Annotated in this window: 372 protein-coding genes, 7 tRNA genes, 3 rRNA genes, 15 pseudogenes and 2 riboswitches (1 of these 399 cut by a window edge); of the genes and pseudogenes, 252 read left to right on the top strand and 145 right to left on the bottom strand. The window is 71.2% G+C overall.

Annotation, left to right across the window (positions count from 1 at the left end; translation table 11 throughout):
* Window positions 1-39 precede the first annotated feature (39 nt).
* From BLW82_RS13430 to BLW82_RS13415, 4 genes are all read right to left on the bottom strand, one after another.
* Window positions 40-753, bottom strand: a complete 714-nt coding sequence (locus BLW82_RS13430; protein ID WP_371131336.1) for an XRE family transcriptional regulator — start codon at window positions 751-753, stop codon at window positions 40-42.
* A gap of 100 nt (window positions 754-853) precedes the next feature.
* Window positions 854-1,684, bottom strand: a complete 831-nt coding sequence (locus BLW82_RS13425; protein WP_093508027.1) for a carbohydrate ABC transporter permease — start codon at window positions 1,682-1,684, stop codon at window positions 854-856.
* Window positions 1,685-1,692: 8 nt separating this feature from the next.
* A complete protein-coding gene (locus BLW82_RS13420; protein WP_371131335.1) occupies window positions 1,693-2,577 on the bottom strand; it encodes a carbohydrate ABC transporter permease in 885 nt (294 codons plus the stop codon).
* A complete protein-coding gene (locus BLW82_RS13415; protein WP_177232935.1) occupies window positions 2,574-3,941 on the bottom strand; it encodes an extracellular solute-binding protein in 1,368 nt (455 codons plus the stop codon). The genes BLW82_RS13420 and BLW82_RS13415 overlap by 4 nt, the downstream gene beginning before the upstream one ends.
* A gap of 398 nt (window positions 3,942-4,339) precedes the next feature.
* Here BLW82_RS13415 and BLW82_RS13410 point away from each other — a divergent pair, with 398 nt between their 5' ends.
* The gene (locus BLW82_RS13410) at window positions 4,340-4,900 is read left to right on the top strand and encodes a hypothetical protein (protein WP_093499010.1); all 561 of its coding nucleotides are present in this window, start codon (window positions 4,340-4,342) and stop codon (window positions 4,898-4,900) included.
* 175 nt (window positions 4,901-5,075) lie between these two features.
* Here BLW82_RS13410 and BLW82_RS13405 read toward each other — a convergent pair whose 3' ends face one another.
* Together BLW82_RS13405 and BLW82_RS13400 are read right to left on the bottom strand one after the other, a co-directional pair.
* Window positions 5,076-5,756, bottom strand: a complete 681-nt coding sequence (locus tag BLW82_RS13405; protein WP_093499009.1) for a response regulator — start codon at window positions 5,754-5,756, stop codon at window positions 5,076-5,078.
* The gene (locus BLW82_RS13400) at window positions 5,753-7,378 is read right to left on the bottom strand and encodes a sensor histidine kinase (protein WP_093499008.1); all 1,626 of its coding nucleotides are present in this window, start codon (window positions 7,376-7,378) and stop codon (window positions 5,753-5,755) included. Before BLW82_RS13400 ends, BLW82_RS13405 begins: the two co-directional genes overlap by 4 nt.
* Window positions 7,379-7,529: 151 nt before the next feature.
* On the opposite strand from BLW82_RS13400, the gene BLW82_RS13395 reads away from it, so the two are divergent.
* From BLW82_RS13395 to BLW82_RS13375, 5 genes are all read left to right on the top strand, one after another.
* Window positions 7,530-8,912 (top strand): cation:dicarboxylate symporter family transporter, encoded by a 1,383-nt coding sequence (locus tag BLW82_RS13395; RefSeq protein ID WP_093499007.1) that lies wholly within the window; start codon window positions 7,530-7,532, stop codon window positions 8,910-8,912.
* 246 nt (window positions 8,913-9,158) lie between these two features.
* Window positions 9,159-9,932, top strand: a complete 774-nt coding sequence (locus BLW82_RS13390) for a DUF2127 domain-containing protein (RefSeq protein ID WP_093499006.1) — start codon at window positions 9,159-9,161, stop codon at window positions 9,930-9,932.
* A gap of 29 nt (window positions 9,933-9,961) precedes the next feature.
* Window positions 9,962-10,390, top strand: coding sequence for a MerR family transcriptional regulator (locus tag BLW82_RS13385; protein ID WP_093499005.1), 429 nt, complete (start codon window positions 9,962-9,964; stop codon window positions 10,388-10,390).
* Window positions 10,391-10,404: 14 nt separating this feature from the next.
* The gene (locus tag BLW82_RS13380) at window positions 10,405-10,734 is read left to right on the top strand and encodes a thioredoxin family protein (RefSeq protein ID WP_177233285.1); all 330 of its coding nucleotides are present in this window, start codon (window positions 10,405-10,407) and stop codon (window positions 10,732-10,734) included.
* Between the two features lie 179 nt (window positions 10,735-10,913).
* A complete protein-coding gene (locus tag BLW82_RS13375; RefSeq protein WP_256215783.1) occupies window positions 10,914-13,154 on the top strand; it encodes a HelD family protein in 2,241 nt (746 codons plus the stop codon).
* Here BLW82_RS13375 and glgB read toward each other — a convergent pair.
* From glgB to BLW82_RS13350, 5 genes are all read right to left on the bottom strand, one after another.
* Window positions 13,129-15,309, bottom strand: a complete 2,181-nt coding sequence (gene glgB, locus BLW82_RS13370; RefSeq protein WP_093499002.1) for a 1,4-alpha-glucan branching enzyme — start codon at window positions 15,307-15,309, stop codon at window positions 13,129-13,131. The genes BLW82_RS13375 and glgB overlap by 26 nt on opposite strands.
* An 18-nt stretch (window positions 15,310-15,327) precedes the next feature.
* Window positions 15,328-16,716: a maltokinase N-terminal cap-like domain-containing protein gene (locus BLW82_RS13365; RefSeq protein WP_093499001.1), complete on the bottom strand. Its 1,389-nt coding sequence runs from the start codon at window positions 16,714-16,716 to the stop codon at window positions 15,328-15,330.
* Window positions 16,717-16,945: 229 nt separating this feature from the next.
* Window positions 16,946-18,646, bottom strand: a complete 1,701-nt coding sequence (gene treS, locus BLW82_RS13360) for a maltose alpha-D-glucosyltransferase (protein WP_093499000.1) — start codon at window positions 18,644-18,646, stop codon at window positions 16,946-16,948.
* Entirely contained in the window at window positions 18,643-20,697 is a 2,055-nt protein-coding gene (locus BLW82_RS13355; RefSeq protein WP_093498999.1) for an alpha-1,4-glucan--maltose-1-phosphate maltosyltransferase, read from the bottom strand. Before BLW82_RS13355 ends, treS begins: the two co-directional genes overlap by 4 nt.
* Before the next feature lie 253 nt (window positions 20,698-20,950).
* Window positions 20,951-22,165: a S8 family peptidase gene (locus BLW82_RS13350; RefSeq protein WP_093498998.1), complete on the bottom strand. Its 1,215-nt coding sequence runs from the start codon at window positions 22,163-22,165 to the stop codon at window positions 20,951-20,953.
* Between the two features lie 158 nt (window positions 22,166-22,323).
* Here BLW82_RS13350 and BLW82_RS13345 point away from each other — a divergent pair, with 158 nt between their 5' ends.
* The 3 genes and pseudogenes from BLW82_RS13345 to BLW82_RS13335 all read left to right on the top strand — a co-directional run bounded on the left by BLW82_RS13345 (window position 22,324) and on the right by BLW82_RS13335 (window position 30,112).
* On the top strand, window positions 22,324-22,689 hold the full coding sequence (locus tag BLW82_RS13345; protein WP_093498997.1) for a Pepco domain-containing protein: 366 nt from the start codon (window positions 22,324-22,326) through the stop codon (window positions 22,687-22,689).
* Window positions 22,679-27,391, top strand: a complete 4,713-nt coding sequence (locus BLW82_RS13340) for a wHTH domain-containing protein (protein ID WP_093498996.1) — start codon at window positions 22,679-22,681, stop codon at window positions 27,389-27,391. The genes BLW82_RS13345 and BLW82_RS13340 overlap by 11 nt, the downstream gene beginning before the upstream one ends.
* A gap of 97 nt (window positions 27,392-27,488) precedes the next feature.
* Window positions 27,489-30,112: pseudogene (locus BLW82_RS13335) on the top strand (glycosyltransferase family 1 protein).
* An 81-nt stretch (window positions 30,113-30,193) separates the two neighbouring features.
* Here the strand turns inward: BLW82_RS13335 and BLW82_RS13330 are convergent.
* From BLW82_RS13330 to BLW82_RS13300, 7 genes are all read right to left on the bottom strand, one after another.
* Window positions 30,194-30,709 carry a DUF1990 family protein gene (locus BLW82_RS13330; protein ID WP_093498995.1) on the bottom strand — a complete coding sequence of 172 codons (516 nt, stop codon included), beginning with the start codon at window positions 30,707-30,709 and terminating at the stop codon, window positions 30,194-30,196.
* Between the two features lie 70 nt (window positions 30,710-30,779).
* Complete coding sequence (locus tag BLW82_RS13325; RefSeq protein ID WP_093498994.1) at window positions 30,780-32,423, bottom strand: M4 family metallopeptidase; 1,644 nt, start codon at window positions 32,421-32,423, stop codon at window positions 30,780-30,782.
* A gap of 250 nt (window positions 32,424-32,673) precedes the next feature.
* Entirely contained in the window at window positions 32,674-34,719 is a 2,046-nt protein-coding gene (locus BLW82_RS13320; protein WP_093498993.1) for a M4 family metallopeptidase, read from the bottom strand.
* A gap of 326 nt (window positions 34,720-35,045) precedes the next feature.
* A complete protein-coding gene (locus BLW82_RS13315) occupies window positions 35,046-36,797 on the bottom strand; it encodes an ABC transporter ATP-binding protein (RefSeq protein ID WP_093498992.1) in 1,752 nt (583 codons plus the stop codon).
* Window positions 36,794-38,581, bottom strand: coding sequence for an ABC transporter transmembrane domain-containing protein (locus BLW82_RS13310; protein ID WP_093498991.1), 1,788 nt, complete (start codon window positions 38,579-38,581; stop codon window positions 36,794-36,796). Before BLW82_RS13310 ends, BLW82_RS13315 begins: the two co-directional genes overlap by 4 nt.
* 51 nt (window positions 38,582-38,632) lie before the next feature.
* The gene (locus BLW82_RS13305; protein ID WP_093498990.1) at window positions 38,633-40,501 is read right to left on the bottom strand and encodes an ABC transporter ATP-binding protein; all 1,869 of its coding nucleotides are present in this window, start codon (window positions 40,499-40,501) and stop codon (window positions 38,633-38,635) included.
* Entirely contained in the window at window positions 40,498-42,396 is a 1,899-nt protein-coding gene (locus BLW82_RS13300) for an ABC transporter ATP-binding protein (protein WP_093498989.1), read from the bottom strand. The genes BLW82_RS13305 and BLW82_RS13300 overlap by 4 nt, the downstream gene beginning before the upstream one ends.
* Before the next feature lie 228 nt (window positions 42,397-42,624).
* On the opposite strand from BLW82_RS13300, the gene BLW82_RS13295 reads away from it, so the two are divergent.
* Genes BLW82_RS13295 through BLW82_RS13275 form a run of 5 tightly spaced genes read left to right on the top strand, consistent with a single transcriptional unit; the run spans window position 42,625 to window position 47,140 of the window.
* Window positions 42,625-43,533, top strand: a complete 909-nt coding sequence (locus BLW82_RS13295; protein WP_093498988.1) for an ABC transporter ATP-binding protein — start codon at window positions 42,625-42,627, stop codon at window positions 43,531-43,533.
* The gene (locus BLW82_RS13290; protein ID WP_093498987.1) at window positions 43,530-44,264 is read left to right on the top strand and encodes an ABC transporter permease; all 735 of its coding nucleotides are present in this window, start codon (window positions 43,530-43,532) and stop codon (window positions 44,262-44,264) included. The genes BLW82_RS13295 and BLW82_RS13290 overlap by 4 nt, the downstream gene beginning before the upstream one ends.
* 28 nt (window positions 44,265-44,292) lie before the next feature.
* Window positions 44,293-45,549, top strand: a complete 1,257-nt coding sequence (locus tag BLW82_RS13285) for a sensor histidine kinase (protein WP_093498986.1) — start codon at window positions 44,293-44,295, stop codon at window positions 45,547-45,549.
* The gene (locus tag BLW82_RS13280; RefSeq protein ID WP_093498985.1) at window positions 45,539-46,183 is read left to right on the top strand and encodes a response regulator; all 645 of its coding nucleotides are present in this window, start codon (window positions 45,539-45,541) and stop codon (window positions 46,181-46,183) included. Before BLW82_RS13285 ends, BLW82_RS13280 begins: the two co-directional genes overlap by 11 nt.
* A 39-nt stretch (window positions 46,184-46,222) precedes the next feature.
* Window positions 46,223-47,140 (top strand): dihydropteroate synthase, encoded by a 918-nt coding sequence (locus BLW82_RS13275; RefSeq protein WP_093498984.1) that lies wholly within the window; start codon window positions 46,223-46,225, stop codon window positions 47,138-47,140.
* A 209-nt stretch (window positions 47,141-47,349) separates the two neighbouring features.
* Here BLW82_RS13275 and glgX read toward each other — a convergent pair whose 3' ends face one another.
* Window positions 47,350-49,614 carry a glycogen debranching protein GlgX gene (gene glgX / locus BLW82_RS13270; protein ID WP_371131334.1) on the bottom strand — a complete coding sequence of 755 codons (2,265 nt, stop codon included), beginning with the start codon at window positions 49,612-49,614 and terminating at the stop codon, window positions 47,350-47,352.
* 244 nt (window positions 49,615-49,858) lie between these two features.
* Here glgX and BLW82_RS13265 point away from each other — a divergent pair, with 244 nt between their 5' ends.
* The 6 genes from BLW82_RS13265 (at window position 49,859) to BLW82_RS13240 (ending at window position 56,210) form a co-directional block, all read left to right on the top strand.
* Window positions 49,859-51,094 (top strand): L,D-transpeptidase, encoded by a 1,236-nt coding sequence (locus tag BLW82_RS13265; RefSeq protein WP_093498983.1) that lies wholly within the window; start codon window positions 49,859-49,861, stop codon window positions 51,092-51,094.
* A gap of 153 nt (window positions 51,095-51,247) precedes the next feature.
* On the top strand, window positions 51,248-52,483 hold the full coding sequence (locus tag BLW82_RS13260) for a L,D-transpeptidase (RefSeq protein WP_371131333.1): 1,236 nt from the start codon (window positions 51,248-51,250) through the stop codon (window positions 52,481-52,483).
* An 87-nt stretch (window positions 52,484-52,570) separates the two neighbouring features.
* Window positions 52,571-53,338, top strand: coding sequence for an enoyl-CoA hydratase/isomerase family protein (locus BLW82_RS13255; protein WP_093498981.1), 768 nt, complete (start codon window positions 52,571-52,573; stop codon window positions 53,336-53,338).
* 289 nt (window positions 53,339-53,627) lie between these two features.
* Complete coding sequence (locus tag BLW82_RS13250; RefSeq protein WP_177232932.1) at window positions 53,628-54,131, top strand: ATP-binding protein; 504 nt, start codon at window positions 53,628-53,630, stop codon at window positions 54,129-54,131.
* Window positions 54,132-54,252: 121 nt separating this feature from the next.
* Complete coding sequence (locus BLW82_RS13245; RefSeq protein ID WP_093498979.1) at window positions 54,253-55,017, top strand: polysaccharide deacetylase family protein; 765 nt, start codon at window positions 54,253-54,255, stop codon at window positions 55,015-55,017.
* Window positions 55,017-56,210, top strand: coding sequence for a YncE family protein (locus tag BLW82_RS13240; protein ID WP_093498978.1), 1,194 nt, complete (start codon window positions 55,017-55,019; stop codon window positions 56,208-56,210). The genes BLW82_RS13245 and BLW82_RS13240 overlap by 1 nt, the downstream gene beginning before the upstream one ends.
* 67 nt (window positions 56,211-56,277) lie before the next feature.
* Here the strand turns inward: BLW82_RS13240 and BLW82_RS13235 are convergent, their stop codons facing one another.
* Window positions 56,278-56,913: a GNAT family N-acetyltransferase gene (locus BLW82_RS13235; RefSeq protein ID WP_093498977.1), complete on the bottom strand. Its 636-nt coding sequence runs from the start codon at window positions 56,911-56,913 to the stop codon at window positions 56,278-56,280.
* A 64-nt stretch (window positions 56,914-56,977) separates the two neighbouring features.
* Between BLW82_RS13235 and BLW82_RS13230 the strand changes: the two genes are divergently transcribed.
* Complete coding sequence (locus BLW82_RS13230; protein ID WP_093498976.1) at window positions 56,978-57,889, top strand: helix-turn-helix domain-containing protein; 912 nt, start codon at window positions 56,978-56,980, stop codon at window positions 57,887-57,889.
* A 60-nt stretch (window positions 57,890-57,949) separates the two neighbouring features.
* The gene (locus tag BLW82_RS13225; protein WP_093498975.1) at window positions 57,950-58,162 is read left to right on the top strand and encodes an EF-hand domain-containing protein; all 213 of its coding nucleotides are present in this window, start codon (window positions 57,950-57,952) and stop codon (window positions 58,160-58,162) included.
* Between the two features lie 66 nt (window positions 58,163-58,228).
* Here the strand turns inward: BLW82_RS13225 and BLW82_RS44400 are convergent, their stop codons facing one another.
* Both BLW82_RS44400 and BLW82_RS13220 read right to left on the bottom strand, forming a co-directional pair.
* On the bottom strand, window positions 58,229-58,390 hold the full coding sequence (locus BLW82_RS44400; RefSeq protein WP_177232931.1) for a hypothetical protein: 162 nt from the start codon (window positions 58,388-58,390) through the stop codon (window positions 58,229-58,231).
* 176 nt (window positions 58,391-58,566) lie between these two features.
* A complete protein-coding gene (locus tag BLW82_RS13220; protein ID WP_093508024.1) occupies window positions 58,567-59,574 on the bottom strand; it encodes an AraC family transcriptional regulator in 1,008 nt (335 codons plus the stop codon).
* Between the two features lie 90 nt (window positions 59,575-59,664).
* On the opposite strand from BLW82_RS13220, the gene BLW82_RS13215 reads away from it, so the two are divergent.
* Both BLW82_RS13215 and BLW82_RS13210 read left to right on the top strand, forming a co-directional pair.
* On the top strand, window positions 59,665-60,666 hold the full coding sequence (locus tag BLW82_RS13215) for a zinc-dependent alcohol dehydrogenase family protein (RefSeq protein ID WP_093498974.1): 1,002 nt from the start codon (window positions 59,665-59,667) through the stop codon (window positions 60,664-60,666).
* A 94-nt stretch (window positions 60,667-60,760) separates the two neighbouring features.
* A complete protein-coding gene (locus tag BLW82_RS13210; protein WP_093498973.1) occupies window positions 60,761-61,459 on the top strand; it encodes an NADPH-dependent F420 reductase in 699 nt (232 codons plus the stop codon).
* 105 nt (window positions 61,460-61,564) lie between these two features.
* Here BLW82_RS13210 and BLW82_RS13205 read toward each other — a convergent pair whose 3' ends face one another.
* Together BLW82_RS13205 and BLW82_RS13200 are read right to left on the bottom strand one after the other, a co-directional pair.
* The gene (locus BLW82_RS13205) at window positions 61,565-62,125 is read right to left on the bottom strand and encodes a glycoside hydrolase family 25 protein (protein WP_093498972.1); all 561 of its coding nucleotides are present in this window, start codon (window positions 62,123-62,125) and stop codon (window positions 61,565-61,567) included.
* 98 nt (window positions 62,126-62,223) lie between these two features.
* Window positions 62,224-63,279 (bottom strand): phosphatidylinositol-specific phospholipase C domain-containing protein, encoded by a 1,056-nt coding sequence (locus tag BLW82_RS13200; protein ID WP_177232930.1) that lies wholly within the window; start codon window positions 63,277-63,279, stop codon window positions 62,224-62,226.
* 172 nt (window positions 63,280-63,451) lie between these two features.
* On the opposite strand from BLW82_RS13200, the gene BLW82_RS13195 reads away from it, so the two are divergent.
* On the top strand, window positions 63,452-64,339 hold the full coding sequence (locus BLW82_RS13195; protein WP_093508022.1) for a PfkB family carbohydrate kinase: 888 nt from the start codon (window positions 63,452-63,454) through the stop codon (window positions 64,337-64,339).
* 262 nt (window positions 64,340-64,601) lie between these two features.
* On the opposite strand, the gene BLW82_RS13190 is transcribed toward BLW82_RS13195, so the two are convergent.
* Entirely contained in the window at window positions 64,602-65,792 is a 1,191-nt protein-coding gene (locus tag BLW82_RS13190) for a cytochrome P450 family protein (RefSeq protein ID WP_093498971.1), read from the bottom strand.
* Complete coding sequence (locus BLW82_RS13185) at window positions 65,789-65,974, bottom strand: hypothetical protein (protein WP_093498970.1); 186 nt, start codon at window positions 65,972-65,974, stop codon at window positions 65,789-65,791. The genes BLW82_RS13190 and BLW82_RS13185 overlap by 4 nt, the downstream gene beginning before the upstream one ends.
* Window positions 65,975-66,628: 654 nt before the next feature.
* Between BLW82_RS13185 and BLW82_RS13180 the strand changes: the two genes are divergently transcribed.
* A tRNA-Thr gene (locus BLW82_RS13180) sits at window positions 66,629-66,711 on the top strand.
* On the opposite strand, the gene BLW82_RS13175 is transcribed toward BLW82_RS13180, so the two are convergent.
* Window positions 66,712-67,515: an AfsR/SARP family transcriptional regulator gene (locus BLW82_RS13175; RefSeq protein ID WP_093498969.1), complete on the bottom strand. Its 804-nt coding sequence runs from the start codon at window positions 67,513-67,515 to the stop codon at window positions 66,712-66,714. It lies immediately after the preceding tRNA gene.
* A 244-nt stretch (window positions 67,516-67,759) separates the two neighbouring features.
* On the opposite strand from BLW82_RS13175, the gene BLW82_RS13170 reads away from it, so the two are divergent.
* From BLW82_RS13170 to BLW82_RS13160, 3 genes are read left to right on the top strand one after another with little or no spacing between them, the layout of a single operon-like run.
* Window positions 67,760-70,123, top strand: a complete 2,364-nt coding sequence (locus BLW82_RS13170) for a glycoside hydrolase domain-containing protein (protein ID WP_177232929.1) — start codon at window positions 67,760-67,762, stop codon at window positions 70,121-70,123.
* A gap of 17 nt (window positions 70,124-70,140) precedes the next feature.
* Window positions 70,141-71,172 carry a hypothetical protein gene (locus BLW82_RS13165; protein WP_093498967.1) on the top strand — a complete coding sequence of 344 codons (1,032 nt, stop codon included), beginning with the start codon at window positions 70,141-70,143 and terminating at the stop codon, window positions 71,170-71,172.
* Window positions 71,173-71,201: 29 nt separating this feature from the next.
* On the top strand, window positions 71,202-71,507 hold the full coding sequence (locus BLW82_RS13160; protein ID WP_093498966.1) for a hypothetical protein: 306 nt from the start codon (window positions 71,202-71,204) through the stop codon (window positions 71,505-71,507).
* A gap of 557 nt (window positions 71,508-72,064) precedes the next feature.
* Here the strand turns inward: BLW82_RS13160 and BLW82_RS13155 are convergent.
* From BLW82_RS13155 to gcvT, 7 genes are all read right to left on the bottom strand, one after another.
* Entirely contained in the window at window positions 72,065-72,484 is a 420-nt protein-coding gene (locus tag BLW82_RS13155) for a PIN domain nuclease (protein ID WP_093498965.1), read from the bottom strand.
* Window positions 72,484-72,726: a type II toxin-antitoxin system VapB family antitoxin gene (locus BLW82_RS13150; RefSeq protein WP_093498964.1), complete on the bottom strand. Its 243-nt coding sequence runs from the start codon at window positions 72,724-72,726 to the stop codon at window positions 72,484-72,486. Before BLW82_RS13150 ends, BLW82_RS13155 begins: the two co-directional genes overlap by 1 nt.
* Window positions 72,727-72,763: 37 nt before the next feature.
* Window positions 72,764-73,015, bottom strand: a complete 252-nt coding sequence (locus tag BLW82_RS46275) for a hypothetical protein (RefSeq protein ID WP_371131491.1) — start codon at window positions 73,013-73,015, stop codon at window positions 72,764-72,766.
* Between the two features lie 520 nt (window positions 73,016-73,535).
* Window positions 73,536-74,903, bottom strand: a complete 1,368-nt coding sequence (locus BLW82_RS13140) for an L-serine ammonia-lyase (protein ID WP_093498962.1) — start codon at window positions 74,901-74,903, stop codon at window positions 73,536-73,538.
* Window positions 74,904-74,959: 56 nt separating this feature from the next.
* The gene (glyA, locus tag BLW82_RS13135) at window positions 74,960-76,222 is read right to left on the bottom strand and encodes a serine hydroxymethyltransferase (RefSeq protein WP_093498961.1); all 1,263 of its coding nucleotides are present in this window, start codon (window positions 76,220-76,222) and stop codon (window positions 74,960-74,962) included.
* Between the two features lie 24 nt (window positions 76,223-76,246).
* Entirely contained in the window at window positions 76,247-76,624 is a 378-nt protein-coding gene (gene gcvH / locus BLW82_RS13130) for a glycine cleavage system protein GcvH (RefSeq protein WP_093498960.1), read from the bottom strand.
* A 118-nt stretch (window positions 76,625-76,742) separates the two neighbouring features.
* A complete protein-coding gene (gene gcvT / locus BLW82_RS13125; protein WP_093498959.1) occupies window positions 76,743-77,870 on the bottom strand; it encodes a glycine cleavage system aminomethyltransferase GcvT in 1,128 nt (375 codons plus the stop codon).
* A gap of 158 nt (window positions 77,871-78,028) precedes the next feature.
* Window positions 78,029-78,126, bottom strand: a riboswitch (glycine riboswitch).
* Window positions 78,127-78,309: 183 nt separating this feature from the next.
* Between gcvT and BLW82_RS13120 the strand changes: the two genes are divergently transcribed.
* The 8 genes from BLW82_RS13120 (at window position 78,310) to BLW82_RS13085 (ending at window position 87,800) form a co-directional block, all read left to right on the top strand.
* The gene (locus tag BLW82_RS13120) at window positions 78,310-79,035 is read left to right on the top strand and encodes an AAA family ATPase (protein WP_107408614.1); all 726 of its coding nucleotides are present in this window, start codon (window positions 78,310-78,312) and stop codon (window positions 79,033-79,035) included.
* A gap of 251 nt (window positions 79,036-79,286) precedes the next feature.
* On the top strand, window positions 79,287-80,078 hold the full coding sequence (locus tag BLW82_RS13115) for an enhanced serine sensitivity protein SseB (RefSeq protein WP_093498958.1): 792 nt from the start codon (window positions 79,287-79,289) through the stop codon (window positions 80,076-80,078).
* A 169-nt stretch (window positions 80,079-80,247) separates the two neighbouring features.
* A complete protein-coding gene (locus BLW82_RS13110) occupies window positions 80,248-81,039 on the top strand; it encodes an enhanced serine sensitivity protein SseB C-terminal domain-containing protein (RefSeq protein WP_093498957.1) in 792 nt (263 codons plus the stop codon).
* Between the two features lie 375 nt (window positions 81,040-81,414).
* Window positions 81,415-82,422 carry an ABC transporter permease gene (locus BLW82_RS13105; RefSeq protein ID WP_093498956.1) on the top strand — a complete coding sequence of 336 codons (1,008 nt, stop codon included), beginning with the start codon at window positions 81,415-81,417 and terminating at the stop codon, window positions 82,420-82,422.
* A 70-nt stretch (window positions 82,423-82,492) separates the two neighbouring features.
* Entirely contained in the window at window positions 82,493-84,289 is a 1,797-nt protein-coding gene (locus tag BLW82_RS13100; RefSeq protein WP_093498955.1) for an ABC transporter substrate-binding protein, read from the top strand.
* 111 nt (window positions 84,290-84,400) lie between these two features.
* On the top strand, window positions 84,401-85,399 hold the full coding sequence (locus BLW82_RS13095) for an ABC transporter permease (RefSeq protein WP_093498954.1): 999 nt from the start codon (window positions 84,401-84,403) through the stop codon (window positions 85,397-85,399).
* The gene (locus BLW82_RS13090; RefSeq protein ID WP_093498953.1) at window positions 85,396-86,493 is read left to right on the top strand and encodes an ABC transporter ATP-binding protein; all 1,098 of its coding nucleotides are present in this window, start codon (window positions 85,396-85,398) and stop codon (window positions 86,491-86,493) included. Before BLW82_RS13095 ends, BLW82_RS13090 begins: the two co-directional genes overlap by 4 nt.
* 23 nt (window positions 86,494-86,516) lie before the next feature.
* Window positions 86,517-87,800: an ABC transporter ATP-binding protein gene (locus BLW82_RS13085; RefSeq protein ID WP_256215781.1), complete on the top strand. Its 1,284-nt coding sequence runs from the start codon at window positions 86,517-86,519 to the stop codon at window positions 87,798-87,800.
* Between the two features lie 93 nt (window positions 87,801-87,893).
* Here the strand turns inward: BLW82_RS13085 and BLW82_RS13080 are convergent, their stop codons facing one another.
* Window positions 87,894-88,415, bottom strand: a complete 522-nt coding sequence (locus BLW82_RS13080; RefSeq protein ID WP_143063663.1) for a hypothetical protein — start codon at window positions 88,413-88,415, stop codon at window positions 87,894-87,896.
* Window positions 88,416-88,747: 332 nt separating this feature from the next.
* On the opposite strand from BLW82_RS13080, the gene BLW82_RS13075 reads away from it, so the two are divergent.
* The gene (locus BLW82_RS13075; protein WP_093498950.1) at window positions 88,748-90,139 is read left to right on the top strand and encodes a M1 family metallopeptidase; all 1,392 of its coding nucleotides are present in this window, start codon (window positions 88,748-88,750) and stop codon (window positions 90,137-90,139) included.
* 47 nt (window positions 90,140-90,186) lie between these two features.
* The gene (locus BLW82_RS13070) at window positions 90,187-90,846 is read left to right on the top strand and encodes a trimeric intracellular cation channel family protein (RefSeq protein ID WP_093498949.1); all 660 of its coding nucleotides are present in this window, start codon (window positions 90,187-90,189) and stop codon (window positions 90,844-90,846) included.
* Here BLW82_RS13070 and BLW82_RS13065 read toward each other — a convergent pair.
* The gene (locus BLW82_RS13065) at window positions 90,755-91,984 is read right to left on the bottom strand and encodes an alpha/beta hydrolase (RefSeq protein WP_093498948.1); all 1,230 of its coding nucleotides are present in this window, start codon (window positions 91,982-91,984) and stop codon (window positions 90,755-90,757) included. The two genes, BLW82_RS13070 and BLW82_RS13065, sit on opposite strands and share 92 nt — an antisense overlap.
* Before the next feature lie 243 nt (window positions 91,985-92,227).
* On the opposite strand from BLW82_RS13065, the gene BLW82_RS13060 reads away from it, so the two are divergent.
* Window positions 92,228-93,079: a thioesterase family protein gene (locus tag BLW82_RS13060; protein ID WP_093498947.1), complete on the top strand. Its 852-nt coding sequence runs from the start codon at window positions 92,228-92,230 to the stop codon at window positions 93,077-93,079.
* 521 nt (window positions 93,080-93,600) lie between these two features.
* Here the strand turns inward: BLW82_RS13060 and BLW82_RS13055 are convergent.
* Window positions 93,601-94,239 carry a TetR family transcriptional regulator gene (locus BLW82_RS13055; protein ID WP_093498946.1) on the bottom strand — a complete coding sequence of 213 codons (639 nt, stop codon included), beginning with the start codon at window positions 94,237-94,239 and terminating at the stop codon, window positions 93,601-93,603.
* 120 nt (window positions 94,240-94,359) lie between these two features.
* Between BLW82_RS13055 and BLW82_RS44395 the strand changes: the two genes are divergently transcribed.
* From BLW82_RS44395 to BLW82_RS13040, 3 genes are all read left to right on the top strand, one after another.
* A complete protein-coding gene (locus BLW82_RS44395) occupies window positions 94,360-94,527 on the top strand; it encodes a hypothetical protein (protein ID WP_089098627.1) in 168 nt (55 codons plus the stop codon).
* A 35-nt stretch (window positions 94,528-94,562) separates the two neighbouring features.
* Window positions 94,563-94,841: a DUF4190 domain-containing protein gene (locus BLW82_RS13045; RefSeq protein WP_093508021.1), complete on the top strand. Its 279-nt coding sequence runs from the start codon at window positions 94,563-94,565 to the stop codon at window positions 94,839-94,841.
* Between the two features lie 142 nt (window positions 94,842-94,983).
* The gene (locus BLW82_RS13040) at window positions 94,984-96,147 is read left to right on the top strand and encodes a cysteine desulfurase family protein (RefSeq protein ID WP_093498945.1); all 1,164 of its coding nucleotides are present in this window, start codon (window positions 94,984-94,986) and stop codon (window positions 96,145-96,147) included.
* A 170-nt stretch (window positions 96,148-96,317) separates the two neighbouring features.
* Here the strand turns inward: BLW82_RS13040 and BLW82_RS13035 are convergent, their stop codons facing one another.
* Entirely contained in the window at window positions 96,318-96,980 is a 663-nt protein-coding gene (locus BLW82_RS13035; protein WP_093498944.1) for an N-acetylmuramoyl-L-alanine amidase, read from the bottom strand.
* A 60-nt stretch (window positions 96,981-97,040) separates the two neighbouring features.
* Between BLW82_RS13035 and mnmA the strand changes: the two genes are divergently transcribed.
* A complete protein-coding gene (gene mnmA / locus BLW82_RS13030; protein ID WP_093498943.1) occupies window positions 97,041-98,177 on the top strand; it encodes a tRNA 2-thiouridine(34) synthase MnmA in 1,137 nt (378 codons plus the stop codon).
* On the opposite strand, the gene BLW82_RS13025 is transcribed toward mnmA, so the two are convergent.
* A complete protein-coding gene (locus BLW82_RS13025; RefSeq protein WP_093498942.1) occupies window positions 98,153-98,479 on the bottom strand; it encodes a DUF427 domain-containing protein in 327 nt (108 codons plus the stop codon). The genes mnmA and BLW82_RS13025 overlap by 25 nt on opposite strands.
* 158 nt (window positions 98,480-98,637) lie before the next feature.
* On the opposite strand from BLW82_RS13025, the gene BLW82_RS13020 reads away from it, so the two are divergent.
* The 11 genes from BLW82_RS13020 (at window position 98,638) to gatB (ending at window position 110,866) form a co-directional block, all read left to right on the top strand.
* Window positions 98,638-99,177, top strand: coding sequence for an LOG family protein (locus BLW82_RS13020; RefSeq protein ID WP_093498941.1), 540 nt, complete (start codon window positions 98,638-98,640; stop codon window positions 99,175-99,177).
* 16 nt (window positions 99,178-99,193) lie between these two features.
* Window positions 99,194-99,892 (top strand): SDR family oxidoreductase, encoded by a 699-nt coding sequence (locus tag BLW82_RS13015; protein ID WP_177232927.1) that lies wholly within the window; start codon window positions 99,194-99,196, stop codon window positions 99,890-99,892.
* A gap of 142 nt (window positions 99,893-100,034) precedes the next feature.
* Window positions 100,035-101,036, top strand: a complete 1,002-nt coding sequence (locus BLW82_RS13010) for a methionine synthase (RefSeq protein ID WP_371131332.1) — start codon at window positions 100,035-100,037, stop codon at window positions 101,034-101,036.
* A gap of 13 nt (window positions 101,037-101,049) precedes the next feature.
* Window positions 101,050-103,245, top strand: coding sequence for an NAD-dependent DNA ligase LigA (gene ligA / locus BLW82_RS13005; RefSeq protein WP_093498939.1), 2,196 nt, complete (start codon window positions 101,050-101,052; stop codon window positions 103,243-103,245).
* A 212-nt stretch (window positions 103,246-103,457) separates the two neighbouring features.
* On the top strand, window positions 103,458-105,707 hold the full coding sequence (locus tag BLW82_RS13000; protein WP_093498938.1) for a putative bifunctional diguanylate cyclase/phosphodiesterase: 2,250 nt from the start codon (window positions 103,458-103,460) through the stop codon (window positions 105,705-105,707).
* Window positions 105,708-106,322: 615 nt separating this feature from the next.
* Complete coding sequence (locus tag BLW82_RS12995; protein WP_093498937.1) at window positions 106,323-106,694, top strand: DUF4267 domain-containing protein; 372 nt, start codon at window positions 106,323-106,325, stop codon at window positions 106,692-106,694.
* A 37-nt stretch (window positions 106,695-106,731) separates the two neighbouring features.
* Entirely contained in the window at window positions 106,732-107,223 is a 492-nt protein-coding gene (locus BLW82_RS12990) for a cupin domain-containing protein (RefSeq protein ID WP_093498936.1), read from the top strand.
* Window positions 107,224-107,300: 77 nt separating this feature from the next.
* Window positions 107,301-107,597, top strand: a complete 297-nt coding sequence (gatC, locus tag BLW82_RS12985; RefSeq protein WP_007384860.1) for an Asp-tRNA(Asn)/Glu-tRNA(Gln) amidotransferase subunit GatC — start codon at window positions 107,301-107,303, stop codon at window positions 107,595-107,597.
* Window positions 107,598-107,603: 6 nt separating this feature from the next.
* Window positions 107,604-109,097 (top strand): Asp-tRNA(Asn)/Glu-tRNA(Gln) amidotransferase subunit GatA, encoded by a 1,494-nt coding sequence (gene gatA, locus BLW82_RS12980; RefSeq protein ID WP_093498935.1) that lies wholly within the window; start codon window positions 107,604-107,606, stop codon window positions 109,095-109,097.
* A complete protein-coding gene (locus tag BLW82_RS12975) occupies window positions 109,094-109,336 on the top strand; it encodes a hypothetical protein (protein WP_089098594.1) in 243 nt (80 codons plus the stop codon). The genes gatA and BLW82_RS12975 overlap by 4 nt, the downstream gene beginning before the upstream one ends.
* 15 nt (window positions 109,337-109,351) lie before the next feature.
* Entirely contained in the window at window positions 109,352-110,866 is a 1,515-nt protein-coding gene (gene gatB / locus BLW82_RS12970; RefSeq protein ID WP_093498934.1) for an Asp-tRNA(Asn)/Glu-tRNA(Gln) amidotransferase subunit GatB, read from the top strand.
* 57 nt (window positions 110,867-110,923) lie between these two features.
* Here the strand turns inward: gatB and BLW82_RS12965 are convergent.
* A pseudogene (locus BLW82_RS12965) lies at window positions 110,924-111,453 on the bottom strand (cyclopropane-fatty-acyl-phospholipid synthase family protein).
* A gap of 186 nt (window positions 111,454-111,639) precedes the next feature.
* Here BLW82_RS12965 and BLW82_RS12960 point away from each other — a divergent pair.
* The 6 genes from BLW82_RS12960 (at window position 111,640) to BLW82_RS12935 (ending at window position 117,195) form a co-directional block, all read left to right on the top strand.
* Window positions 111,640-111,966 (top strand): hypothetical protein, encoded by a 327-nt coding sequence (locus BLW82_RS12960; RefSeq protein WP_093498933.1) that lies wholly within the window; start codon window positions 111,640-111,642, stop codon window positions 111,964-111,966.
* Window positions 111,967-112,065: 99 nt separating this feature from the next.
* Complete coding sequence (locus tag BLW82_RS12955; RefSeq protein ID WP_093498932.1) at window positions 112,066-112,638, top strand: GNAT family N-acetyltransferase; 573 nt, start codon at window positions 112,066-112,068, stop codon at window positions 112,636-112,638.
* Between the two features lie 35 nt (window positions 112,639-112,673).
* On the top strand, window positions 112,674-113,303 hold the full coding sequence (locus BLW82_RS12950; RefSeq protein ID WP_093508019.1) for a hypothetical protein: 630 nt from the start codon (window positions 112,674-112,676) through the stop codon (window positions 113,301-113,303).
* 206 nt (window positions 113,304-113,509) lie between these two features.
* Window positions 113,510-113,731, top strand: a complete 222-nt coding sequence (locus BLW82_RS12945) for a hypothetical protein (protein ID WP_093498931.1) — start codon at window positions 113,510-113,512, stop codon at window positions 113,729-113,731.
* Window positions 113,732-113,892: 161 nt separating this feature from the next.
* Window positions 113,893-116,928, top strand: coding sequence for a helix-turn-helix transcriptional regulator (locus BLW82_RS12940; protein ID WP_093498930.1), 3,036 nt, complete (start codon window positions 113,893-113,895; stop codon window positions 116,926-116,928).
* 30 nt (window positions 116,929-116,958) lie between these two features.
* A complete protein-coding gene (locus tag BLW82_RS12935) occupies window positions 116,959-117,195 on the top strand; it encodes a DUF6191 domain-containing protein (protein WP_371131490.1) in 237 nt (78 codons plus the stop codon).
* 19 nt (window positions 117,196-117,214) lie between these two features.
* On the opposite strand, the gene BLW82_RS12930 is transcribed toward BLW82_RS12935, so the two are convergent.
* A complete protein-coding gene (locus tag BLW82_RS12930; protein ID WP_093498928.1) occupies window positions 117,215-118,354 on the bottom strand; it encodes a PQQ-dependent sugar dehydrogenase in 1,140 nt (379 codons plus the stop codon).
* Between the two features lie 286 nt (window positions 118,355-118,640).
* A complete protein-coding gene (locus tag BLW82_RS12925) occupies window positions 118,641-119,642 on the bottom strand; it encodes an aldo/keto reductase (protein WP_093498927.1) in 1,002 nt (333 codons plus the stop codon).
* Window positions 119,643-119,716: 74 nt separating this feature from the next.
* On the opposite strand from BLW82_RS12925, the gene BLW82_RS12920 reads away from it, so the two are divergent.
* The 6 genes from BLW82_RS12920 to serA all read left to right on the top strand — a co-directional run bounded on the left by BLW82_RS12920 (window position 119,717) and on the right by serA (window position 129,696).
* Entirely contained in the window at window positions 119,717-120,667 is a 951-nt protein-coding gene (locus BLW82_RS12920) for a 2-hydroxyacid dehydrogenase (RefSeq protein ID WP_093498926.1), read from the top strand.
* A 222-nt stretch (window positions 120,668-120,889) separates the two neighbouring features.
* The gene (locus BLW82_RS12915; RefSeq protein ID WP_093498925.1) at window positions 120,890-124,084 is read left to right on the top strand and encodes a putative bifunctional diguanylate cyclase/phosphodiesterase; all 3,195 of its coding nucleotides are present in this window, start codon (window positions 120,890-120,892) and stop codon (window positions 124,082-124,084) included.
* A 243-nt stretch (window positions 124,085-124,327) separates the two neighbouring features.
* Complete coding sequence (locus tag BLW82_RS12910; RefSeq protein WP_177232925.1) at window positions 124,328-126,178, top strand: acetolactate synthase large subunit; 1,851 nt, start codon at window positions 124,328-124,330, stop codon at window positions 126,176-126,178.
* Between the two features lie 45 nt (window positions 126,179-126,223).
* A complete protein-coding gene (ilvN, locus tag BLW82_RS12905; RefSeq protein ID WP_093498923.1) occupies window positions 126,224-126,748 on the top strand; it encodes an acetolactate synthase small subunit in 525 nt (174 codons plus the stop codon).
* A 130-nt stretch (window positions 126,749-126,878) separates the two neighbouring features.
* Window positions 126,879-127,877 carry a ketol-acid reductoisomerase gene (ilvC, locus tag BLW82_RS12900; RefSeq protein ID WP_093498922.1) on the top strand — a complete coding sequence of 333 codons (999 nt, stop codon included), beginning with the start codon at window positions 126,879-126,881 and terminating at the stop codon, window positions 127,875-127,877.
* 229 nt (window positions 127,878-128,106) lie between these two features.
* Window positions 128,107-129,696 (top strand): phosphoglycerate dehydrogenase, encoded by a 1,590-nt coding sequence (serA, locus tag BLW82_RS12895; protein WP_093498921.1) that lies wholly within the window; start codon window positions 128,107-128,109, stop codon window positions 129,694-129,696.
* A 115-nt stretch (window positions 129,697-129,811) separates the two neighbouring features.
* Here serA and BLW82_RS12890 read toward each other — a convergent pair whose 3' ends face one another.
* Window positions 129,812-131,323, bottom strand: coding sequence for an MFS transporter (locus BLW82_RS12890; RefSeq protein WP_093498920.1), 1,512 nt, complete (start codon window positions 131,321-131,323; stop codon window positions 129,812-129,814).
* A 96-nt stretch (window positions 131,324-131,419) separates the two neighbouring features.
* Here BLW82_RS12890 and BLW82_RS12885 point away from each other — a divergent pair, with 96 nt between their 5' ends.
* Complete coding sequence (locus tag BLW82_RS12885) at window positions 131,420-131,995, top strand: TetR/AcrR family transcriptional regulator (protein WP_093508018.1); 576 nt, start codon at window positions 131,420-131,422, stop codon at window positions 131,993-131,995.
* A 119-nt stretch (window positions 131,996-132,114) separates the two neighbouring features.
* On the opposite strand, the gene BLW82_RS12880 is transcribed toward BLW82_RS12885, so the two are convergent.
* Window positions 132,115-133,413, bottom strand: a complete 1,299-nt coding sequence (locus BLW82_RS12880) for a PucR family transcriptional regulator (protein WP_177232924.1) — start codon at window positions 133,411-133,413, stop codon at window positions 132,115-132,117.
* A gap of 141 nt (window positions 133,414-133,554) precedes the next feature.
* Here BLW82_RS12880 and BLW82_RS12875 point away from each other — a divergent pair, with 141 nt between their 5' ends.
* The 8 genes from BLW82_RS12875 (at window position 133,555) to BLW82_RS12840 (ending at window position 142,509) form a co-directional block, all read left to right on the top strand.
* A complete protein-coding gene (locus BLW82_RS12875; protein ID WP_093498918.1) occupies window positions 133,555-134,481 on the top strand; it encodes a proline dehydrogenase family protein in 927 nt (308 codons plus the stop codon).
* Between the two features lie 157 nt (window positions 134,482-134,638).
* Window positions 134,639-136,270 (top strand): L-glutamate gamma-semialdehyde dehydrogenase, encoded by a 1,632-nt coding sequence (gene pruA / locus BLW82_RS12870; protein WP_093498917.1) that lies wholly within the window; start codon window positions 134,639-134,641, stop codon window positions 136,268-136,270.
* 109 nt (window positions 136,271-136,379) lie between these two features.
* Window positions 136,380-136,916, top strand: coding sequence for a GNAT family N-acetyltransferase (locus BLW82_RS12865; protein ID WP_093498916.1), 537 nt, complete (start codon window positions 136,380-136,382; stop codon window positions 136,914-136,916).
* 274 nt (window positions 136,917-137,190) lie between these two features.
* Window positions 137,191-137,322 carry a hypothetical protein gene (locus tag BLW82_RS45400; protein ID WP_093498915.1) on the top strand — a complete coding sequence of 44 codons (132 nt, stop codon included), beginning with the start codon at window positions 137,191-137,193 and terminating at the stop codon, window positions 137,320-137,322.
* 345 nt (window positions 137,323-137,667) lie between these two features.
* Window positions 137,668-138,711, top strand: a complete 1,044-nt coding sequence (locus tag BLW82_RS12855) for a 3-isopropylmalate dehydrogenase (RefSeq protein WP_093498914.1) — start codon at window positions 137,668-137,670, stop codon at window positions 138,709-138,711.
* Between the two features lie 238 nt (window positions 138,712-138,949).
* The gene (locus BLW82_RS12850) at window positions 138,950-140,038 is read left to right on the top strand and encodes a branched-chain amino acid aminotransferase (RefSeq protein WP_093498913.1); all 1,089 of its coding nucleotides are present in this window, start codon (window positions 138,950-138,952) and stop codon (window positions 140,036-140,038) included.
* An 81-nt stretch (window positions 140,039-140,119) separates the two neighbouring features.
* Window positions 140,120-141,193, top strand: a complete 1,074-nt coding sequence (locus BLW82_RS12845) for a hypothetical protein (RefSeq protein WP_143063662.1) — start codon at window positions 140,120-140,122, stop codon at window positions 141,191-141,193.
* A 14-nt stretch (window positions 141,194-141,207) separates the two neighbouring features.
* The gene (locus BLW82_RS12840; protein ID WP_093498911.1) at window positions 141,208-142,509 is read left to right on the top strand and encodes a KamA family radical SAM protein; all 1,302 of its coding nucleotides are present in this window, start codon (window positions 141,208-141,210) and stop codon (window positions 142,507-142,509) included.
* 148 nt (window positions 142,510-142,657) lie between these two features.
* Here BLW82_RS12840 and BLW82_RS12835 read toward each other — a convergent pair whose 3' ends face one another.
* Window positions 142,658-144,124: a cytosine permease gene (locus BLW82_RS12835; RefSeq protein ID WP_256215779.1), complete on the bottom strand. Its 1,467-nt coding sequence runs from the start codon at window positions 144,122-144,124 to the stop codon at window positions 142,658-142,660.
* Window positions 144,125-144,277: 153 nt separating this feature from the next.
* Here BLW82_RS12835 and ureA point away from each other — a divergent pair, with 153 nt between their 5' ends.
* The 5 genes from ureA (at window position 144,278) to cimA (ending at window position 150,273) form a co-directional block, all read left to right on the top strand.
* Complete coding sequence (gene ureA, locus BLW82_RS12830; protein ID WP_093498910.1) at window positions 144,278-144,979, top strand: urease subunit gamma; 702 nt, start codon at window positions 144,278-144,280, stop codon at window positions 144,977-144,979.
* The gene (locus BLW82_RS12825; protein WP_093498909.1) at window positions 144,976-146,688 is read left to right on the top strand and encodes an urease subunit alpha; all 1,713 of its coding nucleotides are present in this window, start codon (window positions 144,976-144,978) and stop codon (window positions 146,686-146,688) included. Before ureA ends, BLW82_RS12825 begins: the two co-directional genes overlap by 4 nt.
* A 9-nt stretch (window positions 146,689-146,697) precedes the next feature.
* Window positions 146,698-147,735: an agmatine deiminase family protein gene (locus tag BLW82_RS12820; protein ID WP_093498908.1), complete on the top strand. Its 1,038-nt coding sequence runs from the start codon at window positions 146,698-146,700 to the stop codon at window positions 147,733-147,735.
* 18 nt (window positions 147,736-147,753) lie between these two features.
* Window positions 147,754-148,353 carry a TetR/AcrR family transcriptional regulator gene (locus tag BLW82_RS12815; RefSeq protein ID WP_093498907.1) on the top strand — a complete coding sequence of 200 codons (600 nt, stop codon included), beginning with the start codon at window positions 147,754-147,756 and terminating at the stop codon, window positions 148,351-148,353.
* A gap of 309 nt (window positions 148,354-148,662) precedes the next feature.
* Window positions 148,663-150,273 (top strand): citramalate synthase, encoded by a 1,611-nt coding sequence (gene cimA, locus BLW82_RS12810; protein ID WP_093498906.1) that lies wholly within the window; start codon window positions 148,663-148,665, stop codon window positions 150,271-150,273.
* A 223-nt stretch (window positions 150,274-150,496) separates the two neighbouring features.
* Here cimA and BLW82_RS12805 read toward each other — a convergent pair whose 3' ends face one another.
* Entirely contained in the window at window positions 150,497-152,362 is a 1,866-nt protein-coding gene (locus BLW82_RS12805; RefSeq protein WP_093498905.1) for a ricin-type beta-trefoil lectin domain protein, read from the bottom strand.
* Window positions 152,363-152,489: 127 nt separating this feature from the next.
* On the opposite strand from BLW82_RS12805, the gene BLW82_RS12800 reads away from it, so the two are divergent.
* Both BLW82_RS12800 and BLW82_RS12795 read left to right on the top strand, forming a co-directional pair.
* Complete coding sequence (locus BLW82_RS12800) at window positions 152,490-155,501, top strand: glycoside hydrolase family 3 protein (protein WP_093498904.1); 3,012 nt, start codon at window positions 152,490-152,492, stop codon at window positions 155,499-155,501.
* Window positions 155,502-155,543: 42 nt separating this feature from the next.
* Complete coding sequence (locus tag BLW82_RS12795; protein WP_093498903.1) at window positions 155,544-156,917, top strand: hypothetical protein; 1,374 nt, start codon at window positions 155,544-155,546, stop codon at window positions 156,915-156,917.
* A gap of 73 nt (window positions 156,918-156,990) precedes the next feature.
* Here BLW82_RS12795 and BLW82_RS12790 read toward each other — a convergent pair whose 3' ends face one another.
* Window positions 156,991-157,413 (bottom strand): MarR family winged helix-turn-helix transcriptional regulator, encoded by a 423-nt coding sequence (locus tag BLW82_RS12790; protein ID WP_093498902.1) that lies wholly within the window; start codon window positions 157,411-157,413, stop codon window positions 156,991-156,993.
* A 63-nt stretch (window positions 157,414-157,476) separates the two neighbouring features.
* Here BLW82_RS12790 and BLW82_RS12785 point away from each other — a divergent pair, with 63 nt between their 5' ends.
* On the top strand, window positions 157,477-158,532 hold the full coding sequence (locus BLW82_RS12785; RefSeq protein ID WP_107408530.1) for an FUSC family protein: 1,056 nt from the start codon (window positions 157,477-157,479) through the stop codon (window positions 158,530-158,532).
* Here the strand turns inward: BLW82_RS12785 and BLW82_RS12780 are convergent.
* The 4 genes from BLW82_RS12780 to BLW82_RS12765 form a co-directional block, all read right to left on the bottom strand.
* On the bottom strand, window positions 158,529-158,987 hold the full coding sequence (locus BLW82_RS12780; RefSeq protein ID WP_093498900.1) for a MarR family winged helix-turn-helix transcriptional regulator: 459 nt from the start codon (window positions 158,985-158,987) through the stop codon (window positions 158,529-158,531). The genes BLW82_RS12785 and BLW82_RS12780 overlap by 4 nt on opposite strands.
* A gap of 69 nt (window positions 158,988-159,056) precedes the next feature.
* Window positions 159,057-159,302, bottom strand: coding sequence for a hypothetical protein (locus BLW82_RS12775; protein WP_093498899.1), 246 nt, complete (start codon window positions 159,300-159,302; stop codon window positions 159,057-159,059).
* A gap of 103 nt (window positions 159,303-159,405) precedes the next feature.
* The gene (locus BLW82_RS12770; protein WP_093498898.1) at window positions 159,406-159,588 is read right to left on the bottom strand and encodes a DUF397 domain-containing protein; all 183 of its coding nucleotides are present in this window, start codon (window positions 159,586-159,588) and stop codon (window positions 159,406-159,408) included.
* A gap of 269 nt (window positions 159,589-159,857) precedes the next feature.
* Complete coding sequence (locus BLW82_RS12765; RefSeq protein ID WP_093498897.1) at window positions 159,858-160,454, bottom strand: YceI family protein; 597 nt, start codon at window positions 160,452-160,454, stop codon at window positions 159,858-159,860.
* A 411-nt stretch (window positions 160,455-160,865) separates the two neighbouring features.
* On the opposite strand from BLW82_RS12765, the gene BLW82_RS12760 reads away from it, so the two are divergent.
* Window positions 160,866-162,461, top strand: coding sequence for an acyl-CoA carboxylase subunit beta (locus tag BLW82_RS12760; protein ID WP_093498896.1), 1,596 nt, complete (start codon window positions 160,866-160,868; stop codon window positions 162,459-162,461).
* 35 nt (window positions 162,462-162,496) lie between these two features.
* The gene (locus tag BLW82_RS12755; RefSeq protein ID WP_093498895.1) at window positions 162,497-162,697 is read left to right on the top strand and encodes an acyl-CoA carboxylase subunit epsilon; all 201 of its coding nucleotides are present in this window, start codon (window positions 162,497-162,499) and stop codon (window positions 162,695-162,697) included.
* A gap of 358 nt (window positions 162,698-163,055) precedes the next feature.
* Here BLW82_RS12755 and BLW82_RS12750 read toward each other — a convergent pair whose 3' ends face one another.
* The 8 genes from BLW82_RS12750 to BLW82_RS12715 form a co-directional block, all read right to left on the bottom strand.
* Window positions 163,056-163,637: a GTP-binding protein gene (locus BLW82_RS12750; RefSeq protein WP_046729246.1), complete on the bottom strand. Its 582-nt coding sequence runs from the start codon at window positions 163,635-163,637 to the stop codon at window positions 163,056-163,058.
* Window positions 163,618-164,187 (bottom strand): DUF742 domain-containing protein, encoded by a 570-nt coding sequence (locus BLW82_RS12745; protein ID WP_093498894.1) that lies wholly within the window; start codon window positions 164,185-164,187, stop codon window positions 163,618-163,620. The genes BLW82_RS12750 and BLW82_RS12745 overlap by 20 nt, the downstream gene beginning before the upstream one ends.
* A gap of 96 nt (window positions 164,188-164,283) precedes the next feature.
* Complete coding sequence (locus tag BLW82_RS12740; RefSeq protein WP_004983065.1) at window positions 164,284-164,697, bottom strand: roadblock/LC7 domain-containing protein; 414 nt, start codon at window positions 164,695-164,697, stop codon at window positions 164,284-164,286.
* Between the two features lie 10 nt (window positions 164,698-164,707).
* The gene (locus BLW82_RS12735) at window positions 164,708-167,977 is read right to left on the bottom strand and encodes a nitrate- and nitrite sensing domain-containing protein (protein WP_093498893.1); all 3,270 of its coding nucleotides are present in this window, start codon (window positions 167,975-167,977) and stop codon (window positions 164,708-164,710) included.
* A gap of 392 nt (window positions 167,978-168,369) precedes the next feature.
* Window positions 168,370-168,945, bottom strand: a complete 576-nt coding sequence (locus tag BLW82_RS12730; protein ID WP_046729249.1) for a GTP-binding protein — start codon at window positions 168,943-168,945, stop codon at window positions 168,370-168,372.
* Entirely contained in the window at window positions 168,926-169,324 is a 399-nt protein-coding gene (locus tag BLW82_RS12725) for a DUF742 domain-containing protein (protein ID WP_019058642.1), read from the bottom strand. The genes BLW82_RS12730 and BLW82_RS12725 overlap by 20 nt, the downstream gene beginning before the upstream one ends.
* 110 nt (window positions 169,325-169,434) lie before the next feature.
* Complete coding sequence (locus BLW82_RS12720) at window positions 169,435-169,848, bottom strand: roadblock/LC7 domain-containing protein (RefSeq protein WP_003973453.1); 414 nt, start codon at window positions 169,846-169,848, stop codon at window positions 169,435-169,437.
* 9 nt (window positions 169,849-169,857) lie between these two features.
* Window positions 169,858-173,763 carry a sensor histidine kinase gene (locus tag BLW82_RS12715; RefSeq protein ID WP_093498892.1) on the bottom strand — a complete coding sequence of 1,302 codons (3,906 nt, stop codon included), beginning with the start codon at window positions 173,761-173,763 and terminating at the stop codon, window positions 169,858-169,860.
* Between the two features lie 569 nt (window positions 173,764-174,332).
* Here BLW82_RS12715 and BLW82_RS12710 point away from each other — a divergent pair.
* From BLW82_RS12710 to gltX, 3 genes are all read left to right on the top strand, one after another.
* Complete coding sequence (locus tag BLW82_RS12710; protein ID WP_093498891.1) at window positions 174,333-174,521, top strand: hypothetical protein; 189 nt, start codon at window positions 174,333-174,335, stop codon at window positions 174,519-174,521.
* 124 nt (window positions 174,522-174,645) lie between these two features.
* Entirely contained in the window at window positions 174,646-175,431 is a 786-nt protein-coding gene (locus BLW82_RS12705; protein WP_093498890.1) for a fumarylacetoacetate hydrolase family protein, read from the top strand.
* Window positions 175,424-176,908, top strand: a complete 1,485-nt coding sequence (gltX, locus tag BLW82_RS12700) for a glutamate--tRNA ligase (RefSeq protein ID WP_093498889.1) — start codon at window positions 175,424-175,426, stop codon at window positions 176,906-176,908. The genes BLW82_RS12705 and gltX overlap by 8 nt, the downstream gene beginning before the upstream one ends.
* Before the next feature lie 63 nt (window positions 176,909-176,971).
* Here gltX and BLW82_RS12695 read toward each other — a convergent pair whose 3' ends face one another.
* Entirely contained in the window at window positions 176,972-177,256 is a 285-nt protein-coding gene (locus tag BLW82_RS12695) for a type II toxin-antitoxin system RelE family toxin (RefSeq protein ID WP_093498888.1), read from the bottom strand.
* A 25-nt stretch (window positions 177,257-177,281) separates the two neighbouring features.
* Between BLW82_RS12695 and BLW82_RS12690 the strand changes: the two genes are divergently transcribed.
* From BLW82_RS12690 to BLW82_RS12665, 6 genes are all read left to right on the top strand, one after another.
* A complete protein-coding gene (locus tag BLW82_RS12690; RefSeq protein WP_256215775.1) occupies window positions 177,282-178,022 on the top strand; it encodes an HAD family hydrolase in 741 nt (246 codons plus the stop codon).
* 91 nt (window positions 178,023-178,113) lie between these two features.
* A tRNA-Gln gene (locus BLW82_RS12685) sits at window positions 178,114-178,185 on the top strand.
* Window positions 178,186-178,206: 21 nt separating this feature from the next.
* A tRNA-Glu gene (locus BLW82_RS12680) sits at window positions 178,207-178,279 on the top strand.
* A 28-nt stretch (window positions 178,280-178,307) separates the two neighbouring features.
* Window positions 178,308-178,380 (top strand) — tRNA-Glu (locus BLW82_RS12675).
* A 21-nt stretch (window positions 178,381-178,401) separates the two neighbouring features.
* A tRNA-Gln gene (locus tag BLW82_RS12670) sits at window positions 178,402-178,473 on the top strand.
* Between the two features lie 28 nt (window positions 178,474-178,501).
* Window positions 178,502-178,574: transfer RNA gene (locus tag BLW82_RS12665), tRNA-Glu, on the top strand.
* 57 nt (window positions 178,575-178,631) lie between these two features.
* On the opposite strand, the gene BLW82_RS12660 is transcribed toward BLW82_RS12665, so the two are convergent.
* A complete protein-coding gene (locus BLW82_RS12660) occupies window positions 178,632-179,276 on the bottom strand; it encodes a MerR family transcriptional regulator (protein ID WP_093498886.1) in 645 nt (214 codons plus the stop codon).
* A gap of 92 nt (window positions 179,277-179,368) precedes the next feature.
* Between BLW82_RS12660 and BLW82_RS12655 the strand changes: the two genes are divergently transcribed.
* Window positions 179,369-179,881, top strand: a complete 513-nt coding sequence (locus BLW82_RS12655) for a DUF4188 domain-containing protein (RefSeq protein WP_093508017.1) — start codon at window positions 179,369-179,371, stop codon at window positions 179,879-179,881.
* Between the two features lie 242 nt (window positions 179,882-180,123).
* Here the strand turns inward: BLW82_RS12655 and ndgR are convergent, their stop codons facing one another.
* Window positions 180,124-180,840, bottom strand: a complete 717-nt coding sequence (gene ndgR, locus BLW82_RS12650) for an IclR family transcriptional regulator NdgR (protein WP_089098541.1) — start codon at window positions 180,838-180,840, stop codon at window positions 180,124-180,126.
* 205 nt (window positions 180,841-181,045) lie between these two features.
* Here ndgR and leuC point away from each other — a divergent pair, with 205 nt between their 5' ends.
* The 4 genes from leuC to BLW82_RS12630 all read left to right on the top strand — a co-directional run bounded on the left by leuC (window position 181,046) and on the right by BLW82_RS12630 (window position 184,355).
* Entirely contained in the window at window positions 181,046-182,470 is a 1,425-nt protein-coding gene (leuC, locus tag BLW82_RS12645) for a 3-isopropylmalate dehydratase large subunit (RefSeq protein WP_093498885.1), read from the top strand.
* Between the two features lie 6 nt (window positions 182,471-182,476).
* Window positions 182,477-183,070, top strand: coding sequence for a 3-isopropylmalate dehydratase small subunit (leuD, locus tag BLW82_RS12640; RefSeq protein WP_093498884.1), 594 nt, complete (start codon window positions 182,477-182,479; stop codon window positions 183,068-183,070).
* A gap of 287 nt (window positions 183,071-183,357) precedes the next feature.
* Window positions 183,358-183,588, top strand: coding sequence for an SCO5555 family protein (locus BLW82_RS12635; RefSeq protein WP_093498883.1), 231 nt, complete (start codon window positions 183,358-183,360; stop codon window positions 183,586-183,588).
* A 140-nt stretch (window positions 183,589-183,728) separates the two neighbouring features.
* On the top strand, window positions 183,729-184,355 hold the full coding sequence (locus BLW82_RS12630) for an HU family DNA-binding protein (RefSeq protein ID WP_093498882.1): 627 nt from the start codon (window positions 183,729-183,731) through the stop codon (window positions 184,353-184,355).
* Window positions 184,356-184,525: 170 nt separating this feature from the next.
* Here the strand turns inward: BLW82_RS12630 and BLW82_RS12625 are convergent, their stop codons facing one another.
* Both BLW82_RS12625 and cofC read right to left on the bottom strand, forming a co-directional pair.
* A complete protein-coding gene (locus BLW82_RS12625) occupies window positions 184,526-184,729 on the bottom strand; it encodes a hypothetical protein (protein ID WP_093498881.1) in 204 nt (67 codons plus the stop codon).
* 9 nt (window positions 184,730-184,738) lie between these two features.
* Window positions 184,739-185,377, bottom strand: a complete 639-nt coding sequence (gene cofC / locus BLW82_RS12620; protein ID WP_093498880.1) for a 2-phospho-L-lactate guanylyltransferase — start codon at window positions 185,375-185,377, stop codon at window positions 184,739-184,741.
* A gap of 155 nt (window positions 185,378-185,532) precedes the next feature.
* On the opposite strand from cofC, the gene BLW82_RS12615 reads away from it, so the two are divergent.
* The 3 genes from BLW82_RS12615 to BLW82_RS12605 are packed head-to-tail and all read left to right on the top strand — an operon-like array spanning window position 185,533 to window position 188,521.
* Entirely contained in the window at window positions 185,533-186,297 is a 765-nt protein-coding gene (locus BLW82_RS12615; RefSeq protein WP_093498879.1) for a lysophospholipid acyltransferase family protein, read from the top strand.
* On the top strand, window positions 186,294-187,304 hold the full coding sequence (locus tag BLW82_RS12610) for an NAD(P)H-dependent glycerol-3-phosphate dehydrogenase (protein ID WP_093498878.1): 1,011 nt from the start codon (window positions 186,294-186,296) through the stop codon (window positions 187,302-187,304). The genes BLW82_RS12615 and BLW82_RS12610 overlap by 4 nt, the downstream gene beginning before the upstream one ends.
* 59 nt (window positions 187,305-187,363) lie before the next feature.
* Window positions 187,364-188,521, top strand: a complete 1,158-nt coding sequence (locus BLW82_RS12605; protein ID WP_093498877.1) for a D-alanine--D-alanine ligase family protein — start codon at window positions 187,364-187,366, stop codon at window positions 188,519-188,521.
* A 40-nt stretch (window positions 188,522-188,561) separates the two neighbouring features.
* On the opposite strand, the gene BLW82_RS12600 is transcribed toward BLW82_RS12605, so the two are convergent.
* Window positions 188,562-189,050 (bottom strand): DUF3515 domain-containing protein, encoded by a 489-nt coding sequence (locus tag BLW82_RS12600; RefSeq protein ID WP_093498876.1) that lies wholly within the window; start codon window positions 189,048-189,050, stop codon window positions 188,562-188,564.
* Window positions 189,051-189,070: 20 nt separating this feature from the next.
* Window positions 189,071-189,304: an Lrp/AsnC family transcriptional regulator gene (locus BLW82_RS12595; RefSeq protein WP_093498875.1), complete on the bottom strand. Its 234-nt coding sequence runs from the start codon at window positions 189,302-189,304 to the stop codon at window positions 189,071-189,073.
* A gap of 206 nt (window positions 189,305-189,510) precedes the next feature.
* Here BLW82_RS12595 and BLW82_RS12590 point away from each other — a divergent pair, with 206 nt between their 5' ends.
* Both BLW82_RS12590 and thiD read left to right on the top strand, forming a co-directional pair.
* On the top strand, window positions 189,511-190,476 hold the full coding sequence (locus tag BLW82_RS12590; RefSeq protein ID WP_093498874.1) for a thiamine-phosphate kinase: 966 nt from the start codon (window positions 189,511-189,513) through the stop codon (window positions 190,474-190,476).
* A complete protein-coding gene (gene thiD / locus BLW82_RS12585) occupies window positions 190,473-191,288 on the top strand; it encodes a bifunctional hydroxymethylpyrimidine kinase/phosphomethylpyrimidine kinase (RefSeq protein WP_093498873.1) in 816 nt (271 codons plus the stop codon). The genes BLW82_RS12590 and thiD overlap by 4 nt, the downstream gene beginning before the upstream one ends.
* A gap of 80 nt (window positions 191,289-191,368) precedes the next feature.
* Here thiD and BLW82_RS46270 read toward each other — a convergent pair.
* Together BLW82_RS46270 and rpmB are read right to left on the bottom strand one after the other, a co-directional pair.
* Window positions 191,369-191,668 (bottom strand): annotated as a pseudogene (locus BLW82_RS46270) (BTAD domain-containing putative transcriptional regulator); the annotation flags it as partial.
* 406 nt (window positions 191,669-192,074) lie between these two features.
* A complete protein-coding gene (gene rpmB / locus BLW82_RS12575; RefSeq protein ID WP_037741545.1) occupies window positions 192,075-192,260 on the bottom strand; it encodes a 50S ribosomal protein L28 in 186 nt (61 codons plus the stop codon).
* 259 nt (window positions 192,261-192,519) lie between these two features.
* Between rpmB and BLW82_RS12570 the strand changes: the two genes are divergently transcribed.
* Window positions 192,520-194,196: a DAK2 domain-containing protein gene (locus tag BLW82_RS12570; protein ID WP_093498872.1), complete on the top strand. Its 1,677-nt coding sequence runs from the start codon at window positions 192,520-192,522 to the stop codon at window positions 194,194-194,196.
* A gap of 19 nt (window positions 194,197-194,215) precedes the next feature.
* Here BLW82_RS12570 and BLW82_RS12565 read toward each other — a convergent pair whose 3' ends face one another.
* Both BLW82_RS12565 and BLW82_RS12560 read right to left on the bottom strand, forming a co-directional pair.
* Complete coding sequence (locus BLW82_RS12565) at window positions 194,216-197,125, bottom strand: hypothetical protein (protein WP_093508016.1); 2,910 nt, start codon at window positions 197,123-197,125, stop codon at window positions 194,216-194,218.
* Complete coding sequence (locus BLW82_RS12560) at window positions 197,122-198,948, bottom strand: HSP90 family protein (protein WP_093498871.1); 1,827 nt, start codon at window positions 198,946-198,948, stop codon at window positions 197,122-197,124. The genes BLW82_RS12565 and BLW82_RS12560 overlap by 4 nt, the downstream gene beginning before the upstream one ends.
* A gap of 169 nt (window positions 198,949-199,117) precedes the next feature.
* Here BLW82_RS12560 and recG point away from each other — a divergent pair, with 169 nt between their 5' ends.
* The 8 genes from recG (at window position 199,118) to mutM (ending at window position 206,493) form a co-directional block, all read left to right on the top strand.
* Complete coding sequence (gene recG, locus BLW82_RS12555) at window positions 199,118-201,322, top strand: ATP-dependent DNA helicase RecG (protein WP_093498870.1); 2,205 nt, start codon at window positions 199,118-199,120, stop codon at window positions 201,320-201,322.
* A 140-nt stretch (window positions 201,323-201,462) separates the two neighbouring features.
* Window positions 201,463-202,050, top strand: a complete 588-nt coding sequence (gene rsmD, locus BLW82_RS12550) for a 16S rRNA (guanine(966)-N(2))-methyltransferase RsmD (protein ID WP_093498869.1) — start codon at window positions 201,463-201,465, stop codon at window positions 202,048-202,050.
* 26 nt (window positions 202,051-202,076) lie between these two features.
* Window positions 202,077-202,556, top strand: a complete 480-nt coding sequence (gene coaD, locus BLW82_RS12545; RefSeq protein ID WP_218162369.1) for a pantetheine-phosphate adenylyltransferase — start codon at window positions 202,077-202,079, stop codon at window positions 202,554-202,556.
* 57 nt (window positions 202,557-202,613) lie between these two features.
* Window positions 202,614-203,696, top strand: a complete 1,083-nt coding sequence (locus BLW82_RS12540) for an ATP synthase F0 subunit B (RefSeq protein WP_093498867.1) — start codon at window positions 202,614-202,616, stop codon at window positions 203,694-203,696.
* 165 nt (window positions 203,697-203,861) lie between these two features.
* Window positions 203,862-204,512, top strand: a complete 651-nt coding sequence (locus BLW82_RS12535; RefSeq protein WP_093498866.1) for a YceD family protein — start codon at window positions 203,862-203,864, stop codon at window positions 204,510-204,512.
* Window positions 204,513-204,514: 2 nt separating this feature from the next.
* A complete protein-coding gene (gene rpmF, locus BLW82_RS12530; protein ID WP_003951102.1) occupies window positions 204,515-204,688 on the top strand; it encodes a 50S ribosomal protein L32 in 174 nt (57 codons plus the stop codon).
* An 8-nt stretch (window positions 204,689-204,696) separates the two neighbouring features.
* Window positions 204,697-205,551 (top strand): ribonuclease III, encoded by an 855-nt coding sequence (gene rnc, locus BLW82_RS12525; RefSeq protein ID WP_177232923.1) that lies wholly within the window; start codon window positions 204,697-204,699, stop codon window positions 205,549-205,551.
* 81 nt (window positions 205,552-205,632) lie between these two features.
* The gene (mutM, locus tag BLW82_RS12520) at window positions 205,633-206,493 is read left to right on the top strand and encodes a bifunctional DNA-formamidopyrimidine glycosylase/DNA-(apurinic or apyrimidinic site) lyase (RefSeq protein WP_093498864.1); all 861 of its coding nucleotides are present in this window, start codon (window positions 205,633-205,635) and stop codon (window positions 206,491-206,493) included.
* Here the strand turns inward: mutM and BLW82_RS12515 are convergent.
* The 3 genes from BLW82_RS12515 to BLW82_RS12505 form a co-directional block, all read right to left on the bottom strand.
* A complete protein-coding gene (locus BLW82_RS12515) occupies window positions 206,466-206,867 on the bottom strand; it encodes a winged helix-turn-helix transcriptional regulator (RefSeq protein ID WP_093498863.1) in 402 nt (133 codons plus the stop codon). The genes mutM and BLW82_RS12515 overlap by 28 nt on opposite strands.
* Window positions 206,868-206,998: 131 nt before the next feature.
* Window positions 206,999-207,187 carry a hypothetical protein gene (locus tag BLW82_RS12510; protein ID WP_093498862.1) on the bottom strand — a complete coding sequence of 63 codons (189 nt, stop codon included), beginning with the start codon at window positions 207,185-207,187 and terminating at the stop codon, window positions 206,999-207,001.
* 134 nt (window positions 207,188-207,321) lie between these two features.
* A complete protein-coding gene (locus tag BLW82_RS12505; protein ID WP_093498861.1) occupies window positions 207,322-208,479 on the bottom strand; it encodes a CAP domain-containing protein in 1,158 nt (385 codons plus the stop codon).
* A gap of 188 nt (window positions 208,480-208,667) precedes the next feature.
* On the opposite strand from BLW82_RS12505, the gene BLW82_RS12500 reads away from it, so the two are divergent.
* The 4 genes from BLW82_RS12500 to BLW82_RS12475 all read left to right on the top strand — a co-directional run bounded on the left by BLW82_RS12500 (window position 208,668) and on the right by BLW82_RS12475 (window position 215,233).
* A complete protein-coding gene (locus tag BLW82_RS12500) occupies window positions 208,668-208,949 on the top strand; it encodes an acylphosphatase (protein ID WP_093498860.1) in 282 nt (93 codons plus the stop codon).
* 382 nt (window positions 208,950-209,331) lie between these two features.
* Window positions 209,332-209,535, top strand: coding sequence for a hypothetical protein (locus BLW82_RS12490; protein WP_093498859.1), 204 nt, complete (start codon window positions 209,332-209,334; stop codon window positions 209,533-209,535).
* Window positions 209,536-209,776: 241 nt separating this feature from the next.
* Entirely contained in the window at window positions 209,777-213,490 is a 3,714-nt protein-coding gene (locus BLW82_RS12480; RefSeq protein ID WP_093498858.1) for an AAA family ATPase, read from the top strand.
* A 324-nt stretch (window positions 213,491-213,814) separates the two neighbouring features.
* Window positions 213,815-215,233, top strand: coding sequence for a sugar porter family MFS transporter (locus BLW82_RS12475; RefSeq protein ID WP_093498857.1), 1,419 nt, complete (start codon window positions 213,815-213,817; stop codon window positions 215,231-215,233).
* 514 nt (window positions 215,234-215,747) lie between these two features.
* On the opposite strand, the gene BLW82_RS12470 is transcribed toward BLW82_RS12475, so the two are convergent.
* On the bottom strand, window positions 215,748-216,719 hold the full coding sequence (locus BLW82_RS12470; protein ID WP_093498856.1) for an LLM class flavin-dependent oxidoreductase: 972 nt from the start codon (window positions 216,717-216,719) through the stop codon (window positions 215,748-215,750).
* Between the two features lie 60 nt (window positions 216,720-216,779).
* A complete protein-coding gene (locus BLW82_RS12465) occupies window positions 216,780-218,252 on the bottom strand; it encodes a cytosine permease (RefSeq protein WP_093498855.1) in 1,473 nt (490 codons plus the stop codon).
* 128 nt (window positions 218,253-218,380) lie between these two features.
* Here BLW82_RS12465 and ftsY point away from each other — a divergent pair, with 128 nt between their 5' ends.
* Window positions 218,381-219,583: a signal recognition particle-docking protein FtsY gene (gene ftsY / locus BLW82_RS12460; RefSeq protein ID WP_093498854.1), complete on the top strand. Its 1,203-nt coding sequence runs from the start codon at window positions 218,381-218,383 to the stop codon at window positions 219,581-219,583.
* Window positions 219,584-219,688: 105 nt separating this feature from the next.
* Here ftsY and BLW82_RS12455 read toward each other — a convergent pair whose 3' ends face one another.
* Window positions 219,689-220,345, bottom strand: a complete 657-nt coding sequence (locus BLW82_RS12455) for a bifunctional DNA primase/polymerase (protein ID WP_093498853.1) — start codon at window positions 220,343-220,345, stop codon at window positions 219,689-219,691.
* Window positions 220,346-220,802: 457 nt separating this feature from the next.
* Between BLW82_RS12455 and BLW82_RS12450 the strand changes: the two genes are divergently transcribed.
* From BLW82_RS12450 to ftsH, 6 genes are all read left to right on the top strand, one after another.
* A complete protein-coding gene (locus BLW82_RS12450) occupies window positions 220,803-222,287 on the top strand; it encodes a transcriptional repressor NsdA (RefSeq protein WP_093498852.1) in 1,485 nt (494 codons plus the stop codon).
* Window positions 222,288-222,617: 330 nt separating this feature from the next.
* Window positions 222,618-223,958 carry an ammonium transporter gene (locus BLW82_RS12445; protein WP_093498851.1) on the top strand — a complete coding sequence of 447 codons (1,341 nt, stop codon included), beginning with the start codon at window positions 222,618-222,620 and terminating at the stop codon, window positions 223,956-223,958.
* Complete coding sequence (locus tag BLW82_RS12440) at window positions 223,955-224,293, top strand: P-II family nitrogen regulator (protein ID WP_093498850.1); 339 nt, start codon at window positions 223,955-223,957, stop codon at window positions 224,291-224,293. The genes BLW82_RS12445 and BLW82_RS12440 overlap by 4 nt, the downstream gene beginning before the upstream one ends.
* A gap of 35 nt (window positions 224,294-224,328) precedes the next feature.
* A complete protein-coding gene (locus BLW82_RS12435; protein WP_093498849.1) occupies window positions 224,329-226,785 on the top strand; it encodes a [protein-PII] uridylyltransferase in 2,457 nt (818 codons plus the stop codon).
* Window positions 226,786-226,878: 93 nt separating this feature from the next.
* A complete protein-coding gene (ffh, locus tag BLW82_RS12430) occupies window positions 226,879-228,426 on the top strand; it encodes a signal recognition particle protein (RefSeq protein WP_093498848.1) in 1,548 nt (515 codons plus the stop codon).
* Window positions 228,427-228,475: 49 nt separating this feature from the next.
* On the top strand, window positions 228,476-230,419 hold the full coding sequence (gene ftsH / locus BLW82_RS12425) for an ATP-dependent zinc metalloprotease FtsH (RefSeq protein ID WP_093498847.1): 1,944 nt from the start codon (window positions 228,476-228,478) through the stop codon (window positions 230,417-230,419).
* A gap of 130 nt (window positions 230,420-230,549) precedes the next feature.
* On the opposite strand, the gene BLW82_RS12420 is transcribed toward ftsH, so the two are convergent.
* Window positions 230,550-231,410 (bottom strand): methyltransferase domain-containing protein, encoded by an 861-nt coding sequence (locus BLW82_RS12420; RefSeq protein ID WP_093498846.1) that lies wholly within the window; start codon window positions 231,408-231,410, stop codon window positions 230,550-230,552.
* A 583-nt stretch (window positions 231,411-231,993) separates the two neighbouring features.
* Between BLW82_RS12420 and BLW82_RS12415 the strand changes: the two genes are divergently transcribed.
* The 17 genes and pseudogenes from BLW82_RS12415 (at window position 231,994) to BLW82_RS12335 (ending at window position 245,244) form a co-directional block, all read left to right on the top strand.
* Complete coding sequence (locus BLW82_RS12415) at window positions 231,994-232,590, top strand: hypothetical protein (protein WP_093498845.1); 597 nt, start codon at window positions 231,994-231,996, stop codon at window positions 232,588-232,590.
* Between the two features lie 358 nt (window positions 232,591-232,948).
* Complete coding sequence (rpsP, locus tag BLW82_RS12410; protein WP_093498844.1) at window positions 232,949-233,368, top strand: 30S ribosomal protein S16; 420 nt, start codon at window positions 232,949-232,951, stop codon at window positions 233,366-233,368.
* A 5-nt stretch (window positions 233,369-233,373) separates the two neighbouring features.
* Window positions 233,374-233,613 carry an RNA-binding protein gene (locus BLW82_RS12405; RefSeq protein WP_003973401.1) on the top strand — a complete coding sequence of 80 codons (240 nt, stop codon included), beginning with the start codon at window positions 233,374-233,376 and terminating at the stop codon, window positions 233,611-233,613.
* A gap of 108 nt (window positions 233,614-233,721) precedes the next feature.
* Window positions 233,722-234,267, top strand: coding sequence for a ribosome maturation factor RimM (rimM, locus tag BLW82_RS12400; protein WP_093498843.1), 546 nt, complete (start codon window positions 233,722-233,724; stop codon window positions 234,265-234,267).
* The gene (gene trmD, locus BLW82_RS12395; protein ID WP_093498842.1) at window positions 234,264-235,097 is read left to right on the top strand and encodes a tRNA (guanosine(37)-N1)-methyltransferase TrmD; all 834 of its coding nucleotides are present in this window, start codon (window positions 234,264-234,266) and stop codon (window positions 235,095-235,097) included. Before rimM ends, trmD begins: the two co-directional genes overlap by 4 nt.
* Window positions 235,098-235,233: 136 nt before the next feature.
* Window positions 235,234-235,584: a 50S ribosomal protein L19 gene (gene rplS / locus BLW82_RS12390; protein WP_093498841.1), complete on the top strand. Its 351-nt coding sequence runs from the start codon at window positions 235,234-235,236 to the stop codon at window positions 235,582-235,584.
* A 46-nt stretch (window positions 235,585-235,630) separates the two neighbouring features.
* Entirely contained in the window at window positions 235,631-236,338 is a 708-nt protein-coding gene (lepB, locus tag BLW82_RS12385; protein ID WP_093498840.1) for a signal peptidase I, read from the top strand.
* A pseudogene (gene lepB / locus BLW82_RS12380) lies at window positions 236,331-237,416 on the top strand (signal peptidase I); the annotation flags it as partial. The gene lepB (BLW82_RS12385) and the pseudogene lepB (BLW82_RS12380), both read left to right, overlap by 8 nt.
* A complete protein-coding gene (gene lepB / locus BLW82_RS12375) occupies window positions 237,310-238,335 on the top strand; it encodes a signal peptidase I (protein ID WP_093498839.1) in 1,026 nt (341 codons plus the stop codon). The pseudogene lepB (BLW82_RS12380) and the gene lepB (BLW82_RS12375), both read left to right, overlap by 107 nt.
* 117 nt (window positions 238,336-238,452) lie before the next feature.
* Window positions 238,453-239,238 (top strand): signal peptidase I, encoded by a 786-nt coding sequence (lepB, locus tag BLW82_RS12370; protein WP_093498838.1) that lies wholly within the window; start codon window positions 238,453-238,455, stop codon window positions 239,236-239,238.
* Window positions 239,228-239,743: an NUDIX hydrolase gene (locus tag BLW82_RS12365; protein ID WP_093498837.1), complete on the top strand. Its 516-nt coding sequence runs from the start codon at window positions 239,228-239,230 to the stop codon at window positions 239,741-239,743. The genes lepB (BLW82_RS12370) and BLW82_RS12365 overlap by 11 nt, the downstream gene beginning before the upstream one ends.
* A gap of 56 nt (window positions 239,744-239,799) precedes the next feature.
* Window positions 239,800-240,108, top strand: coding sequence for a DUF2469 domain-containing protein (locus BLW82_RS12360; RefSeq protein WP_008745401.1), 309 nt, complete (start codon window positions 239,800-239,802; stop codon window positions 240,106-240,108).
* Between the two features lie 76 nt (window positions 240,109-240,184).
* Window positions 240,185-240,646 carry a YraN family protein gene (locus tag BLW82_RS12355; RefSeq protein ID WP_371131489.1) on the top strand — a complete coding sequence of 154 codons (462 nt, stop codon included), beginning with the start codon at window positions 240,185-240,187 and terminating at the stop codon, window positions 240,644-240,646.
* A 1-nt stretch (window position 240,647) separates the two neighbouring features.
* Window positions 240,648-242,258, top strand: coding sequence for a YifB family Mg chelatase-like AAA ATPase (locus BLW82_RS12350; protein ID WP_093498835.1), 1,611 nt, complete (start codon window positions 240,648-240,650; stop codon window positions 242,256-242,258).
* Window positions 242,255-243,400, top strand: a complete 1,146-nt coding sequence (gene dprA, locus BLW82_RS12345; RefSeq protein ID WP_093498834.1) for a DNA-processing protein DprA — start codon at window positions 242,255-242,257, stop codon at window positions 243,398-243,400. The genes BLW82_RS12350 and dprA overlap by 4 nt, the downstream gene beginning before the upstream one ends.
* Before the next feature lie 325 nt (window positions 243,401-243,725).
* On the top strand, window positions 243,726-244,568 hold the full coding sequence (whiG, locus tag BLW82_RS12340; RefSeq protein ID WP_089098491.1) for an RNA polymerase sigma factor WhiG: 843 nt from the start codon (window positions 243,726-243,728) through the stop codon (window positions 244,566-244,568).
* Window positions 244,569-244,686: 118 nt separating this feature from the next.
* Window positions 244,687-245,244, top strand: coding sequence for a TetR/AcrR family transcriptional regulator (locus tag BLW82_RS12335; protein WP_093498833.1), 558 nt, complete (start codon window positions 244,687-244,689; stop codon window positions 245,242-245,244).
* Window positions 245,245-245,369: 125 nt separating this feature from the next.
* Here BLW82_RS12335 and BLW82_RS12330 read toward each other — a convergent pair whose 3' ends face one another.
* Entirely contained in the window at window positions 245,370-245,954 is a 585-nt protein-coding gene (locus BLW82_RS12330) for a murein hydrolase activator EnvC family protein (protein WP_256215774.1), read from the bottom strand.
* Window positions 245,955-246,225: 271 nt separating this feature from the next.
* Here BLW82_RS12330 and rpsB point away from each other — a divergent pair, with 271 nt between their 5' ends.
* The 10 genes from rpsB (at window position 246,226) to BLW82_RS12275 (ending at window position 257,634) form a co-directional block, all read left to right on the top strand.
* Window positions 246,226-247,146 carry a 30S ribosomal protein S2 gene (gene rpsB / locus BLW82_RS12325; protein WP_093498832.1) on the top strand — a complete coding sequence of 307 codons (921 nt, stop codon included), beginning with the start codon at window positions 246,226-246,228 and terminating at the stop codon, window positions 247,144-247,146.
* A 133-nt stretch (window positions 247,147-247,279) separates the two neighbouring features.
* Complete coding sequence (tsf, locus tag BLW82_RS12320) at window positions 247,280-248,116, top strand: translation elongation factor Ts (RefSeq protein WP_093498831.1); 837 nt, start codon at window positions 247,280-247,282, stop codon at window positions 248,114-248,116.
* A 208-nt stretch (window positions 248,117-248,324) separates the two neighbouring features.
* A complete protein-coding gene (gene pyrH / locus BLW82_RS12315) occupies window positions 248,325-249,083 on the top strand; it encodes a UMP kinase (RefSeq protein ID WP_093498830.1) in 759 nt (252 codons plus the stop codon).
* A 146-nt stretch (window positions 249,084-249,229) separates the two neighbouring features.
* A complete protein-coding gene (gene frr / locus BLW82_RS12310) occupies window positions 249,230-249,787 on the top strand; it encodes a ribosome recycling factor (RefSeq protein WP_089098486.1) in 558 nt (185 codons plus the stop codon).
* Entirely contained in the window at window positions 249,787-251,148 is a 1,362-nt protein-coding gene (locus tag BLW82_RS12305) for a phosphatidate cytidylyltransferase (protein ID WP_256215773.1), read from the top strand. The genes frr and BLW82_RS12305 overlap by 1 nt, the downstream gene beginning before the upstream one ends.
* 584 nt (window positions 251,149-251,732) lie before the next feature.
* Complete coding sequence (locus BLW82_RS12295) at window positions 251,733-252,521, top strand: VOC family protein (protein WP_093498829.1); 789 nt, start codon at window positions 251,733-251,735, stop codon at window positions 252,519-252,521.
* A gap of 73 nt (window positions 252,522-252,594) precedes the next feature.
* Complete coding sequence (gene rlmN, locus BLW82_RS12290; RefSeq protein WP_093498828.1) at window positions 252,595-253,701, top strand: dual-specificity RNA methyltransferase RlmN; 1,107 nt, start codon at window positions 252,595-252,597, stop codon at window positions 253,699-253,701.
* A 23-nt stretch (window positions 253,702-253,724) separates the two neighbouring features.
* A riboswitch (TPP riboswitch) is annotated at window positions 253,725-253,832 on the top strand.
* A gap of 72 nt (window positions 253,833-253,904) precedes the next feature.
* Window positions 253,905-254,975, top strand: coding sequence for a thiamine ABC transporter substrate-binding protein (locus BLW82_RS12285; protein ID WP_093498827.1), 1,071 nt, complete (start codon window positions 253,905-253,907; stop codon window positions 254,973-254,975).
* A gap of 38 nt (window positions 254,976-255,013) precedes the next feature.
* Complete coding sequence (locus BLW82_RS12280) at window positions 255,014-256,612, top strand: ABC transporter permease (protein WP_093498826.1); 1,599 nt, start codon at window positions 255,014-255,016, stop codon at window positions 256,610-256,612.
* Window positions 256,612-257,634, top strand: a complete 1,023-nt coding sequence (locus tag BLW82_RS12275; RefSeq protein WP_093498825.1) for an ABC transporter ATP-binding protein — start codon at window positions 256,612-256,614, stop codon at window positions 257,632-257,634. The genes BLW82_RS12280 and BLW82_RS12275 overlap by 1 nt, the downstream gene beginning before the upstream one ends.
* 83 nt (window positions 257,635-257,717) lie before the next feature.
* Here BLW82_RS12275 and BLW82_RS12270 read toward each other — a convergent pair whose 3' ends face one another.
* From BLW82_RS12270 to BLW82_RS12240, 7 genes are all read right to left on the bottom strand, one after another.
* Window positions 257,718-258,428, bottom strand: coding sequence for an LAETG motif-containing sortase-dependent surface protein (locus tag BLW82_RS12270; RefSeq protein ID WP_093498824.1), 711 nt, complete (start codon window positions 258,426-258,428; stop codon window positions 257,718-257,720).
* A gap of 160 nt (window positions 258,429-258,588) precedes the next feature.
* Window positions 258,589-259,725, bottom strand: a complete 1,137-nt coding sequence (locus BLW82_RS12265) for an LOG family protein (protein WP_093498823.1) — start codon at window positions 259,723-259,725, stop codon at window positions 258,589-258,591.
* A gap of 16 nt (window positions 259,726-259,741) precedes the next feature.
* Window positions 259,742-260,149 (bottom strand): VOC family protein, encoded by a 408-nt coding sequence (locus BLW82_RS12260; protein ID WP_093498822.1) that lies wholly within the window; start codon window positions 260,147-260,149, stop codon window positions 259,742-259,744.
* 109 nt (window positions 260,150-260,258) lie between these two features.
* Window positions 260,259-261,770, bottom strand: a complete 1,512-nt coding sequence (locus BLW82_RS12255) for a hypothetical protein (RefSeq protein ID WP_093498821.1) — start codon at window positions 261,768-261,770, stop codon at window positions 260,259-260,261.
* Window positions 261,752-262,492 carry an ABC transporter ATP-binding protein gene (locus BLW82_RS12250; protein ID WP_093498820.1) on the bottom strand — a complete coding sequence of 247 codons (741 nt, stop codon included), beginning with the start codon at window positions 262,490-262,492 and terminating at the stop codon, window positions 261,752-261,754. Before BLW82_RS12250 ends, BLW82_RS12255 begins: the two co-directional genes overlap by 19 nt.
* A gap of 191 nt (window positions 262,493-262,683) precedes the next feature.
* Window positions 262,684-264,066 (bottom strand): aspartate aminotransferase family protein, encoded by a 1,383-nt coding sequence (locus BLW82_RS12245; protein WP_256215772.1) that lies wholly within the window; start codon window positions 264,064-264,066, stop codon window positions 262,684-262,686.
* Window positions 264,051-264,569, bottom strand: coding sequence for an Lrp/AsnC family transcriptional regulator (locus BLW82_RS12240; protein WP_093498818.1), 519 nt, complete (start codon window positions 264,567-264,569; stop codon window positions 264,051-264,053). The genes BLW82_RS12245 and BLW82_RS12240 overlap by 16 nt, the downstream gene beginning before the upstream one ends.
* A 165-nt stretch (window positions 264,570-264,734) precedes the next feature.
* Between BLW82_RS12240 and BLW82_RS12235 the strand changes: the two genes are divergently transcribed.
* The 3 genes from BLW82_RS12235 (at window position 264,735) to BLW82_RS12225 (ending at window position 268,682) form a co-directional block, all read left to right on the top strand.
* Window positions 264,735-266,174, top strand: coding sequence for a gamma-aminobutyraldehyde dehydrogenase (locus BLW82_RS12235; RefSeq protein WP_093498817.1), 1,440 nt, complete (start codon window positions 264,735-264,737; stop codon window positions 266,172-266,174).
* Between the two features lie 211 nt (window positions 266,175-266,385).
* Window positions 266,386-267,579 (top strand): ABC transporter substrate-binding protein, encoded by a 1,194-nt coding sequence (locus tag BLW82_RS12230; RefSeq protein ID WP_093498816.1) that lies wholly within the window; start codon window positions 266,386-266,388, stop codon window positions 267,577-267,579.
* A gap of 149 nt (window positions 267,580-267,728) precedes the next feature.
* Window positions 267,729-268,682 carry a helix-turn-helix transcriptional regulator gene (locus BLW82_RS12225; RefSeq protein ID WP_093498815.1) on the top strand — a complete coding sequence of 318 codons (954 nt, stop codon included), beginning with the start codon at window positions 267,729-267,731 and terminating at the stop codon, window positions 268,680-268,682.
* 40 nt (window positions 268,683-268,722) lie between these two features.
* On the opposite strand, the gene BLW82_RS12220 is transcribed toward BLW82_RS12225, so the two are convergent.
* The 4 genes from BLW82_RS12220 to BLW82_RS12200 all read right to left on the bottom strand — a co-directional run bounded on the left by BLW82_RS12220 (window position 268,723) and on the right by BLW82_RS12200 (window position 274,542).
* Window positions 268,723-269,625, bottom strand: a complete 903-nt coding sequence (locus tag BLW82_RS12220) for a dioxygenase family protein (RefSeq protein ID WP_093498814.1) — start codon at window positions 269,623-269,625, stop codon at window positions 268,723-268,725.
* Window positions 269,622-270,683 carry a maleylacetate reductase gene (locus BLW82_RS12215; RefSeq protein ID WP_093498813.1) on the bottom strand — a complete coding sequence of 354 codons (1,062 nt, stop codon included), beginning with the start codon at window positions 270,681-270,683 and terminating at the stop codon, window positions 269,622-269,624. Before BLW82_RS12215 ends, BLW82_RS12220 begins: the two co-directional genes overlap by 4 nt.
* A 4-nt stretch (window positions 270,684-270,687) precedes the next feature.
* On the bottom strand, window positions 270,688-272,481 hold the full coding sequence (locus tag BLW82_RS12210; protein ID WP_093498812.1) for an FAD-dependent oxidoreductase: 1,794 nt from the start codon (window positions 272,479-272,481) through the stop codon (window positions 270,688-270,690).
* Between the two features lie 1,173 nt (window positions 272,482-273,654).
* On the bottom strand, window positions 273,655-274,542 hold the full coding sequence (locus BLW82_RS12200; protein ID WP_093498810.1) for a sugar phosphate isomerase/epimerase family protein: 888 nt from the start codon (window positions 274,540-274,542) through the stop codon (window positions 273,655-273,657).
* 376 nt (window positions 274,543-274,918) lie between these two features.
* Between BLW82_RS12200 and BLW82_RS12195 the strand changes: the two genes are divergently transcribed.
* Both BLW82_RS12195 and BLW82_RS12190 read left to right on the top strand, forming a co-directional pair.
* Complete coding sequence (locus BLW82_RS12195) at window positions 274,919-275,611, top strand: helix-turn-helix transcriptional regulator (RefSeq protein ID WP_093498809.1); 693 nt, start codon at window positions 274,919-274,921, stop codon at window positions 275,609-275,611.
* Window positions 275,612-275,671: 60 nt separating this feature from the next.
* Window positions 275,672-276,190, top strand: a complete 519-nt coding sequence (locus tag BLW82_RS12190; protein WP_093498808.1) for a DUF3291 domain-containing protein — start codon at window positions 275,672-275,674, stop codon at window positions 276,188-276,190.
* Window positions 276,191-276,204: 14 nt separating this feature from the next.
* Here the strand turns inward: BLW82_RS12190 and BLW82_RS12185 are convergent, their stop codons facing one another.
* The 4 genes and pseudogenes from BLW82_RS12185 to BLW82_RS12175 form a co-directional block, all read right to left on the bottom strand.
* The gene (locus tag BLW82_RS12185) at window positions 276,205-277,908 is read right to left on the bottom strand and encodes an NAD-dependent malic enzyme (protein ID WP_093498807.1); all 1,704 of its coding nucleotides are present in this window, start codon (window positions 277,906-277,908) and stop codon (window positions 276,205-276,207) included.
* Between the two features lie 224 nt (window positions 277,909-278,132).
* Window positions 278,133-278,855: a LuxR C-terminal-related transcriptional regulator gene (locus BLW82_RS12180; protein ID WP_093498806.1), complete on the bottom strand. Its 723-nt coding sequence runs from the start codon at window positions 278,853-278,855 to the stop codon at window positions 278,133-278,135.
* 40 nt (window positions 278,856-278,895) lie between these two features.
* Window positions 278,896-279,048, bottom strand: coding sequence for a hypothetical protein (locus tag BLW82_RS44390; RefSeq protein WP_177232764.1), 153 nt, complete (start codon window positions 279,046-279,048; stop codon window positions 278,896-278,898).
* Window positions 279,049-279,187: 139 nt separating this feature from the next.
* Window positions 279,188-279,724: pseudogene (locus tag BLW82_RS12175) on the bottom strand (serine hydrolase); the annotation flags it as partial.
* Window positions 279,725-280,260: 536 nt separating this feature from the next.
* Between BLW82_RS12175 and BLW82_RS44385 the strand changes: the two are divergent.
* Window positions 280,261-280,419, top strand: coding sequence for a hypothetical protein (locus BLW82_RS44385; protein WP_177232922.1), 159 nt, complete (start codon window positions 280,261-280,263; stop codon window positions 280,417-280,419).
* Between the two features lie 109 nt (window positions 280,420-280,528).
* Here BLW82_RS44385 and BLW82_RS12165 read toward each other — a convergent pair whose 3' ends face one another.
* Together BLW82_RS12165 and BLW82_RS12160 are read right to left on the bottom strand one after the other, a co-directional pair.
* The gene (locus BLW82_RS12165) at window positions 280,529-281,206 is read right to left on the bottom strand and encodes a glycerophosphodiester phosphodiesterase (RefSeq protein ID WP_093498804.1); all 678 of its coding nucleotides are present in this window, start codon (window positions 281,204-281,206) and stop codon (window positions 280,529-280,531) included.
* Window positions 281,207-281,228: 22 nt separating this feature from the next.
* Window positions 281,229-282,441, bottom strand: a pseudogene (locus tag BLW82_RS12160) (adenosine deaminase).
* Between the two features lie 50 nt (window positions 282,442-282,491).
* Here BLW82_RS12160 and BLW82_RS45395 point away from each other — a divergent pair.
* Window positions 282,492-283,208 carry a DUF4190 domain-containing protein gene (locus BLW82_RS45395; RefSeq protein WP_256215771.1) on the top strand — a complete coding sequence of 239 codons (717 nt, stop codon included), beginning with the start codon at window positions 282,492-282,494 and terminating at the stop codon, window positions 283,206-283,208.
* 598 nt (window positions 283,209-283,806) lie between these two features.
* Here the strand turns inward: BLW82_RS45395 and BLW82_RS12150 are convergent.
* Window positions 283,807-284,358 (bottom strand): annotated as a pseudogene (locus tag BLW82_RS12150) (NADAR family protein); the annotation flags it as partial.
* Window positions 284,359-284,568: 210 nt separating this feature from the next.
* On the opposite strand from BLW82_RS12150, the gene BLW82_RS12145 reads away from it, so the two are divergent.
* The 8 genes from BLW82_RS12145 to BLW82_RS12110 all read left to right on the top strand — a co-directional run bounded on the left by BLW82_RS12145 (window position 284,569) and on the right by BLW82_RS12110 (window position 294,328).
* The gene (locus BLW82_RS12145; protein ID WP_093498802.1) at window positions 284,569-286,104 is read left to right on the top strand and encodes a gamma-aminobutyraldehyde dehydrogenase; all 1,536 of its coding nucleotides are present in this window, start codon (window positions 284,569-284,571) and stop codon (window positions 286,102-286,104) included.
* Between the two features lie 52 nt (window positions 286,105-286,156).
* Window positions 286,157-287,392: an ABC transporter substrate-binding protein gene (locus BLW82_RS12140; protein ID WP_093498801.1), complete on the top strand. Its 1,236-nt coding sequence runs from the start codon at window positions 286,157-286,159 to the stop codon at window positions 287,390-287,392.
* A gap of 7 nt (window positions 287,393-287,399) precedes the next feature.
* A complete protein-coding gene (locus BLW82_RS12135) occupies window positions 287,400-288,545 on the top strand; it encodes an ABC transporter ATP-binding protein (protein WP_093498800.1) in 1,146 nt (381 codons plus the stop codon).
* Window positions 288,545-289,477 carry an ABC transporter permease gene (locus BLW82_RS12130; RefSeq protein WP_093498799.1) on the top strand — a complete coding sequence of 311 codons (933 nt, stop codon included), beginning with the start codon at window positions 288,545-288,547 and terminating at the stop codon, window positions 289,475-289,477. Before BLW82_RS12135 ends, BLW82_RS12130 begins: the two co-directional genes overlap by 1 nt.
* On the top strand, window positions 289,478-290,278 hold the full coding sequence (locus BLW82_RS12125; RefSeq protein ID WP_093498798.1) for an ABC transporter permease: 801 nt from the start codon (window positions 289,478-289,480) through the stop codon (window positions 290,276-290,278).
* Between the two features lie 33 nt (window positions 290,279-290,311).
* Window positions 290,312-291,739, top strand: a complete 1,428-nt coding sequence (locus BLW82_RS12120) for an NAD(P)/FAD-dependent oxidoreductase (RefSeq protein ID WP_093498797.1) — start codon at window positions 290,312-290,314, stop codon at window positions 291,737-291,739.
* Between the two features lie 127 nt (window positions 291,740-291,866).
* Entirely contained in the window at window positions 291,867-292,310 is a 444-nt protein-coding gene (locus BLW82_RS12115; protein ID WP_093498796.1) for a hypothetical protein, read from the top strand.
* Between the two features lie 239 nt (window positions 292,311-292,549).
* Window positions 292,550-294,328 (top strand): chitinase, encoded by a 1,779-nt coding sequence (locus BLW82_RS12110; protein ID WP_093498795.1) that lies wholly within the window; start codon window positions 292,550-292,552, stop codon window positions 294,326-294,328.
* Here BLW82_RS12110 and BLW82_RS12105 read toward each other — a convergent pair.
* Window positions 294,267-294,896, bottom strand: a complete 630-nt coding sequence (locus BLW82_RS12105; protein ID WP_371131331.1) for a phosphatase PAP2 family protein — start codon at window positions 294,894-294,896, stop codon at window positions 294,267-294,269. The genes BLW82_RS12110 and BLW82_RS12105 overlap by 62 nt on opposite strands.
* Before the next feature lie 451 nt (window positions 294,897-295,347).
* Window positions 295,348-296,682: a 4-aminobutyrate--2-oxoglutarate transaminase gene (gabT, locus tag BLW82_RS12100; protein ID WP_093498794.1), complete on the bottom strand. Its 1,335-nt coding sequence runs from the start codon at window positions 296,680-296,682 to the stop codon at window positions 295,348-295,350.
* 306 nt (window positions 296,683-296,988) lie between these two features.
* On the opposite strand from gabT, the gene BLW82_RS12095 reads away from it, so the two are divergent.
* The 5 genes from BLW82_RS12095 (at window position 296,989) to BLW82_RS12080 (ending at window position 305,533) form a co-directional block, all read left to right on the top strand.
* Window positions 296,989-299,166, top strand: coding sequence for a type IV secretory system conjugative DNA transfer family protein (locus tag BLW82_RS12095; RefSeq protein ID WP_093498793.1), 2,178 nt, complete (start codon window positions 296,989-296,991; stop codon window positions 299,164-299,166).
* 167 nt (window positions 299,167-299,333) lie between these two features.
* On the top strand, window positions 299,334-300,905 hold the full coding sequence (locus BLW82_RS12090; RefSeq protein WP_093498792.1) for a PucR family transcriptional regulator: 1,572 nt from the start codon (window positions 299,334-299,336) through the stop codon (window positions 300,903-300,905).
* 607 nt (window positions 300,906-301,512) lie between these two features.
* Window positions 301,513-302,961 (top strand): aldehyde dehydrogenase family protein, encoded by a 1,449-nt coding sequence (locus BLW82_RS12085; protein WP_093498791.1) that lies wholly within the window; start codon window positions 301,513-301,515, stop codon window positions 302,959-302,961.
* 257 nt (window positions 302,962-303,218) lie between these two features.
* On the top strand, window positions 303,219-303,308 hold the full coding sequence (locus BLW82_RS43240) for a Beta-galactosidase C-terminal domain (protein ID WP_107408528.1): 90 nt from the start codon (window positions 303,219-303,221) through the stop codon (window positions 303,306-303,308).
* Window positions 303,305-305,533: a glycosyl hydrolase family 95 catalytic domain-containing protein gene (locus BLW82_RS12080; RefSeq protein WP_093498790.1), complete on the top strand. Its 2,229-nt coding sequence runs from the start codon at window positions 303,305-303,307 to the stop codon at window positions 305,531-305,533. The genes BLW82_RS43240 and BLW82_RS12080 overlap by 4 nt, the downstream gene beginning before the upstream one ends.
* A 247-nt stretch (window positions 305,534-305,780) precedes the next feature.
* On the opposite strand, the gene BLW82_RS12075 is transcribed toward BLW82_RS12080, so the two are convergent.
* From BLW82_RS12075 to BLW82_RS12065, 3 genes and pseudogenes are all read right to left on the bottom strand, one after another.
* Window positions 305,781-306,968 (bottom strand): sulfotransferase family protein, encoded by a 1,188-nt coding sequence (locus BLW82_RS12075; RefSeq protein WP_093498789.1) that lies wholly within the window; start codon window positions 306,966-306,968, stop codon window positions 305,781-305,783.
* Window positions 306,969-307,094: 126 nt separating this feature from the next.
* Window positions 307,095-307,324 (bottom strand): annotated as a pseudogene (locus tag BLW82_RS12070) (family 31 glucosidase); the annotation flags it as partial.
* A 123-nt stretch (window positions 307,325-307,447) separates the two neighbouring features.
* On the bottom strand, window positions 307,448-308,461 hold the full coding sequence (locus BLW82_RS12065; protein ID WP_093498788.1) for a LacI family DNA-binding transcriptional regulator: 1,014 nt from the start codon (window positions 308,459-308,461) through the stop codon (window positions 307,448-307,450).
* A gap of 267 nt (window positions 308,462-308,728) precedes the next feature.
* Here BLW82_RS12065 and BLW82_RS12060 point away from each other — a divergent pair, with 267 nt between their 5' ends.
* Together BLW82_RS12060 and BLW82_RS12055 are read left to right on the top strand one after the other, a co-directional pair.
* Window positions 308,729-308,920: a hypothetical protein gene (locus BLW82_RS12060; protein ID WP_093498787.1), complete on the top strand. Its 192-nt coding sequence runs from the start codon at window positions 308,729-308,731 to the stop codon at window positions 308,918-308,920.
* 143 nt (window positions 308,921-309,063) lie between these two features.
* Window positions 309,064-310,998, top strand: coding sequence for an acyl-CoA dehydrogenase family protein (locus tag BLW82_RS12055; RefSeq protein WP_093498786.1), 1,935 nt, complete (start codon window positions 309,064-309,066; stop codon window positions 310,996-310,998).
* 92 nt (window positions 310,999-311,090) lie between these two features.
* On the opposite strand, the gene BLW82_RS12050 is transcribed toward BLW82_RS12055, so the two are convergent.
* Window positions 311,091-311,549, bottom strand: a complete 459-nt coding sequence (locus tag BLW82_RS12050) for a lamin tail domain-containing protein (protein ID WP_093498785.1) — start codon at window positions 311,547-311,549, stop codon at window positions 311,091-311,093.
* Between the two features lie 190 nt (window positions 311,550-311,739).
* Here BLW82_RS12050 and dxr point away from each other — a divergent pair, with 190 nt between their 5' ends.
* From dxr to BLW82_RS12020, 6 genes are all read left to right on the top strand, one after another.
* Entirely contained in the window at window positions 311,740-313,011 is a 1,272-nt protein-coding gene (gene dxr / locus BLW82_RS12045) for a 1-deoxy-D-xylulose-5-phosphate reductoisomerase (protein ID WP_093498784.1), read from the top strand.
* 8 nt (window positions 313,012-313,019) lie between these two features.
* Window positions 313,020-314,312 carry a M50 family metallopeptidase gene (locus tag BLW82_RS12040; protein ID WP_177233283.1) on the top strand — a complete coding sequence of 431 codons (1,293 nt, stop codon included), beginning with the start codon at window positions 313,020-313,022 and terminating at the stop codon, window positions 314,310-314,312.
* A gap of 170 nt (window positions 314,313-314,482) precedes the next feature.
* Window positions 314,483-315,640, top strand: coding sequence for a flavodoxin-dependent (E)-4-hydroxy-3-methylbut-2-enyl-diphosphate synthase (gene ispG / locus BLW82_RS12035; protein WP_093498782.1), 1,158 nt, complete (start codon window positions 314,483-314,485; stop codon window positions 315,638-315,640).
* Between the two features lie 684 nt (window positions 315,641-316,324).
* Window positions 316,325-317,173 carry a GNAT family N-acetyltransferase gene (locus BLW82_RS12030; protein ID WP_093498781.1) on the top strand — a complete coding sequence of 283 codons (849 nt, stop codon included), beginning with the start codon at window positions 316,325-316,327 and terminating at the stop codon, window positions 317,171-317,173.
* Window positions 317,174-317,294: 121 nt separating this feature from the next.
* A complete protein-coding gene (locus tag BLW82_RS12025) occupies window positions 317,295-317,825 on the top strand; it encodes a GNAT family N-acetyltransferase (RefSeq protein ID WP_093498780.1) in 531 nt (176 codons plus the stop codon).
* A gap of 97 nt (window positions 317,826-317,922) precedes the next feature.
* On the top strand, window positions 317,923-319,629 hold the full coding sequence (locus BLW82_RS12020; RefSeq protein WP_093498779.1) for a proline--tRNA ligase: 1,707 nt from the start codon (window positions 317,923-317,925) through the stop codon (window positions 319,627-319,629).
* Window positions 319,630-320,047: 418 nt separating this feature from the next.
* Here the strand turns inward: BLW82_RS12020 and BLW82_RS12015 are convergent, their stop codons facing one another.
* Genes BLW82_RS12015 through BLW82_RS12005 form a run of 3 tightly spaced genes read right to left on the bottom strand, consistent with a single transcriptional unit; the run spans window position 320,048 to window position 322,024 of the window.
* Window positions 320,048-320,944 (bottom strand): aminoglycoside phosphotransferase family protein, encoded by an 897-nt coding sequence (locus BLW82_RS12015; protein WP_093498778.1) that lies wholly within the window; start codon window positions 320,942-320,944, stop codon window positions 320,048-320,050.
* Window positions 320,945-320,975: 31 nt separating this feature from the next.
* Complete coding sequence (locus BLW82_RS12010) at window positions 320,976-321,476, bottom strand: ferritin-like domain-containing protein (RefSeq protein WP_093498777.1); 501 nt, start codon at window positions 321,474-321,476, stop codon at window positions 320,976-320,978.
* Window positions 321,473-322,024, bottom strand: coding sequence for a hypothetical protein (locus BLW82_RS12005; RefSeq protein ID WP_093508010.1), 552 nt, complete (start codon window positions 322,022-322,024; stop codon window positions 321,473-321,475). The genes BLW82_RS12010 and BLW82_RS12005 overlap by 4 nt, the downstream gene beginning before the upstream one ends.
* A 260-nt stretch (window positions 322,025-322,284) precedes the next feature.
* On the opposite strand from BLW82_RS12005, the gene rimP reads away from it, so the two are divergent.
* The 9 genes from rimP to BLW82_RS11955 all read left to right on the top strand — a co-directional run bounded on the left by rimP (window position 322,285) and on the right by BLW82_RS11955 (window position 334,620).
* The gene (gene rimP / locus BLW82_RS11995; RefSeq protein ID WP_093498776.1) at window positions 322,285-322,794 is read left to right on the top strand and encodes a ribosome maturation factor RimP; all 510 of its coding nucleotides are present in this window, start codon (window positions 322,285-322,287) and stop codon (window positions 322,792-322,794) included.
* Between the two features lie 2 nt (window positions 322,795-322,796).
* The gene (nusA, locus tag BLW82_RS11990; RefSeq protein ID WP_093498775.1) at window positions 322,797-323,783 is read left to right on the top strand and encodes a transcription termination factor NusA; all 987 of its coding nucleotides are present in this window, start codon (window positions 322,797-322,799) and stop codon (window positions 323,781-323,783) included.
* Between the two features lie 150 nt (window positions 323,784-323,933).
* On the top strand, window positions 323,934-324,203 hold the full coding sequence (locus BLW82_RS11985) for a YlxR family protein (protein ID WP_093498774.1): 270 nt from the start codon (window positions 323,934-323,936) through the stop codon (window positions 324,201-324,203).
* 154 nt (window positions 324,204-324,357) lie between these two features.
* Window positions 324,358-327,471: a translation initiation factor IF-2 gene (gene infB / locus BLW82_RS11980; protein WP_093498773.1), complete on the top strand. Its 3,114-nt coding sequence runs from the start codon at window positions 324,358-324,360 to the stop codon at window positions 327,469-327,471.
* Between the two features lie 416 nt (window positions 327,472-327,887).
* A complete protein-coding gene (locus tag BLW82_RS11975; RefSeq protein ID WP_046732584.1) occupies window positions 327,888-328,181 on the top strand; it encodes a DUF503 domain-containing protein in 294 nt (97 codons plus the stop codon).
* A gap of 46 nt (window positions 328,182-328,227) precedes the next feature.
* Window positions 328,228-328,686: a 30S ribosome-binding factor RbfA gene (rbfA, locus tag BLW82_RS11970; protein ID WP_093498772.1), complete on the top strand. Its 459-nt coding sequence runs from the start codon at window positions 328,228-328,230 to the stop codon at window positions 328,684-328,686.
* Window positions 328,683-329,588, top strand: a complete 906-nt coding sequence (gene truB, locus BLW82_RS11965; RefSeq protein ID WP_093498771.1) for a tRNA pseudouridine(55) synthase TruB — start codon at window positions 328,683-328,685, stop codon at window positions 329,586-329,588. The genes rbfA and truB overlap by 4 nt, the downstream gene beginning before the upstream one ends.
* Window positions 329,589-329,849: 261 nt before the next feature.
* Window positions 329,850-333,551 carry a trypsin-like peptidase domain-containing protein gene (locus BLW82_RS11960; protein WP_093498770.1) on the top strand — a complete coding sequence of 1,234 codons (3,702 nt, stop codon included), beginning with the start codon at window positions 329,850-329,852 and terminating at the stop codon, window positions 333,549-333,551.
* 118 nt (window positions 333,552-333,669) lie between these two features.
* On the top strand, window positions 333,670-334,620 hold the full coding sequence (locus tag BLW82_RS11955) for a bifunctional riboflavin kinase/FAD synthetase (protein ID WP_093498769.1): 951 nt from the start codon (window positions 333,670-333,672) through the stop codon (window positions 334,618-334,620).
* 80 nt (window positions 334,621-334,700) lie between these two features.
* Here BLW82_RS11955 and BLW82_RS11950 read toward each other — a convergent pair whose 3' ends face one another.
* Together BLW82_RS11950 and BLW82_RS11945 are read right to left on the bottom strand one after the other, a co-directional pair.
* Window positions 334,701-338,018, bottom strand: coding sequence for an SCO5717 family growth-regulating ATPase (locus tag BLW82_RS11950; protein WP_143063659.1), 3,318 nt, complete (start codon window positions 338,016-338,018; stop codon window positions 334,701-334,703).
* Window positions 338,019-338,449: 431 nt separating this feature from the next.
* Window positions 338,450-338,743, bottom strand: a complete 294-nt coding sequence (locus BLW82_RS11945; RefSeq protein WP_093498768.1) for a DUF397 domain-containing protein — start codon at window positions 338,741-338,743, stop codon at window positions 338,450-338,452.
* Window positions 338,744-339,032: 289 nt separating this feature from the next.
* Between BLW82_RS11945 and rpsO the strand changes: the two genes are divergently transcribed.
* The 5 genes from rpsO (at window position 339,033) to BLW82_RS11920 (ending at window position 344,511) form a co-directional block, all read left to right on the top strand.
* Window positions 339,033-339,320, top strand: coding sequence for a 30S ribosomal protein S15 (gene rpsO, locus BLW82_RS11940; RefSeq protein ID WP_004924725.1), 288 nt, complete (start codon window positions 339,033-339,035; stop codon window positions 339,318-339,320).
* Window positions 339,321-339,663: 343 nt separating this feature from the next.
* Window positions 339,664-341,889, top strand: coding sequence for a polyribonucleotide nucleotidyltransferase (locus tag BLW82_RS11935; RefSeq protein ID WP_093498767.1), 2,226 nt, complete (start codon window positions 339,664-339,666; stop codon window positions 341,887-341,889).
* On the top strand, window positions 341,886-343,265 hold the full coding sequence (locus tag BLW82_RS11930; RefSeq protein ID WP_093498766.1) for a M16 family metallopeptidase: 1,380 nt from the start codon (window positions 341,886-341,888) through the stop codon (window positions 343,263-343,265). Before BLW82_RS11935 ends, BLW82_RS11930 begins: the two co-directional genes overlap by 4 nt.
* Before the next feature lie 29 nt (window positions 343,266-343,294).
* Complete coding sequence (gene dapB, locus BLW82_RS11925) at window positions 343,295-344,047, top strand: 4-hydroxy-tetrahydrodipicolinate reductase (RefSeq protein ID WP_093498765.1); 753 nt, start codon at window positions 343,295-343,297, stop codon at window positions 344,045-344,047.
* A 14-nt stretch (window positions 344,048-344,061) separates the two neighbouring features.
* On the top strand, window positions 344,062-344,511 hold the full coding sequence (locus BLW82_RS11920) for a tetratricopeptide repeat protein (protein ID WP_093498764.1): 450 nt from the start codon (window positions 344,062-344,064) through the stop codon (window positions 344,509-344,511).
* Between the two features lie 114 nt (window positions 344,512-344,625).
* Here BLW82_RS11920 and BLW82_RS11915 read toward each other — a convergent pair whose 3' ends face one another.
* Window positions 344,626-345,180, bottom strand: a complete 555-nt coding sequence (locus tag BLW82_RS11915) for a hypothetical protein (RefSeq protein WP_093498763.1) — start codon at window positions 345,178-345,180, stop codon at window positions 344,626-344,628.
* Window positions 345,181-345,270: 90 nt separating this feature from the next.
* Entirely contained in the window at window positions 345,271-345,507 is a 237-nt protein-coding gene (locus BLW82_RS11910; RefSeq protein WP_093498762.1) for a hypothetical protein, read from the bottom strand.
* Window positions 345,508-345,707: 200 nt separating this feature from the next.
* On the opposite strand from BLW82_RS11910, the pseudogene BLW82_RS45390 reads away from it, so the two are divergent.
* The 10 genes and pseudogenes from BLW82_RS45390 to BLW82_RS11865 form a co-directional block, all read left to right on the top strand.
* Window positions 345,708-345,998, top strand: a pseudogene (locus BLW82_RS45390) (FAD-dependent thymidylate synthase); the annotation flags it as partial.
* Window positions 345,978-346,904: pseudogene (locus tag BLW82_RS45385) on the top strand (HNH endonuclease); the annotation flags it as partial. The pseudogenes BLW82_RS45390 and BLW82_RS45385, both read left to right, overlap by 21 nt.
* Window positions 346,905-347,357, top strand: a pseudogene (gene thyX / locus BLW82_RS45380) (FAD-dependent thymidylate synthase); the annotation flags it as partial.
* A gap of 235 nt (window positions 347,358-347,592) precedes the next feature.
* The gene (gene dapA / locus BLW82_RS11900) at window positions 347,593-348,492 is read left to right on the top strand and encodes a 4-hydroxy-tetrahydrodipicolinate synthase (protein ID WP_093498760.1); all 900 of its coding nucleotides are present in this window, start codon (window positions 347,593-347,595) and stop codon (window positions 348,490-348,492) included.
* Window positions 348,493-348,654: 162 nt separating this feature from the next.
* Window positions 348,655-350,340, top strand: coding sequence for a ribonuclease J (locus BLW82_RS11895; protein WP_093498759.1), 1,686 nt, complete (start codon window positions 348,655-348,657; stop codon window positions 350,338-350,340).
* Window positions 350,341-350,855: 515 nt separating this feature from the next.
* Window positions 350,856-352,380 (top strand): 16S ribosomal RNA (locus BLW82_RS11885).
* Between the two features lie 301 nt (window positions 352,381-352,681).
* Window positions 352,682-355,789, top strand: a 23S ribosomal RNA gene (locus BLW82_RS11880).
* A gap of 69 nt (window positions 355,790-355,858) precedes the next feature.
* Window positions 355,859-355,975 (top strand): 5S ribosomal RNA (rrf, locus tag BLW82_RS11875).
* The 16S, 23S and 5S rRNA genes sit together here, the layout of an rRNA operon.
* A gap of 113 nt (window positions 355,976-356,088) precedes the next feature.
* Window positions 356,089-356,751 (top strand): DegT/DnrJ/EryC1/StrS family aminotransferase, encoded by a 663-nt coding sequence (locus BLW82_RS11870; RefSeq protein ID WP_093498758.1) that lies wholly within the window; start codon window positions 356,089-356,091, stop codon window positions 356,749-356,751.
* Window positions 356,752-356,826: 75 nt separating this feature from the next.
* Window positions 356,827-356,902, top strand: a tRNA-Thr gene (locus BLW82_RS11865).
* Window positions 356,903-356,959: 57 nt separating this feature from the next.
* Here BLW82_RS11865 and BLW82_RS11860 read toward each other — a convergent pair.
* Window positions 356,960-359,713 (bottom strand): SpoIIE family protein phosphatase, encoded by a 2,754-nt coding sequence (locus BLW82_RS11860; protein ID WP_093498757.1) that lies wholly within the window; start codon window positions 359,711-359,713, stop codon window positions 356,960-356,962.
* A 398-nt stretch (window positions 359,714-360,111) separates the two neighbouring features.
* Here BLW82_RS11860 and BLW82_RS11850 point away from each other — a divergent pair, with 398 nt between their 5' ends.
* The 9 genes from BLW82_RS11850 (at window position 360,112) to BLW82_RS45375 (ending at window position 374,199) form a co-directional block, all read left to right on the top strand.
* Entirely contained in the window at window positions 360,112-365,568 is a 5,457-nt protein-coding gene (locus tag BLW82_RS11850) for a HAMP domain-containing protein (protein WP_093498756.1), read from the top strand.
* A 274-nt stretch (window positions 365,569-365,842) separates the two neighbouring features.
* Window positions 365,843-366,523, top strand: coding sequence for a response regulator (locus BLW82_RS11845; RefSeq protein ID WP_093498755.1), 681 nt, complete (start codon window positions 365,843-365,845; stop codon window positions 366,521-366,523).
* A 124-nt stretch (window positions 366,524-366,647) separates the two neighbouring features.
* A complete protein-coding gene (locus BLW82_RS11840) occupies window positions 366,648-369,401 on the top strand; it encodes a DNA translocase FtsK (protein WP_177232919.1) in 2,754 nt (917 codons plus the stop codon).
* A 291-nt stretch (window positions 369,402-369,692) separates the two neighbouring features.
* Entirely contained in the window at window positions 369,693-370,532 is an 840-nt protein-coding gene (locus tag BLW82_RS11835; RefSeq protein ID WP_093498754.1) for a helix-turn-helix domain-containing protein, read from the top strand.
* A 92-nt stretch (window positions 370,533-370,624) separates the two neighbouring features.
* Window positions 370,625-372,097: a 30S ribosomal protein S12 methylthiotransferase RimO gene (rimO, locus tag BLW82_RS11830; RefSeq protein ID WP_093498753.1), complete on the top strand. Its 1,473-nt coding sequence runs from the start codon at window positions 370,625-370,627 to the stop codon at window positions 372,095-372,097.
* Complete coding sequence (gene pgsA / locus BLW82_RS11825; protein ID WP_093498752.1) at window positions 372,094-372,879, top strand: CDP-diacylglycerol--glycerol-3-phosphate 3-phosphatidyltransferase; 786 nt, start codon at window positions 372,094-372,096, stop codon at window positions 372,877-372,879. The genes rimO and pgsA overlap by 4 nt, the downstream gene beginning before the upstream one ends.
* Window positions 372,876-373,421 (top strand): CinA family protein, encoded by a 546-nt coding sequence (locus tag BLW82_RS11820; RefSeq protein WP_093498751.1) that lies wholly within the window; start codon window positions 372,876-372,878, stop codon window positions 373,419-373,421. Before pgsA ends, BLW82_RS11820 begins: the two co-directional genes overlap by 4 nt.
* 109 nt (window positions 373,422-373,530) lie before the next feature.
* Window positions 373,531-373,905 carry a helix-turn-helix domain-containing protein gene (locus tag BLW82_RS11815; protein ID WP_093498750.1) on the top strand — a complete coding sequence of 125 codons (375 nt, stop codon included), beginning with the start codon at window positions 373,531-373,533 and terminating at the stop codon, window positions 373,903-373,905.
* A 144-nt stretch (window positions 373,906-374,049) separates the two neighbouring features.
* Entirely contained in the window at window positions 374,050-374,199 is a 150-nt protein-coding gene (locus BLW82_RS45375; RefSeq protein WP_256215766.1) for a hypothetical protein, read from the top strand.
* A gap of 327 nt (window positions 374,200-374,526) precedes the next feature.
* On the opposite strand, the gene BLW82_RS11805 is transcribed toward BLW82_RS45375, so the two are convergent.
* From BLW82_RS11805 to BLW82_RS11795, 3 genes are read right to left on the bottom strand one after another with little or no spacing between them, the layout of a single operon-like run.
* Window positions 374,527-375,291, bottom strand: coding sequence for an SDR family NAD(P)-dependent oxidoreductase (locus BLW82_RS11805; RefSeq protein WP_093508007.1), 765 nt, complete (start codon window positions 375,289-375,291; stop codon window positions 374,527-374,529).
* Window positions 375,292-375,323: 32 nt separating this feature from the next.
* Window positions 375,324-376,166, bottom strand: a complete 843-nt coding sequence (locus BLW82_RS11800; protein ID WP_093498748.1) for an Fpg/Nei family DNA glycosylase — start codon at window positions 376,164-376,166, stop codon at window positions 375,324-375,326.
* Between the two features lie 48 nt (window positions 376,167-376,214).
* Window positions 376,215-381,182 carry an ATP-dependent helicase gene (locus BLW82_RS11795; protein WP_093498747.1) on the bottom strand — a complete coding sequence of 1,656 codons (4,968 nt, stop codon included), beginning with the start codon at window positions 381,180-381,182 and terminating at the stop codon, window positions 376,215-376,217.
* A gap of 443 nt (window positions 381,183-381,625) precedes the next feature.
* Between BLW82_RS11795 and BLW82_RS11790 the strand changes: the two are divergent.
* From BLW82_RS11790 to BLW82_RS11780, 3 genes and pseudogenes are all read left to right on the top strand, one after another.
* A pseudogene (locus tag BLW82_RS11790) lies at window positions 381,626-382,459 on the top strand (AraC family transcriptional regulator); the annotation flags it as partial.
* Window positions 382,460-382,487: 28 nt separating this feature from the next.
* Entirely contained in the window at window positions 382,488-383,240 is a 753-nt protein-coding gene (locus BLW82_RS11785) for an AzlC family ABC transporter permease (protein WP_093498745.1), read from the top strand.
* A complete protein-coding gene (locus tag BLW82_RS11780) occupies window positions 383,237-383,545 on the top strand; it encodes an AzlD domain-containing protein (protein ID WP_093498744.1) in 309 nt (102 codons plus the stop codon). The genes BLW82_RS11785 and BLW82_RS11780 overlap by 4 nt, the downstream gene beginning before the upstream one ends.
* A gap of 33 nt (window positions 383,546-383,578) precedes the next feature.
* Here BLW82_RS11780 and BLW82_RS11775 read toward each other — a convergent pair whose 3' ends face one another.
* Entirely contained in the window at window positions 383,579-384,559 is a 981-nt protein-coding gene (locus BLW82_RS11775; protein WP_093498743.1) for a hypothetical protein, read from the bottom strand.
* Window positions 384,560-384,639: 80 nt separating this feature from the next.
* Here BLW82_RS11775 and BLW82_RS11770 point away from each other — a divergent pair, with 80 nt between their 5' ends.
* Together BLW82_RS11770 and BLW82_RS11765 are read left to right on the top strand one after the other, a co-directional pair.
* On the top strand, window positions 384,640-384,834 hold the full coding sequence (locus tag BLW82_RS11770) for a DUF3046 domain-containing protein (RefSeq protein ID WP_093498742.1): 195 nt from the start codon (window positions 384,640-384,642) through the stop codon (window positions 384,832-384,834).
* Between the two features lie 60 nt (window positions 384,835-384,894).
* A complete protein-coding gene (locus BLW82_RS11765) occupies window positions 384,895-386,175 on the top strand; it encodes an AI-2E family transporter (protein WP_093498741.1) in 1,281 nt (426 codons plus the stop codon).
* 66 nt (window positions 386,176-386,241) lie between these two features.
* Here BLW82_RS11765 and BLW82_RS11760 read toward each other — a convergent pair whose 3' ends face one another.
* The 4 genes from BLW82_RS11760 to BLW82_RS11745 all read right to left on the bottom strand — a co-directional run bounded on the left by BLW82_RS11760 (window position 386,242) and on the right by BLW82_RS11745 (window position 389,705).
* Window positions 386,242-387,045, bottom strand: a complete 804-nt coding sequence (locus BLW82_RS11760) for a hypothetical protein (protein WP_256215765.1) — start codon at window positions 387,043-387,045, stop codon at window positions 386,242-386,244.
* A gap of 90 nt (window positions 387,046-387,135) precedes the next feature.
* Window positions 387,136-388,296, bottom strand: a complete 1,161-nt coding sequence (locus BLW82_RS11755) for an oxygenase MpaB family protein (protein ID WP_093498740.1) — start codon at window positions 388,294-388,296, stop codon at window positions 387,136-387,138.
* Window positions 388,297-388,384: 88 nt separating this feature from the next.
* Window positions 388,385-389,437 (bottom strand): polyprenyl synthetase family protein, encoded by a 1,053-nt coding sequence (locus BLW82_RS11750; protein WP_093498739.1) that lies wholly within the window; start codon window positions 389,435-389,437, stop codon window positions 388,385-388,387.
* Window positions 389,430-389,705, bottom strand: coding sequence for a polyprenyl synthetase (locus BLW82_RS11745; protein ID WP_093498738.1), 276 nt, complete (start codon window positions 389,703-389,705; stop codon window positions 389,430-389,432). Before BLW82_RS11745 ends, BLW82_RS11750 begins: the two co-directional genes overlap by 8 nt.
* A 513-nt stretch (window positions 389,706-390,218) precedes the next feature.
* On the opposite strand from BLW82_RS11745, the gene recA reads away from it, so the two are divergent.
* The 3 genes from recA to BLW82_RS11730 all read left to right on the top strand — a co-directional run bounded on the left by recA (window position 390,219) and on the right by BLW82_RS11730 (window position 394,793).
* Window positions 390,219-391,352: a recombinase RecA gene (gene recA / locus BLW82_RS11740; RefSeq protein ID WP_093498737.1), complete on the top strand. Its 1,134-nt coding sequence runs from the start codon at window positions 390,219-390,221 to the stop codon at window positions 391,350-391,352.
* A gap of 4 nt (window positions 391,353-391,356) precedes the next feature.
* Window positions 391,357-392,163: a recombination regulator RecX gene (recX, locus tag BLW82_RS11735; protein ID WP_093498736.1), complete on the top strand. Its 807-nt coding sequence runs from the start codon at window positions 391,357-391,359 to the stop codon at window positions 392,161-392,163.
* Window positions 392,164-392,273: 110 nt separating this feature from the next.
* The gene (locus BLW82_RS11730; protein WP_093508005.1) at window positions 392,274-394,793 is read left to right on the top strand and encodes an ABC transporter permease; all 2,520 of its coding nucleotides are present in this window, start codon (window positions 392,274-392,276) and stop codon (window positions 394,791-394,793) included.
* An 88-nt stretch (window positions 394,794-394,881) separates the two neighbouring features.
* On the opposite strand, the pseudogene BLW82_RS45365 reads toward BLW82_RS11730, so the two are convergent.
* From BLW82_RS45365 to BLW82_RS11695, 8 genes and pseudogenes are all read right to left on the bottom strand, one after another.
* Window positions 394,882-394,980, bottom strand: a pseudogene (locus BLW82_RS45365) (glyoxalase); the annotation flags it as partial.
* A 239-nt stretch (window positions 394,981-395,219) separates the two neighbouring features.
* Entirely contained in the window at window positions 395,220-395,645 is a 426-nt protein-coding gene (locus tag BLW82_RS11725; RefSeq protein ID WP_371131488.1) for a rhodanese-like domain-containing protein, read from the bottom strand.
* Window positions 395,636-396,184, bottom strand: coding sequence for a cupin domain-containing protein (locus BLW82_RS11720; protein ID WP_093498734.1), 549 nt, complete (start codon window positions 396,182-396,184; stop codon window positions 395,636-395,638). The genes BLW82_RS11725 and BLW82_RS11720 overlap by 10 nt, the downstream gene beginning before the upstream one ends.
* 237 nt (window positions 396,185-396,421) lie before the next feature.
* Window positions 396,422-398,080, bottom strand: a complete 1,659-nt coding sequence (locus tag BLW82_RS11715; RefSeq protein ID WP_093498733.1) for an FAD-dependent monooxygenase — start codon at window positions 398,078-398,080, stop codon at window positions 396,422-396,424.
* A gap of 235 nt (window positions 398,081-398,315) precedes the next feature.
* Window positions 398,316-399,227: an amino acid ABC transporter permease gene (locus BLW82_RS11710; RefSeq protein ID WP_093498732.1), complete on the bottom strand. Its 912-nt coding sequence runs from the start codon at window positions 399,225-399,227 to the stop codon at window positions 398,316-398,318.
* Window positions 399,224-399,889 carry an amino acid ABC transporter permease gene (locus BLW82_RS11705; protein ID WP_093498731.1) on the bottom strand — a complete coding sequence of 222 codons (666 nt, stop codon included), beginning with the start codon at window positions 399,887-399,889 and terminating at the stop codon, window positions 399,224-399,226. The genes BLW82_RS11710 and BLW82_RS11705 overlap by 4 nt, the downstream gene beginning before the upstream one ends.
* Before the next feature lie 108 nt (window positions 399,890-399,997).
* Entirely contained in the window at window positions 399,998-400,834 is an 837-nt protein-coding gene (locus BLW82_RS11700) for a glutamate ABC transporter substrate-binding protein (RefSeq protein ID WP_093498730.1), read from the bottom strand.
* Window positions 400,835-400,882: 48 nt separating this feature from the next.
* Window positions 400,883-401,659 carry an amino acid ABC transporter ATP-binding protein gene (locus BLW82_RS11695; RefSeq protein WP_093498729.1) on the bottom strand — a complete coding sequence of 259 codons (777 nt, stop codon included), beginning with the start codon at window positions 401,657-401,659 and terminating at the stop codon, window positions 400,883-400,885.
* Window positions 401,660-401,976: 317 nt separating this feature from the next.
* On the opposite strand from BLW82_RS11695, the gene BLW82_RS11690 reads away from it, so the two are divergent.
* Together BLW82_RS11690 and BLW82_RS11685 are read left to right on the top strand one after the other, a co-directional pair.
* Complete coding sequence (locus tag BLW82_RS11690) at window positions 401,977-402,663, top strand: response regulator transcription factor (protein WP_093498728.1); 687 nt, start codon at window positions 401,977-401,979, stop codon at window positions 402,661-402,663.
* Window positions 402,664-402,672: 9 nt separating this feature from the next.
* Window positions 402,673-404,070: a sensor histidine kinase gene (locus BLW82_RS11685; protein ID WP_093498727.1), complete on the top strand. Its 1,398-nt coding sequence runs from the start codon at window positions 402,673-402,675 to the stop codon at window positions 404,068-404,070.
* A 9-nt stretch (window positions 404,071-404,079) separates the two neighbouring features.
* Here BLW82_RS11685 and BLW82_RS11680 read toward each other — a convergent pair whose 3' ends face one another.
* On the bottom strand, window positions 404,080-405,078 hold the full coding sequence (locus BLW82_RS11680; protein ID WP_093498726.1) for a TAXI family TRAP transporter solute-binding subunit: 999 nt from the start codon (window positions 405,076-405,078) through the stop codon (window positions 404,080-404,082).
* A 163-nt stretch (window positions 405,079-405,241) separates the two neighbouring features.
* Here BLW82_RS11680 and BLW82_RS11675 point away from each other — a divergent pair, with 163 nt between their 5' ends.
* Window positions 405,242-405,676, top strand: coding sequence for a pyrophosphohydrolase domain-containing protein (locus BLW82_RS11675; RefSeq protein WP_093498725.1), 435 nt, complete (start codon window positions 405,242-405,244; stop codon window positions 405,674-405,676).
* A gap of 7 nt (window positions 405,677-405,683) precedes the next feature.
* On the opposite strand, the gene BLW82_RS11670 is transcribed toward BLW82_RS11675, so the two are convergent.
* Together BLW82_RS11670 and BLW82_RS11665 are read right to left on the bottom strand one after the other, a co-directional pair.
* Window positions 405,684-407,099 (bottom strand): hypothetical protein, encoded by a 1,416-nt coding sequence (locus BLW82_RS11670; RefSeq protein WP_093508004.1) that lies wholly within the window; start codon window positions 407,097-407,099, stop codon window positions 405,684-405,686.
* A 260-nt stretch (window positions 407,100-407,359) separates the two neighbouring features.
* Window positions 407,360-407,719 (bottom strand): DUF6204 family protein, encoded by a 360-nt coding sequence (locus tag BLW82_RS11665; protein ID WP_093498724.1) that lies wholly within the window; start codon window positions 407,717-407,719, stop codon window positions 407,360-407,362.
* A 478-nt stretch (window positions 407,720-408,197) separates the two neighbouring features.
* On the opposite strand from BLW82_RS11665, the gene BLW82_RS11660 reads away from it, so the two are divergent.
* Complete coding sequence (locus BLW82_RS11660) at window positions 408,198-409,370, top strand: IS4 family transposase (RefSeq protein ID WP_256215588.1); 1,173 nt, start codon at window positions 408,198-408,200, stop codon at window positions 409,368-409,370.
* A gap of 224 nt (window positions 409,371-409,594) precedes the next feature.
* Here the strand turns inward: BLW82_RS11660 and BLW82_RS11655 are convergent, their stop codons facing one another.
* Both BLW82_RS11655 and BLW82_RS11650 read right to left on the bottom strand, forming a co-directional pair.
* Window positions 409,595-410,146: a histidine phosphatase family protein gene (locus BLW82_RS11655; RefSeq protein ID WP_093498723.1), complete on the bottom strand. Its 552-nt coding sequence runs from the start codon at window positions 410,144-410,146 to the stop codon at window positions 409,595-409,597.
* A 140-nt stretch (window positions 410,147-410,286) separates the two neighbouring features.
* Window positions 410,287-411,831, bottom strand: coding sequence for a dihydrolipoyl dehydrogenase family protein (locus BLW82_RS11650; protein WP_093498722.1), 1,545 nt, complete (start codon window positions 411,829-411,831; stop codon window positions 410,287-410,289).
* A gap of 306 nt (window positions 411,832-412,137) precedes the next feature.
* On the opposite strand from BLW82_RS11650, the gene BLW82_RS11645 reads away from it, so the two are divergent.
* Window positions 412,138-412,890, top strand: a complete 753-nt coding sequence (locus BLW82_RS11645) for an SDR family NAD(P)-dependent oxidoreductase (RefSeq protein ID WP_093498721.1) — start codon at window positions 412,138-412,140, stop codon at window positions 412,888-412,890.
* 190 nt (window positions 412,891-413,080) lie between these two features.
* Here BLW82_RS11645 and BLW82_RS11640 read toward each other — a convergent pair whose 3' ends face one another.
* Window positions 413,081-413,980: a LysR family transcriptional regulator gene (locus BLW82_RS11640; protein ID WP_093498720.1), complete on the bottom strand. Its 900-nt coding sequence runs from the start codon at window positions 413,978-413,980 to the stop codon at window positions 413,081-413,083.
* 456 nt (window positions 413,981-414,436) lie between these two features.
* Between BLW82_RS11640 and BLW82_RS11635 the strand changes: the two genes are divergently transcribed.
* Complete coding sequence (locus BLW82_RS11635) at window positions 414,437-415,954, top strand: amidohydrolase (protein ID WP_093498719.1); 1,518 nt, start codon at window positions 414,437-414,439, stop codon at window positions 415,952-415,954.
* A gap of 303 nt (window positions 415,955-416,257) precedes the next feature.
* Here the strand turns inward: BLW82_RS11635 and BLW82_RS11630 are convergent, their stop codons facing one another.
* From BLW82_RS11630 to BLW82_RS11620, 3 genes are all read right to left on the bottom strand, one after another.
* Window positions 416,258-417,016, bottom strand: coding sequence for a histidine phosphatase family protein (locus BLW82_RS11630; RefSeq protein ID WP_093498718.1), 759 nt, complete (start codon window positions 417,014-417,016; stop codon window positions 416,258-416,260).
* Window positions 417,017-417,484: 468 nt separating this feature from the next.
* Window positions 417,485-418,597: a sensor histidine kinase gene (locus BLW82_RS11625; RefSeq protein ID WP_093498717.1), complete on the bottom strand. Its 1,113-nt coding sequence runs from the start codon at window positions 418,595-418,597 to the stop codon at window positions 417,485-417,487.
* A complete protein-coding gene (locus BLW82_RS11620; RefSeq protein ID WP_093498716.1) occupies window positions 418,594-419,262 on the bottom strand; it encodes a response regulator in 669 nt (222 codons plus the stop codon). Before BLW82_RS11620 ends, BLW82_RS11625 begins: the two co-directional genes overlap by 4 nt.
* A gap of 267 nt (window positions 419,263-419,529) precedes the next feature.
* Between BLW82_RS11620 and BLW82_RS11615 the strand changes: the two genes are divergently transcribed.
* The 4 genes from BLW82_RS11615 (at window position 419,530) to BLW82_RS11600 (ending at window position 423,171) form a co-directional block, all read left to right on the top strand.
* Window positions 419,530-420,525 (top strand): serine hydrolase domain-containing protein, encoded by a 996-nt coding sequence (locus BLW82_RS11615; protein ID WP_093498715.1) that lies wholly within the window; start codon window positions 419,530-419,532, stop codon window positions 420,523-420,525.
* A gap of 61 nt (window positions 420,526-420,586) precedes the next feature.
* Window positions 420,587-422,113: a tRNA (N6-isopentenyl adenosine(37)-C2)-methylthiotransferase MiaB gene (miaB, locus tag BLW82_RS11610; protein WP_093498714.1), complete on the top strand. Its 1,527-nt coding sequence runs from the start codon at window positions 420,587-420,589 to the stop codon at window positions 422,111-422,113.
* Window positions 422,114-422,156: 43 nt separating this feature from the next.
* Window positions 422,157-422,447: a hypothetical protein gene (locus BLW82_RS11605; protein WP_093498713.1), complete on the top strand. Its 291-nt coding sequence runs from the start codon at window positions 422,157-422,159 to the stop codon at window positions 422,445-422,447.
* Between the two features lie 10 nt (window positions 422,448-422,457).
* Window positions 422,458-423,171 (top strand): class III extradiol dioxygenase subunit B-like domain-containing protein, encoded by a 714-nt coding sequence (locus BLW82_RS11600; protein ID WP_093498712.1) that lies wholly within the window; start codon window positions 422,458-422,460, stop codon window positions 423,169-423,171.
* Between the two features lie 185 nt (window positions 423,172-423,356).
* On the opposite strand, the gene BLW82_RS11595 is transcribed toward BLW82_RS11600, so the two are convergent.
* Together BLW82_RS11595 and BLW82_RS11590 are read right to left on the bottom strand one after the other, a co-directional pair.
* Entirely contained in the window at window positions 423,357-423,644 is a 288-nt protein-coding gene (locus BLW82_RS11595) for an antitoxin (protein ID WP_093498711.1), read from the bottom strand.
* Window positions 423,645-423,678: 34 nt separating this feature from the next.
* Entirely contained in the window at window positions 423,679-423,987 is a 309-nt protein-coding gene (locus BLW82_RS11590; protein WP_093498710.1) for a hypothetical protein, read from the bottom strand.
* A gap of 182 nt (window positions 423,988-424,169) precedes the next feature.
* Between BLW82_RS11590 and miaA the strand changes: the two genes are divergently transcribed.
* The 6 genes from miaA to hflX all read left to right on the top strand — a co-directional run bounded on the left by miaA (window position 424,170) and on the right by hflX (window position 432,471).
* Window positions 424,170-425,108, top strand: coding sequence for a tRNA (adenosine(37)-N6)-dimethylallyltransferase MiaA (gene miaA / locus BLW82_RS11585; protein WP_093498709.1), 939 nt, complete (start codon window positions 424,170-424,172; stop codon window positions 425,106-425,108).
* A 107-nt stretch (window positions 425,109-425,215) separates the two neighbouring features.
* The gene (locus BLW82_RS11580) at window positions 425,216-425,731 is read left to right on the top strand and encodes a hypothetical protein (RefSeq protein ID WP_093498708.1); all 516 of its coding nucleotides are present in this window, start codon (window positions 425,216-425,218) and stop codon (window positions 425,729-425,731) included.
* Between the two features lie 134 nt (window positions 425,732-425,865).
* Window positions 425,866-426,729, top strand: coding sequence for a diaminopimelate epimerase (gene dapF, locus BLW82_RS11575; RefSeq protein WP_093498707.1), 864 nt, complete (start codon window positions 425,866-425,868; stop codon window positions 426,727-426,729).
* 295 nt (window positions 426,730-427,024) lie between these two features.
* Entirely contained in the window at window positions 427,025-429,172 is a 2,148-nt protein-coding gene (locus BLW82_RS11570) for a RelA/SpoT family protein (protein WP_093498706.1), read from the top strand.
* A 69-nt stretch (window positions 429,173-429,241) separates the two neighbouring features.
* Complete coding sequence (locus BLW82_RS11565) at window positions 429,242-430,747, top strand: M1 family metallopeptidase (protein WP_093498705.1); 1,506 nt, start codon at window positions 429,242-429,244, stop codon at window positions 430,745-430,747.
* Between the two features lie 230 nt (window positions 430,748-430,977).
* Complete coding sequence (gene hflX, locus BLW82_RS11560) at window positions 430,978-432,471, top strand: GTPase HflX (protein ID WP_093498704.1); 1,494 nt, start codon at window positions 430,978-430,980, stop codon at window positions 432,469-432,471.
* 146 nt (window positions 432,472-432,617) lie between these two features.
* Here hflX and BLW82_RS11555 read toward each other — a convergent pair whose 3' ends face one another.
* A complete protein-coding gene (locus BLW82_RS11555) occupies window positions 432,618-433,841 on the bottom strand; it encodes a trypsin-like serine peptidase (protein WP_177232918.1) in 1,224 nt (407 codons plus the stop codon).
* Between the two features lie 489 nt (window positions 433,842-434,330).
* On the opposite strand from BLW82_RS11555, the gene BLW82_RS11545 reads away from it, so the two are divergent.
* The 4 genes and pseudogenes from BLW82_RS11545 (at window position 434,331) to BLW82_RS11530 (ending at window position 441,615) form a co-directional block, all read left to right on the top strand.
* Window positions 434,331-435,890 carry a diaminobutyrate--2-oxoglutarate transaminase family protein gene (locus BLW82_RS11545; protein ID WP_093498703.1) on the top strand — a complete coding sequence of 520 codons (1,560 nt, stop codon included), beginning with the start codon at window positions 434,331-434,333 and terminating at the stop codon, window positions 435,888-435,890.
* A 629-nt stretch (window positions 435,891-436,519) separates the two neighbouring features.
* Window positions 436,520-438,507: pseudogene (locus tag BLW82_RS11540) on the top strand (IucA/IucC family siderophore biosynthesis protein).
* Between the two features lie 130 nt (window positions 438,508-438,637).
* Window positions 438,638-439,402, top strand: coding sequence for a GNAT family N-acetyltransferase (locus BLW82_RS11535; protein ID WP_093498702.1), 765 nt, complete (start codon window positions 438,638-438,640; stop codon window positions 439,400-439,402).
* A 236-nt stretch (window positions 439,403-439,638) separates the two neighbouring features.
* On the top strand, window positions 439,639-441,615 hold the full coding sequence (locus BLW82_RS11530) for an ATP-dependent DNA helicase (protein WP_093498701.1): 1,977 nt from the start codon (window positions 439,639-439,641) through the stop codon (window positions 441,613-441,615).
* A gap of 150 nt (window positions 441,616-441,765) precedes the next feature.
* Here the strand turns inward: BLW82_RS11530 and lexA are convergent, their stop codons facing one another.
* Window positions 441,766-442,545, bottom strand: coding sequence for a transcriptional repressor LexA (lexA, locus tag BLW82_RS11525; protein WP_093498700.1), 780 nt, complete (start codon window positions 442,543-442,545; stop codon window positions 441,766-441,768).
* 506 nt (window positions 442,546-443,051) lie between these two features.
* Here lexA and nrdR point away from each other — a divergent pair.
* Window positions 443,052-443,603 carry a transcriptional regulator NrdR gene (nrdR, locus tag BLW82_RS11520; RefSeq protein WP_093508002.1) on the top strand — a complete coding sequence of 184 codons (552 nt, stop codon included), beginning with the start codon at window positions 443,052-443,054 and terminating at the stop codon, window positions 443,601-443,603.
* Window positions 443,604-443,767: 164 nt separating this feature from the next.
* The gene (locus BLW82_RS11515) at window positions 443,768-446,662 is read left to right on the top strand and encodes a vitamin B12-dependent ribonucleotide reductase (protein WP_093498699.1); all 2,895 of its coding nucleotides are present in this window, start codon (window positions 443,768-443,770) and stop codon (window positions 446,660-446,662) included.
* Between the two features lie 87 nt (window positions 446,663-446,749).
* On the opposite strand, the gene BLW82_RS11510 is transcribed toward BLW82_RS11515, so the two are convergent.
* Window positions 446,750-447,286 (bottom strand): TerD family protein, encoded by a 537-nt coding sequence (locus BLW82_RS11510; RefSeq protein WP_371131330.1) that lies wholly within the window; start codon window positions 447,284-447,286, stop codon window positions 446,750-446,752.
* Window positions 447,287-447,433: 147 nt separating this feature from the next.
* Here BLW82_RS11510 and BLW82_RS11505 point away from each other — a divergent pair, with 147 nt between their 5' ends.
* The 3 genes from BLW82_RS11505 (at window position 447,434) to BLW82_RS11495 (ending at window position 449,725) form a co-directional block, all read left to right on the top strand.
* Window positions 447,434-448,039, top strand: coding sequence for a YdbC family protein (locus tag BLW82_RS11505; protein ID WP_093498698.1), 606 nt, complete (start codon window positions 447,434-447,436; stop codon window positions 448,037-448,039).
* Between the two features lie 86 nt (window positions 448,040-448,125).
* The gene (locus BLW82_RS11500) at window positions 448,126-448,785 is read left to right on the top strand and encodes a histidine phosphatase family protein (RefSeq protein WP_093498697.1); all 660 of its coding nucleotides are present in this window, start codon (window positions 448,126-448,128) and stop codon (window positions 448,783-448,785) included.
* Window positions 448,786-448,795: 10 nt separating this feature from the next.
* Window positions 448,796-449,725, top strand: a complete 930-nt coding sequence (locus BLW82_RS11495) for an ADP-ribosylglycohydrolase family protein (protein ID WP_093498696.1) — start codon at window positions 448,796-448,798, stop codon at window positions 449,723-449,725.
* 573 nt (window positions 449,726-450,298) lie between these two features.
* On the opposite strand, the pseudogene BLW82_RS11490 reads toward BLW82_RS11495, so the two are convergent.
* The 4 genes and pseudogenes from BLW82_RS11490 to BLW82_RS11470 all read right to left on the bottom strand — a co-directional run.
* Window positions 450,299-450,883: pseudogene (locus BLW82_RS11490) on the bottom strand (MFS transporter); the annotation flags it as partial.
* A 326-nt stretch (window positions 450,884-451,209) separates the two neighbouring features.
* Window positions 451,210-452,769: an MFS transporter gene (locus BLW82_RS11485; RefSeq protein WP_371131329.1), complete on the bottom strand. Its 1,560-nt coding sequence runs from the start codon at window positions 452,767-452,769 to the stop codon at window positions 451,210-451,212.
* Window positions 452,770-453,608: 839 nt separating this feature from the next.
* A complete protein-coding gene (locus BLW82_RS11475) occupies window positions 453,609-454,247 on the bottom strand; it encodes a CoA transferase subunit B (RefSeq protein WP_093498694.1) in 639 nt (212 codons plus the stop codon).
* Window positions 454,248-454,249: 2 nt separating this feature from the next.
* On the bottom strand, window positions 454,250-455,050 hold the full coding sequence (locus BLW82_RS11470) for a CoA transferase subunit A (protein ID WP_093498693.1): 801 nt from the start codon (window positions 455,048-455,050) through the stop codon (window positions 454,250-454,252).
* A gap of 296 nt (window positions 455,051-455,346) precedes the next feature.
* On the opposite strand from BLW82_RS11470, the gene BLW82_RS11465 reads away from it, so the two are divergent.
* From BLW82_RS11465 to BLW82_RS11440, 6 genes are read left to right on the top strand one after another with little or no spacing between them, the layout of a single operon-like run.
* Window positions 455,347-456,582 carry a substrate-binding domain-containing protein gene (locus BLW82_RS11465; RefSeq protein WP_093498692.1) on the top strand — a complete coding sequence of 412 codons (1,236 nt, stop codon included), beginning with the start codon at window positions 455,347-455,349 and terminating at the stop codon, window positions 456,580-456,582.
* Between the two features lie 4 nt (window positions 456,583-456,586).
* Window positions 456,587-457,399: an ABC transporter ATP-binding protein gene (locus tag BLW82_RS11460; RefSeq protein WP_093498691.1), complete on the top strand. Its 813-nt coding sequence runs from the start codon at window positions 456,587-456,589 to the stop codon at window positions 457,397-457,399.
* Window positions 457,396-458,184 (top strand): ABC transporter ATP-binding protein, encoded by a 789-nt coding sequence (locus tag BLW82_RS11455; RefSeq protein WP_256215758.1) that lies wholly within the window; start codon window positions 457,396-457,398, stop codon window positions 458,182-458,184. The genes BLW82_RS11460 and BLW82_RS11455 overlap by 4 nt, the downstream gene beginning before the upstream one ends.
* Window positions 458,184-459,071 carry a branched-chain amino acid ABC transporter permease gene (locus BLW82_RS11450; RefSeq protein ID WP_093498690.1) on the top strand — a complete coding sequence of 296 codons (888 nt, stop codon included), beginning with the start codon at window positions 458,184-458,186 and terminating at the stop codon, window positions 459,069-459,071. Before BLW82_RS11455 ends, BLW82_RS11450 begins: the two co-directional genes overlap by 1 nt.
* Window positions 459,068-460,198, top strand: coding sequence for a branched-chain amino acid ABC transporter permease (locus tag BLW82_RS11445; protein ID WP_256215757.1), 1,131 nt, complete (start codon window positions 459,068-459,070; stop codon window positions 460,196-460,198). The genes BLW82_RS11450 and BLW82_RS11445 overlap by 4 nt, the downstream gene beginning before the upstream one ends.
* Complete coding sequence (locus tag BLW82_RS11440) at window positions 460,198-461,166, top strand: alpha/beta fold hydrolase (RefSeq protein ID WP_093498689.1); 969 nt, start codon at window positions 460,198-460,200, stop codon at window positions 461,164-461,166. The genes BLW82_RS11445 and BLW82_RS11440 overlap by 1 nt, the downstream gene beginning before the upstream one ends.
* Window positions 461,167-461,253: 87 nt before the next feature.
* Here the strand turns inward: BLW82_RS11440 and BLW82_RS11435 are convergent, their stop codons facing one another.
* On the bottom strand, window positions 461,254-461,373 hold the end of the coding sequence (locus BLW82_RS11435; protein WP_093498688.1) for a helix-turn-helix domain-containing protein. It continues 1,836 nt past the right edge of the window; 120 of the gene's 1,956 nt are visible here — the last part of the coding sequence; the start codon falls outside the window, past its right edge — the gene reads right to left on this strand; the stop codon is at window positions 461,254-461,256.

Here is a 461,373-nt window from a genome sequence, read left to right as displayed (position 1 = left end):
CGCGGCGGAGCCGCATGACGACCACAGCCCCGCGCCCCTTCAGGAGCGCTTGTCCTCGACCCTGTTCCAGAAGTGGGCGACGATCCCGGTCAGGAAGTTCCTGCCCTTGTCCTCCGCCGAGTCGGTCGTCGGGATGTCGCCCCAGGCCAGGGTCGCCGTCATCTGGCCCTGGTACTCCTCGTGCAGCCCACGCAGCGCGTCCTCGATCAGGCGCTTGTCGAGCGGGACGACCTTGCCCACCTGGCGGACGTAGGCCTGCCAGCGTGTGGTCACCGCGTTGCGCAGCAGCTCCGCCAGTCTCTCCTCCTTGCCGGTGACGGTGACGTAGTCCGGCAGGGAGAGGCTGAGCATGTCGGCCAGGGCGGTGGACTGCCGTTCCGTGCCCTGCCAGTCCTCGTCCTCCTCCATCGCGAGATAGCCGAGGAGGTCGAGGCCGACCGTGAGGGCCACGTCCTCCGGGGCCAGCCCGCAGGCGATCCGGTGTTCGCGCAGGGTGCGCGGCCGGTCGATCAGTTCGCCCGGGGCACACCACAACACGCCTGCCAGCGCGGTGAGTTCGGGACTGCTGGGGATCACCGTCCCGCGCTCCCAGGCGAGGACGAGATCGGGCGTGGCGTACGGCAGCCCGTACGAGGCCCGCAGATCGTGGGCCACGTGCTGGGGCCCCATGCCGAGAGCGGCACGGAGTCTGCGGGCGGCGGGGGCGTTGAAGGGAGGACCTGGCTGGTTCGGCAGAGCTGGGGGTCGGCGCACAGCCGACAAGGTAGGGGTGTCCGGGGGCGCTGACTACGGTCCGTTCGGCCAGGAACACGGATTGTGGGAATGTACGGATTCACGGACGCTGCTCACCTGGTCATCCCTTGACGGCCCCGCCGAGCGCGAACCCGCCGCCCAGCCGGCGCGCGACCAGCACGTACAGCAGGATCACCGGCGTCGAGTAGATGACGGAGAAGGCGGCGAGCTGGCCGTACGCCACCATGCCACGGTTGCCGAAGAAGTCGTTGATGGAGACCGAGGCGGGCATCTGGTCAGGCGAGAGCAGCAGCATGAACGGGACGAAGAAGTTGCCCCACATCATCACGAAGGCGAAGACGGTGACGACGGCGAGCCCGGGACCCATCAGCGGCAGCACGATGCGCACCAGCGACTGCAGGGGGTTGGCGCCGTCCGTCCAGGCGGCCTCCTCCAGCTCCTTCGGGACGCCGTCCATGAAGTTCTTCATCAGCCAGATGGCGAAGGGGAGCTGGGAGGCGGCGAAGAACAGGATCGTGCCCTGCATGGTGTCGATCAGGTTGATCCGGACGAACAGCGCGTACACCGGCACCATGATCGCGGTGATGGGGAGACTCGTGGCGAACAGGACGGACAGCAGGAACGGGCGGTTGAACCGGGAGCGGTAGCGGGAGAGCGGGTAGGCGGCGAGGGCGGCGCAGACGACGGTGAGCGCGGTTGCGCCGCCGCACAGGATCAGGCTGTTGAGCAACGGGGTGTAGGTGATGTCAGGGGTGAGGATCGCGTCGAAGTTCCCGAAGGTGAACCCGTCCGGGATCCGCACCCGCAGGCCGGCGTGCGGGTCGACGGCGGAGAGGACCACCCAGGCGAGCGGCAGCACGAAGGCGGCGGCCACGATCAGCAGCCCGAGGTCGGCGGCGAGCCGGTGCGCACGGCGTTGACGGCGGGGCATGGCCGGGTTCACACCTCCGTGCGCAGCAGGCGCATGTAGACGACGGAGAAGAGCGAACCGACCAGGAGAAGGAGCAGGGCGACCGCGGTCCCGTACCCGATCATGCTGTTCTGGAAGGCCTGTTCGTACATGAAGAGGGGCAGCGTCTGGCTCTTGCCGCCGGGGCCGCCCCGGGTCATCACCCAGATCAGCCCGAAGACGGAGAGCGTCTGGAGGGTGTTGAGCATCAGGTTCGTCCCGATGGACCGCCGGATCATGGGGAGCGTGATGTGCCACATCCGCCGCCAGCCGCCGGCGCCGTCCACCTCCGCGGACTCCTCGATCTCGCTCGGTATCTCGTCGAGGGCGGCGGAGTAGACCAGCATCGAGAAGGCCGTGCCCCGCCACACGTTGGCGAACGACACGGCCAGGATGGGCAGCGTGAACAGCCAGTTCTGCGACGGCAGATGAAGGAGGCCGAGGACGGCGTTGAGGGTGCCCTCCTTGCGGAAGAAGGCGTACAGCAGGAATCCGGCGACGACCTCCGGCAGCACCCACGCCGTGACCACGATGCCCCCGGTGAGCGTCCGCACCGGCTTCGACGCCCGCCGCATCAGCGCGGCGAGCGCGAGGCCCAGCGTGTTCTGCCCGACGAGCGAGGACAGCACGGTGAAGACCAGGGTCAGCCAGACCGCGTTCAGGAACGCGTCGTCGCGGAACGCCCTGCGGAAGTTGGCGAAACCGACGAAGGAGGAGTGCGCCTGGCCGGTGAGCTGGAGGTCGGTGAAGGCGATCCAGGCGCAGTAGACGATCGGCCCGCCCAGGAACAGGAGGATCAGGACCAGGGCGGGGGCGAGCGGGAGGCCGCGGGCGATGCGCCGGGTGACCACGGGATGCCTCACCGGCTGAGTCACTGGGTGACCACTTGGCCGTCGGTGACGTCCTTGAGCGTCGCATCGTAGGTGCCCGCCGCCTTGTCGGCCGACGCGTCACCGGTGGTCACGCTCTCCATGGCCTCCTGGATGGCGGTGGAGACCTTCGGGTAGGCCGTGTAGGCGGGCCGGTAGTGCGTACTGGCGACGAGATCGGTGAAGAACTTGATGCCGGGCTGGGCGGACGTGTACGACGGGTCGCTCGCGACGTCCTTGCGCACCGCGATCCCCGAGTTGGCGATGTACCACTTCTGGGCGTTCGCCTTGGTCTGCATGGTCTTGATGAAGTCGAAGGCGAGATCGGGGTTGCCGGCCTTGGCGGGGATGGCCCAGGTCCAGCCGCCGGACATGCTCACCTTGCCGGGGGCCTGGCCGTGCTGGGTCGGCATGTAGGCGAGACCGAGCTGCCTGGACCAGTCGGGCCACTCGTGACCGCTGCCCTGGAGCCAGTTCTGGGGCAGCCAGGACCCGTCGAGGTTGATGCCCAGCTTGCCCTGGGGCATGAGCTCACCCCAGACGGTGTTCCGGTAGTTGGGGTCGAGCGCGTCGGAGACGTCCGGGCCCAGCTTGTCCTTGTACACGGTCCGGACGAAGGACAGCGCGTCCCTGAACCCCTGGCTCCCGGCGATCCACTTCTTGCTCGACTTGTCGTAGAGCGGGTCGCTGGTCCCGTCGTTGGTGCCGTACAGCAGCATCTCGAAGCCCTGCATGCTGGCCGTCTCGCCGGCGGCCTTGCCGGTGTAGACGTTGAGGGGCGTGACGCCGGGTACCTTCTGCTTGATCGTGCGGGCGGCGGCGAGCACGTCGTCCCAGTTCTTCGGCTGCCAGTCGGCCGGCAGCCCGGCCTTCTCGAACACCCGCTTGTCGAACCAGAGTCCGCGGGTGTCGGTGCCGTCCGGCACGCCGTACGTCTTCCCGTCCTCGCCCCTGGCCGCCGACTTGGCGGTGTCGATGAACTGACCCCAGTCCTTCCACTTGGCCAGGTAGGAGTCGAGGGGCTTGAGATACCCGCTGGTGATGTCCGAGTTGATGAGGAAGGTGTCCTCGTAGACGAGGTCGGGAGCGGTCCGCGGGGATCTCAGCATCTGCTGGAGCTTGGTGTAGTAGTCCGCGTCCGAGGCCTTGATGGGGACGAGCTCGACCTTCTTCCCCGGGTACTGCTTCTCGAACTGCTTCTTGATGCCGGCGAGATAGGTGTCCGTCACCTTGACGGAGTTGTCCATGGACTGCTTGAACGAGACCTTCACGGTGTCCGGACTGCTTCCGGACCCGCTGCCGCACGCGCTGAGCGAGGCGGCGGCGGTGACGACGGCGAGGGCAACGATGCTGACGGCGGTGGGGCGCACGGGCACGACCTCCTCGGCGGCCACTGCGCTGTGGCCTGGGGGTTCGTCTCTCTTGCCGTGTGAAGGTAAGTGGAGTGGTCTAGTCAGGTCAATGTGCGTGCAGTGGACGATGTTCCGGATGCGCTCCACGGCCGGCCGCCTCGTGACGGGTTTCGGCGCGTGGATGCCCGCCCGGCACGAGGACTTCTGCCGGGCGCCGGCCGATCGCGGAGTGAAGGGATCCTCCCCGGAGCCGTGGCGCTCCGGGACTGGTGGGTGCGCAGGACCCGCACCGACACGGACGCGGCCCGTTCGGCGTCCGACGACGCCTGCACGAAAACGAGCGAAGTGGAGAATGGCCAGGTCGGAGGCGCTATGGTCGTCCCGCGTGGGTCGGCCGATCGGGTGGGGAGAGCCGTATGCCGGAGCAGGGCGTCACCGTCGGGCAGCTGCTGCTCGCCGAGTACCAGACGGTCAAGGACGAGCAGAGGGCCCGGATCGGGTTCAGGGACAACCTGCTCTACGTGACACTTGCGGTCGTGGCCGCCGTCATCGCCGCGGCGGCGCAGGCGAAGCAGGCGTCGATGCTGCTGGCGTTGCCGCCGGTGTGTGTGGTGCTCGGATGGACCTACCTGGTCAACGACGAGAAGATCTCGGCGATCGGGCTCTACGTGCGGGACGAGTTGGGGCCGCGGCTCGCTCGACTGTCCGCCCGGGATACGGATTTCAGCACCTTCGGCTGGGAGGCGTACCACCGGACCGACGTCCGGCGGCGGACCCGCAAGACGATCCAGGCCGTGATCGACCTGACGGCGTTCTGCGCGGTGCCGCTGGCCGCGTTGGTGGTGTTCTGGGCGGGCGGGGACGGCGGCGGACTGCTGGTCGGACTGTCCGTGCTGGAGGCGCTCGCGGTGGCGGGGCTCGGCGTGCAGGTGCTGCTGTACATGAGGCCGGCGAGATCGGCCCGGACCGTGGCCTGACACCGCAGGCAAGTGTGCGCGACGACCTGGGCTCTGCCCTGCGCGAGGATGGTCGCCCGGATGAGGCCATCGTGCCTCCAAGCCGCCGACGCCGACACCTACGCCGACACCGGCGCCTACGCCCGAGCCGGCGCCCCCACCGAAGCCGCCCAGGCCCGCGGCCAGGCCGAAAGACTCACCGCTTCCCCCACCGGTACACCAACTCCGGCCTCCCCACCTGCCCGTACAGCGGACTCCGCCCAGCCCGCCCCGCCTCCACCAGGTGCTCCAGATAGCGCCGGGCCGTGATCCGGGAGATCCCCACGCTCTCCGCCAGCGCCGCCGCGGTCAGCCCCTCCGCCGACTCCCGCAGTGCCACAGTGACCCGCTCCAGGGTCGGGGCGCTCAGCCCCTTGGGGAGCGCCGCGGGGGTGGGTGCCCGCAGCGTCGCCAGGGCGCGGTCCACCTCGTCCTGGCCGCTGGCCTCGCCCGCCGCGGCGCGGAACTCCGCGTAGCGGGTGAGGCGGTCGCGGAGGGTCGCGAAGGTGAAGGGCTTCAGGACGTACTGGACCACGCCCAGCGAGACGCCCTCCCGGACCACCGTCAGGTCGCGCGCCGACGTCACCGCTATGACGTCCGCCTGGTGACCCGCCGCGCGCAGCGAGCGCGCGAACTGCAGGCCGTGCACGTCCGGCAGGTGCAGGTCGAGGAGGAGGAGGTCCACCGGCGTGCGGTCCAGGATGCGGCGCGCCTCCGCCCCGGTGTGTGCCTTGCCCACCGCCACGAACCCCGGCACCCGGCCCACGTACATGACGTGCGCGTCCGCGGCCACCGGGTCGTCCTCGACGACCAGGACCCTGATCGGTTGGCCGGTCATCGTGCCTCGCCCCCCGCCAGCGACTCCCGCAACGGCAGCCGTACCTCGAACACCGCTCCGCCCTCCGGCGCCTCCGTCACCGTCAGGGTGCCGTCCAGCCGTACGACCGCCTGCCGTACCAGGGCCAGGCCCAGCCCCCGTCCGCCCGGCCCCGCCGGCTTCGTCGAGAAGCCGCGCTGGAAGACCAGCTCGACGTGGGCGGGGTCGACCCCCGCGCCCGTGTCCGTCACCCGCATCACCAATTCCGCGTCCTCCGCGTACGCGGTCACCGTCACGCGTGCCCTGACCGTCCCCTGGGCCGCGTCCACCGCGTTGTCGATCAGGTTGCCGAGGACGGTGACCAGATCGCGCGCCGACAGGCTCTCCGGTAGCAAACCGTCATCCAGCCGGCTCTCGTCCGAGACCACCAGCTCCACGCCCCGCTCGTTCGCCTGGGCGGTCTTGCCCAGCAGGAGAGCGGCGAGGACCGGTTCGCTGACGGCGGCCACCACCTGGTCGGTCAGCGCCTGCGCCAGCTCCAGTTCCGCGGTCGCGAAGTCCACCGCCTCCTCCGCCCGGCCGAGTTCGATGAGCGAGACCACCGTGTGCAGGCGGTTCGCCGCCTCGTGCGCCTGTGAGCGCAGCGCCTGCGTGAAGCCTCGCTCCGAGTCCAGCTCGCCCATCAGCGACTGGAGTTCGGTGACGTCCCGGAGGGTGGCCACGGTGCCGCGCCGCTCGCCGCCCGAGACCGGGGACGTGTTCACCACCAGGACCCGGTCCGCCGTCAGGTGCACCTCGTCCACCCGGGGGCCAGAAGCCAGCAACGCGCCGGTCAGCGGGGCCGGCAGGCCCAGCTCGGCCACCGAGCGTCCGACCACGTCCTCCTCGGCGCCCACTCCCAGCAGCTCCCGGCCCCCGTCGTTGATCAGCGCCACCCGGTACTGGCCGTCCAGCATCAGCAGCCCCTCGCGCACCGCGTGCAGCGCCGCCTGGTGGTAGTCGTGCATATGGCTCAGTTCCGCGGCGTTCATGCCGTGGGTGTGGCGGCGCAGCCGGGCGTTGACGACGTACGTGCCCAGCGCTCCCAGCAGCAGCGCGCTCGCCGCCACCCCGAGCAGCGCCGTCACCTGTTCCTGGACCCGCTGGCTGATCGCCTCCACTTTGATGCCGGCGCTGACCAGGCCGATCACCCGGCCCTTCTCCTCCACTGGGGTCACCGTGCGCACCGAGGCCCCGAGGGTGCCCTTGTAGGTCTCGCTGTAGGTGTGGCCCTGCTGGGCCGCCTCGATGTGGCCGAGGTAGTGCTTGCCGATCTGGGTCTCGTCGGGGTGGGTCCAGCGGATGCCGTCCGGAGTCATGATCGTGACGAAGTCGACCTCGGTGCCCCGCATCACCTGGAGGGCGTACGGCTGGAGCTCGGTGGAGGGATGCGCGGTGTGGATCGCCGCGCGGACCGACGGCGAGTCGGCGACCGACCTGGCCACCGCCGTCGCCTGCCGGGTCGCCGCGTCCTGCGCCTGGTGGCGGTCGCTGACGTACGTGAACAGCGCGTAACCGGCGACCACGACCGCTATCAGCACGGCCTGCATGGCGAAGAGCTGGCCGGCCAGGCTGCGGGGGCGGGGGACGGACGGAAAACGCATGTCAGCAGTGTGCCTGCCGGGCCGGGCATGAACTCAATGAACGGAAGGGTGACCGCCCTCACAGACCGGGAGATAGTCACGGCATCCCCCACATCGCCCGGACGTGAGCCGCACGCCGGTGGTACCGACGAAGACGTCAAGGAGGGCAGCCGTGGCCGCCGCCAGCACCCCCGATACGGCACCTGCCGCACCCGCTGTGAAGCGGGACCGCACCCATTACCTGTACATCGCCGTGATCGCCGCGGTGGCGCTCGGCATCGTCGTGGGGCTTGTCTGGCCCGACGCCGGGGTCGAGCTGAAGCCGCTCGGGACCGGCTTCGTCAACCTGATCAAGATGATGATCTCGCCCATCATCTTCTGCACGATCGTGCTCGGGATCGGGTCCGTGAGGAAGGCCGCCAAGGTCGGTGCCGTGGGCGGCATCGCGCTCGGCTACTTCCTGGTGATGTCGCTGGTCGCGCTCACCATCGGCCTCGTCGTCGGCAACATCCTGCACCCCGGTGACGGACTGCACATCACCAACGCCCTCAAGGCCACCGGACACGCCCAGGTGGACTCCGAGGCGCTCGGCGGTGTCGACTTCGTGCTGTCGATCATCCCGACCACGTTCGTCTCCGCCTTCACCGAGGGCCAGGTGCTGCAGACGCTGCTGATCGCGCTGCTCGCCGGGTTCGCGCTGCAGGCCATGGGGTCGGCGGGGCAGCCGGTGCTGCGCGGTGTCGAGCACATCCAGCGGCTCGTCTTCCGCATCCTCGGCATGATCATGTGGGCCGCGCCGATCGGTGCGTTCGGTGCGATCGCCGCCGTCGTCGGGTCCGCCGGGCTCGACGCGCTCAAGAGCCTCGCCGTGCTGATGCTCGGCTTCTACGTCACCTGTGTGCTCTTCGTCTTCGTGGTGCTGGGCACGGTGCTGCGGGTCGTCTCCGGGCTCAACATCTTCACGCTGTTCAAGTACCTGGCCCGCGAGTTCCTGCTGATCCTGTCCACCTCCTCCTCCGAGTCCGCGCTGCCGCGGCTCATCGCGAAGATGGAGCACCTGGGGGTCAGCAAGCCGGTCGTCGGCATCACCGTCCCGACCGGGTACTCCTTCAACCTCGACGGCACCATGATCTACATGACCATGGCGTCGCTGTACATCGCGGACGCCCTCGGTACGCCGATGTCGGTCGGCGAGCAGATCCCGCTGCTGCTCTTCCTGCTGCTGGCCTCGAAGGGCGCGGCGGGCGTCAGCGGCGCCGGCCTGGCCACGCTGGCCGGCGGTCTGCAGTCGCACAAGCCCGCGCTGGTGGACGGCGTCGGTCTGATCGTCGGCATCGACCGGTTCATGAGCGAGGCCCGTGCGCTGACCAACTTCGCGGGCAACGCGGTCGCGACCGTCCTGATCGGCACGTGGACGAAGGAGATCGACAAGGGGCGGGTGCGGCAGGTGCTGGCGGGTGAGCTGCCGTTCGACGAGAAGACGCTGCTGGACGAGGGCGAGCCGGTGGTTTCGCCTGACCTTCCCGAGCAGCGGGAGGAGCTGGCGAAGGCGTAGGACGCCGTCGTCGGCCGCGGGCCGGTGGGGGCTGGTCGCGCAGTTCCTCCCCCAGCCTCCGGCCGGGGGTACCCCCAGCGCCCCCTCCGGGGCGCCACGCAAACCGCCGGACGTCCGGCTCGGCCTGAACCCGGGCCGGCCGTCCGGTGCACCCCCTGGGCAACGACTGTCAGCCGTATCCACTAACGTGCCGTTCCTGTCCAACGGGAACGGCACATCGGTATTCGGTATTTGGAGGCACGGGGGATGGCGATCGACTGGGACCGTCGGCACTGCGCGCGCAAGGGGCATGTGACCTATGCCCCGGACGACCCGCGGCTGCGGGTGCGGCTGCACGCGCAGACCGCGGTGGGGGAGGCCTGGCGGTGTCTGCGCTGCGGCGACTTCGCGCTCGGCGAGCCGCACGGCTCCGGGCCCGCCGCGGACGCCCCGCTGGTGCCGCGCGGGAAGGTGCTGCGGGACCTGTTCATCCTGCGGTTCCTCGCGCTCGAGCGGGCCGTGCGCGGGGTGTTCATCGTGCTGGTCGCGGTCGCGGTGTGGAAGTTCAGCAACAGCCAGGACGCGGTGCGCAGGCTCTTCAACGAGTATCTGGACACCTTCCGGCCGGTCTTCAAGCACTTCCACTACGACCTCGACCACTCACCGGTCGTCGGGTCCATCCAGAAGGCCTTCGGCTACAAGCACTCCACGCTGCTGCTGGTGGCCGGACTGCTGCTGGCGTACGCGCTGATCGAACTCGTCGAGGCGGTCGGGCTCTGGTACGCCAAGCGGTGGGCGGAGTACCTGACGGTGGTCGCCACCGCCGCCTTCCTGCCGCTGGAGATCTGGGAACTCACCGAGAAGGTCAGCTATCTGAAGATCGCGACCCTGGTGCTGAACATCCTCGCGGTGCTCTACATCGCCCTCGCCAAGCGGCTGTTCGGGCTGCGCGGCGGACGCCGGGCCTTCGACGAGGAACGGCAGAGCGCCTCGCTGCTGGAGGTCGAGGAGTCCGCGGGGGTCGAGCCGAGCTTGCCTTGACGTCGGCGTCAGGTCCTACGGTCGTAGGCATGCGAATCGGCGAGCTGGCCGCACGGGCCGGGACCACCACGCGGGCCCTGCGGTACTACGAGGCACGCGGGCTGCTGCCCGCGCGGCGGGCCGGGAACGGGCACCGGACGTACGACGAGAGCGACCTGAGGCTGCTCACGCAGATACGGACGCTGCAGGACTTCGGGTTCGAGCTGGAGGAGACCCGGCCGTTCGTGGAGTGCCTGCGGGCCGGGCACCCGGAGGGCGACACCTGCCCGGCGTCGCTCGCGGTCTACCGGCGCAAGCTGGCGGAGCTGGACTCACTGATCGGTGAGTTGCAGGCCGTGCGGGCGACGGTCGGGGCCCAGTTGGAGCGGGCCGAGCGGGCGCGGGAGGTGCTGGCCGCCGAGGCGCTGGTTCCGGGGGGTCCGGAGCCGACCTGTGAACTGGGAGGGACCGGGCGATGATCAAGGCGGCTGGTGTGGCCGAGGTGACGGACGCGGACTTCGCGGCGGAGGTGATCGGGGCGGAGCTGCCGGTGCTGGTGGAGTTCACCGCCGACTGGTGCCCGCCGTGCCGGCAGATGGGCCCGGTGCTCACGGCCCTCGCGGCGGAGGAGGGCGGGCGACTGAAGGTGGTCCAGCTGGACGTGGACACCAATCCGGAGACGACGAACGCGTACAAGGTGCTGTCGATGCCGACGTTCATGGTGTTCCGGGGCGGCGAGCCGGTGCGGTCGATGGTGGGCGCCCGGCCCAAGCGCCGGCTGCTCGAGGAGCTGGCCGACGTACTGCCCGACGTGCTGCGCTGAACCGACCGTTCATACGAAGAATCCCCCGGACAATTGCGTCCGGGGGATTTCTTTGCGTATATTCAAGAGTTCGCGATTTCGGGTCGAGGTGAAATCGATGAAGTCGCGGAGAAGTTCAGTGGGCACAGTATATCCGGGCTGGAGTGGAATTGTCAAACACCGAATTTCCGGACGATGAATTGCGCCATGAGCAGGAATTCATCGACGGACTGTACGCGCGGGTGGACGCCCTGCGCGGCGACACCGAGGACTCGGTCGCGGACGCCCTCGCCCTCGGCGACAAGCCGATGCAGGCCCGCCTGGAGCGGGACATCCTGGTCGCCGAGCGCTCCGGGCTGCTCGCCGCGCTGAACGCCGTCGACGGCTCGCTGTGCTTCGGCCGCATCGACCTGACCTCCGGTACGAAGCACCACATCGGGCGGATCGGGCTGCGCTTGGACGACGCCGAGCGCACCCCGGTCCTCGTCGACTGGCGTGCCGCGGTCGCCCGCCCCTTCTACCTGGCCACCGGCCACACCCCGATGGGCCTGCGCCGCCGCCGGCACATCGCCACCGACGGCCGCCGGGTCGCCGCCCTGCACGACGAGATCCTCGACCTCGGCGACCGCGAGCGCACCGGCCACGAGGACCCGTCCGGCGACGCGGTGCTGCTCGCCGCGCTCAACTCGGCCCGCACCGGCCGGATGAGCGACATCGTGCAGACCATCCAGGCCGAGCAGGACGAGATCATCCGGGCGCCCCACCGCGGGGTCCTGGTCGTCGAGGGCGGCCCGGGCACGGGAAAGACGGCGGTCGCGCTGCACCGCGCCGCCTTCCTCCTCTACGAGTACCGGGAGCTGCTCGCCAAGCGCGCGGTCCTGATCGTCGGCCCGAATCCCGCCTTCCTCGGCTACATCGGCGAGGTGCTGCCCTCGCTGGGCGAGACCGGTGTGCTGCTGGCGACGGTCGGGGAGCTGTTCCCCGGCGTGAAGGCGACGGCGTCCGACACACCCGGGGCGGCCGCCGTGAAGGGCCGCGCCGACATGGCCGACGTGCTGGCCGCGGCCGTACGCGACCGGCAGGCGCTGCCCGACCCCGTCCTCACGATCGAGCACGACCGCGAGGTGCTGATGCTCGACGACGGCCTGGTCAACATGGCCCGCGAGCGCACCCGCGCCGCCCGGCTCCCGCACAACGTGGCCCGCGAGCACTTCGAGGGCCACATCCTCAACACCCTCACCGACCTCTACGCCGAACGCGTCGGCACCGACCCCTTCGACGGCAGCAGCCTGCTCGACCCCGCCGACATCACACAGATCCGCGACGAACTCGCCGAGAACCCCGAGGTCTGGTCCGCCATCGACCAGCTGTGGCCGCGGCTGACCCCGCAGCGCCTGGTCGCCGACTTCCTCGCCGCCCCCGAGGGGTACCTGAGCGACGAGGACGCGGCCGCCGTCCGCCGCCCGGTGACCCGGACCTGGACGGTCTCGGACGTCCCCCTCCTCGACGAGGCCGCGGAGCTGCTCGGCGTGGACGAGCGGGTCGCCCGGGCCCGCGCCGAACGCGAGCGCGAGACCCAGATCGCCTACGCCCAGGGCGTCCTCGACGTCTCCTACGCGTCCCGGACCTACGAGTTCGACGACAAGGAGGACAGCGACCCCGAGGCCTCCGAGGTGCTGTCCGCGCACGACATCATCGACGCCGAGCGGTTCGCCGAGCGCCATGAGGAGGAGGACTTCCGCAGCGCGGCCGAGCGGGCCGCGGCCGACCGCACCTGGGCGTTCGGGCACATCATCGTGGACGAGGCGCAGGAGCTGTCCCCGATGGCGTGGCGGCTCCTCATGCGGCGCAGCCCGACCCGCTCCATGACCCTGGTCGGCGACCCCGCCCAGACCGCGGAGGCGGCCGGCGTCGGATCCTGGGCGGACATCCTCCAGCCGTACGTGCAGGACCGCTGGGAGCACACCCGCCTCGGCGTCAACTACCGCACCCCGTCCGAGATCATGGACCTCGCGGCGGCCGTGGTCCGCGCCGAGCACCCGGACTTCGAGCCGCCGAGCTCGGTCCGCTCGACGGGCGTACGGCCGTGGATCCGGCAGGCGTACGACGACCTCCCGGGCGCCGTCGGGAAGGCGGTCGCCGAACTCGCCCCCGCCGAAGGCCGGCTGGCCGTGATCGCCCCCCGCGACCTGCACCGCACCCTCGCCGCCCGGCTGGACGGCGTCACGGCCGGCGCCGAACCCGATCTGACGCGGACCGTCGTCCTGCTCGACCCGCGCCAGGCCAAGGGCCTCGAATTCGACTCCGTCCTCGTGGTGGAACCCGCCCGCTACGGCACCAGCGACCTGTACGTGGCCCTGACCCGGGCCACCCAGCGGCTGGGCGTGCTGTACACCGGCGGCCTGCCGGACGGGCTCAGGCAGGCCGCAGCCACACCGTAGCCAGCGGCGGCAGGGTCAGCCGGATGCTCGCGGGGCGGCCGTGGCTGCCCAGCGGCTCCGGTTTGACCGGGTCGGGGTTGGTGACGTCGCTGCCGCCGTAGCGGGCCAGGTCGGTGTTGAGGGTCTCGTGCCAGGCGGGGATCTCCTCCGGGACGCCCAGGCGGTAGTCGCGGACCACGGGGGAGAGGTTGGAGACGGCGAGCAGCGGGGTGCCCTCGGCGTCCAGGCGCAGGAACGCGAAGACGTTGTCCTCCGCCGCGTCGCCCACGATCCACTGGAAACCGTCGGGTGCCGTGTCCCGCTGCCAGAGCGCCGGGGTCGCCCGGTACACGATGTTCAGGTCGCGGACCAGGTCCCGCACGCCCCGGTGGTCGGCCGCCGCGCCGTACTCCGGGTCGAGCAGCCACCAGTCCGGGCCGTGCGCCTCCGACCACTCCGCGCCCTGCGCGAACTCCTGCCCCATGAAGAGGAGCTGCTTGCCGGGGTGGGCCCACATGAAGGCCAGGTAGGCACGGTCGTTGGCGCGCTGCTGCCACCAGTCGCCGGGCATCTTCGAGACCAGCGAGCGTTTGCCGTGCACGACCTCGTCGTGGGAGATGGGCAGCACGTAGTTCTCGCTGTACGCGTACACCATCGAAAAGGTCATCTCGTGGTGGTGGTACCTGCGGTGGACGGGCTCGTGGGACATGTACTCCAGCGAGTCGTGCATCCAGCCCATGTTCCACTTCAGGCCGAAGCCGAGACCGCCGCCGTCGGTGGCGCGGGTCACGCCCTCCCACGCCGTCGACTCCTCGGCGATCGTGACCACGCCCGGGGACCGGCGGTAGACCGTCGCGTTCATCTCCTGGAGGAACGCCACCGCGTCCAGGTTCTCCCGGCCGCCGTGCTCGTTCGGCGTCCACTGGCCCGGCTCGCGCGAGTAGTCGAGGTAGAGCATCGAGGCGACCGCGTCGACGCGCAGGCCGTCGATGTGGAACTCCTCGCACCAGTACACGGCGTTCGCCACCAGGAAGTTGCGCACCTCGCGGCGGCCGAAGTCGAACTCCAGGGTGCCCCAGTCCGGATGCGCGGCCCGCAGCGGGTCCGCGTGCTCGTACAGCGGGCGGCCGTCGAACTCCGCCAGCGCCCAGTCGTCCCGCGGGAAGTGCGCCGGCACCCAGTCCATCAGCACGCCGATGCCGGCCCGGTGCAGCGCGTCGACCAGGTACTTGAAGTCGTCGGGGGTGCCGAGCCGGGCCGTCGGCGCGTAGAAGCCGGTGACCTGGTAGCCCCAGGAGCCACCGAAGGGATGCTCGGCGACCGGCATCAGCTCCACGTGCGTGAAGCCCAGGTCGCTGACGTAGGCGGGCAGCTGCGCCGCCAGTTCGCGGTAGGTCAGGCCGGGGCGCCAGGACGGCAGGTGCACCTCGTAGACCGAGAACGGGGCCTCGTGCACGGGGGTGTCGCCGCGGTGCGCCATCCACTCCGCGTCGTCCCACTCGTGCCGGGAGGCGGTGACGATCGACGACGTCTGCGGCGGTACCTCGGTCCGCCGGGCCATCGGGTCCGCCCGCAGCGTCCGGGAGCCGTCCGGCCGGGTGATCTCGAACTTGTACAGCTCGCCCTCGCCGATGCCCGGCAGGAACAGCTCCCAGATCCCGGAGGAGCCGAGCGAGCGCATCGGAGCCCCGGTGCCGTCCCAGAAGTTGAAATCGCCGGCCACCCGAACCCCCCGCGCGTTCGGCGCCCACACCGTGAACCGGGTGCCCGGCACGCCCTGGTGCGTGACCGGGTGCGCGCCGAGCGCCTCCCACAGCCGCTCGTGCCGGCCCTCGCCGATCAGGTGCAGGTCCAGGTCGCCGAGGGTGGGCAGGAAGCGGTACGCGTCCTCCGTCTCCTGGACCGTCCCGTCGTACTCCACGAGCAGCCGGTAGACCGGCACCTCGGAGAGGGGCAGCAGGGCGGAGAAGAAGCCGTCGCCGTCGTCGTGCAGTTCGGCCCGCAGATCACTGCCCGCTACGGCCGTCACCGTGCGGGCGTACGGGCGGAAGGCGCGGACGGCGATCCCGCCCGGGACCGGATGCGCGCCCAGCACCGAGTGCGGGTCGTGGTGGGTGCCGTGCAGCAGCCGTTCGCGGTCGCCGTCGGCTACGGACACGGGGTTGTTGGAGGTCACGGACGCGTCTCCCGGGGATCAGGTCGGGTCGGGGGTGGCCAGGCGGTGTACGGCCGACAGCGGGACGGGCAGCCAGTCGGGGCGGTGCCGGGCCTCGTAGACGACCTCGTAGACGGCCTTGTCCGTCTCGTAGGCCCGCAGCAGGACGGGGTCGGTGCGCGGGTCGGCGCCGGTGATCTCGGCGTAGCCGGCACAGTAGGCCGCCCGGCACCCGCGCGCCCAGCCGGGGGCCGCCGGGGTCACCGAGTGGGCCGCGTAGTCGAAGGAGCGCAGCATCCCCGCGATGTCCCGCACCGGCGGCTGCGGCATCCGGCGCTCGGCCAGCGGGCGGGCCGGCTCCCCCTCGAAGTCGATCAGCGACCACTCACCGGACGGCGAGCGCAGGCACTGCCCCAGGTGCAGGTCGCCGTGGATGCGCTGGGCGGTCCAGGTACGGCCCTCGGCGGCCAGGTCGGCCAGCGCGGTGTAGGCGGACCGCAGGCCGTCCTCGTACGGCCGCAGCGCCGGTACCGCCTGCACGGCCGCCGCCAGCCGCTCCGTCATGCCCGCGACCTGCGACGCCAACTGGCTGTGCCCGAGGGTGGCGGTGGGCAGCGCCCGGGCCAGCGCGGTGTGCACCTCGGCGGTGGCCCGCCCCAGCGCCCGCGCCTCGGCCGTGAAGTCCTCGCCCTTGGCCAGCTCCCGCAGCGCCAGTTCCCAGCCGTCGGTGGCGCCCCGCACGAAGGGCTGGAGGACCGCCAGGACGTACGGCTCGTCGGGCTCACCGTGCTCGCCGGCCAGCTCCGCCCGCAGCCAGGCCGTGGGGGCCGGCACCCGGGCGCAGCCCTCGCGGGCCAGGGCCAGGGGTATCTCCAGGTCGGGGTTGACACCGGGCACGACCCGGCGCAAGAGCTTCAGGATGAACGTATCTCCGTAGACGACCGAGGAGTTGGACTGCTCGGCGGTCAGGAGCCGGGCCACCAGGCCCTCGCGTATCTCCTGGCCCGGTTCGCGTTCGAAGCGCAGGTCGCCGATGCGGGCCCGGGTACGCAGGGCCTCCAGCAGGACCTCGGCCGGCCGGGAGTCGTACAGCGCGTCGTAGACCGTGTGCCCGGCCAGCGGGCCGTCGGTCAGGTGTCCGATCAGCGCGGGCGCAAGCCGGGGCGGCAGCGCCTCGCGCACGCCTATGAGGAGCTGGTAGCAGTCGCCGGCCTCGGCGGGGGCGGGCGGCTGGTGGGCGCGGACCAGCAGGTGGTGCAGGCCCAGCCGGCCGTCCGAGGGCAGGAGTTCGGTCTCGGCCACCGCGGAGAAACCGATGACCGGGGTTCCCTTGCCGGCGAACCAGCGCTGCCGGGGCAGCCACTCGCGCAGCAGGGGGTCGAGCGAGGCGAGGAGAGCGGGAGTGGAGAGGCTGACCGTTTCCGCCATGGCGGGTACGTCCTTTCCCCGGGTCGTCGGGGGCGTTAGTGATGCGTGCCCCGGGCGGGCGGGAGGAAACCCGTTACCGCCGCCCGGGGTGGACTGTGCCGAGCGCTCCGCCGGCTGCGCCGTTCTTCGGCTGCGGGCCGGTGGGGGCAGGTCGGGCCCACGCGGCGGCAGCCGCGTGTCCGATACCGCCCCGCGCCCCTTACGGGGCGCTCACCACCGGGTCCGCCGACTAGACCGCGTCCGCGCGCAGCCGGAACCAGTAGAAGCCGTGGCCGGCCAGGGTGAGCAGGTAGGGCAGTTCGCCGATCGCGGGGAAGCGGACCCCGCCGAACAGCTCCACCGGATGGCGGCCGTTGAACGGCCTGAGGTCCAGCTCGGTGGGCTGGGCGAACCGCGAGAAGTTGTGGACACAGAGGACGAGATCGTCCTCGTACTCCCGGAGGAACGCGATCACCGCCGGGTTCGACGACTGCAACTCGGTGTAGGACCCCAGTCCGAAGGCAGGATTCTGCTTGCGGATCTCGATCATGCGGCGGGTCCAGTGCAGCAGGGAGGACGGCGAGGACATGGAGGCCTCGACGTTGGTGACCTGGTAGCCGTAGACGGGGTCCATGATGGCCGGCAGGTAGAGGCGTCCGGGGTCGCAGGAGGAGAAGCCGGCGTTGCGGTCGGGGGTCCACTGCATGGGGGTGCGTACGGCGTCGCGGTCGCCGAGCCAGATGTTGTCGCCCATGCCGATCTCGTCGCCGTAGTAGAGGATCGGCGAGCCGGGCAGGGAGAGGAGCAGGGCGGTGAAGAGCTCGATCTGGTTGCGGTCGTTGTCGAGGAGGGTGGCGAGGCGGCGGCGGATGCCGATGTTGGCGCGCATACGCGGGTCCTTCGCGTATTCGGCCCACATGTAGTCGCGTTCCTCGTCGGTGACCATTTCCAGGGTCAGCTCGTCGTGGTTGCGCAGGAAGATGCCCCACTGGCAGCCGGACGGAATGGCGGGGGTCTTGGCGAGGATTTCCGAGACGGGGTAGCGGGATTCCCGGCGGACCGCCATGAAGATCCGCGGCATCACCGGGAAATGGAACGCCATGTGGCACTCGTCGCCGCCGCTGCGGTAGTCGCCGAAGTAGTCGACGACGTCCTCAGGCCACTGGTTCGCCTCCGCCAGCAGCACGGTGTCCGGGTACTGCGTGTCGATCTCCTTGCGCACCCGCTTCAGGAAGTCGTGGGTGGCGGGGAGGTTCTCGCAGTTGGTGCCCTCGCGCTGGTAGAGGTACGGCACCGCGTCGAGGCGGAACCCGTCGATGCCGAGGTCCAGCCAGAAGCGCAGCGCGGAGAGGATCTCCTCCTGGACGGCCGGGTTCTCGTAGTTGAGGTCGGGCTGGTGCGAGAAGAACCGGTGCCAGTAGTACTGCTTGCGGACCGGGTCGTACGTCCAGTTGGAGACCTCGGTGTCCACGAAGATGATCCGGGCGTCCTGGTACTGCTTGTCGTCGTCCGCCCAGACGTAGTAGTCGCCGTACGGCCCGTCGGGGTCCTTGCGGGACTCCTGGAACCACGGGTGCTGGTCGCTGGTGTGGTTCATGACGAAGTCGATGATGACGCGCATGCCGCGCTGGTGGGCGGCGTCGACGAACTCCACGAAGTCGGCGAGGTCGCCGAACTCGGGGAGGACGGCCGTGTAGTCGGAGACATCGTAACCGCCGTCCCGGAGCGGGGACTTGAAGAAGGGCGGCAGCCAGAGGCAGTCGACGCCGAGCCACTGCAGGTAGTCGAGTTTCGCGGTCAGGCCCTTGAGGTCGCCGATGCCGTCGCCGTTGCTGTCCTGGAAGGAGCGGACCAGGACCTCGTAGAAGACGGCGCGTTTGAACCAGTCCGGGTCCCGGTCCTTGACGGGTGTGTCCTCGAAGGTGTCCGGGACGGGTTCGTTGACGATCATTGTGTGGGTGACCCTCCGATCCGCGGGGACGGTCGCAGGACGGTGAGGATGTGCGCGGTCCGGTGCCCCGGTTCCAGGCGCACATAGTTGGCCCTGCCCCAGTTGTAGGTTTCGCCGGTGAGCTCGTCGCGCACCGGTACCGACTCGTGCCAGTTCAGGCCGAGTTGCGGCATGTCCAACGAGACCGTGGCCTCCTGGGTGTGGTGGGGGTCGAGGTTCACGACCACCAGAACCGTGTTCGATCCGCTTCGCTTGCTGTAGACGATCACCGCGTCCTGGTCGGCGTGGTGGAAGTGGAGGTCGCGCAGCTGCCGCAGGGCCGGGTTCTCGCGCCGGACGGTGTTGAGGCGGGTGATGAGCGGTGCGATGCCGTCGGTGTCGGCGCGGGCCCAGTCCCGGGGCTTGAGCTGGTACTTCTCCGAGTCGAGGTATTCCTCGGAGCCCTCCTTCAGCGGGGTGCTCTCGCAGAGTTCGTAGCCGCTGTAGATGCCCCAGGTGGGAGAGAGGGTGGCGGCGAGCACGGCCCGGATCTCGAAGGCGGGCCGGCCGCCGTGCTGGAGGTAGGCGTGCAGGATGTCCGGGGTGTTGGCGAAGAAGTTCGGCCGCATGTAGGCGGCGGTCTCCCCGGCGAGTTCGGTGGCGTACTCGGTGAGTTCCTGTTTGCTGTTGCGCCAGGTGAAGTACGTGTACGACTGCTGGAAGCCGATCTGGGCCAGGGTGCGCATCATCGCGGGCCGGGTGAAGGCCTCGGCCAGGAAGATCACATCGGGGTCCTCGTGGTTGATCTCCGCGATCACCCGCTCCCAGAACACCACCGGCTTGGTGTGCGGGTTGTCCACGCGGAAGATCCGCACCCCGCACTCCATCCAGTGCCGCAGCACCCGCACCGTCTCGGCGACCAGCCCGTCCATGTCGGCGTCGAAGGCGACGGGATAGATGTCCTGGTACTTCTTCGGCGGGTTCTCGGCGTAGGCGATGGTGCCGTCCGGCCGGTGGTGGAACCACTCCGGGTGCTTCTCCACCCACGGATGGTCCGGCGAGCACTGCAACGCGAAGTCCAGCGCGACCTCCAGCCCGTGCCGGCCCGCCTCCGCCACGAACCACCGGAAGTCCTCGATCGTGCCCAGGTCCGGGTGGACGGCGTCGTGACCGCCCTCGGGCGAGCCGATCGCCCACGGCACCCCCACGTCCTCGGGGCCCGCCTCCAGGGTGTTGTTGGGGCCCTTGCGGAAGGTGGTCCCGATGGGATGGACCGGCGGGAGATAGACCACGTCGAAACCCATCTCCGCGATCTTCGGCAGCCGCCGCGCCGCCGTCCGGAACGTGCCGTGCGGCCGCTCCGGCGTGCCCTCCGAACGCGGGAAGAACTCGTACCACGAGCCGTACAGCGCCCGCTCACGCTCCACCAGCAACGGCAGCGGCTCCGAAGCGGTCACCAACTCCCGCAGCGGATACCGCGCCAGGACTTTCTCCACCTCGGGGGCGAGAGCGGCGGCCAGGCGCCAGGGGGCGGGCCGTTCCTCGTCGCGGAGGGCGGCCGCCGCGGTCAGCAGGATTTCCCGTTTCTTTGCCTTGGGGACCCCGGCGGCGGCCCGTTCGTGGAGCCGGGCACCCTCCTCCAGGACCAGTTCGGTGTCGATGCCCGCGGGTATCTTGATCCGCGCGTGGTGGCGCCAGGTGGCGACCGGATCTCCCCATGCCTCGACCTGGTAGGTCCAGCGGCCCGGCTTCCCGTCGACGGTCACCGTGGCACCCCAGCGGTCCGTGCCGGGGGCCAGTTCCCGCATCGGGGTCCAGGGTCCGGGCCGGCCCTTCGGGTCCCTCAGTACGACGTTCGCGGCGACGGCGTCATGGCCCTCGCGGAAGACGGTGGCGGTGACCTCGAACGACTCCCCGGTGACCGCCTTTGCGGGCCGGCGCCCCTGCTGGACCAGCGGGCGGACGTCGAGGACGGGTATGCGGCCGACGGCGGTGTCCGCGGCCGCGGGGGGTGGCGCGTCGGGTGACGTGCGCCGGGTCGGAGGTGCTGACGGTTGGTGCGTGGCGGGCATGACCGCTCCTGTCCGCGGCAACTGGGTGTGGGCGGATGGGTGGTGGGGAGGTGGGTCCTGCGGGGTGTGGGTGGTGTTGTACCGCTGCCTGGTGTCAGTGCTGTGTCTGTGGGGTGTACCGGAGGAGCCTTCCCACCCTATTCGGGTGGGCAATCCGGCACTTTGTTAACTACTCAGCCGTATGTCTACGTACAAGACCGGCCCCGTTCACGGCGAACGGGGCCGGTGGCGTGATCGCGTACCAGAAACCGCTTTACGACTCCGGCACCCGAAGCAGCCTGTTGGGCGACCCGTGCCCCGCATCGGACACCTTCCCGCTCGCCGCCCCCGCAATCAGGGCGGCGGCGACCTGTGCGGGGGTCGCCCCGCGGTGCCCGGCGAGGAAGAGGGCGGCGGCGCCCGCGACGTGCGGTGCCGCCATCGACGTACCCGAGTAGGTGGCCCTGGCCGTGTCGCTCGTGTTCGAGTCCGAGGTGATCGCCACGCCCGGGGCGAACAGGTCGACGGCCAAGCCGTAGTCGGAGAAGCCCGCGCGGGCGTCGGTGCGGTCGGTGGCGCCGACGGTGAGGGCCTGCGGCACGTCGGCCGGCGAGTAGCGGGCGGCCGGGACGTCGCCGTTGCCGGCGGCGACCGTGTAGGTCACGCCCGCCCTGATCGAGTTCCGTACGGCGGTGTCCAGTTGGGCGCTGTGGAAGCCACCCAGGCTGAGGTTGGCGACGGCCGGTCTGCGGGCGTGCGCGGTGACCCAGTCGACACCGGCGATGACCTGGGCGGTGGTGCCCGCCCCGGTGTCGTCCAGGACCCGCACGGAGACCACCCGGGCCTTCTTGGCGACGCCGTACCCGGCACCGGCGATGATGCCGGCGACATGGGTGCCGTGCCCGTTGCCGTCACCGGCGGAGCCGTCGTTCCCGACGAAGTCCCAGCCGTAGCTCGCGCGTCCGCCGAAGTCGGTGTGCGTGATGCGGACACCCGTGTCGATCACGTACACGGTGACGCCGGCGCCCGCCGATCCGGGCGAGGTGTACGACCTGTTCAGCGGGAGCCCCGCCTGGTCGACGCGGTCCAGCCCCCAGGACGGCGGGTTCCTCTGTACGTTCCGCTGGGCGCGCGTCAGTCGGACCCGGCTGTCCTGGACGACGGAGGCGACCCGCGAGTCCGCGGCGAGCCGCCCGGCCTGTGCAGCGCTTGCCTCGACGGCGTAGCCGTTCAGCACGGTGCCGTAAGTATGGCTTATTTTCGCCCCATACCGGGCGGCGACGTCCCTCCCGGCCGCCGACGCCCCCTTGATCCCCTCCTTGAGCGTCACCAGATAACTCCCGCCTACCGAACCGGCCCGGCCGGCGCCGACGACGGTTCCCTCCGGTACGGCGTGCGCGGGCAGGGTGGCCGCCGACAGCACCGCGGCCGTCACGACCGCGGTCAGGCCCCCCACCAGACGCAGCCGCGGGCTGTACGTCCGTGCCATGGCTGTGAGTCCCCCTCCTCAGCTCGGATGGGCAGCGTCTCGTGCCGGCTGGGGAGCCACAAGACCGCCGGGGCGGGTTTCACCGACCGGACCGTCGCGCCTGGCCGTTGGGCTTATGATCGGCCGGACGTGACGCGCTGAGTGTGGGGGAGCCGGGCATGGAGTTGTACGCAGGGGAGCCGGCCTCCGAGGAGCTGGAGTTCCTCGTGCTGGACGACGGGCCGGGCGACGTACGCGACAAGTCCTTCGGACGGCGTGGCGACGACGAACCCCGGACGAGCCGCCGTACGTTCAAGGCCGCCGATCTCAACGCCCAGTTGACCCGCACGCTCAACGGGCTCCGGGACGCCTTCGCCGGACTCGACCAGGCGGGGCCGGACGGCTGGGGCATCTCCCAGGTTCAGGTCTCCTGCCAGCTCACCGCCTCTGGACAGCTCGTCGTCCTGGGGGTCGGTGCCCAGGCCCAGCGCACCGGTGGCATCCAGCTGACGCTCAGCCCGCGGTTGGCCCGCGGTGACCGCTAGCGGTTGCGGACCGGACGGACGGGAACGGAGGTTCCGCGCGCTGCTGGTGGGCGTGGGCCGATATCGTGACCGCACCTTCCGGTCGATGCCGTTCATCACCGGCGAACTGCGCGCCCTGGCAGCGGCGTTACAGGAGTCCGGCTACCAGGAGCCGGAGGTCCTGGAGGCCGACGAACTGCACGCCCAGGTGATCGAGGAGGAGATCGAGCAGTTCGTGCGGAAGGCGGCGGCCGGCGACCATCTCCTGGTCGTCCTGTCCGGCCACGGCTTCCACTCCGATGGCACGGACTACCTGGTGACCGGGCCCGCTCAGTACGACTCGCTGCGCTTTCGCAGTCATTGCCTCAGGATCGAGTTCGGCGAGTTCCTCAGAAAGTCGTTCGCCGCACAACTCGTCGTCGCCGTCGATGCCTGCCGGGAGCCCTTCGAGACGGGTTCCAAGTCCCTCGGCGACGTCATGAACTGGGGGAAGGGCCGTACCGGTTACGACGACCGCGACGCGTCCGGAAGGCCGCGGTACGCACATGTCTACGCCTGCACCCGCTACGAGATCGCGGGATACGGGCGCGAGGACGGTGCGCTCACCGACGACGAGACGCGCGGATACTCGTACTTCACGCGCGCCCTCACCGAGATCGCGCGCGACCCGTCGGCGCCCGGCACCCTGCACACGATGGAGCCCCTGCTCGACGAACGGGTCCGCGCGATCGCCCGGGACGACGGGTTCCACTCCGACCAGCGTGTTCAGATCACCTATGCCACTGGCCAGGAGAATCTGCTGCTGTTCCCCGCGCACGGCGCGGGCAGGGGACGGCAGGTGGGAGAACACCGGTGGCATAAGGCGGCCGTCGAGCACGAGGCATGGCACCGGGTGCGGCGGGGGGAGCTGACCGAGGCCCAGCGTGATGAGACGGTCACCCGGGTGCGGGACGCGGTCGCCGCCCTGGTGGGCCTGTGGGGCCAGGACACCGACACCGCCAACGCGTGGCTCGACGATCACGGCGACATCTGGCGGCCGTCCGGGTGCGAGCGCCGGATGGAGAGCTGTGTGGCCGCGATGCTGCGCGGCGCACCCGACCTCAGCCTCACCGAGGCCGCCCTGCTGGTCCTCGGCCCCTTCCTGTACACCGCGTTCGGCACCCAACTCGCCTACCAGGCTCGGGACATACAGCCGTGGACCCTGACGGACGGCCCGCCTCCCGAGCAGAGCTGCGGGTTCGGAACCCGCGGGGCCTTCGAGCGGTACTTCTCCGGCCACACGGCCCTCAGGGACCGTGAGCGGCGGGCCAGGGAGCGCGGCCGGCACGGAGAGGCCCGGGCCGTCGCCTGGTGGCTGGCCCGGCAGTGGCTGCTGCGGCTGCCGGCCGCCCGCGACGACGTACGGCGGTCCGGACTCGCCGGGCTGGCGGCGCCGCCGTCCGGGACGGAGTTCGAGCACCCGCTGGTTCGCCAGGTACTCGGCGCCGCCCGGCTGCGCCGACTGGTCGACCTCATCGGGCTCGATCTCGAGCAGACCCGACCTCCACACACGGAGACCGTCGCCGGTCTGCAGCGCGCCGAACACACCGTCGACTGGGACAGGATCGGCACCCTGCTGACCGTCGCCCACCACATGGCGGTCGACCCCGTGCTGCTGCCCTCGCTGGTTGCCGAGCACCTCGGCATCAGCGACCCCGTCGACGGCAAGGAGTTCAGGGAGACGCTGAGCAGCATCGACTGGCAACCGGACGGTCCGCGCCGCGTCCTGTCCGTCGAGTGTCCGCACCAGTCCGTCGAGCTCGCCCTGGGCCAGCACATCGACGTCCTCGACCGTACCGTGCGTGCCGTCCTGACCCGGCCGGACGGTGCCCGCGTCGCGGCCTGGGGCGTCCCGGCAGGCTTCGGCTCGGGCAAGGTCACGCCTGCCGTGAACGACGACGAGGCGCCCCGTTACGAGGCCGTCGACGTGCGGTTCCGCCTCGACGGTGACCGGGTCCGCGACCTGCTCATGGGCGAGCAGCTGTACCGGGACCGCACGCTCGCGCTGCGCGAGCTGTACCAGAACGCGCTGGATGCCTGCCGTTACCGCTGGGCGCGCACCGAGCTGTGGAACCGTCGCAACCCCGACGAACGCGCCGACTGGCAGGGGGAGATCGTCTTCACCCAGGGCGTGGAGGAGGGCCGTCCCTACATCGAGTGTCACGACAACGGCATCGGCATGGGCCGTAACGAACTGCGCAGGCTGTTCGCCTTCGCGGGCAGCCGGTTCGTGGAGGAGCGGGACTTCCTGGCCGAATGGGCGGAGTGGGACAAGGAAGGGATCCCCTTCCATCCGAACAGCCGGTTCGGTGTCGGGGTGCTCAGCTACTTCATGCTCGCCGACGAGATCCGGGTGACGACCAGCAGGCTCGGGACGAACATGCAGCCCGGTGAGCGGCTGGTGGTGCACATCGACGGTCCCGGCGCGTTGTTCAGCATCCGGTCCGAGAAATCGGTGCTGCGGGCGGGGACCAAGGTGCGGCTGTACCTGCGGGACCCCGAGGAGAAGGTCTCCTGCGGGGAGGTGCTGCGGAGGCAGTTGTGGGTGTCGGACTTCTCGGTGCGGGTGGCGGAGGACGGGAAAGAGCCCCTGATGTGGGAGGCCGGAAAGCTGTCGGACCACGCGGGTTCGGGCCTTCCCGACCAGTATTCCGGGGGGTGGAGAACCCGGGACGGCGAGACCGTATCGGCCCAGGAGGCAGGGGACGGGGTGTGGTGGTGCCCCGGCCTCGGAGCGGTCCTGGCAGACGGACTGTGGGCGGGAGAGGCACGCTTCGGCGCGGTGGTCAACCTCACCGGGGAGCACGCCCCTCGGCTGAGTGTCGACCGGTCGGCGATCCTCGACGACCACGAGGAGTACGTGAGCCGGCTTCTGGCCGACAAGATCCCCGCCCTGTTCGAGGAGGACGCACGGGTACTGACGTTGGAGTGGCTGCAGGGTCTGGTGGTCGGCGGGTGGCCGAGGTACGACGGAAGGCTTTCCGACGGCAAGACGCCGGCGGGGCGGCAGGGCTCGCTCGCCGACCTGATCGCGGAGTACGGCGTCTCCTGCGGCCACAAGTTCTCGATCCGCACCGTCCTGGGGACGTCCCTGCCGCTGGACATCGCCGCCGTGGGCTGCTGCCCGGCCGATCAGTGGCTGGTCGAGCGGGGCAGGACGGCCGGTGGGGCCACCGTGATCAGCAGCGTGAGCAGCGTCTTCACCGAATGGCGGGCGAGAGTGTGGGCTACGGCCGACCGCGGTTCCGGAGTGGTTCTTCGGCGCCCCGCGACGCCGGCGGCCCGCCCCACCGACGACCTGGTTCTGGACGCTGTCTTCGATCGGGACGACGTGCTGGCCCCGGGGCAGATACTGACCGGTTGCCTGGGCAGCGGCCGGACGCTCGCCTACGTCACCGAGCGACTGCGGGAGTTCGGTCTACGCCTCCCCGAGGAAGCGATCCTGCGCCGTCTGGCCGAGGTCCTCAGCGGTGACACGGAGATCGCCCCCACCCAGTTGGTGAAGATGCTCAGCCGGGACGGGGACGGCATCGAGCCGTGGCTCCGGCCGGGGGACGAAGTGGGCGTCAACCGCCTCGGCATGTACGGACACGACCCCCGCGAGGCCGCGCGTCTGGTCGCCACACTCGGCTTCCGGGTGCCCAGCGACGAGGAGTTCGACAGACTGCTCGTGTCCGGCGCCTGGCCTCCGGACCGGAAGCACCTGTCCCGGATGGTGCCGCGCGGCCAACTTGATCCCCATGGCGCCGAGCTGCCCCACGACCAGCCGGTCCCACGGATTCATTTGGCCGTGGCCGCGGCCGCGTTTCCCGGGCAGGCGGACAGGATCGCCGAGACGCTGACCGCTGCCGGACACCGGCTCTCGCCGGACTCCGTCCCTAGCCGGACCGACGTCCTGGACCTCTCGCTCATCAGCGAGTTCGCCAACGGACGGCCGCCGTGGCGATGGACGGACACCGTTCTGCCACTCCGCCACATCTTCGAGGTCTCCAGGCGAAGCGGTGCCCGTGTGGACGATCTGGCACGCCGGGCGACCGAGTTGGGGTACGCCGTGCCCGAACTGCCGTCGGCGGAGGAGAGGGACCTGTGCGCAAGACTGGTCGAGGATCTGGCGACGAGGTACTCGGTCTACCTGGCCCGGTCGTCCGGGTCGGGCCGGCTGTCTGCCAACGCCGTGCTGGAACTGTCCCGTGAGTACGGCCTGTCCGACCTGGAGATCGCGCGGCGACTAATCGATCTGGGCTTCCCTGTGCCCGGTCTGGACGAACCCCCCTGTCGCGCCCGCGACTACCAGGAGCTGACACTGGTGAGCCAGGACCTCGCGGGGCACGAGCCCTGGCTGGACCCGGCGCGTCAGGTGCCCTGGCAGCACGTGCTGCGCGCCGAGCATGAACACCGTGTGCCACGAGAGGAGACCACCGGCTCTCTGACCCGTCACGGTTACGACCTGGCGCCCGAGCCGCCGGCGGGGGACTGGACGAACGGGGAGGACATGATTCTCCTGCGTATCCCCGATGCGGGGCCCGCCCACTGGTTCCGCACCACGTCGCCCATCCCCCTCACCCACATCCTCCACGCCGCCCACCGCCTCCGCCGCACCCCCACCGAGGTTGCCCGCCGTCTGGAGCAGCTCGGCCACGTCCTCCCCGACGACCTGGAATTCGTCGACCCCGCCGCCCCCTGATCGCCCCCACCAACCCCGAAGTAACCACTACGGTCGACAGGTACGACGGGACGCACAGCGCTGTGCGTCCCCCTCCGCACTCGCGTCGAGGTGGAATGTGAAGGCGATCCGTCGGTTCACCGTCCGTCCCGTTCTCCCCGAACCCCTCCGCCCCTCAGCGACCTGGCCCGTAACCTGCGCTGGTCCTGGCACGCCGAGACCCGTGATCTCTTCCAGGCCGTCGACCCCGAACGCTGGGCCGCCTCCGAGGGCGACCCGGTGCGGCTGCTCGGCAGTGTGCCGCCGGCGCGCCTCGCCGAGCTGGCCGGGGACCGCCGCTTCCTGCGCCGGCTGACCGCGGTCGCCGACGACCTGGGCGACTACGTGACCGGCGACCGCTGGTACCAGACCCGCCCGCAGCCGACCGAACTACCGGCCGCCGTGGCCTACTTCTCACCCGAGTTCGGGATCACGGCCGCACTGCCGCAGTACTCCGGCGGCCTCGGCATCCTGGCCGGCGACCACCTCAAGTCGGCCAGCGACCTCGGCGTGCCGCTGATCGGCGTCGGCCTGCTCTACCGGCACGGCTACTTCCGGCAGACCCTGTCCCGGGACGGCTGGCAGCAGGAGCACTATCCCGTCCTCGACCCCAACGAACTCCCCGTGGCCCTGCTGAAGGAGGCCGACGGCACCCCGGCGCACGTCTCCCTCGCGCTGCCCGGCGGCAGACTGCTGCGCGCCCGCATCTGGCTTGCCCAGGTCGGCCGGGTGCCGCTGCTGATGCTGGACTCGGACGTCGAGGAGAACGACACCGGCGAACGCGGGGTCACCGACCGGCTCTACGGCGGCGGCAGCGAGCACCGGCTGCTCCAGGAGATGCTGCTCGGGATAGGGGGCGTACGGGCCGTACGGACGTACTGCCGGCTGACCGGCCACCCCGCGCCGGAGGTCTTCCACACCAACGAGGGCCACGCCGGCTTCCTGGGCCTGGAGCGGATCGCCGAACTGGTCGCCGCCGGGCTGGACTTCGACGCGGCCCTGGAGGCGGTCCGCGCCGGCACGGTCTTCACCACCCACACGCCCGTCCCGGCCGGCATCGACCGGTTCGACCGTGAGCTGGTCGCCCACCACTTCGGCGCCGACGCCGAACTCCCCGGAATCGGGGTGGAGCACATCCTGCGGCTCGGCATGGAGACCTACCCCGGCGGCGAGCCCAACCTGTTCAACATGGCCGTGATGGGGCTGCGGCTCGCCCAGCGCGCCAACGGGGTCTCGCTGCTGCACGGCAACGTCAGCCGGGAGATGTTCTCCGGGCTCTGGCCGGGCTTCGACCCCGACGAGGTGCCGATCACCTCGGTGACGAACGGGGTGCACGCGCCGACCTGGGTGGCCCCGGAGGTGGTCCGGCTGGGCGCCCGGCAGCTCGGCGACCGCCGTACCGAGGAGGCGCTGACGGTCGGCGGCCCGGAACGCTGGGACGCCGTCGCCGAGGTCGCCGACCAGGAGATCTGGGAGCTGCGCCGCGGCCTGCGCGAGCAACTGGTGCTGGAGGTGCGGGAGCGGCTGCGGGCGTCCTGGCGGCAGCGCGGCGCCGGGACGGCCGAGCTGGGGTGGATCGACGGCGTCCTCGACCCCGACGTGCTCACCATCGGGTTCGCGCGGCGCGTCCCCTCGTACAAACGTCTCACGCTCATGCTGCGCGACCGCGACCGGCTGATGGACCTCCTGACCCACCCGGACCGCCCGATCCAGATCGTGGTGGCCGGCAAGGCGCACCCGGCCGACGACGGTGGCAAGCGGCTGGTCCAGGAACTGGTCCGCTTCACCGACGACCCGCGCGTCCGGCACCGCGTCGTCTTCCTGCCCGACTACGGCATGGCGATGGCGCAGAAGCTGCTGCCCGGCTGCGACATCTGGCTCAACAACCCCCTCCGGCCCCTGGAGGCCTGCGGGACGAGCGGGATGAAGGCGGCGCTCAACGGCGGCCTCAACCTCTCCGTCCTGGACGGCTGGTGGGACGAGTGGTTCCAGCCGGACTTCGGCTGGGCGATCCCGACGGCCGACGGCGCCGGCACCGATCCCGACCGCCGGGACGACATCGAGGCCGCCGCGCTGTACGACCTCCTCGAACAGCGGGTCACCCCGCGCTTCTACGAGCGCGGCCGCAGCGGCCTGCCGGACCGCTGGATCGAGATGGTCCGCCAGACCCTCACCCTCCTCGGCCCCAAGGTGCTGGCGGGCCGCATGGTCCGGGAGTACGTGGAGCGCCTCTACACCCCGGCGGCCCACGCCCACCGGTCCATGACCCCGGACACGGCCCGCGAACTCTCCGCCTGGAAGGGCAGGGTGCGGGCGGCCTGGCACGGCGTCTCGGTGGACCACGTCGAGACGGCCGCCTCCACCCCCACCGCCGAGCTCGGCACCACCCTCGCCGTCCGGGTCCGCGTCCGCCTCGGCGACCTCGCCCCCGACGACGTGGAGGTCCAGGCCGTCTCCGGCCGCGTCGACCCGGAGGACCGCATCACGGACGCGGCCACGGTGCCCCTCAAGCCGGTCTCCGGCCCCGACCTGGAGGGCCACTGGACCTACGAGGGCCCCCTCTCACTGGACCGCACGGGCCCCTACGGCTACACCGTGCGCATCCTCCCCACCCACCGCCTGCTGGCGTCCGGCGCGGAACTGGGCCTGGTGGTGGTGCCCGTGGAGGGGGCGGTGACGGGGGCCGGGGTGCTGATGCGCTGAGCTCCCGAGCGGTGCTCCGAGGGCGGGTGGTCTCCGCTCGCCCTCACGTGTGTCCGTCAGGGCCTGCCCGGCGCGATCGCGTCAGAACTCCGGCTCCGGGTCCGCGCACAGCCGTCGCAGTACCGCGCCGCACCGGCGGGCGTAGGCGTGCTGCAGTCCGCGGGTGGCGGAGCCGGCGGCGCGGGTGTACCACTTGGCGGGTCTGCTGAAGGCGGCGACCGTGAGCCAGACCGTGCCGTCGCCGGTGCGGTCGACGACGAAGGCCTCCTCGCCGCTCTCGGGGTGGCCGGCGAGGGTGCCGTAGGCCCAGCCGGCCCGGCGGGACTCCTCGGCGGTCCAGACTATTCGGCAGGGGGCCTTGATGAGGCCGGCCAGGGTGACGGTGACGTCGACGCCGGGGGCCGCGCGATCGGCGGCGGTGTCGATGCCCACACCGAGGGCGCGGTGGAGTTCCCAGGTGAGGACCGCCTCGGCGGCCCGGTGGAAGACTTCCTGGCCCTCGCCTATGCGAGTGCGCACGTGCAGGGGGTGGAAGCCCGGTGGGCAGGCGGCGAGATTGTCGCGGGTGGCACCGACCGCCTCGTACGTGAAGGACATGGGAGAGAGCGTAGGGCGGGCCCCCGGGGCGCCTTCTCCCCGGGGGCCCGCCCGTACCGCTCAGGCGGGGTCAGCTGACGTTGACCGCCGTCCAGGCCGCCGCCACCGCGTTGTACTCGGTGGAGCCGGAGCCGTACAGCGCGGCCGCCGCGGACAGCGTGCCGGTGCGGGCCGACTTGTAGTTGGTGGTCGAGGTGAAGTACGTGGTCAGGGCCTTGTACCAGATCTGGAGGGCCTTGGCCCGGCCGATGCCGGTGACCGTGGAGCCGTTGTAGGTCGGGGAGTTGTAGGACACCCCGTTGATCGTCTTCGAGCCGCTGCCCTCGGACAGCAGGTAGAAGAAGTGGTTCGCGACACCGGACGAGTAGTGCACGTCCAGGTTCTTCACCGACGAGGACCAGTAGTCGGCGCTGCCGCCGTCCTTGCTGGGCTTGTCCATGTAGCGCAGCGGGCTGCCGTCGCCGTTGATGTCGATCTTCTCGCCGATGAGGTAGTCACCGGGGTCGGAGGCGTTGTTGGCGTAGAACTCCACGCCGGTGCCGAAGATGTCGGAGGTGGCCTCGTTCAGGCCGCCGGACTCGCCGCTGTAGTTGAGGCCCGCGGTGTTGGAGGTGACACCGTGGCTCATCTCGTGCCCGGCCACGTCCAGCGAGGTCAGCGGGTGCGTGTTGCTGTCACCGTCGCCGTAGGTCATGCAGAAGCAGCTGTCGTCCCAGAACGCGTTGACGTACGAGCTGCCGTAGTGGACGCGGGAGTAGGCGCCGACGCCGTTGTTCTTGATGCCGCTGCGCCCGAAGGTGTCCTTGTAGAAGTCCCAGGTCTCCTGCGCGCCGTAGGCGGCGTCGGCGGCGGCCGTCACGTCGGTGCTGGAGCTGGAGGCGGCGCCGGTGCCCCAGGTGTTGGTGGTGTTGGTGAACAGCGTCCCGGTGCCGGACGTGCCGTGCTTCAGGTTGTACGTCTTGTGGCCGCCGCGGGAGGCGTCGGTCAGCGAGTACGTCGAGCCCGACAGCGTGGTGGTGAGGCTGACCGTGCCGGAGTACAGGGTCTTGCCGGTGCCGGTGGCGTTCTCGATGCCCTGGTACTCGAAGAGCTTCTTGCCGGTGGCGGCGTCGGTGATGACGTGCAGCTGGTTGGGGGTGCCGTCGTCCTGGTAGCCGCCGACGACCGTCTCGTAGGCGAGGACGGGCTTGCCGGAGCCGGCCCAGATGACCTTGCGGGCCCCGTCGGCGGCCGACTTGGTCGAGCCGAGGGTCCTGGCGACGCCCAGCGCCGACTTCTCCGCCTTGGCGGTGCTGATCTGCGGCTTGAGGGAGGCCACCTTGATGGCGGTCTTCGTCGCCTTGGTGACGCCCTCGGTCTTGCCGGCCTTGGAGGTGTGCACGACGAGGTCGCCGCCGAGGACGGGCAGGCCCGCGTAGGTGCGCTCGTAGCGCGTGTGGACCGTGCCGTCGACGTCCTTCACGACGTCCTTGACGACCAGCTTCTCCTTGGTGCCGAGGCCTATCTGCTGGGCCGTCTCGGCGACGTTCGCGTCCGCCTTCTGGATGAGGGCGGTGCGAGCGGCGTTGGAGAGCAGGGTGGGGGCGGCGGCCAGCGGCTTCTTGTCGACGGCCGAGGCGTTCGCGGTCATACCGGTGGTGAGGAGGGCGCCGGCGGCGACAGCGGTGGCGATGGCGAGCGTGGTGCGCTTGTGACGCGCGTAGAGGGGGCTCACTCAAGCTCCTTCAGGATGTGGGGAGTCCGGGCGGAGTGGGGTTACCTGCCCGACTGTGGGGTGGTGAAGTTGCTGTGCTGTGCGACGGGTGAAGGAAGAGTGACATCAAGGTCGCGTACATGTCAGGACCCTGAAGTGATGTTGGCCGAAAAGCAGATGTTGGGTGAACGTTGCGGCCATGTAAAGCGGGCGCCGTCCGCGGGGAGGCTCCCCGCGGACGGCGCCCGGAGTGCGCGTCGGGCACCTGCGGTTACGGGAAGGTCAGCTTCCACCCGTTGATCGTGCCGACGTCCTGCGCGGCCTGGTCCTGGACCTTCAACTTCCAGGTGCCGTTGGCCGATTCCGAGGAGGCGTTCACCGTGTAGGTGTCCGTCACGTTGTCCGCCGAGTCGGACGAGCTGAAGTTCTTCAGCCGGTACGACGTGCCGGACGGACCGACGAGGTCGATCACCAGGTCGCCGCGCCACGTGTGGCTGATATTCGGCGTTACCTGGAGGTTGTTCGGCGCGTTTCCGGTCCGGCCGGAGACCGTGATCGACGAGGTGACCGCCGGGCCGTTGTCCGGAATCGACACGGGTGTGGTGCTCTCGTACGACGTGCCCGTACCGCCGCCACCGCCGGACCGCGAGCCGACCGCGACGGCCGCCCAGGCGTCCTGCACCGCCTTGTACTCGGTGCTGGTGGTGCCGTACAGCTCGCCCGCCGCCGCGAGGGTGCCGGTGCGGGCGGCCGCGTAGTTGGTGGTCGAGGTGAACTTGGTGGTGAGCGCCCGGTACCAGATCTGCAGCGCCTTGTCCCGGCCGATGCCGGTGACCGGGAGACCGTCCTTCGTGGGCGAGTTGTAGCTGACGCCGTTGATGACCTTGGCGCCGCTGCCCTCGCTCAGCAGGTAGAAGAAGTGGTTCGCGACACCGGACGAGTAGTGCACGTCGAGGCCGCCGACCGACGAGGACCAGTAGTCGGCGCTGCCGCCGTCCTTGCTGGGCTTGTCCATGTAGCGCAGCGGGGTGCCGTCGCCGTTGATGTCGATCTTCTCGCCGATGAGGTAGTCGCCCACGTCGGAGGAGTTGTTGGCGTAGAACTCCACGCCGGTGCCGAAGATGTCGGAGGTGGCCTCGTTCAGGCCGCCCGACTCGCCACTGTAGTTGAGGCCCGCGGTGTTGGAGGTGACACCGTGGCTCATCTCGTGCCCGGCCACGTCGAGGGCGGTCAGCGGGTCCGCGTTGCCGGAGCCGTCGCCGTACGTCATGCAGAAGCAGCCGTCGTCCCAGAACGCGTTCACGTACGAGTTGCCGTAGTGGACGCGGGAGTAGGCGCCGACGCCGTTGTTCTTGATGCCGCTGCGCCCGAAGGTGTTCTTGTAGAAGTCCCAGGTCTCGGCGGCGCCGTAGTGCGCGTCGGCGCCCGCGGTGGCGGCGTTCGACGTGGTGCCGTTGCCCCAGGTGTTGCTCGACTGCGAGAACAGCGTGCCGGTGCCCGAGGTGCCGTGGTTCAGGTTGTACGTCTTGTGGCCGCCGCGGTCACCGTCGGTCAGGGTGTACGTCGAGCCCGACTGGGTCGTCGACAGCGACACCGTCCCGCTGTACTGGGTGTTGCCGGTACCGGTGACGTTCTCGATGCCCTGGTACTCGAAGAGCTTCTTGCCGGTGGCGGCGTCGGTGATGACGTGCAGCTGGTTGGGGGTGCCGTCGTCCTGGAAGCCGCCGACGACCGTCTCGTAGGCGAGGACGGGGGTGCCGGAGCCGGCCCAGATGACCTTGCGGGCCCCGTCGGCGGCCGACTTGGTGGAGCCCAGCGTCTTCGCGGTGGCGAGGGCGGTCTTCTCGGCGCTCGCCGCGCTCTTGGCCGGGGTGAAGTCGGCGACCTTGAGCGTGGCGTTGTTCGCCTTGACGACGCGCTCGGTGGCGCCCGACTTCGCGGTGTCGACGATCAGGTCGCCGCCGAGCACCGGCAGGCCCGCGTAGGTGCGCTCGTAGCGGGTGTGCAGGGTGCCGTCGGCGTCCTTGACGACGTCCTTGACGACCAGCTTCTCCTGGGCGCCGAGGCCTATCGCCTTGGCGGTGGCGGCCCGTTCGCCGCTCGCGTCGCGGAGCAGTTCGGCGCGCTGCGAGGGGGAGAGCTTGACCGCCGCGTGGGCCGGGTTGGCCCGGCCGAGCTGCGGGGCGGCCGGGGCGGCGCTGGCGGCGCCCGACTGGACGGCGGCGGCGATCAGGGCGCCGACCCCGGCGAGGGCGACGGCCGCGGTGCGGCGGTACGTGCTGTGGGGGGTGCGTCTGCGAGAGGAACTGCTTCTCAACACTGACTCCTTCTGCGTGGCCGCGGGTCACACGACCAGGGGAGATCCGGACGGCGGGTGGGCCGGCCGGGCAGAACTGGGCGGAACGCGGAACCATGTGCGTGTGCAGTGCCGGACCCGGCAGCGACGGTGGGGGTGGAGCTGTGGGGTTGCTGTGAGTCGGCCGTGGGAAGAGTGGCAGCAGAAAACGCCACCTGTCAGGAGCGCGTCAGAAACTTGGCCAGAAATCGTTCGTTGTCCGGATGTTCATGTTCGGTATGCGGATTGTTGCGGGGTCGTCGAGGACGCGAAGGCAAGGACGTCGAGTACCACAGGCGCCGGGCCGTTCAGGGCGCCATGTCCCCGTGCCAGGTCGACCACAGTGCCGCGTACGCCCCGCCCGCCGCCACCAGCTCCTCGTGCGTGCCGAGTTCGGTGAGGAGGCCGTCCTCCATCACGGCCACCCGGTCGGCGTCGTGGGCGGTGTGCAGCCGGTGCGCGATGGCGATGACCGTACGGCCTTCGAGTACGGCGGCCAGCGCGCGCTCGGTGTGCCGGGCGGTCGCCGGGTCCAGCAGCGCGGTCGCCTCGTCCAGGATCAGCGTGTGCGGGTCGGCCAGCACCACCCGGGCCAGCGCGAGCTGCTGGGCCCGAGCGCCGTCGGTGGCCGTGCCGTCCGCGCCGCCCGTGCCGAGCGGGGTGTCGAGACCGCCGGGCAGGCCGCGCACCCAGTCGTCGGCGCCGACGGCGGTCAGCGCCGCCCACAGGTCCGCGTCGGTCGCGTCCGGTTCGGCGATCAGCAGGTTGTCCCGGACCGTGCCGAGGAAGACGTGGTGCTCCTGGGTGACCAGGACGACCTGGCGCCGCAGCCGCTCCGGTGCCAGCCCCGCGACCGGCACCCCGCCCACGGTCACCGTGCCCGACCCGGGCGCGTCCACGCCCGCCAGCAGCCGGCTCAGCGTCGTCTTCCCGGCGCCGGAAGGGCCCACCACCGCGAGCCGCTCCCCGGGCCGCACCGTGAGGTCCACCCCGCGCAGCACCTCGCCGCCGCGCTCGTAGGCGTACCGCACCCCGCGCACCTCGATCCGGTCGTCCGACGGCGCCGGCGCCCCGCTGTCCGCCGCCGCCCGCGGGGCCCGCGCCAGCCCCTCCACCCGGGCGAACGAGGCGCTGCTGGACTGGAGTTGCTCCACCCGGATCAGGATCTGGTCCAGCGGTTCGGTGAACTGCCGCAGATACAGTGCCGCCGACACCACCACCCCGACGCCCGTGTGCAGCAGCCCGCCGACCAGCAGCACCCCGGCCACCGGCACCGAGTACGACACCTCGACGGCCGGGAAGAACACAGTGCGCAGCCACAGGGTGTAGAACCGGGCCTTCCGGTTGGTCTCCAGCGCGTCCCGGCTCGCCGTGATCCGCTGCTCCTGGAGCCGGAACGCCTCCACCGTACGGGCGCCCGCCACCGTCGCCGTGACGATCTCCGCGACCCCGGAGGTGGCCGCGCCCTCGGCGAGGTAGCCGTCCCGGGCCCGGCGCAGGTACCAGCGCAGCGCGAACCAGATCGGGGTCAGCCCGAGCACCCCGAACGCGGCCAGCGCGGGGTCCAGGACGAACACCGCGCCCATCACGAACACCGCCTGCACCGTGTTGACCAGCAGCTCGGGACCGGCGTCCCGAAGGGTGGTGCCGACGGTGTTCACGTCGCCGGTGCCGCGTGCGGTCAGGTCGCCGGTGCCGGCCCGCTCCACCACCGACGCGGGCAGGGCGAGCGCCCGGTCCACGAACTCCTCGCGGACGCGGGCCAGCGTGCGCTCGCCGAAGCGGTGGCCGAGGTAACGGGCGGAGCGGGCGAGCAGCAGCTCGGCGAGGGAACAGAGCAGGATCCACCGGGCGAGGTGGTCCACGGCGGCGACTCCGCCACCGGCCCGTACCTCGTCCACGATCCGGCCGACCAGCCAGGGGCCGACCAGTCCGGTGCCGGCCGCCGCCGCGTTCAGCAGCAGCGCGGCGGCGAAGGGACCGCGATCCGCCCGCACCAGGCGGAGGGTGGCCCGGCGTACGTCGGCGCGGCCGGCGACCGGGAGTTGGCTCGTCGTCACCTTGCGAACTCCTCGTCCTCCGTGTCCCGGGCCACGAGGGCGCGGTAGCCGGGTGCGCTGTCCAGCAGGCCCTCGTGCGTGCCGGTCGCGGCGACCTTGCCGTCGACCAGGAAGACCACCTCGTCGGCCTGGGCCAGCAGCAGCGGGGAGGTGGTGGTGAGGAGGGTGGTGCGGCCGGCGCGGGCGGTGCGCAGGCGCTCCGCCACCAGGGCCTCGGTGTGGGCGTCGAGGGCGGAGGTGGGTTCCACGGCGAGGAGGACCTCGGGGTCGGTGAGCAAAGCCCGTACGAGGCGGATGCGTTGGCGTTGGCCGCCGGAGAGGTTGCGGGCCTGGGCGGTGAGGTCGGAGTCGAGGCCGTGGGGGAGGGCGCGGACGATGTCCTCGGCGGCGGCGGTGTGGAGGGCCTGGGCGAGGCGCGCGGCAGAGGGTGCGGCGTGGGAAGCGTCGGCGGGTGCGGCGCCGTCGTGGCTGGTCGCGCCGTTCCCCGCGTCCCTGCGGGGCGCGTTGACGCTTCCGGTGATGACATCGATCAGGGGGCCCGCGAACAGGTCGGCATCGTTGTCGGCGACCAGGATGCGGGCGCGGACCTCCGGGAGCGGGACGGTGTCCAGTCGTACGTCTCCCCAGGTCACGTCGGAGTGGGTGTAGCGGCCCAGGCGGTCCACCACCGCCCCCGTCTCCGTCGCGCCGGCGCTCACCAGGGCCGTCAGACGGCCGGGGCGCAGCCGTACGCCGGACTCGGGGTCGTGCAGGACGGCGGGGCCGGCCGGGGGCCGCCGGGTGCCCTCGTCCGGCCGTGGCTCGTGGCGCAGCAGGCGGACGACCCGGCGGGCGGCCACCACGCCGCGGCTGAGCTGGTAGCCCATGTCGAGGAAGAAGGCCACCGGGCCGACCAGGACCGCGACATAGCCGTACACCGAGACCAGCTGGCCGACCGTGATGTCGCCGCGGGCGGCCATCCGGGCGGCGATCCAGGTCACCACCGCGAGGAACACCGTCGGCAGGCCCATGCCCAGCGCCTGGACCCAGCTGGCGACCGCACCCACTCGGTAGCCCTGGGCGCGCAGGTGCTGGGAGTCGCGGCGGAAGGCGTCCGCGAACAGGCCCTTGCCGCCCAGGCCGTTGAGGACGCGCAGACCGCCCGCGAGGTCACCGATACGGGCCGTCAGGACGCCCTGGCGTTCCCGGTACTCGGTCTCCCTGCCCTGCAGCCGCCGGGCCAGCGGCCCCGCGACGAGCGCCACCACCGGCACCCCGAGCAGCACCACGCCGGCCAGCAGGGGCGAGATCGTCAGCAGCAGCCCGGCCACCACCCCGTACACGACGACCGCGCCCACCCCGGGGCCGACGACGGTCAGCGCCTGCGCGATGGTGTGCACGTCGCCGACGCCGATCGTCACGACCTCCCCCGCGTCGGACCGGCGCGACAGCTCGGCGCCGAGCCGGACCGTCTGTCCCATGAGTACCTTGATCGTGCGGAAGTAGGCGTCCATCCGCACCCGGGTCATCGTGCGGTGGCGCATGATGCTGATCCAGGCGTTGACCGCGCCCAGGACGAAGATCGCCGCCGTCCACCCGGCCAGCACCCCCATACGGCCCGGCACCAGGCCGTCGTCCACGGCCCGGGCCATCAGGTACGGCGTCCCGGCCATCAGCGTCAGCCAGACACTGCCCAGCAGCGCCCCGGCGAGCGAGCGGCCCGGCTGGCAGGCCACCAGCCACCACAGGTAGGACCACCCGCCGCGCGTGTCGGGCGTCCCCGGATCCTCGTACGCGTCGATCACCCTGCGACCCCGTTCTCGTGCCTTCTCCTGCCTTGTTCCGCCTTGTTCCGCCTAGGCCAGGCTGTCCCGCCACGCCCGGTGCAGATCCGCGAACCGGCCCGTGCCCGCGATGAGCTCGGCCGGGCGGCCGTCCTCGACGATGCGGCCGTGCTCCATCACCAGCACCCGGTCGGCGATCTCCACGGTGGACAGCCGGTGCGCGATCACCACCGCCGTACGGCCCTTGAGGACCGTCGACATCGCCCGCTGCACGGCCCGTTCGCCGGGGATGTCCAGGGAACTGGTCGCCTCGTCGAGGATCAGCACCGCAGGGTCGGCGAGCAGGGCGCGCGCGAACGCGACCAGTTGGCGCTGTCCGGCCGAGATGCGGCCGCCGCGCTTGCGGACGTCCGTGTCGTACCCGTCGGGCAGCGCGGCGATGAACTCATGGGCGCCGATCGCCTTGGCCGCCTGCTCGATCTCCTCACGGGTGGCGTCCGGGCGGCCGATGGCGATGTTCTCCGCGACCGTGCCGGAGAACAGGAACGCCTCCTGGGTGACCATCACCACCCCGCGGCGCAGCTCCGGCACGGTCAGTTCGCGCAGGTCCACGCCGTCCAGGAGGACCCGGCCGTCGGAGGGGTCGTAGAAGCGGGCGAGGAGCTTGGCGAGCGTCGACTTGCCGGCCCCGGTGGAGCCGACGACCGCGACCGTCTGCCCGGCCGGGAGGGTGAGGTCGAAGACGGGCAGCACCTCGCCGCCGGTGCGGTAGGCGAAGCGGACACCGTCGAAGACGACCTCGCGGCCCGGGAGTTCGGTCACCCGTGGGGGCAGTTCCCTCGGGACTGAGGGCTCCGGCACGGACGGGGTCTGGGCCAGCAGGCCCGCGATCTTCTCCAGGGAGGCCGCGGCCGACTGGTAGGAGTTGAGGAACATGCCGAGGCGGTCGATCGGGTCGTACAGCCGCCGCAGGTAGAGGACGGCCGCGGCCAGGACGCCCAGCTCCAGCGAGCCGGACGCCACCCGGTAGGCGCCCCACAGCACGATCACCGCGACCGAGGTGTTGGCGACCAGCCGGGAGCCGACCACGTACCGCGCCATCTCGAGCAGGGCGTCGCCGTTGGTCCGCTCGTGGCGGCGGTTCAGCACCGCGAACTCGGCGTCGTTGGCGGCCTCCCGGCGGAACGCGCGCACCGGGCGGATGCCGTTCATCGTCTCCACGAACTTCACGATCACCGCCGCGATCGCCGTGGACCGCGCCTTGTACACCCGCACCGCGCGCCGCTGGTACAGCCGGACCAGCAGGTACAGCGGTACGAAGCTGGCCACCGCGACCGCGCCGAGGCCGAGATCCAGCCAGAGCAGCATCGCCGAGATGTAGAGGAAGGAGAGGATGACCGTGACCAGCTCCTGGAGGCCCTCGGTCAGCAGCTCGCGCAGCGACTCGACGTCCGTGGTGGAGCGGGAGATGAGTCGGCCCGACGTGTAGCGCTCGTGGAAGTCGATGCTCAGCGCCTGCGCGTGCCGGAAGATGCGGCCGCGCAGGTCGAGCAGGACGTCCTGGTTGACGCGGGCGGAGGCCTCGACGAACGCGTACTGGAGGCCGCCCGAGAGCAGCGCGCTCACGCCGTACCCGGCGGCCACCGCGAACAGCGGGCCGTGGTCGTGGCGACGGAACGCCGGGACGGCCGTGTCGATGGCGTACGCCACCAGCAGCGGGCCCGCCTGCACCGCCGCCTGCTGCAGCAGCAGGAGGAACGTGGTGACGGCGACCCTCGCCTTCATGGGGGCGAGGAGCGAGCGCAGCAGGGTGGCGGTGGCGCCGGGCGGGGTGGGCAGGACGTCCCGGTCGAACGGGTCGCCGCCGGAGGTGCCGGCCGGGTCCGGGTGCCGGCGCTCGTCGTCCTCGTCGGGGGCGGGGAGGGAGGTGGCTGCGGTCATCGGCGGTGATCCTCCCCGGACATCAGGTGGGCGTACTCGGCGTTGCTGCGCAGGAGTTCGTGGTGCGTGCCGACGGCGGTGACCCGGCCGCCGGAGAGCAGGGCGACGCGGTCGGCGAGCAGGACGGTGGAGGGGCGGTGGGCGACGATCAGCGCGGTGGTGTCGGCGAGCACGTCGCGCAACGCCGCCTCCACGGCTGCCTCCGTGTGCACGTCCAGCGCGGAGAGCGGGTCGTCGAGGACGAGGAAGCGGGGCCGGCCGACGACCGCCCGCGCGAGCGCGAGGCGCTGCCGCTGGCCGCCGGAGAGACTGAGGCCCTGCTCACCGACCTGCGTCGCGGTGCCCTGCGGGAGGGCGTGCGCGAAGTCCGCCTGGGCGACGGCGAGGGCACGGGACAGCTCCGGCTCCCCGGCGCCCTCGGCGGCTCCCATGAGCACGTTCTCACCGACGGAGGCGGAGAAGAGGGTGGGCTCCTCGAAGGCGACCGCCACGAGGGAGCGGAGTTCCTCGCGGGGCATGGCGGCGATGTCCACGCCGTCGAGGGTGATCCGCCCCGAAGTCAGCTCGTGCAGGCGGGGGATGAGCGCGGTGAGGGTGGTCTTGCCGCTGCCGGTGGCACCGACGAGGGCCATCGACTCGCCGGGGCGGATGTGCAGGTCGACGAGTTCGAGCGTCGGGGCGGAACCGGGGGCGGCGTCGGGGTAACGGAACTGCACGTTCTCGAAGCGGATGCCGTCGGGCACCGGGACCGGGGCGAGGGGGCCGCCGTCGGGCCCGGCGCCGTCGTGGCCGGCCGCGCTCTCCGCGCCCCTTGCGGGGCGGCTCGGCGCAGCGCCCTGAAGGGGTGCGGGGAACTGCGCGCTCAGCCCCCGCGCACCCGCACCCGACGACGCATCGGCGCCCTCCTCCGACGCGTCCCGCACCTCGAAGAAGCGCTCCGTCGCCGTCGCCGCCTCCTGGCTCATCGCCAGCAGGAACCCGATCGACTCCACCGGCCATCTCAGCGCGAGCGCCGTCGACAGGAACGCCACCAGTGTGCCCGCGCTCAGCCCGTCCTCCGCGACCTGGATCGACCCCCACAGCAGAGCCGCCCCGATCGCCACCTCCGGCAGCGTCACGATGACGCCCCAGATCATCGCCAGCATCCGCGCCTTGCGCAGCTCCGTGCCCCGCAGGGTCCGCACCAGTTCGCGGAACGCGTGCGCCTGGCTGCGGTGGCGGCCGAAGCCCTTGATGATGCGGATGCCGAGCACGCTCTCCTCGACCACCGTCGTCAGGTCGCCGACCTGGTCCTGGGCGAGCCGCGCCACCTCCGCGTACCGCTTCTCGAAGATCACACAGGTCCAGATCACCGGGATCGTGGGGCCCAGGATGACCAGGCCCAGCGTCCAGTCCTGGGCCAGCATGATCAGCACACCGACGAGGATCGTCACCCCGTTCACCAGGAGGAAGGTCAGCGGGAACGCGAGGAACATGCGGAGCAGCATCAGGTCGGTGGTGGCCCGGGAGAGCAGCTGGCCGGAGGCCCACCGGTCGTGGAAGGCGACCGGCAACCGCTGCAGATGGCCGTACAGGTCCGCCCGCATCCCCGCCTCGACGCGTGAGAGCGGCCTGGCGACCAGCCAGCGGCGCAGACCGAAGAGCAGTGCCTCCGCGATGCCGAGCAGCAGCAGGTACAGCGCGCCGAGCCACACCCCGGCCGGGTCGCGGTCGGCCACCGGCCCGTCCACCATCCACTTGAGGACGAGGGGGATGACGAGCCCCGTACAGGAGGCGACGATCGCCACGAACGCGGCGACGGACAGCCGCAGCCGCACCGGCCGTACGTACGGCCACAGGCGCAGCAGAATGCGGACGGCGGACCGGTCCTTGGTGGTTGCACGTTTCGGAGGCATCAGGGGCGAGCCTACGGATCGGCACTGACAACGCCCACCGAGTTTTGGCCGGACCGGAGTCGGCCGCTGGTCCTACGACCTGGGGGTCCCCCGATTCGCGCGAAGCCGAGGACCGGGGGAGTGTTCGAGGGTCGTACGGCCGGAGGCGGCGCATCAGCCGATCGGTTGACGGCGGTTCGAGCGGGGCGGCCGATGCGGCGGGCCGGGGGCGGACGGGACCCTCGGAGCATGCCAACCGTCATCGAAGTGACAGACCTGCGCAAGTCGTACGGCGGCCGGCCCGTCGTGGACGGGGTGAGTCTCGCCGTCGAGGAGGGCGAGATCTTCGGGATCCTCGGGCCGAACGGCGCCGGCAAGACCACCACCGTGGAGTGCGTGGAGGGGCTGCGGGTGCCCGACGCGGGCCGGGTCCGGGTCACCGGGCTCGATCCCGTCGCCGACCACGACAAGGTCGCCCGCGTCCTCGGCGCCCAGCTCCAGGAGAGCGAGCTCCAGCCCAAGCTCACCGTCCGCGAGGCTCTCGAGCTGTACGCCTCCTTCTACCCGACGCCGCTCGACTGGCCGCCGCTCGCCGAACGCCTCGGGCTCACCGACAAGCTCGCCACCCGCTTCGGCAGGCTGTCCGGCGGGCAGAAGCAACGGCTCTTCATCGCACTGGCGTTGATCGGGAACCCGCGGGTCGTCGTCCTCGACGAACTGACCACCGGGCTGGACCCGCGGGCCCGGCGGGACACCTGGAAGCTGATCGAGGACGTCCGGGAGCGCGGCGTCACCGTCCTGCTCGTCACCCACTTCATGGAGGAGGCGCAGCGGCTCTGCGACCGGATCGCGGTGATCGACAAGGGGCGGGTCGCCGCGCTCGACACCCCTGCCGGACTGATCCGCCGCAGCGCCGGCGCCACCGTCATCAGCTTCACCCCGTCCGCACCCCTGGACGACCACGACCTCGCCGCCCTCCCCGCCCTCGCCTCCATCGAACGCAAGGACGGCCGGATCACGCTCTCCGGCACCGACGAGACCGTCAACGCCGTCATCACCCTGCTCGCCCGGCACCGCGTCACCGCCCACCAGCTCCGGGTCGTGGACGCCACCCTCGACGACGCGTTCCTCGACCTGACGAAGGAGGAAGCAGCATGAACACCGCCGTCCTGCGCACCGAGTTCCGGCTGTTCCGCCGCGAACCCGGCGCCGTCTTCTGGGTCTTCCTGTTCCCGACGCTGCTGCTGGTGATCCTCGGCTCGATCCCCTCCTTCCGGGACGCCGACAAGTCCCTGGGCGGCCTGCGCCCGGTCGACGCGTACGTCCCCGTCGCCGTGCTGATCGCCCTGATCATGGCCGGGGTGCAGACCCTGCCCCAGGCGCTCACCGGCCACCGGGAGCGGGGCATCCTGCGCCGGATGCGGCTCACCCCCGTACGGCCCTCCGCGCTGCTGTCCGCGCAGATGGCCGTGCAGGGCACGGTCGCCCTCGGCTCGGCGCTGCTGGCACTCCTCGTCGGCCGCCTGGCCTTCGACGTACGGCTGCCGAAGCAGCCCGGCGGATACCTGCTGGCCCTGCTCCTCGCGGCCACGGCCGCTCTCGCCCTCGGCTCGGTCGTCTCGGCGCTGTCCCGCACCACGAAGATCGCGAGCGCGATCGGCTCGGCGGTGTTCTTCCCGATGATGTTCTGCGCGGGTGTGTGGATCCCGGTCCAGGAGATGCCGCACACCATGGCCCGGGTGGTGCAGCTGACCCCGTTCGGCGCGGCGGCCCGCGCCCTGGACCGCGCCGCCGCCGGCCACTGGCCCGGCTGGGAGCACCTGGGCGTCCTCGCCCTCTGGGCGCTCCTGCTGACCGCGGGCGCCGCCCGCTGGTTCCGCTGGGACTAGGAGACGGGCCGCCATGCAGACTGGGCACATGACCGCCGACGACAACCGGATCGACCGGCGCTGGGAGCAGCTGCACACCTGGGGGCCGTACGGGTTCCTCGCTGTCAGCATCGTCCTCGGGGTCGTCTCCGCCGACCCCGGCACCCCCCGGTCGACGTGGCTGACCGCCTGGTCCCTGGTCGGCGCCGCGGTCCTGCTCCAGCTGTGGTGGCACAGCACGCGGTCCCGCCGCACCGACCGCGGCCGTACGCCCTCCGCGGCCGGGAGCGCGTACTACGCGCTCCGCTGGGCCCTCGCCTTCGTGCTCACCTGGCTCAGCCCGTTCTTCGCGTTCTACGCCGCCTCCGGTTACATGGACGCCGACGAGCTGCTGCCGCGCCGGTGGCGGCGGCTGGGGCTGCTGGCGAGCGCCGTCACCGTGGCCGGCGCGCAGACGGGCGGGATGCCGCTGCGCAGCCTGCTCCAGTGGCTGCTGTTCGGCGTGCTGCTGGTCGCCAACTCCGTTCTCCAGGTCGGGGTCGCCCACCTCACCGAGCAGGAGAAGCAGCGGTCCCTCGAACGCACCGAGACCATCGCCGCGCTGCGCCAGGCCCTCGACGAGAACGCGGCGCTGCACGCCCAGCTCCTCCTCCAGGCCCGGGAGGCCGGGGTCGCCGACGAGCGGCGCCGGCTCGCCGCCGAGATCCACGACACCATCGCGCAGGGCCTGGCCGGGATCATCGCCCAGCTCCAGGTCGTCGCCAACACCCCCGATCCGGCGTTGGCCGAGGACCACGTGGGCCGCGCCCTCGCGCTGGCCCGGCACAGCCTGGGGGAGGCCCGCCGCTCCGTGCACAACCTGGCCCCGGTCGCCCTGGAGCACGACGGGCTGCCCGAGGCGCTGCGGAAGACGGTCGCCGAGTGGAGCGAACGGACGGGCGTACGCGCCGAGTTCACCGTCACCGGCACCGCCGAGCAACTTCACGAGGAGGTCGCGGCCACCCTTCTGCGCATCGTCCAGGAGGCCCTTTCCAACGCCGCCCGGCACGCGCACGCCTCCCGGGTCGGCGTCACCCTCTCCTTCCTCGGCGACTTCCCGGGCGGCGAGGTCATCCTCGACATCCGCGACGACGGCACCGGCTTCGACCTGCTCGCCGTGCCCGCCCGCAGCCGGGCCGGCGGCTTCGGCCTGGACGGCATGCGGGCCCGCGCCGAACGCATCGCCGGCTCCCTGACCGTGGAGTCCGAACCGGGGCTCGGCACCGCACTGTCGGCGCGCGTACCGTTGGTCCGCCATGACAACTGAGCCCCCGATCTCGCTGCTCATCGTCGACGACCACCCGGTGGTCCGCGACGGCCTGCGCGGCATGTTCGAGTCCGCCCCCGGCTTCACGGTCGTCGGCGAGGCGTCCGACGGCGCCGAGGCCGTCACGCTCGCCGGCACCCTCGACCCCGACGTGGTCCTCATGGACCTCCGCATGCCGGGCGGCGGCGGAGTCGACGCCATCCGCGAACTGACCCGGCGCGGCGCCCGTGCCAAGGTCCTCGTCCTCACCACGTACGACACCGACTCCGACACCCTCCCCGCGATCGAGGCGGGCGCGACCGGCTACCTCCTCAAGGACGCCCCGCGCGAGGAACTCTTCACCGCCGTCCGCGCCGCCGCCCAGGGCCGCACCGTCCTCTCCCCGGCCGTCGCCTCCCGCCTGGTCTCCGCCGTCCGCACCCCCGCCGCCCCCGCCAACGAGCCCCTCTCCGCCCGCGAACGCGAGGTCCTGGCCCTGGTCGCCCGGGGCACCTCCAACCGCGAGATCGCCCGCGAACTCTTCATCAGCGAGGCCACGGTCAAAACCCACCTCACCCACCTCTACGCCAAACTCGGCGTCAACGACCGCGCGGCCGCGGTGGCGACGGGGTACCAGCGGGGGATTCTGGGCTAGCGCGGTGCCTCCCGGGCCGTCGTACAGGAATGGGGTCGGATGATTTCCCTTGCACAGCTGGCAGATCTGGCGCGGCGATTCGAGGCCGATCTCTCCGTACCCGTCGCACCACTTCGGGTGGGCGACCGGCACATCGATGTCGACACCACCCCCGTCATCATGGGATGCGTCAACCTCTCGCCGGACTCCACCTATCGGGAGAGCGTCGCGACCTCGACCGAGTCCGCTGTCAGAAAGGGCCGCATCCTCGCGGCGCAGGGCGCCGACATCGTCGACGTCGGCGCCGAGTCGAGCAATCCCCGGACGCGACAGGTCTCCGTGGCGGAGCAGGTGGCGGCCTTGGTGCCGGTCGTGAAGGGGCTCGCCTCGGAAGGCGTCGCCGTGTCGGTCGAGACGTACGAGCCTGCTGTTGCCCAGTCGTGTCTGGACGCTGGGGCGCTCCTGGTCAATTACTCGGGCGGCCCGGCATCGGACGGCGAGATGTTCCCCGTGCTGGCCGACCACGGAGCGACAGTCGTTCTGTGCCATGTCGAAGGGACGAACTCCCGGGACGTGCGCGCCAAGGGCATCGACCAGGATCCCGTCCCGCGAATGCTCGACTACTTCGAGAAGCGCGTGGACCACGCCCGCTCGGCCGGGGTCGATCGCATCGTCGTCGACCCCGGAATCGGCTTCTCGCACGACAAGCACATATCCGCCGACACCCGTGTGCACTATCAGGGCCGTGCCCTCTTGAACACGTTCCGGCTTCGGCGGATGGGCCTTCCCATCTGCCACTCCCTGCCGCACGCGTTCAGCCTCTTCGAGGACGAGTTCCGCACCGCCGAAGGCTTCTTCACGGTTCTGGCGCATCTCGGGGGAACAGGCGTCTACCGCACCCACGAGGTTCCCCGCACAAGGGCGGTACTGGCCGCTCTGCGGGCGCTCGGCACGCAGAGCTTCGCTCCCGGAACCTAGTGCCGCAACAGGCAACGTTCGCCCCGTCACGACGCCCGGCACGCACTCTCGCCGCACCGGCCGAAAGCCCAAGTACATCCAGTACGAGGACTTCCGGCCGGCACGCCGAGAGCACGCACCGGACGCCGCTCCTTGACGGGCAAACGTTGCCTGCCGCGGCACTAGCCCGGTACGGCAGAAGCCCGTTGGGGGTCCTCGGGGGCGGTGGGTCAGTCGGCCACTCGCAGGAGGAGCACCGTGCGTCCCGGCACTGTGATCACCGTGCCTGCCTCGTGCACCTCCGCCGGCTCCGTGCGCTGGTCCTCCAGTGAGGTGTCGACCAGGACCTCGTAGCGCTGGGCCCACGGTGGACCCGGCAGGACGAACCGGGTCGGGCGGGCGCCGGCGTGCAGGACGGTGAGGAAGCTGTCGTCGAGGACGGGGGCGCCGCGGTCGTCGCGGCCCGGTATGTCCCGGCCGGAGAGGAACATGCCGAGGGTGGCGGCCGGCGCGTACCAGTCGCCCGCGGTCATCTCCTCGCCGTGGGCCGTGAACCAGGCCAGGTCGCGCAGGCCGTCCGCCGAGTGCGCGCGGCCGGAGAAGAAGGCGCGGCGGCGCAGCACCGGGTGGCGGTGGCGGAGCCTGATCAGGCGGGAGGTGAGGTCGAACAGGGGCCGCCAGGCGGGGTCGTCGAGCAGGCTCCAGTCCAGCCAGCTGATGTCGTTGTCCTGGCAGTAGGCGTTGTTGTTGCCGCCCTGGGTGCGGCCCAGTTCGTCGCCGGCGACCAGCATCGGGACACCCGTCGAGAGGAGGAGGGTGGTGAGGAGGTTCCGCAACTGGCGCCTGCGCAGGGCCCGTACGTCCTCGTCGTCCGTCTCGCCCTCCGCGCCGCAGTTCCAGGACCGGTTGTCGCCGGAGCCGTCCCGGTTCTGCTCGCCGTTGGCCTCGTTGTGCTTGCGCTCGTACGACACCAGGTCGCGCAGGGTGTAACCGTCGTGCGCGGTGACGAAGTTGACGGAGGCGTAGGGGCGGCGGCCGCCCCAGGCGTAGAGGTCGCTGGAGCCGGAGAGGCGGTAGCCGAGGTCGCGCACGTCCGGGAGGGCGCCGCGCCAGAAGTCGCGGACGGCGTCGCGGTAGCGGTCGTTCCACTCCGTCCACAGGGGTGGGAACGCGCCGACCTGGTAGCCGCCGGAGCCGACGTCCCAGGGCTCGGCGATCAGTTTGACCCGGCGCAGCACCGGGTCCTGGGCGATCACGGCGAGGAAGGGGGAGAGCATGTCGACGTCGTGCATCGAGCGGGCCAGCGCGGCGGCGAGGTCGAAGCGGAAGCCGTCCACGCCCATCTCGGTCACCCAGTAGCGGAGTGAGTCGGTGATGAGGCGCAGCACGTGCGGGCGGACCACGTGCAGGGTGTTGCCGCAGCCGGTGTAGTCCGCGAAGCGCCGGGCGTCGTGGTCCTGGAGGCGGTAGTAGCCGCGGTTGTCGATGCCCTTCAGGGACAGCGTCGGGCCCAGCTCGCCCGCCTCCGCGGTGTGGTTGTAGACGACGTCGAGGATGACCTCGATCCCGGCCGCGTGCAGCGCCCGGACCATCCGCTTGAACTCGCCGACCTGCTGTCCCGTCGTACCGGATGCGGCGTAGGCCGCGTGCGGGGCGAAGTAGCCGATGGAGTTGTAGCCCCAGTAGTTCTTCAGGCCGCGCCTGAGCAGGTGGTCCTCGTGGGCGAACTGGTGGACGGGGAGGAGTTCCACGGCCGTCACGCCGAGGTTGACGAGGTGGTCGACGGCGGCCGGGTGGGCCAGGCCCGCGTAGGTGCCCCGGAGTTCCTCGGGTATCCGCGGGTGCAGTCGGGTGAAGCCGCGCACGTGCAGCTCGTAGATGACGGAGTCGGCCCACGGCGTCTTCGGGCGGTGGTCGTCCGACCAGTCGTCGTCATCGTGGACGACCACGCCCTTCGGGACGTACGGCGCCGAGTCGCGGTCGTCGCGGACAGTGTCGGCGACCTGCTGGTCCGGCCAGTCCCGGACGTGCCCGTACACCTCGGGCGGCAGGGCGAACTCGCCGTCCACCGCCCGCGCGTACGGGTCCAGCAGCAGCTTCGCCGGGTTCCAGCGGGCGCCGGTCCACGGGTCCCAGCGGCCGTCGACCCGGTAGCCGTACCGCTGTCCCGGCAGCACGCCGGGCACGAACCCGTGCCAGATCTCGTGCGTGAGTTCGGTCAGCGGGATACGGGTCTCCCGCCCCTGTTCGTCGAAGAGGCAGAGCCGGACCGCCTCCGCGCCGGCCGCCCAGAGCGCGAAGTTGGTGCCCGCCACCCCGTCGGGCCCGACCCGGAACCGGGCGCCGAGCGGTGTCGACGCTCCCGGCCACGCCGCCGGGACGGGGAGGGACGTCCCGTTCACCGCGGGCCCGTTCACCGCGGGGGCGTGCGCCGTGGCGCCGTCCGCCCTCGGGGCCCGCGCCGGTGCCCCCTGCTGCTCGGCTGCGCTCGTCACCTGTCGGCCCCTTTTTGTGTCCCGCGGCTCGCCGACCACCGGGGCGCAGCGCACCCGTGTCCGAGCAGCCGACGGCGCCCGGACTCCCGGTCCCGGGCACGGTCGGCGGCTCGCTACGGACGTGCCCGCGACGGCTGGCGCACGGGCACGGCGGCTCCCCAGCTCGTCGTCCTTCCCTCTGTTCTGCCCAGTGCCGGCGTCGCACTCACGTTTCCCAGGGGCATGCCCGCTCGTTGAGCCGCACGTGAGGCATCCACAAGGGCGCGCACGGCGCGCGCGGGCCGCGTTGGCCGCGGTACTGACATGGGCGGCGCTGCTGGCGGGAGCCGTCGGCTGCTCCTCGGGCGGCACCCACGGGCTCGGCATCGACCACGTTCTCGGCGGCAGACCCGCGGCCCCCGAGGACGTCATCCGCATCTCCCCGGACGACGGCACCAGGGCCGTACGGCCCGACGGACCGCTGATGGTCCGGGTGCCCAGCGGCCGCCTGGAATCCGTCCGCGTCGTCAGATCCCAGGACGCACAGGACTCCCCGGTCCCCGGGCACATCGCGGGGGGCGGCACGATCTGGCGGCCGGACGACCCGAAACTCGCGCTCGCCGCCAAGTACACCGTCGACGCGGTGGCCGTCGACGGCGCCGGCCATCGCTCGGCCCGCCACACCACCTTCACCACACTGGTCCCCGACGAACGCTTCATCGGGTACGTCACCCCGGAGAACCGGGCCACCGTCGGCACCGGCATGATCGTCTCCCTCGCCTTCAGCCGCGACATCGACAACCGCGCCGCCGTGGAACGCGCCATCCGGGTGACCGCGAAGCCCGCGGTCGAGATCCGCCCGCACTGGTTCGGCAAGAACCGCCTCGACTTCCGCCCCGAGAAGTACTGGGAGCCCGGCACGGTCGTCACCGTCGGCCTGAACCTCCGTGACGTCGAGGGCGCCCGCGGCGTCTACGGCCTCCAGTCCAAGACGTTCACCTTCACCGTCGGCCGCAGCCAGGTCTCCCTCGTCGACGCGGCCGCCCACACCATGGAGGTCCGCCGGGACGGCGAGCTGCTCGCCACCGTGCCGATCACCGCGGGGGCGCCCGAGCACACCACCTACAACGGGAAGATGGTGGTGATGGAGATGCACGACGTGACCCGCATGAACAGCCGTACGGTCGGCTTCGGCGGCGAGTACGACATCCCCGACGTCCCGCACGCCCTCAAGCTGACCGACTCCGGCACCTTCCTGCACGGCAACTACTGGGCGCCGGACGCCCCCGGCCGCGTCAACGTCAGCCACGGCTGTGTGGGCCTGCGCGACGTGAAGGGCGGCAGCTCGGACACGCCCGCGGGCTGGTTCTACGACCGCAGCCTCATCGGTGACGTGGTCGAAGTCGTGAACAGCAAGGACAAAACGGTATCTCCCGACAATGGCCTCGGGGGATGGAACATGGGGTGGAAGGAGTGGAAGGCGGGCAGCGCGGTCAAGTAACCAGGTGAGGGCGGGCCGGTGGGGGCGCGAAGTTGCGACGCAACGGTGACATTCGCCCAACACCAAGCTCAAAACCCTGCGGTTACTATGCGCCAATGCGCGCGCCTGACGCGCCGGGGTGGGCTGACCAGGCCCTGGGAGGGGAGAACGACTTTGAACGAGCGGCCGATATCGGGGGCGTCGGTTCGGGGGGCGCGGAGGAAGCAGGGGATGACGGTCGTCGCCGGCGTCCTGCTCATGGCCGTCACCGCCTGCGGCGGGGGCGGCTCTTCCGAGAAGGGGGCGGACCAGGGCAAGGCCAAGGACGCCACCACCCAGGCGAGCAAGCAGTCCGTGGCGACCGTCAGCATCAGCCCCAAGTCCGGCGCGACCGGCGTGGACACCAGCGGGGCGCTCAAGGTCAGCGCCGCCAAGGGCAAGCTGACCGACGTCGAGGTCAAGGACGCCAAGGGCAAGGAGATAGCCGGGGCGATCGCGGCGGACGGCGCCAGCTGGACGCCTTCGACGCACCTCGCCAACTCCACGAAGTACACGGTGCACGCGGTCGCGAAGGACACCGAGGGCCGTGAGTCGGCGGAGGACTCCAGCTTCACGACGCTGACCCCGAAGAACACGTTCGTCGGTTACTTCACGCCGGAGGACGGTTCCACGGTCGGCGTCGGCATGCCGTTCTCCGTCCACTTCACCCGGGGCATCACCGATCCGGACGCGGTGGAGAAGGCGATCACCATCAAGACCGAGCCCGCGGTCGACGTCGAGGGCCACTGGTTCGGCAACGACCGCCTCGACTTCCGCCCCGAGAACTACTGGAAGTCCGGCACGAAGGTCACCGTCTCCCTCAACCTCAACGGCGTCGAGGGCCGTGCCGGGGTCTACGGCGAGCAGGCCAAGACCGTGAAGTTCACGATCGGCCGCAACCAGGTGTCCGTCGTCGACGCCAAGAAGCACACGATGAAGGTCATGCAGGACGGCAAGGTCGTGAAGACCCTCGCGGTCACCACCGGCAAGCCGGGCTACGACACGTGGAACGGCCAGATGGTCATCAGCGAGAAGCTGCGCGTGACCCGCATGAACGGCGAGACGGTCGGCTACGGCGGCGAGTACGACATCAAGGACGTGCCGGACGCGATGCGGCTGACCACGTCCGGGACGTTCATCCACGGCAACTACTGGGGTGGCGACGCGTTCGGCAACTACAACGCGAGCCACGGGTGCGTCGGCCTCCGGGACATCCGGGGTGGCGGGGACCGCGCGGTGCCTGCTGCCTGGTTCTTCGACCACTCGATCATCGGGGACGTGGTGACGGTGAAGCACTCGCACGACCGGACGGTGTCGCCGGACAACGGGCTCAACGGCTGGAACATGTCCTGGCAGGAATGGACCAAGTAGCTCGTCGGCTGCGGCCGGCGGGGGTTGTTCGCGCCGTTCCCCGCGCCCCGGAAGGGGCGCTGATGAACCGGCGTTAACCTGCTCGGTATGACTGTGACCCTCGAAGTCGCCGAAGGCGTAGGTACGATCCGCCTCGACCGGCCGCCCATGAACGCGCTCGACGTCGCCACCCAGGACCGGATCAAGGAGCTGGCGGAGGAGGCCACCCGGCGCGAGGACGTGCGTGCCGTCGTCGTGTACGGCGGTGAGAAGGTCTTCGCGGCGGGAGCCGACATCAAGGAAATGCAGAACATGGACCACGCGGCCATGGTTCTGCGGTCCCGTTCCCTCCAGGACTCGTTCAGCGCCGTCGCCCGGATTCCCAAGCCGGTCGTCGCCGCCGTCACCGGCTACGCGCTCGGCGGCGGTTGCGAGCTCGCCCTCTGCGCGGACTACCGCATCGCCGCCGACAACGCCAAGCTCGGACAGCCCGAGATCCTCCTCGGGCTCATCCCGGGAGCCGGCGGCACCCAGCGGCTGCCGCGGCTGATCGGCCCCTCCAAGGCCAAGGACCTGATCTTCACGGGCCGGATGGTCAAGGCCGACGAGGCGCTCGCCATCGGACTGGTCGACCGGGTCGTGCCCGCCGCCGACGTCTACACCGAGGCGCACGCCTGGGCGGCGAAGCTGGCGCAGGGGCCGGCGATCGCGCTGCGAGCCGCCAAGGAGGCGGTCGACACCGGCCTGGAGACCGATCTGGAGACCGGGCTCGCCGTCGAACGGAACTGGTTCGCGGGGCTGTTCGCGACCGAGGACCGCGAGCGCGGCATGCGCAGCTTCGTCGAGGAGGGGCCGGGCAAGGCCAAGTTCCTGTGATCTTCGCCCTGCTGTGAAAGCCCCGAACCCCTTGCAGTTGACGCGATGTCTGATTCCGGGTCCCCCGATGGGGCGGATTATGGGAGCCTTAAGGCAACCCTAAGCCTGCCTTGTCGAGGGGGTCTGGCGATTGCCCGGAGAGAGAACGTCTTCGCAGGTCGGACTGGCTTCCGATGCCTCCGGAATGCCGATGGCATATGCCGATCACCCGTCGGCGGGTGGGAGCTTTGCGGGGGCGTATTCCCCCGGAACGGCCACGGAGGGCGCTCTCGGCGGCCATGATGGGGGCATGGCGGGGCTGGAGGGCATCGAACAGCCGCGGGGACACAGCCGTGCGGCCGCGGCGCGCTGGTCGCCTGCGGTCGAGGACGAGCGGGCGCTCAAGGCGATCGAACTGTTCGGCAACCCGACGGACGCGGAGGTTCCGCTGCCGTCCCGCCCCGAGTCCGCGGCGACCGCCCGCCGGCTCGCCCAGGTCGTCGTCCTCCGCCAGTGGCGGCTCAGCCCCAAGATGACGGAGGACGCGGTCTTACTCGTCTCCGAACTGGTGGGCAACGCCGTACGGCACACCGGCGCCCGGGTGTTCGGTCTGCGGATGCGCCGCCGCCCCGGCTGGATCCGGGTGGAGGTGCGCGATCCCTCCCGCGGGCTGCCCTGCCTGATGCCGGTTCAGGAGACCGACATCAGCGGCCGCGGCCTGTTCCTGGTGGACAAACTGGCGGACCGCTGGGGCGTGGATCTGCTGCCGAGGGGAAAGACGACGTGGTTCGAGATGCGGGTGGCTGATCGATAGGCCCACCGAAACGCGCCCCTTCGGGGGCGCGGGGAACCATGCGATCAACCCTGTCGACCGCAACGTGCAAAAACAATCCATTTCGGGTCAATAGCCGCCTTTCTTACCTATGCACCTTTAAATGGTGCAGGTGACCCCCACCCACCGACGCGACCTCCTCCGCGCAGGCGCCGCCCTCACCGCCGGAGGCGCCTTCGTCACCGGTTGCGGCACCACCGGTACGGCCACCGCAGCACCGCCCCCCACCACCGCCGGTCCCACCTCGCCGTCGGCTTCCCCCACGCTGCTCCCTTTCCAGGTCACCCACGGCCCCCGCACCGCCGCCTCCGTCGCCCTCACCTTCCACGGCCAGGGCGACCCCGCGCTCGCCGACCAGCTCCTCGGCACCGCCGAGCAGCACGGCGCCCACCTCACGGTGCTGGCCGTCGGCAGCTGGCTCGACGCGTATCCCACCATGGCCCGCCGCATCCTGGACGCCGGTCACGACCTGGGCAACCACACCCAGCGGCACGTCTCCATCAACGCCATGGCGGAGGCCGACGCCCGCAAGGAGATCACCGACTGCGCGGAGCGGCTCAGGCGGCTCACCGGATCGATCGGGACCTGGTTCCGCCCCTCAAGGGCGCCGACCGCCTCCCCGCTCGTCGCCCGGCTCGCGGCCGAGGCCGGCTACCCGCACGTGCTGTCGTACGACGTGGACTCGCTCGACTACACCCGGCCCGGCGCGTCGGCCATCACCCGCAAGGTGCTCGCGGAGGTCACGGGCGGCTCGGTGGTGAGCATGCACTTCGGGTATCCGGACACGGTCGCCGCCCTCCCCGCCGTCCTCCAAGAACTCCACCGCCGTGGACTGCGCGCGGTCACCACCACGGAGCTGCTCAGCTGATGCGAACCACGAACGCCGCCCGTCTGCTGTCCGCCGGTGCCGTCCTCGCCGTCCTGGCCCTGCTCCCCGCGTGCAGCGGCGGCTCCGACAGCCCCGCGGCACCGGCCGCCGGCACCACCGCGGCCGTGCAACCGCCGGCGAAGAAGGCGGAGCCGGCCGTCGACGTACTGCCGGGGATGCCCCCGGTCCTCGACCCGAAGGACGTGTACGCCGCCGACCGCCCCGGCAACCTCTCACCCGTCGTCAAGGACTTCCCGTCCCTGGTGTACGTCCCGAACACCAACTCCGACACGGTCTCGATCATCGACCCCAAGACGTACCGGGTGATCGGGACCGTCCCGGTCGGGCGGCAGCCGCAGCACGTCGTGCCGTCCTGGGACCTGAAGACACTCTGGGTCAACAACGACCTGGGCAACAGCCTCACCCCCATCGACCCGAGGACCGGCCGGGCCGGCAAGCCGGTCTCCGTGCACGACCCGTACAACCTGTACTTCACGCCCAACGGCAAGTACGCGATCGTGATGGCCTCCAACGACCGCCAGCTGGTCTTCCGGGACGCGCACACCATGCGGACCGTCAAGGCCGTCCCGGTCAGCTGCTACGGCGTCAACCACGCCGACTTCTCCCTCGACGGCCGGTACTTCATCGTGTCCTGCGAGTTCAGCGGCGAAGTGCTCAAGGTGGACACGGAGCAGATGAAGGTGCTCCGGCAGGAGAAGCTGCCCTACCACGGCGCCATGCCGCAGGACGTCAAGGTCTCCCCGGACGGGAAGCGGTTCTACATCGCCGACATGATGGCCGACGGGGTGTGGATCCTGGACGGCGACGCCTTCACCAGGCCGACCTTCCTGGCCACCGGCAAGGGCGCGCACGGGCTGTACGTCAGCCGGGACTCCCGCGTGATGTACATCTCCAACCGGGGCGAGGGCACCATCTCCCTCTTCGACTTCGCGCAGAACCGGCTGACCGGGAAGTGGCGGCTGCCGGGCGGCGGCAGCCCCGACATGGGCGGGGTCTCGGCGGACGGCAAGGTGCTGTGGCTGTCCGGCCGCTACAACTCCGAGGTGTACGCCATCGACACCCGCACCGGCGCCGAACTGGCCCGCATCCACGTCGGCAGCGGCCCGCACGGACTCGCCGTCTACCCGCAGCCGGGCCGCTACTCGCTCGGCCACACCGGCATCTTCCGCTGAGGTCGGCTGAGGCCAGGTGGGGCCGGGTCAGGCCAGGTGAGGCCGGGTCAGGTCGGGCCCTCGGGCCTCAGGCCTTGAGCAGCAGCGCCTCGGCGCCCACCGGCACATAGCCGGCCGCCTGGAACGCCCGGACGCTGCGGGCGTTCCCCGGCGCGACCTGCGCCCACAGGGGTTCGTCCGCGAGCTGCCGGGCGGCGGCCACCAGGGCCCGGCCCAGCCCCCGCTGCCGTACCCCCTGGTCCACCTCCACCGAGACCTCCAGGCGCCCCGCGACGCCCCGGCCCAGCACCAGCACCCCGCCCGCCACCGTCCAGGCACGCACCTCGTCCCGGCGGGCCCTGGCGTAGCCGACCCGGGAGGGGTCGGGGCCGGTGAGCTCGGTGAGGGGGAGTTCCGGGCGGCCGGGCAGCGGGCCGGCCACCAGCAGCGCGTCGATCGTCTCCTGCTCGCGGCCCGTGCGGTCCATCAGGGCGGTGAGGAAACGCGAGTTCATCGTCGCGGCCAGCGGATCGCTGGGGGTGGCACGCAGGGTGTCGTACACCCACTCCGGGTCCTCGTCGACGAAGACGACCGAGTGCGCGGTGAAGGAGAGCACCCCGGCGTCCCGCGGGGAGGGCTGCGGCACGACCGTCGTCCGGCCGTCGGGCGGCGGGAAGACACCCCGGGCCGCCGCGTCCAGAATGTCCCGCAGGGTCTCTGCCACCGTGCTCCTCGACTCCCCGGGGCTCCTTGAGTCTCCACCCACTGGAAGGCCCACACTCGCAGACATGATCGACGACGGCACCGGACTTTTCACCATCGGCGAGCTGGCGAAGGCCACCGGGCTGACCGTGCGCACCATCCGCTACTGGTCGGACGAGGGTGTCCTCACCCCGGTGACCCGCTCCGCGGGCGGCTACCGGCTCTACGACGCCGAGTCGTTCGCCCGCCTGGAGCTGATCCGCACCCTGCGCGAACTGGGGCTCGGCCTGGGGCACGTGCGCGCGGTGCTCTCCGGCGAGCAGACCGTGGCCGAGGTCGCCGCCGCGCACGTGGCGGCGCTGGACGCGCAGATCCGCTCCCTGAAGGTGACCCGTGCGGTGCTGTCGACGGTGGCGCGACGTGGCTCGAACGCGGAGGAGATGACCCTGATGAACAGACTGGCACGGCTGTCGGCCGCCGAACGGCAGCGGATCGTGGACGACTTCGTGGCGGAGATCTTCGACGGGCTGGACACGGCCGACCCCTGGATCCGGGAGCGCACCCGGACTCTCGGGGTGGCGTTGCCCGACGACCCGGGCCCCGAGCAGGTGGACGCCTGGGTGGAGCTGGCCGAACTGCTGCAGGACCCGGACTTCCGGGCGGCGATGCGCAGAATGATCGAGTTCAACGCGGCCGACCGGGGGCCGGACACCCCGGCCGGCGCCTCGCAGTGGTTCTTCCGCAAGCTGGTCGACGTCGTCGGTGCGGCACGCGAGCGCGGGGTGGCGCCCGAGGCACCGGAGGCGGACGCCGTGCTCACCGAGGTCTTCGGGGAGGCCACCGACCGGGCCGCGGTGCTGCGCCGGATCGACCTGGGCAACGAGGTCTCCCGCTACCGGGAGTTGGTGAACATCATCAAGGGTGCTCCGGCGCCCCCGCGGTACCAGGAGGAGTTCGGCTGGGTGGTCGCTGCGCTGAAGGCCTGGCCGGGCCGTTAACCTGGCCTGCGGCACTACGCCGGTACGACAATGGAAACACGGACATAAAGGGGCGGATCGGTGGCGGACATCGACGAGGCACGCGCGCACTTCGAGCGGATCGACGCGGACGGTGACGGTTTCATCACCGCCGCCGAGTTCAAGTCCGCTCTCGCGCAGGGGGGCGACTGGAACGTCACCGAGGCGGTGGCCGAGGCCATCATCAAGACCCGCGACCTCAACGGCGACAAGGTCCTGTCGTTCGACGAGTACTGGGCCTACCTGAACAAGTAGGTCCCACGAGAGCAGGTCCCACGAGGGCAGGGGCGCCCGGCACCGGGGGTGCGGGGCGCCCCTCTCTCATGCCCCGGAGCCGGCTGCCGCGGTGTCGACCGCCCCGGCCTCGCCCCGGCCCGTCCGGCGGCCGCCGTGCCGTTCCAGGGCCAGCGGCAGGCCGAGGCGCTTGCCACCCCGGTCGCCGGTGAGGACCTCGGCCGCCGGCCGCGCGCAGCAGCGGCACATGGGTGGTGCCCCCCGGAAGCTCCTCCAGGTGACGGGTGACGGGTGACGAGGACGGTCGCCGGCCGCGGCCGGGCCCGGCGCAGTGCGTCCAGCGCGCCGGCCCGCGCGGTGTCCGGGCGCGACGCGGAGACGGCGGCGGTGGTGTCGCGGGTGGAGCCGGCGGATCCGCTGGGCGGTCAGCCGGCGGGACCGGCCTCGCGGGTGGTCCCGTTCACGGGGTGGTCCCCGGTGCCGTGCGCGGGTCGGTCGGCGGCGCCGGTCGTGGCGCGGCCGGCGGCTCTGCGGTACTGGCCGGGTGCCGTGCCGTACTCCCGCTTGAAGGCCTTGGCGAAGGCGAACTCCGAGGTGTACCCGGTGCGTTCGGCGACCTGGCGCAGGGTGAGGGTGGCGTCGCGCAGCAGCCGGCCGGCGCTGGTCATCCGCCACCAGGTCAGGTAGGCCAGGGGCGGTTCGCCCACGAGCGCGGTGAAACGGCGGGCGAAGGCCGCGCGGGACAGGCCGCCCCGGGCGGCGAGTTCGGCCACCGTCCAGGGGTGGGCCGGGTCGCGGTGCACGGCGCGCAGCGCCGCCGAGACCGCGGGATCGGCCAGCGCGGCGGACCAGCCCCTGCCCTCCTCACCGCCCCGCTCCCGCTGCCACCAGGCCCGCAGGATGTAGAGCAGCAGGGTGTCGAGCAGCGAGGTGACGATGGCGTCCGCGCCCGGCTGCCGCTCCTCCAGCTCCATCCCGAGCAGTTCCACCGCGGCCCGCAGCGAGCGGTGGGCGCCCACCCGGGCGGGCAGATGAACCACCTCCGGCAACTCGGAGAGCAGCCGGTGGGCGCGGGAGCGGTCCAGCTGGTAGGCGCCGCACAGCAGGACCGTGTCCGGCTCCCCCTCCCGCGCCGTACGCGGCGGTTCGGGCCAGCGGCCGTCCGGCCCCGGCCGCACGTCCTGCAGCGGTACGCCCGGTCCGCTGGCCAGGGCGTGGCCGTGCCCGTGGGCCAGGAACACCACATCCCCCGGACCCAGCGCCACCGGCTCGCCGACCGCCGGCAGCAGCCACGCCGACCCGCCCAGCACGACATGGAACCCGGCGCCCTCCGAGGCGGCGAACCGCATCCCCCAGGGCGCGTGCTTGTCCCGGCGGGAGGAGTGCGGCCGCCCGGTGCGCATCGCGGCGACCGCGTCGCTCAGTACGTCCATGTCCACACCGTAGTCCGGCGAGACGATCGGACAGGGAAGCGAGACAGCAGGGCATGGATCGTCTCGCGGGCGCCGCCTAGCGTCGAGCGCATGACGAACACCGCACGCACCGTGCTCTTCCACGAGACCGGCGGACCCGACGTCCTGACCGTCGAGGACGTACCGCTCCCGGAACCCGGCCCCGGCCAGGTCGTCGTCCGCGTCGAGGCCTTGGGCCTCAACCGGGCCGAAGCGCTGTTCCGGTCGGGCACCTACTACTACCAGCCGACCCTGCCCGCCTCCCGGCTCGGCTACGAGGCCGCCGGGACCGTCGAGGCCGTCGGCGAGGGCGTCACCGAACCGGCCGTCGGCGACCCGGTGACCACCGGCCCCGGCATCGAGATGAGCGCGCGGGGCGTGTACGCGGAGCGTGTGGTGCTGCCCGCGTCCTCGGTCGTCCCGCGCCCCGACGGCGTGGACGCGGTCACCGGTGCCGCGGCCTGGCTGACGTACACGACGGCGTACGGCGGACTGCTGGAGACCGCCGGGCTGCGGCCAGGGGACCACGTCCTGATCACCGGGGCGTCCAGTGGCGTCGGCACCGCGGCGATCCAGGTCGCCCGCCGGATCGGCGCGGTCCCGCTCGCCACCACCCGCACCGCGGACAAGCGCAGTCGGCTGCTGGAGCTGGGCGCGGCGGAGGTGATCGTCACCGGGCGGTCGGCGGCGCAGGACGTGGCGAAGGAGGTCAGGCGGCTCACCGGGGGCAGCGGCGCCGAGGTGCTGTTCGACGCGATCGGCGGCCCGGACTTCCGCCCGCTGGCGGAGGGACTGGCCGAGGGCGGCAGGGCGGTGGTCTACGGCTGGCTGGACGGCAGCCCCGCCGAGCTCCCCTGGAACTGGCCCTTCACGATTCACACCTACGCCAACGGGGTCCTCACCGCGACCCCTGAGGGCCGGCGCCGATCCACCGCCTTCCTCAACGCGGGCCTGGCCGACGGCGGCTTCCGCCCGGTCGTCGGTGAGGTGCTGGACGGCCTGGACCGCATCCGGGACGCGCACCGCCTGATGGAGTCCGACACGCACATCGGCAAGATCGTCGTACGGATCTGAGCGGCGGGCCCCGGGTCCGGAACCGGGTCTCACTCGTTCGGACCAGTCGTGGAATAGGCCGCGCACGCCCGAGGTTGTCGCCGCGCAGCAGCGCATGTATGCGAATGCATCGACTCTCGAGAGGCGTGTCATGAAGATCGGCATCATCGGGGCGGGCAACATCGGCGGCAACCTCACCCGGCGGCTGACCACCCTCGGGCACGACGTGTCCGTGGCGAACTCGCGGGGCCCCGAGACGCTGGCCGCCCTGGCCGAGGAGACGGGGGCGACGGCGGTACGGGCCGAGGAGGCCGCGCGGGGCGCCGAGGTCGTGGTGGTCACGGTCCCGGTGAAGGCGGTCCCGAACCTGCCGTCCGGGCTCCTGGACGGCGCCACGGAGAACGTCGCCGTGATCGACACCGGCAACTACTACCCGCGGGAGCGGGACGGCCGGATCGCCGGTATCGAGGACGAGGGCATCACGGAGAGCCGCTGGACCGAGCGGCAGATCGGCCACCCCGTGATCAAGGTCTTCAACGGCACCTTCGCCCAGGACATCCTGGACCGTGGCCGCCCCGCCGGCGACCCCGAGCGCCAGGCCGTCCCGGTCTCCGGCGACGACGAGGCCGCCAAGCGGGTCGTCCGCGCCCTGATCGACGAACTCGGCTTCGACACGGTCGACAACGGCGGCATCGACGACTCCTGGCGTCAGCAGCCGGGCACCCCGGTCTACGGCCTGCGCGCCGACGCGGAGGGCGTACGCAAGGCCCTGGCGCAGGCGTCCCCCGAGCGCCCGGAGAACTTCCGCGGCTGACGGCTCCGCCGGGCTTGCGGGACGGCCGGCGGCGGGACCGGGGCCCTCGGTCCGGTCGCTCGGTCCGGTCCCGCCACCGGCCGCCGCGGACCGGTACCGCGCCGCTCAATCCTTCTTCGCGGCCCAGGCCTTGAGGGCGGCCTTGCTCGCGAAGTCCGCGACGTCCTTGTCGTGCGGATCGCTGGTGTACTGGTGGAAGACCCAGTCGGCCCTGATGCGGGGGTGGCCCGCGCCGACGTAGTCGGCGATCCAGAGGCCGTCGCCGGCGTACGAGGTGGTGTCGATGTTGAGCCAGAAATTCCGGTTGGTGTAGAGCACCACCCGGTAGCCGGGCCTGAGTGCCTTCACCTTGCGGATGAAGGAGTCCTTCTCGGCGTTGCTGGCGTGGGTGCCGTCGCCGGTGGTCTCCCAGTCGACGGCGAGGATCTCGCCCGCCTTTTCGGGGGCGTGCTGGACGAAGTACTCGGCCTGGGCGGTGAGGTTGCCGGGCCAGAGGAAGTGGTAGTAGCCGACGACCAGTCCGGCGTCGCGGCCGGTCTTGGTCTGGGCGGCGAGTTTGGGGTTGACGTACGAACGCCCCTCCGTCGCCTTGATGAACACGAAGGAGAGGCCATCCGTGTCGTAGCTGGAGGACTGGTACGCGCTCACGTCGATGCCGTGCAGCATGGGGGACTCCCTGGGTGCCCGTGGGGTGACACGAGTTGCAACTGCGTATCTCGTATTCCCCGCCACGCCGAGAGGGATCCGCGTGGGCGCGTGAATTGTCAGCCGCGGGCCGCCACCCCGCCGAGCACGGCCGCCGACTTCGTCGACCAGTCGGAGGTGATGATGCTGGCGTGGTCGGCGGCCAGCAGCGCCAGCCGGGCCGCGACCTCGGCGTCGGTCGGCGCGGTCGAGGAGATCGCCGGTGAGACGTTGGAGGCGTCCGTCATGATCAGGATGTAGTGGTTCGTGGCGTAGAACGACGTGTCGTAGCCGTTGTTCACGTACGTCGCCGCGTCGCCGTCGAAGAACACGAACCAGGGCTGGATGGAGGCGTCGTACCTGCTGGTCCGCGGATCGCCGTTCGCGGCGCCCAGGACGGCGGGGAAGGCCTGGGCCTGGGAGATGTTCCCGGCCGCGTACAGGTCTCGCAGGTGGTCGCCGTACTCCTTGTCCGTCCAGTAGTGGTCGAACGGGTTGGCCTGCTCCACCGTGCCCGGGATCAGCTCGAAGACGAACTTGCCCTTGAGCGCGTCACGGGAGGGCCAGGCGTTGGCCTTCGCGGCGGCGTCGAGCGTCGAGTACGAGGAGCCGAGCAGGTCGGCCGGCTTGTACACGCTGCTGCCGAGCTTCTGCGAGACGAGCGTGTCGAAGGCGGTGGGCCCGAGGCCGATGGTCTGGTTGAACCCGACCTTCATCTCGACCTTGACGACGACGGGCGCGTGGTCCGGGTGCAGTTGCTCCCAGGCCGCCATGTTGTCGAGGCAGCTGCCGAGGTCCTGGCTGGTGGCCTGGCTGTACAACTGACTGGGCGTGGCGGCGTGTTCGCAGTTGTTGTCGTTGCCCCACGGGTTGCTGTGGCTGACCCGCCACCGCTTGCTGATGCTGTCGACGTACACGTCCAGCTCCAGCAGCGAGGCCCCGGAGTCCAGCGCCTGCGCCCAGTAGGCGTACTTCCCCTTGTCGTACGCGTTGTGCGTGCCGACGGAGGTGGTCTCGGAGAACTTCGCCGCGTTCAGGTCCGTGGCCGCGGCCGTGGTCGCGTGCGCGGCCGAGCCCGCCATCACGAACAGGGCCCCGGCACCTACGACCGCCGCCAGCCGTCTCAGGACACGCATGACCCAACTCCCTTGGTTTGATGATGAGTTGGCGGCAGCGTAGAAGCATACGGTTACTGATCGGTAGCCCCTGGGGGAACATCGGCCTCCGGAGCTCCCGCAGGACGCACGAGGCCGCACGTACGCTGGCCGCGGGCCGAGGCCGAAGGAGGCGCTGGTGCGGACGGATCCGATGGCGGGACGGCGGCCCGTGGGCCTCTTCGTGGGGCTGTGCACCCTGGACGTCGTCCAGCTGGTGGACCATGTGCCGGGGCCGGACGAGAAACTGACGGCCCGTGACCAGGTGGTGGCGGCGGGCGGTCCGGCCACGGGCGCGGCGGTGGCCTTCGGCCGGCTGGGCGGCCGGCCCCGGCTGCTCACGGGCCTCGGCTCCCATCCGCTGGCGCTCGGCGTCCGGGCGGACCTGGACGCGCTCGGCGTGCGCGTCACGGACCTCGCGGCCGACCGCGTGCAGCCGCCCGCGGTGTCCTCGGTCCTGGTCACCGAGGCGACCGGAGAGCGCGCGGTCGCCTCGACCAACGCGACCGGGCACCGGCTGCGGGCCCCGGCCGGCCTGGCGGAGCTGGTGGCGTCGTGCGACATCGCCGAGTTCGACGGCCACCACATGGACCTGGCCGTCGAGGTCGCGCACGCCGCCCGCGCGGCCGGCCGGCCCACCCTGCTCGACGGGGGCAGCTGGAAGGACGGCACGGAGCGGCTGCTGGCCTCGACCGACGTCGCCGTGTGCTCGGCGGACTTCCACCCGCCCGGTACCGCCTCGCCCGTCGAGACCCTGGAGTTCCTCCGGGACCACGGGGTGACCTGGGCGGCGGTCACCGGCGGCGCGGCGCCGATCGTGTGGGCGGGCCCCGGCGGCGGTGGCCTGGTCGGTGTTCCGGAGACCCGCGTGGTGGACACGCTGGGCGCGGGGGACGTCCTGCACGGTGCCCTCGCCCACCAGCTGAGCGGTCCCGGCCCCCTCGACGGGCCGGCCTTCGCTGAAGCCCTGGCCCGGGCCGCGGCGGTGGCCTCCCGCGCGTGCGCCTCGTTCGGTACGCGCGCGTGGCTGACCGCGGACTGACCGGCGCCCGCCGGTGAACGCGCACCCCTTCACCTTCCTCATCGGTCCCACGGGCCGCTCGCGCATCCGCTGGCGGCGCGACGCGGACTACCTGGTCGTCCGCGGGTCCGGAGCGGACCCGGACACCGGCACGGCCATCCACTTCGCCCCGGACGAAAACCAACAAGATCACCTGTCTCCGGTCGTTGCCGGACACCGTCGCCGACCTGGCTGGGGCCGTGGTCACCGGCGACGCCATGCACACCCGGCGAGAGCATGCCGACTACCTCCCAGGAACCGGGCAGACCGGTAGCGCCGCGAGGCCCCGAACCAGGCGGGTCTTTCGCCAGGTGAGCTGTCCTACCGGCACCGCGAGCTGCATGTCGGGGAACCGGCTGAGCAGCTTCTGGAGCGCGATCTCCGCCTCGGCCTTGGCCAAGGGGGCTCCGACGCACCGGTGGATCCCGTGTCCGAAGCTCAGGTGACCAGCAGCGTTCCGGTCGAGATCGAGGTCGGACGGTTCCGCCCAGCGTGCCGGGTCGCGGTTGGCGGCACCGATGGCGACCAATACCGGGTTGTCCGCCGGGATCTCGACGCCGCCGAGCACAACGGCCTCGGTGGTGAACCGAAACGTCGCCATGCTGACGGGCGAGTCGTACCGGAGTAGTTCGTCGAGCGACGAAGCGATCTCGGCGGGGTGTCGAAGGAGCCGCTGGAATTCCGACGGGTGCTGAAGCAGTGCCAAGACCGCAAGCCCGAGGAAGTTGGTCGTCGTCTCGTGGCCGGCGACCAGCAGCAGCACCCCCAGGGACAGCAACTCCCCCTCGGAGAGCCGTTCGTCCCCGTCGCGGGCCGAGATGAGGCGGTCGAGCAGGGCCTGCCCCGGCCGAGAGCGCTTCTCAGCGATCAACCCCTTCATGTAGTCCGCCAAGGAGTGGGAGGCTGCGTCGATGACGGCGGGTGCCCCGGAGGCGAACAGCTCGCCAGACCACTGCCGGACCTGTGCGCGGTCCGGCTCGGGGACACCGAGCAGCTCGCAGATCACGATGACGGGGAGCGGCACCGCCAACGTCGCGACGAGGTCGACGGGGCCTTCGGCCGGCCACCTGTCCAGCAGTGCGTCGGCGGTCCTGGCGATGAATGGCCGAAGTTCCTCCACTGCCCGAGTGGTGAACGAATTCATCACCAGCCTGCGCAGCCGGGTGTGGTCCGGCGGATCGGTGGCCAGCATGTTGTGCGCGACGGCAGGATGGAGACGCCGCCGCGCCTCCTTGCCCGCGAAGAACCCCGCGGTGTCCTTCGAGAGCCGCGAGTCCGCGAGGGCTTCCCGAGCCTCCTCGAACCCGGTGACGAGGTAGCTGCCACGCCCGCCGGAGCCGGCCGGAACCTGCTGCACCGGGCACTGAGCGCGCAGTGCGGCGTAGGTCGGGTAGGGGTCACGCAGGAAGGCCGGGTTTGCAGTCGGGTCGCTCATGCCATCAGGATCCGGCGCGGCTCGCGCCCCCGCGGCCTACTTGTCCACATGCACGGCCCCGGCAAGCGCGGCGAGGCGCGGTCGAGTTCGTCGGGGAGCGGCTGTCCTCCGGCGTTGTAGACGAGGGCGATCCGGTCGATGTTGTTGCCGACACGGGAGATGACGGTGCGCAGAGCGGCCAACTCGTCGACGGCGGCGTCGAGCCGTTCGTTGGACCACCCGGCAGCCCGTCTTGCGCGACAAGCCCCGCCTCGACACCCGCTGACGCTCCCTCACCACGCTGTCTCACCCCCGGCCAGGGCAAGGGGGGCGATGGTGGTCAGGGACGGCGACCACCGTGTCTCCGAGCCCCAGCCCGTGGGCGGCCGGGCTCTCCTCGTTGAACCGGACCGCGACAGCCGTCCACTCCGCACGTCGAGACGTTCTGAGGACCGCAAGGTCGGTTCTGGAGCCGTCCGTGGCCACCCTGGTGAAGGGGCGTTCGGTGGGGGACACCCCGGGGACTTTTCGGGGGATTTTCAAGCCTGTCCCAGGGACCTTCCCGGGACTCTCCGCCGCGCAAGCAGGGAAGGTCCTGCCAGGGCCGAAAGAAACGAACGCACTGGTCAGGTCCCATTCCTCTAGCACTCGATGATGTTCACCGCGAGCCCCCCGCGGGCCGTCTCCTTGTACTTGACGTACCTGTGGACGGCTGTTGATCATGTGGTTGACCTGCAGTTTTGGCATGCCGAGGCTTGCCTTGAATCACGTCGGGGACTTTTTGGGGACTTCTTGTCGAGAGCTGATTACAACGTATCCCATGCTGCGTGAGACGCCTGCGGGGTTGGGCCGTTGATGCCTCGGGCAGCATGCGATGGCTTCGGCGAGCCCCGCACTCGTCATGCGTAGGTCTCGGGTTCGAATCCCGAAAGCGGCTCCATCATGACCGAGTGCTCATCTCGGCGCCTGAGAGCTCGTCAGCCCTGGGAGCGGGGACCGACACTGTGCTGTTGAGGATGACCTCCAGGGTCTGGCGGACCTCGCGGCCGGGGCCGACCGCGAGCCCCTCCCTCAGTTGGCGGACGAGACGCGCGTACACCGTGTGGGCGTCGTGGGTGCGGCCCTCGTCGTGTAGCGCCGACATCAGAAGGGCGACTCCGCGTTCACGGAGCGGATGCTCCTCGACGTGCCGCAGCAGGTGCGGGATCACTCCGCTGCTGTGACCGGTCGCGATCGAAAGGGCGAAGTATTCCTCGGCCGCGATCGCCCGCTGCTCCTCCAGCGCCGCCGCATGCGAGGCGAAGCTCGGCACGTCGAGCCCGTCGTACACGCCACCGCGCCACAACGCCAGCGCACGTTCGTACAGGCCGCGGCTCGACTCCGGCCGGCCGAGCGCCTTCGCCGACTCCGCCTCGGCGCAGAGCCGGGAGAACACGACGTGGTCGATCCGTTCGGCCTCAATGCCGAACACGTAACCGTCGCGAACCCGATCGAGACGCACATCTCTGGCGCACGAGGACGCGATCGCGCGCCGAATGCAGCCGAGACAGTTCATCACCTGCTCACGTGCGGTCCGCGGGGGGCCGTCGTCCCACATCGCGTCGATGAGCGTATTCGTGGAAATGAACGTGTTCGGTCGCGTCAGCAGAGCGGAAAGGATGACCCACTCTCGCCTGCGATTCACGCCGATACTGGACCGGAGGGGCTCGGCGTAGGGCTGCCCGAGAATCCCGAAATCGGGCATCGGCCATCCTTTCGACAGGGAGCGGAGCCGAAAGGCGCGCCGAATGCCGATAAAGTCACAACGGCCGCGCCTTTGGAATTATATGCGACACGGGATTCTTTTTTGCGCCCGAGCGTGACTCTTTGGCACTCTTTGGGACTCTCTTGACGCTCGCCACCGGGCGATGGCCCGACGATGGGGTGGCGATGGGGTGAGCTGCCATCTTCGTGTGCATCGGCTCACCGGCAGGGAGAAGGACCGCCCTATGGACCAGATGGTTCTCAAAGCGCAGCAATGGGTCAATGCAACATACACGGGCGTAAGCGGGTATAACCCGTGCACCGAGAACGGAATGACGGGCTGGGAGACGATCTACTGCCTCACGCGGGCGCTCCAGCACGAGCTCGGCATCACCACGCTGTCCGACAACTTCGGGCCAACGACGTGGGCGGACCTGAACGCCTACGGCCCGGTCGGGCGGGACTCCGACAATATCAACATGCGGACCATCGCAGAGGCGGCCCTCTACTGCAAGGGCTACAGCGGCGGCGACATCGACGGTGGCTTCAACGTGGACACCGGCGCCGGCCTGACCGCGCTTGTGGCGGACATGGGCCTGCCGGGCCCGCAGCAGCCGGACTCCCAGATCTACAACGTGGAACCGAAGGTCTTCAAGGCGCTGCTGACCATGGACGCGTATGTGCTCACGTCCGGTGGCTCCAGCATGATCCAGACATGCCAACGGTGGCTCAACGACGCGTACTACGGGAAGGGCCAGTTCTTCATCGGGCCGTGCGACGGTCACTTCTCCCGGAATGTGCAACAGGCCCTGGTCCTGGCCATCCAGTATCAGATGGGCCTGACGGACAGCCAGGTGACGGGCTCCATCGGCCCGACCACCGAGGGGGCACTCAAAACGACCGCGTACGTGTCCAACGGCTCGCAGGACTCGGGGGACGCCGGATGGGTCCGGTTGTTCCAGTGTGCCGTCGCGTTCAACAACTACGACAACCACTGGGGGGACGGCGGCGGGACGTTCACCTCCGATCTGGCCTTCACGGTGACGCGCTTCCAGCAGTTCTGTTCGCTCGACGCCACCGGCGCCGCGGATTACGAGACCTGGATGTCACTGTTGGTCTCGACCGGAGACCCAGACCGCAAGGGCACCGCCTTCGACTGCATGTATCCGCTGAACGCGACGACGATCCAGACGGTGAAGGACAACGGGTACTCCACCGTCGGCCGCTATCTCATAGGCGGCACGAACAAGGTTCTGACCAACTCCGAGATCGCGCTCATTTTCGACAACGGCCTCTCCCTCTTCCCGATTTATCAGGACGAGGGAAACGCGCTCAGCGACTTCAGTAACCCGCAAGGTGTGGCAGCCGGGAATGACGCTGCCGAAGCAGCTATCTCCTTCGGCATCCCGTACGGCACCGTCATCTATTTCTCGGTCGATTTCGATGCGACCGATGATGACATCACCAGCGCGATCATTCCGCACTTCCAAGGAGTCCGTGACGGAATAAGCGCGATGGGCAGCCAGTACGCGATCGGGGTGTACGGATGCCGCAACACCTGCATCCGCCTCGCGGCCGAGGGGCTCACGACCCGGAGCTTCGTCAGCGGTATGTCGACCGGCTACAGCGGCAATCTTGGTTACCCCCTCCCGGACAACTGGGCCTTCGACCAGATCAAGGACTTCACGCTGGCTTCCGGCACCAGCGGCGCGGTGGAGATCGACAACGACATCGCCTCCGGCAGGGATCCGGGCATCAACAGCGTCACCCGGCCGCGTGATCCCAACGACGCCTTCTACACCTATCTGATCTGGCTGGAAGCCAGAGCCGGCCAGTGGATCGACCAAGGGCACACCGAGCGGTCCGCACCCGAACTGGTCGCCCAGTACCTCCGGGCGCGCGACGGGCTCTACAAGTTCACGGGTTCCGACACGGTCTTCGGTTCGCTCGACCAGGATTTCATCGACTTCGTGAACACCTATCCCGACGAACCGTTCGCAGCCCCGTTGCGCGACCCCGACCTGCTGTGGGACTCCGACATCGATCACTTCGGCGCGTCTTTCGGCGCCGTGCTCACCACCGGTCTCCCGGGCGACCTCACCACGGCCAACCTGGCGGACTTCGGCAGTTGGGGCGGCGATCTCGTCAGTGTGCTGGGACAGTTCCACCAGAGTGGGCTGTCCGACGACCAGGCGTACGACTTCGCCTCGCAGAAGATCGCCGGCAAGGGCGACGACACGAACTTCTCGCTCGGCGACTTCCTCGCTGACATCGACGCATGGGTCCTGGGCAACGTCACCCGGCAGGGCTCCACTCAAGCTCTGTCGACGGGTATCAAAGCGAACTACGCTTCTCCGGCCACGTCTTCCGCACGGCGCCAGGCGTTCTACGCGCTCCGGTTCGGCGGTTCGACCGACACCCTGGCCTCGGCTCTCGTGAACGCCATGATCGGCGGTGACTCCGCGGCGGAAATGGTCGGCATTCGAGCCGCCTTCTGGCTCGAGAACTTCGGATCGGCGAGTTGCCCGTCCCCTGAGTTCATGTCCAGCAACTCGGTGACCGGTGTGGGCCAGGCGTTCCGTGACGCCATCATCCAGTACTGCTCCTGACGAAGCGAGGACTTGACATGGACAACTCGAAGCTCACCCGTCGGCAGGTGCTGGTCCTCGGAGGTCTCACCCTGGGCGTGGGCGCCGTCACCGTCACCGGCCTGAGCGGCCCGGCATGGGCCGACTCCGCCGCCGATGTGGTGCTGGTTCCGGTCGGCGCGAGCCCGGTGGCGGTCCTGCCGGGTGTCGGCGTCCAGCCGGCCGCGTTCCCGAGACAGCTGGCCGTGCAGGTAAAGCATGCGGGCGCGGACCTCCCGGCCGGAACCGAGGTGTCTGTCACCTACGATCCCCGGCTGTACTCCCCCCTGCCCGCGGCGGTGGCCACGGTCGGCGACCGCCTGCTGCGCACCACGAGCGGCATCACCACCAACCCCAAGACGGCGCTCGCGACCTGCACGGTGACCGTGGCCGAACCGGTCGCCGCGGGCAGTGATCCGGTGGTCGTCGTGGGCACCGCATACCCGGTGCTCTATCCGCGCGACCTGGTCGTCGGGCCCGCGGACGCGACCGCCGCCGTGGGCCGAAAGAACGTGAAGCCGAGCGGCCGACTCAGCCTGCGGCCCCGTCGGCCGGGCACGTTCGGCGGTGTCGCCATGCCCTGGGGACTGGAGGTCAGCGGTGTGTGGAGCCGTTACGAATGGGCGAACGGCACGCGTTGGTACTACTTTCCCGCCCAGATCACCTTGCAGAGCGTCGGACCGGGCCCGGTCCCCGCGGTCGCGGCCTTCTCCATCGCACTGGATCCCCAGGTCGTGCGAGACGTCAGCGTCACTACCACCCGGCTCAATCACAAGACACACGACGCGGGCGTACGGCTCCTGTCGCAGACACGGACCGCGTCGCTGCTCGAGACCCATTGGAGCACGAGGATAAAACTCAAGTCCGGTGACCGGCTCGACCTCGGCCTGGAGGTCAGGACTCGGAAGCCCACGGGTGATCTGCCGACGATCAAACACCCCTCGGTAGGATTGATCGATATGGGCAACCACGTCACCCAACGACAGACTGGCCAGACCTTGATGTCGCGTACCGATGCGGTGTGGGAATGATCAGTGGTTATGCCTGGATCCTGCCTGCAGTGATCGCCGTCGGCTGGATCCTGTCGTGGTGGGGAGCGCGGTGGATCCGGTGGAGCCTGCTGGCCACCGGCCTCGTCGTGTCCGTGCTCGTCTTCGTCACGGGGTTCCACGTGTCGTCGCCGGCACTCAGTCCGGACAGCGACTGCACCCGCGAACAGGTGCAGTGCATGGACGGGCGCCCGATCCCCTGGCTGGAGGCCGGGCTGTTCGGCTTCGCATGCTGCGTGCTGTTGCTGATCGTCACGACCGTGGCCGAAATCGTCATCCGACTCGAACACCGGTCCTCGGTGGAATCACCACACTGACCTCCTTGCGCTCCAGCGGGAAATCAGCACTTCCCGCTGGAGCACCCGGAGATCAACTGCTGGCGGGTGCCAAGGCTCCCTGGCCATCGGAAGGGAAGCTGCGGGCGCAGGCCGACCGCCTCGAGCAGGTCGCCGCCGACTGGGCCGAGAAAGCCCAGGTGACGGCGTGACCGAGCAGCAGCAACCAACGGCCGGGGCCAAGCCCCCGGACCGTGCGGCCACCGGCCTCTGGACATCGAGCCCTTGAGAGACTGGGTGCGCTGACGTGAGTGGCGCGGACTCTGGAAGACGAGCCGGCTCTTGGTGTGGGGTGTACAAGCTGATAGCAACCACCTGCGGGGTGCTTGTCGGGAAGTCTCAGTCCCCTCTCCGGGCCAGCCGGATGTCTCGCTCCCCAGCACGCAGCGTATGGCGTTCCCCATGGCGGGTCAGTATGGGCCGGGCTGCGGCGGGCGGTGGCCTGGAGTCTGGCCCTCCGGCACTCACGCGATCGCCGATGTCGAGGCCGGCATGCTCCCTGTAGGAGTCACTGGTCTCCATTGCGGTCTCAGTACCGTTCAGCGGTCGGCGATGCCTGGTGGCACGACCCACTCGGTGGGCTGGCCGGTGAGGGAAGCGATCATGTCGAAGTCGCCGTCGTAGTGGAGTACAGTCAGCCGGTTCAGCTCCGCTGTGGCGGCGATGAGAAGGTCGGGGAGTGACAGTGCCCGGTGGAAGCCTGCGTTGAGAGCGCGGCGCTGGACCTCCAAGGCGCGAGTGAAAGCATGGTCGTCACTGTGCAGGTAGTCGAAGGCGCGCAGCCAGGTACTGATTCGCGTTGCCTCGGCGGTGTCCCGGGCCGAGTGGATCATCTCGAATTCGGTGGGTTGGCAGACTGAGAGCAGGTAGCGCTCGTGGAGGGGCTTGAGTACCTCTCTGACACCGGGTTTTGTCCAGCGCGCCAGAGCGGACTTGTCGATCAGGTAGCGGTCCTGCATCAGGCGGCTCGGTCACCTTCGCGCTTAAGGGTTCCGTCGGCGTTCCGAGGGCCGGTGCTCTCGATGATCTCGCTGAAGTCGAAGTCGCCGGCGTCCATGGCGTCGAAGCCCTCCTGTCGCAGGTGCCGTTTGACGGCGTCCTCCATGGCGAGGCGTACGGCCTGGGCTTTTGTCTTGGTACCGAAGATGCGCATGGCCTCGGCGACCATGGTCTCGTCGAGGTCGATTACTGTCCTCGCCATACTGGCCTCCTCGCGTCATCAGAACCGCCAAATGATATCAGATTTGCATGAGAAGCGATATCGTATGGCGAGCCCTGGCGGGGTCCGTCATGTGGGTCGTGGAACCTGGTCGGCCTCGTCCTCCTCGCGGATGGGGGCCGTCTTGAGTGTCGTGGGATCGAATGCGACGCCGTCGTCGATCTGCGATGGGCGTGACCCTGCGGATGATCTCGGTTTCTGTGCCCGGGGACGAGTGGCCGAGGATGTCGATGTCGCGGGTCATTCGACGTGCGCCGAACTGGGCGAGCAGCAGGCCGCCCTTGAGGACGAGGTGCTCCCGGCCCAGGGGCGATGAGGCCGGGCGCTAGAGGAACCGTTCGAGGACGTACTCCACCTGACCTCGTCCGTGGGCCGGCTGTTGCGGTTGGCCAGGTTGCGCAGGTCGTTGTAGACGCGGCCTGCGATGAGCTGGAGTTCGTCGACCCCGCCGGGTCCCCTTCGGCGCAGGTAGCGGACGAATGGGGTGGAGCGGCCGGTCAGCCGCTGTTCCAGACGTGAGTTTGCCGCAGCGTCGATGTATCGAATGAGACCCCTCAGGCGGACTCAGGGGTTCGATTTGATGCGTCCAGTGGCGGGTGGGCGGCGCATCCGGTAGTGATCACGTGCCGCGAAACTGCAGGTCAAGAGCAACTTGCAGAGCAACTTCCATGGGGACTTTCCGGGGACTTTCAAGCCTGTCCCAGGGACTTCCCGGGGACGTTCCGCCGCGTGAGCAGGGAAGGCCCCGACAGCGCCGAAAGAAACGAACGCACTGGTCAGGTCCCATTCCCCTAGCACTCGATGATGTTCACCGCCAGCCCGCCCCGGGCCGTCTCCTTGTACTTGACGCTCATGTCGGCGCCCGTGTCCTTCATGGTCTTGATGACCTTGTCGAGGGACACCTTGTGGGAGCCGTCGCCGCGCATGGCCATGCGGGCCGCCGTGACCGCCTTGACCGCGGCCATGCCGTTGCGTTCGATGCAGGGGATCTGGACCAGGCCGCCGACCGGGTCGCAGGTGAGGCCGAGGTTGTGCTCCATGCCGATCTCGGCCGCGTTCTCGACCTGCTCGGGGGAGCCGCCGAGGACCTCGGCGAGCGCACCGGCCGCCATCGAGCAGGCCGAGCCGACCTCGCCCTGACAGCCGACCTCGGCGCCGGAGATGGACGCGTTCTCCTTGAAGAGCATGCCGATCGCGCCGGCGGCGAGGAGGAAGCGGACCACCCCGTCCTCGTCGGCGCCCGGGACGAAGTTGATGTAGTAGTGCAGGACCGCCGGGATGATGCCCGCCGCGCCGTTCGTGGGGGCGGTGACCACCCGGCCGCCGGCCGCGTTCTCCTCGTTCACGGCCATCGCGTAGAGCGTGATCCACTCCATCGCGTGCGCCAGCGGGTCGCCCTCGGCGCGCAGCTGGCGGGCGGTCACGGCGGCCCGGCGCTTCACCCGGAGCCCGCCCGGCAGGATGCCCTCCCGGGACATGCCGCGGGAGACGCACGCCTGCATCACCCGCCAGATGTCCAGCAGGCCCGCGCGGATCTCGTCCTCGGTGCGCCAGGCCCGCTCGTTCTCCAGCATCAGCGCGGAGATCGACAGACCTGTGTCCTTCGTCAGGCGCAGCAGCTCGTCGCCGGTGCGGAAGGGATACTTCAGGACCGTGTCGTCCAGCACGATGCGGTCCGCGCCGACCGCGTCCTCGTCGACGACGAACCCGCCGCCGACCGAGTAGTACGTCTTGGAGAGGAGTTCGGCCCCGGACGCGTCGTACGCCCAGAGGGTCATGCCGTTGGCGTGGTAGGGGAGCGCCTTGCGGCGGTGGAGCTTGAGGTCGTCGTCGAAGGAGAACGGGATCTCGTGCTCGCCGAGAAGGGACAGGCGCTTCGTGGCCTTGACCGTCTCGATGCGGTCGTCGGCGGTCTCCACGTCCACCGTGCGCGGCGAGGCGCCCTCCAGACCGAGCAGCACCGCCTTGGGGGTGCCGTGGCCGTGGCCGGTCGCGCCGAGGGAGCCGTACAGCTCGGCGCGTATGGAGGCGACGGAGGACAGCAGGTCCTCGTTGCGCAGGCGGCGGGCGAATATCCGGGCCGCGCGCATCGGGCCGACGGTGTGGGAGCTCGACGGGCCGATGCCGATCGAGAACAGGTCGAAGACCGAGATGGCCACGGGAACTCCTCCAAAGAGGGTGGGGGCACACGTCGTCGGGTGCCCCCACCAGGGAACTACTTGTTCAGACCGGGGTAAAGCGGGTGCTTCGCCGTCAGCGCCTCGACCCGGGCCCTGAGGGCCGCCGCGTCGTAGGCCGGCTTCAGCGTCTCGGCGATCACGTCCGCGACCTCGGCGAAGTCCTCGGCCGTGAAGCCGCGGGTGGCCAGCGCCGGGGTGCCGATCCGCAGACCCGAGGTGACCATCGGAGGCCGCGGGTCGTTCGGGACGGCGTTGCGGTTGACCGTGATGCCGACCTCGTGGAGACGGTCCTCGGCCTGCTGCCCGTCCAGCTCGGACTCGCGCAGGTCGACGAGGATCAGGTGGACGTCCGTGCCGCCGGACAGGACGTTCACGCCGGCCTCGCGGGCGTCGGCGGCGGTGAGCCGCTCCGCCAGGATGCGGGCCCCCTCCACCGTACGACGCTGGCGCTCCTTGAAGTCCTCGCTCGCCGCGACCTTGAAGGAGACCGCCTTCGCCGCGATCACGTGCTCCAGGGGACCGCCCTGGAAGCCCGGGAAGACGGACGAGTTCAGCTTCTTCGCGAAGTCCTTGCGGGCCAGGATGATGCCGCCGCGCGGGCCGCCGAGCGTCTTGTGGGTGGTGGAGGTGACCACGTCCGCGTAGGGGACCGGGTTCGGGTGCAGGCCCGCCGCGACCAGGCCGGCGAAGTGGGCCATGTCGACCCACAGGTACGCCTCGACCTCGTCCGCGATCCGGCGGAACTCCGCGAAGTCCAGCTGCCGCGGGTACGCCGACCAGCCCGCGATGATCACCTTCGGGCGGTGCTCCTTGGCGAGCCGCTCCACCTCGGCCATGTCGACCAGGCCGGCGTCGTCGACGTGGTAGGCCACCACGTTGAACTGCTTGCCGGAGAAGTTCAGCCGCATGCCGTGGGTCAGGTGGCCGCCGTGGGCGAGGTCCAAGCCCAGGATGGTGTCGCCGGGCTGGGCCAGCGCGAACAGGGCCGCCTGGTTGGCGGAGGCACCGGAGTGCGGCTGCACGTTGGCGTACTCGGCGCCGAACAGCTCCTTCACCCGGTCGATGGCGATCTGCTCGGTGACGTCGACGTGCTCGCAGCCGCCGTAGTAGCGGCGGCCCGGGTAGCCCTCGGCGTACTTGTTGGTGAGGACCGAGCCCTGCGCCTCCATGACCGCGAGCGGAGCGAAGTTCTCCGAGGCGATCATCTCCAGGGTGGACTGCTGGCGAGCCAGCTCCGCGTCGACCGCGGCGGCCACCTCGGGGTCGAGCTCGTGCAGGGGCGTGTTCAGAAGCGACAACTCAGACATCCGTTCCACGACTCCTCAGCCGGCGATGAAGGCGGTGTACTCGTCGGCGGAGAGCAGGTCGTCCGGCTCGTCCGTGACGCGCACCTTGAACAGCCAGCCGCCCTCGAAGGGGGCCGAGTTCACCAGGGACGGGTCGTCGACGACGTCCTCGTTGACCGCGGTGATCTCACCGGTCACCGGCGCGTACAGGTCGGACACCGACTTGGTCGACTCCAGCTCGCCGCAGGACTCGCCCGCGGTCACCGTGTCGCCGACCGCCGGGAGCTGGACGAAGACGACGTCACCGAGCGCGTTGGCCGCGTGCTCCGTGATGCCGACCGTCGCCACGCCGTCCTCGGCGGCCGTCAGCCACTCGTGCTCCTTGCTGTAACGCAGCTGCTGGGGGTTGCTCATGGCCTGAATTCTCCTGTACGCGGGGGAGTGCTGGTGAAGAGGGGACTGCTGGGAACGTGCGTGACCAGCGGCGATGTGTGCCGGGTCACGCCCAGTGGGCTGCCCGGTGGGCTGTGGGCTACTTCTGGCGCTTGTAGAAGGGCAGTGCCACGACCTCGTACGGCTCGTGACTGCCCCGGATGTCGACCCCGACGCCCGCCGTGCCCGGCGCCGAGTGCGCCGCGTCGACGTACGCCATGGCGATCGGCCTGCCCAGGGTGGGGGAGGGGGCACCCGAGGTGACCTCGCCGATCACCTCGCCGCCGGCCACCACCGGGTACCCGGCGCGCGGCACCCGGCGGCCCTCGGCGACCAGGCCGACGAGCACCCGCGGCGGGTTCTGCTCGGCGCGGGCGGCGGCCTCGGCGAGCGCGGCACGCCCCACGAAGTCGCCCTCCTTCTCGAACTTCACCACCCGGCCGAGCCCGGCGTCGAAGGGGGTGAGCGAGGTGGTGAGCTCGTGCCCGTACAGCGGCATGCCCGCCTCGAGGCGCAGCGTGTCCCGGCAGGACAGCCCGCACGGCACCAGGCCCACGGGGGCACCCGCCTTGGTCAGCGCCTGCCACAGCTCCACCGCGTGCTCCGGCTTCACGAACAGCTCGAAGCCGTCCTCGCCGGTGTAGCCGGTGCGCGCGATCAGCGCCGGGACGCCGGCGACGGTGCCGGGCAGCCCGGCGTAGTACTTCAGCCCGTCCAGGTCGGCGTCGGTGAGGGAGGCGAGGATGCCCGGGGACTCCGGGCCCTGGACCGCGATCAGCGCGTACGCGTCCCGGTCGTCGCGGACCTCGGCGTCGAACCCCGCGGAGCGCTCCACGAGCGCGTCGAGGACGACCTGGGCGTTGGAGGCGTTGGCGACGACCAGGTACTCGGTCTCGGCCAGCCGGTAGACGATCAGGTCGTCCAGGATGCCGCCGTCGGCGCGGCAGATCATGGTGTAGCGGGCCCGGCCCGTGCCGACGGAGGCGATGTTCCCGACCAGGGCGTGGTTCAGCAGGGCGGCGGCCTGCGGGCCGGTCACGGTGATCTCGCCCATGTGGGACAGGTCGAAGAGCCCGGCCCTGGTCCGTACGGCGACGTGCTCGTCGCGCTCGGAGCCGTAGCGCAGGGGCATGTCCCAGCCGGCGAAGTCGGTCATGGTCGCGCCGAGCGAGCGGTGCAGGGCATCGAGCGCGGTACGGCGGGGTGCGGCGGAATCGGTACTGCTCATCGGTCGGTCGTCTCCCGGAGGTCCCAAGGGCATGACAGGCGAGGGCTGTCCTCCCCATCTGTCATCGGAACCTGAGAGGTTCGCCCTGACCACCGAAATGGTCACGGCTTGCACCTTGGGTGGAGCCACTGACACAGCGGCCCGCTTTTCAGATGTGCCTCGCCCGCGCGGTAACGGGGCCTGAGAGATTCAAGGGAGGGACTTGCTCCTTCGGCGCCCCAGCGAAGACGGCTGGGGACTCTCCCGCGCGGATTCAAGCGGCCGGTATGCAGTTGGCGCGGACATCATTGCACGCCCCCCGGGTCCGTGGCAGGCCGGACCCGTCCCGGAGCACTGTGACGCGTCTGTGGCAGGACGCGAACGGAACCGCGAGACACCGTGCATTACCTTCTCTTTACGTTCAGTGGGGAAAACCTTTCCTGAGCCCCCAGGGAGGACGATCACGGTGACAAGGACCACGGCGTACGCGACGACGGGCATCGCCCTGCCCCGGCAGCCGACGGCCCCGGCCCGCGAGCGGTGCGACGAACGCCCCGCGCCGGTCGTCCGCGACCTGCGCGGCCGGGCCGGGCACAGCCCGCACGGCCTGCTCTTCGGCCCCCGGGACCTGGTCGTGGTCACCGGGCTGCCCGGCAGCGGCAAGTCCACCCTGATGCACCGCACCGTGCAGGGCATCCGCGTCGACTCCCAGGACACCCGCGACCGCTGGGACGCCCGCCTGGCCCGGCTCCTGCCGTACGCCCTCTACCGCCCGCTGGTCCGCCTCGCCCACTACGCGGGGCTGCGCCGGGCCCTCGGCACCGGCGAGGGCGTGGTCGTGCACGACTGCGGAACCCAGGCCTGGGTGCGCGACTGGCTGGCCCGGGAGGCCCGCCGCCGCGGCGGCACCCTGCACCTGCTGCTCCTCGACGTCACGCCGGGCACGGCACTGGACGGCCAGCGCGAGCGCGGCCGGGGCGTCTCCCGGTACGCCTTCCTGCGCCACCGCAGGGCGGCCGGCCGGCTGCTGCGCGCGGCGGAGAAGGGGAGGCTTCCCGAGGGCGTCGGCTCGGCGGTCCTCCTCGACCGGGCCGCGGCGGACGTACTGCACCGGATCGGCTTCGAGCACCGAGACGGCCGCGACGGACCGGTTGCGGCGCGCCGGGACGGCCGTGGCGCGCGGTGAGGGCCATGGTGCGCCCGGGACGGCCGTGGCGCGCGGTGAGGGCCGTGGCGCGCGGTGACGGCCGTGGTGCGCGGTGAGGGCCGTGGTGCGCGGTGAGGGCCGTGGTGCGCGGTGAGGGCCGTGGTGCGCGGTGAGGGCCGTGGCGCGCCGGGACCGCCTCCGCGGCCCGAACCGGCTGGTGGGGTGGCTTTGTCGGTGTCACCCGCTAGCCTTTCCAGCCTCAGCAGCGGTTTCCAGCAGGCGGTAGGCAGATGGACTTCCCGGCGGACATTCCCGCGGACTTCCCGGCACAGGCGCACCCCCACCCGCACGGCGGGTGGCCCGGCAACGAACTGGAGGAGGTCCTGTCGGCCTCCCTCGGCGTGCCCGCGGCGGCGGGCCGGCTCATCGAGGTACTGGGGCGGAGCTTCCTGTGGATCCCGCTGCCCGAGGGCGGCGGCCCGCACAGCGGCCCGCTGGACCTGCCCACCATGCAGATCGAGGGCCAGGTGTACGTGCCGGTCTTCAGCTCCGAGGAGCAGTTCCGGCAGGTGGCCGGCTCCCACCTGTCGTACACGATCGCCCCGGCGGTCGAGTTCGCCCGCGGCCTGCCCCCGCAGGTCGGCATCGCCGTCAACCCCGGGGGAGTGGTCGGTCTCCCGCTGCCCCCGGAGGCGGTCGCCCAGCTCTGCCGGGCCGGCCGCACCGAACTGGACGGCCCCGCCTCCGGCGGCCGGGTCCGCCTCTTCGAACCGGACTGGCAGGACGACCCGATGGACTTCCTGGCCGCGGCGTCGGCGGAGTTCGCGGCGATCGGCGTGGTCACCACGGCCCGCCGCTGCCTGGCCGCGATCGAGACGGCCGACCCGGTGATGTTCGTGGGCATCGAACTCTCCCAGTGGGAGGGCGACTTGCGCGCGCTGCCGCTGGAGGCCCTGGGCAAGGCGCTGGGCCGGGTCCCGGTGAAGTGGCCGGTGAACCTGGTCCTGCTCGACGTGGCGGACGACCCCGTGGGCCACTGGATGCGGGAGAACGTGCGCCCCTTCTATCAGTACGGTCACTAGGAGCGCCCTGGGGGCAGCCGACTCGGGGGCGCGGGGAACCGCGCGCTCCGCCACGACGAAACCCGCACCCGCCGACGGACAATCGGCCCCCGCCCCCTGGGCGCATAAGCTGTCTCCAACGGCGGGGCGCCCTCCAGACGCGGGGCACCAGATGAAGGGGCGGTAACACGTGAGCGCCAGCGGCACCGCGGCGGCCGGACAGGTCGAGCACATGCTGCGCCAGGTAACCCCCGGGCGTTACGACGCCTACGAGGCACTCCTCCGCGCCCTCGCCACGCCGTCCTCCGGCCAGATCTGGATGCTGCTCTGGCACGGCCAGGCCGGCTCCCCCGACGCCCAGTACGGGAACATGGAGGTCGAGGGCCACGGCTACGCCCCCTGCGTGACCTCGGCCCAGGAACTCTCCGCGAGCGGCTGGAACCGCTCGTACGAGGTGGTCGACGGCGTCGACGTGGCCCGCACGCTCTACCCCGACCACTTCGGCCTCTGGCTCAACCCGCACGCCCCGGGCGGCGGCGTCGGCATCCCCTGGCTGGACCTGCGCCGCATCGCCACCGGCCTGGACCGCCAGCCGGCCGGCCCGCTCCGGCTCACCGAACCGGCCATCGAGGTCCCGCAGTTCTACGCCCTGCTCACGCAGAACGCCCACCGCACCCCCGCGGTCCGCTCGCTGCGCCGCGCCTGGGTACAGCCGGCCCTCGGGGCGCCGTACCTCGCGATCGGCCTGGACGTGTACGACACCTCGCCGTCGGCCGTGGACTCGGTGCGGGGGATGATGCAGCAGTCGATCGGCGCGGTGCCGGACGGACTGCCGGTGTCGACGGTCGCGATGACCGACGAGTACGACCCGGTCGTGATGTGGATGCGGGCGGCGGCACGGCCGTTCTACGACCGCGAGGCCCACGCGGCACCGGCCCCGGCGGCGGGCTACGGGTATCCGCCCGCGCCCGGCGTCTACTGACCGTGCTGTATCCCTCCCGCAGGCGGGGTTCGACGGCCGGCCCGTCGGCGTCGCGTACCGCAGGGAGAACCGCGGCGGCTGAGGCGGGGGTCGAAGCCGGTCTGCGCGCGTAGTCCGCGGACATACATCAGCTCATGCGCTGTCTCGTCAGGGTATGTCCGTGTCCGGCGGGCGTTACCCGGCGTTCGGATAACGAAACTACATGCTCGTATCACGGTTGCGCATCCATTCACCGCCAACTCTGGCAACCAGTCGCCACAGCGTTGAAGACTCGCGCTTCATGGGGTGTTCAACCCTGCCCAGCAGAGAACGATCATGCCGCTACCAGCGGCAAGTGCAAGCCGGCCACCGCCGGTTGAGAGGGGTCCCTGCCAGATGACGGCACCATTGCACGAGCCGACCGCGGAGGCGGTCCCGAGTGCGGCCGAAGAAGCGGCGGCTGCCAACGCCGGTGACGAGGCCGTGCAGGGGCGTTCCCTGGGCCGGATCGCCTGGGAGCGCCTCAAGCGCGACAAACTCGCCCTCACGGGCGGCGTTGTTGTGCTCCTCCTCATCCTGGTCGCCGTTCTCGCCCCAGTGATCGCCAATCTGGTCGGGCAGGACCCGGACACCTTCCACGAGAGCCTGATCGACCCTCTGTTCGGCACCCCCAAGGGGTCGTTGGGCGGCATCAGCGGCGACCACCTGCTGGGCGTCGAGCCCGTCAACGGCCGCGACATCTTCGCGCGGATCCTCTACGGCGCCCAGATCTCGCTCCTCGTGGGCTTCCTGTCCGCGATCGTCGCCGTCGTCCTCGGCACCGTCCTCGGCATCCTGGCCGGCTTCTTCGGCGGCTGGGTCGACTCGGCGATCAGCCGCGTCATGGACGGTCTGCTGGCCTTCCCGCAGCTGCTCTTCATCATCGCGCTGGTCTCCGTGATGCCGAACGACATGCTGGGGTTGAGCGGTTCCAGCGTGCGCGTCTTCGTGATGATCCTGGTCATCGGGTTCTTCGGCTGGCCGTACATCGGACGCGTGGTGCGCGGACAGACCCTCTCGATGCGTGAGCGCGAGTACGTCGAGGCCGCCCGATCGCTGGGTGCCGGGCGCTTCTACATCCTGTTCAAGGAACTGCTGCCCAACCTGGTCGCGCCGATCATCGTCTACACGACGATGATGATCCCCACCAACATCCTCACCGAGGCGGCACTCAGCTTCCTGGGTGTGGGCGTCAAGCCGCCCACGTCCTCCTGGGGGCAGATGCTCTCCACCGCGATCGACTACTACGACTCGGACCCCATGTACATGGTCGTCCCCGGCGTGGCGATCTTCATCACCGTTCTGGCCTTCAACCTCTTCGGCGACGGCGTGCGGGACGCGCTGGACCCCAAGGGCTCCCGCTGAACCGCCTTACCCCCAAGCGTCCCGTGCCATCTACACGGGGTCTCTCATCTAATCCGGAGGATCCGAGATCGTGACTACCCAACGCACCTCAGGGCGGCGTAAGCAGGCGTTGGCCGCTGCTGCCGCGGTCGCCGGCATGCTGGCCTTGGCAGCGTGCGGCGGCGGAAACAGCAGCGACGACGGCGGTTCGAAGAACGGCGCCGCCGGCTTCGACGCGGCGAACAACAAGGTCGCCCAGGCCTCGCTGGTCAAGAAGGGCGGCGAGCTCAAGTTCGTCTCCGCCCAGGACGCCGACTTCTGGGACACCACGCGCGGTTACTACGGCTTCATGTGGGACTTCTCGCGGTACTACAGCCGTCAGCTGCTCACCTTCAAGACCGAGCCGGGTGCCGCGGGCGCCGAGCTCACGCCCGACCTGGCCACCGACATGGGACAGGTCTCGGCCGACGGCAAGACCTACACCTTCCACCTGCGTGACGGGATCACCTGGGAGGACGGCAAGGCCATCACCTCCCAGGACATCAAGTACGGCATCGAGCGGGTCTGGGCGCAGGACGTGCTGTCCGGCGGTCCGATCTACCTCCAGCAGATGCTCGACCCCAACAACACCTACAAGGGTCCCTACAAGGACACCTCGAAGGACCACCTGGGCCTGAAGGCGATCTCCACGCCCGACGCCAAGACGATCGTCTTCCACCTGCCCAAGGCGAACGCGGACTTCAAGCAGGTCCTCGCCATGGTCACGGCGTCCCCGGTCCGCCAGGACAAGGACACCAAGGCGAAGTACACGCTGCACCCCTTCTCCTCCGGCCCGTACAAGTTCGAGTCGTACAGCCCGGGCAAGAAGCTGGTGCTGGTGCGCAACACCAGCTGGAAGGCGTCGTCCGACCCGGTGCGCAAGGCGTACCCGGACAAGATCTCGCTGACCATCTCCTCGAACCAGTCCGACATGGACCAGCGTCTGATCAACGGCGACTACGACATCGACGCCAGCCAGACGGGTCTGGGTCCGCAGGGCCGCACCATCGCCCTGAAGCAGCACAAGGGCAACCTGGACAACCCGATCTCCGGCTTCATCCGCTACGCGGTCTTCCCGCAGAGCGTCAAGCCGTTCGACAACATCGATTGCCGCAAGGCGGTCATCTACGCGGCCGACCACGTGTCGCTGCAGACCGCGCGCGGTGGCCCGATCGCCGGTGGTGACATCGGTACCAACATGCTCCCGCCCGCCATCGCCGGTGGCGAGGGCCAGAAGTACGACCCGTACGGGATCTCCGGTGCCAACAAGACCGGCAACGACGACCTGGCCAAGAAGGCGCTGAAGGCCTGCGGTCAGCCGAACGGCTTCAAGACCACCATCGCGGTCCGCAACAACAAGCAGCAGGAGGTGGCCACGGCCACGTCCCTGCAGGCGGCGCTGAAGAAGGTCGGCATCCAGGCCGACATCTACCAGTACGACGGTGCGCAGAGCTCCGGCATCATCGGCTCTCCCTCGAACGTCGCGAAGAAGAAGCTCGGCATCATCATCATGGGCTGGGGCGCGGACTTCCCGACCGTCCAGGGCTTCGGAGCCCCGCTGTGGGACAGCAGCTACATCCTGCAGAGCGGTAACAACAACTTCGGCCTGATCAAGGACAAGACGATCGACGGGCTGTTCAACCAGTACAACGCCCAGCAGGACGAGGCGAAGAAGACGCAGATCGCCACGGAGATCAACCACAAGGTCACCGAGGGCGCGTACTACCTGCCCTTCACCTTCGAGCGACTCCTGAACTGGCGCTCCTCGCGTATCGCCAACGTGTACACGACGAACGCGTACAGCGGCTACTACGACTTCGTCAACATCGGTCTGAAGTCCACGAAGTAATCCCGGCACACCCGCCGCACGGCACGAAAGGCAGGTGAAGGCCGGCGCGGCGGGACCGTGGGCCACCGGAAGACCTCCGGTGGCCCGCGGTCCCGCGGCGGGCCGTTAGCTGTGCTCGCTTACCTCATCAGGCGGCTGTTCGCCGCCGCAGTGATGCTGGTGGTCATCATCCTGGTGGTCTTCTGCATCTTCTTCCTCGTCCCCAAGTGGGCGGGCGTGGACATCGCCACGAGCTTCGTGGGCAAGCAGGCCGACCCTCACGCCGTCGCGGCGGTGCGGGAGAAGCTGGGTCTCGGCGACCCGATCTTCGTGCAGGTCTGGCACTTCTTCAAGGGCATCTTCGTGGGCCGCACCTACGCGGCCGGCGGTGACGTCACCCACTGCGCCGCGCCGTGCTTCGGCTACTCCTTCCGCAGCGAGCAGGCCGTCTGGCCGGTGCTGACCGACCGCTTCCCGGTGACCCTGGGTCTCGCGCTCGGTGCCGCCGTGCTGTGGCTGGTCTTCGGTGTCGCGGCGGGTGTGCTCTCCGCGCTCAAGCGGGGCAGCATCTGGGACCGCACGGCCATGGTGGTCGCGCTCGGCGGTGTGTCCCTTCCCATCTACTTCACCGGTCTGCTCTCGCTGGCGGTCTTCAGTTACGGACTGAACTGGATCAACGGTCAGTACGTGCCGCTGGCCCAGAGCTTCTCCGGCTGGCTCGGCGGCATGATCCTGCCCTGGATCACCCTCGCCTTCCTCTACGCCGCCATGTACGCCCGTATCACTCGCGCCACCATGCTGGAGATCCTCGGCGAGGACTACATCCGCACGGCACGCGCGAAGGGCCTCAAGGAACAGGTCGTCATCGGCAAGCACGCGATGCGCTCCACGATGACGCCGATCCTGACCATGCTCGGCATGGACCTCGGCGCTCTCATCGGCGGCGCCATCCTGACCGAGACGACGTTCAGCCTGCCGGGCCTCGGCCAGGCGGTGCTGACCGCCATCAAGAACCAGGACCTGCCCATCATCCTGGGCGTCACCCTGATCACTTCTCTCGCGGTGCTGATCGCCAACCTCGTGGTGGACATCCTGTACGCCGTGATCGACCCCCGAGTGAGGCTCTCATGACGGAACTGAGCAAGAGCGGTGCGGCCGTGGGCGAGCCCACGAGCGCCTCGCCCGCGCCGACGGCCTTCCTGGAAGTGCGCGACCTGAAGGTGCACTTCCCGACCGACGACGGCCTGGTCAAGTCCGTCGACGGCCTGTCCTTCCAGCTGGAGAAGGGCAAGACCCTCGGCATCGTGGGCGAGTCGGGTTCCGGCAAGTCGGTGACCTCGCTCGGCATCATGGGCCTGCACACCGCCGGGCAGTACGGCAAGCGCAAGGCGCAGATATCCGGCGAGATCTGGCTGGACGGCACCGAGCTGCTGAGCAGCCCGCCCGACGAGGTGCGCAAGCTCCGCGGCCGGCAGATGTCGATGATCTTCCAGGACCCGCTGTCCGCGCTGCACCCGTACTACACGATCGGCCAGCAGATCGTGGAGGCCTATCGCATCCACCACAACGTCGACAAGAAGACCGCCAAGCGGCGCGCGGTCGAGATGCTCGACCGGGTGGGCATCCCCCAGCCGGACAAGCGGGTGGACAGCTACCCGCACGAGTTCTCCGGCGGTATGCGCCAGCGCGCGATGATCGCGATGTCGCTGGTCAACAACCCTGAACTGCTCATCGCGGACGAGCCGACGACCGCCCTGGACGTGACCGTCCAGGCGCAGATCCTCGACCTCATCCGGGACCTGCAGAAGGAGTTCGGCTCCGCGGTCATCGTCATCACCCACGACCTGGGCGTCGTCGCCGAACTCGCGGACGACATCCTGGTGATGTACGGCGGCCGCTGTGTCGAGCGCGGCCCGGCCGAGAAGGTGTTCTACGAACCCCGGCACCCCTACACCTGGGGTCTGCTGGGTTCGATGCCGCGCCTCGACCGTGAGCAGCAGGAGCGCCTGATCCCGGTGAAGGGTTCCCCGCCCTCACTGATCAACATCCCGTCCGGCTGTGCCTTCAACCCGCGCTGCCCGTACGCGGACGTCCCCAAGGACAACGTCACCCGCACGGTCCGTCCGGAGCTGACCGAGGTCGGCGGCCGGCACTGGGCCGCCTGCCACATGACGCAGGAGCAGCGGGAGCGGATCTGGACCGAAGAGATTGCGCCGAAGCTGTGAGCGAGAACCCCAAGGACGCGGCAGTGACCATTCCTGCGCAGAGCGACGGTGCCGTCTCTACCCGGGGCGTCGCCCAGGGCGAGACCCTGCTCAAGGTGACCGGCCTCCAGAAGCACTTCCCGATCAAGAAGGGCCTGCTCCAGCGGCAGGTCGGCGCCGTGCACGCGGTGGACGGGCTCGACTTCGAGGTCAAGGCAGGTGAAACCCTCGGCGTCGTGGGCGAGTCCGGCTGCGGCAAGTCGACGATGGGCCGGCTGATCACCCGGCTGCTGGAGCCGACCGGCGGCAAGGTCGAGTTCGAGGGCCGGGACATCACGCACCTGGGCGTCGGCGGCATGCGCCCGCTGCGCCGCGACGTGCAGATGATCTTCCAGGACCCGTACTCCTCGCTCAACCCGCGCCACACCATCGGCACGATCATCGGGGCGCCCTTCAAGCTCCAGGGTGTGACGCCGGAGGGCGGGATCAAGAAGGAGGTGCAGCGGCTGCTGTCGGTGGTCGGCCTCAACCCCGAGCACTACAACCGCTATCCGCACGAGTTCTCCGGCGGCCAGCGCCAGCGCATCGGCATCGCCCGCGCGCTCGCGCTGAAGCCGAAGCTGGTGGTGGCCGACGAGCCGGTCTCCGCGCTCGACGTGTCGATCCAGGCGCAGGTCGTGAACCTCATGGACGACCTCCAGGAGGAACTGGGCCTCACCTACGTGATCATCGCCCACGACCTCTCGGTGGTCCGGCACGTCTCGGACCGCATCGCGGTGATGTACCTCGGCAAGATCGTCGAACTCGCCGACCGGGACTCCCTGTACAAGGCGCCGATGCACCCGTACACCAAGGCGCTGATGTCGGCGGTGCCGATCCCGGACCCGAGGCGGAAGGACGCCAAGAGCGAGCGCATCCTGCTCAAGGGCGACGTGCCCTCGCCGATCTCCCCGCCCAGCGGCTGCCGGTTCCACACCCGGTGCTGGAAGGCGACGGAGATCTGCAGGACCACCGAGCCGAAGCTGGTGCAGCTGAAGCCCGGACAGCAGGTCGCCTGCCACCACCCGGAGAACTTCGAGGACCAGGCCCCGCAGGACACCGTGCTGCTGGCCGTGGCCAAGGAAGCGGCCGAACTGGTCGCCGACGAGGTCCTCGCGGAGTCGGCGGAGACGTCGGCGGCGGTTGCGGCGGAGGTCGCGGGGACAGCCGAAGCGGAGGCCGAAGCAGAGGCCGAGGCCGAGGCAGAGGCAGAGGCCGAAGCGGGGGAGTCCGCGGAACCGGAGCCCGCTGCCGAGTCCGGAAATTCGGAGAACACCGGCGAGAAGTAGTCGGAATCATTCCATGCGAATTCCCCGGCAGCCCTTTCGGGCAGCCGGGGAATTTCGTATGTGGCGGTCTTTTCCGGGCAGTCCCTTTTCAGGTCAGGACTTCGTCTCCCAGTAGTGCCAGCCGACCGAGGTCGCCGGGAGCTTGGCGGTGCCCGACGCGAGCACCGTCGTGCTGCAGTTCGGGTTGGTGCGGTTGGACTCCCAGGCGACCTTGTAGCCGTTCGAGCCGTACTGCAGGTTGCCGTACTTGTGGGCGTTGATGTTGTGCGAGTACGAGTGGCCGGTCGTGACCGCCACGGACTTGGTGATGCTGCCGCTCACGGAGGCCTTGGCCGAGGCGAAGAGGTAGCTCGCGCTGACCTCCAGCGAGGTGGAGAGGCTGTACGAGATGGTGGTGGCCTTGGTCACCGAGGCTGTGATGGTCCCGCCCGGGCCGTCCTTGTAGTAGGCGCCCTTCGCGGGGAGCCGGTACGCCGTGTGCGACTTGATGAGCACCCCGTAGGTGGTCGGGCACGACTTCGGTGTGACGACGGTCGCCGACGCCGGCGCCGCCCCCGCGACGACGGGCACCGTTCCGGCCATGACGAACGCGGCCAGCATCGCTCTCTTGCGCATGGAAAATCCCCCAGTTGAGTTGCCCGGTTCTCGCTGTGGCGTAAACCGTCAAGCACGAGCGAGCGTATGAAGTTGACGGAGGTCGGTCAATTGAGTTCCGGCGGGATTGAGCAAGAATTGAGGTTGCCGTTTTACGCCATGTAATCTCTGGCAAATTTCTGCTCAAGTCCCTTGATGCTTCGCTGTGCCGATTTCCGGGCTCGTGGGAGCCGACAGGAGTCAACCAGCAAGTGATGCATGACAAGTTGGCAAAGTCGTGTACATGACCGAACGGGAGGGGAGAGGGTTCGGCGTATCCGACCGAATCGGACCATGCACCGAAGGGACGACCCATGGCCTTCTCCCGTTCGGCACGTTTAGGGGCCCTCGCGATCGCGGCGGCCTCTTTCCTTGTCGTCGCCGCCGCCCCCGCCCCCACCCCGGGCGCCGACGGCATCGGTGACCCCTACTTCCCGCAGCTCGGCAACGGTGGTTTCGACGCACGGCACTACGACCTGGACGTGGCCTACGCCCCGGACACCGGCCGTCTCGACGGCCGTACCACGCTCACCGCCCGTGCCACCCAGAACCTCTCCGCCTTCGACCTCGACCTGCAGAAGCTGGAGGTCACGAAGGTCGAAGTGGACGGCAGGCGGGCCCGGTTCACGCGGACCGGCGACGAGATCACCGTCACCCCGCGGGACCCGCTCCGCAAGGGCCGCGACTTCACGGTCTCCGTCACCTACAGCGGGATACCCGAGCCCCTCAACGGCCCCATCGTCTTCGGCTCCGACTACGGCTGGATGAAGACCACCGACGGCGTCTTCGTCGCCTGCGAGCCCAACGCGGCCTCCACCTGGTTCCCGTCCAGCGACCACCCCTCCGACAAGGCCACCTACGACATCCGCATCAAGGCGCCCCAGGGCCTGACCGGTGTCTCCAACGGCCGGCTGGTCTCGACGTACGACAAGGGCGGCTCGACGTACACGCACTGGCGCGAGTCGAAACCGATGGCGACCTACCTCGCCACCGCCACCATCGGGAAGTTCGACGTGCGGACCGGGAAGACCCCCTCGGGCATCCCGATCTACGTCGCCATCGACCCGGTCCTCGCGAACAGCAACAGCGTCGACGTGTACGCCGTCACGGCCGCCGCCACCGACTACTGGTCGCAGCTCTTCGGGCCGTACCCCTTCGAGGAGACCGGGGCCATCGTCGACGACATGCCCGAGGCCGGGTTCTCGCTGGAGGTGCAGAGCAAGCCGGCCTACTCGGCGGTGCGCAGTGAGACGACGATCGTGCACGAGCTGGCCCACCAGTGGTTCGGCGACTCGGTGAGCGTGGCGCAGTGGAAGGACATCTGGCTCAACGAGGGCTTCGCCACCTACGCCCAGTGGCTGTGGGCGGAGCACCAGGGCACCAGGTCCGCCCACGACTCGTTCCTCGCCGGCTACAACTCCCGGGCCGCCGACAACCCCTTCTGGCAGATCACCGTCGCCGACCCGCAGCGCGACACCATGTTCGCCTCGGCCGTCTACCAGCGCGGCGCGATGACCCTCCAGATGCTGCGCGAGCGCATCGGCGACACCGCCTTCTTCAAGCTGCTCCCGGCCTGGACGAAGCTGCACCGCTACGGCAACGCCGACACCGCCGACTTCATCCGCCTCGCGGAGAAGGTCAGCGGGCAGCAACTGGACGACCTCTTCCAGACCTGGCTCTTCACCGCAGGGAAACCTGCCCTGTAGGCCTGGGTTTGTAAGGTTCATGCACCCTGACAGGTCACAATGTCAGGGTGCAGCTCCAGCAACTCTTCTCTCCCTCCGTCCAGCACACGCTCGACGTCATCGGCATCTTCGTGTTCGCCATCTCCGGCGCGCTGCTGGCCGTCCGCAAGAACTTCGACGTCTTCGGCATCGCGGTGATGGCCGAGGTCACCGCGCTGGGCGGAGGGATCTTCCGGGACGTGATCATCGGGGCCGTCCCCCCGGCCGCCTTCACGGACCTCGGGTACTTCATCACCCCGCTGATCGCCGCCCTGGTGGTGTTCTTCCTGCATCCGCACGTCGAGCGGATCCAGTCGTCGGTCCTGGTCTTCGACGCGGCCGGCCTCGGCCTGTTCGCGGTCAGCGGCACCACGAAGGCCTACTCCTACGGCCTCAACCTCACCGCCTCCGCCGCCCTGGGGCTCGCCACCGCGGTCGGCGGTGGCGTGCTCCGGGACGTGCTCGCCAACGAGGTTCCCTCGCTGCTGCGCTGGGACCGCGACCTGTACGCGGTCCCGGCGATCGTCGGGGCGACGACGGTGGTGCTGTGCATCCACTACGACGCGCTGTCCCCGTTCACCAGCGGGCTCGCGGTCGTCACCGCTTTCGTACTGCGCCTGCTCGCGATGCGCTACCACTGGCGAGCGCCGCGTGCGTGGAACCGGCGTTCGACGGTTCGGGAGGAGTAGCCCCGGCCCGGGCGCGGCTCTGGCCCATGTTGAGGGTGAGCCACTCGAAGACCGTCGGCACCTGGGGCCGCCACAGCGCCATGTTGTGGCCGCCCGCGCTGCGCGGCAGGTACACCACGTGCACGGTGGTCGGAGCCTTGGCGATCTGTTCGAGCGCGACCCCGGCCTGATAGCCGTCGCCGGACTCGCCGGAGATGTAGAGCGCGATCCGGGGCGGGGCGATGGCCTTGCGCAGCAGCAGGTAGGGGTTGTTCTGCTCGCGCAGGGTCACGCTCTGCGCGGCGAGCGAATTGCGCTCGCCGATCGGGTCGTTGTAGCCGGAGAGGCTGATCGCGGCCCGGTAGCGGTCCGGATGGGCGACGGCCAGCTTGACCGCGCAGTGCGCGCCCGCGGAGTAGCCGGCCACGGCCCAGTTGGCGGGGGCGGCCGCGGCACGGAAGTTGTCGGTCACCATCTTCGGCACGTCAATGCTGAGCCAGCTGTCCGCGTTGACCGTGCCGGGGATATTGGCGCAGCCGGTGTCCACCCCGGCCAGCAGGTTGGTGCGCGGCGCCACCAGGATGAACGGCGCGACCTTGCCGCTCCTCATCAGCGGCTCCAGCTGCTCGGTGACCTTCAGCGAACCGAACCAGGCCTTCGCCGAGCCGGGGTAGCCGGGCAGCAGCTCCACGACCGGGAAGCGGTGGTTGCGGTAGGCGGCCTCGTGGTACTGGGGCGGCAGCCAGACGTAGACCTCGGCGTTGACACCCGAGACCCGGCCCTTGAGCTGGGTGACCTCGACCCCGCCGGCCGCCCGCATGCCCGGTCCGTCGGCCGCCGCGAAGGCCTGCTTCACCTTCGGCAGCCGTTTCAGCGCTATGCCGCCGGTGCCGTCCTGGCCGAGGTTCGCGGCCTGCTGGACGTGGTCGCCGGTGCCCAGGAGGTCGGCCCAGTTGTCGTACAGGTTGTTCTCGTTGTTGACCAGCACGAAGATCAGCGTGACCGCGGTGGCCTGCGCGAACAGGAGCATCAGGATCCGGGCCGCGGCGCGGACGGCCTTGGGCCCGCGCATCCTCGACCACAGGACGAGCGGCAGTATGAGGGCGACCACGGACAGGACGATGGTCGTGTAGAGGAACGGAGTCCCGGTGAGGCTCATGTCCCCATAGAGGGGAATCGAGGGCTCCGGGTTACGGACGTGTCCGGACACTTACCTAGAAATTGCCGGAACCTCACTCGGCCGACGGAGCCCCTTACCGACCGGACAGCGGCCGGGCGCCCGCCGGACGCCGGGCTGACGTCGGCCGGATGCCGGGCTGAAGCCGGCCGGACGCCGCTCGGACCGCTGGTGCGTGGATCACAAAAGCTACCGCTTAGTAATCACATCTTGTACTGTTCAGGTATGCCAGAAGCAGCATCCACGCAGGCCGTGATCGGTGACAGCGAGTTCGACCGCGACACCGCGGTCACCCGGCGCGCTCCCGGCGTCTACGACATCGACCTCTCGGCCGGCTGGACCATCATCAGCGCGGTCAACGGCGGCTACCTGCTTGCCGTGCTCGGCCGGGCACTCGCGGACACGCTGCCGCACCCGGACCCGTTCACCGTCTCCGCGCACTACCTGACCGCGTCGCAGCCGGGCCCGGCCGTGATCCGCACGGACACCGTCCGCACCGGCCGCACCCTCTCCACCGGCCAGGCCTCGCTCTTCCAGTACGACGACGAGGGCAACGAGGTCGAACGCATCCGCGTCCTCGCCTCCTACGGCGACCTGGCCGCCCTCCCCGACGACGTCCGCACGACGGCGACCCCGCCCGCGATCCCGCCCATGGAGCACTGCTTCGGTCCGGAGGACGGCCCGGCCCCGGTCGACGGCAGCTCCGCCATCACCGAGCGCCTGATGCTCAAGCTGGACCCCGCCACCCTCGGCTGGGCCCTCGGCGCGCCCTCCGGCAAGGGCGAGATGCGCGCCTGGTTCGGCCTCGCGGACGGGCGTGACGCCGACCCGCTCTCCCTGCTCCTCGCGGTGGACGCGCTGCCGCCGACCGCGTTCGAGATCGGCCTCAAGGGCTGGGTGCCCACCGTCGAGCTCACCGTGCACGTCCGCCACCGCCCCGCCCCGGGCCCGCTGCGCGTCTCCATCACCACCCGCAACCTGGCCGGCGGGTTCCTGGAGGAGGACGCCGAAGTCTGGGACGCCGAGGACCGCTTGGTGGCCCAGTCCCGCCAACTCGCCCGGGTCCGCCTCGGCTGACCCCGGAAACCCGGACCGGCGCGTCACCGTTCCGGCAGCGGGAACCTCGTGCTGTCACGGGCTTGTGGCGGCGGGTGGGCGCCGCCGTGCGGTGAACTCCCAGGTCGGCGGCGCCTCTTGGAGAGCGCTCCACCTCCTCGTCGTCGTCCGGCAGCGGCAGCTCCGGCGGGCAGAGCTGTCAGCAGCCGACCGGCCTGCCCACCGGCAACGCGTCGGGCGGGCCCAGCTGCCCGCCGACCGGCAACTCGACCGGCAGGCCGGCAGGCAACCCCACCGGCATGCCGAGCGGCGGCCCGGGCGGTCCCTGCGCGGGCGGCGCGGCGCCCGGCGGCGCACCGACCACGCGAGCGACGAAGAGCTGACCGCGAGGGGCGCACGACAGAGGCCGCGGTTGAGCAGCGCCCGTGAGGGGCGCTGGAGGTACCCCCGGCCGAAGACTGGGGAAGGGACTGCGCGACCGGCCACGACGGCGCCGCAGCGCACTGACGGCCTACTGCGGCGCTTCCCGCGGGGCGCTCCGCTCAGTCCAGCCAGTGCTGCCGGCCGAGGCTGATCAGCCGCAGCTGCCGGGTGGCGAGCTGGACGACGCGCTGCCGCACCGCCTCGGAGGGTTCGGCCGACTCCGGGGACTCCAGGGTCTCCAGGAACAGGGAGGCGGTGATGAGCATCTGGTCCACGTAGAGGTGGGCGAGCATCAGCAGGTCGTCGTCGTTCCAGTCCTCTGCCCCGGGATCCTTGGCCAGCTCGGTCTTGACCTCCTCCGCGAACCGGGCGAGCTGGGCCCGGATCGCCTCCCGCACCGGCTGCACCCCGCCGTGCCGCTCCCGGGCGATGAACCGGACGTGCGCGGGGTGCGTGGCCACATGGTCCGCGATCAGCTGCACGGCCCGGGTGATGCGCTCTGCGCCGGCCGTCGCGACCGTCGTGCGGACCATCGGGTGCAGGCTGCCCAGCGCCTCGTCGACGAGCGCGACGCCGAGGTCGGCCGTCGAGCGGAAGTGGCGGTAGAAGGCGGTCGGGGCGACGCCCACGGCCCGGGTGACCTCGCGCAGTCCCAGGCTGCTCAGGCTCTGCTCCTCCAGCAGGGCGAGCGCTGCGTCCAGGAAGGCCTGGCGGGTCTTCTGCTTCTGGGCCTGTCGGATGCCGAGGGTGTGACTCATGTCATCCAGTTAACAACTGTTCTCCGGAATTGAAAAGCCGTGTGAGTTGCTAGACTCGAAGTCAGTGAACAACTGTTACTACAACCGTTCACCCAAATGTAACGGAGGGGGATCGAACCCATGCTGTTCCTCGTCGCCGCACTCATGCTGCTCGGCGTGGTGCTGGGCACCGTGGCCCACGCGCCGCTCGACGTCACCGCAGGCCTCGCCGCCGTGATCGTCGTCTGGCTGGCCGTCTTCGCACTCCGCGAGCGCCTCGCCCGCCGCCGTCACACCTCGGCCAACTGACCTTCCGCCCCCGCTCACTTGAGGAGCTGAGCATGATGCAACTCACCGCCCCCGCCACCCCCGGCCGAGATGCCCGCACCGGCAGCCGCGACGCCGACGGCATGGCCGTGGCGTCCTTCATCCTGGGTCTGCTGGGCCTCCTGGTCCTGAACCTGTTCCTGGGCCCGATCGCGATCATCCTGTCCCTGGTCTCCCTGTGGCGCGGCACCGTCCGCAAGGGCCGCGCGTACCTGGGCCTCGCGCTCGGCGTGGCGGACCTCGCGGTCCTGGCGATCGCCATGGCGGTCTCGAACACGATCTCCTGGAGCCTGTAAGCAGGCCCCGGGGGAGCCCGCCCCGAAGGGGCGCGGGAAACCGCGCGACCAGCCACGGACCACCGGCACCCGCACACCGGCACAGGCCACCTGCGGCGGCTGGGGCGGCCCTTACCCCGCCCCCCGTAGAATCGACCGCACCATGGCCTACCTCGACCACGCAGCCACGACCCCGATGCTCCCGGAAGCGGTGGAAGCACTCACCGCCGCCCTCCGCGTCAGCGGCAACGCGTCCTCCCTGCACGCCTCGGGCCGCAAAGCCCGCCGCACGGTCGAGGAATCCAGGGAGACCCTCGCGGAAGCGCTCGGCGCCCGCCCCAGCGAGGTCGTCTTCACCTCCGGCGGCACCGAGGCCGACAACCTCGCGGTCAAGGGCCTCTACTGGTCCCGCCGCGACGCCGACCCGGCCCGCACGCGGGTCCTGGCCAGCCCTGTCGAACACCACGCGGTCCTGGACGCCGTCGACTGGCTCGGCGAACACGAGGGCGCGACGGTGGAGTACCTCCCCGTCGACACCTACGGCCGGGTCCACCCCGAGGCGCTGCGCGAGGCGATCGAACGCAACCCCGACGACGTGGCCCTCGCCACCGTCATGTGGGCCAACAACGAGATCGGCACGATCCTGCCGGTCCGCGAACTCGCCGCCGTGGCGAACGAGTTCGGCATCCCGCTGCACGCCGACGCGGTCCAGGCCTTCGGCCAGATCCCGCTGGACTTCGGCTCCTCCGGCCTCGCCGCGCTGACCGTCTCCGGCCACAAGGTCGGCGGCCCGTACGGCATCGGCGCCCTGCTCCTCGGCCGGGAGTACACCCCCGTACCCGTCCTGCACGGCGGCGGCCAGGAGCGGCACGTGCGCTCCGGCACCCTCGACGTCCCGGCGATCGCCTCCTTCGCGGTGGCGGGGCGGCTCGCCGCCGAGCGCCGCGAGTGGTTCGCCCGGGAGATCGGCGCCCTGCGCGACGCGCTGATCGACGCCGTCCGTACGGCCGTACCCAACGCGATCCTCGGCGGCGACCCGGTGGACCGCCTCCCCGCCAACGCGCACTTCACCTTCCCCGGCTGCGAGGGCGACTCGCTGCTCCTGCTGCTCGACGCCCAGGGCATCGAGTGCTCGACGGGCTCCGCGTGCACCGCCGGGGTCGCCCAGCCCAGTCACGTCCTGCTGGCCACCGGCACCGACCCGGACCTGGCCCGCGGCACCCTGCGCTTCTCACTCGGCCACTCCTCCACCCAGGCCGACGTCGAGGCGGTCGGGAAGGTGATCGGCCCGGCGGTGGAGCGGGCCAGGGCCGCCGGGCTCAGCTGACCGGCCACGGGGGTCCCGCCCGCGCCCCGCGGATCGGGCGCCGACCCGGCCGCAGGGGAAAAGGGTTGGCCGAGCAGCCGCAGCTCGTGCCCCGGGTGCGGGACGCAACGGACACGGACGACGTGCGGCACGGGCACAAGATAACGATCGGGCCACAGGTGGAACGCGGGTCAGGTCTGTCCGGCCCGCCGAACGAGCCCCATGTAACGCCCCCAGTCCCAGTGCTTTCCCGGGTCGGTGTGATCCGTCCCCGGCACCTCGGCATGACCGATCACGTGCTCGCGGTCCACGGCCATCCCGTACCGCCGGCATATCGCGGCCGTCAGCCGCGCCGAGGCCGCGTACATCGCGGCCGTGAAGTCCTCCGGGCGGTCCACGAACCCCTCGTGCTCGATCCCCACACTGCGCTCGTTGTACGACCTGTTCCCCGCGTGGAACGCCACGTCCAGCTCGCGGACCAGCTGGGTGATCCGCCCGTCCTGGCGCACGATGTAGTGCGCCGCCGCCTGGTGCGCCGGGTCCTGGAAGGCCCTCACCGCGCTCGCGTAGCCGCCCTGGGTCACATGGACGACCACCCGGTCCACGGGGTAGTCGGACGGCCGGTCCGCCGTCCGGTAGTTCGCCGGGGACGCCGCCACCCAGCGCGCGCCCCTGAAGTCCACCGCGCCCGCCACCCGCGCCTTGCGCACCCCCGGTAGCCGCCAGTAGAGCCGCGACAGTTCGTCCCTGGTCAGCGCCAGCGTGCCCGCGGCGGCCGCCGCCCCGCCCACCAGCAGCGCCCGCCGCCCGAGCCTGCGGTCACCGTCCCCCGCCACTGCCTGATTCGCCCCCATGCGATCTCCAACGGATACTCGCGGGCCCTGGTTCCCGCGTCCCCGTACCCTGGAGGGGCTATGACTGACACCCCGAAGCGCACCCGCCCCCTCCGCGTCCTCGCCGCCATGTCGGGCGGCGTGGACTCCGCCGTCGCCGCCGCCCGCGCGGCCGAGGCCGGTCACGACGTCACCGGCGTCCACCTCGCGCTCTCCGCGAACCCGCAGTCCTTCCGCACGGGCGCCCGGGGCTGTTGCACCATCGAGGACTCCCGCGACGCCCGCCGGGCCGCCGACGTCATCGGCATCCCGTTCTACGTCTGGGACCTCGCCGACCGCTTCCGTGAGGACGTCGTCGAGGACTTCGTCGCCGAGTACGAGGCGGGCCGCACCCCCAACCCGTGCCTGCGCTGCAACGAGAAGATCAAGTTCGCGGCCCTGCTGGACAAGGCCCTCGCGCTCGGCTTCGACGCCGTCTGCACCGGCCACTACGCGAAGATCGTGACGCTCCCCGACGGCTCCCGCGAGCTGCACCGCGCCTCCGACATGGCGAAGGACCAGTCGTACGTGCTCGGCGTCCTGGACGAGCGGCAGCTCGCCCACGCCCTCTTCCCGCTCGGCGACACCCTCACCACCAAGGACGAGATCCGTGCCGAGGCCGAGCGCCGGGGCCTCGCGGTCGCCAAGAAGCCCGACTCGCACGACATCTGCTTCATCGCCGACGGCGACACCCAGGGCTTCCTCGCCCGGCGGCTCGGCAAGGCCGAGGGTGACATCGTCGACGAGTCCGGCACCAAGGTCGGCACCCACGAGGGCGCGTACGGCTTCACCATCGGCCAGCGCAAGGGCCTGCGGATCGGCCACCCCGCCGCCGACGGCAAGCCCCGCTACGTCCTTGACATCTCGCCGGTGGACAACACGGTGACGGTCGGCCCGGCCGCCGCCCTCGACGTCACCGGCCTCACCGCGATCAAGCCCCGCTGGTGCGGCACCGCCCCCACCGCGCCCGGCACCTACACCGCCCAGCTCCGCGCCCACGGCGGCGAGACCGAGGTGCGCGCCGAGCTGACCGACGGCGAACTGCACGTCACGTTCACCGAGCCGGTCCGCGGCGTCGCCCCCGGCCAGGCGATCGTCCTGTACGACGACACCCGCGTCGTCGGCTCGGCGACGATCGCCTCGACCGTCCGGCGTCAGCCGGTGACGTCCACCTCGTAGAAGCAGAGGTGGTCCTTGATCTGGGCTACGTCCGCCTTCGGCTCGGGGTACGCCCAGACCAGGTCCGGCGCGTCCGGCAGGGACCAGTAGGAGGCGGTCCCCTTGAAGGGGCAGACGGTGTGCGTCTCGGAGGGCGTGAGGAGATCGAGGCGGACGTCCTCCGCGGGGATGTAGTAGCGCGGGGGACAGCCGGTCTCGTGGAGCAGGAGAGCCTGGTCGCTCTCGGCGAGGACCAGGTCGCCGTGCGTCACGCGCACGTGCTGGTCGCTGTTCTCGATGGTGATCGTGTGTCCTGAGGCCATACGAGGTTGACGCCGACGGACGCCCACTTGTTCCCGAGGGCCGGTGAACCGCCCTTTCGGGTGCGCGGGGCTGTATTCGATGTGCGGCTACCTCCGCGTGGGCGCGCCCAGCCCCCGCACACCCGCCCGCCGGACAACGCGATGCATACCCTGACCCCATGCGAATCTGTGTCTTCCTCTCCGCGGCAGATCTCGACGACCGCTACACCCGCCCCGCCCGCGACTTCGCGGAACTCATCGGCAAGGGCGGCCACTCCCTGGTCTGGGGCGGCTCCAACGTCGGCCTCATGAAAGTGGTCGCCGACGGCGTCCAGGAAGCCGGCGGCAAGCTGATCGGCGTCTCCGTCGAGTTCCTCGCCAACAAGGCCCGTCCCGGCGCAGACGAGATGGTCATCGCAGCCGACCTCGCCGAACGCAAGCGACTGCTCCTGGAGAAGGCCGACGCCGTCGTCATCATGGTCGGCGGCACCGGCACCCTCGACGAGGCCACCGAGATCCTGGAGCTGAAGAAGCACGGCCGCACCGACAAGCCCGTCGTCCTGCTCAACAGCGCCGGCTTCTACGACGGCCTGAAGCAGCAGTTCCACCGCATGGAGGCGGAGGGTTTCCTGCCCCGTCCCCTGGCGGAGCTGATGTTCTTCGCGGAGGATCCCGCCGAGGCGCTCACGTACCTGGAGACGGGCCGCGGCACCCGTTGATGCGAGCATGGCCCCCATGGCAACTCATGTGATCACCGGCGCCGGTTCCGGCATCGGCGCCGCGGTGGCCCGGCGCCTGCACGCGCGCGGGGACGACATCGTCCTGCACGCGCGCGACGCGGGCCGCGCGAAGGAACTGGCCGCGGGGTATCCCGGCGCCCGCACCCTGGTCGGCGACCTGGCCGACCCGGACAAGCTCTCCTGGGCCTTCTCCCACCAGAGCCTCCCGGACCGGGTGGACTCGCTGCTGCACATCGCCGGCGTCGTCGACCTGGGCGAGGTCGGCGAGCTGACCCCGAAGTCCTGGCGCCACCAGCTCAACGTCAACCTGATCGCACCGGCCGAGCTGACCCGGCACTTCCTGCCCCAGCTCCGCGCCGCCCGCGGTCACGTGCTCTTCGTGAACTCCGGCGCCGGCCTCAACGCGCACGCGAACTGGTCGGCGTACGCGGCCTCCAAGCACGGCCTGAAGGCCCTCGCCGACTCCCTCCGCGCAGAGGAGCACGGCAACGGCGTCCGCGTCACCTCGGTCTACCCGGGCCGCACGGCGAGCCCGATGCAGGCCAAGGTCCACCAGCAGGAGGGCAAGGACTACGACCCCGCGCGCTGGATCGACCCGGAGTCGGTCGCGACCACGATCCTGACCGCCCTGGACCTGCCGAGGGACGCGGAGATCAACGACCTGACCGTGCGTCCGGGCCCGATTCCCGGCTGAGCTTGTGTGCGGCGCCCGCCAGGGGCGCTGGGGGCTCCCCCGGCCGAAGGCTGGGGGAGGAACTCCGCGACCAGCCATGGGCGTGCCCCGTCGCACCCGCACCGCCGCACACGGCACCGCCCGTCCCGCTTAGGCTCCTCACGTGAACGCAATCTCCGACTTCGGCCCCGCCACAGGCGTCGGCTCGCTCCCCGGCACCGACGCCCGTGAGGCCGCCAGGACCGCGACCGGCAGCTTCGAGGACTTCCCCTTCCTGCCCGAGCTGCCCGCCCGCGGCCCCGGCGCGGACATGATCGGCCGTACCGCGGGTCTCCTCGTCGAGCTGTACGCGCGCGTGGAGCCCAGCGGCTGGCGGCTCGGCGACCGGCCGGGCCGCGACACCCGCCGGGCCAGGTCCTGGCTGGGCGAGGACCTGGACGCGCTGGAGGAGTTCACCCAGGAGTACACGGGCCCGCTGAAGGTGCAGGCGGTCGGGCCCTGGACACTGGCCGCCGCCGTGGAGCTGCGCAACGGCGAGTCCGCCCTCTCCGACCCCGGCGCCCGCCGTGACCTGGCCGCCTCCCTCGCCGAGGGCCTGCGTCTCCATCTGGCCGAGGTGCAGCGGCGCGTCCCCGGCGCCCGCCTGGTGCTCCAGCTCGACGAGCCGTCCCTCACCGCCGTACTGCGCGGCGAGGTGAGGACCGCCTCCGGCTACCGCACCCACCGCGCGGTCGACCGCCAGGTCGTCGAGTCCACCCTGCGCGACGTGTTCGGCGTGCACGCCGACGGTCCGGTCGTCGTCCACTCCTGCGCCCCGGACGTCCCCTTCGCGCTGCTGCGCCGCGCCGGTGCGGCCGCCGTCTCCTTCGACTTCTCGCTCCTCACCGAACGTGACGACGACGTGCTCGGCGAGGCGGTGGAGGCGGGTACCCGGCTCTTCGCCGGTGTCGTGCCGGGGACGGACACGGCATTGTCAGACCCTGCCGGTAGCGTCATGGGTGTCAGGACGCTGTGGCGCAGGCTGGGGCTGCGGCCGGGGCTCCTCGCGGAGTCCGTCACGGTCACCCCGGCGTGCGGGCTGGCGGGCGCTTCCCCCGCGTACGCCCGGGAGGCACTCGCCCACTGCGTCCGGGCGGCGAGATCACTCGCGGACAACCCAGAGTAACGGGAGGAAAACGGTGGCCGGCGACAAGCAGCAGGCGGAGACGGCAGTGCCCGCCGAGGCACGGGAGAAGCACGCGCGGCTCGCTGAGCAGATCGAGGAGCACCGCTTCCGGTACTACGTGAAGGACGCTCCCGTCGTCAGCGACGCGGAGTTCGACAAGCTCCTCAAGAGCCTGGAGGCGCTGGAGGACGAGCACCCCGAGCTGCGCACGCCCGACTCGCCGACGCAGAAGGTCGCCGGGGCGTACGAGACCGAGTTCACGGCGGTCGAGCACCGCGAGCGGATGCTGTCGCTGGACAACACGTTCAACGACGACGACCTCGCGGCCTGGGCGGAGCGGATCCACAAGGAACTCGGCGAGCAGGAGTACCACTTCCTGTGCGAGCTGAAGGTCGACGGTCTCGCCGTCAACCTCACCTACGAGCACGGCCGCCTCACCCGCGCGGCGACCCGCGGCGACGGCCGCACCGGCGAGGACATCACGCCCAACGTCCGTACGATCGCGGAGATCCCGGACCGGCTGCACGGTGAGCGGCTCCCGGACCTGGTCGAGATCCGCGGCGAGGTCTACTTCCCGATGGAGAAGTTCGCCGAGCTCAACGAACGCCTGGTCGCGGCCGGTGACAAGCCGTTCGCCAACCCGCGCAACGCGGCGGCCGGTTCGCTGCGGCAGAAGGACCCGCGGGTCACCGCCTCCCGCCCGCTGCACATGGTCGTGCACGGCATCGGCGCCCTGGCCGGCTTCGAGGGCCTGAACCGCCTCTCCGAGGCGTACGACCTGCTGAAGACCTGGGGCCTGCCGACCTCCCCGCACAACAGGGTGGTCGACGACCTCGACGGCGTACGGGAGTTCATCGCCTACTACGGCGAGAACAGGCACTCCGTGGAGCACGAGATCGACGGTGTCGTCGTCAAGCTGGACGAGATCCGGCTGCAGGGCCGTCTCGGCTCGACGGCGCGGGCCCCCCGGTGGGCGATCGCGTACAAGTACGCGCCGGAAGAGGTCAACACCAAGTTGATCGACATCAAGGTGGGCGTCGGCCGCACCGGGCGGGTCACGCCGTACGCCCAGGTCGAGCCGGTCACCGTGGCCGGTAGCGAGGTGGAGTTCGCCACCCTGCACAACCAGGAGGTCGTCAAGGCCAAGGGCGTGCTGATCGGCGACACCGTGGTGCTGCGCAAGGCCGGTGACGTCATCCCGGAGATCCTCGGCCCGGTCGTCGACCTGCGCGACGGCAGCGAGCGGGAGTTCGTGATGCCGGCCGAGTGCCCCGAGTGCGGGACGCCGCTGCGGCCGATGAAGGAGGGCGACATCGACCTCCGCTGCCCCAACGCCCGTACCTGCCCAGCCCAGTTGAGAGAGCGCGTGTCCTACCTCGCGGGTCGCGAGTGCCTGGACATCGAGCACTTCGGCGGGGTCGCGGCGGCCGCGCTCACCCGGCCGCTGGAGCCCGCCGACCCTCCGCTGGTCGACGAGGGCGACCTGTTCGACCTCACCGTCGAGAAGCTGCTGCCCATCAAGGCGTACGTCCTCGACCCGGACAGCGGGCTGCCCAAGCACGACCCGAAGACCGGCGAGGAGAAGGTCGTCACGGTCTTCGCCAACCAGAAGGGCGAGCCGAAGAAGAACACCCTCGCTCTGCTCCAGAAGATCGAGGAGGCGAAGACCCGCCCGCTCGCCCGCTTCCTCAACGGCCTGTCCATCCGGCACGTCGGACCGGTCGCCGCCCAGGCGCTGGCCCGCGAGTTCCGCTCCATCGACCGCATCGAGCAGGCCACCGAGGAGGAGCTGTCGAACATCGACGGCGTCGGCGGCATCATCGCGACCGCGCTCAAGGAGTGGTTCGCCGAGGAGTGGCACCGCGAGATCATCCGAAAGTGGAAGGCCGCTGGAGTCCCGCTGGAGGACGAGTCCACCGGAGAGGACGAGGGACCGCGTCCGCTGGAGGGTCTCGCCGTCGTGGTGACCGGAACCCTGGAGCACTACACCAGGGACGGCGCCAAGGACGCACTGCAGAGCCGCGGCGCCAAGGTGACCGGCTCGGTGTCGAAGAAGACCGCCTTCGTGGTCGTCGGTGACAACCCCGGATCGAAGTACGACAAGGCGATGCAGTTGAAGGTTCCTGTTCTGAACGAGGACGGATTTGTCGTCCTTTTGGAGCAGGGACCGGACGCCGCGGCCGAAGTCGCCCTTCCGACCGGGGAGTAGCGGTTGAAGGCCACCCGTTCGGCGCATATCAGATGCATACGGGTGGCCGGGGCGCAATCGGGCAACCGTCTACGACCGCTGCCCGTGGAAGCCTTCTGCGGCCTACTGTTGAGACGTGCACCTGCCGTGCCCAGCTCGGTCGGGGCATTCCCGTGCTCCGGCAGGGCACGGACCGCATGGCGTGGGCACCGCCGGCTGTGAGAGGGACGGGAATGGAACCGACCGAGAGCGTCGCCACGGGCGCGCGGCTGCCGCTGCGCCGCCGGGCGTGCGCGTGGCGGGGGAGCCGGTGGACGGGTCGGGGCGGTGCGCGACCCGGCATGCCGGGCGCCCCGGGCATGCGGCCGGGGAGCGCCGCGGCGGACGCGCGCGACCCGCTGCCGCTGGCCGCCGTCGAACCGCCGCCCGGCCTGGTCGGCTCCGAGCACGAACGGCACCTGTCCTGGCCCGCGCTGCCCGCCGGAGTCGTCGCGGCCGCCGCGTTCGTGCTCGGCGCCGGGTTCTACCGCGCGTTCACCGACGACCACGCCCTCTTCCCGTCCGGCACGGTCGGCTGGTCGCTTGCCGTGCTGACCGGCATCATTGTCGGCCACCTCGTCCTGCTCGGCCGCGCCCGCTGGTGGGGCGGCACCGGCTCCGGCGCCGCCCTGACCCTCGCCGTCCTCCTGCTGTACGGCTGGGTGCCGGCCGGCATGGTCAGCCTCACCGTCGTCGTCCTGGTCGGCATAGCCAGGCGCCACCGCTGGCGGCAGGGCGTCCTGCACGGCGCGGTGGACATCCTCGGCATCGGCGCCGGCGCACTGGTGCTCCTCGTGTTCGGGGGCGTCCCGACCGTGGAGTCGCCCTGGAACCCCGCCAGTTGGAGCGTCGCCACCGCTCCCGAGGTCGTGCTCGTCGCGGCCGCTTACCTCGCCGTCACCCGCGCCCTGCTCTGGTACCTGCACGCACCCCGCGGCGGCGGCCTGCCCACCGTGGCCCGCACCGCCCTGATGCGCCAGGGCCTGGTCGCCGTGGCCCTGCTCGGCATCGCCCCGCTGATCTGCGTGGTCGCCGTCGCCCAGCCGCTGCTGCTGCCGCTGTTCGCCATCCCGCTGGTCGCCCTCGACTCCACCCTGTGGATAGCCCGGGCCCGCGCCGAGGAGCAGCTGCGCGACCCGCTGACCGGACTGCCCAACCGGCAGTGGCTGCTGGAACGGATCTGGACCGCCCTCGACGACGCCGAGCGCATCGGCGCCCGCTCCGCCCTCATGCTGATCGACCTCGACCGGTTCCGTTCGGTCAATGACACGCTCGGTCATCTCGCCGGTGACCGGCTGCTCCTCCAGATTGCCGACCGGCTGCGGGCCGCGCTGCCGCGCGGTGCGGAGGCGGCCCGACTCGGCGGCGACGAGTTCGCGGTCTTACTCCCGGTCGCCGACTCCACGACCTCGGCCACCCGGGTGGCGCGGGGCCTGGTCACGGCCCTCTCCTCGCCGCTCGACCTCGACGGCCTCACCCTCGTCCTGGAGGCCAGCGCGGGGGTCGCCGTCTTCCCCGACCACGCGCTCGACGCCGAGGGCCTGCTGCGCCGCGCGGACGTCGCGATGTACCAGGCGAAGCGGGACCGTACCGGTGTCGAGGTGTACGAGTCCAAGCGGGACTCCAACACCCCCGACCGGCTGGGCCTGCTGGGCGATCTGCGGCGCGCCCTGGACGCCCACGAGGTGCAGCTGCACTACCAGCCGAAGGTCCGCTTCGACGGACAGGTGGCGGGCCTGGAGGCCCTGGTGCGGTGGGTGCACCCGGAGCGCGGGAAGGTGCCGCCGGACGAGTTCATAGCGATCGCCGAGTCCTCGGGGCTGATGCCCCACCTGACGGAGTACGTGCTGGAGACCGCGCTCGGGCAGGTCGCCGAGTGGCGGGCGCAGGGGCTGCGGGTGCCGGTGGCGGTCAACGTCTCGCCGCGCGACGTCCACACGCCGGGGTTCGCCGGCCTGGTGGCGGCGCGGCTGGCGCGGCACGGGGTGCCGGCCGGGGCGCTGCAGCTGGAGATAACCGAGCACGTGCTCCTCGAGGACCCGCAGCGGGCCGCCGACACCCTCGCGGGGCTGAACGGGCACGGCGTGAAGATGTCGCTCGACGACTTCGGCACCGGGTACTCCTCGCTCGTGCACCTGCGGCGGCTGCCGGTGAGCGAGCTGAAGATCGACCGGTCCTTCGTGGCCCGGCTGGCGGTCGACAACGAGGACGCGGAGATCGTGCGCTGCACGGTCGACCTCGCGCATTCGCTGGGGCTGCTGGTGGTCGCGGAGGGCGTGGAGGACGACGAGACGTGGGAGCGGCTGCGGGACCTGGGGTGTGACGCCGTGCAGGGGTGGCTGGTGGCCGCGGCGATGCCGCCGGAGGAGACCACGGCGTGGTTGCTGGCGCGGGGGGCGCGGGGGTGGCAGCGGCCGCGGGCGGCTCTGCCGGCCGCCGAGTAGTTTCCCGTCCGTCTGCCCGTCTGCCCGTCTGCCCGTCTGCCCGTCTGCGCGTCTGCCCGTCCGTCCGTCAGCCCGTCTGTCTGCCCGTCTGCCCGTCCGTCCGTCAGCCCGTCTGTCTGCCCGTCCGTCCGTCAGCCCGTCTGTCTGCCCGTCCGCCCGTCCCCCCGTTCACCGTTTCCCAAGAGGTGAGCGTCCGCCATGGGGGGTGCGGTCGTGCCGGCGGCCGTGGGTGCGTCGTGGTCGTGCGTTGTGGTCACTCGCGCAGTTCCTCCCCCGGCCTTCGCCCGGGGGTACCCCCAGCGCCCCTGAAGGGGCGCCGCCGCCACGGAGCGACGCCATGGCCGACCAGCAGCGCCGGCCTCGTCTCCGATCGGCTCGACCGCCCGCGGCTCGCCTGACGCCGCCACCCGGTGGGTGCATCGCGTCGTAGGCGCCCCTTGCCGCGGCACGTGCCGCCCGCAGCTCCGTCGCCCTCTCCGTTCGCGGGCGGTCGTGACGACCAGCTGTTCGCGCCCCGCCCATCCGATTTTCTAGCAGCGCTAGCCAACCTGTCGGCGCTCTGCTAGCTTTGCTTTCAGTCCTAGCGATGCTAGAAAACGCCAAAAGGGGGCCACCATGACCGTCACCGCCTACACGCTCGCCGTCGTGCTCGACCTGTTCTGCCTGTTCCTCGGCTACCGGTTCCTGTTCCAGCCGGGGCCGGCCGCCGCCGGCTACGGCGTCCCCGCCGACCCGGCCGGCGACGCGCGCGCCTACCTCGCGGTCAAGGGCCTCAGGGACGGCACGTTCGGCGTCATGGGGCTCGCGCTGCTGGTCTTCGCCGGCGCGCACGCCGAGGCCTGGTTCATGCTCTGCGTGGCACTCGTGCCGCTCGGGGACACGGTGACGGTACTGCGGAACGGCGGGGCCAGGGCGGTCGCCTTCGGGATCCACTTCGCCACCGCGATCGTTGTACTGATCAGCGCCGCCCTGCTGTTCCTCGTCTGACCGCATCGACGTCTCGTCATCGACCGGGGGTTCGGAAATGTCGTTGTTCGTACCGGAGTTCGATGAATCCGTGATCGTGCGGGAGGCCGACGCCGAGGTCGTCGGCGGTGACCCCGTCGGCGTCAGGCTGCTCGCCGACAGCAGTTCCACCGGCGGCGCCCTGTCCACCGTGCGCGTCACGCTGGGGGAGGGCGCCGACGGCGCCGTGCCGCATCTGCACCGCCACTCCGCCGAGATGTTCTACCTGCTCGACGGCGCCGCCGACGTGCTCTCGGGCGACGACGTCGTCACCGCCGGACGCGGTGACCTGGTCGTCGTCCCGCCCGGCAGGCCGCACGCCTTCGCCGCCGTCCCCGGCAGCACCGCGGACATCCTCATCGTCATCACGCCGGGCGTGGAGCGCTTCGAGTACTTCCGCCACCTCCAGCGCCTGCGACGGGGTGAGGCCACCCTGGAGAGCCTCCTGGCGGTGCAGGAGCTGTACGACAACCACTACCTGCGGAGCACGGCCTGGGACACCCGGCACTGAAACCGTTTAACGGGTACGGGGCCCCGCCCCATAGGATTGGCTCCAAACCACACACACTCACCCCAGAGGAACGCTGCATGCCTGGCATCACGCGCGAGGAGGTCGCCCACCTCGCCCGGCTGGCGCGTCTGGAGCTGAAGCCCGAAGAACTCGAACACTTCGCCGGCCAGCTGGACGACATCATCGGCGCGGTCGCCCGCGTCAGCGAGGTCGCCGACCAAGACGTACCGCCGACCTCGCACCCGCTGCCGCTGACGAACGTCATGCGCGCGGACGAGGTCCGTCCCTCGCTCACCCCCGAGCAGGCGCTCTCCGGCGCCCCGGCCCAGGAGCAGCAGCGTTTCAAGGTGCCGCAGATCCTGGGGGAGGACTAGACAGCCATGACGGACATCATCAAGCTCGGCGCCGCCGAGATCGCCGCGAAGATCGCCGCGGGCGAGCTCACGGCCGTCGAGGTCACCGAGGCCCACCTCGCCCGTATCGAGGCCGTCGACGAGAAGGTGCACGCCTTCCTGCACGTCGACCGTGAGGGCGCCCTGGCGCAGGCCCGCGCCGTCGACGCGAAGAAGGCGCGGGGCGAGAAGCTCGGCCCGCTCGCCGGCGTGCCGCTCGCGCTCAAGGACATCTTCACCACCGAGGGCGTGCCGACCACCGTCGGCTCGAAGATCCTCGAGGGCTGGATCCCGCCGTACGACGCGACGCTCACGAAGCGGCTGAAGGCCGCCGACGTGGTCATCCTCGGCAAGACCAACATGGACGAGTTCGCCATGGGGTCGAGCACCGAGAACAGCGCGTACGGGCCCACCGGCAACCCGTGGGACCTGACCAAGATCCCCGGTGGTTCCGGCGGCGGCTCGTCCGCGGCCCTCGCCTCGTTCCAGGCGCCGCTCGCCATCGGCACCGACACCGGCGGCTCCATCCGCCAGCCGGCCGCCGTCACCGGCACGGTCGGCGTCAAGCCCACGTACGGCGCGGTGTCGCGGTACGGCATGGTCGCCTTCTCCAGCTCCCTGGACCAGGGCGGCCCGTGCGCCCGTACGGTCCTGGACGCGGCGCTCCTGCACGAGGTCATCGCCGGGCACGACCCGATGGACTCGACCTCCATCGACGCGCCCGTTCCGCCGGTCGTCGAGGCCGCCCGCAACGGCAGCGTCGCGGGCATGCGCGTCGGCGTGGTCAAGCAGTTCCGCGGCGAGGGCTACCAGGCCGGCGTCATCCAGCGGTTCGACGAGTCCGTCGCACTGCTGAAGGAGCTGGGCGCCGAGATCGTCGAGCTGGACTGCCCGTCCTTCGACCTGGCGCTGTCGGCGTACTACCTGATCGCGCCCAGCGAGTGTTCGAGCAACCTCGCCCGCTTCGACGGCCTGCGCTACGGCCTGCGGACCGGCGACGACGGCAGCCACTCCGCCGAAGAGGTCACCTCGCTCACCCGTGAGGCGGGCTTCGGCCCCGAGGTCAAGCGCCGCATCATGCTCGGGACCTACGCGCTGAGCAGCGGTTACTACGACGCGTACTACGGCTCCGCCCAGAAGGTCCGCACGCTCATCACGCGCGACTTCGAAAAGGCCTTCGAGCAGGTGGACGTCATTGTGTCGCCCACGACGCCGACCACCGCCTTCGCGATCGGCGAGCGCGCCGACGACCCGATGGCGATGTACCTGGCCGACCTGTGCACCATCCCGACGAACCTCGCGGGCAACGCGGCGATGTCGCTGCCCTGCGGTCTCGCCCCGGAGGACAATCTCCCGGTGGGCCTGCAGATCATCGCCCCGGCGCTGAAGGACGACCGTCTTTACAAGGTCGGCGCCGCCGTCGAGGCCGCCTTCGTGGAAAGGTGGGGTCACCCGCTCCTGGAGGAGGCACCGTCGCTGTGAGCAACGCACTGTCGAAGGCCAAGGGCTTCAAGAAGTCGAAGTCCGGTACGTACCTGTCCATGGCCACCACCGCGTTCGGCGCGGTCGGTGTCGCCAAGCAGATCAAGAAGGCCCGCGCCGAGCACGACACGCTCCGGCTCATCGACGCCACCGTGTCCGCCGTCGCGATCGTCACCGGTTTCGCCCTGCTGTACCGCGAGCTGAAGCGGCTGGGCGACGACGACGTCCTGCTGGGCTGAGAGGGAAGTTTCACCGTGACCACCACGACCGACCTGGTGTCGTACGAGGACGCGCTGGCGTCCTACGACCCCGTCATGGGCCTCGAGGTCCATGTCGAACTCGGCACCAGCACCAAGATGTTCTGCGGCTGTTCGACCGAGCTGGGCGCCGAGCCCAACTCGCAGACCTGCCCGACCTGCCTCGGCCTGCCCGGCGCGCTCCCGGTCGTCAACGCGACCGGCGTCGAGTCCGCCATCAAGATCGGCCTCGCGCTGAACTGCGAGATCGCCGAGTGGTGCCGCTTCGCCCGGAAGAACTACTTCTATCCGGACATGCCGAAGAACTTCCAGACCTCCCAGTACGACGAGCCGATCGCCTTCAACGGCTACCTGGACGTCCAGCTGGAGGACGGCGAGACCTTCCGCGTACAGATCGAGCGCGCCCACATGGAGGAGGACACCGGCAAGTCGACGCACGTCGGCGGTGCCACCGGCCGTATCCACGGCGCGTCCCACTCCCTGCTCGACTACAACCGCGCGGGCATCCCGCTCATCGAGATCGTCACCAAGCCGATCGAGGGCGCGGGCGAGCGGGCTCCCGAGGTCGCGCGGGCGTACGTCCGTGAGCTGCGCGAGCTCATCCGGGCGCTCGGTGTCTCCGAGGCCCGCATGGAGATGGGCCAGATGCGCTGCGACGTGAACCTGTCGCTGCGCCCCCACGGCACCGAGAAGTTCGGCACGCGTTCCGAGACCAAGAACGTGAACTCGCTGCGGTCCGTGGAGCGCGCGGCCCGCTTCGAGATCATGCGGCACGCGGCCGTGCTGTCCTCCGGCGGCACGATCGTGCAGGAGACCCGGCACTTCCACGAGGACACCGGGTCGACGACCTCGGGCCGCGTGAAGGAGGAGGCCGAGGACTACCGGTACTTCCCGGAGCCCGACCTGGTCCCCGTGGCGCCCTCGCGCGAGTGGGTCGAGGAGATCCGCGCCGCGCTGCCGGAGATGCCACTGGCCCGCCGCAACCGGCTGCTCGCCGAGTGGGGTGTCTCCGCGGTGGAGATGCAGGCGATCATCAACGCCGGCGCGCTGGACCTGATCGTCGCCACCATCGACGCCGGGGCCGACGCGGCCTCCGCCCGCAAGTGGTGGATGGGCGAACTGGCGCGCAGCGCCAACGAGTCGGGCACCTCGCTCGACGAGCTGGCGATCACCCCGGCGCAGGTCGCCCGGGTCACCGAGCTCGTCACGAAGGGTGACCTGAACGACAAGCTGGCCCGCCAGGTCATCGAGGGCGTCCTCGCGGGCGAGGGCACCCCGGACGAGGTCGTCGACAAGCGCGGCCTGAAGGTCGTCTCCGACGAGGGCGCGCTGACCACCGCCGTCGAGGAGGCCATCGCCGGCAACCCGGGCGTCGCCGACAAGATCCGCGGCGGCAAGGTGGCCGCGGCCGGTGCCCTGGTCGGCGCGGTCATGAAGGCGACCCGTGGCCAGGCCGACGCGGCCCGTGTCAAGGAGCTGATCCTGGAGAAGCTCGGCGTCAGCGAGGGCTGAGCGAGCGCCAGGCACCTGGTACGGCCCCGGAGGCAGCGCCTCCGGGGCCGTACCGCGTCACAGGCGGCGGCCCACGATCCGGGCGAAGCCGAGCGGTTGCCCCCGGTCCGCCTGCACCGCCTCCACCGACTCCCGGGCCATCCGGGCCGTCTCCGGGTCCGGGCTCTGCGCGGCACACACCTCGCTCCACAGCAGCCAGTCGCGCCGGCCGTCCTCCAGCCAGTCGGCGGCCTCCCGGCCTCGGCGATCCGCCGCCAGTCGGCGGCCTCCCGGCCTCGGCGATTCGCCGGGCGTCGTCGTCGGGCCCGATCCACAGGTCCGCGGCGGTGACCTGCGCGCGCAACTCCCTGGCCAGGAAGACCGAGGTCATCGCCCGGCCGCAGCCCAGGCCGAGCACGCGCGCGCAGGGGCGCAGAGCGTCCAGGCCGAGGGCGGGGGCCGGCCATTCCGCAGCCACAGGGCGTGCGGGCCCGTCTGGTTCTCGACGGTCCAGCGGGGGCCGTACCGCTGAGCGGACAGCGGGGGAGGGGCAGGCGGTCAGTGGGAGAGGCGTCCTTCGACGGTGCGGGAGAGACGGCGTCGGACATGACTGAACGGGCTCCCTGTGATCTTCGTAGTGGAAGGCGATGCGCAGGAGCTCGTTCGGACCGTCAGACAATGCACCCGCTTCGGTCGTCGGCGAGGGGCCGACGGAGGCTGACCAGCGGAAGCCGGCAGTTGTCCACCTGGTTCGCAGCCGGTTTCCCCAGGTGCGGGCAGTACGCTCGCGCGCCATGACCGCACACGCCGAATCCGACGCCCAACCAGGGACACCCGGGGCGCAGGCCGCCGACGAGGAGGACGAGGACCTCTACGAGGACGCCCGCCGGGCTCGCTGGACCGCCACCGTGACCGGGGCGCTGCTGGCCCTGATGGGGCTCACCGCCGCGCTGATGAAGGTGGGCGGGGGTGTGCCCGCCCTGGTGCCGGCCGCCTACGGCACCGGATCCGCCGTGTGCGTGTTCGCGGCGGTGCTGGGGGCCCGCGGCCGCACCCGCTGGGCCCTCTGGCTGATGATCCTGGGGGTCATGATCATGGCTCTCGGCGACCAGTTCGACTGACGCACCCGCCCCGGACCGGCAGCGGGCCGCCCGGGCACGGGGCCGCACATGAGAGGCTCGACGTGCCGGTCGAGCACGCGGTGGAACTGGAGAAGAACGATGTACGCGATATCCCTGGGCGACGGCGCCGAACTGCGCCCACTGGAGCCCTGGCACGCCGAGGAGTTCCTGGCCCACCTGGAGCGCGGGCGGGAGTTCATCGGACAGTTCATCTCCTTCGGCTCCAAGGAGACGGACGTGCCCGCCGCACGGGCCATGCTCCAGCGGTACGCCGACATGCGCGCCGCCGACACCGGCTCCCTGCACGGCCTGTGGCTCCAGGGCACGCTCGTCGGCGGGGTGCTCTTCCTGAACTTCGACGCCGAACACGGGAACGCCGAGGTCGGCTGCTGGCTGGAGCCGGCCGGCACCGGGCGCGGACTCGTCACGCGCGCGATGCGGGTCCTGCTCGACTTCGCGGTCGACCAGCGCGGTATCCACCGGATCGAGTGGGTCGCCGCCTCGGGCAACGAGCCCAGCCTGAACGTGGCCCGGCGGCTGGGGATGACCCGCGATGGCGTACGCCGTCAGGCGCACCCCTATGGTGGCGTACGGCACGACCTGGAGGTGTGGTCGATCCTCGCCCCGGAATGGCGTGAAGCACGCGCGCGTGCCGCTGCGAACGATCATTAAGACGCCTCTCAGACAGGATCCGTACGGTGCCGGACATGGGAACCAAGACAGCTGACGAGACCGGTGCCGAGACGGGCGCCGAGGCCACGACCGACGAGGAGAAGGTGAGCGTCACCAAGAGCGCCGACGACGTGCCGGAGGCGGCGGCCGCCGACGGTGCGGACACCGGCCTCGTCGCGGAGAACGCCGACGACACGGAGAGCGCCGAGAACGCCGAGGACCTGGAGGGCGACGCGGAACTCGCCGGGGACCTGGCCGAGTCCGAGGGGCCGTCCGGGGTCGGCCAGGGTGCCGCCGCCGTCGTCTCCGTCGCGCTCGGCCTGGTCTCCCTGACGGGCGGCTGGATCGGGACGGTGGCCGCCGCCCGCGAGACCCTCGTCGGCCAGCTCCAGACCTCGTCGACCGCGAGCGTCGCCAAGCAGGTCAAGGAGGTGTACGGCGACGCGTGGGCGACCACCGCGCTGTGGGCCGGCCTGTTCGCGCTGGCCGCGCTGGTCACCGGCGTCGTGGTGCTGGCCCGGCCCGCCTTCGGTGCCCCCGGCAGGCCGCAGGCGCCGTGGATCAAGTCGGTCGCCTGGGCGGGTGTCGCGCTCGGTGTCATCGGCCTGCTGCTCGCCGTCCTCAAGTACTCCGACGCGCTCCTCGGGCTGCCGTCGACCGGCTGAGCCGACCACGACGGCCCAGGCCGGAGGGGCCTTAGGGCGTCCGTAAGCACCTTACGGACGGTCTGAGGCCCCTTACGCGTGTCCGGGGTCCGGCGGCCCCGCGAAGATGCGGAACTCTCCCGATGTGGCGTACCCCCCTGGGAGACGAAGGTGGAGGCATCGCGGAAAGCGAAGCCCGATCACCCGATCTCACAAGGGACACCACCATGTTCGAGTACGAACTCCACCGGATCCGATCCGCCGAACTGCGCCGGCAGGCCGCGGACGCCCGTCTCGCCCGCGAGGCCGTCCGCTCCCGCCGCGCCGCCCGCCGCGAGGCCGGGGCAGCCGGGGCGGCAGGGCACACCACGGCGACGGCGGACGCCCTGGCGGTGCCGGAGGCCCATACCGACCGCCGTGACCGGCGCCGGCTCCCGCGCGCCGCGTGAACACGGGAGGTCCGGGCGGGACAGACCGCCCGGAGACCGGGAACGGGGAAGCCGGTGGCCGCACGGGGGTCGGCCACCGGCTTCCCCCGTTGCCGTCCACCGGTACGACAAGCGCACCGGTGCTGTGGAAAACCGCTGCCGTCGGCTCCGCGGCCCATGCGATGCTCTGGCCTGTGGAAACCAGGTCCGTGAGTCCCGTCTTCGTAGGCCGCAACGACGAGTTGGACACACTGAACGACGCGCTGGAGCGTGCCGGGGCCGCCGAGCCGCAGGTGCTGCTGCTCGGCGGCGAGGCCGGTGTCGGCAAGACCCGGCTGGTCGAGGAGTTCGCCACCGCCGCCTGCCGCAAAGGCGCGGTCGTCGCCCTCGGCGGCTGCGTGGAGATCGGCGCCGACGGGCTGCCGTTCGCCCCCTTCTCCGCCGCGCTGCGCGCGCTGCGGGCCGCCCTGCCCGACGAACTGGCCGAGGCCGCCGCGGGCCAGGAGGACGAGCTCGCCCGGCTGCTGCCCGAACTCGGCGAGACCACCGCCGGCCGTCACGACGAACAGGGCATGGCCCGCCTCTTCGAGCTCACCGCGCGCCTCCTGGAGCGGGTCGCCGCCGAGCGCACGGTGGTGGTCGCCCTGGAGGACCTGCACTGGGCCGACGCCTCCACCCGCCACCTCCTCGCCTACCTGCTGCGCACCCTGCGCACCGGCCGGCTCGTCGTCCTCGCCACCTACCGCTCCGACGACATCCACCGCCGCCACCCGCTGCGCCCCCTGCTCGCCGAACTCGACCGGCTGCGCACCGTCCGCCGCCTCGAACTCGCCCGGTTCACCCGCGAGGAGGTCGGCCGCCAGATCGCCGGCATCCTCGCCGCCGAACCCGACCCCGCCCAGGTCGACGACATCTTCCAACGCTCCGACGGCAACGCCTTCTTCGTCGAGGAACTCGCCGTGGCCGGGGCCGAGGCCTGCCGCACCGGGCTCACCGACTCACTGCGCGACCTGCTCCTGGTCCGGGTCGAGGCCCTGCCCGAGAGCGCCCAGCGGGTCGCCCGGATCGTCGCCGAGGGCGGCTCCACCGTCGAGTACCGGCTGCTGGCCGCCGTCGCCCAGCTCGCCGAGGACGACCTGATCGAGGCGCTTCGGGCCGCCGTCGGCGCCAACCTCCTCACCGCCACCCCGGCCGGAGACGGCTACCGTTTCCGGCACTCCCTGGTCCGCGAGGCCGTCGCCGACGACCTGCTGCCCGGCGAACGCTCCCGGCTCAACCGCCGCTACGCCGAGGCCCTGGAGGCCGACCCCCAGCTGGTGCCGGCCGACGCGCGCGTGACCCGCCTGGCCAGCTACTGGTACCAGGCCCACGACCCGGCCAAGGCCCTGCCCGCCGCCCTCGACGCCTCCGTCGTGGCCCGCCGCCGGCACGCGTACAGCGAACAACTGCGGCTCCTGGAGCGGGCGATGGAGCTGTGGGACACGGCCCCCGAGGAGGTCCGCGCGGCCCTGCGCCCCGTCGACTACACCGACGTCTACCCTCCTTGCGGCTGCGATCCCGCCACCACCCCGCTGCGCTACCTGGACCTGATGGCGGAGGCGGCCGTCGCCGGCCGCTTCTGCGGGGAGCGCGAACGCGCCCTGAAGATCACCAAGAAGGCGCTGCGGATCCTCGAGGACGAGCACGACCCGCAGCGCGCCGCCTGGTTCTGGGTGCAGCGCTCCCGGCTGGTCCAAGGACTCGCCCGCGGCGACGGCCGGCAGGAACTCGGCACCGCCCAGGACCTGGTGCGCGGCCTGCCGCCGTCCGAGGTGCACGCCGACGTGCTGGCGAACGCCGCCGCCTGGTCCATGCTGCACGAGCCGGGCCCCGAGGCCTTCGCCGCCGCCGAGCGGGCCGTGGAGTACGCGCGGATGGTGGGCGCCCGCGAGATCGAGCTCAACGCGCGCGTCACCCTGGGCACCCTCATGGTCGACGCGGGCGACGTCGACGGCGGCCTCGCGGAGCTGGAGCGCGTCAAGGACGCCGCGCTCCAGGAAGGCGTCGCCCATGTCGCGGGCCGCGCCTACACGAACCTCCCCTCCGAGCTGGAGTCGGTCGGCCGCTCCCGCGAGGCGGTGCCGATCCAGCGCGAGGGCATCGCCTTCACCCGGCGGTACGGCCTGCTGGACGCCGAGGCATGGGTCTGGGGCAACCTCTCCGAGTCGCTGTACGCGCTCGGCCGGTGGGACGAGGCCGCCGAAGCCGCCGCGGGCGCCCTCGGTTCCGCGGCCAGCGCCAAGCCCCGGGGCGCCGGCGCCCTGCACCTGGCCCATATCGCCCTCGCCCGCGGCGACACGGCCGAGGCCGCCCGCCGGCTGGCCATCGCGCGCGCCCACTACGGCACCCACGACCCGATGCCCCAGGCCCAGCTGCCGGTCGCCCGGATCGCGATCGGCGTCGCCGCCGCGGAGGGCAGACTCCTCGACGCCCGCGCCGAGCTGGCCCGCACCCTGGCGGCCGGCTTCCCGCCCGGCACCCACCGCTACGGCTGGCCCCTGCTGCTGGCCGCCGCCACCGCCGAGGCCGACGCCCGCGCCCTGCCCGCGGCGGCCGACGGCCGCGCCGGGACCCTCGACCGGCTCGCCGAGACCACCCGCAAGCTCGCCACCGGCGCACCCCTGTGGCAGGCGTACGAGCGCTGGACCCGCGCCGAGCTGCACCGGGCCCGGGGCACCGGCACCGCCGCGGTCTGGTCGGACGTGGTCACCGACTTCGAGCGCCTGGACCGCCCCTACGACCTCGCCCGGGTCCGCCGCCGCCTCGCCCAGGCCCTGCTCGAAGAGGCCGGCGGGGACGACGAACGCGACCGCGCGAGGGAACTCCTCCGGCTGGCCGGGGCCGTCGCCGACCACCTCGGCGCCCGCCCGCTCGCCGAGGCCGTCGCCCTCCTCGCCCAGCGCGCCCGCCTCACCCTCGCCGCCCGCGCCGCCCGCCCGGTCCTCGACCCTGCCGAGAGCCTCGGCCTCACCAGCCGGGAGCGCGACGTCCTGCGCCTGGTCTCGGCCGGGCGTACCAACCGCCAGATAGCCGAGGAGCTCTTCATCTCCCCGAAGACCGCGAGCGTCCACGTGTCGAACATTCTCGGCAAGCTGGGCGTTGCAGGGAGGGGCGAGGCGGCGGCGGTGGCGCACAGACTGGGGATGTTCCCCGCCGAGGCCCTCGACCCGACCAGGTAAGGGGACGGCAGAGGAGGCACCGTGTTCAACATGTTCGAGGAGCTGTTCACACCCGGCCGCAAACACACCCACGAGGAGCAGAAGCGGCTGGAGCTGACCCGGGAGGACGTGGGGGACGCGGATCCAGGACGCGGGCCCATAGACCTAGCCTCCGGCAAGGTCGTCATACGGCTTCCGCAGGAGGAGCCGGCGGTGGAGCCCGAGGACGACCCCGTGGCGGACCCCAAGGACGAGCCCGCGGTGGACTCCGGGGACGACGAGGGGTGAGCGGCGCCGCCCGCGCCGGCTACTTCACCTCCAGCTCCAGGATCCGATCGTCGCCCGGCTTCGGCTTGCCCCGCCCGTCGGTGTTGCTGGTCACCAGCCACACCTTGTCGCCGCCGGCCGCCACGACCGTGCGCAGCCGGCCGTACTCGCCGGTGAGGAAGGCCTGCGGAGCCGCGGCCGCGGTGGTGCCGTCCAGCGGGATGCGCCACAGCCGCTGCCCCTTGAGCCCCGCCATCCAGATCACGCCGTCGACATAGGCGATACCGCTCGGGGAGGCGTCGTCGGTGTGCCACTGGGCGATCGGACTGACGTACTTCGGGTCCGACGACCTGCCCTCCGCGTTCGGCCAGCCGTAGTCGCCGCCGGGCTTGATCGCGTTCAGCTCGTCCCAGGTGTCCTGGCCGAACTCCGAGGCGAACAGCCGCTGCTTGTCGTCCCAGGCGAGGCCCTGCACGTTGCGGTGGCCGTAGGTGTAGACGGGGGAGTCCGGGAACGGGTTGCCGGGGGCCGGGTCGCCCTCCGGCGTCAGCCGCAGGATCTTGCCGCCGAGCGACTTCCTGTCCTGCGCGAGCCCCCGCTGTCCGCTCTCCCCGGTCCCGGCGTAGAGCATGCCGTCCGGGCCGAACGCGATCCGCCCGCCGTTGTGGATGTACCCCTTCGGGATCCCCTTGAAGATCGTGTCGGGGGCGCCCAGCTGCTCCTTGGCCGGCTTGCTCTCGTCCCAGAGCATGCGGACGACGCGGTTGTCGGAGGCCGACGTGAAGTACGCGTAGATCATGTGGTCGGAGGCGAAGTCGGGGGAGAGCGCGATCCCCAGCAGACCTCCCTCACCGGCCGCGGACACCCCGGAGACGACCCCCAGCTCCGTGATCTTCCCGGTCTTCTCGTCGACCTTGCTGATCGTCCCGTCGTCCCGGTCGGACACCAGCAGCCCCGCCCCGTCCGGCAACGGCGCCAGCCCCCAGGGCGACTTCAACCCCGTCGTGACCGTACGCAGCACTTTCACCGCCCCCGCGGCGGGCGCGGCGGACTCGGTGGCCCCGGCCGACGGGGAGGCCCCGGAGGAGTTCGCCGACGACCCCCCGGCCCAGGACGGAGTGGGCAGGCCCCCACCCCCGCCCCCGGAGGAACAGCCCGCCACCAGCAGCACGCCGGCCATGGCCAACACCGCGGCCCCACCTCGACGTCGCACGATCACGATCCCTTCGTACAGGCCTCGGCACCTCCGACCGACGGTAGTACAACGCACCCCGTCAGGGGGGCGGGGCCTACCGGCGGATCCTGAGGTGAACGCCGCTGACAGCGCCCCGAAAGGGGTGCGGGGCTGCCGGGCGGATCCTGAGGCGAATGCCCGCTGGCAGCGCCCCGAAAGGGGCGCGGGGAACTGCGCGACCAGCCCCCACGGCGCCGCACCGGACCACCGGCAGAGCACGGCAGTCTCCGGGCTAGTCCCAAGAGCCCTGCGCAGCAGGCAGCCCGCCCAGCTCCGCCAGATCCTCCGCCGTCAGCCGGACCTCCACCGCACCGGCGTTCTCGGCCACCCAACGCCCCTGCTTCGCCCCCGGCACCGGCACCACATGCGCCCCCTGCGCCAGCACCCACGCCAGCGCCACCTGAGCCGCGGTGACACCGTCGCGCTCCTGCCGGCCCGCGATCCTCCGCAGCCCCGCCACGATCGGCTGGTTCGCCGCCATCATCTCCGCCGTGAAGCGCGGGTGCCGCGCACGCAGATCGTCCGGCTCGAACCCCTCGCCCGGCGTGAGCGACCCGGTCAGGAAGCCGTTGCCCAGCGGCATCGCCGCGAGGAACCCCACCCCGCGCGCCGCGCACCACGGCAGCAGCGACTCCAGCGCCTCCGGCGACCACACCGACAGCTCCGCCTCGACCGCGGTCACCGGAAACACCTGCTGCACCCGCTGCAGTTGCCGCAGGGTCGCGTCATGCAGCCGCGCGCCGGACCTGCGCCCCCCACGCGCCCCCACGGCGCACAACCCCAGTGCCCGCACCTTTCCCGCCTGCACCAACTCCGCCATCGCGCCCCAGGTCTCCTCGACGGGAACCTCGGGGTCGGCGCGGTGCAGCTGGTAGAGGTCTATGACATCGGTCTGCAGCCGCCGCAGCGACGCGTCGCAGGCGCGCCTCACATAGCCGGGCCGGCCGTTGGCCACGATGTGCTGGTCGCCCACCAGCAGCCCCACCTTCGTCGACACGAAGGCCTCCGCACGCCGTTCCCTGAGCACCCGCCCCAGCAGCAGCTCGTTGGTGAACGGACCGTACATGTCTGCCGTGTCAAGGAGTGTCACGCCCAGGTCCAGCGCCCGGTGCACCGCTCTCAGCGACTCGTCACCCCGCTGCCGCGACCCGCTGTACGCCCAGCTCATCGGCATGCACCCGAGTCCGACGGCCCCCACCGCGAGCGCCCCCGCGCCGATCGTCCTGCGCTCCACCAGCCCGTGAACCTCCTTCTTGGGACCCCAACCTAACCCGCCCGCCGTCACACCCCTGACATAGCCTCCTGACCATGACCCGAGACGCATGGCTGCCCATCCCGCCCGACGAGTTCACGGACCTGCCCGACGGCCTCGACTACCTCTTCTGGAACGGCGACCAGGACTTTCCCGGTGACCCCGCGGACTGCGCCGTGTACGTCGTCCCCTACATGAAGCGGCAGCCCGTCAAGGTGCGCCCGCTGGCACAGATGCGCAACGTCCGGCTCATCCAGACCCTCACCGCGGGCGTCGACGACATGACCGCGGCCCTCGACCTGATCGTCCCCGGGGTGCAGCTCTGCAACGCCCGCGGTGTGCACGAGGCGAGCACCGCCGAACTCGCGCTCGCGCTCACGCTGGCGTCCCTGCGGGGCATCCCGGGATTCGTCCGCGCCCAGCAGCAGGAACACTGGCAGAGCGGCTTCTACCAGGCCCTCGCCGACAAGTCCGTCCTCATCGTCGGCTACGGCGCCATCGGCGCGGCCGTGGAGGACCGGCTCGTGCCCTTCGAGGTTGCGCGGGTGGCGCGCGTCGCGCGCTCCGGGCGCGCCTCGGCGCGCGGTCCCGTGCACCCGCTCACCGAACTGCCGAATCTGCTTCCGGAAGCCGATGTCGTCATCCTCACCACGCCCCTCACGGACACCACGCGCGGCCTGGTCAACGCGGAGTTCCTCGCAGGGATGAAGGACGGCGCACTGCTCGTGAACGTCGCGCGCGGGCCCGTCGTGGACACCAAGGCCCTCCTCGCCGAGCTGGAGAGCGGCCGCCTCACCGCCGCCCTGGACGTCACCGACCCCGAGCCGCTGCCGGCCGGACACCCCTTGTGGCAGGCGCCCGGCGTGCTGATCAGCCCTCATGTCGGCGGCCCCACCTCGGCCTTCCTGCCGCGCGCCAAGCGTCTCGTCGCCGAGCAGTTGAACCGTTTCGTGAACCGGGAGCCGTTGCGCAACGTGATTTTGACGACGGGATCCAACGACAACTGACCATCACGGCAATACGCGTGTAATCCGCTTCCGGTACGGTCCGCGACCCTCCGGGCGCGGTGCGTGCACGCATAGCCGCTGGTCGTCACGGAGCGTAGAGAAGCTATGTCCCTGAGTGACGAGACTGGTGTATCGTCCCGGAAGGGGCTGCGCCGCGCACCGTACGGCGCCGGGGATGGACATTTCAGATTTGTGAGGGGGGCGACGGGCGATGCACGGCCTATGGACGAACGATCCGACGCGGCGGAGCCGCCGGCGGCGACCCTGGCGCACGGCTGCGCGCAGACGCGGCCACCACACCAGCCATCACCACCACCGCAGGCCCAGCGGACGCAGGAGGCACGCTCACCCAGCGCACCGGGACCCGCGGGACCCGGGGGCGGTGCGGATCGGGAGGGTCCGGTGACGACGCCGACGCCTGTGACGACCACCCTCCCCGGAGCGCTGCGGGCACAGCCTCCGGCGGGGAAGCCGCACCCCCGGCCGCCGGCCGCCGGCGGCGGGACCGGCGTGGTCCGCCAACTCGTCCTGGCCCTGATCTGCGCGGGATACGCCGTCGGTTCCGCGTTCGACTGGGGCTCGAACCAGATCGCCCTGTTCATGGGTGACTTCGGTCTGACCGCGGCCGCCGGCACCGCCGCCGTGTCGTGCTTCTTCTACGCCCGCTCCCCGCGGGTCCGCTTTCGACCTGCCTGGCTGCTGTTCGCCCTCTCCTCGGCGATGGCGGCCCTGGGCAACGCTGTCTGGGGATGGTACGAGGTCGTGCTCCACCGGCCCGTGCCCAGCCCCAGCTACGCCGACCTGTTCTTCCTGTGCTTCGCGCCGCCCGCCATCGTCGGCCTGCTGGTGCTGGCCAAGCGGCCGGTGACCAGGGCCGGCTGGATCTGCCTGGCGCTGGACGCCTGGCTGATCGGCGGCTCGCTGCTCACCCTGTCGTGGAGCCTCGCGCTCGCCCAGGCCGCCCGGTTCGACGGGCCCAGCGTCGCGCACACCGCGCTCTCGCTGGCCTACCCGCTGCTGGACATCGCCCTGGTCAGCATGGTGCTGGCGCTGCACTTCCGGCGCTCGCCCGGCAACCGCACCGCGGTGAACACCGCGATCGGCGCCCTCGCCCTGACCGTGATGTGCGACGCACTGTTCACCTCGCCGCTGCTGCACAGCAGTTACCACTCCGGCCAGCTGCTGGACGCGGGCTGGTTCGCCGGCTCGCTGCTGCTCGCGTACGCCCCCTGGGCCGCACCCCGGCCACAGGGCGCCCAGGATCCCGAGGGGCACACGCGCGTGGTCCACGAGCACGTGCCCGGTGGCCGTGCCCCGGCGGCCAAGCAGCCGCCGGCGCCTGCCCCGGGAGGTGATCACAGCCGGTACCCGGCCGGCCGGCCGATCACCGGCTCCCTGGCCGCGCTCACCCCGTACCTGGCCGCCGCCGTGTGCACCCTGGGTATCCTCTACAACGTCCTGAACGGCCGCAGTCCGGACCACGTCGTCCTGATCACCGCCGGCTGCGTGGTCCTCGCGCTCGTCGTGCGCCAGGGCATCATGCTGCTCGACAACATCACCCTCACCCAGGAACTGGCACAGCAGGAGAACCACTTCCGCTCCCTGGTGCAGGGCTCCAGCGACGTCATCATGATCGCCGCGCCGAACGGCATGCTCCGGTACGTCTCCCCGGCCGCCGCCGGGGTCTACGGCCGGTCCGCCGACGACCTGGTGGGTTCGGAACTGGCCAGCCTCATCCACCCGGAGGACCTGGGCTGCGTGGTGCACGAGGTGCGCCGCTTCCTCGCCGCCAGCTCCGCGGAGGAACCCACCACCCGCATCGAGTGCCGGTTCCGGTCCGGCGAGGGCGGCTGGCTCAACGTCGAGTCAACCGTCAACCGTCACCACGGCGGCCTCATCTTCAACAGCCGGGACGTGACCGAGAGAGTGCGCCTGCAGGCGCAGCTGCAGCACAACGCCGAGCACGACCCGCTCACCGACCTGCCCAACCGCGCCCTGTTCACCCGGCGCGTGCAGCAGGCCCTGTCCGGGCGCCGCTCCTCCGACCGGGGCCCGGCCCTGAGGAACACGGCGGTGCTCTTCATCGACCTGGACGGGTTCAAGGCCGTCAACGACACGATCGGGCACCAGGCCGGGGACGAACTGCTCGTCCAGGCCGCGCGCAGACTCCAGGAAGCGGTCCGCCAGGGCGACACCGCGTCCCGGCTGGGCGGCGACGAGTTCGCCGCGCTGATCGTCGGCGACGGCACCCGTGACCGCAGTGCCCGGGAGCGGCACATCCTGGAGCTCGCCGACCGCCTCAGGGTGACCCTCTCCCAGCCGTACGCCATTGACGGCAACGATGTCCGTGTCAACGCGTCCATCGGCGTCGCCTTCGCCGAACCGGGTCTCGGCGCGGGCGAGTTGCTGCGCAACGCCGACCTGGCGATGTACCGCGCCAAGTCGGCCGGAAAGGGCCGCGTCAAGCTGTACAAGCCGCAGATGCAGCAGGACGTCGTACGCAAGGCGGAGCTGGCCACCCGGCTGCGGGCCGCCCTGCACGACGGCGAGTTCGCGCTGCTGCACCAGCCCGTGGTGTGCCTGGAGAACGGCAGGATCGAATCGGTCTCGGCCCAGGCACGCTGGCGCTCCTCGCAGGGGGTGCTGTTCACGCCGGCCGAGTTCCTGCGGGTCGCCGAGGACAGCGACAAGACGGCCGAGCTGGACCGCTGGATCCTCCAGGAGGCGGTCGAGCAGGCCGCCGAGCGGGCCGCCGGCGGGCTCGTGGTGCCGGTCGCCGTCCGGACGTCCGCCCGGCGGCTGCTCGACCGGTCCTCGCCGCTCGGGTCGGTGGAGTCCCTGCTCGCCCGGCACGGGCTGCCCTCGGGGGCGCTGCTCCTGGAGCTGTCCGACACCGACCCCAGGGTCCCGCTGGACGAGCTGGAGCGGCGGCTCACCGCGCTCAGCCGGCACGGTGTCCGGATCGCGCTGGACGGCTTCGGCAGCGGCTACGCGGCGATCACGGCGCTGCGCAAGCTCCCCGTCGACGTGCTCAAGCTCGACCGCAGCCTGGTCGAGGGGGTCGTCGAGTCGGCCCGCCTGCACAAGATCACCAGTGGGCTGCTGCGGATCGCCTGCGATCTCGGCCTGCAGTCCGTGGCCGAGGGCGTGGACCTGCCCGAGCAGGTCACGGCGCTCCGCGCGATGGGGTGCACGCACGGGATGGGCATGGCGTTCTCCGGCCCGGTGGACGAGTACCGGCTGCGCCGGGCGCTCGGCTCCGGCCACTATCCGGTTCCGCACGCACCTGCAGAGCCGGCGTTCGCGGGGAGGGCCCCGGGGGTGTACACCGGTGGTGTGCCTGCCGGTGTACCCGCCGTGCTCGGAGGCGGAAGTGGCCTACGCTCACATAATGAGACTCCCGTCCCACCCACTTGACACGTGGTGCGCGTCAGAGGGAGGGTCAGTTCCATGCGCACCCGAATTCTCGTACTTGGACAGCGCGTCGGCTGAGCTGGGACCCACCGGAGGACGATCCGGAATCCCCAGCGACCACACCGGCGCGCTCCCCTCGCTTGCCTTTTGGCACGAGGGGTTTTTTGTTGCACCAGCACCAGACGTACGGCAGCGAAAACCCGTACGAACCTCGCAAAAACCCTCAGCATCGAGAAGAGAATGCCGATGACCGAGCAGGCCACCGGGGCCCACCATCCGCAGCCGCGGCCCCGTTCCGGAGGACAGCACACCCCGACCGTCGAGCACGTCTCGGGTGCCAAGTCCCTCATCCGCTCGCTTGAGGAGGTCGGCGCTGACACGGTATTCGGCATCCCCGGTGGCGCGATCCTGCCGGCCTACGACCCGCTGATGGACTCCACCCGGGTGCGCCACGTCCTGTGCCGGCACGAGCAGGGCGCGGGCCACGCGGCCACCGGCTACGCGCAGGCCACCGGCAAGGTCGGCGTCTGCATGGCGACGAGCGGCCCGGGTGCGACGAACCTGGTGACGCCGATCGCGGACGCGCACATGGACTCGGTGCCGCTCGTGGCGATCACCGGGCAGGTCGCGTCCTCCTCGATCGGCACGGACGCCTTCCAGGAGGCGGACATCGTCGGTATCACCATGCCGATCACCAAGCACAACTTCCTCGTCACCAAGGCCGAGGACATCCCCCGGGTGATCGCCCAGGCGTTCCACATCGCCTCCACCGGCCGCCCGGGCCCGGTCCTCGTCGACATCGCCAAGGACGCACTCCAGGCGAAGACCACCTTCTCCTGGCCGCCGGTCATGGACCTGCCCGGCTACCGTCCGGTGACCAAGCCGCACGCCAAGCAGATCCGCGAGGCCGCCAAGCTGATCACCTCCGCGAAGCGGCCCGTCCTCTACGTCGGCGGCGGCGTCATCAAGTCGCACGCCACCGCCGAGCTCAAGGTGCTCGCCGAGCTCACCGGAGCGCCCGTCACCACCACCCTGATGGCGCTCGGCGCGTTCCCCGACAGCCACCCGCTGCACGTGGGAATGCCGGGCATGCACGGTGCGGTCACCGCCGTCACCGCGCTGCAGAAGGCCGACCTGATCGTCGCCCTCGGAGCCCGCTTCGACGACCGCGTCACCGGCAAGCTGGACAGCTTCGCCCCGTATGCGAAGATCGTCCACGCCGACATCGACCCCGCGGAGATCGGCAAGAACCGCGCCGCCGACGTGCCGATCGTCGGCGACGCCCGCGAGGTCATCGCCGACCTGATCCAGGCGGTGCAGAAGGAGCACGCCGAGGGCCACCAGGGCGACTACACCGCGTGGTGGAAGGACCTGAACCGCTGGCGCGAGACGTACCCGCTGGGCTACGACCTGCCCGACAACGGGTCGCTCTCGCCGCAGCAGGTCATCGAGCGCATCGGGCAGCTCGCCCCCGAGGACACGATCTTCGCGGCGGGCGTCGGCCAGCACCAGATGTGGGCCGCGCACTACGTGCAGTACGAGCAGCCCGCCACCTGGCTGAACTCCGGCGGCGCCGGAACCATGGGCTACGCGGTCCCGGCCGCCATGGGCGCCAAGGCCGGCCGGCCGGGCAGGACCGTCTGGGCGATCGACGGCGACGGCTGCTTCCAGATGACCAACCAGGAACTGACCACCTGCGCCCTGAACAACATCCCGATCAAGGTCGCCATCATCAACAACGGCGCCCTCGGGATGGTCCGCCAGTGGCAGACCCTCTTCTACAACCAGCGGTACTCCAACACGGTGCTGCACTCCGGGCCCGACGACGTCAACCCGGACGCCCGCGGCACCCGGGTCCCCGACTTCGTCAAGCTGTCGGAGGCCATGGGCTGCTACTCCATCCGGTGCGAGTCCCCGGACGACCTCGACAAGGTCATCGAAGAGGCGAACTCCATCAACGACCGCCCCGTCGTCGTCGACTTCATCGTCCACGAGGACGCCATGGTGTGGCCGATGGTCGCCGCCGGCACCTCCAACGACGAGATCCTGGCCGCCCGGGACGTCCGCCCCGACTTCGGCGACAACGAAGACGACTGAGCGAGAGACACCAAGAGAGACGCTGAGAGAGAGACGCAGAAGAAAATGTCCAAGCACACGCTCTCCGTCCTGGTGGAGAACAAGCCGGGCATCCTGGCCCGCATCGCCGCCCTGTTCTCCCGCCGCGGCTTCAACATCGACTCGCTCGCCGTCGGGGTCACCGAGCACGCCGACATCTCCCGCATCACGATCGTGGTGAGTGTCGAGGCGCTGCCGCTGGAGCAGGTCACCAAACAGCTCAACAAGCTCGTCGAGGTGCTCAAGATCGTCGAACTGGAGCCGGGTTCGGCCGTCCAGCGCGAACTCGTTCTGGTGAAGGTGCGTGCCGACAACGAGACGCGCTCCCAGATCGTCGAGATCGTCCAGCTGTTCCGCGCCAAGACCGTCGACGTCTCGCCGGAGGCCGTCACCGTCGAGGCCACCGGCAGCAGCGAGAAGCTCACCGCGATGCTCAAGATGCTGGAACCGTTCGGCATCAAGGAACTGGTGCAGTCCGGCACCATCGCGATCGGACGCGGGGCCCGTTCGATCACCGACCGGTCGCTGCGCGCCCTCGACCGATCTGCGTAAGGCTTGACACGGGCGGCCGGCGGACCTTCCCGGCGCGTTGCCCGCCCGCATGCCGAGACCCCGAAACTTCCCGTCCGCCCACCGTCATACGGTGGGACGCAACACCTGCACACCAAGGAGAGAACCCAAAGTGGCCGAGCTGTTCTACGACGCCGACGCCGACCTGTCCATCATCCAGGGCCGCAAGGTCGCGGTCATCGGCTACGGCAGCCAGGGTCACGCCCACGCGCTGTCGCTGCGCGACTCGGGTGTCGACGTGCGTGTCGGTCTGCACGAGGGCTCCAAGTCCAAGGCGAAGGCCGAGGAGCAGGGCCTGCGCGTGGTGACCCCGTCGGAGGCCGCCGCCGAGGCCGACGTCATCATGATCCTGGTCCCGGACCCGATCCAGGCCCAGGTCTACGAGGAGTCCATCGCCCCGAACCTGAACGACGGCGACGCCCTGTTCTTCGGTCACGGCCTGAACATCCGCTACGGCTTCATCAAGCCCCCGGCCGGCGTCGACGTCTGCATGGTCGCCCCCAAGGGCCCGGGCCACCTGGTGCGCCGTCAGTACGAGGAGGGCCGCGGCGTGCCGTGCATCGTGGCCGTCGAGCAGGACGCCACCGGCAACGGCTTCGCGCTGGCGCTGTCGTACGCGAAGGGCATCGGCGGCACCCGCGCCGGCGTCATCAAGACGACGTTCACCGAGGAGACCGAGACCGACCTCTTCGGCGAGCAGGCCGTTCTCTGCGGTGGCACCTCCGCCCTGGTCAAGGCCGGTTTCGAGACCCTGGTCGAGGCCGGTTACCAGCCGGAGATCGCCTACTTCGAGTGCCTGCACGAGCTGAAGCTCATCGTCGACCTGATGTACGAGGGCGGCCTGGAGAAGATGCGCTGGTCGGTCTCCGAGACCGCCGAGTGGGGCGACTACATCACCGGCCCGCGGATCATCACCGACGCCACCAAGGCCGAGATGAAGCAGGTCCTCGCCGAGATCCAGGACGGCACCTTCGCCCGCAACTGGATGGACGAGTACCACGGCGGTCTGAAGAAGTACAACGAGTACAAGAAGCAGGACTCCGAGCACCTGCTGGAGACCACCGGCAAGCAGCTGCGCAAGCTGATGTCCTGGGTGAACGAAGACGCGTGAGCCCCAGGTGACAGGGCCGGGGCGAGCGCCCCGGCCCTGTTGTCCACCCCGTCGAACCCCGGACGGGTGATCCTTCCGCAGAGGCGCAGGACGACCTCCGTCCCGCCACTACACTGCCGTACTACATACGCGTCAGGCCCACAGCGTCGTGCGTCTCCACGCGGCTAGCCAACCTCCACCGCCTGCGGCCGTCGGGACGGCCGTCCGCATTGGACATGTGAGGACTCACGTGAGCTCGAAACCTGTCGTACTCATCGCTGAAGAGCTGTCGCCCGCCACCGTCGACGCGCTGGGCCCGGACTTCGAGATCCGGCACACCAACGGAGCAGACCGAGCCGAACTGCTCCCCGCCATCGCCGACGTGGACGCGATCCTGATCCGCTCCGCCACCAAGGTCGACGCCGAGGCCATCGCCGCGGCGAAGAAGCTGAAGGTCGTCGCACGAGCCGGCGTCGGCCTGGACAACGTCGACGTCTCCGCCGCCACCAAGGCCGGCGTGATGGTCGTCAACGCCCCGACCTCCAACATCGTGACCGCCGCCGAACTGGCCTGCGGTCTCCTCATCTCCAGCGCCCGCCACATCCCGCAGGCCAACGCCGCGCTGAAGAACGGCGAGTGGAAGCGCAGCAAGTACACCGGTGTCGAGCTCGCCGAGAAGACCCTCGGTGTCGTCGGCCTCGGCCGGATCGGCGCCCTGGTCGCGCAGCGCATGTCGGCCTTCGGCATGAAGGTCGTCGCCTACGACCCCTACATCCAGCCCGCCCGCGCCGCCCAGATGGGCGTCAAGGTGCTGTCCCTGGACGAGCTGCTCGAGGTCGCCGACTTCATCACCGTGCACCTCCCGAAGACCCCCGAGACGGTCGGCCTGATCGGCGACGAGGCACTGCGCAAGGTCAAGCCGTCGGTGCGGATCGTCAACGCCGCGCGCGGTGGCATCGTCGACGAGGAGGCGCTGTACGCGGCGCTCAAGGAGGGCCGGGTCGCCGGCGCCGGCCTCGACGTCTACAGCAAGGAGCCGTGCACCGACTCCCCGCTCTTCGAGCTCGACCAGGTCGTCTGCACCCCGCACCTCGGCGCCTCCACCGACGAGGCCCAGGAGAAGGCGGGCATCGCGGTCGCCCGCTCCGTCCGCCTCGCGCTCGCGGGCGAGCTGGTCCCGGACGCGGTCAACGTCCAGGGCGGGGTCATCGCCGAGGACGTCAAGCCGGGCCTGCCCCTCGCCGAGCGCCTCGGCCGGATCTTCACCGCGCTCGCCGGCGAGGTCGCGGTCCGCCTCGACGTCGAGGTCTACGGCGAGATCACCCAGCACGACGTGAAGGTGCTGGAGCTGTCCGCGCTCAAGGGCGTCTTCGAGGACGTCGTCGACGAGACGGTGTCGTACGTCAACGCCCCGCTGTTCGCGCAGGAGCGTGGCGTCGAGGTACGGCTGACGACCAGCTCGGAGTCGGCCGACCACCGCAACGTCGTCACCGTGCGCGGCACCCTCGGCAGCGGCGAGGAGGTGTCGGTCTCCGGCACGCTGTCCGGCCCGAAGAACCTCCAGAAGATCGTCGCGGTCGGCGACTACGACGTCGACCTCGCGATCGCCGACCACCTGCTGGTGCTGCGGTACGAGGACCGGCCGGGTGTCGTCGGCACCGTCGGCCGCATCCTCGGGGAGGCCGGGATCAACATCGCCGGCATGCAGGTCGCCCGTGCGGCGGCGGGCGGTGAGGCGCTCGCTGTCCTGACCGTCGACGACACGGTGGCCTCGGGCGTGCTCGCCGAGGTCGAGGCGGAGATCGGGGCTACGTCCGCTCGTTCGGTGAACCTCGTCTGATTTTTTGCCCACCTGCCCACCCGACCCGGTGGGCTGGAAGGCTCGCGTCATGTCCGCAAACGCCGGACGGGCTGAGTGGATCAGCCCGTCCGGCGTTTGCGTGGTCACCCCCTCGTCACCCCCTCCGCAGCGTCAGCACCGCCCCCACCGCCGCCAGTGCCAGCAGCGCCGCCCCCGCGATCGCCGCACCCTGCATGCCGCTGGTGAACGCCTCCCGCGCGGCCCGGACCAGGGACTCTCCCGCGGGCCCCGGCAGCCGGGCCGCCGTCGCCAGGGCGCCGCCCAGGGTCTCGCGGGCGCCTGCCGGAGCCGTGGCCGGCATCTCGTGGCGGTAGACCGCCGTACCGATCGACCCCAGTACGGCCATACCGAGCGCACCGCCGAACTCCGCGGCCGTCTCCAGGAGCGAGGACGCCGTCCCGGCCCGCTCCACCGGCGCCCCGGTCATCGCGAGGTCGGTCAGCTGGGAGACGATCGCCACCATCCCGCAGGCGAGGACGCCGGCGCCGGTCAGCACCAGCCACAGCGAGTCGGTGCCGACCAGGGCGAGCAGCACGAACCCGGCCGCCATCGCAGCGAAACCGCCGGCGACCACGTGTCCCCGGTCGGCGCCCCGCCGTACCAGCTGTGCGGTGAGCGGACCCGCGGCCCCGATGAACACGGAGGGCAGCAGACTCCACAGGGCCGCCGCGAGCGGGCTCATCCCGAGGACCGACTGCAGGTACTGGGTGGTGAAGATCGCCGAACCCATCATCGCGAGCGAGGCGACCAGGTTCAGGACCAGCGCCGGGGTGAAGCCCCGGCCCGTCAGCAGGGCGGGCGGGATCATCGGGGAGCCGGTGGTGCGCTGGCGGTGGACGAAGAGGGCGGCGAAGACCAGGCCGACGGTGACCGAGACGACGTACAGCGGGTGCCAGCCCTCGGAGGGGATCTCCTTGACGCCGTAGACCACGGGGAGCACGGCGGCCATCGAGAGCGGGACGCTCAGCCAGTCGAAGCGGCCGGGGGAGGGGTTGCGGGACTCCGGGAGCAGGAACGGGCCGGCGAGCAGGAGCAGGGCCATCGCCGGGAGGTTGACCAGGAAGACCGAGCCCCACCAGAAGTGCTCGACCAGGATTCCGCTCATCACCGAGCCGAGCGCGATCCCGCCCGTCATCACTCCCGACCACAGGCCGATCGCCTTCGCGCGCTGGCCCGGGTCGGTGAACATGGTGCGCAGCAGCGCCATCGTCGACGGCATCAGGGTCGCGCCGCCGATGCCGAGGACCGCGCGGGCGGCGATCAGGGTCCCGGCGCTGTCCGCGTACGCGGCGAGCAGCGAGGCGCCGCCGAAGGCCGCGGCGCCGAACAGGAGCAGACGCCGACGGCCGATGCGGTCGCCAAGGGCGCCCATCGTCATCAGCAGCCCGGCCAGGACGAAGCCGTAGATGTCGAGGATCCACAGCTGCTGGGTGCCGCTCGGCGCCAGGTCCGCGCCGATCGCCGGAAGGGCGAAGTAGAGGACCGAGACGTCCATCGAGACCAGGAGCAGCGGAAGCATCAGGACACCGAGCGCGGTCCATTCGCGGCGCTCGGCCAGGGAGTTGGCGGTCGGTGGTGCGGTCGTCGTGCTCGTCGGGTTCGTCATGCCGAGGAATGTACGGGCGTATTAAACGAGTGTCTAGAACGCTTGTATAAGTCATGCGTCTAGGACGGGTGTATGGAACCCGGTAGGGTGGCCGGCATGGGACACCGTGAGGATCTGCTGGAAGGCGCCAAGCGCTGCCTGCTGGAGAAGGGGTTCGCGCGGACGACGGCGCGCGACATCGTCAGGGAGTCGGGCACCAACCTCGCCTCGATCGGCTACCACTACGGCTCCAAGGACGCGCTGCTCGCCCAGGCCTACATCGCGCTGGTGGAGGAGATGTCCTTCGAGGGCGGCGACGGGGGACTGACCGGAGCTCCCGGCTCCCTCGAACGGTTCCGGGAGGTGTGGTCGAACATCGTCGACAGCATGCGCGGGCCCGGCTCCATGTGGCGGCTCGGCCTGGAGATCGTGACGATGGGCGACCGGATGCCGGAGGTGCGCGACCAGTTGGCGCGCGCTCAGCGCGAGGGAGGCCGCGGGCTCACCTCACTGCTGATGGGCGTGCCGGAGGAGGAGGTCTCCGACGAGACCGCCGACACCCTGGGCCGCTTCTACATGACCCTGATGTCCGGCCTCATCTCGCAGTGGACCTTCGACCCGAAGACCGCGCCTGACGGCGACACGCTCGCCGAGGGGCTGCGCCAGATCGTCGAGGCCGCGAACCGGAGTTGACACGCCGGACAGGCCGGTGCCGGGGCGCCGGTCAGGCCGAGCGGGTCCGCACGGCCGTCCGGGAGCCTGTGCGGCCCACCGGCCACGCCGACGCTGCCGTGGCACTGGAAACGCGCACCTCAGGCGAGCCGGGCCGCCTTCAGCGCCATGTGCAGCAGCAGGCGGTCCTCGCCGTCGTCCAGGTCGAGACCGGTGAGCTGTTCGACGCGGGAGAGGCGGTAGTACAGGGTCTGGCGGTGGATGCCGAGCGCGGTGGCCGTGCGGCCCGCCTGGCCCGCGTGGTCGAGGTAGACCTCGGCGGTGCGGGCCAGTTCGTGGTGGGCCGGGGTGAGGAGCGGGGCCACGGCCGGGTCCTGCGGGGCCTGCGGCGGCAGCGCGGTCAGCAGACGGTACGGGCCGATCTCCGCCCACTGCGCGACCGGCCCCAACCGCGGCTCCGCCAGCGCCGCCCGGGCGGCCGCCGTGGCCTCCTGCCAGGCCGCGCCCAGCCCGGCCAGCCCGGTCCGGGCCGAGCCCACCCCCGCGGCGCAGCCCTGCGCCGCCGGGACCGGCCCCGCGAGCCCCGCGGCGACGGCCGCCGCCGTCCGCGCCCCGGCTCCGCGGGCCGTCGCCGACCGGGCTTCCTCCGCCTCCTTGAGCAGCCGGGCGGCGGCCGTCAGGGCGGGCGTGGCCGTGTCCGTGCTGCGCAGCCGGACCAGTACGGCGAGGCTGTGGCCCGTCGCGCCCCAGGGCAGGGCGCACAGCGCGGTGGCGTGCGGGACCGTGCGCGGGGACGGGGCGTCGTCCGGGTCGGCGGACGGCCAGGGGGCGACGCAGACCAGGGTGTGCGGGCCGTCCCCCCGGGTGCCGAGGGCGGTACGGAGCTCGGCCACCGCCATGTCCCGCTGCCAGCCGTCCTCCGCGACCAGCACCGCCCGCAGCTCCCGGCCGAGCCCGGCGCCCGCCTGCGCCTCGTCCGCGAGCAGCGCCCCGATCCGCCCCGCCACCCCCATGGCGGCGGCCAGCTGGGCGTCGGTCGGACCCGGGTCGGAGTCGAGCAGCCACACGTAGCCGAGGACGACACCCCGATGGCGTACCGGAAGGCAGATCCGCCCCCGGTACACGCCGGCCTCCGGGGTCGGCGGGATCCGCACCGGCCCGGTCGCCCGGGTGATGCCGAACCCCTCGAACCAGGTGCGGACCGCCGTGGTCGAACGCCGGGTCAGGATCGAGCGGGTGCGCACCGGGTCGAGCGCCGACGGATCGAGCTCGCCCTCGCTGTCGTACGCCCCGAAGGCGATCAGCTCGAAGTCGCGGTTCTCCAGGGTCGCCGGGACGCCGAGCAGCTCCGAGATCTCGTCGACCAGCTCCTGGTAGTCACCCTTGAATTCCGACGTCACCCGGGCATTCTCCCGCAATTCACGGCCGCCTTCATACATCTGTCTGAGATCCCCCGCGCGGATGCGTGACAGCTGTCGATGGCCCACGATCGGAGGGATCCCTACCTTTCACGGTGGTCCCCCGTGCCGTATCCAAATCGTCGGATCGCGGCTGTCTGGCATGTGTTGTGGAGGTGCCCCGTGCTGGGTCCCGTGATTCTCGCCGCGTCGCGCAGCGACCGGATGCGCCGTCTGATCTCGGCGGCCCCGGTGACGAAGCAGGTCGTCGACCGCTTCATCCCCGGTGAGTCGGTCGCGGACATCGTCCCGATCATCGAGGAGCTCACGGGCCGCGGCCTGGAGCTGACGATGGACGTCGTCGGCGAGGACATCACCACCCCCGAGCAGGCCGGCGCCGCCCGGGACGCCTACCTGGCGCTGATCGACCGGCTGCGCGGGCTGGGCCTCGGCGAGCGCGTCGAGATGTCGGTGAAGCTGTCCATGTTCGGCCAGGCGCTGGACGGCGGCCACGAACTGGCCCTCGCCAACGTCCGCCCCGTGGTCGAGGCCGCCGCCGCCATCGGCACGACCGTCACCCTTGACGCCGAGGACCACACCACCCTCGACTCGATGTTCGCCATCCACGAGGAACTGCGCCGGGACTTCCCGCAGACCGGCTGCGTCATCCAGGCCTACCTCTTCCGCACCGAGGCCGACGCCCGCCGCCTCGCCGACAGCGGCAGCCGGGTCCGCCTGGTCAAGGGCGCCTACAAGGAGCCCGCCGAGGTCGCCTACCAGCAGAAGCACGAGATCGACAAGGCGTACGTGCGGATCCTGCGGACTCTGATGGACGGCGAGGGGTACCCGATGGTCGGCTCCCACGACCCGCGCCTGATCTCCGTCGCCCAGGAACTCGCCCGGCGCGCCGGCCGCAAGCCCGACGAGTACGAGTTCCAGATGCTGTACGGCATCCGCGGCGACGAGCACCTGCGGCTGGCCGCCGAGGGCCACCGGATGCGCGTCTACACCGCCTATGGCACGGACTGGTACGGCTACTTCATGCGCAGGCTCGCGGAGAAGCCGGCCAACCTGCGCTTCTTCCTGAGGAGCATGATCAGCCGTGGCTGACGCGACGTGGCTGTGCAGCGGCTTCGGCCGGGAGTCCGGTGGGTGTCCCCCGGGCAGGCACAGCCTCCGCTCGATGGTCAGCAAGGGCTGAGCCCCACCCCCCACCAAGCCGCGACAAGCCTCACCGCCCGCTCAAGTTCAAGGAGTTACGGATCCCATGGACGCTGTGACCCAGGTCCCCGCCCCCGTCAACGAGCCGGTGCACGGCTACGCCCCCGGCTCGGCCGAGCGCACCCGCCTGGAGGCGAAGCTCAAGGAGCTCGCCGAGAACCCGCTCGAGCTGTCGATGACCATCGGCGGCGAGAAGCGGCTCGGCGGCGGCGAGCCCTTCCAGGTCGTGCAGCCGCACAACCACAAGGCCGTCATCGGCACCGGCCGGCACGCCACCCAGCAGGACGCTCAGGACGCGATCGACGCGGCCCTCGCCGCCGCGCCCGCCTGGCGCGCGATGTCCTTCGACGACCGCGCCGCGATCATCCTGCGCGCCGCCGAACTGCTCGCCGGTCCCTGGCGCGAGACCATCGCCGCCTCCACCATGCTCGGCCAGTCCAAGACCGCCCAGCAGGCCGAGATCGACTCGCCCTGCGAGCTGGTCGACTTCTGGCGGTTCAACGTCCACTACGCCCGCCAGATCCTGGCCGAGCAGCCCCCGGCCAACTCCCCGGGCGTCTGGAACCGCCTCGACCACCGCCCGCTCGAGGGCTTCGTCTACGCGATCACGCCGTTCAACTTCAGCGCGATCGCCGGCAACCTGCCGACCGCGCCGGCCCTCATGGGCAACGTGGTCGTGTGGAAGCCGTCCCCGACCCAGACCCACGCCGCCGTGCTGCTGATGCAGCTGCTGGAGGAGGCCGGTCTGCCCAAGGGCGTCATCAACCTCGTCACCGGCGACGGCATCGAGGTGTCCAAGGTCGCCCTCGAGCACCGGGACCTGGCCGGCATCCACTTCACCGGTTCCACCAAGACCTTCCAGTACCTGTGGAAGACGGTCGGCAACAACATCGAGAAGTACCGCTCGTACCCGCGCCTGGTGGGCGAGACGGGCGGCAAGGACTTCCTCGTCGCCCACCCGAGCGCCGACCGGGCGGTCCTCAAGACGGCGCTCACCCGCGGCGCCTTCGAGTACCAGGGCCAGAAGTGCTCGGCCACCTCCCGCGCCTACCTCCCCGCGTCCATCTGGAACGACGGCTTCCGCGAGGAGTTCGCCGCCGAGGTCGACTACCTGACCATGGGTGACGTCACCGACCTGTCGAACTTCATCGGCGCCGTCATCGACGAGCGCGCGTTCGCCAAGAACAAGGCCGCGATCGACCGCGCGAAGACCGACCCGAGCTGCGAGATCGTCGCGGGCGGCTCGTACGACGACTCGGTCGGCTACTTCGTCCGGCCGACGGTCGTCGTGTGCAGCGACCCGGAGAACGAGGTCTTCCGCACCGAGTACTTCGGCCCGTTCCTCGCCGTGCACGTCTACGAGGACGACCAGTACGACGAGATGCTGACCCAGATGGAGTCGGTGTCCGACTACGCGCTCACCGGCTCGGTCATCGCCAACGACCGCGCGGCGGCCGCGTACACGATGGAGAAGCTGCGCTACGCGGCCGGCAACTTCTACATCAACGACAAGTCGACCGGCGCCGTCGTCGGCCAGCAGCCCTTCGGCGGCGGCCGCGCCTCCGGCACCAACGACAAGGCCGGCGCTCCGCAGAACCTGCTGCGCTGGACGCTGACCCGCGCCATCAAGGAGACGCTGGTCGCCCCGACCGACTACGCGTACCCGCACATGGGCTGACCCACAGCCCGCCGAGCAACGGCCCGGGAAGCCTGACCCACGAGCAGGCTTCCCGGGCCGTTCCCGTACCCGGCCCCCGTAGCCCGCCGGTCCGTACGAGACTTGGGCCATGTCTCTCCGCATCGCCCACACCGCCGACCTCGACCCCGCCGAGCTGCGCGCCGTGCGCGCCCTCCTCCAGGAGGCGTTCGGCGGGGACTTCGCCGACAGCGACTGGGAACACGGGCTGGGCGGCCTGCACGCCCTCGTCCACGACGAGGCCGGGCTCGCCGCCCACGGCTCGGTCGTCATGCGCCGCGCCCGGCACCGGGGCCGCTGGCTGCGCGTCGGCTACGTCGAGGCGGTGGCCGTACGGCCCGACGCCCGGCGCCGGGGGCACGGCGGGCGGGTGATGGCGGCGCTGGAACGGATCGTCGAGCGGGCGTACGACCTCGGCGCGCTCGGCGCGAGCGACGACGGCGCCCGGCTGTACACGGTCCGGGGCTGGCAGCGCTGGCCCGGCAGGATCTGCGCCCTGTCCCCGGACCGCGGGATCGTGCGGCTCGCGGCGGAGGAGGGTGACGTGTTCGTGCGGCCCGCTCTGGCCGGTGCCCTCGACCCCGCCCACGAGCTGATCTTCGACTGGCGCGACGGAGACGTCATGTAACCCGTTCGCCCCAACCGCCCCAGCCGTCAAAATCCCAGCTCACGGGCGGGTGACCGGCCTCGCCGTCTCAGATAGTAGGAAGTCCGAGTAATTGTGCAGACAGAAGCGGGCCGCTCGCTTACTTTTGTAGGAGCCGAACGTCTCGCTCCATCAAGCGAATGGCGGTCGTGAGCCGGGCCCCGTGCAGGCAACCCCTGTGGCACCGCTCCCCGCCCCTTCCGGCGTCTCGTATCCCCCCTGCCGTACTCCACGTATGCCGAAGGAGTCGATTCCCATGGCCGAGACGACCGTCCGCCGCCGGGTCCGCCACGTGTCCCGCTCCAGCGAGTCCGAGCGCAAGAACGCCGCCGCTGCCCTCCAGCGCGCCCTCGACCGCCGCGACAACGGCGGCGAGACCGGCCACTGAGCCGTCGGCGCGCCGTTGACGCACCGCCGGTAACACGTGTAACAACCCCTCAACGGGAGCCGCGCCCGCACGGGGTACGGCGCGGCCGGGACAGCCGCGCCGTACCCCGGGGATCAGCCGCCCCGGCGTATCTCGAAGTGGTCCATCCGCGCACCGCTCCGCCCAGTGGAAGCCCATGTCCGTGCCGGGGTGATCCGGTGCCGGGGATGTCCATGCCGGGAACGTGCCCGGAACAGGCCAACACCGGCCACAGGTACGGGTGAACGCCCGTCGACGGAACGACCCGCCGCGTCCGCATGCCGGACGGTGTGTGTCATCCCATGGGACGCGGAGTAGGGTGCCGACATGTCTCGCAGCATCGATCTCGCAGTGATCCCCGGTGACGGCATCGGGCAGGAAGTCGTGGCCGAAGGCCTCAAGGTCCTCTCCGCCGTCCTCCCGGGGGACGTGAAGCTGGAGACCAAGGAGTACGACTTCGGCGCCAAGCGCTACCACGCCACCGGTGAGACGCTCACCGGCGCCGACCTCGACGCGCTGAAGCAGCACGACGCCATCCTGCTGGGCGCCATCGGCGACCCGAGCGTGCCCTCCGGCGTCCTGGAGCGCGGCTTCCTGCTGAAGCTCCGCTTCGCCTTCGACCACCACGTCAACCTGCGTCCGTCGAAGCTCCTCCCGGGTGTCGCCACCCCGCTGGCCGGCGAGCCGCAGATCGACTTCGTCGTGGTCCGCGAGGGCACCGAGGGCCCGTACACCGGCAACGGCGGCACCATCCGCAAGGGCACCGCGCACGAGGTCGCCACCGAGGTGTCCGTCAACACGGCCTTCGGCGTCGAGCGCGTCGTGCGGGACGCCTTCGCCCGCGCCCAGGCCCGCCCGCGCAAGAAGCTCACGCTGGTCCACAAGAACAACGTGCTGACCTTCGCCGGGCACCTGTGGACGAACATCTTCAACCAGGTGGCCGCGGAGTTCCCCGAGGTCACCACGGACTACATCCACGTCGACGCGGCGACCATCTACCTGGTCACCGACCCCGGCCGCTTCGACGTCATCGTCACCGACAACCTCTTCGGCGACATCATCACCGACCTCGCCGCGGCTGTCTCCGGCGGCATCGGCGTCGCGGCGAGCGGGAACATCAACCCCTCCCGCGAATTCCCCTCGATGTTCGAGCCCGTCCACGGCTCCGCGCCCGACATCGCCGGCCAGGGCAAGGCCGACCCCACCGCCACGGTCCTGTCCGTCGCCCTGCTGCTGCGCCACCTCGGCTACGAGGCCGAGGCCGCCCGCATCGACGAGGCCGTCACCGCCGACCTCACCGAGCGCCAGGGCAAGCCCGTCCGCTCCACCTCGGAGATCGGTGACGCGCTCGCCGTACGAGTAGCCGGCTGACCCGCCGAGCTTCTCCGATCATTCAGAAGCCGCCGGGTCGCACAAGCGCTCGGCGGCTTCCCCATGCCTGCCGCCGGGTGCCACCATCGACCCCGGGTCCGCATTCACCCCGATTCCTTCCACCTCGGCCCCCGCGCGATAATCGAACGCGGAGCCGCGCCCTGAGGGAATGCTCGGACGTCCTAGGACAAGGGTGTGAGCGCGGCCCATCACTACAACCGGTGAAGGACACCTACTCATGACGACGCCCACGATCGAGCTCAAGCCGTCCGCGCACCCGCTGCCCGCCGCGGAGCGCGAGGCGATCCTGGCCAGCCCCGGATTCGGCCGCCACTTCACCGACCACATGGTGACGATCAAGTGGACCGAGGGCCGCGGCTGGCACGACGGCCAGCTCGTCCCGTACGCGCCGATCCCCCTCGACCCGGCCACCAACGTCCTGCACTACGCCCAGGAGATCTTCGAGGGCCTGAAGGCCTACCGCCGCCCCGACGGCTCGGTGGCCACCTTCCGCCCCGACCAGAACGCCAAGCGCTTCCAGCGTTCCGCCCGCCGGCTCGCCATGCCCGAGCTGCCGGTGGAGACCTTCATCGAGGCCTGCGACCTGCTCGTCCAGCAGGACAAGGCGTGGGTTCCGGCACACGGCGGCGAGGAATCCCTCTACCTGCGCCCCTTCATGATCGCCACCGAGGTCGGCCTGGGCGTCAAGCCGGCCAACGAGTACCTCTTCCTGGTCATCGCCTCCCCGGCCGGCGCCTACTTCCCCGGCGGCGTGAAGCCGGTCTCCATCTGGGCCTCCGAGGACCGCGTCCGCGCCGTCCCGGGCGGCATGGGCGACGCCAAGACCGGCGGCAACTACGCGGCCTCCCTGCTCGCCCAGGCCGAGGCCGCCGCCCAGGGCTGCGACCAGGTCTGCTACCTCGACGCGGTCGAGCACAAGTGGGTCGAGGAGCTCGGCGGCATGAACCTGTACTTCGTGTACGGCGACAAGATCGTCACCCCGACCCTCACCGGCTCCATCCTCGAAGGCGTCACCCGCGACTCCCTCCTCACCGTCGCCCGCGACCTCGGCTACGAGTCCGAGGAGGCCCGGGTCTCCATCGAGCAGTGGCAGCGCGACTCCGAGAACGGCACCCTCACCGAGGTCTTCGCCTGCGGCACCGCCGCCGTGATCACCCCCGTCGGCACGGTCAAGCGCGCGACCGCCGAGTGGCAGCAGTCGGGCGGCGAGCCCGGCGAGGTCACCCTCAGGCTCCGCGAGGCCCTCCTCGACATCCAGCGCGGCAAGGCCGAGGACAAGCACGGCTGGATGCACCAGCTCGGCTGATCGATCTTCGGGTGTCCGTTCGACGCGTATCACCTCCCCCGTACGGGTATCTCCTGAGTCCGCACGGGGGAGGGAGCACGCGTGAGCGGACGGTCGCCGATGCCTCGGCTGCGCTGGCTGATGCGCACGTTACGCACGCCGCGCCGCCCGCAGAGCCTCACCGTGCTCGCCCTGCTCACCGCCGTCGCGGGCCTGCTGCTGTGGCGGGCCTCGACGATGGACAACTACGGGCAGAACCTCGCCCTCAACCTCGGCACCGACATCGTCGGCGTGGTCGTCACCGTGTTCGTCATCGGCCCGCTGATATCCCGGGCCCAGGAGGGCCGGGTCCGCGAGCACACCCGGCTGGACTACGAGTGGTTCGCCGCCCAGGTGCACGGCGCCACCTCGAACGTGAAGGTCCTCGACACCTTCTCCAACCTGTTCGGCCCGCAGTTCTCCGAGCGCCTGTTCCGGGGCGTCAGGTCCGCCACCGCGAGCGGTGCCCGGGTGCAGATCCTGCTCCTGGACCCCGACTCCCTCGCCGTCATCCTGCGCGGCCGCGAACTGGGCGAGCAGAGCGCCGACATCCGCCGCGACATCATGCGTAACCTGCGCACCCTGGACGGGTTCGCCCGCCGCCTGGACACCGCCTCCCGGCAGCTCCTGGAGGTGCGGCTGTGCTCCACCTCCCCCGGCGTCACCCTCTACCGCTGGGACGAGCGCTGCCTGGTCTCCTTCCTGACCGTCGGCCGGCTCTCCGGCGAGGGGGTCCAGCTGGAGGTGGCGGTCCGCTCTCCGCTGGGCACCTTCGTCGAACAGCGCTTCGACGAACTGTGGCAGCAGGGCAAGCCGATGGACCGGTTCACCCGCCTGCCCGTCACCCTCGTCGACGCCACGGACGGGCGACGCGAGTTCGTCTGCCACTTCGTCTTCCTCGACGACCGGCTGTACGTCGCCGCCCCGGACCTCGTCACCTACCTGGCCCGCCACCGGCTCGACCAACTCAGCGCCTACAGCGAGACGCTGACCGGATCCGGCGCGCACGAGGTCATCGTCGTGGACGACGAGAGCGAGCTGCATCGCCGGCTCATCCACCACTTCGGGGAGAAGTACGATGCGCAGGCGGCCGCCTTCGTGGAGTTGCGGCCGTCCACGGTCCTGGTCACGGAATAGAGGGCCCCCGCACCATGAGCTCAGCGCACCACCCCCGCTTTCGCGCCTTCACGCCCCGTGACCTGGACGGTCTGCTCCGGCGTGTCTCCCTGACGGACGATCAGCGGCTGGCGCTGCGGGCGGTCTCCTCGGTCCTGCCGTTCCGTACCAACGCGTACGTCGTCGACGAGCTGATCGACTGGACGGCCGTACCCGAGGACCCGGTCTTCCGGCTGACCTTCCCGCAGTCCGGGATGCTGCCCGCCCCCGACGTCCGCCGGATGGCCGACCTGCTGGCGAGGGACGCGCCGCGCGCCGAGATCCAGCGCGCCGCGCACGAGATCCGGATGCGGCTCAACCCGCACCCCTCCGGCCAGCTCGACGCCAACGTCCCCGTGCACGAGGGGCAGCGGCTGACCGGCCTGCAGCACAAGTACCCGGAGACGGTGCTGGTCTTTCCGCGCCAGGGCCAGACCTGCCACGCGTACTGCACCTACTGCTTCCGCTGGCCGCAGTTCGTCGGCGAGGCCGACCTGCGCATCGCGACCGACGACATCGCGGCCACCGGTTCCTATCTGCGGGCCCACCCCGAGGTCGCCAGCGTCCTGGTCACCGGCGGCGACCCGCTGGTGATGAGCACGGAGGTGCTGCGCCGCTACGTCGAGCCCCTGCTGGGGATCGACACCGTCCGCTCGATCCGCATCGGCACCAAGTCCCTCGCCTTCTGGCCGTACCGCTTCACCACCGACCGCGACGCCGACGACCTGCTGCGGCTCTTCGAGGAGGTGGTGGCGAGTGGGCGGCACCTGGCGCTCATGGCCCACTTCACGCACCCGCAGGAGCTGCGCCCGCCCGTCGTACGGGAGGCGATGCGACGCGTCCGGGACACCGGGGCCGTGATCCGCTGCCAGGGTCCGCTGGTGGCCGGGATCAACGACAGCGCGGAGGCCTGGGCCGAGCTGTGGGAGACCACGACCACGCTGGGTGCGGTGCCGTACTACCAGTTCGTGGAGCGGGACACCGGTCCGCAGGGCTACTTCGGCGTCCCGCTGGCCCGCGGCCACGCCGTCTTCCGCGACGCCTACGCGCGCGTGTCCGGTCTCGCCCGTACGGTCCGCGGGCCGGTCATGTCGGCGATGCCGGGCAAGGTCTGCGTGGACGGCGTCGCCGAGGTGGCCGGTGAGCGGGTCTTCGTCCTCCACCTGATCCAAGCCCGCGATCCGGGCCTGGTCGACCGGCCGTTCTTCGCCGCCTACGACGAGGGGGCGACGTGGTGGACCGACCTGAAGCCGGCGTTCGGGGAGAGCCGGTTCCTGCCGGGGCTGGAGCCGGGGTGACGGTCCTTCCGGGGGGCTGCGTCCCCAGCCCCCCGTCGGCCTGAACGGCCTCGTCCTCGAACGCCGGACGGGCTGGAAAGTGGTGCTGTCCGGTCTTTGTCTTCGGAGGCCGGGTGGGGTGGGGGGTGGTGTGGACCGGTCTTCGTCGTCAGACTCCGGACGGGCTGAGGGGCGGTGCGGACCGGTCCTCGTCCTCGGACCCCGGACGGGCTGAGCGAGTCCGGGCCGGGCCGCCGCCGCTCCCGGGTTCCAGCAGCAGACAGACCGTGCCGCCCACCAGCCCCGACAGCAGGAAGCTGCAGTCCACCCCGCCCGTGAGCGACAGCAGTGGTCCCTCGTACGTCGGCAGGGAGACCGCCAGCAGGCCGACGCCCGCTCCCAGCGCCCAGGAGACGGTCGCCCGGATGTTCCAGCCCGCCCGGTACCAGTAGACGCCGCCCCGCGAGCGCCGGTTGAAGACCTGGAGGGCGTCCGCGTCGTACACGCCCCGGCAGCGGGCGAAGCCGATCAGGGTGATGACCGCCCACGGGGTGCCGATGGCGGTGAGGAGGAGGACGAAGGACGTCATCGCGGACTGGGCGTTCCAGGCGTAGTGGCCGGCGAAGACGCAGGCCGTGGCGACGATGGCGACCGTGTACGTGGCGCGGGCGCGGGACGCCCGGGGGAGGATCGCGTCGAGGTCGAGACCCATGGAGTAGAGCATGAGGCCCGCGTTGCCCACCGAGCCCGCGGAGGCGGAGAGCAGGAGTGGGACCAGGTACCAGGCGGGGGAGGCCGACACCAGCGGGCCCGCGTAGTCCGCCGCCGCCCGTGCCGCGTACGCGGTGAACGTGCCGAAGAGCTGCGGCACCAGCAGGCCCAGGACCAGGCCCAGCCAGGTCGCGTGCAGGACCCGGCGGGAGGTGTGGCGGGCCGGGGAGATGTAGCGGGTGTAGTCGCCGAGGAGGGTGATGAAGGCGACCGGCCCGGACAGGCCCGCCGCCACCGCCGCCAGACACCAGGTCGGCCAGAAGCCGCCCAGCAGGTAGCCGCCCGCCTCCGGCAGCGCGGAGGTGGTGAAGTGCGGGGCGTAGGCGAAGATCCCGAGGAGCAGCAGGGCCGTCATGCCGACGGCGAGGACCTTGGACATCGCGAGCAGCACCCGGTAGCCGTAGACCGCGCCCGCCACCGTCGCCCCCGCGAGCACCGTGTAGACCACGGCGTACGCAACCCCGTCCGCGGGCAGCCCGAACAGCCGGCCCAGCACGCTCACCATCACGTCGCCGCCGATCCACACGGTCAGCGCGGTGTACCCGAGGGCCAGCAGCAGGCCCACCACCGAGCCCACCAGCCGCCCGCGCACCCCGAACTGGGCGCCCGAGGAGGTGGAGAGGTTGGTGGCGGTGCGCAGCGAGACCAGCGCCAGCGGGGCCGTGAAGACCGTGCCGATCAGCGTGCCCGCCACGATCGCGCTCACCGACGCCCACCAGCCGAGCCCGAAGGACGGCGGCAGCCAGCCGAAGATGATCACGCCGAGGCAGAGGTTGGAGCCGAGCAGGATCGAGACCAGGTCCCTCGGGCCACTGGTGCGTTCCTCGTCCGGGATCGTGTCGACTCCGCGCTGTTCTATCGGCATGGCTGGTCTCCTTCGACGGCCGTCCACGAGTTAGAGCGACGTTCAATGTGGGTGACCCGGCGTGCGATGTCAATGGTTCCCTTCTCGTATGCGGGCATTTAGAGTGTTGTTCTAAAGGGAGCCACGGATGAGGAAGCTAAGGAGGTGCCGGGCGTGCGACTGACCCCCACGGAACGTGACCGGCTGCTGCTCTTCGGTGCCGCCGAGCTGGCCCGTGCCCGCCGCGCCCGGGGCCTCCGGCTCAACGTGCCGGAGGCCACCGCGCTGATCGCGGACACAGTCTGCGAGGCCGCCCGGGACGGCCGGCGGCTCGCCGAGGCGATCGAGGCGGCCCGCTCCGTGCTCGGCCCGGCCGACGTGCTGCCCGGCGTCGCCGACATCGTCACCGAGGTGCACGTCGAGGCCGTCTTCGACGACGGCTCCAGGCTAGCCGTGGTCACCGACCCGATCGGGGGCGGGGGACTGGGCGAGGACGCGCCCGGCGCACTGCTGCCGGGGCCCGGGCACGCCGACCCGGAGGCGGTCGTACGGCTGACCGTCACCAACACCGCCGCCGTGCCCGTCTCCGTCACCTCGCACTTCCACTTCTTCGAGGCCAATCCGCGCCTCGACTTCGACCGCGCCGCCGCCTACGGCCTGCGGCTCGCCGTACCCGCCGGGTCGTCCGTGCGGTTCGGGCCGGGGGACTCGCTGGAGGTCGGTCTGGTGCCGATCGGCGGCGACCGGGTCGCCATCGGCTTCGCCGGGCTCGTGGACGGGCCGCTGGACGCGCCCGGCGCCCGCGAGGAGGCGCTGCGCCGCGCCGCCGCCTGCGGATACCTGGGTGTACGAGAGACAGAGGAGGCTGATCGATGAGCCGTCCCGGAGGCCACCCCGCCGAGGCCCGCCGCCTCACGCCGCACGAGTACGCGGCCACCCACGGTCCCCGTGCCGGCGACCGCGTCCGCCTCGGGGACTCGGGCCTCGTGATCCGCGTCGAGGAGGACTCCCAGCGCTACGGGGACGAGTTCCTGGCCGGCTTCGGCAAGACGGCCAGGGACGGCCTGCACCTCAAGGCCGCCGCCGTCCGGGAGACCTGCGACGTCGTGATCAGCAACGTCGTCGTCATCGACGCCGTGCTGGGGATCCGGAAGGTGTCCATCGGCATCCGCGAGGGGCGGATCTGCTCGATCGGACGGGCCGGGAACCCCGACACCCTCGACGGCGTGGACGTAGTCGTCGGCACCGGCACCTCGATCGTGTCCGGCGAGGGGCTCATCGCCACCGCCGGGGCCGTCGACACGCACGTCCACCTGCTGTCGCCCCGCATCATGGAGGCCTCGCTGGCCTCCGGTGTCACGACGATCATCGGGCAGGAGTTCGGGCCGGTGTGGGGCGTCGGCGTCAACTCGCCCTGGGCGCTGAAGCGCGCGTTCGACGCCTTCGACGCGTGGCCGGTCAACATCGGCTTCCTGGGCCGGGGTTCGTCCTCGCACGCGGCCCCGCTGGTCGAGGCCCTGGCCGAGGGCGGCGCCTCCGGCTTCAAGGTGCACGAGGACATGGGCGCCCACACCCGCGCCCTGGACACGGCCCTGCGGGTCGCCGAGGAACACGACGTCCAGGTCGCCCTGCACAGCGACGGGCTGAACGAGTGCCTGTCGGTCGAGGACACCCTCCGGGTCCTGGAGGGCCGCACCATCCACGCCTTCCACATCGAGGGCTGCGGCGGCGGGCACGTGCCCAACGTCCTGAAGATGGCCGGCGTCCCCCACGTCATCGGGTCCTCCACCAACCCCACCCTGCCCTTCGGCCGGGACGCGGTCGCCGAGCACTACGGGATGATCGTCTCCGTCCACGACCTCAAGACCGACCTGCCCGGCGACGCCGCCATGGCCCGCGACCGGATCCGTGCCGGGACCATGGGCGCCGAGGACGTGCTCCACGACCTGGGCGCGATCGGCATCACCTCGTCCGACGCGCAGGGCATGGGCCGGGCCGGGGAGACCGTCCGCCGGACCTTCGCCATGGCCGGCAAGATGAAGGCCGAGCTGGGCGCCCCGGACGACGGCCACGACAACGAGCGCGTGCTCCGGTACATGGCCAAGCTGACCATCAACCCGGCCATCGCCCACGGCCTCGCGCACGAGGTCGGTTCGATCGAGGTCGGCAAGCTGGCGGACATCGTTCTGTGGTCGCCCGAGTACTTCGGGGCCAAGCCGCAGCTCGTCCTCAAGTCCGGCTTCCCGGCGTTCGGCGTCACCGGTGACCCGAACGCGGCCACCGACACCTGTGAACCCCTCGTGCTCGGCCCCCAGTTCGGGGCGCACGGCGCCACCCCGGCCGACATCTCCGTCGCGTTCGTGGCACAGGCCGCCCTCGACCAGGGCCACGACACCATGCCCACCCGGCGCCGCCGGGTCGCGGTCCGCGGCACCCGCGGCATCGGACCGGCCGACCTGCGGCGCAACTCCCGCACCGGAGCGGTCGACGTCGACCAGCGCACCGGCCTGGTCACCCTCGACGGCGAACCGATCCACTCCGAGCCCGCCGACTCCGTCTCCCTCAACCGCCTGTACTTCCTCTGAGGATCACCGATGACTGCTGCCTCCGACGGCTTCCGGATGCCCGCCGAGTGGACCCCGCACGAGCGCACCTGGATGGCGTGGCCGGGCCCGAACCCCACCTTCGACGACGCCGACGACCTCGTCGCCGCCCGGATGGCCTGGGCGTCGGTGGCCCGTGCCGTCCTCCGCTTCGAACCGGTGACCGTCGTGTGCGGCCCCGGCCAGTCGGCGGCGGCACAGACGCTGCTCGGCCCCGGCGTCGACACCGTCGAGCGGGACCTCGACGACGCCTGGATGCGGGACATCGGCCCCACCTTCCTCACCAACGGGCGTGAACTGGCCGCCGTGGACTGGACGTTCAACGGCTGGGGCGCCCAGCACTGGGCCCGCTGGGAGCACGACGCGAAGATCGCCGCGCATGTCGCGGACCTCGCGGGCGCGCGGGCGTACGCCTCGCGCCTGGTCAACGAGGGCGGTGCGATCCACGTCGACGGCGAGGGGACCGTCCTGCTCACCGAGACCGTGCAGCTGGGCCCCGAGCGCAACCCGGGCTGGACGAAGGCGGAGGTCGAGGCCGAGATCCACGGCATGCTCGGCACCCGCAAGGCGATATGGCTGCCCCGCGGCCTCACCGGCGACTACCCCCCGTACGGCTTCGGCACCCTCGGCCACGTCGACATCGTCGCCGCCTTCGCCCGCCCGGGCGTCGTCGTCGCGCACTCCCAGCCGGACCCCGCGCACCCCGACCACGAGGTGAGCGAGGAGGTCATCGGCCTGCTGCGGTCCCAGACCGACGCCCGCGGCCGCAGCCTGGAGGTCGTCGAGGTACCCGCCCCGACCGTCCTGGAGGCCGACGGCCACTGGGCCGACTACTCCTACATCAACCACTACCTCTGCAACGGCGGGGTCGTGCTGTGCGGTTTCGACGACCCGCGCGACGAGATCGCCGCCGGGATCTTCCGCCGCCTCTTCCCCGGGCGGGCGGTGACCCTGGTGGACGCCCGTACGATCTTCGCGGGGGGTGGCGGTATCCACTGCGTCACCCAGCAGCAACCGAAGATCCCGTAGCAGTTCGAGGAGCCGAAGATGGCCGGTGGGCGCAGACAGGCCCCGCCCCGCGAGGACGTGCTCGCCGCCGCCATGACGATGATCGCCGGACGGGGCCTGGAGAAGCTCACCATGGCCGCGCTCGGCCGTGAGGTCGGCATGAGCAGTGGCCATCTCCTCTACTACTTCCACTCCAAGGACGAACTCCTGCTCCAGACCCTGGAGTGGAGCGAGGGCCGCCTGGGCGCCGAGCGCGGCCGGCTGCTCACCGGGCGCGGCACCACCCGCGAGCGCCTCGACGCCTACGTCGACCTGTACGTCCCCGACGGGCACCGGGACCCGCACTGGACGCTCTGGCTGGAGGTCTGGAACCGCTCGCAGAACGCCGACGAGGCGGCCCGCGACCGGCAGGCCGCCATCGAGGGCGCCTGGCACCGCGACCTGGTCGCGCTGGTCGCCGAGGGCGTCTCACGCGGCGAGTTCCGGCCCGTCGACCCCGACCGGTTCGCCGCCCGGCTGCGCGCGCTGCTCGACGGCTTCTCCATCCACGTGGCGATCGGCCTGCGCGGCACGGACCGGGCGCAGGTGCTCGGCCATGTGCGCGACTTCCTGGCGGCGGAGCTCCTCGCGGACACGTGACGGACTGCACACTGTTCGCATCATGAGACGGACGGTGAGCACGGGGCGGTCTGTGCCAGACTGCATCCGTGCTCTCGTTCGCCATGATTATGGGCAGCAGGCGCGCCGGTCCGCAGTGACCACCACGTACGACCAGGTACGGGTGGCCATCGTCGTCCTCGACCCGCGCGCAGACCTCTCGCACCCGCGAGGGGTTTTTTCGTTTTCCGGCCCACCTTCAGCCGGAGGACGGGCGCGAGGGACCATGGAGGGACGGTGGAGCCGGTCATTCCGGTACGACCGAGATTCGACATCAGGAGCCTTGAGACCATGACCGAGACGGAAACCAACGAGCTGGACGACTCGTTCCACGTCTTCGACACCACGCTGCGCGACGGCGCGCAGCGCGAGGGCATCAACCTCACCGTCGCGGACAAGCTGGCCATCGCCCGGCACCTGGACGACTTCGGCGTGGGCTTCATCGAGGGCGGCTGGCCGGGCGCCAACCCGCGGGACACCGAGTTCTTCGCCCGTGCCCAGCAGGAGATCGACTTCAGGAACGCCCAGCTGGTCGCCTTCGGCGCCACCCGCCGGGCGAACGCCAAGGCCGCGGACGACCCCCAGGTCAAGGCGCTGCTGGACTCCGGCGCCCCGGTGATCACCCTGGTCGCCAAGTCCCACGACCGGCACGTCGAGCTGGCCCTGCGCACCACCCTCGACGAGAACCTGGAGATGGTCCGCGACACGGTGTCCTTCCTCAAGGGCCAGGGCCGCCGGGTCTTCGTCGACTGCGAGCACTTCTTCGACGGCTACCGCGCCAACCCCGAGTACGCGAAGGCGGTCGTACGGGCCGCGTCCGAGGCCGGCGCCGACGTGGTCGTGCTCTGCGACACCAATGGCGGCATGCTCCCCGCCCAGGTCAACGCCGTCGTCTCCACCGTCCTCGCGGACACCGGCGCCCGGCTCGGCATCCACGCCCAGGACGACACCGGCTGCGCGGTCGCCAACACCCTCGCCGCGGTCGACGCGGGCGCCACCCACGTCCAGTGCACGGCCAACGGCTACGGCGAGCGGGTCGGCAACGCCAACCTGTTCCCGGTGGTCGCCGCCCTGGAGCTGAAGTACGGCAAGCAGGTGCTGCCCGAGGGCCGGCTCCGCGAGATGACCCGCATCTCCCACGCCATCGCCGAGGTCGTCAACCTCACCCCCTCCACCCACCAGCCCTATGTGGGTGTCTCGGCCTTCGCGCACAAGGCCGGGCTGCACGCCTCCGCGATCAAGGTCGACCCCGACCTCTACCAGCACACCGACCCGGCCCTGGTCGGCAACACCATGCGCATGCTCGTCTCCGACATGGCCGGCCGCGCCTCGGTGGAGCTCAAGGGCAAGGAACTCGGCGTCGACCTCGGCGGCGACCGCGAACTGGTCGGCCGGGTGGTGGAGCGCGTCAAGGAACGCGAGCTGAAGGGCTACACCTACGAGGCCGCCGACGCCTCCTTCGAACTGCTCCTGCGCGCCGAGGTCGAGGGCAAACCCCGCTCCTACTTCCGCATCGAGTCCTGGCGGGCCATCGTCGAGGACCGCCCCGACGGCACCCACGCCAACGAGGCCACCGTCAAGCTCTGGGCCAAGAGCGAGCGCATCGTCGCCACCGCCGAGGGCAACGGCCCGGTCAACGCCCTCGACCGCGCCCTGCGCGTGGGCCTCGAGAAGATCTACCCCCAGCTCGCCAAGCTGGACCTCGTCGACTACAAGGTCCGCATCCTGGAGGGCAAGCACGGCACCGAGTCCACCACCCGGGTCCTGATCTCGACCTCCGACGGCAGCGCCGAATGGTCCACGGTCGGCGTCGCCGAGAACGTCATCGCCGCCTCCTGGCAGGCCCTGGAGGACGCATACACGTACGGCCTGCTGCGCGCGGGCGTGGAGCCGGCCGAGTAAACGGGAGCCGGGGCCTGCTGCCGCCCCGCCGTGCCGGAGGCCGGGTGCTCGCGCCCGCGTGCCGGCGGCCGGCTGCCCGCCCCGCCGTGCCGGACGCCGGGCGGACTGCCCGGCGCCGGTTCGGCCGACGCCGGGCGGGCCTCACCTCTCTCCCGACCGAGTCGGGTGGCGGGTGGGCGAAGGCCCGGGGGTCCAGGGGGCGGAGCCCCCTGGGTGGGTTCGCCTACTGCAGGTGCCACTTCTGGTTGGCGGCGCCCGTGCAGGACCAGATCTGTGCCCGGGCCCCGTTCGCCGACGAGTTGTCCGTGACGTCCAGGCACTTGTTCGCCGCCGTGTTCACCACGTCACCGGTGGAGGAGTTGTACGACCACTGCTGCGCACCGGTTCCGTTGCAGTCGTACAACTGCACCTTCGCGCCGTCCGCCGTGGACGCCGACGTCACGTCGAGGCACTTGCCGAGCGCCCGGATCGACCCGTCGGACTGCACGGTCCACTGCTGGGCGGTGGACCCGTTGCAGTCGTAGAGCTGGACGGCCGTGCCGTTCGCGGTCGAACCGCCCGCCACGTCCAGGCACTTGCTCGCGAGCCCCACGAACGCGCCGGTCTGGCTGCCGCCGCCCGACTGGGTGCCGGACCAGGTGAAGGTCGCCGAGCTCTTGCCGGGGAGCGAGTACGTGGCGTGCTGGGAGCCCCAGTTGATGGTCACCGTCTGCGCGCTCGACGAGTCGTTGTAGGCGATCAGCGCCTTCGAGCCGTCGGGGTTGCGCCAGGCCACGTTCGGCACGGTGGTGGACGCGGTGGAGGCGATCCGCTGCGCGCCCGGCCGGACGAACTTCGTCAGGTGGCCCATGTCGTAGTACTCGACGGTGTAGTCGACCGTCCCGCTCGCGCCGTCCCCGTTGTGCACGGTGACCAGGCCCGTGCAGGTGCCGCAGCCGCCGTTGTGCGGACCCATGTTCTGGTCCACGGCCAGCGACCACTTGGTCACCGACTTCGCCCAGTTGCGGGTGTAGTCGATGATGTTGGACATGTCCTCCTTCTGCTGGTTGGCGACCCAGGTGCCACCGGAGTGTTCGGTGCCGAAGGCGTCCAGCGTGGGGTACTGGTTGTGCACGGTGGTCTGCTCGGAGACGTCACCGCCGTAGCCGTGCCAGGCGATCCCGCCGAAGTTGGGGTGGTTGCGGATCGTCGAGTCGTTGACGAGGGCGGCCGCGTAGGAGTCGTACACGTCCCAGTTCCAGTCGTGCGCGAGGACCTTGGTGGACAGGCCGGCCGACTGGAGCTGCGGCAGCAGGTCGTTCTTGAGGAAGTACTGCAGCCCGGAGGCGTTCCAGCTCATCGACGGGTAGCCGGAACAGCAGGTCGGCTCGTTCTGCGGGGTCACGTAGGAGACCTTGACGCCCTGCGCCTGGTACGCCTGGAGGTACTTCACGAAGTACGCGGCGTAGGCGGCGTAGTCCTCCGACTTGAGCCAGCCCCCGTTGAGCGAGCCGCTGTCCTTCATCCAGGCCGGTGCCGTCCATGGCGAGGCCATGACAGTCAGAGAGGGGTTCAGCTGGAGCGCCTGCTTGGTGAGCGGCACGACGTCCGCGAGGTCGTGCGAGATGGAGAAGCTGTTGAGGTTCGGGTCGGTCTGCCCGGCGGGTATGTCGTCGTACGTGTACCCGTACCGTGCCAGGTCCGAGGCGCCCATCGGATTGCGCAGGAACGAGAGACCGATGCCGTTCGTCGGCGAGAACAGCTTCTGCATGGTGGCGTCCCGGGTGGCCTGGGACAGCGCCCCGCTGCTGTTCATCAGCCAGGCCGCGGTGTCCGTGAAGGACGCGCCGCCGCCGGTGAAGGTCTGGTAGCGGGTGTTCTCGTCGACGGTGATGTTCGTGCCGCCGCCCCCGGTCCCGGAGGAGAAGGCGAACGGCGTCTGCGCCTGGAGTCCGCGGGTGACATGGCGTCCGGCGGAGTCGTCGGTGGTGGTGAGGTACGCGGTGACCTGCTCACCGGCCGCGTGCGCCGGCGGCACGACGGCGCTGAAGCCGGCCGCGGTGAGCAGTCCGGCCAGCAACAGGCGCAGGGTGTGGGGGGTTCTTCTCATGGGCACATCGCCCTTCCTGACGGGACGTCTTGACGGGTGCGCGAGCCGTTAGTTAACTCACGACGTGATCTAAGCCATGAGTGAACTGTGAGAGCCCCGAGTGAACCAGAGAGTCGAGGGAAGGTCCATGCCAAGAGCCGCCCTGCTCGTCTCCACCGCACTGCTCGCAGCCCTGATCCCGCTGTCCGCCGCCAGCGCCGCCGACGACCCCGCGCCCACCCCCGTCGACCGGTTCGAGGGCGAGGTCCCCTTCGCCTCCCAGCCGGCCGAGGGCATCTTCACCTGGGGAGGCGACAGCGACGACCCGCCCGCCCTCCAGTTCGCCGACCGCGCCGACGCCCCCGAGGGCGCCAAGGTCCTCGCCGGGACCTACGACATCAGCGGCTACGGCGGCTTCACCCACGACTTCGCCGCCACCGAGCCCGCCCACGACTGGTCCGCGCACCAGGGCATCCGCTTCTGGTGGGACGGCCAGGACAACGGCAAGAAGATCGCCTTCGAGATCAAGGACGGCGGCACCAACGGCGAGGCCTCCGAGCTGTGGACGACGTCCTTCACCGACGACTTCACCGGCTGGAAGCAGATCGAGATCCCGTTCACCGACTTCGTCTACCGGACCGACTACCAGCCGGTCGGCGGCATCGACCACGTCCTCGGCCTGACCCAGATGTGGGGCTACGCGGTCACCCTCCCCGTCGGGCTCAAGGGCCGGTTCGCCATGGACGACGTGGAGTTGTACGGCAAGGCCGACCAGGCGCTGCGCGCGTCGGTCAGCACGGACGCGGCCGTCTACCCGGTGAAGGAGGGCGGCACGGCGAGCGTGAAGGTCACCGTCGCCACCACCGGCTCCGCCCCGATCGACGACCCGGTCACCGTCGCGTACACGACGGAGGGCGGGACCGCCGAGGCCGGCAAGGACTACAAGGCGGTCTCCGGCACGGTCACCTTCCCGGCGGGCACGGCCTCCGGGGCCACGCGGACCATCAAGGTGCCGACGCTGAAGGACCGTTCGGCCGAGTCGGCGGAGACCATCCCGCTGAAGCTCGCGGTCACCGGCGCCAAGGCCCCCGCGGAGACCCCGCAGGTCGTCATCGACGCGCACGGACTGCCGTACCTGGACAGCAAGCTGCCCGTGAAGAAGCGGGTCGCCGATCTCCTCTCCCGGATGTCCCTGGAGGAGAAGGTCGGCCAGATGACCCAGGCCGAGCGCGGTGCCGTGGGCACCGGCGGTGACGTCGCCGCGTACGACCTCGGCTCGCTGCTCTCCGGCGGCGGCTCGACCCCGACGCCCAACACGGCCGCGGCCTGGGCGCAGATGATCGACGACTTCCAGCTCCGGGCGCAGGCCACCCGGTTCCAGATCCCGCTCATCTACGGCGCCGACGCCGTCCACGGCCACAACAACCTGGCCGGCGCCACGATCTTCCCGCACAACATCGGCATCGGCGCCACCCGTGACCCCGGACTCGCCGAGCAGGCCGGTGCGGTGACCGCCTCCGAGGTCCGGGCCACCGGCGTCTCCTGGGACTTCGCCCCCTGCCTCTGCGTCACCCGTGACGAACGCTGGGGCCGCTCCTACGAGTCCTTCGGCGAGGACCCGGCGCTCGTGAAGTCCATGGAGACCGTCATCCAGGGCCTCCAGGGGCGCGCGGACGGACGGGACCTGAAGGACGACGACAAGGTCCTGGCCACCGCCAAGCACTTCGTCGGCGACGGCGGCACCGCCTACGGCTCGTCCACGACCGGCACGTACACCATCGACCAGGGCGTCACCACGGTCACCCGGCAGCAGCTGGAGGCCATCCACCTGGCGCCGTACCAGACGGCCGTGGACCGGGGCATCGGCACGGTCATGCCGTCGTACTCCTCGCTGGAGATCGTCGGCGACGGCCAGGGCCCGGTGAAGATGCACGCCCGCGCCGACATGATCAACGGTGTGCTCAAGGGCCGGATGGGCTTCCAGGGCTTCGTGATCAGCGACTGGAACGCCATCGACCAGCTCCCGGGCGACTACGCGTCCCACGTCAGCACGGCCGTCAACGCGGGCGTCGACATGATGATGGTGCCGTACAGCTACCAGGACTTCACGAAGACCCTGATCGACCAGGTGAAGGCGGGCACCGTCAGCGACCGGCGCATCGACGACGCGGTGTCCCGCATCCTCACCCAGAAGTTCAAGCTGGGCCTCTTCGAGCACCCCTACGCCGACACCAGCAACGCCTCGAAGGTCGGTTCCTCCAAACACCGGGCCGTCGCCCGCCAGGCGGCCGCCGAGTCGCAGGTGCTGCTGAAGAACTCCGACGGCGTCCTGCCCCTGAAGAAGTCGCAGAAGGTCTACGTCGCCGGGTCCAACGCGGACGACCTCGGCAACCAGACCGGCGGCTGGACCATCACCTGGCAGGGCCAGTCCGGCACCCACACCACCGGCACCACCATCCTCCAGGGCATGAGGAACGCCGGGGGAGACGTCACCTACTCCAAGGACGCCTCGGCGCCGACGAGCGGCTACGACGTGGGCGTGGTCGCGGTCGGCGAGACCCCGTACGCCGAGGGCGTCGGCGACGTCGGCAACGGCAACGACCTCGTGCTGTCGGCGGCCGACCAGGCCGCCGTGGACAAGGTGTGCGCGGCCATGAAGTGCGCGGTGCTGGTCGTCTCCGGGCGCCCGCAGCTCATCGGCGACCGGCTCGGCGAGATCGACGCCCTGGTGGCCTCCTGGCTGCCGGGCACCGAGGGCGACGGCGTGGCCGACGTGCTCTACGGCAAGAAGGCCTTCACCGGGCAGCTCCCGGTCACCTGGCCGAAGTCCGAGGCGCAGCTGCCGATCAACGTGGGCGACGCGTCGTACGACCCGCAGTACCCCTTCGGCTGGGGCCTGACCACGCTGACCAAGGCGCCCAAGGGCGGTGAGGCCACCCTGCAGGCGCTCGGCGCGGCGGCGAGGGCGGCCGAGCGTTCGGGCTCCGGATCGGCAGGCCGGAAGGTGGTCGGCCAGGCCCGGCTGCTGGTCCAGGCGAAGATCGGGCAGTCGGTCACCGCGGCCGTCTCGAAGCCCTTCGCCGACGCCGACCACCTGCTGCTCACGGGCAAGTACGCGGCGGCGGTGGAGAAGCTGACGGAGGCCTACCGGGCAGCGTAGGAGGACAGCGCTCCCAGGGAGGCTTCGGGGTAGGTTCGAGGCATGAACGCGGTGCGACGGACCACCCGAAGCCTCCCGGGGCTGCTCTTCCTGGCGCTCGCGCTGGCGCTGGTCGCCCTGGCCGCGCCCGCCCCACGGGCGAGCGCGGCCACCGGCGTCTCCGCGGTCGCCGACGCCCTGCGCAAGAACCCGGTGTACGTCGACCCGGCGGCCGCCGCCCAGCTCTCCTCGGCCGACGCCGACGCGCTGGCCCGGCAGATCAAGGACGCGGACAAGCCTCTGTTCGTCGCCGTCCTGCCCGCCGGTTACCCCACCAAGGACCTCTTCACCGACCTGCGCACCGCCACCGGCATCACCGGCCTCTACGCCGTCCGCCTCGGCGACCGTTTCGACGCCCGCGCGGACTCCTCGGTCCTGCCCAGGACGGCCGTGCAGAACCTGGTCACCAGCGTCCAGGGCGAGAGCGCCAAGGCCCAGCTGACCGACTTCACCGGCCGCGCCCTGACCAACATGGGCGGCAAGGCCCCCGCCTCCTGGGGCGGCGGCAGCACGGGCGGCTCGGGAGTCTCCGGTACGGCGCTGATCGCGCTCGGTGCCGTGGTCGTGGCCGGCGGGGCGGGCGCCTACGCCCTGGTCCGCCGCAACCGCCGCCGCCACGAGGAGGAGCAGCGGGCCGCCCTGGACCGGCTCCGGGTGGTCGTGGACGAGGACATCACCGCGTTCGGCGAGGAACTCGACCGCCTGGACTTCCGCCCGGCCGAACCGGGCGCCGACGACGCGATGCGCGCCGACTACGAGAACGCGCTCAACGCCTACGACCAGGCGAAGTCCGCGATGGCCGGTGCCCGCAGACCGGAGGACGTCCGCGCGGTCACCCAGGCACTGGAGGACGGCCGTTTCTCGCTCGCCCGGCTGGCCGCCCGCCGCGAGGGCCGCCCGCTCCCGGAGCGCCGCCCGCCATGCTTCTTCGACCCTCGGCACGGCCCCTCCGTCACCGACGCCACCTGGACCCCGCCCGGTGGCGCGCCCCGCGAGGTCCCGGTCTGCGCGGCCGACGCCGCCCGCCTCGCCGACGGACACGACCCCGCGGTCCGCGAGGTCGACACCGACTACGGCCGGCGCCCCTACTGGGACGCGGGCCCGGCCTACGGTCCTTGGGCGGGCGGCTACTTCGGCGGCGGCATCCTCCCCGGCCTCCTCATCGGCACCGCCCTGGGCGGCTGGATGTCCGCCCCCGCCTACGCGGCCGACTACGGCACCGGGTACGGCGACTTCGGCGGCTTCGACACCGGCGGCTACCAGGGAGGCGACGTGTCCGGCGCGGACTTCGACCCCGGGGACTTCGGCTCCTTCGGCGGGGGCGGGGACTTCGGGGGCGGGGGCGGCGACAGCGGGGACTTCGGCGGCGGTTTCTGACCTGCTGTCCGTTCTTCCGCCTGTCCTACTGTCGGTCTTGCCGTCAGCCTTACTCTCAGCCTTGCTGACGGTCTTACTGAACGTCCCGCAGCCGCTCCAGCACGCCGGCCGCCAGCAGCAGGACTCCGCGCTCGGTCTCGCTCAACGCCCCGAGCGCCCCGGCCAGCCACGCGTCCCGCTGTGCCATGTCGTCCTCCAGCGCCCGCCGCCCGTCCTCGCTGAGGCTCAGCACGGACTGCCGCCGGTCCGAGGGGTCCGGCGCCCGCCCGATCAGCCCCTCCGCCTCCAGTTCCGCGAAGACCCGGGTCAGCGACTGCGGCCGCTGCCGCTCGGCCGCCGCGACCTCGCCGGGCGTGGCCGTTCCGTGCCGGTACAGGTGGCCGAGCACCGACAGCTGATTGGGACTGAGGCTCCCGTCCCCACGCTCCTGCCGCAGCCGGCGGTTGAACCGCAGCACGGCACGACGGATACGGGCGGCGTCGGCAAGATGCTCCATGACGAAAAATCGTACGCGATTGCTTACTACTACCACCTACCAGTGCCCCGTATTATCGCCACCGTGACCGCCAAACTCATACGCAACGCGTACGAAGCCGGGCTGACGATGACGGCCGTTCTGCTCTCCTGGGGGGCCGCGTTGGCCCTGGAGGGGATGGCCGGGCTGCACACCGACGTGCTGGTCCTCGCGGTCGCCCTCACCCTGACCCTCGCCTCGACCCAGCGCACCGCGGACACCCGCCGAAGGCTGACGGCACTCGTGCTGCTGCCCGTGACCGCCGCCGCCTCGATCTTCGTCGGCCGTCTGCTCGCCTCCCACTACGCGGCGGGCGCGGCCGTCTACACGGCCGGGATGGCACTGGCCATCTGGATCCGCCGCTTCGGGCCGGCCGCCACCAAGGCGGGCACGCTGCTCGCCCTCCCCCTGGTGGCCCTGCTCGTGGTCCCCGGTCCCGCGCTGCCGGCACAGGCCCAGAGCGGGCTTGTGACCTGGGGCTGGTCGGCGCTGATCGGGGCGATGGCGTGCGGCTCGGTCTGGCTGGTGCAGTCCCTCGGTGACCGTTTCGCCCCCTGGCCCCCGGCCCCCGCGCCCGCCATGTCCTCGCGCCGGTCCCGCCTCCACCCCCGCCCCAGCACCCGCATGGCACTCCAGATGGCCGCCGGGATCGCCGCGGCCTTCACGCTCGGCCACCTGCTCTTCGACGACCACTGGCCCTGGGTCGTCCTGACCGCCTATGTCGCCGCGAGCGGCAACCGCGGCCGAACGGACGTACTGCGCAAGGGAATCGAGCGGCTGGCCGGCGCCTGTGCGGGCACCCTCCTGGCGACGGGCGTGGCGGCCGCAGGCATCACCGGTCACACCGCCGTGGCCCTGATGTTCACCACCCTCACCATCGCCCTCTGGCTGCGTCCCCTCAGCTACGCCTACTGGGCCGCCGGCATGACCTGCGCCCTCTCCCTCCTCCTCGGCTACTTCGGCCAGCACGCGGGCTACCTGCTGCCGACCCGCCTGGAGGGCATCGCGGTGGGCGCGGTCCTCTCGGTGGCGTCGGCGTGGTGGCTGCTACCGGTACCAAAACGCCGCGAGCCCGCCGCGGCACGGCCGGCGTGGACCTAGTGGTGCCAGGCCTGGCCGCCTGTGTTGTGGATGAAGCGTTGCAGCACCTTGAGAGTGATGAGGTACTCCTCGTCGGAGACGCCCGCATGCCGTTCCGCTCGCAGCTCGTCCTGGACGGCCGCGGCCCTGGCGTAGAACGCCCTGCCGTCGGCCGTCAGGCTCAGGCGGCCCTCGGCGTCCTCGGTGATCCATCCCCGGGAGACGGTCGTGTCGATCTCGGACTCCATGATCTCGGGTCCGGAGCCCAGATAGTTCCGCAGGAGACGGGACACCTCGTCGCGGGTCCTGACCCGGTCGGCACGTGAGACCTGAGCGAGGACCCACCACTGCGGCTGGGTGGTGCCGATCTCGGAGAGGGAGGCGCGGATGCGGTCGACGACGGACTTGTAGGCGGCCCAACTCCAGTATCCGACGGGCTGCTGGAGCAGTTCGGCGTCGGTGTGCGAGTACTCCATGACCGGTACCTCCGTCTTGACCTGCCTGTTTCGGAGTGACCGACCATAGGAACTCAACCTCACTTGAGGTCAAGGTCCTTCAGCCGGCTCGGGCGCCCTCGGTTTCGGACGCCCGGTGGCGTAACGCAGCCCGGCGGCATGCCACCAGGCGGGCGGGGAGGGGGCGTTGACGGCGGAGGACGGCTGTTCCGGGTGCAGGCCGAGCCGCCGGAGGGCACCGGCCTCGACCGACACGCTCATCCACCCGCGCCAGTGCCCGGTGGTGTCGCGTCGGCAGGCGAGGCCCCACCGGAGTTCGTCCTCCGCGAACGGCATCCAGTCGATGCCCCGCTCACGCAGTCAGGCGCAGAGCGCGACGAAGGGGCGAGGACGCCCGGGCACGTTCTCGTACGAGGTGATGAGGACCCAGTCGGTCTGCTCAGTCGCGGGTGACGCGGTCAAGGAACTCACTCCAGGTGGAGGGGGAGACGGTGGGCATCGGCCCGTCGGGCGCCTTGGAGCCGCGGACGTGGACGGGGGCGGCCGTGGGCGCGACCTCGACGCAGTCGCCGCCTTCGCTGCCACTGCAGCCGGACTCGAACCACTGGAGTGCGGTGCTCATCGGTCTCCTGGCAGTCCGTTCGGGTGGTGGGGCGCGGGAGCCGGGGAAGGTCGTGTGGTGCGAATGCGCGGCCGAGGGGATCCAGGTGTCTTCTGCAGAGCTTGCGGTCCGGCTCACCTGCTCCGTCCGTCCGCGCATGGCCGACGACACCCAGGAGCGTGGGCCGCGGCACACGAGGGACGTCCGGATACGGCCGAGCGCCGCCCTCAGGGGAGTGGAGGGCGGCGCTCAGCGGGCGTGCTCGGGGCCGGCGGTCCGGCGCCGCGGGCTCACGCGCTCTTGATCGCCGAGATGTCGAAGTTCAGCTTGATCTTGTCGGAGACGAGGACGCCACCGGTCTCCAGCGCCGCGTTCCAGGTGACGCCCCAGTCGGAGCGCTTGATCTCGGCCTTGCCCTCGAAGCCGACGCGCTCGTTGCCGAACGGGTCCTTGGCGGCGCCGTTGAACTCCAGGTCGATGGTGACCGGCCGGGTGACACCGAGGATCGTGAGGTCGCCGGTGATGCGGTAGTCCTCGCCGCCGAGGGCCTCCGCCTTGGTGGAGCGGAAGGTCATCGTCGGGAACTCGTCGATCTTGAAGAAGTCGGCCGACTTCAGGTGACCGTCGCGGTCCGGGCTGCCGGTGGTGATGCTGTCCATCTTGATGTCGAGGGAGGCCGTGGACTTGGACGGCTCGGTGCCGTCCAGGTGCAGGGTGCCCTCGAACTCCTGGAAGCTGCCCTTGACGTTGGTGACCATCGCGTGGCGGGCCACGAAGCCGAGCGTGCTGTGCGCCGGGTCGATCGTGTAGTCGCCGGTCAGCGCGGCCGTGTCCGCGGTCGTGCCGGCGGCGGTGGTCTCGTCGTTCTTGCGGCTGAAGATGCCCATGAGGTGCTCCTTGCGGCGTGATGTTTAACGTTCAACGAACTCAACGAAAGACACCGTAGACCCATTCCCTTCAACCTTCAACATCATCGGTGCGCGTGTTGCGTTCCTTACTCACCGTAACGCCGCGTGGGTCCGGTGTCGTGGCGGGACCCTCGGGGGGAGCGGCTAGGCTCTGTGTGGGTGAACCGCCGTCCGGAGGCCTGTGTCACTCCGCGGGTGGTATGGACCGGCCGTGAATGTGAGGCGCGTCTCGGCCCCGCCCTTGTGGCACCCCTACAACGGCGAAGCCCCCTGAGCAGTCGGAACGGCTGCATGAGGTTCTGGTTCTGTTCAGTGGTTCCAGGAAAACGTGCCGGAGACTGTACGGAGTCGACGTCTCGCAATCCTTGGTGTCCTTCGTAAGGTCGCTACATGACCGTTTTGGAAGAGACGACGGGTGAACCCACCGGTGAGCCGACGGACGCGCGCGGGCGGGTCGCGGAGCTGCACGAGATCCGTGCGGTGGCCGTGGCGGGCCCCGGCGAGAAGGCGACCGAGGCGCAGCACGCCAAGGGCAAGCTGACGGCCCGGGAGCGCATCGAGCTGCTCCTGGACCCGGGTTCCTTCCAGGAGGTCGAGCAGCTGCGCCGGCACCGCGCGGTCGGCTTCGGCCTGGAGGCCAAGAAGCCGTACACCGACGGTGTCATCACCGGCTGGGGCACGGTCGAGGGCCGTACGGTCTTCGTCTACGCGCACGACTTCCGGATCTTCGGCGGCGCGCTGGGCGAGGCGCACGCCACCAAGATCCACAAGATCATGGACATGGCCATCGCGGCCGGCGCCCCGCTGGTGTCGCTGAACGACGGCGCCGGCGCCCGGATCCAGGAAGGTGTCTCCGCCCTGGCCGGCTACGGCGGCATCTTCCAGCGCAACACCAAGGCGAGCGGTGTCATCCCGCAGATCTCCGTGATGCTCGGCCCCTGCGCCGGCGGCGCGGCCTACTCGCCCGCCCTCACCGACTTCGTCTTCATGGTCCGCGAGACCTCGCAGATGTTCATCACCGGACCGGACGTCGTCAAGGCGGTCACCGGCGAGGAGATCACCCAGAACGGCCTCGGCGGCGCCGACGTCCACGCGGAGACCTCCGGCGTCTGCCACTTCGCCTACGACGACGAGGAGACCTGCATCGCGGAGGTCCGCTACCTCCTCTCGCTCCTCCCGCAGAACAACCGCGAGAACCCGCCGCGCGTCGAGTCCTCGGACCCCGTCGACCGCCGCAGCGACGTCCTCCTCGACCTGGTCCCGGCCGACGGCAACCGGCCGTACGACATGGCCAAGGTGATCGAGGAGATCGTCGACGACGGCGAGTACCTGGAGGTCCACGAGCGCTGGGCGCGGAACATCATCTGCGCGCTGGCCCGGATCGACGGCCAGGTGGTCGGCATCATCGCCAACCAACCGCAGGTCCTCGCGGGCGTCCTGGACATCGAGGCGAGTGAAAAAGCTGCGCGCTTTGTCCAGATGTGTGACGCTTTCAATGTTCCGATCGTCACCTTCCTGGACGTACCGGGCTTCCTCCCCGGTGTCGACCAGGAGCACGGCGGGATCATCCGCCACGGCGCGAAGCTCCTCTACGCCTACTGCAACGCGACCGTGCCCCGGATCTCCCTGATCCTGCGCAAGGCGTACGGAGGTGCCTACATCGTCATGGACTCCCAGTCGATCGGTGCCGACCTGACCTACGCCTGGCCGACGAACGAGATCGCGGTCATGGGCGCCGAGGGTGCCGCCAACGTGATCTTCCGCCGGCAGATCGCGTCCGCCGAGGACCCCGAGGCCATGCGGGCCCGCATGGTCAAGGAGTACAAGTCCGAGCTGATGCACCCCTACTACGCGGCCGAGCGCGGCCTGGTCGACGACGTCATCGACCCGGCCGAGACCCGCGAGGTGCTCGCCAAGTCGCTGGCGATGCTGCACACCAAGCACGCCGACCTGCCGTCCCGTAAGCACGGCAACCCCCCGCAGTAATCCTGCGGAAACCTCTCTCACGGAGACTGACACCCATGAACGTGCCTGACATCCGCGTCGAGAAGGGCAACGCCGACCCGGAGGAAGTCGCCGCCATAACGGCGGTCCTCCTGGCCCGCGCGGCCGCCCGGTCGACCGACGACACCGAGCAGACCCACCGCGGCCGCGCCAAGGCAGGCTGGCGCCGCCTGGAGCGCGAGAACGGCTTCCGGGCCCCGCACAGCTGGCACGGCTAGGCTGCGCCGTCCGGCCGGCAGTACGCAGGAGAAGGGCCCCTCTGGCTTCAGAGGGGCCCTTCTCCTGTACGCCAAGGACTCTCGGCCGGTTCGGCACCGCCGGCCACCGCCGTCGGGGCTGAGCGCCGTCGCGGCGAAAAAGGACTGACCGCGTCGCGGTGGAAAGGAACCGGGCCGCTGCGGGTGTGAGGTGGGGCGGTGCGGGGAGAAGGGCAGGGGTGTGGTGGGAAAAAGTTCGGGCCCCTTCATGGGAAGGGGCCCAGGGGAGCGTCCCTTGAGGGGCGCGGGGAACTGCGCGACAAGCCACGAATCACCCGCGGTCGGCGAGCGAGCGGCCGTGGTGGCCCGGTGGCCGGAACTACCGCAGCCGCGCCATGAGGGCGTGCTCGACCAGCGTGATCAGCGCCGACTTCGCGTCGGCGCGATGCCGTGCGTCGGTCGTGATGATCGGGGTGTCAGGGCCGATCTGGAGCGCCTCGCGGACCTCTTCGGGGTTGTACGGCTGGTTGCCGTCGAAGCCGTTGAGGGCGATGACGAAGGGGAGACCCGAGTTCTCGAAGTAGTCGACCGCGGGGAAGCAGTCGGCGAGACGGCGGGTGTCCACGAGGACGATGGCGCCGATCGCGCCGCGGACCAGGTCGTCCCACATGAACCAGAAGCGGTCCTGACCGGGGGTGCCGAACAGGTACAGGATCAGGTCCTGGTCCAGGGTGATGCGGCCGAAGTCCATGGCGACCGTCGTGGTCGTCTTGTCCCCGGTGTGAGTGAGGTCGTCGATGCCGGCAGACGCGGACGTCATCACGGCCTCTGTGCGCAGCGGGTTGATCTCCGAGACGGCGCCGACGAACGTGGTCTTGCCCACGCCGAAGCCGCCCGCCACCACGATCTTCGCGGAGGTGGTGGAGCGGGAAGGACCGCCGCTAGAGCTTGCGAAGTCCACTGAGCACCCTTTCGAGCAGTGTCACGTCTGGCTGGCCACCGGCGTTCTCGTCGCCGCCGGGCTGATGGATGGCGACCAGGCCCGCCTCCGCCAAGTCGGCGACGAGGATCCTGGCCACGCCGAGAGGGATCGTCAGCAGGGCCGAGACCTCGGCCACCGACTTGATCTCCCGGCAGAGGTTGCAGATCCGCTGATGCTCGGGCAACTGGCCCTGCATCTGGTGCGGCTGCGCGGTGGTGTGCACCAGCGCCTCGATGGCGAGCTGGTACCGCGGGCGGGTCCGGCCGCCGGTCATGGCGTACGGACGCACCAGCGGGTTGCTGGACCCCGAGGCCGGCGCCGGCTCGGGGCGCCGCTGCGGCTGCACCGGCTGGATGCGCGGCGCCGGCGGCTGGTCGTACGGCGAGGGGCCGGGGCCCTGCGGGGCGTACGACTGCCGGTGGCTCGGTGTGGAGGGGAAGTTGTACCGGTTCCCGGAACCGTCGCCCTGGCCCTGCGCAGGCCCGTACGACCAGTTGCCGCTATGAGAACCGCCTGGGGGTGTTGCCACTTTCTCTCCTCCTCCGACCGTGCCGGGCACCCATCCTTGTGGAGCCGCGTCCCGAAACCTTACGGCCCCAGGACGCGAAAACGCACCGTCTGACTATTAGTTGAGAAGGCTTCCCTGGAGTTCCGCACGCAGATCCGGGGTAAGAACCGTGCCCGCGCGGTCCACCAAAAGGGCCATCTCGTACCCAATCAGGCCGATGTCGGCCTCCGGGTGGGCCAGGACGGCCAGCGAGGAACCATCGGAAATGGACATGATGAACAGGAACCCCCGCTCCATCTCCACAACCGTCTGATTCACGCTGCCGCCCTCGAAGATCCGGGAGGCGCCTGCCGTCAGAGACGTCAGACCGGAGGCGACGGCCGCGAGCTGGTCGGCGCGGTCGCGGGGGAAGCCTTCGGACATCGCCAGAAGGAGTCCGTCGGCGGAGACCACCACCGTGTGGGACACCCCCGGGGTGTTGTCCACGAAGTTGGTGATCAACCAGTTCAGGTTCTGTGCCGCCTGGCTCATCGGGCTCACACTAACGCTCCTGGTTGTAGGTGCTGTCAGGACCGAAGCCCTGACCGTTCGTTTCACTGCCTGCGCTGCGTCCGCGCTGGACACCTCGACGCAGGTTGCTCAGCCTGCCCCGGACGTCCTCCGGGGCGCGGGAGACCTGTGGGCCTCCCTGGGGGGTGCTCGCGGCGGCTCCCTCGACCAGATTGGCCTTGGGCACCCGCCTCGGCAGGCCGGAGGAGGTGACCCCGCCCGCCTTGGGCTTGCGCAGCGCCGAGGCCTGCTGCCAGCGCTCGTCGTTCTGCGAACGCCAGGAGTCGTCGCCGGCCGGTTCGGGAGCCGGGGCCGCCGGTGCGGTCTGCGCCGGTGCCGCGGCCGGAGCCTGCTGCACGGAACCCGCGCCCTTCGGGCCGCCCGTGCCGCCGCCGACGGAGCCCCGGCGGGGCAGTCCGGCGTCGGTCAGCCGGTGGCCGTTGGAAGGGGCCGTTCCCGGACGGTCGAAGCCTACGTGGTTCCGCTCGTCCACGTCACCGGCCTGCGCCGACTCCGTCTGCGGAGCGTACTGGGCCGGGTAGCCGTTCTGGTAACCGCCCTGCTGCGGCCAGTCGTCCTGGTAGGGCTGCTCACCGAAGGCCGGGAACGCCTCCGCGGCGGCGGCCTGCGCGGCCGCGGGCTCCTCCTGGGCGGGCTCCGGGTAACCGGGCTCCGGGTAGCCGCCGTTGACGGAGAACGCGCCGGAGGAGAACGCGTCGTTCTGCGGCAGGCCGCCGTTCGGCGCGTAGTACTGCTCGTCGTACGTGCCCTGCGACTGCTCCTGGTACGCCGGCTGCCCGTCGTAGCCCGTGGGCTGCTCCTGGAAGCCCGTACCGTTCGGGTCGTAGTCCGTCCGGCCGGTGTCGAACTCGTCGGCGTACGCCGGGATCTCGGTGGTCTCCTGGTGGACCTGTGCGGACTGCGGAGGCTGCGCCTGGGCCTCCAGGGCCGCACGGCGCTCCTCGCGCATCAGCGAGCGGCCCACGGGATCGAGGTCGCGAATGTCGTCGGGGACCTCGATGTAGCGGCTGTCGTCGAAGCCGAGCTCGGCCGCCGTACGCATCGGCTGGAGCTGCGGCTGGTTGAAGTTCTCGGCCTGGAACTGCTGCTCCGGGATGATCTGCGAGACCGTGAACTCGTCGCGCTCCAGGGGCTGTTCGCCGCCACCGCCGTGCGTGATCGCGTCCGGCAGCATGACCAGCGAGGTGGTGCCGGCCTGCTCGCCGGAGGGGCGCAGCTGGACCCGGATGCCGTGCCGGTCGGAGAGCCGGCCGACCACGAACAGGCCCATGCGCTGGGAGATCGCGGCGTCCACGGTCGGCGGGTTGGCCAGCTTGTGGTTGATGTCCGCGAAGTCCTCGGCGGTGAGGCCGATGCCCTTGTCGTGGATCTCGATCATGATGCGGCCGTCGGGGAGCCGGGTCGCCGTGACGCGGACCTTGGTCTGCGGCGAGGAGAACGTGGTGGCGTTCTCCAGCAGCTCGGCCAGCAGGTGCACGAGGTCGGTGACCGCGCGGCCGTGGATCTCGGCCTCCGGGACGCCGGAGAGCTCGATGCGCTCGTACTGCTCCACCTCGGAGGAGGCGGCGCGCAGGACGTCGACCAGCGGGACCGGCTGGTCCCAGCGCCGGCCGGGCTCCTCGCCGGCGAGGACCAGGAGGTTCTCGCCGTTACGGCGCATACGGGTCGCGAGGTGGTCCAGCTTGAAGAGGTTCTCCAGCTGGTCCGGGTCGGCCTCGTTGTTCTCCAGGTCGGTGATGAGGGTCAGCTGGCCCTCGATCAGCGACTGGTTGCGGCGCGAGAGGTTGGTGAAGATCGCGTTGATGTTGCCCCGCAGCAGGGCCTGCTCGGCGGCGAGCCGCACGGCCTCGCGGTGGACCTGGTCGAAGGCGCGGGCGACTTCGCCGATCTCGTCGGTCGAGGTGATCGGGATCGGCGCCACCCGGGTGTCGACCCGGCCGGGGTCGGTGCGGGAGAGCTGGTCGACCAGCATCGGCAGACGCTGCTCGGCGATGCCGAAGGCGGCGTTGCGCAGCTGGCGCATCGAGCGGGACATCTGGCGGGCCACCATGCCGGCCAGGATGAACGCGGCGAGCAGCGCGACCATGACCGCGGCACCGGTGATGAAGGCGTCCGTCTTCGCGTTGTCCGCGATGTCGGAGGCCTCGCTCACCGCCTTGTCGGCCATGTCCGACTCGATCGTGCGGTAGGCGTCGTACTTGAGGGTGTTGACCGTCCACCAGTTCTCGGCGCTGACGCCCTGGGAGGCCAGCGCCTGGCGGGTGCTCGCGTTGGTGTCCGGCAGCGTGGCCAGCGCGCTGACCATCGCGTTGTCCTTGGTCGGCGGGGGCACGTAGTTCGGGTCCTTGGCCTTGGCCTGCTGGGCCAGTGCCGCGCCGTCCGTCCTGATCTTCTTCTCGAGGTCGGTCAGCTTCTGCGCGTCCGCCTCGGTGCCGCCGCCGATGTACTCCTCGACGGCGATGCCCTCGAGGTAGGCGTACGAGGAGAGGGCGACCCGCTGGCTGGCCAGGTTGCCGGCGTCGGGGCCCGGCTTGACCAGCAGGTGCATGCCGATCGACCGCTCCAGCGACAGGGCGGCCTTGGTGAGCGAGATGGCGTAGACGGTACGGCCGTAGGAGGTGATGTTTCCGGTGCCCAGACCGAGCTCGTTGGCGAACTCCATCAGCGGGTGGGCGACCGCGACGTACCCCTCTTCGGTCTTCACACCGGGGAGCTTGCTGGTGTACGAGGCGGCACGCAGGTTGGTGATCTGCGGCTCTGCCTCGCGGAACAGCTTCAGGCGGCGCTCCAGGCCCGGCTTCTGCGGCATGTTCTGCGCGGCCGCGTCGAAGGCGTCGGCGGCCTTGTCGGTCGCGGCGCGGGCCTGGGTGACGGTCGCCTTGTCCTTGTTCAGGAGCAGCGGTGCCGTGCTGACGTCACGCTCGTTGTAGAGGGCGTCGGCATAGGTCAGGGCCGCACGGACCAGGCGCGCGGTGTTCTCCGCGTCGCGGGCGTCCTGCCAGGTGTCGATGGAACTCTTCACCTGGAAGCCGCCCATCACCAGGCCGACGGCCACGGGTATGAGCAGGATCGCGTTCAGCCTGGTCGGCACTCGCCAGTTCCGCGGGGAGAAACGGCCGCCGCTCTTCGCGGGTGCGGCCGGTGGTTCCGCGGCTGGCACAGGGGTGGGCGCCGCAGCGCGCGGCGGCGGGGTGAAGTTGCCCCGTGCCGACGGCTCGGGACCGTTCTTGCTTCGCCTCACTCGACCAACAACCTCTCGGCGGCGGGCACCTATCGTCGTGCCGCAGTCTCTCAGAGCCCGGTGTGTCTCAGACCACTACTCAGTACGTCGTTGACTAATGGGCAGTTCAGGCATTCCAGCACGGGGGCCGGTGCACTTCCAAACAGTCCATTGGGGCAGAGCGCGCGGATGTAAGCCCCAGATAAAACGGTCATAAAGAGCGAGCCCCGCCAAAAGGCGGGGCCATTGTGAGCGCAGCGGCACCGCGCGACCGCGACGCGTGGCGATACCAGTGGATTCCTCTGCCGAAACGTTATGAACACCGGAGCCGACCGTGTCAAAGGCCACAGTCGGCTCCGGTTTCCGTACGACAACTGCCGTACACGACGACGGACTTGGGTATCGCGGCGGTGCTAGCGCAGGCGCGCCATGAGGGCGTGCTCGACCAGCGTGATCAGCGCGCTCTTCGCGTCGGCGCGGTGCCGGGCGTCGGTCGTGATGATCGGCGCGTCCGGCCCGATCTGCAGGGCCTCGCGCACCTCTTCGGGTGTGTAGGGCTGATGCCCGTCGAATCCGTTGAGGGCTATGACGAACGGCAGACCACTGTTCTCGAAGTAGTCCACGGCCGGGAAGCAGTCGGCCAGACGCCGGGTGTCCACGAGCACCACCGCGCCGATCGCACCGCGCACCAGGTCGTCCCACATGAACCAGAAACGGTCCTGACCGGGCGTGCCGAAGAGGTACAGGATCAGGTCCTGGTCGAGCGTGATACGGCCGAAGTCCATGGCCACCGTGGTGGTGGTCTTGTCCCCGGTGTGCGTCAGGTCGTCGATGCCCGCCGAGGCGGACGTCATCACGGCCTCCGTACGCAGCGGGTTGATCTCGGAGACCGCTCCCACGAACGTGGTCTTGCCGACGCCGAAGCCGCCCGCCACCACGATCTTCGCGGAGGTGGTGGCCCGCCCTCCGTCAGAGCTTGCGAAGTCCACTGAGCACCCTTTCGAGCAGCGTCACGTCAGGAGCGCCGCCGTTGTTCTCGTCGCCGCCCGGCTGGTGGATGGCGACCAGGCCGGCCTCGGCGAGGTCGGCCACCAGAATCCGGGCCACACCGAGCGGCATGGCGAGCAGCGCCGAGACCTCGGCCACCGACTTCACCTCGCGGCACAGGTGGCAGATGCGCTGGTGCTCCGGGAGCAGCCCCATGAGCGCTGCCGGGTCGGCCGTCGTGCTGATCAGCGCCTCGATGGCGAGCTGGTAGCGCGGCCGGGTCCGGCCGCCGGTCATCGCGTAAGGACGTACCAGCGGCTGGTCGCCCTCGTCCCCGTACGGCTCCGCGTACGGATCATGAGAGGCGGTGGGCGGGGTCATCGTTCCTCCGGGCGGGACAGCAAGTCGGTCGGGCTAGCCGTCGGACGTGGCCGGTGGGGGGATTGTGGCGGCCGGACGGTGATTTGGTGAGGCGGGTTGGATCCGGGCTGTCAGTGGAGCAGACTGCCTTGCAGTTCAGCGCGCAGGTCGGGCGTGAGGACCGCGCCCGCGCGGTCGACCAGGAGCGCCATCTCGTAGCCGACGAGGCCGATGTCGCACTCCGGGTGGGCCAGGACCGCGAGGGACGAGCCGTCGGACACGGACATCAGGAACAGAAAGCCGCGTTCCATCTCGACGACCGTCTGCGCCACGTTGCCGCCCTCGAAGATCCGGGAGGCCCCGGCCGTCAGCGAGGTGAGCCCGGAGGCGACGGCCGCGAGCTGGTCGGCGCGGTCGCGTGGGAAGCCTTCGGACATCGCCAGAAGGAGGCCGTCGGCGGACACGACGACGGTGTGGGACACCCCTGGGGTGTTGTCCACGAAGTTGGTGATCAACCAGTTCAGGTTCTGTGCCGCCTGGCTCATCGGACTCAACTAACGCTCCTGCTGGTGAGTGGGGCTCGGGAAGGTGCCGGTCTGCGGGCCGGTGCCGGCCTGCCGACCCTGTGCGATACCCCGACGGAGATTGGTCAGCCGGCCGCGAACGTCGTCAGGCGAACGCGAGACCTGCGGACCCGCTTGGTGCTGTTGCTGCTGCGCCGTGCCCGGGACGAGGTTCGCCCGGGGGACCCGGCGCGGCAGACCGGAGGTGGTGACACCGCCCGCCGCCGGCTGCCGTACACGCTCCGCCTGCCGGACGAGGTCGTCGTTCGGGGAGGTGCGCCAGGCTGCCTGGGCGGGACGCTGGGGGGCCGCGGCCGCGGGGGCCGGCGGCTGGGAGGGCACCGGCGGGACCGGCGGAACCGAGCCGTTGCCGTTGCTCTGGGGGCGCTGCTGCTCCTGCTGGCCGCCGTGGAACCAGTTGGTCTCCAGCGTGTCGTACAGCGGGGTACGACCGTCACCCGGACCGGTGGCCGGCGGCAGCGCCTCCGGCTCCTGGCGGACCGGCGGGCGCTGCGGCGCACCGTAGTCGAGGCCTCGGCCGTCGGTCCCCGGACGCTCGTACTGGCCGTTGCCGTACTGGCCGTTGCCCGGGTAGCCGTTCTGCCGGCCGGGCAGGGAGTGCTGACCGGTGGAGCTGCCGTCGTAGGACGGCGTGGCGAACTGGCCGGTGGAGCCGTTGTCGTAGGCCTGCGGAGCGGCGAACTGCCCCGGGTTCCGGGAGCCGTTCTGCGGCGCGGCCGGCGTGCCGAAGACGTCGGAGCGCACGAACTGGCCCGAGTCCTGCTGGCCGTTGACGTTCGGGCGCGGGAACGACCCGGTGTCGTGCTGGCCGTTGACGTTGGGACTGGGGAACGACCCGGTGTCGTGCCGGCCGTTCACGTTCGGGCGCGGGAACGAGCCGGTGTCCTGCGGGCCGGTCGTGCCCGGCCGCGGGAACGATCCCGTGTTCTGCGAGCCGTTCGGCGCGTTGAAGTCCGGGCGCGGGAACTCGCCGGTCGACGGAGCCTGCGGGACCGCCGGCATCTGCGAGGTGGCACCGAGGTCCTGCCGGTCGTCGATGCGGGGCATCTGCGCGGTGTGGGCCGGGTCCTGCTCGTCGTGGCCGCGCGGGGTGTCCAACGAGGCACGGGACAGCGGCGGCTGGGCGTTGTCGTCGCTCCAGCTGGGCCGGCCCGCCGGCGAGTTGGCGCCGGGCAGTTCGGCCCGCGGGCCACCGCGCGGCGGCAGCTGGGGCTGACGGCCCTGGTCGGAGGAGTTCGCGGAGCGCTGCGGCGGGACCGGGGCGCGGTTGCCGAAGGTGTCCTGGCCGCCGAAGGAGTCCTGCGGGTTGCCGAACGCGTCCTGGTTGCCGAAGGCACCGGCACCCGCGTTCGACCGGCCCTGCGAGCCGCGTCCGCCGCCCTGCGCACCGGGACGGCCGCCGTTCGGGCCCGCGCCGGGCAGCGCGGCCCGGGGGCCCTGGCCGGCGCCGACCTGACCGCGCGGACCCGCACCGGCGCCGAGCAGCCCGCCGCCGGAGGGAGCGCCGGCGCCGAGGGCACCGCCGCGTCCGCCGGCCGTACCGGCACCGCCGCCGAGCGCCGGGGCCGGAGCACCCGCGCCGAGCGAACCACCGCCGCCGCCCTGGCCGCCTCCGCGGCGGGCGGCGGCCGCACCGGCCGCGGCCTGCGCGGCGGCCGGACCGCCGGACTGAGCGGGGACACCGGGCTTGCCGGGAGCGGGCTTCTTGCCGCCCTGGGCGACGTCGACCGGGAGCATGACCAGCGCGGTCGTGCCACCGGAGTCGGACGGGCGCAGCTGGATGCGGATGCCGTGCCGCTGCGACAGACGACCGACCACGAAGAGGCCCATGCGGCGGGAGACCGAGACGTCCACGGTGGGCGGCGAGGCGAGCCGCTCGTTGATCGCCGCGAGGTCCTCGGGGGAGAGGCCGATACCGGTGTCGTGGATCTCGATCAGCACCCGCCCGTCGGGCAGCGCGTGACCGGTGACCTTGACCTTGGTCTGCGGCGAGGAGAACGAGGTGGCGTTCTCGAGCAGCTCGGCGAGCAGGTGCACGAGGTCGTTGACCACGCGGCCGGCCACTTCGGTGGTCGGCACGGCGGCCAGTTCGATGCGCTCGTACTGCTCCACCTCGGAGGCGGCGGCGCGCAGCACGTCCACCAGCGGGACCGGGCGGGTCCAGCGGCGGCCGGGCTCTTCACCGGCGAGGACGAGGAGGTTCTCACCGTTACGGCGCATACGCGTCGCGAGGTGGTCGAGCTTGAAGAGGGAGGACAACTGGTCCGGGTCGGCCTCGCGGGACTCCAGTTCGGAGATGAGCGAGAGCTGACGCTGGATGAGGCCCTGGGAGCGGCGCGAGAGGTTGGTGAACATCGCGTTGACGTTGCCCCGCAGGAGGGCCTGCTCGGCGGCGAGGCGGACCGCCTCGCGGTGCACGTCGTCGAAGGCCGCGGCCACCTGGCCGATCTCGTCCCGGGAGTGCACACCGACCGACTCCACGGACGTGTCGACGTCCTGCGGGTCGGACTCGGAGAGCTGCTTGACCAGCTCGGGCAGGCGGTCCTGGGCGACCTTGGTGGCGGTCTCCTGGAGGCGGCGCAGCGAGCGGATCATGGAGCGGGCCACGATGAAGGCGCCGACCAGCGACACACCGAGGACGAGCAGGATCAGCGCACCGGAGATGATCGCCGACTGCTCGGAGGAGGCTCGCAGCTCGCGCGCCTTCTGCTCCATGTCCTCGAGCAGGGTGTGCTCGATCTTCTTCATCTGGTCGATCTTGGTCGAGCTGTCGTCGACCCAGTCGAGGTACGAGCGCTTGCTGAGCTCGTTCAGACCGTTCTGGGCGCCGAGCGCGCGCTTGGCGTAGGTGTCGGCGGCCTCGATCGTCGGGTTGTTGCCGTCGATCGGGCTGAGCAGGTCGGCCGCGTTGCCGGTGTAGATCTTCCGGAAGATCGTCAGCTCGGAGGTCTCGCTCTCCTGGGCGGACTCGCCGTACAGGCGGTCGTTCTCGGAGAGGTCGCCGGCGCTGGTGCCGTTGGCGGGCAGGGCCGCGGCGATGACGGCGCGCTGTACGGACGCGTACTCCTTGGCGGTGGAGAACGCCGCCAGGGCGCGGGTGCGCTGGATCATCTCCGGGTTGCTGGAGGCCTGCGCCATGTCCTGGGAGAGGTCGATCAGCTGGGTGATCAGCCGGTGGTAGGCCTCGACCGTCTGGGTCGAGTTCTCCCTCTGCTGATAGGCGTCCTTGCGGATCTTCGCCAGGTTGTCCAGCTGGCCGGCCAGACCGACGAGGCTGTCGCGGACGCCCTGCAGCTGACCGTTCTTGCTCGCGGTGTCGATCGACTCGGAGGCGTTGAGGAAGTTCTCGCGGGCGCGGTCGGTCTGGTCCTCGTACCCCTTGACCGCGACGCTCGAGACCGCCCCGCCGTGCGCCAGCGGACCGGCGGTCTTGTCACGCTCGGTCTGGAGCGCGGTCGCCAGCTCGGTGGCCTGCGTGGTCATGTCCGTCAGCAGCTGCATGTTGTCGAGCTGCTGGATGTCGTCGAGCGACTGGTTGATGCGCACCGCGCCCAGCGTCGTCGCCGCCACCACGGGGAGGGCGAGCAGTGACACCAGGCGCGTGGAGATTCGCCAGTTGCGCAGGGCTATGCGCGAGCCCGGGTTGTTGGGACCCTGCGCGGGCTTGATCGTCGGAGTCGGAGCCGCGGCCGGCTGGGGGCCCGAGGACCCCGAAGACGCGGACGCGGCGGGGCGCCCGGAGCGCTCACCGCCGTCACCACCGCCGCCGGCCGGGGCCGGGTTCTGGGCGTGCTGGGGCGAGGAACCGCGGTCGGTCCCGCCGTGCGCCTCCGGCTCCGCCGAAGCGCTGCCATCCCTCTTGAAACGTCCCTGCACTAGCGTCGCAACCTCTGGACCAGGCGCCCTTCCGGGAACGGAAGGACACGGTGTCGGCGTTGAACGGGGAGCGCCCTGAATACGCACCCTGTTGGTCGTGAGTGTGACCGGCGCTGGCTCCCCCTGTCTCGCCGCCACTCGGCGCTGCGTTGCGCCCCCTGCGCGCCGGCTCGATCCTGCGGCGGTTCCGTGGAATTCCAGCACAGTGCCGGATCTCCAACAAGGGCCGTGGACCGAGCTGTGACCTCCGTGACAGCGTGTGAGTGACACGTTACGAGATGTGGAAGCCGATCGCGTACATAAAGGGCGTATCCCTGTCAGTTGGCGGTGCGTGGGCCGTGTCCCAGTCGCCATGATCAGGAGCGGAATGACGGGTTCGGTTCGCCAATGTCCGTTTCGTTGCGGTGAGTTGCCAGTCGGATATGACCGCTTTGACCCTCGGTCCGTGAGCAAACTCACACGCGGATCAAGGTCTCTTCGCGGCTTCGGCCGGGAATTCGATGTTTAGCCTGGCGCTTTACAAGAGGGAAGTCTCTGCCAACCCACACATGACGGGGTCCAGTACAACCGTGAAGACGACGATGATGTTCCGCAACATAGCCAACCCCCGGCGCACCACCCTCGCCCACCTCAAGGACGCCGAGGAACTGCAGACCCCCGAGCTGCCCGAGCACTCCCTCGATCTCCCCTCCCAGACCGCCAACCCGCGGCGCACGATCCTCATGGAGATCCCGGCCGGCACCTCGGTCGCGGAGTAGTACGGGACCCGGCCGCCGATCACTCACCCACCCGGTGACCGGGTTATTCCGCGGCGGCCGCCCCTCACCGCGTTAGCCTGGGACGTCAGACTCCAGCCGGTTCAGTGAGGGGCGCCAGGATCCCGTGCGCATCGCCAGGTTCTCCATCGACGGGAACGTCGCCTTCGGCGCCGTCGAGGGCGACAAGCAGGACGAACTCGTCCTCGACATCATCAAGGGCATTCCGTTCGCGGACTTCGAGCTCTCCGGTACGAAGGTCCCGCTGAGCAAGGTCCGCCTGCTCCCGCCGGTGCTCCCCAACAAGGTCGTCGCCTACGGGCGCAACTACGTGGAGCACGCGGAGGAGCTGGGCAACGAGGTCCCGGAGGCCCCCTTCGCCTTCTTCAAGCCGTCCACCTCGGTGATCGGCCCCGGCGACGACATCCAGTACCCGTCCTTCTCCCAGGACCTCCACCACGAGGCCGAACTGGCCGTGGTCATCGGCCGCATGTGCCGCGAGGTCCCGCGCGAACGCGTGGCCGACGTGATCCTCGGCTACACCTGCGCCAACGACGTCACCGCCCGCGACGTACAGAAGCGCGAGAAGCAGTGGGCCCGCGCCAAGGGGTTCGACACCTCCTGCCCGCTGGGCCCCTGGGTGGAGACGGACCTGGACCTCGCCACCGCCTCCGACCTGACGATCCAGCTCACGGTCAACGGCGAACAGCGCCAGCTCGGCCGTACGAGCGAGATGATCCACTCCATCGCGGACCTGATCGTCAACATCACCGAGGCCATGACGCTGCTCCCCGGCGACGTCATCCTCACCGGCACCCCGGCAGGGGTCGGCCCCCTCAGCGTCGGCGACGAGGTCGCCGTCACCATCGAAGGCATCGGCACTCTCACCAACAAGGTTGTCAAGCGTGACTAGCGCACCCGGCACTCCCGTTCGCGTTCGTTTCTGTCCGTCCCCCACCGGTAACCCCCACGTGGGCCTGGTCCGCACCGCCTTGTTCAACTGGGCGTTCGCCCGGCACCACCAGGGCACGCTGGTCTTCCGCATCGAGGACACCGACACGGCCCGTGACTCCGAGGAGTCGTACACCCAGCTGCTCGAGGCGATGCGCTGGCTGGGCTTCGACTGGGACGAGGGCCCCGAGGTCGGCGGCCCGCACGCGCCGTACCGCCAGTCGCAGCGGATGGACCTCTACAAGGACGTCGCCGCCAAGCTCCTCGACGCCGGCCACGCCTACCACTGCTACTGCTCCCAGGAGGAGCTGGACAGCCGCCGCGAGGCCGCCCGCGCCGCCGGCAAGCCGTCCGGCTACGACGGCCACTGCCGCGACCTGAGCGCGGAGCAGGTGGCGGAGTACAAGGCGCAGGGCCGCACGCCCATCGTCCGCTTCCGGATGCCCGACGAGACGATCACCTTCACCGACCTGGTCCGCGGCGAGCTGACCTTCACCCCGGAGAACGTGCCGGACTACGGCATCGTCCGTGCCAACGGCGCCCCGCTGTACACGCTGGTCAACCCGGTCGACGACGCCCTGATGGAGATCACCCACGTCCTGCGCGGCGAGGACCTGCTCTCCTCCACCCCGCGCCAGGTCGCCCTCTACAAGGCGCTGATCGACCTCGGCATCGCCCGGCAGATCCCGGCCTTCGGCCACCTCCCCTACGTCATGGGCGAGGGCAACAAGAAGCTGTCGAAGCGCGACCCGCAGGCCTCCCTCAACCTCTACCGGGAGCGCGGTTTCCTGCCCGAGGGCCTGCTCAACTACCTCTCACTGCTGGGCTGGTCGCTCTCCGCGGACCGGGACATCTTCTCCGTCCAGGAGATGGTCGCGGCCTTCGACATCGCCGACGTGAACCCCAACCCGGCCCGCTTCGACCTGAAGAAGTGCGAGGCGATCAACGCCGACCACATCCGCATGCTGGACGTGAAGGACTTCACGGAGCGCTGCGCCCCCTGGCTGCGGGCCCCCTTCGCACCCTGGGCGCCGGAGGACTTCGACGAGGCGAAGTGGCAGGCGATCGCGCCGCACGCGCAGACCCGCCTGAAGGTCCTCTCGGAGATCACCGAGAACGTCGACTTCCTGTTCCTGCCGGAGCCGGTTTACGACGAGGCGTCCTGGACCAAGGCGATGAAGGAGGGCAGCGACGCCCTCCTCGCCACGGCCCGCGAGAAGCTGGAGTCCGCCGACTGGACCTCTCCCGAGTCCCTGAAGGAGGCCGTCCTGGCCGCCGGCGAGGCCCACGGCCTCAAGCTCGGCAAGGCCCAGGCCCCGGTCCGCGTCGCCGTCACGGGCCGCACGGTCGGCCTGCCGCTCTTCGAGTCCCTGGAGATCCTGGGCAAGGAGAAGACCCTGGCCCGGATCGACGCGGCGCTGGCGAAGCTGAGCGCGTAACGCCCGGACATGCGCGAGGGGCGGCACCCGGTGACCCCGGGGGCCGCCCCTCGGGCGTTCGCGTCAGACGGCGTCGGCCTCGTCGACCAGGTAGGTGAACTCGTCGAAGATCTCCAGGACGACGACGACCATGATCGCGCCCGCGACCATGTATTCCAGCATCACGCCGGGGGCCACGTACGCCTTCCTGAGGTGTTCGTCGGGGCCGAGTTGCGCTGTCGCAGCCTTGCGGAAGGGATCACGCGCCAGTATCCGCACGGCCTTGTCCAGCTGGGCTCGACGCTCGCCGGGCAGCCCGTCGTAGGCCGCACGGGCCTCAACCGTGAACTGGACTCGGTACTCGCTCATGCTCCCAGTGTGCCAGTCTGAGAGGGTGATCAGAGCCGTGGTCTGGGACGTCGACGACACCCTTTTCGACTACACCACCGCCGACCGCGAGGGGATGCGGGCGCACCTGGTGGCGGAGGGGCTGCTCGCGGGGTGGGGGAGTGCGGAGGCGGCGCTGGTGCGGTGGCGGGAGATCACCGACCAGCAGTGGGCGCGGTTCTCGGCGGGTGAGCTCTCCTTCGAGGACCAGCGCCGCGACCGGGTGCGGGTCTTCCTCGGCGCGGAGCTGACCGACGTGCAGGCCGACGACTGGTTCCGCCGCTACCTGACGCACTACGAGGCCGTCTGGGCCCTCTTCCCCGACGTCCTGCCGGCCCTGGACGCCCTCGCGGCCGGCTACCGGCATGCCGTGCTGTCCAACTCCAGCCGGCATGTCCAGGACCGCAAGCTGCGCACGCTCGGGGTGCACGAGCGCTTCGAGGCCGTCCTGTGCGCCGCCGAACTGGGCGTGTCCAAGCCCGCAGCCGCTGCCTTCCTGGCGGCCTGCGAGGCCCTGGAACTCGCCCCGCACGAGGTCGCGTACGTCGGGGACCACCCGGAGATCGACGGGCGCGGCGCCGCCGACGCCGGGCTGCTGTCGGTGTGGATCGACCGCCGCGGACCGTCCGTAGGCCCGGCTACCAGGGCCGACGCCCCCGGCGGCCCGCACCGGATCGCCTCCCTCGCCGAACTGCCCGCGATCCTCCGCGCCGATACCCGTTTTGGAGCCCCGTCCACCTTCAGGTAATGTTCTTCCTGCGCCGCCGGGGAGCGGGCCGAAAGGCCGGAACCGAGGGCGCAAAACTAGAACAAGATCCCCTCAGGGGCTTGCGTTCCAGTGGCCTATGGTGTAATTGGCAGCACGACTGATTCTGGTTCAGTTAGTCTTGGTTCGAGTCCAGGTAGGCCAGCTCGCAGAGCTCATCTGCAAAGCCCCCGTTGTGTAGCGGCCTAGCACGCTGCCCTCTCAAGGCAGTAGCGCCGGTTCGAATCCGGTCGGGGGTACGGAGATCTTCCACGGATGATCGCTAGGGCCCCCGTTGTGTAGCGGCCTAGCACGCCGCCCTCTCAAGGCGGTAGCGCCGGTTCGAATCCGGTCGGGGGTACGAACTGGTCTAAACCATCATTGGTCTATGGTGTAATTGGCAGCACGACTGATTCTGGTTCAGTTAGTCTTGGTTCGAGTCCAGGTAGACCAGCTCGGATCTGCGGAAACGTAAGATCCACGCCCCCGTTGTGTAGCGGCCTAGCACGCCGCCCTCTCAAGGCGGTAGCGCCGGTTCGAATCCGGTCGGGGGTACACGAGGAAGGCCCTCCGCTTCGGCGGAGGGCCTTCTGTGCGTATGCGCGCTGTGCCCTACTCGAAGCCGTAGCGCCGGGCCGACTCCTCCTCCTGGGCCAGTCGGTGCAGCGCCTGGAGCATCGGCTCCACCAGCACCGCGCTGGCCACCGCGGCCTCCGCCTTCTCCTCCTCCGATGGACGCGTCTCCAGGAAGTCCAGGTCGGCGACGGCCGCCTGGTACATCAACTTCGCGTGCGGTACGAGGAGTTCGGCGCCCCAGTCGTAGCCGAGCCGGCGGAACGCGGCCAGCGCCACCACCAGCTGCCGGTACGCCGGCGAGATCGTCGTCAGCTGCTTGGCGTTGTCCCAGCCGAGGGCGTCCAGCAGGGCATCGGCCTCCCGGTGCGCGCCCCGCACGTACTCGTCGTCCTCGTCCGGCTCCGGCAGCTGCGGCAGCGCCCACAGCGCGGCGCCCACCCGGATCGTGCGGCCCAGCGAGTCGTCGTCGACATGCCCGAGCACCTCGCGGACCGTCGCCACGGGGACCCGTCCTACCTGGATCATCGCCCGCACCAGCCGCAGCCGCCGCAGATGCTCGTCGCCGTACTCGGAGGTCGTGGCGTTGACCTGACGGCCGGGCGGCAGCAGCCCCTCGCGCAGGTAGTACTTGATCGTCGCGGCGGACACCCCGCTGCGCTCGCTCAACTGGGCAAGCCGCATGTCTTGCGCGCCTCCTTGGTAAGTGCCACTATCCAAGCATCGACAGAAGGATAGTGCCGCTATCCGACAGGCTTCCGGGGGTGCCGTTCCTCATGTCCGCCAAACCGGTTCGAGGCCGTACGACCGCTGCCCGCGAGGGCGATGCCGTGGTCCTGCTCATCGGCATGCGCGTCAACCACTTCTGGGCGGTCCACCAGTGGCTCCCGGTCATGCTGTCGATGTTCCGCATGCTGAAGGAGCTGGCGCGGGACCCCGGCCGAGGGCTGCTCGGCCGCGTCCTGCTGACCGCGTCGCCGCGGACGTACTACGTCGTCCAGTACTGGGAGTCGAAGGACAAGCTGTACGCGTACGCGAGTTCACCGGAAACGGTCCACCACGGGATGTGGGGCATCGTCAACCGCAAGGAGCGCGCGGGGAAGCTGCGCGGCCATGTGGGCCTGTGGCACGAGACGTACGTGGCACCCGAGGGCGGCTACGAGTCGATCTACTTCGACATGCCGGAGTTCGGCCTGGGCGCGGCGAGCGGGACGGTTCCCGTGGAGCACCGGGGACGCTACGCGAAGGACCGGTTCGCTCACAGGGGCGCCGGCCACAGGGCCCCGTAACGGGCGCGGGGAACTGCGCGACCAGGCATGACGGCGTAGCGGACGGCTGACGTCCTGGGGTGGCACATTCTGCGCCGTGGGGGCTCCGGTCCCTGGGCGGCTGCGGGCGGCATGTGGCTGGTCGCGCGGTTCCTCCCCCCGGCCTTCGGCCGGGGGTGCCCCCAGCGCCCCCACGGGTGGGTCAGCTCACGTCGGGAGAGGCCTGCCGCGGCGTTGAGGCCGGCCCCTCCTCGGTGGGAGCGTCAGCCCGTGCGGCGCAGCGCCTCGGAGAGGCGGGCCGCCGCGTCGATCACGGCCTGAGCGTGCATGCGGCCGGGGTGGCGGGTCAGGCGCTCGATGGGGCCGGAGACGGAGACGGCGGCCACCACCCGGTTCGAAGGGCCCCGCACCGGCGCCGACACCGACGCGACGCCCGGCTCCCGCTCGCCGATGGACTGGGCCCAGCCGCGGCGGCGCACACCCGACAGGGCCGTCGCCGTGAAGCGGGCGCCCTGGAGGCCGCGGTGCAGCCGCTCCGGCTCCTCCCAGGCCATGAGGATCTGGGCCGAGGAACCGGCCTTCATCGTGAGGGTCGAGCCGACCGGCACCGTGTCCCGCAGGCCGGACAGGCGTTCCGCGGCGGCTACGCAGATCCGCATGTCACCCTGGCGGCGATACAACTGCGCACTCTCTCCGGTGATGTCACGGAGGTGCGTCAGCACCGGGCCCGCCGTCGCGAGCAGGCGGTCCTCACCGGCCGCCGCGGCCAGTTCCGCGAGCCGCGGGCCGAGGATGAAACGGCCCTGCATGTCGCGTGCCACCATGCGGTGGTGTTCCAGGGCCACGGCCAGCCGGTGGGCCGTGGGTCGTGCCAGTCCGGTGGCCCCGACCAGACCCGCGAGGGTGGCCGGACCGGACTCCAGGGCGCTCAGGACAAGGGCCGCCTTGTCCAGCACGCCGACGCCGCTACTGTTGTCCATGCAACGATACTCGCGTCTCACTCTGTGAAACGCAAGTTCAATTTTCCGTGGAACGCGCCACCCTGGAATCACACAGTGGCTCGCAGACCAACGGGCCCGGTGGCGGACGCCCGGAACCACGACTTCAGGGGCCCGGAACACGGGCAGCCGCCTCCTCAAGATCTCTAGTTGGGCCGGTGCACGTCTGCCGGCCGGAGGGAAAGCGATGGGTAGGACACTCGCGGAGAAGGTCTGGGACGACCACGTCGTCCGGCGCGCCGAGGGCGAGCCCGACCTCCTCTTCATCGATCTGCACCTGCTGCACGAGGTGACCAGCCCGCAGGCCTTCGACGGGCTGCGCCAGAACGGCCGCCAGGTGCGCCGCCTCGACCTCACCATCGCGACCGAGGACCACAACACCCCGACCCTCGACATCGACAAGCCCATCGCGGACCCGGTCTCCCGCGCCCAGCTGGAGACGCTGCGCAAGAACTGCGCCGAGTTCGGGGTGCGCCTGCACCCGCTGGGCGACGTCGAGCAGGGTGTCGTGCACGTCGTCGGCCCCCAGCTGGGCCTGACCCAGCCCGGTACCACCGTGGTCTGCGGCGACTCGCACACCTCCACGCACGGCGCCTTCGGCGCGCTCGCGTTCGGCATCGGCACCTCCCAGGTGGAGCACGTGCTGGCCACCCAGACGCTGCCGCTGGCCCGCCCCAAGACCATGGCCATCACGGTCGACGGCGAGCTGCCCGATGGCGTCACCGCCAAGGACCTGATCCTGGCGATCATCGCCAAGATCGGTACCGGCGGCGGCCAGGGCTACATCCTGGAGTACCGCGGCTCCGCCATCGAGAAGCTCTCGATGGAGGCCCGGATGACCATCTGCAACATGTCGATCGAGGCCGGCGCCCGCGCGGGCATGATCGCCCCCGACGAGACCACCTTCGCGTACCTCAAGGGCCGGGCCCACGCCCCCGAGGGCGAGGAGTGGGACGCGGCGGTCGCGTACTGGAAGACCCTGAAGACCGACGCGGACGCGGAATTCGACGCCGAGGTGCACATCGACGCCGCCGCGCTCTCGCCGTTCGTCACCTGGGGCACCAACCCGGGGCAGGGCGCGCCGCTTTCGGCGGACGTCCCCGACCCGGCTTCGTACGAAGACGCTTCGGAGCGCCTCGCCGCCGAAAAGGCCCTGGAGTACATGGGGTTGGAGGCCGGCCAGCCGTTGCGCTCGATCAACGTGGACACCGTCTTCGTAGGCTCCTGCACCAACGGCCGGATCGAGGACCTGCGCGCCGCCGCCGAGATCCTCAAGGACCGCAAAGTCGCCGACGGCGTACGGATGCTGGTCGTCCCCGGCTCCGCGCGGGTCGGGCTGCAGGCCGTCTCCGAGGGCCTCGACGTGGTCTTCAAGGAGGCCGGCGCCGAATGGCGGCACGCGGGCTGCTCGATGTGCCTCGGCATGAACCCCGACCAGCTGGCCCCGGGTGAGCGCTCCGCGTCCACCTCCAACCGCAACTTCGAGGGGCGACAGGGCAAGGGCGGCCGTACCCACCTGGTGTCGCCCCAGGTCGCGGCCGCAACCGCCGTCCTGGGCCACCTGGCCTCCCCGGCCGACCTGTCCGACGCTCGCACGCCCGCTGGAGTCTGATCAGCCATGGAAGCATTCACCACGCACACCGGCCGGGCCGTCCCGCTGCGCCGCTCCAACGTCGACACCGACCAGATCATCCCTGCTCACTGGCTCAAGAAGGTGACCCGGGACGGCTTCGAGGACGGGCTCTTCGAGGCCTGGCGCAAGGACGAGAACTTCATCCTCAACCGCCCCGAGCGGCAGGGCGCCACGGTCCTGGTCGCCGGCCCCGACTTCGGCACCGGCTCGTCCCGCGAGCACGCCGTCTGGGCGCTGCAGAACTACGGCTTCAAGACCGTGATCTCCTCCCGCTTCGCCGACATCTTCCGCGGCAACTCGCTGAAGAACGGCCTGCTCACGGTGGTCCTGGACCAGAAGATCGTGGAGGCGCTGCAGGAGCTCACCGAGAACGACCCGCAGGCCGAGATCACCGTCGACCTGGAGAACCGCGAGGTCCGCGCCGAGGGCATCACCGCCTCCTTCGAGCTGGACGAGAACTCCCGCTGGCGGCTGCTGAACGGCCTGGACGACATCTCCATCACCCTTCGGAACGAGGCCGACATCGCCGCCTACGAGGCCAAGCGGCCGTCGTACAAGCCGCGGACGCTCCAGGTCTGAGCCGGAGCCCGCTTCGGCGGGATCCGCCACATCTGAATACGGCTGGTTTCAGCCACCGCAACGCCCCGCCTGTACCCCCGATCGCCACGATTGGGGGTACAGCCATGTCTGCACCCGAACGGGCGCTCGCGTTGTCGCAGGTCTTGCCAACTTCCCACGTTAGGGCGGATGTTGTCGGGGTAAGTGAGTGCTGTGCCCGCGGCTTCCGCAAGTGCCCGGAAGGCCATTTGAGGCGCCAGTTGCACCCTGCGCAGGCGACAACTCGCCCCAGATGGCACAATCTGTGCATGGAACACGACGGCCAACTCCAGCTCTATGCGGCGGTCGCGGACCAACTCAAGGAAGCGCACACAAAAGTGCGCGCACTGCAAGTCCCGGAGGGCGTACGGATGGCGCTGACCCGGAAGCTGCTGGTCATTACGGCCGCGGCCAAACACGACGTCGCCGACGCGGCGCGGCGGCTCGAGCGGTTCAACGCGGACCTCGACGCGGGTCGAATCCCCGAAGAGGAGCGCTGACCGGACCCTGCGAGCCGGCCGAGTCCGTTGCGGCACAAGGGTGATAAGCCCGTTTCGTGTTTGATTTGCGGTATATATCTGCCTAACGTGCGAAAAAGCTTGAACACATTCGTTCTGGCGATGTCTCCGAAGGGGAAGACGTGAACAAGGCGCAGCTCGTAGAAGCGATTGCCGACAAGATGGGCGGCCGCCAGCAGGCCGCCGAGGCTGTCGACCATGTCCTGGACGCCATCGTCCGCGCGGTCGTCGCGGGTGAGCGGGTCTCGGTCACCGGCTTCGGGTCCTTCGAGAAGGTGGACCGCCCCGCCCGTTACGCCCGCAACCCCCAGACGGGCGAGCGGGTTCGGGTCAAGAAGACCTCCGTGCCGCGCTTCCGCGCCGGTCAGGGCTTCAAGGACCTGGTGAGCGGCTCCAAGAAGCTCCCGCGCGGCGGTGAGGTCTCGGTCAAGAAGGCGCCCAAGGGCAGCCTGACCGGCGGCGCTTCGGCGACGGTCAAGAAGGCTGCGGCGAAGAAGACCACGGCTGCCGCGAAGAAGACGACGGCGAAGAAGACCACGGCTGCCGCGAAGAAGACGACGGCGAAGAAGACCACCGCCGCGACCGCGAAGAAGACCGCGGCCAAGACCACCGCCAAGAAGACCACGGCGACGGCGAAGAAGACGGCCGCGAAGAAGGCGCCGGCGAAGAAGGTCACCGCGAAGAAGGCGCCGGCCAAGAAGTCGACGGCCCGCAAGGCCACCGCCAAGAAGACGACGGCCGCGCGCTAAGGCGGGGCCCGCTCAGCAGCGCGGCCGGGATACTCACGCGACGGGCCGGATTCCCTCGGGGAGTCCGGCCCGCGGTGTGTGTGCGGCACAGCGTCGCGTGGTGTCCAGGGTGCGGGGCCGGTGGGGGTTGGCCGCGCAGTTGCCCGCGCCCCTCACGGGGCGTTTGCGCTTCAGAGCGTCTGCAAAGTCACCAGGGTGATCCGGAGGTCGGCTCCGGCCCCCTCGGTTTCGATCCGTACCCGCTGCCCAGGCCTGAGCAGCCGCAGGCCGCCCGCCTCGAAGGCCGGGCCGTCGAAGGGCACCGGCGTTCCGTCGTCGAGGAGTACCTGACCGCTGCGGGTCTCGGGGTCGTACGTGTATGCGGTCGCCTGCATGAGCGCAGCCTACTGGTCCGGGATCAACAGGCGGGCGGCCACCGCGGCCGTGCGGGGGCCGACGCCCAGGGCGAGGGCCGCGCGCAGGTCGGCGCCGGTGTCCACATCCTGGCGTACCGAGTCCACGCCCACCAGGCGCAGTTCCGCGGCGCCCGAGGCGGCGTGCCGGGCGCGGGAATCCGGGCCGAATGCGGGCGCCAATTCCTCGCCGGGGACCGCCGCCAGCAGGGTGGTGCCGATTGCCGCCGCGTCCGGCAGAAAAGCGCGCGGGAATTCCGTGGCCGCGCCGAGGACCCGGGCCAATTCCAGCGGGCGGACGGCCGGGAGATCGGCGTTCAGGGCGGCCACGGGGCTTTCCGGGCGCGCTGCCCGGACAGCCGCCGCCCCGTGCCGCAGCGCCGCGTTGAGGCCGCCGGCCGGAGTGTCCGGGACGATCCGCGCGCCCAGCGCCGACAGCTCCCGCCCGGCCAGCGTGTCGTCCGTGACGACCGCCACATCCTTCACCGACTCGCAGGCCAGGGCGGCCGCCACCGTGTCCTGGGCGAAGGCGAGGGCCAGTGAAGGGCGCACGCCGTCCGCCGCGGTGTCCGCGAGCCTGCTCTTGGCGCGGGCCAGCGGTTTGAGCGGGATGACCAGGGTCCACTGCACAGTCGTACCGTCCCTCCCTTGTTGCCTCATTGTCACCCGGGCCCACGAGGTGGTCGCGACACCGAGGCGTACGGTGTTCTCGACAGGCCGGCGGGCCGGGGCCACACTTCTTCCCGATCCCAGGCCGGGAAGAAGTCCTAGAGGAAGGTGTCCGCGTGCCCCGCCGGAGAATCGGCTTCTGGTACCGCTTCGCTGCGGTGCTCTGCAAACCTCCGCTGGTGGTTCTGATCAAGCGGGACTGGCGTGGAATGGAGAACATTCCGGCCGAGGGCGGTTTTATCACCGCGGTGAACCACAATTCTCACATCGACCCCTTCGCCTACGCCCACTATCAGTACAACACCGGCCGCGTTCCGCGATTCCTCGCGAAGAGCGGGCTTTTCAAGAAGGGTTTCGTCGGCGCTGCCATGCGCGGCACCGGCCAGATCCCCGTCTACCGCGAGTCCACCGACGCGCTCAGCGCCTTCCGGGCCGCGATCGACGCCGTGGAGCGTGGCGAGTGCGTCGCCTTCTACCCTGAGGGAACGATCACGCGCGACCCGGACCAGTGGCCCATGGCCGCCAAGACCGGTGCCGCCAGGGTCGCCCTGCAGACCAAGTGCCCGGTGATCCCGGTCGCCCAGTGGGGCGCCAACGAACTCCTCCCGCCGTACGCGAAGAAGCCGCATCTGCTGCCGCGCAAGACGCACCACGTCCTCGCCGGGCCGCCCGTCGACCTCACGCGCTTCTACGACAGGGAGATGACCCAGGACGTCCTCAAGGAGGCGACCGAGGTCATCATGGCGGCCGTCACGCGCCAGCTGGAGGAGATCCGCGGCGAGAAGGCTCCCGAGACCCCCTACGATCCACGCCAGGTGCGGATCGAGCAGCGGCGCCGCACGCGTGCGCAGAGTGGTCTGGAAGAGGAGAGCGGCAAGTGAGCATGCCTGCCAAGGCGGCGGTCTTCAGCGCGGGTTCGTGGGGTACGGCGTTCGGGATGGTGCTCGCCGACGCCGGGTGCGAGGTCACCCTGTGGGCGCGGCGCCCGGAGGTGGCGGAGGCCGTCAACTCCGGCCGTACCAACCCCGACTACCTGCCGGGTGTCGAACTCCCCGGGAACCTGCGGGCCACCACCGACCCCGCCGAGGCGGCAGCCGGCGCCGACTTCACGTTCCTGTCGGTGCCGTCCCAGACGATGCGGGCCAACCTCGCCGAATGGACGCCGCTGCTCGCGCCCGGGACGGTCCTCGTCTCCCTGATGAAGGGGGTCGAACTCGGCACCGCCATGCGGATGAGCGAGGTCATCGAGGACGTCGCCAAGGTCGGCGCGGACCGCGTCGCCGTCGTCACCGGCCCCAACCTGGCCCGGGAGATCGCGGCCCGCATGCCGGCCGCCGCCGTGGTCGCCTGCACCGACGAGACGGTCGCCCGGCGGCTGCAGGCGGCCTGCCACACGCCGTACTTCCGGCCGTACACCGAGACCGACGTGGTCGGCTGCGAGCTGGGCGGCGCGGTCAAGAACGTCATCGGGCTCGCCGTGGGCATCGCCGACGGCATGGGGCTCGGCGACAACGCCAAGGGCTCGCTCATCACGCGCGGTCTCGCGGAGACCGCGCGGCTGGGCACCGCCCTCGGCGCCGACCCGCTGACCTTCTCGGGGCTCGCCGGACTCGGCGACCTGGTGGCCACCTGCTCCTCCCCGCTGTCCCGCAACCACACCTTCGGCACCAACCTCGGCAAGGGCATGTCCCTGGAGGAGACCATCGCGGTCACCAAGCAGACCGCCGAGGGCGTCAAGTCCTGTGAGTCCGTGGCCGATCTGGCCCGCCGGCACGGCGTGGAGATGCCGATCACGGAGACGGTCGTCGACATCGTGCACGAAGGCAAGCCCCCGGTGGTCGCCCTCAAGGAGCTGATGTCGCGCAGCGCGAAGCCCGAGCGACGCTGAGCGACCCCACCCCGCCGACGCTGTATCGGGGCCCTACCTACGGGTACTCTCAACGCGATATGAGCACCGAGAACCTCCCCCAGAGCCCTGAGCAGCCCTCTCGCAAGCCGCGTGTGGCCGTCGTCTTCGGCGGCCGCAGCTCCGAGCACGGGATCTCCATGGTCACCGCCGGAGCCGTCCTGAGCGCCATCGACCGGACCAAGTACGACGTCCTGCCGATCGGCATCACCCGGGAAGGCCGCTGGGTGCTCACGGCCGACGAACCCGAGCGCATGGCGATCACCGAACGCCGTACGCCCGAGGTCGCCGACCTGGCGGAGTCCGCCGAGGGCGGCGTGGTGCTCTCCGTCGACCCGGCCGACCGCGAGGTCGTCTACAGCGAGCCGGGTTCGGTGCCCAAGGCGCTCGGCGAGGTCGACGTGGTCTTCCCGATGCTGCACGGCCCGTACGGCGAGGACGGCACCCTGCAAGGCCTCTTGGAGCTGTCCGGCGTCCCGTACGTCGGCTCGGGCGTGCTCGCCTCGGCCGTCGGCCAGGACAAGGAGTACATGAAGCGGGTGTTCGCCTCCTTCGGTCTCACCGTCGGCCCCTACCTGGTGATCCGGCCCCGCGAGTGGCAGCAGGACGAGTCCGCGGCCCGCAAGCGGATCGTCGACTTCGCCGGCGAGCACGGCTGGCCGCTGTTCGTGAAGCCCGCCCGCGCGGGTTCGTCGATCGGCATCACCAAGGTCGACGACCTCTCCGGCCTGGACGAGGCGATCGCCGAGGCCCAGGCCCACGACCCGAAGATCCTGGTCGAGGCGGCCGTCCGCGGGCGCGAGATCGAGGTCGGCGTCCTGGAGTTCGAGGACGGCCCGCGCTCCTCGGTGCCGGCGGAGATCCCGCCGCCCTCGGAGCACGCGTACTACGACTTCGAGGCCAAGTACATCGACTCCACCCCCGGCATCGTCCCGGCGCCCCTCACCCCGGAGGAGACCGCCGAGGTCCAGAAGCTCGCGGTGGACGCCTTCGAGGCCGCCTCCTGCGAGGGCCTGGTCCGCGCCGACTTCTTCCTCGCGGAGGACGGCCGCTTCGTCATCAACGAGATCAACACGATGCCGGGCTTCACGCCGATCTCGATGTACCCCCAGATGTGGCAGGCGACCGGCGTCGCCTACCCCGAGCTCATCGACCGCCTGATCCAGGCGGCCCTGAACCGCTCGACAGGGCTTCGCTAGAAGACGCCCCCGCACCGGAGCGCCCCGTGAGGGGCGCCGCCTAGTCGGCGATCCCTTCAGGAATCGCCTTCTTGACGGCCGGCGCCAAGCTCACCAAGGGCGCCACGCCGTCCCCGGTCCGCCCGGCGGGGATCGTCACCTCGACGTACGCCTTCCGCAGCGTCGTGGTGAACCGAAACGATTTGTCGGACTCCTGTTCCAGCAGCCACCCGACCCCGTTCACCTCGACCCCGTCGGCCTCGGGGTCAGCCATCTTCGCAGGCCGCTCGACACCGCAGCGCAGTATGATCGCCGGGTCGCCACCCCAGCCGGCGGTCAGCGCGGAGGCCGGTTCGGGATCACGCCGGCCCAGCTTGTCGATCTTGGTCGGCAGCACCCGGTCAAGGCGATCGCAGAGCGTCGCAACCGCCCCGTCCGGACGGGGAACCGCCGCCGACGGGGCGTCGTCTGCTGACGAGCAGCCCGCTGCAGCGATCGTCAGCGCCGCGAGCGTGGGCAGACCGAATGGCCGGTGACGGAAGAAGTTCACCGGCCAAGGGTAGACGGGGGCTACAGATGGACCACCGGGCAGGTCAGGGTGCGCGTGATGCCGTCCACTTGCTGGACTCTCGCGACCACCAGCCGGCCGAGTTCGTCGACGGTCTCCGCTTGCGCGCGCACGATGACGTCGTACGGTCCTGTCACATCCTCGGCCTGGATGACTCCGGGGATCTTGCTGATGATCTCGGCGACGGTCGACGCTTTGCCGACCTCCGTCTGGATCAGGATGTACGCCTGTACCACGGAACCTCCAGGGCGGCCACGAGGATCATGTGGGGAAAAGGAACGCCACGGTATCGCGTCGCCGCTCACCGAGGGGAGACCCGCGCGGACAGGGGCTTGCGCGCCGGGGTGCAGGCAGGACAGATGTTGACGGTCACCTCGACCGTATCCAGGACGACGGTGACGCGCGAGCGGGCACGGCAAGGCAGAGAAGGGGCGAAAGGGCAATGAAGGGCACTGTTGGTGAGCTGGGGGAGTTCGGGCTCATCAGGGAGCTCACCTCCCGTCTCACCACCACTCCGGCGGTCCGGGTCGGTCCCGGCGACGACGCCGCGGTGGTCGCCGCGCCCGACCGCCGGGTGGTGGCGAGCACCGACATCCTGCTGGAGGGCCGGCACTTCCGCCGCGACTGGTCCACGGCCTACGACGTGGGCCGCAAGGCGGCCGCGCAGAACCTCGCGGACATCGCGGCCATGGGCGCCGTGCCGACCGCCCTGCTGCTCGGCCTGGTCGTGCCCGCCGAACTCCCGGTGACCTGGCCCAGCGAGCTGATGGACGGCATCCGGGACGAGTGCCAGGTGGCCGGCGCCTCGGTGGTCGGCGGCGACGTGGTCCGCGGCGACACGATCATGGTGTCCATCACCGCGCTCGGCGACCTGCGCAACCAGGAGCCGGTCACCCGGGCCGGCGCCCAGCCCGGCGACCTGATCGCCGTCACGGGCTGGCTGGGCTGGTCCGCGGCCGGCTACGCGGTGCTCTCCCGCGGCTTCCGCTCGCCGCGGGCGTTCGTGGAGGCGCACCGCCGCCCCGAGCCGCCGTACCACGCGGGCCCGGCCGCCGCCGCGCTCGGCGCGACCGCGATGTGCGACGTGAGCGACGGGCTGATCGCCGACCTCGGGCACATCGCCGAGGCCAGCAAGGTGCGGATCGACATCCGCTCCGGCGCGATCGACATCCCGACCCAGATGAACGACATCGGCCAGGCCGTCGGCGTCGACCCCATCCAGTGGGTGCTCACCGGCGGTGAGGACCACGCGATCGTGGCGACCTTCCCGCCGGACGTGAAGCTGCCCGCCCGCTGGAAGGTCATCGGCGAGGTCCTCAACCCGTCCGCGCTGCCCCAGGTGACCGTCGACGGAGCGCCCTGGACCAGCAAGGGCGGCTGGGACCACTTCGGGGACATCGAGTCATGAGCCTGCCACGCGTGCTGACGGTCGCGGGCTCCGACTCCGGCGGCGGGGCCGGGATCCAGGCCGACCTGAAGACCATGCTCGCGCTGGGCGTGCACGGGATGAGCGTGATCACCGCGGTCACCGCGCAGAACTCCGTGGGTGTGCAGGGTGCTTGGGAACTGCCGGTCGAGGCCGTCCGGGCCCAGTACCGGAGCGTGGTGGACGACATCGGGGTCGACGCGGTGAAGACCGGGATGCTCGCCTCCGCCGAACTCGTCGAGGCGGTAGCCGAGTTGCTCGCCGGGACCGACGCGCCCGTGGTCGTCGACCCGGTCGGCGTCTCCAAGCACGGCGACCCGCTGCTCGCCGCCTCCGCCCTGGACTCGGTCCGCACCTCGCTCCTCCCGCTGGCCACCGTCGCCACCCCCAACCTCGACGAGGTGGCCCAACTCACCGGCGTGCGCGTCGAGTCGGAGGCCGATCTGCGCCGGGCCGCGGCGGCCGTGCTGGCGTACGGCCCGACCTGGGTGCTGATCAAGGGCGGCCACCTGCCCGGCGAGGCCGTCGACCTGCTCACCGACGGCACCGACGAACTCCTGCTGCGCGCCCCCCGGTACGACAACCGGCACACCCACGGCACGGGCTGCACCCTCGCGTCCGCGATCGCGTCGCAGCTCGCGAAGGGGCGGTCCGTGCCGGAGGCGGTGACGGCGGCCAAGGAGTACGTCACCGGGGCGATCGCGGCCGGGTTCGCGCTCGGCGCCGGGATCGGGCCCGTGGACCACGGCTGGGCCCTCAGGACGCCGGCGGGGCCGGGTACTCCCGCAGCCTGATGTCGGTGGCCGCCTCCTCGGTGGGCCTCCTCGTACACGGTGAGGGCCTCGGCGGGCCGCCCGGCCGCGTGCAGGGCCCGCATCGGCTGCCCGTACAGCCGCTCGCTCAGCGGCCGGCCGGTCGGCAGCGCCCGCAGCTCCGGCACCGGTTCCGCGCCGCCGCCGAGCGCCAGGTCCGCCTCGACCCGGTCCTGTACGGCGGCCAGCCGCAGGTCTTCGAGGCGCGCCGTCTCGGCCTCGGCGTCCGGGAGGTCGGGCAGCGCGGGGCAACGCCACAGGGCGAGGGCCTCGCGGAGCCGGGCCGCGGCGGCCAGGTGGTCGCCGGCGGCGAGGGCGGCCCGCCCGGCCGCGGACCAGGCTTCGAACTGGTGTGCGTCCACGGTGTCGGGGGCGACCGCGACCCGGTACCCCGGTCGCGGTGGCCTCGACCTCCGCGTGCGGGCCGGCCGACGGCGCAGCCGCGAGATCTGTGACTGGAGCGCGTCGGCGGCCCCGGCGGGCGGCGACGCGCCGTACAGGCCGTCGGTGAGGCGCTGGGCGGAGACCGACCGGCCGGCCTCCAGGAGCAGCAGGGTGAGCAGCGCGCGGGGGCGGGGGCCGCCGGGGTCGAGAGGGGTGCCGTCACCGGTGCGTACGTCCAGGGGCCCCGGGATGCCGAAGCGCAGGGGATCAGCTTGCCAGGACCGGTGCCGGGCCCGGCAGGGCACGGCAAAAAGCCGGCCCACCCGGAGGTGGACCGGCTCTGTGCAGCGAACCAGCGGTGGCCGCGCGCTCAGCGACAGTGCGTCAGCGCGTGACCTTGCCGGCCTTGATGCACGAGGTGCAAGCGTTCACGCGCTTCGGCGTCCCGCCGACCACGGTACGCACACGCTGGATGTTGGGGTTCCAGCGACGGGACGTACGGCGGTGCGAGTGCGAGATGTTGTTGCCGAAGCCCGGCCCCTTGCCGCAGACGTCGCAGTTGGCAGCCACGGGTCACTCCAAAGACTTCAGATGCACTTACGGTTGGATCCCGGCATGCCGGGATCGAGATCCTTGGGATCCAGAGATCTTGAGTGGCGTTGCCAGGGAATGGCCCGATCGGATCGGGCAACCGGAGCAGCATACAACGGCTGCGTCCGTTAGACGAAACTAGCATGGCAGCTCAGGGGCCCGCCCCCGGCCCTCTTCCGGCGGACACCCTTCCGGGGTCTACGCTGCGTCCACGTTCGGCCGGCTCAAGGAGGCGCAGGTGGCGCAGGTGCCGCAGACATTCTTCGATGCTCTCGCGGTACGCACCTGGTGCGGACTGTCGCTCGGGGCGCTCGGGCGGGCGCGCGAGGAGATCGACGCGATCAATGTCTACCCGGTGGCCGACGGTGACACCGGCACGAACCTGTATCTGACGGTCGAGTCGGCCGCGGGGGCCGTGGAGGCCGTCTTCGCGGGCTACGAGCTGGGCGAGGAGATGCCGACCCTGGCCGACGCCGTCCGCGCGATGGCGCACGGCGCCCTCATAGGCGCGCGCGGCAACTCCGGCACGATCCTGGCGCAGTTGCTGCGTGGCATGGCCCACGTCCTCACCGAGGGTGAGGCGACTCACACCGGCGCGGACCGGCTGCGGCTCGCCCTGCGGCACGCCGCCGACGCCGCCCGCCGGGCCGTCGCGCACCCGGTGGAGGGCACGGTGCTGTCGGTCGCGGCGGCCGCCGCCGACGCCGCCGACACGGCCGAGGGCGACTGCGGGGCGGTCGCGCGGGCCGCCTACGAAGGCGCGTGCAAGGCACTCGCGGCGACGCCGGGACAACTGGCCGCACTGGAGCGGGCCGGGGTGGTGGACGCGGGCGGCCGTGGGCTGGTCGCGGTGCTCGGGGCACTGCTGGAGGCGTTCACGGGGGAGACACCGGCGGCTTTCGAACCGCCCGCGCGCGTGGCGGGCCCCGGCGTCCACGCGCGCGTGGACCCCGTCTCCGGCGCCCAGGCCGAGAGCTGCGCGGAACGCGTGGGCGGGCCCGCGTTCGAGGTCGTCTACCTCCTGGAGGCCGAGGACGCCGCCGTGGACCGGCTGCGGACCCGGCTCGACGCCCTCGGCGACTCCCTGGTGATGGTCGGCGGCGACGGCCTGTGGAACGTCCATGTGCACGTCGACGACGCCGGCGCCGCCGTGGAGGCGGGCGTGGAGGCCGGGCGCCCGTACCGGATCCGGATCACGCACTTCGGCGCCGGGGACGTGCACACCGGCGGGGCGCGGCCGCCGCGCGAGCGGGTGCAGCGGGCCGTGGTGGCCGTCGTGCCGGGGGAAGGGCTGGCGGGGCTGTACACCGAGGCCGGCGCGACCACCGTGCTCGCACGCCCGGGGGAACTGCCCGCCAGCGGGGAACTGGTGGCCGCCGTGCGCCGCGCCAACGCGCGCGAGGTGGTGCTGCTCCCCAACGACGCCGACCTGCGGCACACCGCGGCCGCCGCGGCCGAACAGGTCCGCGCGGAGGGCATCCGGGTCGCCCTCATCCCGACCCGCTCGGCGGTCCAGGGCATCTCCGCGCTCGCGGTGCACCAGCCGGACCGCCGCTTCGACGAGGACGTCGTCCAGATGACCTCGGCGGCCGGCGCCACCCGCTACGCCGAGGTCGTGTTCGCGGAGCGCCAGTCCTGGACCATGGCCGGCATCTGCCAGGCCGGGGACGTCCTGGGGCTGATAGACGGGGACGTGGCGGTGATCGGCTCCGACGTGACGGCCACCGCCGAGACCGTCCTGGACCGCATGCTGCAGGCCGGCGGCGAGCTGGTCACCCTCGTCCTCGGCGACGAGGCCCCCGACGGCGTCGCCGACCGCCTGGAGGCACGCGTGCGCGAGTCCTACCTCGCCGTCGACACGGTGGTCTACCGGGGCGGCCGGCAGGGGGCCCCGCTCCTCATCGGCGTCGAGTGAGCCCCTCTCCCGCCCACCGTCACTCCTCCGTGGGCTCCAGCAGCTGCCGGGCCTCCGCCCGCCGGGCCCGGACCGTCTCGTCGGCCGGGTCGGCACCCTCGTAGGCGTCCAGCACCGCACGCGCGCGTGCGGTCGCCGCGGCCGGCCTGCTGAGGTCGGCCTCCAGCCAGCCCGCGGCGAGTTCCGCGGCCGTACGGCTGTGCAGCCCGTCCCCGCCGAGCCCGGCGAACACCGAGATCGCCGCCGTCATCTGCGCGAGCGCCGCCTCGAACGCCTCCTGGATCGCCGGGTCGTCCGCGTCCTCCGGTACCGAACGGGCCAGCAGGTCGCCGAACTGGCGGTGGGTGTGACCGAGTTCACCGCCGAGCCGCTCCACGGCGGCCGGGTCCCCGGCCGTCTCCAGCGCCGCCTCGCACTCCCGGACCGCCTCCGCCATCAGCCGCCGCGCGCCCTCGGCACCCGCCTCCGTCCGCAGCGCCAGCCAGGCCCGGGCCCGCAGCGAACGCACCAGGAAGTGCACGTTGCCCATCGACCGCCACAACTCACCCGCCCGCGTGTACGCCCGGTCCGCCTCCGCCGGCAGCCCCGCGTTGCCCAGTGACTCGGCGGCCAGGTGGGCGAGGGTGGCGTGGTCGTGCTGCTCGGGCCAGTGCCGGGCGATCTCGGCCGCCTGCAGCCGCCGTTCGGCCGCCGCGTGGTGCTCGCCGAGCTCGCTCAGACAGTCCCCGAGCCACCACTGGGTCTGCACGACCGCACCGTCACCGTGCGTCTCGGCGCTCAGGTCGGCCAGCGCCGACTCCAGCACCTCCGCGGCCTCCGCGAACCGCCCCTGCCGCAGCAGGAAGCCGCCCAGCTGGTGCCGGGCCCAGGCGCCCAGCGTGCCGCTCTGCCCGGCCTCGTCGGCCCAGTGCGCCGCCTCCAGGGCGTGCTCGGCGGCCTCCTCGGCGGCGCCCCGGCCGCCGACCACCTCGGCGAGCTGGAGATGCAGCTGGGCCCGCCCGACCGGCTCCACGTACGGGCCGCCGTGCTCCAGCGCCGCACGCAGCGCCCGCTCCGCCTCGGCCAGGTCGCCCTGCTCGTGGGCGAGCCCGGCCACCCGCACCTCGTACTCGACCGCGAACCACGGCAGCTCCGCGCCCACGAACTGCGCCGTCGCCTGCCGGAACAGCTCGCCCGCCCGCTCGCCGTCCCCGGCGTGCTCGGCCAGCTCGGCGAGCATCGCCCGCCCCTCGGCCGCCCGGGACACCAGCCGCAGGTCGGACCCGCCGCGCCCGCCGACCAGCGCCAGCAGCTCCCGTACGGCCTGCTCGGCGTCCCCGGCGCCCGTGGACCGCTCGTGCACCTGGCGCATCAGGATCCGCGCCCGGCTCATCAGCACGGACGCCGTCTGCCGTACCCCGGTCGCGTCGTCCGCGTAGAGGGCGAGGATCCGGTCGTACGGCTCGTCGATCGCGGCCAGCGCCTCGTCCAGCTCCCCCGACAGCGCGCGGACGTAGGCGGCACGCGCGCGTGCCGCGATCGCCTCGCCCTCGTCGCCGGCTTCCGCGTACAGCTCCGCCGCCCGCTCGAACAGCTCGACCCCCTCGGGGCCGCGCCCCATCGCCGTGTGGTCGGCGATCTCCGCGCGGACGTACGTGTCCACCTCGGTCTCCTCGGCGGCCCGCGCCACCGCCGCCCAGGCCTCCAGGGCGTGTGGCCGGAGCGTGTCCGACAGCCGGCGCGCCTCGGCCAGGAGCGCGGGGAACGACGGCTGCTCCGACGGCTCCGGCGCGGGCGCCGGGGCGACCGGCGCCAAGGGCACGGCGGGCGCCGTCCGCGGCGCCCGCACACCCAGCGGCAGCCGGTCCACCAGCGGCCGCTGCGCCATCCGCTCGCGCAGCTGGTCGCCGACGTAGGAGGTGCCGTTGCGGGCGTCGAACCGCGCGGCCAGCTCCAGGGCCTCCGCGCGCGCGTGCCCGGCGAGTTCCCCGGCGGTCCACGCCCGCCCGGCGGGCCCCGGCACCCGCTGCCCGCCCAGCCCCAGCCCGGTCAACCGGTCCATCAGCAGCGCCACCACGGCGAGGAAGTCCATCCGGCTGCGTGGCTGCCCGGTGTCCGTGAAGTAGGCGGGACGTTCCGCCAGCAGCTCGAGACCGCGCGCCTCGTTGCCGGTCAGCGCGCAGAACTCGACGTGGTCCGCGTAGGCGCCCCGCATGCTCTCCATGGGGCGCACCAGGCGGAAACCCCGCAGGTGGTGCGCGCGGGCCTCGTCGACGCGGCCGAGGCGCAGCAGCGGCACCAAGGAGGACGCCAGGACCGTGTGCGGCTCGTGGGCGCAGCTGTACTCGCCGTCCAGCACCGGCCCCCACAGCTCCAGGGCCGCCTCGTCCCGCCCGTTCTTCAGCTGCCAGCCGCCCTGCCCGTGCAGCTCGCACGCGTGGCAGTCGGCCATCCGGTCCCGGTCCGCCGCCAGCCAGGCCGCGTACGCCCGCTCCGCGCGCGGCAGGTCACCGACGTGCCCGGCGACGCTGAACTCCGCGCTGCGCACGGCCCGCTCGGAGTGCCCGGCCAGCCGGTAGCGGTGCTCCATCTCGCCCAGCCACTTCTCGATCGAGGCGAGCGGGATGTGCGGCTGGTCGAGCATCCCGGCCGTCATCCACTTGAAGACCCAGTGCAGCGAATGCGCCTCGTACTCGTCGAAGTCCTCGGGCCGCTCGTCCCACATCCGCAGCAGCCGCGCGAACGGGACGAACATCTTGTCCTTCTCGGAGCTGTAGTTGTAGACCTTCAGCTGGTGCCCGAGCGCCTCGATCACGGCGAGCGGGATGTTCAGCCGCTCGGCCTCCGCCAGCAACTGCTCCGCGCGCGCGTTGCGGGCGGGCCCCTCCGGCTCCTCGGAGTTCTCCGCCATCGCCCGGCGCAGCGAGTCGAAGTCAGCAATCTCCATCAGCGATCGTCTTCCCCATGAGTGGCCCACTCCAGGAGGCCGATGAACGAGCGGTTGAGCAGCGCCGAGTCGGCCGGGCGCAGCGGGCGCTGGGCCATCAGCAGCGCCTGACCGTAGAGCGACTCGGTCGCGGTGCCGATCAGCTCCGGGTCCTTGAGGGCACTGATCCGCCGCACCAGCGGGTTGAGGTGGTTGAGCACCAGACGGGCGCGGGGCGCGCTGCCGCGCAGCGAACCCAGGATGCCCGCCCACAGGTCGTCGGCCTGCTCCTCGGCCTCCGCCCGGGCCTGTTCGTGGCGGGCGGCGCGGTCGTCGAGGTGGAGGGCGGGGACCGAGAGGGGGTGGAAGGCCCTCAGTACAATGTCACATTGCAGTGGGTCCAGCTTCGCCCGCGCCACCCCCAGGAACCCGGCCACCGCCAGCTCCTCCGCCGGATCCACCGCGTCCAGATGCGCGGTCACGGTGTCCGCGTCCAGCTCCGCGACGACGGTCCCGGGCCGCACCGACGGCAGCGCCTCGACCAGCTCGCTGTCGTACGTGTAACCGCCGTTGATCACCCCGACGCCCTGTGCGGAGGCGATCGGCGCGACCTGCCGGTACTCCTCGACCGTCCGGGTGAAGTGCACCACCGGGTGCCGCTGCGCGAACTCCTCCAGGGACAGCTGCCCGTCGGTGGTCTCGAAGGGGAGCCACGGCAGCATTGTCCGCAGCATCTCCGGGTCGTGCCGGGCCAGCGACTTCACCCCCAGGTGGTGTACGGACAGGAACGCGGAGAGCCGCTCCGGATCGCCCGCCGCAAGCCCGGTCAGCCAGGACCGAATCCTTTCGCCGAGCGCCTCCCGTACGGCCGCCAGCGTCTCGTCCTCGTACAGCGACTCGCGCGAGGCGGTCGGCCGCAGACTGTCCGTGTCCAGGACGCAGCGCACGAAGAACGCCCAGTCCGGCAGCAGCTGTTCGGCCCGCTCGGTGAGCAGCATGCCCTTGAGGTGCACGCGGTGCGTGGCCCGCTGCGCCGGACTCACCGCCGACGGCAGCACGTACGCCACCCCCCGGATCCCGGCCAGCGGCACGTCCAGCGCGATCGAGTCCAACGGCGTGAACCCGAAGAGCTCGTGGCAGTGCCGGGCCAGCGCCACCCGGCGGGTGCTGGGGGAGGGGTAGGGCCGGTCCCAGGGCGCCGGCAGGTCGGTGACCGCCTCGTCGCCCACCCGGACGTCGTACGGCAGCAGCGAACCGAAGTCCCGAGCCAGCGCGAGCACCCGCCGCTCGTCCAGCCACTCCGCGGCACCCGCCCGCGCCACCAGGTACACGGTGGTACCGGGCTCGGGCCGGGCCTCGGGCGCCAACGTCCGCACGGTGTACGACCCGTCGTCGCGGGCCGTCCACTCCACGGGCGGCGCGTCCGGCGTCCGGGCACTGCGGCTGACCACCCGGATCCGCTCGGCGACCACGAAACAGGCCAGCAGCCCGATGCCGAACTGACCCAGGAAGTCGGAGCGGGCCTCCTGCAGACCGTCGCCCCGCTTGGAGCTGCGCCCGATCGTGGCGAGCAGGCTGTGCACGTCCGACTCGGTGAGCCCGACGCCGCTGTCCTCCACCCGGAGCGAACTTCCGTCCGCGTACAGCCGCACCCGCGCCGGGGCGTCGGGCTGCTCGGCCCGTCGCGCGGTGATCGCGTCCACGGCGTTCTGCAGCAGCTCGCGGAGGTAGACCTTGGGGCTGGAGTAGAGGTGATGGGAGAGCAGGTCCACCAGACCACGCAGGTCGACCTGGAACGTGTGAGGTGACTGTGATGCCTGGGATGACTGTGAGGTCTGGGAGTCCATCGTCGCTGCGCCGGAGGGGGGAAGACGTGGTCGGCGCGGGGTCGGGCGGTCCCTGGTGGGGCGGTGACCGCGGAAGGATGGCCGGAGCGCGCCATCCTATGACTCAAAACGGCCGCCTGACCAGGGGTTTCCCGAGACATATACGGCATTGTCAGTGGGGTGGTGTGCAATGGATCTCGTGCCCGCACTGGAAGAACCACTGAAGAAAGTGCTCGGCCCAGCCACCGCAAAGGTGATGGCCGAGCATCTCGGCCTGCACACCGTCGGCGACCTCCTGCACCACTATCCGCGCAGATACGAGGAGCGCGGCCAGCTCACCCACCTCGCCGACCTGCCCATGGACGAGCACGTCACGGTGGTCGCCATGGTCGCGGACGCCCGCCTGCACACCTTCGCCTCCGCCAAGGCGCCCCGCGGCAAGGGCCAGCGCCTGGAGGTGACGATCACCGACGGCAGCGGCCGGCTCCAACTGGTCTTCTTCGGCAACGGCGTGCACAAACCCCACAAGGAACTCCTGCCCGGCACCCGCGCGATGTTCGCCGGCAAGGTCTCGGTCTTCAACCGCCGTCTGCAACTGGCACACCCGGCCTACGAGTTGCTGCGCGGCGACGACCCGGCCGAATCCGTGGAGACCTGGGCCGGAGCCCTGATCCCGCTCTACCCGGCCACCGCCAAACTGGAGTCCTGGAAGATCGGCAAGGCCGTCCAGACGGTCCTCCCCAGCGTCCAGGAGGCCCTGGACCCCCTCCCGCCGGCCCTCCGCGAGGGCCGCGGCCTGGTCTCCCTCCCCGAAGCCCTCCTCAAGATCCACCGTCCGCACACCAAGGCGGACATCGCCGCGGCCCGCGACCGCCTCAAGTGGGACGAGGCCTTCGTCCTCCAGGTCGCCCTGGCCCGCCGCCGCCATGCCGACGCCCTGCTCCCGGCGGTGGCCCGCAGACCGTCCCCCGACGGCCTCCTCACCGCCTTCGACGACCGCCTCCCCTTCACCCTCACGGACGGCCAGCAGAAGGTCTCGAAAGAGATCTTCGACGACCTGGCGACGGAGCATCCGATGCACCGCCTCCTCCAGGGCGAGGTCGGCAGCGGTAAGACGATGGTCGCCCTGCGCGCCATGCTCGCCGTGGTCGACGCGGGCGGTCAGGCGGCCATGCTCGCCCCCACCGAGGTGCTGGCCCAGCAGCACCACCGCTCGATCACCGAGATGATGGGCGAGCTGGCCGAGGGCGGCATGCTCGGCGGCGCGGAGCACGCCACCAAGGTCGTCCTCCTCACCGGTTCGATGGGCACGGCGGCCCGCCGCCAGGCGATGCTGGACCTGGTCACGGGCGACGCGGGAATCGTGATCGGCACGCACGCGCTGATCGAGGACAAGGTCCAGTTCCACGACCTCGGCCTGGTCGTGGTGGACGAACAGCACCGCTTCGGCGTCGAGCAGCGGGACGCCCTCCGCGGCAAGGGCAAACAGCCGCCCCACCTCCTCGTCATGACCGCCACCCCCATCCCCCGCACGGTCGCGATGACGGTCTTCGGCGACCTGGAGACCTCGGTCCTGGACCAGCTCCCGGCCGGCCGCTCCCCGATCGCCACCCATGTCGTCCCCGCCGCCGACAAGCCCCACTTCCTGGCCCGCGCCTGGGAGCGGGTCAGGGAGGAGGTCGGCAACGGCCATCAGGCCTACGTCGTCTGCCCCCGCATCGGCGACGAGGAGGACAACCCGGGCAAGGCGAAGAAGTCAGCCGAGGACGAGGCGGAGAAGCGCCCGCCGCTGGCCGTCCTCGACGTGGCCGACCACTTGGCCAAGGGCCCGCTGAGCGGCCTCAGGGTCGAGGTCCTGCACGGCCGCATGCACCCCGACGACAAGGACGCGGTCATGCGCCGCTTCGCGGCGGGGGAGACCGACGTCCTCGTCGCCACCACGGTCATCGAGGTCGGCGTCAACGTCCCCAACGCCACCGCCATGGTGATCATGGACGCCGACCGCTTCGGTGTCTCCCAGCTCCACCAGCTGCGCGGCCGGGTGGGCCGCGGCTCCGCCCCCGGTCTCTGCCTCCTGGTCTCCGAGATGCCGGAGGCGAGCCCGGCCCGCCAGCGCCTCACGGCGGTCGCCTCGACCCTGGACGGCTTCGAGCTCTCCCGTATCGACCTCGAGCAGCGCAGAGAGGGCGACGTCCTGGGCCAGGCCCAGTCCGGCGCCCGCTCCAGCCTCCGCGTCCTCGCCGTGATCGAGGACGAGGAGGTCATCGCGGAGGCGCGGGACGAGGCGACCACCCTGGTGGCCAGGGACCCCGAGCTGACCGACCTCCCAGGTCTCCGGACGGCCCTGGACGCCCTGTTGGACGAGGAGAGGGAGCAGTACCTGGAAAAGGGCTGATGGACGACGCCCCTGAAAGGGGCGCGGGGAACCGCGCGAGCAACCACATCGGACCCACAGCCGCCGTCCCAGACCAGGCACCCACCCCAGTAGGCCTGCCAAACTGAACCCGTAACGCCGCCCTCGAAGAAGGACCCCCCATGACCCGCGTGATCGCCGGCCAGGCAGGCGGACGGCGCCTCTCCGTGCCGCCCGGCACAGGCACCCGCCCCACCTCCGACCGCGCACGCGAAGGCCTCTTCTCCACCTGGCAGTCCCTCCTCGGCGGCCCCCTGGACGGCGAACGCGTCCTCGACCTCTACGCCGGCTCGGGCGCCGTAGGCCTGGAGGCCCTCTCCCGGGGCGCGGGCCACACCCTCCTCGTGGAGGCCGACCCCAGAGCCGCCCGCGTCGTACGTGAAAACGTAAAGAATCTGGGGCTCCCCGGCGCCGAGGTGCGAGCGGGCAAGGCCGAGCAGATCATCCGGTCCCCGGCTCCCGCACAGCCCTACGACATCGTCTTCCTGGATCCTCCGTACGCCGTCACCGACGACGATCTTCGGGAGATTCTCCTCACACTCCACTCCGAGGGCTGGCTCGCGCCGGACGCTCTCGTCACCGTGGAGCGCAGCACCAGAGGTGGCGTTTTCAACTGGCCGGCCGGCTTCGAAGGCCTCCGGTCCCGTCGCTACGGCGAGGGAACGTTTTGGTACGGTCGCGCCGCCGCTACGTGCGAAGACGCACGATGACCGGACCGGAGAGCGAGGGATCTCAAGTGCGCCGCGCCGTCTGTCCCGGGTCGTTCGACCCGATCACCAACGGACACCTCGACATCATTGCCCGTGCGTCCCGTCTCTACGACGAGGTCTACGTCGCGGTGATGATCAACAAGTCCAAGAAGGGCCTGTTCGAGATCGACGAGCGGATCGACCTGATCCGCACGGTCACCGCCGACTACGGCAACGTCCGGGTCGAGGCGTTCCACGGCCTCCTCGTCGACTTCTGCAAGCAGCGCGACATCCCGGCCATCGTCAAGGGCCTCAGGGCCGTCAGCGACTTCGACTACGAACTGCAGATGGCCCAGATGAACAACGGTCTGTCCGGCGTCGAGACGCTGTTCGTGCCGACCAACCCGACCTACAGTTTCCTCTCCTCCTCGCTGGTCAAGGAGGTGGCCCAGTGGGGCGGCGACATCGCCCACCTGGTTCCGCCGGCCGTTCTGGAGGCCCTCAACAAGCGTCTCGGCAGGGACTGATGGGGCTACAGTCGTCCCGTCCGTCTCAAACCCAGCTGTAGAGAGTGGCGAGCACAGGTGGACGTGCAGAAGAAGCTCGACGAGATCGTGAGCACGGTCTCCGGCGCCCGGTCCATGCCCATGTCGGCGTCGTGCGTGGTCAACCGCGCCGACCTGCTCGCGATGCTCGAAGAGCTGCGCCAGGCGCTGCCCGGCTCGCTCGCGCAGGCCGAGGAGCTGATCGGCGGCCGGGACCAGATGGTCGAGCAGGCCCGCATGGAGGCCGAGCGGATCATCGAGACCGCGCATGCCGAACGCGGCTCACTGATCTCCGACACCGAGGTGGCCCGCCGCTCCCAGGCCGAGGCCGACCGGATCCTCGCCGAGGCCCGCCAGGAGGCCGAGGAGGTACGCGCCGAGGCCGACGACTACGTCGACTCCAAGCTCGCCAACTTCGAGGTCGTCCTCACCAAGACCCTCGGCTCGGTCGGCCGCGGCCGCGAGAAGCTGCTCGGCACCGGCCCCGGCCTGGACGAGCAGGGGTACGAGGACGAGGACGCCCCCGAGCGCAGCCACGACCCCGAGACCCTGCGCCGGGACGCCGACGCGTACGTGGACGTCAAGCTCGGCGCCTTCGAGGCGGTCCTCGCCAAGACCCTGGAGGCCGTCGGCAAGGGCCGCGCCAAGCTGCACGGCCGGATCGCCTCCGACGCCCTCGGCGCCCTGGCCGACGACAGCACGACGTTCCAGCACTCAAGCGACGCCGACTACCTGGCCGACCTCGCGGCCCTCGCCGACCAGGACGACCGGGCGGCCCAGGCCGAGCAGACCGCCGCCGCCCAGCCCCGGCAGCAGCCGCAGCCGCAGTACGACCAGCAGCCCATGCAGCAGCCCGTGGCGCAGGATCCGTACGGCTACCCCCAGCAGCAGCCCGTCTACGCCCAGCAGGACGCGTACGGCTACCAGCAGGACCCCTACGGCTACCAGCAGGCCGATCCGTACGCCGCCGCCTACCAGGGCTACGACACCGGCCAGCAGCCCGTCTACGACCCCCAGCAGCATCAGCAGCAGTCGTACGCCCTCGACGAGACCAGCCTCTTCGACACCAGCATGATCACGCCGGAGCAGCTGCGGGCCTACGAGCAGGGGCGGGGCCTGTAGCAACGCCTGGAGAAACCCGGCGGGGAGCGGCGGAGGACCGCCGGATTGGGCCGACAGCGAAAGGTCCAGTATCCTGTCTCTTCGGTCGCGTCTACGTCCGCGATCCACGCTGCCCGGAGGAGTCTCCGGACGGCGTCCCTCTGAACTCGTAGATCGAAAGCAGGAATGGCTCCTCACGCGCGCCTCGACCACCGCAACCCGTTCGTGTTCGACACACACGAGCTGGGACGGCGTCCTGGTGCCCTGCAGCGCCTGACCCGCACGATCGACGCTCCCGAGGACTTCGGGATCAAGGGGGTCATCGGAGTGCCGCAGGGTGCCCCGGTGGAGCTCGAACTCCGGCTCGAGTCGGTCATGGAAGGTGTGCTCGTCACAGGCACCGCCCGTGCACAGGCCGAGGGGGAGTGCGTAAGGTGTCTGGAGCCGGTCGGGCAGGAGCTCGAAGCGGACTTCCAGGAACTGTTCTCGTACCCTGACGCCGACGACCGGGGCCGCGTGATCGCGGAACCGGGCGACGACGCCGAGGACGACGAGGACAGGTTCTTCATCGAGGACGGCCTGTTCGACCTCGAACCCGTGCTGCGCGATGCGGTGGTGCTCGCACTGCCGATGCAGCCGGTGTGCCAGGACGACTGCCTGGGCCTGTGCTCCGAGTGCGGAGCCCGGCTCACGGACGACCCGGACCACCACCACGACGCCGTCGACATCCGTTGGGCGGCTTTGCAGGGACTCGCCGGATCCATGAAGGACGGCGAGAAGGACGAGATGAGCGGCGCTGACGCGGAAGCGGGCGTCGACGAGAAGCAGGAGAAGTAGCCGTGGCTGTTCCGAAGCGGAAGATGTCGCGCAGCAACACGCGCCACCGCCGGTCGCAGTGGAAGGCTGCGGTCCCCACCCTGGTTGCGTGCGAGCGCTGCCACGAGCCCAAGCAGCAGCACATCGCGTGCCCGTCTTGCGGCACCTACAACAAGCGCCAGGTCCTCGAAGTCTGAGCGGCCAGGTGAGAGGCACTGTGTCCAGTCCCAAGAAGGGCGATGAGCCCAAGGCGGACCCAACCGCCAAGAAGAAGGCGGACAGCACGGCCTCGTCCCACACGCTTCTGGAAGGGCGGCTCGGGTACAAGCTCGAGTCCGCCCTTCTGGTGCGTGCGCTGACCCACCGTTCCTACGCGTACGAGAACGGCGGCCTGCCGACGAACGAGCGGCTGGAGTTCCTCGGTGACTCCGTCCTCGGCCTCGTCGTCACGGACACGCTGTACACCACCCACCCGGACCTGCCCGAGGGCCAGCTGGCCAAGCTCCGGGCCGCGGTGGTGAACTCGCGTGCGCTCGCGGAGGTGGGCCGCGGTCTCGACCTGGGCTCCTTCATCCGGCTCGGCCGCGGTGAAGAGGGCACGGGCGGCCGGGACAAGGCGTCCATCCTCGCCGACACCCTGGAAGCGGTGATCGGCGCGGTCTATCTCGACCAGGGCCTCGATTCGGCGTCCGAGCTGGTGCACCGGCTCTTCGACCCGCTGATCGAGAAGTCCTCGAACCTCGGAGCCGGCCTGGACTGGAAGACCAGTCTCCAGGAGCTCACCGCGACGGAGGGCCTCGGCGTGCCCGAGTACCTGGTCACGGAGACCGGCCCCGACCACGAGAAGACCTTCACTGCTGCCGCCCGCGTCGGAGGCGTCTCGTACGGCACCGGCACCGGCCGCAGCAAGAAGGAGGCGGAGCAGCAGGCCGCCGAATCCGCCTGGCGCGGCATCCGCGCCGCGGCGGACGAACGCGCCAAGGCCAGGGCTGCCGAGCAGGCCGCCCAGGCCGAAGCCGAGGAGGACGACGGCCCGCCGTCGTCCGCCGCCTCCGCCTGACGAACAGCGCAGCCCGAGCGCCCGCCACCGTTCCACGGTGGCGGGCGCTCGGATCGTCCACGGTCCTTCCCGGGAGTGCCCATGCCTGAATTGCCCGAGGTCGAGGTCGTCCGGCGCGGCCTGGAGCGGTGGGTCGCCCATCGCGTCGTGGCCGAGGCCGAGGTCCTGCACCCGCGTGCCGTACGACGGCACCTCGCCGGGGCCGACGACTTCACGCACCGGCTCAAGGGTCACCGCATCGGCACCCCGAGCCGGCGCGGCAAGTACCTGTGGCTGCCGCTGGAGGACACCAATCAGTCGGTTCTCGCGCACCTCGGCATGAGCGGTCAGCTGCTGGTGCAGCAGCACGAGGCGCCGGACGAGAAGCACCTGCGGATCCGCGTCCGGTTCGGCGACGGCCTGGGCACCGAGCTCCGGTTCGTCGACCAACGCACGTTCGGCGGACTGTCGTTGCACGACAACACCCTTGACGGACTGCCGGACGTCATCGCGCACATCGCCCGCGACCCCCTCGACCCGCTGTTCGACGACGAGGCCTTCCACCAGGCGCTGCGCCGGAAGCGGACCACCATCAAGAGGGCGCTGCTCGACCAGTCGCTGATCAGCGGAGTCGGCAACATCTACGCGGACGAGGCCCTCTGGCGTGCCCGCGTCCACTACGAGCGGCCGACCGCCGGCTTCACCCGTCCGCGCACCGCCGAACTCCTCGGCCATGTACGGGACGTGATGAACGCGGCCCTCGCCGTCGGCGGCACCAGCTTCGACAGCCTGTACGTCAACGTCAACGGCGAGTCCGGGTACTTCGACCGTTCGCTGGACGCCTACGGCCGGGAGGGACTGCCCTGCCGGCGGTGCGGTACGCCGATGCGCAGGCGGCCCTGGATGAACCGGTCCAGTTACTTCTGCCCGCAGTGTCAGCGGGCGCCGCGGGTCTCGTCGTAACGCTCGCGGGCGGCCAGCACCTCGCCCATCCGGTCCTCCACGAAGTGCACGACGGCCAGCAGGCGTTCGGCGACCCCACGGCCGAGCGGGGTGAGCTCGTAGTCGACGCGCGGCGGGTTGGTCGGCTGCGCCTCGCGGTGCACCAGGCCGTCGCGCTCCAGTGCCTGGAGCGTCTGGGAGAGCATCTTCTCGCTGACGCCGTCCACGCGCCGGCGCAGCTCGTTGAACCGGAACGACCCCTCGTGCAGCGCGCTCAGCGTGAGCCCGCCCCAGCGGCCCATGACATGCTCGAGGGTCGTACGCGAGGGACAGTCCCGGGCGAAGACGTCGTACGGAGGCTGCGGCTCCACGACGCCGTCCTGGGTGATGGTCATGCGCCAAGCGTACGGGAGCACTGCGCTAACCGACAGGGTGCGCTAACTTTTGGTTAGTTACAAGGGGCAGGGGTGGCTGTCCTCGCACGGGAGCGCCCCGCAGCGCGTGGCTGCGGGGCACCCGGTGCGGTTCAGTCGACCATCTGCCCGTCGTACATACCGCCCTTACAGGTGTTGTTCGCCCAGTTGACCGTTCCGCCGCCCTGTTCGCACTCACCCGGGGTGAGGCTGGCGGCGTTGGCGGTGACAGCGCCTGTGAGGCCGAGTCCGGCGAGGGCTGCCGCAGCGATGACGGCGGCGAGGATTCGTCGAATGCGCATGTGGTTCGCCTTTCACGGATTGCCTCGGATTGGGGCAGTACTCAGCTTGGAGTTCATCCGTGTGGGCTACATGTCGTGTTGAGCCGTTCGGGTGACATCGCTGTCGGGTGCAGGGGCGCTGACCTGCGGTTGTCTCAGTAGCCGAAGTCCTGCGTCCACCAGGGCCCGCCCTCGCCGAGGTGCACGCCGACCCCGAGGGTCTTGAAGTCGCAGTTCAGGATGTTGGCGCGGTGGCCCTCGCTGTTCATCCAGGCGTCCATGACGGCCTGGGCGGTGGCCTGGCCGCGGGCTATGTTCTCGCCGCCGAGGTTGGATATGCCGGCCGCCGCGGCCCGGTCCCATGGCGTCTTGCCGTCCGGGTCGGTGTGGTCGAAGAAGTTCCGCGCGGCCATGTCGTCGCTGAACGCCTCGGCCAGATGGGTCAGCGAGGAGCTCGCGGTCAGCGCGCTGCAGCCGACCTTGGCCCGCTCCTCGTTCACCAGTTTCAGCACCTCGGCCTCGACGACCGCCTCCTGCGAGGTGGTGATCGGCGCGGCGGTCTTCACCGGCGCCTTGGTGGCCGTCCTGCTCGGGCTCGCCGTCGTCTTCTTGGACGGCGTCGTGGTGGTCGACGGCTTTTCGGTCGCCGTCTTCGTCGGGGTGGGGGACGAGGGGGCGGAAACGGAGGCGGAGGCGGAGGCGGACTTCGAGGCCGACGCCGACGGGGCCGGCGAGGCGGAGCGCCGGGAGTCACGGCTGGTCGAGGAGCCGGTGCCGCGGCTCTCTGCGCTGCCGGAGGTGCCGCCCTGCTCGGTGGCCGTGTTGGTGGGCGCGCCGTCGGCCTGCACCCGCTCGCCGCCGGTCGTGCTGCTGCCGCCGCCGAGCTTGTAGTTCTCCAGGCCGGGCACCAGACCGGTGGCCACCGCGACCGTGCCGATGGCGACCGCGGCGGAGACCCCGAGCAGGCCGGTGGCCACGGGCCGCCCCGCCTTCTTGCGGCGCCGGTGTCCGCCGCCCGAGGAGGAGCCGCGGCCCGCGGTGAACTCCTCGACCGGGAACTCCGCGGTGTTCATGAAGCGGGCGTAGTCGTCCTCGCTCGCGAAGAGGTAGGCCGAGCTGCGCGCGTCGGCGTCGGCGTACTCCTCCTGGGGCTCCTCCTGGCGCAGGTAGGCCGCCGTGCCCGTGCCGTAGCGAAGGCCCGCGTAGGAGTCCTGCGGGTCGTGGCCGCCCGGGTACGAGCCGTCGTGCTCCGTGACCCCCGTGGCGTGGCCCGTGGCGGCGCGGCCGGCGGCGTGGCGTCGGTGGCGTCCCATGTCCTTGCCCTCTTCCCTCGTTCTCGCGGTCGGGTCGACCAGGGGCCGGTGTGGCCCGTGACTCCTTCTGATCAACCAGGCTCACCCGATCGAGTGAGTTTCATATGAGATTCATTGGGTCGGGACGGTACCGCATGCCGCTGGACGAGGGAGTGCCCCGAGTGACATTGGCCGGTTAGGTTGCACCCATGAGCGACGATGTGCGACTGGTCGCCTGGGTACGCGGACGTGTACAGGGCGTGGGATTCCGCTGGTTCACGCGGGCCAAGGCGCTGGAGATCGGGGGCCTGAGTGGTTTTGCTCTCAATTTGGGCGACGGCCGCGTCCAGGTGGTCGCGGAGGGCTCCCGGGTGGGCTGCGAAGGGCTGCTCGACTGGCTCCAGGGCGATGACACGCCCGGGCGGGTGGAGGGTGTCACCGAGATCTGGGACACACCACGGGGTGGCTACGACGGCTTCGCCATCCGCTGAGCCCGCTCCGTGAAGCCGTGCGCGCGGAAGCGGAGCGAAGTGCCACCGGCATGTGCCCCGAGCAGAAATGGCCTGGTGGTTGCCAAGAACCGCGTGTCGTGGCAGGCTCCGCACTTACAGCTGATCGCCAGGCCCTCAGGGCCCCGCGGGAGTCGCAGCGCCGCCCGGTCAGGGCCGCCCGACTACGGGTTCGCCCCCCAATGCAGGGCGTGATCGTGTTGACCGTCAAACTTTTTGGTGAGACGCTGAAAGCCCCGCGCACCTTAGCTGTTTGGCATGGCGCAACATCGAGAAACACTCGGATGTGTCAAGCATCGCGGGTGCGAATCCCTCACGACCCACACCGCTTCGGTCGGTCACTCAGTGTGGAGGACCATCCATCATGGCAAAGGCGCTTCTCGGTTACGTCGGCGGCTCCGACCCGCGACTCCTCGCCGAGATGCGACGGCTCCAGCAGCGCGTCCAGGACCTCGAATCCGAACTCGTACGGATCCAGGCAGAGAACGACGCGCTGACGGCTGCCGCTTCTCCCGACAGGATCATGGAGAGCATCGACGCAAACCAGGCGGAGCCTGCGCTCACCTGATCGCTGCATCGCTCCACAACAGCACATGCGGCGATTGGGCAGCCCTTTCAACCGCTTAAGTTGTCAAGATTTGCAAGGGACGCCTCGGCGTCCCTTCTTTCTTGCGCCCCCGCCCCGTTCCAGCCCCGCGCATCCTTTCACCTTCTTTAACGTCTGGTGTGCCCTGCATGTTCATGCGCGAAACCGCGAGGTTGCGAGGGGTCGTGGAGTGCGGTAGCGGCGCCGGGTAGAGTCCCACGGCGTGCACCTCAAGGCCCTGACCCTCCGAGGGTTCAAGTCGTTCGCCTCGGCGACCACGCTCCGGTTCGAGCCGGGGATCACGTGTGTCGTCGGTCCGAACGGCTCGGGCAAGTCCAATGTGGTGGACGCGCTCACCTGGGTCATGGGCGAGCACAGCGCCAAGTCGCTGCGCGGCGGCAAGATGGAGGACGTCATCTTCGCCGGCACCACCGGGCGTCCCCCGCTGGGCCGCGCCGAGGTGTCCCTGACCATCGACAACTCCGACGGCGCGCTGCCCATCGAGTACGCCGAGGTCACCATCACGCGGATCATGTTCCGCAACGGCGGCAGCGAATACCAGATCAACGGCGACACCTGCCGCCTCCTCGACATCCAGGAACTCCTCTCCGACTCCGGCATCGGCCGCGAGATGCACGTCATCGTCGGCCAGGGCCAGCTCGACTCCGTCCTGCACGCGGACCCGATGGGCCGCCGCGCCTTCATCGAGGAGGCGGCCGGCGTCCTCAAGCACCGCAAGCGCAAGGAGAAGGCGCTGCGCAAGCTGGACGCGATGCAGGCCAACCTCGCGCGCGTGCAGGACCTGACGGACGAGCTCCGCCGCCAGCTCAAGCCCCTCGGCCGCCAGGCCGCCGTCGCCCGCCGGGCCGCCGTCATCCAGGCGGACCTCCGCGACGCCCGCCTGCGCCTCCTCGCCGACGACCTCGTACGACTGCGCCAGGCGCTCCGGACCGAGGTCGCCGACGAGGCCGCCCTCAAGGAACGCAAGGAAGCCGCCGAGCAGGAACTGAAGAAGGCCCTCCAGCGCGAGGCGCTCCTGGAGGACGAGGTACGGCAGCTCACCCCGCGCCTGCAGCGGGCCCAGCAGACCTGGTACGAGCTCTCCCAGCTCGCCGAGCGGGTCCGCGGCACCATCTCACTGGCGGACGCCCGCGTGAAGAGCGCCACCTCCACGCCCCCCGAGGAACGCCGCGGCCGCGACCCCGAGGACATGGAGCGCGAGGCCCACCGCATCCGTGAGCAGGAGGCCGAGCTGGAGGCCTCCCTGGAGGCGGCCCAGCACGCCCTGGACGACACCGTCGCGCACCGGGCCGAGCTGGAGCGCGCGCTCGCCCTCGAAGAACGGCGCCTGAAGGACGTGGCCCGCTCCATCGCCGACCGCCGCGAGAGCCTGGCCCGGCTGAACGGCCAGGTGGGCGCGGCCCGCTCCCGCGCCGCGTCCGCCCAGGCCGAGATCGACCGGCTGGCCGCCGCCCGCGACGAGGCCCAGGAACGGGCGGTCTCCGCGCAGGAGGAGTACGAGGCGCTGAAGGCGGAGGTCGACGGCCTCGACGCCGGCGACGAGGAACTCGCCGGACAGCACGATGAGGCCAAGCACCGGCTGGCCGAGGCGGAGGCGGCCCTGACCGCGGCCCGCGAGGCCGTCACGGCGGTGGAACGCCGACGCGCCGCGACCCAGGCCCGCCACGAGGCGCTGGCCCTAGGCCTGCGCCGCAAGGACGGCACCGGCATACTGCTCGGCGCCCGCGACCGCCTCACCGGCATCCTGGGCCCGGCGGCAGAACTCCTCACCGTGACACCGGGCCACGAGGTCGCCCTCGCAGCAGCCTTCGGCACCGCAGCGGACGCGATCGCGGTGACCACCCCGTCCTCCGCCGCCGACGCGATCCGCCTGCTCCGCAAGCAGGACGGCGGCCGGGCAGCACTACTGCTGGCCGGCGCCCCGGAAACACCCGACCGTGAAACACCCCGGTCCGCGGCACCCCGAAGGGCCGCGGGGAACGGCGCGACCAGCCACGACGCACCCGCACCCGAATTCGGCGACGCCGCGGCAGCGCCCCACAGGGGCGCGGGGAACTTCGCGACCAGCCATGACGGCGCCGCACCTGACCGACGACCCACCTCGGTCCCCCCGTCCGCGTGCTTCGCAGCCGACCTGGTCCGCGGACCCGCCGACCTGATGCCCGCCGTACGTCGCCTCCTCGGCAACATCGTCGTGGTCGAGGACCTGGAGGCCGCCGAGGACCTGGTCTACCGCCACCCCCACCTCACCGCCGTGACCGCCGAGGGCGACCTCCTCGGCGCCCACTTCGCCCACGGCGGCTCCGCCGGCGCCCCCAGCCTGCTGGAAGTGCAGGCCTCCGTCGACGAGGCCGCCGCCGAGCTGGAAGAGCTAGCCGTCCGCTGCGAGGAACTGACCGACGCGCAGGAGTCGGCCCAGGCGCACCGCAAGGAGTGCGTGGCGCTCGTCGACGAGCTGGGCGAGCGGCGCCGTGCCGCCGACCGCGAGAAGTCGGCCGTGGCCCAGCAGCTCGGCCGCCTCGCCGGTCAGGCGCGCGGCGCGGCGGGCGAGGCGGAACGTTCCACGGCGGCCGCCGCCCGCGCCCAGGACTCCCTCGACAAGGCACTCGAAGAGGTCGAGATCCTCGCCGAGCGGCTCGCCGTGGCCGAGGAGATGCCCGTCGAGGAGGAGCCCGACACCTCGGCACGCGACCGCCTCGCGGCCGACGGCGCCAACGCCCGTCAGACCGAGATGGAGGCCCGCCTCCAGGTCCGTACCCACGAGGAGCGGGTCAAGGGGCTCGCCGGCCGCGCCGACTCCCTCGACCGTGCCGCCCGTGCGGAACGCGAGGCACGCGCGCGTGCCGAACAGCGCCGGGCCCGGCTGCGGCACGAGGCGGCGGTCGCCGAGGCCGTCGCCGCCGGTGCGCGCCAGCTGCTCGCGCACGTCGAGGTCTCGGTCGGCCGGGCGGAGCGGGAACGTGCTGCGGCCGAGGCCGCGAAGGCCCGCCGCGAGCAGGAGCTGACCGCCGCCCGCAACGCCGGCCGCGACCTCAAGGCGGAGCTCGACAAACTCACGGATTCAGTTCACCGGGGCGAGGTACTCGGGGCCGAGAAGCGGCTGCGGATCGAGCAGCTGGAGACCAAGGCGCTGGAGGAACTCGGTGTCGAACCGGCCGGGCTCGTGGAGGAGTACGGCCCGCACCAGCTCGTGCCACCCTCGCCCCCCGCCGAGGGCGAGGTGCTGCCGGACGACCCCGAGCACCCGCGCAACCAGCCGAAGTCCTTCCACCGGGCCGAGCAGGAGCGCCGGCTCAAGGCGGCCGAGCGGGCCTACCAGCAGCTCGGCAAGGTCAACCCGTTGGCCCTGGAGGAGTTCGCGGCCCTCGAGGAACGGCACAAGTTCCTCAGCGAGCAGCTGGAGGACCTGAAGAAGACCCGCGCCGACCTGCTCCAGGTCGTCAAGGAGGTCGACGAGCGCGTCGAGCAGGTCTTCACGGAGGCGTACCGGGACACGGCGAGGGAGTTCGAGGGCGTCTTCAGCCGGCTGTTCCCGGGCGGCGAGGGACGGCTGATCCTCACCGACCCCGACAACATGCTCACCACGGGCGTGGACGTCGAGGCCCGGCCGCCGGGCAAGAAGGTCAAGCGGCTCTCCCTGCTGTCGGGTGGCGAACGCTCGCTGACCGCCGTCGCGATGCTGGTGTCGATCTTCAAGGCGCGCCCCAGCCCCTTCTACGTCATGGACGAGGTCGAGGCGGCCCTGGACGACACCAACCTGCAGCGGCTGATCCGGATCATGCAGGAGCTCCAGGAGTCGTCCCAGCTCATCGTGATCACGCACCAGAAGCGCACGATGGAGGTCGCCGACGCGCTGTACGGCGTCTCCATGCAGGGCGACGGTGTGTCGAAGGTCATCAGCCAGCGGCTTCGCTGACCCCGGCTCCCGGCGACCCCTTCGTTGCGGGCACGTCGTGGCTGTTCGCGCAGTTCCTCCCCCAGCCTTCGGCCGGGGGTACCCCCAGCGCCCCTTGGGGGCACGTCATCTTCCCTTCTTCTTCAAGAAGTGAACGCAACTTCATTGCGTGGTGTCTGCAACTTCACACGGCACCCGGTATTGACTTCGAAACTTGAAGGCATAGTCTCTGCAACGTTGCTTTTACCTTCAGGTGTGAGCGGTGTGAGGATGTGCGCCACTCAGACCTGGGAGGGCTCATCCCCCCACCCCCGGCGGCGTTGCCGGTGGCCCGAGGAGTTTCTTGTGACCAGCACTGCGCAGGCACCCCAGTCAGGAGCCGGGACGGCTCACCCCGATCACCTCGGGCATGTCATCTTCATCGCGGCGGCGGCCGCGATGGGTGGTTTCCTCTTCGGCTACGACAGTTCCGTCATCAACGGCGCCGTCGAGGCCATCCGGAGCCGTTACGACATCGGGTCCGCGGCCCTCGCCCAGGTCATCGCCGTCGCCCTGATCGGCTGCGCCATCGGCGCCGCGACCGCCGGCCGCATAGCCGACCGGATCGGCCGGATCCGGTGCATGCAGATCGCTGCCGTGCTGTTCACCATCAGCGCCGTCGGCTCGGCACTGCCCTTCGCGCTCTGGGACCTCGCCTTCTGGCGGATCATCGGCGGCTTCGCCATCGGCATGGCCTCCGTCATCGGCCCCGCCTACATCGCCGAGGTCGCCCCGCCCGCCTACCGCGGCCGCCTCGGCTCCTTCCAGCAGGCCGCGATCGTCGTCGGCATCGCCATCTCGCAGCTGGTCAACTGGGGTCTGCTGAACGCCGCCGGCGGCGACCAGCGCGGCAAGCTGATGGGCCTGGAGGCCTGGCAGGTCATGCTCGGCGTCATGGTGATCCCGGCCGTCCTGTACGGCCTGCTCTCCTTCGCGATCCCCGAGTCCCCGCGCTTCCTGCTCTCCGTCGGCAAGCGTGAGCGTGCCCGCGCGATCCTCGAAGAGGTCGAGGGCAAGAGCGCCGACCTGGACGCCCGGGTCGCCGAGATCGAACACGCGATGAAGAGCGAGCACAAGTCCACGTTCAAGGACCTGCTCGGCGGCTCCTTCTACTTCAAGCCGATCGTCTGGGTCGGCATCGGCCTGTCGGTCTTCCAGCAGTTCGTCGGCATCAACGTCGCGTTCTACTACTCCTCGACCCTCTGGCAGTCGGTGGGCGTCGACCCGACGGACTCGTTCTTCTACTCCTTCACGACGTCGATCATCAACATCATCGGCACCGTGATCGCGATGATCTTCGTCGACCGCGTCGGCCGCAAGCCGCTGGCCCTCATCGGTTCGGTCGGCATGGTCGTCGGTCTGGCGCTGGAGGCCTGGGCGTTCTCGTACCACCTCGTCGACGGGAAGCTGCCGTCCACGCAGGGCTGGACCGCCCTGGTCGCGGCCCACATCTTCGTCCTCTTCTTCGCCCTGTCCTGGGGTGTCGTCGTCTGGGTCTTCCTCGGCGAGATGTTCCCGAACCGGATCCGCGCCGCCGCCCTGGGCGTGGCCGCCTCCGCGCAGTGGATCGCCAACTGGGCCATCACCGCGAGCTTCCCGTCGCTGGCCGACTGGAACCTCTCCGGCACCTACGTGATCTACACGGTCTTCGCGGCCCTCTCCATCCCGTTCGTCCTCAAGTTCGTCAAGGAGACGAAGGGCAAGTCCCTGGAGGAGATGGGCTGAGCCCGCCCCCCGACTCGGGGAGAAGGGCCAAGTCCCCGCTGCCCCTCTCCTCGTATCCCCCGCCGCCCCGCCCGGTCACTGCCCGGGCGGGGCGGCGGTTTGCGCCGCACCTCGCCCCGTTCCCAGCGCCCCGGGGACCGCAGACGCGGGAGCGACCGGCACCGCCGGGCAGCGGCGTCGTGGTTGGTCGCCGTTGCGGCGGAGAAAAGGGAGCGACGGACTCCAGTACCGCAAGACCCAGGGCCGGTCGACGAGCATCGCGCGGCATGAATCCGCACGGTCTACTCCCCGACCACTTCTGTCCACCGCAACGACGACCGGCCACGACGGCACCGTCCGGCGACGCCGTCCGCTCCGGCGGTGACACATCGTGCGGGCAACTCCGCCGCACCACCGCCCTCCGCCGCGCCCCCGCGGTACCACTTCCCTCCGCCGCAACGGCGATCAGCCACGGCGCCGCTGCCCGGCGGTGCCGAATCCTTGCGCGGCCCACCCGCCGGCACGGCTCGCTCCGTTACGCCGGCAGCGCCGGGAGGACGGTCTCGGCGAACAGTCGTAGGCTCCGCCAGCCCTCGTCCACCGGCATCCCGCCCGCCAGCGGGTGCAGGACCAGGTTGTCCAGTCCTGCCGTCACGCACTCGTCCGGGGTGAGGATGCGGTAGACGCCCTCCGCGCGAAGTTCGGCGACCGTGCTCGCGGCGGACCGCACCGCCGAGTGGATGTCGCCGGACTGCCAGGACGCGTACGTCCGGGCCTCGTGCAGGAAGTGCTCGCCGTAGTCGGTCCACGCCCGGTCCGGGTCCTCGGCGATGTGCAGCAGCGGGGTCTCGGCCGTGGGCATCATCGTCCAGCCCTCCGTGCCGTACTCGGTGAGCCGCTCCTTGTAGTACGCCTCCAGCTCCGGCAGGTGCGCGCTGGGGAAGAACGGCAGGCCGAGGCGGGCGGCCCGGCGGGCGGCGGCCCTGGAGGAGCCGCCGACCAGGAGCAGGGGGTGGGGGTCGGTGAGCGGGCGGGGCGTGACCCGTACCGTACGGCCCCGGTACTCGAACTCCTCGCCGGTCCACGCCTTCAGCAGCGTCTCGAGCAGCTCGTCCTGCAGCCGCCCGCGCCGCTTCCAGTCCACGTCGAACAGCGCGTACTCCTCGGGCCGGTAGCCGATCCCGGCCACCGTCACCAGCCGGCCCCCGCTGAGCAGGTCGAGGACCGCGATGTCCTCGGCGAGCCGCAGCGGGTCGTGCAGCGGGCCGATCACCGCCGACACGGTCACCGCGATGGTCCGGGTCGCCCCGAACACCGCGCCCGCGAAGGCGAACGGCGACGGCAGCCAGTTGTTGTCGACGCCGTGGTGCTCCTCGGTCTGCACGGTGGTGACCCCGTGCTCGTCGGCGTACGCGGCCATGTCGAGGGCCGCTCGGTACCGGGCACCCAGCGCGGCCGGGGAGGCGCCGGGCTCCACGAGGTTGAAGCGGACGACCGAGACGGGCATGGGAGTTCCCCTTCACCTTGGCTGGCCGGAGGGTGTGCGGGGACAGTAGCTGACGGTGCGTCAGACGGCCAGGGGTGCGGGCTTCCCGGCCGCCGCCGGTACCACCGCCGGCTTCGGCAGCACCGCGTACAGCAGGCCCGAGACGGTGATCGTCGCGACCCAGCCGAGGCCGTACCGGCCGACGGGGTTGTTCGCGGCGAGCGGGCCGGTGAACCACTCGCACGTGGTGAAGAGCAGGCCCGCCGCCAGACCGAGCGACCAGGCCGCGACGGCGGCGGGGGAGAAGCCCGCCCGGTACCAGTAGGCGCTGGTGTGCGAGGTGTCGACGAGGGCCGCGGCGTCGTACTCCCGGCGGCGCAGCATGTCGACCCCGAAGACCCCCACCCACGCCGAGAACGCCACCGCGAGCAGTGCCAGGAAGGCGATGAAGGAGGCCGTGAACGAGGTCGCCGCCAGCATCAGGACGGCCCCGAGGGCCAGCGAGATGACCGCGTTGACGGCGACCGCCCACGGGCGGGGGATCCGGAAGCCGAGCGTCTGGGCGGTGAAACCCGCCGAGTACATCGACATCGCGTTGATCAGCAGCATCCCGACCAGGGCGACGAGGAGGTAGGGGACCGACAGCCAGCGGGGCAGGATCTCGCCGAGGAAGGAGACCGGGTCGGCCGAGGCGGCGAGGGCCGGGGCGGCGGACGCCGTCACCGCCCCCACCAGGACCAGGGGGAGTACGACGATCCCGGCACCACCGACCGTGTTGCGTACGATCGCCGCCGAGGACGCCGTACCCGGCAGATACCGCGTGAAGTCCGGGGCGGTCGGCGCCCAGCTCATCCCGCCCGCCGCGATCAGCCCGGCCCCGGTGACCATCGCGGCCGCGGAACCGGCGGGCTGTCCGAACACCCTGCCCCAGTCCGTCGTCGCGATCAGCCGGCCGAGGACCAGCAGTGAGAAGGCGCCGAACAGCCGGCTCGCCCACCGGTTGCAGTACCGCAACGCCCTGATGCCCATGCCCGAGATGGCGAACGTGGCGATCACGAAGAGGACGAGCGTGACGACGACCAGGGCCGTGTTGCGCCTGATCCCGAACAGGATGTCGAGGACGGTCAGCAGCGCGTAGGCGCCGGTCACCGCGTTGATCGTCTCCCAGCCCCAGCGCGCCACCCAGATCACCGCGCCCGGGAGCAGGTTGCCGCGCTGCCCGAAGACCGCCCGGGAGAGCGCCATGCCCGGTGCCCCGCCGCGCTTGCCCGCGATGCCGATGGTCCCGACCAGGCCGTACGACACGATCGGCGCCGCGATGCCCACCGCCAGGGACTGCCAGAAGTTCAGCCCGAACGACACCGCCAGGCTCGCGCCCACGGTCACCAGCAGGACGGTGATGTTGGCGGCGATCCAGGTGGGGAGCAGACCACGGGGTGTGCCGGTGCGCTCGGAGTCCGGGACCGGCTCGATGCCCCGGGTTTCGAGGCCGTGGTGCTCCAGCGACTGTTCGAGATGTTCGAGCGCGCCAGCGTGGTGGGCGGTGGTGCTCATAGGCAGCCATCGTACGTTAGCCCGACTAATACCAACAAAAGGGACATCCGTCTTCGGGGGATCGTCCGGAAACTCCCGCGCGAGGGAGCAAAGTCGGCCGCGGGGGAGGGATGGATACTGGTCGGGTTATGGAAACCGTCATCCTTGCTGTAGTCATCGCCGTAGTCGTGCTCGGTGCGCTCGGCGGGCTCGTCATCGGCAGCCGGCGCAAGAAGTCGCTGCCCCCGCCGCCCCCCGCCGCGCCCGACATCACCGCACCCCCGGCCGAGCCGCACGTCGGCGACGAGGCCGAGACGCCGCGCGACGAACCGCGCCGGACGATAGAGGAGGTCGACCTTCCCGACGGCTCGGCTCCCGTCGCCGTCGAAGAGCCCCCCGCGGTCGAAGCGCCCGAGATCGAGATCCCCGAGCCCGCGGCCGGCCGGCTGGTCCGGCTGCGCGCCCGGCTCTCCCGGTCGCAGAACGCCCTCGGCAAGGGGCTGCTCACGCTGCTGTCGCGCGAGCACCTCGACGAGGAGACGTGGGAGGAGATCGAGGACACCCTGCTCACCGCCGACGTCGGCGTGCAGCCCACCACCGAGCTGGTCGACCGGCTGCGCGAGCGCGTGAAGGTGCTCGGCACCCGCACCCCCGGGGAGCTGCGCGGCCTGCTCCGCGAGGAGCTGCTCAAGCTGGTCGGCACCGACGCCGATCGCGAGGTGAAGACCGAGCCCGCCGACCGCAAGCCGGGCATCGTGATGGTCGTCGGCGTCAACGGCACCGGCAAGACCACCACCACCGGCAAGCTCGCCCGCGTCCTGGTCGCCGACGGCCGTACGGTCGTGCTCGGCGCCGCCGACACCTTCCGGGCCGCCGCCGCCGACCAGCTCCAGACCTGGGGCGAGCGCGTCGGCGCCCACACCGTGCGCGGCCCGGAGGCCGGTGACCCCGCCTCCGTCGCCTTCGACGCGGTGAAGGAGGGCAAGGAGATGGGCGTCGACGTGGTGCTCATCGACACCGCCGGGCGGCTGCACACCAAGACCGGCCTCATGGACGAGCTGGGCAAGGTCAAGCGGGTCGTGGAGAAGCACGCTCCGCTGGACGAGGTGCTGCTCGTCCTCGACGCCACCACCGGGCAGAACGGACTCGTCCAGGCCCGGGTCTTCGCCGAGGTCGTCGACATCACCGGCATCGTCCTCACCAAGCTGGACGGCACCGCCAAGGGCGGCATCGTGATCGCGGTCCAGCGCGAGCTGGGCGTCCCGGTCAAGCTCATCGGCCTGGGCGAGGGCGCGGACGACCTCGCGCCGTTCGAGCCGGAGGCGTTCGTGGATGCCCTTATCGGTGACTGACGCCAGGTGGGTGAAGTCGCCCGCCCCGAGATCGCGGAGAAGCGCCCGATCCCCGAGCTTCAGCCGGGGGGCGGGCGCTTCGGCGTACGAGCCGGACCTGTGCGGTCACGCCCGGGACCGGTGCGCGACGTAGGCCAGCGTGCCGAGCAGCAGCCTCGCCGCCGGGGGCCTGGTCGCCGAGTCCAGGGCCGGCGGGCGCAGCCAGCGCACGGGGCCCAGGCCGCCCCGGTCGGAGGGCGGGGCGGTGATGTACGTGCCCGTGCCGAGGCCGCGCAGGTCCAGGGAGGTCGGGTCGTCCCAGCCCATGCGGTAGAGCAGCGCGGGGAGTTCGGCGGTGGCGCCGGGGGCGACGAGGAAGTGGGCGCGGCCGTCCGGGGTGGTGGTGACCGGGCCGACCGGGAGGCCCATGCGCTCCAGGCGGACCAGGGCGCGCCGCCCTGCGGCTTCGGCCACCTCGATCACGTCGAACGCGCGGCCGACCGGCAGCATCACCGCCGCGCCCGGGAACTCGCCCCAGGCCTTGGTGACCTCGTCGAGCGTGGCACCCGCGGGCACCTGGGGCGCGAAGTCCAGCGGATGCGCTCCCGGCGCGGGGCAGCCGGCCTGCCCGCAGGAGCAGGCCCCGGCCGCGGCCCGGGCGCCGGGCACCACGTCCCAGCCCCACAGGCCGGTGAACTCGGCGACGGCGGTGCAGTCCGATGAACGACCGCGTCGGCGTGTGCCGGAGCGGATCTCGCGAATGCCGCCGATCGTGAAGCCCATGCCCCCTCCAACGGGTCCGGCGCGCCGGTGGTTACGACACGGAACGAGACGGAAACGGAACGTGACGCTACGGCTCCGCCTTCCCTGCGGCCCGCAAGGTCATGGCAGCGCCCTGAAGCTCCCCGGGTGGTGCGCCTGGGGACATGCGCCCCCGAGTGCACCGCTCCGCCTACTCCCGGCCGTCCTATGTCAAGTGAATCGCGCCAAGGGCATCGTGAGTTCATTCGAAGGGGTGGCGAATGGTGGCGTTTCCGGGATCCCCGTGGCTGGAGCAGTGATCGTAGGATTACTTTGAGTGCACGAGGCCTGGGGGCACTTGCACTCGTGGGTATGCCGGAGGCAACTCGGCATCCCGTTCGAAGGGTGAGAACTACCGGACGGGCAGCCGTATTTACCGGCATTCTGATAGGGCTTGGCGCATCCGGCATCAAGTGGTCTCAGGGATGGGGGCGTTCCAGTGGGCGGCAACGGCGGAAGCGGGGCGACCGCGGCCAGCACCGACAAGCGCCCCAACGAGCTGCTCAACTCGTGGTTCGTGCGCAGTGGCTGGTCGAAGGGCGAGCTGGCGCGGCAAGTGAACCGCAGAGCACGCCAGTTGGGCGCCAACCACATCTCGACGGACACGTCCAGGGTGCGCCGCTGGCTCGACGGGGAGAACCCGCGCGAGCCGATCCCCCGGATCCTCTCCGAGCTGTTCTCCGAGCGGTTCGGCTGCGTCGTCTCGGTCGAGGACCTCGGGCTGCGGGCCGCCCGCCAGTCACCCTCCACGACCGGCGTCGACCTGCCCTGGACGGGCCCGCAGACGGTGGCCCTGCTCAGCGAGTTCTCGCGCAGCGACCTGATGCTGGCGCGGCGCGGCTTCCTCGGAACCTCGCTGGTGCTGTCTGCGGGCCCGTCCCTCATCGAGCCCATGCAGCGCTGGCTGGTCCCTTCGCCGGGCGGCCCGCAGCAGACCCCCGAGCCGTCCGCCGACCCCCGCCGACCCGGCCGCATCTCCCGGCCCGAGCTGGCCCTCCTGGAGTCCACCACGGAGATGTTCCGCCAGTGGGACGCCCAGTGCGGCGGCGGCCTGCGCCGCAAGGCGGTCGTCGGACAGCTGCACGAGGTCACCGACCTCCTCCAGGAACCCCAGCCCGAGGCCACCGCCCGCAAGCTCTTCAAGGTCGCGGCCGAACTCGCCGAACTGGCCGGGTGGATGTCGTACGACGTCGGTCTCCAGCCCACCGCCCAGAAGTACTTCGTGCTCGCCCTGCACGCGGCCAAGGAGGCCGGTGACAAGCCGCTCGGCTCGTACATCCTCTCCAGCATGAGCCGCCAGATGATCCACCTCGGCCGGCCCGACGACGCCCTGGAGCTCATCCACCTCGCCCAGTACGGCAGTCGGGACTGCGCGAGCCCGCGCACCCAGTCGATGCTGTATGCGATGGAGGCCCGCGCCTACGCCAACATGGGCCAGCCCGGCAAGTGCAAGCGGGCCGTCCGGATGGCCGAGGACACCTTCGCCGAGGCCGACGAGTGGGACGAGCCGGACCCGGACTGGATCCGCTTCTTCTCCGAGGCCGAGCTCTACGGCGAGAACAGCCACTCCTTCCGCGACCTGGCCTACGTCGCTGGCCGCAGCCCCACCTACGCCTCACTGGCCGAGCCGCTGATGCGCCGGGCCGTCGAGCTGTTCGCCAAGGACGGCGAGCACCAGCGGTCGTACGCGCTCAACCTCATCGGCATGGCCACCGTGCACCTGCTGCGCGGCGAGCCCGAGCAGAGCACGGTTCTGGCCTCCGAGGCGCTGGGCATCGCCAAGAAGGTGCGCTCCGAGCGCGTCAACACTCGTATTCGAAAGACGGTCGACACGGCCGTCCGCGACTACGGCGGCCTCGCGGCCGTCGTCGACCTCACCGAACAGCTCGCCGTCGACCTCCCGGAGACCGCCGAGGCGGTCTGAACCCCGGAGCTTCCCAGACCCCGGCCGCGGCCGGCCCTCCCGAACTGCCCGACTCGGCTCCCCCATGCCAGGTCATCGGACGGCCGACCGCGGCCGGTTCTTTCCTCCGAGAGAAGGTTGCGCCACGATAACGATCCCGCAGCGCGACATCTCGCAATTCATCCACCCGTAACACGCCAGGCGTCTTCGTCACTCCGGCGAAACAACGAGGGGCAACGACCGAAACCGCGCTGCGCCAATCTCATGGCGCATAACCGGCCCACCCCCCGCATCACCGGACCGCTCACGCTCCGACCCGCACGGGGCCGTACAACCGACGAGGAGACGCCGATGGCACCAGCCGCCATCACGCTTGCCGCGGAGGCACCCAAGCTGTCCTCCGCGAACACAGGCTTCATGCTCATCTGCTCCGCCCTGGTGCTGCTCATGACGCCGGGCCTCGCCTTCTTCTACGGCGGCATGGTCCGCGTCAAGAGCACCCTGAACATGCTGATGATGAGCTTCGTCAGCATCGGGATCGTCACCATCCTGTGGGTGCTCTACGGCTTCTCCCTGGCCTTCGGCTCCAGCAACGGCTTCATCGGCTACGACTCCCACTGGCTGGGCATGAGCAACGTCGGGCTGACGGAGCTGTGGCCCGGCTACACGATCCCGGTCTTCGTGTTCATGGTCTTCCAGATGATGTTCGCGGTCATCACGCCGGCCCTGATAAGCGGTGCCATCGCCGACCGCGTCAAGTTCTCGGCCTGGGCGCTCTTCGTCGCCCTGTGGCTCACGGTCGTCTACGTCCCGGTCGCCCACTGGGTCTGGGGCGCCGACGGCTGGGCCTACAAGCTCGGCGTGATCGACTTCGCCGGTGGTACCGCGGTCCACATCAACGCCGGTGCCGGCGCCCTCGGCGTCATCCTGGTCATCGGCAAGCGCGTGGGCTTCAAGAAGGACCCGATGCGCCCGCACAGCCTCCCGCTGGTCATGCTCGGCGCCGGTCTGCTGTGGTTCGGCTGGTTCGGCTTCAACGCCGGCTCCTGGCTCGGCAACGACGACGGCGTCGGCGCGCTGATGTTCGTCAACACACAGGTCGCCACCGCCGCCGCCATGCTCGCCTGGCTCGCCTACGAGAAGATCCGGCACGGCGCGTTCACCACCCTGGGCGCCGCCTCCGGCGCGGTCGCCGGTCTGGTCGCCATCACCCCGTCCGGCGGTGCGGTCTCCCCGCTCGGCGCGATCGCCGTCGGCGCCATCGCCGGTGTCGCCTGCGCCGCGGCCGTCGGCCTGAAGTTCAAGTTCGGCTACGACGACTCCCTCGACGTGGTCGGCGTCCACATGGTCGGCGGCATCATCGGCTCCCTGCTCATCGGCTTCTTCGCCACCGGCAAGGGCCAGTCCGCCGCGACCGGCGTCTTCTACGGCGACCACTCCTTCACCCAGCTGTGGAAGCAGTTCGCCGGTGTCGGCGCGGTCCTCGGCTACTCCCTGGTCGCCTCCGCGGTCCTCGCCTTCCTCCTCGACAAGACCCTCGGCATGCGGGTCACCGAGGACGAGGAGGTCTCCGGCATCGACCAGGCCGAGCACGCCGAGACTGCATACGACTTCAGCGGCACCGGCGGCGGTGTCATCGGCTCCGTCTCCGCTCCGGCCCTGGCCGGGACGAGCAAGAAGGTGGACGCATGAAGCTCATCACCGCCGTGGTGAAGCCCCACCGGCTCGACGAGATCAAGGAGGCCCTCCAGGCCTTCGGCGTCCACGGCCTCACGGTCACCGAGGCCAGCGGCTACGGTCGGCAGCGCGGCCACACCGAGGTCTACCGTGGTGCCGAGTACACGGTCGACCTGGTGCCCAAGATCCGCATCGAGGTGCTGGCCGAGGACGAGGACGCCGAGCAGTTGATCGACGTCATCGTCAAGGCCGCCCGCACCGGCAAGATCGGTGACGGCAAGGTCTGGTCGCTCCCGGTCGAGACCGCCGTACGGGTCCGCACCGGCGAGCGCGGACCGGACGCACTGTAGAACAGAACCATCTGAATACAGGCAGGAGTCGCTGGGTGACGGGTACGGAAGTGCGGAACGACGCGGAGAACGCGGGACCCAGCGGCTATGCGGCGGCCCGGCTGCGCCTCCTCACCGAGGGGGCGCGGTCCGGGCCGCCGCGCCGTACCGCCCTCGCCGAGCTGACCGACGAATGGCTGACCGGGCTGTTCGCGGCGGCCACCGAGGGCATCAGGGGCGGCGTCTCCCTGGTCGCGGTCGGCGGCTACGGCCGCGCCGAACTCTCCCCGCGCAGCGACCTGGACCTCCTGCTGCTGCACGACGGCGCCGACTCCGGCGCGGTGGCCGCCGTCGCCGACCGGCTCTGGTACCCCGTCTGGGACCTGGGCCTGGCCCTCGACCACTCCGTGCGCACCCCTGCCGAGGCCCGCCGGACGGCCGGCGAGGACCTCAAGGTCCAGCTCGGCCTCCTCGACGCCCGCCACATCGCCGGCGACCTCGGTCTCACCTCAGGACTGCGCACCGCGATCCTCGCCGACTGGCGCAACCAGGCACCCAAACGCCTCCCCGAACTCCAGGAACTCTGCGTCGAGCGGGCCGAACGCCAGGGCGAGCTCCAGTACCTCCTGGAACCCGACCTCAAGGAGGCCCGCGGCGGCCTCCGGGACGCCACCGCCCTGCGCGCCGTCGCCGCCTCCTGGCTGGCCGACGCCCCGCGCGAGGGCCTCACCGACGCCCGCAGGCGCCTCCTCGACGTCCGCGACGCCCTGCACCTGACCACGGGCCGCGCCACCGACCGCCTCGCGCTCCAGGAGCAGGACGAGGTCGCCGCGGAACTCGACCTCCTCGACGCCGACACCCTGCTGCGCCAGGTCTACGAGTCCGCGCGCGTCATCTCGTACGCCAGTGACGTCACCTGGCGTGAGGTGGGGCGGGTGCTGCGCTCGCGCGCGGTCCGGCCGCGGCTGCGTGCCATGCTGGGCGGCGGCAAGCCCGTCACCGAGCGCTCCCCGCTCGCCGAGGGCGTGGTGGAGCAGGACGGCGAGGTGGTGCTCGCCCGCGCCGCCCGCCCCGAACGCGACCCCGTGCTCCCGCTGCGCGCCGCGGCCGCCGCCGCCCAGGCCGGCCTCCCGCTCTCCCTGCACGCCGTACGGCGCATGGCCGCCACCGCGCGCCCCCTGCCCACGCCGTGGCCCGCCGAGGCCCGTGAGCAGCTGGTCACCCTGCTCGGCTCCGGCCGCCCCACCGTCGACGTCTGGGAGGCGCTGGAGGCCGAGGGCCTGATCACCCGCCTGCTGCCCGACTGGGAGCGGGTCCGGTGCCGCCCGCAGCGCAACGCCGTGCACGTCTGGACCGTCGACCGGCACCTCATCGAGACCGCCGTCCGCGCCTCCGAGTTCACCCGCCGCGTGCACCGCCCCGACCTGCTGCTGGTCGCCGCCCTGCTGCACGACATCGGCAAGGGCTGGCCCGGCGACCACTCGGTGGCCGGCGAGATCATCGTCAAGGACGTGGCGGCCCGGATCGGCTTCGACCGCGCCGACGTGGCGGTCCTGTCCACGCTCGTCCGCCACCACCTGCTGCTCATCGAGACCGCCACCCGGCGCGACCTGGACGACCCGGCCACGGTCCGCCTGGTCGCCGACGCGGTCGGCACCCAGGGCACCCTGGAGCTGCTGCACGCCCTCACCGAGGCCGACGCGCTGGCCACCGGCCCGGCGGCCTGGTCCTCCTGGCGCGGCTCCCTCGTCGCCGACCTGGTGAAGCGGGTCTCGGCGGTCCTCGCCGGGGACACCGCCGACGAGCCCGAGCCGGGCGCGCCCACGGCCGAGCAGGAGCGGCTGGCCATCGAGGCCTTCCGCACCGGCGCCCCGGTCCTCGCCCTGCGCGCCCAGACCGAGCCGGCCGCCGCCGACGAGGAGCAGGCCGGCGACCCCGAACCGCTCGGCGTCGAGCTGCTCATCGCCGTACCCGACCAGCCGGGCGTGCTCCCGGCCGTCTCCGGTGTGCTGGCCGTGCACCGCCTGACGGTCCGCACCGCCGAGCTGCGCGCCGTCCGGCTCCCGGACGACGTCGACGACGGCGCGGTGCTGCTGCTGAACTGGCGGGTCGCGGCCGAGTACGGCTCCCTGCCGCAGGCCGCCCGCCTGCGGGCCGACCTCGTACGGGCGCTGGACGGCTCCCTGGACATCGCCGGGCGCCTCGCGGAGCGGGACGCCGCCTACCCGCGGCGCCGGGGCTGGGTGGCCCCGCCGCCGCGCGTCACGGTGGCCTCCGCGGCCTCCCGGCACGCCACCGTGTTCGAGGTACGGGCCCAGGACGCACCGGGCCTGCTGTTCCGGATCGGGCGGGCGCTGGAGGACGCCGAGGTGCGGGTGCGCAGCGCGCACGTCAGCACGCTCGGCTCCAACGCCGTCGACGCCTTCTACGTGACCGGCACCGACCACGCGCCGCTGCCCGCGGAGGAGGCGGCGTCCGTGGCGCGCAAGCTGGAGGAGACGCTGAGGGGCTGACCACACGGCTGTGCAAGGCGGGGACCACTTCCTTGCGCGGCCGGATACCCTGGAAGACGCTCACTGCCCCCGACTCCGAGGACCGACGCCGCCGTGTTCGACACTCTCTCCGACCGCCTTTCAGCGACCTTCAAGAATCTGCGCGGCAAAGGGCGTCTGAGCGAAGCGGACATCGACGCCACGGCCCGGGAGATCCGCATCGCGCTCCTCGAAGCCGACGTGGCCCTTCCGGTCGTCCGCACGTTCATCAAGAACGTCAAGGAGCGCTCGCTCGGCGCCGAGGTCTCCAAGGCGCTCAACCCCGCCCAGCAGGTCCTGAAGATCGTCAACGACGAGCTGGTCACGATCCTGGGCGGCGAGACCCGCCGGCTGCGGTTCGCCAAGCAGCCGCCCACCGTGATCATGCTCGCCGGTCTCCAGGGTGCCGGTAAGACCACCCTCGCGGGCAAGCTCGGCCGCTGGCTCAAGGAGCAGGGCCACTCCCCGCTGCTCGTCGCCGCGGACCTGCAGCGCCCCAACGCCGTCAACCAGCTGAGCGTGGTCGCCGAGCGCGCCGGTGTCGCCGTGTACGCGCCCGAGCCGGGCAACGGCGTGGGCGACCCGGTGAAGGTCGCCAAGGACTCCATCGACTTCGCGAAGTCCAAGGTCCACGACATCGTGATCGTGGACACCGCCGGCCGGCTCGGCATCGACCAGGAGCTGATGCAGCAGGCGGCCGACATCCGGGACGCCGTCTCGCCCGACGAGATCCTCTTCGTCGTCGACGCCATGATCGGCCAGGACGCCGTCACCACAGCGGAGGCCTTCCGTGACGGCGTCGGCTTCGACGGTGTCGTGCTCTCCAAGCTCGACGGCGACGCCCGCGGTGGTGCCGCGCTCTCCATCCGCCAGGTCACCGGCAAGCCGATCATGTTCGCGTCGAACGGCGAGAAGCTCGACGACTTCGACGCCTTCCACCCGGACCGCATGGCCTCCCGCATCCTCGACATGGGTGACCTGCTCACCCTCATCGAGCAGGCGGAGAAGACGTTCAGCCAGGAAGAGGCCCAGAAGATGGCCTCCAAGCTGGCGTCCAAGAAGGGCCAGGACTTTACCCTGGACGACTTCCTGGCCCAGATGGAACAGGTCAGGAAGATGGGCTCCATCTCGAAGCTCCTCGGGATGCTGCCCGGCATGGGCCAGATCAAGGACCAGATCCAGAACCTCGACGAGCGGGACGTCGACCGCACCGCCGCGATCATCAAGTCGATGACCCCGGCCGAGCGCCAGGAACCGACGATCATCAACGGCTCGCGCCGCGCCCGTATCGCCAAGGGTTCCGGTGTCGAGGTCAGCGCGGTGAAGAACCTGGTCGAGCGGTTCTTCGAGGCCCGCAAGATGATGTCCCGCATGGCCCAGGGCGGCGGGATGCCGGGCATGCCGGGGATCCCGGGCATGGGCGGCGGCCCCGGCCGGCAGAAGAAGCAGGCGAAGCAGGCCAAGGGCAAGCAGCGCTCCGGCAACCCGATGAAGCGCAAGCAGCAGGAGCTGGAGGAGGCCCAGCGCCGCGAGGCCGCCGCGCAGGGCGGCGCCTTCGGACTCCCGCAGCAGGGCGCCCAGGACTTCGAGCTGCCGGACGAGTTCAAGAAGTTCATGGGCTGAGTTCACCTGTGCGTGTGCCAGGGGTTGGTCGTTGTCGTACCGTCCGCATATGACCAACCCCGCCCCGCCGCGCAAGTCACCCGACCAGCCCTGGCGTACCGAGGGCGCTCCGGAGGAGCCGCCCAGGCCGCCGAACGGCGGGCGGCGGATGCACGGCGGCTGGTGGCGGCTGATCGTCACCGCGTTGGTCGTGTACCTGCTGGCCAACCTGGTGCTGTCGTACTTCGACCAGGAGAACGAGCCGACGATCTCGTACACCGAGTTCAGCAAACAGGTGAACGCGGGCAACGTCGAGAAGATCTACGCCAAGGGCGACTCGATCCAGGGCCAGCTCAAGAAGGAGCAGAAGAACTCCGAGGGCGGCGGGACCTACACCAAGTTCAACACCGAGCGGCCCTCCTTCGCCGGGGACGACCTCTGGACCAGCCTGACCAAGCACAACGTGATGGTCACCGCGGAACCGGTCGTCCAGCACCGAAGCTTTCTCGCCAATCTGCTGATCTCCCTGGCGCCGATCGTCATCCTCGTCGCGGTATGGGTCTTCATCGCCCGCCGGATGAGTGCGGGCCTCGGCGGCGCGGGCGGCATGCTGGGCCGCAAGGCGCCGCCCAAGCCGGTCGAACTGGAGCCCGGTCAGCAGCGGACCACCTTCGAGGACGTGGCGGGCATCGACGAGGTCGAGGGAGAGCTCAACGACGTCGTCGACTTCCTCAAGAACCCCGACGCCTATCGCAGGATGGGCGCCAAGATGCCGCGGGGCGTGCTCCTAGCCGGCCCGCCCGGCACGGGCAAGACGCTGCTCGCGCGGGCCGTCGCCGGCGAGGCGGGCGTGCCGTTCTTCTCGGCCTCCGCCTCCGAGTTCATCGAGATGATCGTCGGCGTCGGCGCCTCCCGCGTGCGTGAGCTGTTCGCCGAGGCCCGCAAGGTCGCCCCGTCCATCATCTTCATCGACGAGATCGACACCATCGGCCGGGCCCGCGGCGGCGGCGCCTCCATGGGCGGCCACGACGAGCGCGAGCAGACGCTCAACCAGATCCTCACCGAGATGGACGGCTTCTCCGGCTCCGAGGGCGTCATCGTCATCGCCGCCACCAACCGCGCCGACATCCTCGACCCCGCGCTCACCCGCCCCGGCCGCTTCGACCGGGTCGTCCAGGTCTCGCCCCCGGACCGCACCGGCCGCGAGGCGATCCTGCAGATCCACACCCGCCAGATCCCGCTCGCCGAGGGCGTCGACCTCGCCCAGGTCGCCCGCGCCACCCCGGGCATGACCGGCGCCGAACTGGCCAACCTCGCCAACGAGGCCGCCCTGCTCGCCGTCAAGCGCAAACAGGACAAGGTCACCCAGTCCGACCTCTCCGAGGCCTTGGAGAAGGTCCAGCTCGGCGCCGAACGCCCGCTGGTGATGCCCGAGGAGGAGCGCCGCAGGACCGCCTACCACGAGAGCGGCCACGCCCTGCTCGGCATGCTCCAGCCCGGCGCCGACCCGGTCCGCAAGATCACCATCGTGCCGCGCGGCCGCGCCCTCGGCGTCACGCTCTCCACGCCGGACGCCGACAAGTACGCGTACACCGAGGAGTACCTGCGCGGCCGCATCATCGGCGCCCTCGGCGGCATGGCGGCCGAGCAGGTCGTCTACGGCGTGATCACCACCGGCTCGGAGAGCGACCTGGAGCAGGTCACGAGCATCGCGCGCGGCATGGTCTCCCGCTGGGGCATGAGCGAGGAGGTCGGCCGGCTCTCCGCCCTCCCCAGCGACGCCCAGCAGGCCTACGGCCTCGCCGCGGCGCCGCAGACCCTCGACGTCATCGACACCGAGATGCGCCGCATCGTCGACGAGTGCTACGAGGAGGCCCGCCGCAAACTCCGGGACCACCGCGGCCGGCTGGACGCCCTGGCCCAGGCCCTCCTGGAGAACGAGACCCTGGAGGAGGCCGACGCCTACCGCATCGCGGGCATCACGCGCCTGACCAAGGACCTGGACGAGGTCTGACCCTGTGAGCGCCCCGGCTTCCGGCGCCCCCTGAGAGGCGCTGGGGGTACCCCCGGCCGAAGGTTGGGGGAGGAACTACGCGACCAGCCCCCACGGCGCCGCGGCCGAAGACGGCGGCCCCCGCGAAGCGTCAGCGCACCCGCGCGATCAGGTACCGGAACACGTTCGGCATCCACACCGTGCCGTCCGCCCGCTGATGCGGATGAAGCGCCTCGGCCAGCTCCTTGCCGACCTGCTCCTCGTCGGCCGCCGCGATCCCCGCATCGAACAGCCCCGTCGACAACAACCCCCGCACCGCGCTGTCCGCGTCGGCGTACCCGAACGGGCAGGACACCCGCCCGGACCCGTCGATCCGCAGGCCGGCCCGCTGGGCGACCTCCTCCAGATCGTCCCGGCACGCCGGACGCCAGCTTCCCGCGCTCCGCAGAGGATCGGCCAACTTCGCGGCCACCCGCAGCACCGACGAGGTCGCGCAGCGCTCCGGCGGACCCCAGCCGGTCAGCACCACGGCGGCCCCGTGCTCGGCCAGGGGAGTCGCCTCGGCCAGCAGGTCACCGAGCCGTTCGGCGTCGCCGGCCAGGCAGCCGATCGGGTCGAAGGCGGTGATCAGGTTGTACGCCGGTGCCTGCGCGGCCGCGGCGTTCCGGGGCGTGCCCTCGACGATCCGGGCGGTAAGGCCACGCGCGCGTGCGCCGGGGGCCGCGTCGGGCAGCAGACGCTCACGGGCGAGGGCGAGCCGCTCGGGGGAGGAGTCGACTCCGGTGACCGCGGCCCCTCTGGTCGCCGCCATCAGCAGGGCGAGACCGGAACCGCAGCCCAGGCCGAGCAGCCGGGTGGCCGGGCCCACTTCGAGTCGCTCGTGGACGGTCTCGTAGAGCGGCACCAGCATCCGCTCCTGGATCTCGGACCAGTCACGCGCGCGTGCGCCCAGGTCCACACGGGGTGGTGAGTCCACGTGAGCCAGGTGGTGCCGCACGAGCGTAGGTGTCATAGGTAAGCGCCCCAATCCGCCGAGAGTTACGCACTGACCGATTCCGTGGCCCCCGTGCCGTGCGCCCGCACTTCCCACCTATGCCACATAACTCCGGGCTCGCGACGGCGTCCAGAGGTCGCGGGTCACTGCTTGTACATGGGCTGTGACTGTGGCGAGATTTCACATCCCGGCAACTTGGGGCTCTACCATCGGACCCGCGACACGGCGGTTCTGGCCATGGTCGGCGGGCACGGTGGCCGCCATGTCAGGGTGCCGGAGCCGGTGCGGTGCCGGGTGCCGACGGGCTGCGAGTAACGCCGGGGCCGCCGCGGACGCTGACCGGGATGGGACCCGGCCAGGAGAGCGACCGAAACGCCTCTTGCGCATCCGCAGACCTCCGTCGTCCAGGCGTTCGGACCAGGGATACGTGACGGGTCGTACGTCAGACTACGCACCGGCTTGGTACGAGCTGTGAGGCTTCTCCGCAGATCAGCGCACCCGTGCTCGTCTCCACGCATCAGCGGCAACTGACGGGTACGTGCAAATTATTTGGGATGCCCCGGAATAGGAACACAGGGGCCCTCCCGCTCGTTCTCATTACGTGAGCACGACACAGACACCACCTGTCCTCGCCGCAGAGCTGGCAGAGGCGTGGGCCGACATTCAGCGGTACCACCCCGAGCTGCCGGACCTTGCCGCGCCAGAGTCCCTGATCGGGGAGTCGTCGTCCGCGTGCGGTCACGAGCTCTCCTTCGAACGGCTGCTCCATGAGGCAGTCCACGGCATCGCAGCCTCCCGTGGAGTCCGCGACACCTCCCGGGCCGGCCGCTACCACAACCGCCGATTCCTCGCGATCGCCGAGGAGCTGGGCCTCGACCACCCCGACGAGCCGCATCCCAGCAGCGGTTTCTCGCTGGTCACGCTCAACCCGGAGGCGAAGCGACGCTACCGCCCGACCATCGAGAGACTGCAGCGCGCTCTCAAGGCGCACACGGTGGCCACGTCCGCCGACACCTCCCGCACCTTCCGTGGCCCGGCCGCCCGCCACGGCTCGTCCGGCGGTGGCGTCCGCGTCAAGGCGGTGTGCGACTGCGGACGCAACGTCCGGGTGGTCCCGTCGGTCCTGGCCCAGGCCCCCATCGTCTGCGGCGGCTGCGGCAAGCCGTTCCGCATCCCGGAGGTCGTGGGCGCGGCATAGGCCACGGCTGCTCGTGGCAGCCGCAGCCGTTGCTCCGCCACCGGCCCACGGACGCAGGCACCCCCCGTCCCCCCGCGGGCAGGGGTGGGCGCGGACGACAACTTCACAGCACCGGTCGTCGCACCCGACGTGACCTCACCTCCACGCCGGGTGCGACTCCGGCCTGTCCAGGAGCCCCCGTCCCGACCGCCGGCCGAAAGCGACCCGCAGGGTATGGCACAATGGCTAGCTGTACTCGACAGCCGCACAGGACCCCTCTCTCCTCCGGCTGACGCGTCCGTCGGGCACTCGGGTACCGCAACCCCACGCGGCAGTCTCGCCGTGCCCAACCACGTCAAATCCAGGAGAACCCACTCCCGTGGCAGTCAAGATCAAGCTGAAGCGTCTGGGCAAGATCCGTTCGCCTCACTACCGCATCGTCGTCGCCGACTCCCGCACCCGTCGTGACGGCCGTGCGATCGAGGAGATCGGCAAGTACCACCCGACCTACAACCCGTCGGTCATCGAGGTGGACGCCGACCGCGTGGCGTACTGGCTCGGCGTCGGCGCCCAGCCGACCGAGCCCGTGCTCGCCATCCTGAAGAAGACCGGCGACTGGCAGAAGTTCAAGGGCGAGCCCGCCCCGGCGCCGCTGCTCGTGGCCGCCCCGAAGGCCACGCGTCCGTCGTTCGAGGCGCTCGGCGGTGACGACGAGGGCAAGGGTGAGGCGATCACCCAGAAGAAGAAGGCTGAGAAGAAGGACGAGGCCGCGGCTGAGTCCGAGTCGACCGAGGCCTGAGCAGCATGCTCGAAGAGGCGCTTGAGCACCTCGTGAAGGGCATCGTCGACAACCCTGACGATGTGCAGGTCGCCTCGCGCAACCTGCGCCGCGGGCGCGTGCTGGAGGTCCGGGTGCACCCCGACGACCTCGGCAAGGTGATCGGCCGCAACGGCCGCACCGCGCGTGCCCTGCGCACCGTCGTGGGCGCCATCGGCGGTCGCGGAGTCCGCGTCGACCTCGTCGACGTCGACCACGTCCGCTGACGCTTATCGCAACCGGCTCGGGCCGGGGAGGGCCACTGGCCGTCCCCGGCCCGAGCCGTATGAGCAGGTCGAACAGGTCGAGCAGGAGATGACAGGAGAACAGGCACAGTGCAGCTCGTAGTCGCACGGATCGGCCGCGCCCACGGCATCAAGGGCGAGGTCACCGTCGAGGTACGTACCGACGAGCCGGAGCTCAGGCTCGGGCCGGGCGCCGTACTCGCCACCGATCCCGCCGGCGTGGGACCGCTCACCATCGAGACGGGCCGCGTGCACAGCGGCCGCCTGCTCCTGCGCTTCACGGGCGTCAGCGACCGCACCGGCGCCGAGGCCCTGCGCAACACCCTCCTGATCGCCGAGATCGACCCGGAGGAGCTGCCCGAGGGCGAGGACGAGTACTACGACCACCAGCTCGTCGACCTTGACGTGGTCACCGAGGACGGCACCGAGGTCGGCCGGATCACCGAGATCTCGCACCTGCCCTCCCAGGACCTGTTCATCGTGGAGCGGCCCGACGGCAGCGAGGTGATGATCCCGTTCGTCCAGGAGATCGTCACCGAGATCGACCTGGAGGAACAGCGGGCCGTCATCGCGCCGCCGCCCGGCCTGATCGACGACCGGGCGGAGACCGTCTCGTCCAGGGACGACGACGCATGAGGCTCGACGTCGTCACGATCTTTCCCGAGTACCTGGAACCCCTGAACGTCTCGCTGGTCGGCAAGGCACGCGCGCGTGGACAGCTCGGCGTCCACGTGCACGACCTGCGCGGATGGACGTACGACCGGCACAACACGGTCGACGACACGCCGTACGGCGGCGGTCCCGGCATGGTCATGAAGACCGAACCCTGGGGCGACGCCCTCGACACGGTCCTCGCCGACGGCTACGAGACCGGCTCGCACGCCCCCGCGCTGATCGTCCCCACCCCCAGCGGCCGTCCCTTCACCCAGGAACTCGCCGTCGAGCTCTCCGAGCGCCCCTGGCTGATCTTCACACCGGCCCGCTACGAGGGCATCGACCGGCGGGTCATGGACGAGTACGCCACCCGGATGCCGGTCCACGAGGTGTCCATCGGCGACTACGTCCTCGCCGGCGGCGAAGCGGCCGTACTGGTGATCACCGAGGCCGTGGCGCGGCTGCTGCCCGGCGTCCTCGGGAACGCCGAGTCGCACCGCGACGACTCCTTCGCGCCCGGCGCCATGGCCAACCTCCTGGAGGGCCCCGTCTACACGAAGCCGCCCGTCTGGCGCGGCCGGGACATCCCCGACGTGCTGCTCAGCGGCCACCACGGCAAGATCGCCCGCTGGCGCCGCGACGAGGCCCTGAAGCGGACCACCGTTCACCGGCCCGACCTGATCGAGCGCTGCGACCCCAGGGCCTTCGACAAGAAGGACCGGGAGATGCTCTCCATCCTGGGCTGGGCCCCGGACCCGGAGGGCGGACCCCACGGCCGATTTTGGCGCAGGCCACAGGGCGTGGAAGAATAGGCCGCTGTTGTGCGTCCGTCCGGCGTGCGCCCCTGCCACAGGGGGACACGACGCCCGCCCCGACCCGCACGGCAGACCCCATGGAACACCTAGTTTCCGTTGATGACCTGTGGCATCAGCGAGGAAAGCAGACGAAATGTCTCACCTGCTCGACACCGTCGACTCCGCGTCGCTGCGCAGCGACGTCCCGGCCTTCCGCCCGGGTGACACCGTCAACGTCCACGTCCGCGTCATCGAGGGCAACCGCTCCCGTGTGCAGCAGTTCAAGGGCGTTGTGATCCGCCGTCAGGGCAGCGGTGTCCGCGAGACCTTCACGGTCCGCAAGGTCTCCTTCTCCGTCGGCGTCGAGCGCACCTTCCCGGTGCACACCCCGATCGTCGAGAAGATCGAGCTCGTCACCCGCGGTGACGTGCGTCGCGCCAAGCTGTACTACCTGCGCGACCTGCGCGGCAAGGCCGCGAAGATCAAGGAGAAGCGCGAGAACTGATCTCGCGAACGGGGTTCTCATCGAGGCCGGATAGCATCTGGCCCCGATGGACACCGAAGCACAGCACACGGAGCGCGACCGCTCCTCCAGCCCCGAACCAGAGGCCGCGGAGGACCGGTCGCGTTTCGCGTTGGCGGCACGCGCCACCGAGCGGGTCACCGACTGGCTGCCGGGTGGCTGGATCACCCTCACGCTCTTCGCCTGCCTGGCGTTTTTGCTCGTCCTCAACACTTTCGTGGCGCAACCATTCCAGATTCCCAGCGGATCCATGGAACAGGGATTGAGGATCGGGGACCGCGTTCTCGTAAATAAGTTGGCGTACCGTTTCGGTGCCGGGCCGCGCCGGGGAGATGTCGTGGTGTTCGACGGCTCCGGATACTTCGGGGACGCCGACTACATCAAACGCGTCGTCGGTGTGGGAGGAGACCATGTGGTCTGCTGCGACGAGAAGGGGAGGATCGAAGTGAACGGCCGGCCGGTCGACGAGACCTCGTTCCTCTATCCGGGGGACACCCCCTCCACCGTGCCCTTCAACGTCGACGTCCCCGACGGCACGCTCTTCGTGCTCGGCGACCACCGCAGCGACTCCAGCGACTCCCGCGACCACCTCGGCTCGCCCGGTGGCGGCATGATCCCCGTCGGCAGGGTCGTCGGCCGGGCCGACTGGATCGTCTGGCCGTACGCTCACTGGACCCGTCTCACCCGTCCCGCCGCCTACGCGCGCGTGCCGGCCGACGGAGCGTCCCATGGGTAACCGCGGCCGACCGCGCGGCGTGCCGGTCGACGCCACCGCCAACCTGCTGCCTACCGGGGCCCGGCGCGCCTCGGGACCGTCCGGCGGCCGGTCCCGCGCGGAGCGGCGCAAACTGCAGCGCAAGGTCAAGCGCAAGCGACGGCGCAGTGCGGTGCGCGAGATACCGCTGCTGGTCGGCGTGGCCGTCCTGATAGCCCTCGTGCTGAAGACGTTCCTCGTCCAGGCCTTCGTGATCCCGTCCGGCTCCATGGAACAGACGATCCGGATCGGCGACCGCGTCCTGGTGGACAAGTTCACCCCGTGGTTCGGGTGGCAGCCGCACCGCGGGGACGTCGTCGTCTTCCACGACCCGGGCGGCTGGCTGAAGGACGAGCAGACCACCAAGGCGAACGACCCGGTCGGGGTCAAGCAGGTCAAGGAAGGGCTCACCTTCATCGGCCTGCTGCCCTCCGCCAACGAGAAGGACCTCATCAAGCGGGTCATCGGTGTCGGCGGCGACCACGTCAAGTGCTGTGACGCACAGGGCCGGGTGACCGTCAACGGCGTACCGCTGACCGAGGGCGACTACCTGTATCCAGGGAACGTCCCCTCCGCTCAGCCGTTCGACATCACCGTGCCGAAGGGGCGGTTGTGGGTGATGGGCGACCACCGCGGCAACTCCGCCGACTCCCGCGCCCACCAGGACACCGACTACGGCGGCACGGTGGCCGTGACCTCGGTGGTGGGCCGCGCCATGATGATCGGCTGGCCCATCGGCCACTGGACCAAGCTCGACGAACCTAAAACCTTCGCAAGCGTTTCTGACTCCGGGTCGGGGTCGACCGCGGCCCCCCGGCTGTCGCATAGGGTTGCCTCCGACGATCCGAACGGATACATCCAACTCCCGACCCCTGCGGAACTCCCGCTCGTTATGGGAGTGGTGGGCCTGCGCCGGGGATGGCGCAGGCGGCGGCACGGAGTAAGGAGTTGGCGTGGGGGATGTGGCGGTAGGCGCACGGTCGGGACACGACGGCGAGGAGCACAGCGGGCGCCCCGTGGAGAATGTCCCCCCCGCAGACGGCGCCTTGACCTCCGGGAACGGTTCCGGGCCCGGAGGAGACGGCACCCCGGCGGACGGTCCGTACTCCGGCGGTGGCGGCTCGGGCACGGACGGGGACCCGGGCGATCCGGCGGCGCCCGCACCCAAGAAACCACGCTCCTTCTGGAAGGAGCTGCCGATCCTCGTCGTCATCGCGCTGGTGCTGGCGCTACTGATCAAGACGTTCCTGGTGCAGGCGTTCTCGATCCCGTCGGACTCGATGCAGAACACCCTCCAGCAGGGTGACCGAGTCCTGGTCGACAAGCTCACCCCGTGGTTCGGCTCCAAGCCGGAGCGCGGCGAGGTCGTCGTCTTCCACGACCCGGACGACTGGCTGGCGGGCGAGCCCACCGCCCAGCCGAACGCGATCCAGACCTTCCTCAGCTGGATCGGCCTGATGCCGTCGGCCGAGGAGCGGGACCTGATCAAGCGCGTCATCGGTGTCGGCGGCGACACTGTTTCCTGCAAGGGCAGCGGCCCGCTCATGGTCAACGGCCATGCGCTGAGCGAGCCTTATGTGTACCCGGGCAACACGCCGTGCAGCGTCGACGACCAGGGCGGCCAGTTCACGGTGCACGTGCCCAAGGGGTACATCTGGGTGATGGGCGACCACCGCCAGAACTCCCGCGACTCCCGCTACAACCAGTCCGACAAGCACCACGGCATGGTCCCGGTGAAGGACGTCGTCGGCCGTGCCATCGTCAAGGCCTGGCCGATCAACCGCTGGGGCACGCTGCCGATCCCGGACACCTTCGACCAGAGCGGCATCAACACGCAGTCGTCCGCCGCGGGCTCCCTCACGGTGGCGCCGCAGGGCGCGGCCGTCGCGGCCGTCCTCCCGGTCGCGGTGTGGCGCCGCCGCCGGGGTGAGCGCATCGAGCAGAAGTTCGACAAGCCCGTGGCCGCGGGCAAGCGCTGACCTAAGTCCCGCAAGGCCCGTGCCGACCGTCCCGTGTGAAGCCCTTGGGGAGCTTGTGACCAGGGGCGCCGAAGAAGGGCTGCCCCTGCCCGGTACCGCCGGGTAGGGTGCGGCCTCATGGGCGACAGCACGATACGTACGGCTCCGCGCGACGGCGCAGGCACCAGCACGAGCGCGGCGCAGGCCGGCAGCAGGCTCGGACAGCGGCTCTCCGGGATCGCCGTCGCCCTGGGCATCGTGCTGTTCCTCGGAGGATTCGGCTGGGCGGCGGTCGTCTACCGGCCGTACACCGTGCCCACCACGTCGATGACGCCGACGATCGACGCAGGGGACCGGGTCCTCGGCCAGCGCATCGACGGCAGCGAGGTGCGCCGGGGCGACGTCGTCGTCTTCAAGGACAAGAGCTGGGTCACCAACGCGGACGTGGTCAAGCGTGTGGTCGCGGTGGGCGGGGACACGGTGGCCTGCTGCACGAACGGCAAGCTGACGGTCAACGGCAAGCAGATCCAGGAGCCGTATCTGCCGGCGGGCACCCAGGCCGAGCTCCAGGGCTTCCCCACCGTGACCGTTCCCCAGGGCCGGCTCTTCCTCCTCGGTGACGAGCGTCAGGGCTCCCTGGACTCCACCGCGCACCTCACGGACGCCGCAAAGGGCACGGTCGCCCGCGGCGCCGTGACCGCCCGGGTGGACGCCGTGATCTGGCCGATGAAGGGCCTCCTCAAGCGCCCGACCGGCTTCGAGACCCTCGGTGCGCTCTCCCAGCCCGGTCCGTTGCGGGTCATCGAGTTCTTGATCGTGGCCGGTGGCGTGCTGGTCCTCGCCGGCGGCGCCTACGGCCCGGTCGCGAACCTGCTGGGCCGCTCCCGCGGCCGCACCCGGACGGAGCCCGCCGGTGCCCGCTGAGGCGCTGCCCGAGGCGCCCGAGGGCGGCCTGCGCAAGGTGGCCCGGGTGGTCCTGCTCGACCCCGAGGACCGCATCCTGCTCCTGCACGGCCACGAGCCCGACGACCCGGCCGACGACTGGTGGTTCACGCCCGGCGGCGGCTTGGAGGGCGACGAGACCCGTGAGCAGGCCGCTCTGCGGGAACTCGCCGAGGAGACCGGCATCACCGACGTCGAGCTCGGCCCGGTGCTGTGGCGCCGGACGTGCTCCTTCCCGTTCGCGGGTCGCCGCTGGGACCAGGACGAGTGGTACTACCTGGCCCGCACGACGCAGACCGCCACCGCGGCCACCGCCCTCACCGAACTGGAGCGGCGCAGTGTGGCCGGAGCACGTTGGTGGACGTGCCAGGAACTGACCCGGGCACATGAGACGGTGTATCCGACCAGACTCGCCGAGCTGTTCCGTAGGCTGCTCGACGAAGGTCCCCCCGCCGGGCCCGTCACCCTTGACACGGAAATCGTCTAGGGGCGCGCGGGACTGGCGCACAATGGTGGGATCGCACGGCTGAAGGGGAACATGCCATGAGCGCCGAGGACCTCGAAAAGTACGAGACCGAGATGGAGCTGAAGCTCTACCGGGAGTACCGCGATGTCGTCGGTCTGTTCAAATACGTGATCGAGACCGAGCGGCGCTTCTACCTCACCAACGACTACGAGATGCAGGTGCACTCGGTCCAGGGCGAGGTGTTCTTCGAGGTGTCCATGGCGGACGCCTGGGTCTGGGACATGTACCGGCCGGCCCGTTTCGTGAAGCAGGTCCGCGTCCTGACGTTCAAGGACGTGAACATCGAGGAACTGAACAAGACCGATCTGGAACTTCCGGGCGGCTGAGGCGGCCCGTACGGGTGACGGAGTTGTCCACAACCGCTGAGTAACTCACCAAGATCAACTTCTTGGCGGGAGATGCCTGACCGTTGGCGCCGGAGGTGGTGCCGACATGAACACGGATCAGGCACGCACGGATCAGGCACGCACGGATCAGGCACGCACGGATCAGGCACGCACGAATCGGGCACGCAGCGCACTCGGCAGGTACGGCGAGACGCTGGCCGCACGGCGGCTGGCCGAGGCCGGTCTGACGGTCCTGGAGCGCAACTGGCGCTGCGGCAGGACAGGCGAGATCGACATCGTGGCGCGGGACGGCGACGTCCTGGTCGTCTGCGAGGTCAAGACCCGGCGGGCGGGCGTCTTCGAGCACCCCATGGCCGCGGTCTCCCCGGAGAAGGCGCGGCGCCTGCGCGGCCTCGCCGAGCACTGGGTCCACGCCCACGGCGGGGCACCGCCGGGCGGCGTCCGCATCGACGTGGTCGGCGTGCTGCTGCCGCGGCGCGGGGCGCCGGTGGTCGAGCACGTCCGGGGGGTGGCGTGAGATGGGGTTCGCGCGGACCTGCTCGGTGGCGCTGGTGGGCGTCGAGGGCGTGGTGGTGGAGGTCCAGGCCGACCTGGAGCCCGGGGTGGCGGCCTTCACCCTGGTGGGGCTGCCGGACAAGAGCCTGACGGAGAGCCGGGACCGGGTCCGGGCGGCGGTGGTGAACTCGGGCGCCTCGTGGCCGTCGAAGAAGCTCACCGTCGGGCTGAGCCCGGCATCCGTGCCGAAGAGCGGCAGCGGCTTCGACCTCGCGGTGGCCGCGGCCGTGCTCGGGGCGGCCGAGCGGATCGATCCCCGGGTGCTCGCCGAGATCGTGATGATCGGGGAACTGGGCCTGGACGGCAGCGTCCGGCCGGTCCGGGGCATCCTGCCCGCCGTGCTGGCCGCCGCCGACGCCGGGTACGAGCAGGTGGTCGTGCCGGAGAACGCGGTGCCGGAGGCTTCGCTGGTGCCCGGGGTGTCCGTGCTGGGCATCCGCAGCCTGCGCCAGCTGATCGCGGTCCTCACCGACGAACCGGTCCCCGACGAGGAGCCCGTCCCCGGCGAGATCCGCCCCGACCCGTTTCTCGCCGGGCTCGCGCTGCCCGGCATGGGACTCGGTACCGGCGCGGCCACCGGCGACCACGCGCCCGACCTCGCGGACGTCGCCGGCCAGCACGTCGCCCGGGCCGCCCTGGAGGTGGCCGCGGCCGGGCGCCACCACGTCTTCTTCAAGGGCCCGCCCGGTGCAGGCAAGACCATGCTGGCCGAGCGGCTGCCGGGACTGCTGCCCGAGCTGGGCCGCCAGGAGTCGCTGGAGGTCACCGCCGTCCACTCGGTCGCCGGCATGCTGCCCCCCGGCCACCCCCTGGTCGACCGGCCGCCCTACTGCGCCCCGCACCACTCGGCCACCATGGCCTCCCTGATCGGCGGCGGAACCGGCCTGCCACGCCCCGGAGCGGTCTGCCTGGCCCACCACGGCGTGCTCTTCCTGGACGAGGCCGCGGAGTTCCACAGCAGCGTCCTGGACGCCCTGCGCCAGCCCCTGGAGTCGGGGCACGTCGTCATCGCCAGGGCCGCCGGGATACTGCGGATGCCCGCGAGGTTCCTCATGGTCCTGGCCGCCAACCCCTGCCCCTGCGGCCGCCACGGCACCCCCGGCGACGTCTGCGAGTGCCGGCCCTCCTCGATCAAGCGGTACCGGGCCCGGCTCTCCGGCCCTCTGATGGACCGCGTGGACCTCAGGGTGAACGTCGAACCGGTCGCCCGGGAGGAACTGCTGCGGCTCCACACCGGCGCCGAGCCCTCCGCCGCCGTGGCCGACCGGGTGCGCACGGCCCGCGAGCGCGCCGCCCGCCGCTACGAGGGGCTGCCCTGGCGCACCAATAGCGAGGTCCCCGGCCATGAACTCCGCACCCGCTGGCAGGTCCAGCCGGGGGCGCTGCTCAAGGCCGAGCTGGACCTCGACCGGGGCCTGCTCACCGCCCGCGGACTGGACCGGGTGCTCCGGGTCGCCTGGACCCTCGCCGACCTGGCGGGCCGCGGCCGCCCCTCGGCCAACGACGTCAACCTGGCCCTGGAGCTGCGCACCGGCGTCCGGCGCGGGGCGGTCCTGGAAGGGATCGCCCCATGAGCGACACCGGAGTGCTCGACCGGGTCTTCCTGGCCCGGGTGGCCGAGCCCGGCGACGAGACCGCCGGGCGGTGGGTGCGGGAACGGGGCGTGCACGAGGTGGCGGCCCGGCTGCGCGAGGGCGGGCAGCCCCTGCCCGGTGCCGGCGCCAAGCGGTGGGCGGGTCTGCTGGCCCGCGCGGCACAGGCCGACCCCCGCGCGGACCTCGCCGCCGCACGGGAGGCGGGCGCGCGGTTCGTGTGCCCCGGCGACACCGAGTGGCCGACACAGCTCGACGACCTGGGCGACGGCCGCCCCCTCGGCCTGTGGGTGCGCGGCCTGCCCAGCCTGCGGATGTGGGCGCTGCGGGCCGTCGCCCTCGTCGGGGCCCGCGCCTGCACCGAGTACGGCGCCCACATGGCGGCCGTCCTCGCCGCGGGACTCGCCGAGCGCGGCTGGGTGGTGGTGTCCGGTGGCGCCTACGGGGTCGACGGCGCCGCCCACCGCGGAGCCCTCGGCGCCGGCGGGGCCACCGTCGCCGTGCTGGCCTGCGGGGTCGACCGGCCCTACCCCCGGGGCCACACCGAGCTGATCAACAGGATCGCCGAACAGGGACTGGTGGTGGGGGAGTTGCCGCCGGGCGAGCACCCGACGCCGAGCCGGTTCGTGCTCCGCAACCGGGTCATCGCCGCGCTCACCCGGGGCACCGTCGTCGTGGAGGCCGCCCACCGCAGCGGCTCGCTGGTCACGGCGCGGGCGGCACAGCGGCTCGGCCGGTTCACCATGGGCGTGCCAGGTCCGGCCACCAGTGGCCTCTCGGCCGGGGTGCACGAACTGCTCCGCGGGGAGGCGGCGCTGGTCACCGACGCCGCGGAGGTCGTCGAGCTGGTGGGCGACATGGGCGAGCTGGCCCCGGCCAGACGCGGCCCCGTCCTCCCACGTGACCTGCTGGAACCCGCCGCCCGGCAGGTCCTGGCCGCCCTGCCCGGCAACCGGGCCGCCTCACCCGAAGAGGTGGCACGCGGCGCGCAGACGTCCGAGGACGAGGCCGTCGCGAGACTGTACGAACTCCGAGCACTTGGTTACGTCGAACGACACGGCGACGGCTGGAAGTTGACACGCCAGGCGATGATCTCGGTCCGGGCCGGTCGGAGCCGGTGTTGACCGAGCGTGTTCGGCCGTCCGGGGGAACCCCCGACGCCCTTGGGAATTCCCGGAGTTGACGCTTTCGGCCGATCACGCAGAGCGACGTACGGGGCGTGGTGGAGCGCGCCGTACAGGGGGTTCGCGCGGGGGTGGAGCCGCTCTGTTCGCGCACCGCGACTCCTCAGTCACGCTACGCTCACGAAAGGCCTGGCGCAGACCGTGCCAACCGGCACGAGACCGACACCTCGCCCAACCATTGCTCTTCACCCCCCCCGTCCACCCCGCGCCACGGCACGACACAGCACTTCCTGGCACTTCACGGCAGAACGGCACAAGGCGACGAATGCCCCAGCACACCTCCGGGTCCGACCGGGCGGCGATCCCCCCAGCCGCCCGCGACGGTGGCAGCGTGCGGCCGCCCGCTCCCTCGACGCTCGACGAGCTGTGGCGGTCGTACAAGGCGACGGGGGACGACCGGTTGCGGGAACAGCTGATCCTGCACTACTCGCCGCTGGTCAAGTACGTGGCCGGGCGGGTGAGCGTGGGCCTGCCGCCCAACGTGGAGCAGGCCGACTTCGTCTCCTCCGGGGTGTTCGGGCTCATCGACGCGATCGAGAAGTTCGACGTCGACCGGGAGATCAAGTTCGAGACGTACGCGATCACCCGGATCCGGGGGGCGATGATCGACGAGCTGCGGGCGCTGGACTGGATCCCGCGCTCGGTCCGGCAGAAGGCGCGGAACGTGGAGCGGGCCTACGCCACCCTGGAGGCACGGCTGCGGCGCACACCCTCTGAGGGCGAGGTGGCCGCCGAGCTGGGCATCGAGGTGGACGAGCTGCACGCCGTCTTCAGTCAGCTGTCGCTGGCCAACGTGGTGGCGCTGGAGGAACTGCTGCACGTCGGGGGCGAGGGCGGCGACGGCCTCAGCGTCATGGACACGCTGGAGGACACCGCCGCGGACAACCCCGTCGAGGTGGCCGAGGACCGGGAGCTGCGGCGGTTCCTGGCGCGGGCCATCAACACGCTGCCGGAGCGGGAGAAGACCGTGGTGACCCTCTACTACTACGAGGGGCTGACCCTCGCGGAGATCGGGAACGTGCTCGGGGTCACCGAGAGCCGGGTGAGTCAGATCCACACCAAATCGGTGCTGCAGCTACGGGCGAAGCTGGCGAGTTTCGGCCGCTGAGCCGCGGTTTCCGGCGCCTGGGCGGCGGCCGGGCGCCCGGTCTTCCGGTCGTGCTGCCTCCCGTCCGGCCCGGTGCGTCCGTAAAGTGGTCGACGTGCCAAGGATTCGAGCGGCCTCCGTGGCCGAGCACCGGTCGATGCAGCGAGCCGCCCTGCTGGACGCGGCGCGGTCCCTCCTGTCCGAGGGCGGGACGGAGGCGCTGACCTTCCCCGCGCTCGCCGAGCGCACGGGGCTGGCCCGGTCGTCCGTCTACGAGTACTTCCGCTCCCGGGCCGCCGTGGTCGAGGAGCTGTGCGAGGCCGACTTCCCGGTGTGGGCGGCGGAGGTCGCGGCGGTGATGGAGCGGGCGGGTTCCGCCGAGGGCAAGGTCGAGGCCTACGTGCGGCAGCAGCTCGCCCTGGTCGGGGACCGGCGGCACCGGGCGGTGGTCGCGATCTCGGCGAGCGAACTGGACGCGGGGGCCCGCGAGAAGATCCGGGCCGCGCACGGCGGGCTGGTCGCGATGATCGTGGAGGCACTGGGGGAGCTGGGGCACGAGCAGCCCCGACTGGCGGCGATGCTGCTGCAGGGGGTCGTGGACGCCGCGGTACGGCGGATCGAGCTGGGGGCGGCGGAGGACCCGGTCGTGATCACCGAGGCGGCTGTGGCCATGGCGCTGCGGGGTGTGCAGGGCTGAGGTCAGCGGGCGCTGGGGCCGGGGGCGCGGAGCGCCCATCGGCGCTGGCGTTACCCCGGGCCGAAGGCTGGGGGAGGAACTGCGCGATCAGCCCCACGCACCGACGGCCGCGCGAATGTCCGCGATCACCCCTCCGGCAGCGGCACCCCCAAGACCGGCAACAACCTCGACGGCCCCGCGTTCACCAACCAGGGCGGCAACAGCTGCACCGGGTCCAGATACGCGTCACCCCTGAGCAGTCCCCAGTGGACACACGGCCGAGCACCGCAGTGCGCGCCGCCCGGCTCCACCGTGCCCACCACCTCCCCCGCCGCCACCTCCTGCCCCTTCTCCACAGTGGCCGTCACCGGCTCGTAGGTCGTGCGCAGGTCCGTCCCCGTCAGAGCCACCGACACCACGCCCCGCCCCGCCACCCGCCCCGCGTAGGAGACCCGGCCCGCCGCCACCGCCCGTACCGGCGCACCGGGGGCCGCGCCCAGGTCGACCCCGCGGTGCCCCGGGCCGTACACCGTCGCCGGAGGTTCCCAGCCGCGCAGCACCGGTGGCCGTACCCCCACCGGCCAGGCACGGCCGACCGCCGGCACCGGCGGCCCGGCAGGCGGCGGCGGACCCTCCGCCCCACCCCTGGCCCCGGCCGAGGCCGCTCCCAGGGCCAGCGGCAACGCCGTCACCGCCCACATCCACCGCATCGCGCGTCGCATGACCAACATGGCCAAACGGTCCCGCACCCACACCGATCATGGCCGGTACCTGTGGATTACTCCCGAGTTGTGGAGACCGGCGTCACCCGGCACCTCCCCGGTCCCGTACACTTCCTTTGGCGATCCGGGTCACCGGGTCGACTTCGCACGCCCCGACACCTGGCCCACATCCGCAGGTGTCAGCGCTTCTCGGTCCTTCGTGGCACAGCGCACACGGGCGTCAGGCGCGGGAGCCGTCCGGCCCCCGCGGTACAACCGAGAAATTCAAGGAGATACGGCCATGGCCGTCGTCACGATGCGGGAGCTGCTGGAGAGCGGCGTCCACTTCGGTCACCAGACCCGTCGCTGGAACCCGAAGATGAAGCGCTTCATCTTCACCGAGCGCAACGGCATCTACATCATCGACCTGCTCCAGTCGCTGTCGTACATCGACCGCGCCTACGAGTTCGTCAAGGAGACCGTCGCCCACGGCGGCACGGTCATGTTCGTCGGCACGAAGAAGCAGGCGCAGGAGGCCATCGCCGAGCAGGCCACCCGCGTCGGCATGCCCTACGTCAACCAGCGCTGGCTGGGCGGCATGCTCACCAACTTCTCGACCGTCTACAAGCGTCTGCAGCGCCTCAAGGAGCTCGAGCAGATCGACTTCGAGGACGTCGCCGCGTCCGGTCTGACCAAGAAGGAGCTTCTCGTGCTCTCGCGCGAGAAGGCCAAGCTGGAGAAGACCCTCGGCGGTATCCGCGAGATGCAGAAGGTGCCCAGCGCCGTCTGGATCGTGGACACCAAGAAGGAGCACATCGCGGTCGGCGAGGCCCGGAAGCTCAACATCCCGGTCGTCGCGATCCTCGACACCAACTGCGACCCCGACGAGGTCGACTACAAGATCCCGGGCAACGACGACGCGATCCGCTCCGTCACCCTGCTCACCCGCGTGATCGCCGACGCCGTCGCCGAGGGCCTCATCAGCCGCTCGCGCGTCGCCACCGGCGACAAGGGTGAGAAGGCCGCCGGCGAGCCGCTCGCCGAGTGGGAGCGCGACCTGCTCGAGGGCGAGAAGAAGGCGGACGACGCCGAGGTCCAGACCTCCGCCGAGACCGAGAAGGTCGCCGACGCCGAGCAGGCCGAGGCTCCGGCCGCCGCCGAGGCCGCTGCCGAGGCTCCGGCCGCCGCCGAGGCTCCGGCCGCGGACGCCGAGCAGGCCTGACCCGTCAGCGTTGACGGCGGGGGCGGCGACACCCCGTACGCCCCCGCCGTTCACCCACAGATTCGCGCCCCACATCTACGTGTGGTTCGTGGATCGGGCAGATCTCCCGACTTCGAGAAAGACTTAACGACTCATGGCGAACTACACCGCCGCTGACGTCAAGAAGCTCCGCGAGCTCACCGGCGCCGGCATGATGGACTGCAAGAAGGCCCTGGACGAGGCCGAGGGCGACGTCGACAAGGCTGTCGAGGCGCTCCGCATCAAGGGCCAGAAGGGCGTCGCCAAGCGCGAGGGCCGCTCCGCCGAGAACGGCGCCGTGGTCTCGATCATCGCCGACGACAACTCCTCCGGCGTCCTCGTCGAGCTGAAGTGCGAGACGGACTTCGTCGCCAAGGGTGACAAGTTCCAGGCCGTCGCCAACACCATCGCCGAGCACGTCGCCAAGACCGCCCCGGCGGACCTGGAGGCCCTGCTCGCCTCCGAGATCGAGCCCGGCAAGACCGTCCAGGCGTACGTCGACGAGGCCAACGCCAACCTCGGCGAGAAGATCGTCCTGGACCGCTTCGCGCAGTACGCCGACGGCTACGTGACCGCCTACATGCACCGCACGATGCCCGACCTGCCCCCGCAGATCGGTGTCCTCGTCGAGCTCGACAAGCCGAACGCCGAGATCGCCAAGGGCGTCGCCCAGCACATCGCCGCCTTCGCGCCGAAGTACCTCGCCAAGGAGGACGTGCCGGCCGACGTCGTCGAGACCGAGCGCCGCGTCGCCGAGGAGACCACCCGCGCCGAGGGCAAGCCCGAGGCCGCCCTGCCGAAGATCGTCGAGGGTCGCCTCAACGGCTTCTTCAAGGACGCCACGCTGCTCGGCCAGCCGTACGCACTGGACAACAAGAAGTCGGTCCAGAAGGTCCTGGACGAGGCCGGTGTCACCCTGAAGCGCTTCACGCGCATCAAGGTCGGCATCTGAGTCCGTACCGCGATCGACGCGCGACCCACGGGGAAATCCCGATAGGGTCGGTCGACAGCAGTCGTCCGTACGCACCGCCACACCCACGGGCGTGACGGACGGCGGCAGATCTGACGAGGAGGCCATTGCCGCGCATGGGCAGCGAAAAGCGACCCCACCGGCAATGGCCTTCTTTGTATGTGCACCACGTGAAAGAGGCGGGATCTCCATGACCACCAAGGCCCAGAAGAGCGACGACGGCAAAGTACGCGGCCGGTTTCTGCTGAAGCTGTCCGGAGAGGCCTTCTCCGGTGGCGGCGGCCTGGGCGTGGACCCCGACGTGGTGCACAAGATCGCCCGTGAGATCGCGGCCGTCGTCCGCGACGGCGCCGAGGTCGCCGTCGTCATCGGCGGCGGCAACTTCTTCCGCGGCGCCGAGCTCCAGCAGCGCGGCATGGACCGGGCGCGCTCCGACTACATGGGCATGCTCGGCACCGTCATGAACTGCCTCGCCCTCCAGGACTTCCTGGAGAAGGAGGGCATCGACAGCCGGGTGCAGACCGCGATCACCATGGGGCAGGTCGCCGAGCCGTACATCCCGCTGCGCGCCGTGCGCCACCTGGAGAAGGGCCGCGTGGTCATCTTCGGCGCCGGTATGGGCATGCCGTACTTCTCCACCGACACCACCGCCGCCCAGCGCGCCCTGGAGATCGACGCCGAGGCGCTGCTCATGGGCAAGAACGGTGTGGACGGGGTCTACGACTCCGACCCCAAGACCAACCCCGACGCCGTCAAGTTCGACTCCCTCGGCTACGGCGAGGTCATCACCCGCGAGCTCAAGGTCGCCGACGCCACCGCGATCACGCTCTGCCGCGACAACAAGCTGCCCATCCTGGTGTTCGAGCTGCTCGCGGAGGGCAATATCGCGCGCGCCGTCAAGGGTGAGAAGATCGGCACGCTGGTGGGTGACCAGGGCAGCCGGGACTGACCGGCACCGCCCGACGAACCCTGACCGGGGGATGGACAATGTCCTGCCGGTCGGGAACCGTCGGGGAAAGAAGACGCGACGCAGCCGGCCGCCGCCCCCGGGCGGAACCGCAGCCGGGCCTTACTCAAGACACGCAGGAGCAAGTGGTGATCGAAGAGACCCTCCTCGAAGCCGAGGAGAAGATGGAGAAGGCCGTCGTGGTCGCCAAGGAGGACTTCGCCGCGATCCGCACCGGCCGTGCGCACCCGGCGATGTTCAACAAGATCGTGGCCGACTACTACGGCGCGCCGACGCCGATCAACCAGCTGGCCTCGTTCTCCGTGCCGGAACCGCGCATGGCGGTCGTGACCCCGTTCGACAAGACGGCCCTGCGCAACATCGAGCAGGCGATCCGCGACTCGGACCTGGGCGTCAACCCGAGCAACGACGGCAACATCATCCGGGTGGTGTTCCCGGAGCTCACCGAGGAGCGCCGCCGCGACTACATCAAGGTCGCGAAGGGCAAGGCGGAGGACTCCAAGGTCTCCATCCGCTCCGTCCGCCGCAAGGCCAAGGACGCCATCGACAAGCTGATCAAGGACGGCGAGGTCGGCGAGGACGAGGGCCGCCGCGCCGAGAAGGAGCTCGACGACACCACCGCGAAGTACGTCGCACAGGTGGACGAGCTCCTCAAGCACAAGGAAGCGGAGCTTCTCGAAGTCTGATGAACGACTCATCCTGGGGAGCCTCGCCGCACGCCGGGCCGCAGCCCGGGCAGGCCGGACCGCCGGCCGGGTACTGGGAACCGGCCGATCAGGGCACCGGCCAGGGGTACGACCACGGCTCCGGCCAGGGATACGGCCCCGGCGCCGCCCACGGCTCCGGCGCGGGGTACGGCACGGGCGCGGACCCTGCGCAGGGTCCCGGCCAGGGCTACGGCCTCGGTCCCGCCCACGGCTACGACCTGGGGCACGTCCAGGGAGCCGCCCCGGCGGGTCCCGCGTACGATGCGCAGAACGCGCAGCAGACTCGCCCCATGCCCCTCGTGCCCGACGACGTACCCGCGTACGGCTCGGACCAGGACGGTGACAGGGGGGCCGCTCGGCTGGGCGGTCCCCTGTTCCGAGACGAGACGTTCCGAGACGAGAACCTCCGGGACGAGACGTTCCGCCACGACACACCGTCGGCGCAGCCCCTGCCTCACGCGGCGGCGCCGCAGAATCCGGAGCCCATGCCCGACGCCCCACAGCCGGCGCCCGCGCCGCAGAAGAAGAGCGCGGGACGCGACCTGGGCGCGGCCATAGGAGTCGGCGTCGGACTGGGCGTCGTGATCGTGGCGTCCCTGTTCGTCGTCAAGGCCGTCTTCGTGGGTGTCGTGGCGGTCGCCGTCGTGGTGGGCCTGTGGGAACTGACCAGCCGGCTCCAGGAGCGCAAGGACATCAAGGCGCCGCTGGTCCCGCTGGCGCTGGGCGGCGCCGCGATGGTGGTCGCCGGGTACGCGCGGGGAGCCGAGGGCGCCTGGGTCGCCCTGGCGCTCACCGGCCTCGCGGTCCTCGTCTGGCGGATGACGGAACCGCCGGAGGGCTACCTCAGGGACGTCACGGCGGGTCTCTTCGCGGCGTTCTACGTCCCGTTCCTGGCGACGTTCGTCGCGATGATGCTCACCGCGGAGGACGGCCCGCAACGGGTGCTGACCTTCCTCCTCCTCACGGTGGTCAGCGACACCGGCGCCTACGCGGTCGGCTGGCGCTTCGGCACCCACAAGCTCGCGCCGCGCATCAGCCCCGGCAAGACCCGCGAGGGCCTGGTCGGCGCGGTGCTGTTCGCGATGGTCGCGGGCGCGCTGTGCATGGAGTTCCTGATCGACGACGGCACCTGGTGGCAGGGCCTGCTGCTGGGCCTCGCGGTCGCCGCCAGCGCCACGCTCGGCGACCTCGGCGAGTCCATGATCAAGCGGGACCTGGGCATCAAGGACATGGGCACCCTGCTGCCGGGCCATGGCGGCATCATGGACCGCCTGGACTCACTGCTGCCGACGGCTCCGGTGGTGTGGTTGCTGATGGTGCTGTTCGTCGGAAGCGGGTGACCGGGCCGGACACCGGCTGATCTGCGGAGTCGTCGGCGGTGTGCCGCATGCAGCTGTCGTAGCCGAGCCCCCGTCCTTCGCAGGGCGGGGGCTCGACGGCCATGTCGGCCCCGGATGACGCGGCACACCTCGCACGGTCATTCCGGCGGGAGGCAGACCCCCTGTGAGGACGCCGTCTCCTCCCACGCGCAGGGAGTGCGCCCATGCCCCGGTCGGCGGCCGGCTGATCCGGGCCGGTGACGTCGTCCACAACGCCTAGGTCGCCGCCAACCGCGACCCCGCCGCCTTCACCGACCCCCGCGACCTGGACTTCGACCGCGCGGGCGGCCCCCTCCGCGGCCCCCACCCGGCCTTCGGGCACGGCCCGCACCACTGCACGGCCGCGATCACGCCCCGCACGGAGGCCGAGACCATGATCGGCTCGGTCCTCGCCCGCTTCCCCGGCATCCGGCCGCCCGCACCCCCGGACGAGGTCGAGTTCAGGCGGCAGGGGCCTGATCCGCGGACCGCGTACGCTGCCCGTGACCTGGTGACCGGCGCGGGCCGGCGAGGACCGAGGACCGAGGACCGAGGAGGACCCCACCATGCTGACGACCACGTACGTGCCAGGCGCCCCGAACTGGCTGGACCTGGGCACCCCCGACACCGACGCCAGCGCCGCCTTCTACGCGGCCGTCTTCGGCTGGCAGCACCGGTCCGCCGGTCCCGAGGCGGGCGGCTACGGCTTCTTCGAGCAGGACGGCGGGACGGTCGCCGGGATCGGCCCGCTCACCGAGGAGGGCGCGGGCGCGTCCTGGCGGGTGTACTTCCACACCCCGGACGCCGACGCCACCGCCAAGGCCGTGGAGCAGGCGGGCGGCAGCGTCCGGATCGCCCCGGCGGACGTCTTCGCCTTCGGGCGGGCGGCGGCCTTCGTCGACCCCGCCGGCGCGGACTTCGCGGTCTGGCAGCCGGGCGAGACCCGGGGCCTGGATCTCGTCGCGGTCCCCGGCAGCCTGGCCAGGACGGAGCTCTACACCACCGACGCGAACGCGGCGAAGGCGTTCTACGGGACGGTCTTCTCCTGGCAGACGCGGGACGTGCCGATGGGCCCGGGACTCGCCTACACGATCCTCACCCCGGCCGGCGCCGGCCCCGCGGCGGCCCACGGCGGCCTGATGCAACTGCCCCAGGCCAACCTCGACGCCGGATCGACCCCGGAATGGCATCCGTACTTCGAGGTGAGCGACTGCGACGCCACGTTCGCCACCGCCACCGACACCGGAGCCACCGCCCTCATGCCCGTCACCGAGGCCCCCGGCATCGGCCGCTTCGCCATGTTCCTCGACCCCTTGGGCGCCTTCTTCGCCATCATCTCCACGGCCAGGGTCTGAGTCCTCGGCCCCGGACCCCGGCCTGATCCGCGGTCGCGGGCCACCTCAGTTGATCTGCGACACTGTTAAGGCCATGCCTAATCCCGGAGAACTCACTTTCGTAGCGCCGCGCGGTGCCAAGAAGCCGCCGCGGCATCTCGCCGATCTCTCGCCTGCCGAGCGCAAGGACGCGGTGGCCGAGGTCGGGGAGAAGCCGTTCCGTGCCAAGCAGCTGTCGCAGCACTACTTCGCGCGGTACGCGCACGACCCCGAGCAGTGGACCGACATCCCGGCGGGGTCGCGGGACAAGCTGCGGGAGGCTCTGTTCCCCGAGCTGATGACGGTCGTACGGCATCTGTCGACCGACGAGGGGACGACGCGCAAGACGCTGTGGCGGCTGTTCGACGGCACGCTCGTCGAGTCGGTGCTGATGCGGTACCCGGACCGGGTGACCATGTGCATCAGCTCGCAGGCGGGGTGCGGGATGAACTGCCCGTTCTGCGCGACCGGGCAGGCGGGTCTGGACCGGAACCTGTCCACCGCGGAGATCGTCCACCAGATCGTGGACGGGATGCGGGCGCTCCGGGACGGGGAGGTCCCCGGGGGACCGGCGCGGCTGTCCAACATCGTCTTCATGGGGATGGGGGAGCCGCTCGCGAACTACAAGCGGGTGGTCGGAGCGATCCGGGCGCTCACCGATCCCGCCCCGGACGGCCTCGGCCTCTCGCAGCGCGGGATCACCGTCTCGACCGTCGGGCTGGTCCCGGCCATCCACCGGTTCGCCGACGAGGGCTTCAAGTGCCGGCTGGCGATCTCGCTGCACGCGCCCGACGACGAACTGCGCGACACCCTCGTCCCCGTGAACACGCGGTGGAAGGTGCGCGAGGTCCTCGACGCCGGGTTCGAGTACGTCGAGAAGAGCGGGCGGCGCCTGAGCATCGAGTACGCCCTCATCCGGGACATCAACGACCAGGCGTGGCGCGGGGACCGGCTGGGCCGGCTGCTCAAGGGCAAGCCCGTGCACGTCAACCTCATCCCGCTGAACCCGACACCGGGTTCGAAGTGGACCGCGTCGCGGCCGGAGGACGAGAAGGCGTTCGTCGAGGCGATCGCGGCGCACGGTGTGCCGGTGACGGTCCGGGACACCCGTGGGCAGGAGATCGACGGAGCCTGTGGTCAGCTCGCGGCCACCGAGCGGTAATCTGAGGGCGCAGGTACATCTTCATATTCCGACAGGGGAGCGCCACAGCGCTGAGAGTGCGGCAACCGGGCCGCAGACCCTCTGAACCTCGCCCAGGTCATTCTGGGTAGGAAGTTCGGTCATCACTCAAGCTGTTGCGCCCTGCCCGCACCCCGCGGGCAGGGCCGCGTCTCTTCCTGGTCAACCCCAGGAGGAAAACACCAGTGCACACCAGGACCTTCTTGGCCGCGGCCGTCGGGCTCGGCCTCGTCACGCTGTCCGCGTGTTCGTCGTCGTCGGGTTCCGAGGCCGACTCCAAGACCGTCACCCTCGTCAGCCACGACTCGTGGGCCGTCTCCAAGAACGTGCTGCGGGACTTCGAGAAGCAGTCCGGCTACAAAGTCAGGGTCCTCAAGGACGGCGACGCCGGGCAGGCCGTCAACAAGGCGATCCTGACCAAGGACAACCCGCAGGGCGACGTCTTCTTCGGCGTCGACAACACCCTGCTCTCCCGGGCCCTCGACAACGGTCTCTTCCAGCCGTACGAGGCGAAAGGGCTCGGCGCGGTCGGCACGGCGTACCAACTCGACGCGGCCAAGCACCGGGTCACGCCCATCGACTACGGCGACATCTGCGTCAACTACGACAAGGCGTACTTCAGCAAGCACAAGCTGACCCCGCCGACGTCGTACGCCGACCTCGTCAAGCCGCAGTACAAGAATCTCCTCGTCACCGAGAACGCGGCCACTTCCTCGCCGGGGCTGGGCTTCCTGCTCGGGTCCGCCGCCGCGTACGGGGACAGCGGCTGGCAGGACTACTGGAAGAAGCTCCGGGCCAACGGCGTCAAGGTCGTCGACGGCTGGGAGCAGGCCTACAACGAGGAGTTCTCCGGCTCGGCCGGCGGCAAGAAGGCCGGCGGCGACCGGCCGCTCGTCGTCTCGTACGCCTCCTCGCCGCCCGCGGAGGTCATCTACGCGGACCCGAAGCCGAGCACCGCGCCCACCGGGGTCGCGACCGGCACCTGCTTCCGGCAGATCGAGTTCGCGGGGCTGCTGAGCAACGCGGGGAACACCAAGGGCGGCAAGGCGCTCGTCGACTTCCTGGTCTCCAAGGAGTTCCAGGAGGACATGCCGTTGAACATGTTCGTGTACCCGGTGGTGAAGGGCGCGAGCGTGCCCGCCGAGTTCACGAAGTACGGGCCCGCCGCCCAGGACCCCGAGACCATGGCGCCCGACAAGATCGCCGCCAACCGTGACCAGTGGGTCAAGACGTGGACGTCACTCGTACTGAAGTAGCGGTCGGCCGGCGCGGGAGCGCGGCGCGGCTCGGGCTGATGCTCGGGCCCGTCGCGTTCTTCGCCGTCTTCTTCGCCTGGCCGGTCGCGGCGATCGTCACGCGCGGGCTGAGGGTCGACGGCGTGTGGCGGCTCGGGCGGATCGCCGACGTCGTCGGCCAGTCCGACATCCGGCACGTGCTCTGGTTCACCACCTGGCAGGCGCTCGCCTCCACCGCGCTCACCCTGCTGGCCGCGCTGCCCGCCGCCTACGTCTTCGCCCGCCTCGACTTCCCGGGCAAACAGGTGCTGCGGGCCGTGGTGACGGTCCCCTTCGTGCTGCCGACGGTGGTGGTGGGTACCGCGTTCCTCGCACTGGTCGGGCGGGGCGGCCTGCTGGACGAGCTGTGGGACGTACGGCTCGACACCACCGTCTGGGCCATCCTGCTGGCGCACGTCTTCTTCAACTACGCGGTCGTCGTACGGACCGTGGGCGGGCTCTGGGCCCAGCTGGACCCGCGGCAGGAGGAGGCCGCCCGGATGCTCGGCGTCTCCCCCCTGGCCGCCTGGCGGAAGGTCACCCTGCCCGCACTCGCCCCCGCGGTGGCCGCCGCCGCGCTGATGGTCTTCCTGTTCACCTTCACCTCCTTCGGCGTGGTGCAGATCCTCGGCGGGCCGACGTTCTCCACCCTCGAAGTGGAGATCTACCGGCAGACCTCCGAGATCTTCGACCTCTCCACGGCCGCCGTCCTCACCCTCGTGCAGTTCGCCGCGGTCGGTGCGATCCTCGCCGTGCACGCGTGGACGGTACGGCGGCGGGAGAGCGCGCTCAGGCTGGTGGACCCGGCGGTGACGGCGCGCCGGCCGCGCGGGGCCGGGCAGTGGGCGCTGCTCGGCGGGGTGCTCGCCACCGTCGCCGTGCTCCTCGTGCTGCCGCTGGCCGTGCTGGTCCGGCGGTCGCTGGACGGCGGGTTCGGGTACTACCGGGCGCTGGGCGCCGCGGACGGCGGGACCTTCCTGGTCGCGCCGATCGAGTCGGTCGTCAACTCGCTGCAGTACGCGGTCGTCGCCACCGCCGTCGCCGTGGTGATCGGCGGGCTCGCCGCCGCCGCGCTGGCCCGGCGGGACGCGGGGCGCCTGGTACGGGGCTTCGACGCGCTGCTGATGCTGCCGCTCGGGGTGTCCGCGGTGACCGTCGGCTTCGGGTTCCTGATCGCGCTCGACAAGCCGCCGCTGGACCTGCGCCAGTCCTGGATCCTCGTCCCGCTCGCGCAGGCGCTGGTCGGCGTGCCCTTCGTCGTGCGGACCATGCTGCCCGTGCTGCGGGCCGTGGACGAGCGGCTGCGGGAGGCGGCGGCCGTCCTGGGGGCCTCGCCCCGGCGGGTGTGGCGGGAGGTCGACCTGCCCCTGGTGCGGCGGGCGCTGCTGATCGCGGCGGGCTTCGCGTTCGCGGTGTCGCTGGGGGAGTTCGGGGCGACGGTGTTCATCGCGCGGCCGGACAACCCGACCCTGCCGGTCGCCGTGGCCCGGCTGCTGGCCCGCCCCGGTGATCTCAACTACGGCCAGGCGATGGCCCTTTCCACGATTCTGATGGTGGTGTGCGCGGCGGCCCTGCTGGTCCTTGAGCGGCTGCGCACCGACCGGACGGGGGAGTTCTGATGCCGCTTCTCGAACTGGACGAGGCCACCGTGCGGTTCGGCGGACGGGCCGTGCTCGACGCCGTCGGCCTGGAGGTGGCCGAGCACGAGGTGGTGTGCGTGCTCGGGCCGAGCGGGAGCGGCAAGTCGACGCTGCTGCGGGCGGTGGCGGGGCTGCAACCGCTCGGCTCCGGGCGGGTGCTGCTCGACGGCCACGACCAGGCGCGGGTGCCCGCGCACCGGCGGGGCGTCGGGCTGATGTTCCAGGACCACCAGCTGTTCCCGCAGCGGGACGTCGGCGGGAACGTGGCCTTCGGGCTGCGCATGCGCGGCGCCGGGAGAGCGGAACAGGTCGCGCGGGTCGGTGAGTTGCTGGAGCTGGTGGGGCTGCCGGGGGCGGCCGGGCGGGCCGTCGCCGGGCTCTCCGGCGGTGAACAGCAGCGGGTGGCGCTCGCGCGGGCTCTTGCGCCCCGGCCCCGGCTGCTCATGCTGGACGAACCGCTGGGGCAGCTCGACCGTTCGCTGCGGGAGCGGCTGGTGGTCGAACTGCGGGAGCTGTTCGGCCGGTTGGGGACGACCGTGCTCGCCGTCACGCACGACCAGGGCGAGGCGTTCGCGCTGGCCGACCGGGTGGTGGTGATGCGGGACGGGCGGATCGCCCAGTCCGGCACGCCCCTCGACGTCTGGCAGCGGCCCGCGGACGAGTTCGTGGCCCGCTTCCTGGGCTTCGGCAACGTGGTGCCGGCGACCGTCGAGGGAACCGTCGCGGTGACGCCGTGGGGGAAGGTCCCGGTGCCCGAGGGCTCGGCGCAGGGCCATCGGACGCTGCTGGTACGGCCGGCGGGGGTGCGGCTCGTCGCCGCCGACGCGGGGCTGCCCTGCACGGTGGCGGCCCGTACCTTCCAGGGCACCCATGTCACCGTCCACCTCCAGCCCGGGGACGGCCCGCGCCTGGAGGCGGCCTGCGCGCTGCGGGAGGCGCCGGAGGCCGGGGACGCGGTGGGCGTCGAGTTCGACGCGGCGGAGACCGTCGTACTGGACTGAGGGCTTCGCCGGTACGGCCGAGGCCCGTCCCCCGGGGATACGGGGACGGGCCTCGACGGTGTACGGGTGTGGCGAGGGGAGCGTCAGCTGCCGTTCTGCGCCCCACGACGGCGCATGCCGAACCAGACGGCTCCACCGCCGGCCACCACGAGCGCGGCGGCGACACCGGCGATCAGGCCGGTGTTGGAGTTGGCACCGGTCTCGGCGAGGTTCGAGTCACCGACGGCCGGGGACGGGGCGTTGTCCGACCCGGTCGCCGGGGCGGTGCTGTTGCTCTCCGTGGCCGACGGGGTCGGGGAGTCCGACTGGGCCGGAGTGGTCTCGGACGCCGAGGGCGACGGGGTGGCCGAGTCCGACGGGGAGGGGCTGGCGCTCTCGTCGGACTTGCACGCGGTCGACGGGGTCGTCAGGTTGGGCGTGATGTCCCTGTCGATCTTGATGCCCCTGGTGTTGACCACCACGTGGACGCGGTACTCCGCGTTCGGCTTCCAGTCCTCGGAGAAGGAGACCGTGGTGCCCTCCTTGGAGCCCTTGACGGTCTGGGCCTCGCCGACCTGATTCGCGTCGGCGCCGTTGTTCTCGAGGAAGACGGTGATGGTGGCCGGAGTACCGGAGGCGTCGATGTCCTTGACGTTGATGACACCGTTGTTGCCGTCGCACGTGGCTTCGGCGGAGAAATCGGAGATGTTGCACGCGAGGGCGGAGCCGGAGGCGCTGAGCGCCAGCGCGGCCGACGCGGCGGCAACTCCCAGGACGCGCACGGAACGACGTGCACTGCGGCGGGATATGGACACGTTTGTCCTTACTGAGTGCATAACCGAGGGGGGGCTGAGGGGGAGTTGATGCGGCAATGCGGTGAGGCATCAGAATCCCCAAGAGTCCCTCAGGTCTATAAGTGTGCCGTAAGTAGTGTCAACGCATATGCAGTCCACGGATGTTGACTTTACCCGCTGTTTACCTGGTGAGACGTTTCAGCGCTTGTGAAGCTTGCTCGATCCGGTCAACGAGGGCGATACGGGACGCCATCGCGCGCTCCCCCGCGAGCGAGGTCAGCAGCTGCCAGGCCGGCAGCTTCTCGCTCCAGTGCGCCTCGTTCACGAGCACCATCGGGGTCGGCTCACCGCGTGACTCGTAGTAGTTGGGCGTCGCGTTGTCGAAGATCTCCTGTACGGTCCCGGCGGCGCCCGGCAGGAAGACCACACCGGCGTTGGAGCGGGCCAGCAGGCCGTCCTCGCGAGTGGCGTTGGCGAAGTACTTGGCGATGTGCGCGGCGAAGGCGTTCGGCGGCTCGTGGCCGTAGAACCAGGTGGGGATGCCGACCGAGGGGCCGCCGTCCGGCCAGCGCTCGCGGACCTCGAAGGCGGCGCGCGCCCAGTCGGTGACGGACGGCCGGAACGACGGTGTCTTGGCGAGGAGTTCCAGCGCCTCGTCGAGCATCCCGTCGCCGAAGGGCGCCGCGTACGCGCCCAGGTTCGCCGCCTCCATCGCGCCGGGGCCGCCGCCGGTCGCCACCGTGAAGCCGGCCCGCGCGAGCTCCCGGCCGAGCCGGGCGGCGCCGGCGTACTCGGCGGTGCCGCGGGCCATCGCGTGGCCGCCCATCACGCCCACCACCCGGGCGTCGACGAGGAGTTCGTCCAGCGCGTCGGAGACCGCGTCGTCGTGGATCGAGCGCAGCATCGAACCGAATATGTCGCCGTCCGTCCTGGTCTGCTGGACCCAGGCGTACGAACGGGCGTCCGGGGTCGCCTCGTAGCCCGCGTCGAGCGAGTCGAACAGCTCGCCGGGCGTGTAGACGAAGGCGCGGTAGGGATCGAAGGGGAGGTCCGGGACCGGCGGGAACACCAGCGCGCCGGACGCGCCGGCCCGGGCGGCGGCCTCGGGGGACATCGGGCAGCCGAGGAAGACGGCGCCGGAGGTGTCGGTGGTCAGCAGGACGTCCGTACGGTCCGTCAGATCGACGGCCTGGATCCGGTACTGCGCGAGCGTGCCGTGCGTGGCGACGACCTCGTCGAACTCGGCGAGGGACTCGATCTCACGGTCGCGGGCGGCCCGGTGCTGCGGGGGGTTCGGCTGGGCGGGTGTCGGATGCACCCGCCCACTGTAGGCGTCAGCCCTGCACCGCCGCCGGGTCCATCCACACGACCTCCCAGCTGTGGCCGTCGAGGTCCTCGAAGGAACGGCCGTACATGAAGCCCTGGTCCTGGACGTCGTCGTTGGCGGTGCCGCCGGCCGCGACCGCCTTCTCGACCAGCTCGTCGACCTTCTCGCGGCTCTCCGCGCTCAGGCAGATCAGCACCTCGCTGGTCTTCGTCGAGTCGGCGATCTCCTTCTTCGTGAAGTCGGCGTAGCGCTGCTTGCTCAGCAGCATCGCGATGATCGTGTCGCTGATCACGACACAGGAGCAGTCGTCGTTGCTGAACTGCGGGTTGATCGTGTAGCCGAGCTCCGTGAAGAACTTCCGCGACGCGGCGACGTCGTTGGTGGCCAGGTTCACGAAGATCATCTGCTGGTACATGGGGTCTCTCCCTCGGGTGTCGTGCCGTTCGGGGGGATAGACCGGGGGGTGCGGCGAAACTCATCGCACCGGGAGTGGATTTTTTTCGAACGGTTGCTCGTGCGGCCTTTCAGCGGGCGAGCGGGAGTGCGGCGAGCTCCGCGATCAGCAGGGTGAGGGGGCCGAAGAAGGCCAGCAGGGCGCCGGTGCGCAGGGCCGCCGCGCTGCGCAGCACGGTGGCCGGGGCGCCCAGGCGGAGCAGGGCCGCGGTGGTGTCGGCGCGGGACTGGCGGGCCTCGACGGCCGCGGTGAGGAGGGTGGCGACCGTGCAGCCGGCCACCACGAGGCCGCCAAGCACGGTGAGGGGGCCGAAGGCGGGGGCGCTGCCGTCGTCGCCGTGCAGAGCGCTGGTCGCGAAGGCGGCCGACGCCACCGCGCAGACGACGCCGAGGGGGCGGCCGATGCGGGTGGCCTCCGCCATCAGGACGCGGCCGGCGAGGAGTCGGCGGGCGCCGGGGCGGACGGACTGGAGGAGGCGGCCGCAGAGGTGGGTGAGGCCGGGGGCGGCGAGGATCAGGCCGACGGCGGTGAGGACCCAGCCGGCGAGGACACCGGCGGGGCCGCCGGCCAGGCCGCCGGGGAGGGTGGTGTGCGGGGCGGTCTCGGTGACGCCGGCGTAGGACTCCACGGCGAGGCCCGCGGCGAGGACGGCGATGCCCCAGGGGAGGCCGGGGGGCTGGGCGGTGGGGAGGCCGGGGAGCGGGGCCGGGGTGTCATGGGTGGGGTCGGCTGGGGCCGGGGTGAGGGGGGTGTCGCCTACCGGCGCTTGCAGGGTGGTGCCGTCCGCGCCCACCCGTGCCGCCCCAACGGCACGACTGCCCGCGGGGTGCGGGGAGGGCTGGGCGTCGTGCGCGGGGTGCGAGGACGGTTGGGCGTCGTGGGAGAGGTGGAGCGGTGGCTGGGTGCCGTCTGTCGGGTGGAGTGGGGGGCTCGTGGGCTGGGGGCCGGGGGTGGGGCCCCGGAAGAAGCGGGCGCCGAAGCGGCCGTAGGTGCCGAAGGATTCGGGCTTCGCGGTGCGGTCGTAGGCGCCGAAGCGGCCGTAGACGCGGGTGCGGGTGCCGGGGTGGGGCAGGTCGCGGGGGCGGAGGGCCAGGGCGACCGCCGTGGAGGCGAGGACCGGGAGGACGGCCAGGAGGGTCAGGGCCGCAGGTACGGGCAGGGACCTGCCGGCCGCCAGGAAGTCCTTCGCCGCGCCGTCGAAGGGCATGCCCGTGAGGTCGCCGCGCAGGTGGAGGAAGACCAGGAGGGCCAGCACGGAGCCGAGGGCGCAGGCGAGGGCCGTGTTGAGGGCGGCGATCGCCATCAGGCGGGCCGGGCCAAGGCCGAAGGCGGAGAGACCCGAGCGCGGCCTGGCGCCGGGGTCGGTGCGGGCCACCGCGACCGCGAGGTACACCGTGCTGGCGGCCGGGATCGCGCACCAGGACAGACGCAGGAGGGCCGCCGTCGAATGGGCCGGGTGGGTCAGCGCGTAGCCGAGGGCGGACAGGAGGAGGAAGCCCGTGCCCGCCGCCGCCGCGGCCACCAGGAGGCGGCGCAGGTGGACGGTCGGCCGGGCGGCGCGGGTCAGACGGAGACTGAGCACTCGGCCCGGCCTTCCGCTTCGGGGACCGGTGGCAGGTGGACCGTCTTCACCTCGCGGCCGTCGAGGAGCACCACCTTGCGGTCGGCGAGGGCCGCCGTCTCCGCGTCGTGCGTGGCGAGGACGACCGTGATGCCGTGCGAGCGGGCCGCCGTGGTGAGGGTGCGCAGCACGTGGGCGCGGTCGGCGCGGTGCAGCGGGGCCGTCGGCTCGTCGGCGAAGAGGACCGTGGGCGCGGGGGCGAGGGCGCGGGCGATGGAGACACGCTGGCGTTCGGCCTGCTGGAGCTCGGCCGGGTGCTTGCGGGCCTTGTCTCCGACGTCGAGGCGCTCCAGCCACTCCAGCGCGGCCACCTTGGCCCGCCGGCGGCCGGTGCCGCGCAGCATCAGAGGCAGGGCGGTGTTCTCCCAGACGTTCAGTTCGGGGACGAGGGCGGGGGCCGGGTCGATCCAGCCGAAGCGGTCGCGGCGCAGCCGCTCGCGGGCGAACGGGCCCATCCGGTGCACGGCCTTGCTGTTGAACCAGACCTCGCCGTCCTGCGCCGGGACCAGACCGGCCAGGCACCTCAGGAGCGTCGTCTTGCCGCTGCCGCGCGGGCCGCTGACGGCGAGGATCTCGCCCTCGCGCACGCCCAGCGAGATGCCGGCGATGCCGGGTGAGCCGTCCTGGTGGCTGAAGTGCAGGGCGCGTGCCCACAGCACGTCGTTGTCCGGCGGGGCCTCCATGGGCGTACACCTCGGTTCTGATCCGTTTTGCCGTGCCTTCCCACGTCCGGGGGAACGAAGGCTGGGCCGATCGGTCACGTGCACGCTAGGCAGGCCGGGCGGCGGAGCCCGGACAGCACACGGCCCCGGGCCGCCGTTCTCACTCGAACGGACGGCGCCGGGGCCGGATGATCAGACCGCTGATCCGATGATCAGAGCTTGGTCCACGCCTCCGTGAGGGTGGCGCGCAGGATCTGCTCGATCTCGTCGAAGGTCTCCTGGTTGGAGATCAGCGGCGGGGCGAGCTGGACGACCGGGTCACCGCGGTCGTCGGCACGGCAGTACAGGCCGTTCTCGAACAGGGCCTTGGAGAGGAAGCCGTACAGGACGCGCTCGGTCTCCTCGTCGTTGAAGGACTCCTTGGTCGCCTTGTCCTTGACGAGCTCGATGCCGTAGAAGAAGCCGTTGCCGCGGACGTCGCCGACGATCGGCAGGTCGTGCAGCTTCTGCAGGGTGGAGAGGAAGGCGCCCTCGTTGTCCAGGACGTGCTGGTTGAGGTTCTCGCGCTCGAACAGGTCGAGGTTGGCGAGGCCGACCGCCGCGGAGACCGGGTGTCCGCCGAAGGTGTAGCCGTGCAGGAAGGTGTTGTCGCCCTTGTAGAACGGCTCGGCGACGCGGTCGGAGACGATGCACGCGCCGATCGGGGAGTAGCCCGAGGTCATGCCCTTGGCGCAGGTGATCATGTCCGGGACGTAGCCGAACTTGTCGCAGGCGAACATCGTGCCCAGGCGGCCGAAGGCGCAGATGACCTCGTCGGAGACGAGCAGCACGTCGTACTGGTCGCAGATCTCGCGCACCCGCTGGAAGTAGCCGGGCGGGGGCGGGAAGCAGCCGCCCGCGTTCTGGACCGGCTCCAGGAAGACCGCGGCGACGGTGTCGGCGCCCTCGAAGAGGATCTGCTGCTCGATCTGGTCGGCGGCCCAGCGGCCGAAGGCCTCCGGGTCGTCGCCGTGGATCGGGGCGCGGTAGATGTTGGTGTTCGGGACCTTGTGCGCACCGGGAACGAGGGGCTCGAAGGGGGCCTTGAGCGCCGGCAGGCCGGTGATCGACAAGGCGCCCTGCGGGGTGCCGTGGTAGGCGACGGCGCGGGAGATGACCTTGTACTTGGTCGGCTTGCCCTGCAGCTTGAAGTACTGCTTGGCGAGCTTCCAGGCGGTCTCGACGGCCTCACCGCCGCCGGTGGTGAAGAAGACCTTGTTCAGGTCGCCGGGGGCGTGGTCGGCCAGCCGCTCCGCGAGTTCGACGGCCTTCGGGTGGGCGTACGACCACACCGGGAAGAACGCCAGCTCCTGGGCCTGCTTGAAGGCGGTCTCGGCGAGTTCGGTGCGGCCGTGACCGGCCTGGACCACGAACAGACCGGCGAGACCGTCGAGGTAGCGCTTGCCCTTGCCGTCGTAGATGTAGGTGCCCTCGCCCCGGACGATGGTCGGGACGGGCGAGTTCTCGTACGAGGACATGCGGGTGAAGTGCATCCACAGGTGGTCGTACGCGGTGCGGCTGAGGTCCTTCTCGGTCACGGTTATCGGGTTCCCCACATGTAGGTCTGCTTCTTCAGCTTCAGGTAGACGAAGCTCTCGGTGGAGCGCACGCCGGGCAGGGCCCGGATGCGTTTGTTGATGACGTCCAGCAGGTGGTCGTCGTCCTCGCAGACGATCTCCGCGAGGATGTCGAACGAGCCCGCGGTCATCACCACGTACTCGACTTCCGACATGGCCGTCAGCGCGTCCGCGATCGACTCGACGTCGCCCTCGACGTTGATGCCGACCATCGCCTGCCGGCGGAAGCCCACGGTGAGCGGGTCCGTGACGGCGACGATCTGCATGACGCCCTGGTCCAGCAGCTTCTGGACGCGCTGGCGCACGGCCGCCTCCGACAGGCCGACGGCCTTGCCGATGGCGGCGTACGGCCGGCGGCCGTCCTCCTGGAGCTGCTGGATGATGGCGAGGGAAACGGCGTCCAACTGCGGGGTGCCGTTCCTGGACTCGCGGGACGAGTCCCTCTGGTCTGCGCTTCGACTGGCCACGACCTCACTGTGCACGACGTCTCGACGGTTCCGCAAGGCCGTATCGATGAAATTCGTTGTTTGAGGTGCCACGGATTGCGGATTTCGCAGATGCGGCGGCTGTGGGGGTGTTGAAAACGTGGGATCTCGGATTACTGTGGGTGTCTCAGTCAATGGACACCCGAACTTGGAGGGCCGGCAGTGAGCACCGAGCTGCGTCGTCTGCGCAATTACATCGACGGTGAGTTCCGGGACGCCGCCGACGGACGGACCACCGAGGTGGTCAACCCGGCGACCGGCGAGGCGTACGCGACCGCCCCGTTGTCCGGCGAGGCCGACGTCGACGCGGCGATGGCGGCCGCGGCCGCGGCCTTCCCGGGCTGGCGCGACACCACGCCCGCGGAGCGGCAGAAGGCCCTGCTGAAGATCGCGGACGCGTTCGAGGAGCGGGCCGAGGAACTCATCGCGGCGGAGGTGGAGAACACGGGCAAGCCGACCGGGCTCACCCGCTCCGAGGAGATCCCGCCGATGGTCGACCAGATCCGGTTCTTCGCGGGCGCGGCCCGGATGCTGGAGGGCCGGTCGGCCGGCGAGTACATGGAGGGCATGACCTCCATCGTCCGCCGCGAGCCGGTCGGTGTCTGCGCGCAGGTCGCGCCGTGGAACTACCCGATGATGATGGCCGTGTGGAAGTTCGCCCCGGCGATCGCCGCGGGCAACACGGTGGTCCTGAAGCCGTCGGACACCACCCCGGCCTCGACCGTCCTGATGGCCGAGATCATCGGCGGGATCCTGCCGAAGGGCGTCTTCAACGTCGTCACGGGCGACCGTGACACCGGTCGTGCGATGGTCGAGCACCCGGTCCCGGCGATGGCCTCCATCACCGGCTCCGTGCGGGCCGGCATGCAGGTCGCCGAGTCCGCGTCCAAGGACCTCAAGCGGGTCCACCTGGAGCTGGGCGGCAAGGCGCCGGTCGTCGTCTTCGAGGACACCGACATCGCCAAGGCCGTCGAGGACATCTCGGTGGCGGGCTTCTTCAACGCCGGCCAGGACTGTACGGCGGCGACCCGGGTGCTCGTCCAGGAGTCCATCCACGACGAGTTCGTCGCGGCGCTCGCGAAGGCCGCCGCCGAGACCAAGACCGGCCAGCCGGACGACGAGGACGTGCTGTTCGGACCGCTGAACAACCCGAACCAGCTCAAGCAGGTCTCCGGCTTCATCGAGCGGCTCCCGGCGCACGCGAAGGTCGAGACCGGCGGGCAGCGGGTCGGCGACAAGGGCTACTTCTTCGCGCCGACCGTCGTCTCCGGCCTCAAGCAGGACGACGAGATCATCCAGAACGAGGTCTTCGGGCCGGTCATCACCGTCCAGTCCTTCACGGACGAGGACCAGGCCGTGAACTGGGCCAACGGCGTCGAGTACGCGCTCGCGTCCTCGGTGTGGACCAAGGACCACGGGCGCGCGATGCGGATGTCGAAGAAGCTGGACTTCGGCTGCGTGTGGATCAACACGCACATTCCGCTCGTCGCGGAGATGCCGCACGGCGGCTTCAAGAAGTCGGGGTACGGCAAGGACCTGTCCGGGTACGGGTTCGAGGACTACACGCGGATCAAGCACGTGATGACGTCGCTGGACGCGTAAGCCGTAGGCCGTAGGCCGGGTTGTAGGTCGGGTGCGGGTGTGTGGGGGCTGGTCGCGCAGTTCCCCGCGCCCCTTTCGGGGCGCTGTGCGCGCCGGGGTTTCGAAGCAACTCCGTGTTGATCCGGGGCATCGACAAGGTGTCGGGTCCGCGTCAGGTGGCTCGACGCAGCGTCGATTGCCCGGTGAGACGCGGGCGCGACATGCTTCGGGCGTGCCCCAGACCTCCTCCCAGACGCCCGCGCTCTCCCGTCGCTCCCTGCTGCGCGCGCTCGGCGGCACCGCCGCGCTCGGCGCGCTGGCGGGCTGCGGGGTGCCCGCCGCCTACGTCAAGGCCGGCGACCGCGCCGTGACCGACGTGTCCGCCGCGGACCACAAGCTGGTCTTCGCGAACTGGCCGCTGTACATCGACGTCGACGACGGCAACCCGAACAAGCGGCCCACCCTCGACGCCTTCGAGAAGAGCAGCGGGATCTCCGTCGACTACATCGAGGAGATCAACGACAACGACGAGTTCTTCGGCAAGATCAGTCCCGCGCTGATGAACCACCAGTCCACCGGCCGCGACCTCATCGTCATCAGCGACTGGATGTGCGCGCGGTTCGTCCGCCTGGGCTGGGTCCAGAAGATGGACCGCGCCCACCAGCCGAACGTGGCGAAGTACCTGGACCCGCTGCTCCGCTCGCCCGCCTTCGACCCCGGCCGCCTCTACACCGTGCCGTGGCAGTCGGGCATCACCGGCATCGCGTACAACCGCAGGAAGCTGGGCCGCGAGATCCGGCACGTCAAGGACCTGTGGGCGAGCGACCTCAAGGGCCGGGTGACCCTGCTCTCCGGCCTCGACGAGGCCTTCGCGCTGCTCATGCAGGGCAACGGCGTGGACATCACCAAGTGGACGGCCGACGACTTCTACGCCGTCTGCGACGAGGTGCAGCGGGAGGTGGACCGCGGCCAGATCCGCCGCTTCACCGGCAACGACTACACGAAGGACCTGGTCAGCGGCGACGTCCTGGCCTGCCAGGCCTACTCGGGCGACGTCATCCAGCTCCAGGCCGACAACCCCGACATCCGCTTCGTCGTCCCCGAGGAGGGGGCGGAGCTCTGGTCCGACTCCCTGATGATCCCGGACCGCGCCGACCACAAGGTCAACGCGGAGCGTCTCGTCGACCACTACTACCAGCCGGAGGTCGCCGCAGAGCTGGCCGCCTGGGTCAACTACGTCTGCCCGGTCCCGGCGGCCCAGCAGGTCCTCGCCGACTCCAAGGACAAGGACACCGCGGCCCTCGCCGACAACCCCCTGATCTTCCCCAACACGGCGATGCGCGAGCGACTCGCGATCGCCCGGGACATCACGTCGACGGAACGGGTGGAGTTCGCCAAGCGGTGGAACAAGATCGTGGGGTTGTAGGGGGGGGGCGGGGCGGTGCCCCGGCCGCCCGGAGAGATGTCTCGTCGGCGGCCCGGACCGGCCTGCGTCACCCGGCGCCGAGCCCGGGGACCGGAGGAGGGCGAGGCGCGGGCCTCCGGCTTTTGGCACCGAGGGAATACTCTGGGGAGATGACGACCGGCATGGTGTCGGGGCCCGTGCGTTTCAGCACGGCGGGGCTGCCCGAGGCCCAGCGTGTGGCGCTGTGGGAGGACCACAATGCGACCGCGTTGATCGGCCTGCGCTGCCGTTCGCTCGACGACGAGGTCCTGGAGGCGACGGAGATCAACCTGCAGCTGCCCAGGGTGCATGTGGCCCGGGTGACGGGGAATCCCCACGTCGTCGAACGCACCCGCGCGGTCGTCCGGCAGCTGCCGTCCGAGGCCATCGCCTGCTATCTGACGCTGGTCGGGGAGGCCTTTTTCTACCACGACGACGGCGTACAGGTGGTCCGGCCGGGCCAGCTGATCGTGTGCGACGCGGACCGGCCCTTCATGCGCGGCTTCTCCCAGGGCCTCGAGGAACTGGCCGTCAAGGTGCCGCGGCAGGTGTGGCGGGAGGTCGCCGGGCCGGATCCGGTGGCCCGCCCCCGCCTGTTCGACTTCGGCACCGGCGACCTGCAGGCCAGGACTCTGGCGCGGCTGGCCGGCCGCGCCGTGAACCCGCAGAGGTTCCGGCCGGTCGACGAGGACACCCTGCTCGAGCTGCTCGCCGGTGTGGTGACCGGCCGTCCGGCCGCGCTCTCCGCCGTCCACCTGGCGATGGCCAAGGCCTACGCCGAGGAGCATCTGGGCGACAGCGGGCTCACCGCGGCCCGGATCGCCAAGGGCACCGGGATCAGCGAGCGGCACCTGTCGCGGGTGTTCGCGGCCGGCGGGACGACCGTCCCGCAGTTCCTGCTGGCACGCCGGCTGGAGGGGGCGCGGGCGCTGCTGGCCGGGGGCGGGAACCTGACCGTCGCCGAGGTGGCCGCGCGCTGCGGCTTCGGTTCGGCGGCCCGCTTCTCGCACCGGTTCAAGGAGCGGTACGGGGTGCGGGCCACCGATGTGCTGCGGGAGGCCCGGGCGGCCGAGGCGGACGGCTGACGTCCTGGGAGGTGCCGGACGTGCTGGCCGCCCGGGTGGGTCAGGCGCCGTCCGGTGCGAGCACGATGTCGAACTCGACCCGGGACCAGGCGCGCCCTCCCAGGTCCCGCCCGTCGGGCGCCGGGGTGTCCGGCCGCTGCCGACGGAACTCCTTGACCAGCGACTCCTTCACACCGAACACCGCGTCGTGGTCCAGGAGTTCGTCGCCCTTCACGAAGATGTGCGTGACCAGGGTGCGCAGGCCGGGCGCACTGACCATGAAGTGCAGATGGGAGGCCCGCATCGGTGAGCGCCCGGTCGCCGCCAGCAGTTCGCCCACCGGACCGTCGTGGGGGATCGGGTACGGGGTCGGGGTCAGGCCCCAGAAGCGGTAGCCGCCGTCCGCCCCGGTGAACAGGTGGGCACGGGCCGCCGTACGGTCGTCGCCGTACTGCGTGTCGTAGAAGCCGTCCTCGTCCGCCTCCCACACCTCGATGCGGGCACCGGGGACGGGCTTGCCGGTGCTGTCGGCGACGGTTCCCTCCACCCAGCAGGGTTCGCCGGCGGCGCCGGCCGCGATGTCCCCGCCGTTCTCGATCTCCGGGTTGTCCTCGACGAAGAAGGGGCCGAAGACGGTGGCCTCGGTGGCGTCGCCGTACGCCTGGTTGTTGACGGCGACGGTCTGCATGGAGGCGCCGAGCACGTCCGAGAGGAGGATGAACTCCTGGCGCCGGTCGTCGGTGATGTGCCCGGACCGGGTGAGGAACTCGATCCCCTTGTGCCACTCGTCCTCGGTCAGCCGCACCTCCCGCACGAACGCGTGCAGATGGCGTACCAGGGACTCCATGACCTCCTTGAGCCGGGGATCGGCGCAGTCGCGGAAGGAGTCGAGGACCTGCCGGGTGATCTCGGCCTCCCGCGCCTGCTGCTCGGCGGGGACGGCGGCCTGGGTCTGGTCGGTCATGGCCGTGCTCCTTCCCAGGCCGCGCGCACCAGCCGGAGGACCGGTTCGAGCGCGACGGCCCGCGGGTTGTCGGGCGGGGCGGCGGCGACGATCGCCTCCGCCGCCGGGGTGATGCCGTCCTCGGGCATACCGAGGTCACGTAGGGCGCGGGGCGGGTCCAACTCGTCGTACAGCAGCGCCAGTCCGGTGGTCGCCGTCGGCGCGTCGAAGGCCGCCGCCAGGCGTCGCTCGGCCTCGGGGGCGTGCGGTGCGTTGAAGGCGAGGACGTGGGGGAGGACGACGGCGTGGGTCTGGGCGTGCGGCAGGTCGAACATGCCGCCGAGGACATGGCAGATCTTGTGGTGGAGCCCGGAACCGGCGGACGCGAAGGCGGTCGCGGAGAGGTACGCGCCGTACAGCGCCCGCTCCCGGCCGTCCAGCCCCGCCGGCTCCTTGACGATCAGCGGCAGCCCGGTGCGCAGGGCACGGACGCCCTCGGCCGCGAGGGCCTGGTCGATCGGGTCGGTGCGGGGCGCCCACATCGAGTCGACGCAGTGCGCGAGGGCGTTGAGCCCCGAGGCCACGCTCATGCCGACCGGCAGGGAGAGGGTGAGGGCGGCGTCGTAGACGACGGCGCGGGGCAGCACCCGAGGGTCGGTACCGGTCGTCTTGCGGGCGTCCGCGGTCAGGCCCCAGACCGCGGTGGCCTCGGAGCCGGCGTAGGTGGTCGGCACCGCGACCACCGGGATGCCGGAGGTCAGGGCGACCGCCTTGGCCAGACCGGTCGTCGAGCCGCCACCGACGGCGACCAGGACGTCCACGTCGTGTTCCGCCGCCGCCGCACGGGCCCGTTCGGCCACCGCGACCGGGACGTGCATGACGACATCGCCGTCCCGGTCGTGCCAGTGCGCGACGGGCAGCCCGGCCGCGATCTCGCGGGCGACGGCCCGCGCGGCCGGGTCGGCGATCACCATCGGCCGCAGGCCGCCGAGGAGTTCCACTTCGGCGGCCAGGCCGGCGGCCGCCGCGCCGGACGCGAACCGGACGCGCTGCGGCAGGGTCTCGTGGTCGAAGCGCACCGGATCAGGCCCTTCCCAGTACGGCGGCCAGAGCGTCGCGCAGCCGGCCCGCCGGGTCGTCCGGCAGGGTCATGGCGCGCCAGGCTATGTGCTTGTCCGGGCGGACCAGCAACACCCCGCTCTCCTCGACCTCGCGCAGCTTGGCCCAGTCGTAGTAGAGGTCGGTGACCTCGCGGCCCGGGCCGATGACGACCGTGGCCAGCGGCACCCCGAGTTCCTGGCCGACCTTCTCGGCCGCGGCCTCCCACGCCTCGCCCGCGACGCCGGTGATGAGCGTCCAGCGGTCGTACGGCGCCAGGTCCATCAGCGCCTTGCGGTGCGCGCTGTCCCCGACCCAGGCGTGCGGCAGATGCGAGCCCGGCACCGTGGACATCTCGTAGTAGAGGTCGGGGTCGCGCGACGGGACGGGCGGCGTGCTGCCGTCGGAGAGGATCGCCGAGGAGGCGTAGAACTGGCCGAGTTCGACGCCGTGCGCGTTGAACTCGTAGTTCTTCAGGTCCATCGCCCGCACCAGCGCGGCCCGTTTGGCGGCGCCCGCTGGGGTGTTGGCCTTGCGTTCCTCGATCGCGGCCGTCATCTCGGCCTCCGTCGTGGCGTCGAGGACACCGAGGGCCTTGAAGATGTCGACGAACTCCCGGCTCGACCTGTTGGCCCGCTTCACGATCCGCTCGGCGACCGGCGCCCGCTCGGCGGAGTAGGTGTCGAGCAGCGAGGGACCCGCCTGGCCCTTGAGGACGGCGGCCAGCTTCCAGGCGAGGTTGTAGGCGTCCTGCACCGAGGTGTTGGAGCCGAGGCCGTTGCTCGGCGGGTGCCGGTGGACGGCGTCGCCCGCGCAGAACACCCGGCCGCTGTGCAGGAGGGTGGCGTACATCTCGTTGTTGCCCCACAGGCTGGTGCCGGTGATCTCGACGTCGAGGTCCGGCATGCCGAGGAGGTTGCGGACGATCTGGACCGCCGCCGCCTCGTCGACCTGCGGCGGTTCCTCGTTGATGTCGTAGCCCCACACGATCAGCCACTCGTTCCACGGGCGGACCATCCGGACAAGCCCCGCGCCGATCCCGCCGACGTTCGAGCCGGGCTGGATCACCCAGTACAGGACCGAGGGCCGGTGGGAGACGTAGCGGCTGATGTCGGCCTTGAAGGTGATGTTCATCGAGCCGGCGATGTCCATCGCCCCCTCGAACGGCAGACCGATGTCGGCGGCGACCATGGAGCGGGCGCCGTCGGCGCCGATCAGGTACTTCGCGCGGATCAGGTACGCCTTCCCGGTCAGCCGGTCGAGGACGTCGACGGTGACGCCGTCCTCGTCCTGGGTGTGGGAGAGGTACTCCGTGGAGAACCGCACCTGGGTGCCGCGCTTGGCGGCGTTGCGGACCAGGATCGGCTCCAGGTAGGTCTGCGGGATGTCGACGGTGAGACAGGGCGAGGAGAGCCGGTAGTCGGCCTCGCGGTCCGGGCGGGTGCCCCAGGTGTGGATCCGGCCGATCTCCTCCCCGGCGATGCTGGTGCAGAACACCGTGTCGCCGACGAGGTCGTGGTCCGTGGCGTCGGCGAGCACCTGGTCCTCGATGCCGAGGTCGCGGAAGACCTCCATGGCGCGCTGGTTGGTGATGTGGGCGCGCGGGGTGTTCGCCGTCCAGCGGTACTTGGTGATCATGATGTTGTCCACGCCGAGCGTGGAGAGCGCCAAGGCCGCCGCGGCGCCCGCCGGTCCGGATCCCACGACCACGACGTCCGTGGTCATGACCGGACCGGCCGGGAGTTCGGTCTCCGCGGTCCCGTCGTTGAATTCCGGCATCCTGGGCACCTTTCGTCCGTCCGGCCTCGTCGCCGGTGGATTCACTGTGCGGCCGATGACACCCGCTGACAGCAGTCGCCCGCGTTCTCGGCGGAAACCGCAAGACATGGCGGATCCGGGAAGATCCGCGACCCCTCGCAGCGCGGACCGCGGCCCGGTCCGGCGACGCCCGTCGGCTGCGGCGAGGGTGACCTGGTCGTACGCACCGGTCGCGTCGCGTCGGTACGTGTCCCGTATCCGCTCGGCCCCGGCAGCCGTCCGCTGCGGGCGTGGAAGCCGAGCACGTGCGCCCTGCGCATCCGGTCGCTCCGGCCGCCGAGCAGGGTGGAGCCGGTGGAGGCCGAGGGAGCGGCCCGCCATGTCCCGATGCCCTGTCGAGCACGGACTTGGCCGCCGGGTTTCCGACGGCGCGGTGCGGGCGTCAACCGGATCGCCGGCGCCCCGAACAGCGGCAGCGCGCCGACCCTCCGAGCCCTGAAGGTGGACGGCGCCGGTGACACCACCGGCGTCACCAGGTGCGAGGCGGAGAACGCCACGCCGGCCGGCGCGGCCAAGGCGCAGACGCCCGGAACGACTGTGCGGGATCGGACAGTTACCACGCCAACATCGAGTCCCGCACCGCCCAGCTGTCGGTCGACGGCGGCACCGCCACCACGCTGACCTTCCTTCCGCGACACCTACAGCTGGAAGGACTACTGGACACTGCCGACCACCGTCAGCCTCAAGCCGGCGCCAACACCCTGAAGTTCTCGAACTCCTCGTCATGGGCTCCCGACAGCGACAGCGTCGAGGTCGCCCCCGTCACCGGCTGACCGACGGCCCCTCTGGGGTCGCGCCGGGACGGTGGGCCAGGGCCGACGGTTCGATGTGCACGAGGCCGTTGTCCTCGAAGATCGACCTGATGCCCGCGAGCCCGTGCGCGCGCTCGGCGACCAGCAGGTTCGCGTGCAGCAGGACGAACCCCCGAACCCGGCCGCGCTCGCGGCTTCGGCCCGCTCGCGCGGGCCCAGCGGACCGCGTCGGCCGGCGCCGGCCGGGTCGGCGTCGCCCGCCGTGGTCCGGCAGGTGGCCACCAGATCCTCGGTGTCCTTGTGCCTCGGCGTCCCTCGTCCCCGGTCTCCACCGGGATTCACCGGGAGCCACCGCTTGCGCCGGCTGCGCGGCCGGATACCGCTACGCGACGGCCCGCAGTACCGCACGCAGGTGTTCGGCGCTGGCCCACACGTCCTCGACCGGGCCCTTCTCCTTGGGCTCCGCGGTGAGGATGGTGTCCTGTTCGAGGACGTACCAGCCGTCGTAGCCGCGGCCCGCGAGGTGCCCGACGATGGCCTCGACATCGACGTCGCCGGAGCCCAGCGGGCGGTACATGCCCGCGCGCACGGCGTCGGTGTAGGTGAGGCGGCCGGACTGCACCTTGGCGGCGAGGGCGGCGTCCACGTCCTTCATGTGGGTGTGGGCGATGCGCTCGGGGGCCTGCCGGGTGAGTTCGGCCGGGTCGGTGCCGCCGATGAGGAGGTGGCCGGTGTCCAGGCAGAGGGAGATCGACGAGTCCTCCAGGACGCGGCGGACCTCGTCGCCGTTCTCGATCATCGTGCCGACGTGCGGGTGCAGGACCGCACGCACCCCGCGCTCGGCGGCCAGCGCGGTGAGCCGGTCGAGGTTGGAGAGGAGCAGCTTCCAGCCGTCGGCGTCGAGGTCGGGGCGGGAGTCGTAGCCGTCCTGGCCGGTGATCGCGGAGAGGACGAGGACCTCGGCGTCGGAGGCGGCGTAGTTCGCCAGGAGCTGTTCCGCCTCGGGGAGCGGGTCGTGGCCGGGGACGTGCAGGAGGAGCGGGGTGAAGCCGCCGACGGCGTGCAGGTCGTGGTCGGCCAGGACGCGGGCCATGGCGTCGGGGGCGGCGGGCAGGAAGCCGTCCGGGCCGAACTCGGTGGCGGCCAGGCCGACCTCGCGCATCTCCCGCAGCACCCGCTCGGGCGTCAGCTGGTAGCCCCAGCCGGGCACTTCGCACACGCCCCAGGAGATGGGAGCACCGGCGATCCGGTTCAGCTGCGGGATGGTCATGCCGTGGCCTTTCGGTGGTGCCGGTTGGGGGCTGCCGGCGACGCCGCGGGCACGAGACCGATCGGCGCGTCGGGCACGGTCGTGCCCGAGGCCAGACCGTTCTGGTGGTCGCAACGCTAGGGTCGCGAAGGGGATTGGTGAAGCCCTCGAATCCCTCAATTGGCCGTCATCGGGGCCGTCAATTGCCCGTCATCGCGCCGGCCGCCGCGGCGTGGCCCGTCCTCGCGTTGGGGGGCGTGGCGTGTGCCCGTCCTCGCGTGAGCCGGAGTCGGCGGTTGGGCGGTGTCGTCGGCGGGCCGGCAGCGGCTGGCCTCGTCCGCCCCGGTCCGGCCGCGGCCGTTCTATATCCAACCTGCGTTGTTCCTAGAATGGACGAGTGAACGACATCGAGGCGATCGCGGCGTTGCAGGATCCGGTGCGGCGCCGACTGTACGAGTACGTGGCCGCGCAGGGCCGCGAGGTCGGCCGCAACGAGGCCGCCGAGGCGACCGGGGTGGCGCGCACGCTCGCCGCGCACCACCTGGACCGGCTGGCCGAGGCCGGACTGCTCGACACCGGCAGCCGGCGGCTGACCGGGCGCTCGGGGCCGGGCGCGGGCCGCCCGGCCAAGGTGTACACGCGGTCCCCGGAGGAGCGGGCGGTGTCACTGCCCGCCCGCGACTACCGCACCGCCGCCGAACTGCTCGCCGAAGCCGCCGAGCAGGCGGGGCTGGACGCCGGGCTCTGTGCGGCCGCGCGTCGCCGCGGCGAGGTCCTGCGCGGCTCGGCGGCCCCCTGCGGCGGCCTCGAAGAAGCCATCGAGGTGCTTGCGGCCCGAGGTTACGAACCACACCTGGAAGGAGCCGAAGGCGAGGGGAGCGCGGGGGACGCGGCCGTCGTCCGGATGCGCAACTGCCCCTTCCACGCCGTCGCCGAACGCTTCCCGCCGCTCGTCTGCGGGATGAACCTCGCACTGCTGGAGGGGCTGCTCGGCACCGACGGTCCCGTCCGGGCCCGCATGGCCGCGCGGCCGGGCGAGTGCTGCGTGGTGGTGGAACGTGCCGCCGAACCCGCCGACGGGGAAGCCTGACAACTGATTCTAAAAACAACACTGATTGACATAGAAGGGGGTGCGTGCTGGTATGAGGCCATGACCGCATCCGCGTACGCAGCCCACGTCGCCCAACTGAATGTCGCCACGCTCCGTTTCCCCCTCGACGACCCGCGCATGGCGCCGTTCGTCGGCATGCTCGACACGGTGAACGCCGCTGCCGACAACGCGCCCGGCTTCGTGTGGCGGCTCGTGGAGGACGGGGCGGCCGACGCCACCGCGCTGCGCCCGGCGGGCGAGGACGTCATCGTCAACCTGACGGTGTGGGAGACCCAGGAGGCGCTGTGGGGCTTCACCTACCGCAGTGCGCACCTGGACGTCATGCGGCGCCGGCGCGAATGGTTCCAGCGGCACGTCGAGGCGCATCTGGTGCTCTGGTGGGTCCCCGCCGGTCACCTCCCGACCACCGGCGAGGCCCTGGAACGGCTGGCCGACCTGCGCGCACACGGACCCTCGGCGCGCGCCTTCACCTTCGCCTCCGCCTACTCCGCGCAGGAGGCCGGTCTCGCACCGCGCCCGGCGGCGGACGTCCGCACCGCCCCCGCCGGGCTCGGCTGAGGGACGCGGGCGGGTCAGACGGCCTTGACGGGCGGGTACGCCGGCTGCCACATGGCGGCCCTGACCCGCTGCTCGACGGAGTCGTCGACGGTCGTGCCGGCCACCCCGTCGGCGGCCGCGGCACGGGCCACCGCCACGGCGACCGCGACCGAGGTCTCGCGCAGCTGGTCGGTGAGGGGCAGGATCGGCGCGCCGGGGCCGTCGGCGTCCGTCTGCCCGGCGACGGCGTGCGCGGCGGCGACCAGCATGCCGTCGGTGACCCGGGTGGCCCGGGCGACGATCGCGCCGAGCCCGAGGCCCGGGAAGACCAGCGCGTTGTTGGCCTGTCCGATCAGGTACCGGACCCCGTCCCGCTCGACCGGGGGGAACGGACTGCCGGTGGCGATCAGGGCGCGGCCGTCGGTCCAGGCCAGCAGGTCGGCCGGGACCGCCTCGGCCAGGTCCGTCGGGTTGGACATCGGCAGGATGATCGGCCGCTCGGCGTGGGCGGCCATCGTGCGGACGATCTCCTCGGTGAAGGAGCCGCCCTGGCCGGAGGTGCCGATCAGGACCGTCGGCCGGACCCGCGCCACGACCTCGGCCAGTGGGATGCCGCCCACCTTCTCGTCCCGCTGCCAGCCGGCGACCTCGGCGGCCGGACGGGCGTAGCGGACCTGGAAGTCGCGCAGGTCCCGCTGGTCCTCGGTGAGCAGGCCGTACCGGTCGACGCCGAAGATGCGGGCGGTGGCCTCCTGGGCGGTCAGGCCGTCGGCGGCCATGGCGTCCCGCAGCTGGTCGGCGATGCCGATGCCGGCGGTGCCCGCGCCGAAGATCACCACCCGGTGGTCGCGCAGCGGGATCCCGCTGGCCTTCACCCCGGAGAGCACGGCGGCGAGGTTGACGGCACCGGTGCCCTGCACGTCGTCGTTGAAGGTGAACTCGGTCGGGCGGTAACGCTCCAGGATGCGGCGGGCGTTGGCGGGACCGAAGTCCTCCCAGTGCAGCAGGGCGTGCGGGAAGAGCCGGCGGGCGGTGCTGACGTAGGCGTCGATGAAGGCGTCGTACGTCTCCCGGTCCACGCGCGGGTGCCGGTTGCCGAGGTAGAGCGGGTTGTCGAGGAGTTCCTGGCGGTTGGTGCCGACGTCCAGCATGACCGCGAGGGTGCGGTTCGGGTCGATGCCGGCGGCGGCCGTGTAGACGGCGAGCTTGCCCACCGAGATGTCGATGCCGCCCACCCCCCAGTCGCCGATGCCGAGGATCGCCTCGCCGTCCGTGGCGACGATCAGGTCCACGTCGTCCGGGCCCAGTCCGGCGGCGGTGAGCGCGCCCTCGATCTCCTCCGGGGCGTCCACCGACAGGTAGACGCCGGCCGGGCGCCGGTACTCGTTGCTGTAGCGCTGGATCGCCTTGCCGACGGTCGGGGTGTAGACGATGGGCAGCATCTCGTCGAGGTGGTCGCTGAGCAGGCGGTAGAAGAGCACCTGGTTGCGGTCGTGCAGCGCGGTGAGGTTGACGTTCTTGGCCAGGTCGGTGGGCTGTGCCGCGTACTGCTGGTACGCCCGCGCGGCCTGCTGCTCCAGGGTCAGCACCGCCGGGGGCACCAGGCCCACGAGGCCCAGCGCACGGCGCTCCTCGGGGGTGAAGGCGGTGCCCCGGTTGAGCTGGGGCTGGGAGAGCACGGCACGGCCGCGGGCGGTGGTCTCGATGTGGCCCTCGCCGGCGTTCCACTGGGTCGTCATGATCGGCTCCTTGCCGTTTCCGTCAGGCTTCCAGCATCGCGTGCGGGACGTGCCGAGTCGCTCCGGGCCGCTCCGGGCCGCTCCGAGCCGCTTCTGGGGGGGCGCGACGGACGCCCCCGGACACGGCCGACTGGAGCACGACCGGCCGGATGCGTTCCGCAGGGCGGTGGGCGGGGAGGGCTTCTGAGCGTTCCGCCGGCAGCGCCCCTTTGGAGCGCTGCCGCTCAGGCCGCCGGCCGGATCAGCCCCGACTCGTAGGCGAAGGTCACCGCCTGCACCCGGGCGCGGGCGCCGATCTTCGCGAGGACGTTGCTGACGTGGGTCTTCACGGTGGTCGGGGCGATCGACAGCCACTGCGCGATCTCGGCGTTGGTCCAGCCGGAGGCGACCGCGATCAGGACGTCGCGCTCGCGTCCGGTGAGGGCGCCGAGCCCCGAGGTGCGGGGGAGGGGGCGGACGGTGTGCTGCTGGCGTACGGCGTCGATGAGTGCGCGGGTCAGACCGGGCGTGATGACGGCGTCGCCGGCGGCCACCACCCGGACGGCGGCGGTCAGTTCGGCCGGGTCCGCGTCGTTGAGCAGGAAGCCGCCGGCGCCCGCCCGCAGGGCCGCCCGGGCGTCCGCCTCCTGCTCGGCCGCGGTCAGCATCAGGATTCGCGGGACGCGGGAACCGGCCGCGGCCTCGCCGGTGAAACCGGCGGAGGGGGTGCGGGTCCGGGCGGCGGGGTGGGCGATGCGCCGGATGGTGTCGATGGCGTCCGACGCCTGGCTGTCCATGAGGACGACGTCGGGGCGGAGCGCCGCGCTGGCACGGATCGCCTCGTCCCCGTCCGCCGCCTCCCCGACCACCGTCAGGCCGGGCTCGGCGGCGAGGAGCATGCGCAGGGCGAGGCGCTGGAGGGATTGGTCGTTGACGACGAGTACGGAGACCGTGCCTGTCTTCTCCATGCGAGGTCCGTCCCATGAACGAAACTGTTTCGTTCACATGCTACGCCTGGAGTCGCCGCACCGGGAGAGGGCGCCGCTGCTCGGCGCGGACCAGTCCGGCGTCGTACGCCGTGATCACGGCCTGGATCCGGTCGCGCGCCCCGATCTTCAGCAGGCCGGGCAGGCAGACCGGCGCCATGAACAGCACCAGCACGGTGTCGAGCAGCCAGGGGTGCCGCCGGTCCAGCTGCCGCCCCGCGGACCCTGGGACCCCGGGGGAATCTTCGGCCGGGGAGTGGTTCCGGGGTACCAGAGCGCCGTACTCACCGCGGTGGAGGGCACCCCGGCCCCGCCTACCCGAGCGCGGCCAGCGCGATCCGCTGGGCGACCGGGTTGGTGTCCTCGCCCTTCGCGTCGGTGGCGCCGACGGAGTAGACGAGGGTCCGGCTCAGGTCCCGGGTCCCGGCGACGACCGCGCTGTAGCCGTACCGGGCACCCGACTTGACCCAGTACACCCGGCCCTCGTACGCGAAGCGCTGCAGCCCGGCGCTGTAGGTGGCGCCCTCGATGCCCGCGGGGACCGTGAACATCTCCTCCAGCTGCGGTCCCGGCGGCACGATGCGCCCCCGGAAGAGGGCGGTGAGCAGCCGCTCCAGGTCGGCGGTGGTGGAGATCATGTCCCCGGCCGCGAACCGGTCCGCCTGGTTCCACTCGGTGACGTCCACGAACGCCGTCGTCCCGTCGGCCTTCGTCACCTTCTGGTAGCCGTGGTTGTGCGGGCCCCGGATGCGCGGGTCGGTGCCCGGGAAGTAGGTGTCCCGCATCCCGGCGGGCCGCAGCACCAGCCGGCAGCGGCGAGGGAAGGGGGTCCTGCCTCCCGTGCGGCGGATGCAACGCCTGCTCGGCGAGGACCGGGTGATCGCGGCCACGGCCCGCAGGAAGGGCGCACTCGCCGCACAGGCCGCGGACCGGACCGGAAACTGGACGAGGCGGTCCCGGCGGCGCCGCCGAGTTCACCGAACTCAGCGCACTGCGTCTCCAGTTGGGGGGGGCGGTGGTGGGAAGTCGCGGCGCCCGTGCGTCGGCTGGACGCCGAGGACCGGCACCTGATGTCTCCGTGGTGCGCCGTCCGCGTGCAGCGGACGAAGGAACGGCTGGAGACCTCGCGGGGCATCATGCGCGCGCAGGACGGGGCCTGCCCCGTACTGCACGAGCTGACCGCCCACTGGGACGGCCGGCCGACTCCCTCCGGCGCAAGCGGCAGGCCCGGCGCATCCCCCGTGCGGTACCGCGGGCGCCGGAGTCCACTCCCTCGCCGTCCCCTTCCTCTTCCTGGCCTGGTCGTGCCGTCCTGGACCGGGCTGGGAGGAGGAAGATCTTCCGTGTCGCGTCGTGGAGGGGGCGAGTGCGGCGCATAGACGGCCGGGTGAGTACGACGGACACGTCCGCGACGGGGACGGGAAGCTCCTCGACCGGGTACGCCGTGCTGCCGGTCGGTGCTCAGCAGATGTGGCGGAACGAGTACTACTACGTCGACGGCGGCGTGACGTTCACGGTGAACGGACGGGGGCCCAATACGGGGTGAGCGTCTTCCCGTCGTCGTGGGATGCGGTGGAGAAGGACGTGGTGTACGGGCCTCCGCGGGGGGCGATCCCGCCCAGCGACCGTCAGGAGGCCCTCAGCAGGGGGTGCCTTCAGCGAAGGGCGTCGAGTACGTCCACCCTGTTGGTCGTGATCGAGTCGACGCCGATGTCCAGCAGGCGGCGCAGTGAGCGGCGGGTGTTCGGGGTCCAGCAGGAGACCAGGTGGCCGGTGCGGTGGACGTGTTCGACCAGGGCATGGTCGAGCAGGGTGAAGCGGTAGTTCAGGTACCGGGGGCGGATCACGTCCAGCAGTGCGGGGCGGACCGGCGCCAGGGTCTTGCGGGTCAGGGCGATCTCGGCGGACGGGTCGGCCGCCCGGACCGCCAGCATCGTGACGGCGTCGCCCGTGTAGTACACGCGGTCGGTAGCGTCGCACTCCCTGGCCACGGCCACGATCCGCGTCACCGCCCGCTCGCCCGGGTCGCCGGGCAGGTCGAGCATCACCCGGCTGCCCTCCGTCGCCGCCAGCGCCTCGGCCAGGGTCGGGACGCCGCCCGCGGTGAGGCCGCGCACCTCGTCCGCCGACAGGGTGTGCAGGGGGCGGTCGTGCTTCCACAGCCGCTTGAGGGTGGCGTCGTGCAGGAGGACGGGAACGCCGTCACGGGTGAGCCGCACGTCGGTCTCCACCGCGTCCGCGCCCCGGTGGAGCGCGGAACGCAGGGAGTCGAGCGTGTTCTCGCGAATGCGGTAGGGGTCGCCGCGGTGGGCCACGGCGGTCACGGTCTGCATGCGCCCATGCTCTCAGGCCACGTCAGGGGGCGAGCCACGCCTTCGTGTACGCGTCGATCTCGGCCGCGATCCTCGCCTTGCCCGGCAGGTCCAGGAAGGACGCCTCCACCGCGTTCTTCGCGAGATCCGCGAGGCCGCGCTCGTCGAGGCCGAGGAGACGGGCGGCGACCGCGTACTCGTTGTTGAGGTCGGTGCCGAACATCGGCGGGTCGTCGGAGTTGACCGTGACCAGGACACCGGCGGCCACGAAGTCCTTGATCGGGTGGTCTTCGAGGGCGCGGACCGCGCGGGTGGCGATGTTGGAGGTCGGGCACACCTCGAGGGCGATACGGTGCTCGGCGAGGTGGGCGAGGAGCTTCGGGTCCTGTGCGGAGCTGGTGCCGTGGCCGATGCGCTCGGCGCGCAGGTGGGTCAGCGCGTCCCAGACCGTGCCGGGGCCGGTGGTCTCGCCCGCGTGCGGGACCGAGCGCAGACCGGCCGCGATCGCCCGGTCGAAGTACGGCTTGAACTGCGGCCGCGGCACGCCGATCTCGGGGCCGCCGAGACCGAACGAGACCAGGCCCTCCGGGCGCAGCCGGTCGTCGGTCGCCAGCCGTGCCGTCTCCTCGGCGGCCTCCAGGCCCGCCTCGCCGGGGATGTCGAAGCACCAGCGCAGCACCGTGCCGAACTCGGCCTCGGCCGCCTTCCGCGCGTCCTCGATCGCGTCCATGAAGGCCCGCGCGTCGATCCCGCGCCGGGTCGACGAGAACGGGGTGATCGTCAGCTCGGCGTAGCGCACCTGCTGCCGGGCGAGGTCACGCGCCACCTCGTAGGTGAGCAGCCGTACGTCCTCGGGCGTGCGGATCAGGTTGACCACCGACAGGTAGACCTCGATGAAGTGGGCGAAGTCCGTGAAGGTGAAGTAGTCGGCCAGGGCCTCGGGATCGGTCGGGACCTTGGAGTCCGGGTGCCGCGCGGCCAGTTCCGACACGATGCGGGGGGAGGCGGAGCCGACGTGGTGGACGTGCAGTTCGGCCTTGGGCAGTCCGGCGATGAAGGCGTGCACGTCGTGCACGTCGTGCGTGTCGCGCGGCGCTGCGGGGTCGGTGTGGCGGTCGGTCAAGGGTTCCTCCCCGGAACGGCGCGGGCCGCCTGCGGCGGGGTACGGCCGTGGGGCCCTGCGCGGTGATCGGCTGATCGGTGACTCGGGGGTCATGGTAGGCCGGACGGGCCGGGCCGCGGTCCGGCGGGGCCAGGGCCGTACCATGACGGCGGCATGCGCGCAGGAGGAGGGGGACGTCGCACGATGGCTGACGAGGTGCCGGAGTCTTCGAAGATACGGCTGGACAAGGGGGAGGCCGCCGGGGAGGGGGCGGCCGGGTCCGGGGTGCCCGCGGCGCCGGTGGCACCGCCCTCGGTTCACGACCAGCGGACGGTCGCGGCGGTACCGGGGCCGGCCGCCCCCGCCGACGCGCCGCCGCAGGGCTGGGCCAACGCCTTCGCCGCGCCGTCCGGCACGGTCCCGGCCCCGCCGGTGAACCCGTTCGCGGCGCCTGGCCCGAACGCGCCGCCGAACCCCTACGCTCCGCCTGCGGCCCAGCAGCCGCAGAGTGCGGCGGTGCCGCCACCGCCGATCGCCCCGAACGGGCCGGGGCCGGTCCCGTACGGCTATCCCGGCCCGTATCCGGGCCAGGCGCTGCCGTCGTATCCGGTGGGGCCCGGCGGGTACGGCGGGTACGGCGGGTGGCCCGGTATGCAGCCGATGCCGAACAACGGGCTGGGTACGGCCGCCATGGTGACCGGGATCATCAGCGCGATCGGGTTCTGCCTGGCGCCCGTCGCGTTCGTGATGGGCGTGCTGGCGATCGTGTTCGGGTCGATCGGCCGGAGGCGGGTGCGGCGGGGGGAGGCGACGAACGGTGGGCAGGCGCTGGCCGGGATCATCTGCGGGTCGGCGGGGCTGGTGCTGGTCGTCGCGTTCGTCACGCTGATCGTGGTGGCGGGGAGCCGGGGCAGCCAGTAGAGGCCGCGTGCGTCGTTGTTCGGGTGCGGGCCGGTGGGGGCTGGTCGCGCAGTTCCCCGCGCCCCTTCAGGTGGGGGAGGTCCCGTCGGTCGGGAAGTCTCGCGTCCTTGCAGGTGGGGCTGGTCCTGTTGGTTGGGAAGTCTCGCGCCCCTTCAGGTGGGGCTGGTCCCGTCGGTCGGAAGTCCCGCGTCCTTGCAGGTGGGGCTGGTCCTGTTGGTTGGGAAGTCTCGCGCCCCTTCAGGTGGGGCTGGTCCCGTCGGTCGGAAGTCCCGCGTCCTTGCAGGTGGGGCTGGTCCCGTCGGTTGGGAAGTCTCACGTCCCTTCAGGTGGGCCGGGTCTCGTTGGTTGGGAAGTCTCGCGCCCCTTCAGGTGGGCCGGGTCTCGTCGGTCGGGAAGTCTCGCGCCCCTTCAGGTGGGCCGGGTGTCGTCGGTCGCGAAGTCTCGCGCCCCTTCAGGTGGGCCGGGTCTCGTCGGTCGGCAGTCCCGTGCCCGTGCGGGTGGGCCAGGTTCCGTCGGTCGGCAGTCCCGTGCCCGTGCAGGTGGGCCAGATCCCGTCGGTCGGCAGTCCCGCGCTTCTTTGTGTGGGACCGGGAGCGTCGGACTGGAGTTGGTTCCTTGCCGCCATCAGCGCGAACCCGAGCAGGTTCAGCCGCCGCCAGCGCCCCGGGTCCTCCGCCGCCGCGTCGGTCGCCGCCAGGCCGATGCCCCAGACGCGGTCCAGCGGGCTGGCCTCCACCAGGACCCGGTCGCCGGTCGCCAGGAGGAAGTCGCGCAGCTCGGGTGCGGCGGCGAACTTGTGGACGCTGCCCTGGGTGACGATGCCGAGGCGCTCGCGCTCCCACGTCGTCTCGTCGAAGCCCCGGACCAGTCGGCCCGCCTTCTTCGCCTCGGCGGGGTGACCCGCCGCCAGGACCGCGCGCTCCGCCTCCGCGTCCCCGAAGAGCCGGGCCTTGGCCGCCATCATCCAGTGCTCGGCGGTCGGGTACTCGACGCCGTCGACCACGAAGGGCGCCGGCCACCACTGGCTCAGGCAGCTCGCCGAAACCTGCCCGTCCGGCCGCGGCCGGTGTCCCCAGAAGTGCAGGTACCTGATTCTGGCCCCCGCCTGGACCGCCCTGATCAGGGCCTCCACAGAATCGATCTTCGCCATGCACGCCAGTCTGGCAGCCACCACTGACACTCCGTCCCCCCTTTTCCCAGCCGACTCGACACCTGGTCGACAGATTCCGTCGCGTAACCAAAAGGCAACAACGGAATCACTTGTTGGTCGCCCCCTGCTCTGTCAGGATCGGCAGTCAAATCGAGCCGGAGCTACGCCACCCGCCTCTCGGGACGGGGGTCACGGCGGAGGAGAAGCGACATGGACAACCCGGGCACCGCCACCCCGGAGACCTTCCCCGCGCAGGAACGGCTCGCGGGCGGCGCGCAGTACATCGCGGGACGGTTCGCCAAGGGCACGTCGGGGCGTACGCACGCCGTCGTCGACCCGGCCACCGGCACGGACGTGTACACGTACGAGCTGGCCGGCCCGGAGGACGTCGACCGGGCCGTGGCGGCCGCGCGGGACGCCTTTCCGGGCTGGTCCGGGACCACGCCCGGCGACCGGTCGGACGCGCTGCACCGCTTCGCCGCCGTGCTCGCCGACCGGGCGGAGGAGTTGGCCCGTGCCGAGTCCCTCCAGTGCGGCAAGCCGCTGAAGCTCACGCGCGAGTTCGACGTACCGGGGACCATCGACAACACCGCGTTCTTCGCGGGTGCCGCCCGGCATCTGCAGGGTCAGGCCGCCGCCGAGTACTCCGGTGACCACACGTCGTACATCCGTCGCGAGCCCATCGGCGTCGTCGGCTCCATCGCGCCCTGGAACTATCCGCTCCAGATGGCCGCCTGGAAGATCCTCCCGGCGATCGCCGCCGGCAACACGATCGTGCTCAAGCCGGCCGAGCTGACTCCGCTCACGTCGCTGCTCTTCGCCGAGGCCGCCACGCTCGCCGGGATCCCGGACGGTGTGATCAACATCGTCACCGGGACGGGGCAGGTGGCCGGTGAGCACCTCGTCGGGCACCCCGACGTGGCCATGACCTCCTTCACCGGGTCCACCGGTGTCGGCAAGCGGGTCGCCGAGGTCGCCACCGCGACCGTGAAGCGGCTCCACCTGGAACTCGGCGGCAAGGCGCCGTTCGTGGTCTTCGACGACGCGGATCTGGAGGCGGCCGTCAACGGCGCCGTCGCGGGCGCGCTCATCAACACCGGGCAGGACTGCACCGCCGCCACGCGCGCGTACGTCCAGCGCCCGCTCTACGAGGCCTTCGTGGAGCGGACGGCCGCCCTGATGGAGACCGTGCGGCTCGGGAACCCGTTCGCGCCCGGTACCGACCTCGGGCCGCTGATCTCGCACGCCCAGCGGGACCGGGTCGCCGGGTTCGTGGAGCGGGCGCGCGGCTACGCGCGCGTGGTGACCGGCGGAGAGGCCCCGGGCGGGGAACTGAAGGCCGGCGCGTACTACCGGCCGACCCTGGTCGCCGACGCGCCGCAGGACAGCGAGATCGTCCAGTCCGAGATCTTCGGGCCGGTGCTGGTCGTTCTGCCGTTCGACGGTGATGATGAGGGCATCCGGCTGGCCAACGACACCCCGTACGGTCTGGCAGCCTCCGCGTGGACCGGCGGCGTCTACCGGGCGAACCGCGCGACCCGCGAGATCAAGGCGGGGTGCGTGTGGGTCAACGACCACATTCCGATCATCAGCGAGATGCCGCACGGCGGCTACAAGGCGTCCGGCTTCGGCAAGGACATGTCGGCGTACTCGTTCGAGGAGTACACCCAGGTCAAGCACGTAATGTTCGACAACACGGCGGTGTCGCGGAAGGACTGGCACCGCACGATCTTCGGGGACCGATAGTCAGATCTCCGGCCGTTCGTCACGGCCCCCTTCCCGAAAGGGCACCAAGCGTATGAGGCAGTACGAGCCCGACCGCCCGACCCCGGTCGAAGCGGCCGCGATGCGGCGCAGTCTCCGCACCGGCCGGGCCGCCCTGGCCCGCCGGTCGTTCCTGGGCGGCGCGCTCGCGGTGGGCGGCGCCGGGGCGCTGAGCGCCTGCGGCATCCCCGCGGCCGGCAAGTCCCAGGGCGGGGTCTCCGCCGACGACCACTCGGCCACGGAGAAGGTCGTCAACTTCTCCAACTGGCCCGAGTACATCGACGTGGACGACAGCGGCAAGACGCACCCCACGCTGGACGCGTTCCGCAAGCGGACCGGCATCACGGTGAAGTACACCGAGGACATCAACGACAACGACGAGTTCTTCGGCAAGATCCAGCCGCAGCTCGCCGCCGGCCAGGACACCGGCCGCGACCTGATCGTCCTCACCGACTGGCTGGCCGCCCGCATGATCCGGCTCGGCTACGTCCAGAAGCTGGACGCGTCCAACCTGCCGCACGCGTTCGCCAACCTGTCGGACCAGTTCCGCGCCCCCGACTGGGACCCGGGCCGGGCCTACTCGTACCCCTGGCAGGGCATCTCCACGGTCGTCGCCTTCAACAAGAAGGCACTGAACGGCGTCGAGGTGAAGTCGGTCTCCGACCTGCTCGACAACCCCGCGCTCAAGGGCCGCGTCGGTCTGCTGACCGAGATGCGCGACACCGTCGGCATGACCATGCTCGACATGGGCATCGACCCGGCGAAGTTCACCACCGACAACTACGACGCGGTGATCGCCCGCCTGCAGAAGGCCGTCGACAAGGGGCAGATCCGCCGGTTCACCGGCAACGACTACACCTCGGACCTCAGCAAGGGCGACCTGGCGGCCTGTGTCGCCTGGGGCGGCGACATCGTGCAGCTCCAGGCCGACAACCCGGACGTCGCGTACGTCATCCCGGACAGCGGCTACATGACGTCGACCGACAACCTGCTGGTTCCCAACAAGGCGCGCCACAAGACGAACGCCGAGCGGCTCATCGACTACTACTACGAGCCCCAACCGGCCGCCGAACTCTCCGCCTACGTCAACTACGTCAGTCCGGTGGCGGACGTGCAGCCGTACCTTGCCAAGATCGACAAGTCGGCGGCCGACAACCCGCTGATCGTTCCCGACAAAGCCATGCAGGCCAAGTCCCACGCCTTCCGCGCCCTGAGCTCGAGGGAAGAGACGGCCTACCAGCAGAAGTTCGCGAAGCTCACAGGGGCGTGACGACACCATGACGACAGACAGCAGCGGCGACGTCCGCCTCACCGGCATCGGCAAGACCTACGACAACGGCTTCACCGCCGTACAGCCGATGGACCTGACCGTGCCGCAGGGCTCCTTCTTCGCGCTCCTCGGTGCCTCCGGCTGCGGCAAGACCACCACCCTGCGCATGATCGCGGGGCTCGAGGAGCCGACCACCGGCACCGTGCACCTCGGCGACCAGGACGTGACCCATCTGCCGCCGTACAAGAGGCCGGTGAACACGGTCTTCCAGTCGTACGCCCTCTTCCCGCACCTGGACATCTTCGAGAACGTCGCCTTCGGCCTGCGGCGGCGGGGCATCAAGAGCGTGAAGAAGCAGGTAGAGGACATGCTGGAGCTGGTCCAGCTCGGCGAGCAGGCGCGCAAGAAGCCGCACCAGCTCTCCGGCGGCCAGCAGCAACGGGTCGCGGTGGCCCGCGCGCTGATCAACCACCCCAAGGTGCTCCTCCTCGACGAGCCGCTCGGCGCCCTCGACCTCAAACTGCGCCGCCAGATGCAGCTGGAGCTCAAGCGGATCCAGACCGAGGTCGGCATCACCTTCGTGCACGTCACGCACGACCAGGAGGAGGCCATGACCATGGCCGACACGGTCGCCGTGATGAACGCGGGCCGCGTCGAGCAGCTCGGCTCGCCCGCCGACCTCTACGAGAACCCGAACACCACGTTCGTCGCGAACTTCCTCGGCACCTCGAACCTGATCGAGGCCGAGGTCGACTCGAAGAGCGGCGACGACATCGTCCTCAAGGCCGGCGGCGGCAAGCTGGTGCTGCCCGAGGCGCGATGTTCGGCGCCGACCACGACCGGCGGGAAGGTGCTGGTGGGGGTCCGGCCCGAGAAGATCTCCCTCACCCACGCCGACGACGCGGGTTCCATCCCCGAGGGCCGCAACCGGATCACCGGGAAGGTCGCCGACGCGAGTTTCATCGGCGTGTCCACGCAGTACGTCATCGACAGCGCGGTCTGCCCCGAGTTCGCGGTGTACGTGCAGAACGTCGAGCGCGACGGCCGCCTGGTCCCGGGCGCCGACGTCGTCCTGCACTGGAGCCCGGCGCACACCTTCGGCCTCGACGCCGCCCAGGACATCGACGCCGGCACCGAGGAGGAGGCCGCCTGATGGCCACGCTCTCCGAGGCGCCGCCGCCGCTCGCGCCCGCCGAACCCGAGACGAAGAAGGCCCCGCGCAGGCGCGGCAAGTGGACCCCGTACTGGCTACTGCTGCCCGGCATCCTCTGGCTGGTCGTCTTCTTCGCGCTGCCGATGATCTACCAGGGGTCCACGTCGATCCAGACGGGCTCCCTGGAAGAGGGCTACAAGGTCACCTGGCACTTCGCGACCTACTGGGACGCGCTGAGCGAGTACTGGCCGCAGTTCCTCAGGTCGGTGTTCTACGCCGCCGCGGCCACGATCCTGTGCCTGGTGCTCGGCTACCCGCTGGCCTACCTGATCGCGTTCCGCGCCGGGCGCTGGCGGAACCTGATCATGATCCTGGTGATCGCGCCGTTCTTCACCAGCTTCCTGATCCGCACCCTGGCCTGGAAGACGATCCTCGCCGACAACGGCCCGGTCGTGCACGTCCTGAACTCGCTGCACATCCTGAGCGTCACCGACTTCCTCGGCTGGACGGCCGGCGACCGCGTGCTGGCCACGCCACTGGCCGTGGTCTGCGGTCTGACGTACAACTTCCTGCCGTTCATGATCCTGCCGCTCTACACCTCGCTGGAGCGGATCGACGGTCGCCTGCACGAGGCCGCCGGCGACCTGTACGCCAAGCCGTGGACGACGTTCCGTAAGGTCACCTTCCCGCTGTCGATGCCGGGCGTGGTCTCCGGCACCCTGCTGACCTTCATCCCGGCGGCCGGCGACTACGTCAACGCCGAACTCCTCGGCTCGACCGACACCCGCATGATCGGCAACGTGATCCAGACGCAGTTCCTGCGGATTCTCGACTATCCGACGGCGGCCGCGCTCTCCTTCATCCTCATGGCCGCGATCCTCGCCATGGTCACCCTCTACATCCGCCGGTCCGGGACGGAGGATCTGGTCTAAATGCCCTTCGTCAACTGGCTCAAGAAGAATCTCGTCGTCATCGCGGGACTCCTGACGCTCGGATATCTCCTCCTGCCGAACGTCATCGTCACGGTGTTCTCCTTCAACAAACCGAAGGGGCGCTTCAACTACGAATGGCAGCAGTTCTCGCTGGACGCCTGGAAGCAGCCGTGCGGGGTCGCCGACATGTGCGGCTCGCTCTCCATCAGCCTGCGGATCGCCGCCCTGGCGACGATCGGCGCCACCGTGCTCGGCACGATGATCGCCTTCGCGCTGGTCCGCTACCGGTTCCGCGCCCGCGGCGCCGTCAACTCGCTGATCTTCCTGCCGATGGCGATGCCCGAGGTCGTGATGGCGGCCTCGCTGCTCACCCTGTTCCTCAACATGGGCGCTCAGCTGGGCTTCTACACCATCCTGATCGCCCACATCATGTTCTGCCTCAGCTTCGTCGTCACCGCGGTCAAGGCGCGTGTGATGTCGATGGACCCGCGCCTGGAGGAGGCGGCCCGCGACCTCTACGCCGGACCGGTGCAGACGTTCGTCAGGGTCACCCTCCCCATCGCGGCCCCCGGAATCGCGGCGGGCGCGCTGCTGTCCTTCGCGCTCTCCTTCGACGATTTCATCATCACCAATTTCAACGCGGGCTCCACCGTCACCTTCCCCATGTTCGTCTGGGGTTCGGCACAGCGCGGCACGCCCGTCCAGATCAATGTCATCGGTACGTCCATGTTCCTGGTCGCCGTACTGTTCGTCCTGGCATCGATGCTCATCAACAACCGCCGCAACAGGCAAAAGGCATAACCCCTTTATTGACTCTGTAGGGAGTTGAAAATCATGGCCCCAAGCGCCATGAGCCGGCAGGCAGATTGGACCAAGTCTCTCTCCGAAGCACAGCCCGTCGCGTACTGGCTGGAAGACCCCGGCAAGCCCCACCCCGAGCCCGCGCTGACCGGCGCCGACACCTGCGACCTGCTGGTCGTCGGCGGCGGCTACAGCGGACTGTGGACCGCGCTCAACGCCAAGGAGCGCGACCCCGGGCGCGAGGTGGTCCTGCTGGAAGGTCACGAGGTGGGCTGGGCCGCCTCGGGCCGCAACGGCGGCTTCTGCGCCGCCTCCCTCACCCACGGGCTGCCCAACGGCCTCGCCCGCTGGCCCGAGGAGATCCACCGGCTGCAGGAGCTGGGCCGGCGCAACCTCGACGAGATCGAGGCCGCCGTCGTCCGGCACGGCATCGACTGCGAGTTCGAACGCACCGGTGAGATCGACGTCGCCACCGAGACCTACCAGGCCTGGCAACTGCGCGACTGGCACAAGGACCTGGAGCGGCAGGGCCTCGCGGACGACATCGAGTTCCTCGACGCCGACGCGGTACGGGCGCAGGTGGACTCGCCGACCTTCGAGGCGGGACTGTGGGACCGCCGGGGCGTGGCCATGCTGCACCCGGCCAAGCTCGCCTGGGGCCTCAAGCAGGCCTGCCTCGCGCTCGGCGTCCGCGTGTACGAGCACACGCCCGCCCTCGCCCTGAAGGCCTATGGCGCCGGAATGGCCGTCCGCACCCCGTACGGGGCGGTCCGCGCCCGGCAGGTCGCGCTCGCCACCAACATCTTCCCGAACCTGGTCAAGCGGGTCCGTGCCTACACCGTCCCGGTCTACGACTACGCCCTGATGACCGAGCCGCTCACCGCCGAGCAGCTCGGCGCGATCGGCTGGAAGAACCGGCAGGGCCTCGGGGACTCCGCCAACCAGTTCCACTACTTCCGGCTGTCCGCCGACAACCGCGTGCTGTGGGGCGGCTACGACGCCGTCCACCACTACGGCGGCCGGGTGCGCCGCGAGTACGACGACCGTCCGGAGACCTACGCCAAGCTCGCCGGGCACTTCTTCAACTGCTTCCCGCAGCTGGAGGGCGTCCGCTTCACCCACGCGTGGGGCGGCGCGATCGACACCTGCTCCCGCTTCTCGGCGTTCTTCGGCACCGCCCACCAGGGCAAGGTGGCGTACGCGGCCGGGTACACCGGCCTGGGCGTCGGCGCCACCCGGTTCGGTGCCGACGTGATGCTGGACCTGCTGGCCGGGGAGGAGACCGAGCGCACCCGGCTCGAGATGGTCCGCAAGAAACCGCTGCCGTTCCCGCCCGAGCCGTTCGCCTGGACCGGTATCGCCCTCACCAAGTGGTCGTTGGCCCGCGCCGACGCGCACGGTGGCCGCCGCAACCTGTGGCTGCGGGCGATGGACCGGCTGGGACTCGGCTTCGACAGCTGAGCCCGGTCGTTGTGTGATCCAGCTCACTTCAACAAGGTGCTGAAACCCGCGTAATGCCCTCCGGGGACCTCCCTCTCTCCCCGTGACGCGACGCCCGCGTCGAGGAGCGAGATGGGGAGGTCTTCTGATGACTGGGGCGAAGACGGCGGTCGAATGGCTGGCATCCGTCGCACCGGATCCCGAGGCCTGCCGCTGGGAATGGGAGCGCAACCCGCGAGGGGTCGCGCTGCTGCCCGCCGGCAGGGCCTGGGACGTACTGATCCTGCCGGGCGAGCTCGGCTATCCGACCCTCGACGTGCTCACCCGCGTCCTCGACCGGCCGGGGCCCGTCCTGGCCGACTTCGGGGACAACCGGGTGGGCTTCTTCGTGCCGCCCGGCACGGCGGCCCGGTGGCTCGGCACCGGGATCCGCACGGCGGGCGCAGGCACCTGGATCGTCGTGCCGTATCCCGGGCGGCCCACCCTGGGGGTGCGGTGGCTGGTGGTGCCGGACGGGTCGGGGACGCTGACGGATCCGGCGCTGCTGGAGCTGGCGATGCACGAGGCTGCCGCCGGCCTGGCCGACGACTGAGCGCCGCTCGCGTGTCGGTCGCCGGTCGTCCGCGGGTGCGTCGTGGCTGGTCGCGCCCACGCGGCGGAGCCGCATGTCGATACAGCTCCGCGCCCTGGCGGCGCGCTGTTGTGCGGGCGGCCGGGAAAGGTCGCAACTCTTGACAGCTGGATTGGTCTGGACCAAATTGAGCGCGCACCCCACCTCCAAATCCCCCATCCTCGGAGGCACTTGTGGTTCGCGCGAGACCTGTCCTCACCATGCTCACGGCCGCGTTGCTGGCCGTACCCGGTATCACCGCGCTCTCGTCGGCCGCCCGTGCGGCCGACGCGGACCTCGCCGTCAACGGGGGGTTCGAATCGGGACTCTCCGGCTGGACCTGCACGGCGGGCAGCGGCACGACGGTCAACTCGCCCGTGCACGGCGGAAGCTCCGCGCTGCAGGCGACCCCGGCCGGCAGTGACAACGCCCAGTGCGCGCAGACGGTGACCGTCAAGCCGAGTTCGCAGTACACCCTGTCCGGCTACGTCCGCGGCTCCTACGTCTACCTCGGCGCGAGCGGCACCGGCACCACCGACGTCTCCACCTGGACCCAGTCCGCCCCCGACTGGCAGAAACTCACCACCACCTTCACCACCGGTGCCTCGACGACGAAGGTCACCATCTACACCCACGGCTGGTACGGCACCGGCGCCTACTACGCGGACGACGTGTCGCTGGTCGGGCCGGGCGGCGCCACCACGGGCCAGCCGCCGGCCGCGCCCACCGGGCTCGCCGCGGGCTCGGCCACCTCCTCCAGCGTGGCCCTGTCCTGGAGCGCGGTCACCGGCGCGACGAGCTACGCGGTCTACCGGGACGGGACCAGGGTCCAGACGGCGACCGGGACGTCGGCCACCGTGACCGGCCTGAACCCGTCGACGGCGTACAGCTTCCAGGTCACCGCCGTGAACGACGCCGGCGAGTCCGCGAAGTCGGCGGCGGTGACGGCCACCACGACCTCCGGCTCCTCCGGCGGCTCCACCGGCCTGCCCACCCACGCCCTGGTCGGCTACCTGCACTCCTCCTTCGCCAACGGCGCCGGGTACACCCGGCTCGCCGACGTCCCCGACAGCTGGGACGTCATCGACCTGGCGTTCGGCGAGCCGACCTCGGCCACCTCCGGGGACATCCGCTTCAACCGCTGCCCGGTCACCGAGTGCGCGAACGTGGAGAGCGACGCCGACTTCAAGGCGGCGATCAAGGCCAAGCAGGCGGCCGGCAAGAAGGTGCTGATATCCATCGGCGGCGCCAACGGCCAGGTGCAGCTCACCACGACGGCCGCGCGGGACACTTTCGTCTCCTCCGTCTCGAACATCATCGACACCTACGGCCTCGACGGCCTGGACATCGACTTCGAGGGCCACTCGCTCTCCCTGGACGCGAGCGACACGAACTTCAAGAACCCGACGACCCCGGTGATCGTCAACCTCATCTCCGCGCTGAAGACCCTCAAGGCCAAGTACGGCTCGAAGTTCGTGCTGTCCATGGCGCCCGAGACGTTCTTCGTGCAGATGGGCTACCAGTACTACGGCACCGGCAAGTGGGGCGGCCAGGACCCGCGCTGCGGCGCGTACCTCCCGGTCATCTACGCCCTGCGCGACGACCTGACCCTGCTGCACGTCCAGGACTACAACTCGGGCTCGATCATGGGGCTCGACAACCAGTACCACTCCATGGGCGGCGCCGACTTCCACATCGCCATGACCGACATGCTGCTCACCGGCTTCCCGGTGGCGGGCGACGCGGGCAACGTCTTCCCGCCGCTGCGCCCCGACCAGATCGCCATCGGCATGCCGGCCTCGACCAACGCGGGCAACGGCTACGTCGCCCCGTCCGAGGTCACCAAGACCCTGGACTGCCTGACGAAGAAGACCAACTGCGGCTCGTACACCACGCACGGCACCTGGCCGTCCCTGCGCGGCCTGATGACCTGGTCGATCAACTGGGACCGGTTCTCGGACTGGGAGTTCCAGAAGAACTTCGACGCGTACTTCGGCTGAGCAGCAGGCGCAGGGACGTCAGCAGGACGGTGGCCAGGCACCAGCTGGCCACCACGTCCAGCGGCCAGTGGTAGCCGCGGCGGACCAGACCGTAGGAGACCCCGAGGACCAGGACCGCGCACACGGTGACGGCGGTCCCGCGGGCGGCGGCGGACGTGAGCCAGGGGAGGAGGAGCAGGGTCGCGGAGCCGTACGCGATCGCCGCCGTCGCCGTGTGGCCGGAGGGGAAGTAGCCGACCGCCGGGGGGACGACAGGGGTCCCCGGGCGGGCCGTCCAGTCCTTCAGCGGCACGATGATCGCCGGGACCAGGGCCATCAGGACGGCGGCGGCCGTGGGCGGCAGCCACCACCGGTCTGTACCAGTGGCACGGCCGCGCCGGGCGACGTAGGCGATGACGAGCACCAGGACCGGGACCGCGACCTGCACGTTCCCGAGGTCGGAGAGGAGTTCGGAGAACCGGTCCGGATGGACGAGTGCGCTGCTCAGGCGGCTGTCCGGGCGGAGCAGCGGGCCATGGGCCACGACCTGCCAGGTGATCAGCGCGAAGAGGAGGGCCGACAGGCCCACGAGCGCCAGGAGTCCCGCAAGGGGAAAGCGAGGGAAGGAGGTCGGCCGCCCCGGAACAGGGGGGGTGGTTCCGAGGCGGCCGTCCGGATCGGAACGCCGCGCGCCCCGGGGGGTTTGGGGCGAGCGACCGTCCGATCGGTGAGGAGATCCGGAGCCAGAGGCACCGGTTGTGTGCGCGAGGGCACGACCAGGTCGAAGCTGGGGAGGCCCCGCCCTGAAATCGCCCACAGTCCCCTGTGGGCGGGGTGTATCTCTCATCTGGGTAGAACCTACGGCAGGGTCCGGCGCCGCGACAGGCGGAATCGCGTCCCGTCATCCACCTCGCACACCTTCTTCACACGGCCTGACGGGGGCCGCCCCAGCCCCCCACATCACGCCAGGTGGGAGGGGCGGGGCGGTGGTGACACACGGGTTCGAGACCCTTTGCGCTTGGCTGGGCGAAGCCTGTGGCTCAGATCCGCGCGAAGGCCTGCTCGATGATGTCGAGGCCCTCGTTGAGGAGGTCCTCGCCGATCACCAGCGGGGGCAGGAAGCGGAGCACGTTGCCGTAGGTGCCACAGGTCAGGACCAGCAGTCCCTCCTGGTGGCAGGCCTTGGCCAGGGCCGCGGTGGCCTCCGGGTTCGGCTCCTTGGTGGCGCGGTCCTTGACCAGCTCGATGGCGATCATCGCGCCCCGGCCGCGGACGTCGCCGATGACGTCGAACTTCTCGGCCATGGCGGTGAGCCGGGGCTTCATGATCGACTCGATGTTCTTCGCCTTGGCGTTGAGGTCGAGCTCCTTCATGGTCTCGATGGCCCCGAGCGCGCCGGCGCAGGCGACCGGGTTGCCGCCGTAGGTGCCGCCGAGCCCGCCCGCGTGCGCCGCGTCCATGATCTCGGCGCGGCCGGTCACGGCGGCCAGCGGCAGACCGCCGGCGATGCCCTTGGCCGTGGTGATCAGGTCCGGGACGATGCCCTCGTCCTCGCACGCGAACCACTGACCCGTACGGCAGAACCCGGACTGGATCTCGTCGGCGACGAACACGATCCCGTGGTCCTTGGCGAACTGCCTGATCGCCGGCAGGAAGCCCTTCGCGGGCTCGATGAAGCCGCCCTCGCCGAGCACCGGCTCGATGATGATCGCGGCGACGTTGTCGGCGCCGATCTGCTTGCTGATCTGGTCGATGGCCTGGGCGGCGGCCTCGGGGCCGGCGTTCTCGGGGCCGGTGAGCCAGCGGTACGCGTAGGCGACCGGGACCCGGTACACCTCGGGCGCGAACGGACCGAAGCCGTTCTTGTACGGCATGTTCTTCGAGGTCAGCGCCATCGTGAGGTTGGTCCGGCCGTGGTAGCCGTGGTCGAAGACGACGACTGCCTGCCGCTTGGTGTACGCACGCGCGATCTTCACGGCGTTCTCGACGGCCTCCGCGCCGGAGTTGAACAGCGCGGACTTCTTGGCGTGGTCACCCGGGGTGAGCTCCGCGAGGGCCTCGGCTACCTCCACGTAGCCCTCGTACGGGGTGACCATGAAACAGGTGTGGGTGAAGTCGGCCAGCTGGGCGCTCGCCCGGCGTACGACGGCCTCGGCGGAGGCGCCGACCGAGGTCACGGCGATGCCGGAACCGAAGTCGATGAGGCGGTTGCCGTCGACGTCCTCGATGATCCCGCCGCCCGCGCGCGCGGTGAAGACGGGCAGCACCGAACCCACACCCTGGGCCACCGCGGCGAGACGGCGGGACTGCAGCTCCTGCGACTTCGGGCCGGGTATGGCGGTGACGACGCGACGCTCCTGCGGAAGTGCGGTCATGGGGTGCTCCCTGATGAGTGGTGCGAACCGATGCGTGCCGGGCGCGTCCCGTCCGGTTGCTCCGGTGGTGCGTTTTCGGACGCTTTCCTTCTTTCTTCGCAGGCTAGGGCCGGGTGTGGGAGGTGGGCATGCTCCATGTGGGCGTTGTCGGAGAGTGACGTTGTCCGCGATGGACATAGTGCGGTCGGCGGGATCGTGACGCAGCGGTCGGCTCCTCGGCCGCGTAAGCGGTGAACTCCCCTTGCGAGGGCGTTAGATTGGCCGCTGACGGTGGACGGAAGAACGGCTGGTCAGGGAGCGAGAGCGATGGACAGCGACGGGACGCGGGACACGCGGCGTGCGCATGCGAATCCTGTACCGCGTCCGGCGGCGCCGCAGGACGCGGGCGCGGTGCCGGCCGAGCCACCCGCGGTACCGCCACGGCCCACGGCACCACCGTCGGCGGTACCGCCGCTGCCGGACGGCTCGGCCTTCCTGACCTGGCTGCGGGCGCCCAGGCCCGAGGCGGCACCGGGGGTGTGGCGGTTCGGGTACCGGGCGCGGGCGGAGCAGGAGCCCGAGGAGCTGCCCACCCGGCAACTGCTCAGCGGCGCCCTGATCGCCTTCCTGGTGGGGTGGCTGGTCTGGTCCCTGCTGACGCACGGGTACCTGGGGGCGTGGTGGGGGCTGCCGCTCCAGCTGCTCCTCCCCGCCTCGTGGCAGGGCGCGAACGCGACGATCTCACCGACCGCGACCCGCTTCATCTACGAGGGGTACACCTACCTCGTCGCTCTCACCATCATGCTCGTGGTCGGCAAGCTGGGCCGCTGGGGCGAGGTGTGGCGGCGGTTCGTGGCGCCCCGGTTCCGGGCCGCCGCGTCCGCGGGGTCCCGCCAGGAGGCTCCGGCGCCGTCGGAGGACCCCGCCCAGTGGCCCCACCTGCGTGCCGCCGGCGCCGACGCCGCCGCCGACAGGCTCGCCGCCGAGGCACGTTCCGGGCTGATGCGGGACGTGGACCACGCCCGGATCGCCCGCGCCTGGCAGGGCGTACGCAGCGGCCGGCACACCATGGCCACCTTCACCGCCGCCGTGGTCAAGGACGGCGCCGCCGCCTGCCTGCACCCCTCCGGCGAACGCGACCTGCCCGCCCGGCACGCCCGCCACGACCTGGTCACCGGCCAGGTCCGGCTCGGCACCACGGCCGACGACCCGCGCAACCCCTACCGGTACCGGGGCACCGGCCTCGCCCTCGGCCCCGAACTGCTCGGCACCTCGCTGCTCGCGGTCGGCCCGGCCGGCTCCGGCAAGACCGGCAGCCTGGTCCGCCCGCTCGCCGAGTCGCTCTGCCTGCACGCACTCGCCGGCCGCGCCTCCGTGGTCGTCGTCGGCGCGGCCGGCGCCGGCCTCGGACCCACCGACGCCTACGACGTCGTCATCCGCATCGCCCACCCCGAGTCCGTCTACGACCTCGACCTGTACGGCGGCAGCACCGACCCCGACGAGGCCGCTGCCATACTCGCCGAGGCCCTCGCCGGCGACCTCGCCGACCCGCACCCCGGCAGCGACAGCCGTCGCTCCACCACCGTCCTCGCCCAGCTGCTCGGCCCGTTCCGGGCGGTCCACGGCCGCTTCCCCTCCGTCCCCGAACTCCGCCGGCTCCTCGACGGCGCCCCCGGCCCGCTCGCCGCGCTCCGCAAGGCGCTGACGGCGACCGGCCACGAGTCGCTGCTGCGCGAGCTGGACGCGCGGGAACGCCCGATGGGACACCCGGGGGACGTCGGCGCCGTCCTCGCCGACCGCATCGCCCTCCTCGACCGCCCGGCCTTCGCCGGCTTCTTCGACACCTCCGGCCAGACCCGCCCCTTCTCCCTCAAGGCCCTCGACCACCCGGTCCGGGTCCGCATCGACCTGCCCGAGCGCGGCCACGCGGACGCCTCCCGCATCCTGGCCCGCCTGGTGCTCGCCCAGTTCACGGCGAGCGTCGCGGTACGGGACGACCGCTCGCTCTTCTCCTGCCTGCTCCTGGACGACGCGACGGGCGTGGTGACGCCGGAGGCGGTCCGCGCCGTCCAGCGGCTGCGCTCCGCCAACGCGGGCGTCGTACTGACCCTGCGCACCCTGGACGACGTACCCCGCCCGCTCCGGGGCCCCCTGCTCGGCGCCGCAGGCTGCCGGATGGCCTTCGCCGGACTCACCCCCTGGGACGGACAGGACTTCGCCGAGGTCTGGGGCAAGGAGTGGACCGAGGCCCGGGACGTCACCGACCGCCAGATCATCGCGGAGACCCCGGCGGGCAAGGCGCTGCACGTCGTACGCCGGGTGATCACCGGCAAGGCGGCCACGGCACGGGCCGTCACCGTCCGGCAGGTGGAGCGCGAGCGCTGGTCGGCCTCGGAGCTGGCGCACGGTCTGCCACCGGGCCACGCCGTCCTGTCCCTCACCACGGTCAAGGGCGAGCACGCGCCGCCGCTGCTGGTGGATCTCAGGGCAGGCGGCCGGGTCTGAACACCGGGGCACACGGGACCGTACAGTGAGGCAGAATCGATAGAGGCCGTTCATACGGCACGGCCAAAGACCACTGGCCTCACTCACGACGCGCACGACGCGCACGACGCGCACGACGCGCACGACGCTCCCGACGCCTTCGACCCAAGAGAAGATCTGACGGCCTGATGCCACCGACGCTCGCCTCGCTCGTCCACCACTCCGCGCTCAAACTGACCGTGCGCGCGGGCGAGGACCGCCTCGACGTGCCCGTGCGGTGGGCCCACGCCAGCGAACTCGCCGACCCCGTGCCGTACATGGAGGGCGGGGAACTGCTCCTGATCACCGCGCTGAAGCTGGACGCGGAGGATCCGGAGGCGATGCGGAAGTACGTGAAACGGCTGGTCGGAGCCGGTGTGGTGGGCCTCGGCTTCGCTGTCGGGGTCAATTACGACGGGATCCCGAAGGCCCTGGTCGACGCGGCGGAACACGAGGGCCTGCCCCTGTTGGAGGTGCCGCGCCGCACCCCCTTCCTCGCCATCAGCAAGGCGGTCTCGGCGGCGATAGCGGCCGACCAGTACCGCGCGGTGACGGCGGGCTTCGCCGCCCAGCGCGAACTGACCAGGCAGGCGCTCAACGCGGGCCCGGAGGGCCTGCTCACCGCGCTTGCCGCGCAGGTGGACGGCTGGGCGGCGCTGTACGACGCGTCCGGCGCGGTTGTCGCGACGGCACCGGAGTGGGCGGGGCGCCGGGCGGCGCGTCTGACGGCGGACGTGGAGCGCCTGCGGGAGCGCCCGGCACCGGCGTCCTCGGTGGTCGGCGGCCCCGACAACGAGGACCGGGTGGAACTGCACTCCCTCGGCACCGGCCGCCGCCCGCGGGCGGCCCTGGCGGTCGGCACGGCCTCGGCGCTCGGCACGGCGGAGCGCTACGCCGTCCACTCCGCGATCGCCCTCCTCACCCTCACGACGGAACGCTCCCGCTCACTGCACGCGGCCGAGCAGCGGGTCGGGGCGGCGGTGCTGCGCATGCTGCTCGCCGGACAGCCGGACCACGCCCGGGGCGTCGCCGGGGACCTGTACGGCGGGCTGCTCGACGCCCCCTTCCGGATGATCGTCGCGGACGCGGGCGGCGGCGAGGTGCCGGCCGGTCTCACCGAGGCGGTGGAGTCGGCCGCGGCCCGTGCCGGGGAGGCGGTACTGCTGGTGCCCGAGGGGGAGCGGCTGGTGGTGCTGGCCGCGGACGGGGGTGCGGCGGTGGCGGCGTGCGTGGAGTACGCGGCGGCGCGGGAGGCGGCGCGGTCTGTGCCGGCGGAGCAGGGCGGCGGCGAGGACGGCGAACTGGTGGTGGGCCTCTCCGCGCCCTCCGGCCCGATCGCGGCGGCGGCCGCCTACAAGCAGGCCGAGCAGGCGCTGTCCGTGGCCCGGCGCAGGGGCCGGGTCCTGGTCGAGCACGAGCAGCTGGCGTCGGGTTCGGTCCTTCCGCTCCTCGCCGACGACGCGGTGAAGGCGTTCGCCGACGGTCTGCTCAGGGCGCTGTACGAGCACGACGCGACCGGCCGGGGTGACCTGGTCGCCTCTCTCCGGGCATGGCTCTCCCGGCACGGCCAGTGGGACGCGGCGGCGGCGGACCTCGGCGTCCACCGGCACACGCTGCGCTACCGGATGCGCAGGGTGGAGGAGATCCTGGGCCGCTCCCTGGACGACCCGGACGTCCGGATGGAACTGTGGCTGGCGCTGAAGGCGACGTCGGGGGAGTAGCCGGGTCCTTGCCCACCCACCCGACCCGCACCGCCGAAACCGCACCGTCCCCCCAGGCCGACTGCAGTCCGCGGCTCGGCGGGGGCTGGCCACACCGTCCCCCGCGCCCCTGGGTTTCCCTTCGTGCCCCCACTTTGCAGACCGTCCGGCGTTTGAGGACGACGCCGGAGGGCGGGGGCTGGCCGCGCAGTTTCCCGCGCCCTTGGGCTTCTCATCGTGCGCCCACTTTCCAGCCCGTCCGGCGTTCGAGGACGACGACCGGCCCGCCCCCACCCTCCAGCCCGTCCGGCGTTCGACGACGACCGGGCCGCCCCCACTCCCCAGCCCGTCCGGCGTTCGAGGACGAGGCCGGAGGCCGATGCGGGGGTCCGGGGGCGGCAGCCCCCGAAACGGGCGGTCGAAGGGGGCCCACCCCCTGGAGGACGGGACGGGTAGGGGCGGCGGGGGCGGGAAAAAAGCGGCCCGCCCCCGGCACCGTGCCAATCCGGCGCACCCCCCACCCCCACCACTACACCCCGGACAAACACGCCCTCGGCCCCGTCGACCTACCGTGGAGCCGAACACCCTGCACACACCCACCCCCAACGCGGAAGGGCCGGGACTCGCAATGACCGCCACCCACGCCTTCTGGCTCGCCGGCCGCCAGGCCACCGGCGAGGACACCTTCGACGTCACCAACCCGTGGGACGCCCGTCTCGTCGGCAAGGTCAGCGTGCCCACCGACGCCCAGGTCGAGGAAGCCGTCGCCGCCGCGTACGCCGTACGGGACGAGTTCGCCGCCACCCCCGCCCACGTACGCGCCGCCGCCCTCGACCACGTCAGCCGCCGCCTGGCCGAGCGCACCGAGGAGATAGCCCAGCTGATCTCCGCCGAGAACGGCAAGCCGATCAAGTGGGCCCGCGGCGAGGTCGGCCGCGCCGTGTCCGTGTTCCGGTTCGCCGCCGAGGAAGCCCGCCGCTTCAACAGCGGCGAGGCCCAGCGGCTGGACACCGACCTCGGCGGCCAGGGCCGCCTCGCGCTGACCCGCCGCTTCCCGAAGGGCGTCGTGCTCGGCATCGCGCCGTTCAACTTCCCCCTCAACCTGTGCGCCCACAAGATCGCCCCGGCGATCGCGGCCGGTGTGCCGATCATCCTGAAGCCGGCCCCGGCCACGCCCCTCTCCGGCCTGATCATCGGTGACCTGCTCGCCGAGACGACCGGTCTCCCGGCCGGCTCCTGGTCGATCCTCCCGGTCGCCAACGACAAGATGGCCGCCCTCGTCCAGGACGAGCGCCTCCCGGTCATCTCGTTCACCGGCTCCGAGAAGGTCGGCTACTCGATCATGGACTCGGTGCCCCGCAAGCACTGCACCCTGGAGCTCGGCGGCAACGGCGCGGCCGTCGTCCTCGGCGACTACGCGAGCGACGCCGACCTCGACTGGGCCGCCACCCGCATCGCGACCTTCTCCAACTACCAGGGCGGCCAGTCCTGCATCTCGGTGCAGCGGGTCATCGCCGATGCCGCCGTCTACGACCGTCTCGTGCCGCGCATCGTCGCCGCCGTCGAGGCCCAGGTCACCGGCGACCCCGCCGACGACAACACCGACGTCGGCCCGCTGGTCAGCGAGGCGGCGGCCGAGCGGGTCGAGGCGTGGGTGAAGGAGGCCGTCGAGGCCGGCGCCACCCTGGTCACCGGCGGCGACCGCGACGGCGCCAGCTTCGCGCCGACCGTCCTCACCGACGTGCCGGAGGACACCACCATCTCCTGCGAGGAGGTCTTCGGGCCCGTCCTCACCGTGCAGAAGGTGCACGGCGAGGCCGAGGCGTTCGCCGCCGTCAACGCCTCCAAGTACGGCCTCCAGGCGGGCGTGTTCACCCACGACCTCCAGCTCGCCTTCCGCGCCCACCGGGCGCTGGAGGTCGGCGGCGTCGTCATCGGTGACGTGCCCTCCTACCGCGCCGACCAGATGCCGTACGGCGGCGTGAAGCAGTCCGGCGTCGGCCGCGAGGGTGTCAAGTTCGCCATGGACGACTACACCTACGAGCGCGTCCTGGTGCTCACGGGCCTCGCCCTCTGACCTGCCACGGACCACACACACCACGGCCGGAGCCCGCTGTGCGGGGGCTCCGGCCGTGGTGTGTCCCAGAACTGGCTGCTCTGCCTGAGCTCGATCAGACGGCGGTCGACGGCGGCCACCTCCTCGCGGGTGAGGACCGGCGGAACCCACCGCCGGGCCACGCCGTCGGAGTCCCCCCGGCGCCCTCCGAGAAGGCTCCGCCGGGGCGAGCCGCCGTTCCTGTTCAATCACGGCGTGACGAGGCGAAGATCTCTCTCATGGGAACACACCGAGATCTGCTGACCGGCACGACCGTCACCGGCGAGACCGTCCTCGGCCGCCACGGAGTGGCGGTGCTCAAGCCATGACGACCGACGGCACCGGCACCCGCGTCAACACCGCCACCGGCCCCGTCCACGGCACCTGGGAACCGGCCCCCGCCGCCCGCTGGGAGGACGCCTTCCTGAGCGGCAACGGCCACCACGGCACCCTCGTGTTCGGCGACCCGGACGACGACCGCGTCATCGTCACCCACCACACCCTCGTCCGCCCGAACGGCGGCGAACACGCCCGCCCGCCCCGTCTGGCGGCCGAACTCGTCGCGGTGCAGGACAGGTTGCTCGCCGGAGAGCGGGCCGCCGCGGAGAGCTTCACCGACGGCCGTCCGCTCCAGTGGGTGCAGCCCTTCCACCCCGCGTTCCAGATCCGGCTGCGCAGGCCGCACAGCCAGCCCGACGGCTACCGCCGCTCCGTCGACTTCACCACCGGCGAGGCCACCGCCACCGCCGCCGACTGGACCAGCAGGGTCTTCGTCTCCCGCGCGGACGACGTGATCGTGCAGCAGGTCACCGGCGCCGCCGCCCTCGACATCGCCCTCGACCACCGGCTCCCCGGCGCCCCGCCCGGCCTGGGCGTCGGCCACGGTGCGCTGCGCACCCCCGAGGGCGCCCTGCTCAGCCTCCGCGCCCGCTACCCCGGCAGCGACCGCGCCTACACGGGCGTCACCCTGGTCGCCGTCACCGGCGGCAGCACCGGACTCGTCCCGCCGGGCGTCCGCGTCACCGGCGCCGCGTCCGTCCTCCTCCTCACCCGGGTCCGCCGCCACACCGGCGAACTCGACGTGACCGCCGAGGCACGCGCACTGAGCGACCTGCTCGCCGACCAGGAGTCGTACGAGGCGCTGCTCGCCCGCCACCTCGTCCCGCACCGCGCCGCCTACACCCGCGTCACCCTCGACCTGGCCGCCCACCCGGCCGCACGCGCGCTGCCGGGGTCAGAGTTGGTCAAGCGGCCCGCCGAAGCGGCCCTCCTGGAGCGGCTCTTCGCCGCCGGCCGCTACCACCTGCTCTCCGCCTCCGGCCTCAACCCGCCCCGCCTGACCGGCCTGTGGACCGGCGACTGGGACACCGCCTGGTCGGGGGCGTTCACCAACGACGCCAACGTCAACCTCCAGACGGCCTCGGCAGCGGCGGCCGCCCTGCCCGAAGTCACACAGGCCTGCGCCGCACTGGTGCAGCGCCAGCTCGGCGACTGGCGGGAGAACGCCCGCGCGGTGTTCGGCGCCCGGGGCGCGGTGGCGCCCGCGCACAGCGACGGCGAGTCCGGGCTGGCTTACCACTTCAGCCGCGAATACCCCCTGCACCTGTGGACGGCCGGCGCCGACTGGCTGCTCAAGCCGCTGGTCGACCACGACGAGACCCGCGGCGAGCGCGACCCCCGCACGGCGGCGGTGCTGGCCGAAGTCGCGCGGTTCTACGAGGACTTCCTCACCCGGACCGACGCCGACGGCCACCTCGTGATCGTCCCCTCCTACTCGCCCGAGAACCGGCCCGCGAACGCGAGCTGGGGCACGGTCAACGCGGCGATGGACCTGTCCGCCGCCCGGCACGCGCTGCACACCGCGGCCGACTACCACCCGGGGCCGGACGCCGACCGCTGGCGCGCCCTCGCCGACCGGCTGCCCCCGCACCGGATCAACGCCGACGGCGCACTGGCCGAATGGGCCTGGCCCGGCCTCGACGACACCTACGACCACCGCCACCTCAGCCACCTGTACGGCGTCTGGCCGCTCGACGAGATCACCCCCTACGACACCCCGGAGCTCGCTGCCGCCGCCCACCGCGCCCTCGAACTGCGCGGCGCCGAGAACGACTCGGCCCACGGCCACCTCCACCACGCCCTCGTCGCGGCCCGCCTGCGCGACGGCGACCGGGTCGGCGCCGCCCTCGACCGCGTCCTGGCCGGCGACTTCTTCCACGCCTCCCTGATGAGCGCCCACTACCCGCACCGCGACGTCTACAACGCCGACGCCGCACACACCCTGCCCGCCGTGCTCATCGAGGCCCTCGTCCAGTCGACCCCGGACCGGCTCGTGCTGCTTCCGGCCCCGCCCGCCGCCCTGGGAGAGGGCCGGCTCCGGGGCATCCGCACGCGCTTCGGCGCCGAACTCGACCTCTCCTGGACCCCCGACGGCGCGCGGGCCGTCCTCACGCCGCACCGGTCCCTCCGCGTCGACCTGTGGACCTCCTCCGGCCGTCGGCCGCTCGACCTCGTCGCCGGAGAAGACCACGTCCTCACCCTGGGGACGTGGTAGCCCACCCGCACCTGAGGCTCCGGCGCCGGAGCCTCAGGTGCGGGTGAGCCAACTCCGGCACCGAATGGGGCGTCAACGCCAACCACTCCGACACCGGCGGCATCAAGTCGTACCCCAACTCCGAGAAGGTGCTTCGAGATCACGTCCTCGTCGGGCGGGCTGGACTTCACCGCCAACGGCGAGAGTGTCGGCAGCAGGTGAGCCACCGGGGCGGTCCCGCGATCCGGCGGGGCCGCCCCGCGCACCGTCACGCCCGGTCGACCTCGGCGCGCAGCGCGTTGTAGTCCGCGAAGGCGGCGTCGACCGCTTCCCGGGTCAGGCCGTAGCGGGCCAGGTCGTAGCTGTGTACGCGGGTTCCCCTGGGGCGGGCGGCGACGGCCGGGAGGCGGGCCGCGTCGGCCTCGGTCCAGCGGGCGCCGACGGCCGCGTAGAGCTTCGGGGCGCCCGCGGCCGGGTCGGCGCCCAGCCAGGAGTACGGCACGTCGACGAGGGACTCGCGGGGGATGCCGGCGCGGGCGGCGAGGCCGCGGCTGGCCGAGCGCGCCAGGAGCTCCAGCCAGGTGGCGCCGATCCAGTCCAGGTCGAGGGGGCGGGTGTTCACCGCCATGCCGTGTTCGACCAGGCTGCAGAAGGAGGCCACTGCGGTGGCCGGATCGCGGTGCGTCCACACGATCGTGGCGTCCGGGAAGACCGCCCGCAGCGCGTCCAGGTTCTCCAGGTGCAGCGGCGACTTCAGCACCCAGCGGCGGCGCGGGCGGCCGTACTGGAGGACCTGGTAGATCTGCTTGAGGTAGCGGTAGTCGGGGCCGAAGTCATGGGTCTCGTGCCAGGGCAGGTACTCGGGGATCACCGCCTGGGAGAGCGGCATCACCGTGTGCGGCAGCGCGAAGGTGCACTCCTCCGGTCCCTCGGGGCGCAGGTTGTGGATGTGCCGGAAGCGCGGGGAGAAGAGGTTGATGCCGCCGACCAGACGGCGGGCGGCCGTGATCGCCTTCTCCCGCTCCTCCGGCGGAAGTTCCAGATCCGGGGTGAGCAGCTCCCACAGCAACGGGCAGCGATGGTCCGCCGAGAGGGAGAGGATGCCGTGGGTGAGCGTGGTGGCGGTGCGGGGCAGGCCCACCACGAACACCGGGCGCTCGACGGGCTCCCGCTCGATCTCCGGGTGTTCGGCGAGCAGCCGGCGGATCCGGGCGCGGTTGGCGAGGTGCCGGCCGACGTGCCCGCGTGCGGACAGCCAGCCGACCGGGGTCAGACGCTCGGCTCCCGCCCAACATCGGAGCAGGTGGCGGAAGCCGTCGGTGAAGTGTTCGTCGCCCTCCGCGGGCCCGGCCGCCGCCAACAGCCGGTCGAAGGCACGGTCGGGAGTGCGGCGGCCGCGGAAGCCGGGTCGCAGCAGCAGGTCGGCGAGCGTGAGGGGGAGCGGGTCCAAGGCCACGGCAGCGGAACCCTTCGTGGGGGGACAGTCGGCGGGGATACTGATTACCCGCTCCAACTGCCTCACCGCACGGCCGAGTTGAGACATTAACCGGCCGGTAACGAGGGCCGTCGTAATCCGGCCGGACTACTCCGCGACCGGTAGCCTCGTTCCGTCGCGCAGGAACAGCGGGATACGGCCCAACGGCGCGTCCACCGTCACCGCCGTGCCGCCCTCGGACGGCTCGCCCGTCCACGCGTCCGTCCACCGGGCGCCCGCCCGTACGCCGCGCGGACCGTGGCGCCCGCTGTCAGCACCGGCGCCACCAGGAGGTCGCGGCCGAAAAGGTACGCGTCGTCGACCGTCCAGGCCGCCTGCGCGAGGCCGACCTTGGGCTGGTCGTCCGCGGACTGGATGCGGGCGGACTGATTCATGTCACGTGCTCCTGAAGGAGTGCGGACAGGGGGGGCGCCCCGGAAGGGCGGGGCGCTGCAAAGGGGTCAGGACCCGGCCGGCGCCGGTCCCGTGCTCGCCCGTACCGTCAACTCGGGTGCGATCAGCACGACTTCCTCGATGCCCCGGCCGTCCAGCTTGGCGACCAGGTGCTCCACGGCGTACCGGCCCATCTCCTGGGCGGGGATGGCGACCGAGGTCAGCCGGACCGAGGCCTGGACGGCGACCTGGTCCGGGCAGATCGCGACCACGGACACGTCCTCCGGCACGGCCCGGCCCTGCTGGCGCAGCAGCGCCAGCAGCGGCTCCACCGCGGACTCGTTCTGGACGACCAGGCCCGTGGTGCCCGGGCGCTCGTCGAAGATCCGGGCCAGCGTGGCGGCCATCGCGTCGTACCCGCCCTCGCACGGCCGGTGCAGCACCCTCAGGCCCAACTCCCGAGCCCGGGACCGCAGTCCGTCCAGGGTGCGCTCGGCGAAGCCGGTGTGCCGTTCGTAGACGGCCGGGGCCTCGCCGATGACAGCGATGTCACGGTGACCTAGCTTCGCGAGATGCTCCACGCACAGCGCGCCGGTCGCCCCGAAGTCGAGATCGACGCAGGTCAGGCCGGAGGTCGAGGCAGGCAGACCGATGAGCACGGAGGGCTGGTCGGTCTCCCGCAGCAGCGGCAGCCGCTCGTCCTCCAGCTCCACGTCCATCAGGATCATGGCGTCGGCGAGCCCGCTGCCGGTGACCCGGCGCACCGCGTCCGGCCCCTCCTCGCCGGTGAGCAGCAGGACGTCGTAGCCGTGCGCGCGGGCCGTGGTGGCCACCGCGATCGCGATCTCCATCATCACCGGCACGTACATGTCCGTACGCAGCGGGATCATCAGCGCGATGATGTTCGAACGGTTGCTGGCCAGGGCGCGGGCGCCCGCGTTCGGGTGGTAGCCCAGCTCCCGGATGCTCTGCTCGACCCGCTGCCGGGTGGGGGTGGAGATGGACCGCTTGCCGCTGAGGACATAGCTCACCGTGCTCGCCGAGACTCCGGCGTGCTGGGCGACCTCGGCGAGGGTGACCATCCGGCTCTCCAAGTTTTGTGAAGCGCTTCGACAGTGCGCATTGCCGGCAGGGTGGCGAGTGAGGGTGGTTCGACAGTAGCTTCAGTGCGCGTGGGTGTCCATAGGTGTCGAAGCGCTTCGACAGTGAATGGCCGGCCCGTCCAGTACCCCGAAGACGCTGCCGGCCGCCTCGGTCGCGCTCACCGCCGCCGCGGGCGGCAGGCGCGGCGCGGGCCGGTGAGCCGAGCAGGGAGTGCACCGCCTGCGACTCCGTGACGCTCGGCAAGTATGACCTCGGCGACGACGTCCGGGGGCGGGAAAAGGGCACCGGCGCCCAGTGCGTCGGGGACGACTCCGCCCCGGGTTCGGCCGCAAGCCGGTGGCAACGACGAGTACCGCTCCGGCATCGCGTCCGGCGCCGAGGTCGTCAAGGGCTCGGGGCGGCTGGACACCACCCCGTACTCCGGCGACATCGGCTGAGAAACGCGTCGGGGCGCTCACCGCGTCAGCCGATCGGACCGCGAGGGCTGGTAGGCGGAGCCCGATTCGGGTACCAACGATCCAGTAGCACTGGTCGGTAACGAACGGTCCCAACAACCCCTTTCGTGGCGAGGTGAGCCGCAATGTCCGCCCCCACCACCAAGAAACCCACCGTCACCGAGCGGGAGGCCCGCCAGGTGGCGGAGGCCGCCCGGGAACAGGACTGGCGCAAGCCCAGTTTCGCCAAGGAACTGTTCCTCGGGCGCTTCCGGCTCGACCTCATCCACCCGCATCCGCTCCCGGCGGACGAGGACGTGCAGCGCGGCGAGGAGTTCCTGGCCCGGCTGCGCGAGTTCTGCGAGACGAAGATCGACTCGGCGCGCATCGAGCGCGAGGCACGCATCCCCGACGAGGTGATCGCCGGTCTGAAGGAACTCGGCGCCCTCGGCATGAAGATCGACACCAAGTACGGAGGCCTCGGCCTCACCCAGGTCTACTACAACCGGGCCCTCTCCCTGGTCGGCTCCGCGAACCCCGCGGTCGGCGCGCTGCTCTCCGCCCACCAGTCGATCGGCGTCCCGCAGCCGCTGAAGATCTTCGGCACCCAGCAGCAGAAGGACGCCTTCCTGCCGCGCTGCGCCCGCACCGACATCTCGGCGTTCCTGCTCACCGAACCGGACGTCGGCTCGGACCCGGCGCGCCTGGCCACCACGGCCGTACCGGACGGGGACGACTACGTCCTCGACGGGGTGAAGCTGTGGACCACCAACGGCGTGGTCGCCGACCTCCTGGTCGTCATGGCCCGCGTCCCCAAGTCGGAGAACAGCAGGGGCGGCATCACGGCCTTCGTGGTCGAGGCGGACTCGCCGGGCATCACCGTCGAGAACCGCAACGCCTTCATGGGCCTGCGCGGCATCGAGAACGGCGTCACCCGCTTCCACCAGGTCCGGGTCCCGGCCGCCAACCGCATCGGCCCCGAGGGCGCGGGCCTCAAGATCGCCCTCACCACCCTCAACACCGGGCGGCTCTCGCTCCCCGCGATGTGCGTCGGCGCCGGCAAGTGGTGCCTGAAGATCGCCCGCGAATGGTCGGCGGCCCGCGAGCAGTGGGGCAAGCCGGTCGCGCTGCACGAGGCGGTCGGCTCCAAGATCAGCTTCATCGCGGCGACCACCTTCGCCCTGGAGGCGGTCGTCGACCTGTCCTCCCAGATGGCCGACGAGAACCGCAACGACATCCGTATCGAGGCCGCCCTCGCCAAGCTCTACGGCTCCGAGATGGCCTGCCTGATGGCCGACGAGCTGGTCCAGATCCGCGGCGGGCGCGGCTTCGAGACGGCCGAGTCGCTGGCGGCCCGCGGCGAACGCGCCGTCCCCGCCGAACAGCTCCTGCGCGACCTGCGCATCAACCGCATCTTCGAGGGCTCCACGGAGATCATGCACCTGCTGATCGCCCGCGAGGCCGTCGACGCCCACCTCTCGGTCGCCGGCGACCTCATCGACCCCGACAAGTCCCTCCAGGACAAGGCGAAGGCGGGCGCCAACGCGGGCGTCTTCTACGCCAAGTGGCTGCCGAAGCTGGTCGCGGGCCCCGGCCAGCTCCCCACGTCGTACGGCGACTTCAAACACGGCGTGGACCTCGCCCCGCACCTGCGCTACGTCGAACGGCACGCCCGCAAGCTGGCCCGCTCCACCTTCTACGCCATGTCCCGCTGGCAGGGCCGGATGGAGACCAAGCAGGGCTTCCTGGGCCGGGTCGTGGACATCGGCGCCGAACTGTTCGCGATGAGCGCGGCCTGCGTACGCGCCGAGCTGCTGCGCCGCCAGGGCGACCACGGCCGCGAGGCCTACCTGCTCGCCGACGCGTTCTGCCGGCAGGCCCGCATCCGCGTCGACGAGCTGTTCACCCGGCTCTGGTCGAACACCGACGACCTGGACCGCAAGGTCGTCAAGGCCGTGCTCGGCGGCTCCTTCGAATGGCTGGAGCAGGGGATCGTCGACCCGTCGGGCGAGGGCCCGTGGATCGCGGACGCGAGCCCCGGGCCGTCCCGGCGGGACAACGTCCGCCGCCCCTTCAAGTAAGGCCGTTCCACCCGGGGGCCCTTCTCACCGGGGCCCCTCTATCGGGCCCCGTCTACCGGGGCCCCCTTCGGTTAGGTCGCTGAAGGAGCGATTCAGCAGTACTTGTCGCTCGGGTCCCGCGTCGTCCAGGAGCAGGAGTCGACCTTGGCGCCACTCGCCTTGGTCAGCGTCGCCGTGTCGCTGGTGTTGTTCCACACGTAGGCGCGGCGGTTCTGGTACTTGTCCGACGCGGTGTCCGTGCCCCGGCCGGTGTGCACCTTCATCGTCTTGTGGGCGCCGATCTTGACGCTCTTGAAGACGTACCGGTGGTTGGACGTGTCCTTCAGGACCCAGCCCTTGAGCGAGACGGCCGAGCCGCCGGTGTTCTTGATCTGCACCCACTCCGCGTTGAGGCTGGAGTTGGAGCGGTTGTCGCTGCCCGGGCTGTCGAACCAGACGTGGTAGATGGTCACGCCCCCGGCCGCCTGTGCCGGGGTGCTGAACACGGTGCCGGTGAGCAGCGCGGCGCCCGCGAGCGCGGGCAGCACGGCGCGTATGGACTTGGTGCGCATGGAGAGATCCCCCCAGGATGTCTTCCGGTCGGGCCGGTCATCCCCGCCGACCCGACAGAAGTGTTATCACATGATCTTCACCTGAATCTCACAAAGGGAATTCCACTCCATACGGCGACAGGAGCCGCTAAGGCGCCCGCGTGCGGCACGCGCTGTCCTCCCGGTCACCGGATGCGGCCACAATGGGGGGATGACCGACAGTCCCGCCAGTCCGGCACCCCTCGCCGACCCGCACCTCGTGTACGACCCGCTCGTGGGCGACGGCCCGAAGGACGTGGTGATCCTCGGCTCCACCGGATCGATCGGCACCCAGGCCATCGACCTCGTCCTGCGCAACCCCGACCGCTTCCGGGTCACCGCCCTCTCCGCCCAGGGCGGCCGGATCGCCCTCCTCGCCGAGCAGGCGCACCGGCTGCGGGTGCGCACCGTCGCGGTCGCCCGCGAGGACGTCGTACCGGCGCTGCGCGAGGCGCTGACGGCGCGCTACGGCCCCGGCGAACCGCTCCCGGAGATCCTCGCCGGACCCGACGCGGCCACCCACGTCGCCGCCTCCGACTGCCACACCGTCCTCAACGGCATCACCGGCTCCATCGGCCTCGCGCCCACCCTCGCCGCCCTGGAGGCGGGCCGCACCCTCGCCCTCGCCAACAAGGAGTCGCTGATCGTCGGCGGCCCGCTGGTCAAGGCGCTCGCCAAGCCCGGCCAGATCATCCCGGTCGACTCCGAGCACGCGGCGCTCTTCCAGTCGCTTGCGGCGGGCACCCGGGCCGACGTCCGCAAGCTGGTCGTCACGGCGTCCGGCGGCCCCTTCCGCGGCCGCACCAAGGCCGACCTGGCGAACGTCACCGTGGAGGACGCGCTCGCCCACCCCACCTGGGCGATGGGACCGGTCATCACGATCAACTCCGCCACCCTGGTCAACAAGGGGCTGGAAGTCATCGAGGCACACCTCCTCTACGACATTCCCTTCGACCGCATTGAGGTGGTCGTGCACCCGCAGTCGTATGTCCACTCGATGGTCGAGTTCACGGACGGATCCACGATCGCGCAGGCGACGCCCCCCGACATGCGAGGGCCGATCGCCATCGGTCTCGGCTGGCCCGAACGGGTCCCCGACGCGGCACCCGCCTTCGACTGGAGCAAGGCCTCCACCTGGGAGTTCTTCCCGCTGGACAACCAGGCCTTCCCGTCCGTGAACCTGGCCCGGCACGTCGGTGAGCTCGCGGGCACCGCGCCGGCGGTGTTCAATGCGGCCAACGAGGAGTGCGTCGAGGCCTTCCGGACCGGTCTGCTGCCCTTCAACGGCATCATGGAGACCGTGACCCGGGTGGTCGAGGAACACGGCACCCCCCGTACGGGAACTTCGCTCACCGTGCCGGACGTACTCGAAGCGGAGACCTGGGCGCGGATCCGGGCCCAGGAACTGACAGCGCAGAAGGCGACCGCGGAGGCGCGTGCATGACAGCCCTGATGATGATCCTCGGCATAGTCGTCTTCGTGATCGGCCTGCTGGTCTCGATCGCCTGGCACGAGCTGGGGCATCTCTCCACCGCCAAGCTCTTCGGCATCCGCGTCCCGCAGTACATGGTCGGCTTCGGCCCGACCATCTGGTCGCGCCGCAAGGGCGACACGGAGTACGGCGTCAAGGCCGTCCCGCTCGGCGGCTACATCCGCATGATCGGCATGTTCCCGCCGGGCGCCGACGGCCGGGTCACGGCCCGCTCCACCTCACCCTGGCGCAGCATGATCGAGGACGCCCGCTCGGCCGCCTTCGAGGAACTCCAGCCAGGCGACGAGACCCGCCTCTTCTACACGCGCGCCCCCTGGAAGCGCGTGATCGTGATGTTCGCGGGCCCCTTCATGAACCTGATCCTCGCGGTCGCGCTCTTCCTCACCATCCTGATGGGCTTCGGCATCAGCCAGCAGACCACCACGGTCAGCTCGGTCTCCCAGTGCGTCATCGCCCAGAGCGAGAACCGCGACACCTGCAAGAAGACCGACGCCGCCTCCCCGGCCGCCGCCGCGGGCCTGAAGGCCGGCGACAAGATCGTCTCCTTCAACGGCGTCAAGACGGACAGCTGGAACCAGCTCTCCGACCTGATCCGCTCCACCCCCGGCAAGGACGTGGCGATCGTCGTCGACCGCAAGGGCCAGGACGTCACCCTGCACGCGAAGATCGCCACCAACCAGGTCGCCAAGAAGGACTCCAGCGGCCAGATCGTCCAGGGCCAGTACGTCACCGCCGGCTTCCTCGGCTTCAGCGCCGCCACCGGCATCGTCCGCCAGGACTTCGGCGAGTCCCTGACCTGGATGGGCGACCGCGTCGGCGAGGCCGTCGACTCGATCGTGAGCCTGCCCGGCAAGATCCCGGCCCTGTGGGACGCGGCCTTCGACGGCGCCCCGCGTCAGGCGGACTCCCCGATGGGCGTGGTCGGCGCGGCCCGCGTCGGCGGCGAGATCTTCACCCTGGACATCCCGCCGACGGAGCAGCTGGCCATGGCCCTGATGCTCGTGGCCGGCTTCAACCTCTCCCTCTTCCTCTTCAACATGCTCCCGCTCCTCCCGCTGGACGGCGGCCACATCGCGGGCGCCCTCTGGGAGTCGCTCCGCCGCAACCTGGCCAGGGTCCTGCGCCGCCCGGACCCGGGCCCGTTCGACGTGGCGAAGCTGATGCCGGTGGCTTATGTGGTGGCCGGGGTCTTCATCTGCTTCACCGTCCTCGTCCTGATCGCTGACGTGGTTAACCCCGTGAAAATCTCGTAGCCACACAGCGTTCGAAGCGGCCCGGAACACTGTGTTCCGGGCCGCTTCCATCGAGTGGGTTTACGGGTGGGGGATGTGCCCGCTCCGGTGCCGGTGCCGTAATCTCGGAGCCTGGAACCCGCTTACGACGGGACCTGGACCTAGATCCACGACTTGGGGTTGCACAGCAGATGACTGCGATTTCTCTCGGCATGCCGTCCGTTCCGACCAAGCTCGCCGAGCGCCGGAAGAGCCGGCAGATCCAGGTCGGCTCCGTGGCGGTCGGCGGGGACGCCCCGGTCTCGGTCCAGTCGATGACCACGACCCGTACGTCCGACATCGGCGCCACCCTCCAGCAGATCGCCGAGCTGACGGCGTCCGGCTGCCAGATCGTGCGGGTGGCCTGCCCGACGCAGGACGACGCGGACGCCCTGGCGACGATCGCCAAGAAGTCGCAGATCCCGGTCATCGCGGACATCCACTTCCAGCCGAAGTACGTCTTCGCCGCGATCGAGGCCGGCTGTGCCGCCGTCCGCGTCAACCCCGGCAACATCAAGCAGTTCGACGACAAGGTCAAGGAGATCGCGGCGGCCGCCAAGGACCACGGCACCCCGATCCGGATCGGCGTCAACGCCGGTTCCCTGGACCGCCGGCTGCTCCAGAAGTACGGCAAGGCGACCCCCGAGGCCCTGGTCGAGTCGGCCCTGTGGGAGGCGTCCCTCTTCGAGGAGCACGACTTCCGGGACATCAAGATCTCGGTCAAGCACAACGACCCGGTCGTGATGATCGAGGCGTACCGGCAGCTCGCCGCCCAGTGCGACTACCCGCTGCACCTCGGCGTCACCGAGGCTGGCCCGGCGTTCCAGGGCACGATCAAGTCGGCCGTCGCCTTCGGCGCCCTCCTCTCCCAGGGCATCGGCGACACGATCCGCGTCTCCCTCTCCGCGCCTCCCGTCGAGGAGGTCAAGGTCGGCAACCAGATCCTGGAGTCCCTCAACCTCAGGCAGCGCGGTCTGGAGATCGTCTCCTGCCCGTCGTGCGGCCGGGCCCAGGTCGACGTCTACAAGCTCGCCGAAGAGGTCACCGCGGGCCTCACCGGCATGGAGGTCCCGCTCCGCGTCGCCGTCATGGGCTGCGTGGTCAACGGCCCCGGTGAGGCCCGTGAGGCCGACCTCGGCGTGGCCTCCGGCAACGGCAAGGGGCAGATCTTCGTCAAGGGCGAGGTCATCAAGACGGTCCCCGAGTCGAAGATCGTCGAGACCCTCATCGAGGAGGCCATGAAGCTGGCCGAGCAGATGGAGGCGGACGGCACGGAGTCGGGGGAGCCGTCGGTGTCGGTGGCGGGCTGAGGCCGTCTTCGGGCGGCGGTCGAGTTTTCTCGCCCCCGCCGCCCCTACCCGTCCCATCCTCAAGAGGCTCGGGCCCCTGACACCCCCACCCAGGGGCTCCGCCCCTGGACCCCGCTCCTCAAACGCCGGAGGGGCTGACTTTTCGGGCTCCGTCCTCGAGCGCCGGAGTGCTGGCGTTTCCGGCGCCGTCCTCGGGTGCTGGAGTGCTGGCGTTTCGTGCTCGGTCCTCGGGTGCCGGAGGGGCTGACTTTTCGGGCTCCGTCCTCGAGCGCCGGAGTGCTGGCGTTTCCGGCGCCGTCCTCGGGTGCTGGAGTGCTGGCGTTTCGTGCTCGGTCCTCGGGTGCCGGAGGGGCTGACTTTTCGGGTCCCGTCCTCGGGTGCTGGAGTGCTGGCGTTTCGTGCTCGGTCCTCGAGCGCCGGAGTGCTGACTTTTCCGGCTGCGTCCTCGAACGCTCGAGGGGCCGACTTCTCAGACCGCGCCCTTGAAAGGCCGGAGAGGCTGGTCGTTCAGCCCGTCCGGCGTTTGAGGACGCGGCCGGAGGCCGGAGCGGGGGGCTGGGGGCGGCAGCCCCCAGGGACGGAAGTGCAGGTAGCGGCCACTTCACAGCAGGCGGGGCGGCACGGCTGAGCTTCCGCAGGTACAGTGCGGAGATCAGCAGAACCCATCAGCGTGAGGCCCCGCACGTGTTGACGCAGACCACCTCACGGGTGCTCGAACCGAGTGACCTGGACGCCGCGCTCGCCGTACTGGACCGCGAGCCGGTCGTGAACGCCTTCGTGACCTCGCGTGTCCAAGTGGCAGGACTCGACCCCTGGCGCCTCGGCGGCGAGATGTGGGGCTGGTACGAGGACGGCATGCTCACGTCCCTCTGCTACGCCGGCGCCAACCTGGTCCCGATCTGCGCCACCCCCCGCGCGGTCCGTGCCTTCGCCGACCGGGCTCGCCGGGCAGGCCGCCGCTGCTCCTCGATCGTCGGCCCCGCCGAGGCCACCGCCCAGTTGTGGCGCCTCCTGGAACCGCACTGGGGCCCCGCCCGCGAGGTGCGCGGCCACCAGCCCCTGATGGTCACCGACCACATGCCCGCCGACATCGCCCCGGATCCGTACGTCCGCCGCATCCGCAAGGACGAGATGGAGACGATCATGCCGGCGTGCGTGGCGATGTTCACGGAAGAGGTGGGCGTCTCCCCGCTGGCCGGCGACGGCGGCCTCCTCTACCAGGCGAGGGTCGCCGAACTCGTCGGCGCAGGCCGCTCGTTCGCCCGGATAGACGACAACGGCAAGGTCGTCTTCAAGGCGGAGATCGGCGCGGCCACGGCCCAGGCCTGCCAGATCCAGGGCGTGTGGGTCGCCCCCGAGTACCGAGGCATGGGCCTGGCGGCCCCCGGCATGGCGGCCGTCCTGCGCTACGCCCTGGCCGACGTCGCGCCTGTGGTGAGTCTCTACGTCAACGACTTCAACACGGCGGCCAGGCGGACCTATCTGCGGGTGGGTTTCCAAGAGGTCGGCGCGTTCATGAGCGTGCTGTTCTGACGGTTCTCTTCCTGACAGGCGCCGGAGGCAACGCCCCCCGAAGAGGCGCGGGGAACCGCGCGACCAGCCACAACGCGCCCGCACCCGGACGACTGCTCTCCGCCCCCTGTACCCTCCCCCCATGTCCCTCGTGATCGGCCCCCTGGACCTCCCCTCCCACGTCGACGAGGCCCTCGCAGTCCAGGCAGTCGCGTTCGGCCTCGGCCCCGACGAGGTGGCGGTCCGCCGCCAGATCGTCCTCCGCCACATGCAGTACCCGGGGGCCAGGGCCCTCGGCGCCACGGAGGGAGGCCGCCTCGTGGGGTTCGTCTACGGCATGCCGAACTCCCGCACCCACTGGTGGTCCACCGTCGTGGAGCCCTACCTCCGTGCCCAGGGCAACGCCGACTGGCTCGACGACTCCTTCGTGATCACCGAGCTGCACGTGCACCCCCGCCACCAGAACCGCGGCGTCGGCCGCCGCCTGATCACGCTCATCACCGACGGCGCCGCCGAGCCCCGCTCGATCCTCTCCGCGATCGACACCGACAGCCCGGCCCGCGGCCTCTACCACTCCCTCGGCTACGTCGACCTCGCCCGCCAGGTGCATTTCCCCAGCGCCCCGAAGCCGTACGCCGTGATGGGCGCGCCCCTCCCGCTCCGCCGCAAGTAGCCCGCGGTAGCCCGTCGTCGTTAACCGATTTCCACCGGCACAGCGTGCCCGGCTAACCTCCTAGCCATCACCCTTTTCCGGCAGGAGTACGAGAACCATGGCGAACGCACCGGTCCAACGCATGTCCCAGTTGATGGCGAAGACGCTGCGTGACGACCCGGCGGACGCCGAGGTCCTCAGCCACAAGCTCCTTGTCCGCGCGGGCTACGTCCGCCGCACCGCTGCCGGCATCTGGTCCTGGCTGCCGCTCGGCCTGAAGGTGCTGTCGAACATCGAGCGGATCGTCCGCGAGGAGATGGACGCGATCGGCGCGCAGGAGGTGCTGCTGCCGGCCCTCCTGCCCCGGGAGCCGTACGAGGCGACCGGCCGCTGGAACGAGTACGGGCAGGAGCTGTTCCGCCTCCAGGACCGCAAGGGCGGCGACTACCTCCTCGGCCCGACCCACGAGGAGATCTTCACCCTGCTGGTGAAGGACCAGGCGTCCTCGTACAAGGACCTGCCGGTCATCCTCTACCAGATCCAGAACAAGTACCGGGACGAGGCCCGTCCGCGCGCCGGCATCCTGCGCGGCCGCGAGTTCCTGATGAAGGACTCCTACTCCTTCGACCTGGACGAGGACGGCCTCGCCAAGTCGTACGCCCTGCACCGCGAGGCCTACCGGCGGATCTTCGAGCGCCTCGGCCTCGACTACCGCATCGTCGCCGCCACCGCGGGCGCGATGGGCGGTTCGAAGTCGGAGGAGTTCCTGGCCCCGGCCGAGGCCGGCGAGGACACCTTCGCCGACTGCCCGAACTGCGACTTCGCGGCCAACACCGAGGCGATCTCGTACCCGCTGAAGCCGGTCGACGCCTCCGGCGTGCCCGCGCTCGAGGAGATCCCGACCCCGGACACCCCGACCATCGAGACCCTCGCCGCGCACCTCGGCGTCCCGGCCTCCGCCACCCTGAAGAACCTGCTGGTGAAGGTCGACGGCGAGATCGTGGCTGTCGGCGTGCCCGGCGACCGCGAGGTCGACCTGGGCAAGGTCGAGGAGCACTTCGCCCCGGCCGCCGTCGAGCTGGTCACCGAGTCCGACTTCGCCGGCCGCCCCGACCTGGTCCGCGGCTACGTCGGCCCGCAGGGACTGGGCGAGAAGGTCAAGTACATCGCCGACCCGCGCATCGCCCCCGGCACGGCCTGGATCACCGGCGCCAACAAGGAGGGCACGCACGCCAAGAACGTCGTGGCGGACCGTGACTTCACCGTCGACGAGTACGTGGACGTCGTGGTCGTGCTGGAGGGCGACCCCTGCCCGAAGTGCGGCACCGGCCTGAAGCTGGACCGCGCCATCGAGATCGGCCACATCTTCCAGCTGGGCCAGAAGTACACCAACGCCCTCAAGCTCGACGTCCTCGGCCAGAACGGCAAGCCGGTCCGCGTGACCATGGGCTCCTACGGCATCGGTGTCTCCCGCGCCGTCGCCGCCCTCGCCGAGCAGACCGCCGACGACAAGGGCCTGGTCTGGTCGCGTGAGGTGGCCCCGGCCGACGTGCACGTCGTGGCGGCCGGCAAGGCACTGCAGACCGAACTCGCCCTGGACGTCTCGGAGAAGCTGCGGGCGGCCGGGCTGCGCGTCCTGGTCGACGACCGGGCCGGGGTCTCCCCGGGCGTGAAGTTCACCGACTCCGAGCTCATCGGCGTACCGCAGATCCTGGTCGCCGGCCGCCGCTCCGGCGAGGGCGTCCTGGAGCTCAAGGACCGCAGGACGGGCGAGCGCGAGGAGCTCACGGTGGACGAGGCGATCGCCCGCCTGACCGCCAGCTGAGCCCCCACTCCCGCCGCAGCGGCCCCCGGTGCCACGCCGGGGGCCGCTGCGGCGTTTCAGGACGCGGCGACCACGGCGGCCCCGGTCAAGGGCGCGGGCGCGGCACGCCGGCTGACCAGCCTCGGCCTGCCCACGGCACCGTCGTCCCCATGCCCGGCCGGGCCCGCCCCGCTCCCGGCCCTGGAGGCGGCGGCGTGACCACCGAAACCCTCTCGTACGCCAAGCACGCCACCGGTGCCGTCGGCCTGGTCCGCAGCGCCCGCACGACGTTCGCGACGGAACTCGACGCCCCACGCGAGCCCGGAGAGCGGCGGCCGGCTGTCCGGTCCTGGCGCTCGGACCGAGGGAGGGCTGAGCGCCCCTTCAGGGGCGCGGGGAACGACGTGACCAGCCCCCGCCGGACCCGCACCCGAGAACGTCAGACCCACCCGGCGAATTCAAGCAACAGCTCCGCATCCTTCGGCCGCCCCACGCGAAGCGCCCGCACACCCGACTCCACCGCCCGGAACAGCGTCCACCCCCGCAGCCGCTCCTGGTCGACCTCCAGGGACTCCGCGAGCCGCTTGATCCGCCGCCGGGTGGTGGACGCCCCGGAGGACGACGCGATGAGATCCTCCACCCGGTCCCGCACCAGCCGCGCCAGATCGAACGCGCACTCCCCGACCACCGGATCCGGCCCCACCGCCAGCCACGGCATCCGCTCCCCGGCCAGCACCTTGCTCTGCCGCAACGTGCCGTGCAGCAGGCGTTGTTCGGGCGGCGCGGTCAGCAACTCCTCCCGGGCCGCGAGCGCCGCCGCCACCAACGGTGCCACCTCGGCGTCACCGGCCGCCGCGGCCATCGCCGCGGCCTGCCGTCCCGTCCGCTCGGCCACGGTCTCGAAGACGTGCTCCCGCGGTGGCGGCACCCAGAGCCGCCGGAGTGTCCCCGCCGCCTCCAGCAGCGCCTTCGCCTCGGGGAGCGACCGCACCGACACCTCGGGATGCAGCCGCTCAAGCAGCAGCACCCCCGCCGGCCCGTCGGCCTCCAGCACCTGCACCGCACCGAGCCCGCCCCAGTGCGCCAGCGCCGCCGCCTCGCTCTCCGGCCGGGCCCGCCGCGGCGCCAGTTTCAGCACGGCAGGCGTGTCGTCCGCCCGCCGCACCAGCAGCACCACACTGCTGCGGCCGCCCGGCACCTGCACCCGCTCCACGGTCAACTCGCGTTGCGCGACGGCCTGTTCCACCGAAGCCGGCAGCTTCTCCAGCCACTCGTCACCGTCCGGCGCCGTCTCACCGAGCGCCCTCACCAGGCGCCTCGGCGGTTCGAAAGCCATACGCGAGTCGTTCCTTTCCTGTTCCAGGTCTCTAGGGGGTGGCCGAGGCAGACAGCGGGGGCGAGGGCGAGGCCGACCCGCCGGCCGCCGCTCCGGAACCCGCCCGTTCGGCGAGCCCAGGGAAGGCTACGCTCTCCCCGCTCCAGCGCACGGCCCGCACCGCGGCCTCGCGCAGCGCGGCCGCCGCCGAACCGCGCCGCTCCCCGGAGGAAGCCCGGACCAGGTCGGAGTACACGTCGGCCACCCGCGCCTCCAGCTCGGCCGCGAGCCGTACGGCCGTGGCGGTGTCCGTGACGGCGAACGGCAGCGCGTACGCGGCGCTCGCGGCGACGGGCGCACCGCCCAGGTCCCGTACCTCACGGACCAGTGCGTCCCGGCCGGCCCGGTGCGCGTCGTACGCCGAGCGTGCCTCGGCCAACCGCTGCCCGCCGATCCGGCCGCCGACGACGCCGTAGCCGTAGACCGCCGCGTGTTCGGCCGCCAGTGCCGCCTGGAGCGCCTTGAGGACGCCCTCCTCCGCCTCGTCGCTCACCGGTCACCCTTCGTCAGCAGATACGCGTGCCCGGCCCCGGCCGCCGCCACGCCGGCCAGCAGCCGGGCGAGCTCGCCCGGCACGTCCAGCAGCGCCCTGGCCCGCTGGTCGGCGAGGCTCCGTTCGGCGGCGGCCAGCGAGGCGAGCGCGGACTTCTCGTCGGCGGGCACGGTCGGCGAGGCCGACGGGGACGCCGTGGGCGAGGGGGAGCCCGTCGCCTTGGGGGAGGCCGTGCCCTCCTCGAACGCCGCGGCGTGCGCCGCCACCTCCGCCCGCAACGGCCGCAACCGCTCCGCGAGCGCGGGATGAACGGCGAGGACGGCGTCGTACTGCCGCAACAGCCCCCGGCTGTCCCGCGCCGCACGCGCGCGTGCCCGCGCGCACACCGATGTACTCCCACCGCTCCCGGCGGTGTCCGAACCGGAGGAGCAGCCCGTCAGCACGGCAGCCGATGCCACCGAAACGATCAGGCTCCTTCTGCGCAACAGCGAGGGGAACGACACGGCAGACGTCCTCAAGGGGGTTCGTACGAACACACGGCCGGACATGCACCCGACCGTGATCACGTTACCCGTGCGCCCCTCGAACTCATGTCACCGGCTCGACAGCCAACTCAAGGGGCGCGGGGAACTGCGCGACAAGCCCCCCTCTGCCCACACCCGGCCGGCAACCTCAGCACCGCCGACCCCCAGGGCGTCCGGTCCCGCCGCCGCGCCCACCCGGACGCAACACCCCCCACGACCCGATACCCTTTGACCAGACACGCGACCCATCCCACAACAGCACACGCGGCCGAGGAGTCACCCGGATGAGCACCACCCAGAGCGAGAGGCTGCGAGAGCTCCTGGAACCGCTCGTCACCTCCCAGGGACTGGATCTCGAAGAGATCGCCGTGGACTCCGTCGGACGCAAGCGTGTGCTGCGCGTCGTCGTCGACTCCGACACCGGGGCGGACCTGGACCAGATCGCCGATGTGAGCCGTGAGCTCTCGGCGAAGCTCGACGAGACGGACGCGATGGGCGAGGGGGAGTACACCCTGGAGGTCGGCACCCCCGGCGCGGAGCGCCGGCTCACGGAGCACCGGCACTACCTGCGCGCAGTGGACCGCCTGGTCAGATTCCAGCTGGCCGAGGGCGGGGAACTGGTCGCCAGAATCCTGGACGTCGACGACGAGGGCCTCGAACTGGAGGTGCCCGGCGTCAAGGGCCGCAAGGCCACCGCCCGCAGACTCGCGTTCGGCGACATCGACAAGGCGCGGGTGCAGGTCGAGTTCAACCGCAAGGACAAGAAGGACATGACGGAAGAGGAGGAGGCGTAGCCGTGGACATCGACATGAGCGCCCTGCGGGGCTTGGTTCGGGAGAAGGAGATCTCCTTCGACCTGCTGGTCGAGGCGATCGAGTCGGCCCTCCTCATCGCCTACCACCGCACCGAGGGAAGCCGCCGCCACGCGCGCGTGGTGCTCGACCGGAACACCGGGCACGTGACCGTGTGGGCGAAGGAGGACCCCGAGGACCTGGAGGAGGGGCAGGAGGCGCGCGAGTTCGACGACACCCCGTCGGACTTCGGGCGGATCGCCGCCACCACCGCCAAGCAGGTGATCCTGCAGCGGCTGCGCGACGCCGAGGACGACGCCACGCTCGGCGAGTACGCGGGCCGCGAGGGCGACATCGTCACCGGCGTGGTCCAGCAGGGCCGCGACCCGAAGAACGTGCTCGTCGACATCGGCAAGCTGGAGGCCATCCTGCCGGTGCAGGAGCAGGTCCCCGGCGAGACCTACCCACACGGGATGCGACTGAGGTCGTACGTCGTACGGGTGGCGAAGGGCGTCCGCGGTCCCTCCGTCACGCTCTCCCGCACCCATCCGAACCTCGTGAAGAAGCTCTTCGCGCTGGAGGTGCCGGAGATCGCCGACGGATCCGTCGAGATCTCCGCCATCGCCCGTGAGGCCGGCCACCGTACGAAGATCGCGGTCCGTTCCACCCGTTCGGGCCTGAACGCCAAGGGCGCCTGCATCGGCCCCATGGGCGGCCGGGTCCGCAACGTCATGGGCGAGCTGAACGGCGAGAAGATCGACATCGTCGACTGGTCGGACGACCCGGCCGAGATGGTGGCGAACGCGCTGTCCCCGGCCCGTGTCTCCAAGGTCGAGGTCGTGGACCTGGCGTCCCGGTCCGCCCGGGTGACCGTGCCGGACTACCAGCTGTCGCTGGCGATCGGCAAAGAGGGGCAGAACGCCCGGCTCGCCGCCCGGCTCACCGGCTGGCGCATCGACATCCGCCCGGACACCGAACAGGCGTCCGAGTAGATCCCCCCTGGCGGGTTCCCGGTGGGGGCCCGCCGGGATTCACTCGGACGAGGGGAATAGTTCCAAGCCGCAGGTCGCTTGGATTACGACAACGGGCGTTCGATCTTTGCCCCGAAGGGGTGAGGTCGGTTCGGGGAGGTAGACTTAGCTGTGTCTGGCCGGACGCATGCCCGTGCATGCCCTGAGCGCACCTGTGTGGGGTGCAGGCAGCGAGCGGCCAAGACCGAACTGCTGCGGATCGTGGCGGTCGAGGACGAATGCGTCCCCGATCCTCGCGGTACGCTGCCCGGCCGGGGTGCATATGTACACCCCGTCCAGGTCTGTCTGGACCAGGCGGTACGCCGCCGGGCACTCCCGCGGGCGCTGCGTGCCCCGGGTCCGCTGGACGTAAAGGCGTTGCGCCGGTACGTCGAGCAGTAACACCGTAAGAAGCGTCGTTCGGAACCTCCGTGCGGCTCTGGTACCCCGCGAGTTGGAAGTAGGTCGAGATTGCGATGAGCACTCGATGAGCACGCGATGAGTACGCCCATGAAGTAGCGACGGTCCGGACGCACCCGGACCTAAAAGGAGCGAAGTGGCTAAGGTCCGGGTATACGAACTCGCCAAGGAGTTCGGGGTTGAGAGCAAGGTCGTCATGGCCAAGCTCCAGGAACTCGGTGAATTCGTCCGTTCGGCGTCCTCGACGATCGAGGCGCCCGTAGTACGCAAGCTGACCGACGCGTTCCAGGGCGGCGGCAAGTCCGCCCCGCGCAAGGCAGCCCCCAGGCCCGCTGCGCCCTCTCCGGCGCAGGCGGCACGTTCGGCTGCCCCCAAGCCCGGCGCCCCGCGTCCGGCCGCCCCGCAGCCGCAGGCTCAGGCCCCGGCGGCCCCCGCGGCTCCGCAGGCGCCGGTGACCCCGGCTCCGGCCCCGGTCACCCCGGCGCCGGCCGCCTCCGGCTCGCGTCCCGTCCCGGGCCCGAAGCCCGCGCCGCGTCCGGCTCCGGCCGCGCCCGAGTTCACCGCCCCGCCGGCGCCTCCGGCCGCCGCGGCGCAGAGCCCGGCCGCCGCGCAGGGTCAGCGTCCGCAGGGCGCCGGTCCCCGTCCGAACCAGGGTGCCCCGCGTCCCGGTGGCCGTCCGGCTCCCGGCCAGCGCGACGCCCGTCCCGGTCAGGGCGCGCCGCGTCCCGGTGGCCAGGCGCCGCGTCCGGGCGGTGCCCGTCCGGCCGGTCCGCGCCCCGGTAACAACCCCTTCACGTCCGGTGGCTCCACCGGCATGGCCCGCCCGCAGGCCCCGCGCCCGCAGGGCGGTGCTCGCCCCGGTGGCCCCGGTGCCCCCGGCGCGGGTCCCCGTCCCCAGGCGCCCGGCGCCCAGGGCGGCGGTCCGCGTCCCCAGGCTCCCGGTGGTTCCCGCCCGAGCCCGTCCGGCATGCCCCGTCCGCAGGGCGGTCCGCGTCCCGGCGGCGGCTCCGCGGGCCCGCGTCCGAACCCCGGCATGATGCCGCAGCGTCCCGCTGCCGGCCCGCGTCCCGGCCCCGGTGGCGGCGGTCGCGGTCCCGGCGGTGCGGGTCGTCCCGGCGGCGCCGGTCGTCCCGGTGGCGGCGGCGGCTTCGCCGGTCGTCCCGGTGGCGGCGGTGGCGCCCGTCCGGGTGGTGGCGGCGGCTTCGCCGGCCGTCCCGGCGGTGCTCCCGGCGGTGGCGGCGGCTTCGGCGGCGGTCCCGGCGGCGGTGGCGGCGGTCGTCCCGGCTTCGGCGGTCGTCCCGGCGGCCCCGGTGGCCGTGGTGGCACGCAGGGCGCCTTCGGTCGTCCCGGTGGTCCCGCGCGTCGTGGTCGCAAGTCGAAGCGGCAGAGGCGCCAGGAGTATGAGGCCATGCAGGCCCCGAGCGTCGGCGGCGTGATGCTGCCTCGCGGCAACGGCGAGACCATTCGCCTGTCGCGCGGTGCCTCCCTCACCGACTTCGCCGAGAAGATCAACGCCAACCCGGCGTCGCTCGTCGCGGTGATGATGAACCTGGGCGAGATGGTCACGGCCACGCAGTCCGTCTCCGACGAGACCCTGCAGCTCCTCGCCGGCGAGATGAACTACCAGGTTCAGATCGTCAGCCCGGAGGAGGAGGACCGCGAGCTTCTCGAGTCCTTCGACATCGAGTTCGGCGAGGACGAGGGCGACGAGGAGGACCTGGTGGTCCGCCCGCCGGTCGTCACCGTCATGGGTCACGTCGACCACGGCAAGACCCGACTGCTCGACGCCATCCGCAAGACGAACGTCATCGCGGGCGAGGCCGGCGGCATCACCCAGCACATCGGTGCCTACCAGGTCTCGACCGAGGTCAACGACGAAGAGCGCAAGATCACCTTCATCGACACCCCGGGTCACGAGGCGTTCACCGCCATGCGTGCCCGTGGTGCGAAGTCGACCGACATCGCGATCCTGGTCGTCGCGGCCAACGACGGCGTCATGCCGCAGACGGTCGAGGCGCTCAACCACGCGAAGGCGGCCGACGTCCCGATCGTCGTCGCGGTCAACAAGATCGACGTCGAGGGCGCCGACCCGACCAAGGTGCGCGGTCAGCTGACCGAGTACGGCCTGGTGGCCGAGGAGTACGGCGGCGACACCATGTTCGTCGACATCTCCGCCAAGCAGGGTCTGCACATCGACTCGCTGCTGGAGGCCGTGGTCCTCACCGCGGACGCCTCGCTCGACCTGCGGGCCAACCCGCACCAGGACGCGCAGGGTATTTCCATCGAGTCCCGTCTCGACCGCGGCCGCGGTGCCGTGGCGACGGTCCTCGTCCAGCGAGGCACCCTGCGGGTCGGCGACACGATGGTCGTGGGCGACGCCTACGGTCGCGTCCGCGCCATGCTCGACGACAACGGCAACAACGTCGCCGAGGCCGGCCCCTCCACGCCGGTCCAGGTCCTGGGTCTGACCAACGTCCCGGGCGCCGGTGACAACTTCCTCGTGGTCGAGGAGGACCGTACGGCCCGCCAGATCGCCGAGAAGCGTGCCGCCCGCGAGCGCAACGCGGCCTTCGCGAAGCGGACGCGCCGCGTCTCCCTCGAGGACCTGGACAAGGTGCTCAAGGCCGGCGAGGTCCAGCAGCTCAACCTCATCATCAAGGGTGACGCTTCTGGTTCCGTCGAGGCCCTGGAGTCCTCCCTGCTCCAGCTGGACGTCGGCGAAGAGGTCGACATCCGCGTCCTGCACCGCGGCGTCGGTGCGGTCACGGAGTCCGACATCGACCTGGCGATGGGCTCGGACGCCATCGTGATCGGCTTCAACGTCCGCGCGGCCGGCCGCGCGGCGCAGATGGCCGAGCGCGAGGGCGTGGACGTCCGGTACTACTCGGTCATCTACCAGGCGATCGAGGAGATCGAGGCGGCCCTCAAGGGCATGCTCAAGCCGGAGTTCGAGGAGGTCGAGCTCGGTACGGCGGAGATCCGCGAGGTCTTCAAGTCGTCCAAGCTGGGCAACATCGCCGGTGTCCTCATCCGCTCGGGCGAGGTCAAGCGCAACACGAAGGCCCGCCTCGTCCGCGACGGCAAGGTCATCGCGGAGAACCTCAACATCGAGGGCCTGCGCCGCTTCAAGGACGACGTCACCGAGATCCGCGAAGGCTACGAGGGTGGTATCAACCTCGGAAACTTCAACGACATCAAGATCGACGACGTCATCGCGACGTACGAGATGCGCGAGAAGCCGCGGGTGTAACGCCCACGGTTGGGGCCGGCCGACGGGACTTCGGTACCGTCGGCCGGCACGTTTCCCGCCGGGAGACGCCCGCCACGGGGCTCCGCCCCGGACTCCGGGCCTCCGCCCACCCACCACCCGACTCGGTTCGGTCGGCCAGAAGGAACCGTCTCGGTTTGGCGAACAGGTACCGCCCTAGGGGGTACCTTTTCCGCTCACCGAGTCGAGTGGTGGGTGGGCGGGGCCGGGGTCCGGGGCGGAGCCCCGTGGCGGCGCCTCTCCAGCGGACCCGGTCGGGTGAGGGGGCGGGAGGCTCCCGGGGTCCGGGGCAGCGCCCCGTGACGGCTGGGGAAAGTCGGTCGAGCCCCCGGCAGGGACGGGGTACCGTTCCTGACAGGGCCATCGATCCCGTACCGGCGGGTTAACCGGATACATACATGTACGTGGGGACCCTGTCCTTCGACCTCCTCCTCGGCGACATCCACTCGCTCAAGGAGAAGCGCTCCGTCGTCCGCCCGATCGTCGCCGAGCTCCAGCGGAAGTACGCCGTGAGCGCGGCCGAGGTGGACCACCTGGACCTTCACCGCAGGGCCGGCATCGGCCTCGCCATGGTCTCCGGCGACGCCGCGCACCTCACCGACGTACTCGACCGGTGCGAACGGCTGGTCGCCGGCCGCCCCGAGGTGGAACTGCTGTCCGTCAGACGGCGCTTCCACGGCGACGACGACTAGACCTGAGACCTGAGAACGACAAGAAGAAAGAACGGGAGACGGACCAGTGGCCGACAACGCGCGGGCTAAGAGGCTGGCGGACCTCATCCGAGAGGTGGTGGCCCAGAAGCTGCAGCGCGGGATCAAGGACCCGCGGCTCGGCACCCACGTCACCATCACGGACACCCGGGTCACGGGTGACCTCAGGGAGGCGACCGTCTTCTACACGGTGTACGGCGACGAGGAGGAGCGGAAGGCGGCGGCCGCCGGTCTGGAGAGTGCCAAGGGCATCCTCCGGTCCGAGGTCGGCCGTGCCGCCGGCGTGAAGTTCACGCCCACCCTCGCCTTCGTGGCGGACGCCCTCCCGGACACCGCCCGCAACATCGAGGACCTCCTCGACCGCGCGCGCCAGTCCGACGCGAAGGTCCGCGAGGCCTCGGCGGGCGCCGCCTACGCAGGTGAGGCCGACCCGTACAGGAAGCCGGGCGAGGACGACGCCGACGAGACGGACGACACCGCCGAATGACCAGCAAGCCCACCCCGCCCGACGGCCTCGTCATCGTCGACAAGCCGTCGGGCTTCACCTCGCACGACGTCGTCGCCAAGATGCGGGGCATCGCCCGCACCCGGCGCGTCGGGCACGCCGGCACCCTCGACCCCATGGCCACGGGTGTCCTCGTCCTCGGCGTCGAGCGGGCCACCAAGCTCCTCGGGCACCTCGCCCTCACCGAGAAGGAGTACCTGGGGACGATCCGCCTCGGGCAGAACACGGTCACGGACGACGCCGAGGGCGAGATCACCTCGTCCACCGACGCCTCCGAGGTCACCCGCGAGGCCGTCGACGCCGGAATCGCCAAGCTGACCGGCGCCATCATGCAGGTCCCGTCCAAGGTCAGCGCCATCAAGATCGACGGCGTCCGGTCGTACAAGCGCGCCCGGGACGGCGAGGACTTCGACATCCCGGCCCGCCCGGTGACCGTGTCGTCGTTCGCCGTGTACGACGTCCGGGACGCCGTCGCCGAGGACGGCACCGCCGTCCTCGACCTGGTCGTCTCCGTCGTCTGCTCCTCCGGCACCTACATCCGCGCGCTCGCCCGCGACCTCGGCGCCGACCTGGGCGTCGGCGGCCACCTCACCGCGCTGCGCCGCACCCGCGTCGGACCGTACAAGCTGGACTCCGCGCGCACCCTCGACCAGCTCCAGCAGGAGCTGACCGTGATGCCGATCGCGGAGGCGGCGGGCGCCGCGTTCCGCCGCTGGGACGTCGACGAGCGGCGGGCCCGGCTGCTCACCAACGGCGTGCGCCTGGAGATGCCCGACGAGTACGCGGGCACCGGCCCCGTGGCCGTGTTCGACCCCGAGGGCCGCTTCCTGGCACTCGTCGAGGAGCAGAAGGGCAAGGCGAAGAGCCTCGCCGTCTTCACCTGAGCCGTCCGGAACCTGCCCGTGGAGCGGCGACCACGGGGTCTGGCGCCGCCGCCGCTCCACGGTCCCCCCTCGGTTCCCCCACCCCTAGGGTGTATCCACCCGCCCCGGGCTATTCACCCGACCGAGCAGGCGCTCGGAGTGAACCGGGGGAGCGGAGGGGGGCGCGTTCACCGCCTGCTCTGTCCCGCTGATCATTTCGCGCCTACGGTCGAAGACAGCCCGGGACAAAGGGCACGGGTGGACGGGCGGGGAGGTTCGATCATGGCGGGACGGGGCCCGCGGACCGGGAGCGGCCGCCGCATGGCGGAGGCTGCGCGGGAGACGGTGCGGGAGTGGGGGCCGGAGCTGGACGAACGGCTGGTCCGGATCCGGGACCTCGCCGGGCGCCCGCGCGGCACCGGTTTCCTGGCCGATCACCACGGGACGCTCATCACCAGCCACGAGGCCGTCGACGGCCTGGCCCGGATCGTGCTGCACGCGGCCGGGGACCGCACCTGCGTGGTCGGCTCGGACGCCGTCGTCCCACTGCCCGCCCACGACCTGGCCCTGGTCCGCACCGAGGGCCTCGCCGTGGACCCGCTCCCGATCACCGTACGGGAGCGCATCCCGGCCGGTGCCTACGTGCGCATCGCCGCCGACCGCTGGCGCGAGGCCCGCGTACTGGCCGCGACGCAGGTGACGTACACCGCCACCGACCGCTTCCACCTGCTCGAGGACGCCCTGGAGCTGGCGATCGGCACAGCGGGCCGGGACGCCCTGCGGCTGGGCGGCGGCGCGGCCGGCGGCCCGGTCCTGGACGCGGAGACCGGCGCGGTCCTGGCCGTCCTCGGCACCGCCCTCCAGTCCGGCCAGCGCGACGTGGGCTTCGCCGTCCCCCTCCACCGCACCGGCAGCGGCCCCCTCGCCGACCTCCTGGCCACCAACGCGGCCACGGTTCCCGCCTACGGCATCGACCTCAACCTTGCGGGCGTACTCGAACTGACAGCGACCTCAGTGGGCCAGGACGGCCCTCCGGGAGCCCTGGCCGGCTACGTGGGCCGCACCCCTCCCCACATGACAGCGCCCCGAAGGGGCGCGGGGAACCGCGCGACCAGCCCCTGCGCACCCGCAGTCGCCCCACCACCTTTCATGGCACTCACCGGCGAACTCACCGACCCCGTGCAACCGGTCGAACGCTCGGTCACCTCAGCGGAACTGTCGGCCTTCGCCGAAGGCACCGGCACCGATGCCGGCACCGGAAAGCCCGCGGCCACTGTCCTGGCCCTGGTCGGCGCCCCCGGCACCGGCCGCACCACCGAGCTCGCCGCACTCGCCGCCCGTCGCGCCCGCGAAGCGACCCCCGCTCCCACCCTCTGGCTCCGCGGCGCCGACCTCAGGGACGCCGACGACTCCGTCGCCGCCGCGGCCCGCCGCTCCCTGGAGCGCGCGGTCCGGATCGTCGCGGCCTCCCGCTCCCAACTACCCGGTGACCTCGGCGAGTTGACCGTGGAGCGGCTGGCCAGGCGGGCGGCCTGCGCCGGCCGCCCGCTGCTCCTGCTGCTCGACGGCCCCGAGGAGATGCCCCCGGTCCTCGCCCACCGGCTCCCCGCCTGGACCGAGGGCACCGCCGACTGGCTGCGCGACACCGGCGCCCGCCTGCTGCTGGCCTGCCGCGAGGAGTACTGGGAGCAGGCCGGCACCGAGTTCCCGCCCGAGCTGCTGCACCAGGGCACCGGCGATCCCGCCTGCGTCCGGCTGACCGACCTCACCCCCGACGAGGCCCACCGCGCCCGCTCCCGCTACGGCATCCCCGACGGCGCCCTCATCAAACGCGACGCCCGGCACCCGCTCACCCTGCGCTTGCTCTGCGAGGTCCGGGCCGCCCTCCCGGACGCCCCGGACGACGGCGACCCGCTCGACCGGCACGACGTCCTCGCCGCCTACCTCGACCTGATGTGCCTGCGCATCGCGGTCCGCCTGGCCGCCGAGAACGGCCTGCGCGGCACGGCCGTACGACGGCTCGCCGCCCGGGTCTCCGGGCAGGTGCACGAGGCCGCCAGGCGCAGTCTCGGTCCCGGGCAGGGAGAGCTGGACCGGGAGTCGTTCGAAGCTGTGTTCCCCTGGGGACCCGTCCCGGCCCACCTCGGCGGCGGCTCCGGCTGGGCCTCCGCCGTGCTCACCGAGGGCCTGCTGGTGCCCGCGGGCGGCGGCTACCGATTCGCCCACGAAGAGCTCGCGGACTGGATCCAGGGCATGCACCTGGACCTGGACGAGGCCCTGCACGCCCTCGTCCACCGCCCCCGCAGCCCCCTGGGCGCCCACCCGCTGCCCGTCCCGCACCACAGGGTCGGCCCGGTCGTCCAGGCCCTGCTGCTCCTCGACCGCGAGTACGGGCCCGCCCGACTCGCGCCGCGGCTCGACGAGTTGGCGCACGCCCTCGACCTGGACCCCGGCTCCTGGTGGGCCGCGCGCCTGCTCGCCCAGACCCTGCTGCGGCTGCCCGACGCGACCCCGTACACCGGGGTGCTGCGGCTGCTCGCCGACCGGGTCGTGGGCCGGCAGCGCACCGCGCCCCCGGAGTTCGGCCCGGACTTCTGGACCGAGCTCGCCCTCCCGGACATCGACCGCTTCGATCTGCTGCGCAGGCTCGTCCTCGCCGACGAGCCGCTGCCGGAGACCGTCGGCATCAGCCGCTTCGGACCCCGGCCGACCCGTCCGCCCACCCCGCCGACCGCCCCTCCGCCCACCCGCCCGTCGACGGAGGACCCGGACGGCACCGCCCCCCGCTACCTGGACGCCGTGGCCCGGCTGCTGGCCGCCGACCCCGTCGCCGTACAGCCGTGTCTCACCCGCTGGTTCGACGACGAGCGGCCGCTGCCCGCGATGCCGCACGCCACCGTGGCGACGGCGGCCCAGGCGCTGCTGCACACCCACCGGCACCGGGCCCTGGACGAGCTGACCGAGGTGCTGGTGGACGCGGCGCACCGGCGCGGCGACGAACTGCTCGCCGTGCTGGCCGAGGACGAGCCGTCGGCGGTGTGCCGGGCCGTGGACCGCTGGGCGCACGACGAGCGCCCGGCCCGCCGGGTGGCCGCCGTGGTCCACGGGCTGCGCACCGCCCCGCACGTGCACAGCGAACCCGACCGCGAACTGCTCCGCTACGCCGCCCTCGCCCTGCTCGCCCGCCCCGCCGACTGCACCCTGCACGGCGGCGCCCTGGCCCTGCTGGTCCGCGATCCGGTGACCCGCGCCCGCCATCTCCCGCAGGCGCTGCGCCACTTCGCCGACGGCGACCACCAGCTCACCCCCGCCGCCCTGCTCCCCGCCCTCGCCACCCACTCCGACGAGGTCCTGGAGGCCTTCCGCGCGCGGCTGCGCGGACCGGAGGCGGGTCAGGTGCTGCGCACCCTAGCCCACGTCACCGCGCCCGCCCTCGCCCAGCGGGTCACCGAGCTGGTCCTGGAGGCCGCCGCGCTGCGGCCGGAGCTGGCCGGGCAGGTGGCCGGGTTCGTCGAGCGCCGCCTGGACCAGGGCGCCGAGTCCCGTACCGTCCTGCTGCCGCTGGTCACCGAGTTGCTCGACGAAGGTCCCGAGCCGGTCCGGGCGGCCCTCGCGACCGTCCTCGGCGCGGCCGGTACCCTCGCCTCGCGACCGCTGCGCCAGGAACTCCTGGAGTTCCTGCTGGACCGGGAGCGCGACCCGGGCGTCCTGGACGCGCTGCTGCACGCGGCCGCCGCGCAGCGCGAGGACGACGGCGACGGGATGCGCGAGCTGGTCAGGCGCACCGGACTGCTGCTGGTCCGCACCCCGGACGGGGCGACCCGGTTCGACCGGGGGCTGGTCGACCTGGGCCGGCACGTCCCCGGATTCGCCGCCCTGATGGCCCGCTGGCTCACCGACACCCCGCAGGAGTGGGCCGCGGTCGTCGGGCCCAGCACCCGCCGCATGCTGGGAAACCTCGCGGGCGTCCGGGTCCCGGCATGAGCGCGGACACGTGCGCCCGGTCACAGCGACCGTGCCGGTGTGAGACAGGTCCGGCAAACATGGCACCCTTAGACCTGCGTAAGACGGACAACGGACACAGGTTCGAGGAGCGGACACAGTGCAGCGCTGGCGTGGCTTGGAGGACATCCCCGAGGGCTGGGGGCGCAGCGTCGTCACCATCGGGTCCTACGACGGTGTGCACCGCGGTCACCAGCTGATCATCCGGCATGCCGTGGACCGCGCGCGTGAGCTGCGCATCCCGGCCGTCGTCGTCACCTTCGACCCGCACCCCAGCGAGGTCGTCCGCCCCGGCAGCCATCCGCCGCTGCTCGCCCCGCACCACACACGGGCGGAGCTGATGGCGGAGCTGGGCGTGGACGCGGTCCTGATCCTGCCCTTCACCACCGAGTTCTCGAAGCTGTCGGCCGCCGACTTCGTGGTGAAGGTCCTGGTCGACAAGTTGCACGCCAAGGCGGTCGTCGAGGGTCCCAACTTCCGCTTCGGCCACAAGGCCGCGGGCAACGTCGAGTTCCTCGTCGAGCAGGGCAAGGTGTACGACTTCGAGGTCGAGGTCGTCGACCTGTTCGTGCGCGGGGAGGCGGGCGGCGGCGAGCCGTTCTCCTCGACCCTGACCCGGCGCCTGGTCGCCGAGGGCGACATGGCGGGCGCCCGCGAGATCCTGGGCCGCCCGCACCGGGTCGAGGGCGTGGTCGTGCGCGGCGCCCAGCGCGGCCGCGAGCTGGGCTTCCCCACGGCCAACGTGGAGACCCTCCCGCACACCGCGATCCCCGCCGACGGCGTCTACGCCGGCTACCTGCACGCGCAGGGCGAGGTGATGCCGGCCGCGATCTCCGTCGGCACCAACCCGCAGTTCGACGGCACCGAGCGCACGGTGGAGGCGTACGCCATCGACCGCGTGGGCCTCGACCTGTACGGCCTGCACGTCGCCGTCGACTTCCTGGCCTACGTCCGCGGCCAGGCCAAGTTCGAGTCCCTCGACGCCCTGCTCGAGCAGATGGGCGAGGACGTCAAGCGCTGCCGGGAGCTGGTGGCGGCCGAGAACGCCTGATCAGGCCGAGAGTCCAGCAGAGGCGTGACGCCGAAGGGCGGCCGGTGCGCAGAGGCACCGGCCGCCCTTCGGCGTTCCCGCTACTGCTGCGGGGGCTGCGGGGGCTGCGGGGGCTGCGGGGGCTGCTGCGGGTAGCCGTATCCCGGCTGCTGCGGGTACGGCTGGGCGCCGGGCTGGGGCTGGCCGTACGGCGGCTGCTGCGGGTACGGCTGCTGTTGCTGCGGGTACGGCTGCGGGGGGTAGGGCTGCCCTGGCGGCGCGTACGGCTGCGGCTGGCCGGGGGCGTACGGCTGCTGGCCGGGCAGGGGCTGGCCGGGCATCGGCGGGGCGGCCACCGGCGGCGGGTTGCCGTCGTTGGTCCACAGGCCGTGCATCTGCTGGTGCCGGACGAAGTCCTCCGCGACCATCGCCGCGAGGTTGAAGTACGCCTCCCGCACCTTCGGCCGCATCATGTCGAGGTCGACCTCGGCACCGGCGGACAGGTGCTCGTCGAAGGGGACGACCACGACGCCCCGGCAGCGCGTCTCGAAATGCGCCACGATGTCCTCGACCTTGATCATCTTGCCGGTCTCGCGGACCCCCGAGATCACGGTGATGGACCGCGACACCAGGTCGGCGTACCCGTGCGCGGACAGCCAGTCCAGTGTGGTGCTCGCGCTGCTGGCCCCGTCCACCGACGGCGTCGAGATGATGATCAGCTGGTCGGCGAGGTCGAGCACCCCGCGCATCGCGCTGTACAGCAGACCGGTGCCGGAGTCGGTGAGGATGACCGGGTACTGCTTGCCCAGCACGTCGATCGCACGCCGGTAGTCCTCGTCGTTGAACGTGGTCGAGACGGCCGGGTCGACGTCGTTGGCGATGATCTCCAGGCCGGACGGCGCCTGCGAGGTGAACCGCCTGATGTCCATGTAGGAGTTGAGGTACGGGATCGCCTGGACCAGGTCGCGGATGGTGGCGCCGGTCTCACGGCGCACGCGGCGGCCGAGCGTGCCGGCGTCCGGGTTGGCGTCGATGGCGAGGATCTTGTCTTGGCGCTCGGTGGCGAGGGTGGAGCCGAGCGCGGTGGTCGTGGTGGTCTTGCCGACCCCGCCCTTGAGGCTGATCACCGCTATCCGGTAGCAGGAGAGCACCGGCGTGCGGATCAGATCCAGCTTCCGCTGCCGCTCGGCCTCCTCCTTCTTCCCACCGATCTTGAACCGGGAGGACGCGGCGGCGGGCCGGCCGCTCTTCGCCTTCTGCCTCTTGTTGTTGAGCAGCCGGTCGGAGGACAGCTCCACGGCGGCGGTGTAACCCAGCGGCGCGGCACCGGGGTTGGTCATCTGCCGCTGGTCGTGCTGCATGGGCTGCGGCCAGGCGGCCCCGGCCCGGGGGTCGACGGGCGGCTGGGGCTGCGAGGCCTGCGGGTCGGCCGCCTGCGGGTGCTGCGGCGCCTGCTGGGGTGCCGCCTGTGCGGCGCGCGGGTCCTGCGGGGCGGCCTGCGGCTGGGGAGGCCGGCCCGGCTGCGGGAACCCGTAACCGCCGGGCTGGACCGGGGCCTGCGGCTGCCCGGGCTGCGGGAAGCCGTAACCGCCCGGTGCCTGCGGCGGCGGGAGGGGAGCGCCCGGCTGCGGGAAGCCGTAGCCGCCCTGCGCGTCGGGCGCGGCGGGCTGCGCGGCGTACGGCTGCGGCTGTCCGGGCTGCGGGGGCGCCGGCTGGTTCCAGGCGGCGGGTGCGGGCTGCGGTGCCTGCGGCTGGAACGGCTGCGGACCCTGCGCGGCCGCGGGCTGGGGCTGCGGCTGACCGGGCGCGGGCTCCGGTGCCGCCGGCTGGACCGGCCACTGGGCGGCGGGCGCGGGGGCCGCGGGCTGGTACGACGGCGGCAGCGGCGGAACCACCGCCGGAGGCGTCGGCGGGGGAGCCCAGCCGGTGGGCACGAGGTCCTCCGGAGCCGGGGGCGCATCCTGCGGCGGGGCCGGGGGTGCGGGGACGGCGGGGGGCTCGACGGGGGCGACGGCGGCTACGGCGTCGCCGGTCTCGGAGTGCGCTCCGGCCTCGTTGTCGTCGTCCTCGTCATGGGCGTCCACGACGACCGCGTCCCGGGGCTTCTCCTCGTCCGTGTCGTCCGCGGGGACGGCTGCCCGCACGGCCTCGTCCGCGTCGTCCGCCTCGTCCGCCTCGTCCGCCTCGTCCGCACCGTTCGCCTCGTCCGCACCGTTCGCCTCGGCCTCGGCATCGACTTCGGCACTGGCATCGTTCTCGGCCTCGAACTCGGCCTCGAACTCGGCCTCGGCCTCGGCGTCCGCGCCCTCGAACTCGTCGCTCGGCGCCCCGTCCCCGATCGTCTCCCTGTCGGCGTCCTCAGGGGCCTCGGCGTCCGCCTCCTCGGTCACCGGGAGCGCGACGGCCTTGGCCTCGGCCTCGGCCTCCTCGTCCACCTCGTCGGCGACGGGCCCGGCGGCCTCGGCCGTCTCGCGCTTCAGCGCGACGGGGGAGAACCGCATCGTCGAACCGCTCTCCAGGTCACCGCTGCCCTCTTCAGGCTCCGGTGCCGGCTTCTCGGCGGCGGGCTGCGGCTCGAAACCGACCGGCAACTGCGGTACCGCGGTCGGCCCGCCGACGGGCGGCGCGGCCGGAGCCGGGGCCGGGGCCGGGATGAACGGTGCCTTGGGCGGCGCGGTCGGCGCGTCGGCGTCCGCGCTCGGCGCCGGGGGCGTGAACGGCGCACCCGGCGTGGCGGCGGGCGGTGGGGTGAACGGAGCCCCCGGCGTCGCAGCGGGCGCGGGAGTGAACGGCGCCCCGGGAGTTGACGCGGGCGGCGCGGTGAAGGGCGCACCCGGCGTCGAAGCGGGCGGCGGAGTGCCCGGCGCACCCACCGCAGGGGAAGCCGCCGGAGGCGTGAAGGGCGCCCCGGGCGTCGCGGTGGCCGGCGGAGTGAACGGCGCGCCCGGCGGAGAAGCGGGCGGTGGAGTGAACGGAGCTCCGGGAGCTGACGTCGGCGGGGGCGTGAACGGCGCGCCCGGACCGGACGTCGGCGGAGACGTCGGCGGGGTGAAGGGTGCCCCGGGACCCGGCCGCCCGCCACCTTGCTGGGCGTGCGGAGGAGGGGTCAGCCCGGGGATCGGCGTCCCCGGCGGGAACGGCGAACGAGGCTGGGCGGCACGCGCCGTACCGGCACCGGCACCGCCCGGCCCGGGACCGGCGCCCGGACCGCTCTCGGCGTCGGACGCCCCCACGGGTCCCGAGCCGCCCGGTCCGCCGCTCGCCGGCGCGGAACCGTCGGCCGCGTTCTGCGTGTACCAGGCGGGCGGCGCGTAGTCGATCGTGAACTCGCCCGTCATCTCGTTGAGGGACTCCGCGTCGGGCTGGTCATCGCCGGGTGTGGCCCAGCCCCCGCGGATCCCGTCCCGATCGCTGCTCACAGTTCCTCCTGATGTGGTCGAGCACCCTCATGCCGTGCCGGCGCGACGACCATGTCGTGTCGATCTCAGCATCCGTATTCGTCTGAGGTAGTCCGATCCACCGGCTCTCCCCCTCGGGAAGCCGACGCCGTATTCGCGGTCCGGACGTCGTGCCCCCCCTCCCAGCCTAATCACCGTGAGCCGCACCTCGGCAGGCCCGTCCGCCTCTCGTCGGAGGTCCGCCTGGTCACACCCTGCCCTGAAGTGGTGTGCGGAGCCTTCGTATTGCCGAACAGGTGATGAACAAAACGGACAAGTGCCGCCAGTCCGGATACCAGTTGGCGTCCGCCGTCCCGCCCCTCCGTGTCGTGGGCGGACGAACTGACCGGCGGATGCGGGAACTCGAAGGGGCGGCACGCACGCGTGCCGCCCCTTCGAGTTCCCGCATCCGCCTACTGGGCGGCCGGCCCGCCGTTGCGCTCGTTCGGCTCCAGGTCGAACTCACCGTCCCGCGCGCCCAGCACGAACGCCCGCCACTCCGCCTCCGTGTACCGCAGCACGGTGTCGTGGTCGAGGGACGACCGCATGGCCACCGCCCCCTCCGGCAGGTAGGCGATCTCGACGCGCTCCTCGTCCTGCTCGGTACCGGGCGCGCAGTGCCACTCGACGCCCGAGATGTCGAGCGCGTAGAGCTCGTCCCGTTCCCGCTCCTTGCGCGCCTTCATCTCCTCAGCCGTCTCGTTCATCCCGCAGCGACCCCTTCCCGTCGTACCCAGGCCGTGATCCTCGTCCCTGGGCTGTGACCGTCACACTACTGGCGGTCGCATCGGCCCCGTATCCTTCTTCCTGATCCCCGGGACGGAGCCCCCTACCGGCACTGGTACCCTTGACGACGGCCGTTCGTGTACGCACCCCCGGAGTCCTCGCGGACCCTGGAGGCAGCGCCCAGCGGATCCCCGCCTCCCGAGTAACGGAAGCTCCCCCGAGACAAAGACCGGGGGCACTCGGTGGCCATTCAGACTACGAGGAGTACGAGTGTCGCTCGACGCCGCAGTGAAGAAGCAGATCATCTCCGAGTTCGGTACCAAGGAGGGTGACACCGGCTCCCCCGAGGTCCAGGTCGCTCTGCTGTCCCGTCGGATCTCCGACCTGACGGAGCACCTCAAGACCCACAAGCACGACCACCACTCCCGTCGTGGTCTGCTGATCCTGGTCGGTCAGCGCCGTCGCCTCCTGCAGTACCTGGCGAAGAAGGACATCCAGCGCTTCCGTGCGCTGGTCGACCGCCTGGGCATCCGCCGCGGTGCGGCGGGCGCCAAGTAAGACGCCGTGAAGGGAGCGGTTCCCGGAGAGACACCCCGGGGCCGCTCCCTTTGCCGTACGTGCGGAAACGTGCGGAGTGTCACTCACGCTTTGTAGTGTGGTAGCACAACGCAATACGCACGACACAGCACGACAGCTGACACAGCAGGACACGAAGAAGGAGAAGCGCACCCAAGCCGCCGCCGGTCCTCGGTAGTGGCCCCCGGGGGGAAGCGAGCCCCGGGTGCTTCGATCGAAGACCGGCCCGCACAGCACGGCGCGCTTCTCCGCAACCGTCCTCCCGCCACACGGGCGGATCAGGACAAAAGACGTAACGCAGACGAAAGTAACGGAGAAAACGCTAGTGGAGAACGAGACCCACTACGCCGAGGCCGTCATCGACAACGGCGCCTTCGGCACCCGCACCATCCGCTTCGAGACGGGCCGCCTGGCCAAGCAGGCCGCCGGCTCCGCCGTGGCGTATCTGGACGACGACACCATGGTGCTGTCGGCCACCACCGCCTCCAAGAACCCCAAGGACCAGCTCGACTTCTTCCCCCTCACGGTGGACGTCGAGGAGCGGATGTACGCCGCCGGCAAGATCCCGGGTTCCTTCTTCCGCCGTGAGGGCCGGCCGAGCGAGGACGCGATCCTCACCTGCCGTCTGATCGACCGCCCGCTGCGCCCGTCCTTCAAGAAGGGCCTGCGCAACGAGATCCAGGTCGTCGCCACCATCATGGCGCTCAACCCCGACCACCTGTACGACGTCGTCGCGATCAACGCCGCGTCCGCGTCCACCCAGCTGGCCGGTCTGCCCTTCTCCGGCCCGATCGGCGGCGTCCGCGTCGCGCTGATCAACGGCCAGTGGGTCGCGTTCCCGACGCACACCGAGCTCGAGGACGCCGTCTTCGACATGGTCGTCGCCGGCCGTGTCCTGGAGGACGGCGACGTCGCGATCATGATGGTCGAGGCCGAGGCCACCGAGAAGACCATCCAGCTGGTCAAGGGCGGCGCCGAGGCGCCGACCGAGGACGTAGTGGCCGCCGGCCTGGACGCCGCGAAGCCCTTCATCAAGGTCCTCTGCAAGGCCCAGGCCGACCTCGCCGCCAAGGCCGCCAAGCCGACCGGCGAGTTCCCGATCTTCCTCGACTACCAGGACGACGTCCTGGAGGCGCTGTCCGCCGCCGTCCGCCCGGAGCTCGCCTCCGCGCTGACCATCGCGGGCAAGCAGGAGCGCGAGGCCGAGCTGGACCGCGTCAAGGGCCTGGCCGCCGAGAAGCTGCTCCCGGAGTTCGAGGGCCGCGAGAAGGAGATCTCCGCCGCGTACCGCGCGCTCACCAAGCAGCTGGTCCGCGAGCGCGTGATCAAGGAGAAGAAGCGCATCGACGGCCGCGGCGTCACGGACATCCGTACGCTCGCCGCCGAGGTCGAGGCCATCCCGCGCGTGCACGGCTCGGCGCTGTTCGAGCGTGGCGAGACCCAGATCCTGGGCGTCACCACCCTGAACATGCTCCGGATGGAGCAGCAGCTGGACACCCTCTCCCCGGTGACCCGCAAGCGCTACATGCACAACTACAACTTCCCGCCGTACTCCACCGGCGAGACCGGCCGCGTCGGCTCCCCGAAGCGCCGCGAGATCGGTCACGGCGCCCTCGCCGAGCGCGCCCTGGTCCCGGTCCTGCCGGCCCGCGAGGAGTTCCCCTACGCGATCCGCCAGGTCTCCGAGGCCCTCGGCTCCAACGGCTCGACGTCCATGGGGTCGGTCTGCGCCTCCACCATGTCGCTGCTGAACGCCGGTGTGCCGCTGAAGGCCCCGGTCGCCGGTATCGCCATGGGCCTGATCTCCCAGGAGGTCGACGGCGAGACGCACTACGTCACCCTCACCGACATCCTCGGTGCGGAGGACGCCTTCGGTGACATGGACTTCAAGGTCGCCGGCACCAAGGAGTTCGTGACCGCCCTCCAGCTCGACACCAAGCTGGACGGCATCCCGGCCTCCGTCCTGGCCGCCGCCCTCAAGCAGGCCCGGGACGCCCGCCTCCACATCCTCGACGTGATGATGGAAGCGATCGACAAGCCGGACGAGATGTCCCCGAACGCCCCGCGGATCATCACCGTAAAGATCCCCGTGGACAAGATCGGCGAGGTCATCGGCCCCAAGGGCAAGATGATCAACCAGATCCAGGAGGACACCGGCGCCGAGATCACCATCGAGGACGACGGCACCATCTACATCGGTGCCGCCGACGGCCCGTCCGCCGAGGCCGCCCGCGCCACCATCAACGGCATCGCCAACCCGACGATGCCCGAGGTCGGCGAGCGCTACCTGGGCACGGTCGTGAAGACGACGACGTTCGGCGCCTTCGTCTCCCTCCTCCCCGGCAAGGACGGTCTGCTGCACATCTCGCAGATCCGCAAGCTCGCCGGCGGCAAGCGCGTGGAGAACGTCGAGGACGTCCTCGGCGTGGGCCAGAAGGTCCAGGTCGAGATCGCCGAGATCGACTCCCGCGGCAAGCTCTCCCTCATCCCCGTGATCGAGGGCGAGGAAGAGGCCTCCTCCGAGGACGCAAAGGACGACACCGACAAGTGACGTCGAGCAGCTCTACGACGACGGCCCGCACCTCCTCGGAGGCGCGGGCCGTCGCCCGTACCCAAACCCTGATCAAGGGTGAGAACGGCATCGGCACGGTCCGCAAGACCACCCTCCCCGGCGGACTGCGCGTCGTCACCGAGACCCTGCCCTCGGTCCGCTCCGCGACCTTCGGCATCTGGGCCCACGTCGGCTCCCGTGACGAGACGCCAGCGCTGAACGGCGCCACCCACTACCTGGAGCACCTGCTCTTCAAGGGCACGACCCGGCGCAGCGCGCTGGACATCTCCTCCGCCATCGACGCGGTCGGCGGCGAGATGAACGCGTTCACGGCGAAGGAGTACACGTGCTACTACGCGCGCGTGCTCGACACCGACCTGCCGCTCGCCATCGACGTCGTCTGCGACATGCTCACGGGCTCCCTGATCCTCGAGGACGACGTCAACGTCGAGCGCGGCGCGATCCTCGAGGAGATCGCGATGACCGAGGACGACCCGGGCGACTGCGTGCACGACCTGTTCGCGCACACCATGTTCGGCGACAACGCCCTCGGCCGCCCGGTCCTCGGCACGGTCGACACGGTCAACGCCCTGACCGCCGACCGCATCCGCCGCTTCTACAAGAAGCACTACGACCCCACCCACCTGGTGGTCGCGGCCGCGGGCAACATCGACCACAACAAGGTCGTACGACAGGTCCGCGCGGCCTTCGAGAAGTCCGGCGCCCTCAAGAGCTCCGACGCGCAGCCCATCGCCCCGCGCGACGGCAGCCGCACCATCCGCACCGCGGGCCGCGTCGAACTCCTCGGCCGCAAGACCGAGCAGGCGCACGTCGTCCTCGGCATGCCCGGCCTCGCCCGCACCGACGACCGCCGCTGGGCGCTGGGCGTGCTCAACACCGCCCTCGGCGGCGGCATGTCCTCCCGGCTCTTCCAGGAGGTCCGCGAGAAGCGCGGCCTGGCCTACAGCGTGTACTCGTACACCTCGGGCTTCGCCGACTGCGGCCTGTTCGGCGTCTACGCGGGCTGCCGGCCCTCGCAGGTGCACGACGTGCTCAAGATCTGCCGGGACGAACTCGACCAGGTCGCCGCGCACGGCCTGCCGGACGAGGAGATAGGGCGTGCCATCGGCCAGCTGCAGGGCTCCACGGTCCTCGGCCTGGAGGACACCGGTGCGCTGATGAACCGTATCGGCAAGAGCGAACTGTGCTGGGGCGAGCAGATGTCCGTCGACGACATGCTGGCCCGGATAGCGGCCGTGACCCCGGACGAGGTCCGCTCGGTCGCCCGCGACATCCTGGGACAGCGCCCGTCGCTGTCGGTCATCGGCCCGCTCAAGGACAAACAGGCCGCACGCCTGCACGACGCCGTCGCCTGACACACCACCGGTAAGGAACGAAGACGAAGATGAGCAAGCTGCGCGTGGCGGTCCTCGGCGCCAAGGGCCGGATCGGTTCCGAGGCGGTCAGGGCGGTCGAGGCCGCCGAGGACCTGGAACTGGTCGCCGCCCTCGGCCGGGGCGACAAGCTGGAGGCCCTGGAGGCCTCCGGCGCCCAGGTCGCCGTCGAACTCACCACCCCCGCCTCGGTGATGGGCAACCTCGACTTCTGCGTGCGCCGCGGCATCCACGCCGTCGTCGGCACCACGGGCTGGACCGACGAGCGCCTCGCGCAGCTGAAGGGCTGGCTCGCCCAGTCCCCGGAGACCGGCGTGCTCATCGCCCCGAACTTCTCCATCGGCGCCGTGCTGACGATGAAGTTCGCGCAGATCGCGGCGCCCTATTTCGAGTCGGTGGAGGTGGTCGAACTCCACCACCCGAACAAGGTCGACGCGCCGAGCGGCACGGCCACGCGCACGGCCCAGCTCATCGCCGAGGCCCGCCGCGCGGCCGGCACCGCCCCGGCCCCGGACGCCACCGTGACCGCCCTGGACGGCGCGCGCGGCGCCAGCGTCGACGGCGTCCCCGTCCACGCCGTCCGCCTCCGCGGTCTCCTCGCCCACCAGGAGGTCCTGCTCGGCGGCGAGGGCGAGACCCTCACCATCCGGCACGACTCCCTCCACCACAGCAGCTTCATGCCGGGCATCCTGCTCGGCGCCCGCCGGGTGGTGACCACTCCGGGCCTGACCTTCGGCCTGGAGAACTTCCTGGACCTGAGCTGAACCGGCAGAACGACATGCGCGCGAAGCTCTCCTACGCCCTCACGGCCGCCGTCCTCCTCTTCTACTTCGTCCTGGTCGGCAGCCGGGGCGTGATGCTCATCCAGGCCGGCACGGTCCTCACCGTCACCTTCGGGGTGGCGGTGCTGATCCTGCCGGTCATCGGCCTGTGGTTCCTGTGGAAGAACACCCAGTTCGTCCGCAGGGCCAACGCCCTCGCCGCCGAACTCGACGCCGAGGGCGGCCTGCCCGTGGACGAGCTGAAGCGCACGCCCGGCGGCCGCATCGACCGGGACTCGGCCGACGAGGTCTTCGCCAAGCGCAAGGCCGAGACCGAGGCCGCCCCCGACGACTGGCGCAGCTGGTTCCGGCTCGCCGTCGCCTACCACGACGCCCGCGACACCCCGCGCGCCCGCAAGGCGATGCAGCGCGCCATCGCCCTGCGCGACGGCAGACGCGCCCCGTAAGGGGCGCTGGGGGTCGCCGGCCGAAGGCTGGGGGAGATCCGCGCGACCAGCCACAACGGCGCCGCACCCGGCACCCGGCACATCACCGCGCTGTCGGCGGAGCTGCTCGCGGAGCTAGCCGCGCCGGTACTCCGCCGCCCACGCCTCCACCACGTCCGCCGCCCGGTCGAAGGCCGACGCCCGGCCCACGAAGTCCATCCCGTGCGTGGTCAGCAACGGCTCGGTGTCCGCTGGGGCACGGTCCTTGCGCACCAGCGTCAGCGCCTGCCCCTGCACGGTCCGCGGCAGGCCCAGCCACCGCACCGGCTGCTGCGCCGTCCGCACCTCGACGACCCGCTTCCAGGGCACCGTCCGCGTGTACAGCAGACCCACCTGGCGCACTCCGTGCGCGCTCACCCACACGCCCATGCGCAGTATCCGCAGTGCGGCGGCGATGATCAGCAGGGCGATGCCGAGTACCGTCACGGCGGAGGACGGCGAGCCGGTCAGGGCCAGCGCGACCGCCGCGAACAGCACGAACGAGGCGAGCAGCAGCCACAGGGCGGCTCCGCCGACCCGCCACGGCCCGGGCCGGTAGGGGCGCCGCCAGCGATGGCGGTCGTCGTGGGGCAGGGCGTCGTCGAGTGCCGCGTCGTCGGTGCGGTCGGCCATCAGGAAGGGCAGGGGCACGGCTGGTCCTCACTCAATCCATGCATGGGCTGTGCCCGGTGAGGCTATCCGCCCGTGTTCCCGCCCACCACTCACGGGGGTCCGGAAGAGTCAGCGCCCCTGAGAGGCCTGCGACTGCTGGGTTCCCGAGCCGGACGGCGTGGACAGCGCCGGCATGCCGAGCACCAGCGAGCCCACGAGCCCGGCCACGATGGTCAGCCCGAGCAGCCATCGCCCGGCTATCTGACTCACGGACGACCGCTGACGGGGCGGAGGGGCCACATTGCTCCGGAACCTGTCGGCTTCGGCGAGGAAGGCGAACGGAACCGGTTCGCGCCGACGGAACATGGGCGGTGCATCCCCTTTCGGGATCGAACGACTGTCTGCCATCTACACAGACGGGCGAGTGACCCCGAAGGTGCCCGGTTTCACCGAATTCACAGAAATTCGCTGCCGTATGTCGAGCCCCGGCACCGAACGCCCGATGTCGGTACCGGGCCGTAGAGTGGGCGCCGCCCGAGAGAAGTGATGGAAGGACCCTCCGAGCCGTGACCGACACCCCCGCCGACGACCTCAAGCCCAGCTTCCGGAGCGATGTCACCGTCGACCTGGTCAAGCACAGCGCGGCCGACTCCGACGTGCTGTGGGCCGCACGCGTCTCCACCGCCGGCGAGCAGTCCCTGGACGAGCTGGAGAAGGACCCGGAGCGCTCCAAGGGCCTCATCAACTACCTGATGCGCGACCGGCACGGCAGCCCCTTCGAGCACAACTCGATGACCTTCTTCATCAGCGCCCCGATCTTCGTCTTCCGCGAGTTCATGCGGCACCGGGTGGGCTGGTGCCTCGCCGGGGACACGGAGATCACGCTGGAGAGCGAGGCCGGCCACCTGCGCCGTCGCACCATCGCCGAGCTGTACAAGCTCTGGCACCTGGGTGTCGAGGATCGTCTGCCGCACTCGGCCGGTGGCGTGACCTGGCACGGCCGGGCGGGCAAGTGGATGGCGCAGGTGCGACGCGGCGACACCGACCACTACCTCGGCCTGTACGAGAACCGTGAGGCGGCCGAGTCCGCCGTCGCGGAGTTCCGGGAACTGCACCCCAGCACCCGCATCCGCAAGCTCGAATCGGTCCGCCGCAACCGCGTGCGCTGCCACGACGAGGAGACCCTGCTCGCCCAGCGGGCCAGGATCGTCGACGTGATCGAGTCGGGCGTGAAGCCGCTCGTCAAGATCACCACCGCCTCGGGCAAGACCCTCCGCTGCACGGTCGACCACGCCCTCTTCACCCCGGAGGGCTGGTGCAAGGCGGGAGAGCTCACCGTCGGGGACGCCGTCCTGGTCTCCGGTACGGCGCCGCGCCCGTCGCAGGGTCTGGTCCCGCCGAGCCTGCGGCGTGGCATCGGCGTGTGGACCTCCATGCAGCGCGAGCGTCTGATCAAGGAGACCGACACCTGTCACCTCTGCGGTGCGGACTTCCCGCGCGACCAGCTCGCCCTGGACCACGTCGTCCCGGTGGCCGGTGACCTGCTCCGGGCCCTCGACGAGAAGAACCTCGCCCCGGCCTGCGAGCCGTGTCACGCGACCAAGAGCGCGGGGGAGCAGGCGCTGGCCGAGCGCGGCGGCCAGGTCGCCAAGGCGGTGCCGGACCAGGTCGTCGCCATCGAGGCCGACGGTGAGGAGATGACGTACGACCTCTCGGTGGAAGGCCCCTGGCACAACTTCCTCGCGAACGGTTTCGTCGTCCACAACTCGTACAACGAGGAGTCCGGCCGCTACCGCGAGCTCCAGCCGGTCTTCTACGTCCCCGGCGAGGACCGCAAGCTGGTGCAGCAGGGGCGTCCCGGCAAGTACGAGTTCGTGCCGGGCACCGAAGCCCAGCAGGAGATCGTGGAACGCTCGATGCAGGAGTCGTACATCCAGGCGTACGAGCGCTACCAGGAAATGCTCGCCGCAGGCGTCGCCCGCGAGGTGGCCCGTGCGGTCCTGCCCGTCGGCCTCTTCTCCTCCATGTACGCCACCTGCAACGCCCGCTCGCTGATGCACTTCCTCGGCCTGCGCACCCAGCACGAGCTGGCAAAGGTGCCGTCCTTCCCGCAGCGGGAGATCGAGATGGTCGGCGAGAAGATGGAGGCGGAGTGGGCCAAGCTCATGCCGCTCACCCATGCGGCCTTCAACGCCAACGGCCGGGTCGCGCCGTAGTACGGCCGGTGGCGCGGCCCGACGTTCGCGCTTCTTGTCGGGCTCGGCACAGATGTACGGATCAGCCTCGCGAGGTGTCCGTATTGCGGCATTTAGAGAAGTTCATCTAGCCTGATCAAACGGACCCGGCACTGCTTGAACCCCCGAGCGGGCAGTGCCGGGCTCCGCATTTGTCCGGACTTTCCCTGCACCCCGAGGGCAGACCGCGCCGTGAGCACCGAGTAGCGTGTAACCCATGGCTCCGACCTCCACTCCGCAGACCCCCTTCGGGCGGGTCCTCACCGCCATGGTCACGCCCTTCACGGCGGACGGCGCACTCGACCTCGACGGCGCACAGCGGCTCGCCACCCACCTGGTGGACGCAGGCAACGACGGCCTGATCATCAACGGGACCACCGGCGAGTCGCCCACCACGAGTGACGCGGAGAAATCGGACCTGGTACGAGCCGTACTGCAGGCGGTCGGCGACCGCGCCCATGTCGTGGCCGGAGTCGGCACCAACGACACCCACCACAGCATCGAGCTGGCCCGCCAGGCCGAGCGCGACGGCGCACACGGCCTGCTGGTCGTCACGCCGTACTACAACAAGCCCCCGCAGGAGGGCCTGTACCGGCACTTCACGGCCGTCGCCGACGCCGCCGGGCTGCCCGTCATGCTCTACGACATCCCCGGCCGCAGCGGCGTCCCGATCAGCACCGAGACGCTCGTCCGCCTCGCCGAGCACCCGAGGATCGTCGCCAACAAGGACGCCAAGGGCGACCTGGGCCGCGCGAGCTGGGCCATCGCGCAGTCCGGCCTCGCCTGGTACTCCGGCGACGACATGCTGAACCTGCCGTTGCTCTCCGTGGGCGCGGTCGGCTTCGTCTCGGTCGTCGGCCACGTGGTCACCCCCGACCTTCGGGCCCTCGTCGACGCCTACACCTCCGGTGACGTCGTCAAGGCCGCCGAGATCCACCAGAAGCTGCTCCCGGTGTACACCGGCATGTTCCGCACCCAGGGCGTCATGACCACCAAGGCCGCCCTCACCCTCCAGGGCCTGCCCGCGGGACCCCTGCGTGCCCCCATGGTCGAATGTTCGGCCGAGGAGATTGCCCAGCTCAAGATCGATCTTGCCGCCGGCGGGGTACAACTCTGACAACAGACTTCTGCGCGGCCGTCCGCGCAGCAACGCTTCACAACTGAATAAGCGGGACACCGGTGCCCGCACCCCACCAAGACAACGACAACTGCTTATGCACGAACGTCACGCACGCCACGTGCCCGACCGGTACGTGGCGTGCGTGGTGAGGAGAGTCTTTTGAGTCATCCGCATCCTGAACTCGGCCCGCCGCCCCAGCTCCCCGAAGGCGCCCTCCGCGTCACGCCGCTCGGCGGTCTCGGCGAGATCGGCCGAAACATGACCGTCTTCGAGTACGGCGGCCGCCTGCTGATCGTCGACTGCGGAGTGCTCTTCCCCGAGGAGGAGCAGCCCGGAATCGACCTGATCCTGCCGGACTTCTCGTCCATCCGGGACCGCCTCGACGACGTCGAGGGCATCGTCCTCACCCACGGCCACGAGGACCACATCGGCGGCGTTCCCTTCCTCCTCCGCGAGAAGCCGGACATCCCGCTGATCGGCTCCAAGCTGACCCTCGCCCTCATCGAGGCGAAGCTCCAGGAGCACCGCATCCGCCCGTACACCCTGGAAGTGGCGGAGGGCCAGCGCGAGCGCGTCGGCCCCTTCGACTGCGAGTTCGTCGCCGTCAACCACTCCATCCCGGACGCCCTCGCGGTCGCCATCCGCACCCCGGCCGGCATGGCCGTCCACACCGGCGACTTCAAGATGGACCAGCTCCCGCTGGACAACCGCCTCACGGACCTGCACGCGTTCGCGCGACTGAGCGAGGAGGGCATCGACCTCCTCCTGGCCGACTCCACGAACGCCGAGGTCCCCGGTTTCGTCCCGCCCGAGCGCGACATCTCGAACGTGCTGCGCCAGGTCTTCGGCAGCGCCCGCAAGCGGATCATCGTGGCGAGCTTCGCCAGTCATGTCCACCGCATCCAGCAGATTCTGGACGCCGCCCACGAGTACGGCCGCCGGGTCGCCTTCGTCGGCCGCTCCATGGTCCGCAACATGGGCATCGCCAGGGACCTCGGCTACCTGAAGGTCCCGCCGGGCCTGGTCGTCGACGTCAAGACGCTCGACGACCTCCCGGACCACGAGGTGGTCCTGGTCTGCACGGGGTCCCAGGGCGAACCGATGGCCGCCCTGTCCCGGATGGCCAACCGCGACCACCAGATCCGCATCGTCGACGGCGACACGGTCATCCTGGCCTCGTCGCTCATCCCCGGAAACGAGAACGCGGTCTACCGCGTCATCAACGGCCTGACCCGGTGGGGCGCCAACGTCATCCACAAGGGCAATGCCAAGGTGCACGTCTCCGGCCATGCCTCGGCCGGCGAGCTGCTGTACTTCTACAACATCTGCCGGCCGAAGAACCTGATGCCGGTGCACGGCGAATGGCGGCACCTGCGCGCCAACGCCGAGCTCGGCGCCCTCACCGGCGTCCCGCACGACCGCATCGTCATCGCCGAGGACGGCGTCGTCGTCGACCTCGTCGCGGGCAAGGCCAAGATCTCCGGCAAGGTCCAGGCGGGATACGTGTACGTCGACGGTCTCTCGGTCGGCGACGTCGGGGAGCCGGCCCTCAAGGACCGCAAGATCCTCGGAGACGAGGGCATCATCTCGGTCTTCGTGGTCGTCGACTCGACCACCGGCAAGATCACGGGCGGACCCCATGTCCAGGCCCGCGGCTCCGGCATCGACGACTCGGCGTTCTCCGCCGTCATCCCGAAGATCTCGGAAGTCCTGGAACGCTCGGCCCAGGACGGCGTCGTGGAACCCCACCAGCTGCAGCAACTCATCCGCCGGACCCTCGGCAAGTGGGTCTCGGACACCTACCGGCGCAGGCCGATGATCCTCCCGGTGGTCGTGGAGGTCTGACGGCGCGTACAGCGTCCGTACGGCCTGCCGTACGCATGAACCCGGCGCGGGCCGCCTCGATTTGCATCGAGGCGGCCCGCTCCAGTACGTTTACGGCTCCGCCCAGCCGGGAACCCCAGTGCTTCAGGCACCGGATCCAGGTCCCCCGGACCGGGTGGAAATTCCGACTCAGAACTTCTGATAAAGTCGGAGCCGCCGGAAAGGGAAACGCGAGAGCGGAAACCTGGAAAGCACCGAGGAAATCGGGTCGAGAAAAGATCTGATAGAGTCGGAAACGCAAGACCGAAGGGAAGCCCGGAGGAAAGCCCGAGAGGGTGAGTACAAAGGAAGCGACCGTTCCTTGAGAACTCAACAGCGTGCCAAAAGTCAACGCCAGATATGTTGATACCCCGTCTCCGGCCGTCATGGCTGGGACGTGGTTCCTTTGAAGAATACACAGCGAGGACGCTGTGAACGGTCGGATCATTCCTCCGACTGTTCCGCTCTCGTGGTGTCGACCCGATTACGGGTAAACATTCACGGAGAGTTTGATCCTGGCTCAGGACGAACGCTGGCGGCGTGCTTAACACATGCAAGTCGAACGATGAACCACTTCGGTGGGGATTAGTGGCGAACGGGTGAGTAACACGTGGGCAATCTGCCCTTCACTCTGGGACAAGCCCTGGAAACGGGGTCTAATACCGGATATGAGCCTGGGAGGCATCTCCTGGGTTGTAAAGCTCCGGCGGTGAAGGATGAGCCCGCGGCCTATCAGCTTGTTGGTGAGGTAATGGCTCACCAAGGCGACGACGGGTAGCCGGCCTGAGAGGGCGACCGGCCACACTGGGACTGAGACACGGCCCAGACTCCTACGGGAGGCAGCAGTGGGGAATATTGCACAATGGGCGAAAGCCTGATGCAGCGACGCCGCGTGAGGGATGACGGCCTTCGGGTTGTAAACCTCTTTCAGCAGGGAAGAAGCGAGAGTGACGGTACCTGCAGAAGAAGCGCCGGCTAACTACGTGCCAGCAGCCGCGGTAATACGTAGGGCGCAAGCGTTGTCCGGAATTATTGGGCGTAAAGAGCTCGTAGGCGGCTTGTCACGTCGATTGTGAAAGCCCGAGGCTTAACCTCGGGTCTGCAGTCGATACGGGCTAGCTAGAGTGTGGTAGGGGAGATCGGAATTCCTGGTGTAGCGGTGAAATGCGCAGATATCAGGAGGAACACCGGTGGCGAAGGCGGATCTCTGGGCCATTACTGACGCTGAGGAGCGAAAGCGTGGGGAGCGAACAGGATTAGATACCCTGGTAGTCCACGCCGTAAACGGTGGGAACTAGGTGTTGGCGACATTCCACGTCGTCGGTGCCGCAGCTAACGCATTAAGTTCCCCGCCTGGGGAGTACGGCCGCAAGGCTAAAACTCAAAGGAATTGACGGGGGCCCGCACAAGCGGCGGAGCATGTGGCTTAATTCGACGCAACGCGAAGAACCTTACCAAGGCTTGACATACACCGGAAACGTCTGGAGACAGGCGCCCCCTTGTGGTCGGTGTACAGGTGGTGCATGGCTGTCGTCAGCTCGTGTCGTGAGATGTTGGGTTAAGTCCCGCAACGAGCGCAACCCTTGTCCCGTGTTGCCAGCAGGCCCTTGTGGTGCTGGGGACTCACGGGAGACCGCCGGGGTCAACTCGGAGGAAGGTGGGGACGACGTCAAGTCATCATGCCCCTTATGTCTTGGGCTGCACACGTGCTACAATGGCCGGTACAATGAGCTGCGATACCGTGAGGTGGAGCGAATCTCAAAAAGCCGGTCTCAGTTCGGATTGGGGTCTGCAACTCGACCCCATGAAGTCGGAGTCGCTAGTAATCGCAGATCAGCATTGCTGCGGTGAATACGTTCCCGGGCCTTGTACACACCGCCCGTCACGTCACGAAAGTCGGTAACACCCGAAGCCGGTGGCCCAACCCCTTGTGGGAGGGAGCTGTCGAAGGTGGGACTGGCGATTGGGACGAAGTCGTAACAAGGTAGCCGTACCGGAAGGTGCGGCTGGATCACCTCCTTTCTAAGGAGCACTTCTTGACCGCACAGCGGTCCAGAGGCCAGTACATCGGCGAATGTCCGGTGCTGGTTGCTCATGGGTGGAACGTTGACTACTCGGCACACTCGGATTGCTTGTCCTCCTAGTACTGCTCGTAAGGGCGTGGAACGGATGAGGGAAGAGGCGAGGGTGTCGGGCACGCTGTTGGGTGTCTGAGGGAATGATGTTCCTTCAGTCGCCGGCCCCAGTGCACTCACCTGGTAAGGGTGGGGTGATGGGTGGCTGGTCGTTGTTTGAGAACTGCACAGTGGACGCGAGCATCTGTGGCCAAGTTTTTAAGGGCGCACGGTGGATGCCTTGGCACCAGGAACCGATGAAGGACGTGGGAGGCCGCGATAGTCCCCGGGGAGTCGTCAACCAGGCTTTGATCCGGGGGTTTCCGAATGGGGAAACCCGGCAGTCGTCATGGGCTGTCACCCGCTGCTGAACTCATAGGCAGTGTGGAGGGAACGAGGGGAAGTGAAACATCTCAGTACCCTCAGGAAGAGAAAACAACCGTGATTCCGGGAGTAGTGGCGAGCGAAACCGGATGAGGCCAAACCGTATGCGTGTGAGACCCGGCAGGGGTTGCGTATACGGGGTTGTGGGATCTCTCTTTTGCAGTCTGCCGGCTGTGAGGCGAGTCAGAAACCGTTGATGTAGGCGAAGGACATGCGAAAGGTCCGGCGTAGAGGGTAAGACCCCCGTAGCTGAAACATTGACGGCTCGTTTGAGAGACACCCAAGTAGCACGGGGCCCGAGAAATCCCGTGTGAATCTGGCGGGACCACCCGCTAAGCCTAAATATTCCCTGGTGACCGATAGCGGATAGTACCGTGAGGGAATGGTGAAAAGTACCCCGGGAGGGGAGTGAAATAGTACCTGAAACCGTGTGCCTACAAGCCGTGGGAGCATCCTTGTGGTGTGACTGCGTGCCTTTTGAAGAATGAGCCTGCGAGTTTGCGGTGTGTTGCGAGGTTAACCCGTGTGGGGTAGCCGTAGCGAAAGCGAGTCCGAATAGGGCGTTGGAGTAGCACGCTCAAGACCCGAAGCGGAGTGATCTAGCCATGGGCAGGTTGAAGCGGAGGTAAGACTTCGTGGAGGACCGAACCCACCAGGGTTGAAAACCTGGGGGATGACCTGTGGTTAGGGGTGAAAGGCCAATCAAACTCCGTGATAGCTGGTTCTCCCCGAAATGCATTTAGGTGCAGCGTCGTGTGTTTCTTGCCGGAGGTAGAGCACTGGATAGGCGATGGGCCCTACCGGGTTACTGACCTTAGCCAAACTCCGAATGCCGGTAAGTGAGAGCGCGGCAGTGAGACTGTGGGGGATAAGCTCCATGGTCGAGAGGGAAACAGCCCAGAGCATCGACTAAGGCCCCTAAGCGTACGCTAAGTGGGAAAGGATGTGGAGTCGCAGAGACAACCAGGAGGTTGGCTTAGAAGCAGCCACCCTTGAAAGAGTGCGTAATAGCTCACTGGTCTAGTGATTCCGCGCCGACAATGTAGCGGGGCTCAAGCGTACCGCCGAAGTCGTGTCATTCCAGAATATAGGGCCAACGCCTTCTGGGATGGGTAGGGGAGCGTCGTCTGCCGGGTGAAGCAGCACCGGAAGGTAGTTGTGGACGGTTGACGAGTGAGAATGCAGGCATGAGTAGCGATTCACACGTGGGAAACGTGTGCGCCGATTGACTAAGGGTTCCTGGGTCAAGCTGATCTGCCCAGGGTAAGTCGGGACCTAAGGCGAGGCCGACAGGCGTAGTCGATGGATAACCGGTTGATATTCCGGTACCCGCTGTGAAGCGTCAAACATCGAACCGAGCGATGCTAAGTCCGTGAAGCCGCCCTGATCTCTTCGGAGTTGAGGGGAGTGGTGGAGCCGACGGACCAGACTTGTAGTAGGTGAGTGATGGGGTGACGCAGGAAGGTAGTCCAGCCCGGGCGGTGGTTGTCCCGGGGTAAGGGTGTAGGCCGTGCGGTAGGTAAATCCGTCGCACTTTAAGGCTGAGACCTGATGCCGAGCCGATTGTGGTGAAGTGGATGATCCTATGCTGTCGAGAAAAGCCTCTAGCGAGTTTCATGGCGGCCCGTACCCTAAACCGACTCAGGTGGTCAGGTAGAGAATACCGAGGCGTTCGGGTGAACTATGGTTAAGGAACTCGGCAAAATGCCCCCGTAACTTCGGGAGAAGGGGGGCCACGCTTGGTGAGAGGACTTGCTCCTCGAGCTGGGGGTGGCCGCAGAGACCAGCGAGAAGCGACTGTTTACTAAAAACACAGGTCCGTGCGAAGCCGTAAGGCGATGTATACGGACTGACGCCTGCCCGGTGCTGGAACGTTAAGGGGACCGGTTAGCTCACTTTCGGGTGGGCGAAGCTGAGAACTTAAGCGCCAGTAAACGGCGGTGGTAACTATAACCATCCTAAGGTAGCGAAATTCCTTGTCGGGTAAGTTCCGACCTGCACGAATGGCGTAACGACTTCTCGACTGTCTCAACCATAGGCCCGGTGAAATTGCACTACGAGTAAAGATGCTCGTTTCGCGCAGCAGGACGGAAAGACCCCGGGACCTTTACTACAGTTTGATATTGGTGTTCGGTTCGGCTTGTGTAGGATAGCTGGGAGACTTTGAAGCGGCCACGCCAGTGGTTGTGGAGTCGTCGTTGAAATACCAGTCTGGTCGTGCTGGATGTCTAACCTGGGTCCGTGATCCGGATCAGGGACAGTGTCTGATGGGTAGTTTAACTGGGGCGGTTGCCTCCTAAAGAGTAACGGAGGCGCCCAAAGGTTCCCTCAGCCTGGTTGGCAATCAGGTGTTGAGTGTAAGTGCACAAGGGAGCTTGACTGTGAGACCGACGGGTCGAGCAGGGACGAAAGTCGGGACTAGTGATCCGGCGGTGGCTTGTGGAAGCGCCGTCGCTCAACGGATAAAAGGTACCCCGGGGATAACAGGCTGATCTTCCCCAAGAGTCCATATCGACGGGATGGTTTGGCACCTCGATGTCGGCTCGTCGCATCCTGGGGCTGGAGTCGGTCCCAAGGGTTGGGCTGTTCGCCCATTAAAGCGGTACGCGAGCTGGGTTTAGAACGTCGTGAGACAGTTCGGTCCCTATCCGCTGTGCGCGTAGGAGTCTTGAGAAGGGCTGTCCCTAGTACGAGAGGACCGGGACGGACGAACCTCTGGTGTGCCAGTTGTTCTGCCAAGGGCATGGCTGGTTGGCTACGTTCGGGAGGGATAACCGCTGAAAGCATCTAAGCGGGAAGCCTGCTTCGAGATGAGGACTCCCACCCACTTGATGGGGTAAGGCTCCCAGTAGACGACTGGGTTGATAGGCCGGATCTGGAAGCCAGGTAACTGGTGGAGGTGACCGGTACTAATAGGCCGAGGGCTTGTCCTCAGTTGCTCGCGTCCACTGTGTTAGTTCTGAGGCAACGACCGTGTTTTTTCCGGTCTGACTTCATAGTGTTTCGGTGGTCATAGCGTGAGGGAAACGCCCGGTTACATTCCGAACCCGGAAGCTAAGCCTTACAGCGCCGATGGTACTGCAGGGGGGACCCTGTGGGAGAGTAGGACACCGCCGAACAATTATTCAAAGGGTTGGACCTGGAACTTCGGTTCCGGGTCCAACCCTTTTTTGGTTTGCGTAACGTGCCGTTCACGTTCCGCGCCGAGCATCGCGGCATGGGTACTGCTGCCATGCTCAGGGCCGCCGGCGTCGGAGTCGGCGACGAGGTCATCGTGCCGGCCTTCGGGAACGTCGAGGTCGCCGAGGCCGTGACACTCGCCGGTGCGCTTCCGGTGTTCGCCGACATAGATCCGCTGACCTACTGCCTCGACGTGACGGCGGTCGAGGCGGCCGTAACTGCCCGTTCCGCAGCGGTCGTTGTGGTGCACCGGTTCGGACGGTGGGCCGACATCCGGCGGTTGCGCGAGGTGGGGCAGCGGCACGGGCTGCTGGTGCTCGAGCAGGGGGAGTCCGAGGCCCCGTACGACGAGATCGCGCAGCGGCGGCAGCGGGCCTCCTATCTCGATGCGAAGCTGCGCGGAGTGCGGACGCCGGACGGTGGCGACGGGCACACCTACCAGCAGTACGTCGTGCGGGTGCCGGGGAACGGCCGGCCCGACCGGGACGTCTTCGCTCGGGCCCTTCGGGGCAAGGGGGTTGACTGCCGGGTGCCGGTGAAGACGCCGGTGCACCGGCTGCCGGAATTCCGGTGCTGGGTATCGCTGCCGGAAACGGAGACGGCCGCGGACGAGACGCTCGCGCTGCCGGTGGACGCCGCGTTGACGAAGCGGGAGATGCGGCGGATCGTGTCCGCCTGCAATGCCCTCGGCGGACTGCTCCAGCCCGCCTTCTGAACGAGTTTGGGGACTCGGCCTGTTCGGGGTATGATCTATTCCGTTGCCGCGGGGGAAACCTCGAAAAGGCGACAGGCCCCTATAGCTCAGTCGGCAGAGCGTCTCCATGGTAAGGAGAAGGTCAACGGTTCGATTCCGTTTGGGGGCTCCAGTCAAAAGGCCTCGCCCATAAGGGCGGGGCCTTTTTCCTGCCTTCTTTCCCCCGTCTTCAGTCCTTCTGGAGACCGGGCACCCGCATCGCCAGGATGGCCATGTCGTCGGAGGGGGCGTCCGACGCGAAGCGCTCCACCGCGCGCATGATGCGCGCGGCGACCGCGCCCGCCGTCAGGCCCGTGCAGGTGGTCAGGACGTCGGCCAGGCCGTCGTCACCGAGCATGCGGGTGCCCTCCCGGCGTTCCGTCACGCCGTCGGTGACGCAGAGGAGGACGTCGCCCGGGTCGAGGGTGACCGTCTGCTCGTACAGGTCCAGGTCCTCGATGACGCCGAGGAGAGGCTGCGGTTCGGCGGCCGCCTCCACCGTGCCGTCCTGGCGCAGGCGCAGCGGGAGCGGGTGGCCGGCGCAGACGACCTTCATCTCCGCGCTGCCGTCCTCCTGGGGGCGCATCTCGCCGTACAGGAGGGTCAGGAAGCGGCTGCGGTCTCCCTCGTCCAGGATGGCCGAGTTGAGCCGCTCCAGGACCGCGGGGCCGCTGAGGCCTTCGCGGGCCAGGAGGCGGAGCGCGTGCCGGGCGAGGCCCGTGACCGCGGCCGCGTTGGGGCCCGTACCGCAGACGTCGCCGATGGCGAAGCCGTACGCGTTGTCGGCGATGGGGAAGACGTCGTAGAAGTCGCCGCCGACCTCGTTGCCCTCGCCGGCCGCGCGGTAGATGACCTCGACCTCCATGCCCTCGATGTGCGGGGTGCCCGGGGGCAGGAGGCTGCGCTGGAGCGCCTGGCTGATGGCCGTGCGCTCCGAGTACAGGCGGGCGTTGTCCAGGGCGAGGGCGGCCCGGCGGGACAAATCCTCGGCCAGTTCCAGGATCTCCTGGCGGAAGTGTTCGTCGGTGGGCTTGCCGAGGGTGAGCATGCCGATGACGCGGTTGCGGGCGACCAGGGGCAGGACGACTGTCTCGCCGCCCACGGCGGAGGCGGTGGCGAGTGTCGGGCCGATGCCGGAGGAGACCTGGCGGGTGGGGCCGCCGGTCAGACCGAGGCTGCGCATGGAGCTGCGCAGGGCGGCCTGGTGGGCGTGCTCGCCGGGGGCGGTCCAGACGCGGGCGCCCGGCGTGGGTACCGGGTCCGGCGGGGGCACCTTGGCGAGCAACGACTTGATGCCGTCGATGAGTTCCTCGTCCTCGTGCAGGACGTACGACAGGTACGGGTCGGAGGCCTGGTCGGCGATGGTGTAGACGGCGCACCAGGTGGCGAGGGTGGGGACCGTCATCTGGGCCATCAGGGCGAGCGTCTGGTCGCGGTCCAGGGTGCCGGCGAGCAGGTCGGAGGCCTCGACGAGGAAGCTGAGCGAGCCGCGGCGCAGCCGTTCCAGCTCGCCGAGGCGTGCCGACTCGACGGCCAGGGCGATGCGGTCGGCGGCGAACTGGAGGCGCAGCGCCTCCTCGTTGGAGTATCTGCCCGGCGCCTCGGCCGCGACGCCCAGGGAGCCCGTGAGGCGGCCCTCGACCTTCAGCGGGACGGTGACGACCGAGCGCATGCCGGTGCCGGCGAGGAGGGGGACCGCGCCCGGAACGGCCGCCAGGTCGTCGTGTACGGCCGGCATGCGGGCCGAGCCGTAGCGGCCGGGGCCGGCTTCCACGGGCACGCGCGCGAAGCGCTGACGGGCCGACGGGAGGCCGGTGGAGGCGCGGACCTCCAACTCGGTCTCGTCGTCGGTGGCGAGGAGCAGGAACGCGGAGTCGCCGTCGAGCATGTCGCGGGCGCGTTCGACCGTGCGCTGGAGGAGACCGTCGAGGTCGTCCGGGGCGGGGGAGCCGATGAATACCTCGAACGGGTCACTGCTCTGGCCGTCGGAGGCGCCGCCGGCTTCCGAGGCGGGGAGGCGCAACGGGGTCTGGAGAACCGCCCGTTCGTGGTCGCGTACGAGCAGGCAGACCGTGGAGGGCTCGCCGCCGGTGTCGCGGACGCGCAGGTGCGAGGCGTAGACGGCGGTCACCCGGCCGTCGGCGCCGCGGACGCCGTAGCTGCCCTCCCAGCGGGAGAGCTGGAGGGCCTCGGCGATGCCGGTGCCGGTGCCGGGGGTGTGCGGCCAGGCGGCGAGGTCGGTGAGCGGCTTGCCGGTGACCTGGGCCGCGGTGTGGCCGAAGATCTCCTCGGCGTCCTCGTTCCAGGAGGAGATGGAGCCCTTGCGGTCGATCTGGACGACCGCGACCCTGACCCTGCCGTCGGCGAGGGGCAGCAGGTCGGCGGGGAGGGACGGGCCGGCCGCGCGGGTGCCGACCGGACGCTCCGGGAGATCCAGCTGGAACCAGACATTTTTGTGCGTGGACGTGTACTCGACGCCCCAGCGGGCGGCGAGGGCCGCGCAGAGCTGGAGTCCGCGGCCGCCTTCGCGGTCAGGGCTGCCCATGTTGACGGCGGAGCCCTGGAGCGGGACCTCGCGTTCCGGGTAGCGGTCGGCGACCTCGATGCGCACCCCGTCGTCCGCGCGCAGGCACAGGACGTCGGCGTGGGTGCCGGCGTGCACGACCGCGTTGGTCACCAGTTCGCTGGTGAGCACCACGGCGTCGTCGACGACGTCCGCGAAGCCCCAGCCCTGGAGCGTGTCGCGGACGAAGGCCCTGGCGGTCGCGACCGACCGCCCGAGGGGCTCGAAGGTGGCAGCCGCGCGCGCGGTGATCACAGAACTCCTCGACCGGGTCTCGACATGCGGGCTTGCCTGGCCGGGCTGGTGCCGCTGCTGCGGCATGCGCTCGCCCGTGGGCCGTGGCTCCGGGTTGTGTCCCCCGGGGATCACTCCGGTGGTCATGGTCTGCGGCCGCCCCTCCGAATGCCCGCTCGTTCTCGTGCCACCGCCCAGGCCGGACGGACCGGTGCGGCTGGACAGCCGCATGCAAGGTTACTTACCTTCGCCGTCCGAGCGGATGCCGGTCGCCAGTGTTTACGCCCCCAGGGTGTGCGGACGATGTGCGAAGCTGCCGAACTGTTATGGCCTGGTTCGGCGAGGGTGAAACACTGGGCAGGCTTGTGATGGAGGTCCGGTCAGCCCGAATGCGTTGCGTGCAGGGTGGGCAGCAGCCCCTGGTGTGGCCGGATCTCGTCTGGCAGGAATACGCAGCAGTAACCGGTACGCCGGAGTAAGCGGTACGCCGAGTACGGCGGTGTCCGAGCACAGCAGTAACGGTCGACCCCTGCGGGAGGGACACAGTGGAGTCTGGCGCAGCGGCGCGGAGCACTAGGGCGCGCGCGAAGGGCGGACCGTCTCTGAGCAGGCAGCGGGGCGGTGACGGGACCACCGCGGTGGACACGGCTTCCCTCAACCGGTTGCTGGTGGCGCTCGTGGCGATGCGGGACGGCAACTTCCGCAAGCGGCTCACGGTGTCCGGGGACGGCGTGATGTCGGAGATCGCGGCGGTCTTCAACGAGGTGGCCGACCGCAATCTCCACCTCACGGGTGAGCTGTCCCGGGTACGGCGTGTCGTGGGACGTGAGGGAAAACTCACGGAGCGGCTGGAGACGGGCGCCTGCGAAGGCTCCTGGGCGGCCGCCATCGACAACTCCAACGCACTCGTCGACGACCTGGTACGGCCGGTCTCCGAGGTGGGCCGGGTCCTGACGGCGGTGGCCGAGGGTGACCTGTCGCCGCGCATGGAGTTGCGGTCGCCGTCGGCGGACGGGGCCGGGCATCCGCTGCGCGGTGAGTTCCTGAAGGTCGGCCGGACCGTCAACAACCTGGTCGACCAGTTGTCGACGTTCACCGACGAGGTCACCCGGGTGGCCAGCGAGGTGGGCACCGAGGGCAAGCTGGGCGGTCAGGCACGCGTGCGTGGCATGTCGGGTTCGTGGCGGGACCTCACGGACTCGGTGAACACGATGGCGTACCGGCTGACGGCCCAGGTGCGGGACATCGCGCTGGTGACGACGGCGGTCGCCAAGGGTGACCTGTCACGCAAGGTGACGGTCCAGGTCGCCGGCGAGATGCTGGAGCTGAAGGAAACCGTCAACACGATGGTGGACCAGCTCTCTGCGTTCTCCTCCGAGGTGACGCGGGTCGCCCGCGAGGTGGGCACGGACGGCATCCTGGGCGGTCAGGCGAACGTGCCGGGGGTGGCGGGGACGTGGAAGGAGCTCACCGACTCCGTCAACACCATGGCCGGCAACCTGACGGCCCAGGTGCGCGGGATCTCGGAGGTGACCACCGCGGTCGCCAACGGTGACCTGTCACGCAAGGTAACCGTTCCGGCGCGCGGTGAGGTCGCGCAGCTCGCCGAGACGATCAACCAGATGACCGAGACGCTGCGGATCTTCGCGGACGAGGTCACGCGCGTGGCCAACGAGGTCGGCGGCGAGGGGCGGCTCGGCGGGCAGGCGAACGTGCCGGGCGCGGCGGGCACCTGGAAGGACCTGACGGATTCCGTCAACACGGTGTTCCGGAACCTGACCACCCAGGTGCGCGACATCGCCGCCGTGACGACGGCCGTGGCCAACGGTGATCTGTCGCAGAAGGTCACGGTCGACGTGGCCGGCGAGATGCTGGAGCTGAAGAACACCGTCAACGGCATGGTTGATCAACTGTCGTCGTTCGGTGCCGAGGTCACCCGGGTGGCGCGGGAGATCGGGGTCGAGGGTGAGCTGGGCGGCCAGGCGCAGGTGGCCGGAGCGGCCGGTACCTGGAAGGACTTGACCGACTCCGTCAACACCGCGTTCCGCAACCTCACCGGCCAGGTCCGCAACATCGCCCAGGTGACGACGGCGGTGGCCAACGGTGATCTGTCGCAGAAGGTCACGGTCGACGTGTCCGGCGAGATGCTGAAGCTGAAGAACACCGTGAACACGATGGTGGACCAGCTCTCCAGTTTCGCCGACCAGGTGACGCGGATGGCCAGGGACGTGGGCACCGAGGGCCGCCTCGGCGGCCAGGCGCGCGTGGACGGCGTCTCGGGCACCTGGAAGGAGCTGACGGACTCCGTCAACTTCATGGCCGGCAACCTGACCTCCCAGGTGCGGCAGATCGCCCAGGTGACGACGGCGGTGGCGCGGGGCGACCTGTCCCAGAAGATCGACGTCGACGCGCGCGGCGAGATCCTCGAACTGAAGAACACGATCAACACGATGGTCGACCAGCTGTCCGCCTTCGCCGACCAGGTCACCAAGGTGGCCCGCGAGGTGGGTACGGAGGGACGGCTGGGCGGTCAGGCGCAGGTGCCCGGTGTGGCCGGTGTGTGGCGGGACCTGACGGACTCGGTGAACGGCATGGCCGGGAACCTGACGGCTCAGGTGCGCAACATCGCCCAGGTCGCCACCGCGGTGGCCCGCGGTGACCTCTCCCAGAAGATCACCGTGGACGCGCGCGGTGAGATCCAGGAGCTGAAGAACACCCTGAACACGATGGTCGACCAGCTGTCGTCGTTCGCCCAGGAGGTCACCCGCGTGGCGCGCGAGGTGGGCACCGAGGGCATCCTCGGTGGCCAGGCCGAGGTGCAGGGGGTGGCGGGCACCTGGAAGGACCTCACCCAGTCCGTGAACTTCATGGCGAACAACCTGACCATCCAGGTGCGCAACATCGCCGAGGTCACGACCGCGGTCGCCAAGGGCGACCTGTCGAAGAAGATCACTGTTGACGCGAAGGGCGAGATCCTTGAGCTCGTCACGACGGTCAACACCATGGTCGATCAGCTGTCCAGCTTCGCCGAGCAGGTGACCCGGGTGGCCCGCGAGGTGGGCACCGAGGGCATCCTGGGCGGTCAGGCGCGGGTTCCGGGTGTCACGGGCATCTGGAAGGACCTCAGCAACAACGTGAACCAGATGGCCAACAACCTGACCATGCAGGTGCGGAACATCTCCCAGGTCTCGGCGGCGGTCGCCAACGGCGACCTGACCCGGCAGGTCACGATCGAGGCGAGCGGTGAGGTGGCCCAGCTCGCGGACACCATCAACCAGATGGTGAAGACGCTGAGTTCGTTCGCCGACCAGGTCACCAAGGTGGCCCGTGAGGTGGGTACGGACGGCATCCTGGGCGGTCAGGCGCACGTGCCGGGCGTAGCGGGTACGTGGAAGGACCTCACCGAGTCGGTGAACCAGATGGCGTCCAACCTGACCGGTCAGGTGCGCAACATCGCGATGGTCACCACGGCCATCGCGAAGGGCGACCTGACCAAGAAGATCGACATTGACGCGCGCGGTGAGATCCTCGAACTCAAGACGACGATCAACACGATGGTCGACCAGCTGTCGAGCTTCGCCGAGGAGGTCACCCGGGTGGCCCGCGAGGTGGGCACCGAGGGGGCGCTCGGCGGGCAGGCACGCGTGCGTGACGTGGACGGCACCTGGCGGGACCTCACCGAGTCCGTGAACGAGATGGCCGGGAACCTGACCCGGCAGGTGCGTGCCATCGCGCGCGTGGCGACCGCGGTGACCCGCGGCGACCTGAACCTGAAGATCGACGTGGACGCGTCCGGCGAGATCCAGGAACTCCAGGACTACATCAACAAGATGATCGCCAACCTGCGCGACACCACGGTGGCCAACCAGGAGCAGGACTGGCTCAAGGGCAACCTGGCCCGGATCTCCGCGCTGATGCAGGGCCGCCGCGACCTGGTGGACGTGGCCTCCCTGATCATGAGCGAGCTGACGCCCGTGGTGACCGCGCAGCACGGCGCGTTCTTCCTGGCGATGCCGCTGGTCGACGGCAAGGACATGAGCGCCGAGAGCGAGGACGCGTACGAACTGCGCATGCTCGGGTCGTACGGCTACTCGATGGGTTCCATGCCGACGTCGTTCCGGCCGGGTGAGGCGCTGATCGGGACGGCCGCGCAGGAGAAGCGGACGATCCTGGTGGAGAAGGCGCCCACCGGGTACCTGAAGATCTCCTCCGGGCTCGGCGAGGCCCCGCCGGCGCAGGTGATCGTGCTTCCGGTGCTGTTCGAGGGCAAGGTGCTCGGCGTGATCGAGCTGGCGTCCTTCACGCCGTTCACGCAGATCCAGAAGGACTTCCTCAACCAGATCGCCGAAATGATCGCGACCAGCGTCAACACCATCTCCGTGAACACCAAGACCGAGGTGCTGCTGAAGCAGTCGCAGGAGCTGACCGAGCAGCTCCAGGAGCGGTCGGCCGAGCTGGAGAACCGGCAGAAGGCCCTCCAGGCGTCCAACGCCGAACTGGAGGAGAAGGCCGAGCTGCTGGCCCAGCAGAACCGGGACATCGAGGTGAAGAACACCGAGATCGAGGAGGCCCGGCAGGTCCTGGAGGAGCGTGCCGAGCAACTCGCCGTCTCCATGCGGTACAAGAGCGAGTTCCTCGCCAACATGTCGCACGAGCTGCGCACCCCGCTCAACTCGCTGCTGATCCTCGCCAAGCTGCTCGCGGACAACGCCGAGGGCAACCTGTCGCCGAAGCAGGTGGAGTTCGCCGAGACCATCCACGGCGCGGGTTCCGACCTGCTCCAGCTGATCAACGACATCCTGGACCTGTCGAAGGTCGAGGCGGGCAAGATGGACGTCTCCCCGACGCGTATCGCGCTCGTCCAGCTCGTGGACTACGTGGAGGCCACCTTCCGGCCGCTGACCGCGGAGAAGGGCCTGGACCTGTCGGTGCGGGTCTCGCCGGAGCTGCCCGCCACCCTGCACACCGACGAGCAGCGGCTCCTTCAGGTGCTGCGCAACCTGCTGTCGAACGCGGTGAAGTTCACCGACTCCGGCTCGGTGGAGCTGGTGATCCGGCCGGCGAGCGGTGACGTTCCGGTGGGGATCAGGGAGCAGCTCCTGGAGGCCGGTTCGCTCGGTGATCCGGACGCGCCGCTGATCGCGTTCTCGGTGACCGACACCGGCATCGGGATCGCGGCCAGCAAGATGCGGGTGATCTTCGAGGCGTTCAAGCAGGCCGACGGCACGACCAGCCGCAAGTACGGCGGTACGGGCCTCGGTCTCTCGATCTCGCGGGAGATCGCGCAGCTGCTGGGCGGCGAGATCTATGCGCAGAGCGAGCCGGGTCGAGGCTCCACGTTCACGCTGTACCTGCCGCTGCACCCCAGCGAGCTGCCGCCGCAGGGCTACCAGCAGTCGGTGCCCCAGTTGGAGGCCGGGGACCTGGTCGCCTCGCAGCATCTCGCGCTGGAGATGTCCGGCGTGGAGATCGAGACGCCGGCCGAGGTGAAGTCGTACCACGAGACCCAGAACGGCGCCGCGGCGCTCTTCAGGCGCCGCCGCCGGGGCGCTCCGATGGCGGAGGCGTGGCCGGTCCTCGCCGAGCAGGAGGCGACGTCCCCGCAGCCGCGCCGGGGCATGCGGTTCGGCGGGGAGAAGGTGCTGATCGTCGACGACGACATCCGCAACGTCTTCGCGCTCACCAGCGTCCTGGAGCAGCACGGCCTGTCGGTGCTGTACGCCGAGAACGGCCGGGAGGGCATCGAGGTCCTGGAACAGCACGACGACGTCGCGGTCGTTCTGATGGACATCATGATGCCCGAGATGGACGGCTATGCGACGACCAACGCGATCCGTCGGATGCCGCAGTTCGCCGGGCTGCCGATCATCGCGCTCACCGCGAAGGCGATGAAGGGCGACCGGGAGAAGGCCATCGAGTCGGGCGCGTCCGACTACGTCACCAAGCCGGTCGACCCCGATCACCTGCTGGCGGTGATGGAGCAGTGGATGCGCGGGGAGTGACCGGAACGGTCAGGTGTGATGTGAACGTTGTGGGAACGTTCCGTGTGCACGGGGAGTTGCTGACGCACCGTGGCGGAACCCGTGTAGAAGTGCGGTATTGGGGGAACCTTCTGGTCTCCGGCTGCGTTTCTGCTACGTGCACAGTGACATCGCGGTGACAGGGTGTGGCGACAGGCGGGGTGCGGCTACCATGACCGGCACAAGGACGGGCGGCGAAAGGGAGTCGTCCCCTGGGGCGGCGCCCGGTGCACATCCGGGGCGAGGAGGGCGGGCCATGGTGCAGAAGGCCAAGATCCTCCTGGTCGATGACCGGCCGGAGAATCTGCTGGCGCTGGAGGCCATCCTCTCTGCGCTCGATCAGACACTGGTGCGGGCATCGTCCGGGGAGGAAGCGCTCAAGGCACTGCTCACGGACGACTTCGCGGTGATTCTGCTGGACGTCCAGATGCCGGGCATGGACGGTTTCGAGACCGCGGCGCACATCAAGCGGCGGGAGCGGACCCGGGACATCCCGATCATCTTCCTCACCGCCATCAACCACGGCCCGCACCACACCTTCCGGGGCTACGCCGCGGGCGCGGTGGACTACATCTCCAAGCCGTTCGACCCGTGGGTGCTGCGCGCCAAGGTCTCGGTGTTCGTCGAGCTGTACATGAAGAACTGCCAGCTGCGCGAGCAGGCGGCGCTGCTGCGGCTCCAGTTGGAGGGCGGCGGCAAGGGCGCGGTCGCCGGCAAGGAGTCCGCGGGGCTGCTCGCCGAGCTGTCCGCCCGGCTCGCGGCCGTCGAGGAGCAGGCGGAGGCGCTGTCCAAGCAGCTGGACGACGAGTCCGCGGACGCGGCCGCGGTGGCCACGGCGGCGCACCTGGAGCGCAAACTCACCGGCCTGCGGCGGGCGCTCGACGCCCTCGAACCGGGCACGGGCGGCGCCACGCCCCCGCTCTCCTCGCAGAACTGACCGCGGCCGCGGACCCAGTTGCCCATGAGCGTGCGTCAGTTCCACGTCCCGCGAAGGGCGACACGAACGGGTGAAGCAGTGGGCACACGTGTCCCCTGTCGCATCCCCCGGTAACCTCACACCCATGGCCTCACGTCCCTCCGCAGCCAAGAAGCAGCCCGCGAAGAGGGCCGCTCCCTCGAAGGCTCCGGCGAAGAAGGCCGCCGCGAAGAAAGCCCCGGCCAAGAAGGCGCCCGCCAAGAGGACCGCGGCGAAGAAGTCCGCGCCGGCACCCAGGCCGGCGCCCAGCCCCACCGGGGGCGTGTACCGCCTGGTGCGCGCCCTGTGGCTAGGCGTCGCGCACGCCGTCGGCGCCGTCTTCCGCGGCATAGGGCAGGGAGCCAGGAACCTGGACCCGGCCCATCGCAAGGACGGCATCGCCCTGCTCCTGCTCGGCATCGCCCTGATCGTCGCCGCCGGCACCTGGGCCGACCTGCGCGGCCCGGTCGGCGACCTGGTCGAGATCCTCGTGACCGGCGCCTTCGGCCGCCTCGACCTGCTGGTGCCGATACTGCTCGCGATGATCGCCGTGCGGTTCATGCGCCACCCCGAGCAGGAGGACGCCAACGGGCGGATCGTGATCGGCCTGTCGGCACTGGTCGTCGGCGTGCTCGGCCAGGTGCACATCGCGTGCGGCTCGCCCGCCCGCAGCGACGGCATGCAGGGCATAAGGGACGCCGGCGGCCTCATCGGCTGGGCGGCGGCGACCCCGCTGACGTACACCATGACCGACGTCCTCGCCGTACCCCTGCTGGTGCTGCTCACGGTCTTCGGACTGCTCGTGGTCACCGCGACCCCGGTGAACGCCATCCCGCAGCGTCTGCGGGCGCTCGGCGCGCGCCTCGGGCTGCTGCACGACCCCGAGCCCGACGACGGGTACCAGGAGTACGGCGAGGACGACGAGCGCTACGACGAGCAGTGGCGCCAGGCGCTGCCCGCGCGCCCCCGCAGGCGCTCCGGTGCCCCCCAGGAGTACGACCCCGACAGCGCCGAGCAGGAGGCCCTCGCCAAGCGCCGGGGCCGTCCGCGGCGCTCCGCCGTGCCGCAGCCCGAGCTGGGCCGCCAGATGGACGCCGTGGACGTCGCGGCGGCCGCCGCGGCCGCGCTCGACGGCGCCGTCCTGCACGGCATGCCGCCCTCGCCGCTCGTCGCCGACCTCACCCAGGGCGTCAGCGTGGGCGACCGTGAGGACACCACCCCCACGCCCGTGCCGGCGCCGAGCCCGAGTCCGAGTCCGGTCCCGGCCGCGCGCCCCAAGCAGGAGAGGCTCAAGGTCGAGCCGGTCGTCGCCGACCTGACCAAACCGGCGCCCGCGGAGCCCCGCGACCTGCCCCCGCGCGCCGAGCAGCTCCAGCTCTCCGGCGACATCACCTACTCGCTGCCGACCCTGGACCTCCTCACCCGCGGCGGCCCGGGCAAGGCGCGCAGCGAGGCCAACGACCGGGTGGTCGCCTCGCTCACCACCGTCTTCTCCGAGTTCAAGGTCGACGCGGCGGTCACCGGCTTCACCCGCGGCCCGACGGTCACCCGCTACGAGGTCGAGCTCGGTCCCGCCGTGAAGGTCGAGCGGATCACCGCGCTCACCAAGAACATCGCGTACGCCGTCGCCAGCCCGGACGTGCGGATCATCAGCCCGATCCCCGGCAAGTCCGCGGTCGGCATCGAGATCCCCAACACCGACCGCGAGATGGTCAACCTCGGGGACGTGCTGCGGCTCGCCGAGTCCGCCGAGGACGACGACCCGATGCTGGTCGCCTTCGGCAAGGACGTCGAGGGCGGCTACGTCATGCACTCGCTGGCGAAGATGCCGCACATGCTCGTCGCCGGCGCCACCGGCTCCGGCAAGTCGTCCTGCATCAACTGCCTGATCACCTCGGTCATGATGCGGGCGACCCCGGAGGACGTGCGGATGGTCCTGGTCGACCCCAAGCGGGTCGAGCTGACCGCCTACGAGGGCATCCCGCACCTGATCACGCCGATCATCACCAACCCCAAGCGCGCGGCCGAGGCGCTGCAGTGGGTCGTACGCGAGATGGACCTGCGCTACGACGACCTGGCGGCGTTCGGGTTCCGGCACATCGACGACTTCAACAAGGCGATCCGCGAGGGCAAGGTCAAGCTCCCCGAGGGCAGCGAGCGGGAGCTGCAGCCGTACCCGTACCTGCTGGTGATCGTCGACGAGCTGGCCGACCTGATGATGGTCGCCCCGCGGGACGTCGAGGACGCGATCGTGCGCATCACGCAGCTCGCGCGGGCGGCCGGCATCCACCTGGTGCTCGCCACCCAGCGCCCGTCGGTCGACGTGGTCACCGGTCTCATCAAGGCGAACGTGCCCTCCCGGCTCGCCTTCGCCACCTCCTCGCTCGCCGACAGCCGCGTCATCCTCGACCAGCCCGGCGCCGAGAAGCTCATCGGCAAGGGCGACGGCCTCTTCCTTCCGATGGGGGCGAACAAGCCGACCCGTATGCAGGGCGCGTTCGTCACCGAGGAGGAGGTCGCCGCCGTCGTCCAGCACTGCAAGGACCAGATGGCGCCGGTCTTCCGGGACGACGTCACCGTGGGCTCCAAGCAGAAGAAGGAGATCGACGAGGACATCGGCGACGACCTCGACCTGCTCTGCCAGGCCGCTGAGCTGGTCGTCTCCACCCAGTTCGGCTCCACCTCCATGCTCCAGCGCAAGCTGCGCGTCGGCTTCGCCAAGGCCGGCCGGCTCATGGACCTCATGGAGTCGCGGGGCGTGGTGGGGCCGAGCGAGGGGTCCAAGGCGCGCGACGTTCTGGTAAAACCTGATGAGCTGGACGGGGTGCTTGCTGTGATCCGTGGGGAGTCCGAGGGGTAGACGTAGAGGGGTAGGCCTGTCTGAGGGCTACGGGCGCCTGCGGACCCGGTGGAGTCGTCGCCGTGATCCACCCGTTAGGGACCGTCGGGCAACCGTTTCCCTTTGACGTACGTCAAGTTGAGCGAGAGGAAAGGTGTGTACCCCATTCAGGGGTGCGCACCTGACCCGTCATCGGGATGTCGGGCCATACCGATGGCGTACAAAGTCGTACCGCCCGGTTGCCTCACCCTTTTGCACCCCCCATAGACTGAACCTCCAGCACAGGTGGCTACACGCTCGAAAGGCGCCCCCGTGTCCATCGGCAGCAACTCCCCTGAAGACGAGCGTCCGTTCCCAGACGTGTCCGAGGAAAACCGCCCCTCCGTAGGCCGAGCCCTCAAGCAGGCCCGCATCGCCGCCGGGCTGACCGTCGACGAGATCAGCGGGAGCACCCGGGTCCGTATCGCCATCGTGCACGCCATCGAGGCCGACGACTTCGCCCCCTGCGGCGGCGACGTCTACGCCCGCGGGCACATCCGGACCCTGGCGAAGGCCGTCGGCCTCGACCCCGAGCCGCTGCTCGCGCAGTTCGCGGCGGACCACGGTGGTGGGCGGCCCGCGCCGACGCCCGCCGCGCCGCTGTTCGAGGCGGAACGTATCCGCCCCGAGCGTCGCGGGCCCAACTGGACGGCGGCCATGGTCGCCGCGATCGTCGTCGTGATCGGTTTCGTCGGCTTCACCGCCTTCAAGGGCGGCGGCGACGACGCCAAGCAGTCGGTCGCCGAGGGCCCCGCCCCGTCGACCAGCAAGCCGGTCTCGCCGACCCCGAAGGAGAGCAGGCCCGACAAGACCCCCGGGCCCTCCGACAGCGCGATCGCCGCCGCGCCCCAGGACAAGGTCACCGTCCAGGTCAGCGCGGTCAACGGACGCAGCTGGATCTCGGCCAAGGACCACAACGGCCGGATGCTCTTCGACGGGCTCCTGAAGAAGGGCGAGTCCAAGACCTTCCAGGACAACTCCAAGATCAACCTGATCCTCGGCGACGCCGGAGCCATCCAGCTCTACGTCAACGGAAAGAAGATCGAGGACCAGTTCCGGCCCGGCGCGGTGGAGCGCCTGACCTACACCAAGGGCGACCCGGAAGTCGGATAATCGTTCGGGTTATGCGCGTACACAAGGGGTTGGCCATGATCGGCCAGCCCCTTCGACGTGGGCTGTCAGCGAGACAAAGTAGTCTTGAGCCCATGCCTGAACGCCGCACCGTCGCACTCGTCACTCTCGGCTGCGCCCGTAACGAGGTGGACTCGGAGGAGCTCGCAGGCCGTTTGGAGGCGGACGGCTGGCAGCTCGTAGAGGACGCATCGGACGCGGATGTCGCCGTCGTCAACACCTGTGGATTCGTCGAGGCCGCCAAGAAGGACTCGGTCGACGCCCTCCTGGAGGCAAACGACCTCAAGGGACACGGCAGAACCCAGGCCGTCGTGGCGGTGGGCTGCATGGCCGAGCGGTACGGCAAGGAGCTCGCCGAGGCGCTGCCCGAGGCGGACGGCGTGCTGGGCTTCGACGACTACTCCGACATCTCCGACCGCCTGCAGACCATCCTCAACGGCGGCATCCACGCCTCGCACACCCCGCGCGACCGGCGCAAGCTGCTGCCCATCAGCCCCGCCGAGCGGCAGGACTCGGCCGCCGCGGTGGCGCTCCCGGGCCACGGCCCCGCCGACCTCCCCGAGGGCGTAGCGCCCGCCTCCGGGCCGCGTGCGCCCCTGCGCCGCCGCCTGGACGGCGCCCCCGTCGCCTCGGTGAAGCTCGCCTCCGGCTGCGACCGCCGCTGCTCCTTCTGCGCCATCCCGTCCTTCCGCGGCTCCTTCATCTCACGCCGCCCGAGCGACGTGCTGAACGAGACCCGGTGGCTGGCCGAGCAGGGCGTGAAGGAGATCATGCTGGTCTCCGAGAACAACACCTCCTACGGCAAGGACCTGGGTGACATCCGTCTCCTGGAGTCCCTGCTGCCGGAGCTGGCCGAGGTGGACGGTGTCGAACGGGTGCGCGTCAGCTACCTCCAGCCCGCCGAGATGCGCCCCGGCCTGATCGACGTGCTGACCTCCACCCCGAAGGTCGTCCCGTACTTCGACCTCTCCTTCCAGCACTCCGCCCCGGGCGTGCTGCGGTCCATGCGCCGCTTCGGCGACACCGACCGCTTCCTGGAGTTGCTCGACACCATCCGGAGCAAGGCCCCGCAGGCGGGTGTCCGCTCCAACTTCATCGTCGGCTTCCCCGGCGAGTCCGAGTCCGACCTCGGCGAGCTGGAGCGTTTCCTGAACGGCGCGCGCCTCGACGCCATCGGCGTCTTCGGGTACTCCGACGAAGAGGGCACCGAGGCGGCGACGTACGAGAACAAGCTCGCCGAGGAGGTCGTGGCCGAGCGCCTCGCGCACATCTCCCGGCTCGCCGAGGAACTCGTCTCGCAGCGGGCCGAGGAGCGCCTCGGCGAGACCGTGCAGGTCCTCGTGGAGTCCGTGGACGACGAGGACGGCGTCTACGGCCGAGCGGCCCACCAGGCGCCCGAGACGGACGGACAGGTGCTGCTCACCAGCGGCGCGGGACTGCGCATCGGCCGTATGGTCGAGGCGAAGGTGGTCGGTACGGAAGGTGTCGACCTGGTGGCCGAGCCGCTCCAGGGCTCGCCCGCGTGGAGTGAGGAGGCGGGCAGATGACCGGAGTCCCGGCGTCCGCCGCGGGCGGCTCCTCCGGCGCGCACGGCGCCCCGGTCTCCGCCGCGACCTCCGGTGCCGCTCCGGATTCCGGTTCCCGCGACTCTGGTTCCCTTGACCCCGGTCCCCGTGACTCCGGTCACCGCGAAGGCGAGCGGCCCGCGCGCGGCGGGAAGATCGCCGCTGCCGCCGTCAACCAGGCCAGCCTGTGGAACGTCGCCAATCTGCTGACCATGCTCCGGCTGGTCCTGGTGCCCGGCTTCGTCGCCCTGATGCTGGCCGGCGGCGGCTACGACCCGGCGTGGCGCTCGCTCGCCTGGGCGGCCTTCGCCATCGCCATGATCACCGACCTGTTCGACGGGCATCTGGCACGCACCTACAACCTCGTCACCGACTTCGGGAAGATCGCCGACCCCATCGCCGACAAGGCCATCATGGGAGCGGCGCTGATCTGCCTGTCCGGGCTCGGCGATCTGCCCTGGTGGGTGACGATCGTCATCCTCGCCCGGGAACTCGGCATCACGCTGCTGCGTTTCGTGGTCATCCGGTACGGCGTGATCCCGGCCAGCCGTGGCGGCAAGCTCAAGACCCTCACCCAGGGCGTGGCCGTCGGGATGTACGTGCTGGCACTGACGGGGTGGCTGGCCACCCTGAGGTTCTGGGTGATGGCCGCGGCCGTCGTCCTGACCGTCGTCACCGGCCTCGACTACGTGAGACAGGCCATTGTGCTGCGGCGGCAGGGAATCGCCGAGCGGGCGGCAGCGTTGGAGGAGAAAGAAGCGTGAGTTCCACGGCCGCCCAACTGGTGCGACTACTGACGGTGAGGGGCCAGACCCTCGCTGTCGCCGAGTCGCTGACCGGCGGCCTGGTCGCGGCGGAGATCACCACGGTGCCGGGGGCGTCCAAGGCGTTCCGGGGCTCGGTCACCGCCTACGCCACCGAGCTGAAGCACGAGCTGCTGGGCGTCGACGCCACTCTGCTGGCCCAGCGGGGTGCGGTGGATCCGCAGGTCGCGGCCCAGATGGCCGCCGGAGTGCGCAGGGCGCTGGGTGCCGACTGGGGCCTCGCGACCACCGGGGTCGCCGGACCGGAACCGCAGGACGGCCAACCGGTCGGGACGGTCTTCGTGGCCGTGGACGGGCCGTTCGGCCCTCGTTCCGGTTCTGCCGCTGGCGGAAAAGTGGAGGCCCTGCGGTTGAACGGCGACCGCGCGGAAATTCGTAGAGAGAGTGTACGGAGCGTACTCGCACTGCTTCTGAGGGAGCTTGCGAGCGAACAGACCGGGAATGAGCGGGCACAGGATACGGAACAGAACGGGGGGTTTTGATGTTTGCAGCCCTGAGTGAACACGACATCGCTCCCCGCACGGCCGCGGCGCGAGGCGGTACGGTGGGGCGTGAAGGATGCGGCTACGCGGTCCGAGGAGGGAGCCACCGATGATTCTGCTCCGTCGCCTGCTGGGTGACGTGCTGCGTCGGCAGCGCCAGCGCCAGGGCCGTACTCTGCGCGAAGTCTCCTCGTCCGCCCGAGTCTCACTCGGCTATCTCTCCGAGGTGGAGCGGGGGCAGAAGGAGGCTTCCTCCGAACTGCTCTCCGCCATCTGCGACGCGCTGGACGTACGGATGTCCGAGCTCATGCGAGAAGTGAGCGACGAGCTCGCCCTCGCCGAGCTGGCCCAGTCCGCCCAGGCCACCGAGCCCGTGCCCACGTCGGTTCGCCCGATGCTGGGTACCGTCTCGGTGAAGGGTGTGCCACCGGAACGGGTGACCATCAAGGCGCCCGCCGAGGCGGTGGACGTGGTCGCCGCGTGACACCTGCGCGGAGATAGACCCGACGCGGCGCCGACCCGGCGTCGAAGAAGTGCGCGAGGCCCCGGCCGGGGCCCTCCCGGGGAGTCCCGGGAGGGTGCGGCCGGGGCTTTCGTGCGTCCGCGGACGGCATGCGTCCATTTGCCGGTGTCCGCCGATCCGGTCATGGTGGAGGAACGCTTACCGGGGGCTGACAACCGGAGACAACGCATGTACGTCGCGAAGAGCCCGCTGTCCGACGCGGACCCGAAGACCGTGCCCGAGGCGGCGTGGGGCGCCCTCGTGGAGAACGCGTAGCAGGCGCCGATGCCGGTCCACGGCCGTTGCATCGGTGAGCCCTCGGTGCGCCTCCCCAGTGGGCCGGGCGGCGTTCTAGCGTCCGGCTGGAGGTGACGGCCATGGTGGGGCGAATAGTGCGCTGGGGGGTTGCGCTGGGGTTCGCGGCGGTGTGGTGGTGGGCCGTGCTGCGGATCACCTTCGCCGACGGCGCCGGGGCACTGGAGGGCACCGTGGCCGCCGGCGGGTGGGGACTGAGCCTGCTGCCGGTGAACTGCGTGCCGAGGAGCCGGGCGGCGGGGGCCCTGGGGCCGGCCCGCTGGCGGACGGCCTGGCGGACTCCTGGGGCTACCAGGGCATCGCCACCCCTCCGTTCGGGCGCAGGATCTGGCCCGTCGTGAACGAGGAGGCGTCGGACGCCAGGTAGAGCACGGCGTGCGCGACGTCCGCGGCCTCGCCGACCCGGCCCAGCGGTGACAGCCGGGCCATCCAGGCCTCCGTCTGCCGCTGCTCCGCCTTGTACTCGCGGTCGGTCATGGGGGTGCGGGTCCAGCCCGGGGCGACCGCGTTGACCCGGATGCCCTGCCGCCCGACCTCGTTGGCGAGCGTCCTGGTCAGCTGTATCACGGCCGCCTTGGCCGCGCCGTAGCAGAGCAGGCCGGGGCCGCCGGTGTCGATCGCCCCGGAGGCCATGGTGATGATGCTGCCCCCGTTCCGCCCGGCCAGCATCAGCCGCGCCGCCTCCTGGCAGGCGTACAGCACGCCCTTGAAGTTGACGCCCAGCACCCGGTCGAGGTCCTCGTCCCTGGTCTCCAGCACCGGGCTGCGGTGCATGATCCCGGCGATCGCCGCCATGACGTCCAGCCGCCCGCAGGACCGCACGGCCTCCCCGAGCCGCTCCCGGTCGGTCACGTCGAGGGAGTGGGTACGGGCGGTGCCGCCCCGGTCCTTGATCAGCGCCGCCGTCTCGTGCAGGCCGTCCGCGTCCCGGTCGGCGCAGTGCACGGTCGCGCCCGCCTCGGCGAGCAGTACGGCGGACGCCCGGCCGATGCCGCCGGCGGCGCCGGTGACGAATGCGGTGCGTCCGGTGAGGTCGTACGCCTTCAGGGACATGAAGGGACGGTACGAGCGTTTCTGACGGGTCGTCAATTGGTCGTGCGGGGGCGGGTTCCGTGGGCGCTCCGGGAACCCGGGGAGGGGGCCGGGCCGGTCTGGCAGGCCGGGCACCAGTAGGTGGGGCGCTCGCGGGAGCCGTCGCCCTGGTCGGCGAGGCGGATCGGGGTGCGGCAGCGCAGGCAGGGGCGGGGTGCGCGGCCGTAGACGTAGAGATCATGGTTGCGCAGGCCGGTGGTCTGGCGGACCACACGGTCGCGGTTGGCCTCCAGAAGACGCTGGGCGAGGCCGGGCAGGACCGCGACGCGGTCGGCGGGAAGCGCGCCGACGGGGAGCCAGGGGGTCGCGCCGAGCAGGAAGCAGAGCTCGCTCTTGTAGATGTTGCCGATCCCGGCGAGGTTGCGCTGGTCCAGCAGGGCCTCGCCGAGTGGGCGCGCGGGGTCCGCGAGGAGGTTGGCGAGGGCGCGGTCGGGGTTCCAGTCGGGGCCCAGCAGATCGGGGCCCAGGTGGCCCACGACGCGCTCCTCCTCGCCGGTGCGCAGGAACTCCAGGACCTGGAGGCGGTACCCGACGGCCGTGCGGTCGGCGGTGGCGAGCACCGCCCGGATCTGGTGCGCGGGGCCGCCCCGCCAGCGCTCACCGGTGCCGAAGACCTTCCAGGCGCCCTCCATCCGCAGGTGCGTGTGCAGGGTCAGGCCGCCCTCGAACCGGGTGAGCAGGTGCTTGCCGCGCGGGGTGGTGCCGAGGACGGTACGGCCGCTGAGGTCGACCGTGGCGTACTTGGGCACCCGGAAGTCGCTGCGGGTCAGCACCTGGCCGGAGAGCGCGTCGTGCAGGCGCCTCGCCGCCTGCCAGACCGTGTCACCTTCGGGCATGGGTCAAGGGTGGCACGAGGGGACGGGAGATGAGGTGCGCACCCTGGGTCACGCCCGCAGGCGCAGGCCGCGCGGGGTCGCGATGAAGCCCGCGGCCTCCAAAAGGGTGCCCAGCGGGGAGGTCAGGGCCGAGGCGCCGTTGACCCGCTCCACCGTCACCGTGCCGAGGGTGCCCGCGCGGGCGGCGGCCGCGAGGGCCTCCGCCGCCGTGCGCAGCCGGGGGTCGTCTGCGGCGGGCGTGTCCGGGGCGGCGGGCCAGGCGAGCAGGGTCTTGCCGCCGCGCTCCATGTAGAGGGTCAGCTCGCCGTCGACCAGGACCACCAGCGAGCCGGCTTTGCGGCCCGGTTTGTGTCCGGCTCCGGTCGGGGGCTCGGGCCAGGGGAGGGCGGCGCCGTAGGCGTTCGCCGGGTCGGCTGCGGCGAGGACCACGGCTCTGGGGTCGGGGGCCGCGGGCGTCCGGGTGTGGCGGTTGCCGTAGGCGTAGGGGTTCGCGGCGTAGGGGCCGGCGGGGCTGCCGCCTCGGGGGCCACCGTAGCCGGGGGAGGCGAACGGGTCGGCGGGGGCGAGGTCCTTGGGGGAGACGTAGTCGCCGGGGGCGGCGGGCGAGTCGGGCGGCCAGGTGAAGTCGCCGTCCAGGTCGAAGCCGGCCGGGTCGAAGGGGCCGAGGGGATCGAGGGAGTCGGCAGGTGCGCTGTGGCCGCCGTTCGGGCCCGAGAGCGCCGGGGCGCCGCCGGCTCCGGCGGGTCCGAAGCCGGTGCCGGGCAGGGCCTCGCCGCGGTCGCGGGCGTTGGACACCGCGCGCAGCCGGTCGACCGCGCCGTCCATGGCGAACTGGGCCGCACCCAGGCCCTCCACCACGTAACCCCGGCGCGCCTGGCCGCTGTCCTCGAACGCCGACAGGATCCGGTACACCGCCGAGAAGCCGCCCTCGACGCCCTCGGCCGCGACCGCGCCCCGGGTCACCACACCGTGCCGGTCGAGGAGGGTGCGGGCCAGGGCGTGGGCGCGCACGGTGGTGTCCGGCTCGCGCTGCGGCAGCAGCGACCAGCGCCCGGCCACGGTCGGCGGGCCGGTGCGGGAGGTGGGGCGGGCCGCGGCCGTCAGGGAGCCGTAGCGGCCACGCGGGACGGTGCGCTTGGCGCGGTGGGCGGTGGAGCCGGCGGTACGGCCCGAGCCGAGCAGGGCGCGCATCGGGGCCAGCGTGTCGTTGGTGAGCCGCCCGGACCAGGCCAGGTCCCAGACGACGTCGGCCAGTTGGGGATCGGTGGCGTCGGGGTGGGTGGTGGCGCGGACCTGGTCGGCGATCTGCCGGAAGAACAGGCCGTAGCCCCCGGAGAGGGCGTCGAGCACGGACTGGTGGAGGGCGGTGAGCTCCAGCGGGTGCGGCGGGGGGAGGAGCACGGGGGCCGCGTCCGCCAGATACAGGGAGACCCAGCCGTCCTTTCCGGGCAGGGCACCCGCGCCCGCCCACACGAGCTCGCCTGCCGCCGTGAGTTCGTCGAGCATCGCCGGCGAGTAGTTCGCCACGCGGGACGGCAGGACCAGCTTCTCCAGCGCCGACGCCGGTACGGAAGCGCCCTGCAACTGCTCCACGGCGCGCACCAGCCCGTCCACGCCGCGCAGCCCGTGCCCCTTGCCGATGTGCTGCCACTGCGGCAGGAACTGGGCGAGCGCGGCCGGTGCCACCGGCTCCAGCTCGTGCCGGAGCGCGGCCAGCGAACGGCGGCGCAGCCTGCGCAGCACCGCCGCGTCGCACCACTCCTGGCCGATGCCCGCCGGATGGAACTCGCCCTGCACCACCCGCCCGCCCGCGGCGAGCCGCTGCAGCGCGCCCTCCGTGACCGCCACCCCGAGCCCGAAACGGGCGGCCGCGGTGGCCGAGGTGAACGGGCCGTGGGTGCGCGCGTACCGCGCGAGGAGGTCGCCGAGCGGGTCCTTCACAGGCTCGGTGAAGGCCTCGGGGACGCCGACGGGCAGGGCGGTGCCGAGGGCGTCGCGCAGCCGGCCCGCGTCCTCGACCGCCGCCCAGTGCTCGGCCCCGGCGATCCGGACCTTGATGGCCCGCCGGGCGCGCGCCAGCTCCGCGGCCCACTGCGGCTCGGCACCCCGCTCCGCCAACTCGGCGTCCGTGAGCGGCCCGAGCATCCGCAGCACGTCGGCGACGCCCTCCGGGTCCTTGATCCGGCGGTCCTCGGCCAGCCACTGCAGCTCGCGCTCCAGCTCGGTCAGGACCTCCGCGTCGAGCAGCTCGCGCAGCTCCGCCTGGCCCAGCAGCTCGGCCAGCAGCCGGGAGTCCAGGGAGAGCGCGGCCGCGCGGCGCTCGGCGAGCGGGGAGTCACCCTCGTACAGGAACTGGGCGACGTAACCGAAGAGGAGGGAGCGGGCGAACGGGGACGGCTCCGGGGTGGTGACCTCGACCAGCCGGACCTTACGGGATTCGAGGTCGCCCATCAGCTCCACGAGCCCCGGCACGTCGAAGACGTCCTGGAGGCACTCGCGGACCGCCTCCAGGACGATCGGGAACGAGCCGAACTCGCTCGCCACCTGGAGCAGTTGCGCGGCGCGCTGGCGCTGCTGCCACAGCGGGGTGCGTTTGCCGGGGTTGCGGCGCGGCAGCAGCAGCGCGCGGGCGGCGCATTCACGGAACCGGGCGGCGAACAGGGCCGAGCCGCCGACCTGGTCGGTGACGATCTGGTCGACCTCGCCCTTGTCGAAGGCGACGTCCGCCGCGCCCACGGGGGCCTGTTCGGCGTCGTACTCCGTACCGGCCTTCATCGGGGCCTGGTCGAGCAGGTCGAGGCCCATCACGTCGGTGTCGGGCAGCCGCAGCACGATGCCGTCGTCGGCGTGCATGACCTGGGCGTCCATGCCGTACCGCTCGGAGAGACGGGCACCGAGGGCGAGCGCCCAGGGGGCGTGCACCTGGGCGCCGAAGGGGGAGTGGACGACGACCCGCCAGTCGCCCAGCTCGTCACGGAAGCGCTCGACCACGATCGTGCGGTCGTCGGGGACATGGCCGCAGGCCTCGCGCTGTTCGTCCAGGTACGACAGCACGTTGTCCGCCGCCCACGCGTCCAGGCCCGCCGCCAGCAGGCGCAGCCGGGCGTCGTCCTTGGGGAGCGCACCGACCTCGCGCAGGAACGCGCCGACCGCACGGCCCAGTTCGAGCGGACGGCCCAGCTGGTCGCCCTTCCAGAACGGGAGCCGGCCCGGGACGCCGGGGGCGGGGGAAACCAGGACCCGGTCACGCGTGATGTCCTCGATACGCCAGGAGCTGGTGCCCAGGGTGAAGACATCGCCCACCCGGGACTCGTACACCATCTCCTCGTCCAGCTCGCCGACCCGGCCGCCGCCCTTCTTGGGGTCGGCACCGGCCAGGAAGACGCCGAAGAGGCCGCGGTCGGGGATCGTGCCGCCCGAGGTGACGGCGAGGCGCTGGGCGCCGGGGCGGCCGGTGACCGTCCCCGCGACGCGGTCCCAGACCACACGCGGGCGCAGCTCGGCGAAAGCGTCCGACGGGTAGCGGCCCGCGAGCATGTCGAGGACCGCGGTGAACGCCGACTCCGGGAGCGACGCGAAGGGGGCCGCGCGGCGCACGGTGGTGAGCAGGTCGTCGACCTGCCAGGTGTCCAGCGACACCATCGCGACCAGCTGCTGGGCCAGCACGTCGAGGGGGTTGGCCGGAACCCGCAGGGACTCGATGGAACCGGTGCGCATCCGCTCGGTGACCACGGCCGCCTGCACCAGGTCGCCCCGGTACTTGGGGAAGACCACGCCGGTGGAGACCGCGCCGACCTGGTGTCCGGCGCGGCCGACGCGCTGCAGGCCGGAGGCGACCGACGGCGGGGACTCGACCTGGACGACCAGGTCCACCGCGCCCATGTCGATGCCCAGTTCGAGACTGGACGTGGCCACCACCGCGGGCAGCCGACCCGCCTTCAGGTCCTCCTCGACCAGCGCGCGCTGCTCCTTGGAGACCGAGCCGTGGTGCGCGCGGGCGAGGACCGGCGGGGCGCCCTGGGCCGCGCCCGAGCCGCCCATCAGCTCGGCCGGGGAGTGGTGCTCGTCCAGGGGCTCGCCGGTCACGCGCTCGTAGGCGATCTCGTTGAGCCGGTTGCACAGCCGCTCCGCCAGGCGGCGGGAGTTCGCGAACACGATCGTCGAGCGGTGGGCCTGCACCAGGTCGGCGATCCGCTCCTCCACATGCGGCCAGATGGACGGCTTCTCCGCGCCGTCGCCGTCGTCGGTGGCCGGGGACCCGCCCAGCTCTCCCATGTCCTCCACCGGGACGACGACGGAGAGGTCGAACTCCTTGCCGGACTTCGGCTGGACGATCTCCACCTTGCGGTGCGGGGAGAGGTAGCGGGCCACCTCGTCGACCGGGCGGACGGTCGCCGACAGGCCGATCCGGCGGGCCGGCTTCGGCAGCAGTTCGTCCAGCCGCTCCAGGGAGAGCGCGAGGTGTGCGCCGCGCTTGGTGCCGGCGACCGCGTGCACCTCGTCCAGGATCACCGTCTCGATGCCGGTCAGCGCGTCGCGCGTGGCCGACGTCAGCATCAGGAACAGGGACTCCGGGGTGGTGATCAGGATGTCCGGCGGGCGGGTGGACAGGGCGCGGCGCTCGGCGGCCGGGGTGTCGCCGGAGCGGATACCGACCCGCACCTCCGGCTCGGGCAGGCCCAGGCGCACGGACTCCTGGCGGATGCCGGTCAGCGGGCTGCGCAGGTTCCGCTCGACGTCGACCGCGAGGGCCTTGAGCGGCGACACGTACAGCACGCGGCAGCGCTTCTTCGGATCGGCCGGGGGCGGGGTGGCGGTGAGCTGGTCCAGGGCGGCGAGGAAGGCGGCCAGCGTCTTGCCTGAGCCGGTCGGCGCGACCACCAGCACGTCCGAGCCGGCGCCGATGGCCTGCCACGCGCCCGCCTGGGCCGCGGTGGGCGCGGAAAACGCCCCCGTGAACCAGCCGCGGGTCGCGGGGGAGAAGCCGTCGAGGGCCCGGTGTGCGGATTTCGCCATGGGTCAATCCTGCACCCGGGCACTGACAAACGGCCTGACCTGCGGAGATGCCCTCGGCTTCGCCATCGGTCCCGGTGTTTCCCAGCCGCACCACCCGTGACGGGGTCGCCGTCGGGTGCGGGTGACGCCCGTGGAGCGGCGGATCCGCCGCCGGCGGCTGCCGGAAGGCGGGCGGGGGATCAGCGGCTTGAGAAGAGCCGGACGAGGTGCCGCCTGCCGCCCTCTGACGTGCGCCCTCCCTCCTGTCCCGCCGGCGCCCGGCGCTGCCGACCCTCCCCGGCCTGTCACCCGTCGTCCTGTTCACCTGCCGCCGCGCCGGCGCTCGGTGCGGCGGCTCGCGTGCCGTCCAGCAGCGTGCCGTCGGTCCGTGCGCTGCGCTGCCGTCCATGAGAGAGACCCGGCCGAGGGCCGCCGGGTGTGCCGGGGCGGCTGACAATGGTCGTATGGCGGGATCGGACGAGCGGGCGCGGCACTGGCGGTACGAGGCGTTGCCCGGGGTTGACCTGCTGCGTGCCCGGTACATCAGGAAGACGTTCGTGCGGCACACCCACGAGCACTTCGTGATCGCGGCCATCGCGGACGGTGTCGAGGTCTTCCACCACCGGGGCTCCGACGTGTCGGCGGGGGCGGGGGCGCTCGCGCTGGTCAACCCGGACACCCCGCACACCGGGCGGGCCGGGGTGCCCGAGGGGTGGCGCTACGGGGCGGTCTACCCGGCGCCGGACCTCGTGACGGGGATCGCCGCCGAGACCACCGCGATCCGGGGCACCCCCGGCTTCGTCAGTCCTGTGCTCGACGACCCGTACAGCGTCGCCCTCGTGCACCGGGTGCTACGCGCCGCCGACGAGGGCAACGCGCTCGCCGCCGACACCCTGCTGAGGGTGGCGGTCACCCGGCTGCTGCGGCGCAACGGCGGTGCGCTCCCGCAGCGGCAGGTCCGTACCGCCGGGGCCCGGCTCGCGGCACGCGCGCGTGCGGTGCTGGAAGAGCGGATGGCCGAGCCGCCCACCCTGGAGCGGCTCGCCACCGACCTCGGCACCAGCCCCTTCGCGCTGCTGCGGGCGTTCCGCGACGCCTACGGCATGCCCCCGCACACCTGGCTGACCGACGCCCGGGTGCGCCGCGCCCAGCTGCTGCTGGACACCGGCACGGCACCCGCCGAGGCCGCCGTCGCCGTGGGCTTCACCGACCAGCCGCACCTCAACCGGCACTTCGCCCGGATCGTCGGCGTCCCGCCGGGCGCCTACCAGCGCGAGCGCAAGAACGTACAAGACGCACGGGACGGCCGTCCGTAGCGTCCTGGGGGTGGCACAGCAGACAGCACTCGCAGACATACGCGGCGACGGTGAGCCCAAGCCGGACTCCGCCGTCGTCAGGGACGCCCTCGGGGTCGGGGTCGCCGTGGGACTCTCCGGGTTCGCCTTCGGGGTGACCTCGGCAGGCAGCGGGCTCGGCCTGCTCCAGACCTGCGCGCTCAGCCTCCTGGTGTTCACCGGCGCCTCCCAGTTCGCCCTGGTGGGCGCGCTCGCGGCCGGCGGCAACCCGTTCACCGCGGCGGCCGGCGCCTTCTTCCTCGGGGTGCGCAACGCGTTCTACGGGCTGCGTCTCTCACAGGTGCTGGCCCTCCCGCGCGCGGTGCGGCCGTTCGCGGCCCAGTGGGTGATCGACGAGACCACCGCGGTCACCCTGGCCCAGCCGACACGGCGCGCCGCCCGGATCGGCTTCACCGTCACCGGGCTCAGCCTGTACGTGCTGTGGAACCTCACCACCCTGCTCGGCGCGCTCGGCGCCAAGGCCGTCGGGGACACCGGCGCCTGGGGCCTGGACGCGGCCGGACCCGCCGTCTTCCTGGCCCTGCTCGCCCCGATGCTGAAGACCACGACCGACCGCGCGGTCGCCGCCCTCGCGGTGCTGCTGGGACTCGGCCTGCTGCCCGTGCTCCCCGCCGGGGTGCCGGTCCTGGTGGCCGCGCTGGCGGCACCGGCCGCCCTGCTCGTCTCCGGCCTCCGCTGCGGCCGTGACCGTACCCGCGACGAGGCACCCGAGGAGACCCGGTGAACTTCTGGATCGCGATCGGCGCGACCGCCCTCGGCTGCTACGCCGTCAAGCTCGCCGGACTGCTGGTGCCCGCGGGGGTGCTGGAGCGACCGGTGGTACGACGGCTGGCCGCCCTGCTGCCCGTGGCCCTGCTCGCCGCCCTCACGGCCCAGCAGACGTTCGCCGACGGGCACGCGCTCGTGCTGGACGCCAGGGCCGCGGGCCTCGGGGCGGCCGCCGTCGCGCTGCTGCTGCGCGCGCCCTTCCTGGTCGTCGTCGGGGTCGCCGTGGTGGTCACGGCGGGGCTGCGGGCCGTCACCGGCTGAGACTTCCGCCACCCGGTTTCCCGCAGTCGTCGGTCAGCCCACGAAGCGGCCGTACGCCCTCAGCGTGTTCAGGGCCTCGATCGTCCCCCTGGAGCGGGCCTCCAGGGCGGCGGCCGGCGCCCACGGGTCCCGGCGGACCGGCCAGCCGCCGTCCGCCTCCTGCCCTGCGGTGAGGAAGTCGAGCGAGCGGGTCATCTCCTCGTCCGTGAACCACGCGCGCGCGAGCGAGTCCGGGGCCTTCGCGAAGTCGTGCGGGAAGTGGTGCTCGCCCGGGGCGTAGCCGGGTGCGACCGGGTACGCGTCGAGGCGCTCGGGGTCCAGCGCGGCCAGGCGCTGCTCGCGCACCAGCCGGCCCAGCCGGTCGGCGGTCGCCTCCGCCCGCGAGCGGTCGGGCACCGTGTCCAGGAAGACGACCGCGGCCTCGATCTCGCGGGGGTGCGACTTCTCCAGGTCCTCGATCGCCTGCCAGCAGAAGTCGGTGGCCCGGAACAGCCACGCGTGCCAGACCTCGTTGCGGTGCAGCAGGCCCACCACCGGGCCGGTGGCGAGCAGTGAGCCATGGGGGTGCCCCCGGCCGAGCGTGTTCGAGGCTGGGGGAGGGGCGTCGACGACCGGGACGAACGGTGCCGCCGGGTAGTCGCGTCGGTCCGGATGGACGGCCGGCAACGCCCCGTCGGCGGTGGAGACCGCCGTCAGATAGCGGCAGACGCGCTCCACCCGCTGCCCGCCGCACCGTCCGATGGCGTCCAGGACGCGCAGCGCGTGCCCGGCGTGCAGCGGCTGGCTCAGCGGGCCGCGCAGATCGGGCTCCAGCGCGTGCCCGTAGCCGCCGTCCTCGTTGCGGTAGGCGTCCAGCGCGATCTCCACGGGATCGGGCCCGCCGTTCAGGAAGTGGTACGCGAAGAGACGCTGCTCCAGCACGCGGGCGGTGAGCCACATGAACCGTTCGGCGCGGACGAGCGGGGAGTGTGCCGGGGGCGTAGGGGGGAGTGGGGAAGCTCCGGATTCGGCCATGCGCAAGACCGTAGGGCGGAAAGCGGTCTCGGCAGGCGCTCCCGGGCAGGGCCCACTCTCAGGGGCGGGATACTGGTTTCATGCGGTTGACGGTTTTCTGGCAGCGGATGGCGGAACACTTCGGTTCCGGGTACGCCGACACCTTCGCACGCGATCATGTGATGACGGAGCTCGGCGGGCTGACGGTGAACGAGGCGCTGGACGCCGGCTGGGCGGCCAAGGACGTGTGGCGCGTGGTCTGCACGGTCATGAACGTTCCGGGGGAGAGGCGCTGACCGTGCGCGAAGATCGGGGACAAGCCACGCGTTGTCAGTGGCGTAGGCGAGACTTGCACCGTGGTATCCACTGACGAGGACGGGCGGACCGCCCAGGACGCATCCCCGGCCGACACGGCCGACACGACGCCGCGCGCCGGATCACCGGCCGCCGGCGCCGCGGTGCCGGGCGCCCGCATGCCGCGCTGGCTGCCGCGCGCCATGGTGCTGGCACTCGCCCTCGTCGCCGCCTTCCAGCTGGGCAGCTGGGCCTTCCACCAGCTCACCGGCCTGCTGATCAACATCCTCATCGCGTTCTTCCTGGCGCTCGCCATCGAGCCCGCGGTGAGCTGGATGGCCTCCCGCGGCATGCGCCGGGGCTTCGCGACCTTCCTGGTCTTCCTCGGCCTGGCGATCGTCACGGCGGGGTTCATCACCCTGCTCGGCTCGATGCTGGCCGGGCAGATCATCAAGATCGTCGAAGACTTCCCCGACTACCTGGACTCGGTCATCAACTGGGTCAACCACACCTTCCACACCGAACTGAAGCGGGTCGACGTCCAGGAGGGCCTGCTGCACTCCGACTGGCTGCGCAAGTACGCGCAGAACAGCGCGGCCGGCGCGCTCGACGTGTCCGGGCAGGTGCTCGGCGGCCTCTTCCAGTTGCTGACGATCACGCTGTTCGCCTTCTACTTCGCCGCCGACGGCCCCCGGCTGCGCCGCACCCTGTGCTCCGTGCTGCCGCCCGCCCGCCAGGCCGAGGTGCTGCGCGCCTGGGAGATCGCCGTCGACAAGACCGGCGGCTACCTGTACTCGCGCGGTGTGATGGCGCTGATCTCCGGGATCGCGCACTACATCCTGCTGGAGGCCCTCGGCGTGCCGTACGCGCCCGTGCTGGGCGTGTGGGTCGGGCTGGTCTCGCAGTTCATCCCCACCATCGGCACCTATCTCGCGGGCGCCTTGCCGATGCTGATCGCGTTCACCGTCAACCCGCTGTACGCGGTGTGGGTGCTGGTGTTCGTCGTGATCTACCAGCAGTTCGAGAACTACATGCTGCAGCCCAAGCTGACCTCCAAGTCGGTCGACATCCACCCGGCGGTCGCCTTCGGCTCGGTCATCGCAGGCACCGCGCTCCTCGGCGCGGTCGGCGCGCTGATCGCCATCCCGGCGGTCGCCACCCTCCAGGCGTTCCTGAGCGCCTATGTGAAGCGGTACGACGTCACCGACGACCCCCGGGTGCAGGGGCACCGGCGCCGGAACACGGGCGGCCCCGGGCTGCGCACGCGCGCACGGCGCCTGACGCAGCGCCTTATATGGCAGCGGCCGGCCGAGGAACCGGAGTCCGAGGGGGGCTCGGCCTGACGGCCGCCGCGGTCAGCAGGTGAGTCGCGGTCAGTGGGTGAGTCGCGGCCAGTGGGTGAACCGCGGTCAGTAGGTGACGACCGCCCATACCCCGGCGGCGGCCACGGCCACCGCGTAGCAGCCCACCGCCGAGGCGACGACCCGCCACCGGGTCCGCTCGCTCCAACCGGTGCGTGCCACCAGCCAGGCCAAGGCCGGCAGGACCAGCACCGCGTGCAGGCTGACCGCGTGCAGCGGCTTGAGCGGGGCCGTCGAGTCGTACGCCGCCTCCTGGTGTCCGGTCCGGACGAGCACCACCCCGCGCGCGATCATCGCCGCTCCCGAGGCCAGCGCCACCAGCAGCACCGCGAACCCGGAGCGCACGGCGAGCGCCATGCCCGCGGGACCGGCCGGCCGGTGCCGGAAGGCCGCCACCGCGAAGACGGTGAGCAGCACCACCAGGACCCCGCCGCCCACCGCGAGCATCATGGACACCGAGGTGTCGAAGGGCGTCTCCATGTCGAGGTGCGAGGGCACCCGGCGCCACGCCTGCAGGGTGATCCCGCCGACCTCCACCACACAGTCGGCGGCGAACACGAGCAGCAGGACGGTCCGCAGCCGCTCCCCGACCCTCAGGTAGGAGGTGACCCAGGTGACCGCCATCAGCGTCAGACCGAAGGAGAGCCCGAAGGTGACGGGCTTGCGCCAGGAGACCGGCCCGTACCAGGGGCCGCCGTCGACCGCGAACACCACCAGATGCGCCAGACCGGAGAGGGCGAGGAGCACGCCGGTCACGTGACAGAGACGCTCGGCGGGACGCACCCGGGCCAGGAACCCGGCCGGCGGGTTCGCCCTTGGCCTGCGGGGCGGACTCTTCAGGGAGGAGGACATGCGCCCAGCCTCCCGGCGCCCGCCCGCGCGGTCGTCGTCCGGCCGAAGACACCCGCCGTACGCCTTGCGGAGTAGGGGGCCCAGGGGTGGTCAGGAGACCGTGGCGGCCGGCGGGGTCCACCGCCGGGTGCGGGGGACCGTGCCCGTGACGCCGTAGTCCTTCTTGAGGTGTTCGGGGATGGCGTAGTGCATGACGCGGCCACGGGTGAGCGAGGACAGTTCGAGAACGGTCGTGAGGTGGCCGAGGCGGTCGAGGGCCCAGGCGCCCAGCGGGGAGCGGTCCTCGATGGTCTCCAGGACGCCGAGGAGGTGCGGTACGGCCTTGACGACGGTGTCCCACGGGGTGCGCGGCACCTCCAGCCAGTCGGCGCAGGTGTCGCCGACCAGGTGGCGGATCAGGGCGGAGACGATCGGGTCGAAGAAGGTGCCGGGGACGACCTCCTCGTACAGGTCGATGAGCTGCCGGGTCAGGACCGCGCCCTCCTCGGAGGGCCCCATGTGCCGGACCATGTACAGGTCGAGGAAGGCGCGTGCCTCTTCGAGGGTCTTCGGGACGGCCTCCTGGTCGACGCCGAGCATGGCGCCCACCACCCGCCACGCGTAGTAGTACGCCTCCGCGCCCTCCGTGGACAGGTGGATGCCCAGCCGGTGCAGGCTGTCGAGGACCAGCATGGAGAAGAACATCTGGCCGCCGATCATGTCCTCCTGGCAGATCGGCGTGCCGAGTGCCTCGGTGTCCCAGCGGTTCTCGCGCCTGAGGTGGTGCCGGATCGAGGCGTGCAGCAGGCGCACCTTCTGGGCGGCCGGGACGAAGCGGCTGCCGGCCTCGAAGGCGTCGGGGCGCATGAGGTAGACGGTGAACTGACCGGTCTCCGCCATGCGCTTGGACGGGTACTTCAGCCCGTGGGTGGCCGACAGCAGCTTCGCCACGCGCGGGACGACGTAACAGGCGGGCATGGCGGCGAAGGAGAGCGCGGTCGAGATGTGCACGTTGTTGTCGATGAAGAACAGCCGGGCCTTCTCCATCTCGCCCCAGTCCACCCAGGACGGCGGCACCCGGGTGGCCTCCAGGTACTCCCGCGCGACCTCGGGCAGCCCGTCCGGCAGGGGCGCGCCGGCGGTGGAGACGTAGCGCATCAGGGTGTTGAACGTGCCCACCTCCCCGCGCTCGAAGAGTGCGGCGACCGTGGCGTCGGCGAGTTCGTCACCGGCGTGCCGCAGGGTGTCCAGCGAGGCCTCGGTGTGGATCACGGCAGGGCTCCTTGTCATCGCGGGTCGCGCGGGTGTCGCGGGGTGTCCAGAGGTGTCGCGGGGTGTGGTCCCGGGCCACCCGTGGGGGTCAGGACAGGCGGGTCGCGGCCGAGTGGGCCAGCGTGGTCAGCGCGTCGGCGGCGGGGGCCGGCACGTTCAGTCCGTGGAGGGCGTCGAGGGCTTCCGCGACCCGCGCGCCGATCATGTGCTCGATCCGGTCGGGCGCCCCGAGCCGGCACATCACCTCGCGGACCGCGTCCAGGCCGTCCGCGTCCAGATCACGGCTGCCGAGCAGTGCGCCCAGCCGCTCCCGGTCGTCGGCACGGGCGAGGCGCCAGGTCTCCGCGAGCAGGGCGGTGGGCCGGTGGCCGCGCACGTCGTCGGCGTTGGCCTTGCCGGTGTGCTCCGGTGCCCCGAACAGGCCGAGCAGGTCGTCGCGGAGCTGGAAGGCCTCGCCCAGCGGCAGCCCGTACGCGGAGTAGCCCTCGCGCAGCCGCTCCCCGGCTCCGGCCAGGGCGCCGCCGATCAACAGCGGCTGCTCGACCGTGTACTTGGCGGTCTTGTAGCGGATCACCTTCAGCGAGGCCGTGGTGTCCGGACCGGCTCCGGTGCGCAGGATCTCCAGGCACTCGCCCGCGATCAGCTCCCTGGCCAGCACCGACCACAGGGGGCGGGCCCGGGCGAGGTAGGCGGCGGGCAGCCCGCAGGTCGCGAACAGCTGCCCGGCCAGTGACATCAGCAGATCGCCCACGAGCATCGCCAGCGACCGCGCGGTGTCGTCGGCGCGCGGACGGTCCTGTACGGCGGCACGCAGGGCGACGTGCGGAGTGGGGCGGCCGTGCCGCAGGGGGCTGTCGTCGATGAGGTCGTCGTGGACGACGGCGGCGGCGTGCACCAGTTCCATGGAGGCCGCCGCCCGCACCAGCGCGTCGCTGTCCGGCTGGCCCACCGCGCGCCAGCCCCAGTAGCAGAACGCCGCCCGCAGCCGTTTGCCGTCCGCGGCCGCCGCCTCCAGCTGCTCGGCCACCGGTCCCAGGAGCGGGTCGACCGCCGCGAACAGGCCGGCCTCCTCGGCGACGAACCGGCGCAGTACGTCGTCGACGCGGCTCTTGAAGGCGGCCGCGTCCCAGCGGTCAGTCATCGCCGGCGGTCCGCCGGGCCAGGGCGTGCCGGGCGAGGATCTCCAGATGGGCCGGGGGCACGGCCGCGTACCGGTCCAGGACCAGGCGCCCCCGTGCGGTGAGGTCGTGCTCGGCCTCCGCCGCCAGCGCGCCGGCGTCCGAGCGGCGCAGCAGCCCCCGCAACGTCCCGAAGGCGGTGCCCACGGTGCTCACGGCCAGGTCGGCCAGCCCCGCCGCCAGCAGCACGGCCTGCTCGTCCAGGCCGCGTCGTCCCGTCTCACGTGTCATGCGCTCTCCCACCCACGGCACCCAGGGGCGGCGCTCTCCCCGGCCGCCTCTTCGAGCATCGCCGCACGGCGGGCGCGGGCAGGCGGAAACTCACGATCGGGTGAACACCGCGCCGGGTGGTGCGGACCACCGCCCCGCGGTCCGGCTTCCGGCTGCCGCCCCCGGCGTGCCGCGCGCTCCGGCACGTGTGCCGTGTACGCCCGGAGCCCGTGGCGGAGCGGTGGATGGGCAGCGGACGGGGGGTGGGTGAGTGGTGGGTGAGCGGTGGGTGAGCACCCTGCGGGGAAGTGGCGGGAGTACCGCGTGGTGCGCTTGACACGAAAATCGAACATCCATTCTTATGGAGGCTCCGGAACGGCTCACGACGGGGATCCCGGCGGCGTTTCGACATGGTTTCGGCGGATACATCCCCGAGTTGTCCACAGGTCGAACCGGCGGCGGGGCGCATTGTCAGTGGCAGGCGTTAGCGTCTTTGACGTGAAGCGATCGACTCAAGCAAACCGGGTGGAACCCATGGCAGGAACCGACCGCGAGAAGGCGCTCGACGCCGCGCTCGCACAGATTGAACGGCAGTTCGGCAAGGGCGCGGTCATGCGCATGGGCGAGCGGGCCAAGGAGCCCATCGAGGTCATCTCGACCGGCTCGACCGCGCTCGACGTCGCCCTCGGTGTCGGTGGCCTGCCGCGCGGCCGTGTGGTGGAGATCTACGGACCGGAGTCCTCCGGTAAGACCACCCTGACCCTGCACGCCGTGGCCAACGCCCAGAAGGCGGGCGGCCAGGTCGCGTTCGTGGACGCGGAGCACGCCCTCGACCCCGAGTACGCGCAGAAGCTCGGCGTCGACATCGACAACCTGATCCTCTCCCAGCCCGACAACGGCGAGCAGGCCCTGGAGATCGTGGACATGCTGGTCCGCTCCGGCGCCCTCGACCTCATCGTCATCGACTCCGTCGCGGCGCTCGTCCCGCGCGCGGAGATCGAGGGCGAGATGGGCGACAGCCACGTCGGTCTCCAGGCCCGCCTGATGAGCCAGGCGCTGCGGAAGATCACCAGCGCGCTCAACCAGTCCAAGACCACCGCGATCTTCATCAACCAGCTCCGCGAGAAGATCGGTGTGATGTTCGGCTCCCCGGAGACCACGACCGGTGGCCGCGCCCTGAAGTTCTACGCCTCGGTGCGTATCGACATCCGCCGCATCGAGACCCTGAAGGACGGCACCGAGGCGGTCGGCAACCGCACCCGGGTCAAGGTCGTCAAGAACAAGGTCGCGCCGCCCTTCAAGCAGGCCGAGTTCGACATCCTCTACGGCCAGGGCATCAGCCGCGAGGGCGGTCTGATCGACATGGGCGTGGAGCACGGCTTCGTCCGCAAGGCCGGCGCCTGGTACACGTACGAGGGCGACCAGCTCGGCCAGGGCAAGGAGAACGCGCGCAACTTCCTGAAGGACAACCCCGACCTGGCCAACGAGATCGAGAAGAAGATCAAGGAGAAGCTGGGCGTCGGTGTCCGCCCGGAGACGCCCGCCGCCGAGCCGGGCGCGGACGCGGCGGTCACCGCCACCGCGGCCCCGGACGACGCCGCGAAGACGGTGCCGGCCCCGGCCGCCGCCAAGGTCACCAAGCCCAAGGCCGCCGCCGCCAAGAGCTGACGCCGTGACACGACGAACCGACTGGGCCGACCACGAGTACGCGTCCCCCGGTGCCCCCCGGGGGAGGGGCACCGGGGGCGACCCGGGCTCCGCCGGGGACGGTGACGAGGCCTACGGCACGGGCGGCGCCGACGGGGGATACGGGGCGGACGGCACGTACGGCGACGGCCTGGGCAGGCCCCGCGGGCACGGGTCACCCGGCCGTGGCTCGCGGAAGCCCGGCACGCGACGCCGGCGCGGCTTCGGGGAGCCGTCCGGTGAGGACGGGGGTTCCTCCTCCTCGTCGAGGGCCGAGCAGGGGGAACCTCCAGCGGACCCGGCTGAGCGGGCGCGGGCGATCTGTCTGCGCCTGCTCACCGGGACCCCGCGCACCCGGAAACAGCTCGCGGACGCCCTGCGCAAGCGGGAGATCCCGGACGACGTCGTCGAGGAGGTGCTGTCCCGGTTCGAGGAGGTCGGGCTGATCAACGACAGCGCGTTCGCGGACGCCTGGGTGGAGTCCCGGCACCACGGCCGGGGACTGGCCCGGCGCGCGCTCGCCCAGGAACTGCGCACCAAGGGCGTCGACTCGGCGCTCATCGACGAGGCGGTCGCCCAGCTCGACTCCGAGCAGGAGGAGGAGACGGCCCGCGACCTCGTCGCCCGCAAGCTCCGCTCCACCCGGGGCCTCGACCGCGACAGACGGATCCGCCGCCTCGCCGGCATGCTCGCCCGCAAGGGATACCCGGAAGGCATGGCCCTCCGGGTCGTGCGGCGGGCACTGGAGGAGGAGGGCGAGGACACGGAGTTCCTGGAGGGCGGGGACTTCTGACGGGCCGACAGGCTTGAGGGGGTTGGGCTGACGGGGTGGGGTTAACCCCCTCCCAAGACGCCGGACCACCGCAGTGCCCGCGCAGCCCCGCGTGGACGAGCGTGTACGCCATGATGCTGCGCTACGCCCTCAAGACCGTCCGCGCCCGCAAGGCCGGGTTTCTCGGTGCCTTCCTCGCCCTGCTGTGTGCGGCCGCGCTGATCTCCGCGTGTGGCACGCTCCTCGATACAGGACTGCGCGGCACGATCCGCACCGAGCGCTACGCGGCAACCCCCGTCGTGGTCTCCGCCGACCAGTACGTTCACCGAACCACCGTCAAGCACAAGCACGGCAAGACCAAGGTCAAGCACAAGGCGAAACCCGTCGCCGAGCGCGCCTGGCTGCCGGCCGGCCTGGAAACCAGACTCGCCCGCACGCCCGGTGTCGCCCGGGTCGTGCCCGAAATGACCTTCCTGGCCCAGCCGTTGACCCCGGCCGGTACCGGCGGCCGTAGCGCCTACGGACACGCCTGGGAGTCCGCCGCGCTCACTCCGTACCGCCTGGTCTCCGGTACGGCCCCGAAGGCCGCCACCGACCTGGTCATCGACCGCGATCTCGCCGCACGCGCCCACCTGCGAACCGGCGACGCCCTCACCGTGCAGTCGACACAGGCCCCGCGCGCCTACCGGATCACCGGAGTCGCCGCCCCGGCCACGGACGTGCGCCACCAGACGGCCCTCTTCTTCTCCGCCGCCGAGGCCCGCAGACTGGCCGCACATCCCGGGCAGGTCACCGCGTTCGGCGTGCTGCCCGCACACGGCACAGACCCGGAACGGCTGAAGCAAGCCGTGACGCGGACACTGCGCGGCACCACGGCCCAGGTCTCCACCGGGGACGCCCGTGGCACCGCCGAGTTCCTGGACGCGGCCGCCGCCCGGGTCCGGCTGGTCAGCATGGGCGGTGCCATGGGAGGGACCTCGCTGCTCGTGGCGGTCCTGGTGGTGGTCGGCACCTTCGCGCTCACCGTGCAGCAGCGCCACCGAGAACTAGCCCTGCTGCGCGCCATCGCCGCCACGCCGGGACAGATCCGCCGGGTGCTCGGCCGCGAGGCCCTGATCATCGGTGTGGTCGCCGGCACGCTCGGCGCACTCCTCGGCCTGCCGCTGGGCGCCTGGCTGCACGGCAGGTTCGTGGCACTCGGCGCCGTACCCGCCACGCTTCAGCACACCACTGGAGTCGTCCCGCCCCTCGCCGCGCTCGCCGCGACCCTGGCCGGCGCCTGGACGGCCGCCCGCATCGCCTCACGGCGCATCACCCGGATCCGGCCCACCGAGGCGCTGGCCGAGTCCCGCGTCGAGCCCGCCCGGCCCGCCCGGGGCAGGATCGCCGCCGGCCTGCTGCTGCTCGCCGGTGGAGCCGTCCTCGTCGTGCTGCTCACCTCCCTGCGTACCGAACCCGCCTCGACCCCCGTCACCTTCCTCGCCGTCGTGGTCCTCGCCACCTCCGTCGCCCTGCTCGGTCCGCTGCTGGTCAGGGTGGCCGCACTGCTGCTCGCCGGCCCGCTGCGGCTCACCGGTCACGGTGGCCGGCTCGCCACCGCCAACCTGCGCGGCAACGCCGCTCGGATGGCCTCCGTCGTCACCCCGCTCACCCTGCTCATCGGCATGACCTGCACCGTGCTGTTCGTCCAGGCCACCCTCGACGACGCCGCCCGCGCCCAGGCCCGCGCCGGGGTCACCGCCGACTGGGTCGTCGCCGCCCGGGGACCCGGCGTACCGGCAGCGGCGGCACGGCGGTTGCGCGCGCACCACGACACGGCCACCGAAGTGGTCCGTACGACCGTCCGCATCGGACTCGACAAGTACCCGGCCCAGGGCGTAACCCCCGAGGGCCTCGCCCGCACCTGGGACCCCGAGGTCACCGCCGGCTCCCTCGGCCGGCTCACCGACCGCACCGTCGCCGTCAGCGAACTGGCCGCCGATCAGCACCATCTGAGGCCCGGCAGCACCCTGAAACTCACCCTCGGCGACGGCACGCCCGCCACGCTCACCGTCGCCGCCGTCTACGCCCGGGGTCTGGGCTTCGGCGACCTCACCTTCGCCCACGACCTCGTCTCGCCCCACGTGGACGACCCGCTCGCGTCCTCCGTCCTCGTGCGCACCGCCCGCACACATGCACAACTCGCGACTACGCTGCGTGAGTTCCCAGGGCTGGACATTCTCTCGCCGACCGCCGCCGACTCGCTCCAGGCCCACCGTCGGCAGGACAACGCCGAGGTCGACTTCCTGGCCATGGGGCTGGTCCTCGCCTTCACCGCCATCGCCGTCGTCAACACGATCGCCATGTCGATCGCGGACCGCGTGCGAGAGTTCGCGCTGCTCCGGCTGGCCGGCGCCACCCGCCGTCAGGTGTTGCGCATGCTGCGCACGGAGGTGCTGTCCGTGCTGACGCTCGCCACGGCGCTCGGCAGCGGCATCGCGCTAGCCGTACTGACCGCCTTCAGTGTCGGCATGACGGGCCGCGCCGCGCCGACCGTCACGCCATTGCTGTACGTGACGGTCGTAGCAACCGCCGGTCTGCTCGCCCTGATGGCTTCGGTCCTTCCTGGGCGGGTGGCGCTGCGGGTGCCGGCGGCGACGGCGAAGGACTAGGCGCGACTGGGCGCTCCGCCGGAAGCGCCGCGATGCGCCGTCTGCCGGTCTGCCGGTCTGCCGTCTGCGACGCCGTCGCCGGATCGCCTCAGAGGCCACCGGGCGCGTTCCGGTCGACGGGCTGGACGATGACGCCGCCGGGGTCGGTGACCTGGAAGGCTCGCTCGCCCCACGGCTCCTCGCGCAGGAGGACAGCGCGGTGGACGACGAGCAGGGGCGGGCGGCCAATGCCCCCTGCTCGACAAGGTTCTCGACCCGCTTGCCTACCCCACCGCCGCCCGTGTCGGCACGGCGGCGGGCACCGCGCCCGGTGCCGCGTACGGCCGCGGTCACGCCTGGGAGTCCGGCCTCGGCCGGGTGCTCGACGCTCTCGGCGCGCTCGGCGACAGCCGTACGGATCCGACCGGGACCGGGGAGCCGTAGGGACTAGGACGACGGGGGTGTGACCGGCAGGCCTGCCGTCTTCCATGCCTGGAAGCCGCCGACCAGGTCCGTCGCCCGGTGCAGGCCCAGCTGGTGCAGGGAGGCGGCGGCCAGGCTGGAGGCGTAGCCCTCGTTGCAGATCACGACGACCCGGAGGTCGTGGCCGGTGGCCTCCGGAGCCCTGTGGCTGCCCTGCGGGTCCAGGCGCCACTCCAGTTCGTTGCGCTCTATGACGAGCGCACCGGGTATCACCCCGTCCCGCTCGCGCAGCGCCGCGTACCGGATGTCGACGAGCAGGGCCTCACCGGTGTCCGCCGCGTCGTACGCCTCCTGCGCCTCGACGCGCCGGTAGCCCGCGCGCACCCGCTCGAGCAGCTCGTCGATGCCCACCGGACGCGGCTCCACCGGTCCCGTGCCGCTCACTGCCAGTCCTCCGGGCGCTCGACCTGCTCCAGGCGCAGTACCTGTCCGGTGCGGCTGTAGCGGCGGATCCGCGGCAGCGGCGGGTAGTAGGCGTGGACGGAGACCGCGTGGTGCTGGGTGGACTCGTTGAGCACCTCGTGGACGTGGTCGCGGCCGAAGGAGCGGCCCTTCCCGGCCGGCAGCCGGCGCTCGCGGTCGACGCCCTCGGAGAGTTCCAGGGTCTTCCAGCCGTCGGTGGGCAGCCGGGTGGCCAGTGAGTACTCCTTCAGCTCGCCGGTGGCGGTGAGGAAGGCGCCGACCGACTCGGCGTGGTCGTGCCAGCCGGTGCCGGAGCCGGGCGGCCAGCCGATCAGCCAGGCCTCGCTGCCGGCGGGGCCGTCGAGCCGTACCCAGGTGCGGCCCTCGGGGTCGAGCGGGAGCGAGGCGATCAGCTCGGCGTCGGCGGCCGTGCGCCGTACGAAGTCGAGGAGGTCCGCCTGGGTGGGCGCGGCGCCGGGCGCGGGGGCGGACGAGGAAACGGAGGACGACGAGAGAGAAGCAGACACGTGCACCGATCCTGATGAGGGTTCGCAGAAGCGGGCGCAGACGGCGCCCGGAGAGAGAAAGAGGAATGCGAAGTCAGCAGGACGGAAGACACACGCAGCCCGCATAGCGGACCAGGTCCACATGGACCTTCCGCCACAGGCGCACAGTGGTGTCGTTCACGATGCGGAGTACACCATGCCGGTGCAAGCCGGTCAACTCAGCGTCACATGGTGGACGGCGGCCGCACGGGACCGTCGTCACCGTCCGGTGGAGCCGGCCTGAGCTCCGGCCTCCGCTTCCGTCCGCTCCGTCTGCGCCGCCGTCGGCGCCTGCTCCGTCCCGCCCTTGTCCTTGCCGCCCAGCGTCGCCTCGGCCGCCGCGTACAGGTCGGCCGGGCGGACCCCGTTGAGGGCGGTGACCAGGTGGCCGTCGGGGCGTACGAGCAGCACCGTGTGCGCCGGGGCGCCCGGGTAGGCCTCGGCGACCAGCAGCTCGGCGGGGTGTGGCAGCGCGGTCACGGCCGCCGCCAGCCGCGGCATGATCCCGGCGGAGACCCAGTGCTTGCGGTCCCACACCCCCGTACCGGGCGCGATCAGGACGACGAGCAGCGCGCCGCGGCCGAGGCGGGAGCGCAGCTGCACGAAGGTGCCGTCCTCCGCGGTGACCCGGACATCGGTGACCGGTGTCCCCGGCCGCGTGTCGACCGGGATCTCGTGCTCCAGGTGCCGGGGGGCGAGGGGCGAGTCGGCGTACGCCCCCGGCGCACCGAGCGGACCGTGCCCCAGGTGACCTTCGGTGAGGAGCGCGTCGTGCCCCCGGGACGCGCCGGGGACGAACCCGCGCAGCCCGCCGCCGCCGCGCAGCACCGGCAGTGCGTGGTCGGCGGCGCGCAGCCGGGCGGCGACCACCGCGCGCCGCTCGGTCTGGTAACTGTCGAGCAACGCCTCGTGCGGGCCGTGGTGCCAGGCCGGGGCCAGCTTCCAGGCGAGGTTGTCCACGTCGCGCAGCCCCTCGTCGAGGCCGTGCGTCCCGAGCGCGCCGAGCAGGTGCGCGGCGTCCCCGGCGACGAACACCCGGCCCACCCGCCATCGGCGGGCGAGTCGGTGGTGGACGGTGTGGACGCCGGTGTCGAGCAGGTCGTACGGCGGGGTGGTGCCGCCCGTCCAGCCCGCGAGGGTCTCGCGGATCCGGGTCACCAGCAGCTCCGGCGTGACCAGGTCCTTGCCGGGCGGCAGCAGCCAGTCCAGGCGCCACACGCCGTCCGGGAGGGGGCGGGCGGTCACCTCCCCGGCCGAGGGCCCGGACGTCCGCCACGGCGGTGTCCGATGGAGCAACGCCTGGCCGGGCCAAGGAAGTTCCGTGCGCAGCGCGGCGACCGCGTGCCGTTCCACCGCCGTACGGCCCGGGAACCGGATGTCCAGGAGCTTGCGTACGGTCGAGCGGGGGCCGTCGCAGCCCACCAGGTAACTGCCGCGCCACCAGGTGCCCTTGAGGCCGCGGGTGTGCGCGGTGACGCCGGAGCGCTCCTGCTCGACGGCGTCCAGGCGGCTGTCGGTGGCGACCTTGACCAGCGGTTCCTCGGAGATCGCGGCGCGCAGGGCGTTGGTCAGCACGTGCTGGGCGACGTGCAGCGGGGACGGCTCGGCGGCGTCGTCGAAGACGACCTCGCGCAGCAGTTGCCGGCGCCGCATCGACCGCCAGCCGGTCCAGCGGGCGCCCAGCTCCTCCAGCGGGGTGCCGGACAGGCGCGTCACCAGGGCGGCGGTGTCCTCGCGGAGCACGACCGTGCGCGCCGGGCGCGGCTCGTCCTTGCCCGGGCCCTCGTCCAGGACGACGGACGGCACCTCCTGGCGGGCCAGCGCCAGGGCGAGCGTGAGCCCGACGGGCCCCGCTCCGACGATGATCACCGGGTCCACGGCGCGGCGCCCCCTGCCCGTACGTACGTCCCGACGGACACAGTTGAACAGATTGTTGGAGCAGGGTGCACGATCACAGAACGTATGCAACAGACTGGGCGCCAGCGGGTCAAGCGGCGCACCCGGGGACACGTCAGCATGGCGGGCGCGCGGCTGCCCTGGCGCCCGGGAAAACGGCGGAGGCAGCGCCCCTGCGGCCGCTGCCTCCGTGTGTGTCGTTCGGGTTGACCGGGCGTCAGGCGTTGGCTCCGCCCGCCCCGGTCGCCAAGGTGCCGCTGATCTCGGCCGCGTTCAGGTCGCTGACCTCCTCGGCGCCCAGCACCGCGCCGGTGCCCCTCTTGCTGGTCCGCAGCCGCTTCTCCAGCCAGGAGGCGAACGTGGTGAGGGCGAGGTTCAGCAGGATGAAGACGACGCCGACGACGACGAAGCTCGGGATGACGTTGGCGTAGTTGGCGGCGAGTGTGCCGCGTGCCGTGAGCAGTTCCGTGAACTGCAGCATCACGCCGCCCAGCGCGGTGTCCTTCACGATCACCACGAGCTGGCTCACGATGGCCGGCAGCATCACGGTGACCGCCTGGGGCAGCAGGATGCCGGTCATCGTCTGCCCCTTGCGCAGCCCGATCGCGTACGCCGCCTCCGTCTGCCCCTTGGGGAGCGCGAGGACGCCGGCGCGTACGACCTCGGCGAGCACCGAGGCGTTGTAGAGCACCAGGCCGGTGACGACCGCGTACAGCGGCCGTTCGTCGCTGCCGACGTCGGTGGAGCGGACGTAGAACTCGTTGGCGAACAGCATCAGCAGCAGGACCGGGATCGCGCGGAAGAACTCCACGACCCAGGCGGCCGGTATCCGCACCCAGGCGTGGTCGGACATGCGGGCGATGCCGAAGACCGCGCCCAGCGGGAGGGCGATGACCATGGCGAGCGCCGCGGCCTTGAGGGTGTTGCCGAGGCCCGGCAGCAGGTACGTGGTCCAGGCCTCGGAGGTGGTGAACGGCTGCCACAGGCCCCACTTGAGCTGACCCTTGTCGTCCATCTTCTGCCAGACCCACCAGACCGCTAGGGCGAGGAACAGGACGAAGACGACGGAGAGGACCACGTTGCGCCGCTTGGCGCGGGGCCCAGGGGTGTCGTACAGGACGGAGCTCATCGCTTCACCGCCAGGCGCTTGGCGAGCCAGCCGAGGAAGAGGCCGGTCGGAAGGGTCAGGACCACGAAGCCGAGGGCGAAGACCGCGCCGATGGCCAGCGTCTGGGCCTCGTTCTCGATCATGGTCTTCATCAGGGCGGCGGCCTCGGCGACGCCGATCGCGGCCGCCACCGTGGTGTTCTTCGTCAGCGCGATCAGGACGTTGGCCAGCGGGCCGATCACCGCGCGGAAGGCCTGCGGCAGCACGATCAGCCGCAGCGTCTGCGAGAAGTTCAGCCCGATCGCGCGAGCCGCCTCGGCCTGCCCGAGGGGCACGGTGTTGATGCCGGAGCGGATCGCCTCGCAGACGAAGGCGGCGGTGTAGGCGGTCAGGCCGAGCACCGCGAGGCGGAAGCCCTGGACCTTGAAGTCGGAGGCGCCCAGCGTCACGCCGAAGATGTCGGCGAGGCCGAGCGAGGTGAAGATGACGATGACCGTCAGGGGGATGTTCCGGACGATGTTGACGTAGGCGGTGCCGAACCCGCGCATCAGCGGTACCGGACTGACCCGCATCGCGGCCAGCAGGGTGCCCCAGACCAGGGAGCCGACGGCGGAGAGGACGGTCAGTTCCACCGTCGTCCAGAACGCCCCTAGGACGTCGTAGCCTTGAAGAAAGTCGAACACGATTTCCCGCGCTTCCGGGTGTGTGGCGTACGGAGAGGGCATGGCGCGCCGCCGCCGGGGAAGCGGTGGCGGCGGCGCGCGGGGTTCGGTTCCGCCTTGCGCGAAGCCTTACTTGACGATCACGCCGATCTTCGGGGCGGGCTCGTTCTTGTAGCCGGCCGGGCCGAAGTTCTTGGTGACGGCCTTGTCCCAGGAGCCGTCGGAGACCATCTTCTCCAGCGCCTTGTTGATCTTGTCGAGGGTCGTGGAGTCGCCCTTCTTGACCCCGATGCCGTAGTTCTCGTTGCTCAGCTTCAGGCCGGCGAGCTTGAACTGGCCCTTGTACTTGTCCTGCGCGGCGAAGCCCGCGAGGATCGAGTCGTCCGTGGTCACCGCGTCGACGGCACCGCTCTGAAGGCCGGCGATGCACTCCGAGTAGGTGCCGACCTCCTTGAGGTTTGCCTTCGGGGCGATCGTCTTCTGGATGTTCTGCGCCGAGGTCGAACCCGTCACCGAACAGAGCTTCTTGCCGTTGAGGTCCTCGCCCTTGGCGATCGTCGAGTCCTTCTTGACCAGCAGGTCCTGGTGGGCCAGCAGGTACGGGCCGGCGAAGTCCACCTTGGCCTTGCGCTCGTCGGTGATCGAGTAGGTGGCCGCGATGAACTTCACGTCACCGCGCGCGAGGGCGTTCTCCCGGTCGGCGCTCTTGGTCTGCACGAACTTGATCTGGTTCGGCTTGTAACCCAGCTGCCCGGCGACATAGGTGGCCACGTCGACGTCGAAGCCGGAGAAGGAACCGTCGGGCTCCTGGAGGCCGAGACCGGGCTGGTCGTACTTGACGCCGATCTTGATCTCGCCGCCGCCCGAGGAACCGCTGTCGTCCTTGTCGCCGCTGCCGCACGCCGTGGCGGACAGGGCGAGCGCGAGCACGGCGGCCGAGGCGGCGGTGACCTTGCGGAGCTGCATGATGAACGTCCTTTGAAGTGATGACAGGTTGCTGGATCGCCGTGCGGGTCAGTGGTGCAGGATCTTCGAAAGGAAGTCCTTGGCCCGGTCGCTGCTCGGGTTGCTGAAGAACTGGTCCGGGGCGGCCTGTTCGACGATCCGGCCGTCGGCCATGAAGACCACCCGATTCGCGGCCGAGCGGGCGAAGCCCATCTCGTGGGTGACGACGATCATCGTCATGCCGTCCCTGGCCAGCTGCTGCATGACCTCCAGGACCTCGTTGATCATCTCGGGGTCGAGGGCCGAGGTCGGCTCGTCGAAGAGCATGACCTTCGGGTCCATGGCCAGCGCCCGCGCGATCGCGACGCGCTGCTGCTGGCCGCCGGAGAGCTGCGCGGGGTACTTGTCGGCCTGGGTGCCCACGCCGACCCGGTCGAGCAGGGCGCGGGCCTTCTCCTCGGCCTGTTTCCGGTCCGCCTTGCGGACCTTGACCTGCCCGAGCACCACGTTCTCCAGCACCGTCTTGTGCGCGAAGAGGTTGAAGGACTGGAAGACCATGCCGACGTCGGCGCGCAGCCGGGCCAGCGCCCTGCCCTCCTGGGGCAGTGGCCTGCCGTCGATGGTGATCGATCCGGAGTCGATGGTCTCCAGACGGTTGATGGTGCGGCACAGCGTGGACTTGCCGGACCCGGAAGGCCCGATCACCACGACAACCTCACCGCGGGCGATCGTCAGGTCGATGTCCTGGAGCACGTGCAACGCGCCGAAGTGCTTGTTGACGCTCTTCAGGACGACCAGTTCGCCGGTCGCGGCCACGTCCTGCGCGGCCACCGATACTTCGGTCATCGCTTTCGGGCTCCGTCCTCCTCGGTTTCGAAGGAATGTAGTTTTCGCAGATGAGCAGCGTCATTACATCTGAGGGAGATCTGAGCATCACGATCCGGTAGCAGCCGGACACGGCTCGTAGCACCGGCGGCCGCCCGGGTATCGGCCGGGTAACGGAACCCGCCCGCCCCCGGAACCCACTTGACGCCGTCGGCGTCCATCAGCGTGACTGCTCCTCGTGCACGCGCGTGTGCACGTCATCTCCAGAACGTGGGCTTTCCGCAGGCAAGCCGACGACGAACCACGACCGTACGACCGCTGAACCGGAGGGGGCCGGGATGAGACTGCTGCTCGTCGAGGACGACAACCACGTCGCCGCCGCGCTCTCCGCGGTCCTGGCCCGGCACGGGTTCTCCGTCACCCACGCCCGCAGCGGCGAGGAGGCCCTGCGTGCCCTCGTCCCCGAGAGCGACGGCTACGACGTCGTCCTGCTCGACCTCGGCCTGCCCGACCAGGACGGCTACGAGGTCTGCGGCAAGATCCGCAAGCGCACCAGCACCCCGGTGATCATGGTGACCGCCCGCTCCGACGTCCGCTCGCGGATCCACGGCCTCAACCTGGGCGCCGACGACTACGTGGTGAAGCCGTACGACACGGGGGAGCTGCTCGCCCGGATCCACGCGGTCAGCCGGCGCACCCACCACGAGGACGGCCAGGGCGGCGGCGACAGCGCGCTGCGGCTCGGCGCCGTCCGCATCGAACTGCCCACCCGTCAGGTCAGCGTGGACGGCAAGGTCGTGCAGCTCACCCGCAAGGAGTTCGACCTGCTGGCGCTGCTCGCCCAGCGGCCGGGCGTGGTCTTCCGCCGGGAGCAGATCATCAGCGAGGTCTGGCGCACCAGCTGGGAGGGGACCGGCCGCACCCTGGAGGTGCACGTCGCCTCCCTGCGCGCCAAGCTGCGCATGCCCGCGCTCATCGAGACCGTACGCGGCGTGGGCTACCGGCTCGTCGCCCCGGCCGCGTAGCGGGGACGGGTGCGCACACGCCTCCTTCCGCTGCTCATCGTCCTGATGGCGGCCGTGCTGCTCGCGCTCGGCGTTCCGCTCGCCGTCAGCACGGCCGCCGCGCAGCAGCAGAAGGTCGTCGTCGACCGCATCGACGACACCGCGCGGTTCGCCGCCCTCGCCCAGTTCGTGACCGACACGCCCTCCACCGCACGCCCCACGGGCACGGACGACCGCCTGGAGACCCTTCGCCGCGAACTCGCCAGCTACTACGGCGTCTACGGCATCCGCGCGGGCGTCTTCTACCGGAACGCGTCCTCCATGGCCAACGCGCCCGACGACTGGGTGCTGCCGACGACCGGCGAGGTCCGGGAGGCCTTCGACGAGTCCCTGCTCAGCCGCCGCAGCCACGATCCCGCGCAGGTGTGGCCCTGGCAGCGCAGCCGGCTGGTGGTGGCCTCACCGGTGATCCGGGACGGCGACGTCGTCGCCGTGGTGGTCACCGACTCGCCCACCGGCCCGATGCGCTCCCGCACGCTGCGCGACTGGCTGCTCATCGGCGCCGGCGAGTGCACGGCGATGCTGCTGGCCGTCGGCGCGGCGCTGCGGCTGACCGGGTGGGTGCTGCGGCCGGTACGGGTGCTCGACGCCACCACGCACGCGATCGCCAGCGGCCGGCTCAAGTCCCGGGTCGCGGCGGCCGGCGGCCCGCCGGAACTCAGACGGCTGGCCCGGGCGTTCAACGAGATGGCGGACAACGTCGAGGACGTGCTGGAGCAGCAGCGGGCCTTCGTCGCCGACGCCTCCCACCAGCTGCGCAACCCCCTCTCCGCGCTGCTGCTGCGCATCGAGCTGCTCGCCCTCGAACTGCCCGAGGACAACGAGGAGATCGCCTCGGTCCGCACCGAGGGCAAGCGGCTCGCGCAGGTCCTGGACGACCTGCTCGACCTGGCGCTGGCCGAGCACGCCGAGGCGGACCTGATGACGACCGACCTCGGCAGGCTGGCCGAGGAGCGGATCGCCGCGTGGGCACCGGCCGCCGCCGCGAAGGGGGTTCGGCTGACCGGGGAGTGCACGCCGACCACCGGGTGGGCCGACCCGGTCACGCTGTCCAGCGCGCTGGACGCGGTGATCGACAACGCGGTGAAGTTCACGCCGGCGGGCGGTCTGGTGGAGGTGACCGTGCGTGCCGAGGGCGACCTGTCCACGGTCGTGGTGACCGACTCGGGGCCGGGGCTGACGGACGAGGAACTCGCGCGCGTGGGGGACCGGTTCTGGCGGAGCGGGCGGCATCAGAACGTGAAGGGGTCGGGGCTGGGGCTGTCGATCACACGGGCGTTGCTGGCGGCGGGTGGGGGTTCGCTGTCCTGCGAGCACCATGAGCCGGGGGGTCTGCGGGTGACCGTGGCTGTGCCGCGGGGCAGGTGAGAGCGGGGCTCAGGGCTTCACCGAGCGGTAGTAGCGGCGGGCCCCCTCCTGCAGTGGCAGCGGGTCCGTGTAGATCGCCGTGCGCAGGTCCACCAGCTGGGCCGAGTGGACGTGGTTGCCGATGTCGTCGCGGCTCTTGATGACCGTACGGGTCACCCACTCGGTGAGGCGCGGGTCGACGTCCTTGCGGGTCATCAGGACGTTGGACACCGCGATCGTGGGCACGGTCGTGCCCTGCTGCACGGACGGGTAAGCCGACTCCGGCATGTTGGTCGCCCGGTAGTACAGCGAGGCCGCGCCCTCGGTGTGCAGCTTGGTGACGAGGCTCTCGCCGATCGGGACGAACGTGAAGCTGAACTTCTTCGCCAGGTCGAGCAGTCCCTTGGTCGGCAGGCCGCCCGACCAGAAGAACGCGTCGATCTCACCGCGCCGCAACTGGTCCGGGCCGGTGTCTATGCCGTCGGACACCGGTGTGATGTCCTTCGCCGGGTCCATCCCGGCGGCTCTGAGCACCCGGTCGGCGATCAGCCGCACCCCCGAGTTGGGCAGCCCGATCGCCACCCGCCTGTGCCGCAGTTGTGCGACGCCGGTGATGCCCGAGTCGCGGGGTACGACGAGCTGGACGTAGTCGTCGTAGAGGCGGGCCACCCCGCGCAGCCGTCCGGCGTCCTGGCCGCCGTTCAGCTCGTACGTCTCCACCGCGTCGGCCGCCGCGATGGTGAAGTCGGCGTGGCCGGTCGCCACCCGCCGCACGTTCTCGTACGACCCGTTGCTCTGCACCAGCTTCACCTTCAGGCCCGGCATGTCCTTGCGCAGCTCGGTGCGCAGCCGTTCGCCGTACTCCTGGTAGACGCCGCGCAGCGTCCCGGTGCTGAAGACGATCGTCCCGGTCGGCGGCTTCTCGCCGAGCGGCAGCAGCCACCACAGCAGCAGGCCGAACGCGACGACGCCGGCGGTCGCGCACTGGAGGGCGCGGCGTCTGCCGATACGGGGGAGCAGCTTGGACATGCGCGCGATCCTGCCAGCCGGTCACCGTCCTGACCAGGGCCGGGGCCGGGACCAGGGGCGGGACCGCGCCGGGGGCACGGCGGCGGGGCGGGCCCGGGCCGGGCGCAGGGCGGCGGGGCGGGACTTTCGGTGACTGTCAGTGGCGGGCGCTACAGTCGTTCGCATGACCAGTCCCGTCCCCGGTGCCCCGTCCGGCACCTCGCCCGCCCGGCTCGTCCGGGAGTTCCACCATGCCTTCGGGCTGGCCGTCCGTACCACGCCGACCGAGGTCTCTCCCGAACTGGCCGCGCACCGCGGGGAACTGCTCGCCGAGGAGGCCGCGGAGGTCGCCGAGGTCGCTGTCGAGGGGCCTCTCGACCGGCTCGCGCACGAGCTGGCGGACGTGGTCTACGTGGCGTACGGCACCGCGCTGGTGCACGGGATCGACCTCGACGAGGTGCTCGCCGAGATCCACCGGTCCAACATGAGCAAGCTGGGGCCCGACGGGCAGGTGGCCCGCCGGGCCGACGGCAAGGTGCTCAAGGGGGAGCACTACCGGGCGCCGGACGTCTCGGCGGTGCTGCGCGGCCAGGGCTGGATACCGGGCGGCGCGGCCTGACCCGAGGTCAGAGGGTGCCGCCCGCCAGCTTCCACTCGCGGTGCAGGGCGCCCAGCGGGATGCTCCGCTCCAGTACCGGTGTGCCGAAGACGGACAGCTGGAGGCGGAGGGTGCCGGAGAGGTCCACACCCCCGTACAGGTTCCAGGCGCCCTGGGCTTGCACGCCGGGGGTCGCCGAGGTGGCGGTGACCGTGCCGGTGGCCTCGCCGCGCAGGTACGGCGCCAGGTCGGCGGTGACGCCCACGCTGCCGTACAGGCCGACGGAGGCCTCGGCGCCCAGCGCGGTCCGGACGCTTCCCGATGTGGTCACCGAGGTGCGCACCGGCGTGCTCGTCATGGTCGAGCTGCTGACCGGCGTCCAGCCCTGGGCCGTGCCGAAGGTGCCGCCCGCCTTGAAGGCACCCTTCAGGTTCTGCTCCACGTCGACGGTGATCTTGCCGTCGCCGCTCACCTGGAGGTAGCAGGTCAGGTCGAGGTTGACGACGACCGGGACCGCGCCGACCTGGAGGACGGGGTCGGCGTGCAGCTTGGCGAACGGGATGCGCAGCGGGGTGGCGGTGGCCCCGGCCCGCCCCTTGACCGCCCAGCCGGAGTTCCAGTCGCCGGAGAGCCCGAGGTAGGCGGAGCCGGGCGCGGTGCCGGTGCCGGCACCGCCGTAGGCGAAGTCGACCTGAGGGGCGACCTGCACGAAGCCGGAGACCGAGGCCGCGGCGGAGGCCGGAGCACCCTCGGCGGCCGGCACCTCGGTGCTGACGTCCAGGCGGAGGCTGCCGAGCGGCACGTGGGCGCCTTCGGGGCCGACGTGCACGTCACCGGTCCTGGACCAGGAGACCTTGACGTCGGGCAGCAGCTTGTCGACGTCGAAGGCGGCCGGGTCGACGGGCACGGTGCCCTTCGCGGTGTCGTCGCCGAGCAGGGCGTCGAGGGTGGCGGGCTCGGTCTGCACCTCGGTGCCGGCGTCGGTCTCGCCGAGTACCTTCGTCACCCTGGCGAGCAGCCCGTCCGGGGCGCCGGGTGCGGGGGCGCTGGCGATGACGTCACCGACGGCGGCCTGCTGGGCGGAGGCCGAGGCGGAGGCCGACGGTGACGGCGCCGTGGGGCTGGGGGAGACGGTGGGTGAGCCCGCCCTCCCCTTGCCTCCCGAATTCCCTTGTCCCGCCTTGGATATGACGGCACGTCGGGTGGCGCGGTCGTACGAGGCGACGGTGAGCGTGGTGCGGTGCGCCGGTCGGCCCGCACTCGCCGAGCCCGCGGCCGTGGTCGCGGCTGCGGCCGGTGCGGCGGCGACGGCGAGCCTCCGGCCGTCCGTGCGGGCGGTGGCGCTGGAGCCGTCGGAGGCCTGGACGGCCTCCCGTGCACGGCCGTCGGCGGCGGCCTGGTGCGGCGGCGAGGCGCAGCCGGCGGCGAGAAGGAGGGCGGTCATGACGAAGCCGGGCACGAGGGCATGCCCGAGCCTTGTGCGTCTGCGCAAGGTCAGTCCTGAGGGTGGGGGGTGACGAAGAGGCACCGGTCATGGTTACCGACGGGTAGAACCGGCCGGTAACCCGATGTGGCCCCGAGCATGCCACGCCCGCGGCACAGGCTCCCCACAAACCGGCCACATCTCTACGTGACCTGGACCACGGTGACTTCAGGTCGCCGTGGCCGTATCCGGCGGCGCCGGAAGCGGAGTTGGTCCCGGGGTCAGTCCTGCCGCTGCGCGGCCGCCCGGCGCTGCCGCTTGCTCAGGGGCGCCTGGGAGAGGTCCTCCGCGCTGGACCTGAGGTTCTTGTAGCCGTAGCCGCGCTCGGTGAGCCACGCCCTGGCCGTCTCCTCGGCGCGCTCGGTCGCCACCAGGATGTCCTCCTCTTCCTCCCCGGTGTCCTGGAAGCGGAAGGTGAAGGCCGGACGGGCGGTGATGTCGTAACTGAGGTGGCCCTCGGGCGTGAAGGCCGCGCGCAGCACGTCGTGCTCGGCGGCATGGGAGAGCAGTTCGGCACGCTGCTCGGCGCCGAGACCGTCGAAGACGCCTCGGACGGTGACGCGGAAGGTGCGGGTGGTCATGGCGCGACCCTAGGCAGGACGGAGCACACCGCTCCACCGCATTTCGGCGCCCGAAGGCCGGAGAACCCCCATCGCGGAGCCACGAAAACGGTAACGGGGGGGCGAGCCGCAGCCGTCAGCGCCTTCGGCCCCACACCTGCCGGGCCAACCGGGCTGTCAGCAGTCATGGCGGTGTTCGGCCCGGTCGGCACCCCGCTGCGGGCCCGGCAGGAGTGCGAGGCCACGGATCTGGGGAGCGCGCAGGTTGACACGGGATCCAGGCCGACGGACGCGCCTCGGAGGGTCGATCACTGAGCCGCCGGCGCCGGATCCGGACACGGACGGGGGCGACGTTCTCGGACGCCTGATCAGGTGGGCGTGGAGGGCACCCGGGAACGCATCCTCGCCGCGGTGCTGACAGCGACACGCTCTAGCCGCAATGCCGTTGCGTTAGCTCGTGGGCGTACGCTGTTGTGCAGTGTTCCCGGGGGTGGTTCGGGTGTCTGCGGATGTCGGCGAGTTATCAGGCTTGGGTTTGCTGACCTGGGTGTACCCGTCCGGTCTGGTGGATCGTGCAGTGGCCGCGTGCGGTCGTGCGGAACAGCGCAGGCGCCTGCTGCCGGCCCGGCTGATGGTGTATTTCGTGCTCGGGCTGGCCCTGTTCTCGCCGGCGCCGTATCTGGACGTGATGAGGCATCTGGTCGAGGGCCTGCGTGGCCAGGGCCTGCTGGGTGACTGGCGCATTCCGGCGAAATCGTCACTGTTCCGGGCCCGTCAGCGGCTGGGTCCCGAGCCGCTGCGGGTCCTGTTCACCACGACCGCGAAACCGATGGGCACCGAGGGAACTCCGGGGGCGTTCTGGCGGGGGCTGCGGCTACTGGCAGTGGACGGGACCTGCTGGGACGTTGCCGACAGCGCGGCCAACGAGGCTGCCTTCGGCCGCCCCGGAAACAGCCGCGGCCACGACAAGAGTTCCTTTCCCCAAGTACGGATGGCCTGCTTGATCGAGGTGGGCACGCACCTCGTGCTGGACGCCGAGCTGGCCGGCTGCCGCACTGGGGAAGTCACCCTCGTAAGCCGCCTGCCCCGCTCCTGCGGGCCGGGACAACTCGTGCTGGCCGACAGGGAGTTCCTCGGTGTGCCGTTGTGGCGGGCCTTCACCGCTACCGGCGCCGACCTGTTATGGAGGGTGCCGGCCAACCGGGTCCTGCCCGTTGACCGGATCCTGCGGGACGGATCCTGGCTCTCCCGCATCCACGCTCACACCGATCCCGCGCACACCGACCCGGTCACGGTGCGGGTGCTGGCCTACCAGCTGAACGGCACCGGCCACGCGGGCGAGGACTACCGGCTGGTGACCAGCCTGCTCGATGCCCGCCGCCATCCCGCCCGCCAGCTGGCCGCGCTGTATCAGGAGCGCTGGGAGGCGGAAGCCGTTTTCGCCGAGCTCAAGACGCATCAACGCGGAGCCCGCGTGGTGATCAGCAGCAAAACACCAGAAGGTGTCCTGCAGCAGATCTGGGCACATCTGCTGGTCCACCACGCGCTACGCGAGCTGATGGTGAGAACCGCCGCCACCCGGAGTCTGGATCCCGACCAGGTCTCCTTCACTGAGACCTTGCGCTCTGCCCGGCGCAGCGTGACCGTCACGCCGGGCAGTTTTTCCCCCTGACCTGCTGGTGAGAGCGCTCGTCCTGCTCCAGCATGACCTGCTGGAACGACTCCTGCCGCACAGACGCCTGCGCAGCCAGCCTCGCGTCGTCAAACGCAAGATGTCCAACTACCGCCTCAAACGGGCCGAACACCACACCTGGCCCCAGCCCACCCGCACCGGAACCCGAGCAGTGCGCATCAAACGACCCAAACCCGCCGACCCATAAAGCAACGGCATTGGCTCTAGCCGCCGGCCTGGCCGAGCCGCAGGTTCCAGCGCCCGGGGCCGCCCGCGATCTCCGTGGCCGACAGCGGTGGGACGTCCACGCGCCAGAACGCGGACTCGGGCGCTCCCAGCGCGTGCAGCAGCACGGCCCGCACCACCTCCGGCTCCACCACGGCGATCGTCCGGCCGGCGGACCGGCCCGTCCGGTCCAGCCAGCCCGTGACCCGCGCGCACAACTCCCGTACCGATTCACCGCCGTGCGGCGCGGCCCCCGGGTCGGTCAGCCACTGGAGCAGCGCCTCGGGTTCGGCGGTGCCGACCTCCTCCAGCGTCCGCCCCCGCCAGCGGCCCGCGTCCAGGCCCGACAGCTCGGGCTCCACCGAGGCGTCGAGGCCCAGCGCGGCCGCCGTCTCCCGGCAGCGCACACTCGGCGAGCTGACCTCCCCGCCCGCAGCCGGCAGGGACAGCGCCACCGCCCCGGGCCTCTCGATCGAGTCACCGTCGTCGAATCGGGCCCGCCGCAGCGAAGGGGTGATGGCGGGGGCCACGAGGATGACTCGGCAGGTCACAGGAGATGTTCCTCCTCGGTCGTGCACCGGGCACCGGCGCCGGCGGGCGCCGGACGGGCACGACAGTACGCCGTGACATCGGCGTCGAGTCGGGCGACGGTGCCACAGCGGAGCCGGATCGCTTCGCGCTCGCGACCCGCTCAGGCGTGCGACTGCTCCCGCTGCCGTCGGTACGCCGCGACGAGGAACACCCAGATCTCGCTGATCGTGGGGAACGGGGCGATCGCGTGCCGGAGGCGTTTGAGGGGTACCTCGCCGACGACCGCGATGGTGGCCGCGTGCAGCAGCTCGGTGACCCCGGACCCGACCATGGTCACCCCGAGCAGCACCTCCCGGTCGGCGTCGACGACCAGCCGGGCGTGGCCGGTGTAGCCGTCGGCGTAGAGGTTGGCGCCCTGGGCGGCGTTCAGGTCGAGGTCGACCGTCTCGACGCGGTGCCCGGCGGCGGCCGCCTGCTCTGCGGTCAGGCCCACGGCGCCCGCCTCCGGGTCGGTGAAGAAGACCTGGGCCACGGCATGCCGGTCGGCGGTCGTGGCGTGGTCGCCCCAGTCCCCGTCGTCCAGCGGCCGCCCGGCGGCGCGGGCGCCGATGGCGTCACCGGCCGTCCGTCCCTGGTACTTGCCCTGGTGGGTGAGGAGCGCGCGGTGGTTGACGTCCCCGAGGCCGTACAGCCACGCCCCCTCGACCCCGTCGACCAGGCAGGTCGTGTCCACGTCGAGCCAGGAGCCGGGAGTCAGGCCCACGGTCTCCAGGCCGATGTCGTCGGTGTTGGGCGTGCGGCCGGTGGCGAACAGGACCTCGTCGGCCTCCAGTTCGCTGCCGTCGTCGAGCGTGAGCGTCACCGGCCCCGCAGGGTCCGGTCGGCGCAGCGCGGTCACCTGGACGCCCGTCCGCACGTCCGCGCCGGCCTCGGCCAGCCCCTGGGCGACGAGTTCCCCGGCGAAGGCCTCCATGCGGGGCAGCAGCCGCCGCCGGACGAGCAGGGTGACCTGTGACCCGAGCCCCTGCCACAGCGTCGCCATCTCAACGCCGACCCCGCCGCCGCCGACCACGACCAGACGGGCGGGCACGGTGCTGGAGTCGGTGCCGTGCCGGTTCGTCCAGGGTCTGGCCTCCTCGATCCCCGGAATGTCCGGCAGCGCCGGCCGGCTGCCGGTGGCGAGGGCCACCGCGTGCCGGGCGACGAGGGTCTGCCGGGCGCCGTCGTCCTGGCCGGCGGTGCTCGGGCCGACGGTGACCCGGCGCGGCCCGTCGAGCCGGCCCTGGCCGCGGAACAGGTCGGCCCCGATGGACTTGACCCCCCGTGCCTGCCCGCTGTCGTCCCAGTCGGTGACGTAACGGTTGCGGCGGGCGAAGACAGCGGCCTCGTCGAGCCGTCCGGTGACGGCCTGCCGGGCGCCGTCCACACGGCGGGCGTCGGCGACCGCGAGGACGGGCCGCAGCAGCGCCTTGCTGGGCACGCAGGCCCAGTAGGAGCACTCGCCGCCGAGGAGTTCCCGCTCGACGACCGCCACGGAGAGCCCGGCGGCCCGCGCCCGGTCGGCGACGTTCTGCCCGACCGGGCCCGCGCCCAGGACGATCACGTCGTACGTGCTGCTCTCCCCGGACGCGTTCGGCGCCGCCTGAGACGCCGCGGTCGTACCCGCGCGCGGTTCTGCGTGCAGTTCTGCGTTCCGTTCGCTCATTGCTGCCTCACCTGACGATCGGTGCCGGTCCGCACGGTGCCGGGCCACCGGGGCCCCGAGCCGTACGGGTCATGTAACCGCGGGACGTGCGCGGTCGGTCGCGCCACGGCCATACGGCCGGCGAAGAGCCGTCATAAGCACCGCCTCTGGAGGGCTCTGCAGGGAGCGCTTATGAGGGACATCGGATCCGCCGATGGGACGAGCGGAATCCCGGGAACGCCGTTGCCGCTGTGGACTCCCGTCGCCTCACGGACGAGGCGGCGGGACGATGGATTCGCCCCACTTTCCACACTTTAAGGACACCTCATGAGTTCTGCTGACCTGACCGGACGCGTGGCCCTGCTGACCGGCGCGACGAGCGGCATCGGCGCCGCGACCGCGACACTGCTCGCCGAGCGTGGTGCGCACGTCCTGGTCGCGGGGCGCGACGCGGACCGTGGCGAGCGGGTGGTGGGCGCCGTCCGGGAGCGCGGCGGCAAGGCGGACTTCCTGGCGGCCGACCTGCGGGACGCCGACTCGGTACGGCGCCTGGCCCGCGAGGCCACCGCGCTGGGCGGCGGCCGCGTCGACATCCTCGTCAACAATGCCGGCGTCTTCCCGTTCGGGCCGACGGCACAGACGCCCGCGGACCAGGTGGACACCGTCTACGACCTGAACGTGAAGGCGCCGTTCTACCTGGTGGGCGAGCTCGCCCCGGCCATGGCCGAGCGCGGACAGGGCGCCATCGTCAACGTCAGCACCATGGTCGCCGAGTACGGGCTCGCGGGGATGGCGCTGTACGCGTCGAGCAAGGCGGCGGTCAACCTGCTGACCAAGTCCTGGGCCGCCGAGTTCGGCCCGCAGGGGGTGCGCGTCAACGCCGTGGAGCCCGGCCCCACCCGCACGGAGGGCACGGCCGTCATGGGCGACGACCTGGACGCCCTGGCCGCCCAGGCCCCCGCCGGCCGGCCCGCCGAGGCGCGCGAGATCGCCGAGGCGATCGCCTTCCTGGTGAGCGACGCGGCGAGCTTCGTGCAGGGCGCGATCCTGCCGGTCGACGGCGGCCGTACGGCCGTCTGACGGGCCCCGTAAGGGCCGGCCTGTCCGACGGATCGCGTCAGGGGCGGCCCGTCTGACGGATCGCGTCAGGGGCGGCCCGTCTGACGGATCGCGTCAGGGGCGGCCCGTCTGACGGATCGCGTCAGGGGCGGCCCGTCTGACGGATCGCGTCAGGGGCGGCCCGTCTGACGGATCCGGTAAGGGGGGTCCGCTACTCCCGCGCCGACCGGTCCAGTGCGGCGACGAACCGGCCCAGGTCCCGGCGGCGGGAGTCGGCCGGCCACACCGCCCAGGTGCGCCGCACCAGCGGCGTCCCGGCCAGCGGTGACCAGGACACATGGTCGGGGAGCGGCTGCTGCCAGCCCGGCGGGGCCAGCGCGAAGGCCTGCCCGGAGGCGACCGCGGCCAGTTTCACGTCGGCGATCAGCGCCTGACCCTCGGGGGCCTCGGGGCCGAGATCCAGGCCGTGGCCGCGCAGGACCGCGGTCAGCTCGTCGTACCAGGCGGGACTGCCGGCGCGCGGGAACCCGACCCACCGCAGGGTCCCGAGCGCGTCGAGCGGGATGCCGTCGGGTCCGGCGAGCTCGGCGGCCTGCGCGGCGGCGACCAGCACACCGAGCTTCTCCCGGGCGACGAGCAGCGCGTCGAACTCCGGCCCGGACGGCCGCTCCCGCAGAAAGCCGACATCGAGTTCACCGGCCCGCAACGCTGCCAGTTGCTCGGCCGTGGACAGGTGCCGGGCCTGCACCCGGGTCTCCGGATGCGCCGCGGCGAGTTCGGCCAGCGCCGGGTCGAGCAGCCCCGACGGCAGCTCCAGGGGGATCCCGACGCGCAGCGACCCGCCGCCCGGACCGGCGTACCCGGCCATCACCCGCACCGCCCGGTCGTGCCGGGCGAGCACCGCCCGCGCCTCGCCCAGCAGCGCGGTCCCCGCCTCGGTGGCCTTCACCCCGCTGCTCCCGCGCACCAGCAGCCGCACCCCCAGCTGCCGCTCCAGCCCGCTGATCGTCTGGGACAGCGCGGGCTGGCTCACATGCAGCCGCCGGGCGGCGGCCGACAGCCCGCCCTCCTCCACCACCGCGACGAACGCCCGCAACTCCCGCAACTCCATGCCGACATGCCATCACGGCCACGGACCGGAGTCACGCGGGGGCGGTCGACGTCGCGGGCGACCCCGTCCCTGTCGGAAATGGCCCTTGTCTGCGGCTTTCTGTCCTGAACGGGACAGTGGCGGACCTCTCGGGCGTGGCCATGTACGACGGTGAATAACCGGAGCAGCGGTATTCACCGGCCGGTATACGCGTCATCGAGGATCGGAGTCGACTGTCGACATGGCGGCAGCGGCCGCCCGCAGTGACGGGGGACCCGGTTCGGTCGCGCACCGGATCTGCGTCGCTGGCGGCGCGGTCCTTTCCGCGCCGGGCGGTTGCGAAAGATCTTCGTAGGAACTCGCGGCGTCGCCCAGGGGCTCCGGCGCCGACCACGGCCGCGTAGGGCGACGACCACGGACGAGTAAGGTGACCCTAAGTTTGATGTGCTGTCGTTGGTGAGGGCGGACGGAGGCTCGATGACCGAGGTCGCAGGCACACCGCGCAGGCCGGCGCTGACGCTCGGCCGGGTGCGGCTGGGGGCGGGCGGGCCGCTGGTCGGGGTGCGGGTGGCGGACGGCAGGGTCACCCATGTGGTCCCGGACCGGGGGGCCGTGGCGCCCACCGGGCCGGTCGCGGACGAGCGGGTCCTCGACCTGGACGGGCGCGTCCTGCTGCCCGGCCTGTGGGACGCCCACGTCCACCTCGCCGAGTGGGCGAGCGCACGCCGCCGGCTCGACCTCACCGGCACCGCGTCCGCGCGCGAGGTCGCCGACCGGGTGCGCGCGCACGGCCGTACGGCGCCCGGCGCGGGAACCGTGCTGTTCGGGTACGGCTTCCGGGACGGCCTCTGGCCCGACGCCCCCGACAAGCGACTCCTCGACGCGGCCCTCCCGGACCGGCCGGCCGCCCTGGTCAGCGCCGACCTGCACGCCGTGTGGCTGAACTCCGCCTGCCTGGCGCTGGTCGGCCGCGGCGACCACCCGACCGGACTGATCCGGGAGGCGGAGGGCCACGAGGTCCTCTCGGCCCTGCCCGAGGTGCCGGCCGCGACACTGGACGACTGGATCGCCGACGCCTGCCGGGCCGCCGCCGCCCGCGGGGTCAGCGGGGTCATCGACTTCCAGTACGGCGACACCGTGGGCGCCTGGGAGCGGCGCTCGGCACAGGCCCCGCCCGCCGTACGGGTGTCCGCCGCCGTCTACCCGAGCCACCTGGACACAGCCGTGGCGCGCGGGCTGCGCACCGGCTCCGGAATCGGCGCGCCCGGCGGCCTGGTGCGGGTCGGCCCGCTCAAGCTCTTCACGGACGGCTCGCTCAACACCCGTACCGCGCTGTGCCGGGACCCCTACCCGGGGCTCGAGGACTCCGACGGCTCGCACGGCATCGAGCAGACGGCACCGGACGAACTGGTACGGCTCATGCGCCGGGCCGCCGCCCACGGCATCGAACCGGCGGTGCACGCCATCGGCGACCGGGCCAACACCGTCGCCCTGGACGCCTTCGAGGCGGTGCGCTGCCGTGGCCGGATCGAGCACGCGCAGCTGCTGAGCCCCGAGGACCTGCCGCGCTTCGCCGAGTTGGGGGTCACGGCAGGGGTGCAGCCGCGGCACGCGACGGACGACCGCGACGTGGCGGACCGGTACTGGGCCGGGCGCACCTCACGCGCCTTCGCCTACGCCGACCTGCTGGCCGCCGGGGCGCGGCTGGAGTTCGGCTCCGACGCGCCCGTCTCGCCGCTGGACCCCTGGCTCGCCGTCGCGTCGGCCGTCACCCGGACCGACGACGACCGTCCCGCCTGGCATCCCGAGCAGCGCCTGACGGTGCGGGACGCGCTGGCCGCGGCGGCCCGCGGACGCCGGCTCATCAGGGTCGGGGACCCCGCGGACCTGGTGGTCGTGGACGTCGATCCACTGACGGCGGACCCGGACACGCTGCGCGCGATGCCGGTGCACGCCACGATGACGGCCGGGCGCTGGACCCATGGGCCGTACTGACGGCGCCCGCCTCCGAGGGGCTCGGACAGACCCCGTGGCCCGGACGGGACCGTACCGTCCGGGCCACGCGGTGGGGTCCGTCATGCCGGCACCGCCGTCCGGTAGGTCTCGTGGGTCCGGGCGAGTTCCGTGTGGGTGCCCTTGGCGCGGACCCGGCCGCCGTCCAGCAGCGCCACCCGCCCCGACGCGCTTGGCGTCCTCGGTGGCGACGTCGGCCGGCTCGCCGTCCCGGAGGCGGCCCGCCTGGGCCCGGTTGTCTCTGCGCGGCGGGCGTCGCCTGCTCAGGCTCTGCACAGGTCCCGGTCAGGCCGTGAGCGGGTCCGGCGAGGTCCGCTGCGGTTGAACAGCGCGCCGAAGGGGCGCGGGGAACTGCGCGAACGGCCACGACGGTGCCGGACCCGACTGACGGCATTCCTTCCCGTCGACCCCGTCTACCCCGTCGGCCCCGCAGTCCAGGCGGACGGCCGTCGGCCGGGAGAGCGGCCGTCGCCGTGACTCCGGGAGGGAGCCGTGTCCGAACCGGACGTCCCAGTAGCCGCCTCGCCAGGTGAGGAGGACGGTGTCCAAGGGCGGCACGGACAGATGCCAGAACGTTCTCGCCGGCATGGCCAGAGCACGGATGAGCACGGCTCGGACGACGGCCGCCTCGGTGACCACCACCGTGTGGCCCGTGCCACGCGCCATGCCGCTCAGCCAGTCCGCCGACCGGCGGCAGAGCTCGCGTACGGATTCTCCGCCGTGGGGCGCGGCATCCGGATCCGTGCGCCAGGCGCTGAACCCGTCGGGGTCGGCCGCAGCGACCTCACCGACGGTGCGGCCGCGCCAGTCGCCCACGTCGAGATCGCGCAGCATGGGCTCGGGCACCGCCGTCAGGCCGAGGGCGTCGGCGGTCTGGGAGCAACGGGTCGAGGGCGTCCGGACCGCCTGCCCATGCAGCGAGAGCACTGCTCTCGCGGCGGCTGTCAGGCGCAGGTCGCGCTCGCTCAAGGGGGCGTCGCCGAGCAGCGGGTCTGGAGTGGCGTCACCGCAGGGCGCGCGCAGAAGCGTCAGGTGGATCGACATGGGACCGGCCTCCTTCTTGGGCCACGCGGTGCCTCACGTGCTCCAGAGTCGGCGCAGGCCCCCCGCCCGGACCATCCGCCAAGTGGCCGGAACCACCCCGCCGACTGGCCGGCCGGCCCCCAGCCCGGCCGAACCGGCACGGACAACGGCCACCGCTCAACGGCCACGGGCCACGGGCCACCGGCCACGGGCCACCGGCCACCCTGGCCGGCGGGCCCCCCAGCCCGGCCGAACCGGCACGGGCAACGGCCACCGCTTACCGGCCACGGGCCACGGGCCACCGGCCACCCTGGCCGGCCGGCCCCCAGCCCGGCCGAACCGGCACGGGCAACGGCCACCGCTCAACGGCCACCGGCCACGGGCCACGGGCCACCGGCCACCCTGGCCGGCCGGCCCCCAGCCCGGCCGAACCGGCACGGGCAACGGCCACCGCTCAACGGCCACCGGCCACGGGCCACCGGCCACCGGTCACCGGTTCCGCTCGACGGGCAGTTCGAGGCGGAGCTCGTAGCCCCCCTGGGCCGTGGGGCCGGACGTGACCGTGCCGCCGAGCAGCTCCGCGCGCTGGGCCAGGCCGACCAGGCCGTTCTGGGCGCTCGGCAGGGCGACGGCGGGCCCGGTCGGGGCGGTGTTGGCGACGGTGGCGCACAGGACTCCGTCCCGGTGGCTCACGCGGACGGTCGCCGCGGCGCCGGGGGCGTGCTTGCGGACGTTGGTCAGCGCCTCCTGGACGGTGCGGTAGACGGCGCGCTGCACCGTGGGCGGAAGCTCCTCCGGCAGGTCGGTCTCCAGCTTCGCCTCGATGCCGCTGGCCTCGACCAGATGGTCCAGGTCGGCGAGCGAAGGCTGCGGGGTGAGCTCCGTCGGCCTGCTGCCGGAGGCCCGCAGCACTCCGACCATGTGCCGCAGTTCCTCCAGGGTCTGCACGCTCAGGCGGCGGATCGTGGCCGCCGCCTGTCGCGTCTCGGTGTCCCGGCCGCTCACCTGGAGCGCTCCGGCCTGTACGGCGATGAGACTGACCTGGTGGGAGACCACGTCGTGCATCTCCCGGGCGAGCTGGGCGCGCTCCTTCGCCAGCACGCTCTGGGCGGTCAGCAGCCGCTCCTGCTCACGGGCCTCGGAGATGTCCGCGAGCCGCAGCGACAGTTCGCGCCGGGCCTGGACCAGCTGGCCGAGGAAGACCGGGGCGGCGGCGGTGGCCAGCGTGTAGCTGAGGTGGAACAGGCTGTTCGTCTGGGACAGCTCGGTGGCGTCCAGGGACGACCACGGCCAGGGCAGGAAGTCGATGATCGCGTAGGCCAGCGCGCAGCCGCCCAGCAGGGACCGGTGCCGGTTGAGGGAGGAGAGCGTGTACAGCGCGGCCATGGGGGCTACCACCGCGTCGGTGACCAGGGCCGTGGGGAGCGTGAGGACGAAGGTCGTCAGGGGCAGCCGGTGCCGCAGCATCAGGGCGACGGCGCCGAGCAGCGCGCAGAAGGCCGCCGGCTGGTCCTCGACCCCGAGGTGTGCCCAGGAGTCCGCCAGTGCGATCCCGACGAAGCCGATGTCGAGGAGCACGCTCGACGGCGGCCGGGAGCTCACCGGGCGCCCTCGTCCTGCGAGGGGGCGAGCAGGCCCGCGCGTTCCGCGATGAGGGCCGCCTGGACACGGCTGCCCACCCGCAGTTTGCCGAGCACGTTGGTGACATGGCCCTTGATGGTGCCGGTGCTCAGGTGCAGCCGCTCGCCGATCTCGTTGTTGGCGAGCCCTTCGGCCATGAGGACGAGCACGGCGCGTTCCCGCTCGGTGAGCCGGGCGGTGAGCCGGACCGCGGCGGGCTCACGCACGCTGTTGTCCAGGTAGCCGCCCACCACCAGGCGGGTGACCTTGGACGACAACACGGTCCCGCCCTCGGCCAGGGTGCGCACCAGATGAGGCAGCTGCTCGGGATCGGTGTCCTTGAGCAGGAACCCGGCGGCGCCCGAGCGCAGCGCGGTCGCCACGTATTCGTCGGTGTCGAACGTGGTGAGCATGGCGACCACCGGAGCCTCGGGCATGCGGCGGAGCTCGGCCAGGATCGTGAGCCCGTCCACGTCCGGCATCCGGATGTCGAGCAGGACGACGTCGGGCCGCAGCTCCCGCACCGTGTGCAGGGCCTGCCCGCCCGCCACCGCCGCGACGACCTCGATGTCGTCCGCCGTATCGAGAATGTGCGTGAAACCCGTGCGGATCAGGGCTTCGTCGTCGACCACCAGTACCCGGATCACGTGCGCTCCGCTCGTCGCATGCCCGGTCGATGCGTACCCCGCCGCCGCCTACCTTCCGGTGGCCGGCACGGAGAACCCGCCGGTTGGCCGCGCGACCTCAGCCGGTCGGCGGGACGCCCGCCGCCACGGCGGTGAGCCCACCGGCTCGGCGCACCGGCTCCGCGCACCGCGTCCCCGGCCCGCCCGTGGCGCAGCCGGGACCTGCGCACGCGCCTTACTACGCTGAGCGACGGGGAGACCACACGGCCCAGGACAGATCGGGAGACCATGGCCCTCGACCTAGACATCGACCGCATCCGCGAGCTCGTCGACGTAGGCGTCCGCGACAAGGTCTACCCCGGCGCCGTCTGGGCCGTCGGCGACCACTCGAACATGGCCATCGGTACCCCCGGTGTCCTCGATCCCGACCGGCCCGACGAACCGATGCGGCACGACACCGTCTTCGACGTCGGCGCCCTCACGCAGATCCTCGCGGTGTGGCCGGCCGTCGGAACCCTCGTCGAGGACGGCACGCTGCGGCTCGACGCGGAACTGGGCGACCTCTGGTCCGCGGTGCGCGGCCGCCCCCTGGCCCGGGTGACCGTCCGCCACCTGCTCACCCACACCGCCGGCGTTCCCCTCGGCGCCGACCGGCACCCGGACACCGGAGACGGCGTCCTCCACGACGCGGTACGCCGTCCGCCCGGGGAGGCCGTGGAGTACACCGACCGCGCCGCCCTCGTCCTCGGCCGCCTCGCCGAGGAACTCTCCGGCCGGCCCCTCGACGCCCTCGCGGCCACCCGCGTGTGGCAGCCCCTCGGCATGACACGCACCTGCTACGGCCCCCTGCCCGCCGAGGCGGCCGCCCGCTGCGCGCCGACCGAACTCGACGCCACCGGCTCCCGCCTGCGCGGCACCGCCCACGGCTCACCGGCACACCCACAGGGCGGCGTGTTCTCCGTCCTCCCCGACCTCGCGGCCTTCCTCCGCCACCTGCTCCAGCCGGGACGCCACGGCGGACAATCCGGCTTCGGCCCCGCCTGGGTCCAGGAGTCGCTGCGCATCCACACCGGCGGCCTCACACCCCCCGGCGGCCTGTTCTGGCGCCCGGCACCGGGAACCGACGACATCTGGATGCCCCACGGCTCCCCGGGAGCAGGCGCGTGGCTCTCTCCACAGCAGGGCCGCTGGGCAGTCCTGCTGACCAACGAGCTCTACTACACGAGGGACCCCGCCCCCCTCGCCCGCATCCGCGACACCTTCCCCATCCTCGCCTTCGCCTGACGGCGCGGCCCCGCCGCAAGGGCCGGGGCAGCGGTCTCCGGGGACCGCCTACCCTTGACCCATGACCATCAGCAGCGACCGGAGCCCGGTAGTGGACGTTCAGGCACCCAGGACATACGAAGTGCGCACTTACGGGTGCCAGATGAACGTCCACGACTCCGAGCGATTGTCCGGGCTGCTGGAGGACGCCGGGTACGTGCGCGCCCCCGAGGGGGCCGACGGGGACGCCGACGTGGTCGTGTTCAACACCTGCGCGGTCCGGGAGAACGCCGACAACCGGCTCTACGGCAACCTCGGGCGGCTCGCGCCGAGGAAGGCGTCCCGTCCCGGCATGCAGATCGCGGTCGGCGGGTGCCTGGCGCAGAAGGACCGCGACACCATCGTGAAGAAGGCGCCCTGGGTCGACGTCGTCTTCGGTACGCACAACATCGGCAAGCTGCCGGTCCTGCTGGAGCGCGCTCGGGTCCAGGAAGAGGCCCAGGTGGAGATCGCGGAGTCGCTGGAGGCGTTCCCCTCCACCCTGCCGACCCGCCGGGAGAGCGCCTACGCGGCGTGGGTGTCGATCTCCGTCGGCTGCAACAACACCTGCACCTTCTGCATCGTCCCGGCCCTGCGCGGCAAGGAGAAGGACCGCCGCACCGGGGACATCCTCGCCGAGATCGAGGCCCTGGTCGCCGAGGGCGTCTCCGAGATCACGCTGCTCGGCCAGAACGTCAACGCCTACGGCTCCGACATCGGCGACCGCGAGGCCTTCAGCAAGCTGCTGCGGGCCTGCGGGACCATCGAGGGCCTGGAGCGGGTCCGGTTCACCTCCCCGCACCCGCGTGACTTCACCGACGACGTGATCGCGGCCATGGCCGAGACCCCGAACGTGATGCCGCAGCTGCACATGCCGATGCAGTCCGGCTCGGACACCGTCCTGAAGGCGATGCGCCGCTCGTACCGGCAGGAGCGCTACCTCGGGATCATCGAGAAGGTGCGGGCCGCCATCCCGCACGCCGCCATCACCACCGACATCATCGTGGGCTTCCCCGGCGAGACCGAGGAGGACTTCGAGCAGACGATGCACGCCGTGCGCGAGGCCCGCTTCACGCAGGCCTTCACCTTCCAGTACTCCAAGCGGCCCGGCACCCCCGCCGCGACCATGGAGAACCAGGTCCCCAAGGAGGTCGTCCAGGCGCGCTACGAGCGTCTCGTCGCCCTCCAGGAGGAGATCTCCTGGGACGAGAACAAGAAGCAGGTCGGCCGGACGCTCGACCTGATGGTCGCCGAGGGCGAGGGCCGCAAGGACGGCGCCACCCACCGCCTCTCCGGCCGCGCCCCCGACAACCGCCTGGTCCACTTCACCAAGCCCGACCAGGACGTCCGCCCCGGCGACGTCGTCACGGTCGAGATCACCTACGCCGCCCCGCACCACCTCCTCGCCGAGGGCCCGGTGCTCGGCGTCCGGCGCACCCGCGCCGGCGACGCCTGGGAGAAGCGGAACGCGGCCGAGGCCGCCAAGCCGGCGGGCGTGCTGCTGGGGCTGCCGAAGATCGGCGTGCCGGAGCCGCTGCCGGTGGCGACCGGAGGCTGCGCGGCGCACTGAGACGCGCCATACTCCTCGGGGCGATCAGGAGCGGGGGCGGAGCATGGCGCGCTGGGTGGTGGTCGTGCAGTTCGGGACCGGGGAGCAGCACCGGGTCGAGGAGGTCACCCGCTTCGAGAGCACCCCGGAGCAGGCCCGGGCCACCCTCTACGAGGTCGCCTGCACCCACATGCCACGCCGTGGCCTGCGCCAGCAGCGCCGTGAGGTGTTCCGGATGGGGGACGGGGACGCGTACTACGTCCACATCAACGGCTTGATGTCCACGTGGCGGGTGTTCTACCGGCTGGCGGAACTGGCGTGGAGCAGCGGTCCCGCGCCCGTTTACCAGCAGTAGGCTGCCGATCATGCTTGTCGCAGCAGCAGTCTGCCCCTGTCCGCCCGTCCTCGTCCCCGAGGTCGCCGCGGGAGCCGCGCCCGAGCTGGACGCCGCGCGTGCCGCCTGCGCAGACGCGCTCGGGGTGCTCGCCGCCGCCCGGCCCGACCTGCTGGTGGTGGTGGGCCCCGCCGAACGGTCGGGGCGGGGTGCGTTCCCGCAGGGCAGCAGGGGCACGTTCCGGGGCTTCGGGGCCGAGGTCGACGTACGGCTGGGCGGCGGTCCGGAGGCGGTCGGCGGGCGCGAGCTGCCGCCCTCGCTCGCCGTCGGCGCCTGGCTGCTGGAGCGCACCGGCTGGGCCGACGCCCCCATCGAGGGGCTCGGCGTCGGCGAACCGCTGGAGGCCGAGCGGTGTGTCCAGGCCGGCCGGGAGATCGCCGGCCGGGCCGCACGCGTGGCGATGCTGGTCATGGGCGACGCCAGCGCCTGCCGCACCCTCAAGGCGCCGGGCTACCTCGACGAACGGGCGGCCCCCTTCGACGCCGAGGCCGCCCGGGCGCTCGGCGCGGCCGACATCGAGGCGATCAAGGCCCTCGACGCCGACCTGGCGTACCAGCTCAAGGCCGCTGGCCGCGCCCCCTGGCAGGTCCTGGCCGGCGCGGCCGAGGACGCGGACCTCGCCGGAGCGCTCCTCTACGACGACGCGCCGTACGGCGTCTGCTACCTGGTGGCGACCTGGTCCTGAACGGGATCAAGGCCCTGGAACGGGTGAAGGCCTGCCGGAACGGGTGAAGGCCTGCCGGAACGGATGAAGGCCCGCCGGAACGGGTGAACGCCCGCCGGAACGGGTGAACGCCCGCCGGAACGGCGGACGGCCGGGAGTCGGGTGACTCTCGGCCGTCCGCCGATCTGCTCCGGGACCCGCCCGGCTCAGGAAGCCGACGGCGGCCCCTCCGGCCGGGTCGGGGCGGTGGGGCCGGGCGTCGTACCGCCCATGGCGTCCGGGTGCACGAACCGGTCCATGGCGCCCTTGGCCCTGCCCGTACCCGTCTGGATCTTGTCGCTGTACTTGCCCTTGGTCTTCTCGTCGACGACCCGCGCGGCCTTGTCGATGCCGTGCTGGAGCTTGTCGACCTTGTCCTCGTGCTGCTGCGCGAAGTGAGAGGCCTTGTCCTTGGCCGGGGCGAGCTTGGCCTTCAAATTGTCCAAAAGACCCATGGTTACCTTCCCTATGGCTTCCCCTCGCGGACCGTTATGTCCGGGCGTCCTCGCCGGCCTCGTTGTCGGCGGCCTCCTTGGCGGACTGCTGCTTGGGGATCTCGGTGTTGTCGGCGGCGGCCCCGGCGCAGTCCGGCTCCGTCCGCGCGTCCGCGTCCCGGCCGTCGTCCTCGCCGGAACCCTTCGGCGCGGCCTCGGCCTCGGCCGCCTCCTGCGCGGCGTTCTCCGGTGCGGGCCCCTCGGGCTCGGCAGCTGCCGACGCCTTGACCTCCGGCTCTTCCGGGGTCCTCGGCTCTTCCGACGCCTTCTGCTTCTTCCCAAAGAACCGTGCAAAAACGCCCATACCAACTCCATACGTTACTCGTGCGAGCGAAATCCCGCGTGACCCCGGTGCGTCCGATTGCGCCGGACCGGTCGCGGCCTCTCGGCGGCGGTGGCGGGACCTCCCAACGGGCAACGAAGCCGGACACGCTCCGTCACGTAACTCGTTCGAGAGCCGCCTGCGAGGTTTGCGAGACTGGTGCGGTGAGCAGCGCACCCCTCGCCCCCCGTGTCATCGCCGTCGTCGGCCCCACCGCGGCCGGAAAATCCGACCTCGGCGTCTTCCTGGCCCAGCGTCTCGGCGGCGAGGTCGTCAACGCCGACTCCATGCAGCTGTACCGGGGGATGGACATCGGCACCGCCAAGCTGACGCCCGGGGAGCGCGCCGGCGTCCCGCACCACCTGCTCGACATCTGGGACGTGACCGTCACCGCCTCCGTCGCCGAGTACCAGCGGCTCGCCCGCGCCCGCATCGATGCCCTGCTAGCCGAGGGCCGCTGGCCGATCCTGGTCGGCGGCAGCGGGCTGTACGTCCGCGGCGCCATCGACAACCTGGAGTTCCCCGGCACCGACCCCGAGGTCAGGGCCCGCCTGGAGGACGAACTCGCCCTGCGCGGTTCCGGCGCCCTGCACGCCCGGCTGTCCGCCGCCGACCCGGAGGCGGGCCGCGCGATCCTGCCCAGCAACGGCCGCCGTATCGTCCGCGCACTGGAGGTGATCGAGATCACCGGGCGTCCCTTCACCGCCAACCTGCCCGGCCACGACTCGGTCTACGACACCGTCCAGATCGGCGTCGACGTGGCCCGCCCCGAACTCGACGAGCGCATCGCGCTGCGCGTCGACCGGATGTGGGAGGCCGGACTCGTGGCCGAGGTGCGCGCACTGGAGGCGCACGGGCTGCGCGAGGGACGCACGGCCTCGCGCGCCCTCGGCTACCAGCAGGTCCTGGCGGCGCTCGCCGGCGAGCGCACCGAAGCGGAAGCCCGGGCGGAGACCGTCCGTGCCACCAAGCGCTTCGCGCGCCGCCAGGATTCATGGTTCAGGCGCGACCCCCGGGTGCACTGGTTGAGTGGGGCCGCGGCGGACCGTGAAGAACTTCCGCGGCAGGCCCTGGCGTTGGTCGAACGACCGGTCACAGCCTGATCACGTCATGGCATCGGGATGCGCCACCGGTCATCGAGGCCTCCGGCGCCGTGCCATCATCGAGCTTCGATCGCAAGTGGAGTCCTAGGTTGGGAGGGCGCGTGGCGATGGAGGCCGGCCCTCGCGACACCGCACACGACACCGAGCACGTCGCCGTCGAGGCCCTGGAACCGGGTGCCGACGACGAGGGTGAGGGGCGACTCTCGCCGGACGGTCCGGACGACACGGTGGGCGGCGGCGTCACCGCCGACGGCCCCGAGCCGGAGGAGATGTTCGCGAGCGGTCCCGAGGTCGAGGTCGAGCTCCGCCCGCAGCGCCGCCTGCGCCTGTGGCAGCTCGCCCCCATCGTCGGCCTGGCCGCGGTCGGCTCCCTGATGTTCGCCTTCCCGCTGGCCTTCGACTTCGGCGACAGCGGCGCGGTGATCGCCATGCTGGGCCTGCTGATCTGCTCCTGCGCGGCCGGCTGGGGAATGATGGCCGCGCGGAAGGTCGGTTACACGTGGCCCGGCCTCCCGGCACGGGGCTCGGGCCGCAGGCCCGACTGGCGCGTGGTGATCGGATACGTGGTCCTGGTGGCGATCGTGGTCGTCCTGGCGGTATGGCGCGTGGCACGCCTGCGCTGACGTAAGCCTGCGCTGACGTACACCTCGCTGGAAGCGCCCCGTAAGGGGCGCGGGGAACTGCGCGACCAGCCCCCACCGAGCCCGCACCCGAACCACCGCCGGACCACCCCTCCCCCCTCCCTTACCCTCGAAGAATGAGCATCCCCTTCCTCAAGGGCCACGGCACCGAGAACGACTTCGTGATCGTCCCGGACCCCGACAACGCCCTGGACCTCACCCCGGCCGCCGTAGCCGCCCTCTGCGACCGCCGCGCCGGCATCGGTGCCGACGGCGTGCTGCACGTCGTACGGTCCGCCGCGCACCCCGAGGCCAAGGGGATGGCCGCCGACGCCGAGTGGTTCATGGACTACCGCAACGGCGACGGCTCGGTCGCCGAGATGTGCGGCAACGGCGTCCGCGTCTTCGCCCGCTACCTCCAGCACGCCGGCCACGTCACGGAGGGCGACCTCACCGTCGCCACCCGCGGCGGCGTCAAGACCGTGCACATCGCGAAGGACGGAGACGTCACCGTCGGCATGGGCAGCGCCCGCCTCCCCGAGGGGGACGTGGCCGTGAGCGTCGGCGACCGCACCTGGCCGGCGCGGAACGTGAACATGGGCAACCCGCACGCCGTCGCCTTCGTCGAGGACCTCGCCGACGCCGGCGACCTCCACACCCCGCCCCCCTTCAGCCCCCCGTCGGCCTACCCCGAAGGGGTCAACGTCGAGTTCGTCGCCGACCGCGGCCCCCGCCACGTCGCGATGCGCGTGCACGAGCGCGGCTCCGGTGAGACCCGCTCCTGCGGCACCGGCGCCTGCGCCGTCGCCGTGGCCGCGGCCCGCCGCGACGGCGCCGACCCCTCGGTCACCGGCACCCCGGCCACGTACACCGTGGACGTGCCCGGCGGACGGCTCGTCATCACCGAGCGGCCCGACGGCGAGATCGAGATGACCGGCCCCGCAGTGATTGTCGCCACGGGCGAGATCGACACCGAGTGGCTGGAAAACGCCGTCCGCTGAGTCGGCCGCAGGTCGGGAACCGAGGTCAGGGCCGTCCTCCAACACCTGGATCCACGGCCCGCGTTGCCGCCCCTGGCGAGAAACGTCGGCCACCCCCCGAACAGGTGGCGCAAAATCGTAAACCTCGAAATCGTCGCTCGATTGGGTGATCCGTTTCACGCTGGGCGGGAGCCGGTCAATCGGGCGCGATGGGCTCGATAGCATCAAGCACCGGCACGGACGGGGGAACGTCGCCAATCCCTGAGCCTCGTATGCCCTGGGGCCCCGTCCACCGGTCCACGAGCCGGAGGTGCCCATGAGTGCGGAGGCCACGAACCCTGCGACGCCCGGTCCCGGAGCGCCCGCGGCGGCGGTCCGCAGGAAGGCCCGCCCCCGGATCGACCTGCGCCGACTTGGCCGGGCCGCGCTGCTCGGCAACGCCGCCCGCGGCAGACTCCCCGACGCCATCGGCCACGTCGCCGAGGCGCACCGCGCCCACTACCCCGACGCCGACCTCGAACCCCTGCGCCGCGCCTACGTCCTGGCCGAGTCCTCGCACCGCGGCCAGATGCGCAAGAGCGGCGAGCCGTACATCACCCACCCCCTCGCGGTCACCCTCATCCTGGCCGAACTCGGCGCCGAGACAACGACCCTGACGGCCTCTCTGCTCCACGACACCGTCGAGGACACCGACGTGACGCTCGACCAGGTGCGGGAACAGTTCGGCGAGGAGGTCCGTTACCTGGTCGACGGGGTGACGAAACTCGAGAAGGTCGACTACGGGGCCGCCGCCGAGCCCGAGACCTTCCGGAAGATGCTCGTCGCCACCGGCAGCGACGTCCGGGTGATGTCGATCAAGCTCGCCGACCGTCTGCACAACATGCGCACCCTGGGCGTGATGCGCCGCGAGAAACAGGAGCGCATCGCCAAGGTCACCCGTGACGTCCTCATCCCGCTCGCCGAACGGCTCGGCGTGCAGGCGCTCAAGACCGAGCTGGAGGACCTGGTCTTCGCCATCCTGCACCCCGAGGAGTACGAGCACACGCGGGAGCTCATCGCCGAGAACGCGGCCCGTGCCGACGACCCCCTCGCGGGTATCGCCGAGGAGATGCGCGGGGTCCTGCGCGAGGCCGACATCCCCGCCGAAGTCCTCATCCGGCCCCGGCACTTCGTCTCCGTCCACCGGGTCAGCCGCAAACGCGGCGAGCTGCGCGGCGCCGACTTCGGCCGGCTCCTGGTACTGGTCAACGAGGACGCGGACTGTTACGCCGTCCTCGGCGAACTGCACACCTGTATGACCCCGGTGGTCTCGGAGTTCAAGGACTTCATCGCGGTACCGAAGTTCAACCTGTACCAGTCGCTCCACACGGCGGTCGCCCGCGCCGACGGACAGGTCGCCGAAGTCCTCATCCGCACCCACCAGATGCACAAGGTCGCCGAGGCCGGCGTCGTCGCCCTCGGCAACCCGTACGCCCCGGCCGCCGACACCCCCGCACCCGGGACCGCCACCGAGACCGCCGGCGCGGCCGCCCCGGCCGACGGCGAGCGCGCCGACCCCACCCGGCCCGGCTGGCTCTCCCGCCTCCTCGACTGGCAGAAGGCCGCCCCGGACACCGACACCTTCTGGTCCACCCTGCGCGAGGACCTCGCCCAGGACCGCGAGATCACCGTCTTCCGCCCCGACGGCGGCACCCTCGGCCTCCCCGAGGGCGCCACCTGCGTCGACGCCGCCTACGCCCAGTACGGCGAGGACGCCCACGCCTGCATCGGCGCCCGCGTCAACGGCCGCCTCGCGACCCTCAGCACCGTCCTCACGGACGGCGACACCGTCCAGCTCCTGATGGGCCAGGACCCGGCCTCCGAGCCCTCCCGGGAGTGGCTGGAGCACGCCCACACCGCGGCGGCCCGGATCGCCATCCAGCGCTGGCTCGCCGCCCACCCGGACAGCACCGAGGAACCGCCCGACCCCGCCCCCAGCCGCCCCGTACCCGACTTCCCCGCCTCCGGCACCGCCCCCCGCACCGCCAGCGCCGTGGTCACCGACCGCCCGGACGCGACCGTACGGCTCGCCGGCTGCTGCACCCCGGTACCGCCCGACGAGGTCACCGGTTTCGCCGTGCGCGGGGGAGTGGTCACCGTGCACCGCGTGGAGTGCGCCTCGGTGGCGCACATGAAGAGCACCGGGCGCCCCGAGACGGCCGTGAGCTGGGGCGACAGCAGCGGCTGCCGGGTCACCCTGGTCGCCGAATCGTTCGGCCGGCCCCATCTGCTCGCCGACCTCACCGAGGCGATGGCCCAGGAGGGTGCCGAGATCGTCTCGGCGACCGTGGAACCACCCAGCCAGCAGCGTGTCCGGCACACGTACACCGTGGAGCTCCCCGACGCGGCCCACCTGCCCGCCCTGATGCGCGCGATGCGCAACGTGCCCGGCGTGTACGACGTCGGCCGAGCGCAACACCAGTGACCTACTCGTTCGAGTGGATCGGACGCGCGTCGGCGCCGTGAGTGCGGGGTGTGCTGGTAGCGGTGGTTCATGCCGCTCACCCTCCGCACCCGCCCGTCACGGCGTGCCACCCGACCGCTCCGGCACCGGCGGGCCGCCGCCCTCCTCGCCTCCGCCGTCTCCGTCGCCCTCCTCGGCGCGAGCGCCCCGCCGGCCCCGCTCGGCGTCGGCGACCGGCTCTTCCCGTACCTCGGCAACCCGGGGTACGACGTGGCGTCGTACGACCTCTCCTTCACCTATCCGGGCAGCAACGACAAGCCGCTGCAGGCCGTGACCACCATCGACGCCCGCGCCACCACCGACCTGGACCGCCTCAACCTCGACTTCGCGCACGGCAAGGTCGAGTCCGTCGAGGTCGACGGTCGGCCGGCCGCCTTCGCCGGTGCCGGTGAGGACCTGGTCGTCACGCCGGACGAGCCGCTGCGCCGGGGCGACTGGACGCGGATCACGGTGAAGCACACCAGCGACCCGGTCTCCGCCAAGGGCCAGGACGGCGGCTGGGTGCGCACCACCGACGGGCTCGCCATGGCCAACCAGGCCGACGCCGCCCACCTGGTCTTCCCGTGCAACGACCACCCGTCCGACAAGGCGATGTTCACCTTCCACGTGACCGCCCCGAACGGCTACACCGTCGTCGCCAACGGCCTGCCCACCGGCGCCGTCCGCACCGACGGCCGGACCACCTGGACCTACCGCACCCTGCACCCCATGGCCACCGAGCTGGCTCAGGTCTCCATCGGCCGCTCCGCCGTGCTGCACCGCGCCGGACCGCACGGACTGCCCGTGCGGGACGTCGTCCCGAGCGCCGACGCCAAGAAGCTCGAACCCTGGCTGGCCAAGACCCCGGACCAGATCGCCTGGCTGGAGAGCAAGGTCGGCACGTACCCGTTCGAGACGTACGGCGTGCTCATGGCGCAGGCGTCCACCGGCTTCGAGCTGGAGACCCAGACCCTCTCCCTCTTCGAGAAGAACCTGTTCACCGAGCCCGCGTACCCCAAGTGGTACATCGAGTCGGTCATGGTGCACGAGCTGTCCCACCAGTGGTTCGGCGACAGCGTCAGCCCACGCGTCTGGTCCGACGTCTGGCTGAACGAGGGCCACGCCACCTGGTACGAGGAGCTGTACGCGGAGGAGAAGGGCAAGCAGCCCATGATCAACCGCATGAAGGCCGCCTACGGCGCCTCCGACCGCTGGCGCGCCGCCGGCGGGCCGCCCGCCCTGCCCAAGGCCCCCGACCCCGGCCAGAAGATCAGCATCTTCCGCCCCAACATCTACGACGGCGCCGCCCTCGCCCTCTACGCCCTGCGCCAGGAGATCGGCAAGCCCGCCTTCGAGCGCCTGGAGCGGATCTGGGTCCAGCGGCACAGGGACGCCACGGCGACGACCGCCGACTTCGTCCACCTGGCCTCCGCGGTTGCCAACCGCGACCTCACAGGCTTCTTCGACGCCTGGCTGTACGGCGCGAAGACCCCGCCGATGCCCGGCCACCCGGACTGGAAGCAGGTCCCGGCCTCGAAGAAGCGGACCAAGAAGTGACGGCGGCGCGGCCCCCGGAATAACACGGTGCCAGGACGGGGCGTACCGTGCGACCATCGTGGGGTCGGCGGCACCGGTCGGCACCCCCGGCCGCAGGTCGGCCCGGGGTGACCGGGCCGGCTCAGGTCGACCATCGCCGGCACGGTACGGGTCGCGGGGAATCTCCCGGGGTACTCGTACGTTGTGTAACCAACGGCCGGCTTCGGCATTCCCATCGACGTAAGGACCCAATGACCTCCTCTTCTTCCCCTTCCCAGGACACCAGGCGCCTCGCGCAGGACTACCCCGACGGTCTTCGGGCCGATGCCCTGATGGAAGAGGACGTCGCCTGGAGCCACGAGATCGACGGAGAGCGGGACGGCGACCAGTTCGACCGCTCCGAGCGCGCGGCCCTGCGCCGCGTCGTGGGCCTCTCCACCGAGCTCGAGGACGTCACCGAGGTCGAGTACCGACAGCTCCGCCTGGAGCGGGTCGTGCTGGTCGGGGTGTGGACCTCGGGCACCGTGCAGGACGCGGACAACTCCCTCGCGGAGCTGGCCGCCCTCGCCGAGACCGCGGGCGCACTCGTCCTCGACGGCGTCATCCAGCGCCGTGACAAGCCCGACGCGGCCACCTACATCGGCTCGGGCAAGGCCCTGGAGCTGCGCGACATCGTCGTCGAGACCGGCGCCGACACCGTCATCTGCGACGGTGAGCTCAGCCCCGGCCAGCTGATCCAGCTGGAGGACGTGGTCAAGGTCAAGGTCATCGACCGGACCGCCCTGATCCTGGACATCTTCGCCCAGCACGCCAAGTCCCGCGAGGGCAAGGCGCAGGTCTCGCTCGCGCAGATGCAGTACATGCTGCCGAGGCTGCGCGGCTGGGGTCAGTCGCTGTCCCGCCAGATGGGCGGCGGCAAGGGGGGCGGTCTCGCCACCCGTGGTCCCGGTGAGACCAAGATCGAGACGGACCGGCGGCGGATCCGCGAGAAGATGGCGAAGATGCGCCGGGAGATCGCGGAGATGAAGACCGGCCGCGAGATCAAGCGCCAGGAGCGCCGTCGCAACAAGGTGCCGTCCGTCGCCATCGCGGGCTACACCAACGCGGGCAAGTCCTCCCTGCTCAACCGCCTCACGGGCGCCGGCGTCCTGGTCGAGAACGCCCTGTTCGCGACCCTGGACCCGACCGTCCGCCGCGCGGAGACGCCGAGCGGCCGCCTCTACACCCTGGCGGACACCGTCGGCTTCGTCCGCCATCTGCCCCACCACTTGGTCGAGGCGTTCCGCTCCACCATGGAGGAGGTCGGCGACGCCGACCTGATCCTGCACGTGGTCGACGGCGCGCACCCGGTACCGGAGGAGCAGCTGGCCGCCGTGCGCGAGGTGATCAGGGACGTCGGCGCCACCGACGTACCCGAGATCGTCGTGATCAACAAGGCCGACGCGGCCGACCCGCTGGTCCTCCAGCGCCTGCTGCGCAACGAGAAGCGCTCCCTCGCGGTCTCGGCCCGCACGGGCCAGGGCATCCAGGAACTCCTCGCCCTCATCGACAACGAGCTGCCCCGCCCGGCGGTCGAGATCGAGGCCCTGGTCCCCTACACCCACGGCAAGCTGGTGGCCCGCGCCCACGACGAGGGCGAGGTCCTCTCGGAGGAGCACACCGCCGAGGGCACCCTCCTCAAGGTCCGTGTCCACGAGGAGCTGGCGGCGGACCTGGCACCGTACGTCCCGGCTCCGGCTGCCTGACGGTTCGTAGGCGAAAGGCCCGCTCCCTTTCCGGGGGGCGGGCCTTTCGGCGCTCCTTCAGAGGCGCGGGGAACTGCGTGAGCAACCCAAGACGGCCGTCAGCCGCCCACTGAGAGACACCCCCGCGACGAGAGGGCGGGCATCACTCACCGGTCGGCAAACTCCTTGCTGACCCCCTCATAAACCCCCTTGGCCACCTCACCGAACCGTGGCCCCGCCAGCCACCCGGAACTCACCGGCCCGATCGACGTGTTGGACACCAGCGCCGGCTTGCCGTCGGTGCCCGTCTCCACCCAGCCGCCACCCGACGCCCCGCCGGTCATCGTGCACCCGATCCGGTACATCGTCGGCGCCGACGCGTCCACCGACAGCCGCCCGGGCTTGTCGGCGCACCGGTACAGCAGCGACCCGTCGTACGGCTTCGCCGCCGGATACCCCACGGCGGTGATGCTCGACACCTTCGGCACCGCCGGCGCGTCGAAGTTCACCGGCAACGCGGAACCGACCGTCTCCTCAAGGGACTTGCCGCCGTTCCCCTGCTCCGGTGTCACATGGATCACCGCGTAGTCGTACGACGCCCCGTCGCCGCCCGTCTCGCCGCCCTGGTCGATCCACTGCTGCGAGGTCTGCGCCCCGTCGCCCCACCAGACCCCGTACGGGGCGACCTCCGAACGGGTCGCCGCCGCCAGCGCCGACCCGGTCAGCCCCTTGTCGTTGTACGACGGCACGAACGCGATGTTGCGGTACCAGCCGCCGTTCTTGCCGGCGTGCACACAGTGCCCCGCCGTCCACACCAGGTTGGACTTGCCCGGATGCGCCGAGTCCTCGACGACCGTCGCCGAACAGACCATGGTGCCCTCGGGGGAGTCGAAGAAGACCTTCCCGGCGGTGGCCGCGCTCGCGTGGTAGGCCGGTCGCACCGCCTGCGCCTGGACCGGCTCCGGCGTGGGGTCGGTCACCCCCTGGTCACCCGAGAGGTCGTTGGCGTCGACTCCCCTGTCCTTGGCGGGGTCATTGGCGTCCCGCATCCGGTCCGGGTCCCACAGGCCCTTGATGATGGGGTTGACGAAGTCGTTGGCCTCGCGCAGCCAGTCGTCCCTGTCCCAGTTCTTCCAGGCCCCGTGCTTCCACTTGTCGATGTCGATCCCGTGCTCTTTGAGCTTGTCCCTGATGTCGTCCGGGATCTTGATCTTGCCGTCACCGGTGTCGGCCGTGGCGGACGCGGACGCCGGGCCACCGGCGTTGTCGTCGCCGGAGCCGCTGCAGGCGGTGGCGGTCAGCGCCAGCGCCGAGGCGAGGGCGACGGCCGCCAGCGCCCGGGGCGCGCCCCCTCCACCTCGACGGGCCAACCACGTCCGGATGGATCGCATGGTGGTGACTCCCCCTGTTGGTAAGGAACTTCAGCGCCACACACTATGCGCTCGCTGTGCGGCGCTTCCGATGGCCGGGCAACGGTTCTGCTACGAGCCCCACCGGCGAGGCAACCCCGGTTCTCGGGTGGGAGCGACGCGGCGCGGGCGACCTGTGTCGTGCGTGCGGCAGGAGTGGTCCGGGTGCGCATCGGGGCCGGAGGGAGCGTTCCTGTCCGGGGGCCGGGGGCCGGGGGCCGGGGGCCGGGGGCCGGGGGCCGGGGGTCGGGGCCAGGGGCCAGGGGCCAGAGGACGGGGGACAGGGGCCGAAGGCCGGCCGGAGTGTCCATCGCAAGGTCACTGCAAGGGCGAGGCAAGGTCGTGGCAAGGATCTTGAGACGACCCGTAACCCGGCGGCCGGTTGAGGGTTGGTAGCGGTGGGGGTCCGGCTGCCTGTGCCCGGTGCCCGCCGATCAAGTCGCCTCTGGACAGCGGGGAGGACAGCGAGCCGTGGCCGTGACGGAGCCGGTGACCGGGGAGACGTTCGGGGGAGCGCGCGCGGCGCAGGAGGGGATCCTGAGGCGCCAGTCGGCGCGTGAGTCGCGGGCACGTACCTACGCGCGCGCCCTGCCCATCGTGCCGGTGCGGGCTCGCGGCCTCACCATCGAGGGCGCCGACGGGCGCCGCTACCTGGACTGCCTCTCCGGCGCCGGCACCCTCGCCCTCGGCCACAACCACCCCGTGGTGCTGGAAGCGATCCGCAAGGTCCTCGACTCCGGTGCCCCGCTCTCCGTCCTCGACCTCGCGACCCCCGTCAAGGACGCCTTCACCACCGAGCTGTTCCGAACCCTGCCGCCCGGCCTCGCCGACCGCGCCCGCGTCCAGTTCTGCGGGCCCGCCGGTACCGACGCCGTCGAGGCGGCCTTCAAACTCGTCCGGGCCGCGACCGGCCGCACCGGCATCCTCGCCTTCGCCGGCGCCTACCACGGGATGACCACCGGCGCCCTGGCCGCCTCCGGTGGAGCCGGCGACGTCCGCGTGGCCCGGCTGCCCTACCCCCAGGACTACCGCTGCCCGTTCGGCGTCGGCGGCCGCCGCGGCGCCGAACTCGGCGCCCGCTGGACCGAGACCGTCCTCGACGACCCCAAGTCCGGGGTCCCCCTCCCCGCCGGGATGATCCTCGAACCCGTGCAGGGCGAGGGCGGGGTGATCCCGGCGCCGGACGACTGGCTCCGCCGGATGCGCCGGCTCACCGCCGACCGCTCCGTCCCGCTGATCGCCGACGAGATCCAGACCGGGGTGGGCAGGACCGGTGCCTTCTGGGCCGTCGAGCACAGCGGCGTCACCCCCGACGTGATGGTCCTGTCCAAGGCCATCGGCGGCAGCCTCCCCCTCGCCGTCGTCGTCTACCGCGACGACCTCGACGTCTGGGAGCCCGGCGCCCACGCCGGCACCTTCCGCGGCAACCAACTCGCCATGGCCGCCGGCACCGCCACCCTCGCCCACGTCCGCGAGAACGCCCTCGCCGAACGAGCAGGCCTGCTCGGCGCCCGGATGCTCGCCCGACTGCGACGGCTCCAGGACGACTTCGCGTGCGTGGGAGACGTGCGGGGGCGGGGGCTGATGATCGGGGTGGAGCTGGTGGACCCGGAGGGCGAGGAGCCCACGGGGAAGACGGGGGCCCACGCGGGGGAGACGGGAGCGCACGGGGGCCGCGATGCGGTCGCGGCGGCGCGGAGCGGCGTGGAGAACAGCTTGGAGAGCGGTGCGGTGACCGGTGCGGAGACCGGATGGGACGGCGCGGCCCGGCCCGGGCCGCGCCCAGCCGCTCCCGAACTGGCCTCGGCCGTGCAGCGCGCCTGCCTGGAACGCGGCCTGATCGTCGAACTCGGGGGCCGCCACGCCGGTGTCGTACGGCTGCTGCCGCCACTGACCATCACCGACGAGCAGGCGGACGCCGTGCTGGACCGCCTCGCCGACGCGGTGACAGCCGTGGCCCGCGACCCGGCCGCCCACGGCCACGTTCCCAGGCGCCGACGTCCCGAGGGCCGCAGTGCGCCGGACGACTGACCGGCGCACTGGGAAGGCCCAGGCTGACCGGCGCACCAAGACGGCCCAGGCCGGCCGGTGCACCAAGAGGGCCCGGGCCGGCCGGTGCACCAAGAGGGCCCGGGCCGGCCGGTGCACCCGACACGGACCCGCCGACCGAACCGTCCGGAGGGAGTCCGTCGCCGGGATCGCCCGTGCCGCCGGAGCGGCCAGGACCACCGTGGCCGTCCGGATCGCTGGGACCGTCCGGACGACTCGGACTCGCCGGGTGGCCCGGACCCGCCGGATGGCCCGGACCCGCCGTACGGCTCGGACCCGCCGTACGGCTCGGACCCGCCGTACGGCTCGGAGCGTCCGGGCCCTGCGGAGCGTCCGGGCCCCGGGGATGATCCGGAACGCCCGGAGCATCCGCACCGGACCTGCCCGCCGCCGCCCCGCCGACAGCAGCCCGACCGGTCGGCACACCCCGGAGGAACCTTCCGGCCGACCGCGCCGGAGCGAACCGACCACCTCACGAAGCGAACCACCCCACATCATCCACACCCCTCTCATCAGGACACTTCGCACTCGACTCACCACCCCGCCAGTCCGGTTCACCGCACGATGCCGAGCACCGCACCGCCCGAGCCCCGAGCCCCGAGGAACCCTCCTTGAACGCCACCCCCGCGCCCGACGACAACGGAGACCAAGGCCCCCAGGGACGCCCCGTTCCGCTCGCCGAGTCGGTCCCCCCGCAACGAGGCCGCACCTCCCAGCCGGAGCGCCCGCGCGACGACACGGCAGACCTCCTCGGAGACCTCCTCGAGCACCCCGACCCGTACGTCGCCGCCCAGGCCGTCGCCGTGGAGAACCTGCTCCGCTGCTGGGTACGCGAGACCGACCTGCCCGCGCCCGACACGGGCACCCTCCGCATCCCGCTCCCCGCCAGCGGCACCGCCCTGCTCACCCCGGTCCGCCACTGGTCCCCGACCGGCTGGCACCGCTTCGGGCCACCCCGCCTGGCCGGCGCCCCCGACACCGCCCCACCGTCGACGCGGTCACCCTCGCCGCCCTGCTCACCCGCGAGACGACCACGGGACGACGCGGCACGACCGACCGAGCCGGAACCAGCACCGGTCATGCCGAAGACAGCAGCGGCCACACCGTCGCCTGGGCCACCCCCGATGACGGCGACCTCGTGGCACGGGTCGCCGACTCCGTGCGCCGTACCGTCACCTTCATCGCGGACCGCCGCGCCCGCCCCGCCGACTGCCCCGACCGCTTCCTCGCGGCCGAGCAGGCGCTCCTCCTCGGGCACCCGCTGCACCCGACCCCGAAGAGCCGCGAGGGCCTGACGGAGTCCGAGGCCCGGCTCTACTCACCGGAGTTGCGCGGCTCCTTCCCCCTGCACTGGATCGCGGTCGCCTCCTCCCTGCTCGTCACCGACTCCGCCTGGACCGAGCGAGGCCGTCCCGTCCCCGCACCGCACCTCATGGAACGCCTGGCCGGAACCGCCCTGCCCCTGCCCCACGGCTGCGCCGCCGCCCTGCCCCTGCACCCCTGGCAGGCCCGCGAGATCGGGCACCGCGAGGAGACCGCCGCCCTCCTCGACGCAGGGCTCCTTCGCGACCTGGGCCCGCTCGGCGCCCCCTGGCATCCCACCTCCTCCGTACGAACCGTCCACCGCACGGGTGCTCCCGCCATGTTCAAGCTGTCGCTCGGCCTGCGGATCACCAACTCCCGCCGGGAGAACCTCCGCAAGGAACTCCACCGGGGCGTCGAGGTGCACCGCCTGCTGCGCACCGGCCTCGCCAAGCAGTGGCAGGCCGCCCATCCCGGCTTCGACATCGTGCGCGACCCGGCCTGGCTGGGCGTCGACGGCCTGGACGGCCGGCCCGTTCCCGGACTCGACGTGATGATCCGGCACAACCCGTTCACCCCGGCCGACGACGTGTCCTGCGTCGCCGGGCTGGTCACGCCCCGGCCCCTCGACATCCCGGCGGCGAGCGGCAGGCCCCGCCCCTGCCGCTCCCGGCTGGCCCAGGTGGTCTCCCGACTCGCCGAACGCACCGGCCGGCCCGTGGGTGCCGTCAGTGCCGAGTGGTTCCTGCGCTACCTGGAACAGGTCGTCCGCCCGGTGCTCTGGCTCGACGGGGAGGCCGGCATCGCCCTGGAGGCGCACCAGCAGAACACCCTCCTCGTGCTGGACGCCGACGGCTGGCCGGCCGGCGGGCGCTACCGCGACAACCAGGGCTACTACTTCCGTGAGTCCCGACGCGCCGACCTCGACAGCAGGCTGCCCGGTATCGGCGAGCACAGCGACACCTTCGTCTCCGACGAGGTCACCGACGAGCGCTTCGCCTACTACCTCGGGATCAACAACGTGCTTGGCCTGATCGGCGCGTTCGGCTCCCAGCGGCTCGCCGACGAGCGGCTGCTGCTCGCGGCGTTCCGCCGGTTCCTCACCGACGCGGCCACCGGACCCGCGCGGCTGCGCAGCCCCCTGCCCGGCCGCCTGCTCGACTCACCCGTCCTGCGCTGCAAGGCCAACCTGCTGACCCGGCTGCACGGCCTCGACGAACTCGTGGGCCCGGTCGACGTCCAGTCCGTCTACGTCACCATCGCCAACCCCCTCCACTCCGCACCCCCGCCTTCCTGACCCAGCCGATTCCTGACCCAGCCGACACCGACACCGGTGTTACCGACTCCCATCCGCCGCCCTTCAATGACCGCCTTTCATCCAGCAACCGAGGAACATGACCCACCTCGTCTCCTGAGAGGAGCGCACCATGCCTCCCACCGACGCGAGCGCCGACACAGGTGCCGTCCCGGTCCACCCCGGCCGTTCCGGACCCGCCGAGGACAGCAGGGACTGCGAGGACACCCTCGACCTCCGCCTGTCCGACGAATTCCTCGCCCTCGTCGCCGGGACGACACCCGACTCACCCGGCTCGTCCAGTCAGCCGGGCCCGCTCGACGTACGCGACCTGCTTGACCAGGTCGGCACCTGGGGTCCCATCAAGACCCCGGTCGGCCTCTTCCACCTGTTGCCGGTTCACGTCGAACGCGACCTGCCGATCATCAGCGGCTGGATGAACGACCCGGGCGTGGCCGCGTTCTGGCAGCTGGCCGGCTCACGGGCGCAGACGGAGGATCATCTGCGGGCCCAGCTCGCGGGGGACGGACGCAGCGTGCCGTGCCTGGGCATGCTCGACGGCACCCCGATGAGCTATTGGGAGATCTACCGGGCGGACCTGGACCCGCTCGCCCGCCACTATCCGGCCCGCCCGCACGACACCGGAGTCCATCTCCTCGTCGGCGAGGTCGCCGACCGAGGACGGGGACTGGGGTCCGCCCTGCTCAGAGCCGTGGCCGATCTCGTACTCGACCATCGCCCCGCCTGTGCGCGTGTCGTCGCCGAACCCGACCTCCATAACACCCCCTCCGTGGCCGCGTTCCTCAAGGCGGGCTTCCGCTACGCGTCCGAGGTCGACCTGCCTGCCAAACGCGCCGCTCTCATGATCCGGGACCGGTCCCTACGTCATCTGATGTAGCGCTGAGTGATTGTGTGTACACATGTAGTACGAAGCGGCGACCGATCGAGTTCCCGGCCGTCCGAAAGATTTCCGAGCACTTCGACATCCGGCAAGCCCCACCCTCTTGCCCAGAGCCCGTTGCCCGTTGGCCCTTGGGCCCTTGGTCCGCCGTCCAGGGACCCGGGCCTGATCCCACCCCCTGTCCCCGCCTTGATCGCCCGGTTGTCAGTGCCGGGCCGTAGGGTGGTCGCGCTATGACGAAGCCCTCACTCCCCGAACTCCTGCATGCCGCTGTCACAGCTGTCGGCGGTACGGAGCGCCCCGGCCAGGTGACCATGGCCGAATCGGTCGCCGAAGCGATCGACGACGGATCCCATCTGCTGGTCCAGGCCGGCACCGGCACCGGAAAGTCGCTCGGCTACCTGGTGCCCGCGCTCGCCCACGGAGAGCGGGTGGTCGTCGCGACGGCGACCCTCGCCCTGCAGAGGCAGCTCGTGGAGCGGGATCTGCCGCGCACCGTCGACGCCCTGCACCCGCTGCTGCGCCGGCGCCCGGAGTTCGCCATGCTCAAGGGCAGGTCGAACTATGTGTGCCTGCACCGGCTGCACGAGGGCATGCCGCAGGACGAGGAGGAGGGCCTCTTCGACCAGTTCGAGGCGGCCGCGCCCACCAGCAAGCTCGGTCAGGACCTGCTGCGCCTGCGCGACTGGGCCGACGAGACGGAGAACGGCGACCGCGACGACCTCACACCGGGTGTCTCGGACAAGGCCTGGGCGCAGGTCTCGGTCTCCTCCCGGGAGTGCCTCGGCGCGTCCAAGTGCGCCTACGGCGCCGAGTGTTTCGCCGAGATGGCCCGTGAGCGCGCGAAGCTCGCCGAGGTGGTCGTGACCAATCACGCCCTGCTCGCGATCGACGCCATCGAGGGCGCCCCGGTGCTCCCGCAGCACGAGGTGCTGATCGTGGACGAGGCACACGAACTGGTCTCCCGTGTCACCGGCGTCGCCACCGGTGAACTCACCCCGGGCCAGGTCAACCGCGCGGTCCGGCGCGCCGCCAAGCTGGTCGACGAGAAGGCCGCCGACCAGCTCCAGACCGCCGCCGAGGGCTTCGAGCGGCTGATGGAGCTGGCGCTGCCGGGCCGCCTGGAGGAGATTCCGGAGGATCTCGGTTACGCCCTGGCGGCGCTCCGGGACGCCGCCCGCACCGTGATCTCCGCGCTCGGTACCACTCGCGACAAGTCGGTCCAGGACGAGGACGCGGTTCGCAAGCAGGCGCTGGCCTCCGTGGAGGGCGTGCACGACGTGGCCGAGCGGATCGTGAACGGCTCCGAGTGGGATGTCGTCTGGTACGAACGCCACGACCGCTTCGGCGCCTCCCTCCGGGTCGCCCCGATGTCGGTGTCCGGCCTGCTCAGGGAGAAGCTCTTCGCGGACCGTTCGGTCGTCCTCACCTCGGCGACCCTCAAGCTCGGCGGCGACTTCAACGGTGTCGGCGCGTCCCTGGGCCTTGCTCCGGAGGGCACCGAGGGCGAGGACCTTCCGCAGTGGAAGGGCGTCGACGTCGGCTCGCCCTTCGACTATCCGAAACAGGGCATCCTCTACGTCGCCAAGCATCTGTCCCGCCCCGCGCGGGACGGCGATCGCGCCGACATGCTCGACGAACTGACCGAGCTGATCCAGGCCGCCGGCGGCCGCACCCTCGGCCTCTTCTCCTCGATGCGCGCTGCCCAGCAGGCCGCCGAGGAGCTGCGCGTCCGGATTCCCGACTTCCCGGTGCTCCTCCAAGGCGAGGAGACCCTCGGCGAACTGATCAAGAACTTCGCCGCGGATCCCAGGACCTGCCTCTTCGGCACGCTGTCGCTCTGGCAGGGCGTCGATGTCCCCGGCCCCAGCTGTCAGCTGGTCGTCATGGACAAGATCCCGTTCCCCCGCCCGGACGACCCGCTGATGAGCGCGCGGCAGAAGGCCGTCGAGGACGCCGGCGGCAACGGCTTCATGGCGGTCGCCGCCACGCACGCCGCGCTCCTGATGGCCCAGGGCGCCGGGCGGCTCGTACGTGCGTCGGGGGACCGCGGTGTGGTCGCCGTGCTCGACCAGCGGCTGGCCACGGCGCGGTACGGCGGGTACCTCAAGTCCTCGCTGCCCGACTTCTGGTACACCACGGACCGTAACCAGGTCCGCAGGTCGCTGGCGGCGATCGACGCGGCAGCACGGCAGGCGGAGGCGGAGTGATCGCGGGTTAGCCTGACCGGCGCCGGTCAGGCTAACCCGCGATGGCACGCGGGCGGTCGCCGGGGTCCGGGCAGTGCAGGGCCCCGGAACCGGCGCAGGGGTCCCGGGGCCCGGTCGGAGGGCGGGCGGGATGACCGCCCGCCGCGGGCGTCACACGCGCCGCAGGACCGCGACGACCTTGCCCAGGATGGTCGCGTCGTCGCCGGGGATCGGCTCGTAGGCGGCGTTGTGGGGGAGGAGCCAGACGTGGCCGTCCTCGCGCTTGAAGCGCTTCACGGTGGCCTCGCCGTCGAGCATGGCCGCGACGATGTCGCCGTTCTCGGCCACCGGCTGGCGGCGGACGGTGACCCAGTCGCCGTCGCAGATCGCGGCCTCGATCATGGAGTCACCGACGACCTTGAGCACGAACAGCTCGCCGTCGCCGACCAGCTGCCGGGGGAGGGGGAAGACGTCCTCGACCGACTCCTCGGCGAGGATCGGCCCGCCGGCGGCGATCCGGCCGACCAGCGGGACGTACGACGCGGCGGGCTTGCCGGCGGTGTCCGTGGGCTGCACGGTCACGGCCTGGTCGGAGCCGCGTACCTCGTACGCACGCGGGCGGTGCGGGTCGCGGCGCAGAAAGCCCTTGCGCTCCAGTGCCATCAGTTGGTGCGCCACGGAGGACGTGCTGGACAGGCCGACGGCCTGGCCGATCTCCCGCATCGACGGCGGGTAGCCCCTCCGCTGTACCGAGTCCCGGATCACCTCGATCACCCGGCGCTGCCGGTCCGTGAGGCCCGAGCTGTCCGCCCGGATGCCTGGAGGTCGGCCCGGCAGGGACCGCTTGTGTCCCTCGGGATTCACGGCTTCGTTCACCGCATGCACCGGGTCGAGTCGGCCCTGGGAGCGGTCCTGGGCGGTGATGGTGGCACTGTCTGCGGTCGTGGTCACGTCGGCCCCTCTCGATGGTCTCCCTGCTGGACAACGGTAGTTGCTTTCGAAAGGTTGCGCCAAACACACGTTCGAGTGAAAAAACGTGGTTCACCGTACGTGATCGCATGTCTGGGTGTATGGCTCACGCGACACCCGGCAGTCAAAAGGGCCCATTGTTGTACTCTTCACCGCCGAGGGACGGCCTCGTGGGTGTGCGTGCCCAGTCTGCCATCCGGACCGCCGCCGACCGGGATGACCGTCCCTATCTGCGCCGGAGTCGCACGTGACCTCCGTGCGGCGCCCACCGTATCTCCGTATCCGCCGTAGCGGTACGTGTGCGACACGCGCAACCTGGTGATGTGTCTGCCCATCACCACATCTAGTGGTTGGATTGCTACGGCTGCCCACAAGTTGTGGTCCCCCGGGGCTCCGGTCCCTCTGGGATCGCCTATGCTGGGGGCTGCTTCGGGGGCTCATGTGGCCCAGCGAGGCCATTGAGTCTGCTGTGAGGAGGGTTGGAGATCATGCACTGCCCCTTCTGCAGGCACCCCGACAGCCGCGTGGTCGACAGTCGTACGACCGACGACGGCACGTCGATCCGCAGGCGCCGCCAGTGTCCGGACTGCTCCCGTCGTTTCACGACCGTGGAGACGTGCTCGCTCATGGTGGTCAAGCGGTCCGGGGTCACCGAGCCGTTCAGTCGTACCAAGGTCATCAACGGCGTGCGCAAGGCATGCCAGGGACGGCCTGTCACCGAGGACGCACTCGCCCAGCTCGGCCAGCGGGTCGAGGAAGCGGTGCGGGCCACCGGGAGCGCCGAGCTGACCACCCACGACGTGGGGCTGGCCATACTCGGCCCGTTGCAGGAGCTCGATCTGGTCGCCTACCTGCGATTCGCCTCCGTCTACCGGGCGTTTGACTCGCTCGAGGACTTCGAGGCCGCGATCGCGGAGCTCAGGCGGGCGGCCCAGGACCCCGTCGCGGACGAGGAAGACGCGGGAGCGGGGGGCCGGGGGGACGATCACGGGCGGGGCGGAGGCGTGCAGGTGCCCGCACCCGTTCACGTCGCCGGCTGAAGGGCGGACAGGAACCGGGCGGAGGGCCCGGATCCGGTTGTCGGACGGCGATCCAGGACTTGTCGCGGGTGGCGGCTGAGGGCACTCGCGACGCGCAAACAGAACAGTGTGTCACGGGAACATCGTGGCATTTCAGGGCGTTTTAGCCCGTACAGGGAGGCGGCATGACAGAGACGGCGAGCGGTCCGGCACGGAGTTCCCGCGCGAAGGGCACCAAGGCCACCAAGGGACTGCGTATCGAGCGCATCCACACCACCCCCGGCGTGCACCCGTACGACGAGGTGAGCTGGGAGCGCCGTGACGTCGTCATGACCAACTGGCGCGACGGCTCGGTCAACTTCGAGCAGCGTGGCGTCGAGTTCCCCGACTTCTGGTCGGTGAACGCGGTCAACATCGTCACCAGCAAGTACTTCCGGGGTGCCGTCGGCACCCCGCAGCGCGAGACCGGCCTCAGGCAGCTGATCGACCGCATCGTGAAGACGTACCGGAAGGCCGGTGAGGACCACAGGTACTTCGCCTCGCCCGCCGACGCCGAGATCTTCGAGCACGAGCTGGCGTACGCCCTCCTGCACCAGATCTTCAGCTTCAACAGCCCCGTGTGGTTCAACGTGGGCACCCCGCAGCCCCAGCAGGTCTCCGCCTGCTTCATCCTGTCCGTCGACGACTCCATGGAGTCGATCCTCGACTGGTACAAGGAAGAGGGGATGATCTTCAAGGGCGGCTCCGGTGCCGGCCTGAACCTGTCCCGCATCCGCTCCTCCAAGGAGCTGCTCTCCTCCGGCGGCAACGCCTCAGGACCGGTCTCCTTCATGCGCGGCGCCGACGCCTCGGCGGGCACCATCAAGTCCGGCGGTGCCACCCGCCGCGCCGCCAAGATGGTCATCCTCGACGTCGACCACCCTGACATCGAGGACTTCATCGAGACCAAGGTCAAGGAGGAGGAGAAGATCCGCGCCCTGCGTGACGCGGGCTTCGACATGGACCTGGGCGGCGACGACATCACCTCCGTCCAGTACCAGAACGCCAACAACTCGGTCCGCGTGAACGACGAGTTCATGAAGGCGGTCGAGCAGGGCGGGCAGTTCGGTCTGCGCGCCCGGATGACCGGCGAGGTCATCGAGGAGGTCCAGGCCAAGAGCCTGTTCCGCAAGATGGCCGAGGCCGCCTGGGCCTGCGCCGACCCGGGCATCCAGTACGACGACACGATCAACCACTGGCACACCTGCCCGGAGTCCGGCCGGATCAACGGCTCGAACCCCTGCAGCGAGTACATGCACCTGGACAACACGTCCTGCAACCTCGCCTCGCTGAACCTGATGAAGTTCCTGAAGGACGACGGCAAGGGCACCCAGTCCTTCGACGTCGAGCGCTTCGCGAAGGTCGTCGAGCTCGTCATCACCGCGATGGACATCTCCATCTGCTTCGCGGACTTCCCGACCCAGAAGATCGGCGAGAACACCCGCGCCTTCCGCCAGCTCGGCATCGGCTACGCCAACCTCGGCGCCCTGCTGATGGCGACCGGCCACGCCTACGACTCCGACGGCGGCCGCGCGCTGGCCGGTGCCATCACCTCCCTGATGACCGGCACCGCCTACAAGCGCTCCGCCGAACTCGCCGCGGTCGTCGGCCCGTACGACGGCTACGCCCGCAACGCCGACGCCCACAACCGCGTCATGCAGCAGCACGCCGACGCCAACACCGTCGCCGTCCGCGTGGACGACCTGGACACCCCGGTCTGGGCCGCCGCCACGGAGGCCTGGCAGGACGTCGTGCGTCTCGGTGAGAGGAACGGTTTCCGCAACTCCCAGGCGTCCGTCCTCGCCCCGACCGGCACCATCGGTCTGGCCATGTCCTGCGACACCACCGGCGTCGAGCCCGACCTCGCCCTGGTGAAGTTCAAGAAGCTGGTCGGCGGCGGCTCGATGCAGATCGTCAACGGCACGGTCCCGCAGGCCCTGCGCCGTCTGGGCTACCAGGAGGAGCAGATCGAGGCGATCGTCGCCCACATCGCCGAGAACGGCAACGTGATCGACGCTCCCGGCCTCAAGCACGAGCACTACGAGGTCTTCGACTGCGCCATGGGCGAGCGCGCCATCTCCCCGATGGGCCACGTCCGCATGATGGCCGCGATCCAGCCGTGGATCTCCGGCGCCATCTCCAAGACGGTCAACATGCCGGAGTCGGCGACGGTCGAGGAGGTCGAGGAGATCTACTTCGAGGCCTGGAAGCTCGGCGTCAAGGCGCTCGCGATCTACCGCGACAACTGCAAGGTCGGCCAGCCGCTCTCCGCCAAGACCAAGGAGAAGGAGAAGGAGGAGGTCGCTGCGAAGACCGAGGCGACCATCCGCGAGACGGTCGAGAAGGTCATCGAGTACCGTCCGGTCCGCAAGCGCCTCCCGAAGGGTCGTCCCGGCATCACCACGTCCTTCACCGTCGGCGGTGCCGAGGGCTACATGACGGCCAACTCCTACCCGGACGACGGCCTGGGCGAGGTCTTCCTGAAGATGTCCAAGCAGGGCTCGACCCTCGCGGGCATGATGGACGCCTTCTCCATCGCGGTCTCCGTCGGCCTCCAGTACGGCGTGCCGTTGGAGACGTACGTCTCGAAGTTCACCAACATGCGCTTCGAGCCGGCCGGCATGACGGACGACCCGGACGTGCGGATGGCGCAGTCGATCGTCGACTACATCTTCCGTCGCCTGGCGCTGGACTTCCTGCCGTTCGAGACGCGCTCCGCGCTCGGCATCCACTCCGCCGAGGAGCGCCAGCGGCACCTGGAGACCGGTTCGTACGAGCCGTCCATCGACGATGACGACGTCGACGTCGAGGGCCTGGCCCAGTCGGCGCCGCGCGCCCAGGAGCTGAAGGCCGTCGCCGCCCCGAAGATCGAGGTGGCCAAGCCCGCCCCGAGGCAGGCGCACACCAGTGCCGAACTGGTGGAGATGCAGCTGGGCATCCAGGCCGACGCCCCGCTCTGCTTCTCCTGCGGTACGAAGATGCAGCGGGCCGGTTCCTGCTACATCTGCGAGGGCTGCGGCTCGACCAGCGGCTGCAGCTGACGATTCGCGGTGATGTGAAGTAAGGGGCGCCGGCCATGGCCGGCGCCCCTTACTGTTCGTCTGTCACCGGCGGCGGGCCGGCCGCCGTCAAGGGCGGCCGAGTCCGCCCATCTCCCGGCTGAAGACCACCGGGTCGTCCTCGAACCCGTGCAGCCCCGGCCGGAAGCTCCAGTCGCCGGCCCCGTCGCGCACGAACTCCGCGACGGTGGCCGCCGTCGCCCCGAGGACCGAACCGAAGTCGTCCTCGGCCAGCACGTTGTAGCCCTCACGGACACGGACGGCCGGGTTCAGGACGTTGACGAACGTCCGGTGCGTGACCCGCTGCTGGATGACCACTCCGACGACCACACGCGCGTACCGGCTGTCGAGCCGCTCCAGTTCGAGCGTCATCACCTCGTCCCAGCCGAAGCCCTTGCCGTCCTGACTGTCCCGGTTGAGGAAAATCGTGCCGTCGGGCGAACGGCTGTCGAAGTGCACCAGATAGGCCGGAGCTCCGTACGGGTCGGCCGTCGTGAACGTCCCGGCGACGACGTCGAGATCGGTGGGCGGCTGCCCGGAAGGGCTGGGATCCCACTTCACCGCGACCTCGACCTTGCGGAGCGCCTTGCTGAAACCGCTCACCATGCGTCCCCTTCCCCCTAGAGGTCACTACCCCAACTGATGGTTTGCCAAGGCTCTTTGTCCATCGTGCCACGTGCGCGGGGGCGCATGCGCGGGTGATCTCAGCCGGAGCGTGACCGACGCCACGCCCTGTGGCCTTACGATGGCGCGGTGCTGGTCAAGTGGATTCGCTGCACCGTGGTTGACCGCCGGGGCTTCGAGCGGGGGCAGCGGAAATGGGCGGGGCTTCCGGGGGAGCCGGGATTTCGGGGACAGGGCGGGGGCTGGAGTCGGCAGCGACCGGGAGTCGCGCACATCTTCGCCTTCTGGGAGAGCCGTGCCTTCTACGACTCCTTCATGGCGCGCTCGCACGACCGCCTGGCCGCGTCCCAGTCCGGCACGTACAAGGATCAGCAGGTCAAGCTGTTCGAGTACCGGTTCGACGTGAAGACCGGTTTCGAGCCCCGCTTCACCGACAGCGACCTGGTCCGGGTGGCTCTCTGCCGGGTGCACGAGGAGCGTGTCGAGCACTTCACGCTGATGCAGGAGAAGGTCTGGAACCCGGCGATGGCCGGCTCGCCCGGCATGATCCGCGGCATGTTCGCGGAGGCGCCGGAGCACGAGTTCCTGATCCTTTCGATGTGGCGGTCGGCGGCCGAGCACGGCAAGTACCGCACCGAACGGGTGGAGCGGCTGGCGCTGCGGGCCCAGACGGAGGCCGACATCGCCGGCCTCACGGGCGACATCGTGGAGCTCGAGCCGAGCTGGATCGTTTGATTATCCAACCCTCGATTTGTGTGACCTGCGCCGTATGAGGCCCCTCCGAGTGCTCGATTTTTCGTCACTCGATCTAGGGTTTTGGCATGGCACGACCACGGCGCATCGTCCTCGTCCGGCACGGCGAGTCAACCGGCAATGTCGACGACTCCGTGTACGAGCGGCAACCCGACCACGCGCTGGCCCTGACCGAGCGGGGCTGGCGGCAGGCCGAAGAGACCGGAAAGCGCGTCCGGGAGATCTTCGGCCAGGAGCGCGTCAGCGTGTACGTCTCCCCGTACCGCCGTACGCACGAGACCCTCCGCGCCTTCCACCTCGACCCGGACCACATACGCGTACGCGAGGAGCCCAGGCTGCGAGAGCAGGACTGGGGAAACTGGCAGGACCGCGACGACGTAAGGCTGCAGAAGACGTACCGGGACGCGTACGGGCACTTCTTCTTCCGCTTCCCCCAGGGTGAGTCGGGGGCCGACGTGTACGACCGCGTCGGCGGCTTCCTGGAGAGCCTGTTCCGCAGCTTCGAGGCGCCGGACCACCCGCCGAACGTGCTCCTGGTGACCCATGGCCTGGCGATGCGGCTGTTCTGCATGCGCTGGTTCCACTGGACGGTCGCGGAGTTCGAGTCGCTCTCCAATCCCGGGAACGCCGAGATGCGGATGCTCGTTCTCGGAGACGACGGCAAGTACACGCTCAACCAGCCGTTCGACCGCTGGCGGGACCCCGAGCCCTACTGGATGAGCGGCTAGGCTGACCGCGATGACCTCCTCCTCTGAATCCCCGATCCCGGGGCGCCTGGAGCGCGCCCTGGCCAGCCTGCGCGGACTCGCGGTCGGCGACGCGCTGGGCTCGCAGTTCTTCGTGCCCGTGAACTACCCGCTGCTGAAGCGCCGGGAGCTGCCCACGGCTCCCTGGCAGTGGACCGACGACACCGAGATGGCATGTTCCGTCGTCGCCGTCCTGGTCACCCACGATCGCGTCGACCAGGACGCGCTGGCCCGCTCCTTCGCCGTGCATCACGACTTCGACCGGGGCTACGGCCCCGCCGTCAACCGCCTGCTGCGCCTCGTCCGGGAGGGTGGCGACTGGCGCGAGCTGGCCGCCGGGCTCTTCGACGGGCGCGGATCGTGGGGCAACGGCGCGGCGATGCGGATCGCCCCCCTGGGCGCCTGGTACGCGGACGATCCGGAGCAGGCCACGCACCAGGCCGAGATCTCCGCCTACCCCACCCACCAGCACCGGGAGGCCGTGGCCGGCGCCATGGCCGTGGCGGCCGCAGCGGCGCTGGCAGCCGCGCCCGGCGGCCCGCCGAGCCCCGAGGCACTCCTCGACGGGGTCGTCGCCCTGGTCCCCAAGAGCGCCGTCGGCCAGGGCCTGCGGCGCGCCCGCGACATGCTCGACTACGCCGACGCGGGCACCGTCGCGGCTGTCCTGGGCTGCGGACGTCGTACGAGCGCCCATGACACCGTCCCCTTCGCCCTCTGGTCGGCGGCTCGTGCCCTCGGCGACTACGAGACGGCGTTCTGGGCGACCGCCCAGGCGGGCGGCGACGTGGACACCACCTGCGCCATCGTGGGCGGCGTGCTCGCGGGCGGCAGGGCGGGAGCGCCGCCGACCGCTTGGGCGGAGCGGACGGAGGCGCTGCCGGAGTGGATGCCGACGGAGGCGGGGACCGGCGTCGGCGGGTGACCGGCTGAGGTCGGGTGCAGACCGTGCGCGGACCCTGGTCCGTACCGTGTGCGGACAGTGACGGTGACGACGCGGTTCGGCGACTCTTCGGAGTCTGCTCGTGCGGAGACTCGTCGGACCGCGCCGCCGCGCCAGCGCAGCGCCTCGTCGCTCCGAGGCCGCGTCCGGCCCCGGCATCTGCGGGGTCGGCGCCGAATACCGCGGTCCGCGTAGGAAACTCTCCGTACCCGATGGGAACTCTGCGTGACCGTCGGGCGTTTTCCCGACAGCCGCCACAGGCGAATGTGCCGGGAGGCGGACGGGAGGCCTATGCGCGGGGAGGTGTGGGTGGTGTGGGTCGGACCGGCCCTTCTGATGGTCTGCGCCATGCTGATGATCGCGGCGCCGACGGCCGCAATGCGGGCCGTGGTGCGTACTGCCGTGATGCGTACGGCCGTGACGAAGACGAATACGGCCGTGGCGAATACGGCCGTGGCGCGGACCGGCGTGATGCGGGTGGCCGGACCTCGGTCTCCGCCGTCTGGTCCCCGGTGGAGGCCCGGCCGTCCGCGGTTCCGTGCGGACCCGGTGAGTTCAGCCCAACCCCGGGCCCGCTGTGCCGGCGAGCGCTTCGAGGTCGCTCTTGCGGACCTTGATCACCAGCCAGGCGGTGAGGAGCCCGAGCCCGGCCATGACGGCCGCGGGGATGAACGCGGTCGAGATGCCGTGCGCGAGCACTTCGTTCCCCCACTGCGCCGGCAGCTGATGGGTCTTGGCGAACTCGGCCTTCTGCTCGGGCGAACCCCCGGCGAGGGACTTCGGCAGCTGCTTCTTCGCCTCGTCCTTGCTCGCCGAGCCGAACACCGTGGTCAGGATGGACAGCCCCAGCGAACCGCCCACCTGCTGCATGGCGTTGAGCAGCCCGGAAGCCGCTCCGGCCTCGTGCTGGGCGACACCGGAGACCGCGGTGACGGTCGCCGTCACGAATTTCAGCCCCATGCCGAAGACCAGCGTGGGCCCGAGGATTCCGCCGAGATAGGAGCTGTCCGGCGTGATGAAGGTCTGCCAGGTGAGTCCGACGACCACGAGTGCCGAACCGGTCATCATGAACGGCTTCGGACCCAGGACGGGCAGGAACCGCTGCGAGAGTCCGGCGCCGACGGCGATGGCCGCCGTCACGCCGGCCCGCGCGCCGAGGAGCAGCAGGCCGCCGAAGGTGAGCGTGTAGGCGCTGACCACCCACGTGAGGTCCGTGGTGCTGAACTTGAGCGCCTCTTGAACGGGCGGGAGCGCGATGTTCACAGTCGTCGCGTCCGGTGACGTTCCGATGCGCGTTATCAGGTTCCGATTGACGTCGGCGGCGTGACGTCATGCGGCGACGATGACGGTCCTGGCCGGGGACGCCCAGCCCCGTGGCTCGGGGCGCCCCACGACGCCCGTGGGCCGACGAACCCGTGGCGGACGGGGCGTTCAGTCACGGGCGCCGTGAACGGGGACCGCGGGGCTTACACGGCCGGGGCACCACCCGCGCCGCTCAGGGCCGCCAGGTCGCTCTTGCGGACGCGTACGACGACAGCGGCGACGGCGAGTGCGAGGACCGCCATGGCGACGGCCGGGATGAAGGCCGTGGAGATGCCGTGTGCGAGGACTTCGTGGCTCCACGGGGCCGGCAGCTGGTGGGTCTTGGCGAACGCAGCCTTCTGCTCGGGTGAGGCCTGGGCCATGAACGACGCGACCTGCTTGGTCGCCTCGTCCCGGCTGGCCGAGCCGAAGACGGTGGTCAGGATGGACAGACCGAGTGAACCGCCCACCTGCTGGGTCGCATTGAGCAGGGCGGAGGCCGCGCCCGCCTCGTGTGGAGCGACGCCGGAGACGGCGGTCACGGTGACGGTGACGAAGTTGAGCCCCATGCCGAAGCCGAAGATCAGCATCGGGCCGAGCACTCCGCCGACGTACGAGCTACCTGAGTCGATCAGCGACTGCCAGGCCAGTCCGATGGCGACGAGAGTGGCGCCGGTGATCAGGAACGGCTTGGGACCGAACCTAGGCAGAAGCCGCTGTGATATCCCCGCGCCCAACGCGATGACGACGGTGACAGGCAGGAAGGCCAGGCCGGCACGGATGGGGGAGTAGCTCAGCACGTTCTGCACGAACAGCACGATGTAGAAGAACATGCCGAACATCGCTGCGGCGAGGCTGATCATGATCACGTACGTGCCTGAGCGGTTGCGGTTGGCGAACATCCGTAGCGGGGTGATCGGTTCCTTGGCGCGGGTCTCTACGAGCATGAAGGCGGCGAGGAGCACCACGGCCGCGCCGAACGCGCCGAGCGTGAGGGAGTCCCGCCAGCCGTCGGATGCCGCCCTGATGAACCCGTAGACCAGGGCGACCATACCGAGCGTCGAGGTGGCCGCTCCGGTGAGGTCGAAGCGCCCGGGGTGGCGCTCGGACTCGTTGATGTAGCGCGGTGCGAGCGCCGCGATGAGGATGCCGATGGGCACGTTGACGAAGAGCACCCAGCGCCAGTTGAGCCACTCGGTGAGCAGTCCGCCGGCCAAGAGGCCGAGGGCGCCGCCACCCGCGGAGACGGCCGCGAAGATGCCGAACGCCCTGTTGCGTTCCGGTCCTTCGGGGAACGTGGTGGTGATGAGCGCGAGCGAGGTGGGCGATGCGATCGCGCCGCCCATGCCCTGTAGGACACGCGCGGCCAGCAGCTGCCAGGGTTCCTGGGCGAGTCCGCCGAGGAGCGAGGCGAAGGTGAAGAGCAGGATGCCGGCGATGAAGACCCGGCGGCGGCCGAGGATGTCACCGGCGCGGCCGCCGAGCAGGAGAAGGCCGCCGAAGGTGAGGGTGTAGGCGCTGACCACCCAAGTCAGGTTGGTGGTTGAGAAGTTCAGGGCGGTCTGGATGTGCGGCAAGGCGATGTTAACGATGGTGGCATCAAGTACCACCATCAGCTGGCAGGCAGCGATGACCGTGAGCGCGATGCCGGGGCGCGACGAGCGTGAGGCCGGGTCCGGCGGAGCTGGCAAAGGTGACTGCGTCTGTATCTGATCATGCGTCACAGGAGGTCCCCCAGAGACGAAGTAGTGAACGTATGCGTTCACTAAATGCGACGATAGCGAGTCGACCTTTGTGAACACAAGCGTTCTCTAAGGGGGTTGACGCTGGAGGGAGGCTGAGGGTTGAGAGGAGAGGTGGGTTTGGGTGGCAGGGCTGCATGGCGCGGCGGCGGGGACCGCTGGCTCGCCGAGCGCGACGCGTGCGAGGGGTGGCGGCCGGAACGGGTGCGCTGCCTCACCCCGGCCAGCAGGACTTCAACCTCACCCGGCCGGCGGTGGCGACGACGGCACGTTGCGGTTGTGGGATCCCGAGACCGGTCGGGAACTGCGGACCTTGCACGCGGGCAGCCTGGTATTCGGCCTGTGCGCCGTGCCGCTGGGCGACCGTACGCTCCTGGCGAGTTGTGGCGGCGGTGAGAACGAGCTGCAGTTGAGGGATGCCACCACCGGTGAACAACTGCGAGCCCTGGAGGGCCACACCGGCCCCGTGTGGGGAGGCAGGTGTGTGGTGCCGCTGGGTGACCGGACCCACGATGCGCACGCGCCCGGCGAACACCCGCGGCAACGCTTCCTGGTGATGTCGAGCGGCCACTTCATAGGCGCCCGCGAGGCAGGGCGCATCCATCAACGGCCTCGCGGACAACCTTCCGCAGCAGCACCACGCCCACGTGACCGATCAGGTTCTCGCCGTCGGCCCGCACGGCAAGCCGCCGATCCCGTTCGGCAGCCTGCACCTGCCGGGTGCCTCTTCTCTGCGGCGACTTTGATCTGGACAGTCAAAGGCCACTGCACAGGACGACTCACACGGGAGTCGCGACGGGGCAGCCGGATGCGAGCGCCGACTAGCTCTGGTCGACGAGGAGGCGGGCGGCGGTCGCGGCCATCACCTCTCGCACGGTGACGCCCGGAGCGGTTTCCACCAGTCGCAGCCCTTCGGGGGCGACATCGATGACGGCCAGGTCGGTGATGACCCGGTCCACCACACGGCGCCCCGTGGCGGGAAGGCTCAACTCCTCGACGATCTTCGGACTGCCGTTTTTGGCGACGTGCTCCATCACGACCAGAAGCCTGCGGGCACCGTGGACCAGGTCCATGGCACCGCCCATACCCTTGACCATCTTGCCGGGGATCATCCAGTTGGCCAGATCGCCGTGGGCTGATACCTGCATGGCGCCGAGTATGGAGACGTCGATTCGGCCGGCCCGGATCATGCCGAAGGAGAGGGCCGAATCGAAGTAGGCGGTGCCGGCGACGGTGGTCACCGTCTCCTTCCCGGCGTTGATCAGATCCGGGTGCTCCTCGCCGTCGTAGGGGTAGGGGCCCACGCCCAGGATGCCGTTCTCGGAGTGCAGCACCACGTGCACCCCGTCCGGCAGGTGGTTGGGGATCAGAGTGGGAAGACCGATGCCGAGGTTGACGTACTGGCCGTCGCGTAGCTCCCGGGCGGCGCGGGCGGCGAGCTGGTCACGGTCGAGCGGCATGGTCAGTTCTCCTCGGAGTGGGTGCGCGAGACGGCTGGTTCAGCGCCGGTGCGCGCAGGGCGCACGGTGCGGCGCTCGATGCGCTTGTCCAGCGAGTCGTCGGCCCGGATCACGCGGTCCACGTACACGCCCGGCAGATGGACGGTGTCCGGCGGCAGTTCGCCGGCCTCCACGACGCGTTCGGCCTCCACGACGGTGACCCGTCCCGCCATCGCGCACAGCGGGTTGAAGTTGCGTGCCGCCGCGTGGAAGACGCAGTTGCCGTGCCGGTCGGCGACCGCGGCCCGCACCAGGGCGAAGTCGGCCGTGATGGCTTCCTCCAGCAGGTAGCGGCGACCGCCGAACTCCCTTGTCTCCTTGGGCGGGGAGGCCAGCGCGACCTTTCCGTCGGCGTTGTGGCGCCAGGGCAGACCGCCCTCCTCCACCTGGGTGCCCACTCCTGCCGGGGTGTAGAACGCGGGGATGCCGGTGCCGCCGGCCCGCAGCCGCTCGGCGAGGGTGCCCTGCGGTGTCAGCTCCACCTCCAGTTCGCCGGCCAGGTACTGGCGGGCGAACTCCTTGTTCTCACCCACGTAGGAAGAGGTCATCCGGGCGATCCGGCCGGACCGCAGCAGCAGTCCCAGCCCCCAGTCGTCCACCCCGCAGTTGTTGGACACCACCCGCAGGCCTGACGCGCTCGTCTCGGTCAGCGCGGCGATCAGCGTCGACGGTATGCCGCACAGGCCGAACCCGCCGACCGCGAGTGTCGCACCGTCAGGGATGTCCGCCACTGCCTGCGCGGCCGCGGCCATCACTTTGTCCATGCCGTTTCCTTCCCCACCGGGGTGTTGCGTTCGTCGACCCGGCCTCCTCACCACGTCGCGGCCAGGACCGGGTGTTGCTCACCTTTGCCTGGGCCGACCGTCACAGACCATGTGCGTCAGCGCCATGACCGGGCCTCAAAGAACGGTGATTGGCAACATGCCGCCGGTCGAACGGCACTCCTAGGGTTCCGGCAACCACGCACCGCACTCCCGTCGTCGCGTACGAGGCCGCTGTTCCGGACAAGTCCTGCGGAACCCGGCGACGGGCGGGCGACACACTCTCAGGAGCCGATCGCATGCGTTCCCGCCTCACGGACACCTTCAGAAGCAGATCTGTTCGCGCCCTCTCCCTGATCGCCCTCGGCGCCCTGGTCGCGGGCTGCTCCTCGGCCGGCACCGCCGGCACCGAGTCCGCCGACTCGGTCGGCAAGTCCGCCCCCGTGAAGGTGGGGCTGGTCTACTCCCGCAGCGGACTGCTGGCCGCCTACGGCAAGCAGTACGAGGAAGGCTTCAAGGCAGGCCTGGCCTACGCCACGCACGGCACGAACAAGGCCGGCGGCCACCCGATCCGGGTCACCGAACAGGACGACGCCGGTGACCCGGCGAAGGCGGTAGCGGAGGCCAAGACCCTCGTGGGCAAGGGCTGCAAGATCCTCGCCGGTACCACCGACTCGGGTGTGGCACTCCAGATGGCGCCGCTGGCCGCGCAGAACAAGATGCTCTACGTCAGCGGCCCCGCCGCCACCGACGCGGTCACCGGCATCAACGCCTACACCTTCCGCTCGGGCCGGCAGTCGTACCAGGACATCCTCGCCGCCGGGGCCCTGCTCGGTGACGCCAAAGACAAGAAGGTCACCGTGCTCGCCCAGAACTCCGCGTTCGGACAGGCCAACGTGGCCGCGGTGAAGGCCGTCCTGGGTGCGAAGGGCGCGCACGTCGGCTCCGTGCTGGCCCCGCCGAGCGCCACCGACCTCACGCCCTTCGCCCGCCAGACCAGGGCCGGTGAACCGGACCTGGTGTTCGTCGCCTGGGCCGGCGCCACCGCCCCCGCCTTGTGGACCGCGCTGAACCAGCAGGGCGTGCTGGACGCGAGCAAGGTCGTCACCGGACTCGCGGGAACCGCCTCGTATCCGATCTTCGGCCCGGCCGGCTCCAAGGTCGCCTTCCTTGCGCACTACTTCCCGGGCGCCGGCGGCGGCAACCCGGTGGAGAAGGCCATGCTCGACGGCATCACCAAGGCCGGCGGCACCCCCGACCTGTTCAGCCCGGACGGCTTCACGGCCGCCCAGATGATCGTGCACGCGATCGAGTCCGGCAGCGCCACCGACACCACGGCCATGGCCAGGGCGTTGGAGGGCTGGACCTTCGACGGGCCCAAGGGCAGGGAGCAGATCCGCGCGAAGGACCACGCCCTGCTGCAACCGATGTTCACGGCCCGGCTCAAGGGCAGCGGCAGCGCAGCCCGGCCCGAGCTGATCGACAGCATCCCGATGACAGCAGTCGCCCCACCGGCCGCGAGGACGGCGGGCTGAGACGATGTCCTCCTCGAACACGACGTCACCGAGCGCCGCGGGGTCTGCGGAATCCGGGGAGACCCGTGCCGTCCCGGCGCCGGTGCTGCGGCTGCGGGACATCGGCTGGACGGTCGGCGGCGCGACCATCGTCGACTCCGTCTCCTTCGACGTCCGCGAAGGCGAGTTCCTCGCCTTCATCGGCCCCAACGGCGCGGGCAAGACTTCGCTGTTCAACCTGGTCAGCGGGCTCAGCCCGGTCTCCCGGGGCACGATCGAACTGGACGGCCGCGACATCACCGCGGAGGCCGCCTACGCTCGGGCCCGCCGCGGCCTCGGGCGCACCTTCCAGACCTCCAGCCTGTGGCCGGGTATGACGGTCGCCGACCATGTGAGGCTCGCGGCCCAGGCCGCCGACGGCGGTTCGTACCGGGTTTGGCGCCGAGCTGACACCGACCCGGAACGGGTCGAGCGGGTGCTGGCCCGCACTCAGCTCACGCACCGCTCGGACACCTGCGCAGATGCCCTCTCGCACGGCGAGAAACGCAAGCTCGAACTCGCGGTCCTGCTCGTCGGCGAGCCCCGGCTGATGCTGCTGGACGAGCCGATGGCGGGCGTGAGCGCCGAGGAGGTGCCCGCGCTGACCGAACTCATCAGGTCGCTGCACATGGAGGAGGGACGGACCGTGCTCATGGTCGAGCACCACATGGACGTGCTGCTGGACCTGGCCGACCGGTTGGCCGTGATGCACCACGGCACGCTGCTGGCGCTGGACACACCGCAGTCCGTGATGGCCGACTCCACCGTGCAGCAGGCCTACCTCGGGGAGGAGCTGTGACCCCTGCTCCGGCACCGCTGCTGACCGTGCGCGACCTGCGGGTCGTGATCGGGGGCAGGCACATCCTGCACGGCGTCGATCTGGAGGTGGCCGCCTCGGGCACCACTGCTCTCCTGGGCCGCAACGGCGCCGGCAAGACGACCACCGTGCGCGGCATTCTCGGACTGGTGCCCCGGACCGGCAGCGTACTGCTGGCCGGCGAGGAGACGGTGCGCCTTGCCACCCATGCCCTGGTGCGCCGGGGCATCGGCTACGCCCCTGAGGACCGTGGCGTCTTCGCCGCCCTCAGCGTGGCCGAGAACCTGCGCCTGGCCGAGCGGCCCGGCGCGGGAGAACCGGCCTACGACCTGGTCCACGAGCTCTTCCCGGAGCTGAGGCGACGCGCCCGGCAGGCCGCCGGCACCCTGTCCGGCGGTCAGCAGCAGATGGTCGCCATCGCTCGGACTCTGCTCAACGGCAACCGGCTGATCATCGCCGACGAACCCACCAAGGGCCTGGCGCCCAAGGTGGTCACCGAGGTCGCCCAGGTGCTGGAGCGCGCCGCCGAGGCGGTGCCGGTTCTGCTCGTGGAGCAGAACCTCGCCGTGGTGCGCCGCCTCGCCCGCCACTGCGTCGTCCTCGCCGACGGCCGCACCGCGCACCAGGGGCCGGCCGCCGGCCTCCTCGCCGACGCCGAGGCGGCCCACCGGCTGCTCGGTGTCGGCAGCACCGGAAGGCTGACTGCCGGTGCGCCTGATCGCACCGCGGCGCGCTCCGCCGCCCGGACCACGGAGGCAGACGCCTGATGTCCACCGTCGTGCTGCTCACCTTCACCGGACTCGGCCTGGGCGCCCTGTACTTCCTGGTCGCCTCCGGCTTGTCGCTGATCTTCGGGCTGATGGACGTGCTCAACTTCGCCCACGGCGCCCTCCTGTCCATCGGCGCCTACGGCACCTGGTGGGCCGCCTCCGGCCACCTGCCCGGTGCCGGGTCCGGAGGGGCCGGGTTCGCCCTCGCCGTCGTCTTCGGCACCGCCGTGGGCACCGTAGCCGCCGTACTGCTCGAACTCGCCGTGATCCGCCCGCTCTACACCCGCCCCCGCGAGCAGGTCCTCGCGACGGTGGGCGTCGGCCTGGCCGTACCGGCCCTGCTGTCCGCGATCTGGGGATCCGACGCCCGCCCCCTCCCCGGGCCGAAGGCACTGTCCGGCACCTTCGCCCTGCTGGGCGCCGAAGTGCCGCTCAATCGCCCGGTGCTGATCGGCGCGGCCCTGGTCGTGCTGACCGCGCTCAAGCTGTTCCTCGGCCGAACCCGGCACGGACTGGTCGTCCGCGCGGGGGTGGAGGACCGGGCGATGGTCACCGCGCTCGGCGTCGACGTGCGCAAGGCCTTCACCCTGGTCTTCGCCATCGGCGGTGCGGCTGCGGCCCTCGGCGGTGCCCTCGGCGGCCTCTACTTCGGCTCCGTCGACCCCGAACAGGGCACTTCACTGCTCATCTTCGCCTTCGTGGTCGTCGTGACGGGCGGCATGGGCTCGCTCACCGGCGCCGCACTGGCCTCGGTGGCCGTGGGCCTCGTCCAGCAGTTCGCCAACTACTACACCACCGCCGGACTCGGCGACCTCGCTGTCGTCGTCCTGCTCGCCGCCCTCCTGCTCGTCAGGCCGCGAGGGCTCACCGGGAGGCTCGCATGACCACCGCCACCCAGCCGCGCGGCCGGGCCCGCGCGGCGGACCACCCCGTCGCCTCCCGCTCCGAGCGGCTACGGCGAGCCACCCGCTGGTGGCCCGCCCTGCTGCTGGTTGCGCTCTTCACCGTGCCCTACAGCGCGCTGCCGCTGCCGGGCCTGCTCGACGGGCCGATCGGCGGCCCCGGCAACCTGCAACTGCTGGCCCTGTGCCTGCTCTTCGGCGGCCTGGCCACCGGCTACGACCTGCTGCTCGGCCGCACCGGGCTGCTGTCCTTCGGACATGCGCTGTACTTCGCAGCCGGCACCTACGTCACCAACACCGTGATGCTGGAGGCGGGTCTGCCGTTCGCCGCGTCGGCGCTGCTCGGACTGCTCGCGGGCGTGGTGCTGTCCGCCCTGCTGGGAGCGGTCAGCCTCCGCGTCAGCGGCATCGGATTCTCCATGGTCACCCTGGCCTTCGCGCAGGCCGCCTCGATCCTCGTGCAGCGCGACCCCGGCGGCGTCACCGGCGGTGAGGAGGGCAGGGCCGCACCCGCGGACAGGCTGCCCGCCGCACTGGTCGGCATCGAGCACACCGCCAACCTGTACTGGATCGCCCTGGCCTACCTCGTGGTGGTGCTGGCCGCCGTGCAGTGGGTGGTCCGCTCACCCGTCGGCCGGGTCTGGGAGGGCATCAAGGAGAACGAGCGCCGGGTAGAGGTGCTGGGGCTTCGCCCGTACGGCTTCAAGCTGGTCGCCTTCGTCCTGGCCGGCACCCTGGCCGCGCTCGGCGGCGTCGTCTACCTGTTGCTGACCGGCGGCGCCACCCCGCAGACGACCACCTCCGACTTCACCCTGTCCCTGCTGGTGATGGTGGTGCTGGGCGGTTCGGGCAGCCGGTGGGGCCCCATGATCGGAGGCATCCTCTACACCTGGGCCGACCACCGGCTCGCCGACCTGGCCGGATCGAACGCGGTCGCCGGTCTGCCCGCCGTGGTCCGTGTGCCGCTGTCGCAGCCTCTGTTCCTGCTCGGTGCGCTGTTCGTCGCGGTGATATACCTGCTGCCGGGCGGCGTGGCGCGGCTCCCGGCCCGGCTGCGCGCCGCCCACACGTCCCGCGCCACCGCCGACCGCGAGGAGGTCATTGCGTGATGGTTCCCAGTCCGCAGAACGGCGCGACGGCCGGACAGCAGGGGGCCGCACCGGTGCGCGAGGAGTTTCAGGTGCCGGTGCCCGGCGGGAAGCTGGCCGTGTCGCGCTGGCCGGCCGACGACCCGGGCGCGCCGGTGGTCCTGGCTCTGCACGGCATCACGGCCAACGGCCTGAGCTGGGCGCGCGTCGCCCACCACCTGGCTCGCCGGATCACCCTGGTGGCGCCCGACCTACGCGGCCGGGGCCGCAGCGGGCGACTGCCCGGCCCGTACGGCATCGTGGCCCACGCCGACGACATGGCAGCCGTGGTGGACACGCTGGGCGCTGGGCGGGTGGTGCTGACCGGCCACTCCATGGGCGCCTTCGCGGCGGCCCTGACCGCGGTACGCCACCCGCACCTGCTGACGGGCCTGCTGCTGGTGGACGGCGGCGTGGGTTTCCCCGTTCCCGCCGGGCTGGATCCCGACGAGCTGATCACGTCGGTGATCGGCCCGGCCATGCGACGGCTGTCGATGACGTTCCCGGACCGGGAGGCCTACCGTGCGTTCTGGCAGTCGCATCCGGCATTCGCCGGCTTCTGGTCACCGTGGGTGGATGCTTACATCCAGCGCGATCTCGTCGGGCAGGAGCCCGAACTGCGCTCGTCCTGCAGCCTGGAGGCGGTCCGCGTCGACGGCGTGGACCAACTCGGTGCGGAGGTGTCGGGCGCGGTGCACCGGCTGCCCCGCCCGGCCGTGCTGCTGTGGGCGGAACGCGGCCTGATGGACGAGCCGCTGGGCCTGTACGACGAGCAACGGCTCGGCGCCGCCGGCCTCGATCCACGCATGGTCCGCACGCAGCTCGTCCCCGGCACCAACCACTACACGATCATCATCGGCGACGAGGGCGCCCGGGTCGTGGCACAGCACCTGCTGGCCGCGGCCGGTGTGGGGGGAACCGAGGGGCCTGGCGGCACGCCGTCACGGTGACCCGGGCAGGCTCCCCTCCGGGGCCTCGCGGGACCGGAAGAACCGCGCGTCGGCCCCGGGACGTTCTCGCGCACGCCCGTTGGGGCGTCAGGCACCCGACATCAGTTGCAAGCGCAGGGCGAGCTGGAGTTCCAGCGTCTGTTCGGGGGTGTGCCAGTCGGGGCCGAGCAGCGCCTGGATGCGGTCCAGGCGCTGCACGACCGTGTT

This window comes from Streptomyces sp. Ag109_O5-10, assembly GCF_900105755.1.
GTDB lineage: Bacteria > Actinomycetota > Actinomycetes > Streptomycetales > Streptomycetaceae > Streptomyces.
This window is presented reverse-complemented; position numbering and strand designations above follow the sequence as displayed.

Coding starts and splice junctions, on each gene's coding strand:
- BLW82_RS13015 (WP_177232927.1), top strand. CDS start 99,194: ATGGCAACTCATGTGATCACCGGCGCCGGTTCCGGCATCGGCGCCGCG.
- BLW82_RS12910 (WP_177232925.1), top strand. CDS start 124,328: ATGACCGAGCAGGCCACCGGGGCCCACCATCCGCAGCCGCGGCCCCGT.
- BLW82_RS13105 (WP_093498956.1), top strand. CDS start 81,415: ATGACGGCACCATTGCACGAGCCGACCGCGGAGGCGGTCCCGAGTGCG.
- BLW82_RS12855 (WP_093498914.1), top strand. CDS start 137,668: ATGTCTCGCAGCATCGATCTCGCAGTGATCCCCGGTGACGGCATCGGG.
- BLW82_RS12505 (WP_093498861.1), bottom strand. CDS start 208,479: ATGGGACGCCACCGACGCCACGCCGCCGGCCGCGCCGCCACGGGCCAC.
- BLW82_RS44400 (WP_177232931.1), bottom strand. CDS start 58,390: ATGTGCCGCTGCTGCGCGCGGCCGGCGGCCGAGGTCCTCACCGGCGAC.
- BLW82_RS12990 (WP_093498936.1), top strand. CDS start 106,732: ATGTCGTTGTTCGTACCGGAGTTCGATGAATCCGTGATCGTGCGGGAG.
- BLW82_RS45400 (WP_093498915.1), top strand. CDS start 137,191: ATGGCCGAGACGACCGTCCGCCGCCGGGTCCGCCACGTGTCCCGCTCC.
- BLW82_RS11515 (WP_093498699.1), top strand. CDS start 443,768: ATGACAGAGACGGCGAGCGGTCCGGCACGGAGTTCCCGCGCGAAGGGC.
- BLW82_RS13155 (WP_093498965.1), bottom strand. CDS start 72,484: ATGCAGGACCGCTACCTGATCGACAAGTCCGCTCTGGCGCGCTGGACA.
- BLW82_RS13275 (WP_093498984.1), top strand. CDS start 46,223: ATGATTTCCCTTGCACAGCTGGCAGATCTGGCGCGGCGATTCGAGGCC.
- BLW82_RS13190 (WP_093498971.1), bottom strand. CDS start 65,792: ATGAGCGACCCGACTGCAAACCCGGCCTTCCTGCGTGACCCCTACCCG.
- BLW82_RS11595 (WP_093498711.1), bottom strand. CDS start 423,644: ATGGGTCTTTTGGACAATTTGAAGGCCAAGCTCGCCCCGGCCAAGGAC.
- BLW82_RS13115 (WP_093498958.1), top strand. CDS start 79,287: ATGGACTTCCCGGCGGACATTCCCGCGGACTTCCCGGCACAGGCGCAC.
- rimO (WP_093498753.1), top strand. CDS start 370,625: ATGCCTGAACGCCGCACCGTCGCACTCGTCACTCTCGGCTGCGCCCGT.
- mutM (WP_093498864.1), top strand. CDS start 205,633: ATGCCTGAATTGCCCGAGGTCGAGGTCGTCCGGCGCGGCCTGGAGCGG.
- BLW82_RS13300 (WP_093498989.1), bottom strand. CDS start 42,396: ATGCCTCCGAAACGTGCAACCACCAAGGACCGGTCCGCCGTCCGCATT.
- BLW82_RS11615 (WP_093498715.1), top strand. CDS start 419,530: ATGGCCCTCGACCTAGACATCGACCGCATCCGCGAGCTCGTCGACGTA.
- gatA (WP_093498935.1), top strand. CDS start 107,604: ATGACGGACATCATCAAGCTCGGCGCCGCCGAGATCGCCGCGAAGATC.
- BLW82_RS13405 (WP_093499009.1), bottom strand. CDS start 5,756: ATGACCGGCCAACCGATCAGGGTCCTGGTCGTCGAGGACGACCCGGTG.
- BLW82_RS12455 (WP_093498853.1), bottom strand. CDS start 220,345: ATGGGCTTCACGATCGGCGGCATTCGCGAGATCCGCTCCGGCACACGC.
- BLW82_RS12805 (WP_093498905.1), bottom strand. CDS start 152,362: ATGAGAAGAACCCCCCACACCCTGCGCCTGTTGCTGGCCGGACTGCTC.
- BLW82_RS12180 (WP_093498806.1), bottom strand. CDS start 278,855: ATGGAGAAGACAGGCACGGTCTCCGTACTCGTCGTCAACGACCAATCC.
- gcvT (WP_093498959.1), bottom strand. CDS start 77,870: ATGAGCAGTACCGATTCCGCCGCACCCCGCCGTACCGCGCTCGATGCC.
- miaB (WP_093498714.1), top strand. CDS start 420,587: ATGACCATCAGCAGCGACCGGAGCCCGGTAGTGGACGTTCAGGCACCC.
- BLW82_RS11670 (WP_093508004.1), bottom strand. CDS start 407,099: ATGACCGCCCTCCTTCTCGCCGCCGGCTGCGCCTCGCCGCCGCACCAG.
- BLW82_RS12510 (WP_093498862.1), bottom strand. CDS start 207,187: ATGCGCATTCGACGAATCCTCGCCGCCGTCATCGCTGCGGCAGCCCTC.
- BLW82_RS12190 (WP_093498808.1), top strand. CDS start 275,672: ATGACCGCATCCGCGTACGCAGCCCACGTCGCCCAACTGAATGTCGCC.
- BLW82_RS13000 (WP_093498938.1), top strand. CDS start 103,458: ATGGAACCGACCGAGAGCGTCGCCACGGGCGCGCGGCTGCCGCTGCGC.
- BLW82_RS12060 (WP_093498787.1), top strand. CDS start 308,729: ATGACCTCGGCGACGACGTCCGGGGGCGGGAAAAGGGCACCGGCGCCC.
- pyrH (WP_093498830.1), top strand. CDS start 248,325: ATGACCACCAAGGCCCAGAAGAGCGACGACGGCAAAGTACGCGGCCGG.
- BLW82_RS13205 (WP_093498972.1), bottom strand. CDS start 62,125: ATGCTGCACGGCATCGACGTGAGCGCGTACCAGTCCTCCAGCTACGAC.
- BLW82_RS12765 (WP_093498897.1), bottom strand. CDS start 160,454: ATGGGCATCTTCAGCCGCAAGAACGACGAGACCACCGCCGCCGGCACG.
- BLW82_RS13040 (WP_093498945.1), top strand. CDS start 94,984: ATGGCCTACCTCGACCACGCAGCCACGACCCCGATGCTCCCGGAAGCG.
- BLW82_RS12635 (WP_093498883.1), top strand. CDS start 183,358: ATGGAACACGACGGCCAACTCCAGCTCTATGCGGCGGTCGCGGACCAA.
- BLW82_RS12720 (WP_003973453.1), bottom strand. CDS start 169,848: ATGAGCCAGGCGGCACAGAACCTGAACTGGTTGATCACCAACTTCGTG.
- BLW82_RS11860 (WP_093498757.1), bottom strand. CDS start 359,713: ATGACCACCGGAGTGATCCCCGGGGGACACAACCCGGAGCCACGGCCC.
- BLW82_RS13080 (WP_143063663.1), bottom strand. CDS start 88,415: ATGCGCAAGAGAGCGATGCTGGCCGCGTTCGTCATGGCCGGAACGGTG.
- BLW82_RS11510 (WP_371131330.1), bottom strand. CDS start 447,286: ATGGTGAGCGGTTTCAGCAAGGCGCTCCGCAAGGTCGAGGTCGCGGTG.
- BLW82_RS11695 (WP_093498729.1), bottom strand. CDS start 401,659: ATGACCGAAGTATCGGTGGCCGCGCAGGACGTGGCCGCGACCGGCGAA.
- BLW82_RS13355 (WP_093498999.1), bottom strand. CDS start 20,697: ATGCCCGCCACGCACCAACCGTCAGCACCTCCGACCCGGCGCACGTCA.
- recA (WP_093498737.1), top strand. CDS start 390,219: ATGGCAGGAACCGACCGCGAGAAGGCGCTCGACGCCGCGCTCGCACAG.
- BLW82_RS11600 (WP_093498712.1), top strand. CDS start 422,458: ATGCTTGTCGCAGCAGCAGTCTGCCCCTGTCCGCCCGTCCTCGTCCCC.
- rimP (WP_093498776.1), top strand. CDS start 322,285: ATGAGCACCACCCAGAGCGAGAGGCTGCGAGAGCTCCTGGAACCGCTC.
- BLW82_RS12025 (WP_093498780.1), top strand. CDS start 317,295: ATGTCCCTCGTGATCGGCCCCCTGGACCTCCCCTCCCACGTCGACGAG.
- ftsH (WP_093498847.1), top strand. CDS start 228,476: ATGACCAACCCCGCCCCGCCGCGCAAGTCACCCGACCAGCCCTGGCGT.
- BLW82_RS12260 (WP_093498822.1), bottom strand. CDS start 260,149: ATGTACCAGCAGATGATCTTCGTGAACCTGGCCACCAACGACGTCGCC.
- BLW82_RS12145 (WP_093498802.1), top strand. CDS start 284,569: ATGGACAACCCGGGCACCGCCACCCCGGAGACCTTCCCCGCGCAGGAA.
- BLW82_RS13060 (WP_093498947.1), top strand. CDS start 92,228: ATGCCAGAAGCAGCATCCACGCAGGCCGTGATCGGTGACAGCGAGTTC.
- BLW82_RS11945 (WP_093498768.1), bottom strand. CDS start 338,743: ATGAACGAGACGGCTGAGGAGATGAAGGCGCGCAAGGAGCGGGAACGG.
- BLW82_RS12920 (WP_093498926.1), top strand. CDS start 119,717: ATGACCCGAGACGCATGGCTGCCCATCCCGCCCGACGAGTTCACGGAC.
- BLW82_RS11745 (WP_093498738.1), bottom strand. CDS start 389,705: ATGACACGTGAGACGGGACGACGCGGCCTGGACGAGCAGGCCGTGCTG.
- ispG (WP_093498782.1), top strand. CDS start 314,483: ATGACTGCGATTTCTCTCGGCATGCCGTCCGTTCCGACCAAGCTCGCC.
- BLW82_RS13045 (WP_093508021.1), top strand. CDS start 94,563: ATGCAACTCACCGCCCCCGCCACCCCCGGCCGAGATGCCCGCACCGGC.
- BLW82_RS12590 (WP_093498874.1), top strand. CDS start 189,511: ATGAAGGGCACTGTTGGTGAGCTGGGGGAGTTCGGGCTCATCAGGGAG.
- BLW82_RS12655 (WP_093508017.1), top strand. CDS start 179,369: ATGTCCGCCAAACCGGTTCGAGGCCGTACGACCGCTGCCCGCGAGGGC.
- BLW82_RS12695 (WP_093498888.1), bottom strand. CDS start 177,256: ATGAGCGAGTACCGAGTCCAGTTCACGGTTGAGGCCCGTGCGGCCTAC.
- BLW82_RS12040 (WP_177233283.1), top strand. CDS start 313,020: ATGATGATCCTCGGCATAGTCGTCTTCGTGATCGGCCTGCTGGTCTCG.
- BLW82_RS12490 (WP_093498859.1), top strand. CDS start 209,332: ATGGCAAAGGCGCTTCTCGGTTACGTCGGCGGCTCCGACCCGCGACTC.
- BLW82_RS13170 (WP_177232929.1), top strand. CDS start 67,760: ATGGACCAGATGGTTCTCAAAGCGCAGCAATGGGTCAATGCAACATAC.
- BLW82_RS13350 (WP_093498998.1), bottom strand. CDS start 22,165: ATGGCACGGACGTACAGCCCGCGGCTGCGTCTGGTGGGGGGCCTGACC.
- BLW82_RS13365 (WP_093499001.1), bottom strand. CDS start 16,716: ATGGCGGAAACGGTCAGCCTCTCCACTCCCGCTCTCCTCGCCTCGCTC.
- BLW82_RS12185 (WP_093498807.1), bottom strand. CDS start 277,908: ATGACGACCCAGTGGAACGCCGGCGAGGGCCACATCGAGACCACCGCC.
- BLW82_RS12850 (WP_093498913.1), top strand. CDS start 138,950: ATGACGACGCCCACGATCGAGCTCAAGCCGTCCGCGCACCCGCTGCCC.
- BLW82_RS13305 (WP_093498990.1), bottom strand. CDS start 40,501: ATGACCGCAGCCACCTCCCTCCCCGCCCCCGACGAGGACGACGAGCGC.
- BLW82_RS45395 (WP_256215771.1), top strand. CDS start 282,492: ATGGCTGACGAGGTGCCGGAGTCTTCGAAGATACGGCTGGACAAGGGG.
- BLW82_RS12005 (WP_093508010.1), bottom strand. CDS start 322,024: ATGTCCGGCCGTGTGTTCGTACGAACCCCCTTGAGGACGTCTGCCGTG.
- BLW82_RS11580 (WP_093498708.1), top strand. CDS start 425,216: ATGGAGGCCGGCCCTCGCGACACCGCACACGACACCGAGCACGTCGCC.
- BLW82_RS12465 (WP_093498855.1), bottom strand. CDS start 218,252: ATGAGCACCACCGCCCACCACGCTGGCGCGCTCGAACATCTCGAACAG.
- rpsB (WP_093498832.1), top strand. CDS start 246,226: ATGGCCGTCGTCACGATGCGGGAGCTGCTGGAGAGCGGCGTCCACTTC.
- BLW82_RS13400 (WP_093499008.1), bottom strand. CDS start 7,378: ATGCGTTTTCCGTCCGTCCCCCGCCCCCGCAGCCTGGCCGGCCAGCTC.
- pgsA (WP_093498752.1), top strand. CDS start 372,094: ATGACCGGAGTCCCGGCGTCCGCCGCGGGCGGCTCCTCCGGCGCGCAC.
- BLW82_RS13210 (WP_093498973.1), top strand. CDS start 60,761: ATGTATGCGAATGCATCGACTCTCGAGAGGCGTGTCATGAAGATCGGC.
- BLW82_RS11565 (WP_093498705.1), top strand. CDS start 429,242: ATGCCGCTCACCCTCCGCACCCGCCCGTCACGGCGTGCCACCCGACCG.
- BLW82_RS11730 (WP_093508005.1), top strand. CDS start 392,274: ATGATGCTGCGCTACGCCCTCAAGACCGTCCGCGCCCGCAAGGCCGGG.
- BLW82_RS13090 (WP_093498953.1), top strand. CDS start 85,396: ATGACGGAACTGAGCAAGAGCGGTGCGGCCGTGGGCGAGCCCACGAGC.
- BLW82_RS12755 (WP_093498895.1), top strand. CDS start 162,497: ATGAACGTGCCTGACATCCGCGTCGAGAAGGGCAACGCCGACCCGGAG.
- BLW82_RS13250 (WP_177232932.1), top strand. CDS start 53,628: ATGGCGGGGCTGGAGGGCATCGAACAGCCGCGGGGACACAGCCGTGCG.
- BLW82_RS13425 (WP_093508027.1), bottom strand. CDS start 1,684: ATGCCCCGCCGTCAACGCCGTGCGCACCGGCTCGCCGCCGACCTCGGG.
- BLW82_RS12050 (WP_093498785.1), bottom strand. CDS start 311,549: ATGCGCACCAAGTCCATACGCGCCGTGCTGCCCGCGCTCGCGGGCGCC.
- BLW82_RS12210 (WP_093498812.1), bottom strand. CDS start 272,481: ATGCCGGAATTCAACGACGGGACCGCGGAGACCGAACTCCCGGCCGGT.
- BLW82_RS12095 (WP_093498793.1), top strand. CDS start 296,989: ATGGACAGCGACGGGACGCGGGACACGCGGCGTGCGCATGCGAATCCT.
- rplS (WP_093498841.1), top strand. CDS start 235,234: ATGTCTCACCTGCTCGACACCGTCGACTCCGCGTCGCTGCGCAGCGAC.
- BLW82_RS12090 (WP_093498792.1), top strand. CDS start 299,334: ATGCCACCGACGCTCGCCTCGCTCGTCCACCACTCCGCGCTCAAACTG.
- BLW82_RS11700 (WP_093498730.1), bottom strand. CDS start 400,834: ATGCAGCTCCGCAAGGTCACCGCCGCCTCGGCCGCCGTGCTCGCGCTC.
- gcvH (WP_093498960.1), bottom strand. CDS start 76,624: ATGAGCAACCCCCAGCAGCTGCGTTACAGCAAGGAGCACGAGTGGCTG.
- BLW82_RS12790 (WP_093498902.1), bottom strand. CDS start 157,413: ATGGAGCATCTTGCCGACGCCGCCCGTATCCGTCGTGCCGTGCTGCGG.
- BLW82_RS11960 (WP_093498770.1), top strand. CDS start 329,850: ATGGCGGGACGGGGCCCGCGGACCGGGAGCGGCCGCCGCATGGCGGAG.
- BLW82_RS12295 (WP_093498829.1), top strand. CDS start 251,733: ATGCTGACGACCACGTACGTGCCAGGCGCCCCGAACTGGCTGGACCTG.
- gabT (WP_093498794.1), bottom strand. CDS start 296,682: ATGACCGCACTTCCGCAGGAGCGTCGCGTCGTCACCGCCATACCCGGC.
- BLW82_RS12440 (WP_093498850.1), top strand. CDS start 223,955: ATGAAGCTCATCACCGCCGTGGTGAAGCCCCACCGGCTCGACGAGATC.
- BLW82_RS12605 (WP_093498877.1), top strand. CDS start 187,364: ATGAGCACCGAGAACCTCCCCCAGAGCCCTGAGCAGCCCTCTCGCAAG.
- BLW82_RS13385 (WP_093499005.1), top strand. CDS start 9,962: ATGCGAATCGGCGAGCTGGCCGCACGGGCCGGGACCACCACGCGGGCC.
- BLW82_RS13245 (WP_093498979.1), top strand. CDS start 54,253: ATGGTGCAGGTGACCCCCACCCACCGACGCGACCTCCTCCGCGCAGGC.
- leuD (WP_093498884.1), top strand. CDS start 182,477: ATGGAAGCATTCACCACGCACACCGGCCGGGCCGTCCCGCTGCGCCGC.
- ilvN (WP_093498923.1), top strand. CDS start 126,224: ATGTCCAAGCACACGCTCTCCGTCCTGGTGGAGAACAAGCCGGGCATC.
- truB (WP_093498771.1), top strand. CDS start 328,683: ATGACCAGCAAGCCCACCCCGCCCGACGGCCTCGTCATCGTCGACAAG.
- BLW82_RS12420 (WP_093498846.1), bottom strand. CDS start 231,410: ATGACACCTACGCTCGTGCGGCACCACCTGGCTCACGTGGACTCACCA.
- BLW82_RS11460 (WP_093498691.1), top strand. CDS start 456,587: ATGTCCTCCTCGAACACGACGTCACCGAGCGCCGCGGGGTCTGCGGAA.
- BLW82_RS13035 (WP_093498944.1), bottom strand. CDS start 96,980: ATGGGGGCGAATCAGGCAGTGGCGGGGGACGGTGACCGCAGGCTCGGG.
- BLW82_RS12115 (WP_093498796.1), top strand. CDS start 291,867: ATGACTGGGGCGAAGACGGCGGTCGAATGGCTGGCATCCGTCGCACCG.
- BLW82_RS13280 (WP_093498985.1), top strand. CDS start 45,539: ATGACAACTGAGCCCCCGATCTCGCTGCTCATCGTCGACGACCACCCG.
- BLW82_RS13255 (WP_093498981.1), top strand. CDS start 52,571: ATGACTGTGACCCTCGAAGTCGCCGAAGGCGTAGGTACGATCCGCCTC.
- BLW82_RS12140 (WP_093498801.1), top strand. CDS start 286,157: ATGAGGCAGTACGAGCCCGACCGCCCGACCCCGGTCGAAGCGGCCGCG.
- mnmA (WP_093498943.1), top strand. CDS start 97,041: ATGACTGACACCCCGAAGCGCACCCGCCCCCTCCGCGTCCTCGCCGCC.
- rsmD (WP_093498869.1), top strand. CDS start 201,463: ATGACCCGCGTGATCGCCGGCCAGGCAGGCGGACGGCGCCTCTCCGTG.
- BLW82_RS11570 (WP_093498706.1), top strand. CDS start 427,025: ATGAGTGCGGAGGCCACGAACCCTGCGACGCCCGGTCCCGGAGCGCCC.
- dapF (WP_093498707.1), top strand. CDS start 425,866: ATGAGCATCCCCTTCCTCAAGGGCCACGGCACCGAGAACGACTTCGTG.
- BLW82_RS11445 (WP_256215757.1), top strand. CDS start 459,068: ATGACCACCGCCACCCAGCCGCGCGGCCGGGCCCGCGCGGCGGACCAC.
- BLW82_RS13020 (WP_093498941.1), top strand. CDS start 98,638: ATGCGAATCTGTGTCTTCCTCTCCGCGGCAGATCTCGACGACCGCTAC.
- BLW82_RS11775 (WP_093498743.1), bottom strand. CDS start 384,559: ATGGCCGAATCCGGAGCTTCCCCACTCCCCCCTACGCCCCCGGCACAC.
- BLW82_RS12120 (WP_093498797.1), top strand. CDS start 290,312: ATGGCCCCAAGCGCCATGAGCCGGCAGGCAGATTGGACCAAGTCTCTC.
- dapA (WP_093498760.1), top strand. CDS start 347,593: ATGGCTCCGACCTCCACTCCGCAGACCCCCTTCGGGCGGGTCCTCACC.
- leuC (WP_093498885.1), top strand. CDS start 181,046: ATGGGTAGGACACTCGCGGAGAAGGTCTGGGACGACCACGTCGTCCGG.
- BLW82_RS12770 (WP_093498898.1), bottom strand. CDS start 159,588: ATGAGCACCGCACTCCAGTGGTTCGAGTCCGGCTGCAGTGGCAGCGAA.
- BLW82_RS13295 (WP_093498988.1), top strand. CDS start 42,625: ATGCCAACCGTCATCGAAGTGACAGACCTGCGCAAGTCGTACGGCGGC.
- BLW82_RS12940 (WP_093498930.1), top strand. CDS start 113,893: ATGCTCTGGCCTGTGGAAACCAGGTCCGTGAGTCCCGTCTTCGTAGGC.
- BLW82_RS11535 (WP_093498702.1), top strand. CDS start 438,638: ATGCCTCCCACCGACGCGAGCGCCGACACAGGTGCCGTCCCGGTCCAC.
- BLW82_RS12780 (WP_093498900.1), bottom strand. CDS start 158,987: ATGGAGTACTCGCACACCGACGCCGAACTGCTCCAGCAGCCCGTCGGA.
- BLW82_RS12500 (WP_093498860.1), top strand. CDS start 208,668: ATGAGCGACGATGTGCGACTGGTCGCCTGGGTACGCGGACGTGTACAG.
- BLW82_RS11690 (WP_093498728.1), top strand. CDS start 401,977: ATGAGACTGCTGCTCGTCGAGGACGACAACCACGTCGCCGCCGCGCTC.
- BLW82_RS12800 (WP_093498904.1), top strand. CDS start 152,490: ATGCCAAGAGCCGCCCTGCTCGTCTCCACCGCACTGCTCGCAGCCCTG.
- BLW82_RS11495 (WP_093498696.1), top strand. CDS start 448,796: ATGACCTCCTCCTCTGAATCCCCGATCCCGGGGCGCCTGGAGCGCGCC.
- BLW82_RS12835 (WP_256215779.1), bottom strand. CDS start 144,124: ATGCCGATAGAACAGCGCGGAGTCGACACGATCCCGGACGAGGAACGC.
- thiD (WP_093498873.1), top strand. CDS start 190,473: ATGAGCCTGCCACGCGTGCTGACGGTCGCGGGCTCCGACTCCGGCGGC.
- BLW82_RS12250 (WP_093498820.1), bottom strand. CDS start 262,492: ATGGAGGCCCCGCCGGACAACGACGTGCTGTGGGCACGCGCCCTGCAC.
- BLW82_RS11805 (WP_093508007.1), bottom strand. CDS start 375,291: ATGTCCCTGAAGGCGTACGACCTCACCGGACGCACCGCATTCGTCACC.
- BLW82_RS12280 (WP_093498826.1), top strand. CDS start 255,014: ATGCTCGGGCCCGTCGCGTTCTTCGCCGTCTTCTTCGCCTGGCCGGTC.
- BLW82_RS12110 (WP_093498795.1), top strand. CDS start 292,550: ATGCTCACGGCCGCGTTGCTGGCCGTACCCGGTATCACCGCGCTCTCG.
- BLW82_RS12135 (WP_093498800.1), top strand. CDS start 287,400: ATGACGACAGACAGCAGCGGCGACGTCCGCCTCACCGGCATCGGCAAG.
- BLW82_RS11650 (WP_093498722.1), bottom strand. CDS start 411,831: ATGAGCGAACGGAACGCAGAACTGCACGCAGAACCGCGCGCGGGTACG.
- BLW82_RS13065 (WP_093498948.1), bottom strand. CDS start 91,984: ATGAGCCTCACCGGGACTCCGTTCCTCTACACGACCATCGTCCTGTCC.
- BLW82_RS12220 (WP_093498814.1), bottom strand. CDS start 269,625: ATGACCGACCAGACCCAGGCCGCCGTCCCCGCCGAGCAGCAGGCGCGG.
- BLW82_RS12065 (WP_093498788.1), bottom strand. CDS start 308,461: ATGGTCACCCTCGCCGAGGTCGCCCAGCACGCCGGAGTCTCGGCGAGC.
- BLW82_RS11665 (WP_093498724.1), bottom strand. CDS start 407,719: ATGACCACCCGCACCTTCCGCGTCACCGTCCGAGGCGTCTTCGACGGT.
- gatC (WP_007384860.1), top strand. CDS start 107,301: ATGCCTGGCATCACGCGCGAGGAGGTCGCCCACCTCGCCCGGCTGGCG.
- dxr (WP_093498784.1), top strand. CDS start 311,740: ATGACCGACAGTCCCGCCAGTCCGGCACCCCTCGCCGACCCGCACCTC.
- BLW82_RS12865 (WP_093498916.1), top strand. CDS start 136,380: ATGTCTCTCCGCATCGCCCACACCGCCGACCTCGACCCCGCCGAGCTG.
- BLW82_RS12935 (WP_371131490.1), top strand. CDS start 116,959: ATGTTCGAGGAGCTGTTCACACCCGGCCGCAAACACACCCACGAGGAG.
- BLW82_RS12955 (WP_093498932.1), top strand. CDS start 112,066: ATGTACGCGATATCCCTGGGCGACGGCGCCGAACTGCGCCCACTGGAG.
- BLW82_RS12625 (WP_093498881.1), bottom strand. CDS start 184,729: ATGCAGGCGACCGCATACACGTACGACCCCGAGACCCGCAGCGGTCAG.
- dprA (WP_093498834.1), top strand. CDS start 242,255: ATGAGCGACACCGGAGTGCTCGACCGGGTCTTCCTGGCCCGGGTGGCC.
- BLW82_RS13345 (WP_093498997.1), top strand. CDS start 22,324: ATGGAGTTGTACGCAGGGGAGCCGGCCTCCGAGGAGCTGGAGTTCCTC.
- BLW82_RS12945 (WP_093498931.1), top strand. CDS start 113,510: ATGTTCGAGTACGAACTCCACCGGATCCGATCCGCCGAACTGCGCCGG.
- BLW82_RS12125 (WP_093498798.1), top strand. CDS start 289,478: ATGCCCTTCGTCAACTGGCTCAAGAAGAATCTCGTCGTCATCGCGGGA.
- BLW82_RS11770 (WP_093498742.1), top strand. CDS start 384,640: ATGCGGTTGACGGTTTTCTGGCAGCGGATGGCGGAACACTTCGGTTCC.
- BLW82_RS12020 (WP_093498779.1), top strand. CDS start 317,923: ATGGCGAACGCACCGGTCCAACGCATGTCCCAGTTGATGGCGAAGACG.
- BLW82_RS12275 (WP_093498825.1), top strand. CDS start 256,612: ATGCCGCTTCTCGAACTGGACGAGGCCACCGTGCGGTTCGGCGGACGG.
- BLW82_RS13075 (WP_093498950.1), top strand. CDS start 88,748: ATGGCCTTCTCCCGTTCGGCACGTTTAGGGGCCCTCGCGATCGCGGCG.
- BLW82_RS11450 (WP_093498690.1), top strand. CDS start 458,184: ATGTCCACCGTCGTGCTGCTCACCTTCACCGGACTCGGCCTGGGCGCC.
- hflX (WP_093498704.1), top strand. CDS start 430,978: ATGACCTCCTCTTCTTCCCCTTCCCAGGACACCAGGCGCCTCGCGCAG.
- BLW82_RS12840 (WP_093498911.1), top strand. CDS start 141,208: ATGAGCTCAGCGCACCACCCCCGCTTTCGCGCCTTCACGCCCCGTGAC.
- BLW82_RS11870 (WP_093498758.1), top strand. CDS start 356,089: ATGCTCAGGGCCGCCGGCGTCGGAGTCGGCGACGAGGTCATCGTGCCG.
- BLW82_RS44395 (WP_089098627.1), top strand. CDS start 94,360: ATGCTGTTCCTCGTCGCCGCACTCATGCTGCTCGGCGTGGTGCTGGGC.
- BLW82_RS13285 (WP_093498986.1), top strand. CDS start 44,293: ATGACCGCCGACGACAACCGGATCGACCGGCGCTGGGAGCAGCTGCAC.
- BLW82_RS13240 (WP_093498978.1), top strand. CDS start 55,017: ATGCGAACCACGAACGCCGCCCGTCTGCTGTCCGCCGGTGCCGTCCTC.
- BLW82_RS12165 (WP_093498804.1), bottom strand. CDS start 281,206: ATGCAGACCGTGACCGCCGTGGCCCACCGCGGCGACCCCTACCGCATT.
- BLW82_RS12775 (WP_093498899.1), bottom strand. CDS start 159,302: ATGCCGTTCGCGGAGGACGAACTCCGGTGGGGCCTCGCCTGCCGACGC.
- nrdR (WP_093508002.1), top strand. CDS start 443,052: ATGCACTGCCCCTTCTGCAGGCACCCCGACAGCCGCGTGGTCGACAGT.
- BLW82_RS11640 (WP_093498720.1), bottom strand. CDS start 413,980: ATGGAGTTGCGGGAGTTGCGGGCGTTCGTCGCGGTGGTGGAGGAGGGC.
- BLW82_RS13330 (WP_093498995.1), bottom strand. CDS start 30,709: ATGTCCTTCACGTACGAGGCGGTCGGTGCCACCCGCGACAATCTCGCC.
- BLW82_RS11815 (WP_093498750.1), top strand. CDS start 373,531: ATGATTCTGCTCCGTCGCCTGCTGGGTGACGTGCTGCGTCGGCAGCGC.
- BLW82_RS12515 (WP_093498863.1), bottom strand. CDS start 206,867: ATGACCATCACCCAGGACGGCGTCGTGGAGCCGCAGCCTCCGTACGAC.
- BLW82_RS13410 (WP_093499010.1), top strand. CDS start 4,340: ATGCCGGAGCAGGGCGTCACCGTCGGGCAGCTGCTGCTCGCCGAGTAC.
- BLW82_RS12200 (WP_093498810.1), bottom strand. CDS start 274,542: ATGACCATCCCGCAGCTGAACCGGATCGCCGGTGCTCCCATCTCCTGG.
- BLW82_RS13200 (WP_177232930.1), bottom strand. CDS start 63,279: ATGCGTGTCCTGAGACGGCTGGCGGCGGTCGTAGGTGCCGGGGCCCTG.
- BLW82_RS12930 (WP_093498928.1), bottom strand. CDS start 118,354: ATGGCCGGCGTGCTGCTGGTGGCGGGCTGTTCCTCCGGGGGCGGGGGT.
- BLW82_RS12360 (WP_008745401.1), top strand. CDS start 239,800: ATGAGCGCCGAGGACCTCGAAAAGTACGAGACCGAGATGGAGCTGAAG.
- dapB (WP_093498765.1), top strand. CDS start 343,295: ATGAGCAAGCTGCGCGTGGCGGTCCTCGGCGCCAAGGGCCGGATCGGT.
- BLW82_RS11530 (WP_093498701.1), top strand. CDS start 439,639: ATGACGAAGCCCTCACTCCCCGAACTCCTGCATGCCGCTGTCACAGCT.
- BLW82_RS11710 (WP_093498732.1), bottom strand. CDS start 399,227: ATGAGCTCCGTCCTGTACGACACCCCTGGGCCCCGCGCCAAGCGGCGC.
- BLW82_RS11635 (WP_093498719.1), top strand. CDS start 414,437: ATGACCGAGGTCGCAGGCACACCGCGCAGGCCGGCGCTGACGCTCGGC.
- BLW82_RS12995 (WP_093498937.1), top strand. CDS start 106,323: ATGACCGTCACCGCCTACACGCTCGCCGTCGTGCTCGACCTGTTCTGC.
- BLW82_RS11795 (WP_093498747.1), bottom strand. CDS start 381,182: ATGGCGAAATCCGCACACCGGGCCCTCGACGGCTTCTCCCCCGCGACC.
- BLW82_RS11475 (WP_093498694.1), bottom strand. CDS start 454,247: ATGCCGCTCGACCGTGACCAGCTCGCCGCCCGCGCCGCCCGGGAGCTA.
- BLW82_RS11750 (WP_093498739.1), bottom strand. CDS start 389,437: ATGACTGACCGCTGGGACGCGGCCGCCTTCAAGAGCCGCGTCGACGAC.
- BLW82_RS11630 (WP_093498718.1), bottom strand. CDS start 417,016: ATGTCGATCCACCTGACGCTTCTGCGCGCGCCCTGCGGTGACGCCACT.
- BLW82_RS13230 (WP_093498976.1), top strand. CDS start 56,978: ATGATCGACGACGGCACCGGACTTTTCACCATCGGCGAGCTGGCGAAG.
- BLW82_RS11645 (WP_093498721.1), top strand. CDS start 412,138: ATGAGTTCTGCTGACCTGACCGGACGCGTGGCCCTGCTGACCGGCGCG.
- BLW82_RS12080 (WP_093498790.1), top strand. CDS start 303,305: ATGACGACCGACGGCACCGGCACCCGCGTCAACACCGCCACCGGCCCC.
- BLW82_RS12405 (WP_003973401.1), top strand. CDS start 233,374: ATGCTCGAAGAGGCGCTTGAGCACCTCGTGAAGGGCATCGTCGACAAC.
- rlmN (WP_093498828.1), top strand. CDS start 252,595: ATGCCTAATCCCGGAGAACTCACTTTCGTAGCGCCGCGCGGTGCCAAG.
- BLW82_RS11470 (WP_093498693.1), bottom strand. CDS start 455,050: ATGGACAAAGTGATGGCCGCGGCCGCGCAGGCAGTGGCGGACATCCCT.
- BLW82_RS11590 (WP_093498710.1), bottom strand. CDS start 423,987: ATGGGCGTTTTTGCACGGTTCTTTGGGAAGAAGCAGAAGGCGTCGGAA.
- whiG (WP_089098491.1), top strand. CDS start 243,726: ATGCCCCAGCACACCTCCGGGTCCGACCGGGCGGCGATCCCCCCAGCC.
- BLW82_RS13290 (WP_093498987.1), top strand. CDS start 43,530: ATGAACACCGCCGTCCTGCGCACCGAGTTCCGGCTGTTCCGCCGCGAA.
- BLW82_RS12795 (WP_093498903.1), top strand. CDS start 155,544: ATGAACGCGGTGCGACGGACCACCCGAAGCCTCCCGGGGCTGCTCTTC.
- BLW82_RS12815 (WP_093498907.1), top strand. CDS start 147,754: ATGGCCGGTGGGCGCAGACAGGCCCCGCCCCGCGAGGACGTGCTCGCC.
- BLW82_RS11760 (WP_256215765.1), bottom strand. CDS start 387,045: ATGTCCTCCTCCCTGAAGAGTCCGCCCCGCAGGCCAAGGGCGAACCCG.
- BLW82_RS12760 (WP_093498896.1), top strand. CDS start 160,866: ATGACCGTTTTGGAAGAGACGACGGGTGAACCCACCGGTGAGCCGACG.
- pruA (WP_093498917.1), top strand. CDS start 134,639: ATGGACGCTGTGACCCAGGTCCCCGCCCCCGTCAACGAGCCGGTGCAC.
- BLW82_RS11555 (WP_177232918.1), bottom strand. CDS start 433,841: ATGCGATCCATCCGGACGTGGTTGGCCCGTCGAGGTGGAGGGGGCGCG.
- tsf (WP_093498831.1), top strand. CDS start 247,280: ATGGCGAACTACACCGCCGCTGACGTCAAGAAGCTCCGCGAGCTCACC.
- trmD (WP_093498842.1), top strand. CDS start 234,264: ATGAGGCTCGACGTCGTCACGATCTTTCCCGAGTACCTGGAACCCCTG.
- BLW82_RS12890 (WP_093498920.1), bottom strand. CDS start 131,323: ATGACGAACCCGACGAGCACGACGACCGCACCACCGACCGCCAACTCC.
- BLW82_RS11675 (WP_093498725.1), top strand. CDS start 405,242: ATGACCAGTCCCGTCCCCGGTGCCCCGTCCGGCACCTCGCCCGCCCGG.
- BLW82_RS11605 (WP_093498713.1), top strand. CDS start 422,157: ATGGCGCGCTGGGTGGTGGTCGTGCAGTTCGGGACCGGGGAGCAGCAC.
- BLW82_RS11975 (WP_046732584.1), top strand. CDS start 327,888: ATGTACGTGGGGACCCTGTCCTTCGACCTCCTCCTCGGCGACATCCAC.
- BLW82_RS12960 (WP_093498933.1), top strand. CDS start 111,640: ATGACCGCACACGCCGAATCCGACGCCCAACCAGGGACACCCGGGGCG.
- BLW82_RS12085 (WP_093498791.1), top strand. CDS start 301,513: ATGACCGCCACCCACGCCTTCTGGCTCGCCGGCCGCCAGGCCACCGGC.
- BLW82_RS11920 (WP_093498764.1), top strand. CDS start 344,062: ATGCGCGCGAAGCTCTCCTACGCCCTCACGGCCGCCGTCCTCCTCTTC.
- BLW82_RS12560 (WP_093498871.1), bottom strand. CDS start 198,948: ATGGACTCCCAGACCTCACAGTCATCCCAGGCATCACAGTCACCTCAC.
- BLW82_RS11800 (WP_093498748.1), bottom strand. CDS start 376,166: ATGCCCGAAGGTGACACGGTCTGGCAGGCGGCGAGGCGCCTGCACGAC.
- BLW82_RS13055 (WP_093498946.1), bottom strand. CDS start 94,239: ATGAGTCACACCCTCGGCATCCGACAGGCCCAGAAGCAGAAGACCCGC.
- lepB (WP_093498840.1), top strand. CDS start 235,631: ATGGACACCGAAGCACAGCACACGGAGCGCGACCGCTCCTCCAGCCCC.
- BLW82_RS13220 (WP_093508024.1), bottom strand. CDS start 59,574: ATGGACGTACTGAGCGACGCGGTCGCCGCGATGCGCACCGGGCGGCCG.
- BLW82_RS12825 (WP_093498909.1), top strand. CDS start 144,976: ATGAGCCGTCCCGGAGGCCACCCCGCCGAGGCCCGCCGCCTCACGCCG.
- BLW82_RS13165 (WP_093498967.1), top strand. CDS start 70,141: ATGGACAACTCGAAGCTCACCCGTCGGCAGGTGCTGGTCCTCGGAGGT.
- BLW82_RS13215 (WP_093498974.1), top strand. CDS start 59,665: ATGACGAACACCGCACGCACCGTGCTCTTCCACGAGACCGGCGGACCC.
- BLW82_RS12350 (WP_093498835.1), top strand. CDS start 240,648: ATGGGGTTCGCGCGGACCTGCTCGGTGGCGCTGGTGGGCGTCGAGGGC.
- BLW82_RS13175 (WP_093498969.1), bottom strand. CDS start 67,515: ATGCCCGATTTCGGGATTCTCGGGCAGCCCTACGCCGAGCCCCTCCGG.
- BLW82_RS11440 (WP_093498689.1), top strand. CDS start 460,198: ATGGTTCCCAGTCCGCAGAACGGCGCGACGGCCGGACAGCAGGGGGCC.
- BLW82_RS12445 (WP_093498851.1), top strand. CDS start 222,618: ATGGCACCAGCCGCCATCACGCTTGCCGCGGAGGCACCCAAGCTGTCC.
- BLW82_RS43240 (WP_107408528.1), top strand. CDS start 303,219: ATGGGAACACACCGAGATCTGCTGACCGGCACGACCGTCACCGGCGAG.
- BLW82_RS12225 (WP_093498815.1), top strand. CDS start 267,729: ATGACGACCGGCATGGTGTCGGGGCCCGTGCGTTTCAGCACGGCGGGG.
- BLW82_RS11840 (WP_177232919.1), top strand. CDS start 366,648: ATGGCCTCACGTCCCTCCGCAGCCAAGAAGCAGCCCGCGAAGAGGGCC.
- BLW82_RS12470 (WP_093498856.1), bottom strand. CDS start 216,719: ATGCCCGTCTCGGTCGTCCGCTTCAACCTCGTGGAGCCCGGCGCCTCC.
- BLW82_RS12305 (WP_256215773.1), top strand. CDS start 249,787: ATGAACGACTCATCCTGGGGAGCCTCGCCGCACGCCGGGCCGCAGCCC.
- BLW82_RS12660 (WP_093498886.1), bottom strand. CDS start 179,276: ATGCGGCTTGCCCAGTTGAGCGAGCGCAGCGGGGTGTCCGCCGCGACG.
- BLW82_RS12055 (WP_093498786.1), top strand. CDS start 309,064: ATGTCCGCCCCCACCACCAAGAAACCCACCGTCACCGAGCGGGAGGCC.
- BLW82_RS12015 (WP_093498778.1), bottom strand. CDS start 320,944: ATGGCTTTCGAACCGCCGAGGCGCCTGGTGAGGGCGCTCGGTGAGACG.
- BLW82_RS13195 (WP_093508022.1), top strand. CDS start 63,452: ATGGCGGGACGGCGGCCCGTGGGCCTCTTCGTGGGGCTGTGCACCCTG.
- BLW82_RS12725 (WP_019058642.1), bottom strand. CDS start 169,324: ATGACCCCGCCCACCGCCTCTCATGATCCGTACGCGGAGCCGTACGGG.
- BLW82_RS12885 (WP_093508018.1), top strand. CDS start 131,420: ATGGGACACCGTGAGGATCTGCTGGAAGGCGCCAAGCGCTGCCTGCTG.
- treS (WP_093499000.1), bottom strand. CDS start 18,646: ATGATCGTCAACGAACCCGTCCCGGACACCTTCGAGGACACACCCGTC.
- BLW82_RS12130 (WP_093498799.1), top strand. CDS start 288,545: ATGGCCACGCTCTCCGAGGCGCCGCCGCCGCTCGCGCCCGCCGAACCC.
- lepB (WP_093498838.1), top strand. CDS start 238,453: ATGGGCGACAGCACGATACGTACGGCTCCGCGCGACGGCGCAGGCACC.
- BLW82_RS12535 (WP_093498866.1), top strand. CDS start 203,862: ATGGCTCCTCACGCGCGCCTCGACCACCGCAACCCGTTCGTGTTCGAC.
- BLW82_RS12740 (WP_004983065.1), bottom strand. CDS start 164,697: ATGAGCCAGGCGGCACAGAACCTGAACTGGTTGATCACCAACTTCGTG.
- BLW82_RS12880 (WP_177232924.1), bottom strand. CDS start 133,413: ATGTATGAAGGCGGCCGTGAATTGCGGGAGAATGCCCGGGTGACGTCG.
- BLW82_RS12950 (WP_093508019.1), top strand. CDS start 112,674: ATGGGAACCAAGACAGCTGACGAGACCGGTGCCGAGACGGGCGCCGAG.
- BLW82_RS11465 (WP_093498692.1), top strand. CDS start 455,347: ATGCGTTCCCGCCTCACGGACACCTTCAGAAGCAGATCTGTTCGCGCC.
- BLW82_RS13025 (WP_093498942.1), bottom strand. CDS start 98,479: ATGGCCTCAGGACACACGATCACCATCGAGAACAGCGACCAGCACGTG.
- BLW82_RS11680 (WP_093498726.1), bottom strand. CDS start 405,078: ATGTCCAAGCTGCTCCCCCGTATCGGCAGACGCCGCGCCCTCCAGTGC.
- BLW82_RS12330 (WP_256215774.1), bottom strand. CDS start 245,954: ATGTTGGTCATGCGACGCGCGATGCGGTGGATGTGGGCGGTGACGGCG.
- recG (WP_093498870.1), top strand. CDS start 199,118: ATGGATCTCGTGCCCGCACTGGAAGAACCACTGAAGAAAGTGCTCGGC.
- ndgR (WP_089098541.1), bottom strand. CDS start 180,840: ATGGACAACAGTAGCGGCGTCGGCGTGCTGGACAAGGCGGCCCTTGTC.
- BLW82_RS13390 (WP_093499006.1), top strand. CDS start 9,159: ATGGCGATCGACTGGGACCGTCGGCACTGCGCGCGCAAGGGGCATGTG.
- BLW82_RS11910 (WP_093498762.1), bottom strand. CDS start 345,507: ATGTTCCGTCGGCGCGAACCGGTTCCGTTCGCCTTCCTCGCCGAAGCC.
- BLW82_RS11500 (WP_093498697.1), top strand. CDS start 448,126: ATGGCACGACCACGGCGCATCGTCCTCGTCCGGCACGGCGAGTCAACC.
- BLW82_RS13150 (WP_093498964.1), bottom strand. CDS start 72,726: ATGGCGAGGACAGTAATCGACCTCGACGAGACCATGGTCGCCGAGGCC.
- ftsY (WP_093498854.1), top strand. CDS start 218,381: ATGGAAACCGTCATCCTTGCTGTAGTCATCGCCGTAGTCGTGCTCGGT.
- BLW82_RS12915 (WP_093498925.1), top strand. CDS start 120,890: ATGGACGAACGATCCGACGCGGCGGAGCCGCCGGCGGCGACCCTGGCG.
- BLW82_RS11845 (WP_093498755.1), top strand. CDS start 365,843: ATGGTGCAGAAGGCCAAGATCCTCCTGGTCGATGACCGGCCGGAGAAT.
- cimA (WP_093498906.1), top strand. CDS start 148,663: ATGACCGAGACGGAAACCAACGAGCTGGACGACTCGTTCCACGTCTTC.
- BLW82_RS12820 (WP_093498908.1), top strand. CDS start 146,698: ATGACTGCTGCCTCCGACGGCTTCCGGATGCCCGCCGAGTGGACCCCG.